The sequence below is a fragment of the Janthinobacterium tructae genome (genome assembly GCF_006517255.1).
GTDB lineage: Bacteria > Pseudomonadota > Gammaproteobacteria > Burkholderiales > Burkholderiaceae_D > Janthinobacterium > Janthinobacterium tructae.
The window spans coordinates 2,682,298-3,143,670 of record NZ_CP041185.1; the positions used below are offsets into that span (position 1 = coordinate 2,682,298).

The 461,373-nt window shown below is 63.1% G+C and carries 389 protein-coding genes, 4 tRNA genes and 1 other RNA gene (2 of these 394 cut by a window edge); 192 read left to right on the top strand and 202 right to left on the bottom strand.

From position 1 onward, the window contains the following. The 9 genes from truA to FJQ89_RS11770 form a co-directional block, all read right to left on the bottom strand. Positions 1-327: the beginning of a tRNA pseudouridine(38-40) synthase TruA gene (gene truA, locus FJQ89_RS11730; RefSeq protein WP_116745200.1), read on the bottom strand. Its footprint begins 504 nt before the window's first position; only the first 327 of its 831 coding nucleotides appear in the window; its start codon is at positions 325-327; its stop codon lies off the left edge, out of view. 146 nt (positions 328-473) lie between these two features. Further along, entirely contained in the window at positions 474-2,948 is a 2,475-nt protein-coding gene (locus tag FJQ89_RS11735; protein ID WP_423245204.1) for a motility hub landmark protein FimV, read from the bottom strand. A 261-nt stretch (positions 2,949-3,209) separates the two neighbouring features. Continuing rightward, on the bottom strand, positions 3,210-4,337 hold the full coding sequence (asd, locus tag FJQ89_RS11740; protein WP_141170303.1) for an aspartate-semialdehyde dehydrogenase: 1,128 nt from the start codon (positions 4,335-4,337) through the stop codon (positions 3,210-3,212). A gap of 45 nt (positions 4,338-4,382) precedes the next feature. Beyond that, a complete protein-coding gene (gene leuB, locus FJQ89_RS11745) occupies positions 4,383-5,453 on the bottom strand; it encodes a 3-isopropylmalate dehydrogenase (protein ID WP_141170304.1) in 1,071 nt (356 codons plus the stop codon). 11 nt (positions 5,454-5,464) lie between these two features. Further along, positions 5,465-6,112, bottom strand: a complete 648-nt coding sequence (gene leuD, locus FJQ89_RS11750; protein WP_096237214.1) for a 3-isopropylmalate dehydratase small subunit — start codon at positions 6,110-6,112, stop codon at positions 5,465-5,467. A gap of 51 nt (positions 6,113-6,163) precedes the next feature. Beyond that, the gene (locus FJQ89_RS11755) at positions 6,164-6,286 is read right to left on the bottom strand and encodes an entericidin A/B family lipoprotein (protein WP_141170305.1); all 123 of its coding nucleotides are present in this window, start codon (positions 6,284-6,286) and stop codon (positions 6,164-6,166) included. Positions 6,287-6,354: 68 nt separating this feature from the next. Then, on the bottom strand, positions 6,355-7,758 hold the full coding sequence (leuC, locus tag FJQ89_RS11760; RefSeq protein WP_141170306.1) for a 3-isopropylmalate dehydratase large subunit: 1,404 nt from the start codon (positions 7,756-7,758) through the stop codon (positions 6,355-6,357). Between the two features lie 276 nt (positions 7,759-8,034). After that, complete coding sequence (locus tag FJQ89_RS11765) at positions 8,035-9,942, bottom strand: chemotaxis protein CheA (RefSeq protein ID WP_141170307.1); 1,908 nt, start codon at positions 9,940-9,942, stop codon at positions 8,035-8,037. Beyond that, positions 9,942-10,775, bottom strand: a complete 834-nt coding sequence (locus tag FJQ89_RS11770; RefSeq protein WP_141170308.1) for a protein phosphatase CheZ — start codon at positions 10,773-10,775, stop codon at positions 9,942-9,944. The genes FJQ89_RS11765 and FJQ89_RS11770 overlap by 1 nt, the downstream gene beginning before the upstream one ends. 466 nt (positions 10,776-11,241) lie before the next feature. Between FJQ89_RS11770 and FJQ89_RS11775 the strand changes: the two genes are divergently transcribed. The 6 genes from FJQ89_RS11775 (at position 11,242) to FJQ89_RS11800 (ending at position 15,777) form a co-directional block, all read left to right on the top strand. After that, positions 11,242-11,709, top strand: coding sequence for a universal stress protein (locus tag FJQ89_RS11775; RefSeq protein ID WP_071076092.1), 468 nt, complete (start codon positions 11,242-11,244; stop codon positions 11,707-11,709). Between the two features lie 165 nt (positions 11,710-11,874). Continuing rightward, positions 11,875-12,519 (top strand): response regulator, encoded by a 645-nt coding sequence (locus FJQ89_RS11780; protein WP_034750556.1) that lies wholly within the window; start codon positions 11,875-11,877, stop codon positions 12,517-12,519. Between the two features lie 325 nt (positions 12,520-12,844). Then, positions 12,845-13,651 carry a Crp/Fnr family transcriptional regulator gene (locus FJQ89_RS11785; RefSeq protein ID WP_034750901.1) on the top strand — a complete coding sequence of 269 codons (807 nt, stop codon included), beginning with the start codon at positions 12,845-12,847 and terminating at the stop codon, positions 13,649-13,651. A gap of 247 nt (positions 13,652-13,898) precedes the next feature. After that, positions 13,899-14,096, top strand: coding sequence for a hemin uptake protein HemP (hemP, locus tag FJQ89_RS11790; RefSeq protein ID WP_071076091.1), 198 nt, complete (start codon positions 13,899-13,901; stop codon positions 14,094-14,096). Positions 14,097-14,182: 86 nt separating this feature from the next. Then, positions 14,183-14,509 (top strand): hypothetical protein, encoded by a 327-nt coding sequence (locus FJQ89_RS11795; RefSeq protein ID WP_141170309.1) that lies wholly within the window; start codon positions 14,183-14,185, stop codon positions 14,507-14,509. 38 nt (positions 14,510-14,547) lie between these two features. Beyond that, positions 14,548-15,777, top strand: a complete 1,230-nt coding sequence (locus FJQ89_RS11800) for a DUF2325 domain-containing protein (protein WP_141170310.1) — start codon at positions 14,548-14,550, stop codon at positions 15,775-15,777. A 15-nt stretch (positions 15,778-15,792) separates the two neighbouring features. On the opposite strand, the gene FJQ89_RS11805 is transcribed toward FJQ89_RS11800, so the two are convergent. From FJQ89_RS11805 to FJQ89_RS11825, 5 genes are read right to left on the bottom strand one after another with little or no spacing between them, the layout of a single operon-like run. Then, positions 15,793-17,157 (bottom strand): sulfite reductase subunit alpha, encoded by a 1,365-nt coding sequence (locus FJQ89_RS11805; protein WP_141170311.1) that lies wholly within the window; start codon positions 17,155-17,157, stop codon positions 15,793-15,795. 13 nt (positions 17,158-17,170) lie between these two features. Then, complete coding sequence (locus tag FJQ89_RS11810) at positions 17,171-18,199, bottom strand: FAD:protein FMN transferase (RefSeq protein WP_141170312.1); 1,029 nt, start codon at positions 18,197-18,199, stop codon at positions 17,171-17,173. A gap of 26 nt (positions 18,200-18,225) precedes the next feature. Continuing rightward, positions 18,226-19,050 (bottom strand): DUF4198 domain-containing protein, encoded by an 825-nt coding sequence (locus FJQ89_RS11815; protein WP_141170313.1) that lies wholly within the window; start codon positions 19,048-19,050, stop codon positions 18,226-18,228. A 10-nt stretch (positions 19,051-19,060) separates the two neighbouring features. Continuing rightward, positions 19,061-19,576: a DUF2271 domain-containing protein gene (locus tag FJQ89_RS11820; RefSeq protein WP_034783417.1), complete on the bottom strand. Its 516-nt coding sequence runs from the start codon at positions 19,574-19,576 to the stop codon at positions 19,061-19,063. Positions 19,577-19,608: 32 nt separating this feature from the next. Beyond that, positions 19,609-20,262 (bottom strand): PepSY-associated TM helix domain-containing protein, encoded by a 654-nt coding sequence (locus FJQ89_RS11825; RefSeq protein WP_071076086.1) that lies wholly within the window; start codon positions 20,260-20,262, stop codon positions 19,609-19,611. A 263-nt stretch (positions 20,263-20,525) separates the two neighbouring features. Between FJQ89_RS11825 and FJQ89_RS11830 the strand changes: the two genes are divergently transcribed. Beyond that, positions 20,526-21,023, top strand: a complete 498-nt coding sequence (locus FJQ89_RS11830; protein WP_141170314.1) for a pyridoxamine 5'-phosphate oxidase family protein — start codon at positions 20,526-20,528, stop codon at positions 21,021-21,023. 109 nt (positions 21,024-21,132) lie between these two features. On the opposite strand, the gene FJQ89_RS11835 is transcribed toward FJQ89_RS11830, so the two are convergent. The 12 genes from FJQ89_RS11835 to FJQ89_RS11890 all read right to left on the bottom strand — a co-directional run bounded on the left by FJQ89_RS11835 (position 21,133) and on the right by FJQ89_RS11890 (position 35,793). Beyond that, positions 21,133-21,408 carry a hypothetical protein gene (locus FJQ89_RS11835; RefSeq protein ID WP_141170315.1) on the bottom strand — a complete coding sequence of 92 codons (276 nt, stop codon included), beginning with the start codon at positions 21,406-21,408 and terminating at the stop codon, positions 21,133-21,135. 170 nt (positions 21,409-21,578) lie between these two features. Beyond that, complete coding sequence (locus tag FJQ89_RS11840) at positions 21,579-21,968, bottom strand: KGG domain-containing protein (RefSeq protein WP_141170316.1); 390 nt, start codon at positions 21,966-21,968, stop codon at positions 21,579-21,581. 193 nt (positions 21,969-22,161) lie between these two features. Then, positions 22,162-22,851, bottom strand: coding sequence for a ligase-associated DNA damage response endonuclease PdeM (gene pdeM / locus FJQ89_RS11845; RefSeq protein WP_141170317.1), 690 nt, complete (start codon positions 22,849-22,851; stop codon positions 22,162-22,164). Beyond that, positions 22,848-25,313, bottom strand: a complete 2,466-nt coding sequence (locus tag FJQ89_RS11850; protein WP_141170318.1) for a ligase-associated DNA damage response DEXH box helicase — start codon at positions 25,311-25,313, stop codon at positions 22,848-22,850. Before FJQ89_RS11850 ends, pdeM begins: the two co-directional genes overlap by 4 nt. Further along, complete coding sequence (locus FJQ89_RS11855) at positions 25,310-26,950, bottom strand: ATP-dependent DNA ligase (protein ID WP_141170319.1); 1,641 nt, start codon at positions 26,948-26,950, stop codon at positions 25,310-25,312. The genes FJQ89_RS11850 and FJQ89_RS11855 overlap by 4 nt, the downstream gene beginning before the upstream one ends. Beyond that, positions 26,943-27,983, bottom strand: coding sequence for a ligase-associated DNA damage response exonuclease (locus FJQ89_RS11860; protein ID WP_141170320.1), 1,041 nt, complete (start codon positions 27,981-27,983; stop codon positions 26,943-26,945). Before FJQ89_RS11860 ends, FJQ89_RS11855 begins: the two co-directional genes overlap by 8 nt. 159 nt (positions 27,984-28,142) lie before the next feature. Then, positions 28,143-28,541, bottom strand: coding sequence for an MAPEG family protein (locus FJQ89_RS11865; protein ID WP_099762835.1), 399 nt, complete (start codon positions 28,539-28,541; stop codon positions 28,143-28,145). Positions 28,542-28,588: 47 nt separating this feature from the next. After that, positions 28,589-31,987, bottom strand: coding sequence for a hybrid sensor histidine kinase/response regulator (locus FJQ89_RS11870; RefSeq protein WP_141170321.1), 3,399 nt, complete (start codon positions 31,985-31,987; stop codon positions 28,589-28,591). Next, a complete protein-coding gene (locus FJQ89_RS11875; protein WP_141170322.1) occupies positions 31,984-33,108 on the bottom strand; it encodes a hybrid sensor histidine kinase/response regulator in 1,125 nt (374 codons plus the stop codon). The genes FJQ89_RS11870 and FJQ89_RS11875 overlap by 4 nt, the downstream gene beginning before the upstream one ends. Positions 33,109-33,214: 106 nt before the next feature. Next, positions 33,215-33,823 carry a chemotaxis protein CheB gene (locus FJQ89_RS11880; RefSeq protein ID WP_141170323.1) on the bottom strand — a complete coding sequence of 203 codons (609 nt, stop codon included), beginning with the start codon at positions 33,821-33,823 and terminating at the stop codon, positions 33,215-33,217. A gap of 1 nt (position 33,824) precedes the next feature. After that, on the bottom strand, positions 33,825-34,670 hold the full coding sequence (locus tag FJQ89_RS11885; RefSeq protein WP_180287881.1) for a CheR family methyltransferase: 846 nt from the start codon (positions 34,668-34,670) through the stop codon (positions 33,825-33,827). Between the two features lie 130 nt (positions 34,671-34,800). Next, the gene (locus tag FJQ89_RS11890) at positions 34,801-35,793 is read right to left on the bottom strand and encodes an aldo/keto reductase (RefSeq protein WP_141170324.1); all 993 of its coding nucleotides are present in this window, start codon (positions 35,791-35,793) and stop codon (positions 34,801-34,803) included. Positions 35,794-35,876: 83 nt separating this feature from the next. Between FJQ89_RS11890 and FJQ89_RS11895 the strand changes: the two genes are divergently transcribed. Both FJQ89_RS11895 and FJQ89_RS11900 read left to right on the top strand, forming a co-directional pair. Then, positions 35,877-36,767: a LysR family transcriptional regulator gene (locus FJQ89_RS11895; RefSeq protein WP_168208443.1), complete on the top strand. Its 891-nt coding sequence runs from the start codon at positions 35,877-35,879 to the stop codon at positions 36,765-36,767. Between the two features lie 67 nt (positions 36,768-36,834). Continuing rightward, on the top strand, positions 36,835-37,344 hold the full coding sequence (locus FJQ89_RS11900; protein WP_141172761.1) for a GAF domain-containing protein: 510 nt from the start codon (positions 36,835-36,837) through the stop codon (positions 37,342-37,344). A 4-nt stretch (positions 37,345-37,348) separates the two neighbouring features. Here the strand turns inward: FJQ89_RS11900 and FJQ89_RS11905 are convergent, their stop codons facing one another. Together FJQ89_RS11905 and FJQ89_RS11910 are read right to left on the bottom strand one after the other, a co-directional pair. After that, positions 37,349-37,945 carry an O-methyltransferase gene (locus tag FJQ89_RS11905; protein WP_141170325.1) on the bottom strand — a complete coding sequence of 199 codons (597 nt, stop codon included), beginning with the start codon at positions 37,943-37,945 and terminating at the stop codon, positions 37,349-37,351. A gap of 37 nt (positions 37,946-37,982) precedes the next feature. Beyond that, positions 37,983-38,873, bottom strand: coding sequence for a DMT family transporter (locus FJQ89_RS11910; RefSeq protein ID WP_141170326.1), 891 nt, complete (start codon positions 38,871-38,873; stop codon positions 37,983-37,985). 96 nt (positions 38,874-38,969) lie between these two features. Here FJQ89_RS11910 and FJQ89_RS11915 point away from each other — a divergent pair, with 96 nt between their 5' ends. Together FJQ89_RS11915 and FJQ89_RS11920 are read left to right on the top strand one after the other, a co-directional pair. Then, positions 38,970-39,749 carry an AraC family transcriptional regulator gene (locus FJQ89_RS11915; RefSeq protein ID WP_141170327.1) on the top strand — a complete coding sequence of 260 codons (780 nt, stop codon included), beginning with the start codon at positions 38,970-38,972 and terminating at the stop codon, positions 39,747-39,749. A 91-nt stretch (positions 39,750-39,840) separates the two neighbouring features. Further along, positions 39,841-42,303, top strand: a complete 2,463-nt coding sequence (locus FJQ89_RS11920; protein ID WP_168208444.1) for a tetratricopeptide repeat protein — start codon at positions 39,841-39,843, stop codon at positions 42,301-42,303. Here the strand turns inward: FJQ89_RS11920 and FJQ89_RS11925 are convergent. Genes FJQ89_RS11925 through FJQ89_RS11940 form a run of 4 tightly spaced genes read right to left on the bottom strand, consistent with a single transcriptional unit; the run spans position 42,300 to position 44,818 of the window. Further along, entirely contained in the window at positions 42,300-42,944 is a 645-nt protein-coding gene (locus tag FJQ89_RS11925; RefSeq protein ID WP_141170329.1) for an FABP family protein, read from the bottom strand. The genes FJQ89_RS11920 and FJQ89_RS11925 overlap by 4 nt on opposite strands. A 56-nt stretch (positions 42,945-43,000) precedes the next feature. Beyond that, complete coding sequence (locus FJQ89_RS11930; RefSeq protein WP_141170330.1) at positions 43,001-43,399, bottom strand: hypothetical protein; 399 nt, start codon at positions 43,397-43,399, stop codon at positions 43,001-43,003. 1 nt (position 43,400) lies between these two features. Next, positions 43,401-44,204 carry a type I methionyl aminopeptidase gene (gene map / locus FJQ89_RS11935; RefSeq protein ID WP_141170331.1) on the bottom strand — a complete coding sequence of 268 codons (804 nt, stop codon included), beginning with the start codon at positions 44,202-44,204 and terminating at the stop codon, positions 43,401-43,403. A gap of 14 nt (positions 44,205-44,218) precedes the next feature. Next, positions 44,219-44,818: a TetR/AcrR family transcriptional regulator gene (locus FJQ89_RS11940; RefSeq protein ID WP_141170332.1), complete on the bottom strand. Its 600-nt coding sequence runs from the start codon at positions 44,816-44,818 to the stop codon at positions 44,219-44,221. A gap of 123 nt (positions 44,819-44,941) precedes the next feature. On the opposite strand from FJQ89_RS11940, the gene FJQ89_RS11945 reads away from it, so the two are divergent. Together FJQ89_RS11945 and FJQ89_RS11950 are read left to right on the top strand one after the other, a co-directional pair. Continuing rightward, on the top strand, positions 44,942-46,456 hold the full coding sequence (locus FJQ89_RS11945; RefSeq protein ID WP_141170333.1) for an AMP nucleosidase: 1,515 nt from the start codon (positions 44,942-44,944) through the stop codon (positions 46,454-46,456). A 431-nt stretch (positions 46,457-46,887) separates the two neighbouring features. Next, positions 46,888-49,410, top strand: coding sequence for a TonB-dependent receptor (locus FJQ89_RS11950; RefSeq protein WP_141170334.1), 2,523 nt, complete (start codon positions 46,888-46,890; stop codon positions 49,408-49,410). Between the two features lie 134 nt (positions 49,411-49,544). Here FJQ89_RS11950 and FJQ89_RS11955 read toward each other — a convergent pair whose 3' ends face one another. After that, positions 49,545-50,015 (bottom strand): cyanophycin metabolism-associated DUF1854 family protein, encoded by a 471-nt coding sequence (locus tag FJQ89_RS11955; protein WP_141170335.1) that lies wholly within the window; start codon positions 50,013-50,015, stop codon positions 49,545-49,547. A gap of 2 nt (positions 50,016-50,017) precedes the next feature. Continuing rightward, on the bottom strand, positions 50,018-52,288 hold the full coding sequence (locus FJQ89_RS11960) for a cyanophycin metabolism-associated ABC transporter (RefSeq protein ID WP_141170336.1): 2,271 nt from the start codon (positions 52,286-52,288) through the stop codon (positions 50,018-50,020). A 467-nt stretch (positions 52,289-52,755) separates the two neighbouring features. Here FJQ89_RS11960 and FJQ89_RS11965 point away from each other — a divergent pair, with 467 nt between their 5' ends. From FJQ89_RS11965 to FJQ89_RS11980, 4 genes are all read left to right on the top strand, one after another. Further along, entirely contained in the window at positions 52,756-54,933 is a 2,178-nt protein-coding gene (locus FJQ89_RS11965) for a cyanophycin synthetase (protein WP_141170337.1), read from the top strand. A gap of 57 nt (positions 54,934-54,990) precedes the next feature. After that, the gene (gene cphA / locus FJQ89_RS11970) at positions 54,991-57,561 is read left to right on the top strand and encodes a cyanophycin synthetase (RefSeq protein ID WP_141170338.1); all 2,571 of its coding nucleotides are present in this window, start codon (positions 54,991-54,993) and stop codon (positions 57,559-57,561) included. A 206-nt stretch (positions 57,562-57,767) separates the two neighbouring features. After that, on the top strand, positions 57,768-60,911 hold the full coding sequence (locus FJQ89_RS11975) for an EAL domain-containing protein (RefSeq protein ID WP_243136526.1): 3,144 nt from the start codon (positions 57,768-57,770) through the stop codon (positions 60,909-60,911). Positions 60,912-61,125: 214 nt separating this feature from the next. After that, on the top strand, positions 61,126-63,813 hold the full coding sequence (locus FJQ89_RS11980) for a TonB-dependent receptor (protein ID WP_141170340.1): 2,688 nt from the start codon (positions 61,126-61,128) through the stop codon (positions 63,811-63,813). A 75-nt stretch (positions 63,814-63,888) separates the two neighbouring features. On the opposite strand, the gene FJQ89_RS11985 is transcribed toward FJQ89_RS11980, so the two are convergent. The 3 genes from FJQ89_RS11985 to FJQ89_RS11995 all read right to left on the bottom strand — a co-directional run bounded on the left by FJQ89_RS11985 (position 63,889) and on the right by FJQ89_RS11995 (position 76,212). After that, positions 63,889-64,710, bottom strand: a complete 822-nt coding sequence (locus FJQ89_RS11985; protein WP_141170341.1) for a sulfotransferase family protein — start codon at positions 64,708-64,710, stop codon at positions 63,889-63,891. A 132-nt stretch (positions 64,711-64,842) separates the two neighbouring features. Then, complete coding sequence (locus FJQ89_RS11990; protein WP_141170342.1) at positions 64,843-74,523, bottom strand: YDG domain-containing protein; 9,681 nt, start codon at positions 74,521-74,523, stop codon at positions 64,843-64,845. A 30-nt stretch (positions 74,524-74,553) separates the two neighbouring features. Further along, positions 74,554-76,212, bottom strand: coding sequence for a ShlB/FhaC/HecB family hemolysin secretion/activation protein (locus tag FJQ89_RS11995; RefSeq protein ID WP_243136527.1), 1,659 nt, complete (start codon positions 76,210-76,212; stop codon positions 74,554-74,556). A gap of 319 nt (positions 76,213-76,531) precedes the next feature. Between FJQ89_RS11995 and FJQ89_RS12000 the strand changes: the two genes are divergently transcribed. The 3 genes from FJQ89_RS12000 to FJQ89_RS12010 all read left to right on the top strand — a co-directional run bounded on the left by FJQ89_RS12000 (position 76,532) and on the right by FJQ89_RS12010 (position 79,161). Then, entirely contained in the window at positions 76,532-76,816 is a 285-nt protein-coding gene (locus FJQ89_RS12000; protein WP_141170344.1) for a hypothetical protein, read from the top strand. A 44-nt stretch (positions 76,817-76,860) separates the two neighbouring features. Next, the gene (locus FJQ89_RS12005) at positions 76,861-77,757 is read left to right on the top strand and encodes a MurR/RpiR family transcriptional regulator (RefSeq protein WP_141170345.1); all 897 of its coding nucleotides are present in this window, start codon (positions 76,861-76,863) and stop codon (positions 77,755-77,757) included. A gap of 81 nt (positions 77,758-77,838) precedes the next feature. Continuing rightward, entirely contained in the window at positions 77,839-79,161 is a 1,323-nt protein-coding gene (locus tag FJQ89_RS12010; protein WP_141170346.1) for an aspartate aminotransferase family protein, read from the top strand. Here the strand turns inward: FJQ89_RS12010 and FJQ89_RS12015 are convergent. From FJQ89_RS12015 to tssF, 6 genes are all read right to left on the bottom strand, one after another. Then, entirely contained in the window at positions 79,158-79,421 is a 264-nt protein-coding gene (locus FJQ89_RS12015) for a PAAR domain-containing protein (protein WP_099379104.1), read from the bottom strand. The two genes, FJQ89_RS12010 and FJQ89_RS12015, sit on opposite strands and share 4 nt — an antisense overlap. A gap of 28 nt (positions 79,422-79,449) precedes the next feature. Beyond that, entirely contained in the window at positions 79,450-80,265 is an 816-nt protein-coding gene (locus FJQ89_RS12020; RefSeq protein ID WP_243136528.1) for a hypothetical protein, read from the bottom strand. 597 nt (positions 80,266-80,862) lie between these two features. Then, complete coding sequence (locus FJQ89_RS12025) at positions 80,863-83,112, bottom strand: T6SS effector phospholipase Tle3 domain-containing protein (protein ID WP_141170347.1); 2,250 nt, start codon at positions 83,110-83,112, stop codon at positions 80,863-80,865. A 23-nt stretch (positions 83,113-83,135) separates the two neighbouring features. Next, complete coding sequence (locus FJQ89_RS12030; RefSeq protein ID WP_141170348.1) at positions 83,136-85,880, bottom strand: type VI secretion system Vgr family protein; 2,745 nt, start codon at positions 85,878-85,880, stop codon at positions 83,136-83,138. 47 nt (positions 85,881-85,927) lie between these two features. After that, the gene (tssG, locus tag FJQ89_RS12035; protein ID WP_168208445.1) at positions 85,928-86,956 is read right to left on the bottom strand and encodes a type VI secretion system baseplate subunit TssG; all 1,029 of its coding nucleotides are present in this window, start codon (positions 86,954-86,956) and stop codon (positions 85,928-85,930) included. Beyond that, on the bottom strand, positions 86,917-88,758 hold the full coding sequence (gene tssF / locus FJQ89_RS12040) for a type VI secretion system baseplate subunit TssF (RefSeq protein WP_141170350.1): 1,842 nt from the start codon (positions 88,756-88,758) through the stop codon (positions 86,917-86,919). The genes tssG and tssF overlap by 40 nt, the downstream gene beginning before the upstream one ends. A gap of 367 nt (positions 88,759-89,125) precedes the next feature. On the opposite strand from tssF, the gene FJQ89_RS12045 reads away from it, so the two are divergent. The 4 genes from FJQ89_RS12045 (at position 89,126) to FJQ89_RS12060 (ending at position 95,824) form a co-directional block, all read left to right on the top strand. Then, on the top strand, positions 89,126-91,291 hold the full coding sequence (locus FJQ89_RS12045) for a serine/threonine-protein kinase (protein ID WP_168208446.1): 2,166 nt from the start codon (positions 89,126-89,128) through the stop codon (positions 91,289-91,291). After that, on the top strand, positions 91,288-91,845 hold the full coding sequence (locus FJQ89_RS12050) for a hypothetical protein (protein ID WP_141170352.1): 558 nt from the start codon (positions 91,288-91,290) through the stop codon (positions 91,843-91,845). The genes FJQ89_RS12045 and FJQ89_RS12050 overlap by 4 nt, the downstream gene beginning before the upstream one ends. A 242-nt stretch (positions 91,846-92,087) precedes the next feature. Next, positions 92,088-94,778 (top strand): DNA mismatch repair protein MutS, encoded by a 2,691-nt coding sequence (gene mutS / locus FJQ89_RS12055; protein ID WP_141170353.1) that lies wholly within the window; start codon positions 92,088-92,090, stop codon positions 94,776-94,778. A gap of 14 nt (positions 94,779-94,792) precedes the next feature. Beyond that, the gene (locus FJQ89_RS12060; RefSeq protein ID WP_243136529.1) at positions 94,793-95,824 is read left to right on the top strand and encodes a hypothetical protein; all 1,032 of its coding nucleotides are present in this window, start codon (positions 94,793-94,795) and stop codon (positions 95,822-95,824) included. A 185-nt stretch (positions 95,825-96,009) separates the two neighbouring features. Here FJQ89_RS12060 and FJQ89_RS12065 read toward each other — a convergent pair whose 3' ends face one another. Beyond that, on the bottom strand, positions 96,010-96,555 hold the full coding sequence (locus FJQ89_RS12065; protein ID WP_141170355.1) for an FKBP-type peptidyl-prolyl cis-trans isomerase: 546 nt from the start codon (positions 96,553-96,555) through the stop codon (positions 96,010-96,012). A gap of 93 nt (positions 96,556-96,648) precedes the next feature. Between FJQ89_RS12065 and FJQ89_RS12070 the strand changes: the two genes are divergently transcribed. After that, positions 96,649-97,770 (top strand): cupin domain-containing protein, encoded by a 1,122-nt coding sequence (locus tag FJQ89_RS12070; protein ID WP_099762772.1) that lies wholly within the window; start codon positions 96,649-96,651, stop codon positions 97,768-97,770. A gap of 353 nt (positions 97,771-98,123) precedes the next feature. Beyond that, a complete protein-coding gene (locus FJQ89_RS12075; RefSeq protein ID WP_081344460.1) occupies positions 98,124-98,381 on the top strand; it encodes a hypothetical protein in 258 nt (85 codons plus the stop codon). Between the two features lie 290 nt (positions 98,382-98,671). On the opposite strand, the gene bamC is transcribed toward FJQ89_RS12075, so the two are convergent. The 8 genes from bamC to FJQ89_RS12115 all read right to left on the bottom strand — a co-directional run bounded on the left by bamC (position 98,672) and on the right by FJQ89_RS12115 (position 105,855). Then, positions 98,672-99,865 (bottom strand): outer membrane protein assembly factor BamC, encoded by a 1,194-nt coding sequence (bamC, locus tag FJQ89_RS12080; RefSeq protein WP_141170356.1) that lies wholly within the window; start codon positions 99,863-99,865, stop codon positions 98,672-98,674. Positions 99,866-99,945: 80 nt separating this feature from the next. After that, a complete protein-coding gene (gene dapA, locus FJQ89_RS12085; protein WP_141170357.1) occupies positions 99,946-100,824 on the bottom strand; it encodes a 4-hydroxy-tetrahydrodipicolinate synthase in 879 nt (292 codons plus the stop codon). Positions 100,825-100,908: 84 nt separating this feature from the next. Next, complete coding sequence (locus FJQ89_RS12090) at positions 100,909-101,481, bottom strand: class I SAM-dependent methyltransferase (protein WP_141170358.1); 573 nt, start codon at positions 101,479-101,481, stop codon at positions 100,909-100,911. Positions 101,482-101,524: 43 nt separating this feature from the next. Then, the gene (locus FJQ89_RS12095; protein WP_141170359.1) at positions 101,525-102,202 is read right to left on the bottom strand and encodes a site-2 protease family protein; all 678 of its coding nucleotides are present in this window, start codon (positions 102,200-102,202) and stop codon (positions 101,525-101,527) included. Between the two features lie 93 nt (positions 102,203-102,295). Continuing rightward, on the bottom strand, positions 102,296-102,919 hold the full coding sequence (locus FJQ89_RS12100; protein ID WP_141170360.1) for an L-threonylcarbamoyladenylate synthase: 624 nt from the start codon (positions 102,917-102,919) through the stop codon (positions 102,296-102,298). 36 nt (positions 102,920-102,955) lie between these two features. Beyond that, entirely contained in the window at positions 102,956-103,840 is an 885-nt protein-coding gene (htpX, locus tag FJQ89_RS12105) for a protease HtpX (protein ID WP_070303511.1), read from the bottom strand. 200 nt (positions 103,841-104,040) lie between these two features. Then, the gene (locus FJQ89_RS12110; protein ID WP_141170361.1) at positions 104,041-104,874 is read right to left on the bottom strand and encodes a 3',5'-nucleoside bisphosphate phosphatase; all 834 of its coding nucleotides are present in this window, start codon (positions 104,872-104,874) and stop codon (positions 104,041-104,043) included. 102 nt (positions 104,875-104,976) lie between these two features. After that, a complete protein-coding gene (locus tag FJQ89_RS12115; protein WP_141170362.1) occupies positions 104,977-105,855 on the bottom strand; it encodes an alpha/beta fold hydrolase in 879 nt (292 codons plus the stop codon). Between the two features lie 219 nt (positions 105,856-106,074). Here FJQ89_RS12115 and FJQ89_RS12120 point away from each other — a divergent pair, with 219 nt between their 5' ends. From FJQ89_RS12120 to FJQ89_RS12140, 5 genes are all read left to right on the top strand, one after another. Continuing rightward, positions 106,075-106,599, top strand: a complete 525-nt coding sequence (locus FJQ89_RS12120) for a gamma carbonic anhydrase family protein (protein WP_141172763.1) — start codon at positions 106,075-106,077, stop codon at positions 106,597-106,599. A 4-nt stretch (positions 106,600-106,603) separates the two neighbouring features. Then, positions 106,604-107,584 carry an Hsp33 family molecular chaperone HslO gene (hslO, locus tag FJQ89_RS12125; protein WP_141170363.1) on the top strand — a complete coding sequence of 327 codons (981 nt, stop codon included), beginning with the start codon at positions 106,604-106,606 and terminating at the stop codon, positions 107,582-107,584. Between the two features lie 163 nt (positions 107,585-107,747). Further along, positions 107,748-110,150 (top strand): TonB-dependent receptor, encoded by a 2,403-nt coding sequence (locus FJQ89_RS12130; RefSeq protein ID WP_243136530.1) that lies wholly within the window; start codon positions 107,748-107,750, stop codon positions 110,148-110,150. Positions 110,151-110,161: 11 nt separating this feature from the next. After that, the gene (locus tag FJQ89_RS12135) at positions 110,162-111,280 is read left to right on the top strand and encodes a glycerophosphodiester phosphodiesterase (RefSeq protein WP_423245214.1); all 1,119 of its coding nucleotides are present in this window, start codon (positions 110,162-110,164) and stop codon (positions 111,278-111,280) included. A 152-nt stretch (positions 111,281-111,432) separates the two neighbouring features. After that, positions 111,433-111,714: a hypothetical protein gene (locus tag FJQ89_RS12140; RefSeq protein WP_141170365.1), complete on the top strand. Its 282-nt coding sequence runs from the start codon at positions 111,433-111,435 to the stop codon at positions 111,712-111,714. Between the two features lie 286 nt (positions 111,715-112,000). Here FJQ89_RS12140 and ftsB read toward each other — a convergent pair whose 3' ends face one another. The 3 genes from ftsB to FJQ89_RS12155 all read right to left on the bottom strand — a co-directional run bounded on the left by ftsB (position 112,001) and on the right by FJQ89_RS12155 (position 115,464). Further along, on the bottom strand, positions 112,001-112,324 hold the full coding sequence (ftsB, locus tag FJQ89_RS12145; RefSeq protein WP_141170366.1) for a cell division protein FtsB: 324 nt from the start codon (positions 112,322-112,324) through the stop codon (positions 112,001-112,003). A gap of 61 nt (positions 112,325-112,385) precedes the next feature. Next, positions 112,386-113,669, bottom strand: a complete 1,284-nt coding sequence (gene eno / locus FJQ89_RS12150; RefSeq protein ID WP_034750709.1) for a phosphopyruvate hydratase — start codon at positions 113,667-113,669, stop codon at positions 112,386-112,388. A 142-nt stretch (positions 113,670-113,811) separates the two neighbouring features. After that, positions 113,812-115,464, bottom strand: coding sequence for a CTP synthase (locus tag FJQ89_RS12155; protein WP_071075940.1), 1,653 nt, complete (start codon positions 115,462-115,464; stop codon positions 113,812-113,814). Between the two features lie 246 nt (positions 115,465-115,710). On the opposite strand from FJQ89_RS12155, the gene FJQ89_RS12160 reads away from it, so the two are divergent. Next, positions 115,711-116,118, top strand: coding sequence for a PRC-barrel domain-containing protein (locus FJQ89_RS12160; RefSeq protein ID WP_071075939.1), 408 nt, complete (start codon positions 115,711-115,713; stop codon positions 116,116-116,118). Between the two features lie 54 nt (positions 116,119-116,172). Here the strand turns inward: FJQ89_RS12160 and FJQ89_RS12165 are convergent, their stop codons facing one another. The 5 genes from FJQ89_RS12165 to FJQ89_RS12185 all read right to left on the bottom strand — a co-directional run bounded on the left by FJQ89_RS12165 (position 116,173) and on the right by FJQ89_RS12185 (position 121,479). Then, a complete protein-coding gene (locus tag FJQ89_RS12165; protein ID WP_141170367.1) occupies positions 116,173-118,431 on the bottom strand; it encodes a TonB-dependent receptor domain-containing protein in 2,259 nt (752 codons plus the stop codon). 32 nt (positions 118,432-118,463) lie between these two features. After that, on the bottom strand, positions 118,464-119,243 hold the full coding sequence (locus tag FJQ89_RS12170; protein WP_141170368.1) for a TonB family protein: 780 nt from the start codon (positions 119,241-119,243) through the stop codon (positions 118,464-118,466). Next, complete coding sequence (gene exbD, locus FJQ89_RS12175; RefSeq protein WP_141170369.1) at positions 119,240-119,668, bottom strand: TonB system transport protein ExbD; 429 nt, start codon at positions 119,666-119,668, stop codon at positions 119,240-119,242. The genes FJQ89_RS12170 and exbD overlap by 4 nt, the downstream gene beginning before the upstream one ends. A gap of 3 nt (positions 119,669-119,671) precedes the next feature. After that, on the bottom strand, positions 119,672-120,418 hold the full coding sequence (gene exbB / locus FJQ89_RS12180) for a tonB-system energizer ExbB (protein ID WP_141170370.1): 747 nt from the start codon (positions 120,416-120,418) through the stop codon (positions 119,672-119,674). Positions 120,419-120,558: 140 nt separating this feature from the next. Next, positions 120,559-121,479, bottom strand: a complete 921-nt coding sequence (locus FJQ89_RS12185; protein WP_141170371.1) for a ChaN family lipoprotein — start codon at positions 121,477-121,479, stop codon at positions 120,559-120,561. 189 nt (positions 121,480-121,668) lie between these two features. On the opposite strand from FJQ89_RS12185, the gene FJQ89_RS12190 reads away from it, so the two are divergent. Beyond that, complete coding sequence (locus FJQ89_RS12190) at positions 121,669-123,078, top strand: FAD-binding oxidoreductase (protein ID WP_141170372.1); 1,410 nt, start codon at positions 121,669-121,671, stop codon at positions 123,076-123,078. Here FJQ89_RS12190 and FJQ89_RS12195 read toward each other — a convergent pair whose 3' ends face one another. From FJQ89_RS12195 to FJQ89_RS12205, 3 genes are all read right to left on the bottom strand, one after another. Further along, positions 123,079-123,561: a GNAT family N-acetyltransferase gene (locus FJQ89_RS12195; RefSeq protein WP_243136531.1), complete on the bottom strand. Its 483-nt coding sequence runs from the start codon at positions 123,559-123,561 to the stop codon at positions 123,079-123,081. Between the two features lie 58 nt (positions 123,562-123,619). After that, positions 123,620-124,786, bottom strand: a complete 1,167-nt coding sequence (locus tag FJQ89_RS12200; RefSeq protein WP_141170373.1) for a hypothetical protein — start codon at positions 124,784-124,786, stop codon at positions 123,620-123,622. A 112-nt stretch (positions 124,787-124,898) separates the two neighbouring features. After that, positions 124,899-128,045 (bottom strand): error-prone DNA polymerase, encoded by a 3,147-nt coding sequence (locus FJQ89_RS12205; RefSeq protein ID WP_141170374.1) that lies wholly within the window; start codon positions 128,043-128,045, stop codon positions 124,899-124,901. A gap of 97 nt (positions 128,046-128,142) precedes the next feature. Between FJQ89_RS12205 and FJQ89_RS12210 the strand changes: the two genes are divergently transcribed. Continuing rightward, positions 128,143-128,928 carry a PhzF family phenazine biosynthesis protein gene (locus tag FJQ89_RS12210; protein WP_141170375.1) on the top strand — a complete coding sequence of 262 codons (786 nt, stop codon included), beginning with the start codon at positions 128,143-128,145 and terminating at the stop codon, positions 128,926-128,928. A 165-nt stretch (positions 128,929-129,093) separates the two neighbouring features. Beyond that, the gene (locus FJQ89_RS12215) at positions 129,094-131,496 is read left to right on the top strand and encodes a TonB-dependent receptor plug domain-containing protein (protein ID WP_141170376.1); all 2,403 of its coding nucleotides are present in this window, start codon (positions 129,094-129,096) and stop codon (positions 131,494-131,496) included. Between the two features lie 111 nt (positions 131,497-131,607). On the opposite strand, the gene FJQ89_RS12220 is transcribed toward FJQ89_RS12215, so the two are convergent. Beyond that, the gene (locus tag FJQ89_RS12220; RefSeq protein WP_205704599.1) at positions 131,608-132,093 is read right to left on the bottom strand and encodes a hypothetical protein; all 486 of its coding nucleotides are present in this window, start codon (positions 132,091-132,093) and stop codon (positions 131,608-131,610) included. A gap of 186 nt (positions 132,094-132,279) precedes the next feature. Between FJQ89_RS12220 and FJQ89_RS12225 the strand changes: the two genes are divergently transcribed. Further along, a complete protein-coding gene (locus FJQ89_RS12225) occupies positions 132,280-134,478 on the top strand; it encodes an OsmC domain/YcaO domain-containing protein (RefSeq protein WP_141170378.1) in 2,199 nt (732 codons plus the stop codon). Between the two features lie 39 nt (positions 134,479-134,517). On the opposite strand, the gene coaD is transcribed toward FJQ89_RS12225, so the two are convergent. The 5 genes from coaD to FJQ89_RS12250 form a co-directional block, all read right to left on the bottom strand. Then, positions 134,518-135,666, bottom strand: a complete 1,149-nt coding sequence (coaD, locus tag FJQ89_RS12230) for a pantetheine-phosphate adenylyltransferase (protein ID WP_141170379.1) — start codon at positions 135,664-135,666, stop codon at positions 134,518-134,520. A gap of 86 nt (positions 135,667-135,752) precedes the next feature. Next, positions 135,753-137,093: an ATP-binding protein gene (locus FJQ89_RS12235; RefSeq protein ID WP_141172766.1), complete on the bottom strand. Its 1,341-nt coding sequence runs from the start codon at positions 137,091-137,093 to the stop codon at positions 135,753-135,755. Between the two features lie 2 nt (positions 137,094-137,095). After that, a complete protein-coding gene (locus FJQ89_RS12240; RefSeq protein ID WP_010400558.1) occupies positions 137,096-137,755 on the bottom strand; it encodes a response regulator in 660 nt (219 codons plus the stop codon). A 31-nt stretch (positions 137,756-137,786) separates the two neighbouring features. Next, complete coding sequence (locus FJQ89_RS12245; RefSeq protein ID WP_141170380.1) at positions 137,787-139,295, bottom strand: Do family serine endopeptidase; 1,509 nt, start codon at positions 139,293-139,295, stop codon at positions 137,787-137,789. A 267-nt stretch (positions 139,296-139,562) separates the two neighbouring features. Continuing rightward, complete coding sequence (locus FJQ89_RS12250) at positions 139,563-140,033, bottom strand: Hsp20 family protein (RefSeq protein WP_141170381.1); 471 nt, start codon at positions 140,031-140,033, stop codon at positions 139,563-139,565. A gap of 229 nt (positions 140,034-140,262) precedes the next feature. Between FJQ89_RS12250 and FJQ89_RS12255 the strand changes: the two genes are divergently transcribed. Then, positions 140,263-141,231, top strand: coding sequence for an IS1595 family transposase (locus FJQ89_RS12255; protein WP_141170382.1), 969 nt, complete (start codon positions 140,263-140,265; stop codon positions 141,229-141,231). 31 nt (positions 141,232-141,262) lie between these two features. On the opposite strand, the gene FJQ89_RS12260 is transcribed toward FJQ89_RS12255, so the two are convergent. Continuing rightward, positions 141,263-141,484 carry a helix-turn-helix domain-containing protein gene (locus FJQ89_RS12260; RefSeq protein ID WP_165829521.1) on the bottom strand — a complete coding sequence of 74 codons (222 nt, stop codon included), beginning with the start codon at positions 141,482-141,484 and terminating at the stop codon, positions 141,263-141,265. A 289-nt stretch (positions 141,485-141,773) separates the two neighbouring features. On the opposite strand from FJQ89_RS12260, the gene FJQ89_RS12265 reads away from it, so the two are divergent. From FJQ89_RS12265 to FJQ89_RS12280, 5 genes are read left to right on the top strand one after another with little or no spacing between them, the layout of a single operon-like run. Beyond that, a complete protein-coding gene (locus tag FJQ89_RS12265) occupies positions 141,774-142,391 on the top strand; it encodes an RNA polymerase sigma factor (RefSeq protein WP_141170384.1) in 618 nt (205 codons plus the stop codon). After that, positions 142,384-142,998, top strand: a complete 615-nt coding sequence (locus FJQ89_RS12270) for a hypothetical protein (RefSeq protein ID WP_141170385.1) — start codon at positions 142,384-142,386, stop codon at positions 142,996-142,998. The genes FJQ89_RS12265 and FJQ89_RS12270 overlap by 8 nt, the downstream gene beginning before the upstream one ends. Positions 142,999-143,027: 29 nt before the next feature. Next, complete coding sequence (locus FJQ89_RS28055; protein ID WP_168208447.1) at positions 143,028-144,683, top strand: caspase family protein; 1,656 nt, start codon at positions 143,028-143,030, stop codon at positions 144,681-144,683. Next, positions 144,680-147,883 carry a CHAT domain-containing tetratricopeptide repeat protein gene (locus tag FJQ89_RS28610; RefSeq protein WP_168208448.1) on the top strand — a complete coding sequence of 1,068 codons (3,204 nt, stop codon included), beginning with the start codon at positions 144,680-144,682 and terminating at the stop codon, positions 147,881-147,883. The genes FJQ89_RS28055 and FJQ89_RS28610 overlap by 4 nt, the downstream gene beginning before the upstream one ends. Positions 147,884-147,925: 42 nt before the next feature. Further along, a complete protein-coding gene (locus tag FJQ89_RS12280) occupies positions 147,926-148,276 on the top strand; it encodes a hypothetical protein (protein ID WP_100876674.1) in 351 nt (116 codons plus the stop codon). Between the two features lie 65 nt (positions 148,277-148,341). On the opposite strand, the gene FJQ89_RS12285 is transcribed toward FJQ89_RS12280, so the two are convergent. The 4 genes from FJQ89_RS12285 to imuA form a co-directional block, all read right to left on the bottom strand. Then, a complete protein-coding gene (locus FJQ89_RS12285; RefSeq protein ID WP_099762723.1) occupies positions 148,342-149,100 on the bottom strand; it encodes an alpha/beta hydrolase family protein in 759 nt (252 codons plus the stop codon). A 69-nt stretch (positions 149,101-149,169) separates the two neighbouring features. After that, positions 149,170-149,874, bottom strand: coding sequence for a glutathione S-transferase N-terminal domain-containing protein (locus FJQ89_RS12290; RefSeq protein ID WP_141170387.1), 705 nt, complete (start codon positions 149,872-149,874; stop codon positions 149,170-149,172). 91 nt (positions 149,875-149,965) lie between these two features. Beyond that, positions 149,966-151,453, bottom strand: a complete 1,488-nt coding sequence (locus tag FJQ89_RS12295; protein ID WP_141170388.1) for a Y-family DNA polymerase — start codon at positions 151,451-151,453, stop codon at positions 149,966-149,968. Next, positions 151,383-152,093 carry a translesion DNA synthesis-associated protein ImuA gene (gene imuA / locus FJQ89_RS12300; protein ID WP_141170389.1) on the bottom strand — a complete coding sequence of 237 codons (711 nt, stop codon included), beginning with the start codon at positions 152,091-152,093 and terminating at the stop codon, positions 151,383-151,385. The genes FJQ89_RS12295 and imuA overlap by 71 nt, the downstream gene beginning before the upstream one ends. A gap of 217 nt (positions 152,094-152,310) precedes the next feature. Between imuA and FJQ89_RS12305 the strand changes: the two genes are divergently transcribed. Next, positions 152,311-153,576, top strand: coding sequence for a putative Na+/H+ antiporter (locus FJQ89_RS12305; protein ID WP_141170390.1), 1,266 nt, complete (start codon positions 152,311-152,313; stop codon positions 153,574-153,576). 195 nt (positions 153,577-153,771) lie between these two features. Here FJQ89_RS12305 and FJQ89_RS12310 read toward each other — a convergent pair whose 3' ends face one another. From FJQ89_RS12310 to FJQ89_RS12320, 3 genes are all read right to left on the bottom strand, one after another. After that, entirely contained in the window at positions 153,772-155,805 is a 2,034-nt protein-coding gene (locus FJQ89_RS12310) for a GNAT family N-acetyltransferase (RefSeq protein WP_141170391.1), read from the bottom strand. 83 nt (positions 155,806-155,888) lie between these two features. Continuing rightward, positions 155,889-157,103 (bottom strand): MFS transporter, encoded by a 1,215-nt coding sequence (locus FJQ89_RS12315; RefSeq protein WP_141170392.1) that lies wholly within the window; start codon positions 157,101-157,103, stop codon positions 155,889-155,891. 283 nt (positions 157,104-157,386) lie between these two features. Beyond that, the gene (locus FJQ89_RS12320) at positions 157,387-158,646 is read right to left on the bottom strand and encodes an extracellular catalytic domain type 1 short-chain-length polyhydroxyalkanoate depolymerase (protein ID WP_243136532.1); all 1,260 of its coding nucleotides are present in this window, start codon (positions 158,644-158,646) and stop codon (positions 157,387-157,389) included. 185 nt (positions 158,647-158,831) lie between these two features. Between FJQ89_RS12320 and FJQ89_RS12325 the strand changes: the two genes are divergently transcribed. Next, on the top strand, positions 158,832-159,401 hold the full coding sequence (locus FJQ89_RS12325; RefSeq protein ID WP_141170393.1) for a PRC-barrel domain-containing protein: 570 nt from the start codon (positions 158,832-158,834) through the stop codon (positions 159,399-159,401). A 224-nt stretch (positions 159,402-159,625) separates the two neighbouring features. Here the strand turns inward: FJQ89_RS12325 and hrpA are convergent, their stop codons facing one another. Continuing rightward, positions 159,626-163,822, bottom strand: coding sequence for an ATP-dependent RNA helicase HrpA (hrpA, locus tag FJQ89_RS12330; protein ID WP_243136533.1), 4,197 nt, complete (start codon positions 163,820-163,822; stop codon positions 159,626-159,628). Positions 163,823-163,879: 57 nt separating this feature from the next. Between hrpA and argA the strand changes: the two genes are divergently transcribed. Continuing rightward, the gene (gene argA, locus FJQ89_RS12335; RefSeq protein WP_046685875.1) at positions 163,880-165,190 is read left to right on the top strand and encodes an amino-acid N-acetyltransferase; all 1,311 of its coding nucleotides are present in this window, start codon (positions 163,880-163,882) and stop codon (positions 165,188-165,190) included. 47 nt (positions 165,191-165,237) lie between these two features. Here argA and kdsA read toward each other — a convergent pair whose 3' ends face one another. Further along, positions 165,238-166,083, bottom strand: a complete 846-nt coding sequence (gene kdsA / locus FJQ89_RS12340; protein ID WP_071075913.1) for a 3-deoxy-8-phosphooctulonate synthase — start codon at positions 166,081-166,083, stop codon at positions 165,238-165,240. A 219-nt stretch (positions 166,084-166,302) separates the two neighbouring features. On the opposite strand from kdsA, the gene FJQ89_RS12345 reads away from it, so the two are divergent. Beyond that, on the top strand, positions 166,303-166,575 hold the full coding sequence (locus tag FJQ89_RS12345; protein WP_034750797.1) for an oxidative damage protection protein: 273 nt from the start codon (positions 166,303-166,305) through the stop codon (positions 166,573-166,575). Positions 166,576-166,748: 173 nt separating this feature from the next. After that, positions 166,749-167,273: a DUF6622 family protein gene (locus FJQ89_RS12350; protein ID WP_141170394.1), complete on the top strand. Its 525-nt coding sequence runs from the start codon at positions 166,749-166,751 to the stop codon at positions 167,271-167,273. A 36-nt stretch (positions 167,274-167,309) separates the two neighbouring features. Here FJQ89_RS12350 and rpiA read toward each other — a convergent pair whose 3' ends face one another. Next, positions 167,310-167,987 (bottom strand): ribose-5-phosphate isomerase RpiA, encoded by a 678-nt coding sequence (gene rpiA / locus FJQ89_RS12355; RefSeq protein WP_141170395.1) that lies wholly within the window; start codon positions 167,985-167,987, stop codon positions 167,310-167,312. A gap of 206 nt (positions 167,988-168,193) precedes the next feature. On the opposite strand from rpiA, the gene FJQ89_RS12360 reads away from it, so the two are divergent. Genes FJQ89_RS12360 through FJQ89_RS12370 form a run of 3 tightly spaced genes read left to right on the top strand, consistent with a single transcriptional unit; the run spans position 168,194 to position 170,168 of the window. Continuing rightward, a complete protein-coding gene (locus FJQ89_RS12360; RefSeq protein WP_071075910.1) occupies positions 168,194-168,562 on the top strand; it encodes a response regulator in 369 nt (122 codons plus the stop codon). 2 nt (positions 168,563-168,564) lie between these two features. Further along, complete coding sequence (locus FJQ89_RS12365) at positions 168,565-169,191, top strand: chemotaxis protein CheC (RefSeq protein ID WP_099762691.1); 627 nt, start codon at positions 168,565-168,567, stop codon at positions 169,189-169,191. A 5-nt stretch (positions 169,192-169,196) separates the two neighbouring features. Further along, complete coding sequence (locus tag FJQ89_RS12370; RefSeq protein WP_141170396.1) at positions 169,197-170,168, top strand: sensor domain-containing diguanylate cyclase; 972 nt, start codon at positions 169,197-169,199, stop codon at positions 170,166-170,168. A gap of 495 nt (positions 170,169-170,663) precedes the next feature. On the opposite strand, the gene FJQ89_RS12375 is transcribed toward FJQ89_RS12370, so the two are convergent. The 3 genes from FJQ89_RS12375 to edd form a co-directional block, all read right to left on the bottom strand. Then, positions 170,664-171,176 (bottom strand): type IV secretion protein Rhs, encoded by a 513-nt coding sequence (locus tag FJQ89_RS12375; protein ID WP_141170397.1) that lies wholly within the window; start codon positions 171,174-171,176, stop codon positions 170,664-170,666. 63 nt (positions 171,177-171,239) lie between these two features. After that, positions 171,240-171,869 (bottom strand): bifunctional 4-hydroxy-2-oxoglutarate aldolase/2-dehydro-3-deoxy-phosphogluconate aldolase, encoded by a 630-nt coding sequence (gene eda / locus FJQ89_RS12380; RefSeq protein ID WP_141170398.1) that lies wholly within the window; start codon positions 171,867-171,869, stop codon positions 171,240-171,242. Between the two features lie 3 nt (positions 171,870-171,872). Then, positions 171,873-173,786, bottom strand: a complete 1,914-nt coding sequence (gene edd, locus FJQ89_RS12385; protein WP_141170399.1) for a phosphogluconate dehydratase — start codon at positions 173,784-173,786, stop codon at positions 171,873-171,875. A 336-nt stretch (positions 173,787-174,122) separates the two neighbouring features. Between edd and pgi the strand changes: the two genes are divergently transcribed. After that, positions 174,123-175,787 (top strand): glucose-6-phosphate isomerase, encoded by a 1,665-nt coding sequence (pgi, locus tag FJQ89_RS12390; RefSeq protein WP_141170400.1) that lies wholly within the window; start codon positions 174,123-174,125, stop codon positions 175,785-175,787. Between the two features lie 14 nt (positions 175,788-175,801). After that, positions 175,802-176,698 (top strand): SMP-30/gluconolactonase/LRE family protein, encoded by an 897-nt coding sequence (locus tag FJQ89_RS12395; RefSeq protein WP_141170401.1) that lies wholly within the window; start codon positions 175,802-175,804, stop codon positions 176,696-176,698. A gap of 128 nt (positions 176,699-176,826) precedes the next feature. Here the strand turns inward: FJQ89_RS12395 and FJQ89_RS12400 are convergent, their stop codons facing one another. Beyond that, the gene (locus FJQ89_RS12400) at positions 176,827-177,780 is read right to left on the bottom strand and encodes a chemotaxis protein (RefSeq protein WP_141170402.1); all 954 of its coding nucleotides are present in this window, start codon (positions 177,778-177,780) and stop codon (positions 176,827-176,829) included. A gap of 550 nt (positions 177,781-178,330) precedes the next feature. Between FJQ89_RS12400 and zwf the strand changes: the two genes are divergently transcribed. The 5 genes from zwf (at position 178,331) to FJQ89_RS12425 (ending at position 185,138) form a co-directional block, all read left to right on the top strand. Further along, entirely contained in the window at positions 178,331-179,803 is a 1,473-nt protein-coding gene (gene zwf / locus FJQ89_RS12405; RefSeq protein WP_100874099.1) for a glucose-6-phosphate dehydrogenase, read from the top strand. Positions 179,804-179,890: 87 nt separating this feature from the next. Continuing rightward, positions 179,891-180,745 (top strand): SIS domain-containing protein, encoded by an 855-nt coding sequence (locus FJQ89_RS12410; RefSeq protein ID WP_034750862.1) that lies wholly within the window; start codon positions 179,891-179,893, stop codon positions 180,743-180,745. Between the two features lie 154 nt (positions 180,746-180,899). Beyond that, a complete protein-coding gene (gene tal / locus FJQ89_RS12415; RefSeq protein WP_141170403.1) occupies positions 180,900-181,835 on the top strand; it encodes a transaldolase in 936 nt (311 codons plus the stop codon). 233 nt (positions 181,836-182,068) lie between these two features. Beyond that, on the top strand, positions 182,069-183,808 hold the full coding sequence (locus FJQ89_RS12420) for a methyl-accepting chemotaxis protein (RefSeq protein WP_141170404.1): 1,740 nt from the start codon (positions 182,069-182,071) through the stop codon (positions 183,806-183,808). Positions 183,809-183,962: 154 nt separating this feature from the next. After that, a complete protein-coding gene (locus FJQ89_RS12425) occupies positions 183,963-185,138 on the top strand; it encodes a tetratricopeptide repeat protein (protein WP_243136534.1) in 1,176 nt (391 codons plus the stop codon). On the opposite strand, the gene hemW is transcribed toward FJQ89_RS12425, so the two are convergent. The 3 genes from hemW to rph form a co-directional block, all read right to left on the bottom strand. Next, a complete protein-coding gene (gene hemW, locus FJQ89_RS12430; RefSeq protein ID WP_141170405.1) occupies positions 185,135-186,409 on the bottom strand; it encodes a radical SAM family heme chaperone HemW in 1,275 nt (424 codons plus the stop codon). The two genes, FJQ89_RS12425 and hemW, sit on opposite strands and share 4 nt — an antisense overlap. Further along, the gene (gene rdgB / locus FJQ89_RS12435) at positions 186,406-186,990 is read right to left on the bottom strand and encodes an RdgB/HAM1 family non-canonical purine NTP pyrophosphatase (RefSeq protein WP_141170406.1); all 585 of its coding nucleotides are present in this window, start codon (positions 186,988-186,990) and stop codon (positions 186,406-186,408) included. Before rdgB ends, hemW begins: the two co-directional genes overlap by 4 nt. A gap of 138 nt (positions 186,991-187,128) precedes the next feature. Then, complete coding sequence (gene rph, locus FJQ89_RS12440; RefSeq protein WP_141170407.1) at positions 187,129-187,857, bottom strand: ribonuclease PH; 729 nt, start codon at positions 187,855-187,857, stop codon at positions 187,129-187,131. A 277-nt stretch (positions 187,858-188,134) separates the two neighbouring features. Here rph and FJQ89_RS12445 point away from each other — a divergent pair, with 277 nt between their 5' ends. The 4 genes from FJQ89_RS12445 (at position 188,135) to FJQ89_RS12460 (ending at position 192,427) form a co-directional block, all read left to right on the top strand. After that, positions 188,135-189,025, top strand: a complete 891-nt coding sequence (locus FJQ89_RS12445; protein WP_034787070.1) for a YicC/YloC family endoribonuclease — start codon at positions 188,135-188,137, stop codon at positions 189,023-189,025. A gap of 135 nt (positions 189,026-189,160) precedes the next feature. Further along, entirely contained in the window at positions 189,161-189,799 is a 639-nt protein-coding gene (gene gmk / locus FJQ89_RS12450; RefSeq protein ID WP_099762610.1) for a guanylate kinase, read from the top strand. A 59-nt stretch (positions 189,800-189,858) separates the two neighbouring features. After that, positions 189,859-190,062, top strand: a complete 204-nt coding sequence (gene rpoZ / locus FJQ89_RS12455; protein WP_010400723.1) for a DNA-directed RNA polymerase subunit omega — start codon at positions 189,859-189,861, stop codon at positions 190,060-190,062. A gap of 82 nt (positions 190,063-190,144) precedes the next feature. Beyond that, a complete protein-coding gene (locus FJQ89_RS12460) occupies positions 190,145-192,427 on the top strand; it encodes a RelA/SpoT family protein (protein WP_141170408.1) in 2,283 nt (760 codons plus the stop codon). A gap of 56 nt (positions 192,428-192,483) precedes the next feature. Here the strand turns inward: FJQ89_RS12460 and greB are convergent, their stop codons facing one another. Further along, complete coding sequence (gene greB / locus FJQ89_RS12465; protein ID WP_141170409.1) at positions 192,484-193,050, bottom strand: transcription elongation factor GreB; 567 nt, start codon at positions 193,048-193,050, stop codon at positions 192,484-192,486. 115 nt (positions 193,051-193,165) lie between these two features. On the opposite strand from greB, the gene FJQ89_RS12470 reads away from it, so the two are divergent. From FJQ89_RS12470 to FJQ89_RS12525, 12 genes are all read left to right on the top strand, one after another. Beyond that, positions 193,166-193,753, top strand: coding sequence for a hypothetical protein (locus FJQ89_RS12470; RefSeq protein WP_141170410.1), 588 nt, complete (start codon positions 193,166-193,168; stop codon positions 193,751-193,753). A gap of 17 nt (positions 193,754-193,770) precedes the next feature. After that, a complete protein-coding gene (locus tag FJQ89_RS12475) occupies positions 193,771-195,261 on the top strand; it encodes a sensor histidine kinase (protein WP_243136535.1) in 1,491 nt (496 codons plus the stop codon). Positions 195,262-195,313: 52 nt separating this feature from the next. After that, positions 195,314-195,961: a response regulator gene (locus tag FJQ89_RS12480; protein ID WP_034753998.1), complete on the top strand. Its 648-nt coding sequence runs from the start codon at positions 195,314-195,316 to the stop codon at positions 195,959-195,961. 201 nt (positions 195,962-196,162) lie between these two features. Continuing rightward, the gene (locus FJQ89_RS12485) at positions 196,163-197,734 is read left to right on the top strand and encodes a GGDEF domain-containing protein (protein ID WP_141172771.1); all 1,572 of its coding nucleotides are present in this window, start codon (positions 196,163-196,165) and stop codon (positions 197,732-197,734) included. Positions 197,735-198,102: 368 nt separating this feature from the next. After that, positions 198,103-199,551 carry a flagellin gene (locus tag FJQ89_RS12490; protein WP_141170411.1) on the top strand — a complete coding sequence of 483 codons (1,449 nt, stop codon included), beginning with the start codon at positions 198,103-198,105 and terminating at the stop codon, positions 199,549-199,551. Between the two features lie 93 nt (positions 199,552-199,644). Next, entirely contained in the window at positions 199,645-200,022 is a 378-nt protein-coding gene (locus FJQ89_RS12495) for a flagellar protein FlaG (protein WP_141170412.1), read from the top strand. Positions 200,023-200,142: 120 nt separating this feature from the next. Next, positions 200,143-202,143, top strand: coding sequence for a flagellar filament capping protein FliD (fliD, locus tag FJQ89_RS12500; protein ID WP_141170413.1), 2,001 nt, complete (start codon positions 200,143-200,145; stop codon positions 202,141-202,143). A 30-nt stretch (positions 202,144-202,173) separates the two neighbouring features. Then, on the top strand, positions 202,174-202,629 hold the full coding sequence (fliS, locus tag FJQ89_RS12505) for a flagellar export chaperone FliS (RefSeq protein ID WP_100874121.1): 456 nt from the start codon (positions 202,174-202,176) through the stop codon (positions 202,627-202,629). A 3-nt stretch (positions 202,630-202,632) separates the two neighbouring features. Further along, complete coding sequence (locus FJQ89_RS12510) at positions 202,633-202,959, top strand: flagellar protein FliT (protein ID WP_141170414.1); 327 nt, start codon at positions 202,633-202,635, stop codon at positions 202,957-202,959. A gap of 17 nt (positions 202,960-202,976) precedes the next feature. Beyond that, positions 202,977-204,164, top strand: a complete 1,188-nt coding sequence (fliK, locus tag FJQ89_RS12515; RefSeq protein ID WP_141170415.1) for a flagellar hook-length control protein FliK — start codon at positions 202,977-202,979, stop codon at positions 204,162-204,164. Further along, a complete protein-coding gene (locus tag FJQ89_RS12520; RefSeq protein WP_099764446.1) occupies positions 204,157-204,483 on the top strand; it encodes an EscU/YscU/HrcU family type III secretion system export apparatus switch protein in 327 nt (108 codons plus the stop codon). Before fliK ends, FJQ89_RS12520 begins: the two co-directional genes overlap by 8 nt. A gap of 25 nt (positions 204,484-204,508) precedes the next feature. Beyond that, complete coding sequence (locus FJQ89_RS12525) at positions 204,509-205,255, top strand: flagellar brake protein (RefSeq protein WP_141170416.1); 747 nt, start codon at positions 204,509-204,511, stop codon at positions 205,253-205,255. Between the two features lie 139 nt (positions 205,256-205,394). On the opposite strand, the gene fliE is transcribed toward FJQ89_RS12525, so the two are convergent. Then, entirely contained in the window at positions 205,395-205,697 is a 303-nt protein-coding gene (fliE, locus tag FJQ89_RS12530; RefSeq protein WP_243136536.1) for a flagellar hook-basal body complex protein FliE, read from the bottom strand. Between fliE and FJQ89_RS28450 the strand changes: the two genes are divergently transcribed. The 14 genes from FJQ89_RS28450 (at position 205,594) to fliR (ending at position 217,344) form a co-directional block, all read left to right on the top strand. Continuing rightward, positions 205,594-205,950, top strand: a complete 357-nt coding sequence (locus tag FJQ89_RS28450) for a hypothetical protein (RefSeq protein WP_243136610.1) — start codon at positions 205,594-205,596, stop codon at positions 205,948-205,950. The two genes, fliE and FJQ89_RS28450, sit on opposite strands and share 104 nt — an antisense overlap. Positions 205,951-206,034: 84 nt before the next feature. Then, positions 206,035-207,750 (top strand): flagellar basal-body MS-ring/collar protein FliF, encoded by a 1,716-nt coding sequence (fliF, locus tag FJQ89_RS12535; protein WP_141170417.1) that lies wholly within the window; start codon positions 206,035-206,037, stop codon positions 207,748-207,750. After that, a complete protein-coding gene (fliG, locus tag FJQ89_RS12540; RefSeq protein WP_141170418.1) occupies positions 207,743-208,741 on the top strand; it encodes a flagellar motor switch protein FliG in 999 nt (332 codons plus the stop codon). Before fliF ends, fliG begins: the two co-directional genes overlap by 8 nt. Before the next feature lie 43 nt (positions 208,742-208,784). After that, on the top strand, positions 208,785-209,498 hold the full coding sequence (locus FJQ89_RS12545; RefSeq protein WP_141172772.1) for a flagellar assembly protein FliH: 714 nt from the start codon (positions 208,785-208,787) through the stop codon (positions 209,496-209,498). Positions 209,499-209,587: 89 nt separating this feature from the next. Continuing rightward, the gene (gene fliI, locus FJQ89_RS12550; RefSeq protein WP_243136568.1) at positions 209,588-210,904 is read left to right on the top strand and encodes a flagellar protein export ATPase FliI; all 1,317 of its coding nucleotides are present in this window, start codon (positions 209,588-209,590) and stop codon (positions 210,902-210,904) included. A 32-nt stretch (positions 210,905-210,936) separates the two neighbouring features. After that, positions 210,937-211,377: a flagellar export protein FliJ gene (fliJ, locus tag FJQ89_RS12555; protein ID WP_071075863.1), complete on the top strand. Its 441-nt coding sequence runs from the start codon at positions 210,937-210,939 to the stop codon at positions 211,375-211,377. Positions 211,378-211,396: 19 nt separating this feature from the next. Then, on the top strand, positions 211,397-212,665 hold the full coding sequence (locus FJQ89_RS12560) for a flagellar hook-length control protein FliK (protein ID WP_243136537.1): 1,269 nt from the start codon (positions 211,397-211,399) through the stop codon (positions 212,663-212,665). A gap of 186 nt (positions 212,666-212,851) precedes the next feature. Beyond that, positions 212,852-213,364 carry a flagellar basal body-associated protein FliL gene (gene fliL, locus FJQ89_RS12565; RefSeq protein WP_071075861.1) on the top strand — a complete coding sequence of 171 codons (513 nt, stop codon included), beginning with the start codon at positions 212,852-212,854 and terminating at the stop codon, positions 213,362-213,364. Positions 213,365-213,370: 6 nt separating this feature from the next. Continuing rightward, on the top strand, positions 213,371-214,357 hold the full coding sequence (gene fliM / locus FJQ89_RS12570) for a flagellar motor switch protein FliM (RefSeq protein WP_071075860.1): 987 nt from the start codon (positions 213,371-213,373) through the stop codon (positions 214,355-214,357). Positions 214,358-214,408: 51 nt separating this feature from the next. Then, a complete protein-coding gene (gene fliN, locus FJQ89_RS12575) occupies positions 214,409-214,843 on the top strand; it encodes a flagellar motor switch protein FliN (RefSeq protein WP_034754038.1) in 435 nt (144 codons plus the stop codon). Beyond that, positions 214,840-215,427 carry a flagellar biosynthetic protein FliO gene (gene fliO / locus FJQ89_RS12580; RefSeq protein WP_141170419.1) on the top strand — a complete coding sequence of 196 codons (588 nt, stop codon included), beginning with the start codon at positions 214,840-214,842 and terminating at the stop codon, positions 215,425-215,427. Before fliN ends, fliO begins: the two co-directional genes overlap by 4 nt. A gap of 7 nt (positions 215,428-215,434) precedes the next feature. Then, positions 215,435-216,193 (top strand): flagellar type III secretion system pore protein FliP, encoded by a 759-nt coding sequence (fliP, locus tag FJQ89_RS12585; protein ID WP_141170420.1) that lies wholly within the window; start codon positions 215,435-215,437, stop codon positions 216,191-216,193. 10 nt (positions 216,194-216,203) lie between these two features. Continuing rightward, positions 216,204-216,473, top strand: coding sequence for a flagellar biosynthesis protein FliQ (gene fliQ / locus FJQ89_RS12590; RefSeq protein WP_071075857.1), 270 nt, complete (start codon positions 216,204-216,206; stop codon positions 216,471-216,473). A gap of 16 nt (positions 216,474-216,489) precedes the next feature. Further along, complete coding sequence (gene fliR / locus FJQ89_RS12595) at positions 216,490-217,344, top strand: flagellar biosynthetic protein FliR (protein WP_141170421.1); 855 nt, start codon at positions 216,490-216,492, stop codon at positions 217,342-217,344. A 9-nt stretch (positions 217,345-217,353) separates the two neighbouring features. Here fliR and FJQ89_RS12600 read toward each other — a convergent pair whose 3' ends face one another. The 13 genes from FJQ89_RS12600 to flgB all read right to left on the bottom strand — a co-directional run bounded on the left by FJQ89_RS12600 (position 217,354) and on the right by flgB (position 230,224). Continuing rightward, positions 217,354-218,613, bottom strand: coding sequence for an MFS transporter (locus tag FJQ89_RS12600; RefSeq protein ID WP_141170422.1), 1,260 nt, complete (start codon positions 218,611-218,613; stop codon positions 217,354-217,356). Between the two features lie 48 nt (positions 218,614-218,661). Continuing rightward, a complete protein-coding gene (locus tag FJQ89_RS12605; RefSeq protein WP_141170423.1) occupies positions 218,662-219,120 on the bottom strand; it encodes a MarR family winged helix-turn-helix transcriptional regulator in 459 nt (152 codons plus the stop codon). A 168-nt stretch (positions 219,121-219,288) separates the two neighbouring features. After that, positions 219,289-220,530, bottom strand: coding sequence for a flagellar hook-associated protein FlgL (gene flgL, locus FJQ89_RS12610; protein ID WP_168208449.1), 1,242 nt, complete (start codon positions 220,528-220,530; stop codon positions 219,289-219,291). Positions 220,531-220,581: 51 nt separating this feature from the next. Continuing rightward, a complete protein-coding gene (gene flgK, locus FJQ89_RS12615; RefSeq protein ID WP_141170424.1) occupies positions 220,582-222,549 on the bottom strand; it encodes a flagellar hook-associated protein FlgK in 1,968 nt (655 codons plus the stop codon). Between the two features lie 87 nt (positions 222,550-222,636). Beyond that, complete coding sequence (gene flgJ, locus FJQ89_RS12620; RefSeq protein ID WP_141170425.1) at positions 222,637-223,563, bottom strand: flagellar assembly peptidoglycan hydrolase FlgJ; 927 nt, start codon at positions 223,561-223,563, stop codon at positions 222,637-222,639. Between the two features lie 10 nt (positions 223,564-223,573). Further along, entirely contained in the window at positions 223,574-224,689 is a 1,116-nt protein-coding gene (locus FJQ89_RS12625; RefSeq protein ID WP_071075850.1) for a flagellar basal body P-ring protein FlgI, read from the bottom strand. Positions 224,690-224,691: 2 nt separating this feature from the next. Then, the gene (locus tag FJQ89_RS12630) at positions 224,692-225,342 is read right to left on the bottom strand and encodes a flagellar basal body L-ring protein FlgH (RefSeq protein WP_141170426.1); all 651 of its coding nucleotides are present in this window, start codon (positions 225,340-225,342) and stop codon (positions 224,692-224,694) included. Positions 225,343-225,392: 50 nt separating this feature from the next. Beyond that, entirely contained in the window at positions 225,393-226,175 is a 783-nt protein-coding gene (gene flgG / locus FJQ89_RS12635) for a flagellar basal-body rod protein FlgG (protein WP_010400781.1), read from the bottom strand. 72 nt (positions 226,176-226,247) lie between these two features. Continuing rightward, positions 226,248-226,991: a flagellar basal body rod protein FlgF gene (locus FJQ89_RS12640; RefSeq protein WP_141170427.1), complete on the bottom strand. Its 744-nt coding sequence runs from the start codon at positions 226,989-226,991 to the stop codon at positions 226,248-226,250. Between the two features lie 60 nt (positions 226,992-227,051). Beyond that, the gene (locus FJQ89_RS12645) at positions 227,052-228,599 is read right to left on the bottom strand and encodes a flagellar hook protein FlgE (RefSeq protein WP_141170428.1); all 1,548 of its coding nucleotides are present in this window, start codon (positions 228,597-228,599) and stop codon (positions 227,052-227,054) included. Between the two features lie 54 nt (positions 228,600-228,653). Further along, entirely contained in the window at positions 228,654-229,352 is a 699-nt protein-coding gene (locus FJQ89_RS12650) for a flagellar hook assembly protein FlgD (RefSeq protein ID WP_071075846.1), read from the bottom strand. Positions 229,353-229,367: 15 nt separating this feature from the next. Beyond that, complete coding sequence (flgC, locus tag FJQ89_RS12655) at positions 229,368-229,769, bottom strand: flagellar basal body rod protein FlgC (protein ID WP_141170429.1); 402 nt, start codon at positions 229,767-229,769, stop codon at positions 229,368-229,370. A 2-nt stretch (positions 229,770-229,771) separates the two neighbouring features. Further along, a complete protein-coding gene (gene flgB, locus FJQ89_RS12660; protein WP_071075844.1) occupies positions 229,772-230,224 on the bottom strand; it encodes a flagellar basal body rod protein FlgB in 453 nt (150 codons plus the stop codon). A 191-nt stretch (positions 230,225-230,415) separates the two neighbouring features. On the opposite strand from flgB, the gene flgA reads away from it, so the two are divergent. The 3 genes from flgA to FJQ89_RS12675 all read left to right on the top strand — a co-directional run bounded on the left by flgA (position 230,416) and on the right by FJQ89_RS12675 (position 232,005). Beyond that, the gene (flgA, locus tag FJQ89_RS12665) at positions 230,416-231,111 is read left to right on the top strand and encodes a flagellar basal body P-ring formation chaperone FlgA (protein ID WP_141170430.1); all 696 of its coding nucleotides are present in this window, start codon (positions 230,416-230,418) and stop codon (positions 231,109-231,111) included. Between the two features lie 109 nt (positions 231,112-231,220). Continuing rightward, the gene (flgM, locus tag FJQ89_RS12670) at positions 231,221-231,529 is read left to right on the top strand and encodes a flagellar biosynthesis anti-sigma factor FlgM (protein WP_034754089.1); all 309 of its coding nucleotides are present in this window, start codon (positions 231,221-231,223) and stop codon (positions 231,527-231,529) included. 8 nt (positions 231,530-231,537) lie between these two features. Beyond that, the gene (locus FJQ89_RS12675) at positions 231,538-232,005 is read left to right on the top strand and encodes a flagella synthesis protein FlgN (RefSeq protein WP_141170431.1); all 468 of its coding nucleotides are present in this window, start codon (positions 231,538-231,540) and stop codon (positions 232,003-232,005) included. Between the two features lie 18 nt (positions 232,006-232,023). On the opposite strand, the gene FJQ89_RS12680 is transcribed toward FJQ89_RS12675, so the two are convergent. From FJQ89_RS12680 to FJQ89_RS12735, 12 genes are all read right to left on the bottom strand, one after another. Next, positions 232,024-232,599, bottom strand: coding sequence for a CPBP family glutamic-type intramembrane protease (locus FJQ89_RS12680; protein ID WP_168208450.1), 576 nt, complete (start codon positions 232,597-232,599; stop codon positions 232,024-232,026). Between the two features lie 97 nt (positions 232,600-232,696). After that, positions 232,697-233,554 carry a hypothetical protein gene (locus FJQ89_RS12685; protein ID WP_141170433.1) on the bottom strand — a complete coding sequence of 286 codons (858 nt, stop codon included), beginning with the start codon at positions 233,552-233,554 and terminating at the stop codon, positions 232,697-232,699. 73 nt (positions 233,555-233,627) lie between these two features. Further along, entirely contained in the window at positions 233,628-233,990 is a 363-nt protein-coding gene (locus FJQ89_RS12690) for a translation initiation factor Sui1 (protein ID WP_141170434.1), read from the bottom strand. Positions 233,991-234,040: 50 nt separating this feature from the next. Further along, positions 234,041-234,829, bottom strand: coding sequence for a flagellar motor protein MotD (motD, locus tag FJQ89_RS12695; protein WP_141172775.1), 789 nt, complete (start codon positions 234,827-234,829; stop codon positions 234,041-234,043). A gap of 5 nt (positions 234,830-234,834) precedes the next feature. Next, positions 234,835-235,581 (bottom strand): flagellar motor protein, encoded by a 747-nt coding sequence (locus FJQ89_RS12700; protein ID WP_071075840.1) that lies wholly within the window; start codon positions 235,579-235,581, stop codon positions 234,835-234,837. Then, on the bottom strand, positions 235,563-236,294 hold the full coding sequence (locus tag FJQ89_RS12705) for an RNA polymerase sigma factor FliA (RefSeq protein WP_071075839.1): 732 nt from the start codon (positions 236,292-236,294) through the stop codon (positions 235,563-235,565). Before FJQ89_RS12705 ends, FJQ89_RS12700 begins: the two co-directional genes overlap by 19 nt. 44 nt (positions 236,295-236,338) lie before the next feature. Beyond that, positions 236,339-237,202 (bottom strand): MinD/ParA family ATP-binding protein, encoded by an 864-nt coding sequence (locus tag FJQ89_RS12710; RefSeq protein ID WP_116746093.1) that lies wholly within the window; start codon positions 237,200-237,202, stop codon positions 236,339-236,341. Then, entirely contained in the window at positions 237,195-238,523 is a 1,329-nt protein-coding gene (gene flhF / locus FJQ89_RS12715) for a flagellar biosynthesis GTPase FlhF (protein ID WP_099762516.1), read from the bottom strand. Before flhF ends, FJQ89_RS12710 begins: the two co-directional genes overlap by 8 nt. 324 nt (positions 238,524-238,847) lie before the next feature. Beyond that, complete coding sequence (gene flhA / locus FJQ89_RS12720) at positions 238,848-240,944, bottom strand: flagellar biosynthesis protein FlhA (RefSeq protein ID WP_141170435.1); 2,097 nt, start codon at positions 240,942-240,944, stop codon at positions 238,848-238,850. Continuing rightward, a complete protein-coding gene (gene flhB, locus FJQ89_RS12725) occupies positions 240,941-242,134 on the bottom strand; it encodes a flagellar biosynthesis protein FlhB (protein ID WP_099762511.1) in 1,194 nt (397 codons plus the stop codon). Before flhB ends, flhA begins: the two co-directional genes overlap by 4 nt. A gap of 139 nt (positions 242,135-242,273) precedes the next feature. Then, a complete protein-coding gene (locus FJQ89_RS12730; RefSeq protein WP_141170436.1) occupies positions 242,274-243,272 on the bottom strand; it encodes a fumarylacetoacetate hydrolase family protein in 999 nt (332 codons plus the stop codon). An 87-nt stretch (positions 243,273-243,359) separates the two neighbouring features. Then, positions 243,360-244,070, bottom strand: coding sequence for a pseudouridine synthase (locus FJQ89_RS12735; protein ID WP_131687732.1), 711 nt, complete (start codon positions 244,068-244,070; stop codon positions 243,360-243,362). 257 nt (positions 244,071-244,327) lie between these two features. On the opposite strand from FJQ89_RS12735, the gene FJQ89_RS12740 reads away from it, so the two are divergent. Continuing rightward, positions 244,328-244,693 (top strand): hypothetical protein, encoded by a 366-nt coding sequence (locus FJQ89_RS12740; protein ID WP_141170437.1) that lies wholly within the window; start codon positions 244,328-244,330, stop codon positions 244,691-244,693. 377 nt (positions 244,694-245,070) lie between these two features. Here the strand turns inward: FJQ89_RS12740 and FJQ89_RS12745 are convergent, their stop codons facing one another. The 4 genes from FJQ89_RS12745 to FJQ89_RS12760 all read right to left on the bottom strand — a co-directional run bounded on the left by FJQ89_RS12745 (position 245,071) and on the right by FJQ89_RS12760 (position 248,232). After that, complete coding sequence (locus FJQ89_RS12745; RefSeq protein ID WP_141170438.1) at positions 245,071-246,072, bottom strand: S49 family peptidase; 1,002 nt, start codon at positions 246,070-246,072, stop codon at positions 245,071-245,073. 41 nt (positions 246,073-246,113) lie between these two features. Further along, on the bottom strand, positions 246,114-246,491 hold the full coding sequence (locus FJQ89_RS12750) for a Rieske (2Fe-2S) protein (protein ID WP_205704601.1): 378 nt from the start codon (positions 246,489-246,491) through the stop codon (positions 246,114-246,116). Further along, entirely contained in the window at positions 246,488-247,147 is a 660-nt protein-coding gene (locus FJQ89_RS12755) for an HAD-IIIA family hydrolase (protein WP_141170439.1), read from the bottom strand. Before FJQ89_RS12755 ends, FJQ89_RS12750 begins: the two co-directional genes overlap by 4 nt. A gap of 89 nt (positions 247,148-247,236) precedes the next feature. Further along, a complete protein-coding gene (locus FJQ89_RS12760) occupies positions 247,237-248,232 on the bottom strand; it encodes an RluA family pseudouridine synthase (RefSeq protein WP_070220186.1) in 996 nt (331 codons plus the stop codon). 697 nt (positions 248,233-248,929) lie between these two features. Between FJQ89_RS12760 and FJQ89_RS12765 the strand changes: the two genes are divergently transcribed. The 7 genes from FJQ89_RS12765 to FJQ89_RS12795 all read left to right on the top strand — a co-directional run bounded on the left by FJQ89_RS12765 (position 248,930) and on the right by FJQ89_RS12795 (position 259,415). After that, positions 248,930-252,082, top strand: a complete 3,153-nt coding sequence (locus FJQ89_RS12765) for an Rne/Rng family ribonuclease (RefSeq protein ID WP_141170440.1) — start codon at positions 248,930-248,932, stop codon at positions 252,080-252,082. An 89-nt stretch (positions 252,083-252,171) separates the two neighbouring features. Further along, positions 252,172-253,512, top strand: coding sequence for a chromate efflux transporter (gene chrA / locus FJQ89_RS12770; protein ID WP_141170441.1), 1,341 nt, complete (start codon positions 252,172-252,174; stop codon positions 253,510-253,512). Positions 253,513-253,541: 29 nt separating this feature from the next. After that, on the top strand, positions 253,542-254,663 hold the full coding sequence (moaA, locus tag FJQ89_RS12775; protein ID WP_141170442.1) for a GTP 3',8-cyclase MoaA: 1,122 nt from the start codon (positions 253,542-253,544) through the stop codon (positions 254,661-254,663). Between the two features lie 61 nt (positions 254,664-254,724). Further along, positions 254,725-256,572 (top strand): molybdopterin molybdotransferase MoeA, encoded by a 1,848-nt coding sequence (moeA, locus tag FJQ89_RS12780; RefSeq protein ID WP_141170443.1) that lies wholly within the window; start codon positions 254,725-254,727, stop codon positions 256,570-256,572. Next, positions 256,572-257,366: a hypothetical protein gene (locus FJQ89_RS12785; protein ID WP_141170444.1), complete on the top strand. Its 795-nt coding sequence runs from the start codon at positions 256,572-256,574 to the stop codon at positions 257,364-257,366. Before moeA ends, FJQ89_RS12785 begins: the two co-directional genes overlap by 1 nt. A gap of 291 nt (positions 257,367-257,657) precedes the next feature. Next, a complete protein-coding gene (locus FJQ89_RS12790; protein WP_141170445.1) occupies positions 257,658-258,578 on the top strand; it encodes an MHFG family PEP-CTERM protein in 921 nt (306 codons plus the stop codon). 57 nt (positions 258,579-258,635) lie between these two features. Beyond that, a complete protein-coding gene (locus tag FJQ89_RS12795) occupies positions 258,636-259,415 on the top strand; it encodes a hypothetical protein (RefSeq protein WP_141170446.1) in 780 nt (259 codons plus the stop codon). 200 nt (positions 259,416-259,615) lie between these two features. On the opposite strand, the gene FJQ89_RS12800 is transcribed toward FJQ89_RS12795, so the two are convergent. Beyond that, entirely contained in the window at positions 259,616-260,983 is a 1,368-nt protein-coding gene (locus FJQ89_RS12800) for a DNA recombination protein RmuC (RefSeq protein WP_141170447.1), read from the bottom strand. 5 nt (positions 260,984-260,988) lie between these two features. Continuing rightward, positions 260,989-261,384, bottom strand: coding sequence for a group II truncated hemoglobin (locus FJQ89_RS12805; RefSeq protein ID WP_034754244.1), 396 nt, complete (start codon positions 261,382-261,384; stop codon positions 260,989-260,991). 133 nt (positions 261,385-261,517) lie between these two features. Here FJQ89_RS12805 and FJQ89_RS12810 point away from each other — a divergent pair, with 133 nt between their 5' ends. The 3 genes from FJQ89_RS12810 to FJQ89_RS12820 are packed head-to-tail and all read left to right on the top strand — an operon-like array spanning position 261,518 to position 263,668. Beyond that, a complete protein-coding gene (locus FJQ89_RS12810) occupies positions 261,518-262,783 on the top strand; it encodes an MFS transporter (protein ID WP_141170448.1) in 1,266 nt (421 codons plus the stop codon). A 12-nt stretch (positions 262,784-262,795) separates the two neighbouring features. Then, positions 262,796-263,143 carry a GIY-YIG nuclease family protein gene (locus tag FJQ89_RS12815; protein WP_141170449.1) on the top strand — a complete coding sequence of 116 codons (348 nt, stop codon included), beginning with the start codon at positions 262,796-262,798 and terminating at the stop codon, positions 263,141-263,143. Positions 263,144-263,200: 57 nt separating this feature from the next. After that, entirely contained in the window at positions 263,201-263,668 is a 468-nt protein-coding gene (locus tag FJQ89_RS12820) for a MarR family winged helix-turn-helix transcriptional regulator (RefSeq protein ID WP_141170450.1), read from the top strand. A 10-nt stretch (positions 263,669-263,678) separates the two neighbouring features. Here FJQ89_RS12820 and cqsA read toward each other — a convergent pair whose 3' ends face one another. Further along, a complete protein-coding gene (gene cqsA, locus FJQ89_RS12825) occupies positions 263,679-264,923 on the bottom strand; it encodes an alpha-hydroxyketone-type quorum-sensing autoinducer synthase (protein WP_141170451.1) in 1,245 nt (414 codons plus the stop codon). Between the two features lie 167 nt (positions 264,924-265,090). Between cqsA and FJQ89_RS12830 the strand changes: the two genes are divergently transcribed. Next, positions 265,091-266,407, top strand: coding sequence for a sensor histidine kinase (locus FJQ89_RS12830; protein ID WP_141172777.1), 1,317 nt, complete (start codon positions 265,091-265,093; stop codon positions 266,405-266,407). 3 nt (positions 266,408-266,410) lie between these two features. Next, on the top strand, positions 266,411-267,418 hold the full coding sequence (locus tag FJQ89_RS12835; protein WP_141170452.1) for a response regulator: 1,008 nt from the start codon (positions 266,411-266,413) through the stop codon (positions 267,416-267,418). 8 nt (positions 267,419-267,426) lie between these two features. Here the strand turns inward: FJQ89_RS12835 and FJQ89_RS12840 are convergent, their stop codons facing one another. Both FJQ89_RS12840 and FJQ89_RS12845 read right to left on the bottom strand, forming a co-directional pair. After that, positions 267,427-269,958 carry an ABC transporter permease gene (locus tag FJQ89_RS12840; protein WP_141170453.1) on the bottom strand — a complete coding sequence of 844 codons (2,532 nt, stop codon included), beginning with the start codon at positions 269,956-269,958 and terminating at the stop codon, positions 267,427-267,429. Between the two features lie 23 nt (positions 269,959-269,981). After that, the gene (locus tag FJQ89_RS12845; RefSeq protein ID WP_141170454.1) at positions 269,982-271,013 is read right to left on the bottom strand and encodes an adenosine deaminase; all 1,032 of its coding nucleotides are present in this window, start codon (positions 271,011-271,013) and stop codon (positions 269,982-269,984) included. A 577-nt stretch (positions 271,014-271,590) separates the two neighbouring features. On the opposite strand from FJQ89_RS12845, the gene FJQ89_RS12850 reads away from it, so the two are divergent. From FJQ89_RS12850 to FJQ89_RS12915, 14 genes are all read left to right on the top strand, one after another. After that, positions 271,591-273,513: a PrkA family serine protein kinase gene (locus FJQ89_RS12850; RefSeq protein WP_071075815.1), complete on the top strand. Its 1,923-nt coding sequence runs from the start codon at positions 271,591-271,593 to the stop codon at positions 273,511-273,513. A gap of 72 nt (positions 273,514-273,585) precedes the next feature. After that, entirely contained in the window at positions 273,586-274,854 is a 1,269-nt protein-coding gene (locus FJQ89_RS12855; RefSeq protein ID WP_141170455.1) for a YeaH/YhbH family protein, read from the top strand. Then, positions 274,854-276,455, top strand: a complete 1,602-nt coding sequence (locus tag FJQ89_RS12860) for a SpoVR family protein (RefSeq protein WP_141172778.1) — start codon at positions 274,854-274,856, stop codon at positions 276,453-276,455. Before FJQ89_RS12855 ends, FJQ89_RS12860 begins: the two co-directional genes overlap by 1 nt. A 538-nt stretch (positions 276,456-276,993) precedes the next feature. After that, on the top strand, positions 276,994-277,650 hold the full coding sequence (locus FJQ89_RS12865; protein WP_034785244.1) for an energy transducer TonB: 657 nt from the start codon (positions 276,994-276,996) through the stop codon (positions 277,648-277,650). An 86-nt stretch (positions 277,651-277,736) separates the two neighbouring features. Then, a complete protein-coding gene (locus FJQ89_RS12870) occupies positions 277,737-278,651 on the top strand; it encodes a MotA/TolQ/ExbB proton channel family protein (protein ID WP_141170456.1) in 915 nt (304 codons plus the stop codon). 5 nt (positions 278,652-278,656) lie between these two features. Continuing rightward, the gene (locus tag FJQ89_RS12875) at positions 278,657-279,085 is read left to right on the top strand and encodes an ExbD/TolR family protein (protein WP_071075811.1); all 429 of its coding nucleotides are present in this window, start codon (positions 278,657-278,659) and stop codon (positions 279,083-279,085) included. Positions 279,086-279,190: 105 nt separating this feature from the next. After that, on the top strand, positions 279,191-279,622 hold the full coding sequence (locus FJQ89_RS12880; protein WP_170840419.1) for an ExbD/TolR family protein: 432 nt from the start codon (positions 279,191-279,193) through the stop codon (positions 279,620-279,622). Between the two features lie 78 nt (positions 279,623-279,700). Continuing rightward, complete coding sequence (locus FJQ89_RS12885) at positions 279,701-280,912, top strand: tetratricopeptide repeat protein (protein ID WP_141170457.1); 1,212 nt, start codon at positions 279,701-279,703, stop codon at positions 280,910-280,912. A gap of 283 nt (positions 280,913-281,195) precedes the next feature. Then, positions 281,196-282,167, top strand: coding sequence for a bifunctional riboflavin kinase/FAD synthetase (locus FJQ89_RS12890; RefSeq protein WP_141170458.1), 972 nt, complete (start codon positions 281,196-281,198; stop codon positions 282,165-282,167). Positions 282,168-282,248: 81 nt separating this feature from the next. Beyond that, entirely contained in the window at positions 282,249-285,149 is a 2,901-nt protein-coding gene (gene ileS, locus FJQ89_RS12895) for an isoleucine--tRNA ligase (protein ID WP_141170459.1), read from the top strand. 84 nt (positions 285,150-285,233) lie between these two features. Continuing rightward, on the top strand, positions 285,234-285,743 hold the full coding sequence (lspA, locus tag FJQ89_RS12900; RefSeq protein WP_099762453.1) for a signal peptidase II: 510 nt from the start codon (positions 285,234-285,236) through the stop codon (positions 285,741-285,743). A 17-nt stretch (positions 285,744-285,760) separates the two neighbouring features. Further along, positions 285,761-286,981 carry a bifunctional phosphopantothenoylcysteine decarboxylase/phosphopantothenate--cysteine ligase CoaBC gene (gene coaBC, locus FJQ89_RS12905; RefSeq protein ID WP_141170460.1) on the top strand — a complete coding sequence of 407 codons (1,221 nt, stop codon included), beginning with the start codon at positions 285,761-285,763 and terminating at the stop codon, positions 286,979-286,981. A 19-nt stretch (positions 286,982-287,000) separates the two neighbouring features. Continuing rightward, entirely contained in the window at positions 287,001-287,450 is a 450-nt protein-coding gene (dut, locus tag FJQ89_RS12910) for a dUTP diphosphatase (protein WP_099762451.1), read from the top strand. A gap of 10 nt (positions 287,451-287,460) precedes the next feature. After that, on the top strand, positions 287,461-288,564 hold the full coding sequence (locus FJQ89_RS12915; RefSeq protein WP_141170461.1) for a M48 family metallopeptidase: 1,104 nt from the start codon (positions 287,461-287,463) through the stop codon (positions 288,562-288,564). 158 nt (positions 288,565-288,722) lie between these two features. On the opposite strand, the gene FJQ89_RS28060 is transcribed toward FJQ89_RS12915, so the two are convergent. Next, complete coding sequence (locus FJQ89_RS28060; protein WP_162835767.1) at positions 288,723-288,863, bottom strand: hypothetical protein; 141 nt, start codon at positions 288,861-288,863, stop codon at positions 288,723-288,725. A 98-nt stretch (positions 288,864-288,961) separates the two neighbouring features. Here FJQ89_RS28060 and FJQ89_RS12920 point away from each other — a divergent pair, with 98 nt between their 5' ends. The 5 genes from FJQ89_RS12920 to FJQ89_RS12940 all read left to right on the top strand — a co-directional run bounded on the left by FJQ89_RS12920 (position 288,962) and on the right by FJQ89_RS12940 (position 292,734). Then, positions 288,962-289,969, top strand: a complete 1,008-nt coding sequence (locus FJQ89_RS12920; RefSeq protein WP_141170462.1) for an XdhC family protein — start codon at positions 288,962-288,964, stop codon at positions 289,967-289,969. Positions 289,970-290,037: 68 nt separating this feature from the next. Next, complete coding sequence (locus tag FJQ89_RS12925) at positions 290,038-290,955, top strand: DNA-3-methyladenine glycosylase 2 (protein ID WP_141170463.1); 918 nt, start codon at positions 290,038-290,040, stop codon at positions 290,953-290,955. Positions 290,956-291,012: 57 nt separating this feature from the next. Then, positions 291,013-291,393: a COG4315 family predicted lipoprotein gene (locus FJQ89_RS12930; RefSeq protein WP_141170464.1), complete on the top strand. Its 381-nt coding sequence runs from the start codon at positions 291,013-291,015 to the stop codon at positions 291,391-291,393. Positions 291,394-291,412: 19 nt separating this feature from the next. Further along, the gene (locus tag FJQ89_RS12935) at positions 291,413-291,940 is read left to right on the top strand and encodes an RNA polymerase sigma factor (protein WP_141170465.1); all 528 of its coding nucleotides are present in this window, start codon (positions 291,413-291,415) and stop codon (positions 291,938-291,940) included. Then, entirely contained in the window at positions 291,937-292,734 is a 798-nt protein-coding gene (locus FJQ89_RS12940) for an anti-sigma factor family protein (RefSeq protein WP_141170466.1), read from the top strand. The genes FJQ89_RS12935 and FJQ89_RS12940 overlap by 4 nt, the downstream gene beginning before the upstream one ends. Here FJQ89_RS12940 and FJQ89_RS12945 read toward each other — a convergent pair. Beyond that, a complete protein-coding gene (locus FJQ89_RS12945) occupies positions 292,731-293,948 on the bottom strand; it encodes an MFS transporter (protein WP_141170467.1) in 1,218 nt (405 codons plus the stop codon). The genes FJQ89_RS12940 and FJQ89_RS12945 overlap by 4 nt on opposite strands. A 110-nt stretch (positions 293,949-294,058) precedes the next feature. On the opposite strand from FJQ89_RS12945, the gene FJQ89_RS12950 reads away from it, so the two are divergent. Then, positions 294,059-294,856 (top strand): helix-turn-helix transcriptional regulator, encoded by a 798-nt coding sequence (locus tag FJQ89_RS12950; protein ID WP_141170468.1) that lies wholly within the window; start codon positions 294,059-294,061, stop codon positions 294,854-294,856. Positions 294,857-294,903: 47 nt separating this feature from the next. Here the strand turns inward: FJQ89_RS12950 and FJQ89_RS12955 are convergent. Together FJQ89_RS12955 and FJQ89_RS12960 are read right to left on the bottom strand one after the other, a co-directional pair. Then, a tRNA-Met gene (locus tag FJQ89_RS12955) sits at positions 294,904-294,980 on the bottom strand. Positions 294,981-295,122: 142 nt separating this feature from the next. Next, positions 295,123-295,199 (bottom strand) — tRNA-Met (locus FJQ89_RS12960). 185 nt (positions 295,200-295,384) lie between these two features. On the opposite strand from FJQ89_RS12960, the gene FJQ89_RS12965 reads away from it, so the two are divergent. From FJQ89_RS12965 to FJQ89_RS12975, 3 genes are read left to right on the top strand one after another with little or no spacing between them, the layout of a single operon-like run. Continuing rightward, a complete protein-coding gene (locus FJQ89_RS12965) occupies positions 295,385-295,963 on the top strand; it encodes an NUDIX hydrolase (RefSeq protein ID WP_071075798.1) in 579 nt (192 codons plus the stop codon). A gap of 30 nt (positions 295,964-295,993) precedes the next feature. Beyond that, entirely contained in the window at positions 295,994-296,710 is a 717-nt protein-coding gene (aat, locus tag FJQ89_RS12970; protein ID WP_141170469.1) for a leucyl/phenylalanyl-tRNA--protein transferase, read from the top strand. A 60-nt stretch (positions 296,711-296,770) separates the two neighbouring features. Next, positions 296,771-297,493: an arginyltransferase gene (locus tag FJQ89_RS12975; protein WP_141170470.1), complete on the top strand. Its 723-nt coding sequence runs from the start codon at positions 296,771-296,773 to the stop codon at positions 297,491-297,493. A 102-nt stretch (positions 297,494-297,595) separates the two neighbouring features. Here FJQ89_RS12975 and FJQ89_RS12980 read toward each other — a convergent pair whose 3' ends face one another. Next, positions 297,596-300,907: a S41 family peptidase gene (locus FJQ89_RS12980; protein ID WP_141170471.1), complete on the bottom strand. Its 3,312-nt coding sequence runs from the start codon at positions 300,905-300,907 to the stop codon at positions 297,596-297,598. Positions 300,908-301,112: 205 nt separating this feature from the next. Here FJQ89_RS12980 and FJQ89_RS12985 point away from each other — a divergent pair, with 205 nt between their 5' ends. The 5 genes from FJQ89_RS12985 (at position 301,113) to FJQ89_RS13005 (ending at position 307,039) form a co-directional block, all read left to right on the top strand. Next, entirely contained in the window at positions 301,113-302,162 is a 1,050-nt protein-coding gene (locus FJQ89_RS12985) for a quinone-dependent dihydroorotate dehydrogenase (RefSeq protein WP_141170472.1), read from the top strand. Further along, positions 302,162-303,208 carry an aldo/keto reductase gene (locus FJQ89_RS12990; RefSeq protein WP_141172779.1) on the top strand — a complete coding sequence of 349 codons (1,047 nt, stop codon included), beginning with the start codon at positions 302,162-302,164 and terminating at the stop codon, positions 303,206-303,208. Before FJQ89_RS12985 ends, FJQ89_RS12990 begins: the two co-directional genes overlap by 1 nt. A gap of 294 nt (positions 303,209-303,502) precedes the next feature. Beyond that, on the top strand, positions 303,503-305,923 hold the full coding sequence (locus FJQ89_RS12995; RefSeq protein WP_141170473.1) for a TonB-dependent receptor plug domain-containing protein: 2,421 nt from the start codon (positions 303,503-303,505) through the stop codon (positions 305,921-305,923). 154 nt (positions 305,924-306,077) lie between these two features. Beyond that, positions 306,078-306,689 carry an immunity protein Imm33 domain-containing protein gene (locus FJQ89_RS13000; protein WP_141170474.1) on the top strand — a complete coding sequence of 204 codons (612 nt, stop codon included), beginning with the start codon at positions 306,078-306,080 and terminating at the stop codon, positions 306,687-306,689. Continuing rightward, positions 306,686-307,039: an MmcQ/YjbR family DNA-binding protein gene (locus FJQ89_RS13005; protein WP_141170475.1), complete on the top strand. Its 354-nt coding sequence runs from the start codon at positions 306,686-306,688 to the stop codon at positions 307,037-307,039. The genes FJQ89_RS13000 and FJQ89_RS13005 overlap by 4 nt, the downstream gene beginning before the upstream one ends. Here FJQ89_RS13005 and FJQ89_RS13010 read toward each other — a convergent pair. The 8 genes from FJQ89_RS13010 to FJQ89_RS13045 all read right to left on the bottom strand — a co-directional run bounded on the left by FJQ89_RS13010 (position 307,036) and on the right by FJQ89_RS13045 (position 313,836). Next, entirely contained in the window at positions 307,036-307,968 is a 933-nt protein-coding gene (locus tag FJQ89_RS13010; protein ID WP_099762432.1) for a CysB family HTH-type transcriptional regulator, read from the bottom strand. The genes FJQ89_RS13005 and FJQ89_RS13010 overlap by 4 nt on opposite strands. 13 nt (positions 307,969-307,981) lie before the next feature. Next, positions 307,982-309,052 carry a sulfate/molybdate ABC transporter ATP-binding protein gene (locus FJQ89_RS13015; protein ID WP_096237561.1) on the bottom strand — a complete coding sequence of 357 codons (1,071 nt, stop codon included), beginning with the start codon at positions 309,050-309,052 and terminating at the stop codon, positions 307,982-307,984. Between the two features lies 1 nt (position 309,053). Continuing rightward, positions 309,054-309,980: a sulfate ABC transporter permease subunit CysW gene (cysW, locus tag FJQ89_RS13020; RefSeq protein ID WP_243136539.1), complete on the bottom strand. Its 927-nt coding sequence runs from the start codon at positions 309,978-309,980 to the stop codon at positions 309,054-309,056. Further along, positions 309,977-310,786, bottom strand: a complete 810-nt coding sequence (gene cysT / locus FJQ89_RS13025) for a sulfate ABC transporter permease subunit CysT (RefSeq protein WP_243136569.1) — start codon at positions 310,784-310,786, stop codon at positions 309,977-309,979. The genes cysW and cysT overlap by 4 nt, the downstream gene beginning before the upstream one ends. 230 nt (positions 310,787-311,016) lie before the next feature. After that, a complete protein-coding gene (locus tag FJQ89_RS13030; protein WP_099762429.1) occupies positions 311,017-311,655 on the bottom strand; it encodes a peroxiredoxin in 639 nt (212 codons plus the stop codon). Positions 311,656-311,697: 42 nt separating this feature from the next. Beyond that, positions 311,698-312,264, bottom strand: a complete 567-nt coding sequence (locus FJQ89_RS13035; RefSeq protein ID WP_141172780.1) for an RBBP9/YdeN family alpha/beta hydrolase — start codon at positions 312,262-312,264, stop codon at positions 311,698-311,700. Positions 312,265-312,317: 53 nt separating this feature from the next. After that, positions 312,318-313,322: a sulfate ABC transporter substrate-binding protein gene (locus FJQ89_RS13040; protein WP_071075787.1), complete on the bottom strand. Its 1,005-nt coding sequence runs from the start codon at positions 313,320-313,322 to the stop codon at positions 312,318-312,320. A gap of 130 nt (positions 313,323-313,452) precedes the next feature. Next, entirely contained in the window at positions 313,453-313,836 is a 384-nt protein-coding gene (locus FJQ89_RS13045) for a diacylglycerol kinase (RefSeq protein ID WP_096237565.1), read from the bottom strand. A 153-nt stretch (positions 313,837-313,989) separates the two neighbouring features. Between FJQ89_RS13045 and FJQ89_RS13050 the strand changes: the two genes are divergently transcribed. Then, entirely contained in the window at positions 313,990-314,769 is a 780-nt protein-coding gene (locus FJQ89_RS13050; protein WP_096237566.1) for an IclR family transcriptional regulator, read from the top strand. Positions 314,770-314,801: 32 nt separating this feature from the next. Here FJQ89_RS13050 and pbpG read toward each other — a convergent pair whose 3' ends face one another. The 3 genes from pbpG to FJQ89_RS13065 form a co-directional block, all read right to left on the bottom strand. After that, positions 314,802-315,875, bottom strand: a complete 1,074-nt coding sequence (pbpG, locus tag FJQ89_RS13055) for a D-alanyl-D-alanine endopeptidase (protein ID WP_141170477.1) — start codon at positions 315,873-315,875, stop codon at positions 314,802-314,804. Between the two features lie 177 nt (positions 315,876-316,052). Continuing rightward, positions 316,053-316,772 (bottom strand): nitroreductase, encoded by a 720-nt coding sequence (locus FJQ89_RS13060; RefSeq protein WP_141170478.1) that lies wholly within the window; start codon positions 316,770-316,772, stop codon positions 316,053-316,055. Between the two features lie 24 nt (positions 316,773-316,796). Then, on the bottom strand, positions 316,797-317,723 hold the full coding sequence (locus FJQ89_RS13065) for a DMT family transporter (RefSeq protein ID WP_141170479.1): 927 nt from the start codon (positions 317,721-317,723) through the stop codon (positions 316,797-316,799). A 349-nt stretch (positions 317,724-318,072) separates the two neighbouring features. On the opposite strand from FJQ89_RS13065, the gene FJQ89_RS13070 reads away from it, so the two are divergent. Then, positions 318,073-318,639, top strand: a complete 567-nt coding sequence (locus tag FJQ89_RS13070) for a phasin family protein (protein WP_141170480.1) — start codon at positions 318,073-318,075, stop codon at positions 318,637-318,639. Positions 318,640-318,772: 133 nt separating this feature from the next. Here FJQ89_RS13070 and FJQ89_RS13075 read toward each other — a convergent pair whose 3' ends face one another. From FJQ89_RS13075 to FJQ89_RS13100, 6 genes are all read right to left on the bottom strand, one after another. After that, positions 318,773-319,510, bottom strand: coding sequence for an ABC transporter ATP-binding protein (locus FJQ89_RS13075; protein ID WP_423245205.1), 738 nt, complete (start codon positions 319,508-319,510; stop codon positions 318,773-318,775). Beyond that, positions 319,507-320,280 (bottom strand): ABC transporter ATP-binding protein, encoded by a 774-nt coding sequence (locus tag FJQ89_RS13080; protein WP_141170481.1) that lies wholly within the window; start codon positions 320,278-320,280, stop codon positions 319,507-319,509. The genes FJQ89_RS13075 and FJQ89_RS13080 overlap by 4 nt, the downstream gene beginning before the upstream one ends. Before the next feature lie 12 nt (positions 320,281-320,292). After that, complete coding sequence (locus tag FJQ89_RS13085; RefSeq protein ID WP_141170482.1) at positions 320,293-321,510, bottom strand: ABC transporter permease subunit; 1,218 nt, start codon at positions 321,508-321,510, stop codon at positions 320,293-320,295. A 22-nt stretch (positions 321,511-321,532) separates the two neighbouring features. Then, positions 321,533-322,462: a branched-chain amino acid ABC transporter permease gene (locus FJQ89_RS13090; RefSeq protein ID WP_131689621.1), complete on the bottom strand. Its 930-nt coding sequence runs from the start codon at positions 322,460-322,462 to the stop codon at positions 321,533-321,535. Positions 322,463-322,757: 295 nt separating this feature from the next. After that, positions 322,758-323,705 (bottom strand): 4-hydroxy-3-methylbut-2-enyl diphosphate reductase, encoded by a 948-nt coding sequence (gene ispH / locus FJQ89_RS13095; RefSeq protein WP_096237572.1) that lies wholly within the window; start codon positions 323,703-323,705, stop codon positions 322,758-322,760. 10 nt (positions 323,706-323,715) lie between these two features. Continuing rightward, positions 323,716-324,171, bottom strand: a complete 456-nt coding sequence (locus tag FJQ89_RS13100; protein ID WP_070224501.1) for an FKBP-type peptidyl-prolyl cis-trans isomerase — start codon at positions 324,169-324,171, stop codon at positions 323,716-323,718. 121 nt (positions 324,172-324,292) lie between these two features. On the opposite strand from FJQ89_RS13100, the gene radC reads away from it, so the two are divergent. From radC to rpmG, 3 genes are all read left to right on the top strand, one after another. After that, the gene (gene radC / locus FJQ89_RS13105) at positions 324,293-324,967 is read left to right on the top strand and encodes a RadC family protein (RefSeq protein WP_141170483.1); all 675 of its coding nucleotides are present in this window, start codon (positions 324,293-324,295) and stop codon (positions 324,965-324,967) included. Positions 324,968-325,215: 248 nt separating this feature from the next. After that, on the top strand, positions 325,216-325,452 hold the full coding sequence (gene rpmB / locus FJQ89_RS13110) for a 50S ribosomal protein L28 (RefSeq protein ID WP_010400928.1): 237 nt from the start codon (positions 325,216-325,218) through the stop codon (positions 325,450-325,452). A gap of 22 nt (positions 325,453-325,474) precedes the next feature. Continuing rightward, entirely contained in the window at positions 325,475-325,642 is a 168-nt protein-coding gene (rpmG, locus tag FJQ89_RS13115; protein ID WP_010400929.1) for a 50S ribosomal protein L33, read from the top strand. Positions 325,643-325,782: 140 nt separating this feature from the next. On the opposite strand, the gene FJQ89_RS13120 is transcribed toward rpmG, so the two are convergent. From FJQ89_RS13120 to FJQ89_RS13140, 5 genes are all read right to left on the bottom strand, one after another. Next, entirely contained in the window at positions 325,783-326,991 is a 1,209-nt protein-coding gene (locus tag FJQ89_RS13120; RefSeq protein ID WP_141170484.1) for a DesA family fatty acid desaturase, read from the bottom strand. Between the two features lie 133 nt (positions 326,992-327,124). Continuing rightward, positions 327,125-328,483, bottom strand: a complete 1,359-nt coding sequence (locus tag FJQ89_RS13125; RefSeq protein ID WP_141170485.1) for a mechanosensitive ion channel family protein — start codon at positions 328,481-328,483, stop codon at positions 327,125-327,127. A 123-nt stretch (positions 328,484-328,606) separates the two neighbouring features. Beyond that, a complete protein-coding gene (locus FJQ89_RS13130; protein WP_141170486.1) occupies positions 328,607-329,926 on the bottom strand; it encodes an RsmB/NOP family class I SAM-dependent RNA methyltransferase in 1,320 nt (439 codons plus the stop codon). Positions 329,927-329,947: 21 nt separating this feature from the next. After that, positions 329,948-330,556, bottom strand: coding sequence for a phosphoribosylglycinamide formyltransferase (gene purN / locus FJQ89_RS13135; protein WP_071075772.1), 609 nt, complete (start codon positions 330,554-330,556; stop codon positions 329,948-329,950). 156 nt (positions 330,557-330,712) lie between these two features. Beyond that, the gene (locus tag FJQ89_RS13140) at positions 330,713-331,111 is read right to left on the bottom strand and encodes a barstar family protein (protein ID WP_071075771.1); all 399 of its coding nucleotides are present in this window, start codon (positions 331,109-331,111) and stop codon (positions 330,713-330,715) included. A gap of 400 nt (positions 331,112-331,511) precedes the next feature. Here FJQ89_RS13140 and FJQ89_RS13145 point away from each other — a divergent pair, with 400 nt between their 5' ends. The 5 genes from FJQ89_RS13145 (at position 331,512) to FJQ89_RS13165 (ending at position 335,374) form a co-directional block, all read left to right on the top strand. Further along, positions 331,512-332,024, top strand: coding sequence for a glycine zipper 2TM domain-containing protein (locus tag FJQ89_RS13145; protein WP_071075770.1), 513 nt, complete (start codon positions 331,512-331,514; stop codon positions 332,022-332,024). 97 nt (positions 332,025-332,121) lie between these two features. Continuing rightward, complete coding sequence (locus tag FJQ89_RS13150) at positions 332,122-332,910, top strand: class I SAM-dependent methyltransferase (RefSeq protein ID WP_141170487.1); 789 nt, start codon at positions 332,122-332,124, stop codon at positions 332,908-332,910. A 47-nt stretch (positions 332,911-332,957) separates the two neighbouring features. Beyond that, positions 332,958-334,724, top strand: coding sequence for a GspE/PulE family protein (locus tag FJQ89_RS13155; RefSeq protein ID WP_243136540.1), 1,767 nt, complete (start codon positions 332,958-332,960; stop codon positions 334,722-334,724). A gap of 68 nt (positions 334,725-334,792) precedes the next feature. Then, positions 334,793-334,868: transfer RNA gene (locus FJQ89_RS13160), tRNA-Lys, on the top strand. A 104-nt stretch (positions 334,869-334,972) separates the two neighbouring features. After that, positions 334,973-335,374, top strand: a complete 402-nt coding sequence (locus FJQ89_RS13165) for a hypothetical protein (RefSeq protein WP_141170488.1) — start codon at positions 334,973-334,975, stop codon at positions 335,372-335,374. A 1-nt stretch (position 335,375) separates the two neighbouring features. Here the strand turns inward: FJQ89_RS13165 and FJQ89_RS13170 are convergent, their stop codons facing one another. Next, positions 335,376-335,879: a hypothetical protein gene (locus tag FJQ89_RS13170; protein ID WP_141170489.1), complete on the bottom strand. Its 504-nt coding sequence runs from the start codon at positions 335,877-335,879 to the stop codon at positions 335,376-335,378. 3 nt (positions 335,880-335,882) lie between these two features. Next, on the bottom strand, positions 335,883-336,929 hold the full coding sequence (locus tag FJQ89_RS13175) for a lysozyme inhibitor LprI family protein (protein ID WP_141170490.1): 1,047 nt from the start codon (positions 336,927-336,929) through the stop codon (positions 335,883-335,885). 175 nt (positions 336,930-337,104) lie between these two features. On the opposite strand from FJQ89_RS13175, the gene FJQ89_RS13180 reads away from it, so the two are divergent. Continuing rightward, positions 337,105-339,273, top strand: a complete 2,169-nt coding sequence (locus FJQ89_RS13180) for a dipeptidyl-peptidase 5 (protein WP_141170491.1) — start codon at positions 337,105-337,107, stop codon at positions 339,271-339,273. Positions 339,274-339,332: 59 nt separating this feature from the next. Here the strand turns inward: FJQ89_RS13180 and FJQ89_RS13185 are convergent, their stop codons facing one another. From FJQ89_RS13185 to FJQ89_RS13205, 5 genes are all read right to left on the bottom strand, one after another. Continuing rightward, positions 339,333-340,625, bottom strand: coding sequence for an MFS transporter (locus tag FJQ89_RS13185; RefSeq protein ID WP_141170492.1), 1,293 nt, complete (start codon positions 340,623-340,625; stop codon positions 339,333-339,335). A gap of 235 nt (positions 340,626-340,860) precedes the next feature. Beyond that, positions 340,861-341,592, bottom strand: a complete 732-nt coding sequence (locus tag FJQ89_RS13190; protein WP_141170493.1) for a BON domain-containing protein — start codon at positions 341,590-341,592, stop codon at positions 340,861-340,863. Positions 341,593-341,696: 104 nt separating this feature from the next. Further along, the gene (locus FJQ89_RS13195) at positions 341,697-342,392 is read right to left on the bottom strand and encodes a hypothetical protein (RefSeq protein ID WP_141170494.1); all 696 of its coding nucleotides are present in this window, start codon (positions 342,390-342,392) and stop codon (positions 341,697-341,699) included. Positions 342,393-342,543: 151 nt separating this feature from the next. After that, complete coding sequence (locus FJQ89_RS13200; RefSeq protein ID WP_141170495.1) at positions 342,544-344,283, bottom strand: dipeptidyl-peptidase 3 family protein; 1,740 nt, start codon at positions 344,281-344,283, stop codon at positions 342,544-342,546. A gap of 109 nt (positions 344,284-344,392) precedes the next feature. Further along, on the bottom strand, positions 344,393-344,992 hold the full coding sequence (locus FJQ89_RS13205; RefSeq protein ID WP_141170496.1) for a short chain dehydrogenase: 600 nt from the start codon (positions 344,990-344,992) through the stop codon (positions 344,393-344,395). A 111-nt stretch (positions 344,993-345,103) separates the two neighbouring features. Here FJQ89_RS13205 and FJQ89_RS13210 point away from each other — a divergent pair, with 111 nt between their 5' ends. Next, positions 345,104-346,021, top strand: a complete 918-nt coding sequence (locus FJQ89_RS13210) for a LysR family transcriptional regulator (RefSeq protein WP_141170497.1) — start codon at positions 345,104-345,106, stop codon at positions 346,019-346,021. Between the two features lie 10 nt (positions 346,022-346,031). Here the strand turns inward: FJQ89_RS13210 and FJQ89_RS13215 are convergent, their stop codons facing one another. From FJQ89_RS13215 to FJQ89_RS13225, 3 genes are read right to left on the bottom strand one after another with little or no spacing between them, the layout of a single operon-like run. Further along, positions 346,032-347,495, bottom strand: a complete 1,464-nt coding sequence (locus tag FJQ89_RS13215) for an efflux transporter outer membrane subunit (RefSeq protein WP_243136541.1) — start codon at positions 347,493-347,495, stop codon at positions 346,032-346,034. Positions 347,496-347,535: 40 nt separating this feature from the next. Further along, a complete protein-coding gene (locus tag FJQ89_RS13220) occupies positions 347,536-349,134 on the bottom strand; it encodes a DHA2 family efflux MFS transporter permease subunit (protein WP_141170498.1) in 1,599 nt (532 codons plus the stop codon). A 6-nt stretch (positions 349,135-349,140) separates the two neighbouring features. Next, positions 349,141-350,349, bottom strand: coding sequence for an HlyD family secretion protein (locus FJQ89_RS13225; RefSeq protein WP_141170499.1), 1,209 nt, complete (start codon positions 350,347-350,349; stop codon positions 349,141-349,143). A 144-nt stretch (positions 350,350-350,493) separates the two neighbouring features. Between FJQ89_RS13225 and FJQ89_RS13230 the strand changes: the two genes are divergently transcribed. Beyond that, on the top strand, positions 350,494-351,210 hold the full coding sequence (locus FJQ89_RS13230) for a TetR/AcrR family transcriptional regulator (RefSeq protein WP_099762403.1): 717 nt from the start codon (positions 350,494-350,496) through the stop codon (positions 351,208-351,210). Between the two features lie 23 nt (positions 351,211-351,233). On the opposite strand, the gene FJQ89_RS13235 is transcribed toward FJQ89_RS13230, so the two are convergent. The 4 genes from FJQ89_RS13235 to aceE form a co-directional block, all read right to left on the bottom strand. After that, the gene (locus FJQ89_RS13235; protein WP_141170500.1) at positions 351,234-352,403 is read right to left on the bottom strand and encodes a hypothetical protein; all 1,170 of its coding nucleotides are present in this window, start codon (positions 352,401-352,403) and stop codon (positions 351,234-351,236) included. 637 nt (positions 352,404-353,040) lie between these two features. After that, positions 353,041-354,825 (bottom strand): dihydrolipoyl dehydrogenase, encoded by a 1,785-nt coding sequence (gene lpdA, locus FJQ89_RS13240; RefSeq protein WP_141170501.1) that lies wholly within the window; start codon positions 354,823-354,825, stop codon positions 353,041-353,043. A 10-nt stretch (positions 354,826-354,835) separates the two neighbouring features. Further along, positions 354,836-356,509: a dihydrolipoyllysine-residue acetyltransferase gene (gene aceF / locus FJQ89_RS13245; RefSeq protein WP_141170502.1), complete on the bottom strand. Its 1,674-nt coding sequence runs from the start codon at positions 356,507-356,509 to the stop codon at positions 354,836-354,838. 94 nt (positions 356,510-356,603) lie between these two features. Then, positions 356,604-359,300 carry a pyruvate dehydrogenase (acetyl-transferring), homodimeric type gene (gene aceE / locus FJQ89_RS13250; protein WP_141170503.1) on the bottom strand — a complete coding sequence of 899 codons (2,697 nt, stop codon included), beginning with the start codon at positions 359,298-359,300 and terminating at the stop codon, positions 356,604-356,606. A gap of 648 nt (positions 359,301-359,948) precedes the next feature. Between aceE and folD the strand changes: the two genes are divergently transcribed. The 5 genes from folD (at position 359,949) to FJQ89_RS13275 (ending at position 365,245) form a co-directional block, all read left to right on the top strand. Further along, positions 359,949-360,794 carry a bifunctional methylenetetrahydrofolate dehydrogenase/methenyltetrahydrofolate cyclohydrolase FolD gene (folD, locus tag FJQ89_RS13255; protein ID WP_141170504.1) on the top strand — a complete coding sequence of 282 codons (846 nt, stop codon included), beginning with the start codon at positions 359,949-359,951 and terminating at the stop codon, positions 360,792-360,794. 120 nt (positions 360,795-360,914) lie between these two features. Then, complete coding sequence (locus FJQ89_RS13260) at positions 360,915-362,999, top strand: M3 family metallopeptidase (RefSeq protein WP_423245206.1); 2,085 nt, start codon at positions 360,915-360,917, stop codon at positions 362,997-362,999. Positions 363,000-363,006: 7 nt separating this feature from the next. After that, on the top strand, positions 363,007-363,432 hold the full coding sequence (locus tag FJQ89_RS13265) for a DNA polymerase III subunit chi (protein ID WP_141170505.1): 426 nt from the start codon (positions 363,007-363,009) through the stop codon (positions 363,430-363,432). Then, positions 363,429-363,806 carry a hypothetical protein gene (locus tag FJQ89_RS13270; RefSeq protein WP_141170506.1) on the top strand — a complete coding sequence of 126 codons (378 nt, stop codon included), beginning with the start codon at positions 363,429-363,431 and terminating at the stop codon, positions 363,804-363,806. Before FJQ89_RS13265 ends, FJQ89_RS13270 begins: the two co-directional genes overlap by 4 nt. Before the next feature lie 296 nt (positions 363,807-364,102). Then, a complete protein-coding gene (locus FJQ89_RS13275; RefSeq protein ID WP_071075745.1) occupies positions 364,103-365,245 on the top strand; it encodes a branched-chain amino acid ABC transporter substrate-binding protein in 1,143 nt (380 codons plus the stop codon). Here the strand turns inward: FJQ89_RS13275 and FJQ89_RS13280 are convergent. Then, positions 365,238-366,140, bottom strand: a complete 903-nt coding sequence (locus tag FJQ89_RS13280) for a LysR family transcriptional regulator (RefSeq protein ID WP_141170507.1) — start codon at positions 366,138-366,140, stop codon at positions 365,238-365,240. The genes FJQ89_RS13275 and FJQ89_RS13280 overlap by 8 nt on opposite strands. Positions 366,141-366,231: 91 nt before the next feature. Here FJQ89_RS13280 and FJQ89_RS13285 point away from each other — a divergent pair, with 91 nt between their 5' ends. Further along, positions 366,232-367,230 (top strand): NAD-dependent epimerase/dehydratase family protein, encoded by a 999-nt coding sequence (locus tag FJQ89_RS13285; protein WP_141170508.1) that lies wholly within the window; start codon positions 366,232-366,234, stop codon positions 367,228-367,230. A gap of 21 nt (positions 367,231-367,251) precedes the next feature. Here FJQ89_RS13285 and FJQ89_RS13290 read toward each other — a convergent pair whose 3' ends face one another. After that, entirely contained in the window at positions 367,252-367,563 is a 312-nt protein-coding gene (locus FJQ89_RS13290; RefSeq protein WP_071075742.1) for a c-type cytochrome, read from the bottom strand. Between the two features lie 223 nt (positions 367,564-367,786). Next, entirely contained in the window at positions 367,787-369,658 is a 1,872-nt protein-coding gene (gene ilvD / locus FJQ89_RS13295) for a dihydroxy-acid dehydratase (RefSeq protein WP_141170509.1), read from the bottom strand. A gap of 173 nt (positions 369,659-369,831) precedes the next feature. Here ilvD and FJQ89_RS13300 point away from each other — a divergent pair, with 173 nt between their 5' ends. Both FJQ89_RS13300 and lgt read left to right on the top strand, forming a co-directional pair. After that, positions 369,832-370,743: a LysR family transcriptional regulator gene (locus tag FJQ89_RS13300; RefSeq protein WP_141170510.1), complete on the top strand. Its 912-nt coding sequence runs from the start codon at positions 369,832-369,834 to the stop codon at positions 370,741-370,743. A 79-nt stretch (positions 370,744-370,822) separates the two neighbouring features. Further along, positions 370,823-371,653, top strand: coding sequence for a prolipoprotein diacylglyceryl transferase (lgt, locus tag FJQ89_RS13305; protein ID WP_141170511.1), 831 nt, complete (start codon positions 370,823-370,825; stop codon positions 371,651-371,653). A 9-nt stretch (positions 371,654-371,662) separates the two neighbouring features. Here the strand turns inward: lgt and FJQ89_RS13310 are convergent, their stop codons facing one another. The 5 genes from FJQ89_RS13310 to FJQ89_RS13330 form a co-directional block, all read right to left on the bottom strand. Further along, on the bottom strand, positions 371,663-372,127 hold the full coding sequence (locus tag FJQ89_RS13310) for an EVE domain-containing protein (RefSeq protein ID WP_141170512.1): 465 nt from the start codon (positions 372,125-372,127) through the stop codon (positions 371,663-371,665). A 78-nt stretch (positions 372,128-372,205) separates the two neighbouring features. Further along, a non-coding RNA gene (gene ssrS / locus FJQ89_RS13315) (6S RNA) lies at positions 372,206-372,383 on the bottom strand. Positions 372,384-372,584: 201 nt separating this feature from the next. Further along, the gene (locus FJQ89_RS13320) at positions 372,585-372,896 is read right to left on the bottom strand and encodes a cell division protein ZapA (protein ID WP_034747344.1); all 312 of its coding nucleotides are present in this window, start codon (positions 372,894-372,896) and stop codon (positions 372,585-372,587) included. Further along, entirely contained in the window at positions 372,896-373,186 is a 291-nt protein-coding gene (locus tag FJQ89_RS13325; protein ID WP_306594795.1) for a DUF904 domain-containing protein, read from the bottom strand. The genes FJQ89_RS13320 and FJQ89_RS13325 overlap by 1 nt, the downstream gene beginning before the upstream one ends. Before the next feature lie 129 nt (positions 373,187-373,315). Then, positions 373,316-374,062 carry a hypothetical protein gene (locus FJQ89_RS13330; protein WP_141170513.1) on the bottom strand — a complete coding sequence of 249 codons (747 nt, stop codon included), beginning with the start codon at positions 374,060-374,062 and terminating at the stop codon, positions 373,316-373,318. 534 nt (positions 374,063-374,596) lie between these two features. Between FJQ89_RS13330 and groES the strand changes: the two genes are divergently transcribed. The 5 genes from groES (at position 374,597) to FJQ89_RS13355 (ending at position 379,605) form a co-directional block, all read left to right on the top strand. Then, positions 374,597-374,887 carry a co-chaperone GroES gene (gene groES / locus FJQ89_RS13335; protein WP_010400979.1) on the top strand — a complete coding sequence of 97 codons (291 nt, stop codon included), beginning with the start codon at positions 374,597-374,599 and terminating at the stop codon, positions 374,885-374,887. Positions 374,888-374,937: 50 nt separating this feature from the next. Then, complete coding sequence (gene groL / locus FJQ89_RS13340) at positions 374,938-376,587, top strand: chaperonin GroEL (protein ID WP_010400981.1); 1,650 nt, start codon at positions 374,938-374,940, stop codon at positions 376,585-376,587. A 195-nt stretch (positions 376,588-376,782) separates the two neighbouring features. Continuing rightward, positions 376,783-377,292, top strand: coding sequence for a hypothetical protein (locus FJQ89_RS13345; RefSeq protein WP_243136542.1), 510 nt, complete (start codon positions 376,783-376,785; stop codon positions 377,290-377,292). Between the two features lie 92 nt (positions 377,293-377,384). Beyond that, entirely contained in the window at positions 377,385-377,948 is a 564-nt protein-coding gene (locus tag FJQ89_RS13350) for a GNAT family N-acetyltransferase (RefSeq protein ID WP_168208452.1), read from the top strand. A 118-nt stretch (positions 377,949-378,066) separates the two neighbouring features. Beyond that, positions 378,067-379,605 (top strand): POT-type proton-dependent oligopeptide transporter, encoded by a 1,539-nt coding sequence (locus FJQ89_RS13355; RefSeq protein ID WP_168208570.1) that lies wholly within the window; start codon positions 378,067-378,069, stop codon positions 379,603-379,605. Between the two features lie 48 nt (positions 379,606-379,653). Here the strand turns inward: FJQ89_RS13355 and FJQ89_RS13360 are convergent, their stop codons facing one another. Next, entirely contained in the window at positions 379,654-381,285 is a 1,632-nt protein-coding gene (locus FJQ89_RS13360; RefSeq protein WP_141170516.1) for an alpha-D-glucose phosphate-specific phosphoglucomutase, read from the bottom strand. Between the two features lie 168 nt (positions 381,286-381,453). Here FJQ89_RS13360 and FJQ89_RS13365 point away from each other — a divergent pair, with 168 nt between their 5' ends. The 11 genes from FJQ89_RS13365 (at position 381,454) to FJQ89_RS13415 (ending at position 395,253) form a co-directional block, all read left to right on the top strand. Continuing rightward, positions 381,454-381,939 (top strand): sigma-70 family RNA polymerase sigma factor, encoded by a 486-nt coding sequence (locus tag FJQ89_RS13365; RefSeq protein WP_141170517.1) that lies wholly within the window; start codon positions 381,454-381,456, stop codon positions 381,937-381,939. Positions 381,940-381,947: 8 nt separating this feature from the next. Further along, a complete protein-coding gene (locus FJQ89_RS13370; protein WP_168208453.1) occupies positions 381,948-383,036 on the top strand; it encodes a FecR family protein in 1,089 nt (362 codons plus the stop codon). A gap of 91 nt (positions 383,037-383,127) precedes the next feature. Further along, positions 383,128-385,524 carry a TonB-dependent siderophore receptor gene (locus FJQ89_RS13375; RefSeq protein ID WP_141170519.1) on the top strand — a complete coding sequence of 799 codons (2,397 nt, stop codon included), beginning with the start codon at positions 383,128-383,130 and terminating at the stop codon, positions 385,522-385,524. A gap of 265 nt (positions 385,525-385,789) precedes the next feature. Further along, a complete protein-coding gene (locus FJQ89_RS13380) occupies positions 385,790-388,051 on the top strand; it encodes a TonB-dependent siderophore receptor (RefSeq protein ID WP_141170520.1) in 2,262 nt (753 codons plus the stop codon). 74 nt (positions 388,052-388,125) lie between these two features. Continuing rightward, complete coding sequence (locus tag FJQ89_RS13385; protein WP_243136543.1) at positions 388,126-388,872, top strand: DUF4198 domain-containing protein; 747 nt, start codon at positions 388,126-388,128, stop codon at positions 388,870-388,872. A 2-nt stretch (positions 388,873-388,874) separates the two neighbouring features. After that, positions 388,875-389,222 (top strand): DUF3649 domain-containing protein, encoded by a 348-nt coding sequence (locus FJQ89_RS13390; RefSeq protein ID WP_141170521.1) that lies wholly within the window; start codon positions 388,875-388,877, stop codon positions 389,220-389,222. Further along, on the top strand, positions 389,219-390,841 hold the full coding sequence (locus FJQ89_RS13395) for a PepSY-associated TM helix domain-containing protein (RefSeq protein WP_141170522.1): 1,623 nt from the start codon (positions 389,219-389,221) through the stop codon (positions 390,839-390,841). Before FJQ89_RS13390 ends, FJQ89_RS13395 begins: the two co-directional genes overlap by 4 nt. After that, on the top strand, positions 390,841-391,194 hold the full coding sequence (locus tag FJQ89_RS13400) for a DUF3325 domain-containing protein (RefSeq protein WP_141172787.1): 354 nt from the start codon (positions 390,841-390,843) through the stop codon (positions 391,192-391,194). Before FJQ89_RS13395 ends, FJQ89_RS13400 begins: the two co-directional genes overlap by 1 nt. An 11-nt stretch (positions 391,195-391,205) precedes the next feature. After that, positions 391,206-391,748 carry a sigma-70 family RNA polymerase sigma factor gene (locus tag FJQ89_RS13405; protein WP_141170523.1) on the top strand — a complete coding sequence of 181 codons (543 nt, stop codon included), beginning with the start codon at positions 391,206-391,208 and terminating at the stop codon, positions 391,746-391,748. Further along, the gene (locus tag FJQ89_RS13410; protein WP_243136544.1) at positions 391,715-392,698 is read left to right on the top strand and encodes a FecR domain-containing protein; all 984 of its coding nucleotides are present in this window, start codon (positions 391,715-391,717) and stop codon (positions 392,696-392,698) included. Before FJQ89_RS13405 ends, FJQ89_RS13410 begins: the two co-directional genes overlap by 34 nt. Positions 392,699-392,802: 104 nt before the next feature. After that, positions 392,803-395,253 (top strand): TonB-dependent siderophore receptor, encoded by a 2,451-nt coding sequence (locus tag FJQ89_RS13415; RefSeq protein ID WP_141170524.1) that lies wholly within the window; start codon positions 392,803-392,805, stop codon positions 395,251-395,253. Here FJQ89_RS13415 and FJQ89_RS13420 read toward each other — a convergent pair. The 12 genes from FJQ89_RS13420 to FJQ89_RS13475 form a co-directional block, all read right to left on the bottom strand. Further along, on the bottom strand, positions 395,244-397,058 hold the full coding sequence (locus FJQ89_RS13420; RefSeq protein WP_141170525.1) for a putative bifunctional diguanylate cyclase/phosphodiesterase: 1,815 nt from the start codon (positions 397,056-397,058) through the stop codon (positions 395,244-395,246). The genes FJQ89_RS13415 and FJQ89_RS13420 overlap by 10 nt on opposite strands. Before the next feature lie 168 nt (positions 397,059-397,226). After that, entirely contained in the window at positions 397,227-398,840 is a 1,614-nt protein-coding gene (locus FJQ89_RS13425; protein ID WP_205704602.1) for a methyl-accepting chemotaxis protein, read from the bottom strand. Positions 398,841-399,066: 226 nt separating this feature from the next. Beyond that, entirely contained in the window at positions 399,067-400,542 is a 1,476-nt protein-coding gene (xylB, locus tag FJQ89_RS13430; protein WP_141170526.1) for a xylulokinase, read from the bottom strand. Positions 400,543-400,578: 36 nt separating this feature from the next. Next, positions 400,579-401,457, bottom strand: coding sequence for an AraC family transcriptional regulator (locus FJQ89_RS13435; protein WP_141170527.1), 879 nt, complete (start codon positions 401,455-401,457; stop codon positions 400,579-400,581). A 34-nt stretch (positions 401,458-401,491) separates the two neighbouring features. Continuing rightward, positions 401,492-402,616, bottom strand: a complete 1,125-nt coding sequence (locus FJQ89_RS13440; protein WP_141170528.1) for an ABC transporter ATP-binding protein — start codon at positions 402,614-402,616, stop codon at positions 401,492-401,494. 154 nt (positions 402,617-402,770) lie between these two features. Further along, the gene (locus FJQ89_RS13445; RefSeq protein WP_141170529.1) at positions 402,771-403,805 is read right to left on the bottom strand and encodes an NAD(P)-dependent alcohol dehydrogenase; all 1,035 of its coding nucleotides are present in this window, start codon (positions 403,803-403,805) and stop codon (positions 402,771-402,773) included. Between the two features lie 11 nt (positions 403,806-403,816). Beyond that, entirely contained in the window at positions 403,817-404,644 is an 828-nt protein-coding gene (locus FJQ89_RS13450; protein WP_141170530.1) for a carbohydrate ABC transporter permease, read from the bottom strand. Continuing rightward, positions 404,632-405,528 (bottom strand): carbohydrate ABC transporter permease, encoded by an 897-nt coding sequence (locus tag FJQ89_RS13455; RefSeq protein ID WP_205704603.1) that lies wholly within the window; start codon positions 405,526-405,528, stop codon positions 404,632-404,634. The genes FJQ89_RS13450 and FJQ89_RS13455 overlap by 13 nt, the downstream gene beginning before the upstream one ends. A gap of 114 nt (positions 405,529-405,642) precedes the next feature. Then, on the bottom strand, positions 405,643-406,914 hold the full coding sequence (locus tag FJQ89_RS13460) for an ABC transporter substrate-binding protein (RefSeq protein ID WP_141170531.1): 1,272 nt from the start codon (positions 406,912-406,914) through the stop codon (positions 405,643-405,645). A gap of 147 nt (positions 406,915-407,061) precedes the next feature. Beyond that, positions 407,062-407,604, bottom strand: a complete 543-nt coding sequence (locus FJQ89_RS13465; RefSeq protein WP_243136545.1) for a GNAT family N-acetyltransferase — start codon at positions 407,602-407,604, stop codon at positions 407,062-407,064. Next, positions 407,601-408,119 carry a GNAT family N-acetyltransferase gene (locus tag FJQ89_RS13470; RefSeq protein WP_071075718.1) on the bottom strand — a complete coding sequence of 173 codons (519 nt, stop codon included), beginning with the start codon at positions 408,117-408,119 and terminating at the stop codon, positions 407,601-407,603. Before FJQ89_RS13470 ends, FJQ89_RS13465 begins: the two co-directional genes overlap by 4 nt. A 36-nt stretch (positions 408,120-408,155) precedes the next feature. Beyond that, the gene (locus FJQ89_RS13475; RefSeq protein ID WP_141170532.1) at positions 408,156-409,430 is read right to left on the bottom strand and encodes an amidohydrolase family protein; all 1,275 of its coding nucleotides are present in this window, start codon (positions 409,428-409,430) and stop codon (positions 408,156-408,158) included. Between the two features lie 379 nt (positions 409,431-409,809). Between FJQ89_RS13475 and FJQ89_RS13480 the strand changes: the two genes are divergently transcribed. The 5 genes from FJQ89_RS13480 (at position 409,810) to FJQ89_RS13500 (ending at position 418,485) form a co-directional block, all read left to right on the top strand. After that, on the top strand, positions 409,810-410,709 hold the full coding sequence (locus FJQ89_RS13480; protein WP_141170533.1) for a phasin family protein: 900 nt from the start codon (positions 409,810-409,812) through the stop codon (positions 410,707-410,709). A gap of 165 nt (positions 410,710-410,874) precedes the next feature. Next, positions 410,875-412,626, top strand: coding sequence for an ABC transporter ATP-binding protein (locus FJQ89_RS13485; protein WP_141170534.1), 1,752 nt, complete (start codon positions 410,875-410,877; stop codon positions 412,624-412,626). Further along, positions 412,616-414,424 (top strand): ABC transporter ATP-binding protein, encoded by a 1,809-nt coding sequence (locus tag FJQ89_RS13490; RefSeq protein WP_141170535.1) that lies wholly within the window; start codon positions 412,616-412,618, stop codon positions 414,422-414,424. Before FJQ89_RS13485 ends, FJQ89_RS13490 begins: the two co-directional genes overlap by 11 nt. Positions 414,425-414,549: 125 nt before the next feature. Continuing rightward, positions 414,550-416,250 (top strand): methyl-accepting chemotaxis protein, encoded by a 1,701-nt coding sequence (locus FJQ89_RS13495; protein ID WP_141170536.1) that lies wholly within the window; start codon positions 414,550-414,552, stop codon positions 416,248-416,250. Positions 416,251-416,361: 111 nt separating this feature from the next. Then, positions 416,362-418,485 carry a sensor domain-containing diguanylate cyclase gene (locus FJQ89_RS13500; RefSeq protein WP_341474485.1) on the top strand — a complete coding sequence of 708 codons (2,124 nt, stop codon included), beginning with the start codon at positions 416,362-416,364 and terminating at the stop codon, positions 418,483-418,485. A gap of 24 nt (positions 418,486-418,509) precedes the next feature. Here FJQ89_RS13500 and FJQ89_RS13505 read toward each other — a convergent pair whose 3' ends face one another. Then, positions 418,510-418,839, bottom strand: a complete 330-nt coding sequence (locus FJQ89_RS13505) for a hypothetical protein (RefSeq protein ID WP_099762364.1) — start codon at positions 418,837-418,839, stop codon at positions 418,510-418,512. Positions 418,840-419,023: 184 nt separating this feature from the next. Further along, positions 419,024-419,971: a hypothetical protein gene (locus tag FJQ89_RS13510; protein WP_141170537.1), complete on the bottom strand. Its 948-nt coding sequence runs from the start codon at positions 419,969-419,971 to the stop codon at positions 419,024-419,026. Between the two features lie 168 nt (positions 419,972-420,139). Here FJQ89_RS13510 and FJQ89_RS13515 point away from each other — a divergent pair, with 168 nt between their 5' ends. Both FJQ89_RS13515 and FJQ89_RS13520 read left to right on the top strand, forming a co-directional pair. After that, on the top strand, positions 420,140-421,027 hold the full coding sequence (locus FJQ89_RS13515) for a hypothetical protein (protein ID WP_141170538.1): 888 nt from the start codon (positions 420,140-420,142) through the stop codon (positions 421,025-421,027). After that, complete coding sequence (locus FJQ89_RS13520) at positions 421,024-422,538, top strand: hypothetical protein (RefSeq protein WP_141170539.1); 1,515 nt, start codon at positions 421,024-421,026, stop codon at positions 422,536-422,538. The genes FJQ89_RS13515 and FJQ89_RS13520 overlap by 4 nt, the downstream gene beginning before the upstream one ends. Positions 422,539-422,664: 126 nt before the next feature. Here the strand turns inward: FJQ89_RS13520 and FJQ89_RS13525 are convergent, their stop codons facing one another. Continuing rightward, entirely contained in the window at positions 422,665-423,084 is a 420-nt protein-coding gene (locus tag FJQ89_RS13525) for a hypothetical protein (RefSeq protein ID WP_141170540.1), read from the bottom strand. Between the two features lie 306 nt (positions 423,085-423,390). On the opposite strand from FJQ89_RS13525, the gene FJQ89_RS13530 reads away from it, so the two are divergent. Then, on the top strand, positions 423,391-424,461 hold the full coding sequence (locus tag FJQ89_RS13530; RefSeq protein ID WP_141170541.1) for a M29 family metallopeptidase: 1,071 nt from the start codon (positions 423,391-423,393) through the stop codon (positions 424,459-424,461). On the opposite strand, the gene FJQ89_RS13535 is transcribed toward FJQ89_RS13530, so the two are convergent. After that, positions 424,454-425,413, bottom strand: coding sequence for a LysR family transcriptional regulator (locus FJQ89_RS13535; RefSeq protein ID WP_243136546.1), 960 nt, complete (start codon positions 425,411-425,413; stop codon positions 424,454-424,456). The two genes, FJQ89_RS13530 and FJQ89_RS13535, sit on opposite strands and share 8 nt — an antisense overlap. A 109-nt stretch (positions 425,414-425,522) precedes the next feature. Here FJQ89_RS13535 and FJQ89_RS13540 point away from each other — a divergent pair, with 109 nt between their 5' ends. From FJQ89_RS13540 to FJQ89_RS13605, 14 genes are all read left to right on the top strand, one after another. Beyond that, positions 425,523-426,362, top strand: coding sequence for a phytanoyl-CoA dioxygenase family protein (locus FJQ89_RS13540; RefSeq protein WP_141170542.1), 840 nt, complete (start codon positions 425,523-425,525; stop codon positions 426,360-426,362). Further along, positions 426,362-427,204 carry a sugar phosphate isomerase/epimerase family protein gene (locus FJQ89_RS13545; RefSeq protein ID WP_141170543.1) on the top strand — a complete coding sequence of 281 codons (843 nt, stop codon included), beginning with the start codon at positions 426,362-426,364 and terminating at the stop codon, positions 427,202-427,204. The genes FJQ89_RS13540 and FJQ89_RS13545 overlap by 1 nt, the downstream gene beginning before the upstream one ends. After that, positions 427,201-427,572: an SH3 domain-containing protein gene (locus FJQ89_RS13550; protein ID WP_243136547.1), complete on the top strand. Its 372-nt coding sequence runs from the start codon at positions 427,201-427,203 to the stop codon at positions 427,570-427,572. Before FJQ89_RS13545 ends, FJQ89_RS13550 begins: the two co-directional genes overlap by 4 nt. A 149-nt stretch (positions 427,573-427,721) precedes the next feature. After that, on the top strand, positions 427,722-428,183 hold the full coding sequence (locus tag FJQ89_RS13555; protein WP_141170544.1) for a MarR family winged helix-turn-helix transcriptional regulator: 462 nt from the start codon (positions 427,722-427,724) through the stop codon (positions 428,181-428,183). Between the two features lie 165 nt (positions 428,184-428,348). Further along, the gene (locus FJQ89_RS13560; RefSeq protein ID WP_141170545.1) at positions 428,349-430,718 is read left to right on the top strand and encodes a M1 family metallopeptidase; all 2,370 of its coding nucleotides are present in this window, start codon (positions 428,349-428,351) and stop codon (positions 430,716-430,718) included. Further along, positions 430,715-431,203, top strand: coding sequence for a DUF6702 family protein (locus FJQ89_RS13565; protein WP_141170546.1), 489 nt, complete (start codon positions 430,715-430,717; stop codon positions 431,201-431,203). Before FJQ89_RS13560 ends, FJQ89_RS13565 begins: the two co-directional genes overlap by 4 nt. Positions 431,204-431,225: 22 nt before the next feature. Continuing rightward, positions 431,226-433,262 carry a TonB-dependent receptor gene (locus FJQ89_RS13570; protein ID WP_141170547.1) on the top strand — a complete coding sequence of 679 codons (2,037 nt, stop codon included), beginning with the start codon at positions 431,226-431,228 and terminating at the stop codon, positions 433,260-433,262. A gap of 105 nt (positions 433,263-433,367) precedes the next feature. After that, a complete protein-coding gene (locus FJQ89_RS13575) occupies positions 433,368-434,102 on the top strand; it encodes a 2OG-Fe dioxygenase family protein (protein ID WP_141170548.1) in 735 nt (244 codons plus the stop codon). A gap of 142 nt (positions 434,103-434,244) precedes the next feature. Continuing rightward, positions 434,245-435,606 (top strand): hybrid sensor histidine kinase/response regulator, encoded by a 1,362-nt coding sequence (locus FJQ89_RS13580; protein WP_141170549.1) that lies wholly within the window; start codon positions 434,245-434,247, stop codon positions 435,604-435,606. Positions 435,607-435,867: 261 nt separating this feature from the next. Further along, positions 435,868-436,575, top strand: a complete 708-nt coding sequence (locus tag FJQ89_RS13585) for a CerR family C-terminal domain-containing protein (RefSeq protein WP_141170550.1) — start codon at positions 435,868-435,870, stop codon at positions 436,573-436,575. A 17-nt stretch (positions 436,576-436,592) separates the two neighbouring features. Further along, entirely contained in the window at positions 436,593-438,008 is a 1,416-nt protein-coding gene (locus tag FJQ89_RS13590) for an efflux transporter outer membrane subunit (protein ID WP_243136548.1), read from the top strand. Positions 438,009-438,021: 13 nt separating this feature from the next. Further along, the gene (locus FJQ89_RS13595) at positions 438,022-439,185 is read left to right on the top strand and encodes an efflux RND transporter periplasmic adaptor subunit (RefSeq protein WP_141170551.1); all 1,164 of its coding nucleotides are present in this window, start codon (positions 438,022-438,024) and stop codon (positions 439,183-439,185) included. A 9-nt stretch (positions 439,186-439,194) separates the two neighbouring features. After that, a complete protein-coding gene (locus FJQ89_RS13600) occupies positions 439,195-442,311 on the top strand; it encodes an efflux RND transporter permease subunit (protein ID WP_141170552.1) in 3,117 nt (1,038 codons plus the stop codon). Positions 442,312-442,441: 130 nt separating this feature from the next. Next, on the top strand, positions 442,442-443,413 hold the full coding sequence (locus tag FJQ89_RS13605) for a hypothetical protein (RefSeq protein ID WP_141170553.1): 972 nt from the start codon (positions 442,442-442,444) through the stop codon (positions 443,411-443,413). A gap of 134 nt (positions 443,414-443,547) precedes the next feature. On the opposite strand, the gene FJQ89_RS13610 is transcribed toward FJQ89_RS13605, so the two are convergent. The 6 genes from FJQ89_RS13610 to FJQ89_RS13635 all read right to left on the bottom strand — a co-directional run bounded on the left by FJQ89_RS13610 (position 443,548) and on the right by FJQ89_RS13635 (position 451,836). Further along, positions 443,548-444,291 carry a tetratricopeptide repeat protein gene (locus FJQ89_RS13610; protein ID WP_141170554.1) on the bottom strand — a complete coding sequence of 248 codons (744 nt, stop codon included), beginning with the start codon at positions 444,289-444,291 and terminating at the stop codon, positions 443,548-443,550. 91 nt (positions 444,292-444,382) lie between these two features. After that, complete coding sequence (locus tag FJQ89_RS13615) at positions 444,383-445,780, bottom strand: efflux transporter outer membrane subunit (RefSeq protein ID WP_141170555.1); 1,398 nt, start codon at positions 445,778-445,780, stop codon at positions 444,383-444,385. Then, complete coding sequence (locus FJQ89_RS13620; RefSeq protein WP_141170556.1) at positions 445,777-446,946, bottom strand: HlyD family secretion protein; 1,170 nt, start codon at positions 446,944-446,946, stop codon at positions 445,777-445,779. Before FJQ89_RS13620 ends, FJQ89_RS13615 begins: the two co-directional genes overlap by 4 nt. Continuing rightward, positions 446,933-448,627, bottom strand: a complete 1,695-nt coding sequence (locus FJQ89_RS13625; protein ID WP_205704604.1) for an MFS transporter — start codon at positions 448,625-448,627, stop codon at positions 446,933-446,935. Before FJQ89_RS13625 ends, FJQ89_RS13620 begins: the two co-directional genes overlap by 14 nt. A gap of 207 nt (positions 448,628-448,834) precedes the next feature. Further along, positions 448,835-451,246 carry a catalase gene (locus FJQ89_RS13630; RefSeq protein WP_141170557.1) on the bottom strand — a complete coding sequence of 804 codons (2,412 nt, stop codon included), beginning with the start codon at positions 451,244-451,246 and terminating at the stop codon, positions 448,835-448,837. A gap of 236 nt (positions 451,247-451,482) precedes the next feature. After that, on the bottom strand, positions 451,483-451,836 hold the full coding sequence (locus FJQ89_RS13635) for an ElaB/YgaM/YqjD family protein (RefSeq protein ID WP_141170558.1): 354 nt from the start codon (positions 451,834-451,836) through the stop codon (positions 451,483-451,485). Between the two features lie 331 nt (positions 451,837-452,167). Between FJQ89_RS13635 and FJQ89_RS13640 the strand changes: the two genes are divergently transcribed. After that, the gene (locus FJQ89_RS13640; RefSeq protein WP_141170559.1) at positions 452,168-453,568 is read left to right on the top strand and encodes an aminotransferase-like domain-containing protein; all 1,401 of its coding nucleotides are present in this window, start codon (positions 452,168-452,170) and stop codon (positions 453,566-453,568) included. Positions 453,569-453,666: 98 nt separating this feature from the next. Here FJQ89_RS13640 and FJQ89_RS13645 read toward each other — a convergent pair. From FJQ89_RS13645 to pepN, 3 genes are all read right to left on the bottom strand, one after another. Next, positions 453,667-453,742: transfer RNA gene (locus tag FJQ89_RS13645), tRNA-Thr, on the bottom strand. A 106-nt stretch (positions 453,743-453,848) separates the two neighbouring features. Then, positions 453,849-454,850, bottom strand: a complete 1,002-nt coding sequence (locus FJQ89_RS13650; protein ID WP_141170560.1) for a class 1 fructose-bisphosphatase — start codon at positions 454,848-454,850, stop codon at positions 453,849-453,851. A gap of 143 nt (positions 454,851-454,993) precedes the next feature. Then, positions 454,994-457,648: an aminopeptidase N gene (gene pepN / locus FJQ89_RS13655; protein WP_141170561.1), complete on the bottom strand. Its 2,655-nt coding sequence runs from the start codon at positions 457,646-457,648 to the stop codon at positions 454,994-454,996. A 197-nt stretch (positions 457,649-457,845) separates the two neighbouring features. Here pepN and FJQ89_RS13660 point away from each other — a divergent pair, with 197 nt between their 5' ends. Then, positions 457,846-458,475, top strand: a complete 630-nt coding sequence (locus FJQ89_RS13660; protein ID WP_096237660.1) for a DUF4136 domain-containing protein — start codon at positions 457,846-457,848, stop codon at positions 458,473-458,475. A 175-nt stretch (positions 458,476-458,650) separates the two neighbouring features. Here FJQ89_RS13660 and FJQ89_RS13665 read toward each other — a convergent pair whose 3' ends face one another. From FJQ89_RS13665 to FJQ89_RS13680, 4 genes are all read right to left on the bottom strand, one after another. Continuing rightward, on the bottom strand, positions 458,651-459,640 hold the full coding sequence (locus tag FJQ89_RS13665) for a quinone oxidoreductase family protein (protein ID WP_141170562.1): 990 nt from the start codon (positions 459,638-459,640) through the stop codon (positions 458,651-458,653). Positions 459,641-459,663: 23 nt separating this feature from the next. Further along, positions 459,664-460,053, bottom strand: a complete 390-nt coding sequence (locus tag FJQ89_RS13670; protein ID WP_141170563.1) for a methylglyoxal synthase — start codon at positions 460,051-460,053, stop codon at positions 459,664-459,666. 29 nt (positions 460,054-460,082) lie between these two features. Beyond that, a complete protein-coding gene (locus FJQ89_RS13675) occupies positions 460,083-461,003 on the bottom strand; it encodes a DMT family transporter (protein WP_141170564.1) in 921 nt (306 codons plus the stop codon). A gap of 118 nt (positions 461,004-461,121) precedes the next feature. Next, positions 461,122-461,373 carry the end of an alkaline phosphatase D family protein gene (locus tag FJQ89_RS13680; RefSeq protein WP_243136549.1) on the bottom strand. 2,232 nt of this gene lie beyond the right edge of the window, so only the last 252 of its 2,484 coding nucleotides appear in the window; its start codon lies off the right edge, out of view — the gene reads right to left on this strand; the stop codon is at positions 461,122-461,124.

The following is a 461,373-nucleotide window of genomic DNA, read 5'->3' on the forward strand; positions in this document are numbered from 1 at the left end:
GGTGGGGTCACCTTCGAGCTCCTTGGCCCAGCGCACGGCGATCGATTTCGGCAGGAAGGCGTTGACGCCGCGCACCCACGAGTGCACGTCGCGGTTCAGTTCCGTATCGAAATGCACCACTTGCTCAAGCGCATGCACGCCCGTGTCCGTGCGGCCGGCGCAGGTGGTGGCCAGGCGCACGCGGGCAAACTGCTCCAGCGCGTTTTCCAGCTGGTCCTGCACCGTCTGCCCATCTTCCTGTTTCTGGTATCCATGCCAGGCCGTGCCGTCGTACTGCAGGCCGAGGACGATACGCTTGAATGGGGTTGCTGTCGTAATATTTTGCATCCAAGCATTATACCGACGCAAAGGCGGCCCCGCCTTCCGGCCACGCAAGCGCCTGAGACGGCGTTCAGGGCAAGGCGCGCGGTCGAAGACAGTACGAATAGTACGGCGAGACCGTGCAACGCAGCCATGGACGTCGTATCAGGTGCTTAGCCCAGCAAAGCTCTCATCGTATTCGCCTTCGCAACCTGCTCTTCGCTGCCGCCTTTGATGACCTCGTCGATCAGCTCACGCGCGCCTTCCTTGTCGCCGATTTCCTGGTAAGCGATCGCCAGGTCCAGCTTGGTATCCATTTCCATGTGGATGGCCGACAAGGGGTCATCCACGCCCACGCTGGCCGTCTTGCCATCGTTGAGGTCCAGGTCGATGCCGGACAGGTCGAATTCTTGTGCCGGCGGTATGGCTTCCGGCAAGGTCGCTGGCGTTTGCGCATCGTCAAACAGGCTGTCGATGGACGACTCGGCCGTCGCGACGGGCGCGGCAGCGGGCGCCACCGGCTCGTCGAGGTCGAAATGGGCCAGGTCCACGTCTTTCAACGGGTCAGGCAAAGGCGTCAAACCGGCGCCCAGGCCATTCACGGGGCCGGCTGGCGGCTCCAGGTCGAGGCCGAAATCCATGCTGGCATCATACTGCGCCTCCTGCGGAGTGGACTGCGGCTTGCTGTCCGGCCCCGGCATGACGATCGGGTCGCTGGTGGAAACGGGCTCGAAATCGAGGCTGTCGAGGTCAAAATCGAGGGGGGCGCGTGCATCGCGGGCGCTCACCGAGGAAACCGGCTCTGCCGGCGCCAGGTCAGCCGATGGGGCAGGCAGATCGTCGGGCAAGTCCATGCTCTGGCCATGCAAGTCGTCGCCGGCGCCCTTGCTCAGGCTGACGACGGCATCGTCTTCCGTGTCGCCATACAGGGGATTGGTGGGATCGAGCGCCAGGCCCAGCGCGGCCGCCTGCGGCCACTCTTCGCCCTGGCCACGCGTCAGGCTGTAGAGCTCGCTGGCCTGGTCTTCAAACGCGCGCACATCGCTGCGGGCCGAATAGATTTCCAGCAACTTCAAGCGGGCCGCATGGCGCTCGGGGTGGATGCGCAAGGCTTCCTTGAGGATATCTTCCGCCTGGCCATCGCGGCCGTAGGCAATATACACGTCCGCTTCGGCGACGGGGTCTGTTTCATTCGCATCGAGCATGCTGGCGCCCGCTGCGGCAGCCACGCCGGCTGCTGCGGCGGCGCCCGTACCGAACAGGTGGTTGCTCGCTTCGGACTGCTGCTCTTCCGGCGCCAGGCCCGATGGCGGCGTCACCGGCGCTTCCGGTTCAAGCACGGGCGCCACGCTCTCTGGCGCAGGCGGCGCGTCCTTGCGGCGGCGCGCGATCACCAGCGCAGCCACGGCGGCCAGCAATGCGGCCAGGCCGATGCCGATGGCCCCCAGGTGATCATTGATCTTGTCGGTGATGGTCGGCTCCAGCGGCGATGGTTTTCTCACCAGCGGCACCGGTTTCGCCTTGGGTACGGGAGGCAGGGCTTCGGCCGGCGCGCTGGCGACGGCGCTGGCCGCTGCACTGGCCGATGCGCTGGCAGCGGCCTCGGCCGGCTTGGCGGGCGCGGGAGCGCTCTTGTCGGCCATGGCCTTGCTCTTGACCGCCATCAACTTTTCCAGGTCGCTGACGTTCTTTTCCAGCTCCTTGACACGGGCGGCCGCTTCATCGACCTGCTTCGCCTTGGCAATCTTGTCTTCCTCGCTGGCGACGGCGCTCTTGCCGGCCGACTTGGCCGCCGGCTCCGCCTTCGACAGTGTCAGCTTGTCTTGCGATTCGCTCACGGCCGTCGGCTTTTCCTGGACCTTGGTCGCGCCGATCTTGCCAGCCGTGCTTTGCGTCGCCTGCGCCGCCTTGGCCGGCTTGCTTTGCGATACCTGACCCGCCAGCTTGTTGCGGTAGGCTTCGAAATCGATGGCGTGCGCCGTCACGACGCCCTTCGCTTCGGCCGCGTCGGTGGCGCGCACGGCATCCGCCCCCGGTACGGCCAGGATGCGCCCCGCCTGCATGCGGTTCATGTTCTCGCCCCTGAAGGCATCGGGATTGGCGCGGTACAGGGCGACGAGCATCATGTCGAGCGACACGCCCGATGGTTTCAGCTCGCTGGCGATGCGGCTCAGGGTGTCGCCCGCCCTGACCTTGTATTCGCCCGCCGCCTTTTTCGCGGCCGGTGCCGTATCAGCTGCGGTCGGCTTGCCCTTGCCTGGCTGCACGGGCGCCGTCACTTGCGCGCCGCGCGTCTGGCGCGTTTCGGGCGTATCGAGCACGAACGCATATTCGCGTACTTGCCGGCCATGCTTGCCGCTCAACTCCAGCAGCAAATCGACCAGCGGCTCGGTCAACGGCTGGGCCGAACTGATACGCACGAAAGGCTTGCCATTGCGCGTCTCGATGGCGAAGGTCAACGCATTCAAGGCGGGATTCAAATCCACCACGGCCTGGCGGTAGGCGTCGGGCGGGGCCAGCTTTGCCAGCAGCGACGACGCTTCGTCTGGTTTGACCGCCGTCAATTCGATTTCGGCGCGCAATGGCTGGCCGACGGCGGACAGCACGGTAATCTTGCCCAGCTCGGCTGCGGATACCGCCGGTGACAACAACACCGCACAGGCGACAGCGCTGCTGAGTGTTTTAATGGCAAGGGAGGCGACCCGGGGACGAGTATGTACAGGCATAGTTGGCGGCATCTTAGTTGACATGGGAAAACTGTTACTTTTCCAGAGGTATCAACATATCATCATGCCCAGAGCTATGCAAGCTCCGCATGGTTGAGCCTTGACGGGCTCAGGGCGAAAAAAAAGCCGGGAAAACAGCCCCGGCTTGATCTGCATCAGCGATTGATTGCTGAATTATTGCTGTTACGCGTCGAGCAAAATACGCAGCATGCGGCGCAGCGGCTCGGCCGCGCCCCACAGCAATTGGTCGCCCACGGTGAAGGCGGACAGGTATTCGCCGCCCATGCTCATCTTGCGCACGCGGCCGACGGGAATCGTCAGGCTGCCCGTGACGGCTGCCGGCGACAGGTCGCGCACGGACGCTTCGCGCGTGTTCGGGACCAGCTTGACCCATTGATTGTTGCTGGCGATGATGTCGTTGATTTCATCGAGCGGCACGTCTTTTTTGAGCTTGATGGTCAGCGCTTGCGAATGGCAGCGCATGGCGCCGATGCGCACGCACAGGCCGTCGACAGGAATTTCTTTGGTGCCAAAGTCGATGCCGCGGCCGAGGATCTTGTTCGTTTCCGCGCCCGCCTTCCACTCTTCCTTCGACTGGCCGTTGCCCAGGTCCTTGTCGATCCACGGAATCAGGTTGCCGGCCAGCGGCGCGCCGAATTGCTTGATTTCATCCGGGGAATAGCCGTGCTGGGTGGCCAGCACCTGGCGGTCGATTTCCAGGATGGCGGAAGCGGGGTTGTCCAGCAGCGCCTTGACGGAGCTGTTGATGGTGCCAAATTGCGTCAGCAGTTCGCGCATATGCTGCGCGCCGCCGCCCGATGCCGCCTGGTACGTCATCGACGTCATCCAGTCGATCAGGTCGTGCTGGAACAGGCCGCCCAGGCCCATCATCATGCAGGAAACGGTGCAATTGCCGCCGATGTAATTCTTGACGCCCTTGCCCAGCGCATCCTTGATGACGTGCAGGTTGACGGGATCGAGCACGATGACGGCGTCTTTTTCCATGCGCAAGGTCGAGGCCGCATCGATCCAGTAGCCATTCCAGCCGCTGGCGCGCAGCTGCGGGAAGACGGCGCTGGTGTAGTCGCCGCCCTGGCAGGAAATGATGATGTCGCACTTGGACAGTTCGGCGATGTTGTTGGCATCCTTGAGGATGGTTTCATTCTTCGCCATGGCCGGCGCGGCGCCGCCCGTGTTCGAAGTGGTGAAAAACACCGGTTCGATGTGGGCGAAATCGCCCTCTTCCTGCATGCGCTGCATCAGGACCGAACCGACCATACCGCGCCAACCTACCAAGCCAACTAATTTCATTACCATTCCTCAAGATGAGACGGCGACTGCCGTCATTAGACTATTTTATCCCAGTGCTTTTACAACTGCATCACCCATCGCCTCGGTACCGACTAATGTCGTGCCCGCTTCATGGATATCGGCCGTGCGCAAGCCCTGCGCCAGCACTTGCTTGACGGCAGCCTCGATACGGTTTGCCTGCTCTTCACGATTCAGCGAATAGCGCAGCATCATGGCGGCCGACAAAATCGTCGCCAGCGGATTGGCGATGCCCTTGCCCGCGATATCGGGCGCCGAACCGTGCGACGGCTCGTACAAGCCCTTGTTGTTGGCATCCAGCGAAGCGGACGGCAGCATGCCGATCGAGCCCGTCAGCATGGCGGCCGCGTCCGACAAGATGTCGCCGAACATGTTACCGGTCACCATGACGTCGAATTTCTTCGGCGCCCGCACCAGCTGCATGGCCGCGTTATCGACATACATATGATCGAGCGCCACGTCCGGATATTCCTTGTGCACATCGATGACGATGTCTTTCCAGAACTGGAAGGTTTCCAGCACGTTCGCCTTGTCCACGCTGGTCAGGCGCTTGTCGCGCTTTTGCGCCGCCTGGAAAGCCACGTGGGCGATGCGGCGGATTTCGCCTTCCGCATAGCGCATGGTGTCAAAACCTTCGCGCTGGCCCTTGAACGGACCGTCCGGGCACTCGCGCACGCCGCGCGGCTGGCCGAAATAGATGTCGCCAGTCAATTCGCGGATGATCAGGATATCGAGGCCGGAGACCACTTCCGGCTTCAGGGTCGAGGCGCCCGCCAGTTCCGGATACAAAATGGCCGGACGCAGGTTGGCGAACAGGCCCAGGTTCTTGCGCAAGCCCAGAATCGCCTGCTCGGGACGGAACTGGCGCTCCAGGCTGTCGTACTGGTAGTCGCCGACGGCGCCGAACAGCACGGCATCAGCCGCTTTCGCCAGCGCCAGGGTGGCTTCCGGCAGCGGGTGACCATGGGCCGCATAGCCGGCGCCGCCCACGGGTGCCGTTTCCAGCTCGAACGATTCGCCCAGCACGTTCAACACCTTGACGGCTTGCGCGACGATTTCAGGACCGATGCCGTCGCCGGGTAAGATTGCAATTTTCATATTTTTATCGATCAAATGACGTTGGCGAGCCACGGTTGGCTATTCAAATGGCGCTCTTCGAAGGCGCGGATATCGTCGGCATGGCGCAGGGTCAGGCCGATATCGTCGAGGCCATTCATCAGGCAATACTTGCGGAAGGCGTCGATCTCGAATGGATACGAGACGGAACCATTGCTGGTGCGCACGCATTGCTGCTCCAGGTCCACCACCAGCTTGTAGCCGGGGAAGGCCTTGACTTCATTGAACAGGTGCTCGACCTGGCTTTCCGACAGCACGATGGGCAGCAAGCCGTTCTTGTAGCAATTATTGAAGAAGATGTCGGCGAACGAGGGCGCGATGATGGCGCGGAAGCCATATTGATCGAGCGCCCACGGCGCGTGTTCGCGCGAGGAGCCGCAGCCGAAGTTCTTGCGCGTGAGCAAGATCGAGGCGCCCTGGTAGCGCGCCTCGTTGAGCACGAACTCGGGGTTCAGCGGGCGGCGGCTGTTGTCCTGGCCCGGTTCGCCATGGTCGAGATAACGCCATTCGTCGAACAGGTTGGGGCCGAAACCGCTGCGGTGGATCGATTTCAGGAATTGCTTCGGGATAATCGCGTCGGTGTCGACGTTGGCGCGGTCCAGCGGGGCGACCAGGCCTTCGTAAATCGTAAATTTATCCATGCTGTTTCTACTCGGTAGGACGGGCGGCGCTATGCGCCGGCACGTCACGGTTTATTTTCCGCCGGCGCCAGTGACGACCTGGCCGACTTTCTGCACATCGCGGCCGATGCCGGAGACGGTGTTGCAGCCGGACAGGACGACGGTGACGATGAGGAGGGCGAAGAGTTTTTTCATGATGATTTCTTGATAGTAAGTAAGGGACCAGAAACGCTAGTGTACGCCAGCGGCGCCGGTCCCTGCCCTCATCGCAAGCCCCGCACGTCGACAAAGTGGCCGGCGATGCCCGCCGCCGCCGCCATCGCGGGTGACACCAGGTGGGTACGGCCTCCCTGCCCTTGCCGGCCCTCGAAGTTGCGGTTCGAGGTCGAGGCGCAGCGTTCGCCCGGCTCCAGACGGTCCGCATTCATGGCCAGGCACATGGAGCAGCCCGGCTCGCGCCACTCGAAACCGGCATCCTTGAAGATGCGGTCCAGTCCCTCGCGCTCGGCCTGGTCCTTGACGAGACCGGAACCGGGTACCACCAGCGCCAGGGTGACGTTCGAGGCGCGGTACTTGCCGCGCACCACGGCGGCCGCCGCGCGCAAGTCCTCGATGCGCGAATTGGTGCAGGAACCGATGAAAACCTTGTCGATGCGGATGTCTTCGATGGCGGTATTCGGTTTCAGGGCCATGTAGACCAGCGCCTTTTCCATCGCATCGCGCTTGACGCTGTCTTTTTCCTGGTCTGGATCGGGCACGCGGCCATCGATACCGACCACCATCTCGGGCGATGTGCCCCAGGTCACCTGCGGCACGATGTCTTGCGCGTTGAGGGTGACGACCAGGTCGAAGCGGGCGCCCGGGTCCGAATGCAGGGTGCGCCAGTAGGCCACGGCGCGTTCCCAGTGCGGACCGGCCGGCGAAAACGGACGGCCCTTGACATAATTGATGGTGGTGTCGTCCACGCCGATGATGCCGGCGCGCGCGCCCGCCTCGATGGCCATGTTGCACACCGTCATGCGTCCTTCCATCGACAGGGAGCGGATGGCCGAGCCGCCGAACTCGATACAGTAACCGGTGCCGCCAGCCGTACCGATCTTGCCGATGATGGCCAGCACGATATCCTTGGCCGTCACGCCGGCCGGCAAGGCGCCGTCAACTTGCACCAGCATGGACTTGGATTTCTTTTGCAGCAAGGTTTGCGTGGCCAGCACGTGTTCCACTTCGGACGTGCCGATGCCGTGCGCCAGCGCGCCAAAGGCGCCGTGCGTGGAGGTGTGCGAGTCGCCGCAGACGACCGTCATGCCGGGCAGGGTCGCACCCTGCTCAGGGCCGATCACATGCACGATACCCTGGCGCTTGTCGTTCATGTTGAAGTAGGTCAAGCCGTAATGCTTGGCGTTCTTGTCCAGCGTTTCCACCTGCAGGCGCGAGACCGGATCGGCAATGCCGTCGATGCGGCTGGTGGTGGGCACGTTATGGTCGGCCACGGCCAGGTTGGCGGAAATGCGCCACGGCTGGCGGCCCGCCACGCTGAGACCATCGAAGGCTTGCGGGCTGGTGACTTCGTGCAGCAGGTGCCGGTCGATATACAAAATTGTCGTGCCATCATCTTCGGCCCGAACAACGTGGGATTCCCAGAGTTTGTCGTAAAGCGTCTTCATCATGATTTATGCAGCGTTGCCACAGCCTGTTTAAGTGATCTGTCGTACTGATCGAAGGGATCGGCAATGATTATGCCATATATTGTGCAATGCAGAAGCAAAAGCCGCCCCAGCGTGGAATGGGCGATACAAAATTCGGCCTGCCTTGCGGATATGGTTAAAAAATTGCTGATACGAAAATCCGCCAAAATGCCGGCGGGGCGAATAAAAATCGAAAAAAATCGAAAAAAAAGCCCGCTGCAGAGGTCTGCAGCGGGCTTGGTGTGCTTGCCGGTGTTTCTAGGCAGCCATGCGCACACTTCCCCTGCAACCATCCATCAGGAACGATAGGCCTACGACCAGCACCAGCTCGCCCTCGGCCGAGCGGGCGGTACCGGTAATGCCTTCCACGGTGATGGCCGTCATCGGCTTGATCACCAGGTCGGCCGTACCGTCGACGGCTGCCACGGCGAGAATGTACGGCTGTGGCGCAGCGACAACAATGCCCACGCGTTCGCTGCACGATTCGTATCCCAGGGCGCCGGCCAGCGAGCGCACGGGCAATGGACGGCCCTGGTCTTTCAGCACGGGCGCGCCGCCCACTTCCATGAAGGTTTCCGGCAATTCGACGACGCGCTGCACCACTGCCATCGGCAACGCCAGCGCGGCGCCCGAGGTGGACACCAGCATGGTCGGCACGATGGACAGCTCGATCGGCAGGCGGATGGCGAACTTGGTGCCCTTGCCCAGCGTCGACTCGATGTGGATGGCGCCGCGGTTTTTCTCCACGGCCGTCTTCACCACGTCCATGCCCACGCCGCGTCCGGAGACGCTGGATGCGACTTCCTTGGTCGAGAAGCCCGGCAAGAACACCAGCTGGAAGCATTCGTCGTTGCTCAATTGCGCGTTTTCGCTGATCAAGCCCTTTTGCTGGGCCTTGCTGCGCAGGAAGGCCGGGTCCATGCCCTTGCCATCATCCTGCAGCACGATCATGACACTGTTGGCTTCCTGCCAGGCCTTCAGCGAAATATACGATTTGGCGGGCTTGCCAGCGGCCAGGCGCGCTTCCGGCGATTCGACGCCATGGTCGAGCGAATTGCGCAGCATGTGCACCAGCGGATCGTACAGGCTGTCGACCACCACGCGGTCGACTTCGGTCTCCGCGCCCTCGATGGTCAGCTCGACATCCTTGCCCAGGTCTTTTGCCAGCTCGCGCACCAGGCGCGGGAATTTCTGGAACAATCGGCCCACGGGCTGCATGCGCGTGGCCAGCGTGGCCCGCTGCAGTTCCGTCGAGTAGCGCGACGCGCGTTCCAGGGTTTCCGCCAGGGTCGCCATCAGGGTGGCGGCCTGGCCTTCGAATTTAAATTGCAGCAAGCGCTCAAGCAGCACGGCAGCCTGGTTAGCGGCCTGTACCGATTCTCCGGCCACTTCCAGCAGCGCGTCGAGCTTGACGGCGTCAACGCGGATACTGTCTTCCTTGACGGGCGCGGCATGACGCACTTCCGGACGCTCGTCGCGGCGTTCCGCGCCATCCCAGGCCTTGGCGGCCGGCTTGGCAGCGGCAGCAGCGGCAGCGGCAGGCGCGGCGGCCACGGCTGCAGGTGCAGGTGCAAGTGCAGCGGCGACGGCGGAGGCCGCTGCGGCAGCGATCTGGCTGCCCGCCGGCACGACGGCGTTATACATGCCTTCCCAATCCAGGCCATCGGCGCTGGCGGTAGCTGCGGACACGGCGGCAGCGGCTGGGGCCGCCACGACCACCTCGGCAACCACTACGGCGACTTCCGCCACCACGGCGGCGGCCGGCGCGTGTGCGTCCATACCCTTGCCTTCGATGGCGTTCGTCAGGATGTGTTCCAGCTCTTCCGGCATGGCCGGCAAGCTTTCCGGCGCGGCACCGTTGGCCAGTTCCGTCAGCTGGTCGGCGACGAAACCGGACGCTTGCAGCGCCGCCTCGATGGCGATCGGGGTCACCGGCGCGGCGCCCGTGCGCAGGGCGTCGAACAGGTTTTCCGTCAGATGGCAGGCCGCCACCAGTGCGGGCAGGCCCATGAAGCCAGCGCCACCCTTGATGGTATGGAAGGAACGAAACACGGCATTCAGTGTTTCCTTGTTGTCAGGATCACGCTCGAGGCGCAATAAGTGCTCTTCAACATTAACCGCAAGATCCATCGCCTCAACGACGAAATCCTTGAGCATATCGTCCATTAGAATCCCAAATCCGCAAGAAGGTCGTCTACATTATCCTGGTCCAGTGCCACCGACGGCACGGATGGGCCCTGCATCAGCGGCACCGGCTTTTGCGCCAGTTTTTCGCGCACTTCGGCCGGCGCGTTGTCGCGCAGAAGCTGGGCAAGCTCGTGCTCCACCGTCTTGGTGATGTTGACCACTTTTTTGATCAGCTGACCCGTGATGTCCTGGAAGTCCTGCGCCATCATGATTTCCAGCAAGCGCGCTTTTTCCGCTTCCGTTGCCTCGGCAACGGCTTGCGCGAACTGGCGCGAATCGCCGGCCAGGGCCTTGAACTCTTCCAGGCTCAGCTTGCCATCGAACAGCGCCGTCCAGCGGCTGTCCATGTCCTTGGCTTTCTTCGACAGCACATCTTGCGCCGGCATGCCTTCGTCGAGCGTATTCAGAACCTTGTTGGCGGCCTGTTCCGTCAGAGTGGCGACATATTCCAGGCGGTCCTGTGCGTCGACGATCTGCGATGACGCTTCCGTCAACGCCTTGTCGTAGCCCAGTTCGCGCAGGGAATCGTGCAGCAGGCGCACGATGCCGCCCAGGCGTTCGAACATCGGCTTGTCGGACTGGTCAACAGGATCGGCCGCTTCGCCAGGCACGCCTGCCGTTGTCGCAGGTGGCGCTTCCGCGGAGGCTGGCGGCACAGCGGCGCTGGCCGACACCGAATCGAACAGCGCGTCAAAATCGTCGTCCGCGATCACGGCTGCGGGCGCTGCGGCAGGCGCGGGCTTGGGAGCGGCCGCACTTTGCGCAGATACTTCATCGAATAATGCATCGAAATCATCAGCGGCGTTGGTCATATCCCTGCTTCTCCATAATTTGTCAAAATTCCGCCTGAACTGTGCGTTTTACAGACTGATACCCACAATTTCTCGATTAAGATGATTTGAGGCAATACCGCTGCGATGGTGCGAGTGTAGCAGGGCGCCGCCCTGTTGGTAAATCTCAAAACGCGCTTCCCGGTGTAAAGCTGGCCCACAAGAGCTTTTCCGTGGGGAAATAAGTGTTCCTGCTGTTGTATTTTGAAATACTACCATTGGCATGCGTGCAAGAGCACGCGGCGCACAAGAAATCCTGCTCGCGGGCGGCTGCGCAACAGTGTCCATGCCTATCGTTGCGGCTAAAACACGATCTTTCTGCCAACGTTGTCTATACTGAAGGTGCAATAGTATTGATAATTATCAAGTCTTTACATGAATACCATGCTGCCGCCGCGCCTACAATAAGGGGCGTTGCACGCGCCGAGTCACCGCCAAAGGACCTGCCATGTATAAGAAAATTCTGATCGCCACGGACGGCTCCACCGTCTCCAACCTGACGGCCTGTGCCGGCGTTGCCTTTGCCGAACAGATGCAAGCTGACATCCTTGCCGTGTACGTGGCGCCCGAGTACCAGTACCCGGTGTACATCGAAATCATTCCACCCAGCTATCCCAGCGAAGAGGAGTACCGCATCGCCATGCGCAAGGCGGGAGCCGACCACTGGCAGCCCATCCTCGACGCGGCCGCCAAGCGGGGCCTGGAAGCGACGGGCCTGACGGCCTTTTCCGACAGTCCGGCCCTGAAAATCGTGGAAGTGGCGCAATTGCAGCACTGCGACCTGATCTTCATGGGCTCGCATGGCCGCAGCGGCTGGGGGCAATTGCTGCTCGGCAGCGTGACCAACAAGGTGCTGTCGCACTCGAAATTGCCGGTGCTCGTGCATAGGCTGATCAAGGAACCCCCATCAAAATAAGGGGTCACATGGCCACGCAGGCCGCCGCATCCCGGTGCGCGGGTAAAAGGCAACACTGCGGCCTTTTCAGTTAAAATGACAATGTTTCTCGTTTCTTAACATTAACACCTGGCCGGCCGCCACGAAACGGCCAGGACACATTACACGCTTCCGGATTGCGCGCCTATGATACGTATTGTGATTGCCGACGACCACACCATCATGCGGGAAGGATTGAAACGCATCCTTGACGGCGCGCCGGACATCGACATCGTGGGCGAAGCCATCGACGGCTTTGAGGTACTCAACCACGTCCGTCAAGGCGGCTTCGACCTGTTGCTGCTCGACCTGTCGATGCCGGGCCGCAGCGGCGTCGACCTGATCCGGCAAATCCGCAGCGAAGCGCCCAAGCTGGCCATCCTGATCCTCACCATGCACGAGGAAGAGCAATATGCGGTGCGCGCCATCCGCGCCGGCGCGCAAGGCTATCTGACCAAGGAAAGCGCGGGCACCCAGCTGGTGGGCGCCATCCACAAGGTGGCATCGGGCCGTCCCTACATCAGCGCCGAGGTGGCAGAGCAGCTCGTGCTCAACATCATGATGCCGAATGAAAGCCTGCTGCACAAACAGCTGTCGGACCGCGAGTTCGAAGTCTTTTCCCTGCTGGTGGCAGGCAAGTCGATCACGGAAATCGCCAACAATCTTCACCTGAGCGTGAAAACCGTGAGTACGCACAAGACACGCATCATGCAAAAGATGGGCATGAGTTCGCTATCGGAAATGGTGCAATATGCGGTGGCACACCGCCTGCTATCCCCCTTCAAGACCTGAGCTATCCACGCGCGCGCGTAGGAACAATCCTACATCAACTGCCACAGCTCCTACTGCCATATTCAGCCACTGCTGATATTAATTGCATACGGTTGTTGGCATACTGAAACCAGTCATCAAGTTGCTGGGAAGTTATTTCATCACACACCAAGTCTTCAGCGCATTGAGATTTACCCGCCTGGACGCGCGCCGCCCCATCCTTGCCCGCCGCCCTGTGCACCTTGTCATTCAACTCTGAACTACCTGTCACCAGGAGATGAACATGCTGTCCACGCAAACGCCTGAAACCCGCGCTGCCGCCACGTCGCTGCCCCCCTCCTCGCCGATGGAAGCGGGGCGCCAGCGCCAGGGGCGGCTTTGGTCGAACCTGAAGGAGGTATGCGACCTGCTGCATATCTCCAGCGCCTGCACCATCGCCGCCGATGAACTGCTGTTCCAGCATGTGCAATTCAAGACGGGCCAGCGCGTGCACACCATCGGCCAGCCCTTCGACACCCTGTACATCGTCAATTCGGGCTTCCTGAAAACCGTGCTCATCGATGAATTCGGCAATGAGCAGGTACTCAGTTTTCCCATGAAGGGCGACATGCTGGGCGTCGACGGCATCCACTCGCGCCATTACTCCTCGGAAGCGGTGGCGCTGTCCGACTGCGACCTGATCCTGCTGCCGTTCAAGAAGCTGACGGCGCTGGGCCGCGTGCACCTGGAACTGGAAAATGTCATGTACGGCGTGATGAGCCGCGAACTGGTGCGCGAGCAAGCCATGATCGGCATGCTCGGTGCCCTCAGCGCCGAAGCCCGCGTGGCGCGCTTCCTCGTCTCGCTGGCCGACCGCTTCGCGCAGATGGGCTACTCGAGCAAGCTGTTCAACCTGCGCATGACGCGCCATGAAATCGGCAGCTACCTGGGCCTGACCCTGGAAACGGTCAGCCGCACCCTGTCCGCCTTCAATGAAATCGGCCTGATCTCGGTCGACCAGCGCACCATCGGCATCAAGGACCCGGACGCCCTGAAAACCCTGCGCCGCCTGCCGCCCTCGCGCTCGCGCGCCAAGCAGCTGGCCGCCGCCAAGCTCAAGGCCGACACCACGGCGGCCGCCACCGCCTCGGCGCAATTGCTGGCCACGATTTAACGCCAGCCGATTCCTTCAAGCTTGGCACAGGCTTGACCCGGCCAAGGCACACCGCCTTGCCGGGTCTTTTTTGCTGTCCGGCCCTTCTCCCGCCCGCTGGCGCCACCGCGCGCCACGCACACGGCACGCCCCTCCCCGGCAGTCAAAAAAAAGCCTGCATCGGGCACAAATAAGCCTTGCTTTTCGGGCCACATTCAACAATAATGCAAATACGAATCATTCTCAACTGAGACAAAGAAAGCCCAACATGCACAGCTCAAAACCAGCCTTGATCCAGGATGCCGCTACTGCCCACGTCCGTCCTCCCGTCAGCATGGCCCAGCCGGCGCGCCGCATCACCAGCGAAGCGCTGCTGCAGCAGGGCCGCGAAGTGGAAATTGAGCACAGCGGCAAGATCTATCGCCTGCGCGTTACCCAATTGAACAAGCTGATCCTGACTGCCTGAAGCAGCACGGCAGCCAGTCACCACACTCGCCAGCCAGTCGCGCCCCGTGCGCGCAGCCAGCCAAACCACCCGCACAGGAGTGTTTGATGGCGAACGACCGACCTTCCCCGATGTTTCCTTCCCCGCAAGGCCAGCAGCCTGAATTGCTGCTGTCGGCCGTGCTGCACCTGATGTCGCACTACCATGCGGGCAGTCCCTGCGAGAAACTGGCCGGTGTCATCGAACGCCATCTGCAAGTGCTGTCCAGTTCGCCCGGACTGGGTCCCGTATTGCAAGCGACCTGCCAGCAACTGTCGCAGCAATGGGCCACCCTGGTGGCGCTGCACCGGCCCGCGCCGCCGAAGACCACCTTGTTCGAGCGCCTGGCACGCCTGCTGAGCGCCAGGCGCCCTGCCTCGCCCCTGCCGCAATAATTTCTCTTCAACACCCCACCGCCTAACAGGATATCGCCATGTGTGACAAAGACCAGTCCCTGCCCGTGATCAGCAATTGTTCCAGCGGCGAGGCCGAAACGGCCGCGCTCGCTTCGCGCCGCCGCCGGCTGTGGGAACTGTCGCACACCTGCCATTGTCCGCTGGTCGGCGTGGGTTTGCCATTGGGCTACCTGCGCAAGCTGGTGGGCAAGATGACGGGTGGGCGCGTGCTGGCCGACGACTACGAAGTGCATGTGGGCGCCGTGACGGAATGCGGGGTGCGCAACCGCCTGTCCGAAGCCCTGCAAAAGGAACTCGAACGCCGCTACGCTCCCGTCATCCTGCGCTTTCGCGGCGCCAAGACCACGGAGCAGGTAGCGCAACTGTGGCGCACGGCCGTCGCCAACGGCGACGTGTCGGGCGCCTTCTGGGCCGGCCTGACGCACCCGCGCTGCGACGCCGAGCTGGAAGAGCAAATGTGCCGCGATTTGCACATGATTCAGCACCAGGCCGGCGCCTGCGTGCGCGCCGACATGGGGAAATTTACCGCCTTGCAGGAAGAAAATGCGCGCCTGACACACGAACTGGCCAAGCTGCAACAGCGCAGCCAGGCCATGCTGATGGAAAAAACGGGCGAACTGGAACGCCAGGAAGCCGTGCTGCTGCGCACGCGGGCCGAATCGATTGGCAAGGATAGCGTGATCGATGGCTTGCGCTTTGAGCTGACGCAATTGCAGGCCGCCATCCCGGCGCTGGAATCGCGCACGCGCCTGCTCGAACGCCTGGCGCAAATGGATGAGCGGGAGAAAGAATTACGCCAGCAAATCGCGGAATTGAAGCAGGCCCAGCCACGCCCGGCCGCCGCCGTGCCGCCACCGGCGACTAAGCTGGAAGTGCCGACGGGCGGCAAGCTGAAAATGCCGATCCGCCTGGTCGATCAAAGCGTCTTGTGCGTGGGTGGCCGCAGCGGCAATGTCGCTACCTACCGCGCCCTGATCGAGCGGGTCGGCGCGCAGTTCGCCCACCACGACGGCGGCCTGGAAGACAATGCCAACCTGCTCGATTCGAGCCTGGCGGCGGCCGACCTGGTGATTTGCCAGACGGGCTGCATCAGCCACAGCGCCTACTGGCGCGTCAAGGATTATTGCAAGCGCACGGGCAAGCGCTGCGTCTTCATCGACAACCCCAGCATTTCCAGCCTGGCGCGCGGCTTGCAGGAAGTGAGCGGCGAGATGGAAGCGACGCCGCTGGCCGCGCTCCAGCCGTAAGCAGCCCCTTCTGTATTAATACACGTCGCGCCGGTAGCGCCCCTCGGCAGCCAGCGCATCGAGCGCGGACCGGCCCAGCATCTCCTGCAGGGCCTGGTCGACGCCGCCGGCCATGCCGGCCAGGCTGCCGCAAATGTAGATGGCCGCGCCTTGCTGCAGCCACAATGTGATTTCATCGGCATTGCCGCGCAGGCGGTCTTGCACGTAGGTGCGCTCGGCCTGGTCGCGCGAGAACGCCAGGTCCAGGCGCGGCAAGTCACCGCTGGCGTGCCAGCCTTCAATTTCTTCGCGATAATGGAAATCGTGGGCCGCGTTGCGCTCGCCAAAGATCAGCCAGTTGCGCCGCTGACCCGCCAGCACGCGGCTTTTCAAATGTCCGCGCAAGCCGGCGATGCCGCTGCCGTTGCCGATCAAAATCAAGGGCCGCTGGGCATTATCTTCCAGGCGAAAGCGTTTGTGCTGGCGCAGGCGCAATTGCAGCACCTCGCCCACTTGCGCTTGCGCCGTGAGCCAGCCCGAGGCAAGGCCCAGGCTGCCATCGGGATGCGCATGCTGGCGCACCAGCAAATGCACGCGGCCATCGCGCGGAATCGAAGCGATCGAATATTCGCGCGGTTGCGATGGGTCGGCCGGCGCGGCCACTTGCACCAGGTCGCCCGACTGCCAATCCGGCAAGCTGCCTGACACAGGCGCCAGTTCCACATGATAGATGGCGCCGCCCGCGCTGCCCGGATTGAGCAACTGCCGCTGCATCAATTTCCAGTCGCCGAAGGCGGGGGCGCTCCAGTCGGGCGCGTCGCTGGTGCCGGCCAGGTGGCTCAGGTGCTGGAACCATTGTTCGATGGCGGCGCTGGCGCTGCGGTCGACCTCGATGCGTTGAAACAGGCGCGAGGCACCCTGCGTGGCAAGCCAGGCATCGAGCGCGCGGCCGAAGCCGCAAAACTGGCCATAGCTGCGGTCGCCCAGGGCCAGCACGCCATAATGCAATTGCGGCAGCGCCAGTTCGCCCGTCATCAGGCGGCCCATGAAGGCGGCCGCATTGTCGGGCGCATCGCCTTCGCCATATGTGCTGACCAGGAACAAGGCCCGTTCCGCTTGTTGCAGATCCATGGCCGTGAGTTCGGCCAGCGCGCACAGGCGCACGGGGATGCCGGCCAGCTGCAAACTGTGCGCCGTTTGCGTGGCCAGCTCCTCGGCATTGCCCGTCTGGCTCGCATACGCCACCAGCCAGGCGGGATGGTTGGCCAGCGCAGCCCTGGCGGCAGCGGACGCGCGGCGCTTGGCGCGCGCGCGCAGCCAGGGCGCCAGGCAAACGCCCGCGTAGCTGAGGGACAAGGTGGCCAGCAAGGCCAGCCGCGTCGTATCGTGCGTAAAAATCATGGGGAATAAATGTTCATTCGTCGAGCATGGCCAGCATGTGGCTGCTCAGCGTTTCGTGGTAGCCATCGCCGTCGCGCTGCAGGAAGCGCGCGGCCAGGCCCTGCTCTTCGGCCAGCGCCATGCCGGCGTCTGGTCCCAGCACCGTCAGGGCCGTCGACCAGGCGTCGGCCGCCATGCATTGCTGATGCACGACAGTGACGGAAGCGAGTTGATTGGCGATCGGCATGCCGCTGCGCGGATCGATCGTATGGGAAAAACGCACCGTGCCGTCCTGGAAGAAACGCCGGTAGTCGCCCGAGGTCGCCACGGAGAGGCCGTGCAGCGCCAGCAACAGTTCCGGCGGATGCTTGGCGGCATCGGCGCCATCGACCTGTTCCAGCATGACCCACCACGGCTGGCCATCGGGCTTGCTGCCGGCGCCGCGCAGCTCGCCACCCACTTCGACCAGGTAATGGTCGATGCCCTGGCTGTCCAGGTAACGGGCCAGGCGGTCCACGCCATAGCCCTTGGCCACGGCCGACAAATCGAGTTGCAAGCCACCGGGCTGGCGCGCGCGGCGGGCCGGCAAGTCCAGCTGCAGGCGGCGGCGCTGGCGCTGCGACAGCAGCAGCGCCAGCGTATCGTCTTTCGGCGGCAGGAAGCCCGGTTCATCGTAGCGCTCGCGGGGGCCGAAGCCCCACAGGTTGACGAGGGCGCCCGCGCACGGGTCGTACGCGCCCCCGGACGCTTGCGACACGTGCATGGCAAAGCCGAGCACCTCGCAAAACGCGGCGGGCAGGCTGTGCCAGCTGCCCGGCTCGGCCCGGTTGAAACGGCCCAGGTCGGACGCGTCGCTCCAGTGGCTCATTTGCGCCACGACCAGGTCCAGCTGTTGCTGCAAGCCCTGCTGCAGGTCGGCGCTACCGGCGCGTCCCGGCATGGTGGACTCGACCAGGCGCACCGACCAGCTGGTGCCCATGGTCAAGCCGCGCAAGTCCCGGATCGCGGCGCCGGGCGGCGCGACCTGATCGGAAATATGCTGCGGCAGCAGGACCCGGCGCATCGGCGAGCTCGTGAAGAGGCCGCCGCTTACTGCGGCAGCACTTCCACGGTGGCCGCGTAGGTCATGCGGCGCTCGGGCATGGCTGGCGGCTGGCCGGCCACGGCCGGTGTGGCCGCCGGCCAGGTGCTGCTCAGGTAATACATGCCTGCCGCTGGCACCGTAAACGTGATCTCGCCCTTGGCATCGGTGCTCTGGCGGATTTCACCGAGCACACCACGGTAGCGCACGCCGCCTGGCACCAGGCTGAAGGCCTGGTTCGCCGCCGGCTTGCCGTCGACCAGGAAACGCCAGGTGGCTTTTTCGCCCGCGCGCAAGTCGTTCGGGTGCGTCACCGGCACGAATTCCAGGCCCACGCCCGTCGGCTTGAACACTTCCGTGCTGGTTTCGCCATTGCTGAAGAAAGTTTCCAGGCGGCTGGCCGTGCGCGTGATTTTCACGTCTTGCGCATCGGCCGGCATGTCTTTCTTGAAGGTTTCCTCGTTGCCGCGGAAACGCTTCTGCTCGCCATTTTGCTTGTAGCTGGCCATCACGTTTTGCGACACGATGGCCGCCTTGTACGTGCCCGGCTTTTCCATTTTCACGTCGAAGACGCTGCGCAAGCGGCCCGTGACGGTGTTCGCCGGCGCCACTTTCGCGCCATCCGGGCCGGTCACTTGCAGCGCGTCCAGGCGCAGCGGCTGGTGGTCGATCTCGAACAAGCCATCGGAGACGGCGGCGTCCACCGTCACCCAGGCGTCCTTGCTTTCCACCATCGTGCTCGATGGCACCATCCAGCCGCGGTGGGCGTGGGCGTTCATGGCCAGGCCGGCCAGGGCCAGGGCGATCAGCGGTTTATTGAATTGCTTGAACATGATATGCGCCTTATGGTTTGAGTTGGACGACGACATTGCCGAGTTCTTCCTTGCCTTTGGCAGGAACGGACTGGGCCGACTTCAGCGGCCACTGGAACGGCACGCGCACCAGTTCGCGTCCACCCGCTTCGCGCGCCGCTTCCACCACCACCTGGTATTCACCGGCCGGCAGCTTGTCGAGCAAGGCCTTGGCACCGGGGAACGTCAGCGTATGTTCGCCCGGCGCACGCGTGGCGCCGCTGACGCCGTCGACGGGCATGGCCAGGTCGCGGCCGCTCTTGCGCCACCATTGACGCATGTCCTTCAGCCATTTCTCGCCTGCCTTGTCCTTCTTTTTCACGTCATACAGCACCGTCAGGTTGCCGACGACCTTTTGATCGGCCGTTTCCAGCCACGCCGCCACGTAGGGACGGTGATATTCCGCCACGTTCAGTTGCGGAATCTCAATCTTGAGGGCCAGGTCGGCCGCCATCGCCGACGTACCGATCAGGGGAAGGCCAAGCGCCAGGGAGTAGCGTAATTTCATGGTGTGCCTGTAAAAAGGAAAAATAAAAACGATCAGTGAATAAACAGCAAGGCGATCGCGCAAGGTATCAAGATACCGAGGCCAACCATCGGCCAGGTAAATGGCCGGTTGGCCGCGTGGAACTTCAAAATCAATAGCCCCGTCAGGCAAAACACGATGCAGGCGCCGGCAAAAATGTCGATGAACCAGCTCCAGGCCACGCCCGTGTTGCGGCCCTTGTGCACATCGTTGAGCCAGGATACCCAGCCCCGGTCCGTCAATTCATATTCGGCGGCCCCGTCTTCCAGGCCGATGCGCACCCAGGCGTCACCACCCGCCTTCGGCAACGGCAGATACACTTCGTCGACGCTCCATTCGGCGGGACGGCCGCCCGCATTGAGCGACCATTGCTGCTTGAGCCAGGTTTCGGCGGCGGCCGGCATGGGTGCATTGGCGCCATCGTGCTGGGCGGCATACGCGGCCAGTTGCGTGACCAAAGGGGCCGGCAATGTCGCCTGCTGGCGCGTGATCGCCGGCTTGGCTTCGATCTGGCCAGCGTGGTTCAGAGTGATGCCGGTGATAGCGAACAGAAACATGCCCAGCAGGCAAAGCGCTGAGCTGATCCAGTGCCATTGATGCAAGTTCTTCAGCCAGACGGCGCGGCTGGCGTTATTCTTGGCCTTGTCTGCGGCGCCCGCATTACCCATAGCTCGCTCCCGGCAATGAGCGGGCCAGGTGGCGCGACAAGTCAGTGTGCTTCATTCCCATCCTTCAATCAAAGTGCATGCTGATATTTTCAAACAAATGATAATGATTATCATTTATTAAGTCAATACATGGGGCACCTCGCCGGGTCAGCGTTTTGTAACAGCTTTGAAACAAAGCTGGCCTGCTACGTAAGCTGCCGTACAGAGCAGCATGCAGCACCCGCCTATGCTGTTGTTCAGGACAACCAACAAGGGAGCACCCCATGCAATCGTATTCCAGCGAACAACTGGCCAGCATCGCGGCCAGGATCAAGGACGTCAAATTCGGCATGCTGACCACCAGCGACGACATGCGCACCCTCACCAGCCGGCCACTGACGCAGCAGCAGGTCGATAATGAGGGACAAATCTGGTTCTTTGTCTCGGACGAGGCCGCCTACACGCGCGACTTGCTGAACAATCCGCAAGTCAATGTCAGCTTCGTCGACACGGGCGACAGCCTGTATGTGTCCGTCTGCGGCCATGCGCAGTTGCTGAAGGACCGCGCCAAGGCGGAGGAATTGTGGAATCCGCTGATGAAAGCCTGGTTCCCGGGCGGACTCGACGATCCGAAACTGTCGCTGATCAAGGTGACGATCCAGTCGGCCGAGTATTGGGATAGCAGCGCCAGCAAAATGATGCAATTCTATGCAATGGCCAAGGCGGCCATCACGGGCGAGCCGCCGAAGGATCTGGGCGAACACGGCCGGGTCGAGCTGTAACAGAGCCTTCCTGATTGACGCGCGCGCAGGCAGGCATGGCCAGCCGGCGTGCGCGAACACGCCTGACGGCTGACCCTGCAGGGATGATCAGACAGCCAAGAAGGGCAGCTCAGACCCCTGTACTGCCCGTGGTATCGGGTGCATCGTCAGCGCTCTGCCGGCTCTGGCCTGCGGAACCGGACTGATGATGGGGCAAGCGGTCGGCGCGCCGTACTTCGCCGATGGAAAACAGATCGTCGCCGATATCGAGACCCTGCTCGCTATCGACCAGCACAAAGTTCTCGGCCGACTCGGCCGTACTTTGCTTGTTGCCCGGCGTGGACGGCATGGACGGCGTGCCGCCCTGGCTATTGCCGGGCTGCGGCGTAGTGGAGTTACCCATCATATTCCCCCTGATCGTGAGTGCGAGTCGATTGCAGCTTGACTGCGGCTTGGCCATCGCCGGCGCCGCTACTTCATCATAGTGCATGCCTGCTGCATTGCATCAAAATTTTGCGACTGGCCGGCGGCAATGCACGATTCCCGCCGGCCAGACTGCCTTGCTACGGCTTGCGCTTACTTGTTGCGCGAACCGGACGAGCCCGACCCTGAACCTGAACCTGAGCCGCCGCTTTGCTTGTTACCACTGTCGCGGTTGCCCTCCTGGTTCATGCTGGCATTCTCACGCGAGCCGCTGGAGCTGGAGCTGGCGGCACTTTGCCGGCTGCCATCGTTCTTGTGGCTTTGGCTGCCTGCGCGGCGCGCTTCTTCCGACGTGAATTCATGCGCCGTGCCCTTTTCATGCGCTGCACGTCCGCCTTCGCTGGCGATTTCGCGCTGCTGGGCAGGGTCCATGGAAGCGAAGCCACGCTTGCTGGTATCGCTTTGCTTGTTGCCGCCGCTGCCGCTACTACCACTGCTGCTGGCTTTACTACCTTGCTGTTTATTGTCGCTCGATGTGGCCATGATGATCTCCTTGATCAATGGAATCAGAAACAGTGCAAACCATGCAATTCTTCCCTCTCGCACGGCAAGGGAACCCTCATCTTAGTGCGCACAGGGGGCGCAAGAAATAGGAGGATGGCAAGAGTGCATGTAGGATGAGTCCCGCCCACGGTGGCACATTTACTTTCAGTTTTCCACCAAAAGTACCAAACACTCAGCAGTTAGGGGGTATGGCAAAAATCGCCGCGTCGGCCGTCACATACACGCGTTCGCCAGCGGCAGGCCGTAGCGCATGGCCGCCCGTAAAGGCGCCAAACGCGGGCAGAATGGCATGCAATGGCCCCAGCAGGAAACACGGCAGGCGCAGGCCGCCACCGCGTGATCCCCGCCCTGTTGCGCGCAGATGAAACACGGGATGCACATGACCGGCCAGCACATAGCCGGGCGCCACGGTGTCCGGGTGATGGCAGAACGACAGATTGCCGACGCTGTGCGGTTCATCGACCATGCGGATGCCCAGCGCGGCGGCCGGATCGCCCGCGTGCAGGTCATGGTTGCCGCGCACCACCGTCAGGCGCACGTTGGAATGACGCGCGCGCCAGGCCAGCATCGCCGCCACGGTGGCGGGCGCATGCGCGGCGCGCGCGTGCAGGAAGTCGCCGAGAAAGACGATTTCCTCGCAAACATGGCTGGCCAGCAAGGCGTCGAGCGCCAGCAGGTTTTGCCTGGTGGTGCCGCGCGGCACGGGCACGCCCAGCGCGCGGAAGGCGGCCGCCTTGCCGAAATGGATGTCGGCGATGATCAGCATCCGGCGCGCCGGCCAGTACACGGCCTTGTGCGCCAATAGCCAAACGCTCTCGCCAGCCAGTTCCACCACGCAGTGCGCTGGGCGCAGGCCGCTCATGCGGCCGCCTTTTCCAGCACGTTCACCAGGCGCGCCACCCGGTCCGACAGTTTTTCCGTCGTCAGCTGTTCGCGGAAACGCTCGACCATCAGGCCGAAGGCAAATGGCGAGGCGCGCTCCAACGCTTGCAGGGAAATCTGCCGCCCATGCAGCTCGCGCAAGGTGGCGCGCAAACGCGTCAGTTCCAGTTCCTGCTCCAGCACTTCGCGCTGCGCCTGCGTGAGCAGCAAATTGGCCGCGTCGTGCTTGCGGAACACTTCAAAGAACAGCGAGGACGAGGCCTGCAGCTGGCGCGCGCTTTTCGGCTGGCCCGGATAGCCCTGGAATACGAGGCCGGCGATGCGGGCGATTTCACGGAAGCGCCGCTGCGACAATTCCGTCGCGTTCAGGCTGGCCAGCACGTCTTCCAGCAAGTTGTCCGTGCTGAGCAGGGCAATATCGGCGCCGCTGGCGGCCGTCAACAGCGACGCAAAATCAATGTCGTCCGCACCCAGCAATTCAAAGCCGTAATCGTTGACGGCGATCGACAAGGTGGCCGGCTGCACACGCGCGATGCGGTACGCCAGCAGCGACGCCAGTCCCAGGTGCACGGAGCGACCGGCGAATGGATACACGAACAGGTGATGGCCTTCGCGGCTGGACAAGGTTTCCACCAGCAGACTGGCGCGCGTGGGCAGGCTGGACCATGCCTGCTGGATGGCCAGCAGCGGCGCCAGCGCGCGCATTTCCGGTCCGCTGGCCTTCCCTTCTTGCGCCAGCTGCAACTGGTCCAGCACGGCATGCGCCAGTTCCGACGACAGCGGCATCTTGCCGCCCTGCCAGCGCGGCACGGCGCCGCGGCTGCCCGTGGCGCGCCGCACGTAGGCCGTCATGTCGTGCACGCGCACGAATTCCAGGATGCGCCCGCCAAACAAGAAATGGTCGCCCTGCTTCAGGCGCGCGATGAACGCCTCCTCGATGCTGCCGATGCGCCCGCCGCCGAGGAACTTGACCTGGATCGCCGCCTCCGAGACGATGGTGCCGATGCTCATGCGGTGGCGCCGCGCCAGCGCCACGTCCGGCACCCGGTACGTGCCCTGTTCATCGGGCAGCACGCGCCGGTATTCCGGATACACGGTCAGGCTTTGCCCGCCGCGCGCGACGAAGTCGAGCGCCCATTGCCACTCGTCCAGGCTCAGGTGACGATACGACCAGGCCGCGCGCACTTCCGCGTACAGCGCCAGCGATGCAAAACCGCCGCCCAGGGCGATCGTCACCAGGTGCTGCACCAGCACGTCGAGCGGCTTGTCCGGCACGGGGCGCGCTTCCAGGTGGCCCTGCGCCAGGGCCGCGCGGGCAGCGGCCGCTTCCAGCAATTCCAGGCTGTTGGTGGGCACCAGGGTGACGCGCGAAATGCGTCCCGGCGCGTGGCCGCTGCGCCCGGCCCGCTGCACCAGGCGCGCGATGCCTTTCGCGCTGCCCACCTGCAGCACGCGCTCGACGGGCAGGAAGTCGACGCCCAGGTCCAGGCTGGAGGTGCACACGACGGCTTTCAACTCACCCGTTTTCAGGTGCTGCTCGACCCACTCGCGCACTTCGCGGTCCAGCGAACCGTGGTGCAGCGCGATCAGGCCCGCCCAGTCGGGCCGCGCATCGAGCAGGTGCTGGTACCACAGCTCGGCCTGCGAACGCGTATTCGTAAACACCAGGGTGGTGGCGCTACCCTCGATCTCGGCGATCAGGGGCTGCAGCATCTGGATGCCCAAGTGACCTCCCCAGGGAAAGCGCGTCGGGTTCACAGGAATCAGGCTGTCGACGAGGATGCGCTTTTTAATTTTACCTTCCACCAGCACGCCATCGCTTTGTTCTCCCAACAAGACGTCCTGCGCCTGCCGCAGATTGCCGAGGGTGGCCGACAGGCCCCACGTCATCAAGGTTCCATTCCAGCGGCGCAAGCGGGCCAGCGCCAGCTGCACTTGCACGCCGCGCTTGCTGCCCATCAATTCGTGCCACTCGTCGACGATCACCGTTTCCAGCAGGCTGAAGCGTTCCTGCGCGTCCGCCTGGCTCAGCATCAGGGACAGGCTTTCCGGCGTCGTGACGAACACTTCGGGCCAGGCTTTCGCCTGCCGTGCCCGCTGCGCGGCGCTGGTATCGCCCGTGCGCGCCTCGATGCGCCAGCCGGGGGCGAGCTCCGCGCCAGACGCCTGCAAGGCGCGCACGGTGTCGGCCGCCAGCGCCCGCATGGGCGTGATCCACAGCACGCGCAAGCCCTGCTTTCTGCCCTTGCGCGCCAGACGCTCGGCACGCAGCAAGGCGCCGAACCACACGGCATACGTCTTGCCGGATCCCGTGCTCGCATGCAGCAGGCCGGAGCGGCCCTGTGCAGCGGTGCGCCAGACGGCGCGCTGGAAGGGAAAGATCGTCCAGCCGCGCGCGGCAAACCACGCGTCGATGCGCTGCGCCAGCATGCTTTTGCTCATGTGGCCTGGGCCAGCATGGCCTTCAGGGTGGCCAGGGTGTCCGCGTCGGCGATGGCCTTGTCTTCTCGCCGGCGCAAGATGCGGGGAAAGCGCACGGCGATGCCCGCCTTGTGGCGGCCGGATGCGGCGATGCCTTCGAAGCCGATCTCGAACACCATGGTGGGCTGGACGCTGCGCACAGGACCGAATTTTTCGATCGTCGTCTTGCGGATGGCCGCGTCCACTTGCGCGATCTCCGCATCCGTCAAGCCCGAATACGCCTTGGCGAATGGCACCAGCTTGCGTTCCTCGCCACCGCCACCACCCTCCTCATCCCATACGGCAAACGTGTAATCCATGTACAGCGACGCGCGCCGGCCGTGGCCCGCCTGGGCGTAGATCAGCACGGCGTCGATGGCATACGGGGCTATCTTCCATTTCCACCATGTGCCCACGTCTTTCGTGCGGCCCACGCCATACGCGGCCGAGACGGCCTTGAGCATCATGCCTTCCACGCCGCGCGCGCGCGATTCCTCACGGATGGCCGCCAGAGCGTCCCAGCTGGCAGCCATGATGCGCGGCGACAGGCGCAGCGCGGGCGCATCTACCTGTGTCACGACGCTTTCCAGCAGCGCGCGGCGCTCCAGCTGGGGCAGTTGACGGATATCCACGCCATCGAGTTCCAGCACATCGTAGGCTACCAGCACGGCGGGCAACTCGGCCAGCAGCTTGGGCGACACCGTCTTGCGGCCCATGCGTTGTTGCAAATCGGCAAATGCTGCCGGGACGTCGCCCGGCTGCCAGACGAGGATTTCGCCATCGAGCACGGTGCCCTCGGGCAAGGCCAGTTGCGCCAGTTCGGGAAAGCGCTCCGTGATCAATTCCTCGCCGCGCGACCACAGCCAGTTCACGCCCTCGCGGCGCAGCAGCTGGGCACGCATGCCATCATATTTCCATTCGACCAGCCAGTCGCCGACGTCGGCCAGTGTCGCCGGCTCCGCCTGCAAGGGGTGCGCGAGGAAGAAGGGGTAAGGCTGGCCGCCGCGCAGCGCATGTTCGCCATCCGACTGCGCGGCGATCAGTTTGAGAAAGCCCGCGCCCGTGGGGCTGACCTTGCCATCAGTCCAGCCCATCATGCGCTGGGCGATCAGCTTGCTGTCGACGGCGGCGATGGAGGCCAGCGCGCGCGTCACCAGCAGTTTGGACACGCCCACGCGAAAGCCGCCACCGATCAGCTTGATGAGTAAAAAACGTTCGCGCGTTTCCAGCTCGTCCCAGTAGGCCAGCAAGTCGGCGCGAATCGTGTCTGGCGCTGCGCCGCGCAACGGTGCGATACGCTGCTCTATCCACTCGGCCAGACCGATGTCGCTGCGCCTGACGGGCGCGGGCAGGATCAGGGCGATGGTTTCGGCCAGGTCGCCGACGGCGTGATACGCCTCGTCGAACAGCCAGGCATCAAGGCCCGCCCTTTCGGTGGCATACTCGCGCAGCAGTTTGGTGGGCACGGCCTGGCGCGGCTTGCCGCCGGCCAGGAAATACACGGCCCAGGCCGCGTTCTCGGGCAAGGCGCCGCTGAAATAGGCTTGCAGCGCCGCCAGCTTGCGGCTGGTGGAGGTGGTCTCGTCGAGCTCCGCGTACAACCGGGCAAAGTCACGCATGGGCGACGTCCCCCGCTGCCGTGGTCGCACCAGGCGCACCGTCATCAGCCTCGTCATCGCCATATTCCGTCTCGAAGCCGCCCGCCTGCCAGCCGTTCTGCTGCAGCCAGCGCACCATCACGGGAATCGAGCCGTGCGTGACGATGATGCGCTCGGCCTGCGTGGCCCGGATGGCTTGCATCAGGCCGGGCCAGTCGGCATGGTCGGACAGCACGAAACCACGGTCCACGCCGCGCCGCCGGCGCGCGCCGCGCAGCAGCATCCAGCCGCTGGCAAATGCATCGCTGTAGTCGCCGAAGCGCTTCATCCACGGCGAACCGGCCGCCGATGGCGGCGCGATCACCATCGCCGTCTTCAGCGCCGCCTTGTCCATGACGTCACTCACCATGACGGTGGCGGGCAAGGCCACGCCGGATTCGCGGTAGACCTGCGTCAAGGCCTGCGCCGCGCCATGGCAGATGATGGGGCCGATGCCGGCGTCCAGCCCCGCCAGGATGCGCTGCGCCTTGCCGAAGGCATAGCAGAACAGCACGCTGGTGCGCCCTTCGGCCGCATTCCTGCGCCACCACTGGTTGATGTCGTCATACACGTCCTGCGGCGCCTGCCAGCGGTAGATGGGCAGGCCGAAGGTCGATTCCGTGATGAAAGTGTCGCAGCGCACGGGCTCGAACGGCGCGCACGTGGGGTCGGGCTGCAGCTTGTAGTCGCCCGACGCCACCCACACTGCGCCGCCGTATTCCATGCGCACCTGGGCCGAACCGAGCACGTGGCCGGCCGGATGCAGCGACACTTGCACGCCATGGTGTGCGAGGCTGTCGCCATACGCGAGCGCCTGGATGGACACGGCGCCCAGGCGCGCGCGCAGCACCTGCTCGCCGGGCGCGGCGCACAGGTAATGCCGGTGCCCGACCCGCGCATGGTCGGCATGCGCATGCGTGATGATGGCGCGCTCGACCGGGCGCCACGGATCGATGTAGAACTGACCCGGCACACAGTACAAGCCTTCCTTGCGCACCACCACCATGTCCGCCATGCCCGACTCCTTACGAAAAACCGCGTTGGAATGGGCTAATTCTAGCGCGCTTGCGCTCAATCACTGTTCGACAGCGCACTATGGGTTCAAGCCGGTGCGACAAACTCGGCCATGAAGGTGCGCGTGGTGTTTTCCGGGAAGGCAGTGGTGACCTGGAATTCAGGAAGCGAACAGGATGGCCCAGAACAGCATCAGCAAGCCGGCAATCGACACGCACCACACGAGCGTACGCACGACGGGCACGCCAAACGCGTACAGGGGTAAATACAGCACGCGGGCGGCCAGGTACAGAGCCGCGCCGTACAGGGTCAGCGCGCTTTCCTGCGCCGTCACGTGGGCGATCAGCACGGCGGCGGCGAACAGGGGCAGGGTTTCAAACAAGTTCGCCTGGGCGCGCTGCAAGCGGCCCGTGATCTTGCCCACGGGCGGCCCGTCGCCATCGCGCGCGCTGACGTTATACGCCGTGCCCGTTTCGCGCGTGCGAAACAGCGCAGGCAGCAGGATTTGCACCAGCGCCAGCACCAAAGTGCAGCCCAGCATGGTCAGTTCAGGAGTCATCTTTACCTCTGCGGATGGGATAGGCAAGCCGTGCCGGCGCGTGCCCGTCAGGGTTGGTCGAGTGCTGCTTGTAATTCCGTCAAATCATACGGCTTGCGCAAGACACTGGCGGAAAAGCCCAGTTCATCCATCGATTCCTTGCCATAGCCCGTGGAAAAGATGATGCGCATGCCCGGTTTCTCGCGCAGCACCATGCGTGCCAGCGCGATGCCGGACATGCCGGGCAGGCTGACATCGGTAAACAGGATATCGAAGTCTTGCTCGTTGAGCAATTTCCACGCCGCCTCGCCATCGGACACGCCGCTGACCGTGTGGCCCAGCATACCCACCAGTTCACACACCATCAGCTGGGAATCGAGATTGTCTTCCACCACGAGTATCTTCATCGATGTCGGCATGTCCCCCTGCGGTTCGGGCGCATGGCCAGTCAGGTCCAGCCCCGGCGTGCCGCTTCCCAGCGCGCTGGCCGCCGTGCTGCCGCTTGCCGGAGAGCCGGCCACCGGCGCGCCGGACCGTTCAAACTGACGCGCACGCATTTGCTGCTGGCGGTTGGCCAGCACATGGCGCAGCTTGCGTGCCAGCTCTTCGCGCCGGTACGGCTTGCTGAGCAATTCCACGCCGGCGTCGAGCCTGCCCTCATGCACGATCACATCCTGCGCGTAGCCCGAGGTAAACAACACGGCGATGTCGGGCTGCAATTCGCGCGCCTGGCGCGCCATCTCCGTGCTGCTGACGGGACCTGGCATGATCACGTCCGTAAACAGCAAGTCGATCTGCGCGCCACTGTGCAGCACGGCCAGCGCGCTTTCGCCATCTTCAGCTCTCAGCACCGTATAGCCGAGCGCACCGAGCATGTCGACCACGGTGGTGCGCACGCCCACGTCGTCTTCCACCACCAGTACGGTTTCGCTGCCGCCCGTGACGACACCGCTCAACTCCAGTTCCTCGTCCGCTTCGGCCATCAGGGAACGGGGCAAATAGATTTTGACTCCCGTGCCCACGCCAGGTTCACTGTAGATGCGGATATGGCCGCGGCTTTGCGTGACGAAACCATACGCCATCGACAGGCCCAGGCCCGTGCCCGCGCCTTCCGGCTTGGTGGTGAAAAACGGCTCGAACGCGCGCTGCAGCACGGGGCCGCTCATGCCGCGGCCCGTGTCCGTCACCGACAGCATCACATACTGCCCCGCTGGCACATCCACCAGCTTGTGCACATACTGTTCGTCGAGCACGACATTGCCCAGCTCGATGGTCAGCTTGCCCGCGCCATCCATGGCGTCGCGCGCATTGATGGCCAGGTTCAGGATGACGTTCTCGATCTGGCTGCGGTCGACCAGGGTATTCCACAGCCCGCCGCCGCCCACCAGCACGATGTCGATCGCTTCGCCCATGGCGCGCCGCAGCAGCGCATCCATATTGCGCACCACGCGGGCCAGGTCGGCCACCACGGGTTTCAACGGTTGACGCCGCGCAAACGCCAGCAGGTGCGACGACAGCTTGGCGCCCCGCTCGACGGCAGCAATCGCCGTGTCCAGGCGCTGGCGCATGAGCCCATCCGAGCCCGTCAGGTGGTGCAGCAAATGCAAATTGCCGGAGATGATTTGCAGCACATTGTTGAAGTCGTGTGCGATGCCGCCCGTCAGCTGGCCCACGGCTTCCATCTTTTGCGCCTGGCGCAAGGCGTCTTCCGCCTTGGTGCGCTCACCCACTTCCTGTTCGACACGGTGTTCCAGCGTTTCGTTCAATTCATGCAGCGCTTTTTCCACGCGGCGCCGGTCCGTGATATCGGTCTTGACGGCGATCAGGGAACGCGTATGACCCTGCTCGTCCAGCAGACGGCTGACATTGCTCGACACCCACACCTGCGAGCCGTCGGGCTTCAAATAGCGTTTTTCCAGCGAGAAAGACTCACCCGTTTCCACCAGGCGCTGGAACAGTACGCTGTTGCCGGGCACATCCGCCGGATGCATGATGTCGTTCATGTTCAGGCTCAGCAGCTCTTCGGCCGAGCGGCCCAGCATGCGGCACAGGGCCCCGTTGACCCTCTGGAAACGGCCATCGAGGCCCAGCTCGGACAAGCCCACGGAGGCCTGGCCGAAAATGGCTGACATGCGCTCCTGGCTAGCGTTGAGTTCATCCTCGATCTGGCGCCGCTCCGTCACGTCGAACGAGACGCCCACGTAGCGGCGCTGGCCCGGCATGCGGCCGGCCACCACCTCGCCCTGGCGCGCGATCCAGCGCAGCGCGCCGTCGGCAGGGCGGCGGATGCGGTATTCCACGTATTCGAGGGGGTTGGGCGTCAGGTCCAGCTTGCTCGGTCCGACCTTTTGCTGGTCGCGCGCATCGACCAGACTCACCAGCAGGCGTTCCGTCACCTCCACCTCGTCGGCAAGACCCCACAGGCGGCGGAAGGTAGGCGACACCAGCATCGCGCCCTTCTCGGGGAACCATTCGAAGGTGCCGATGCCGCCCGCCTGCTGGGCCAGGCGCAAGCGCTCCTCGCCTTCCATGCGCTCGGTGACATCGATGCCTTCGACCAGGATGCCCGTGACCACCCCCTCGTCATCCTTGATGGGCTGGTACACGAAATCGATCTGGCGCTGGCCCGTCTGCCCATCCGCCGTCTGCAAATCCACTTTGACCTGGCGCCCCTCGTAAGGTTCGCCCGTGCGGTAGACCTGGTCGAGCAGTTCGATGAAGCCTTGTTCCTTGACTTCAGGCAAGGCCGATTCGACAGTCTTGCCCAGTAAATCGCGGTGGCCCACCAGGCGCAGATAATGTTCATTCGCCAGCTCGAACACATGCTGCGGCCCACGCAGCAGGGCCATGAAGCTGGGCGCCTGCTGGAACAGGGCGCGCAGCAGCGCGCGCTCCTCGCCCAGGCGGCGGTTGGCCGCGCGCACGGCCTCGCTTTCCGCCTGCAAGGTGGTGTTGAGTTGGCCCAGCTCGGCCGTGGCCAGCTTCAGCTGGCGCCCCTCTTCCATGCGCGCCGTCAATTCCAGCGCCGTGCACAGCACGCCGTCCACCTGACCGTCGGCGCCATGCACGGGCGTGTAAAACAGGTCGAAACAGACATCCGCGCGTTGTCCGCCGCGCAACAGCGGCAGGCTGCATTCACGGTGCACCTGCGTCTCGCCGCGCAATCCCGCTGCGAGGATGCGCGCGTTCCAGTCCCAGATTTCGGGCCAGACGGCAGGCACCGTGCCGCCCAGCGCCGCCGGATGGCGCGCCCCGGCGATCGGGATGTAATCGTCGTTATAGATCATGACGTGCTGCGGGCCCCACATCAGCACCATCGCCATCGGCGAATTGAGCACGATGTCGACACTGGTGCGCAAATGGGCGGGCCAGCCCTCCAGCGCGCCCAGGCTGGTGGCGCACCAGTCATGCTGGCGCACCAGTTCGCCCATGCTGCCGCCGCCGCGCGGCCAGGCTGGCGCGCTCATGTGGCCAGTCCCGCTTGCACGCGCACCTGGCACTGGCGCGGGATGCGCACCGTCGCCAGCGTGCCCTGCGTGGCCGTCGAACTGATCTCTACCGTGCCGCCGTGGGCCTTGACGAACATGTTCACCGTGTACAGGCCCAGCCCCAGGCCCTGCCCCGTACGGCGCTTCTCGCCCGCTTGCTGGAACGGCTCGAACAGGGTCGGCAGCAAGGCGGCGGGAATCACGCCACGGTTAGCGATGCGCAACTCAATGCAGTCGGCGGCGCGTCCGTCGAGGGCCAGTTGCACCGGCGTGCCCGCCTCGCCATGCGTGATGGCATTGCACAAGAGATTCGAGATGACTTGCGACAGCAAACCCGCATCGCATTGCCCGTGCAGCTCGCCGACACTGCTGACTTCGACCAGCGGGGCCTGGCCGGCCGTCTCGCATTCCTCGACGATGGCGCGCGCCAGCGCCAGGTAGTCGTGCGTGCTGGTGCGCAACTCCATCGTGCCGGAACGGATGCGCGCCAGGTCCAGCAGCTGGTCGACCATGCGCGCCATGCGCTTGGCACTGCTTTCGATGCGCTGCGCCGTGACGATCACCTTCGGGTGGTCGCTCATCATCGGCAACAGCATGGCGCCGTTCATCACCACCGACAGCGGCGTGCGCAAGTCGTGGCCCAGCACGGCCGTGAACAGTTCGTTGAGGTGCAGCGCATGCTTGAGCTCGTCGAGCTGGGCCGACAATTCACGCTTTTGCTGGAACAGCTGCACCAGCACCGCCACCTTGCTTTGCAAGGCTTTCACGTCGATAGGCTTGTACAGGAAATCGACGGCGCCCGCCTCGTAGCCACGGAAACTGTAGCTTGGTTCGCGCGATGCGGCCGTGAGGAAAATCAGGGGAATGCCGCGCGTGCGTTCGCTGCCGCGTATCAGCTCGGCCAATTCAAAACCGTCCATCTGCGGCATTTGCACGTCGATCAGGGCCAGGGCCACTTCATGCGTCAACAGCAGTTCCAGCGCTTGCGCGCCCGAACTTGCTTTCAGGATCACAATACCGGGCCGCGCCAGCACGGCTTCGGCGGCGACCAGGTTTTGCGCGATGTCGTCAACGACGAGGATATGGATAGGTGCGGTCACGGAATCATCTTCAGGCATCGCAACGGCAAGATGCCATCGTGTTTCGATATGAACATCAACATTGTTTCAATTTTCACATATATTACACGCACTGCCCCACTCCCATTCACTTGTATTCGCCAGCACCGAGCAAGGCCAGGCTGGCAGCCATCTGCGGCAAATCGAGCACCCGGTCTGCGCCAGCCAGCTTGAGCGCGGCGGCCGGCATGATGCCACAACTGGCCCGCGTTGGCTCCTGCACCCAGGCAGCGCCGCCCAGTTGCCGCACGCGTGCCAGTCCCGCCGCGCCATCGGCCGAGGCGCCCGTCAGGATGATGGCCAGCATGGCGCGCCGGTAGGCGTAGGCTGCCGTTTCCAGCAGGACATCGATGGACGGGCGCGAAAAATACACGGGTTCTTCCTGCGACAGGGAAAAACAGCCATCGGGTTCGATTTGCAGGTGGTAATCGGGCGGGGCAAAATACACGGTGCCGCCTTGCAGCGGCTCCTTGTCCTGCGCTTCGCGCAAGGGCAGCGCGCAGCGCGCCGCATACAGCTGCGGCAACTGGCTGGAGCGGCCCGGCGCCAGGTGCAACACCACCACCACGGTGGCGCGGCAGGTGGCGGGCAAGGCGCGCAGCACGATGCCCAGCGCTTCCACGCCGCCGGCCGAGGCGCCGATGGCGATCAGGCGCAGGCCGGCGGGCGGTGGCGCCACGTCGCAGGTCGGCAACATCTCAGGCCCGCTGGAAGATGCGTTCAGCCGGGCTCAGCTCGTTGAAGCTGGCGGAGTGGCGGCTGAAATGCAGGCTTTCCTTCATGCCCAGGCCCAGGAAGCCCCGGTTCACCAGCGCTTCGTGGAACAGGCCCAGGCTGCGGTCTTGCAAGTCTTTATTGAAGTAAATCATGACGTTACGGCAGGAAACCATGTGTACCTCCGAAAACACGCTGTCCGTCGCCAGGCTATGGTCGGCGAAGACGAACTGGCGCCGCAGGCGCCGGTCAAAGATGGCACCCTTGTAGGCGGCCGTGTAATAGTCGGACAGCGAGCGCTTGCCGCCGGCCAGTTGGTAGTTTTCGCTGAACTGGGCGATGCGCTCGACCGAATAGATGCCCGCTTCGGCGGCGGCCAGTGCCTCGACATTGATGTCGGTCGCATAAATCATGCTGCGCTCCAGCAAGCCTTCCTCTTCCAGCAAGATGGCCAGCGACCACACCTCTTCGCCGCTGCTGCAACCGGCAACCCAGATCTTGATGGAGGGATATGTGTGCAGGACTGGCACGACTTTTTCGCGCAAGGCGCGGAAATACGCGGGATCGCGGAACATCTCGCTCACTTGCACCGTAAAGAACTGCAGCATCTGCGCGAACATGGCCGGTTCGTGCAAGATACGGTCCTGCAATTGCGACAGGCTGGCGCAGCCGAAGCGCTCCATGGCCTGGCGCATGCGCCGGCGCAACGACGCCACGGAATAATCGCGGAAATCGTGCTGATAGCGCAGCAGTATTCCCTCAAGTAATAACTTCAGTTCGATATCGAAAATATCATCATCTAGCAATTTGACATCCACCCTTCTATCCATGCTGCATCCCCCCGGCCCCGCACCACTTCGCGGGTGCATGGGGCCAGCCGGAATGCTAGCAGATCACCGGCGATTATCGCGCAGCTAAAGCGCCAGTTAGGTACGCTGGCGTACGCTCGGCCCACTTTTTTCAGGCATCCACGCCCTTCATGCCCTCGTCCGTATAACGCGCCCCCGCCGCCATGCCCAGAGGAAAGGTGGCGTTCATCGCCGCCAGTTCCGCCCCGTCCAGCTGCACGGCCAGCGCGCCGAGGTTGTCGTGCAAATACGCGATGCGCTTGGTGCCGGGAATGGGGATGATGTCGTCGCCTTGCGCCAGCAGCCAGGCCAGCGCCAGCTGGGCCGGCGTGCAGCCTTTTGCGCGCGCCAGTTGCTGGACTTGCGCGACGATGGCCTGGTTGCGCGCCAGGTTGTCGGCCGCGAAACGGGGATTGAACTGGCGAAAGTCGCCTGGGTCGAGACTGGCCGCATCGGCGATGGCGCCCGTCAGGAAACCGCGCCCCAGCGGACTGTAGGCAAAGAAACTGGCGCCCACGTCGCGGCAGGCTGCCAGCACGCCCTGCTCCGGCTCGCGCGTCCACAGCGAGTATTCGCTCTGCACAGCCGCCACGGGGCAGATTGCCGCCGCGCGCCGCAAGGTGGCGGCGCTCACTTCGCACAGGCCCACGGCGCGAATTTTTCCTTCTTGCAGCAGTTGCGCCAGCGCCCCCATCGATTCTTCCAGTGGCGTATCGAGGTTCAGCCTGTGCAGGTAAAACAGGTCAATGGCCTCCACGCCCAGGCGCGTCAGCGACGCTACGCATGCCTGGCGGATATAGGCAGGGGAATTGTCGACGCGGCGCGCATAGCTGCCCGCCTCGCGCGCCAGGCCGCACTTGGTGGCGACCAGGGCTTGTCCGCGCCGGCCCTTTAAAAATCGCCCCAGCAATTGCTCGTTGTGGCCGAAGCCGTAGGCGTCGGCCGTGTCGAACAGGGTCACGCCCGCCGCCAGGGCCGCTTCCAGCGTGGCCAGCGATTGCGCCTCGTCCGTGGCACCATAAAATTCCGACATGCCCATGCAGCCCAGGCCCAGTGCCGAGCTGCTCAAGCTGCTATGGCCGATACGTCGTTGTTGCAGGTGCATGTTGATCTCCCTCATGTCAATGCGTCCAGTCTAGGCCGCGCCGGCTGGCGGGGGAATGTGCGATTTCGTGATACCTTTCTGGTATGAGAACCCTCGATACGCATGCCCTGACCCTGTTTTGCGCCGTCGCGCGCTGCCTGAACTTCCGCCAGGCGGCAGAGCAGTTGCACATGACCCAGCCGCCCCTGTCGCGCGCCATCCGGCTGCTGGAAGAGCGGCTGGGCACGCGCTTGTTCGAGCGCGACACGCAGGGCGTGGCCCTGACGCAGGCGGGCCGCACCTTGCTGCCGCAGGCGCTGCACATTCTCGATCTGCTGGAGTTGGCGCAAAGGTCGCTGCAGCAAGACAGCGCGCCCGCGCGCCTGCGCCTGGGCCTGACCAGTTCGGTGGAAGCCGGCCTGTTCCGCCCCCTGCTGGCGGCATTGGACAAGCAATTGGGCACCATGCGCCTGGAACTGACGGCGGCACCGTCGCCGCGCCTGGTCGCTGCCATGCGCAAGGGCCAGCTCGATGCGGCCCTGCTTGCGCTACCCAGCGCCACGTTCGAGCTGGCCGTGCAGCCGCTGGCGCGCCAGCCCATGATGCTGGCCCTGCCCGCAGGGCACCGGCTGGCGAAAAAGCGCAAGCTCAGTCTGAGCGACATCGCGGCAGAACGGATTTACTGGTTTGAACGGGCGCGCCAGCCCGCCTTTTTCGACCATTGCCAGCAGGTTTTTCGCCGCCACGGCTTCGCGCCAACTTTCCTGCGCGAAGCGATGGACCACCATGTGCTGCTCAGCGATGTGGCGGCCGGCAAGGGCATGGCGCTGCTGGCCGATTCGTTCCGCGCGCTGCGCCTCGCTGGCGTGATCTACCGGCCATTGCTGGAGGGCGAGGAGCTGGCGGCCGGCATCGGCCTGGCCTGGCACGAAGAGCACGGCCATGCGGCCCTGCCCCTGCTGCGCCAGCTGGCGCAAGAACATCTGGCAAAGTGAAGGCCGCGCGCGGAGGCGCCAGACGCGCTACCATAACGCCTTCCCCATTTTGCGCGCCACCACGACCATGACGTTTACCCTCAGCGACGCCGCCTACGGCACCGATACCCCCGAAGCCAAGCAAGCCATGTATGCGGACCTGCGCTCGCAGCTGCAAGGCTTGCTGTCGGGCGAGAGCGACTTCATCGCCAATACAGCCAACTTCAGCTCGCTGGTCTTCAACACCATGCCCGGCTTGAACTGGGCCGGTTTTTATTTCCTGAAAGGCGAGGAACTGGTGCTGGGACCGTTCCAGGGCAAGCCGGCCTGCATCCGCATCAAGAAGGGACGCGGCGTGTGCGGCACCACCGTGGTCGAAGGCAAGTCCATCGTCGTGCAGGATGTACACGCGTTTCCCGGTCACATCGCCTGCGACGTCAATTCCCGCTCGGAACTGGTGGTACCCGTCTTTGCGCAGGGCCACATCATCGGCGTGTTCGACCTCGACAGTCCCCTGGTCGGCCGCTTCGATGATATCGACGCGCAAGGCGTCGAATCGCTGGTGCGCGTGCTCGAAGCGGCGATTGTCGCCGAGTAAATAGCTAGTTGCCGGACTTGACGGCGATGAATTCGCCCTTGCCGACCGTCGCCAGGCACGTCGTATAGCGGCTGTCGGCGCGGATGGCTTCGATAAAACCGGCCATGTCCGCGTAGTGCGAACTGGCATTGTCGACCACCAGCACGCCGCCGGCCGCCAGCGCGCGGTCCAGCTGCGGCCACCATAGGGCGTATTGCTGACGCGCGGAATCGAGGAAGATAAAATCGTAGGCGCCGTCCGCCGCATCGCGCAGCACGTCGCCCGCGTCCGCCAGCAACTGCCCGATCACGCCTTGCAATTGCGCGCGCGCAAAGTTGGCATGCGCCATGTCGAACTTGTCCTGCGCCTTTTCCACCGTCACCACGCTGCCGCCCAGCGAGCGCGCCGCGCGCGCCAGCCACAGGGTGGAATAGCCGTTCGAGGTGCCGATTTCCAGCACCCGGCGCGCGCCGCGCGCGTGCACCAGCACGGCCAGCAATTCGCCCGTGTCGCGCGTGATATTGAGCATGCGGCTGGCGCGCTCGGCATGTTCAGCATCATTGGCCAGACCGAACGCTTCCAGTTCGTCCAGCAGGGTATCGATGGTATCGGCGCTTGCCATGATGGCTCCTTTGCAAAATACCAGCATAGCAAAAATACTACACTTGTGCGCGCCTCAATGGGCGTTTCAGGGTTTGCACCATCAGCACGCCCAGCAGCGTCACGCCGCCACCGATCACATCGTAGCTATGTAATGTTTCACCCAGGAACAGCATGGCGATGATCACCGTGAATACGGGCAATAGATTCATTAATGTCGTCGCGCGGCTGGGCCCCAGCTTGGCCAGGCCGTGCATCCACAAAAACGGCGCGATGATCGAGGCGGGAATGCCGGCAAACAGCACCAGCGGCAAGCCGGCGCTGGTGACGGGCGGCGCGGACTGGCTCAGGTAATACACGAACAGCACGGGCACGGCGCACCAGACCTGGATCAGCAAGGAATGCCAGTTATTCAGGGGGATCTTCCAGCGCTTGAGCAGCACGCCGTAACCCGCATACGACAGGCAAGCGAGCAGCATCAGGGCGTCGCCCACGGCCGCGCCATGGGCGAGCAGCGCGGCCGGGTCGCCATGGCTGAGCAGATAGCCGAGTCCCAGCAAGGACACGATGCCGCCGAACACGCCACCCACGGTGGGCGCCTCTTTCAACACCAGTACGGACAGGCCCACGGCCAGCAGCGGCATCATCGACGCCAGAATGCCCATGTTGGTGGCCGTCGTCGTCTGCGCGGCGATGTAGGCCAGGCACTGGTACATGACCATGCCCAGCATGCCCAGCACAAACAGCTTCCCCAGATACGGTTTCACCACGGACCGCTGTTTCCACACGGGGCGGGCAAACACGAGCGCCAGCAGCACGCCGGCCAGCAGCCAGCGGTAGAACGAGATGGCGGCCGGATCGATCACGCCGACAGCCATCTTGCTGACGATGGTATTGATGGCCCAGATCAGCACGGCAATCACGGGAAACAGATAATGCTTGGCTTTCATGCAAGTAACTCCACTATTCAATGACGGCCATTTTCGCATGGTCCGATTCCATGGATATAATGAAAACCGGACAAACGATGCGAAGAACAGGACAAGATGGCCAGCAACCAGCATTTCCCCGCCGTTTCCGACACCCTGCCCTACCCCGTGTACTTTCGCCTCGACGATTATCACGCGCACCAGCAATTCGATTACCAGAGCCATCCCTGGGGCCAGCTCACGTATTGCTCCACGGGCGTGATGGAAATCATGGTGGCGGGCCAGCGCTACCTGTCGCCACCCCAGTACGCCGTGTGGATACCGCCCGAAACCTTGCACGACGGTTATATCCGCCAGGATGTCGTGTTTCACTCGGCCTACATCGACGCCAGCCTGTGCGACCGGCTGCCGGCGCAGCCATGCGCGCTGGTATTGAGTCCCTTGCTCAAAGCCATACTCGGCGACTTCGCCGGTCGGGGCGTCACCACGCCCGCCACCGAGGCCGACCAGCGCCTGGCGCAAGTGCTGGTCGACCAGTTGCAGCTGGCGCCGTGCAGCCGCAACTACCTGCCCGGCAGCGACGAGCCCGTCATCGCGGCGCTGCTGGCGGCCCTGCAGGCGGAGCCGGGGAGTAACCGCTCACTTTCCGAGTGGGCCGCGCAATTGCATGTGACCGAACGCACGCTGGCGCGCCGCTGCCAGCGCGAACTGGGCATGCCGTTCGGCGAATGGCGCCAGCGCCAGCGCTTCCTGGCGGCCCTGCCCCTGCTGGAACAAGGCGACACCGTGCAGGCGATCGCGCTGGAACTGGGCTACAGCACGGCCTCGGCCTTCATCGCCATGTTTCGCCGCCAGAGCGGCGGCACGCCGGACCAGTTCCGCCGCGGCCTGCGCTGAAAAAGCCAAACCTGGCCTCCGCTTTGTCATGGTTTGTCATATTGGGATGCTAAAATCCAAACATCTTTCCAGAGAGCAAAAGGACGCGCGCATGAATTCCAGCACTGAAACGGCCCATGACACCCCAGGCAGCGAGGATGCGCCGCAGGTGACAGAGATGACCGTGACGGCGCCAGCGCCCATCCGCCTCGACAAGGAAGACATCCCCACCGTGCTGGGCAAGCTGCGCACGCTGGTGCAGGACAAGACGCGCTTCGAGCCGCAGGACATCACGCCGCTGGGCGAGGAAGATGCCTTGCAGGATTTTTCGCTGCAGGCGAACTACGCGCTCGAAGCGCGCTTCGAGCAGCGCGTCATCAATGGCTACTTCACGCCATCGGGCAACGACTGCCGCTGTGGCTCCCACGAGGTGGGAGCGCTCGCTCACGCGCAGGAGAAGGAGCGGCTGCGCCGCGCGGCGGGCAAGCTCGACAATGCCTTGCGCCAGGCGGGCCAGGCCTACAATGGGATCGAGGCGGGCGTCTACCTGCCGCACGCCGTCAAGTACTGGCACCTGGACACCTGCAACAACTGTCATGGAAAAGGCCGCATCAGCTGCCACACCTGCCACGGCTTGACCACGGAAACCTGCTGGAGCTGCCATGGCGGGCGCACCGTCAGCTGTGACGCGTATGGCTGCTACGGCAGCGGCAAGGTGTCGTGCTCGTATTGCAGCGGCAGCGGCTCGGTCGCCGAGCAAGTCACCGATTACGTCACGGTGCAGGTGCCCACGACCACCTACAGCAACGGCAGCTCGCACACCAGCTACCACAGTGAAACGCGCACGCAATACCGCACCGAGCATCGCAATTGCTACCATTGCAGCTACGGCAAGGTCACGTGCAACAGCTGCCACGGTTCCGGCAACATCAATTGCGGCACTTGCCGCGCCAGCGGCAGTGTCACCTGCCGTACCTGCAGCGGCGTGGGGGACTTGCGCTGCAACCCCTGCGACGGCTCCGGCAAGGTGGGCAAGGCGGCCTGGGTCGACGTGCACGTCGCGCCCGGCTACAGCGTCAGCCTGCCCAAGCAGGCGCCCGACGACGCACGCCGCATCCGCGACAAGGAGAGCGTGCACTCACTGGCGGCTATTGCCAGCAGCCTGGCCCTGGCAAAAGTGAGCATTTACAATGAAGACCAGCCGCAGGAAGTCGACGCCCTGTACGCAGGCAAGCTGCGCATCGTGCGCCTCGATGCATCGTGCAACGCCGAAAAGCACCACCTGGTGGCGTACGGCACCGACTTGCGCTGGCTGACCCTGGACGACATCGTGGAAAAGCTGCTGCGCGGCGACCTCAAGGCGCTCAGCGACGCGCTGGCCGGCAGCGCCGACGACGGCCTGTTCTCGGCCCACGTGCAGGGCTTGTTGACGCCGCTGCGCGACGTGGCAGCCTCGGAGCTGAATGCGGACGTGATCGAGTCTGTCCTCAGCGGTGACGCAGACCACGCGCACGTCGATGTCGTCTCGGCCGAGTATGCGCAGAATGTGCGCACCTGCGTGCTCGGTGCCTTGCGCCAGGTCTACACGCGGCTGGCCAAGCAATTCTGGTGGAAAAGCGCACTGGCCGCGCTGGCCGCCGCCATCGCCACCTGGTTCTTTGCCGGGCGCGGTGCCGCCGCCGTCGCCGGCCTGCTCGTCACGGGCGCCGCCTACTGGCTGTTCAACCGCAAGGTCAAGGCCGTGCTGAGCGAGGCGCTGGGCGGCGAGCAGCAGGCCGAACGCGCCATGCGCATCGCCGGCAAGGGCCGCCGCAACCAGCTGGCGCAAGTGCTGGTCCTCGCGCCGGCCAGCCTGGCCGTGCTGGCCGCCAGCTATGGCTTGCCCATGCGCGTGCGCCCGGTTTCTGCGCCGCCGCAAACGGCCATGGCCTCGGCGCCCGTCGCCTCCCATGCGCCGGCCGTCGTACCGCAGGACGCGAGCAGCGCCAGGGCCGTCAAGCTGTACGAAAATGGCGACAAGGTACAGGCACTGGCCATGCTGGAAAGCCTGGTCGGCAAGGGCGACGCCGGCGCATATGGGCTATATGGCTGGATGCTGCTGATGGGCGAAGGCAAGAGCGGCCCCGCCACCGCGCCAACGGCGCAGCAGCGCGAAGCGCGCCAGGTCGCCGCCAAGCCCCTGGTCGGCAAGGGCTTGCTGAAAAACGACAGCTATGCACTGACGGCGAAGGGCGTGATGCTGGCCGAAGGCTGGCAAGAACCGCGCAACATGGCGCGCGGGCTCGACTTGCTGAAACAGGCCGCCAACAAGGGCAATACGCAAGCCATGCACTTGCTGGGCCTGTACCACGTGCGCGGCTACCAGATCCCGGTCAACCACGCGGAAGCGCGCAAATGGTTCACCCTGGCCGCCGACAAGGGCAGCGCGGGCGATATCTACAACCTGGGCCTGATGGACTGGGAAGGCGCTGGTTTGAAACGCCCGGACCGCGCCAGCGCCATGCAGCGCTGGAAGATCGCCGCCGCCATGGGAGAAGAGCGCGCGATTAAGGCTGTAGCGCAAGGCAAACCTTAAGCTGCTGCCAGCGCCTGCAAGGCCATCGGGTTGGGCGTCGGCTCGCCGATTTTAGTCAGCAGGTTGCGGTCCGTGTGGTGGAAGGGTTCGTCCTTGCCGCGGATCAGCATGACCGTGTCTTCATCGTAGCCCCAGGTGCCGTCGGCGTGGATGTCGACCTTGATGCGGTATTCGACGGTGGTGAACGCGTGTTCGAGGAAAGGGTTCGAGCAGATGCCGTAGGCCGTCGAATCGCGCCTGGCCACCAGTTCGAAACTGCTGGCGTCCGCCGTCGTCGTGCCCGACGCCATGGCGATCTGGCCGCGCGGGATGGCCAGGGTCTGGATCACGGTGCCCGTGGCCGGCTCCCACAGCCAGTAGCCGACCTGTTCATGGTAGGTTTTTACCTGATCCGGCTTGGTGATGTGGATGTAATAGCGCAAGCCGTAGAACAGTTGCGGGCCATTGGTGACGGGATCGATCGGCTGCAGTTCGATGCGCTCGACAAACGCCTGCTTGCGCGGGCCGTCCGCTTTCGGCTTGACGTCCAGGCCGCGCGTGCCCGTCCAGATGCCGGCCATGCCGGTCAATGGGCCCAGGTTGTTCAGGGTATGCACGTCGGCGGACGGCTCGGTGTAGATATCTTCGGAAAAATCGCTCATGCGGAAGTCTTCAAAATGGGGCAACAGTGCTTGCCGCCATTGTAAGACGCAGGCCGCTATCCGGGAAAGAGCGCGATGTGGCGTTCGATGAACAGCAAGGCGGCTGTCGCCAGCGCGGGGCGCTGCGCCTCGAACACCGTCGCGTCGCGCGCCTGCAGCAAGTTGGCGGCCACCTCGGGCAGCAGCAAGTCATCGGCGATCAGCACCGCCACCGCCCCAATGTTCGCGTACAGCGCGCTGTCAAAGCCTTCCCAGTCCACATAGGCCAGCCACTCGGCCAGCATCACCACGCCAGCGACGGGCGGCGCCAGGGCCGCGATGCGATCCAGGCGCAGCACGCTGTCGCTGCGGATGCCTTCCTGCTGCAAGACCGCCAGCGCCACCTGCTGCAGCGCGTCCTCGGCGTCGTGCCGGTGCTGGTTCAGCAGGCGCTGCGTCAGGCTGGCGCTGTGCATCTCAGACCAGCGGATCGGGCAAACCGGTCAGGGTGAAGATTTCAAAACCCGTTTCCGTCACGGCCAGCGAGTGCTCGAACTGTGCCGACAGCGAACGGTCTTTCGTCACCGTCGTCCATTTGTCGGGCAAGACCTTGACCTGGTAGCTGCCCACGTTGAGCATCGGTTCGATCGTGAAAATCATGCCCGGTTCGAGCACGATGCCGGTGCCGGCGCGGCCATAGTGCAGCACTTGCGGCGTATCGTGGAAGACCTGGCCCACGCCATGTCCGCAGAAGTCGCGCACGGAAGAAAAGCCCTGCGCCTTGGCCACCGCTTCGATGGCGGCGCCCACGTCGCCCAGGGTGGCGCCAGGGCGCACCGTATGGATGCCGGCCATCATGGCGTCATACGCCGTGTTGACGAGGCGGTTGGCCAGGATGGACACGGCGCCCACCTTGAAGGTGCGGCTGGTGTCGCCGAACCAGCCCTGGAACTTCGGCGTCACGTCGATGTTCAGGATGTCGCCCACTTTCAGGAATTTCGTTTCCGACGGGATGCCGTGCGTGACCACGTGATTGACGGAGATGCAACTGGCGTGCTTGTAGCCGTGGTAGTCGATGGTGCCGGGGATGGCGCCGGCGGCGCGCATGAATTCTTCGCACAGGGCGTCGAGCTTGGCCGTCGACACGCCAGGCTTGACGAAGGGCGTGATGTAATCGAGCGTGTCGGCGGCGATGCGGCCGGCCGCGCGCATGCCGATGAAACCTTCTTCGTCGTGCAGGGGGATTTTCTTGCCGTGTTCAAGCTGGGTGGAATAGCGCATGGATGTCTTCTTGGTTAATGTGATGTGGTGTTTAAGGCCCAGCCGCGCACGGCGTCGTGCGAGGCGCGCAGCATGGCGTCGACACTGGCCGGTATCGGCCGCTCCTGGGTCAGGTAGGGCTTGACGACGGCCACGGGGGCGTCGATCAGCACGAATTTGAGCAGCATGTGATCCAGGTCCAGCTCCGTGGTGGCGGGCATGGCTTCGGCGCAGCGCACAAAGCAGGCGTCGAGCGCCGCCTGCTCCTCTTCCACGGCGGCCAGCAATTGCTCGCTGAGGCCACTGCTGAAATCGGGGCTGTCCGCGCATTGCAGCAGGAAGCGCGCATACACGGGCTTGCGCCGGCACCAGTCCAGCAAGCCGTGCACGCCGGCCCAGGTGTCGCCGCCGAGCCAGCGGCTGGCCACTTCCTCGCGGAAGTCGCTCTTCACGCGCAGCCAGGCGCGCGCCAGGATGGCGTTGCGCGAGTCGAAGCGGTGATACACGGAACCGATGGGCGCACCGGCCTTGACGGCGATGGCGGCCATCGACACGGCGCCCACGCCGCACTGGGCGGCGACGGCAATCGCGCTGTCGATGAAGTTGTTTTCGTTGAATTTTGCGAGTCTGACCATTCAAATAGAATACAGATTCTATTTGAATTCGTCAAGCGGCCCAGGCAGACAAGAAACGCGTCCAACGCGAGATGCCCCGCTGCCTTACAATGGTATGCACGAACCGCTACAAGGAGAATCCGCTTGCTTACGCCCCCCTTCATCGCCTCCTCCCGCTTCGACGATCCACGCCTGGCGTTGGAACAAGTGCAAGCCATTTACCGCAGCAGCATCGAACACCTGCGCGATGCGCTGCAGCGCTTTGTCGCCGGCGAAGACATGCACGAGCGCGTACGCGCCTGCTACCCCTTCGTGCGCATCCAGACCGACACCGTGGCGCGCGCCGACTCGCCGCTGGCCTACGGCTTTGTCGCCGGTCCCGGCGTATTTGAAACCACCCTGACGCGCCCCGACCTGTTCGGCGACTATTACCTCGACCAGTTCACCCTGCTGCTGAAAAACCATAACAGCGGCCAGAATGTACACCTGGAAGTGGGCGTCAGCGCCCAGCCCATACCCGTGCATTTTTCGTTCGCCGAGCATGACCATATCGAAGGCAATATGGATGCGGGCCGCCGCCTGGCCATGCGCGACCTGTTCGACCTGCCCGACCTGTCGGCCATGGACGACGGCATCGCCAACGGCACGCACGAACCGGCGCATGGCGAAGCGCAGCCGCTGGCCTTGTTCACGGGGCCGCGCGTCGATTACTCGCTGCAGCGCCTGCGCCACTACAGCGGCACCTCGCCGCAGCACTTCCAGAACTTCGTCCTGTTTACCAATTACCAGTTCTACATCGACGAATTCATCCGCCTGGGCCACGCCATGATGGACCGCGCGCCCGACCCGCAAGCACCATCGGACGACGACGGCTACATCGCCTTTGTCGAACCGGGAAACGTGGTCACGCGCCGGGTCGGCCAGACAGTCGAAAGCGAAGATGCGCTGGGCGCCGCGCCGCCGCGCCTGCCGCAGATGCCCGCCTACCACCTGCTGCGCGCCGATGGCAGCGGCATCACCATGGTCAATATCGGCGTCGGTCCCGCCAACGCGAAAACCATCACCGACCATATCGCCGTGCTGCGCCCGCACGCCTGGCTGATGCTCGGCCATTGCGCCGGCTTGCGCACCACGCAAAGCCTGGGCGACTACGTGCTGGCGCATGCATACGTGCGCGAAGACCATGTGCTCGACGAAGACTTGCCGCTGTGGGTACCGATCCCGCCGCTGGCGGAAATCCAGCAGGCGCTGCAAACGGCGGTGGCGGAAATCACCCAGCTGACAGGGCATGATTTAAAACACATCATGCGCACCGGGACGGTGGCCAGCACGGACAACCGCAACTGGGAACTGCTGCCGCAGCGCACACCGGAGCGCCGTTTCAGCCAGAGCCGCGCCATCGCGCTGGACATGGAAAGCGCGACGATCGCCGCCAACGGCTTCCGCTTCCGCGTCCCGTACGGCACCCTGCTGTGCGTGAGCGACAAGCCGCTGCACGGTGAAATCAAGCTGCCCGGCATGGCCAACCACTTCTACCGCGAGCGGGTCGACCAGCACCTGCGCATCGGCATCCGCGCCGTGGAACTGCTGCGCCGCCAGGGCGTGGACCGGCTGCACAGCCGCAAATTGCGCAGCTTTGCGGAAGTGGCGTTTCAGTAAGCGCCGCATTTCCCACGCAAGCCGCCCTCGCCGGGCGGCTTTTTTTTGCCCGGCGCCCAAGCCCGGCAATGTCGCGACCTTGCCGTATATGGCGCAATATCGTCACAAAAAAACAACATATGTCTAGACAGGCAACAGGCAAATGCCGAATTTTCAACGATCATTTTACCCAATGACAAATTTAATTTATTTAACAATTGAAATTTAATATTTTCCTGCTCTCCACAAATAAAATTCATGTCTTTTCATTCTGGCGCGTGCCATGCGCATGCACAAATACCCGGCAGCTCTTGACAGTCAAGATCAAAAAATGGTCTGATGAATTGCAAATTTAAAATACTAAATTTGTAAACATAGTCATTTTGAAAATAATTTCAAATAGCTAAATAAAACCCTAAGGAAACTGAAGTTTCCTAGTTGGAGGATAGACAATGATTGAAAAGACATTAAACAAATCCTTGCGCATGATGTTCGCCGGTACCTTGGCCATGAGCGCAGGTTTCATGCACCAGGCAGCCCAGGCGCAGGAAGCCAAAGCTGACGAAAAATTGCAGCGCGTGGTCGTCACTGGTTCCGCGATCAAGCGCGTGGATGCCGAAACCGCCGCACCGGTGGAAATTTACAGCAAGAAAGATATCGAGCGCACGGGCGCCACCAGCGTCGCCGAACTGGTGCGCAACCTGGCCTCCATCGACATCAATGACCAGGGTGAACTGAGCGCCAGCTCGCCTTCAGGCTCTGGCACCACCAATATCAAGATGCGCGGCTTGAGCGAACGCAACGTGCTGATCCTCTTGAACGGTCGCCGCCTGCCGACCAATGCGCTGGCTGACGGTTCGGGCGCGGGCGCCGCGGTCGACGTCAACGCCATCCCGCTGAGCGCGCTGGAGCGCATTGAAATTCTGAAAGACGGCGGTTCGGCCATTTATGGCGCCGATGCGGTTGCCGGCGTGATGAACTTCATCACCAAAAAGAATTACCAAGGTCTGGAAGCGAAAACCAGCTACGGCCAAAGCTCGCGCTCGGACGCCAAGGAAAAGACCGCCAACCTCGTGTACGGCTACGGCGACTATGACACCCAGGGCTTCAACGTACTGGCAACGGTCGACGTGTTCAAGCGCGACCCGATCTACCGCAAGGACCGCGACCTGACCAGTTCAGCCGACTTCCGCCGCTTTGGCGGCCCGGATGGTCGCAGCGGCTACCATCCTAGCGGCAATATTGCCGGCGGCGGCACTCTGGTGCCGTGCCCACCGGACGATTTGAGTGACGGCACCTGCCGTTTCGACGTCAACAAGACCCTGCTGACATCGACCAACGGCGCCGACCGCGTCAGCGGCATGCTGATTGGCAGCCTGAAAATCAGCGACAGCATCCGCGCGTTCGCGGAATTTACCTATTCCGAAAGCAAGGACGACTTCTCCTCCCAGCCTGCACCAGGCAATTTCAAGGTCGGCAACCAGACCGTTGCTGGCCGCTTCATGCAAATGGGCCCGCGCCAGACCAACCGCAAGGGCACGATGACCCAGTTCTCGACGGGTTTGGAAGGCACGACGCGCGGCATCGACTGGGATGTGGCCATCGGCAAGGGCGTGAGCAAGGCCACCAACCGCGATTCGAACTACGCGCACTACGACCTGTTCAACGAAGCGATCGCCAATGGCAAGATCAACCCGACCCGCACCGACAACCCGCAGGCGGAAGTCGACAAGATTCGCCTCACGCCTTCGCGCGCCGGCAAGTCGGAACTGACCTTCTTTAACGCCAAGGCATCGGCGCCGATCATGGACTTGGCAGGCGGCGCGATGGCTTACGCCGTTGGCGTGTCGTACAACAAGGAAACGCTGAGCGACCAGCCCGACCAGAACCAGATCGATGGCCTGGTCTTCGGCAGTATCCAGCAGGCGGCCGTGAAGGCGGACCGCAATTCCAAGGGCATCTTCGGCGAACTGTCGATTCCTTTCATGAAAAACGTCGAAGCACAAGTCGCCCTGCGCTATGACGACATCTCGAATGTCGGCAGCAAGACCAGCCCGAAGCTGGCCTTGCGCTACCAACCGCTGAACAACCTGATGTTCCGCGGTTCGTATGCGGGCAGTTTCCTGGCGCCTTCGCTGAAACAGATGTACGGCGGCGTCGATGCAGGCGCCTACACGACCAGCGATACGGATATCTGCAAAGCCTTCCCATCGATTGCCGGCAACTGCAAGAACTTCGCCTATTACCAGGTCTCCGGTTCCAACAAGGACTTGCAACCTGAAACGGGCAAGACCTACAACCTCGGTGTGGTATTCTCTCCAGTAAACTCGCTGACAGCCAGCATCGACTTCTTCAAGATCAACAAAAAGAACGAGATCGGCACCCTGACGGAACTCAAGGCGATCGAACTGGGCAACGTGGAAATCAAGAATGGCGACGCGCGCATCCTGCTGAACAACCAGAACCTGGCCACGACCGAAGTGCGCGGTTTCGATACGGACCTGCGCTACACCTCGCCGCAAACGATGTTCGGCAAATTCACACTCCGCAATGCGTCCACTATCTACACCCGCATGGACACCCAGGACACGGTGACGGATCCAGAACAAAGCACGATGAAGACGTTCATGAATCCGAAGTACCGCAACACGTTCACGGCGAGCCTGGAAAAGGACAATATGTCCGGTTCCCTGGTTATCCGCACGACGGGCGATATGATCGACTCGGACTTGCGCCGCGACGAAATCAAACCGGGTACCCGCACGATTCCTTCACACACGGAAGTGGATCTGACGGGCCAGTACGTGGCGATGCAAAACCTGACCTTCACGGCCGGCATCAAGAACCTGTTCGACAAAATGCCGCCGTTTAGCATCATGGGCGCAGGCAACCAGTACGGCACCCTGGGCTTTGCCCAGCTGTACAACGTGCGCGGCCGTTACTTCTACGTCGGTGCAGGCTACAAGTTCATGTAATGTAGCGCAATCCCCGGTGGCCTGAAATGGCCGCCGGTACTGCCCCCGAAAGCCGCATCTTCATGCGGCTTTTTTCATGCCTGGCAGACGAAAAAAAACCGCTGCAGGCAGCGGTTTTCAAGACAGGCAATCGCTTACAGGAAGCGGTCGAGTATCTTCCGCGTCGTCTTGTCGATATTGAACATGTCGCGTATCAAAAAGTGAATGCCGTGGTTATCGGCGATCAGCAGCGACGTGGCGCCGATGCGGCGGATGTCTTCTTCGCCCTTCAGCACGAACTGCGTCTCGCCCCGATCCGTATCGACGTACCAGGTGCAGGGCGTGGCAAAGCTGCTGACGCTTTTCACGCGCGCGATCTCGGGCATGAATTCGCGCCCTTCCAGTTCTTCCTGCAGCAGGCTGCGCGCCGGCTCGGGCAAGGTGTCAAGGCGCTCGATCCACGCCACTTCCTTGCCATTGCCCAGCACCAGCGAAATGCCTTCGTCGGGCGACTGGATGGGGAAGGCGCGCACGGGCGCCACGCCTTCAAAGACCTGGCCGTCTTCGGCCGTCATCACCAGCTTGCCGAAGGTGTCGCGGCTTAATGTAAAAGTTGTACTGGCCATGCTTATTCCTTGTCATCCAGGGCGAGTTCGTTGTTGCGCGCCTGTGCTTCGTAGAGGCGGAAATAGGCGCCCTCTTTCGCCATCAGTTCATCGTGACTGCCCACTTCGACGACCTGGCCGCGATCCAGCACCACCAGGCGATCGGCCCGGTGCAGGGTCGACAGCCTGTGCGCGATGGCGATCGTCGTGCGGCCTTGCACCAGGTTGTCCAGCGCCTTCTGAATTTCTTTTTCCGTTTCCGAATCGACCGACGATGTCGCTTCATCCATGATCAGGATGCGCGGATCGATCAGCAGGGCGCGGGCGATCGAGATGCGCTGGCGTTCGCCGCCGGACAAGCCCTGGCCCCGCTCGCCCACCATCGAATCGTAGCCTTGCGGCAGGCGCAGGATGAATTCGTGCGCATGCGCGGCGCGCGCGGCGGCGATGATCTCCTGGCGCGACGCGTGCGGCTTGCCGTAAGCGATATTTTCCGCGATGGTGCCGAAGAACAGGAACGGCTCCTGCAGCACCAGGCCGATGTTGCGGCGGTAGTCGGACACGGCGAACGAGCGGATATCGACGCCATCGAGCAAAATCGCCCCTTCCGACACGTCATAGAAGCGGCAAATCAGGTTGACCAGCGTACTCTTGCCCGAACCGCTGTGGCCTACCAGGCCGATCATCTCGCCGGCCTTGATATTCAGCGTGATGCCGCGGTTGACGGCCCGGTTGCCATAGCGGAAACCGACTTCGCGCAAATCGATCCTGCCTTCGATCTTCTCCAGTTTCACGGGGTGCGCCGGTTCCGGCACGCTCGACACGTGGTCGAGGATGTCGAAGATGCGCTTGGCGGCGGACGCCGATTTCTGCGTCACGGAAACGATGCGGCTCATGGAATCGAGGCGGCCGTAGAAGCGCGTGCTGTAGGCGATGAAGGCGGTCAGTACGCCGACGGTGATTTCGCCGCGCGACAGTTGCCAGATGCCAAAGCACCAGATGACCAGCAAACCCATCTCCGTCAGGAACGAGACGGTGGGCGAGAACAGCGACCAGACCTTGTTCAACTTGTCGTTGACGGCCAGGTTGTGCGCGTTGGCGTCGCGGAAGCGGGCCGCTTCGCGCTTTTCCTGCGCAAACGCCTTCACCACGCGGATGCCGGGTATCGTATCGGCCAGCACGTTGGTCACTTCGCTCCACACGCGGTCGATCTTTTCAAAACCCGTGCGCAGACGGTCGCGCACCAGGTGGATCATCCAGGCGATGAACGGCAATGGCGCCAGGGTCATGATGGCCAGCCAGGGGTTCATCGACCACAGAATGACGCCCGTCATGATGATCATCAGCACGTCGGAGGCGAAATCGAGCAAATGCAGCGAGAGGAAGACGCAGATGCGGTCACTGCCGCTGCCGATGCGCGACATCAGGTCGCCCGTGCGCTTGCCGCCGAAAAATTCCAGCGACAGCTTCATCAGATGCTCATACGTGGCCGAGCGCAGGTCGGCGCCCATGCGTTCGGACACCAGGGCCAGCACATAGGTCTTGCCCCAGCCCAGCAGCCAGGCCAGCAGGGCCGAACCGAGCAAGCCGCTCATGTAGTACACCACCAGCCACGGATCGATGTGCTTGCCGTTCTGATACGGGATCAGCACATTGTCCATCAGCGGCGCCGTCAGGTAGGGCGGAATCATGTGCGCGGCAGTGGAGAGCAGCATCAGCATGAAACCCAGCGCCAGCTGGCCACGGTAAGGGTGGGCGAAGCGCCACAGGCGGAACAGGGTCCAGGTGGACGGCGGCGTGTACAGCACCTTGGCGCAGATCGGGCATTCTTCCTGCTCCGGCTCCAGCGGCGCCTTGCAACTCGGACACACTTCCTGCTCCGCTTGCAGCACGGGCTGGCCCGTCAGGTGGCTGTCGAGGCGCTCGACGAACTGTTCCAGCACGCGGATCGCATGCAGGTTCTGTCCCAGGGTGAAGCGCCACGAGGCCAGGCGGCCGTGGTCATCGAACAGTTCCAGGTGGCCGACACCGGCGTGGTCGTGGTGCGTCAGGCGCAATCCAGGGCGGAAAGACCAGCTTTTCCAGTCGCTATCGCCCGGTGAACGGGCCAGCAAACGCTTCTCGGTGACAACAATTATGCCTTTTGTGAAACGTAATCGCGCATCGAGGTCAACCTCAACGCTACTTAAAACGTTCTCCCCTGGAGAAAGCTTGCTCTCCACCTCCGCCAGCCAGTGTTCAGGCAGCGAGGTGAGGGGAATAGTTGTTGCAGGAACATTCAGTTCAGTTGTCATCGTAAAGCATACTCCGGCTCGAGGCCAAGCCCTTCAGGGCGGGATTTGGGGGATGGGGCAGACGCCCGATCAATGTTTGTGTACTGCGCGATGGCGAGGTAGATGCACCAGTGGCAATTTCCTGTATTGTATCGAATGGATGCCTGCCAGTAAGGAATGATGGCAAAACGGCGCAAAAAAATGAGCGGCCATCGACCGGCGACAAGTATACAACAGCGCGCTGTTGCGCAAATGCTCCAGCTTGGCCCGGAGTCGGTATCTTTATAACAAGTAAGGCAACATTTAGTAACAATTAGAATCACAACAGCAGCAGAATACGAGAAGCAAACGCGACAAGAGGCCGCTAAAAGTGGCACACTGCGCATACCCGGGATAAAGAACCAAGCACGAGCCTGAAAAGACTCTGTAGAGCCACCATAAAGTATCTGGCGCCCAGACGCCTGGCTTGTTATCAAGAAACCACTTACATGATCAAGAAGAAGAACATCGAATTTGCCCGCGTCACCCACTTGCGCGGCCCCAACATCTGGACGTATCGCCCGGTGATTGAAGCCTGGGTCGACATCGGCGAACTGGAAGACTATCCATCCAATACCCTGCCCGGCCTGTACGAGCGTCTGGTGGCATGGCTGCCGGGCATGATCGAGCACCGCTGCGGCGTGGGCGAACGGGGCGGCTTTTTCGAGCGCCTGCGCGAAGGCACCTGGTCGGCGCACATCCTCGAACACGTGGTGCTGGAATTGCAAAACCTAGCAGGCATGCGCACGGGCTTCGGCCAGACGCGCTCGACCAGCCAGCGCGGCGTCTACAAGATGGCTTTCCGCACGCGTGAAGAGCACGTGGGCCGCGCCGCCCTGGCCGCCGCGCGCGAACTGCTGATGGCCGCCATCAACGATGAAGCCTACGACCTGGAAGCGGCCCTGGCGCCCCTGCGCGACATGGTCGATGCGCGCTGCCTGGGCCCGAGCACGGCCAGCATCGTCGATGCGGCCACCGAGCGCGGCATCCCTTCGCTGCGCCTGAATGACGGCAACCTGGTGCAGCTGGGCCACGGCGCCGCGCAGCGCCGCATCTGGACGGCCGAAACGGACCGCACCAGCGCGATTGCCGAAGGCATCGCCAGCGACAAGGACCTGACCAAATTCCTGCTCAAATCGTGCGGCGTGCGCGTCCCTGAAGGCAGCCTGGTGCGCAGCGCCGAAGCGGCCTGGGAAGAAGCGCAAGACATCGGCGTGCCTGTCGTCGTCAAGCCGTATGACGGTAACCATGGGCGCGGCGTGTCGCTGAACCTGATGACGGAAAGCGACGTCAAGGCTGCCTATGAGCTGGCTGCGCGCAAGGGCGACAGCTCGGCCGTGCTGGTGGAAAGCTTCATCACGGGCGACGAACACCGTCTGCTCGTCGTCGGCAACAAGCTGATCGCGGCGGCCAAGGGCGAATCGCTGTGGGTCGACGGCGATGGCGTCTCCACCGTGCTGGAACTGGTCAACACGCAAATCAATATCGATCCGCGCCGCGGCGAAGGCGAAGATTTTCCATTGGGCACCGTCAAGCCGCACGAATCGGGCGAAATCGTGCTGGAACTGCAGCGCCAGGGCATGACCGCCCTGTCCGTGCCGCAGGCGGGCCAGAAAGTGCTGATCCAGCCGAACGGCAACGTGGCCATCGACGTCACGGACGACGTGCATCCATCCGTTATGCATGCGGCCCTGCTGGCCGCGCGCGTCGTGGGCCTCGATATCGCCGGCATCGACCTGGTCACCACCGACATCACGCGTCCGCTGGAAGAGCAGCGCGGCGCCATCATCGAAGTCAATGCCAGCCCCGGCCTGCTGGCGCACATCAAGCCGGGCGTGGGCCAGAGCCGCCCTGTCGGCGCGGCCATCGTCGACCACCTGTTCGCCGCCGAGGAAACGGGCCGCATTCCGCTGATCGGCGTGACGGGCACGCGCGGCGCCAGCCTGATCGTGCGCATGCTGTGCAAACTGCTCAACCTGTCGGGCCTGCACACGGGCGCCGTCTGCAGCGAAGGCATGTACCTGGACCAGCGCCGCGTAGTCAGCAACGATTGCGTGAACTGGGACGCGGGCCAGCGCCTGCTGCTCAACCGCACCGTGCAGACGGCCCTGTTCGAGAGCAATCCGCGCATGATCCTGGCCGAAGGCCTGGCCTATGACAAGTGCCAGGTCGGCATCGTCACCGACATGGGCAGTGTAGAGAGCGTCAAGGATTTCGACGTGCTCGACGATGCGGGCCTGTACAAGGCCGTGCGCAGCCAGGTCGACGTGGTGGTGCCGACGGGCGTGGCCGTGCTGAACGCGGCCAACGCCCACGTGCTGGAACTGGCCGAGCTGTGCGACGGCACGGTGACCCTGTATGCACAGGATGGCAGCTTGCCGGCCATCGCGGCGCAGCTGGCCGCCGGCCAGCGCGCCGTGTTCGTGCGCGGCAACCACATCGTGCTGGCCGAAGGCGGCATCGAAACGGTCTTGCTGTGCCTGGATCTGCTGAAACCGGCCACGGCCGGCAATGTCGACAGCGTGCTGGCCGTCGCGGCGGCCGCCTGGGCCATGAACCTGCCTGTCGACCTGATCTGCGCGGGTTTACGCACCTTCGACGCGGCCCCCGGCTGCATCGGGAATTAAGACTCAAGCCCGGCTACGGCCGGGCCCACAAGAACACAACAGGATTACGGTTTAATTATGGAAGTATCTCGCGTACGGGCCTTGCGGGGCCCTAACCTCTGGAGCCACGACACCGCCGTGGAAGCCATTGTTTCCTGCACCACGCAGGAACTCGACATCGCCCAGCTGCCCGGCTTCGAAGCCCGCCTGCGCGCGCGCTTTCCGCAACTGAGCCCGCTGCAACCGCTGGGCAATTACAACGCCGCGCCGATGGCGCAGGTGCTGGAACTGGCGGCGCTGGGCCTGCAGGCGCAAGCCGGCTGCCCCGTCACCTTCAGCCGCACCACGCCGACCCTGGAAACGGGCATCTTCCAGGTCGTCGTCGAATACTCGGAAGAAGCCGTCGGCCGCCTGGCCCTGGAACTGGCGCAGCAGCTGTGCCGCGCCGCGCTCGACGACGCGCCGTTCGACCTGGCCGGCGCCCTGCACCAGTTGCAGGAACTCGATGAAGACGTGCGCCTGGGCCCCTCCACCGGCGCCATCGTCAACGCCGCCGTGGCGCGCAACATCCCGTTCCGCCGCCTGACCGAAGGCAGCCTGGTGACGTTCGGCTGGGGCAGCAAGCAACGCAAGATCCAGGCCGCCGAAATGGACGGCACCAGCGCGATTGCCGAAGCCATCGCGCAAGACAAGGAACTGACCAAGAAGCTGCTCGATTCGGCCGGCGTGCCGGTGCCGCACGGCCGTGTCGCCATCGATGCGGACGACGCCTGGGCCGCCGCCTGCGAGATCGGCCTGCCCGTCGTCGTGAAACCGAAGGATGGCAACCAGGGCAAGGGCGTCACCGTCAATGTCACCACGCGCGAACAGCTGACGGCCGGCTTCCTCGCGGCGCAGGAATTCCGCGACGACATCCTCGTCGAGCGCTACCTGCCGGGCCACGATTTCCGTTTGCTCGTCATCGGCAACAAGATGGTGGCAGCGGCCCGCCGCGACCCGCCGCAAGTGGTGGGCGACGGCCAGCACACGGTGCGCGAACTGGTCGACCAGGTCAACCTGGACCCGCGCCGCGGCAGCGGCCACGCCACCTCGCTGACAAAAATCCGCTTCGACGACATCGCCCTGGCCAGCCTGGCAAAGCAGGGCTATGTGGCCGAATCCGTGCCGCCCGTGGGCCAGCGCGTGATTTTGCGCAATAACGCCAACCTGTCGACGGGCGGCTCGGCCACCGACGTCACCGTCGACGTGCACCCGGAAGTGGCGGCGCGCGCCGTCGCCGCCGCGCACATGGTGGGCCTGGACATCTGCGGCGTGGACGTGGTCTCCGAAAGCATACTGAAACCGCTGGAAGAACAGAACGCCGGCATCGTCGAAGTGAACGCCGCACCGGGCCTGCGCATGCACCTGGCGCCGTCGTTCGGCAAGCCGCGCCCCGTGGGCGAAGCCATCATCGCCGCCATGTTCGCCGAGGGCGACGATGGCCGCATCCCCGTCGTCGCCGTGACGGGCACCAACGGCAAGACCACCACCGTGCGCCTGATCGCCCACCTGCTCACCACCTCCGGCCTGCGCACCGGCATGACCAACACCGATGGCGTGTACATCGAAGGGCGCCAGATCGACAGCGGCGACTGCAGCGGTCCGCGCAGCGCGCGCAACGTGCTGCTGCACCCTGACGTGGACGCGGCCGTGTTCGAGACGGCGCGCGGCGGCATGCTGCGCGAAGGCCTGGCCTTCGACCGCTGCCAGGTCGCCGTGGTGACCAACATCGGCGCCGGGGATCACCTGGGCCTGAACTACATCACCACCGTGGAAGACCTCGCGGTACTCAAAAGAGTGATCGTGCAGAACGTGGCCGACAGCGGCGTGGCCGTGCTGAACGCCACCGACCCTGCCGTGGCGCGCATGGCCAAGAATTGCAGCGGCACGGTGACCTTCTTCGCCGCAGACAAGACGCATCCCGTGATGGCCACGCACCGCGCGCAGGGCAACCGCGTGGTGTACGTGGAAGATGGCAATCTGGTCGCCGCACAGGGTAAGGAACGCCACGAAATCGCCCTGTCGCAAGTGCCGATCACGCGCAATGGCGCCATCGGCTTCCAGGTCGACAACGTCATGGCATCGCTGGCCGCCGCCTGGGCCGTGGGCCTGGACTGGAAAACCATTGCGCTGGGCCTGAAAACCTTTGCCAATGAAGCCGACAATGCGCCCGGTCGCTTCAATGTATTCGACTACAAGGGTGCCACCCTGATCGCCGACTACGGCCACAATCCGGACGCCATCCTGGCGCTGGTGCAGGCCGTCGAAAGCATGCCGGCCAAGCGCCGTTCGGTGGTCATCAGCGGTGCCGGCGACCGCCGCGACGAAGACATCCGCCAGCAGACGGAAATCCTCGGCGCCGCCTTCGACGACGTACTTCTGTACCAGGACCAGTGCCAGCGCGGCCGCGCCGATGGCGAAGTCGTGGCGCTGCTGCGCCAGGGCTTGAACGGCGCCAAGCGCACCAGCCATATCGATGAAATCAACGGCGAATTCGTCGCCATCGACAAGGCCCTGGCGCGCCTGAACGAAGGCGATCTGTGCCTGATCCTGATCGACCAGGTGGAAGAAGCGCTGGCGCACATCGCCAGGCGCGTCGCCGAAGCGTAAACGCAGCCTGACGGCATACGAGGGCGGCCTGCGGGCCGCCCTTTTTCATTGCCACCGCTTTTCCGCACCAGCATGGGGCACGCACGGCCCAAAATGCCCCGCATCGACCTTATCAGCCTGTAAATTCAGGCATGAAAATTGCTCATAAGAAAACATAAATGAGCTGACGAGAAGGTGGGGCACGCATGGTGGGCAGAATCTCGCGCATGATCGGAAAATTGACGGTGGGGCGCAAACTGGCGCTGATCTATCTGCTCGACCTGTCCGCCGTCATCTTCATTTCCGGCATCCTCATCAACGAAAAATACATCGCCATCGATTTCTCGCGCAAGGAGATGGCGGGCAATGCCTACATCGCCGCCATCCGCGATGCGCTGCTGCCGCTGACGCGCAGCACGGCGCAAGTGGACGCGCAAGCCGCCGCCATCGAGCAAGCCGAGCGCCAGTTCGGCGCAGGCATGCGCAGCGCGCAATTGAGCGGGGAATTCGCCACCCTGTTGCGCCAGGCCGGCGGCACGCCAGCGGCACATGACGGCATGGCGCCCTCGCCCGCCTTTGTGGCCGGACGCGAACTGCTTACACGCGTGGGCAACCAGTCGAACCTGATCCTCGACCCGGACCTGGACAGCTACTACACCATGTCGCTGGTGATCCTGCGCTTTCCCGAACTGCTGGAAGTGATCAACAGCACGCGCGACCTGGCCCTGCAGCTGGCGACAGCCGAAGGCGCGCAGCGCCAGCGCCTGCAGACCCAGTTCCTGATCCTGGAAGGGCGCATGGACGCCACCATGGGCGGCATCGGCAGCGACTACACGGAGGCGTTCGCGGCCAGCACGCCACTGCTGCGCCGGCACCTGGACGGCTCGCGCGCGACCCTGCAGCAAGCCGTGGCGCAGTTTCGCGCCAGCACACAGGCGCTGGCCGGCACGCCAGCCCATGCCGATGGCAACGCCGCGCTGCTGCGGCACGATGCGGCGGCCGTCGCGGCCCTGCAGCGTGCCTGGCGCGCGGCGGAAAACGAATTGCACCGCCTGATCCAGTTGCGCGTGGACGGCTTTTTCACGCGCATGTGGCTGCACCTGGGCACGGCCGTGCTGCTGCTGGTGATGATATTGGGCCTGGTGTTTTTCGTCGCGCGGCAGATCGCCCTGCCCATCCGCCGCCTGGCGCGCGTGGCGCAGGAAGTGCGCGAAACGGGCGACCATAGCCTGCGCGCCGTCTGGGACAGCGAGGATGAAACGGGGCGCCTGGTCAGCGCCTTCAATACCATGCTGCAGCAGCTCGACTTCCAGCGCATGGCGCAGCAGGACCTGGTGGCGCGCGCCAGCGCGGCCGACGCGCAGCGCCAGCTGGTCGACGCCATTCCCATCCCGCTGATGGTTACCTCGATCCCGCATCACCAGGTACTGCACGCGAACCAGGCCGCGCACGCCTGGCAGGGCAGCCTGGAGCTGGATCCCTGGGTGGGCGGCATGAGTCCGCAAGCCCGTTCGCGCTTCTTCCAGCGCTTGAGCGACCTGGGCGCAGTCGATGAATTCGAGGTGTGCTGGAGCGGCGGCGGCACGCCCACCTGGGCCTTGATTTCCGCGCGCCTGATCGACTACCAGGGCCAGCGCGCGGTGCTGTCGACCTTCACGCCGATCAACAAGATGAAGCTGATGGAGTCGCGCCTGGAACTGTGGGCCAAGGTCTTCGAGGCATCGGCGGAAAGCCTGATCGTGATGGATGCCGACATGCGCATCATCACCGTCAACCAGGCCTTCCGCCGCCATTCGCTGTACGACATGGTGGAGCTGATCGGCAAGCGACCGGCCTTCCTGCTCGCGCCGGACAACAGTCCCGAGCAGCTCGACAGCCTGCGCCAGACCCTGGCGCGGCGCGGCTACTGGCAGGGAGAAATCTCGGTGCAGCGCAAGTCGATGGAAAGCTATCCCGCCTGGCTGGTGATGAACGCCGTGCGCGACCTCGATGGCGTCACCACGCATTTCATCGCCAGCTCGCTCGACATCAGCGAACGCAAGGCCAGCGAGCGGCAGATCGAGCACATGGCCCACCACGATGCGCTCACGGGCCTGGCGAACCGCCACGTGTCGAAACTGCGCCTGGCGGCCGCCATCGCGCAGGCGCGCCGCAGCGGCGAAAAAGTCGGCGTGCTGTTCGTCGACCTGGACCGCTTCAAGCACGTCAACGACGCGCTGGGCCACCATGTGGGCGACGCGCTGCTGCAATCGGTCTCAAAGCGCCTGCTGCAGCTGGTGCGCGAAGGCGACACCGTCTGCCGCCTGGGCGGCGATGAATTCGTCGTCATCCTCAACGGCATCGGCGACGCAGAAGCCATCGGCGCGCTGCTCGACACGCGATTGATACCGGCCATGCGCCAGCCGCACCAGGTGGAAGGCAGCGCGCTGTATGTCTCGTGCAGCGTGGGCGTGGCCATCTATCCGGATCACGGCGACGACATGGATACCCTGATGCGCCACGCCGATGCGGCCATGTACCAGGCCAAGAGCGGCGGGCGCGATAATGCGCGCATGTTCACGCCGCAGATGCAGGAGCAGCAGTTGCAGCAGCTGCACCTGGAAAGCGACCTGCGCCACGCCATCGAGCGGCAGGAACTGGTGCTGTACTACCAGCCGCGCGTCGATGCGCAAAGCAGCCGCCTGAATGGCGTGGAAAGCCTGATCCGCTGGCAGCACCCGCAGCACGGCCTGATCGCGCCCGACAGCTTCATTCCCGCTGCCGAGGAATCGGGCCTGATCGTCTCCATCGGCGCATGGGTCATCCGCGAAGCGTGCCGCCAGCAGCTGGCCTGGCGCGAGGCGGGCGCGGGCGACATCGCCGTGTCGATCAACCTGTCGGCCATCCAGTTGAAAAGCGGTACCCTGGTGGCCACCTTGCGCGAGGTGCTGCGCGAGTTTCCCGTCACGCCGGGACAAATCGAATTCGAACTGACCGAATCGATCCTGATGGACAATGTGGACGACACCATCGCCACCCTGCACGCCATCAAGGCGCTGGGGTTTGCGCTGTCGATCGACGATTTCGGCACCGGCTATTCGAGCCTGAACTACCTGTGCCGCTTCCCGCTCGACAAGCTGAAAATAGACATGAGCTTCGTGCAGGACATCCACGGTTCGCCGCAAAACCTGGCCGTGACGAAAACCATCATCGGCCTGGGCCATACCCTGGGCTTGACGGTCACCGCCGAAGGCGTGGAAAGCGCGGCCGATGCCGACGTGCTGCGCCACGCCGGCTGCGATGAGTTGCAAGGGTATTACTTTGCCCGCCCCATGCCGCAGGCGCACTTCATGGCCTGGCTGGCGCACAGCGACGCGCGCTGCGCCGCCTGACTCCTCCGGTGCAGCACGCGCCGGATTCGACAACGCGCAGTGCGCCGCCAGGGTGCATGAATGCTGCAGGGATACCGGAATCGGTATTGACATCGCAAAAGAAGTCATTTGTGGGGCAAAGTCATCCCCCCTACCATGCTTGCTGAGCAAGTTCCAGCTCTGGCGGTGACTGCCACGGCATTCTCAACATAACTAAAATACAGGTGGAGACAAGATGAAGCAATGGATGGCAACGGGCACCGGCACGCCCAAGCAAAACACACGGTTGACCTTGAAGGCCACGGTAGCCGCCTTGGCCGGCGCGGGCCTGCTGAGCGGCGCCTCCGTCTGGGCGCAGCAGGCGCCCGCCGTGGAGACAGCGGCGGCAGAAGTGGCAGAAGTGGCAGAAGCAGTGCCGGCGGCGGCACAGGAAGCAGCGGCCGACAATGCCGGCATCGCCGTGGTGGCCGTCACGGGCGTGCGCCGCGCCGCACAAAGCGCGCAGACGATCAAGAAGAACAACGACCAGGTGGTCGACTCCATCGTTGCCGATGAAATCGGAAAATTCCCCGACAAGAACGTGGCCGAAATCCTCGGCCGCGTGACGGGCGTGCAGGTGCGCCGCGAAGGCGGTGAAGCCGGTACCGTCGTCATCCGCGGCTTGCCCGGCGTGGTGACCCTGCTCAACGGCCGCGAAATGTTCACGTCCGTGGGCCGCAGCCTGTACCTGGCCGACATCCCGACGGCCATGCTGCAGCGCGTGGACGTGTATAAATCGCAGGGCGCCGACATGGTCGAAGGCGGCACGGCCGGCGTGGTCGACGTGCGCACCAACCGCCCGTTCGACTTCAAGGGTTTTACGGCGTCTGGCAATGTGCGCGCCGAGCACCGCGACAAGTCCGGCTCGACGGACCCGAACGTCAGCGGCATGGTCTCGAACCGCTGGAAAACCCCGTACGGCGAATTCGGCGCCCTGCTCGGCCTGTCCTACCAGCGCAGCAAATACTATGACGAGACGATCTGGAACGCCGAACCGGTGAAGCGCCCGGAAGCGGGCAATATCACCGGGCCCGATTCCGTCGGCATGATTCCGACCGTGGGCGATCGCAAGCGCTATGCGGCCAATGCCGCCTTCCAGTGGCGCCCGAACTCGCAGGTGGAAGTGTATGCGGAAGGCATGTCGACCCTGATCAAGCACGCGTTCGACAGCCAGTTCTTCGTCGGTTCGCTGCCCTGGGGCCAGAACCCGGACATCACCCTGATCCCCGGCACCACCCAGGCGGCCACGGTGGGCAAGATCGACGGCCCATGGTCGCCATTCACGCTCGGTTCGACCCAGGCGCGGCGCGACCGCTCGATCGGTTCGCAAGGCGCCATCGGCGCGCGCTGGGACATCACGCCGCAGCTGCGCGCCACCACGGAACTGGCGCGCACGGTGAGCAACTTCGAGCGCGAATTTCCCATCCTCGACTTCCTCGCGCATCCGACCAGCATCATCGGCAGCACGAACGTGAACGGCGGCGCGCAAATCAGCTACCCCGGCTACAACATGCTGGACCCGAAGAACTATACGCTGCTCGGCTTCTACGATAACCACAGCCACGACGAAGGCAGCTCGACCGACTGGCGCGCCGACGTCACTTACGACATGGACAGCACGGGCTTCTTCCGCGAATTTTCGGGCGGCGTGCGCATGGCCAAGCGCAAGGCCGAATCGATCCGCGAAAAAAATGGCCAGGGCGGCCTGACGTCGACCATGTACGCGGACGCGATTCCCGGCCTGGCCTGCACCTCGCACCAGAACACGGGCAACTTCGGCCTGCAAAGCTGGCTCACGCCATGCCGCGACTTCATGCTCAACAACACGGACACCTTGCGCCAGCTGTTTACGGGCAGCAGCGAACGCAGCCCGGACGATCCGATGAGCCACTACATGGACGTGGAAAAAACCAATGCCATCTACGGCAAGGCGCGCATCGGCTTTGACCTGGCGCAAGTGCCGGTCGATGGCACCCTGGGCGTGCGCGTGGTGCAGACCAAGCAGGACTTGCAAGGCAATTCCTCGCAAAACGGCATCATCACGCCCGTGCGCGTGAAAACGTCGGACACGGACGTGCTGCCCAGCCTGACCCTGAAAGCCATGCTGCGCCAGGACCTGATCGCCCGCCTGACGGCCGGCAAAGCCGTACAGCGCCCGAACTTCGCCGACTTCAATCCCGGCGTGACCCTGGGCCAGAGCCTGGAAATGGTGCGCCCGACGGGCAGTGGCGGCAATCCTGACCTGAAACCCGTGGAAGGCAAGAACCTCGACGCGGCGCTGGAATGGTATTTCGCGCAGACGGGCTCCGTCACGGCCACCGTGTTCCGCCACAACTTCAAGAATTACATCCTGTCCGGCTCGGCCAAGGAAACGTATGGCGGCATCGAGTATGACATCACGCGCCCGCGCAACACCTCGAAGGGCCATCTGCAAGGCATGGAAATGGCGTACCAGCAGTTCTACGACAAGCTGCCCGGCTGGATGAGTGGCCTGGGCCTGCAGGCCAACGCCACCTACATGACGGGCGAGCTGGAAGAATTGAATGGCAGCGCACATCCGTTCACGGGCATGTCGAAATGGTCGGCCAACATCGTCGGCCTGTACGAACAGGGACCATGGTCGGCGCGCCTGGCCTACAGCTGGCGCGACAAATATGTGGACGACTACAACTACCGTGGCAAGGGCATCCACCTGACCGTGGCGCCGACGAAAACCCTGGACGCGTCGGTGTCGTACAAGCTCAACCCGAACACCACGGTGACGCTGGACGCGAACAACCTGCTCGACTCGACCTACCGCGACTACCACGACACGCCGGACTACGTGCGCGATGTGCGCCGCTATGACAAGGTCGTCGGTTTGTCCGTCCGCTGGAGTTACTAACTCATATCCCCCTCTTTCTTCCTTGCGAGGGTTTTCAGCGCCAGCCGGCAACGGTTGGCGTTTTTTTTGCCGGCTTCAAGTCTTGGCAGGGTAGTACATGTCGTAAAACCAGCCGCAAGCATTTTCGATATACTGCTGGATACGCGGCGGAATCGCATGCTGTTGCGGCGCGCGGATGCAGGAAAACTGCCGGTGCGTATATTTCATGCGGTAGTGACTGTCGCTTTCGCGCAAACCCACGCGCAGCTTGCCCGGATCGATCTGGAACGGTGCCAATCCCAGCCAGGCATACAGATGCGCCATACATTCGGCCGGGCGTGCCATCATGTCTTCAAACCGCAGCACGTACAACCTTTGCTGCACTGCCAGTGGCAAGTCGGGGATGCCTTGCAAATCGCTCAACGGAGCGCCGATGGTACGATCCTTGCCAAACAGCATGTCGGCCCGGCCCAGCCGGTCGTAATCGGCCAGGTGGTCGATAAAATCGAGCAGGATGGTACGCTGGTGTTGGGCTTCGACCGAACCATACACCTGCCCCAGCTCGCGCACGCAGACGATCAGCTTTGCTTCCGGCGCCAGTTGCAGCAGCATCTCCATCGCCTTCAGCCATCCGCGATTCTTGTCCACTACGGCCTGCTTGCCGCAGTCCTGGTACCAGCCGCGCAGGAAGCCGCGCATCGCCGTCGTCAAATGCCCATAGCTGGCGTCGAAGCTGGTATCGAGCTGGGACAGAAAAAAAGGATCGTCGCTGATCGTATGCCGCATGCCGAGCAAGGCATTGCACAATGGCGAACTATTGCCTTCACTGTGCAGATCGGGATGCTGGGCTAGTAACTGGCACAGCAACGTCGAGCCAGCACGCGGCAAGCCGGATACGCCGATAAAATGTGGAGTCATTGCATACCTGTGAGATTGTGAAGGCCATTTCGCGATTATAGGAGAGCACGGCGCCAGCAGGCTGCAAAAAAAATGCCGCTTCGCGTACGTCACGAAGCGGCACGTCCACTGGCAAGCCCGGTTAATGCACGCTTACTGGCTTTCGATGCTGGTGTTGCCAGCCGCCACAGGCAGTCGCAGGCCCGTATCGACCACACTCAGGCGCAAGCCCGGCAAGACATTGCTGTTCACCGATGCCGTCGTCAGCACCACTGGCGTGCTGCCCTGCCCCGGCTGGCCGCGCTCCGCCACCACCTGCACAGCGTCTTCCTTGCTGGTCACGGTTTCGCCTTTCGCCACGACATCGGCCTGCACCATATTGCCCTGCGATGGCGCCACATTGACCGCCGCGATCACGCTGGCCACCGCGCTTTGCAGCGCTTCGGTCGGCTTGACGGTCAATACGCCCGGCGTGTACGTCAACGCATAGTTGGTCGACGTCTGGCCGGCCGCCGACACCAGATAACTGCCCGATGGCGTAGCGATGGTGGCCGGCGTGCTGAACGCCAGATTGCCGCTGACCTCGTTCGCCAGCGTGTCGTTGCCCAGCAAGCCCGTATAGCTGGCCGTGAAGGCCGGATTGACATTGCCCTGGTCTTTCTCGGCATTGCCCACCTTCACCCCCAGGGCCGCCTGCGTGATGCTGGCCGTGGTGGTTGCCGTGGCGTTGACCGTGTAATTGCCGGCGTCTGTACCGCTGAGCGCAATGCCGTTCACCGTCACCGTTTTGTTGGCGCCGGCGTTCTTGTCGGCAAAGCTGGCGCCGCTATTACTGATGTTCAGCACATCGCCGGCGATACGGTTGTCCGCCAGGGTCACGCTGGCGTTGGTGCTGGTGTCATACACGCGCGACGCGGCGCCCGTGGCGCGCACCAGCAGGCTGGCCGGCGTGATACTGGCCGTCAAGCCGGTCGGATTGCTGACCGTGTAGTTGCTGGCCAGGCCGGTGATGGTGTCGACCAGGCTCGTGCCCGTCACCGTCACGGCCTTGCCATTGGCCGCGTTCTTGTCGCTGAACACGGCAGTTTGACCCGCAATGCCCAGCGTTTCGCCACCCACCAGGCCGCTCAAGGTACCGCCGGACAGGCTGGCTTGCGCATTGCCATCGTAGACTTTATTGCCGGCCAACTGGCCCGCCACCGTCAAGGCTTTCGGTGTGATGCTGGCCGTCAAGCCGCTCGGGTTGCTGACCGTGTAGTTGCTGGCCAAGCCGGTACTGGTATCAACCAGGCTCGTGCCCGCCACCGTCACGGCTTTGCCATTGGCCGCGTTCTTGTCGCTGAACACGGCAGTTTGACCCGCAATGCCCAATGCCTCACCCGCCACCAGGCCGCTCAGGGCGCCGCCGGACAGGCTGGCTTGTGCATTGCCATCATAGACCTTGTTGCCAGCCAGCTGGCCCGTCACCGTCAGGGCCTTGGCCGTGATGCTGGCCGTGAGGCCAGTCGGATTGCTGACCGTATAGTTGCTGGCCAGGCCAGTACTGGTATCAACCAGGGTCGTGCCCGTCACCGTCACGGCTTTGCCATTGGCCGCGTTCTTGTCGCTGAACACGGCAGTTTGACCCGCAATGCCCAGCGTTTCGCCACCCACCAGGCCGCTCAAGGCGCCGCCGGACAGGCTGGCTTCTGCATTGCCGTCGTAGACTTTATTGCCGGCCAACTGGCCCGCCACCGTCAAGGCTTTCGGCGTGATGCTGGCCGTCAAACCGGTCGGGTTGCTGACCGAGTAATTGCTGGCCAAGCCGGTGGCGGTATCAACCAGACTCGTGCCCGTCACCGTCACGGCTTTGCCATTGGCCGCGTTCTTGTCGCTGAACACGGCAGTTTGACCAGCAATGCCCAGGCTTTCGCCGGCCACCAGGCCGCTCAGGGCGCCACCGGACAGGCTGGCTTGTGCATTGCCGTCGTAGACTTTGTTAACCGCCAGTTGGTCCGCTACCGTCAAAGCTTTCGGTGTGATGCTGGCCGTCAAGCCGCTCGGGTTGCTGACCGTGTAGTTGCTGGCCAGGCCGCTGGCCGTGTCGACCAGGGCTGTGCCCGTGACCGTCACGGTTTTGGCCGTGCCCGCGTTCTTGTCGGCAAACGCCGCGCTCTGGCCGCCGATCACCAGGGTTTCACCGCCAACCAGGCCGTTCAACACCCCACCGGACAGCCTGGCGACTGTATTGCCGTCGTAGACTTTATTGCCGGCCAGTTGGCCCGTCACCGTCAAGGCCTTGGCCGTGATGCTGGCCGTCAAGCCGATCGGGTTGCTGACGGTATAGTTGCTGGCCTGGCCGGTGCCATCCGCCAGGCTGGCGCCGCTGACGGTGACCGTTTTGTTGCTGCCCGCGTTCTTGTCGCCGAACACGCCCGTGGTGCCTGACAATACCAGGGTTTCATCACCTACCAGGCCCTGCAAGGCGCCGCCGGTCAGGCTGGCCGCCAGCGTACCGTCGTAGACCTTGTTGCCCGCGACAATGCCACCGATGGTCAGTTCCTTCGGCGTGATATTGGCCTGCAAACCGGTCGGATTGCTGACGGTGTAGTTGCTGGCCAGGCCGGTGCCATCAAGCAGGCTCGCGCCACTGGCAGTCACGGCAATGTTGCTGGCCGCATTTTGCGTGGCGAACGTGCCCGTCAAGCCGGACAGCGACAAGGTTTCACCGCCGACCAAGCCATTCAAGGCGCCGCCCGTCAAGCTCGCCGCAAGCGTGCCGTCATATGCCTTGTTGCCTGCCGCCGCGCCCGTCACCGTCAGCGCTTTCGGCGTGATGGCACCGGTGCCGCTGGCCGTATCGCTGGCCAGGGTGTAATTGCCCGCATCCGTACCGCCGAGCACGATGCCTTCGACATGCACGGTTTTGCCGGTGCCGGCGTTCTTGTCGCTGAACGCGGCCTTGGTGGCGGTGAAAGACAGGCTGTCGCCGCCGAACATGCCGTTGTAGGTAGCGCCGGCGTTCAAGATGGCAGCGTCCGTGCCGTCATACGTCTTGCCGGCGGCCGTGATGCCGCTGACGCTGGCAATTTGCGCCAACGTGATGGTACCCGTGCCCGTGCCGGTGATGGCCGTCAGGTTGTAGTTGCCCGCATCGGTCCCGCCCAGAGTCAGGCCGCTGGCATTGACAACCTTGCCGCTGCCGGCGTTCTTGTCGATGAAGTTGGCCGAGGTCGCGCTGACGTTCAAGCTGTCGCCATTGAACATGCCGGCAAACGTGGCGCCGGCGTTGCTGACGGTGGCCGTATCCGTGGCGTCATACATCTTGCCGGCGGCCGTGATGCCAGTCACGCCGGTGATCTGCGCCTGGCTGATGCTGCCCGTGCCCGTGCCGGTGGTGGCCGTGAGGTTGTAGTTGCCCGCATCGGTCCCGCCCAGGGTCAGGCCACTGGCATTGACAACCTTGCCGCTGCCGGCGTTCTTGTCGATGAAGTTGGCCGAGGTGGCGCTGACGTTCAAGCTGTCGCCATTGAACATGCCGGCAAAGGTGGCGCCGGCGTTGCTGACGGTGGCCGTGGTGGTCGCGTCGTACACCCTGGTGCCAGTCGCAAAGCCGCTCACGCCCGTAATGCTTGCCTTGGCGATATCGCCCATGCCGCTGGCCGTATTGCTGGCCAGGGTGTAGTTGCCCGCATCCGCGCCACCGAGTGCGATGCCTTCGACATTGACGGTTTTGCCGGTGCCGGCGTTCTTGTCGCTGAACGCGGCCTTGGTGGCGGTAAACGTCAGGCTGTCGCCGCCGAACATGCCGTTGTAGGTAGCGCCGGCGTTCAAGATGGCGGCGTCCGTGCCGTCATACGTCTTGCCGGCGGCCGTGATGCCGCTCACGCTGGCAATTTGCGCCTGCATGATGGTACCCGTGCCCGTGCCGGTGATGGCCGTCAGATTGTAGTTGCCCGCATCGGTCCCGCCCAGGGTCAGGCCGCTGGCATTGACAACCTTGCCGCTGCCGGCGTTCTTGTCGATGAAGTTGGCCGAGGTCGCGCTGACGTTCAAGCTGTCGCCATTGACCATGCCGGCAAACGTGGCGCCAGCATTGCTGACGGTGGCCGTGGTGGTCGCGTCGTACACCCTGGTGCCAGCCGCAAAGCCGCTCACGCCCGTGATGGTCGCCTTGGCGATATCGCCCATGCCGCTGGCCGTATTGCTGGCCAGGGTGTAGTTGCCCGCATCCGCGCCACCGAGTGCGATGCCTTCGACATTGACGGTTTTACCGGTGCCGGCGTTCTTGTCGCTGAACGCGGCCTTGGTGGCGGTAAACGTCAGGCTGTCGCCGCCGAACATGCCGTTGTAGGTGGCGCCGGCGTTCAAGATGGCAGCGTCCGTGCCGTCATACGTCTTGCCGGCGGCCGTGATGCCGGTCACGCTGGCAATTTGCGCCTGGCTGATGCTGCCCGTGCCCGTGCCGGTGGTGGCCGTGAGGTTGTAGTTGCCCGCATCGGTCCCGCCCAGGGTCAGGCCGCTGGCATTGACAACCTTGCCGCTGCCGGCGTTCTTGTCGATGAAGTTGGCCGAGGTCGCGCTGACGTTCAAGCTGTCGCCATTGACCATGCCGGCAAACGTGGCGCCAGCATTGCTGACGGTGGCCGTGGTGGTCGCGTCGTACACCCTGGTGCCAGCCGCAAAGCCGCTCACACCCGTGATGCTTGCCTTGGCGATATCGCCCATGCCGCTGGCCGTATTGCTGGCAAGGGTGTAGTTGCCCGCATCCGCGCCACCGAGTGCGATGCCTTCGACATTGACGGTTTTGCCGGTGCCGGCGTTCTTGTCGCTGAACGCGGCCTTGGTGGCGGTAAACGTCAGGCTGTCGCCGCCGAACATGCCGTTGTAGGTAGCGCCGGCGTTCAAGATGGCGGCGTCCGTGCCGTCATACGTCTTGCCGGCGGCCGTGATGCCGCTCACGCTGGCAATTTGCGCCTGCATGATGGTACCCGTGCCCGTGCCGGTGATGGCCGTCAGATTGTAGTTGCCCGCATCGGTCCCGCCCAGGGTCAGGCCGCTGGCATTGACAACCTTGCCGCTGCCGGCGTTCTTGTCGATGAAGTTGGCCGAGGTCGCGCTGACGTTCAAGCTGTCGCCATTGACCATGCCGGCAAACGTGGCGCCGGCATTGCTGACGGTGGCCGTATCCGTGGCGTCATATACCTTGCTGCCAGCGACGATGTTACTGACCCCACCGATATTGGCTTTGCTGATATTGGCCGTCACGGAGGTATCGGCCAGCGTGTAGTTGGACGCCAGGCCGCCGCCGCTGCCATTGTTCAGGGCGGTGTGGACGGTGACTACCTTGTTATTGCCGGCGTTCTTGTCGGCAAACGCGGCGGTAGGGCCTGCCGCCAGCGTTTCGCCGCTAATCAGGCCGGTGATGCTGCCCTTGTTGATGGCGGCCGTCTCGCTGCCATCGTACTCTTTATTGTCCACCGCCAGGTTAGTCCAGGTCAGCGTCTTGGGCGTGATGGTGCCGGTAACGTTGGTCGGCGCATCGAGCGTGTAATTGCTGGCCAGGCCGCTGCCATTGGACAGCGTGCCCAACGTTAACGTCACCGCTTGGGTGCCGGCGTTCTTGCCGCCGAATACGCCGCTCGTAACGCCCAGGTTCAGCGTTTCGCCGTCGATCAGGCCAGTCAAGGTGCCGCCGGTCAGGGTGGCGGCGGTGCCGCCGTCATATTGCCGGGTGGCGGCGGCCAGGTCCGACAAGGTCAGCGCTTTCGGCGTGATGTTTCCGGTGACACCAGTCAGCGGCCCCAGCGCATAATTGGCGCTGGCGCTGCCGCTCAAGCCACCTCTGGCGCTGACGGCGAGGTTATTGCCGGCATTCTGGCTGGCGTAATCGCCAACCAGGGAGGCGGCGTTGAAAATGACGTTACCCTGGTCGGCGACGAGCACGCCGCTGATGCTGCCACCAGCAAGCACGGCGCTGGTGGTGCCGTCATAGACTTTGCTGCCGGCGCTGACGCCGGTCAGGCTGAGCTGGCGCGGCGTGATGACCAGGCCGCCGTCGATATACGTGACCGCATAGCCAAGTTGCGTGGTTGAATACTGGCCGCTGGCGCTCACCGCATAGGTGCCGGCATTGACCGCGCCACCGGACGAACCGGCATACGTCGTAGTACCAAACAGCAAGCTGCTGTCCACCACATTCGAATACGTGACGCTGTTGGTGCCGGCGCTGGCCGCAAGGCCGTCATACACTTTGGTATCCTTCGATACCGTGATCACCAGCGGCTTCATGAACGAGCGCAACAGCGGCGCGCTCTGGCCGTCGTAGACCGCCCACATATTGCTCAGCTCCCACGCCGGATTGAGCGAGCCGTTGGCCCCCGTCGCGCTGTTGTAGTTGGCCAGGGTTTTCAATTCGCCCGACGTCATGCCTGTGCCGCCCGCACTGGTCGACTGGCCGCTGGTCGTCGTATCCCAGTAACTGCCGGTGACGCTGCCTTTGCCGGTGGCGACCAGGCCGCCGCCGACGGAACCTGTGCTGACCGCGCCGTTCGCATAACTGCTGGCGATGGTGCCGGTATTGGTGCCGACCAGGCCGCCCATGGCGTTGTTGCCACCGACCGAGCCGCTGGCATAGCTGTCCTTGATGGTGCCGATATTATTGCCGACCAGGCCGCCACCGCCGCTGTCGCCGACCACGGCGCTGGTGGCGAAACTGCCGCTGACCGTGCCTTGATTGGTGCCCGCCAGCGCGCCGACATTGACCGAACCGGTGACCGTGCCAGCCGACAGGCCCACGTTGGCCACCGTGCCGGCGGCGCCGATGACACCAAACAAACCGACGTTGGTGACGCCGGACTTGGCGATGGTCAAGCCGGAAACGATGCGTCCGGCGCCATTCAGGCTGCCGATGAACGGCAGCGCGCTGGTGCCGACCGGAATGAAGCCGCCCGTGCCCCAGATATCGCCGCCCGCCGTGGCGGCCGCGCTGAAGCTGTTGCCGATACGGTAAGTGCCGGCCACGTTCAGCGCCATCAATTGCAACTGGTGCACCGAATTGATGATGCCGGAATATTCGGCGCTGAGCATCGGCCGCGTGCCGCCGCTGCCGTTGACCGTACCGTCGGCGCCGATCGCGACCCAGTTGTTGCCGGCCGCGCCAGTCGACGAGGTGAAACTGAAAGAGGTGAAACTTGCCGGTATCAGCATCGCCGCGGCGCTCAAGCCGTTGGTGCCTGTCAGCAGGGTGCCGGCGCCTTGCGCGTAGCCGACGCCGGGCAGCACCGCATTGGCGGTGGTATTGTAGTAGCCATTGGTCAAGGTGCCAGCGCTGTTGTCGCCGACCACGCCGCCGCTGCGATTGTAGGAGGTGTCGCCGACGGTGACGGTGCCGGTGGAATAGACATTGTTGATCGTGGCGGTGTTCGAACCTGTGACGCCACCCGTGGTCCGGTAGCCGCTGACGTTGCCGGTGGCATAACTGTTGCTAATGCTGCCGCTGGTCAATCTGTTGGTCCCCACCAGGCCGCCGACGATGCTGCCCGTACTATTATTGATACCGACATTGCCGGTGGCATAGCTATTGCTGATGGCGCCGGTGTTATTGCCCACCAGACCGCCCACCGAGCCGCTGCCAAGCACCGCGCCGGTGGCGAAACTGGCGGTGATGGTGCTCTTGATGCCGGTATCGCCGACCAGGCCACCGACTGAAGCGTTGCCACTGATCGCGCCGGTGGCAAAACTGTTGGCGATGCGGCCCAGATTGTTGCGCACCAGCCCGCCCATGCCGCCCAGCCCCGTGCCCGTCGTGGCGGCGCCAGTTGTCCGGTTGATGCCGCTGATTGTCATGCTGCTCGAACTGTTCTGGACGACGGCGTCAAGTTGATTCCGGTAGACCAGCCCGCCGCCGCCATAACCGGAGCCAGCGATGACTTTATACGTGCCGCTGCTGCTACTGTTATTGATGGTGCCATAGTTCCGCCCGACCATGCCGCCTCCCATGATGCCGTAGCCGGTGGTCATCGTGCCTGACACGTTGACATTGTCGATCAGGCCCCTGTTGCGTCCCGCCAGCATGCCGGCGCCAAAACCACCGTAAGAGACATCTTGCATGTTGAACGAGGCGCCAAGCAGGTTGACGTTGCGCACCACGCCAGCCGTGCCGACTTCGCCAAACAAGCCGCCCAGCTGAGCGGTGCGGACCATGGTCAGGCCGCTGATTTCATGCCCCAGGCCATCGAAGTTGCCGCTGAAAGCGCTCGTCGCGTTGCCCACCGGCGTGAAGCCCTGGTTGCTGTTCCAGCCGGCGCTCGAACTTGCATCGATATTGCCGCCCAGCGCGTAATTGCGCGTCAGATTGCCGCGCATGCCTTGCAAGTCCAGGCCGCTGGTGCTGGCCATGTCGCCCAGGCTGTTGATGACCGTATAAGCGATCGCCGTGCCATCGCTGCCCAATTTGGTGCTGAAACTGTTGCCGCTCGGCAGGTCGATGGCGGCCTTGACATTGTAGACGCTGTTATTGCCAGCAGCCACCGCTTGCTGGCCGTATTCCAGCGCCAGGCTGGCCGTGCCCGAGCCGCGCATGGCGGCGTTGACATTGATGCTGTTTTGCGCCGTCAGCGTCAGCTTGTTGACCGACCAGCTGACGACATCGTTGACATTGATGTCGCCGGCCGTGCCGCCGCTGCCCTTGGTACTCCATATCTGCACATCGGCCGCTTTCAGGCTGTTGGTCAAGGTCGTGCCGCTGATGTTGCCGCCGCTGGCCGCGATGGTGAAATCGACGGGATCGATCAGCCAGGTGCCGGACAAGCCATTGGCCGCCTTGGCTGTCACGTTGATGCCGTCGGCGATATTCACGTGCGCTGCCGAGGTATCGATAAAGCCGCCTTTGCCGCTGACGGGCGCGCTGGCGTCCAGCGTGCCGCCCGCGTTCACCGTGCCGGTTTGCATGTCGCCCAGCAGTTTGATCGTGCCGCCGCGCGTATCGATCGTCTGCGCCTCGATCACGCCCGTGTTGTTGACGACGGTTTTCAGCAAGTCACCGGCCGCCTGCGCCGTCAAGACCACGCTGCCGCCGTCGGCGCGGATCAGGCCGCCATTGTTGACCAAGGCGCCCACGGCGCCCGCATTGACGGCGACATTGAGCAAGCCGTCGCCCGCCACGTCCAGCGTGATGACGCGGCCCGCCGCCAGGGCCACCGAGCCCAGGCGTGCCTGGATCGTGCCCTCGTTCGACACGTTCGCGCCCAGCAAGGCCACATAGCCGCCCGGCGCGCTGATCGAACCCTGGTTCAGCACCTTGCCCGTGCCATTGCCGGAAAATTGGTACTTGCCGGCCATGAAGTCGGCGTTGTTGATATCCAAGGTGGACGCCACCAGGCCGGCCGTATTGACCGAGGCTCCTTGGCCGAACAGCACGCCGTTCGGGTTGACGATAAACACCTTGCCGTTGGCCGACAAGTTGCCGAGGATGGTTGTGCCATCGCTGCCCAGTACGCGGTTCAGGGCTACCGCATTGCTGTTCGGCTGCTGGAATTGCACCGACTCGCCCTTGCCGACATTGAAACTGGCCCAGTTGATGACGGCGTTCTGGCTACCCTGATTGATCACCGTGGCACCGGGCGCGCCGTTGATCGTTGCCTGGCCCGCCACCACCGTGCCACCTGTCGGCCCCGCCAGCGCCAGACTGCCGTAGCCGAGCATCAGCGCCGCCGCCATGCTGGTCAAGGCGAAATGCGCGCCGCCGCCGCTGCATCCTGGCATCGAACGCTTGCCGGCGGATTTGACGTTTTCGGAAACAGCGGCGTAAGCGCCCGTGGCCTGGTTCCAGATGGAGCGGTAGATGCGGTTCATGGCGGTGTCCTGATTTTTTAGCTTGTATTATTAGAAGTACTTGACGGCTTGCAGCCAGAAGCGGCCGGCGGAGTCCGGTGCCGAGGTCGCCTTGGCATTGCCCAGCTTGTGTGCGTAATACGCTTTCAGGACGAGCGCGTTGGCGCCCGTCCACGTCACGCCCATGCCGGCGCCGGAGAGGGTGCGGCGGTTCTCGCCGGCGCTCCAGGCGTCGCGATTGAGCTTGACGCTGCCCGTGTCGGCAAAAGCCAGCACCTGCAGCTGGCCGGGCAAGGCAGTAAAGGCCGTGAGGTTCTGGCGCAGTTCCAGATTCAGCACGTAACCCTGGTCGCCATACGCCTCGCCGCCCGGATAGGCGCGCACGCCGCCCATGCCGCCGATGCCCATCTTTTCCGACACGTCGAGATTTTTCGATGCCGCCTGGCCGCTGAGGCTGCCGAACAAGCTCGTCTCGCCGCCCAGGCTTTGCAGGCGCGCCGCGTTGAAGGCGAGCTTGTGGAAGCTGCCATGGGTGTCTACCGTCAGCCTGTCGATCAGGCGTGCCTGCGGCGTTTCGATGTCGATCTTGCCCGTGGTGTAGGTCAGCGAATAATTGCTGAAGCCACCGCCACCCCAGCCATCCTTGGCGTCGCCGTTCAGGTTCAGCATCCACACCCTGGCCGTCTTGTCATTGACGCTGCCCGTCGATTCCGTGCGGTCCTGGAACGTCTTGTCGTCGTAGCTGACCTGCGCATACAGGTTGTTGCTGCGCGAGCGGATCAGCGGATAACTGCCATACGCGCTGGCGATCTTCGCCGTGCCCTTGGCCTCGAGCACGGCAAATTCCTTGCCCAGCTTGTAATCCATATACGTGTAGGCGCCACCCAGGCGCAGCAAACCGGCCTGCCCCTGATACGCCAGGCGGCCGTAGTTCAAGCCGTCGGCCGAGGTAAACGCGCGCACGCTGGCCACGTCGCCGATGCCGGCCAGTTCATTGATGTTCAAGGTGGCGCCGATGCGGTTGCGGCCCGTGTAGCGGTTGCCCTGGTTATCGACATCGATGCTGCCGTTGAAGCGCGATCCCGGCTGCACCTCGACGATCAGGTCGGACGCGCCCAAGGACGCGCCCGGCGCCAGGGTCGAGCTGACCTGCACGCCCGGCAAGTCCGACAGCAGCAGCAAGCGCCGCTCCAGCGGCGGCGTGGAAATCACTTGCCCGTCGAGGCCGGCCAATATCGTGCCGGCCAGGCCGTCGGACAGATTGCTCTGGTTGCGCAGCTGCACTTGCCCATACTGGCCCGGCAGCACGTTGATTTGCACCACGCCATCCTCGATATCTTGCGCGGGCAGATACGCTTGCGCGAGGAAATAGCCACGCTTCTGGTAATAGCTGGCGATATTGGACGCCATGGCGCGCAGCTCGCCCAGGGTCAGCTCGCTGCCCGGCACGAAACCCGTGCTGGCGATCAGTTCGCTTTCAGGAAACACGGGCGGCGCCGTCACATGCAGGCGCTGCACGGTGATGCGCGTGGTATCGCCCACCGTGGTGGCCGGCACATTGCCCTGTTGCACGCGGATAGCCGGCGGCGCCTTCGGCAACTGGGGCGCGACGGGAATCTGCTGCAGCTGGCTGCCTGCGCTGGGGGGATCGACGGCGTACGCGTTCTGGATCAACAGCAGCAGAGTCAGGGGCAGGAGTTTGGTGCGCAAAAGAATCCTCTCGATTACGATAGGCGGGGCAATGAAATTGCCATATAGACATATATATTTATATATATTCAATAATTTTAGCATTGCATATATAAAACCTGACTATCTTTATTTGCCTCAAGCCAAGAATTGTAGGAATGAATTACTTTTAATTAGCCGGCAACAGAGCGTGCCAGAGGGGCATAGGGGTGGCGCCCAATTCACCGTCCTTCTTTTGCCTTGTGGAATTTATCCGACACATGAATTGATTTCGCACAAAGTGCTGGCGCCGCAGCGCTTTTATTCTGATAGCTTGACCAGCGAACCCGGCGGGGACGACATGCGCGATGCACGGTACGTCGATACACAATTGTTTCAACCCGACATCCCGATGCGGCTCGACATGCGCACGGCGGCGCTGGTCGAACATGCGCTGGCCTTGCAGGAAATGGCCGGCACGGGCGCCGCCGCGCTGTTCCTGCATTGCCACGACGTGCCGCTGCCCACCGCCTTGCGCGTGCTGACGACGGGTCCGCGCCGCACACCGGCCGGGCCGCACCTGTTTGCCCGCCTGCGTCCGCGCACGGCCGCCCTGGCGCAAGGCTTGCCGCTACCGGCGCGCTGACGAATCCTGTACCATCACCGCAACCTATTAACTGAGGCACGGCGATGCAGGCAGCGACACCCCACGACTCCTATGTGGCACTGATGGACCTGATCAAGGCGCGCCATGCGGAACTGAGCCCGCAATTCCAGGCCGGCGCGCGCTACCTGGCCGACCATCCGGACGACGTGGCCGTGTCGTCGATGCGCAGCATCGCCGCGCGCGCCCAGGTGCAGTCGGCCGCCCTGGTGCGCCTGGCGCAGCAGCTGGGCTTTGCCGGCTGGCCGGAACTCAAAGCCATCTTCGTCGAACGCCTGCGCGCGGGGCCAAGCGGCTACGCGGCAAAGGCCGGCGCGCTGGCCGGCAAAGAGGGAAAAGAGCGCGCCCTGGTCACCGAAGTGTTCACGGTGCAGCAGCGCAACCTGGCCGCCACGGAGAGCGCCAACCACGCCGCCCTGAATGCGGCCGCCAGCCTGCTGCAGGCGGCGCCCCGCGTGCACGTGGCGGGCTTTCGAGCCGCCCACCCCATCGCCTACACCCTGCACTACCTGTACCGGCTGCTGCGCCCCAGCGTGCAGCTGCTGAGCGGCCAGGGCGGCACGCTGGAAATGGATTTGCGCGCCCTGCAGGCGGGCGAAGCCGTCGTCGTCGTCAGCTTCGCGCCGTATTCGAGCGAAGCGCTGCTGGTGGCGCAGGCGGCGCGCCAGGCCGGCTGCCTGGTGGTCGCCATCAGCGACAGCGCCATGTCGCCACTGGCCATGCAGGCCGACGCCAGCATCGTCATCGCCGTCGACAGCCCCTCCTTCTTCCCCTCCATCGTGGCCGGCGTCGCGGCCGTGGAAAGCCTGGTGGAATTGCTGGTGGCGCGCGCGGGACCGGACGCCGTGCACGCCATCGGCGCGGCGGAAAAACAATTGCGGGCGCTGGGCGCCTACGCAAAAACATCAAATGATGTAAATTAAATAGAAATACATCAATCGTTGCATTGCGGCGCAGCGCATCTTATACTCGGCCATCTCCCTTGCCGACAAGAAAGCGATGCCATGAGCCATGTCTTCCACCGCAGCCTGACCGCCACTTACCCTGTCGCCATGGGCGGCGACGGCCCTTACCTGATCGATGCGGATGGCAAGCGTTACCTGGACGCCTGCGGCGGCGCGGCCGTCTCTTGCCTCGGCCATTCGGATGCGGCCGTGATCGCCGCCGTGCAGCAGCAGATTGCCAGCATGGCGTATGCGCACAGCTCCTTCTTTACCAACGAGCCGATGGAGCAGCTGGCCGATTTTCTCGTCGCCCGTGCGCCTGCCGGCATCGACAGCGTGTATTTCGTCTCCGGTGGCTCGGAAGCGGTGGAAAGCGCGCTGAAGCTGGCGCGCCAGTATTTCGTCGAGCGTGGCCAGCCGCAGCGCCGCCACGTCATCGCGCGCCGCCAGAGCTACCACGGCAATACCCTGGGCGCGCTGGCCACGGGCGGCAACGCCTGGCGCCGCCAGCAGTTCGAGCCGCTGCTGATTGGCGTGACCCATGTATCTCCCTGCTACGCCTGGCGCGACCAGCAGGCGCATGAAACGGATGCTGACTACGTGGCACGCCTGGGCCAGGAACTGGAAGACCATATCGCCGCACTGGGCGCGGACAAGGTCATGGCCTTCATCGCCGAACCCGTCGTCGGCGCCACGGCCGGCGCCCTGCCCGCCGTCGCCGGCTATTTTGCGCGCATGCGCGCCATCTGCCAGCGCCACGGCATCCTGTTGATCCTCGACGAAGTCATGTGCGGCATGGGGCGCACGGGCAGCCTGTTCGCCTGCGAGCAGGAAGCCGTCACGGCCGACCTGATCTGCATCGCCAAGGGTCTGGGTGCCGGCTACCAGCCCATCGGCGCCGTGATGGTGTCCCAGGACATCCGCGAGACCATCCGCGCCGGCACGGGCTTCTTCCAGCATGGCCACACGTATATCGGCCACGCCACGGCCTGCGCCGCCGCCCTGGCCGTGCAGCGGCAGATCGAGGAGCGAGATTTATTGGCCAATGTGCGCGCCATGGGCGGCTTGCTGAAAGAACGGCTGCAGGCGCGTTTCGGCGAGCACCCGCACGTGGGCGACATCCGCGGACGCGGCCTGTTCCTGGGCCTGGAACTGGTGCAGGATCGCGCCAGCAAGCAACCGTTCGACCCGGCCCGACGCCTGCATGCGCGCATCAAGGCGCACGCCATGCAGGGCGGGCTGATGTGCTACCCCATGGGCGGCACCATCGACGGACTGCACGGCGACCACATCCTGCTGGCGCCGCCCTACATCATAGCCGCCAGCCACGTCGATGAGCTCGTCGACAAGCTGGGCACGGCCATCGACGCCAGCCTTGCCTAACCGCGCCCGCTGTTGCCCACGGTAGACATCAGGCTGGCGCCGCAACTGGTCTTGTGACCATCAAAGGCCACGGGCACGCCGTCGATCAGCACCTGCGGATCGCCCTCGGCGATCACGCAGCGCACGTGGCCCTTGATTGGGCAAACGCAAGGGTCGCCCTTGCGCGCCACGGCCACGCCCAGCACCGTACTGTTCGGCGCCGCCCCCACCACCTTGCCGCCATGGCTGGTGGGGTCGTTCAAGCGGATCACGCCACGCATGCCCTTCTCCTTGAATAGGTAAAACGCCTCATTGCGAAAAGCCCTGGTAATACTCGCGCGCATCGTGGCGCAAGCCCCACCAGGGCAGATACGCATGGTTGCCGCTGCGCGCGCGGAACCATGGCTTGCCGGGCTGGATCGGCCGCACGACGGCGGGCGGCGCCACCACCAGCGCCACGGGGGCCGACAGGTCGCTGGTGCCGGCCACCAGCACGGGTTTCCCGAAATGGTGCGCGTAGGCGATGCCCAGCGCCACGTTCGTCAGGGCCGTGCCCGCGCCCGTCTCGCCCAGCACGGCCGTCAGATTGAAGCTTTGCTTGAGGAAATCGAATTCCGGCAATTGCACGGTGAGCGTCTGCGCCAGCGCACCGAGCCGTGCGGACGAATCCTGGTGCGTATTGCCGGCGTCGTGGATGAGATAGCCGATCCCGGTCTCCGCTTGATTGGCCTTAGCCGCAGCCTCTTCGATGGCCGCCATCCACGCCTGCACCAGGCGCGGTGGTTCGCCCTTTTTGACGTCAAAATCCGCCACAGCCTTGCTGCTTGGATAGCCTAGCCACGCCAGCGGCGCCCGCTCCGTCTTGTAGTCGGGACCGGCCAGCACCAGCAACACCAGGTTTTCGTTGATCTGCCGGTCCAGAGGCCGGCTGGGCGCATCCCAGTTCATGGCCCATACGGTTTCCTTGGGGTGGCTTTGCAGGTAGTCGAGCGCGGCGGCCAAGGAGGTAAAACCAGCGTTGGGGCCGCCCGTGGTGATGCGGACGTCGGGTGGGGTCGCGCGAGTCCAGAGAGTGGGGAAGTTGGGATTGCCGATGTCAAAGGTATCACCAATGTACTCGCGCACAAAATCCGTCGCATCCGCAAGATCCAGCTTTCCTTCAGGAATCGCATACTCAACATGGATGCCGGCCAACTCACGCCAACGCGACCTGTCCTTTGCTGAGTGGACATTGTAGAAATACTCAGGATCTGAAAAATACGGGCTACGGAATAAATTCATAACTTCACGAATGTACTTACGATGATAACCACGAAACGTTTCCTGACCTTCATTTCCAGCGACGACAGGTGAAACAGCCTGTAAACTAGAATACTTGATAGGGTTTTCCTTGACCATATCGTCGGCAGGATTTGGTTGCACCAGTCCCATAGTCCACAGCAATTGCCACTCCGTGGGGTAATCCCGCCGTTGCAAAGGGTTCAGCCATTGCACGGCGACCACTTGTGCCATGTACGGTCGCTTGACCGTGTCAGGTGAGGCGGTAACGGCATTTTCCGGCGTAGTAGGCGATGAACGAAGACGCGCGCAGGCCGTCAGAAAAATTAGCGCCAAAAACACAAGCAATGCATACAAAAAAAATGATTTCAACATGCGAGACTCTCCATGGTGGAAACAACTTGTGAGTAACATTCTTAATAAGGGGAATCAATCGACATGGAATTACCCATGCGCCATTTCACCCGACGTCGGCCTCGCGTCCAGTGGCGGATTTTCACGCTGATCGATGATTAATGTCGGCATGCCAGCCTCGCATCCGGACTGTTTTACCCAAGCAGAAATAGTTTTCCGATGGAGCTCTCCTTTATTAAAATATTCCAGGAATTCGATGGCAGAATTATCGTCACCCACCCACTTCAACAACCTCCAATCCGCCGCCACCCTCAACTTGCGCAGCTGATCCGGCTTGATGCGGCACACGCCTATCGCCACGTCATACGCGAGCGCCCGCTCTGCGTGCATGGGGTTGGTCAGGATGGTGGAATGGTCGGTGGCGTAGGCGCCGGCCTGGCTGGACATCATTTCCGCTATCCGCGTGCTGCGCCATGCTTGGTATTCGGCGTCGGGCGTGGCGTTGGGCATTTCCTGCTGCACTTTTTGACCTGCGGGACTTTTCCCTTCCCGTATGGCTTGCGCGCGTATCACCGCGCGCTGCTCGAATCGCAGGCGCGCCTCGTCATCGGCCGTGCCCCTGGCGCTGTCCATGCGTTTGGCTTCGCTTTTCGCCGCCTGCCCCTGCAGGCCGCCGGGCGGAATTTCATGATTGGCAAGGTAATCGTCGCCGGACGCGCGCTGCTTGCCGGCCTGGCGCGATTCGCCGGGCGGCTCGTAGCCTTCGTCGAATTCCTCGCTTGTCTGGCCAAAGCGCAAGGACTGCGGCTTGAAGGGCGGCAGCAGGTCGGGCGCGTTCAGTTCGATTTTCCAGTCTTTGTGGGGCGAGGCATTGCAAGGGCTTTGAGCCAGGCCCGTTGCCACGATAAACAAGGGCGCAAACCCGACCGTCAGGATGGTGGAAAAGGAGCCCTCGCTGGCCTCGACGCCCTGCTTGATGGAATACGACGCATATTTCTGCGCCGGAAACCAGAAGTCCTTGCCGCCCGGCGCAGGCTTGCGCCAGTGATCGCTCCAGTAGTGATAGCTGCCTTGCTTGCCCACCTCAAACCCCTGGGCAAACACGCGCTGTACGCACACGCCTGCGGCCTCGGTGGCCGCCAGCTCGCCGCCGTCCTTGCTGTCCTTGGCCAGCGAACCCGACAGGCCGCGCCAGCCGATGCCCTCGATGGCCACGGACGACACCACCACGTCGTGCGGATTGCAATAGATGGTCACCCTGCCATACGATGATTTCTTGCCGCCCCGGGCGGCGCCGGCAATCCCGTATTGTTCACGATCTTTGGCGGCGGAAAAACCGTGCTGCGCGTTGGCCATGCAGCGGTCGATTTCCTCGTCTGTCTGCGCCTCGCCCAGGCTGGCGCGCTGGCCGATGATGGCAAAGAAGTTTTTCAAGGTGGCGATGCGCGCCTGCACCGTCACCCTGCCCGTGCTGCCGTCCGCCGCACGCAGATTGCCGGCCACCCAGTTCTCGGCGCTATTGCTTTTCGCCAGGCTGTACGGCGAATTGCAAATCACATAGTTGTCGGCCACGCAGGGGAAATTGTCCTTCACCTTGGGCAGCTTTGCGCCCAGAAAGGCGGCCGCCATCGCCACCATCGTGCCCTGGCTGTGGCACACGATGGTAACGGGCACGTCGGCCTGCTGCTGACGGATGGCTTCAACCAGCCTGGCCAGACGATAGGCGGCCAGCACGAAATACGCTCGCGGCGGGCAGCTGTACACTTGCCGTTCCGGGAAGGGATTCATGTGCTGGATGGTGTTCCACAAGAATAAACCCTCGCTCAGCCCGTCCTTCCACAAGTCGGCCAGCGCACTGCAACCATTGGCAAACGGGCCACCGCCCCAGTAGTCTTCTTCGTTCAGGTAGATGCCCTTGCCGTATTGCTGCAGTTCCTCGCCGCAAGCCTTGTAGCCCCAGCGAAAACGGATCACGGGAGAAAAAGTGCCGGCATCGCGGATCAAGGTATCGGCCGACATTTCCGGGTTGAGAAAGCCTTCGGCCGTGACCTCGGCGCCATAATTGACCGCCTTCAGTTCGCCGCCTTCCACGCCGTGATGCATGATGTGCTCGCAGTTGCGCTTGAGGCGCTCGTTCAGGCCCTTGCACAGTCCCTCTTCGGCTGCCGCGTACCACTCGCCATCGGAATTGACGCCGTGCACGAAGATCACGATGCCGGGCAGCGGCAGTTGCTGCAGCGTGTCCCGGTCGCTGCTCTGGAAATTGGCGTTGCAGGAGAACTGACCGAGGATATCGATTGTGGGGTCGTCGCACAGCGGTGGATGGGGATCGAATTGCATGGTATGGCCTCCGATGTCGGGTCTCAGGAACGGCGGCGGAAGAAAAATCCCTTCAGCCGCTGCAGGTGATCGGTTTCCACCTTCGGCCCGCGCCCGTCGGCGCCGCTGACGCCCGTCAGCGGACTGTCGCCTTCGCGCTCGATGTGCACTTCCACGCCGTCGACGGGCAAGCCATCGGTGGGACGCAGCAAGCGCGGCACGCGGCCCAGCTCGCCCTCGCCGAAGGTGGGCCGCTCGCCTTTCATGCTGGCCGGGCCGTTCCAGTGGTGACCGTCGGTCTTGACCGTCAGCGCGCCGGGTCCGCCCAGCTCGACCTCACCACCGGACAGTTTCAGGTAGGCGCCGCCCGCCGTCATGAAGGTGATTTCATCCTGCGCCACGCCGACCAGGCGCGTGCCGGCTGTCAGGCGGATCTCCTTGGCGGCGTCCGCCTGCAGAAGATCGTGCTGGCTTTGCAGCAAGAACTTGCCAAAATGGGCCACCTGCACGATGCCGTCCTGGTGCGCGAACAGGGAAATGCCCTTGCCCGCGTTGACGTTGCAGCGCTGGGCCGCGCTCAGTTGCAAATGCTGTTGGGCCACCAGGTCGATATTCGCGCCCGCGTTGCCGCTGATGGTTTGGGGGGTACTCAGCGCCACGCCCTCGGGCGCCGTGATGCTGACGGCGGCCTGGTCGGCGGCAATCGCGGCCCCCAGCGCCTTGCTGCCGGCCGCGTCCAGCGCCAGCGCCTGGTGCTGGGCGGCAAAATCGCCCAGGGAGCTAAACAATTCCAGGCATTCCTGCATCACGGCGGCATGCTCGCTGCCGTCGAGCTGCTTGCCGCTGGCGCCCAGCTGTTTCCAGGCCGAAATCAGCAGCGAGCGGGCCGTGCGCACGCTGCCGCTGGCGTCGCTGCGCAATTCAAAGCCGTCGCCGCGCTGCCGCCCTGCGCCGTCGCTGCGCGGTTCGGTCAGATAGCCGAGGTTCAATTGCGTGGCCGCCTGGTCGCTGGCCAGCTGCGCGCTGATCTGCGACGGCGTGTCGTCAAAGCACAGCTGGTTGCCGCGCCCACCGCGCACTTCGCGGCTGCGCATGCCGGACAGATAACGGTTGCCCGGCAAGGCGCCGCGGCTGCTCAGGCCCGGCGGCACGCCCACGGCGTTGTACAGCTGGCCCACGATGATGGGCCGGTCCGGGTCGCCGCCAAGAAAGTCGATCAGCACTTCGGCGCCGATGCGCGGCAAGCTTACCGTGCCGCATTGGTTGCCGCTGCCCGGGCCATTGCCGGTCCAGCTCGATGCCACGCGCACCCAGGCCGAATCGCGCTCCGTATCGGACGCGCCGGAACCGTTGGCATGCGCGTGATCTTGCGCGCGCGTCGCAACAAAACGCACATTGACGCGCCCCAGCGCATCGCAATGCACTTCCTCGCCGGCAGGCCCTACGACCAGCGCGCTTTGCAGGCGCACCACCGGCAAGTCGCTGCGCGGATCAAAAGCGGGCACGATGTCGACGCCGCGCCGCACGCAGGTAAAACGATTGCGATAGCGCAAGATCGACGCTGGCTCGGCAGCGGCAACCTGCGCCAGACCCGCGTCCGCCTGCCAGCCGCTGTGCGCGAACAAACGCTCTATGCGCGCATCCAGACCTTTAGGCAAGTTGTTACTGGCCAACACGCTCACGGCCGTGAGCACGAACTGGCGCTCGGCCGCCGGGTGCGTGTCGATCTCCGCATGTCCTTGCAGACTGAACCATTGACCCACACAGAAATCGCGCACGCAGCTTTCGCCCTGAAAACACTTGGTCTCCAGGTCGTGGCGCGCCATCGCCAACTGCCCCAGCAGGCGATGGTCGTCGTTGCCGGCGCCGGCAAGCGGCATTTCCACGATGTAGTCGTCCAGGCTGGCCGCCAGGCGATTGCCGTTACCGCCCTGGTCCGCCTTGCCGCCCGCTTGGGTGCGCATGAATTGCGGGCTGTGCGGGTGGCCGTCATCCCAGCTGTAGCGCTCCGACTTTCCGGGCTGCAAGCGACGCACGGCATTCCAGGCCGTGACCGTGTCGCGCTCTTCGGTGGCGTCATCGCGGTGATAGCGTACCGTGCCGGCCGCGTTTTGCGCCAGGCGGCTGGCGTCGTCGAATAGCAGCAGAGTATGCACGGGCACGTGGGCGGCGTGCGCGCTGGCGGGCGCTCCCGCCTGGAAACACCAGGCGATGCCGCGGCGCCTGAGCAGGCGGCGGATAAAGGCGGCATCGGATTCATTGTGCTGCATCGTGAATTCGCGCACGGGCAGGCTGCGCGCCGCCAGCGCCGCATCGATGGCGAGATCCAGGCTGGCGGCGAGCACGCTATTGCCCTGCCGCCACTCCTCAAACAGAAGCTGCACGATCTGCAATTCGTGCTTGTTGCGAAACACGCGCGTGTTGACGCGTTTTTCCATCAAGGCCAGACCGTCGCGCAGCACCAGCTGATAGGTCGCCAGGCCGCCATCGCTTTGCCCCGCGCTCGCTTCGGCGACGATGCCGCAGACCCTGCGCAGCTGCCCGCGGTCGGTGACGATCTGCAATTCGGCTGGCACGGCGATGAACTGTTTCAGCGGCAGTTGCGCCTCGGTGGCCACGCACAGGATGCGGTACTCGATCCCGCCGCAGATCGCCTCGCTGCCGCTGATGCGCTGCGGCAGCAAGACATCCTCATTGATGCCTTCCGGGTAAGCGAGGCGCAGCCGCAGAGCACGCTTGTCGGTAGTCAAGGCCTTGTCCACGGCCAGCCATTGCGCGAAGTCTTCCATGGTTTTCTTCCTTCCAGCAGTCAGCGGGGTCCATCAATAAGGCGGTCTCAGGCGGAACCATCGAATCGAATGTCGTAATGCATGTCGTCACGCTCACGGGCCGGCAGCTTGTCGGCCAAAAAGGCATCCTCCGCCAGGCAGGCGCCCATGCCCAGGACGCAGGTGCGCACATCTTCCCGGCGCAGCACCAGGCGTATTTCAAAGCTCATGCCAGGCAAGCCAAACAGGCCCAGCATCTGACGCAGGGCCAGCGCACCGGGGCGTCCGGGCAAGAAATCCTCATAGACACGGCGCGCCAGCGGCCCCAGCACCAGGCGCACGCGCAAGTCGGCGCGCCGGCAGCGCTCGCCCAGCATGGTGCCTTGTCCAAGCCGCACGTTGGCGCTAGCCAGCAAGGTGCGCTCCTGCGGCGCGCGCCGGAACCAGGCGCCCACAAAACGCTGTATGCGCACGGGCACGCCGAAATACCCGGCCAGCAGCGCCTGCATCACGTCGGCCGCCACGGGCCGGTGCCGCAGCAAGGCCGCATAATGGGCCAGCACATGCGCTGGCAAGCCATGTTCCTGCCTGGCCACCTCGGCAGGCAGGGCGCCCGCCAGCGCCAGTTGCATGGGCAGGAAATCGCCGCCGTCGGCGTCCATCTGGCATTCGATGCGGTAGCGGGCCCAGGCCTGGTAAAACAAGGCCAGCGCGCGTTGCGAGAGCGTGTCGAGCCAGGCACGGGGACCGCCATCGCCCGTCTGCCGCTCGTGGCGGGCGAGCGTTTCCGTGTAATGCAGCGGCAAGCTGCCATGCACGCCTAAAAAACCCAGCATGGCCGCCTGCACATGCACCTGCGTTTCGCCGTCCGCCTGCGGTTCCAGCCACAGCTGTTCGATTTCGCCCGGCGCAAACGACAGCGATGCGCTGCCATGCAGGCGCAGATAATCCTCAAACACCTGCTCCTGCGAAATGCCCTGCTGCATCAGCCAGGCAGACAGCAGGCGCACCGCCTGAAAGAAGCCGGTGCCGGACGGATCGGCCAGCAGGCGCGCGACTACACCAGTGTCTGGTTTCCATTGCGTGGCAGGCAGCACAGCAACTCCTTTCCAGTCTTCTGCGACAAGACGATCAGGCGGGTAAATGAGGCCAGGTGGACATACAGCCCGAGAAAGCGTTCGATCACCTGGGCAAAGGCATGCAAGCCGCTGCCGACAAAGGCTTCTTCATCGACGGACAGCAAGACGTCGATGCCAAAGACCAGGCTGCCGCCCGCCTCGTCCTGCAGCCAGGTACTCGCGGCGCGCTGGCGCAGTCCCGTCAAGCCCGCGATCTGGCGCGCGGCGCTGGCCGAACCGGGCAAGTTATACAACTCGAGTATTTGCTTAAAGAGCGGCAAGCCCTGTTCATTCAGCGACTGATGGTTCAGGGACAATTGCGCGATCAGCCGCCAATGCGACGCCGCGCCCGCAGGGAAGCGGCACGGCGCGCCGGGTTTGCGCAGCAGGCGCACCGGCAAGGCGCTGGCCACGCCGTCATGGTGCAGGTCGCCCGCGGCATTGCCCAACACCAGGCGGCCTGGCAAATCGCGGTTGCTGCAGGTCAGCATGATGGACACCGTTTGCGTCGCGTCGTGCAGCGGCTGCATGGCGCCGTCGACAAAGGCGATGCGCATGTCGTAGCCGGGATTGCTCAACGCCATGTCTTCGTCGCGCCGCGTCACCCAGTAGCGTCCCTGGCGCCCGCCCGCTTCGCCATGGCGCATCGAATAGAACGGGTGAAACGCATCGAGTGCGCCACCGCTCTGCGTTTCACTGAGCACCTGCACGCTATCGACGCTGTAAATATCGTAGCAATGCGCCTGCCGCACCGATGGCAGCAGCACATGCTCGGCGCTCGCGTGCGTCAAGCGAATGGGATTGGCCGCCTGGCGAAACAGGTTGACGACGGGTGTGCATCCCGTCACCAGATGCCTGGCGGACAGGGGCCGCAAGATGCGCGCGATATCCGCATCGGCCTGCACGTCGGCCAGCAGCAGGTGCACGGTGCAGCGCCGGCAGGCCGGCGGCAACAGCGGGCGCAGCGCGGCCAGGTCCAGGTCGACGAAATTGAATTTATCCGGAAAGGCAAACCATTCGCCCAGCAGGCGGTAAGCGGGATGCGAGGCGGCCATGGCCGGCATCAAGGCATCCTCGCCGGCAAAGCCGACCGGATGCAAGGGCACTGCGTCCAGCGCATGCCATACGCCATCGACTTCCACACAGGTACAACGCGCACGCAGGAACAGGCTGTCGCGCAAGGTGGCGCAAAAGGAAGGCTCGCCGTCGAGGAACAGGCGCAGCGTCGGCAGCGCGAGCCCGTCCAGAGTGGACGTGGCGCCCGTCGCTTCGAGCGTGATGCTGATCGCCGCCCCAAGATCCGGTGGCAGGCGCACTGCGGGCGGCGCCGCCACGATGGACTGGAAACGCACCTCGGACAGGCGCAGCGGCGCCACGGCGACATCGTAGGCGGTGGTGAACTTGCAGGCAACGCTCTGATGCTCCGCTGCATGCATGAGCGTGCCGCGCGGGATCACTGCCAGCTCGCTCACCGCCGCAAGGTCGTTATCGATGCGCGCAATGGCACAGGCAGGAAACGGGCGCAAATAATGGGGGAAATTAACTTCCAGCAAAGTTTCGCTGAAGGTGCCGAAGCCATCGGCCAGCCGCTTCGCCGTGCGCGCATTGAACATGGCAAACGCCTGCAGCATGCGCGCCATGTGCGGATCGTCGGTGGTGCCCAAGTCACTGCCCACGATGCCCAGCGCACCGGCGATGGCCGGATAGCGCCGGGCAAACGCCTGATTGTGCGCATGCAAGGTACCCAGTTCGCGCTCGTAATACTGCAACAACTCATCCATACCTGCTCCCATCGCCTGATCGGCACATGCCGGTACAGCCTCGTCTGCATTATTGAGGAAGCGGGGAATAGGAAAATTGAGTTTGAACAAGATTGCATGCATCAGCAAGGAATGCCATCCCGACGCTGGCACAGCAACTTTTGTTCACTCCTTGCCAATATTAATTGACTTATTCAAAACAATCGTTTTAAATCAGGAAGTTACTCAAAATCAATCATTTTGGGCACTCAAGCATCGCATTGACCCTTTCGATGCTTGACGTCCACGCTGATGCACTCTGAAGCCAAGGTATATGGAACTGCTCGACTCCCTGCGTCAGACCCCGTCGCAAGACGACACGATCAGCGGGCACTATGAAGTGCGCCGCTTGCTGGGCGAAGGCGGTTTCGGCCATGTATTCGAAGCCTGGGATGCCAAGCTGTGCCGCAGCGTGGCGCTCAAGCGGCTGAAACCGCAAGCCGACGTGCTGCATCCGGCAAAACTCATCAATGAAGCGCGCCTGGCTGCCTCGCTCAAGCATGCGGCCTTCGTGCGCATCTTTGCCATCGAGGGCCAGGGCACGGGCCAGTCCATCGTCATGGAACTGGTCGAAGGCCAGACGCTGGGGCAATTCATGCACAGTGGCAAGGCCGACTTGCAAGCCGCGCTCGACATCGCCTACCAGATCGCCGACGCCATGGACGAGGCGCATGCCATGGACCTCGTCCACGGCGACTTGAAACCGTCGAACCTGATGCTGGAGGCGAATGGCAAGGTGCGCATCCTCGACTTCGGCCTGGCGCGCCACATCGACCCGCAAGCGACGCAGACGACCACCCTGTGCGACTTGCAGGGCACGATCGCCTACATGGCGCCCGAGCGCCTGATGGGCCGCCTGCCCGACACGCGCGGCGACGTGTATGCCTTGGGCGCCATGCTGTACGAAATGCTGGCCGGTCAGCGCCACTTCGCCCACCTGAACGGCCTGGCCCTGGCCGCCGCCCACATGCAGGCGACGGAACCGTGGCCCGACCTGCCTGAAACCGTGCCGCCCGCCATCAACGCCCTCGTGCGCGCGATGACGGCGCACAACCCTGCCGAACGGCCACGCACCATGCGCGCTGTGCGCGAGGCAATAGGGGCGCAGCGCGGAGAAGCTGTCACCTTAGCCACGGCCCTTGCTGACGAGACGCCCGCGAAGGAAGAACCGCCCGCCAGCGTCTCCATCCGCCTGCCCCTGCCCCGCAAGCGCACCCTGCAGTGGGGCGCGGGCGTGGCGCTGCTGGCGGTACTGACAGGATGGCAACTGCCCAATATCATTCCTGCCGTCAAGTCGTTCGTCACGGGCGAGAAAGCACCCGCGCCGTATTCGGAAATGGTCAGCATGGCGGCGGGGATGGAAGCATTGCGCTCGTTTGACCAAGAAAGCGCACAGAAACAGGCAGTTGAATATTTCAGTACCGTACTTAAACACAATCCTGAACACGCTGCGGCAAATGCCGGCCTGTCACTGGCTTTCACATTGCACTATTTTGGCAGTGGGCGTGATGAAACTTGGCTGAAACGCGCAGACATTGCCGCAAAACAAGCATTGGCAGCCGACGATCAACTGGCTCTTGCCCATGTGGCACAGGCCTGGGTTCTGGAGTACCAGGGCAAACGTCCGCAAGCGATGCAGGAAGTCACGGCAGCCTTGAACCTTGAACCAAGCAATCTGCTGGGCATGTATGGTAAGGCGCGCCTACTCATCCATGCACAAAAATTTGACCTGGCTCAGGAAGTGCTTGACAAGGCTATCACACTATATCCCCGTAATCGCCCTTTGATTTCTATCCTGGGCAAACTGCACTACAACCTAGGCAATTACACGGAAGCTGAAAAGCACTTTCGGAAAGCCATACAGATAGATCCGCATGTGGCCAATGCCTACGCCCAACTCAGCGGCACACTGGACCGTCTGAATCGCAGTGACGAAGCCCTGCAGGTGCTACAGCAAGGATTACAAGTGCATCCTGACTGGGAACTGTATACCAACCTCGGCAATGCCCTGTTTAACCGGGGCGACTATCTGGGAGCAGTGCAGGCATTTAAGAAAGCCGTTTCAGACAATAAAGGCGGTCCCGGTAACTACCTGTTATGGGCGAACCTGGCGGATGCCCAACGGTGGGTACCCGGACAGGTTGAATCGTCACGCGACTCTTACCGGCGCGCAATTACGCTGATTCAAGTGATGCTACGCCACTCGCCAGACGACCCAAAAATCAATTCTCGGCTGGCGCTGTATTCAGCCTATGCGGGCTCGCAAGACGATGCGCTCAAGCACGTAACACAAGCTGTCCAGCTTGCTCCCACATTGCCAGACATCCAGTTCAGGGCCGCACTAACCTATGAACTGATAGGCAAGCGCAATGAAGCGATGGCGGCGTTGCAACAGGCCCTGGAACGCGGCTACCCCCTCAACCTGATCGAATCCGCTCCCGATCTGTTGACACTACGGCGAGATGTTCGCTATCAGAAATTACTTATTAATATGGAAAGAAATCAGAAAACATGACGTATGAAAAACCTTGGATGAAGTTATCGGTCCATTTTGATGCAGACCAAATCACTAACCAGCTCGACTATGCGTTTACTTCCTGCGACGGCAGCGCTGACCCGCGCCACGGCCCCTACATGGGCGGTGTGCATTTTCAGCAAGGCCAGCACGTCTACCTGGAAGTCAATTGCTGTGGCACAAAGGCGAGTGGTTTTACCTCTTTCCAAATCGTCGATTGCTGCCTCATCAGCGTACCCCAGCTGACCCAAATCGGCCCCGACGTACCCACCCGCTATTCGCTGCCATCTCCCTTTCTGCAAGCGACCGGCGCCACCTATCAGGTGCCCCTGGATTTCGAGTCCCATGTCCTGCCACCAGACCCTGCCCTGCCCGATCTGCGCCGCATCCGCCAGGATTGGAAACACAACCTTGACGTGGGTCAGAGCAAGGGGCGCTGGGAACTCTCGTTCGTACTGACTGTACGCATCATTCGAGGCGAGCAAGACTTGCCGGAATTGCGTGTCTTCAGTTTTGACCCGGAAGCATCAATAGGCGGCACTGTCGATACGTAATCCGTACAGCCACCGACAGACACTTTTCGCCCAACCACTAGTACTACCGGATATCCAAGCCGCGCCACCTCCGCGCGGCTTTTTCACATCCGCACGCAATACGCCGCCCCGCCTGCCGAAAGCGGTAAAATGACGGCCTTGGACTCAAGCATCGCCTGACAGCGCGGCCTTGAACGCACACAGCACCACCCACAGCCCGGCAGGCATGCCTTCCCTGCCGCCGGACCAACGACAAAGAACACATGACCACCGTCCCAAAAGAAATCAACGCCGCCGCGGCAAAGAAGAATTCCGCTGAAAAGCTCACGCCGATGATGCAGCAATATTTAGGCATCAAGGAAAACCACCCGACGATGTTGGTGTTTTATCGCATGGGCGATTTCTACGAGCTGTTTTTCGAGGACGCGGAAAAAGCCTCGCGCCTGCTGGGCATTACCCTGACGGCGCGCGGCGTGGCCAGCGGCAACCCGATTAAAATGTGCGGCGTGCCGTTTCATTCGCTCGATGGCTACCTGGCCAAGCTGGTCAAGCTGGGCGAGTCCGTGGCCATTTGCGAACAGATTGGCGACCCGGCCACCAGCAAGGGCCCTGTCGAGCGCAAGGTCATGCGCGTGGTCACGCCCGGCACCCTGACGGATGCGGACTTGCTGCCAGAGAAAGCCGAGCGTCCGCTGCTGGCCATGTGCAGCATCACGCAGCGCAAGACGGTCACCACGGGCCTGGCCTGGCTGTCGCTGGCCAGCGGTGCGCTGAAACTGATGGAGTTTTCCGGCGACAGCGGCACCGTGGCGGCGCGCTTGCAGCAGGAGCTGGAGCGCATCGTGCCGGCTGAGATCTTGAGCGGCGACAATGGCAACCTGTTCGATGACTATGCGGGCACGCACATCAACCGCGTGCCGGACTGGCATTTCGACGTGGTGGGCGGCCACAAGGCCCTGCTGGACCAATTGGGCGTGGCGACACTCACCGGCTTTGGCGCCGACGGCCTCGGCGCCGCGTTCGGCGCGGCCGGCGCGCTGCTGCGCTATGCGCAATCGACGCAGGGTCGCGGCTTGCAGCACGTGCGCTCTTTGACGACGGAAACGGAAAGCGAATTCATCGGCCTGGACGCGGCCACGCGGCGCAACCTGGAGTTGACGGAAACCATCCGCGGGCAGGAATCGCCTACGCTGTTCTCGCTGCTGGATCATTGCCGCACCGCCATGGGTTCGCGCATGCTGCGCCACTGGCTGCACCATGCGCGGCGCGACCAGAACGTGGCGCGCGCGCGCCATGAAGCGATCGCCGCGCTGGCGCAAAGCGAAGCGGCGGGGCCATTGGCCGCCACGCTGGCGCAAGTGCCCGACATCGAACGCATCACCACGCGCATCGCGCTGCTGTCGGCGCGTCCGCGCGACCTGGCCGCCCTGCGCGACGGCCTGCTGCAACTGCCGGCCCTGCGCGGCGACGTGGTCCGTTGTTATGGTCCCGGCCAGGGTGGAGAAAGCGGTTTGCTGGCCGCCATCCACGCGGCACTGGCGACACCGACCGCCTGCCTGGACTTGCTGGTGCGCGCCGTGGCGCAGGAACCGGCCGCCATGGTGCGCGACGGCGGCGTGTTTGCCACCGGATTTGATGCCGAACTGGACGAACTGCGCGCGTTGTCGGAAAACGCGGGCCAGTTCCTGCTCGACCTGGAAACGCGCGAACGCGCGCGCACGGGCATCGCCAACCTGCGCGTCGAATACAACAAGGTGCACGGCTTCTATATTGAAGTCACGCACGGCCAGACGGACAAGGTGCCGGACGACTACCGCCGCCGCCAGACCCTGAAAAACGCCGAGCGCTACATCACGCCGGAACTCAAGGTGTTCGAAGACAAGGCCCTGTCGGCGCAAGACAAGGCCCTGGTGCGCGAGAAACTGCTGTACGACCTGCTGCTGGCCGAGCTGGCGCCGCATATCGGCACCTTGCAGACCATATCGCAGGGCCTGGCCCAGCTCGACACCCTGAACGCGCTCACCGAACATGCGCAGCAGCACAACTGGGCCGCGCCGCAACTGGTCGACGAGCCGTGCATCAACATCATCGAAGGCCGCCACCCGGTGGTGGAAAAGCAGATCGAACGCTTCATCGCCAACGATTGCCGCCTCGTCAACGAACGCCGGCTGCTGCTGATTACAGGCCCGAACATGGGCGGTAAATCGACCTTCATGCGCCAGGTGGCACTCATCACCCTGCTGGCCTACGTGGGCAGCTATGTGCCGGCCGCGTCCGCCACCATCGGCCCCATCGACCGCATCTTCACGCGCATCGGCGCCACCGACGACCTGGCGGGCGGACGCTCGACCTTCATGGTGGAAATGACGGAATCGGCGGCGATTTTGAACGGCGCCACCGAGCATTCGCTGGTGCTGATGGATGAAGTCGGTCGCGGCACCTCGACCTTCGATGGCCTGGCTTTGGCATGGGCCATCGCGCGCCATCTGATCGACAGCAGCCGCAGTTTCACCCTGTTTGCCACGCACTACTTTGAGCTGACGCAACTGCCGGACAGCCACCCGAGCGCCGCCAACGTGCATTTGTCCGCCGTCGAGCACAAGGACAGCATCGTCTTCCTGCACGCCGTGCAAGCCGGTCCCGCCTCGCAAAGCTACGGCTTGCAGGTGGCGCAGCTGGCCGGCGTGCCGCAGCCCGTGATCAAAGCCGCGCGCAAGCATCTGGCGCGCCTGGAAGCGCAGGCGCTCGATGCCACGCCGCAGCGCGACCTGTTCTCGCTGCCTTCGGCCGATCCGTATGCGCAAGAGGAAGAAGAGGAAGCGGCGCCGCTGGCCGCGCTGAACGCGGCGCAGCAAGCCTTGCTCGACGCCATCGCCGACCTCGATCCCGATGCGCTCACGCCGCGCGACGCGCTGGAGCAGTTGTACCAGTTGAAACGGCTGGCAGCCGCATGACCATACGGCGCAGCATGGCTAGCCTACGCCTGCGCCTGCTGGCTGCCGGCTTGCTGGCCGCCAGCCTGCCATGGCAAGTGGCGCTGGCCGCACCAAGCGACCAAGCCGGCTTCGAGTTTGCAGTGCTGGGCCACTCCTTCAACGCCGGACCGGACGACGGCCCTTTAAAGAAGGCCATCGCGGAAACGAGCGCCTTCAATGCGTCGTTCGTCGTGGCTACCGGCATCAAGGCCGCCAGTGAATCCTGCAGCGACAAGCTGTACAGCCAGCGCAAGGATGTGCTGGACGCCAGCGGGCCGCCGCTGATCGTCTCGCTGTCGGCCAGCGACTGGGCCAACTGCCGCAATTCGCGCGGCAGGGTCAACGCGATCGAGCGCCTGAACCGCTTGCGCGACGTGTATTTTGCCGACGACCAGAGCCTGGGCCAGCGCAAGCTGACCCTGTCGCGGCTGTCATCGACGGCGAAGTTCCGCAGCTATGCGGAAAACGCCCACTGGGAATACGGCGGCGTGCTGTTTGCCACCATCAACCTGCCCGCGAATAACAACCATTTCCTGCCAGAAGCGGGACGCAACAGCGAATTCGAAGACCGACTGGTGGCCAACCGCTCCTGGCTGCAGCGCCTGTTCGCCATGGCGCAGCGCAAGCAACTCGACGGCATCGTGCTGTTTTCCGATGGCGATGTGGGCGTACTGGACGAAGACGACAATTCGCTGCTGCCCAGCTTCAGTTCGAAACAGGACGGCTTTGCCGGACCACGCAAGCAGATCCGTACCCTGGCAAAGAAATTCAGCGGCAAGGTGTTATTGGTCGATACGCAGCGCGCTGGCGATGCGGATGGCAAGGAGGGCAAGAGTAAAAAGGCCGCGGCCAGGGCTGGCGGGCCGAAAATCAGCTGGAAGGGCAACCTGGGCCACGTCAGCATCGACAACGACTGGTCCGCCATCGCCGTACGGCCCGGCAAGACGCCATTCTTTGAGGTGCGTCAACGTGCCACCCGTCCATCGGCGCAAGCGCGGGCCAAGGCGTCGACTGTGCGCAGATAAACGTGCGCCGCAATAGATAAAGGCCGACGCAAAGCCAGCCTTTATCTATCCAACCCACCAGCGTCACGACGCCTGACAAAACCGTAGCGAGCAGCTGCGCGGCGTGGCCGAGAAGCGCAACCGTACTGAAGTACGGTGAGCATCGCCGGCCGCGCCCCGCTGCGCGCAGTAGGTTTGGTCAGGTGTTAGTGGATAGGATGCGTACGGAAGTGATCGCCTTCGTCACCTTCTTCTTCATCATCGCCATGGTCATGGCCATGTGCGCCATGCACGTGGCCATGGGCGATTTCTTCGTCGGTGGCTTCGCGTACGTCAGCGACGGTCAGCGAGAAGCGCAGCGCGATGCCGGCCAGTGGATGGTTGCCGTCCAGCACGACTTTGTCGTCGGCGATATCGGTCACCGTGAAGATCATCGCTTCTTCGTCCGGCGAATCGCTTTCCGGCATGCCTTCGAACTGCATGCCCACTTCCAGCGGCTCAGGCAGGCGATTGCGCGGCTCGACCTTCACCAGGGCTGGATCGTATTCACCGAAAGCATCATCCGGTTCGATCTGGATCGTGTTGGAATAGCCAACTTCCTTGCCGTCGAGCTCTTCTTCGATCTTCGGCAGGGTGTTTTCATAATCACCGTGCAGGTAGACCATCGGCTGACGGCCGTCTTCGATCAGATTGTCTTGCGCGTCTGACAGTTTGTAGTTGACAGTCACGACCGTATTTTTGGCAATCTTCATTATGCTTCCTTTCATTGTATAAGCTGGCAAATTATACCTTCACGCCGCCAACGGCAGGCGCATTCCTGCATTTCCGGTTGTTATAATGGGCGCATGAAAAAATTAACTCTCCTCGGCGATATCACGCCGGCGCAATTCCTGCGCGACTACTGGCATAAAAAGCCCTTGTTAATCCGTCAAGCCGTGCCTGGCTTCAAGGCCCTGTTCGATATCAAGGCCCTGGCCGAGCTGGCCACCCTCGACCACGTCGAATCGCGCCTGGTCAGCCATGTGGACGGCCACTGGAACATGCAGCAAGGTCCGTTGACCAGCCTGCCCTCGCTGAAACAGAAGGAATGGACCCTGCTGGTGCAGGGTGCCAACCTGCACAGCGCCAAGGCCGACGCCCTGCTGCGCCAGTTCCGTTTCCTGCCGGACGCGCGCCTGGACGACCTGATGGTCAGCTTCGCCACCGATGGCGGCGGCGTGGGCCCGCATTTCGATTCCTACGACGTGTTCCTGCTGCAAGGCCAGGGCAAGCGCCACTGGCGCATCGGCGCGCAGAAGGATCTGAGCCTGATCGACGGCTTGCCGCTGAAAATCCTCAGCAACTTCACACCCAACGAAGAATTCACGCTGGAACCGGGCGACATGCTGTACCTGCCGCCCCACTACGCGCACGACGGCGTGGCCATCGGCGATTGCCAGACGTATTCGATCGGCTTCCGCTCACCCACGTTCCAGGAACTGGGCGAAGCTTTCCTGCAATTCATGGCCGACTCGATCGACTTGCCGGGCATCTATAGCGATCCCGACTTGAAAGCCTCGGGCAAGCCGGCGGAAATCCCCCGTGAAATGCTCAGCACCATCACGGAAGAAATCAACAAGGTGCGCTTCACGGAAGAAGACGTGACCATTTTCCTGGGCGAACATCTGTCGGAACCGAAACACAATGTGTTTTTCACGCCGCTGTCCAAGCCGCTGACGGTGGGCCGCTTCGCGGACGCCGCACAGAAAAAAGGCGTCGTGTTGTCGCGCAAGACGCTGATGCTGTATCGTGGCAAGAATGTCTTCATCAATGGCGAATCGTTTGCCATTGGCAAGGCCGATAAAACGGCTCTGGAAACCCTGGCCAACGAACGCGCGCTCGATGGCGCCGCCGTGGCCCAGGCTTCCGATGACGTGATGGATGCCTTATATACCTGGTACCAGGATGGCTGGATCGAACTGGCTTGAATGATCGTGGCGTAGCAAAGTGGTATGACTACAGGTGAAAAGACGGCATCTGCGCTAGCGCAATGAAACATATTATTTTTATATCGTTTTGTCGTGCTTTCGCAAATCGCTTACACTTGCTTGCAATTTGCTTCGGCAAATATTGCGATATCACAAAATAGTTGCGAATTTGCCTCTTGCTCCTATTGCGACGCACCAAAAATCGCTATAATATTCGGTTAGGAAGTTTCCGTTGTCTGGCAGGCACCACCTGGTACGAAAAGCCTTCGAAGACGACCTAACGAGCGATAATTACCGGTAATTATTCATCGCAACAATATTGATTTATTTTTTGAAATAATTAAGGAAAACAAATGAAAAAATCCCTGCTGATCGCCTCCCTGATGGTTGTTGCTCTGGCTGCTTGCAGCAAAAAAGAAGAAGCTCCTGCACCAGCACCAGTAGTTGAAACCCCAGCAGCTGCTCCAGCAGTTGAAGCTGCTCCAGCTGCCGCTGCTGCTGACGCTGCTGCTTCGGCCGCTACCGACGCTGCTGCTGCTGCTTCGGCTGCCGCTTCGGCCGCTAGCGACGCTGCTTCGGCTGCTTCGGCTGCTGCATCGGCTGCTAAGTAATTTAGCACCCTGCACTAGAGAAAGCCGACCTTCGGGTCGGCTTTTTTGTTGGGTAAACGCCCAACCAAACCTACTGCGCGCCGCGCTTTGCGGCCTGCGATGCTCACCGGCTCGGCGCCCCCGTACTAAAGTACGGTTGCGCTTCTTAGCCACAAATCACTGGCGCTCGCTACGGTTTTGTTGGGCGTTGCTGCGTCCAGGTGCATGCACAATAAAAAAGGCTGGCCCCGTTTCCCGGGCCAGCCTTTTTAATGTGCGGCAGGATTTACGACCTGCCGGTATCAGCCTGCTTATTTCAACTGCTCGTTCAGCAAGCCCAGGATCTTCTCGGCCACTGGCGAGACGTCCGCCTGACCTTCGTTGCTGAGGATGCTGACCAGGCTGGTGGAGCCATTGCCGGCCTTGACCAGGACGCGGTAGCGCTGCGCTTCCTTGTCCTTGTCGGAGGACGAGCCCCAGCTGAACAGTTTCGAGAAGAAACCATCTTTCTTGACGACATCCGGATCGACGTAACGCACGAAATACGTGCCTTGCGTGCGGTCGCGGTCTTCCACCGTGAAGCCGACACGGTCCAGGGCCAGGCCGACACGGCGCCAGGCGCGGTCGAAACCTTCATCGACTTCGATGGCGCGCGCCGGCGTGGCGGCTTGGCCCACCAGCTTGGCGTGCTGCGGCTGCACGATGGCGGCGTCGACGGCCGTCTTCGCCTGCGCATCGTCGCTGGCCGCGCCCAGGCGCGTCATCAGCTTGGCCAGGAATTGCGCTTCCAGGCCTGGATCGTTGGGACGCGCGGTCCAGGTGGTGGTTTCCTTGTCGCGGCCCGTAACGACCTCTTCCACGCCACGGTGGCTGATGTAGATCTCGGTCGAACCGTCGGCCAGGCGTTCCACGCGGGTGCGGAACTTGTCTTTCTCGCCCGTCGAATACATCGAATCGAAGGCCTTGCCGATGGTGTTGCGGATAAAGTCCTGCGGCAGCTTGGCGCGGTTTTCGTTCCACTCGGTTTCCATGATGCCAGCCGTCGGCTGGTCGATGGCGACGGTAAAGCCCGAATCTTCCCAGAATTGCTTGAGCTGCGGCCACAGTACTTCAGGCGACTGCTTGACGACCAGCCAGCGCTGATTGCCCGCGCGCTCGACCTTCACGCCACCGGCCGTGACAGGCACGACACCCACCACGCCGTCGGCGCCCACGATGACGGGCGTACCGGCCGTGGCGTTGCGCTGCGCGTTGTAGCCGGAAGCCGTGGCCACGCCATTCTTCGCATCCGGCAGGGAGTAGCGGTTGTCCTGCTGCAATTGCGTCAGGTCAGGCGGCACGTCCAGGGTGCTGGCTTTCTTGACCGACTTGTAGTCGACCTTGTCGCCGCCGACTACCGAACTGATCATGCCACAGCCCGCGAGGCTGGCTGCGACGGCGCCGATGACGATGCCGCGGACGGCGATGGTGGCAGGCGCCGGTTTGGTTTTCTTGCAATTAGTCATGTCGTAACTGGATAAGAAGCTAAGTAGCAGCTGGAATCAGGGAAGGTCCGGACTGGTCAAGCCCGGGCTTGAAGTTCGGCTTAAGACAGGATGCCGGCGTCGCGCAAGGCATCGCGCACGGTGGCATGGCAATTTTCAGCCAGCGGCACCAGTGGCAAGCGTATGCCGGCTGGCATCATGCCCATTTCGGCCAGCGCCCATTTGACGGGCACCGGGTTGGGCTCGACAAACAATTTCTGGTGCAGGGGGAAAACTTTGTTATTGATGGCGATCGCCGTGGCGCGATCGCCCGCCATGGCTGCGACGCACAGTTCGTGCATGGCGCGCGGCGCCACATTGGCCGTCACGGAGATGTTGCCGTGGCCGCCGCAGAACATCAGCGCCATGGCCGTCGGATCATCGCCCGAGTACACGGCGAAGTCCGCTGGCACCAGGCGCAACAGGTCGATGCCACGGCCGATATTGCCGGTCGCATCTTTCACACCGACAATATTCGGGATGGCGGACAGGCGCACGATGGTTTCGTTGCTCATGTCGGCAACGGTGCGGCCAGGCACGTTGTACAGGATGACGGGGATGTCGACGGCTTCGGCGATGGCCTTGAAGTGCTGGTACATGCCTTCCTGGGTAGGACGGTTGTAGTACGGCACCACTTGCAAAACAGCATCGGCGCCCGCTTCTTTCGCATAGCGCGTCAGTTTGATGGCCTCGGCCGTGGAGTTGCCACCGGCGCCGGCGATGATAGGAATGCGTCCCTTGGCATGTTCGACGGTCAACTTGATCAGTTCGCAGTGTTCTTCCACGCTCACTGTTGCCGATTCGCCCGTGGTGCCAACGATGACGATGCTGTCCGTACCCTCGGCAATATGCCAGTCGATCAGCTTGCGCAGACCTGGAAAGTCCAGACTGCCGTCAGCGTGCATCGGGGTGACGATTGCTACAATGCTGCCCTTGATCATAGTAAGTTTATAGCGCCGATAAATAAAACAACGATTGTAGCGGATAGCCCGCGCCTGTGGTGCATTCTGACATAGTATGGCCGCTCAAAACGTCGGCAGCAAGGCTGCCAACCGTGGAAAATCCGGCCGGACGGCACAAATTCGTTGCACCAGAGCAGCTTTTGGCTGTTCCACGCGCCCATCCTCGTACGCTACCACACGCAAGCCGTGCTGCACCGCCCAGGTCAGCATTTCGCCTTCCTTCAGCAGGAATTTAGGATTCGACGGCTTGCCGAACTGTTCATTGCCTTCGGCAAAGGTTTCATACAGCAGCACGCCATCGGGCGCCAGGCTGGCCACCATTGCTTCGAGCAAAGGCCGGTGCAGATAATTGGTGACGACGATGCCGGCAAAGCGGCCAGCCGCGAACGGCCATACGGCACCCGGCGCCTCCAGATCCACCAGCGAGGTGGTGATGCCCGTGCCGGCCGCCTTTTCCAGCATTTCCGGATCGTGGTCGAGCGCGATCACGGGGTGGCCCAGGCTGACCAGGTGGCGCGCATGGCGCCCGGCGCCACAGGCCAGGTCCAGCACTTCACCGCCCGGGATCAGGGGCGCCCAGCGGCGCAGCCAGCCCGAAATCGCTTCAGTTTCTATTGTTGGTTCAGTTACTTGCATCGGTACTTTCATCAGTTAATTGCATGCATCAGCTTGCGCGGCATCAAGTCAAGATGGCCGTCAGGGGCGTGACCAGGGTGACAAAAATTCCTATGACAAATTCGATCGCCGCCAGCAGGGCGCGGTTCAAGATGCCCGTGTACATCAGCAGCACCAGGGCGCCGAAGACATACAGGCTGTAGCGCTCGATGCTGGCGTAAGGACGCGCCAGCTGCATCGGCAGCAAGCCCGTCATGATGCGCCCGCCATCGAGCGGCGGCACGGGAATCAGATTAAAGACAAACATGGCCGCATTCACGCTGACGCCGGCGCCGGCCATCTTGCGGAAAAACATGCCCATTTCCGTTGGCGGCAGGACGCTGAGGACGACAAAGGCGATCATCCAGCCAAAACCCATGACGAAATTGGCGCCAGGACCGGCAAACGCCACCCAGGCCATCTGCTTCTTCGGATTGCGCAGGCGGCTGAAATCGACGGGCACCGGCTTGGCATAGCCAAACGGTACCTGGATCGTGAAATACAGTATCAAGGGCAGCAGTATCGTGCCGAAAGGATCGATATGCCGGATGGGATTGAGGCTCAGCCTGCCCTCATTCGAGGCCGTGGGGTCGCCGAAATAGCGGGCGGCGTAGCCGTGCGCCGCCTCATGCAGGGAAATGGCAAACAGCACCGGCACCAGGTACACCGCAACGGTCTGGACTATCGTATTGAAATCGCTCATGACCGCGATTCTACCAGAGGCGTCCTGGACACTTTCTTACGTTGCCGTTAAAGACAGGTAAATTTCGGCGCCGGGATGGACGCGCGATGCCGCCTACAAGCCCAGCACGGCCGGGTCGCCGCGTCCCACGCGCACCACTTCCGGCTCCGCTCCCGTCAGGTCGATCACGGTGCTGGGGCCATGCGCGCAGACGCCGCCATCGATGATCAGGTCGACCAGCTTTTCCAGCCGTTCGCGGATCGTGTCGGCATCCGTCAGGCTGTCTTCGTCGCCAGGCAGGGTCAGGGTCGCACCCAGCAGGGGCTGGCCCAGTTCTTCCAGCAGGCTTTGCACGATGCGGTGCTGCGGCACGCGCAGGCCGATGGTCTTGCGCGAAGGATGGCTGAGGCGGCGCGGCACTTCCTTGGTCGCCTCCAGGATGAAGGTATAGGCGCCCGGCGTGCCCGCCTTGAGCAGGCGGAACTGGCGGTTGTCCACGCGGGCATACAAGCCCAGTTCGCTCAAGTCGCGGCACAGCAGGGTCAGATGATGCTTTTCATCCACGCCACGGATGCGACGCAGGCGCTCGACGGCGCCCTTGTCGTCGAGCTGGCACACCAGCGCGTAGCAGGAATCCGTGGGCAAGGCGACCACGCCGCCGGACTCGATGATCTGCGCCGCCTGTTTGATCAGGCGCAATTGCGGATTCTCGGGGTGAATCTGGAAAAATTGACTCATGGTCTACGTAGTCTTAGTTATTGGCATTAATTATCATTATTGCACGCCGCGCAGGGCGGCGATGCGTTGCTCGATCGGTGGATGGGTGGCGAACAGCGCGCCCCAGCCGCCATTGCCGCCGCTGATGCCCAGCGCCTGCATCGATTGCGGCAGTTCGCCCGGCGGCACACCACCCAGGCGGGCCAGCGCATGCATCATCGGCGTGGGGCTGCCGAGCAGCTTGGCGGAACCGGCATCGGCGCGAAATTCGCGCTGGCGCGAGAACCAGGCCACGATGATGGAAGCGAGCAAGCCGAAGATGACTTCGCACACCATCACGGTAACAAAGTAACCAATGCCGCGTCCGCCGCCTTCGCGGTTGTTATTTTTCAGCAGCACATTGTCGACAAAGAAACCCACCACTCTGGCCATGAAGACGACAAAGGTATTCACCACGCCCTGGATCAGGGTCAAGGTCACCATGTCGCCGTTGGCGACGTGGGCGATCTCGTGGCCCAGCACGGCTTCGACTTCATCGCGGTTCATGCTCTGCAGCAAGCCGGTCGAGACGGCCACCAGCGCCGAATTTTTGAAGGCGCCCGTGGCAAACGCATTCGCGTCGCCTTCGTACACGGCCACCTCCGGCATGCCGATGCCGGCCCGCTCGGACAAGGCGCGCACGGTATTGACCAGCCACAACTCGGTCGACGAGGTGGGGTTGTCGATGACGCGCGCGCCTGTGCTCCACTTGGCCATCGGTTTGCTGATCAACAGAGAAAAGATCGACCCTGTAAAACCCACCACCAGCGAAAACACCAGCAGGCTGCCCAGGTTCAGGGTGCTGCCGCGCGCCGGATTGCCCACGCCCAACAAGCTGAGGACGAGCGACAGCACCAGCATCACGGCCAGGTTGGTGGCAATAAAAAGGACGATACGTTTCATGGGCGATGGCTCCAGAATGAGAGTAATAGCTAAAAGATAAGCATGCAGTGGCGAATTTCAAGCCCGCGCACATCCTGCACTTAATGCCTAAGAAAATCGTCGCGAGCGGATGTGAATTGTGGCCGAGAAGCGGAGCTGTGCTTTAGCACAGTGAGCATCGCAGGCCGCAAGTCGCGCCGCGCAGTAGATTTTCGACGGCATTAAAACCAGTCGTGCCAGATCGGGGTTACGTTAGCAGGTAAAGGCGGCAGCTTGGCAAAATCCACGCGCGACTCGCCCGGCGCATGGAAATCCGTGCCGCGCGAAGCGAGGAAGCCATAGGCGTTGGCCAGCTGCGCGTATTCGGGATACTGGTCCGGACTGTGGCTGCCCGTGACGACTTCGATGGCCACGCCGCCGAGTTGCTTGAATTCATCGAACAGCACGCCTTGCGCCATGTCGCTGAAGCGGTAGCGGCCCGGATGGGCGATGACGGCCACGCCGCCTGCGCCGCGTATCCAGCCCACCGCCTCGGCCAGCGTGGCCCAGCGGTGCTCGACGTAGCCCGGCTTGCCTTCCGACAGGTATTTCTTGAACACGTCAGGGATGTTCGCGCATTTCCCCGTTTCCACGATGTAGCGGGCAAAGTGCGTGCGCGACATCAGATCCGGATTGCCGACAAATTTCAAGGCCCCTTCATAAGCGTCGGGGATGCCGGCCAGATCCAGCTGGCGGGCGATTTCGCGGCCGCGCGCGTCGCGCCCCGAACGTGTCTGGTGCAAGCCCTGTACCAGACCCGGATTGTTTTCATCGACTTGCAAGCCCACGATGTGCACGGTCTGGCCGGCCCAGGTGATGGAAATTTCCACGCCGGCCACGAAGCGCATGCCCAGGTCCAGCGCGGCCGCGCGCGCGGCGGCGACGCCGGACACTTCATCGTGGTCCGTCAGCGCCCATACATCGACGCCCGCCTTGCGCGCGTACGCAGCCACGGCAGCGGGCGCGAGCACGCCGTCGGAAATATTCGAATGACAATGCAGGTCGACTTTAAGCATGTGAAAACAATACCCTGCACGGGCTCAGCATGGAAGAAGTTTTCATTGTACGCTGCTTGCCCGATAAGGAAGTCGCGTTAGCGACACAGTTGTGCCAGCGCATTACTGCGCCAGGAAAGTTTCCACCAGACGCGCCAGCTCCGCCGGCTGGTCATGGTGCAGCATGTGGCCCGCGTCCGCCATCATCTCGCAGCGCACATCCTTGATGCAGGCCAAACGCCGGTCGATTTCGATGCGCGCCTCTTCCTTCTGCCCCATCCATTGCCACATATTCGTGTCATCGGCTTCCACCCACAGCACCGGTGCCGTGATGCGGCGCCAGCACGCCATCACTTCGTCCACCTGGTACAGGATGGGATTGACCCGCTTGTGCTGCGGGTCGCCCAGGATGTCCCACTCGCCCGCCTCGTTCTGCGCCGACCAGTGCTCGGCCAGGAAAGCGGCGCGCGCGTCCGGCAGGCGCGGATTGGTCTTTTGCAGGCGCTCGGCCACGGCCTGCCGGCTCGGATAGCTGCGCATCGCGGGCGGCTCGCGCAATTCGGCTAGCCACTTGGCGTAGCGGCCCGGCGCCTGCTCCGGCTTGCTCGCCATCATGCCGAAGCCTTCCAGGTTGATGAAACGGCTGATGCGCTCGGGCCGCACACCCGCATACAGGCCGGCCACGTTGGCGCCCATGCTGTGGCCGAGCAGCCTGACGGGGGCATCCGGCGAATAGTGCAGCAGCATGGCGTCCAGGTCGGCCAAGTAGTCGGGGAACCAGTACGTGTCCGATTGCGTGTAATCGCTCAGGCCAAAGCCGCGCCAGTCGGGCGCGATCACGTGCCAGTCACCTTGCAATTCGTCGACGACGAACTGGAACGAGGCGGCCACGTCCATCCAGCCGTGCACCATGAACAGGATGGGCGCGCCTTCGCGGCCCCAGTGGCGCACATGCGTGCGGGCGCCGCGGATGTTGATGAATTCGGAACGGGAAAGTTTCATGGGTTTCATCTGATTGCCTGCCTTGAAAGTGGCGCGGATGGCGCCACATGCTGTGTATGTAGATAAGGTGCGCATAAAAGTACGACCGTTCGATTATTATACCGGATTAGCGCCGGGCGCCAGGACTTGTCCTGCAACAGCGTAAAATAGCGTACGCAGCACAGTAAAACTTCAGCGTCCGGCCATGCCCGGCGCTTCCACCACCGCCACAGGCTAATGATGACACTCTACCAATTGGGCGCCGATGCGCCACAGATTGACGCTTCCGCTTTTGTTGCCGACACGGCCAACGTGATCGGCAAGGTGACCCTGGAAGCGAACACCTCCGTATGGTTCGGCGCGACGCTTCGCGGCGACAATGAACGCATCACCGTGGGCGCCAACAGCAATGTGCAGGAAGGCGCCGTACTGCACACGGACCCGGGCTACCCACTGGACATCGGCCAGAACGTCACCATCGGCCACCAGGCCATGTTGCATGGGTGCACGATTGGCGATGGCGCCCTGATCGGCATCCAGGCCGTGATCCTGAACGGCGCGAAGATCGGCAAAGGGTGTCTGGTCGGCGCGGGCGCCCTGGTCACGGAAGGCAAGGAATTTCCCGACAATATGCTGATCATCGGCTCGCCGGCAAAAGCCGTGCGGCCCCTGACGGAAGACGATATCACCAGGCTACAAGGCAACGCCGTGAACTATGTGCAACGCGGCCAGCTATTTAATACGCAACTCAAGAAGATTGGATAAAAGAATGACGACTGAAACCACAGGCGCAGTCAGCGCAGCCGTTAGCGGCCAGGATACCCTGCAAAAATTTATTTTCGACAACGCTGCCGTGCGCGGCCAGTTCATCGACGTTTCCCACACCTGGCAGGAAGTGGTATCGCGCCACGCCTATCCGACGGCCGTGAAAAAAGTGCTGGGCGAAATGGTGGCCGCCGCCGCCCTGCTGTCGGCCAACCTGAAATTCAACGGCTCCATCATCATGCAAATCCACGGTGACGGTCCCGTGCGCCTGATGGTCGTCGAGTGCGACTCCGACCTGCGCCTGCGCGCCACGGCCAAGCTGGACCCGGACGCCACCATCCCCGACGTCGCCACCGTGCCGCAGTTGCTCAACGCCACGGGCAAGGGCCGCTTCATCATCACCCTGGACCCGGCCGACAAGGTGCCGGGCCAGCAGCCGTACCAGGGCATCGTGCCGCTGGACGGCGACGACATGGCGACCGTGATCGAAAACTACATGTTGCGCTCGGAACAGCTCGATACGCGTCTGTGGCTGGCCACGGACGACAGCGTCTCGCGCGGCCTGCTGCTGCAAAAGCTGCCCCACCATGGCGGCAAGGCCGAAGCGACGCCTGTCTCGGAAGAAGTTGCGCTGGACACATGGCACCGCGCCGTGATGCTGGCGTCGACCCTGAAAGAGGAAGAAATCCTCGCCACCGATATCGAAACCCTGATGCAGCGCTTGTTCTGGGAAGAAACCATTCGCGTCTTCGAGCCGCTGCACCCTAGCTTCCATTGCAGCTGCACGCGCGAAAAAGTGGGCAATATGCTCAAGATGCTGGGCGAGGAAGAAGTCAACGGCACCCTGGACGAGGTGGGACAAGTGGGCGTGAACTGCGATTTCTGCGGCCAGCACTATACATTCGACAAGGTCGATTGCGCGCAGCTGTTCATCACGGATGCGCCGGCCGAAGTCTTGATTCCCCCTGCAGCGAGCATCAACTAAGCTCAAGCAAGCATTACAGTTTCGCCATCATCCTTCCGCGCCGCCCCTCAGGCGGCGCAATTGTTTCCCCTGTCATCGTTCCGTCATCAGTCCGTCATCAGCCCGTCACGCGCCGCCGTTACGCTGCGCAGCTTGTATTACCCACACTACTTTCCACAGGCTGATGATGACCACCCACTTGACGCTGGCCCTGCGCCGCCATTCCTTCCATGTTTTGCTGGGCGCTTGCGCCGCAGGCCTCTCCCTGCCGGCCCTGGCCCAAACGGCCGTCGCCGCCGCCGTGGCGTCCGCCGCTACCGAGATGGCAGCGCCCGTTGATGACAACGCAGCGATGGCCACCGTGGAGATTTCCTCGCGCAAGACGCGTTCCTCGGTCGCCCTGAGCAAGAATGAAATCCAGAAAATCCTGCCCGGCACGAATCCCCTGAAAGCCTTGCAAACCTTGCCTGGCGTCAGCTTCCAGACGGCCGATCCATGGGGCAACAACGAGCAGAACCTGTCGCTGTTCGTGCATGGCTTTTCCGGCCAGCAACTCGGCTATACCATGGATGGCGTGCCGCTCGGTGACCAGCAGTACGGCAACTACAACGGCCTGTCGCCGCAGCGCGCCGTGATCAGCGAAAACGTGCGCAGCGTCGTGCTGTCCTCGGGCGCGGGCGACCTGGCGACGGCCTCGACCAGCAACCTGGGCGGCACCATCGAAACCTATTCCAGCGACCCGCTGGCCACGCAGGGCGCCAGCGTGCAGCAAACGGTGGGCAGCCACCGCACCTCGCGCACGTTTGCCCGCTATGACACGGGCGCCTTCGGCGACGGCAGCAGCGCCTACTTTTCCATCCTGCACCACGAAGCGCGCGCCTGGGACTTCGATGCGCGCCAGGGCGGCGACCAGTTCAATGCCAAATACGTCAACCGCAGCGAGGCGGGCAAGCTGACCCTGTTCTTCAATTACTCGGACAAGATCGAGCCGAACGAAGACAGCACCGTGCACGTGAAGGGCGAGACGAGCGCGCCGTACACGCGCCCCTTCCTGTACCCGGACTTCAAGGCGGCCTTGAATTACCTGTCGCCGACGGGCGCCACGCCGGCTGCGGACGGCAACAATTACCGCAATTACTACAGCGATGCGCAGCGCACCGATTACCTGGCCTACGCCAAGTTCGACGCCAACTTGTCCGAAGGCATGACCTGGGCTAACCAGGTGTATTACCACAAGGATGACGGCGCGGGCGTGGTAGCCGGCCCCATCGGCGTGGCCGGCTTGCCGGGCCTGTTCAGCGTGTACTATCCGAAACAGAACCTGAAACAGGTGTTCGGCAACTCGGGCTACGCCGTGCGCACGACGGAATACGACATCAAGCGCGGTGGCTTCATTTCCACCCTGCGCAAGGAAATCGGCAATCACCAGCTGGAAGCGGGCCTGTGGCTGGAACAGAACCGCTCGTCCGCCTACCGCCGCTGGTATGCGCTGGACGTCAACAACCCGACCTCGCCGTATGACCGCCCCAGCAATCCTCTGATCACGCAGTACGGCAGCGAGATCGACAACAAGGTGGTGCAGCTGCACTTGCAGGATGAATGGCGCATCCGTCCCGATATCGCCCTGCAGGCGGGCTTCAAGTCCAGCCTGCAGTTTGCCGACGGCCAATTCCCCGTGCAACCGGCCCTGGGCGCCATTTCCGGCGGCTCGACGGCCTTGCCGGTCGGTACCATCAACACGAAAAAATGGTTCCTGCCGCAAGTGGGCGCGCGCTGGGACTTCACGCCGCAAGACCAGCTCTACTTCAATATCCAGAAAAACATGCGCCAGTTCGTCACCTATGGCGGTGGCGGCGCCTCGCCCTGGAGCTTGTCGAGCCAGGCCGCGTTCGACCTGTTCAAGCGCGACGCCAAGCCGGAAACGGCGCTCACCTATGAAGTGGGCGTGCGCGGCAGCCATCCATTGCGCTTGGGCGCCATCACGGCCATCGATGGGCAAGTCAATGTGTACCACGTCGATTTCAGCAACCGTTTGCTGCAGATCAGCCCCACGCCCGTGATTTCCTCCATCATCGGCGGCAACCCCGTGCTGGCCAACGTGGGCAGCGTGCGCACGGACGGCATCGATATCGCCGGCACCGTACACTTCGGCAACAATTTCTCGTTCTACAATGCCCTGTCGTACAACCGCTCGCAGTACGCGGACAATTACAACAATGGCGCCGCGCTGGTGCTGACGGCGGGCAAGAACGTGCCCGGCTCGCCGGAATGGCTGAACAAATTCGTGGCTTCGGCCACGTTTGGCGATATCGAAGTGCAGCTGACGGGAGACTATGTGGGCAAGCGCTACGCGACGTACACCAACGATTTGTCCGTGCCCAGCTATTTCCTGATGGGCCTGGGCGTGTCGGGCAAGCTGCCGGCCATGGCCAGCTGGCTGAAAAACCCGCGCTGGCGCGTGAACGTCAGCAACCTGGCCAACCGCGACGGTTCGCTGAACGTGGTGGTGGGCGCAGCCGACAAGACGTATAACACCTTCCCGATCGCCCCGCGCCAGGGCTTTTTGACCCTGACGGCGGACTTCTGATGCGCGAGCCTATCCTCCTGCAACGGCACTTTTCGCGCCGCAACTTCGTCCAGGCGGCCGTGGGCGGCCTGGCCCTGGCGGCTGCGCCCGGCTTTGCCGCCGGTCTGCTGGAAGCAAAACCGGCGCGTCCGCTGGTGTTCGCCCACCGGGGTGCCAGCGCCCTGCGCCCCGAGCATACGCTGGCGTCGTATGCCAAGGCCATCCTCGACGGCGCCGATTACGTCGAACCCGACCTGGTTGCCACGCGCGACGGCATCCTCGTGGCGCGCCATGAAAGCAATCTGATCGACACCACCGACGTGGCCCGTCGTCCTGAATTTTCCAGCCGGCGCGGCAAGAAGATGGTCGACGGCGAATGGCACGAGGGCTGGTTCGTCGACGACTTCACCCTGGCGGAATTGAAAACCCTGCGCGCCATCGAACGCCTGCCGAAAGTACGCACCGGCAACACCTTGTACGATGGCCAATTCCAGATCCCCACCTGGGAAGAAATCATCGATTTTGTTGCAGCGCAATCTGCCGCCAGCGGACGCATCATCGGCCTCGTGCCGGAGCTGAAAAGTTCCACCTACTTCCGCGATGCGGGCCTGGCGCTGGAAGACCGTTTCCTGTCGACCATGCTGGCGCACGAATACACGCGCCGCGCACCGATCGAAATCCAGTCCTTCGAAGTGGCCAATTTGAAGTACCTGCGCGAGAAGCTGGGACGGCGCGCCAACGTGCGCCTGATGCAGCTGGTGGTGGGCGGCGATATCCGCCCGATGGACGTGGCCAAGGCGGGCGGCAAGCTGACCTTCGGGCAGATGATCACGCCGGCCGGCTTGCGCGACATCGCCACCTATGCGGACGTGGTGGCGCCGCCCACGCGGGGCGTCATCGCGCTGGGCGCCGATCAGCGCCTGGCCAAGCCCACGACCATTGTCGACGATGCGCACCAGGCAGGCTTGCTGTTGCACACATGGACCTTCCGCCCGGAAAACCGTTTCCTGGCGGCCGACTTCCGCGATGGCAATGGAGAAAATGCGCGCAACGAAGCGGGATCCGTCGCGGAAATGCGGCGCTACATCGAAACGGGACTGGACGGCTTTTTCAGCGACGATCCGGGCCTGGGACGCATCGCCGCCGGATAAACATTCCGTAACAATTTTAATTTCAGGGCGTGGCCGGCAGCTACGCCCTTATTATGCGTTTCTTGAATTTCTGAAATTGGAATTTGAAATTAGACATATATCGCCAACTCCACTATTGTGCAATGCAACAACAGACCATTCATGGAGGGCATATGTCCACTTTTACCAACACCTACAGCAACGACAACGACAACTACTTCAGCAACCTGGGCCGCGCCACGCGCGCCTTCCTGGGCGCCCTGCTCGCTTCCAAGCCGTACAGCGAACTGGCGCAGAAGGAAGTCATCGCCACGAACACCAGCAGCGCCGAAGAACAGCGCTATGTGCGCCCTAGCAAGCGCGACATCGCGCTGCTGAACTCGGAAGCGGCCCGTTATGAAAACCTGATGCCGAACTTGGCTTCAGAGCTGCGCTTCCTGGCGTCGCGCGGATAAAAAACGTTCATCGCGGCGTTGCCTGCGCCTCGCCCTGGACGTTTTTTAAGCCAACTACATACTGACAAGGATTTTTATATGATATTTCTCGAAACCGCACTGATCGCTGTTGCCGTCGTGGTCACCAGCATCCATTTTTACCTGATCACGACCGGCAAGGCCCGTTTCTGATCAGCAAGCAGCAAGGCAATCGCGTGCAGCAGTGCAGAGTAGCAAGTACAGGGTAGCAATGTGACAGGTCAGCCTGGCAATCGGTCCAGGCTGACAAGCGGGAAGTCGTACTATCTTAATGTGGCGCAGCAGCGTCCACCGGTGTTTCCAGCAGTGGCGGGGTCTGGCCCTTGCGCACGATCTGCACGAAAATCTCATTCTGTTTGACCATGCCCAGCTCATAGCGGGCACGCTCCTCGACGGCGCCGGTACCATCTTTCAGGTCGCGCACTTCGGATTCGAGCTTGGCGTTTCTCGCCTTCAATTCCATATTCTTCTTGTTGGCCAGCGCCACTTGGGCTTCCATGTCGGCAACACGCAGCCAGCCGCCTTTACCCAGCCAGAGGGGAAATTGGATCAGCAGCAGCAGGGCTGCCAGGGCGAGCGTAATCAGGCGCATGGGGCATTCAGTTAACAAACCGGCCGGATATCTCCGGCCGGCCAGTGGGTTTTACATCAGCTTACTTCAGATTATAGAACGCATCGCGGCCAGGGTAGCTGGCGATGTCGCCCAGGTCTTCCTCGATACGCAGCAGCTGGTTGTACTTGGCCATGCGGTCCGAACGCGACATCGAGCCGGTCTTGATCTGCAGGGCGTTGGTAGCAACGGCGATATCGGCGATGGTCGAGTCTTCCGTTTCGCCCGAGCGGTGCGAAATGACGGCCGTGTAGCCGGCGCGCTTGGCCATTTCGATGGCGGCGAAGGTTTCCGTCAGGGTGCCGATCTGGTTGATCTTGATCAGGATCGAGTTGGCGATGCCTTTCGAAATGCCTTCTTTCAGGATCTTGGTGTTGGTGACATACAGATCGTCGCCGACCAGCTGCACTTTCTTGCCCAGTTCCGCCGTCAGGATCGCCCAGCCGTCCCAGTCGCCTTCGTGCATCGCGTCTTCGATCGAGATGATCGGGTACTTGTCGCACCAGGTCGCCAGCAGGTTGGTGAACTCGGTGGCCGTCAGGCTCAGGCCTTCGCCTTCCATTTCGTACTTGCCGTTCTTGTAGAACTCGGACGCGGCGCAATCGAGGCCGATGGCGATCTGCGTGCCTGGCTCGTAGCCCGCTTCTTCGATGGCCTGGATGATCAGCTTGATGGCTTCTTCATGGTTGGCCAGCGATGGCGCGAAACCGCCTTCGTCGCCCACGTTGGTGTTCAGGCCCTTCTTGTGCAGGATCTTTTTCAGCGTGTGGAACACTTCCGCGCCGTAGCGGACGGCTTCCTTGAACGACGGGGCGCCCACGGGAATGATCATGAATTCCTGGATGTCCAGGTTGTTGTCGGCGTGCGCGCCACCGTTGATGACGTTCATCATCGGCACTGGCATCTGCATGGCGCCCGAACCGCCGAAATAGCGGTACAGCGGCAAGCCCGCTTCTTCAGCGGCAGCCTTGGCCACGGCCATGGAAACGGCCAGGATGGCGTTGGCGCCCAGGCGCGATTTGTTTTCCGTGCCGTCCAGGTCGATCAGGGTACGGTCCAGGAAAGCCTGTTCATTGGCGTCCAGGCCCATGATGGCTTCGGAGATTTCGGTGTTGATGTTTTCGCAGGCTTGCAGCACGCCCTTGCCGAAGTAGCGCTTGGCGTCGCCATCGCGCAATTCCACGGCTTCGCGCGAACCGGTCGAGGCACCCGACGGTACGGCCGCACGGCCCATCACGCCCGATTCCAGCAACACATCGCATTCGACGGTCGGGTTACCGCGCGAGTCCAGGATTTCGCGACCGATAATATCAACAATAGCACTCATGTCATTCTCCAAAGTTAAGCGTAACAGGGGGCTGCACACTGCGTTCTGATGCGCAATTGCACAAAGGGGGCAAAGAAACTCCCGGCGGGAACCATCTGGCCGGGAGCTGTCTTACGGGTAATACTGTCGCAATCGACCCGCGTTATTCCGCGGCGGCGTTGGCTTCCTTGTGCGCCAGCGCTGCCTTGATGAACGAGGTAAACAACGGATGGCCGGTACGTGGCGTCGACTTGAACTCGGGATGGTATTGCACGCCCATATACCATGGGTGGGAATTTTCACCCGTGCGTGGCAATTCCATGATTTCGCACAAATCTTCGCTCGGCGTGCGGGCCGAGACGATCATGCCAGCCGCTTCGACACGGGCCAGGTAATGATTGTTGGCTTCGTAGCGATGACGGTGACGCTCGGTCACCACGCTGCCGTAGATCTCGGCAGCCAGGGTGCCCGGATTGACGGCGCAGGTCTGCGCGCCCAGGCGCATGGTACCGCCCAGGTCCGAGTTTTCATCGCGCAACTCGACTTTACCATCGTGGTTTTGCCACTCATTGATCAGTGCAACGACAGGTTGATCCGTATCAAGGTCGAACTCGGTCGAATTCGCGTTCGGCATGCCTGCCTTGTTGCGCGCGTATTCGATCAGGGCCACTTGCATGCCCAGGCAGATGCCCAGGTAAGGGATCTTGTGTTCACGGGCGAACTGGGCCGCCTTGATCTTGCCTTCCACACCGCGCTTGCCGAAGCCGCCCGGTACCAGGATGGCATCGTACTTGGCCAGGTTCTCGCAACCGGTCGTTTCGATTTCTTCCGAATCGATGTACTCGATGTTGACGCGGCTTTCCGTGTGGATGCCGGCGTGGCGCAGCGCTTCGATCAGCGACTTGTACGACTCGGTCAGCTCGACATACTTGCCGACCATGCCGACGGTCACTTCCGCCTTCGGGTGCTCCATCGTGTAGATCAGTTTGCTCCAGATCGACAGGTCGGCCGGTGCCGGATCGAGGTCCAGCGCTTCGCAGATGATCTTGTCGAGGCCCTGGTCGTGCAGCATTTGCGGCACTTTGTAGATGGTGTCGACGTCCCACACGGAAATGACGGCATGCTCTTCGATATTCGAGAACAGCGAGATCTTCGCGCGCTCGTCTTCCGGGATGGCGCGGTCGGCGCGGCACAGCAGCGCGTTCGGCATGATGCCGATTTCACGCAGTTTTTGTACCGAGTGCTGCGTCGGCTTGGTCTTCAGTTCACCGGCCGAGGCGATATAAGGCACCAGGGTCAGGTGGACGAAAGCCGTGTTCTTGCGGCCGGCGCGCAGGCTCAGCTGACGTGCCGCTTCCAGGAAGGGCAACGATTCGATATCGCCGACGGTGCCCCCGATTTCGCACAGGGCCACGTCGTAGCCTTCGGCGCCACGGCGGATGTAATCCTGGATTTCATTGGTGATATGCGGAATCACCTGCACGGTCTTGCCCAGATACTCGCCCCGGCGTTCCTTGCGGATCACCGATTCATAGATCTGGCCAGTGGTGAAGTTATTCACCTTTTTCATGCGGGTGGAAATGAAGCGCTCGTAGTGACCGAGGTCGAGGTCGGTTTCGGCCCCGTCGTCGGTGACGAATACTTCACCGTGCTGCATAGGGCTCATCGTGCCAGGATCGACGTTGATATACGGGTCGAGCTTGAGCATGGTGACTTTAAGGCCGCGCGATTCGAGGATCGCGGCGAGGGAGGCGGCGGCAATCCCTTTTCCAAGGGAAGACACAACGCCACCAGTGACGAAGACAAATTTGGTCATTGCAGATGGTGCCGAACGGCACGTGCGGGAAATTGAAATTATACACTAAAGCCCGGCTGCAGCGCTCTCCACGCGCGGAAATTTGCGCCAAATGTCGACGATCCTCCCCGCTCCTGCGGTCTACACACAACAAAATTACTCAATAGTAATAATTAAAATATTTTCAATTCCTTAATTTGTGTGGGCGAGCGAACAGACCCTGCCGCGCCCTGTCGGCAGACTGGGATTTTTCAACGGAGGTACATCATGAGCTACGAAGAACGCGACGCCTACGGCATGTATGTCAACCGCGGCCACAAAGGTCCCGGTCCTGAACTGATGGGTGCCGACACCCTGATCGGCGACCATGTGCACAACGCCAAGGATGAACATCTGGGCGAAATCAAGGAAATCATGATCGATATGCGCAGCGGCAAGATCGCCTACGCCGTCATGTCGCACGGCGGTGTCTTCACCATCGGCGAAAAACTGTTCGCCGTGCCCTGGGAAGCACTGCTGCTCGACACCGTCAACAAGCGCTTCACGCTCAACGTCGACAAGGAACGCATCGAAAACGCGCCCGGCTTCGACACGGATAACTGGCCGAACATGGCCGATACCACGTGGGCCCAGTCCATCCACAGCTATTATGGAACGACACCACGGGAATACTAAGCTTCCCGTAGCCACCACCGCAGCGCCTGACGCCGCGGTGGTGGCTTTTCTCTGTTAGAAACGATATTCCAATCCAGCAATATACGTCCTCCCACGCGCCGTGCTCAGCGGCGTGTTGTCCTGCGACTGCGACGGCATCGAGTTCAGCCGGTTCAGCGCTTCCGAAAAATCCTTGTTCATGGCGTTCTGCACCGACAGGCGCAGGAACAGGTTTTTCGACACCTGCCAGCTCGCATACAGGTCGATCACGGCCGGAATCTTCGGATTCTCGGCCTTGAGCACTTCGCCCGTCGCTTCATCGGCTTCATTGTCGGGCGACAAACGGCGGTTCGAGCCCGTGTGCTTGAGGATGGCGCCCACTTCCAGTTTGTTGTCCAGCAGGCGCGTGCCCACGTCGAGGTTGTAGTACACGCTGGGCAGCTCGCTGATGTCGGCCGCGCCGAACCAGGCGCTGGCGATCGAGGTCGGCTGGCGCGTCGTTTCGCGCGTGTACGACAGGCGCGCATACGCCGGCCCCAGCTGATATTGCGCTTCCAGTTCCCAGCCGCGCGAGTACACGGGCGTGGCCGAGTTGATGTAGATATACATATTGGTCATGTAGTCATCCACATTGCGCCAGTCATTGGCGAGTACTTCCGCGATATTGCACTTGCGGCCGCTGTCGCACACAAGGAAGGACTGGCTGGTGATATAGCCGTCGATCTTGCTCTTGAAATACAGGGCCTTGAAGTTCAGCACGTCATTCTTGCTCAGCAAACCATGCAGGCTGGAATTGAAGCCCAGCTGATAAGTGCTGGCCCGCTCGCCCTTCAGGAAGGGATTCATCGAGGCGCCGCCATCGTTGGAAAAGAATACTTCCTGCGGATTCGGCCCGCGCATGGTGCGCTCGGCGCTGGCAAACGGCTGGAACCACGGTGCGACCTGCGCCGACAGCATCAGCGAAGGATTCACGCCGTGTTCTTTCAGCGCGATGTGCGACGCGCCTTGCGGGAAGCACTGCACGCGCGGATCGCAGGCGGGCTTGTAACCCGTCAGCTCGAAGCTCGTATAGTTGAGGCCTGCATTGACTTGAACAATGCCACGGTTGTATTGCAGGCCGGCATACACGCTATCGATCTTTTGCCGTCCTTCCGGCCCGAAAGTATTGTTTTCAATCGATTGCTGGTTCGCCTCGGGGTTGTCGGGGTCGTCGACCAGGCTTTCCACGTGCTTGCTGTACTTGTTGCGCATCAGCTTGCCGCCGATGGTCACCAGCGCATCGCCGCCGGCCAGCCTGAAGCTGCTGGTGTTGTTGATATCGAAGGCGTCGGCGCGGTTGGCCGCATTCGTGTTGATGAAATTGGTCAGCGCCTCAGGCATGTATTTCTGCTTGCCACGGCTGCTGCTGGCCACCACATGGAGGTCGATTAACTCCGAAAACGGCGTGTAGTGATATTTGACGTAGTAGTCATCACTCTGAATATCGCGACGCGTAAAGGTGCTGCGGTAATCGCGCGCCGACAGTTCCAGCGCGTGGAAGTCGCTCAATTTGAGGTCCAGCTTGAGCAGTTGCGACTTGGGCTTCTGCTTGTAATAGCGGTTGTAGCCGAAACCGAATTCCTCGCTGTTGACGCCCTTGGCATTCTTGTAGTTGTTGCCGATCACACTCGCGCTGGTGGCCGCCATGAAGCCCACGCTGCCGCCATCGAAGGCCGGGTTTTTCATGGCCACGGCCAGCATGCCGCTGCGCCCCACACCATTATTTCCGGTCGACATCTTCGTGCGCGCCCCGGTTTTTTCACCGGCGAAGACGACATCATCGACGCCGATGGTGCGGAAATTGGCGCTGCCGGCCAGCGCATTGACGCCATCGCCACCGACGACATTACCACGCGACACATCCACGCCGATGATGAAGTTCGGGTCGATCAGGGCGCCAAACTGGCTGCTGGGCACGCCGCCGTGCGACACGGACGACGGCGCGCTGCCATAGTAATTCTGGCTCACGCCATCGACCATCATGTTGACGCGCCCCAGGCCCGACAGGCCGCGAATATTCACGCTGACGGCGCCCTGCGCCGGGTCGATCTGGGTAAACGTGCCCGGCATGCTGCGCACGATCTGGTCGACCGGCTGCAAGCGCGTGTCCGGTCCGCGCGCACTGACGGCGCCCGGTTTTTCCAGCGCCTGCTGTTCCACAGGGACCGCCTCGCCCGATACATTCAGCGGCGCAAATTCCACCTTGCCACTGTCTTGCGCTGGTTGCGCCCATGCCTGCTGCGCCAGCAAGGCCAGGCAAACGCCCACGGCCTGCGTCATTGTCTTGATATGCATACACCCTCGATTTGTTATGTGATTGAAAAAATTCAGCTGGCGCCGTGGCCGTTCCCGGCATCGAGCTTGAACGACACGGGCAAGGTCACCGTCACCGTGCCCTGGCGCAGCAAGGTGACTGGCGGCGCCGGCAACGGTTGCGCGCGCTGCAGCACTTGCAAGGCCTCGCGGTCGAGCAGCACCGTGCCCGACGAGGTGACCAGTTCGCTGGCCAGCAGCTTGCCGTCACGATCCACCTGGAAGCGCACCCAGGCGGCACCGGCCCGCTTGCGCTGGCGCGCATCACCGGGATAGCGCTTGAAATGGCCCAGATGGCCAAGCACGCGGCTTTGCCAGCTGGCCGGCACCGCGCTGGTCGATGGCGTGTCGCTGTCGAAGGGCGCCGCCTGCGGACCGCGTACGGCGGCCGGCGCCGGTGTGGCGCTGCTGCTGGCCTGCGCGGGCAATGACGCTTCCTTGGCGGCATCCTTGCCGGGATCTGGCGACGGAGCGGTTTCTGCCTTCGCCTCTTTTTCCGCAGCGACGATCTGCGGCGCGGCGGCGCGCGCCAGCACGGGCAGCGCCTCGTGCCGGGTCGTGCTCTTCGGTGGCCGGGCGGCGCTGGAGGCGGCCGACTGGCGCGCCCCTGCTGCCGCCGCCTGTTGTGTCTCCGGCGACATCGCTTGCGCGGCAAACACCAGCATCACGCTGGCGGCCGGATTAGCGGGCGCGACGCTGACGGGCTGCCGGGCCGCCCACAACAGCAGGGCCAGCGCTGTAGCCACCACCAGCGAAGTGGCGATGCCCCAGCTCAATATCGGACGCGGACTCACCCGCCCCCCTCCCGGCCCACCAGGCCCACTTTCAGGTAGCCGGCCTGGCGCAGGGCATCCATCACGCCCAGCACGTCTTCATACGCGGCTTGCTTGTCGGCCTGGAAAAACAGCGTGCGCTGGCGGTCGCCGCCCGTTTCGGCATCGAGCAGGCGGCCCAGTTGCCCGCGCGCCACGGGCGATTCCCCCAGATACAGGCTGTGATCGGCTTTCAGGGAAACGAACAGCGGCTTGTCGGGACGCGGCTCGGGCTTGGCCGTGGCCGCCGGCAAGTCGATTTTCAGGTCGACGGTGGCCAGCGGCGAGACCACCATGAAAATGATCAACAGCACCAGCATCACGTCGATGAAGGGCGTGACATTGATCTCGCAGAGCTCCGGCATGTCGGCCGTGTCGTCGTCCGGTGACGGAAACAGGGAAGCCATGCTTCAGGCCTGCTGGCGCGTGTCGAGGTCGCGGCTCAGCATCAGCAGCACTTGCGCGGAAGCGGCGCGCAGCTGCGCCTTGTACTGGTTGATGCCACGACTCAAGACGTTATAGATGACGACGGCGGGAATCGCCGCCACCAGGCCCAGGGCCGTCGCCAGCAAGGCTTCCGCGATGCCGGGCGCGACGGTGGCCAGGTTCGTGCTCTGGCTGACGGCGATGCCGATGAAACTGTTCATGATGCCCCACACGGTGCCGAACAGGCCGACAAACGGCGCCACGGCGCCGATGCTGGCGAGTAATCCTATGCCTTGCGTCATGGCGCGCACCTGGTGGGCGATGAACTGTTCCTGGCGAAAACCAGCCCGTTCTTTCAACGCCGCCGCCGGTGCATTCGCGTGCGACAAACTCAGTTCCTGTTGCACATCATCAAGCAACCGTTGCGCCATAAAAGACGCCCTGCACTTTACTGCCGCATCCGGCAAGGAGGTCGCCGTCTTCAGCATGGCGACGGCCAGCGCCGCTTCGCGCCGCGCTTGCAGCAAGCTGGCGCCTTTCACCAGCAAGACCACCCAGGTGGCCAGCGCAGCGACCAGCAAACCGATGAGCACGCTTTTCACCACCTGGTCGGCGGCGAAAAACATGCCCAGCGGCGACATATCGTGCGGCAGCGCGGACGCTTGCGCCGTGACATGAAACAGGGAAAGAACGATGCCGCAGGTGGCGGCTTTGATACAAGGGATACGCATGGAAGCTTCAGTAGTTAACAGGCATGGCTGCGCCAACGGCGCGCACGCGCATGCAAAAAATCGGACGGACTACCTGGCTGCTGCTAAGAAGCTTGCTGGGGGAGAGTGCCGGGCTGAACGCCCGGCGGCAGTACAAGGAATTACTTGGCGCTGGCGACGACGGGTGCCGCCACCGGCGTGAACCAGACGAAATCCGCCTGCGGCGCCAGCACCGTGGCGCCGCGCTGTGCCAGCACCAGCACCAGCGGCGCCGGGCCGCCCGTCAAGTCCTGCACGTGCAGCGGCACGCCCAGGTCCTTGTGCGCATGGTAGGCGCCGGCGATCAGCACGGCCGGCGCGGGCGCGGCCAACAGGCGCTCGGCCATGCGGCGGTCGCGCTGCTGCTGCACCGACAGCATGGCGGCCAGGCGCGGCGCGTCGATCTGGTTGTCGTGCATGACGCGGATGATGTCTTTCAGTTTGTCATGCACCTTGCCATCGTTGGCCAGGTTCGAATGCTTGCCCTGCACGGCCGGCTGGTCGATAAACAGTTGCTTGATTTCGCTGCGGTCCAGGTTGGCCGACCAGACTGGGTATGGCGCGCGCATCACGGTCATGACCAGGTCGCCATAGTGCGCCCACTTCCAGCTCGCTTGCCAGGCCAGCAGTTCGGCCACGTGTTCGGGACGCACGACGGGGTCCGTCTGCAGCCACGGCTTGACCTTGTCCACCTTGGCTTGCTGGTCCGGATTCAGCATTTCCAGCAGCACGCTGCCTTGCGGACGCTGGCCCTGCAATTGCTGCAGCAGCCATTGCTCGATCCGGTGATGGCTGAGCTGGTCATGCTGCTCGCCGATGATCACGCGCGGGGCGGCGCCCAGCTGGGCCAGCAATTGATCGGCGCTCAGGCGCTGGCCGCTGCGCAGGTCGACGATCTCGCCCAGCTGGCGCACGTCTTGTGCAGAAGCGGGCGCGGCGGTCGTGGTGGCGGCCGTGCCAGTGGCGGGTGCGACACTGCTGCAGGCGCTCAGCGCCAGCACGCAGGCGGGCAGGACGGCGGCGAGGGACCGGGGGAATTTCATGGGCATGGCCTTTCGGGTAAAACGCGCATTGCAAAATAACTACTGGCGGGCATTTTAATAGAAATGATTCTCATTTACAACCAGTGGACGGCAAACCCTGCGGATTTTTTTACAACTGGCAAAAAATCAATATGGTGCTTCGGTGAAATCCCCAGGCGCGGAGTAGAATAAAAAAAACGGAGGACTCGCGTGAATCAAACTGACCAGTTGGCGGTACTGAAAAAACCGCTGCCAGAATCTCTTGCTGCCGTACTTTCCCTGATCTTTGCCGACCGCTTTTCCATGACGCAAGCCATGCGCGCACACCATGGCCGCGACGAGTCGAGCTATCCCCCGATGTTACCGGACGCCGTCATCTTCGCCCATTCCACCGAGGAAGTAGCGGCCGCCGTCAAGCTGTGCAGCGCACACGACGTGCCCGTCATCGCCTATGGCAGCGGCACCTCGCTCGAAGGCCATGTGCTGGCCCTGCATGGTGGCGTGACGATTGATCTGTCGCAAATGAACCAGATGGTAGCAGTGCATGCTGAAGACTTGACGGCCACCGTGCAGGCGGGCGTGACGCGCAAGCAACTGAACGAGGAAATCCGTGACACGGGCCTGTTCTTCCCCATCGACCCGGGCGCCAATGCGTCGCTGGGCGGCATGGCGGCCACGCGCGCCTCGGGCACGAATGCCGTGCGCTACGGCACCATGCGCGAAAACGTGCTGGCCCTGACGGTGGTGACGGCCGATGGCCGCATCATCAAGACGGGGACCAGGGCGAAAAAATCCTCGGCCGGCTACGACCTGACGCGCTTGTTTGTCGGTAGCGAGGGCACCCTGGGCATCATCACGGAAGTGACGGTGAAACTGTATCCGCTGCCGGAAGCGATCTCGGCGGCCGTCTGTTCGTTTCCCGGCACGGGCGAGGCCGTCAGCGCCGTGATCCAGACCATCCAGATGGGCATTCCCGTGGCACGGGTCGAGTTTCTCGATGAAAACGGCGTCAAAGCCATCAACGCCTACGACAAGATGGCCTTGCCAGAAAAACCCTTGCTGCTGTTTGAATTCCACGGCACGCCGGCCAGCGTGGCCGAGCAGGCGCAGCTGGTGCAAGCCATCACGGCGGAACACGGCGCCAGCGATTTCGAATGGGCCAGCCGCCCCGAAGACCGCTCGCGCCTGTGGGCCGCGCGCCACAACGCGTATTTCGCCCTGCTGCAGATGCGCCCTGGCAGCCGCGCCATTTCCACCGACTGCTGCGTGCCCATTTCGCGCCTGGCCGAATGCATCCTGGCCACCAAGGCCGATTGCGAGGCGCAGGGCCTGGTCTACGCCATCATCGGCCACGTGGGCGACGGCAATTTCCACGTACAGATGCTGGTCGACCCCGACGATCCGGCCGACATCGCCCGCGCCGAAAAGGTCAACAGCGACATGGTCACGCGCGCCATCGGCATGGACGGCACCTGCACGGGAGAACATGGCGTGGGCATGCACAAGATGGCTTTCCTGGTGGAAGAACATGGTGTAGGCGCCATCGACACCATGCGCGCCGTGAAACACGCGCTCGATCCGAAGAACCTCATGAATCCGGGGAAGATCGTGCGCTGGTAATCAGGCCGTCAATTCCATGCGCATCGGCACAAACGCGATGCCGCCCGTCTCCACCTTCGGCCCCGTGGCGACAAAGCCCAGGCTTTCATACAGGGGCAAGGCGTAGGCCGAGGAGTTGACGGTAAATGCCGTCACACCGCCCCTGGCCAGCGACGCATCGCGGGCTGCCTGCCACAAACGGCGCGCCAGGCCGCGCCGGTGCAGGGCGCGCGGCACGAACATGTGGAACAGATGCGTGTTGTCGCGCATGGCCACCACGCCGGCCAGCTCGCCGTCGATATGCGCGAGCTGGTAGGCGTAATTGGGCAGCGACAGATAGTTTTCGATGGACGGCTGGCGGCAATGTTCGATGAACTTTTCCGCCCCCGCGCCATCGGGGTGCAGGGTCAGAAAGGGCATCAGGTCGTCGATCAGAGCGACGATGGCGGGCGCGTCGGCGACCAGGGCGGGACGCAGGGTGATGGTGGGCAAGGGTTGATTCATCCAGTAATTTTGCCATATCCCGCCATTGCCCGGCAATTCAGCGCTTCAATTCAGCAGATCAATTTACCCAAAACAATTTACGCAGCATGGCCATGCCTGTGGGCGCATGCTCCATGCCTCTCTGCACTGGTCCTGACAGGTAGCGCAGCAAAGGCGACACGGGGTGGCGTGCCGTGATGGGCTGACAGCCGGCCAGCCTGACCGGCCCGCTTTCCGGCACCAGCACTTCGTTGCGCTGACGGCGAAACAGGCTGGCAACATTCAAGCCTTGCTTGTCCGCGCAAATGCTGCTGAAGAGCGATTCGAACAGGCTGGCATTGGCAGGCGCGGCCAGCAGCTGTTTGCCTTCCAGCACCGGCAGAATATGCCCGAGCAGCGTTTTCCAGGCATCGAAGTCCGGTTCGCTCAAGGTTTCGGGGAAAACACTGCTGCGTTGGCCCGGATAGGCAATCCACTCTTCCTCGTCATCCGTTTCTGCCAGCACCAACTGGCGCAGTTTTTCGCTGCTGTTCACACCCGCCAGCAGCAAACCATGGGCGCGCCGCAATGCGGCTGGATCGCGCACGCGCAACGCCAGCGTGCCGGGCCCGTTGTCGAATGCCGCACTCAGCTCGGCGGAGGCTTCCAGAAAATAATGATAGCCGAGCAACCACTGCACATCGCTCTGGTCGACGCGAAAGCGCGCTTCCAGCTGGTAATGCCGCTGGTAATATTGCTGCGTTCGGCTGTCCGCACCTCTGTCTTCCCCGTCCGGCGTGCCGGCCACCGGCCGCTTGGGAATGGCAAACAGATACTGCTCTTCCGGCGTCAGCGTACCGTCGCCATTCAAGTCGCTGCCCCAGGTGGCGGGCACCAGCAGCAAGCCGTCGTCCTTGCTACGCAACACGATTTTCTCCAGCACGCGCCGCGTCGTGCGCACTTCATCGCGCAAGGCGGCAAAGGCGACGCGCAAGCCTTCCTGATCCAGCTGCTGCAGCGATAATTGTCCTTGCTGCTGCGGCGGATAACGGTCGGCCAGGCGCAGCAATCGTTTAGCGGTGGCAATGTCGCGGCAGAGTACCCAGGCTTGCTGCGCCTGTGGCGTCGCGGCCGGCTGCGCCTGCAAGTTGCCGGCGCAGCTGTGCGCCATGCCTGCCGCGCTGGTGAAATCTGGCGCGGCGGCAAGCGCCATATTGCAAGAAAGGCAGATCAGGACAAGGTGGCAGTAGCGGGAAATGGCGTGCATGCACGGCTCCTGGAAGTGGATGAATGGGTGACTCCGGCTTAATCACCCGCTTGCAGCGAGCCTTAACAAAATGCAAGCTTGTATCTATTCACACTCCACGAGCATCAAGGTTTCAACAAAAATCGCGGCTGCTGGTCCTCAACCGCCCCAGCAAATGCGACATGTCGACCAGGCGCTTGGCTACCAGGTTGCGCACGATGCCTTCCCTTTGCCACACGCCATACACGCCCAGCAGCGGCGCGCTCAGCACTTCGCGCCGCTGGCTTGCCACCAGGTCGGGCCAGACGATGACGTTGACCGTGCCTGTCTCGTCTTCCAGTGTCATGAAGATCACGCCCTTGGCCGTGCCCGGCCGCTGGCGCACGGTGACGATGCCGCAGGCGCGCGCCAGCTGGCCATGCGTGTAGCTGGCCAGCGTCGCGGCGGGCAGAAAGCGCTCCTCCAGCAACTGTGCCCGCAGCAGCGCCAGCGGGTGGCGCCCCAGAGTCAGGCCTTGCGAACGATAATCGCTGACGATGCCCTCGCCTTCCGTGGGCGCGGCCAGCACGGGCAAGTCTTCCTCTTGCGTGGTGGAACGCAACAAATCCCTGTCGGGCACGGCGCCGGCCGCCTGCCATAGCGCCGCGCGCCGGTGGCCGGCCAGCGCGTGCAGGGCGTTGCCGGCGGCCAGCACCTGCAAGTCATGGCGGTCCAGGCCGCCACGCCGGGCAAGGTCGGCCACGTCGGCGAAGGCGGCGATGGCGCGCGCATCCTCGATGCGCAGGGCGGCCTCCGCGCGCATGCCGAACAGGCTGTTCAAGCCCAGGCGCACGGCCGGTGCATCACCCTGCCCGTCCTGTTCCTCCAGCGCCGCCTCCCAGCCGCTGACGGCCACATCGACGGGCAACACTTGCACGCCATGTCGGCGACCATCCTGCACCAGTTGCGAGGGACTGTAAAAGCCCATGGGCTGGCTGTTGAGCAAGGCGCACAGAAAGGCGGCCGGTTCGTGGCATTTCAGCCAGGAACTGGCGTACGTCAGCAGGGCGAAACTGGCCGCGTGCGACTCGGGAAAACCGTATTCGCCAAAGCCTTCGATCTGGCTGAAGATGGCTTCGGCAAATACTTTCTCGTAGCCATTGTCGACCATGGCATCGACGATGCGGTCATGGTAATTGTTCATGCCGCCCTTGCGCTTCCAGGCCGCCATGGCGCGCCGCAACTGATCCGCTTCGCCGGGCGTGAAATCGGCGGCGATGATGGCCACCTGCATCACCTGTTCCTGGAAGATCGGGATGCCCAGGGTGCGCCCCAGCGCCTTTTCCAGGCCCTTCGGATACTCGACCGGTTCTTTCTGCTGGCGCCGCTGCAGATACGGATGCACCATGCCGCCCTGGATGGGGCCGGGGCGCACCAGCGCCACCTCGATGACGAGGTCATAGAATTGACGCGGACGCAGGCGCGGCAGCATACTCATCTGCGCGCGCGACTCGATCTGGAATACGCCGATGGTGTCCGCCTGGCACATCATGTCGTAGGTGGTGGGGTCTTCGGCCGGAATATCCTGCAAACGAAATTCCTCGCCGCGCCGCACACTCACCAGTTCCAGGGCGCGGCGCAAGGCCGACAGCATGCCCAGCGCCAGCACGTCGACCTTCATCAAGCCCAGCTCCTCCAGGTCGTTCTTGTCCCACTCGATGACGCTGCGCTCGGCCATGCTGGCGTTTTCAATCGGCACCAGGCGCGACAATTTTCCCTGAGCGATGACAAAGCCGCCCGGATGCTGCGACAGGTGGCGCGGAAAACCCAGCAACTGCTGCGCCAGGCCGGCCCACTGCTGCGACAATGCCGCTTCCGGGTCGAGTCCGCATTCGGCCAGGCGCTCCAGCAGATCGTGCTTGCCGTCGAACCAGCGATGCGCCTTGGCCACTTTTTCCACGATGGCCAGGTCGATCCCCAGCGCCCGGCCGCTGTCGCGCAAGGCGCTCTTGGGCCGGTAACTGATCACCACGGCCGCCAGCGCGGCCCGCTCGCGGCCGTATTTGCCGTAGATATATTGGATGACCTCTTCGCGCCGCTGGTGCTCGAAATCGACGTCGATGTCGGGCGGCTCGTTGCGCTCGCGCGACATGAAGCGCCCGACCAGACAATTGCCGCGCGCGGGGTCCACTTCCGTGATGTGCAGGCAATAGCAGACGGCCGAATTGGCGGCCGAGCCCCGCCCCTGGCAGAGGATGTTTTCCGAGCGCGCAAAGCGCACGATGTCGTACACGGTCAAAAAGTACGCTTCATACGACAGCTCGGCGATCAGCTCCAGCTCCTGCTCGATCTGCTGCTGCACGTTGGCGGGAATACCCAATGGAAAGCGCATGCGCGCGCCCGCATAGGTTTCCTCGCGTAAATACGTCGCCGGCGTGTGGCCGTGCGGCACCAGCTCGTCGGGATAGTCATAACGCAGGCTGTCGAGGGAAAATGTGCACAGCTTGGCGATGCGCACGGTTTCCGCCAGCGCTTGCTGCGGATACACATTGGCCAGGCGCAAGCGCGCGCGCAGATGCTGCTCCGCATTTTGCGCCAGCGCATAGCCGCACTCGCCCACGGGTTTACCCACGCGTATCGCGCACAGGGTGTCGAGCAAGGGCTTGCGTGAACGCACGTGCATGCACACATGGCCGACGGCCACCACGGGCAAGCCCAGCGCCTGCCCCGCGTCCTGCACGGCGCTGCGGTGCGCGTCGTCCTGTGCCCGCTGCAGCAAATTCAGGCCGATCCAGCTGCGCTCGCTGCCAAAGGTGGACGCCATCCACGCACCCTGCGCGCGCACGCTTTCCGGCGAGGCCGGATAGCTGGGCAGCAAGATCATCAGGCAGCCGGGCAGCCCCCGCAAATGGGCAAACTGCGCCGATGGCGCGCTGAAATCATCGGGCGTCAGCAGATAGCGCCCCTTGGCCGCCCGCGTGCGCGCCATGGTGATCAGTTCCGACAAGTTGCCGTAACCATCGATATCGCGTACCAGCGCCAGCAAAGACAAGGCCGTCCCGCCGTCGGCCCGCGTCAAATGAAAATGCGCGCCGATGATCAGGGGAAAGCCAGCCCGCTTGGCAACCGCATGGGCGCGCACGACGCCGGCCAGCGAGCACTCGTCGGTAATCGCCAAGGCCTTGTAACCGAGCTGTACAGAGCGCGCCACCAGCTCTTCCGCATGCGAAGCCCCATGCAGGAAGCTGAAATTGCTCAGGCAGTACAACTCAGCATACTCGGGTAAGACTGCGCCCCACATGATCCACCTCAATACTGTATATAAACACAGTCTATTATACTTATCTGGAATCGGGCTTATCGTTTATGCTGGTGTTTTACTTTTCGCATCGGCCGCCATGATCGTCCACTTATTACAATGTTTCGGCGCCGCACCTGGTGGCGGCAATGCGGCGCTGGTCGTGGAAAACGACCACGGCAGTGAAACGGCGCGCCAGCAATTCGCCCGCGAGCGGCAAATGAGCGCCTGCGTCTTCATCGACCGGCAAGCGGACGGCGCCATCGTGCTCGACTATTTTTATCCGCACACGCGCAGCCCCCTGTGCCTGCATGCCACCCTGGCGGCCGCGCATGTGCTGCTGACGGCGCCCGGCGACCCGGCAACCCTGACGGTGACGACGGCCATGCGCGGACAAGCCTTGCAACTGGTGCGCCGCGCAGCCGATCTATTCATCGGTCTGGCGCCGCAGCCGGCGCCGGCCGTCATGCTGGAAAAATATGTGCCGTCCGAACTCATGGGCCAGCACATGCACTTGCTGTCGCCGCCCGTCATCGCCTCGGTCGGCAGCCCGAAGCTGCTGCTGGAAGTGGCCGACCGTACCACCCTGCGCGCGTTGCGGCCGAACCTGGAACTGATCGCCGACTGGAGTACCTTGCATCAGGTCAATGGCTGCTATGCGTATTGCCGCACGGGCGAAAACGAGTTTGAAGGGCGCAACTTCAACCACCTCGACCCGGCGCTGGAAGACAGCGCCACGGGCGTGGCGGCGGGCGCGCTGGCAGCGCACCGACAACAGTCGCTACGCCTGCATCAGGGCCATGCGACGCAACAACCGTGTTTGATCGAGGTGCAATACAGCGCGCAGGCAATCTGGGTGGGCGGCATGGTGCAACGCAGCACCTGAATGGGGCATGCTGCACCAGTACAGGGCAAGCCGGGAAGCGAGCAAAAGATAATCAACCAGGAAACAACAGTTACAAGCAATTTGTAATAACAAAACAAAGTATCGCTGGTGAATGCTGAAATGATGGCACTAGAATCAAGTCACAATACCACTTGGAGATACTGCGTGCCGACCCTCACCACCTTGCGTAAAGCCGTCCTCATCAGCCTGTACGGCAGCGCCGCCCTGGCCGCCTTCAGTCCCGCCGCCATGGCCCAGTCCACGGAAGCGGGAGCCACGGACGGTCCCGTGCAAACGGTCAACGTGGTCGGCTCGCGCCGGGTCGCCAGTTCCGCCACCGACACCATGGTGCCGGTCGATATCATTCCGATGTCCAGGGTCGCCGAGCAAGGCGGTCAGTTTGACCTGGCGCAATCGCTGCAATACATCTCGCCCTCGTTCAACTCCACGCGCCAGACGGGCGCCGACGGGGCCGACCTGGTCGATTCAGCGGCCCTGCGCGGCCTCGGTTCCGACCAGACCCTGGTGCTGGTGAACGGCAAGCGGCGCCACACGACGGCCCTGGTGAATCTGTTCGGCGCGCGCAACCGCGGCAACACGGGCACGGACATGAATGCGATTCCTTTGCTGGCAATCAAGAACGTGCAAGTGCTGCGCGACGGCGCCGCCGCCCAGTACGGCTCGGACGCCATTGCCGGCGTGATCGACATCGAACTGAAGAAAAGCCTGGGCTGCGAAGCGGTGGCCGGCTACAGCCAGTATTCCGAAGGCGACGGCAAGAATTACATGACCTCCGCCTACTGTGGCATCGCGCTGGGCGACAAGGGCGTCATCGCCATCACGGGCGAATACCTGGACCGGGGCCGTTCGAACCGGGCCGACGCGGACAGCATGCGCATCATCGGCGACACCAAATCGCAAAACAAGACGCTGTACCTGAATGGCGACTACGCCACCAGCAGCACGGGCAAACTGTACTTCACGGCCGGCGCGCAGACGCGCGACGCGTCCAGCGCCGCATTCGGCCGGGGGGGCATCGGCAGCGACGACATTCCGTCGCGCAATTCGGCCGCCATGTATCCAAATGGTTTCGTACCGTTCATTAACGGCAAGATCGATGACCAGTACGCCACCGTCGGCCACCGCAGCCAGATCGGCGAATGGCATGCTGACTTTTCGCAAACCTATGGCTACAACAAGATGCGCTACGACATCAGCCATACCCTGAACGCCTCGATCGCCAATCTCGACCTGATGAACGGTGGCAAGGGCGTCAGCGCCAGCAGCTACGACGCGGGCGGCTTCTCGTTCCAGCAACTGACCAGCAACGCCGATTTCAGCCGCTATTACGACACGGTGATGAGTGGCATGAACGTGGCCTTCGGCGCCGAATACCGCAGCGAGGAATACAAGATCATGGCCGGCGAACCGGGCTCCTACAGCGACGCCGACGGCGTGGGCGTGGGCGGCAATGCGGGCAGCCAGGGCTTTCCCGGCTTCCAGCCAGGCGACGTGACCAAGGCCAAACGCCACAGCATCGCCGCATATGGCGACGTGGAACTGGACTGGACGGATCGCCTGAAAACCCAGGCGGCTTTGCGCTATGAAAAATTCAGCGACTTCGGCTCCACCGTGACGGGCAAGCTGGCTGCCAGCTATAAAGTGGCACCGAATGTGCTGCTGCGCGGCTCGGCCAGTACGGGATTCCGCGCACCGTCGTTGCAGCAAGTGTATTTCTCGTCCACCTTCACCGACTTCATCGGCGGCGTGCCCACGGACGTGGTACTGGCCCCGAATGGCGGCGCCGTCGCCAACGCGGCCGGCATCCCCAAGCTGAAGGAAGAAAAATCCACCAGCTTTACGTTCGGCACCACCTGGACGCCGACGCAAGCCATTTCCGTCACGGCCGACCTGTACAACATCAAGATCAAGGACCGCATCGTGCTGTCGGGCCGCTTCAATGCCGACAACTATCCCGACCTGGCGGCGCGCCTGGCCCTGTTGGGCGTGGGCGAGGCGCAATTCTTCGTCAACTCCATCGACACGCGCACGCGGGGACTGGACCTGACGGCCTCGCACAAGGGTGAACTGGCCGGCAACCGCCTGAACACCTTCCTGGCCTTGAACTTGAGCAAAACGGAAGTGACGAAAGTCAAGACGCCCGCCTCGCTGACGGGCTTCGAGGATGTCTTGCTGTCCGAGCGCGAACGCCTGTTCATCGAACAGGGCGGCCCGCGCGCGAAAGCCACCCTGGGCTTCGACTACATCACGGGCAAGCTGGAATCGGACTTGCGCATCATCTATTTCGGCCCGCAAACCCTGGGTACCTTCAGCGGCACGGCTGAAGGCGTACCGAACGCCCGCTACGCGGCCAAGACCTCGGCCGACCTGAGCTTCACCTACAGCATCAGCAAAAATACCAAGCTGACCTTTGGCGGCAACAACATCTTCAACGTCAAGCCCACCACGCAAAACGCGGACGAAACGGACAACGGCTTCAAGTACGACAGCGTGCAGTTCGGTCTGAACGGCGCTTCGTATTTCGGACGGCTGTGGGTGAAATTCTGATCACCGTGTCCACCTGAAAAAACAGCGGCTGCGCCAGCATGGGCAGCCGCTGTTTTTTTATGCCCGCATCGACACACGGCCAGTATCGGCTGCCGCATTCGTCACAAGTTTTCACAGTTCATACACGCCCATGCTCCAGTACCGGCTGCCTTGCCTGTTGCGGGCAAGCCAACCCAATGCCTGCAACTCCTTGCCGATCAGGCGATTCATGATGCCATGTCCGACCAGCAGCACAGGCCCGCTGGCGGCCAGCGCAACAAGCCGCTCGGCGGCAATCCTGGCGCGCCGCCGGCTTAGCGTCAGCGAATCGGCTCCGCACGCATAACCGAACAGCCAGAGCAGGCGAAAAATCGCTGCCCAGGCTGCCGGCGGCAGCCAAGGTGCTCTCCAGAGCGCAAAAGGCAGCCCGGCCTCGGTAAAAATCGCCTCTTGCATGAACGGCAAGTCACCCAGTGCCCTGGCCGACGAGCATGCCCTCGGTGCCGTGCTGGCCACGATAGTCGACGCCGATAGCGCTGCCCTGGCGCACTCTGCAGGTATGCCATTGTCTTTGATCAGCGATTGGTTGTAGAGATCAATCCACGCTCCCATTTGCATGGGCGCTATCCAGCCCCCTTTGGCGAGTCGGGGCTCGCCGTGACGCATCAGTGTTATTCGCATGTAGTCAGATAGCCTCGCACATTTATCAGTCTGTTCAGCACGACCGCAGTGAACAATCTTTGCCCTGCGGCGGAAAGCACGGATAATAGCGGCTAACTCATAAGCACAGTATTGGATTACCTCATGGAAATTAAAGTCAACTTTCTCGACAAGCTGCGTCTCGAAGCCAAGTTCGACGATTTTACCGTCATCGCCGACCAGCCCATCCGCTATAAAGGCGATGGCTCGGCGCCTGGCCCGTTCGATTACTTTTTGGCATCATCGGCACTCTGCGCAGCCTACTTCGTGAAGTTGTATTGCGATACGCGCAATATTTCCACTGAGAATATCCGCCTGTCGCAAAATAATATCGTCGATCCGGAAAACCGTTACCAGCAGATTTTCAAGATCCAGGTCGAGTTGCCGGCCGATATCTCGGCCAAGGACCGCCAGGGCATCCTGCGCTCGATCGACCGTTGCACGGTGAAAAAAGTGGTGCAAGCGGGGCCGGAGTTCGTCATTGAAGAAGTCGCGAACCTGGACGCCGATGCGCAATCCTTGCTGATGCTCAATCCGACCGGCGAAGCCAGCACCTATATCGTGGGCAAGGATTTGCCGCTGGAACAGACCATCGCGAATATGTCGGGCCTGCTGGCGGGCCTAGGCATCAAGATTGAAATCGCCTCGTGGCGCAACATCATTCCCAACGTGTGGTCTCTGCATATCCGCGATGCGCACTCGCCCATGTGCTTTACCAACGGCAAGGGCGCGACCAAGGAAAGCGCGCTGGCGTCGGCCCTGGGCGAGTACATCGAACGGCTCAGCAACAACCATTTCTACGCCGGATCGTTCTGGGGTGAAGACATCGCCAACGCGGATTTTGTGCATTACCCGAACGAGCGCTGGTTCAAGCCGGGACGCAAGGATGCGCTGCCGAAGGAAATCCTCGATGCGTACAGCCTGGAGATCTACAACCCCGATGGCGAGCTGCGCGCCTCGCACCTGGTCGACACCAACTCCGGCAATGCCGAGCGCGGCATCTGCTCGCTGCCGTATGTGCGCCAGTCCGATGGCGAGGTCGTGTATTTCCCATCGAACCTGATCGAAAACCTGTACGTCAGCAATGGCATGAGCGCCGGCAATACCTTGGTCGAAGCGCAGGTGCAATGTCTGTCGGAGATTTTTGAACGGGCCGTCAAACGCGAAATCCTCGAAGGCGAGATCGCCCTGCCCGACGTGCCGCAGGACGTGCTGGCGAAATACCCGGGCATCCTGGCCGGCATCCGGGGCCTGGAAGAACAAGGCTTTCCCGTACTGGTCAAAGATGCGTCGCTGGGCGGCGTGTACCCGGTGATGTGCGTCACCCTGATGAACCCGCGCACGGGCGGCGTGTTTGCCTCGTTCGGCGCGCACCCGAGCCTGGAAGTGGCGCTCGAGCGCAGCCTGACGGAATTGCTGCAGGGCCGCAGCTTCGAAGGCTTGAACGACTTGCCGCAGCCGACGTTTGCCAGCGAAGCCGTCACCGAGCCGAACAACTTCGTCGAACATTTCATCGATTCGAGCGGCATCGTCTCGTGGCGCTTCTTCAGCGCGAAAGCCGATTACGATTTTGTCGAGTGGGATTTTTCCGGCCACGGCGAAAACTCGAATGCCGAGGAAGCGGCGACCCTGTTCGGCATCCTCGCCGAGATGGGCAAGGAAGTCTATACGGCCGAGTACGACCAGCTGGGCGCCACCGCCTGCCGCATCCTCGTGCCCGGTTATTCGGAAGTGTATCCCGTTGAGGATTTAATCTGGGACAACACCAACAAGGCGCTGCTGTTCCGCGCCGACATCCTGAACCTGCATCAGCTGGACGATGCCAGCCTGGAAGACTTGCTCGAGCGCCTGGAAAACAGCGAGCTCGACGAGTACGGCGACATCGCTACCCTGATCGGCATCGAATTTGACGAAAACACGGTATGGGGCCAGCTGACGACGCTGGAATTGAAGCTGCTGATTCATCTGGTTCTGCAGCAGTTCGAGGAAGCGAAAGAGCTGGTGGAAACCTTCTTGCAGTACAACGACAACACGCTCGAACGCAAACTGTTCTATCAAGCCTTGAACGTGGTGCTGGAAGTGGAACTCGATGACGAGCTGGAGCTGGACGATTACGTGGTCAATTTCCGCCGCATGTTTGGCGACGAACGCATGGACGCGGTGCTGGGCTCGGTGGACGGCAGCGTGCGCTTCTTCGGCCTGACCCCGACCAGCATGCAACTGGAAGGCCTCGACAGGCACCAGCGCCTGATCGACAGCTTCAAGAAGCTGCACGCGGCGCGCGCCAAGGTTGCTGCCCGCTAGGGCGGCAAGCCCGGGCTGCTGGCAAGCGGCTGACGAGAGTCAGCCGCTTGCCAGCGCCGCGATCTCCTTCTGCATGTTTTCAATCGCCCGCGCGTTGTACTGGTCGGCGAAATACGCATCGCCAAACAGCTGGCCCGCCTGCGCCTTGCCGCATAAATGCTGGAGCGCCAGGCCCCGCTGCTGCTTGAAGCGCACGGGGTCCACATGCGCATATTCAAGGCCGATGGCTTGCGTGTAGGCGTGATACACCTCTTCATCCTGCCCCAGGATGGCCAGGTCGGCGCTGAGCATGGCGTCCTTCAGCGCATGGCTAATGCCAGGGCCCTGGAAATGGTCGGTGGCGCGTATCAATTGCGCCACATCGAGGTTGTCGCCCGCATCGAGGCCGCTGGCCAGCCACAGCTGGGCGCTCGCCTCTTCGCTGGAATACAGGGCGTCTTCGTCATGGCTGTAGATGGCGTCATGGAACCAGAATGCTTTCTTGACCAGCGCGCTGTCGCGTTTGGGTGCATAGGTATTGTCGGCCCACACGCGGATCTCCGACAGGCCGTGCACCAGGTGGTCGAGGTTGTGATAGTGGCGCTCCGCGCCGCCATACGCCTGCGGTCCCGTCAGGTGCGCGAACCAGTGGTCCGCCAGCGCGATGTCGGCTTGCGAAGCGGTGGCGTAATGCCACAGCGCTTCCCACTCCTTGCGCAGGCAGTCGAGTATCCACGCGTGGTAGGCGGGGCCGGGGACGAATTTCTTCATGGTCCAGTTCCAGCCCACGGGGCCTTCCAGCGCCTTGACGAAGCTGGAACTGACGGAGCCCAGGTCGCGCGGCGGCATGACGAAAATCGTCTTGGCGCCCTGCAGTACGTCCACATTGGTTTGCTGGATCAGGTTTTCATAGTCGAAATCGGCTGTCGTGCGGATGCCGCGGATCAGGTAGTCGCAGCCATGCTTTTTCGCCGCGCGCGCCGTGTAGTCGCCCTTGACGATGACCACCTGTACATTGTCCCAGCCGCACTCGCGCGCGCTCTGTTCGATGATGCGCTTGCGGTCTTCGGCCGGGAACTGCGGCTTCTTGGCGGGGTTTTGCGACAGGAACACGATCACTTCGTCGGCGAGCGAACGCGCTTCGCCGATCACCCACATGTGGCCGTTGGTGATGGGGTCGAGGGTTCCTGAAAATCCGATTCTCTGCATGTGCGCTCCGTGGTCTGGTTCTGCTTGTTTCGCAGACAATATAGGGCCACGGCGCGCACGTCAATGCAACATGCCAAAGATCATGATCAAAACGCTCTTTTCTCCGCTTGCGGGAATTCCACGCGCACGCACAGGCCGCCCAGGCGCTCGGACTTGTCCAGCACCAGACGCGCGCCATGGCGCTCGGCGATGGCCTTGATGATGGCCAGTCCCAGGCCGCTGCCGTTGGCGTCCGTGCCGGGCACGCGGTAGAAGCGGCTGAAGACGCGTTCGCGCTCCTCGGGCGGGATGCCGGGGCCGCTGTCTTCCACGGACAAGGTCACGCCGACGGGGCTGGCGCGCAGGTCGATATCGACCGTGCCACCCTGCGGCGTGTACTTGATGGCGTTATCGACCAGGTTGCGCAGCATGATGTTAAGGGCATCGGCCTGCCCCGCCACCTTGGCCGGGTCCATGTGGTGCAAGCCCAGGTCGATCTTGCGCGCCTGCGCAATGCCGGCCATGTCGCCCAGCGCCCGCTTGACGACGTCGTTCAAATCCACCGCCTGCAGCTGGTCGCCGCTGGCGGCGCTCGCTTCCTGGCGCGCCAGCACCAGCAACTGCTCGACCAGGCGCGTGGCCCGCTCGATGCCGGCACTCACGCGGCTGATTGCCAGGCTGCGTTTTTCTTCCGATTCGGCCCGCTCCAGGCTGAGTACCTGCAGTTTCAGGGCCGCCAGCGGCGTGCGCAATTCATGCGCGGCGTCGGCGACGAAATGCTGCTGCGCGTCGAACGCCGTTTTGACGCGCCCGAACAGCAAATTCAATTCATGCACCAGGGGGCGCACTTCGTCGGGCAAGCCCGCTTCCGAGACGGGAGATAAATCATCGGCCTGGCGCGCCGCCACCTGCTTGCGCACGCGCGAGACGGGCGCCAGCGAACCGCTGACGACCCACCACACCACCAGCATCAAGATAGGCGCCATCAGCGCGATGGGACCGACCGTGCGCAGCGCCAGGCTGCCGGCCATGCGCTTGCGTACGGCCATGTCCTGCGCGATCTGCACGGTCTGGGAACTGGTTTGCACGGAGAAGATGCGGTAGGTAGTGCCGTTGGCCTTCACATTCGAAAAGCCCAGCACGGCGCGCTGCGGCAGTTCCGCGCGCGTGATCGAGCGGAACACCTGCACGCCGTCCGGCGTCCACACCTGCACCACCATGTCGTTGTTGACGGGGTCGGCCGGCAAGGCTTGCGCATGGTTGGCCAGCGGCGCGCCGGAGCGCAGCGACAGGGCCATCTGCTGCATGTGATAGTCGAAGATCTGGTCGGCGTCGTACAGGGCGCTGCGGTAGGCGATCGAGGCCTGCGCCAGGGCCGCCATGATGATGGCCGCCAGCAAAAACCACAGCAGGCGGCCGCGCAGCGAGTGCGTCACCGTGACCTTCATCCTCATGCCTTCGGCACCATGTAGCCGAGGCCGCGCACGTTCTGGATCAAGTCGCTGCCGAGCTTCTTGCGCAAGCCGTGGATATACACTTCCACGGCATTGCTGTTGACTTCATCCTTCCAGCTGTACAGTTTTTCTTCCAGCTGCGCGCGCGACAGCACGATGCCGGGACGGGCGATCAACGCTTCCAGAACGGCCCATTCGCGCGCCGACAGGTTGACGGGATGGCCCTCGGCGATCACTTCGCGCGTCAGCGGATTGATACTCACGCCCTGGTGCTCGAAGATCGGTTCCGGCCGCCCCGAGGCGCGCCGCAGCAGGGCACGTATGCGCGCCAGCAATTCGTCGAGGTCATACGGCTTCAGGACGTAATCGTCGGCGCCCGCGTCCAGGCCCGCGATGCGCTGCTCGACGGCGTCGCGCGCCGTGGCCACCAGCACCGGGGTATCGAGCTTGCGCAAACGCATCGAGCGCAGCACATCGAGACCATCCTTGCGCGGCAAGCCCAGGTCCAGCAGCACCAGGTCATAGGTCTGCGTCTGCAGGGCCGTATCGGCCATGTCGCCATCCTTGACCCAGTCCACCGCGTAGTGCTCGGCGCGCAGCAAATCGAGCACCACCTCGCCGATCATCGTGTCGTCTTCTACCAGCAATAAGCGCATGGCTTGCCTTTCTGTTTCGTTATTCTTGTAATCAACCCAAACGCACGGGGATGAAGATCTTGTCGGGGCCGCGCTGTATCAGCAAGGCCACCGACTTGGCGGATTTCTCCACCACGTCGCGCACTTGCTCGACCGTGTTGACGGGACGGCCATTTACCGACAATAGCACGTCGCCCGGCTGCACTCCGGCATTCGCGGCAGCACCGCCGGCGTCTTCCACCAGCAGGCCGGCGCTGATGCCCGCCTCGCGTTTTTCATCCGATTGTAACGGACGCAGGGCCAGGCCCAGCTTTACCTTGCCGGCCGCGCCGTCGCTCTTCGCCACTTCGGCCACCTTGTCGGCCGCATTGCCCAGCGTTGCCGTCAGGCTGACGATCTTGCCGTCACGCCAGACATCAAGGCTGATCTTGTCGCCGGGCAAGGACGTTCCCACCAGCGCCGGCAAGTCGGCCGAGGCGATGATGCGCTGGCCATTCACCTTGCGCACCACGTCGCCCGACTTCAGGCCCGCCTTGTCGGCCGGGCTGCCCCGCTCCACGTTGGCCACCAGCGCGCCTTCCGGCGTGGCCAGCTTGAACGAGTCGGCAAAGCCCTGGTTGACTTCCTGCACCGTCACGCCCAGCTTGGCGTGGCTGGCCTTGCCCGTGGCGACGATCTGGTCCTTGATGCGGCCGGCCAGGTCGATCGGGATGGCGAACGACAGGCCCTGGAAGCCGCCGGTCTGGCTGTAGATCTGCGAATTGATGCCGACCACTTCGCCGCGTGTATTGAACAGAGGACCACCCGAGTTGCCGGGGTTCACCGCCACGTCCGTCTGGATGAACGGCACGTTGCTGTCGTCGGGCAGCGAGCGGCCCTTGGCGCTGACGACGCCGGCCGTCACCGTGCTGTCGAAACCGTACGGCGAACCGATGGCCAGCACCCACTCGCCCACTTTCAGGTCGCTCGAATGGCCGAGCGGCACGATGGGCAGGTTGTTGGCGTCGATCTTCAGCACGGCGATATCGGTCTTCGGATCCGTGCCCAGCACCTTGGCGCGGAATTCGCGGCGGTCGTTCAGCTTGACGGTCACTTCGCGCGCATCGCGCACCACGTGGGCATTCGTCATGATGATGCCGTCCGGGCTGACGATGAAGCCGGAGCCGAGGCCGTGCGTGGGCACGTCGCGGCCACCGCGCTGCCCGCCTTGCGGCCCCTGGAAGCGGCGGAAGAATTCGAAGAAGGGGTCGTTGCCGAAGTCGTCGTTGCCGGCCTGGGCCGAGGGGTCATAGGCCACCTTGGTGCTGCCCGTGACGCTGATGTTGACGACGGCCGGGCTGTTGCGCTCGGCGATCTGGCTAAAGTCGGGCAAGGCCACCAGCGGCGCGCTGGCGGCAGGCGCGACAGCGGCAGCCACGGGGGCGGCGGCGGCGGCAGTATTCGCGCCGGCATTATTCTGATGCATCACCATGGCGCCACCGGCGCCCAGCACACCGATCGCGGCCAGCGCGGCTACGGTGCGTTTGATTTTCAGCGAGGCGGTATTCGTTTGCTGTTCCATGAATTGCTCCTCATTCAATGAGATTTTGATGTATGCAATAGTGGGCCACGAGTCTTAGGCGGTGCTTAACTTTTTTCTATTTGGAAACAGGCGTTGGCGCCTTTAAGCATCGCTTAATCTGGCGCGCCGCATGGCGGGCGATGGAGGGGCATACAGGGCCTGGACGTGACACTGGCCGGATCAACCGACCAGTATTTTACTGCATGGGAGGGTACCCTCCTGGCTGCCCGGGCGCCCGAGGGGCGCGCCGGATCAGCTCAGCTCAGATCAAGCTGCCTGACGCTGTTCCAGCACGCTAACAGTGTCGCTGCCGGTGCCGGTGCCGGTGCCGATCTCGATCTTGCGCGGTTTCAGCGCTTCCGGCACTTCACGCACCAGGTCGATGGTCAGCATGCCGTTTTCAAACGTGGCGCCCGTGACCTTCACATGGTTGGCCAGCTGGAAACGCTGTTCGAAATCGCGGGCAGCGATACCGCGGTGCAAGAACGTGCGCTCGACGCCATCTTTCTGCTTGCGGCCCGTGACATGCAGTGAGTCGCGTTCAGTGATGATATCGATCTCTTCGCGCGAAAAGCCTGCCAATGCCATCACGATGCGGTATTTATCTTCCGATACCAGTTCGATGTTGTACGGCGGATAGCTCGGTTGCGCATCTGCGCGCTGTTCATTGAGCAACTGTGCCAGGCGGTCAAAGCCAATGGCGGAACGGTACAGGGGAGCAAGGTCAAAAGTACGCATGATAAATATCCTTTTCAAATGAAGCGATAAGAGGGGCGGACCTCACCGTGAGCATCCGCCTGCTGCCAATCTAAGGACGATCAAGCGGCCTTCAAGGCCTTGAAAAAGACGATTTTTGCCCCAGTGCCGAAAATAATTTGGCTCTGTCCTCGGCAAATAGGGGAAATGCCGGAATCTTCCCTTGGCTGTGCTGTCTGACTCTGCATATTCACTATGCAAGGAGCAGATCATGCAGCCAGTCGAATGGATCAGCTTTGTTGCGCAGTTTTCTCGGTTGAATCAACGCCAGCGGCAGGCAGGCATGGCCCTGCTACGAGGCAACGCGCCACACGACGCGACCGTTGCGCTGCTGGAAAGCGCGGCGCAAGCACGCTTGCACTGTCCCGCCTGCCGCTCGCATCACCTGCACCGGCATGGCCATGCGCACGGCTTGCAGCGCTACCGCTGTGTACCTTGCGGGCGCACCTTCAACGCTTTGACGGGCACGCCGTTGGCTCGCTTGCGCCACAAGGCGCTGTGGCTCGCGTATGCCGATTGCCTGCTTGATTCCAGGTCGGTGCGCCAGGCCGCTCAACAGCTGGGTGTGCACCGCAATACCACCTTTCGCTGGCGCCACCGTTTTTTAACGGTCGCCAAGACGGACCGGCCGCATGGCCTGCATGGCATCGCCGAGGCCGACGAGTTATATCTGCTGGAATCGGAAAAGGGATCCAGGCAGATGACGCGTCCAGCCCGCCGCCGGGGTAGTCGTGCCCGCCAACGCGGCATATCGAATGAACAGGTCTGCATCCTGGTGGCGCGCGACCGCACGGGACAAACCCTCGATTTTGTCACGGGCAGAGGCGCGCTGACGAAGGCGCAACTACACCACTGTTTGTTGCCTGTCATCGACCAGGATATCCTGCTGGTAAGCGACGGCCATGCCGCCTACCGGGCCTTCGCCAGGGAGGCGGATATCAGCCATCAGGCCGTCAACTTGCGCGCCGGTATCCGCGTGCGGGGCGCGGCCCATGTGCAGAACGTCAATGCGTATCATCGCCGCCTGCGGGACTGGCTGAGGCCGTTTCACGGCGTGGCGACGCGTTACCTGCCGAACTACCTGGGATGGCGCTGGATACTCGACGCCGGGCGCATCCGTTCACCAGAAGCGTTATTGAAAGCAACGCTGGGAGCATTCCCACACTTGATGGTGACATAGCCAATATTTTTGAGGCTTGCCGCGCGGCGGGCTAGTCATCTGTTCGCAAGGCGCAGGACAGCGCCGTCCGGTTGCTCACACCGAGCTTGCGGTAAATCATATGCAGCTGGTTGCGCACGGTGGCTGGCGACTTGTCGAGCGCGCGGGCGATGGATTTGTAGGGCGTGCCGCGCATGGCCATGGCCGCCACCAGCCGCTCGGCCGGCGTCAGGCGCTGCATGGCGACGTTGCCGGAGAGCATATTTTCATGCATGGGCTGGCTCCCCGCCCCTGCTGGCATCGCGCAAGGTCTTGCCGCGTTTTCTCATGATGGGACTGTCCTTTTCGGCTTGGCGGACCAGCTGCAATGCGGCCCTTCATGCTCTTGTTCGCAGCGCACCGCCATCCGGTTCAATCTTTTTGCAATGACATTGCGCCAGCCCCTGCGCCCACGCCTTTGCAGGCGTCGCCCTTACCAATACTGCACTATTTCCCCGATGCTATAATTACCACGACGCAATTGCCTGCCGCCCCCATTCAACCTGTCCCTCCTTCCCGTGACCATGAGCGCATTGCCTGTCAATCCCGCCGAACTGCTCGCTGCCATGGCATCAGGCGACCAGCGCGCGCTGGACGCCCTGTACCGCGCCTGGTCGCCGCGCGTGCGCGTGTTTGCGCGCCTGCAGCTATCGGGCTCGGGGCTCGATGTGCACGCGATCGCCGACGAAGTCACGGTGGACGTGTTCCACGATATCTGGCGCGCGCCCATGCGCTACGACGGCCGGGTGGCGTTCGGTACCTGGCTGCTGACCCTGGCCCGCAACAAGGCGGTCGACCAGATCCGCCGCCATGGCAAGCGCCTGGCACGCGAAGTGCCGCTCGACAGCGATAGCGAGGAGCAGGCGCAGCAGGAGCCGGCGGAATACGATCCGGGACCACAGGTGGCAAGGGAAAATCTGCAACGGCGCCATGCCGTGCTGAAATGCTTGCTGCGTCTGCGCAACCCGATGCAGCGCGAAAGCCTGACCCTGTGGGCCCTCGACGATCTGTCGGTGGCCGACATTGCCCATATTCAACAAGCACCGGAAGGCACAGTCAAGACGCGCTTGTTTCATGGCCGCATCAACTTACGCCAGTGCATACAGCGCTGGTTTGCCCAGGAAGGCGGCCGCCATGGCTGAGTCCATCGATCCTCAGGAACAGGCGCTGCACGAGATGCTGCCAGACTACCTGAATGGCCATGCCCCCGCAGACGTGGCCAGCCGCATCGCCGCCAGGCTGGAACACGATCCGCACTGGGCCGCCGATGCCGACTGGCTGGGCGAGATCCGCACCGCCATCGAGGCCGAAGCGGCCGGCATGGATCCCGCCGCAGGCTTGGCGGAACTGCATCGCCGCCTCGAACGCCCCGGCTTCTGGCGCCGCTGCTGCCGGCGCCTGGCGCTGCCTGCACTGGCGCCAGTGGCCATCACGGCACTGGCCAGCCTGTGCATAGGCCAGGCGTGGCTGCTGTGGCAGCAAGCCGCCCCGGCGGATCAACTGCGCTGGCGCAGCGTGCCGGGTGCAGTGGCGCCGCCGGCCAGCCTGCGCGTGCAATTCCTGCCTACCGCCAGCATGGCCCAGGTCGCTGCAGCGCTCGAGCAGGCACAGGCAGGCATCGTCGCCGGTCCCCTGCCTGACCACGGCTATCTGCTCGATGCGGCCGATCCGCCCGCAGCCCTGCAAAGCTTGCGGGCCAGCGGCGTGGTGGCTGCGGCATCGCTCGCCAGCGCGCCAGGGGCGCAATGAAAAACAAGCGGCGCTGGGGGCGCTCACTAATGCTGAGTTACCTGCTGAGCGGCGCGGCGCTGGCCGGCGAACGCCACGCGCTGCTGATCGGCGTGGGTGCCTTGCCCGCCATGCCGCGCAGCAGTTGGCTGGGCGGTCCCACGGCCGACGTGAACGCCATGCGCGCGGCGTTGCGGCAACAGGGTTTCGCCGATGAACATATCTACAGGCTGGCCGATGATGCGGGCGCCAGCCAGGCGCCCACGCGCGCGGCCATCCTGGCGCGCCTGGCAAAGCTGGAAAAGACGCTGGGCAAGGACGATGTCCTGCTGCTGTACTGGTCGGGCCACAGCGTGCTGCTGCCCGTCTATCCGGGCCAGGCAGCCGCGCCGCAGGGACGGCGCACGCGCTTGCTGACGCGCGACAGCCAGGTCAGCCACCAGGGGCGGCAGCTCGATGGCGGCGTCGGCAGCAGCGAACTGGGGCGCGCCATCGATGCGTTTGCCGCGCGGCAGACACAGGTCGTGGCCATATTCGATACCTGCCATGCGGCGGCCGGCACGCGCAGCGGCGACGGCCTGGCGTGGCGGGGGCTGGCGGCGAGCGACATCGGCTGGCGCCCGGCCCCTGACAAGGGCACGCCACCAGACGAAGCGCAGGCGCGGCCCCGTTATGTCGCCTTTTTCGCCGCCGAAGCCCAGCAACGCACGCCGGAAGCCGCCACGGCCGCCACGCCGGGTCTGGCAGCGGGCTTGTTTACCCGGGCCGTCATCGCCGCCTTGCAACGCCAGCCACAAACCTATGCCATGTGGGCCGGCGCCGCCACGCAGCAATACAGGAGCGCATTGCAGGCTTACCAGCTGCCCCGCTCCGCCTGGCCTTCGCCCGTGTACGCGGGTGCGCTCGACGCACCGCTGTGGCAGAGCGGCGGTAGCGGCCTTGCGCCGCTGTGGCCCGTGCAGCGCGATGCGCAGGGCTGGCATGTGCCGTATGGCCTGCTCGACGGCATACGCGAGGGCGACCTGTTCCGGCAGGCTGGCGCGCACTGGCGCGCCGCCACGGTCGGCTGGGGAGAAACGCGGCTGACGCTGCTACCGGACAGTGCGGGCGCCGCAGCGGGCTGGGCCAGCCGCACGCCCGCGCCGCTGCCTGCGGGATCGATACGTCCGGGCAAACAGGGAGAGCGTCTCGCCGCCCTGCTGGCGCTGCCCGCCACGCCGGGCCCGCCCCTGCTCGACGCGCGCATCGAACTGACCCTGCCGGGCAAGGCGCCGCGCCAGCTGGCATTCGCCGATGGCGACCTCGGCGTGCTGCCGGCCGGCACGCGCATCCGCCTCAGCGTGGAAAACCGCAGCGCCGCTTCCGTCGACCTGGGCCTGGCGCACTTGCCGCAGGACGGCCCCGCCGCGCGCATCTATCCGACCCTCGACGGCGACAGCAACCGCATGCCGCCCGCCATCGGCGCCGGCATCAGCCGCATCGAGCGCAGCTTCGTCGTCAGCGGCCCGCACTTCGGCGTGGAATGGCTGGCGCTGGTGGCGGCACCGGCGGCAAATGGCACCCTGCCGCGCCGCTTCGCCATCATCGAAGCGTTGCCGGCCCTGCTAGCCACGCGCGGCGCGGCCAACGTTGCGCTCCCCGTGGCGGCAGCGGGCAACCCAGACCAGGCCCAGGTGGCCCGGCTGTCCTGGCGCTCCGTCCAATGAAGCGCCTCGTCCTGGGCCTGCTGCTGGCCGTATCGGCCTTGCCGCAAACGGCATCGGCCGGCACCTGCCAGGCCGTTATCGCGCCATGGCTGGCGCAGGCGAACGATGCCAACGACAAGGAACTGCCGGCCGTCTCGCTGCCCCTGTTCCAGCGCAGCGTGGCCGCTTGCCGCGCGGCAGACGACCGGGCCGGCATCGCCACCGGTCTGCTGGGCGCGGGCCAGAGCCTGCACATGCTCAACCGCTACGCCGAGAGCGAACAGGCCTTGCTGGAAGGCTGGGCCATCCGCCAGGCGCTGGACGACGGCGATCCCGGGCGCGAAAGCATGTACTACCCGAGCGAACTGATGTACCTGTACCGCCAGTGGAGCCGCTTCGACCTGGCCTGGCAATGGGGCGACATCGCGCTGGCGGCGAAAGCCCGCCTGATCGGCAAGGACACGGTATCGTATGGCACCAGCCTGTCCAACCTGTCCGGCGTGGCGCTGCAGACCAAGGAATATGCGCGCGGCCTGCCGTATGCGCGGCAAGCCATGCAGACGTGGGCCCGCACCTCGGGCGAGGACAGCACCGACCATGCGTGGGGCATGCGCGACGTGGGCGTGCTGCTGCTGCGCATGGGCCGCATGGAAGAAGCCTACGGCTACCTGGAGCGCGCCTACCGGATACGCCTGGCGGCCTTCGGCGAAAACCGCACCGAGACGCAAACGAGCGTGACCGACATGGCCAACTGGTACACCCTGAGCGGCAACGACCGCCAGGCGCTGGCGTTCGCCCAGCGCGCGCTGGCCATGGCGGTGCAGCGTTCGGGGGCCGACTCGATGCAGGCCAGCGTGGCCCTGAACCGCCTGAGCGGCATCCACCTGCGCCTGGGCGAAAGCGGCAAGGCATGGCAGGAGGCGGAGGACGGCCTGCGCATCCGCCGCGCCCTGTTCGGCGACCGTCATGCCAACACCGTCAGCGCCTGGCAGGACGTGGCGTTGACGGCGCTGGCGGACAATCAGCTGGGCCGCGCGGAAGTGGCCGCCGCCGCCGCGCTCGAGCATTGCCGCGCCGTATATGGCGAGGCCGCCGCCACCTGCGCCGCGCACCAGCTCGCGCATGGCGGCGCGCGCATGGCATTGGGGCAGTACCAGCAGGCGCTGGAAGCGGCGCAGGCGGCGGCGCGGCTGGCCATGTCCGGCGGCCAGCCGCTGCCAGCCGACGAAGCCGATGCGCTGCTGCTGGCGGCGCAGGCACAGGCCGCGCTGGGACTCCAGGACGAGGCGGAAACAGCACTGGCCGGCCTGGAGGCGCGGCTGCTGCAAACGCCTCCCGCCACGGCCGGCATGCTCGACACGGTGCGCCAGGCGCGCCTGCTGGCACGCGCGGAGCACGCCGGCATCGGTGCGGCCGAACTGCAGGCGCTGGCGCGCGAGGCGGGCGCCATGGCACAGCAGCTGGCCGCCACGCGCGGCGCGGCCCATCCCGCCCATGCACAGGCCTTGCTGGACGCGGCCGGACTCAATGCGCGCGCAGGCGATGCCGCCACGGCGCGCTCGCAGTCGGCACGCGCACTGGCCATCGGCATGGCGACTGAACAGAGCATGCTCGAAGCGCGGGCGGCGGCGCAGCTGGGCGCGCTGGAACCGGACGCGGCCGGCATTTTCCTCGGCAAGCAGGCGGTCAATGCGCTGCAAGCCACGCGCGCCGGCACGGCCAGCCTGCCCGTGCCGCTGCGGCAGAGCTTTGTGCGGCAAAAACGCGCCGCCTACGGCCAGCTGGCGGACCGCCTGCTCGACCAGCGCCGCATCCACGAAGCGGAAACCGTGCTGGCCATGGTACGCGAGGACGAATTCCACAGCCTGGTGCGCAGCGCCCCCGATCCGCGCGCCACGCGCCTCGGCTACACGGGCGCCGAGGGCGAATGGCAGCGCCAGTTCGAAGCGCGCGCCGCCGCCCTGCGCGCAGGCGCCCAGGCGCTGGCCGCGGCGCGCGAACGCCAGGCGCAGGGCGTGGCGCAAGCCGACGACGCATGGCGGCGGGCAAACGACGCCATGGCGCGGCTGCTCGATGGCGCCACCGAGGCGCTGGCGGTGCTGCCGGCCGGCAGCGTGGCCACGCCCGCGCCGGCCGGCAAGGCTGGCATGGCGCGGGCCGAGCCGCTCAAGCGGGGCGTGCTGCACCTGACTTATCTGGTGACCGACACGCGCCTGCGCATCGTCGCGCAGCGCGGCGGACGGACCGGCAGCACCATCCACGACGTGGCCATCGACGAGCGCGCGCTGGCGCAGCGCATCGCCCGCCTGCGCCGCAGCGCGCAAGATCCGGGACTTGACGCGCGCGCCGATGCGCAGGCGCTGTATGCGCTGCTGCTGGCACCGGCCAGCCGGGAACTGGACGGCGCCACCTCGCTGTCGCTATCGCTGGGCGGCGTCTTGCGCTACCTGCCGTTCGCCATGCTGCATGACGGGCGCCGCTGGCTGGTCGAACGGCTGCCCGTCTCGCTGCATGGCGAACAGGCTGGCGCGCAAGAAGCGCCGCGCCGCGCGCCATCGCTTGCCCTGTTCGGCCAGACGCGCGCCAGCGGCGAACTGCCGGCCCTGCCCTTCGTGCAGCGCGAACTGCGCGCCGTGCAGGCGATCGGACACGCGGCGCGCATCCCCAGCCAGATCTACCTCGATGGCGACTTCACCGGCGCGGCGCTGCAGCGCGCACTGCCCGCCAACAGCAGCGTGCACATCGCCAGCCATTTCGTGCTGCGCTCGGGCGTGGGCGCGGACTCCTACCTGCTGCTGGGCGATGGCGGCAAACTCAGTCTGGCGGAACTGGCGCAGGACGGCTACCGCTTCGCCGGCCTGGACCTGCTCACCCTGTCGGCCTGCGAAACGGCCGTGCCGGCCGGCACCGATGCCACGGGACGCGAACTGGAAGGCCTGGCCTGGCTGGCCCGCCAGCGCGGCGCGCGCAATGTGCTGGCCAGCCTGTGGCGCGTGTCGGACCAGTCGACGGCCACCCTGATGGGCGATTTTTATGCGGCGCTGGCGCAAGGCAAGGGCAAGCCGCAAGCCTTGCGCCAGGCGCAGTTGCGGCAGATTCGCGCCGCCCGGCACGCCGTCACGGCGACGCGGGGCCTGACGCCGCTCGACGCCGCCGGCGGCGGCAGCGACGCGCGCGGCCATCCCTTCTACTGGGCCGGTTTCATACTGCTCGGCTCCTGAGCGCCACACGACGGAAGGCCGTTTTTGGTGTATGCTGGCGGCATGAACAATGACACCGACATCCAGCTCAGCGGCCCCTTCAAGGCCATCGACGGCTCCGGCCGTGCCCACGACATCAAGGCCATCCGCATCTTCGACGAAGGCTACGGCATCATCGACGTCTACGTCGATTTCGCCGCTCCGCTCGAAGCGGGTGCCTACAAGGACAAGACCCTGGTCGGCCACATCCTGGCCCGCTTGCGCAGCCTCGGCTACGTGGGCCCCGACTTCGGTCACGGCGACCTGGGCTTGCAAGACAAGAAACTGATCGTCCTGGAAGCGCCGGAAGAGTTTTCCGCCTTTGCAATCAGTAAAGGCTGGAAGGATCTTTCCGCAGAATTTGACGAGGACTGATCCGCTCTTCCCCATCTGCGCCGTACCCGCATCTTGCCGGTACGGCGTTTTTCATGGGCGGCGATTTATGCCAGGTAGCGCGCGCTCCAGGCGGCAATCACATTGGCGACATACGCCGCATCATCGCGCCCCGTCAACAAGTGATCGGCATCGTCGAGCGACACAAAGCTTTTCGGGTGCTTGGCGGCCGTAAAGATATCCATCGCGTTCGACAGGCTCACCGTCGTGTCGTTGGGCGCGTGCATCACCAGCAGGGCGCGGCGCAGGCCGGCGATGTGGGCCTTCAGGCTGTGGCTGCCCGCGTCGTCGACGAATTGCTGGCGGATGCGAAATGGCCGCCCTTCCAGCTGCACCAGCGCCTCGCCCTCGGCGGCAATCTGCTCCAGGTGCGCGCTGAACATGCGCGTCACGTAAGCGGGCGTGCTGGGAGCGGCCAGGGTCACCACGGCGGTTGCTTCCGGCACTTGCGCGGCAGCGGCCAGCACGGCGGCGCCACCCAGGCTGTGGCCGATCAGCAATTGCGGCGCAGCATGTTTTGCCCGCAAGAAATCGGCGGCGGCCAGCAGGTCGTCGACATTCGACGAAAAATTGGTGGCGGCAAACTCGCCCTCGCTGGCGCCCAGCCCCGTGAAGTCGAAGCGCAGCACGGCGATGCCGTGCTGCGTCAAGCCTTGCGCGATGCGCCGCGCGGCCAGCACGTCCTTGCCGCAGGTAAAACAGTGGGCGAACAGCGCGTAGGCGCGGATGGCGCCGTCGGGCGCGTCGAGGCGCGCCGCCAGCACATGGCCGTGCGCACCGGGAAAATCTTGCCGGGTGGATTTCATTGTCTCAGATCAAAGCTGCCGCGCAGCGCGGCCGATGGCGCATTGTAGCGCCGTCAGGCCACAGCTGTTTTAGCCACGCGATGGGATGTCGACACCCTTGATGACGGCAGGCCGGGCCAGGAAAGCGTCCAGCGCGCGCTGCACGTTGGGGAAATTGCCAAAGCCGACGAGCTCGCCGGCGCCATAGAAACCCACCAGGCAGCGCACCCACGGGAAGATGGCGATGTCGGCAATCGTGTACTGGCTACCCATGATCCAGTCGCGGCCCTGCAGGCGCTGCTCGAGCACGCCCAGCAGGCGCTTCGCTTCGCCAAGATAACGTTCCAGCGGACGCTTGTCTGCGTAGTCCTTGCCGGCGAATTTATGGAAGAATCCCACCTGGCCAAACATGGGGCCGATACCGCCCATCTGGAACATCAGCCACTGTATCGTTTCATAGCGCAGGCCCGCGTCCTGCGGCAGGAACTTGCCCGTCTTCTCGGCCAGGTACAGCAGGATGGCGCCCGATTCGAACAGCGCCAGCGGCTGGCCACCGGGACCGTCCGGGTCGAGGATGGCGGGAATCTTGTTGTTGGGATTGAGCGACAGGAAGGCGGGCGACAGCTGCTCGTTCTGCTCGAAACTGACCAGGTGCGGCTCGTACGCCAGGCCCAGCTCTTCCAGCAGGATCGAGACCTTGATGCCGTTCGGCGTGGGCAGCGAGTACAGCTGCAGGCGCTCGGGATGCAGTGCAGGCCATTTTTGGGTGATGGGGAAGTCGGAAAGTTGGGACATGGAAATCCTTATTCAAGTGGTTGACGCAGCGCAAGCAAGAAAGCAAGAAAGCAAGTATAGCCAAGCATGGCAGTTTCAGCAGGACAGCGCATCAGCCAAACAAGCCATGCAAAAACCAGCGCGGCGCGGCGTCTTCGCCGCTGCCGGCGATGCGTTCGCGGTAGACCCAGTAATGGGCGTGGTCGCGTCCTTCGGCAATAAAATAATCGCGCGCCTGCGACTGGCCCCACCAGCCCGCCTCGATGCGCTCGGCGACAGACACCATTTTCAAAGGCGAGCCATAAAAGGGCCGGTGCTCGCGCATCAACAGGGCGATGGGCTGGGCCAGCAGCCAGCCGGGACGGGGCATGCCGGGCAAGCCGGGCGGCAAGTCGGGCGCCGCGCTTCTTGAAACGGGCTTGGCCGGCAGCGGCAGCCACTGGTTGGCCGCTTCGGGCCGGTAATCGGCACGCGGCACTGCCTGCAAGACATTCTCGGCGCCCAGGCGCGCCACCAGCAACTCCATCAGGCGCTGGCGCTCCTGCGGCGTGCCGCCCGGCTCGGGAAACAGACTCTCACTGGGCGGCGCCATCGGCTGCACCTGCAGCGCTTCCAGGGTCAGGCCGATCACGGGTGCGTCCAGCACCAGCTGCGCCAGGCGCTCCTTGAGCAAACGCACCAGGTGCTCGTCGCGCCAGACGGCCTCGCCCAGCGCCAGGTCGATGACGGTGGGCGGGCGCGCCACCCTGCCCCGCTCGTGCGCCAGCAGCAACTGTATGCGCTCGACGGCAAATTGCCGCGCGCACAGCCAGCCCGTCATTTGCTGCAACAGGCGGCGCGCACCGAACAGCAGCGCGTCCGCGTGCTCGACGCGGTCGAACAATTCCAGGCTGGCGCGGAACGTGGGCGGCGCTTCGAGCCAGACGAACAGTTCCGTGCTGTGGCCATGCGCGTCGTCGAGCATCTCCAGCACGGCGGCGCCGCAGCGGCGCTGCAAGCCGGGCCGGGGCAAGTGGCGCAGCTGCCCCAGCGTGCGGCAGCCGATGCCCTCGAACCAGTCGAGCCAGGGGCGCGCAGGCGGCAGCAGGGCGCACGGCAGGCGGTCGAGGCGGCGCACCAGACTGGCCATGCTCAAGGTCCGGCCCCGGCGCGTACCGGCGCGCGCCAGCAGCCAGGCGCCGCGCGCCGTGGGGGCGCACGACAGCTGGGCCGTATAGCCCAGCGCGCGCAAGCTGGCCGCGATGTGCCGGCACAGGGCGCGCACGCCGCCGAACAGGCGCAGGCTGGCGCCCGCATCGACCAGCAGGGTCGCTTCTTCGCCCTGCGCCACCAGCGGCGAGTATTGCAGCAGCGCCAGCGCCACCGCTTGCAGGGCCTGCGCTTCCAGCTCGGGCGAGCGTTCATGCAGGCGCGCCTGCGGCGCCAGCATCAGCGCGCCGGCGCGGCGCATGCCCGGCCGGATGCCGGCCGCCCGCGCCAGCGGCGACAGGGCCATCACTTGCTCCTGCTCCAGCACCACGCCCAGCTGGTCAGCCGACCAGCGCGGGCAAAATACTTCGAGCGGAAGCCGGGGCAGGCACAGGCCGATCCAGAGTCGCATGGCGTAGCAATAATGAAGGAGGTTGCAGGGGCAGGAACAGGGGCGCGTCGCGCTGCGGTCCCCGGCGCTTGATGAAGCCGATCTCGATGCCGCCGGCGGCCGGCCGCACGGACAGGCGCAGCGGCGCGGGCGACGCATCCTGCGCGCCGTGCAAGGGGCGCAGCATGCAGAACAGGGTGTTGCCGCCTTGCGCGGCCAGGTGCAGCCGGCGCAGGCTGTCGGCGCGCACGTGCGACTGCCAGAACAGCAAGGCGCCGCAACTGCCGCTGCGCAAGATGTTTTCCGCTGCCCACAAGGCATCCTTGCTGCCGGCGCTTTTGAGCCACAGCAGTTGCGACGGCGCCAGACCCTGCGCGGCCAGGGCCAGCGCCTGCGGCGGATGGGGCGGCTGCAGCAGCACGATGGGCAAGCCCGGCAGCTGCGCCAGCGCGGGTGCCAGCAGCCGCAATTCTCCACTGCCCGGCTGCTGCACCAGCAGATCGATGAGGCTGCCGCTGGGCCAGCCGCCGCCGGGCAGTTGCGCGGACAGCGCGGCAAAGCCCGTGTCCAGGCAGCGCGTGGCGCCCTGCCCCAGCTGCGATGCGCGCCATAAAGACGGGTGCAAGGCTTCCGGCGAGGCCATCAATTGGGAATGTTGCATAAGTTGTTGTCTAACTGAAATCAAGATAAATACTGTATGCATATACAGTACTATCCACCCCTGCTTTTGGCAAGGCTTATCTGTCAGATAGCGTGCCCGGGACCGCTCCGCCATGTCCGAAAAACCCCGTTTTTGGCATCGATTGCTGTACCATAAGCACTCTCCTTACCGCCTGGCAAAGTACCAGTCGGCTCATTCCGTCCATAAGGAAACGCATTTGACCACCATCCAACTCATCAGCGCCATCGTCTTCGGCCTTGCGCTCATCCACACCTTCGCCGCCAAGTCGTTTGAAACCCTGGCGCAGCGCCATCCCCGCCACGGAGGGCTGCTGCACTTGCTGGGCGAAGTGGAAGTCGTGTTCGGCTTCTGGGCTTTCATCTTGATCATCATCATGGCCTTTGTCTCGGGCGGCGATGCGGCCATCGAGTATGCCGAATCGCGCCAGTACACGGAACCGCTGTTCGTCTTTGTCGTCATGGTGGTGGCCGCCTCGCGCCCCGTGCTCGACGCCGTGCAGCGCCTGCTCAAGGGCGTGGCGCGCGTGATGCCGCTGCGCACCGAACTGGCCCTCGTCTGGCTGGGACTGGCGCTCGTGCCCCTGACGGGCTCGATGATCACGGAACCGGCCGCCATGACCCTGGCCGCGCTGATGCTGGCGCCGCAAATCTTCCGTCCGGGCATCCCCGAATGGCTGAAATATGGCGCGCTGGGCGTGCTGTTCGTCAACGTTTCCATCGGCGGTACCCTCACTTCGTACGCGGCGCCGCCCGTGCTGATGGTGGCCACCACGTGGAACTGGGACAGCGCCTACATGGCCAGCCATTTCGGCTGGAAGGCCGCCATCGCCGTGCTGGTCAATGCCACGGGCGTGAGCATATTGCTGCGTAAATATCTGCACAGCAATACCTCCGATATCAAGCCGAAAGCCGGTGAAGTGGAAGCGCCGAAAGTGCCGCTGGCCGTCAGTCTCGTGCACATGATCGTGCTGGCCGGCGTGGTGGCCCTGGCGCACCATCCCGTGCTGTTCTTCGGCCTGTTCCTGTTCTTCCTCGGCTTCGTGCAGGCGTATGAGCGCTATCAAAGCCCGCTGATCCTGAAAGAGGGTTTATTGGTCGGCTTCTTCCTGGGCGGCCTGGTGGTGCTGGGCGGCATGCAGCAATGGTGGCTGCAACCCATCGTCTCCAGCCTGGAACCGCTGGCCCTGTTCTTCGGCGCCCTGGGCTTGACGGCAATCACCGACAATGCGGCCCTGACTTACCTCGGTTCGCTGATCGTCGGCATGACGGACGAAGCAAAATACATGCTGGTGGCTGGCGCCGTGGCCGGTGGCGGCCTGACCGTCATCGCCAATGCACCGAACCCGGCCGGCGTATCCCTGCTGCGCCGCGGCTTCAAGGATGAATCGATCGGCGCCGTCGGCCTGCTGGCCGGCGCCCTGCTGCCGACGGCCGTGGCGGCCCTGGCCTTCCTGGCGTTGTAGTCACCCCAGTGCGGCGGCCCCCCTGGCCGCCGCTTTAGAGCCTGTCCCAGTAGATGAATACATCCCCTGCTGGCGCCCCTCAGAAGCGGGGACTGCGTTGATCGTCGTCGCGTGGCTCGCCACGCGTCCTCCTCACGCCTTGTCCACACTCCTGATGAACTGCCAGCAGAAGACGCTCCCTACTGGGATAGGCTCTTAATCCCCTTCGTACACGAGGAAATGCAGCCGGTCATAAAACAGGCTGTAGGCATAGTCGAACGTGCCCACGCTGCGAAATCCCTTGTGCCGATACACGTGCAGCGCTTCGCTCTTTTCCCATACCGTCAAGCTGATGCGCGCGCAGCCCTTGCGGCTGGCCAGGTCGCGGATGGCATGGAACATTTGCCTGAATAAACCCTGACCCCGGTATTTCTCGTCGATGGCCAGGCTGCTGACGAAACAGTCGTCGGCGCGCGCATGTGCAAGCACGAAGGCGTCATACGCATCGTCGAGCGCCTTCATGTCGTCGCGGTAATATGAAACGGCGCCGCAGGCCTGAAACTCGTCCATCGTCGCGGCCGTGAAAAAGCCGATGAAGCGCCCATCCTCGTCATGCAAGCCATGGATGTGCGCCAGATACGGGTCGATGTTCTGCCGCCGCTGCAGTTCGACGAACTGCAGATTGAGTTTATTACCGAACGAACAGTATTCCAGGTAACTGGTGGCAAACAGCAATTTGGCCATGCGGTTCTTCGTCTCGTCACCCAGCAGTTCGCCCGCCACCAGCTTGAGCGGCGCATGCGACAACAAGTCCGCCTGCGCCTCGTCGCCCAACGGCGCGGTATCGCCGATGGCCGGCATGCGGCTGCCGTGGCGGCCCACGGTGGGGCGCCAGAAAGCGCCAGCGGCAATATGCTGCGAACGGTGGGCCAGCAGGTAGCGGCAAAAGACGGCATTCACGCGGTCCAGCTGCGGGTCGTCCGACAGCACCGAGTAATAGTGGAAGTGATCGATATCCGCCCGCAGCTGGGCCGCATACGCCATGCGCGGCACTTCCTCGATGTCGAACACGTCGACGATGTCGGGCAGGCGCAAAGGATCGTCGAGTTGCCAGTCGAGTTCATCGAGCCGTGCCACGCAGCGCGCATACGCGCACCGTTCCTCGTCGCTCAAGGGGATGTGCATGTCGGTAATGATATCGTCCAGCAAACGCATGCCGCGGATGCCGCCCGCCACCGCCTCCCGCACGCCGTCATACAGCACGCAATAGCGCTGGTAGAACTCGGCATGGCTGAGCAGAGTCACGCCCAGGTTTTTCTTCCATTCGGCATAGAACTGGCCGAACAGCTGCGCTTCAAATTGCGGGCAGGAACGGGGAATTTCCCCATCGATACCCGCATACGCGAGGTTCACATTGCGCTGGATCACACGCAGCGCGGCGTCGTTCTTCTTGGCAATCAACATGCCCGTTTCATCGAGAAACAGATTCATCCAGCTGACATGCCGGCGCTCTTCGCTGTCATCAGCGTTGCGCTGGAAGTAGTCGGGCACTTCCGGCGTCATCAGGAAAATCGTCGCCGGATTGTGCGGGATCGTATCGACATCCATGTACATGCCGCCGTATTCGCACATGATGAGGATGCGGAAATAATCGGACAGGGTGGCGAAGTAGCGCTGCGTATGCAGGGTATCGAGGATATCGAAGCGGGCAGGTGCGAAATCGAGCGCCAGCGCGCGCAGCGAGTTGATATGCAGCGTCGTGCCGCCGATGGCGTAGCGGCCTATCGTGTAGCGCCCGGCACCGCCCGTGGGGCTGAAACGCGCGTCATGGCGCAGCTGCTGCGCATCCCAGACCCACAGGATGGAGACATACGGCGCGCCGCCGTTGTGCCGCACCTCGTCGAGCGCCGCACCCCACTGCTGAATCGCTTCACAGGCGATGGCCGGCAGCGGCCCGCCCATCCAGATGCGGTGCAGGTAGCGCTCGTCGTCGCCCAGCGCGCGCGTGGGAATGCAGCTGAGTGAGGAGCAGCTTGCCGCATTAAAATACGTAAAATTGCCGGCGACAAAGCTGCGCAGGGCGGCGATGCCCGCCTGGTGCTCTGCGGCCAGCTGCGCCAAATCAATGCCGGCCGGCCGGACATCGGCCAGGGTGATGTAATCGAGTTTCAGCCGGTGGATGCGGAACTCGTATTCCAGGCTGAAAATCTTTGCTTGATCGTGTTTCGAGGCCAGGTCATCTATTTTCATGGGCGCACCATCTTTCGCAGGAGAGTGTCAATCAACGTCGCAGGAGGTAAAACAAGGGCGGGAACATGCGCAGCGTGGCGCCATCAGTGCCGGGCCAGCCGCACCTCGCTTTGCCGGCGCCCCGCCATGCCCCGCGTAAACAGCAGCAGGCAGGCGGCAATGACCACGATGACGGGGATATTGAGCAGCGCATACGTTTCCAGCGCATAGCCGAAGCGCTGGCACAGCACGTTGTACAGCTGCAGCCAGGCGGACAGATAAATGCAATACAGCAAGCTCATGGCGGCCGTCGTCAATGTCATCGATTCCTTGCTGGCCGTGATCGCGCTGCGGATCAGGGCGCCATTGAACAGGCCGAAGCCGATGGAATAGACAAACATGCAGGCCGCAAACACATCGACGTGGTGGCGCCCCAGGCCCGCGCCCAGCATGCCGGCCGCCGCGATCAGCCCGCCCAGGCGCAGCAGATGGACGAGCGGGAAATCCTGGCGCAGGCGCTGGATGGCGATGCTGCTGAGGACAAAGCCCGACAAAATCACGCATTGCAGCGCGATATACGTGGCGTAGGAGGCGCCCATCTCCTGCAGCACGAAGAGGGGCGAAAAGCCGATCCAGGCCGTCAGGGGCACGGTGGCCAGCCCGGCCGTGAACATGCCGAACATGAAGCGTCCGTTGCTGAAAATGGCGGCATAGCTGCGCACGATGGCGCGGCCATCCAGGCGCGGCTGTGTCGCCGTCGTGCGCGGCATGCTCTTGAACAGACCCAGCAGGGACAGCAGCGCCAGCAGGCCGGAGAGGAAAAACACGTAGCGCCAGTCGAGCCGGCTGATGATGGCGCTGCCGAGGATGGGGCCGGCCAGCGGCGCGAGGATGGTGGTGCTCGACAGAATGCTGCTGAGCTTGACGGCCGCCATGTCATCGAACAGTTCATGGATCATGGCATAGCCGATGAAAATGAAGCAGCAGCCCATGCCCTGGATGAAGCGCAGGGCGAGAAATTGCTCGATGGAATTGGCAAATGGCACGGCCAAGGTGGCCAGCAAGAACAAGGTATTGCCAGTCAGCACCAGCTTGCGCTTGCCGATCGTGTCGGCCAGGGGCCCAAGGAAAATCTGCAGAGAACTGCCGCCCAGCAGATACAGGCTCAGGGACAGGGGGACGAATTTTGCCTCCGCCTGGAACTCGTCGACGATGCCCAGCATGGCCGGCATGATCATGTCGTTCGACAGATAGATATTCAGTTCAAAGACGAGGAAAAACGCAAAAAACCACAGCAACTGCCTGGACTGGATGGACATGGTGCGTTCCGTAACGTGGGTGGCTGCCGTCAGTGCGTGCCGGTCGTCGGGGCATGGGACGGCGGACACGGATCACACTGAAAATGTGTACCAATTGTATACCAGTTAGGGGTTTTATCGCCTGTTTTTGTGATTTTTAAATACCGCAGCAATACCACTTGAAAAATGGAAGGCAGCACGGCATGCGCTGCCGTTGCCGAGGAGGGCACGGCCGGCGATGGGAAAAGGGAGAAGCGATGCGTACCAGTGCCTGCCGCGCCGTTGCGGCGCGCGGCAGGCTGGCTTAGCGGCGGCGGTGGCTGGCGAAGAAATCGAGCAGCATCTTGCTGGCGTCGGGCTTGGCCTTGTCATTGAACGGCAGGCTGGCGTCGCCGCCGCTCCACGCGTGTTCAAGGTGCTCGACCTGCGCCACGCGCAGCAGCACCTCCTGGCCCACCTGATAATCGTGCAGCGCATACGCATGGGCCGGATTGCGCCCGCCCGCAGCGCCGCCCGGCAGGCGCTGCGCCGTCACCAGCGTATCGGCTGGCAGGCGGTTCACGCGCACGCTCTGGCGCACCAGCTGCGTCTGGTTGATGGGCCGCACCACCTTGTCGGCCAGCCCTTGCAGCAGGATGGTCGGCAGGCGCGGAAACGCGGGCTGGCGCGCCAGCACTTCATCGATGGCCGCATCGGCGCGGGCGGCAGCGCCATGCTGCATCACGCCCAGCGCGCCGATCAGGTTATGCCCGGCGCCAAACACGGGCCCCGAATGCAGGCCCAGCGCGGCAAACAGATGGGGATGGTTCAGGGCCACGATATGCGCCATGCCGGCGCCGGCGGAAATGCCGCAGATATAGATGCGCGCGCGGTCGATCGCGTAGCGGGCCGCCACCTGTTCGATGGCGCCGACGATCAGGCGCACATCGCCGCCGCCCTCCTGCGTCAGCTTGTCGTACCACTTCCAGCAGCGGCGCGCATGCGAACGCAGCGATTGCTGCGGATACAGCACGGCATAGCCCTTGCGTTCGGCCAGGCGGTTCATGCGTGTGCCTTCGGCAAACTGCGTGGCGCTCTGTTCGCAGCCGTGCAGCATCACCAGCAGCGGCCGGCCCCGGCTGCGCATGGCGACGCTGGGCGCCTTTTCGGGCAGGTACAGAAAATACGCCAGGCGCCGGCCCGGCAACTGTCCCAGCTCCGGCAACGGCGCATAGTGGGCGGCCAGCCACTTGCCCGGCGGAGGCGCCGTTCGCTTGCGCACGCGCGGGGGCGACAGGGGCGTGGCAAACGGTGCCAGTGCGGGCACGGCGTCGCTGGCAGGCCTGGCGCGCGGCGTCGGCCTGGGCTTGGCCACGGTCTTGCTGCGGGGTTTGGGTTTGGGTTTGGGTTTAGGCGTGGGCTTGGCCGGCACGGGCCCGAACAGCACCTTGGCCAGTTTGGTCGCCGTGCGCTGCTGCGCCTTGCCGGCGCGCAATAGCCCGCGCAGCCACTTGGTGGCAGGCTTCACCATGGCAAGTGGCGCGCGTGTCGTGGTGGAGCGTACCGCCAGTTCATCCCTCTGCATCGTTGCATCGTCAGCATGTGCGGCCTCCTCCGTAGAACGCATAGAGTACCGCAATTGGCGGACAACACCGTACGTTTGCGCACGGATAAAAGTGCCGCAGGTACCATTGAGGCAGATCAAGCGTGACCTTGGGCGTATGCTTACGCTAGGTGTTCGATCAGCATTTCACCAGAGGAGAAAACATCATGAGCTATCTGGACCGCGACATCCTGGGCATGTACCGCAACCACGACGGCCCGGGGCCGGCCCTGATGGGGGCCGACACCCTGCTCGGCGACGATGTCTACAATCACAGCGACGAGGAACTGGGCGACATCAAGGAAATCATGCTCGACATGCGCACGGGCCAGATTGCCTATGCCGTACTGTCCTTCGGCGGCATACTGGGCATGGGCGACAAGCTGTTTGCCGTGCCCTGGGAACGCCTGACCCTGGACCCCGTCAACAAGCGCTTCCTGCTGAACGTGGAAAAAAACCAGCTGAAAGACGCACCCGGTTTCGACAAGAACAACTGGCCCGACATGGGCAGCGAGGCGTGGAACCAGCAGATGGAAGCGTTCTATGGCAGCGGCACGCGCTATGGCAGCGGTGTCATGGCAGCAGGACGCATGCCATCGGGCAGCGACCTGCGCGGCGGTGCCAGCTTGCAATCGGGCAGCGACGGCAGCATGTCCGGCACCTCCATGAGCGGCAGCCGCGCCGGCACGGGCAGCAGCCAGGGCGGCTCGCGCTCATCGCTCAGCGATGATGAGTAGATAGAACCTAGGTCGGGTAGGTCAGGTAGGTCGGGTAGGTCGGGTAGGTCGGGTAGGTCGGATTAGCGGCGCAGCCGCGTAATCCGACACCACCAGCGGCATGGTTAACACCGCCAAACCACCAAACCGCCAAACCGTTACCCCGGCCGACACCACTAACACCGCACCACCGTCGCGCCAACGATGGTGTCGGATTACGCGTGGCTTCGCCCCGCTCATCCGACCTACCGCTGCATCGATTCCCATACTTTTTGCAAGCGCTTGGCAGACACCGGCATCGGCGTGCGCAATTCCTGCGCAAACAGCGACACGCGCAGCTCTTCCAGCATCCAGCGGAACTCGACCAGTTTCGGGTCCGTGTTCTTGCCGGCCTGGCGGTCCTTGGCCTGACGCAAATACGGCGCGGCCGCCGATTGCCATTCGGCCATCAACTTGGTGTCGCGCGCGGGGTCGGCGCGCAGTTTTTCCAGGCGCACATTGATCGCCTTCAAATAGCGGGGGAAGTGCGCCAGCTGCGTATACTCGTTTTCCGTCAGGAAGCGTTTATGCACGAGTCCCTGCAACTGCGACTGGATATCGGCCGCTGCTGCTGCAGGAATATTCTGCAGGCGCTTGGGCAAGCCGTGGAATTCCGTCAGCACTTGCGACAGCAAGCGGGCGATTTCATTGACCAGCAAGACCAGGCGCGACTTGCCTTCCGCCTGGCGCTTGGCAAACGAGGCGGCATCCAGCGGCAGCGGATCTTGCAGGCAAGCGATGTCGAGCGCCTTGTTGATGATTTGCTCGCGCAACTCTTCCTGCGAACCGAGGGCCATGAACTGCATGCCCATCTGTTGCAGGCCAGGGATGCTTTTCTCGACGTACTTGATCTGCTCCTTCATTTGCAGTGCGAACAAGCGGCGCAAACCGATCTTGTGCGTGCGCGCGGCCACGGTCGGGTCGTCAAACACTTCCAGGTCGCAATGCGTGCCCTTGTCGACCAGCGCGGGGAAGCCGATCAGGGTCAGCTTGCCCTGCACGATTTCGAGCAACTCCGGCAATTCGCCAAAGGTCCAGGCCGTCAAGCCCATGTGCTGCGAGACGGTGGCATTGCTTGACGCCGGCGCGGCAGCGGCGGACGCGCCCTTGCCTGCTGCGACTGTAGCGCTCTGCGCCTGCAGCCGCGACGCCACTTGCGCGCCCGCCACCTTGGCACCGGGCGTGCCCGTGCCCGACACGCCCGACACTTCGGCCAGTTTCTGGAAACTCTGGCGTGCCTGGCCGCCGAATTCCGCCTGCAGGGTGGCCAGGTTGCGGCCCATGTCCAACTGGCGGCCATGCTCGTCGATCACCTTGAAATTCATGAAGTGATGGGCAGGCAGGGTTTCCGGCTTGAAGTCCGTCGTCAGCACATTGATGGTGATTTGCGTGCGGATGTCGAGGATGATGGCGTCTACAAGATCGCCGCGGCCAAACACGCCCGCTTCATGCACGCGCTCGCAGAATTTCGCCGCATAGTCAGGCAGCGGCACGCAGTGGCGACGCAGCTTTTGCGGCAAGGATTTCAATAGCAGATGCACCTTTTCCTTCAGCATGCCCGGCACCAGCCATTCGCAGCGCTCGCGCGGCAACTGGTTCAGCGCATACAGCGGCACGGATAAGGTCACGCCATCGCGCACGCTGCCCGGCTCGAAGTGGTACGTCAGGCCCATTTCCAGACCCGTCACGGACATGGTTTTCGGGAACAAGTCGGTGGTCACGCCGGCCGCCTCGTGGCGCATCAACTCTTCGCGGTTCAGATACAGCAGCTTCGGGTTCTCGCGCGTGGCTTCCTTGTGCCATTTTTCGAAACCGGCGCCATTGCACACATCAAACGGCAGCAGCTTGTCGTAGAAGGCGGCGATCAGTTCATCGTCGACCAGCACGTCCAGGCGGCGCGACTTGTGTTCAAGGTTTTCAATGTCCTTGACCAGCTTGTGGTTGTGCGCAAAGAACGGTGCGCGCGTGTCGAAGTCGCCGCCGACGAGGGCGTCGCGAATAAAAATTTCGCGCGCTTCCGGCAAATTGAAATTGCCGTAATTGATGCGCCGCTGGCTGTACACCACCAGCCCATACAAGGTCGCGCGTTCCGAGGCCGTCACTTGCGCCGAACGTTTTTCCCAGCGCGGCTCGCCCCACGATTTCTTCAGCAAATGTTCGCCGACTTTTTCCAGCCATTCGGGCTGGATCTGCGCCACGCAGCGCGCATACAATCGCGTGGTGTCGACCAATTCGGCCGCCATGATCCACTTGCCCGGCTTTTTCAGCAGCGAGGAACCGGGCCAGATATGGAACTTGATGCCGCGCGCGCCTAGGTAGCCCGCGCCCGGCTCGTCCTCGCCCTTGAAACCGATATTGCCCAGCAAGCCGGTCAGCAAGGCCATGTGCAGGTTGTCATAGGTGGCCGGTGCCTCATTCAATCGCCAGCCCTGCTCCTTGACGATGGTCAGCAGCTGCGAGTGCACGTCGCGCCATTCGCGCAAGCGCATCTGTGACAGGAAGTTCGTGCGGCAATTGTCCTGCAACTGGCGGTTGGTTTTCTTGTGCTCGATGGCGGACTCGAACCAGCGCCAGATTTTCAGGTAGCTCAAGAATTCCGACTTTTCATCGGCAAACTTCTTGTGCGCCTCGTCGGCCGCCTGCTGGTGCTCCATCGGGCGGTCGCGCGGGTCTTGCACGGACAGGGCCGCGGCGACGATCAGCACTTCCGTCAGACAGGCGTTATCGAGCGCGGCCAGGATCATGCGGCCCACGCGCGGGTCCAGCGGCAGCTTGGCCAGCTTGTTGCCCAGCGGCGTGAGCTGGTTCACCTCGTCAACGGCGCCGAGTTCCTGCAGCAACTGATAACCGTCGGCCACCGCGCGCGCCAGCGGCGGCTCGATGAAGGGGAAGGTCTCCACATCCGTCAGGTGCAAGGACTTCATGCGCAGGATGACGGCGGCCAGCGAGGAGCGCAGAATTTCCGGCTCCGTGAATTTGGGCCGCAGCAGATAATCCTGCTCCTCGTACAAACGGATACACACGCCATCGGCCACGCGGCCGCAGCGCCCGGCGCGCTGGTTGGCGGCCGACTGGGCGATCGGCTCGACCTGCAATTGTTCGACTTTATTGCGGTAGCTGTAGCGTTTCACGCGCGCCAGGCCCGCGTCGACCACGTAACGGATGCCGGGCACGGTCAGCGAGGTTTCCGCCACGTTGGTGGCCAGCACGATGCGGCGCGCATTGCTGGTTTTAAACACGCGCTCCTGCTCCTCGGCCGACAAACGGGCGAACAGCGGCAAGATTTCCACGTGCGGTGGATGGTGCTTGCGCAGCGCTTCGGCGCAGTCGCGAATTTCGCGCTCGCCGGGCAGGAACACCAGCACATCGCCCGAGCCGATGCGGCACAGCTCTTCCACGCCATCGACGACGGCATCCATCAAGTCGCGCTTTTCGCGCGCGGCGGCCGTGCGCTGGCCCGGTTTGTCAGGGTTGGCGGCACCCGGCATGGCCACTTGCTCGCGCTCCACGGGACGGTAGCGCACTTCCACCTGGTACAGACGGCCCGACACTTCGATCACGGGCGCGGGTTTTTCCGGCGTGCCGAAATGGCGCGAAAAGCGTTCCGCATCGATGGTGGCCGAGGTGATGATGATCTTCAAATCGGGCCGGCGCGGCAGCAGCTGTTTCAGGTAACCGAGCAGGAAATCGATGTTCAAGCTGCGTTCGTGCGCTTCATCGATGATGATGGTGTCGTAATTTTTCAACAACGGGTCGGTCTGCGTCTCGGCCAGCAGAATACCGTCCGTCATCAGCTTGACGGAGGCGCCACGGCTCAGGGTGTCGGTAAAGCGCACCTTGAAACCCACGGTTTCGCCCAGCGGCGTACCCAGCTCCTGCGCGATGCGCTTGGCCGTCGAGGAGGCGGCGATACGCCGCGGCTGCGTATGGCCGATCATGCCCTTCTGGCCACGTCCCAGTTCCAGGCAAATCTTCGGCAACTGCGTCGTCTTGCCGGAACCCGTCTCGCCCGAGACGATGATCACCTGGTTTTCCATCAGGGCCTTGGCGATCTCCGCGCGCCGGCCCGAGACGGGCAAGTCTTCCGGATAGGTAATCGGTGGCAGCGGGTTGCGGAAGGCCTTTTCCGCCTCGCAAGAGGCGCGGGCGGCGTCACGGCTCTCGCGCTCTGCGCGGCTGGCCTGCTCATTGCGCGGCGCCTGCCCCTCGCGCGGCGGACGCGGCGCGCGCTGCTGCTGTTGCTGTTTCTGTTGTTCCGTGCGCGGCGGCTGCGGCCTTTGCTGGCTCACGGGCGGGCGCTGGCGGCCCTGCGCAGGCGCGGCGGCAGGCGTGGCAACATCTCCGCTGGCGGGCACATTTGCAACGATGGAAGAAGGGGAAGACTTATTGCTGGCTGAAGACATTGTTTTTTTACAGGTATTTTAAGCGCGCACATCGCGCAGCGAATTATAATGCGCTTAATGGAAAACCCTACCCAATTCGTCCAATGGCTGCGCTCCGTCGCACCCTACATCCACGCCTTTCGCGGCAAGACCTTCGTGGTCGCCTTCCCCGGTGAACTCGTCAGCGCCGGGGCGCTGCAGGTGCTGGCCCATGATTTGTCCCTGCTGCATGCGCTGGACATCAATGTCACCGTCGTCTACGGCTCGCGGCCGCAGGTGGCGGAACAACTGGCCTTGCGCAACGTCGAAGGCCGCTTTCACAACGGCGTGCGCATCACGGACATCGCCGCGCTGGAATGCGCGAAGGAAGCTGCCGGCGAGCTGCGCCTCGATATCGAGGCCGCGTTCAGCCAGGGCTTGCCGAACACACCCATGTCGCATGCGGCCATCCGTATCATTTCCGGCAACTTCATCACGGCGCGCCCGCTGGGCGTGATCGATGGCGTGGACCTGGAACTGACGGGCATCACGCGCAAGGTCGACGCCGAAACCATCCATTCCATCCTCGGTTCGGACGGCCTGGTGCTGCTCTCGCCGCTGGGCTTCTCACCCACCGGCGAAGCGTTCAATCTGACCATGGAAGATGTCGCCTGCAGCGCCGCCATCGCCCTGCATGCGGACAAACTGATTTTCATCACGGAAACACCGATGATGGAAGACGCCACGGGCGTGGAAATCCGCGAACTGTCGTCGCACCAGGCCGAAGCCGTGCTGATGGCCGGCTTCTTGCCGGACGCCACGGCGTTTTATTTAAAGCATTGCGTCAAGGCTTGCCACAACGGCGTCGAGCGCTCCCACATCGTGCCGTTCTCGATGGACGGTTCGGCCCTGCTGGAATTATTTACCCATGATGGCGTGGGCACCATGATCAGCCATGAAAACCTGGAAAGCCTGCGCCAGGCCACCATCGAAGACGTGGGCGGCATCATCAAACTGATCGAACCGCTGGAAGCGGACGGCACTTTGGTGAAGCGGGGCCGCGAGCTGATCGAGCGCGAGATCGATTATTTCTCCGTCATCGAGCATGATGGCGTGATCTTCGGCTGCGCCGCCCTGTACCCGTTCCCCGCACAGAAGATGGCGGAAATGGCATGTTTGACGGTCAACCCGGAAGTGCAAGCCCAGGGCGACGGCGAGCGCATCCTGAAACACATGGAAAACCGCGCCCGTGCCGCCGGCCTGAACAAGCTGTTCGTGCTGACCACGCGCACCTCGCACTGGTTCAAGAAACGCGGCTTCGTACCGGCCACCGTCGACGATTTGCCGAAGGACCGCCAGCATATGTATAACTGGCAGCGCAAATCCCAAGTGCTCATCAAGACACTGTAAAACTGAAAAAGCCCGGCATGCCGGGCTTTTTCTTTACTTACACATCATTACTTGATATTCAACGGCGCAAACGATTTGACCAGGTCATCGAGCGCCTTCAATTGCGCCAGGAACGGTTCCAGCTGGTCCAGCGGCAAGGCGCTGGGGCCGTCGCAGCGGGCGTTGTCCGGGTCAGGATGGGCTTCCAGGAACAGGCCGGCGATGCCGACGGCCAGGCCGGCGCGGGCCAGGTCCGCCACTTGCTGGCGGCGGCCGCCCGAAGCGGCGCCACCGGGATCGCGTTGCTGCAGCGCGTGCGTGACGTCGAAGATGATCGGCAGGTCGTCGCAGGTCTTCTTCATGACGCCAAAGCCCAGCATGTCGACCACCAGGTTGTCGTAGCCGAGGCACGTGCCACGGTCGCACAGGATCAATTGGTCGTTGCCAGCTTCCTTGAATTTCTCGACGATATTGGCCATCTGGCCAGGGCTCAAAAATTGCGGCTTCTTGATGTTGATGACTTTACCCGTTTTCGCCAGGGCCACGACCAAGTCCGTCTGGCGCGCCAGGAAGGCGGGCAATTGCAGCACGTCGACCACTTCGGCCACCTGCTGCGCCTGCCATGGCTCATGCACATCAGTGATCACGGGCACGCCGAACGCCGCCTTCACATCCTGGAAGATGCGCATGCCTTCTTCCAGGCCCGGGCCGCGGTAGGAATGGATCGATGAACGGTTGGCCTTGTCGAAACTGGCCTTGAACACATAGGGAATGCCCAGCTTTTGCGTCACGCGCACATATTCTTCGCAGGCGCGCATGGCGAGATCGCGCGATTCGAGCACGTTGATGCCGCCAAACAGCACGAAGCTGCCTGTATTGCTGACGTCGATGCCATGGACTTTCACTGAGGTCATACGGATTCCATATTAGTTAATTGCTACTACTTGCTTGGACGAGGCGCAGCCAGCGGCTGGCGCGATAAGGCATCTTACTAGCTAGGGCGGCGCAGATCAAATTTGATCCAGCGCAAGGGCGTGGCAAACGGCGCGTGGCCGGGCCGCGACGGCCCCGCGAGGGCAGGCGCAAAGTGCCTTATAATCACGCTTTATCTCTACATTGATTCAGGAGCACAGATGGCCCGCACGATCCACTGCATCAAACTCAACAAGGAAGCCGAAGGACTGGATTTCCCACCATACCCGGGCGAACTGGGCAAGAAGATTTACGAATCGGTATCGAAAGAAGCGTGGGCCGCCTGGCTCAAGCACCAGACCATGCTGGTCAATGAAAACCGTTTGAACCTGGCCGACGCGCGCGCCCGCAAATACCTGGCCACGCAAATGGAAAAACATTTCTTCGGCGATGGCGCCGATGCCGCCATGGGTTACGTGCCCCCTACCGAGTAAGTTTCAAGCATTCCCGCCCGTGGCCGCCGCGTCACGGGCAGTTTCACCTGCGTTTCACGCCCTGCCCCGCCGTTTCACGGCACCGCCTCCCCGTTTCGTCGCACACCGCTCGCCGCCCACGCCGCCGGCTGGCACAGTACGTCCATCGACAACCTCACACCAAGGCGGACACCATGTTGCAGCACATCTTCAGCCACACTCCTTTGTACGTCTGGGCCATCCTGGGCTTTCTCGTGTACCGGGGCGTGCTGGCCAGCCGCGCGCGCGAAGTGACCTTGCGCAAGCTGTGCATCATTCCTCTGGTCATGCTGGCCCTGTCGCTGAGCGGCGTGTACGGCAGCTTCGGCCTGGCCGGCAGCGCGCCATTCGCCTGGGCCGCCGGCGCCCTGGCCGGTGCGGCGCTGGCCTGGACGCTGGCCGATGCGCGCAAGATCGTGGCCATTCCCCAGCGGGGCAGCGTGCAAAGCCCCGGCAGCTGGCTGCCGTTGATCCTGATGATGAGTATTTTTTGCATGAAATATACGGTTGCCGTGACCCTGGCCATCGCGCCGGCCTACGCCCATGCGACCGGCTTCAGCGTACCCGTCTGCCTCGCCTACGGTGGCTTCAGCGGCATCTTCCTCGGGGGCTTGCTGCGCACCGTGAGCGTGTACCGCCAGGCGCACATGACAAGCGGCCCGCAAGGGGCCGCCGTATAAGACAGGTGCCAACGCCGGCGAACGCCGGCTATCATCTTAGTAGGCCAGCGTACGCACGCCTTCGGGCATGCCCAGCAGGCAAACGTTGGCGCCGCGCATGGCGAACAGGCCGACGGCAATGACGCCGACGATCTGGTTGATCTGCTGTTCCAGCGCCACCGGATCGGCGATCTGCAAGCCCAGCACGTCGATGATTTCGCCACCGTTGTCGGTAATGAAGGCTTCCGTGCTGCCCGCTTTCAGGCGCAAGCGGGGCGTGCCGCCCAGCGCGGCCAGCTGGCGCGAGACGGCGGCGCGGGCCATCGGCACCACTTCCACCGGCAGCGGGAAGGCACCCAGCGTATCGACCAGCTTGGAGCCGTCGGCGATACAGACGAATTGTTTCGCTACGGAAGCAACAATCTTTTCACGCGTCAATGCCGCGCCGCCGCCCTTGATCATGGCGCCGCTGGCCGTGATTTCATCGGCGCCGTCGATGTAGACGGCGATCGACTCGACGTCGTTGAGGTCGAAGACGGCAATGCCATGGCCTGCCAGGCGCGCGGCCGTCGCTTCGGACGACGCGACCGTGCCTTTGATGCGGTGCTTGATCTTGGCCAGTTCATCGATGAAAAAATTGGCGGTAGAACCGGTGCCGACACCGATGATTTCACCGTCGACCACATAATCAATGGCGGCGCGGGCTACGGCTTGCTTCAATTCGTCTTGGGTCATGACATTCAGGCTAAAGTGGGGAATGGCGCTATTTTAACGGATTGCCAGCCCGGCTTGCCGGCCATGATGACCGACCATGCCATGAGATACAACAGCTAAGCGGGAAAAACTTACCCTGAGGAAATTCCCCATTCAATTACTCTCTATGGCCTTTAAAATATGCGAAAATGGAATGATCGACCGATATGACGTTTCAGGAATAGCATATGAATCACAGTAAACAGGTACTTGTTGTCGATGACAGCCGGGTTTCACGTTTGATGTCGCACCAGTTCATCCTCAGCAAACATGCCGACTGGCAAGTGATTGAGGCGGCGACGGGTGAAGAAGCCCTGGAAAAAGTCAAGACAGTCAACCCTGTCCTGATATTACTGGATGTCAACATGCCCGGCATGGGCGGCGTGGCGGCGGCGGAACAATTGCGCACGCTGTGTCCGCAAACACACATCATTCTCGTCACGGCGAATGTGCAAAACGCCATCCGCAACCGCGCCAGCGAGCTCGGCGTCGGCTTCATGGAAAAACCGATCACGGAAACCCGCATCCATCAGCTGATCGAATCACTGGGACTGTGAGCATGATCAATCTCTCCGAACTCGAAAACGACGCCCTGGTAGAGATATTCAACATCGGGGTGGGCCATGCGGCCGCCTCGATGAGCGAGATCGTCAATGAAGAAGTGACCATGTCGGTGCCGTCGATCACGTTCCTGAACCGTGCGGACGCGGCCGCCCTGCTGGGCAGCAAGAAGGATGGCGAACGCATCTGCGGCGTCAGCCAGCATTACGATGGCGCCTTCGCCACCGAAGCCATCCTGATGTTCCCGGAAGACAAGAGCCTGGAAATCGTGCGCCTGATGGTGGGCGATGCCATGCCGCTGCAGGAGCTGACGGAGATGGAACAGGAGGCGATGAGCGAAATCGGCAACATCATCCTCAACTCCTGCGTGGGTACCCTGGCCAACCTGTTCGACAGCGAACTGCATGGTTCGCTGCCCCTGTACCACGTGGGCACCAGCGCGGAAATCCTGTCCTCGTTCGGCGGCCGCGATGACGAAGCCGTCGTGCTGATGCTGCATATCGACTTCGTGCTGTCCAAGCACCAGATCCACGGCTATGTCGCCTTCGTGCTCGACCTGTCCGCCTTGCACGACCTGAAACAGCAGGTCAGCCACTATCTGGCCAAGGTCCTGGGACAGGCGTGACGATCATGCCGGATGCCTTACACCGACTCGCCCTGCTCGAAAGCATACTCGGCGCCGTCAACCTGGGCGCCATCGTGCTCGACGAGCAGCACCGCATCGTGCTGTGGAACCACTGGATGGCGCGCCACTCGGCGTGCCGGGCCGACGCCGTGCTGGGGCAGGACTTCTTCGCCGTCTATCCGGAACTGCGGCACAAGCGCATCGATTCCGCCATCACCCAGGCCCTGCGCGACAATTTCCAGTCGCTATTGTCGCAAACCCTGCACAAGGCGCCGTTTGCCCTGTACACGCATGGCGCAAGCGTTAGCGCGGCAGAAGGCGGCGAACGCTTGCAGCAGGCGATCGCCGTCACGCCGATCAACCTACCCGCTTCGCCGCGCCACTGCCTGATCCAGATCAATGATGTCACCATCGCCGTGGGCCGCGAAAAGCTGCTGCGCGAACAGACCATGGTCTTGCGCTCGCAAACGTTTTCCGACGGCTTGACGGGCATTGCCAACCGCCGCCACTTCGACGTGGCGATCGAGAAGGAAATGCGGCGCGCCATGCGCACGGGCAGCCCCCTGTCGCTGCTGATGATCGATATTGACCATTTCAAGGATTACAACGACCATTACGGGCACCAGCAAGGCGACGACTGCCTGATCCGCGTGGCAGCCGAACTGGCCGCCATGCTGCAGCGCCCCACCGACCTGCTGGCACGCTATGGCGGCGAGGAATTTGCCGCCATCTTGCCCGACACGGACGCCGCACAGGCGCTGCGCATGGCCGAGGCGATCCGCGAACGGGCGGCCGAACTGCGCATTGCGCATGCCAAGACGGACCATGAGGTCAAGCACATTACGGTCAGCATCGGCATCGCCACGCAGCACCCGCAGCAGCAACTGCCCATCTCCGCCCTGATCGGCGCCGCCGACCGGGCCCTGTACCTGGCCAAGGGCGCCGGGCGCAACCGTGTGATGGTACAGCCTCTGTAGGAAATACAACGCCCGAAAAAGGATTCCTGTAGACATCTTTACGGCGTGTGCGTAGACTCGTAATTGATTGCAGCAACAACAACAAGAATTTATCTTTGGTATCTATCCATGCGCATGGCCTGCCCATGCGGGACACGGCCAGGAGCGCTTGTGAATCTCGATCCTCCCTTCAAATCCGGCTTGCCGGGTGCTGGCATGGATAGGGCCATGGTCTGCTCTACTGGCTGGACGTGGCCTGGTATGCGCTGAGCGTGTTTTCCAACAGCAGCCAAACAATCTCTTTTTCCTGTTTTTCTTCTTTGCCATCCTGACTTCGTCGTTCCAGCGCGGCTTCGAAGAAGGCGCGCGCGTCCCCCTGGCTCCGGCCGAACTGTTCGCCGGCACCGCCATGTTGGGCGAAACGGACGCGGAACTGTCGCGCCTGCTGCTGCGCGCCACCTTCCTGCTGGCGCCGGACGTGCGCCTGGCCTCGAACACGACACCGTGACAGCGGTATCAGCGCGGCAGCAGGCTGTGGTCGGCAGGGTTGAGCAGGAAGCCTTGCAGGATCTCCTGCAGTTGCGGCAGTTGCGCCACATAGGCGGGAATGCCCAGCTGGCGCGCGCCGAAGTAGTGGGCGATGAGGTCGCCCTGCTGTTCCATGTTGAAGTCGGACAGGACGCCGCCGGCCTGCGCATCGTAGCGGTAGGCGCGCTGCCCGATGTAGCCGCCGCACAGCGCCAGCAGCACGCCATGCAGCAGCACGCTGTAGCCGAGCTGGTACTGCCACACATGCACCATCTCGTGGATGAAGAACAGCTTGCCGCCGTGGCCTTCGCGGGAAAAATCGTCGCGGTACTGGGCCGGCATGAAGTGCAGGCTGCCGCGCGGCGTCATCGCCGTGTTCTGGTCCTGCAAGCCGAATGGTAGAAAGGAGCCGCGCACGACGCGCACGCGCGCATAGTCGATGGCGCCCTGGAAGACGCTGCGGGCCATGGCGGTTTCGCCGATGGTGAGGGGGCGGCGCAAGACTCGCATAGGAAGAAGAGACGAAAGCGCGGCAGGCAGGCAAGCCTGCCGCGCCGGTACCGCTTACGCCAGGCGAAGACCGCTGGCTGCTTTCGCGATTTCCGTGATGCGGTCCCAGTTGCCGGCCGCGATCGCATCTTTCGGCGTCAGCCACGAGCCACCCACGCAGGCGACGTTCTTGCATGCCAAAAATTGCGACGCCGTCTCTTGCGAGATGCCGCCCGTCGGGCAGAAGGTGATGTCCGGCAGCGGGCCGTAGAGGGCGTTGAGCATGCCGATGCCGCCGGCCGGCACGGCCGGGAACAGTTTCAGCTGCTGGAAGCCGTTTTCACGCGCCGCCATCACTTCGCCTGGCGTCATCACGCCTGGCAGCAGCGGCAGGCCGCTGCTTTTCGCCGCCGCCACCAGGGCCGACGTCAGGCCTGGCGAGACGCCGAAGACGGCGCCCGCATCGCGCGCCTGGGCGAATTCCTCGGGGCGGGTCAGGGTGCCGACGCCGACGATGGCGCCCGGCACGGCCGACATGGCGCGGATCGCTTCGAGGCCGTGCTTGGTGCGCAGGGTCACTTCCAGCACGCGGATGCCGCCCGCCACCAGCGCGCGCGCCAGCGGTACGGCGTGTTCAGGATCGTCGATCGCAATCACGGGGATCACGCTCGAAGTGCGCATAATTTCCAGTAGTGTCATGGTCATCTCTTATTTCCTAGCCAAAAAGTCTTCATCGGAACCCGGTACGGTATCACCGACATTGTCGGCGTCGTGCAAGGCGACGGTGGTGGGAATCGGCGACGGCAGGCCGAAGGTGGTAGCACCCTCTTCCGCCGCGCTGACGGTGGAACGGAACATGGAAAACAGCTCGCGGCCCATGCCGACGTGGTTCGGCGACAGGTCGGTCGTGACCAGCGAACGGGCGTGCCAGACATCGGCCGGCACCAGCGCCTCGAGCACGCCGGTAAACGCGTCGAGGCGGATGATGTCGCCGTCGCGCACCAGGCCCAGCGGGCCGCCGGCGAGGATTTCAGGCGAGACGTGGATGGCCGCCGGCACCTTGCCCGACGCGCCCGACATGCGGCCATCGGTGACCAGCGCCACGTGGCGACCCGCATCCTGCAGGTTGGCCAGCGCGGGCGTCAGCGCATGCAGTTCCGGCATGCCGTTGGCGCGCGGGCCCTGGAAGCGCAGCACGGCGACGAAGTCGCGGTCCAGGGTGCCAGCCTTGTAGGCATTCATGAACTCTTCCTGCGAATTGAACACCAGGGCAGGCGCTTCGACCGTGCGGTGCTGCGGCTTGACGGCCGAAACCTTCATCACGGCGCGACCCAGGTTGCCTGCGACGAGGACCATGCCGCCGTCCGGCGCGAACGGGTTCGACGCCGGGCGCAGCACGTTTTCGTCGGCGCTGGCGGCCGGTGCGTCTTTCCAGAAGACCTTGCCGTCTTCGCCGAGGAACGGTTCCATGCAGTGCGCGCGCAAGCCGTGGCCCAGGATGGTGTTGACGTCCTCGTGCAGCAGGCCCGCATCGAGCAGTTCGCGGATCAGGTAACCGGTGCCGCCGGCCGCGTGGAAATGGTTCACGTCGGCGTCGCCGTTCGGGTAGATGCGCGTGAGCATCGGTACGATGGCCGACAGTTCATTGAAATCGTTCCAGTCGATGACGATGCCGGCCGCCTTGGCGATGGCCACCAGGTGCAAGGTGTGGTTGGTCGAACCGCCCGTGGCCAGCAAGCCCACGACGGCGTTGACGATACATTTCTCGTCGACGATATGGCCGACTGGCAAGTAATTGGTGCTTTGCGCCGTGATGCCGGCAGCGCGCTGGGCGGCAGCTTTGGTCAGCGCATCGCGCAGCGGCGTATTCGGCGTGATGAAGGCGGCGCCCGGCAAGTGCAAGCCCATCACTTCCATCAGCATCTGGTTGCTGTTTGCGGTACCGTAGAAGGTACAGGTACCGGCGCCATGATAGGCTTTCGATTCACCTTCGAGCAAGTCTTCGCGCGTGGCCTTGCCTTGTGCATACAGCTGGCGCACCTTGGCTTTTTCCTGGTTCGACAGACCCGACGTCATCGGACCGGCCGGCACGAAGACGGCGGGCAAGTGGCCGAAGTGCAGCGCGCCGATCAACAGGCCCGGCACGATCTTGTCGCACACGCCCAGGTACAGGGCCGCATCGAACATATTGTGCGACAGCGCCACGGCCGTCGACATGGCGATGGTGTCGCGCGAGAACAGCGACAGTTCCATGCCTGGCTGGCCTTGCGTCACGCCATCGCACATGGCAGGCACGCCACCGGCGAACTGGGCTACAGCGCCCACTTCGCGCACGGCTTGCTTGATGATCTGCGGGAAGCCTTCGAACGGCTGGTGCGCCGACAGCATGTCGTTGTATGAAGAAACGATGGCCACGGACGGCTTCTTGTATTCTTTCAGCGACAGCTTGTCGTTGACGGGAAAGGCGGCAAAGCCGTGCGCCAGATTGGTGCACGACAGGGCGCCGCGCTGCACGCCCTGGATGCGGGCCGCATCCAGATGCGCCAGGTAGGCGCCGCGCGATGGCCGGCTGCGCGCGATGATGCGCGCTGTTACGGATTCGACTACTGGATGCAGCGCCATATGGATTTCCTTAAAAATGAGTATTTCGTGAAATTTTACTACAAAATAGTGAAGTAGAAGCACTCTTGCATGGGCCAACAACAGAAATATGCCACAAATTGCGGCGCATCAAAGCCAAGCCAGGCAATATCGCGTATCCGCAGCGGCCAACAGATCCCTTGTATGTGCCTGCTGCAATCGCTAAAAAAAGCACAACAAAATCGGCTTCACTTCACAAACTGTAGTGAAATTACGTTTTTGTGATGTATTATTCTCATACCAACGCCGGATCCGCTGTTCGCCACGCCGAACACACCGCGCTCCCTTCAACCGAGACAAGCACCCAAGCCGACCGCCATGCGCCAGCCAGCACCTACTCCTGCCATCACCGCCACCGCCAGTTTCCAGTCCCTGCAAGCGCACAGCGCCAGCCTGCGCGAAGTGCATCTGCGCCAGCTGTTCGCTCTTGACCCCGCACGTTTCTCGACGATGACGGTCGATGCTGCCGGCCTGCTGCTCGATTACTCGAAGAACCGTGTCGACGCCACCGCCATGACGCTGCTGATGGACCTGGCGCGCGAACGCGGCGTGGAAGCGCAGCGCGAAGCCATGTTCACTGGCGAGAAAATCAATCTTACCGAACATCGGGCTGTTCTGCATACCGCCTTGCGCGCGCCACGCGGCACGAAGCTGGTGGTCGATGGCCAGGATATCGATGCCGACGTGCAAGATGTGCTGCAACGCGTGAAGGCGTTTACGGACAAGGTACGCAATGGCAGCTGGCTCGGCTACACGGGCAAGCCAATCTGCGACATCGTCAACATCGGCATCGGCGGCTCGGACCTGGGTCCGAAAATGGCTTGCCTGGCGCTGCGCTCGTATGCCAATCCGGGCCTGGAAATGCATTTTGTGTCCAACGTCGACGGGCACGACATGGAAGCGACCCTGTCCAAGGTCGATCCGGAAACGACCCTGTTCATCGTGGCCTCGAAAACCTTCGTCACCGCTGAAACCATGCTTAACGCCAACACGGCGCGTGCCTGGTTCCTGCTCGAAGGCGAAGAAAAGGACCTGGCGCAGCACTTCGTGGCCGTCTCGACCAACACGCAAGCCATCGTCGACTTCGGCATTTCGCCGGACAATATGTTCCCGTTCTGGGACTGGGTCGGTGGCCGCTATTCCGTCTGGTCGTCGATCGGCCTGGCCGTGGCGCTGTCCGTGGGTTTTGAATACTTCAGCGATTTCCTCGCCGGCGCGCATGCGATGGACCAGCACTTCCGCCAGGCCCCGCTGGAACAGAACATGCCCGTGGTGCTGGCCATGGTGGGCTTCTGGAACCGCCAGTTCCTCGATTGCGGCTCCGTTTCCATCGCGCCCTACCACCAGGATCTGAGCCGCTTCGCCGCCTATTTGCAACAGCTGGACATGGAAAGCAATGGCAAGCGCGTCACCAAGGATGGCGTGCCCGTCGACGTGCCCACCGGCCCCGTCATCTGGGGTGATTGCGGCACGAATGCGCAGCACGCGTATTTCCAGCTGCTGCACCAGGGAAGCGATATTACCCCCATCGACTTCATCGCCGCCCTGCGCGCCACGCACGATTTGCCGGGCCACCACGACGCCCTGCTGGCCAACTGCTTCGCCCAGTCGGAAGCCTTCATGACGGGCAAGACGGGCGAAGAAGTGCGCGCCGACCTGCAGGCGCAAGGCTTGCCGGAAAGCGAAATCGAGGCACTGGTGCCGCACAAGACCTTCCCCGGCAACCGTCCCAGCAACACCATTTTGATGGACCAGCTGACCCCGACCACCCTCGGCGCCCTGATCGCGCTGTACGAACACAAGACCTTTGTGCAGGGCGTCTTGTGGAACGTCAACAGTTTTGATCAGTGGGGCGTGGAACTGGGCAAGGTGCTGGCGAAGAAAATCCAGGCCGAACTGACGGGCGAAGCCCGTCCCGACCACCACGACAGCTCGACCAATGGCTTGATTGCCCTGGCGAAAGCCGCCAAAGCGGCGTATTAATTTAATTGAGGTTTATGAATATTTACGAAATCAAAGTAGTCAGCGACAAGCCCATGCAAGTGGGCGAATGCCCGCTATGGCATGGCAAGGAAGCGGCCCTGTACTGGGTCGACATCGATGGCCGCGCCGTGCACCGTTTGCACCCGGCCAGCGGCAAGCATGAACAGTGGAGCATGCCGACGGAACCATCGGCGCTGGCCATCAACGCCGGCGGCGGCCTGATCGTGGCCTTGCGCAGCGGCTTTGCCCACCTCGACACGAAGACGGGCAGCCTGGCGGAAATCGCCGCGGCACCGTTCGATATGGCCACCACGCGCTTCAACGATGGCAAGGTCGACCCTGCCGGCCGCTTCTGGGTCGGCACGATTTTCGAGCCGCGCAGCGCCGATGCGGCGGAAATGTTCGTGCTGGAAAAGGGACAAGTACGCAAGGTCTGGTCCGGTGGCATGACGGTATCGAATGGCCTGGGCTTTTCCCCGGACGGGCGCACCATGTACCACGCCGATACCACCACGCACCGCATCGACCGCTTTGATTTCGACGCGGCCACGGGAACCATTTCCGAGCCACAGCCATTCCAGCGCTTTTCCACGGACAAGAAAGCCTTTGATTACGGCGGACGCCCGGACGGCGCGGCCGTCGACAGCGAAGGCAATTACTGGTCGGCCATGTTTGAAGGCGGCAAGATTTTACGCTTCGCCCCCGATGGCCATCTGCTCGGTGAAATTACCGTGCCCGTACGCTGCCCCACCATGCTGACGTTTGGCGGCCCCGACCTGCGCACCTTGTACATCACCAGCGCCAGCCACAACCGTTCCGCCGCCGAACTCGCCGACCACCCGTTGAGCGGCCACGTGCTGTCCGTGCGCGTGGACGTGGCGGGCCAGCCGGAAACGCCGTACCAGGCGTAACACGGCCAGGCATGAAAAAGCGCCAGCACCCGCGAGGGTCCGGCGCTTTTTTAACGCTCACGTAGGTCGGATTAGCGGGGCAAGGCCCCGCGTAATCCGACAACAGTGTTGGCCATGGTGGCGTCGGATTACCGCGCCAGCACTTTGCGGATGGTGTCAGCCAGTTCCGCTGCCACGAATTTCGCCACATAACCATCGGCCCCCACGCCCTTGACATGGTCTTCGTTGGTCGAGCCCGTCAGCGACGAGTGGATCACCACGGGGATGTTGGCGAAGCGGCCATCGTTCTTGATGTTACGCGTGAGTGTAAAACCATCCATTTCCGGCATTTCCAGGTCGGTCAGCACCAGCGCGACCTTGTCTTTCGCCGTCTTGCCTTCGGTCGCCGCCTGGGCCGAGATCGCCTGCAGGCGTTCCCACGCTTCCTTGCCCGTCTTGGTCATGATGAAGGGCACGCCCATCGCTTCGAGGCCCTTCTCGATCAGCGAGCGGGCCAGCGAGGAATCGTCGGCCGCGAGGATCACGGCGCCGGCAGGCAAGCGCACTTGCGGGCCGATACTGTTCTTGTCCACGTCCGGGTCGCCCGACGGCAGCACGTCGCGCAGGATTTGCTCCACGTCGAGCACTTGCGCCAGGCGCGTCTTGTCCGTGTCGCCATCGAGGCGCGCGATGCTGGTGACGAGGCCGCCACCGACGCTCGATTCGGCCGACAGCACCTGATTCCATTCCAGGCGCACGATTTCATCGACCTCTTCCACGGCAAACGCCTGTGTCGAGCGGGCAAATTCGGTCACCATCAGGATCTTCAAGCCGCTGCTCTTGCAACCGACCGCCATCGGCAAGTCGATCACGGGGACGATCTGGCCGCGGATATTGACCACGCCCAGCATGTGCGGGTGCGACCCGGCCACCGCCGTAATGGCCGGCATCTCCATGATTTCGCGTACCTTGAACACATTGATGCCGAACAGTTCGCGGCTGGTCGAGTGATCGCTGGTGCCCAGCTTGAACAGGAACAGTTCGAATTTGTTGTTGCCTGTCAGGCTGGTGCGTTCATCGACATCTTGCTGCATTGAATTCATTGTGTCCCCTTAAGCCGTCTTGTAAAGTTAAGTCTGCCTACCCGTGATGCTGCGAACAGTGCGGACTGCACGTCGCACAGACGTCGGATGGCGGGTTCGGGGCATGGCCGGCGCTAACGGTGCAGTGTAGTACAACCAATAGTTGCTATCGATTTCAGCTTGAATTATACGTTTTTTTACTTTCCTTAAAGCTACTTTACGCTGCTATCGGCGATCCTGACAGCATTTCTTGATTTGCTTGTTGCTACAGCGCAAATGATGACGGAGAGAACTGAAAATTTCCCTGGCAACCATGGTTGCTTTGAAAAGCCCTGCGCCAAGCGTGACGGCGTACCTGCGCCAGCGAACGGCATATAATGGTCTCGCCAGCACTGCCTGCCAGCATACCGGGCAAAACTGCGACGCCGATGAATGGAATGTAGTAAAATTTCTTGCAATTGCCGGTTCTACGTAGTAAATTTACACCACGGAATATAGTAACGACAGACTGGCACTTCCGGTCGGCCTCCTCCCCGCTCCGGCTCTTTTACTTTTGCGACGACACTCACTTATGGCACTTACCGATTTTGACCTGGTCCTGTTTGGCGGCAGCGGCGATTTAGCAATGCGCAAGTTACTGCCTGCAATGTATGCGCGCGACGTCGCGAACGATTTGCCGCCGACGGCGCGCATCATCTGTGTGGGCCGCCAGGACAGCGGCCAGGATGCCTTCCTGAAGATGGTAGAGACCAACTCGCGTCCCCACATCAAGGCCAGCACCCTGAATGCCGCCACCTGGAGCAAATTCTGCGCGCGCATCGTGTATGTGTCGCTCAACGCCAGCGATGCGGCCACGTACGCGCCGCTGGTCGAAGCGCTGCGCGGCGATGCCGAGCTGACGCGCGTGTACTACCTGGCCACGCCGCCGCACTTGTTTGCCTTGATCTGCGACAACCTGGAAGACAATGGCCTGGTCACGCCGAATTCGCGCGTGGTGCTGGAGAAGCCACTGGGCCGCGACCTGGCCAGCGCCAAACAGATCAATGCCGAAGTGGGCAAGGTCTTCCAGGAATCGCAGATCTACCGCATCGACCATTACCTGGGCAAGGAAACCGTGCAGAACTTGCTGGCCCTGCGCTTCGGTAATATCCTGTTCGAACCGCTGTGGCGCCGCGAATGGATTTCCGACGTGCAGATCACCATCGCGGAAAAGCTGGGCGTGGGCAACCGCATGGGTTACTACGACACCTCGGGCGCGCTGCGCGACATGCTGCAGAACCACTTGCTGCAACTGCTGTGCATCGTCGCCATGGAACCGCCGACCTCGATCGCGCCGGACGCCGTGCGCGATGAAAAGCTGCAAGTGTTGCGCTCGCTGAAAAAATTCACGCCCACCACCCTGGCGCAAAACATCGTGCGCGGCCAGTATCGCGCCGGCCACGTCGATGGCGCCACCGTGCCGAGCTACCGCGACGAGCCGGACGCCCCTGAACATTCGCGCACCGAAACCTTCGTTGCGCTGAAGGCGGAAATCGACACCTGGCGCTGGGCCGGCGTGCCGTTCTACCTGCGCACGGGCAAGCGCATGGCCGACAGCCTGGCCGAAATCGTCGTGCGCTTCAAGCAGATTCCGCACTCGATCTTCAACCAGCCCACGTCCAGCTTCCAGCCGAATTGCCTGGTGATCCGTTTGCAGCCGGATGAAGGCTTGCGCATGAACCTGATGGCGAAAACCCCGGGCGACGGCATGCGTTTGAAACCGGCGGAACTGGAACTCGATTTCCGCGAATCGTTCAAGACGCCGCGCATGGACGCCTACGAGCGCCTGCTGCTTGACGTCTTGCGCGGCCAGCTGACCCTGTTCATGCGCGGCGACGAACTGGAAGCGGCCTGGGAATGGGTCGAGCCGATTCTCGACAACTGGGAACAGAACGACAGCGCGCCGATTCCGTATACGGCCGGCACCTGGGGCCCGGCCGCGGCCAGCGCCCTGATCGGCCGCGATGGCTTGCAGTGGCGTGAAGAAGCCTTACCTGAGGATTAACAGGCAAGACAAGGGCCTGCCCGCAGATGGGCAGGCCCTTTACCTATTATCCCCACACTCCTGAACACCTACCAGAAGACTACCCTGATGCTGCTTGATTCCATCCGCACCCAGCTCGATTCACTCTCCAAGTCGGAGAAGAAGGTCGCGCTGGCCGTGCTTGACCAGCCGAACCAGACGGTCAGCCAGAACATCACGGCGCTGGCGAAAAGCGCGCAGGTGTCGGAACCGACCGTGGTGCGCTTTTGCCGCACGCTGGGCTATGACGGCTGGCATGAATTCAAGCTGAAACTGGCGCAGGGCCTGGCCCTGGCCATGCCGGGCGCGAACGAGCAGCCGGCGCAGGACGACCTGGCGGCCGACCTGGTGAATAAAATCTGCAGCCGCTCGATCAACACCCTGCTCGACCTGCGCAACAACCTGAACCCGGAAGCGATCCAGCGCGCGCTCGACATCCTGTCGCGCGCCAGCAAGATTGAATTCTACGGCCAGGGCACCTCCGGTATCGTGGCGGCCGACGCGCAGCACAAGTTCTTCCGCTCGGGCGTGCCGACGGTGGCCTACAGCGATCCGAACATCCACAGCATCGCCGCGGCCCTGCTGCGCGGCGGCGACTGCCTGGTGGCCATCTCGCAGCGCGGCAACAGTCCCGCCCTGGTGCGCTCCGTGAAACTGGCGCGCCGCGGCGGCGCCGACGTCGTCGTGCTGGCCCCATCGGGCACGCCGCTGGCCGACCTGGCGACGGTGCTGATCCCGATCGACCTGGTCTTCAACACCGACCCCTACACCCCGATTTCAGCCCGCCTGGCCTACCTGGTGGTGATCGACGTGCTGGCCGTGGGCCTGGCCCTGCAGCGCGGGCCTGAATTCCGCAAGAAGATGCAGAATGCACAGAAGGCCTTGCAGGAATTCGACATGCAGTTCGATTCCTTTATTGGCTAGGTCGCAGAAATCCGGGGTCTGACCCGCCGGGTCTGACCCCGGCTCTCAGTTTTGGCTTACCGCCACCGCATTTCTTCCGCACCAAAAGGACTGAGCCGCGCCCCGGATTATGTACAATAGTCCGGCAAGCCCATTCACTCTTTCCCGTGCAGCCATGAACCAACTCGAACAACTGAAGCAATTTACTACCGTGGTGGCCGACACCGGCGACTTCCAATCGATTCAGGCCTACACGCCGCGCGACGCGACGACGAACCCGTCGCTGATCCTGAAGGCCGTGCAGAAGGATGAATACAAGCCGCTGCTGGAAAAGGCCGTGCGCGACCATCCGCACGCCTCCAACGCCGAAATCATCGACCGCCTGCTGATCGCGTTTGGCGAGGAAATCCTGCAAATCATCCCCGGCCGCGTCTCCACCGAAGTCGATGCGCGCCTGTCATTCGACACGGATGGCACGGTGGCCAAGGGCCGCGACCTGATCGCCCTGTATTCGAACGCCGGTATTCCACGCGAGCGCGTGCTGATCAAGATCGCCTCCACCTGGGAAGGCATCCGCGCCGCCGCCATCCTGGAAAAGGAAGGCATCCGCTGCAACATGACTCTGCTGTTCTCGCTGGCGCAGGCCATCGCCTGCGCCGAAGCGGGCGCGCAACTGATTTCGCCCTTCGTCGGCCGCATCTACGACTGGTACAAGAAATCGACGGGCATCGATTACATGGGCGCGGAAGATCCGGGCGTGCAGTCGGTCCGGCGCATCTACAACTACTACCGCAAGTTCGGCTACAAGACCGAGGTGATGGGCGCGAGCTTCCGCAACACCTCGCAAATCCTCGAACTGGCCGGCTGCGACCTGCTCACCATCAGCCCCGACCTGCTGCAAAAGCTGGCCGACAGCGATGCCCCCGTAGAGCGCAAGCTGAGCGCCGAAGCGGCGCCATCGACCAACATCGTGCACATGTCGCTCAACGAAGAAGCCTTCCGTTTCATGATGAATGAAGACGCGATGGCGACGGAGAAGCTGGCCGAAGGCATCCGCGCGTTCTGCGTCGATTCCGGCAAGCTGAAACAGATGATCGCGGCGCTGCGTTAATCGCCTATGCCCACCGCAAAAAGCGGCGTGCGTGCACTGCACTGCGCCGCTTTTTTGTCGTCTCGCTCTCGCCCGCCCGCGTGAAAGCGAGCGCCAGGCGGGCGATCTGTAGCATGGGCATGGCTGCAACAGTGAGCAAAACAGACCATTTTTTTCGTTTACCTCTTGGTCACTTATCAGTGCATACTATGTCGCACAGGCAACTTCAATCCCTCTGCGACAGGAGTCTAACCATGCATGCCCTCTCCCACCTTCGTATCGGCACCCGCCTGGCGGCAGGCTTCGCGCTGGTACTGCTGCTGTCCGTGATTTCCACTTCGTACGCGCTGTACAGTGCCCGCGTGAATGCCGAAGCGACCCGGGAAATGATGGAAAAACCGCTGGCCAAGGAACGTCTGGTATCAGACTGGTATGTGCTGATTTACTCGGCCATCGCGCGCACCTCGATGATCGCCCGGAGCACGGATGAAACCCTGTCGGGCGTGTTTGCCGAGACCATCGCCGACAGCACCAAACAAGGCAGCGAGCTGCTGAAGAAAATCGAAACCCTGCTCGTCAGTGAGGAAGAAAAGGCCATCTTCAAGGCCTCCATCGTGGAACGCGTCAAATACCAGGATGCCAAGACCGAGGTGATGGACGCGCGCAAGGGCGGCAACGCGGCCCTGGCGGAAAGTACATACCGCGACAGCTTCGCCCCCGCCGCCACCAGGTACCAGAACAATGTCAAGGCCCTGCTGGCGCAGCAGCGCCAGGCCATCGACGCCACGGCGCACGCGATCGAGGCTGCCAATGCGCGCAGCTTCACCCTGTTGTTGCTGCTGTGCGCGCTGGTGGTGCTCCTGGGCAGCGTCTGTGCCTGGCTGATCACGCGTTCGATCACCGCGCCCCTGCAGGCGGCCGTGAAGGTGGCCGAGACGGTCGCCGCGGGCGACTTGCGCACGCATTTCGGCACGGCGGCCAGCGATGAAATCGGCGACCTGATGCGCGCGCTGCACGGCATGAACGAGGCACTGCGCAAGGTGGTGTCGGAAGTGCAGACGGGTACCAACGCCATCGCCACGGCATCGGGCGAAATCGCCGCCGGCAACCAGGATCTGTCGGCGCGCACGGAGCAGCAGGCCAGTTCGCTGGAAGAGACGGCGTCGTCGATGGAAGAATTGACCAGCACCGTGAAGCAGAATGCGGACAATGCGCGTCAGGCCAACCAGATGGCGGTCGCCGCGTCCAGCGTGGCCGAACGGGGCGGCGACATCGTCAGCCAGGTGGTCGACACCATGGGCGCCATCGACACGGCGTCGACGAAAATCGTCGACATCATCGGCGTCATCGACGGCATCGCCTTCCAGACGAATATCCTGGCCTTGAACGCGGCCGTCGAGGCGGCGCGCGCCGGCGAACAGGGGCGCGGCTTTGCCGTCGTAGCCACGGAAGTGCGCAGTCTGGCGCAGCGCTCGGCGGCAGCGGCGCGCGAAATCAAGGCCCTGATCGGCGACTCGGTGGAACAGGTCAACAACGGCACGCGGCTGGTACAACAGGCCGGCAGCACCATGAGCGAAGTGGTCGACAGCGTGCGCCACGTCACCGACATCATGGCCGAGATCACCGCCGCCAGCGCCGAGCAAAGCATGGGGATCGACCAGGTCAACCAGGCCATCGCGCAAATGGACCAGGTAACGCAGCAAAATGCGGCCCTGGTGGAAGAAGCGGCGGCAGCGGCCGAAAGCATGCAGGACCAGGCGGCGCGCCTGGCGCAAGTGGCGGCCGGCTTCCAGCTCGAACATGTGACGCCGGCAGTGGCGCCGGTACGCGCCACGCGGCCGGCCAGAACCGCCAGCGCCGCCACGCCGCGGCTGGCAACGCGGCGCCCGTCCCAGGCGACGGCCAGCAAGCCGGCCGCACCCAAGGCTGCCGGTGCTGCGGCACGCAAAACGCCATCGCACGTCGCCGGCGAGCAGGACTGGGAAGAGTTTTAAGCCTGCGGTGTCAAGCCCTGCTTCAAGCGCCGTGCCGGCGGCGGCAAGGCGCTTGAAACTATTTGACAGCGGCGCCAGGGGCGCCGATACTGGTTTCAGGTGGGACTGGCGCGCCACCGCAACATGAGACAGCCGGCGCCTTCAGGGAGAGACCATGCGCCCCTATCATGTTTGCACCTCTTGCTTCATGCGCCTGCTTGCCATCCTCCTCTGCGCCGCGCTGGCCGCCTGTGCCGCCGCACCGCCCGCCAGCTTGCCGCCCGTCTTCAACGATAGCGATTTTGCGCCGGCCAGCGCCATCGATGCCGGCCAGGTCTTCGCCCTCAGCGACGCCATGCGCCAGTATGTGCAGACGCAAGTGCGGCAAACGACGCGCAACGGCAATCCCCGCATGGCGCTGTACGAGGCGCTGTACGACAAATCCAGGCTGAAACTCGAATACGATGCGGCCATGACCCGCAATGCACGCGAAACGTTTGAGGCGCGCAGCGGCAACTGCCTGTCGCTGGTGATCATGACGGCGGCGCTGGCGCATGAATTGGGCTTGCAGGTGCGCTACCAGGAGGTACTGGGCGAAGAAAGCTGGAGCCGCAGCGGCGACATGTATTTTGTCGCCGGCCACGTCAACCTGGTGCTGGGCCAGCGCCTGGGCGACAACCCGAATGACTACGACGCCAAGGGCTTGATGGTGATCGACTTCCTGCCGTCCGGCGACGTGGCGGGCTACCGCACGCGCGAAATCAGCGAAGCGACGGTGCTGGCCATGTACATGAACAACCGCGCCGCCGAAACCATGAGCAAGGGCCAGCTGGACCAGGCATACTGGTGGGCCAGGGCGGCCCTCCTGCAGGACCCCTCGTTCAGCGGCGCCTACAACACCCTGGGCGTGATCCAGTTCCGCCATGGCGACCTGGCGCAGGCGCGGCGCACGCTGGCCCATGCGCTGATGCGCACGCCGGACAACACGGTGCTGCTGTCGAACCTGGCGCAGGCGCTGGAAGCGTCCGGCCTGCCCGATGAAGCACTGCCGCTGCGCCGGCGCCTGCTGGCACTGCAGCCGCAGCCCCCGTTCCACTACTTCAACCTGGGCAAGGCGGCCATGCAGCAAAACGATTACGTACAGGCGATCCGCCTGTTTTCACGCGAAATCGTACGCGATCCGTACTACCATGAATTCCACTTCTGGCTGGCGCAGGCGTATGCGCGCCTGGGCCAGCTCGCGCAGGCGGACCGGCAGCTGGAACTGGCGATGGACAACAGCACCACGCGCAGCGAGCACGGGCTGTATGCGGCCAAGCTGCAGCGCCTGCGCACCCTCAGCACGCATTAATCTTCCAGGAACATCTGCTGCAGGTCATTCAGGAAGCACAATCCCCGTTCCGTCGGGCGGATGACCTGGTGGTCGCGGTACAGCAAGCCTTTCGCTTCGGCCGCATTCAGCGGCTGCTCGATGGCGTTGATGGCCAGGCCCGTGCGCTCGGCGAACAGGTTCGGCGAAAAGCCCTGCGTCAGGCGCAGGGTATTGAGCATGAATTCAAAACCCATCTCCTCGCGCGCCAGCTCGCGCTCTTCCTGCACCGGCTTGCCGGCCAGTACGGCGTCCATGTAGGCGCGCGGCTGCTTGTAGCGGGCCTGACGCAAGACGCGGTGCGGGAACGAGATTTTCGAGTGCGCGCCCGCGCCGATGCCCAGGTAGTCGCCGAACTCCCAGTAATTGCGGTTGTGGCGCGCCTGGCGGCCCGGCTGCGCATAGGCCGACACTTCGTAGCGGCCGTAACCGGCCTGCGCCGCGCGCTCAGCCACCATGTCGGCGATGTCGGCGCTGGCGTCGTCGTCCGGCAGCGCGGGCGGATACTTGGCGAACAGGGTGTTCGGTTCCAGCGTCAGGTGATACAGCGACAAATGCGGCGGCGCGAACGACAGCGCCGTTTCCAGGTCCTGCTGCGCCTCGGCCAGGGTTTGCGTGGGCAGCGCGTACATCAGGTCGAGATTGAAATTGTCGAAATTGGCGTGCGCGATGTCCACCGCGCGGCGCGCTTCGTTGTCGTCATGGATGCGCCCCAGCGCCTGCAAATGGCGGCCATTGAAGCTCTGGATGCCGATCGACAGGCGGTTGATGCCGCTGGCCCGGTAAGACTTGAATTTTTCCGCCTCGAAGGTGCCCGGATTGGCTTCCATGGTGATTTCACAATCGGGCTCCAGTGGCAGCAGCGTGCGCACGTCCGACATCAGCCGGTCCAGCCCCGCCGCCGACATCAGGCTGGGCGTGCCGCCGCCGATGAAAATGGTGTGGATCTTGCGGCCCCAGATCAGCGGCAGCGCCATTTCCAGGTCCAGCCGCAGGGCCGCCAGGTACTCCGCTTCCGGCAAGTCACCGCGCACCTCGTGCGAATTGAAATCGCAATACGGGCATTTTTTCACGCACCACGGGAAATGGATGTACAGCGACAGCGGCGGCAGGGCCGTCAAGTTCAGCGCGCCCGGCTGCAGGTACTTCAGGGCCGCCCCGGCCGCGCCGGAAATGCCTTCCTGCGGTGCGGGAGCGGTATTCTGCCTGAGTGCCGACTTGGCAACGGCGCCCACCAGTTTGATCGGGATCATCGCAGCTTTTCCACCAGCGCGCGCAGGGCCTGGCCACGGTGCGACAGCGCGTTCTTTTCATCGGCCGTCAGTTCGGCTGCGCACTTGCCCAGCGCGGGAATGAAGAAATGCGGATCGTAGCCGAAACCGCCGTTGCCGCGCGGTGTGGCGATCATCTCGCCATTCCAGCGGCCGTCGGCGATCACCGGTTGCGGGTCGTCCGCATGGCGCACGTACACCAGCACGCAGTAGTAATACGCGGACTTGTCGGCATGCGCTTCCAGGTCGGCGATCAGTTTGGCGCTGTTGGCGGCATCCGATTTCGGCTCGCCCGCATAGCGGGCCGAATACACGCCCGGTGCGCCACCGAGCGCATTGACGCAGACGCCGGAATCGTCGGCCAGCGCCGGCAAGCCCGTCAGGCGCGACGCATGGCGCGCCTTTTGCAGCGCGTTTTCAACGAAGGTGTGGAATGGTTCGTCGCTTTCCGGCACGGCATACTCGCCCTGGGCGTGGACGGAAAAACCGATGCTCGATAGCAGCTCGTTGAATTCCTTGAGCTTGCCGGCGTTGTTGGAGGCGAGGATGAGGCGTTGGGTCATGTCAGTAGTCCGGTTGAAGTGCCGACATTGTAAACCTTTTGCGCCCCCCTCACCGCGCCCCGCCGCCGCGCTCAACAGCCGCAGGTGTGGGCTTTTTGCCCGGCGCGGCGGGCAATGACATGTAAATCTATGTAAAGATTACATGCCGAGCGCCTGCTTTTGCAGGGCGATCAGGTCGGCGATGCCGCCCTGCGCCAGGTCCAGCAAGCGGTTCATGCCGGCGCGGTCGAAGGCGGCGCCTTCGGCCGTGCCCTGCACTTCGATGAAGTGGCCCGCTTCCGTCATCACCACGTTCATGTCCGTGTCGCAGCCCGAGTCTTCCACATAGTCGAGGTCCAGCACCGGCATGCCCTGGTAGACGCCCACCGAGATGGCGGCGACAAAGCTTTTCACGGGGATGGCGGTGATCGCGCCGCGCGCCTGCAGCTGGGAAAACGCGTCATACGCGGCCACCATGGCACCCGTGATCGAGGCCGTGCGCGTGCCGCCATCGGCCTGGATGACGTCGCAATCGAGATGCAAGGTGCGTTCGCCGAACGCCTGCAGATCGAAGGCGGCGCGCAGCGAGCGGCCGATCAGGCGCTGGATTTCCTGCGTACGGCCGGACTGCTTGCCGCGCGCCGCTTCGCGGTCCATGCGCGTGTGCGTCGAGCGCGGCAGCATGCCGTACTCGGCCGTCAACCAGCCCTGGCCCTTGCCCTTCAGGAAACCCGGTACCTTGTCTTCGATGCTGGCGGTGCAGATGACCTTGGTATCGCCGCACTCGATCAGCACCGAGCCTTCGGCATGCTTGGTGTACTGGCGGGTGATGCGGATGGCGCGCAGCGCGTCGACGGCGCGGCCGCTCGGGCGGGATTCAAATGTCATGGGGTGTCCTGTGTGATTGGGGTTGCGGCCGCGATTTTACCACCGCGGCGCCATGCCACGGCGCGGGGCGGCCCGCGCACAAGATCCCTACAATCCTGCCCCGCCAAACACAATTTTCTTTACAATGCCGTAAAACGCACACTATTCAGCAATTTTCAGGCCATCGCGCACTTCAGTCCTGTTTTGCGGCGCGGGCGGTATTGCCTGCGCTGGCTGATTAAGTGTATAAGTGACTGTATACAAGATCAAATCGGGGAATCCTTTGAGCATTTCAAGCATGACAGGCTACGCGGTTGCCACCAGCGAAGGTGCTGCAGGCACACTGACAATTGAAATCAAGAGCGTCAACTCGCGCTTTCTCGACCTGCAATTCCGCATCAACGACGATCTGCGGGCGCTGGAGCCTGACCTGCGCGCCGCCGTCATGTCCGCCATCACGCGCGGCAAAGTCGAGGTACGCCTGAGCTTTGGCCGCAAGGCCGCGACCGCCGGCACGCAGGCACTGAACCTGCCCCTGTTGGCCGAACTGGCGCGCCTGCAAAACGAAGTGGGCCAGCATTTTGTCTCCGCCCCCGTCATGACGGTGGCCGAACTGCTGCGCTGGCCGGGCATCATCGAAGAAGCACAAGTGGGGCAAGAGTCCTTGCAGGCGGACGTGGGCGCGCTGACCAAACGCACGGTGGCGGCTTTCGTCGACAGCCGCAAGCGCGAAGGCGCGGCGCTCGAAGCGGTGCTGGTGTCGCGCATCGAAGCGATGGAAGCCATCGTCAAGCGCATCACGCCCTTGATTCCGCAGGTGGTGGCGGCCTTCCAGCAAAAAGCCATCGAGCGCATGCAGGATGCGCTGGGCCTGGCCAGCCAGGGCTCGAATTCGGCCCTGTCGCGCCAGGACGCCATGGAGCGCATCCGCCAGGAAGTCATTTTGTACGGCATCCGCATCGATGTGTCGGAAGAACTGGCACGCCTGTCGGCCCACCTGGGCGAAACGCGCCACATCCTCACCAAGGGCGGGCAAGTGGGCAAGCGCCTCGACTTCATGATGCAGGAACTCAATCGCGAAGCCAACACGCTGGGCGCCAAGGCTTCCGTCAAGGAACTGGCCGACGCCTCGATGGACTTGAAGCTGCTGATCGAGCAGATGCGCGAACAGGTGCAGAACCTGGAGTAAGGGCCAGCCTTGCCAGGCCCCATCCATGCTGGCCTCGTTGGGACTGGCTCACAGCCTTGCCTCTTGGTAAAATAGCGGATTGGGCGCCGCTTGCGCGAGCATCGGCGCCAACAACACGATTATTGAAAGATCCGCATGAGCCACCCTACCGCCTTCTCCGGCAGCCTGTTCGTGGTCGCCGCGCCATCGGGCGCCGGCAAATCGACACTGGTCAATGCATTGCTGGCGCAAGAGCCCGGCATCAAATTGTCGATTTCGACCACCACGCGCGCGCCCCGTCCGGGCGAGCAGCACGGCCGCGAATACTACTTCACGACGGCGGAAGACTTTGTCGCGCGCGCCGACCAGGGCGAGTTCCTGGAATGGGCGGAAGTACATGGCAATTACTATGGCACCTCGCGCATCATGGTGGAACAGCAAATGCTGGCCGGCACCGACATCCTGCTGGAAATCGACTGGCAAGGCGCGCGCCAGGTGCGCAAGCAATTCCCCCGCGCGGCCGGTATTTTCATCCTGCCGCCATCGATCGATGCGCTCGAAGAGCGCCTGAACAAGCGCGGCCAGGACGAGCAGCACGTGATCACGCGCCGCCTGCTGGCGGCCGGCGGCGAAATCGCACACGCTCCCGAGTTCGAGTATGTTATTATCAATGAAGAGTTTACGGTCGCTTTGTCCGAACTGAGCGCGATCGTGAGAGCGGCCCGTTGCCGGTTTGCGCAACAAGCGGCCCGCAACGCATCGCTATTCGCCCAGCTGGGCCTGCACGCAGAGTAATTCGTCTGCACGCCAGGTCACACAGCGCCACGCACCACGCATAAAATTTAGGAGTTACTATGGCCCGTATCACAATCGAAGATTGCCTGAAGCAGATCCCTAACCGTTTCCAGCTGACCCTGGCTGCAACGTACCGCGCACGTCAGTTGTTGCAAGGCCACACCCCCAAGGTGGAAGCCAAGGACAAGCCTACCGTAGTCGCACTGCGTGAAATCGCTGCCGGCAAAGTCGGCATCGAAATGCTGAAAAAGGTCCCGATGTAATTGGGAAACCGCGTGCCGGAACAGTGCTGACCCCTGGTTCTACCGTATCGTTTATTCACACTGTAAAGCAACGCGACGTTTTATGAGTCTGACTCCAGCCGACACGACTTCTGCAGCACTGCCGCCCCTGGCCCCGCGCCAGGCGGCAAAATCACAGGGCGCTTCCGCGTCCGGTGCTGGCACGTCCGCCGGGACCGCCTCCGCGACACCGCCAGCGCCCGCCTTGGGCGTGGCCTCCGTCAGCCACCTGGCCGACAAGCTGGCCGAATACCTGTCCCCCGCCGACCTGAAAAAAGTCAAGGAAGCCTACCGCTTCTCCGACGAAATGCACCTGGGCCAGATGCGCCGCTCGGGCGAGCCCTATATCTCGCATCCGATCGCCGTCGCCGAAATCTGCGCCGACTGGAAACTCGACGCGCAAGCCATCATGGCCGCCCTGCTGCACGACGTCATGGAAGACCAGGACGTCAAGAAAGATGAATTGATCGAGCGCTTCGGCGCACCCGTGGCGCATCTGGTCGATGGCCTGTCGAAGCTGGAAAAGATCGAATTCCAGAGCCAGATCGAAGCGCAGGCGGAAAACTTCCGCAAGATGCTGCTGGCCATGGCGTCCGACGTGCGCGTGATCCTGATCAAGCTGGCCGACCGCCTGCACAATATGCGCACGCTGGACTTCATGACGGCGGCAAAAAAACGCCGCATCGCCAGCGAGACCATGGAAGTGTACGTGCCGATCGCGCACCGCCTCGGCCTGAACAATATTTACCACGAGCTGCAGGACTTGTCGTTCTCGCACCTGTACCCGATGCGCTACCGCACCCTGGCGAAAGCCGTCAAGGCGGCGCGCGGCAACCGGCGCGAAGTGGTCAACAAGATCATGGAAGCGGTGAAAAGCACCTTGTCCATGGCCGAACTCGAAGCCGACGTCACGGGCCGCGAAAAGACCCTGTACGACATCTATAAAAAGATGCGCAGCAAGCATTTATCGTTTTCGCAAGTGCTGGACGTGTACGGCTTCCGCGTGGTGGTGGGCAGCTTTGCCGACTGCTACGTGACCCTGGGCACCCTGCACAGCCTGTACAAGCCCATGCCGGGCAAGTTCAAGGATTACATCGCGATTCGCAAGCTGAACGGCTACCAGTCGCTGCACACGACCGTCATCGGCCCGTACGGCACACCCGTCGAATTCCAGATCCGCACGCAGGAAATGCACCGCACGGCCGAGTCTGGCGTGGCGGCGCACTGGCTCTACAAGAGCGGCGAATCGAACCCATCCGACTTGCAGCAGCGCACCCATGCGTGGCTGCAATCGCTGCTCGACATCCAGCAGCAGACGGGCGACTCGGCCGAATTCCTCGAACACGTCAAGGTCGACCTGTTCCCCGATTCCGTCTACGTGTTTACGCCGAAGTCGAAGATCATCGCCCTGCCGCGCGGCGCCACGGCCATCGACTTCGCCTATTCGATCCATACGGGCATCGGCGACCAGACCGTGGCCGTGAAGATCAACAACGAAACCTCGCCGCTGCGCACCGAGCTGCACAATGGCGACATCGTCGAGATCATTACCGATTCCTCGTCGCGCCCCAGCCCCACCTGGCTGTCGTTCGTACGCACCGGCAAGGCCCGTTCGGCCATCCGCCACCATTTGCGCACGATCAACCTGCCCGAATCGATCGCCCTGGGCCAGCAACTGCTGTCGCAGGCGCTGCACGCCCTGAACATCGACGCCGACCTGCCGGCGCCGCTGGTCGAACGCCTGCTCAACGAATCGAGCGCCAATTCCATGGACGAGCTGTATGCGGACATCGGCATCGGCAAGCGCATGGCCACCCTGGTGGCGCGCCACATTTTTGGCTTGATCGGCGGCGAAGCGGCCAGCATGCCGGTGGAACACAATAGCGGCAGCGAACTCGACCCCGTTACCATCTGCGGCACCGAAGGCGTCTCGGTGCAGCTGGCACCGTGCTGTTTGCCAATTCCCGGCGACCAGATCATCGGCCAGCTGCGGCGCGACCAGGGGCTGCTCGTGCACACGAGCGACTGCTCGCAGGCCAAGCGCCAGCGCGCCAAGGAACCGGACCGCTGGATCGCCGTGCGCTGGGGAACAGAACTGAACCGCCGCTTCGACTGCCGCATCAAGGTGCTGATCAACAGCGAACGGGGCATCCTGGCCCGCGTGGCCGCAGAAATCGGCGAATCCGACGCCAACATCATCTATGTGGGCATGGACGAAGACAAGGACAACGTGCTCGACCAGTTGCGCTTCACCGTGCAAGTCAAGGACCGCGTCCACCTGGCCGCCCTGCTGCGCAACGTGCGCAGGGTAGCGGGTGTCAACCGGATACTCCGGGAGCGCAATTAGAAAAACGGCTGGCCAGATTCTCTGCCCAGCCGTTTTTTCATGCGCCGAACATCAGCTCAAGTCTCTCCGGGCGCCGGATACGTCACTTCCAGCAACTCCAGCTCCTGTTCGCCCTGCGGCGTGTTGAGGGTGATGAGGTCCCCCTCGCGCGCCTTGGTGATGGTGCGGGCCATCGGCGAGACCCAGCTGATCTTGCCGTTCAGGGGGTCGAATTCATCGATGCCGACGATGGTGATGGTGTGCGTCTCGCCGTCGCTGGTGCGATACCTTACCGTGGCGCCGAAAAACACCTGGTCGTTGCCATGATGCACGCTGGGGTCGACGATGGCGGCCAGGTCCATGCGTTTGGTCAGGGAGCGGATGCGGCGGTCGATTTCGCGCAGCCGGCGCTTGCCATAGATATAGTCGCCATTTTCCGAACGGTCGCCATTCGACGCCGCCCAATGCACGATGCGCACCACTTCCGGACGGTCAACGTCGATCAGCTGCAGCAGCTCTTCCTTGATGCGCTGGTAACCGGCCGGCGTGATGTAGTTCTTGGCGCCGGCGGGAATGGCCAGCGCCAGCGCCGCCGCTTCTTCATCGTCGTCGTTGTCGGATTCTTTTACAAAGGCTTTATTCATCCATCTATTGTAGCCCCGCCAGGGAGCCACAGGCACACCGGATGCGGGGGCAGCCGGGCTTTTTTGACGTATCATCGTGGCAATCGCGGCAAACCAGCGCCGCATACGGAGACGGATGAAAAAATTCTATAGAGTCAGGCGCTGGCTGTTCGCGCCGCTGGTCTACCTGGCCGCCATCTGCCTGCTGATCGAGGAATGGCTGTGGGCGACGGGCGCGCGCATCATGCAGGTGGTGGCGCAATTTCCGCCCCTGCATGCGCTCGAAACGTGGATCAAGCGCCTGCCGCCGTACTGGGCGCTGGCCATCTTCGTGCTGCCGGCCGTGCTGCTGTTTCCCGTCAAACTGCTGGCCCTGCTGGCGATCGCGCGCGGCCATGCGTTTTCCGGCATCGGCGTGATCGTCATCGCCAAGCTGGGCGGCGCGGCCGCCGTCGCGCGCCTGTACAAGCTGACGCGCCCTACCCTGCTCAGTTTGCCCTGGTTTGCCCGTTGGCATGGCCTCTTCATGGAAACCAAGGACCGCTGGATCGCCCGCCTGCGCGCCACTCGCCCATGGCGCCGGGTCAGCCGCCTGTCGGCCGCGCTGGGCCGTGCCCGCCGCGCCTGGTGGCAGCGCTTGCGCAAGGGCACGCCAGGCCGTCATAATTCCCGCCCGGCCAGAGTGCTGCGCCGCTTCGCCGCTTTTTGGCGCGCCCGCCGCTGATGAAGAAAGGCCATCCCATGCACGATACTCCCCGGCTCTCCCCCGCCCTGCGCGCGGCGGCGCCGGAAATCTACCTGTACGACGCGGCAAGCTTGCAATTGCTGGACGCCAACGATGCCGCCTGCGACAACTTGCAATATGCACGCAAGCAATTGCTGGCGATGACGCCCTTCACCCTGGCGCCGCAGCTCGACGCGCAGCAACTGGCCGCCGTGCTGGCCGCCCTGGACGACAGCATCGGCGCGCAAGCCTTGCTGCATGTGCAGCAGCGCCGCCGCGATGGCAGCCTGTATTCGCTCAGCCTGCACCTGTCGCGCGCCAGCCGCCAGGGCCGCGCCTTGCTGCTGGCCGAGGGCGAAGACTTGCGCACGCCACAGGCGACGGCAGCCGCCCTGGCGCAGGTCCAGTCGCGCTTCAACGCCATCGTCTCGAATACGCCGGGCCTGGTGTACCAGTTCTGCCTGCACGCGGATGGGCGCGCCGCCTTCCCCTACCTGAGCGATGGCTGCCAGGCCTTGCTGGGCCTGGAGCCGGCACAGCTGCACGCGCGCCCGGAACTGTTCTACCAGCTGATCCTGGCCGACGACCGCGCCTCGTATCTGGAGTCGATGCAGGCCTCAAAAAACGCCTTGTGGAGCTGGAACTGGGAAGGCCGCATCTGGATCGATGCCTGGAAGGATGTCAAATGGATCAACTTGCGCTCCACGCCGCGCGCGCTGGCCGACGGCACGGTGCAGTGGGAAGGCATCATGACGAATATCACGGAAAGCCGGCTGGAACAGATCGAAGTGCGCCAATCGCGCGCCCGCCTGGCCGAGCTGACTGCGCATATCGACAAGGTCAAGGAACACGAACGCACGCGCCTGGCGCGCGAACTGCACGATGACCTGGGCGGCAATTTGACGGCGATCAAGATGGCGCTGGCCATGCTGGCGCGCCGCCTGCCGCCGGACGACCCGCTGCTGCAGGAAAAGGCCGACTATGTCGATGCCCTGGTCGACCGCAGCATCGACGCCGTGCACCGCATTTCGCTGGACTTGCGCCCCTCCATGCTGGACCTGGGCCTGGTTGCCGCGCTGGACTGGCAGGTAAAGGAATTCGCGCGCCAGGCCGGCATCGAATGCCAATTCATTTCCAACCGCCAGCATATCGAACTGGAACTGGACCAGGCGACCAGCCTGTTCCGCATCGCCCAGGAAGCGCTGACGAATATCGCCAAGCATGCGCAGGCCAGCAAGGTCAGCGTGCGCCTGGCCCGGCAGCGCCAGCATCTGAGCCTGTCGATCGCCGACAATGGGGTCGGCATGCGCCTGTCCGACCGCGCCAAGCCGCAGTCGTTCGGCATCCGCGGCATGGCCGAACGTGCCAGCGCGCTGGGCGGCACCCTGAGCCTCGTCAATGGGACCGATGGCGGCACTCTCCTGAGCATAAAAATCCGGCTGACCACGCCGCGAGAGGCGATAATAGCGGCTGCAGCCAGCGCACCAGCGCAAAGCGGATCGCCATAAGGCCACAGGGTCGCCGCAGGGCGCAGGGATTCAAATAGGAAACAACGCAGTCATGAAAGAAAAAGCCACCATCCGGGTATTCATCGCCGACGATCATGCGATCGTGCGCGAGGGCTTGAAGCAAATCCTCGCCGACACGAAGGACATCATCGTGGCCGGCGAGGCTGAAAATGGCCACGACGCCATCAAACTGTTCCGCGGCTCGAAATGCCAGGTGTTGCTGCTCGACATCTCCCTGCCCGACCGCAGCGGCATCGAGGTGCTCAAGCAGATCAAGAAGGAAAAGCCGGAACTGGCCGTGCTGATGCTCTCCATGCACCGCGAGGACCAGTACGCGATTCGCTCGCTCAAGGCGGGCGCGGCCGGTTACCTGACGAAACAGAGTGCGCCGCGCGAGCTGGTCACGGCCATCCGCCAGGTGGCGCAAGGCTTGAAATACATCAGTGCCTCGCTGGCGCAGGAACTGGCCAACACGGTGGGCGAAGACCACGAGACCGCCTTGCACGACACCCTGTCGGACCGCGAATACCAGACCCTGGTCATGATCGCCTCGGGCAAGGCGGTGGGCGCCATTGCCGAAGAACTCAAATTATCCGTGAAAACCGTCAGCGAATACCGCGCCCGCTTGCTGGTCAAGATGAAACTCAAGAACAGTGCTGAACTGACGCATTACGCCATCCGCAACCAGCTGGTGGATTGACGCCAAAGCGGCATGCGCGCTGGCATCGGGCGAATTGACAGGACTTCTCCTTGCTTCTCGCACAATAAGTTCTTTGCCAACTCGCCTATCATGGGGATAATGAGAAATATCTGAAAAGGCTGTGTCTACATGTCCAGTAAATTGCCATCTTCACCAGCAAGCGCTCCCGCTGGCGCCACGCATACCGCCGCCGCTGCGGCGATGAATCCGGCCGATATCGCCCGCGAAGCGTTTCGCCGCCTGGCCACGCGCCGCATCGCCCCCACGCCCAGCGCCTACCGCGATATCTACAATGAAATCGCCGGCATCAGCGAACCGGCCGATACGCCTGCCGCCCCGGCAGCCGTGCTGGCCGCCAGCGCTCCCACGGAGAGCGGCGCGGAAAACGTCCTGACGCAGTTTGCCGCCAAGATGAGCGAATCGGCGGGCGAACTGGGCGACTTTGGCCGCCGTTTCCAGCGGGCACTGAAGGCGCGCGACTGGGACAGCTATGCGCGCACCCTGGCGCAGCTGGCGGAAAAACAGGTCAAGAAAGGCGGCGGCATCGAATTGCCGCCCCTGCCGGACGGCGAACAGACGCGCACCCTGCGCGAATTGCTCAGCCGCACCCTGGGCTTTGCCGTCGCCACCTTGCTGACGGGCACGCCCGCGCTGGTGGAAGAAGCCGAATCGCTGGGCGCTGCCATCAAACTGGCGCACACGGAAGAGGCACTGAACGAAGCGGCGCTGCGCCTGAAGCAGCTGTGCTACCAGATCGAACTGAAAAGCGGCGATACGGCCGAGCAGCAGGAATTGCTGCTGCGCCTCTTCAAGTTGCTGCTGGACAACGTCAGCCAATTGCTCGACGACGACAGCTGGCTGCGCGGCCAGGTCGATGCCGTGCAAAACCTGATCGCCGGCCCGCTCGACCAGCGCGCGCTGGAAGACGCCACGCGCAGCCTGAAGGAAGTCATCTACAAGCAAAGCCAGCTCAAGCACAGCCTGTCCGACGTCAAGCTGACGGTCAAGAACATGATGATGACCTTCATCGACCGCCTGGGGCAAGTGGCGGCCAGCACGGGCGACTTCCATGAAAAGATCGGTGGCTATTCTGAAAAGATCAGCCAGGCGGAAAATATCAGCGAATTGAACAGTGTTCTCGACGAAGTCTTGCGCGAAACGCGCATGGTGCAGAACGAAGCCCTGCGCGCACGCGACAAGATGGTGCTGGCGCGCCAGGAAGTGCAGGATGCGGAACAGCGCATCCACACCCTGGAAGCGAAGCTCCAGCATATGAGCGAACTGGTGCGGGAAGACCAGCTGACAGGCAGCCTGAACCGCCGTGGCCTGGACGATGTGTTCGAGCGCGAGACCGCCCGCTCCGACCGCCGCGGCACGCCGCTGTGCATCGCCATGCTGGACCTGGACGATTTCAAGCGCCTGAACGACACCTATGGCCACCTGGCCGGCGATGCTGCCTTGAAACACCTGGTGAAGATCGTCAAGGAAACCCTGCGCTCGATGGACGTCATCGCCCGCTTCGGCGGCGAGGAATTCCTCATCCTGCTGCCGGAAACCACGGTAGAAGCGGCCGCATCGACGATGACGCGCTTGCAGCGCGAGCTGACCCGGCATTTCTTCCTGCACGACAACGAAAAGGTCTTGATCACCTTTTCCGCCGGCGTGGCCCTGCGCCTGCCCAACGAAGACCAGGCCGAGCTGGTCAAGCGCGCCGACCGTGCCATGTACCAGGCCAAGCAGACGGGCAAGAATCGGGTGGTGGTTGCCGACTGAACGGCAACTTGCAGGCTGTCGCACATCATGCCCACCTTACGGTGGGTTTTTTTTGGGCTGCGCCCGGCACGGGCGTACGGTGGCGCTGCCGCGGCCCACATGCGCCTCCTGTGGCAATCTGAAGATACTGAACATTATTTCTTATATTTAATTATTTACCACCCTAAAGTTTCACCAAAGCGTGCCGTTTATGCGTCCTCGCCCAGGGCAACTTGAGGGGCAAAACAAAAAATATACTCGCTGTATTTCCCTAAACTTTCCATGGCCCACTCCGTTAATGAATATAACTGCGGTGTGAGTGTCCCGGAAGGCAGGGGCAGACCAAGGTACAAGGCACATAGCCAAAACATATAGCAAGGAGCTTCAAAATGGCCTCAGTCATCAATACCAATACCGCGTCACTGAATGCGCAACGCAACCTGAGCACATCGCAGTCGGCCCTGTCCACCTCATTGCAACGCCTGTCTTCGGGTATGCGCATCAATAGCGCAAAAGACGATGCTGCTGGTCTGGCGATTTCCGAGCGCTTCACCTCGCAAATCCGCGGTCTCGATCAAGCCAAGCGCAACGCCAACGATGGCGTGTCGCTGCTGCAAACGGCCGAGGGTTCGCTGAAATCGACGGGCGACATTCTGCAACGTGTCCGCGAACTGTCAGTACAGTCGTCGAACGCCACCAACTCGGCCGGCGACCGCAAGGCGATCCAGGCCGAGGTAGGCCAGCTGCTGTCGGAAGCCGACCGCATCTCGCAAACGTCAGAATTCAACGGCATGAAACTGCTCGACGGCTCGTTCGGTTCGGCATCGTTCCAGGTCGGCGCCAACGCTGGCCAGACCATCCAGGCCACGACTGCCAACTTCCGTACCAATAACTACGGCAACAACCAGTCGTCCGCTGCGCCCCCAGCCACCTTGGCGGGCAGCACGGCTACCGCTTACGCCGGCGGCACCTTCGACATCCAGGGTCTGAAATCGGCAACGATCACCGCGACTACCGCCGACACCGCGCAAACGCTGGCAGCCACCATCAACGGCAAGACCTCCGATACGGGCGTGACGGCAACGGCCAAAACCGAAGAAGAAGTCAAGTTTGCGGCCAATGGCGTGTATTCGCTGGCAGTTACCTCCGACAGCGCCACCGCCTCGAACGTGACCTTCACGGTGGGCGCGAACAACGCGTCGGGCCTGGCATCGGCAGTAAGCGCCTTCAATGATGTATCGTCCACCACCGGCGTGACGGCCAAGATGAACGACGCCAAGGACGGCCTGGTGCTGACCAACGTAGCTGGCAACAACATCAAGCTGGACAACAAGAGCGCGACCTCGACCTTCACGGCTGCCTCGATCGGCGCCGACGGTGCCCGGACAGCGGCTGCCACCGTTGCCGCCACCAACGGCTCGGCCGTGTCGATGGGCTATATTTCGATGAACTCCGACAAGGGTTTCTCGTTGGGTACGGTTACCGCCGGCAATGGCGTGGCAGCTGGTCCGGCGACGCTCAATTCGGTGTCCAGCATCGACGTGTCGACTGTCTCGGGTTCGAACGATGCGCTGAAGATTCTCGATTCCGCCCTGGCCAGTGTCAACAGCCAGCGCGCAACCTTCGGTGCCTTGCAGTCGCGCTTTGAAACGGCGGTGAGCAACCTGGAATCGACCTCGGAAAACCTGTCGGCATCGCGTAGCCGCATTCAGGATACCGACTTCGCATCGGAAACGGCCAAGCTGACCCGCGGCCAGATCCTGCAACAGGCTGGTACGGCAATGTTGGCCCAGGCCAACTCGCTGCCTAACGGCGTGCTGTCGCTGCTGCGCGGTTAATCTCCGCCCCGTAGTACCGTAGCTTAGCCCTCCCCGGCCGATCCAGATATTGCATCTTGATCCGCCGGGGATTTTCCGTTAGAGGACACCATCATGGATATCCAGGCAACAAACGGCCTCACGGCCCCGCAGCCGCAGCGCACTGCAGTCACCCCAGGCAGCACCACGGCCGCCAAACCTGCGGCGCCAGCAGCCACGGACAGCAAGCCCACCGGCAAGGCAGCCAGCAAGGAAGACGCGCAGGCCGAGCTGAAAGAGGTCAAGCAGGCCGTCAGTGACATCAACAAGGCGATGCAGTTCATGTCGCGCCAGCTGGAGTTTTCAGTCGATACCGACAGCGAGCGCACCATCGTCAAGGTGATCGACCAGCAAACCCGCGAAGTCATCCGCCAGATGCCTACCAAGGAAGCGCTGGAAATAGGCAAGGCGTTGGAAAAAGCACAAGGTTTGCTGATCAAGCAAACGGCGTGAAACGGCCCTGTGCCACTTCCTTCGTGGCATAGGGCAAACAGCTGGCCGAATACCCCTCTAAAGTCTCGATGGATTATGCCGTTAACCAAGTATATTCATGCATTCTCATAGGAGGTTATTGTGGCTGTCTCATCCGTCAGTACTGGTGGCGTTCTCGACGTAAATGGCCTGGTCAGTCAGCTGATGGCAGTAGAGAGCCGCCCCTTTGTTGCCATGCAGAACAAAGAGAAGGCGATTACCTCGCAAATCTCCGCCTATGGCACCCTGAGCGGGGCCGTCGGCGCGTTCCAGACCACCGTCACCGCCCTGGCCGATTCCTCCAAATACAAGGTGGCCAACGCCACCACCTCAGATGACAAGGTCTTGACCGCCACCGCCGGCAAGGACACCGTCAAGGGCAACTACAGCGTCAATGTGACCCAGCTGGCGCAGGCGCAAACCATATCCGCCGCCGGCCAGGAAAGCACCTCGACGCTGATCGGCTCGGGCGCCAGCACCGTGCTGACATTCGACTTCGGCAGCGTCACCGGCGGCACCCTGACCGACGGCAAATATACCGGCGCCACCTTCGACCTCGACGCCACGCGCGTGGCGCGCACCGTCACCATCGACGGCAGCAACAACTCGCTGCAAGGTATTCGCGACGCCATCAACAAGGCCGGCATCGGCGTGACCGCCAGCATTATTTCCGACGGTAGCGACAAACCGAACCGCCTGGTGCTGACCTCCGACAAGAGCGGCGAAACGTCGAGCATGCGCGTGTCCGTCGCCGGCGACCAGGACCTGAGCAACTTGCTGTCCTATGCGCCCAACGGCACGCAGAACATGACCCAAAGCAATGCTGGTCAAAATGCCAAGCTGACCGTCAACGGCGTGGCCATTACCAGCCAGACCAATAGCGTTGACAATGCAGTACCTGGCGTGACGATGTCGGTACTCAAGATCGGCACCAGCAACGTCGGCGTCAGCATGGACACCTCCGGCATCAAGACGGCGCTGAGCAATTTTGTCAAGGCCTACAATGACCTCAATACCACCGTCACCGGCCTGACGGCCGTCACGCCCGATTTGAAACCGGGTGCGGCGCGCACGGGCGGCCCGCTGGTCGGCGATTCGACCACCAACAGCCTGCAGGCCAGCTTGCGCAAGCTGTTCGGCACCAGCGTGCCTGGGCTCGACAGCACCGTGACCAGCCTGAGCCAGCTGGGCGTCGCTTTTCAGAAGGACGGCACCCTCAAGCTCGATACCGGCAAGCTGCAAACGGCGATCGACAAGAATTCGGGAGACGTCATCAAGCTGCTGGCGACCTCGGGTTCGACCACCGACAGCCTGGTCAGCTTCGTCAGTTCAACCAGCAATTCGACGGTCGGCACCAAGGGCATCTCGATTTCCAAGCTGGCCACGCAAGGCACCCTGGTGGGCAGCACGGCGGCCAACCTGACCATCACCGCCGGTGTCAACGACAGCCTGTCGCTGAGCATCAATGGCGTCAGCACCAAGGCCACCCTGGTGCCGGGCAACTATACGGCCGACAGCCTGGTCAGCCATGTGCAGTCGCTGATCAACGGCGCCTCGGGCGTGACCGACACCACGGCCGGCGTCAAGGTAACGCAGCAAAATGGTGTGTTCAGCATCGTCTCGAACAAGTATGGCTCGTCATCGAAGCTGGAAATCACCGGCAATGGCGCCGACGACCTGTTCGGCACGCCGACCATGACCGCCGGCGTGGACGTGGCCGGCACCATCGACGGTGCAGTGGCCGTCGGCAGCGGCCAGACCCTGACCGGTTCGGCCGGTTCCGGCAGCGCCGGGATTGCCGTACTGATCAAAGGTGGCCAGCTGGGCGACCGCGGTACGGTGAATATTTCCAAGGGTATCAGCGCCTTGTTTGCTACTATCACGGATAATTACCTGGGAACGGCGGGCCTGATCCAGAACAAGAATGACGGCTTGAACAAGAGCATCGCCGATATCACCAAGCAACGCGATGCGCTCAATACGCGGCTGACCCTGACCGAGGCGCGCTTGCGCAGGCAATACAGCTCACTCGACGTCACGCTCAGTTCGATGAACAGCACCAGCAATTTTTTGACTCAGCAACTCGCTGCGCTGGCCAAGTAGAGCTAACGCATATCTACCAGAGGAATACGAATGTTTGGATCATCGAACAAAGGCGCGCAATCCTACGCCAAGGTTGGCCTGGAAACGGGCATAGGTGCCGCTTCCCCGCACAAGCTGATCGCCATGCTGTACGACGGCGCCCTAGTAGCCGTGCTGAGCGCGCAGATGCACATGAAAGCTGGCAACATCCCGGAAAAGGGCAAGTCCATTTCACGCGCCATGCAGCTGATCGACCAGGGACTGCGCGCCAGCCTGGACAAGAATGCGGGCGGCGAGATCGCCGAAAACCTCGATGCGCTGTATGAATACATGGGCGCGCGATTGCTGACGGCCAACCTGAAAAATGACCTGAACATCCTCGAAGAGATACAGCGCCTTCTGACCGACCTGCGCGACACCTGGAACGCCATAGGCACGCCTTCCGGCATGAATATTGCCGCTAGCGATGCATCTGCTACCCGCATCTCCAACTATGCGAGCGCCTGAGCCATGATGACCAATCAAGAAGTCCTGAGCACCTATGAAACCATGCAGACCCTGACGGGCCGGATGGTGACGGCCGCCAGCAACGCAGACTGGGACGCGTTCGAAGCGCTGGAGCAGCAAGTGAGCGCGCACGTGGAAGCGCTGAAAGCGAATGAAGCAAAAGTCGTGCTGGAAAGCGCCGGCCGCCAGCGCAAGGTCGCCCTGATCAAGCAGATACTGGAAGACGACCGCAAGATCCGCGACCTGACCATGCCGTGGATGGCGCATTTGTCCAAGCTGATCAACAGCACGGGCACCGAACGGCGCCTGGCCAACGCCTACGGCGTCTAAACGCAAGCGGGGGCGCCATGTTGCCGAAGATGGATGCGATCGGCATGCCGCCCCTGACCCCGGTCAAGGGCGCGCGCCCGGCCGACGCCGTCGCCGACCCGCGCCAGGCCGAGTTCCAGCGCTCGCTGCAGGGACTGATCGGCAAATCCATGCAGGGCCAGGTGCTGGCGCGCATGGGCGATGGCAGCTACCTGGTGCGCGTGGCCGGTACGCCGGCCCGCATGCAGCTGCCCGCAGGCGCCCAGCTGGGCACCGAGATTCCCCTGACCCTGATCGGCATCAATCCCCGCCCCTCGTTTCAAATCGGCACTCACCGCGACCAGCCCGCCAGCGCCCTGCTGACGTATGCGGATGCAGAATCCGAGCCCGAGGCTGCTGACCTGCGCGGTCCCCAGACCGGTGCCGCCCAGGCGGGCACGCGCGCCAGCAGCACGGCCGCCACCCTGCTCAGCCGCGCCCCCCTGACGCCGGCCAATTTGCTGCCCGCCCTGGCAGGCGATACACCGGCACCGGAACTGAGCACCACCGCGCGCGCCATCAGCAGCGTACTCAGCCAGGCTGAAAGCGTGCCCGGCGCCCCCCTGGCGCTGGTCGGCAAGACGCCGCTGATGGCAGCGCCGGGAGCCGATCCGGCCCAGGTGGCGCAAAAGCTGCGCGACACGGTCGGCAGCAGCGGCCTGTTCTATGAATCGCACGTGGCCGAATGGGCCGAAGGCAAGCGCCCGCTGGCCTCGCTGCTGCTGGAACCGCAAATGCAAAAGGCCGCGCCGGGCGAGACGCCCAGGACGGGCACCGACCTGGCCTCGGCGCAGCTGATCAATTTACAGCTGCATACGCACGAACAGGCGCGCGTGCAGTGGCAGGGAGAAGCCTGGCCCGGCCAGAAGATGCAGTGGGATATCACCCAGGATGCGCCGGAAGGACAACAGCACGCTGGCACGGAGGGCGACGAGGAAGCGACGGCCTGGCGCAGCAATGTGCGCTTCCAGTTCCCCCTGCTGGGCGACCTGGCCGCGCATGTGGTCTTGCAGGGCGGCCGGGTGGCCATCCAGCTGCAGGCCGGCAGCGAGACCAGCGCCGATACCTTGCGCCAGCATGCGGCGCGCCTGGAAGCGTCGCTGGACGCCGCTGGCTGGCCCCTGTCGTCACTGACGATCGCCGGCAAGCCGGAGGCGGCCGGGCCAGCCGAAGCAGATGATGCTTGACGACACCAAGCGCAAGGTGCCGCAGACGGCCGTCGCCCTGGCCTACCAGAGCGGCACGCCGGCGCCCAAGGTGGTGGCCAAGGGCAGCGGCCTGATCGCGGACCAGATCATCAGCACGGCGCGCGAACACGGCGTCTTCGTGCATGAATCGAAGGAATTGGTGGCGCTGCTGATGGATGTCGACCTGGACCGCCAGATTCCGCCCGGCCTGTATCGGGCGATTGCGGAACTGCTGGCCTGGTTATATCATATTGAATCTGCGAATGGCGGACCGATCCCGCCGCCGCCCGACACCAGCGTCCACCTCACCGATACATAGACAGGCATCAATGCAAGCACATATTATGGATTCCGGCCTCGAAAACTGGCATGACTTTGAAGTGGAATCGCGGCGGGAAATCGTCGCCTTGCTGCGCAGCATCAGCGAAAAGAACCAGCTGATCCGCATGCTGATCCACGGTGAATCCGATGTGTGCGTCACTTCCATCCTGGAAGTCGATGCCGACCACAATACCGTCATCCTCGACCGTTCCGTGAACAACGACCAGAACCGGCGCATGCTGGCCGCCAAGGGCATCTCGTTTGAAACGTCGCTCGACAAGATCCGCATCCTGTTTGCCAGTGCCATGGTGCAAGAGTGCAATTACGGCGGCACACCCGCCTTGAAAATTGCCATTCCAGAAACATTGATCCGCCTGCAGCGGCGCGAGTATTACCGCATGACCACGCCCGTGAGCAATCCCGTGCGCGTCTCGATTCCCCTGCCCCCCTCGCTGGGCGGCGCCGACGCCCCGTTTCCGCTGGCCGACATCAGCTGCGGCGGCATCGCCATCCTGGACAATAAACTGATACTGGGCGAGACCATCGGCAGGGACTATCCCGGTTGCCGCATCGACTTGCCTGACGTCGGCATCGTCAGCGCCACCTTGCAAATTCGCAATTCGCTGGACATGACCCTGCTGAACAACAAGCTGAACCGCCGCCTGGGCTGCCAGTTCGTCGACCTGCCGCGCAGCATGCTGGCGCACGTGCAGCGCTATATCACGCGGCTGGAGCGTGAGCGCAACGCACGCATGGCGGGGTTAAGTTAAGGAAGAATTGAATGCCACAAAACGTCACGCCAAAGCGTAGCGAGCGGCGATGATTTGTGGCCGAGACGCGCAACTGTACTGAAGTACAGCGAGCATCGCAGGCCGCAAAGGGCGCCGCGCAGTAGCTTTGGTGCGACGTTTACACCTGCATATTCATGATCTCGTGATACGCTGAAACCAGTTTATTTCTCACCTGCACCGTCGCCTGGAATTCGATGCTCGATTTTTGCATCGACACCATCACGTCCGACAGGCTGACCTTTTCGTCGCCCATGGTAAAGCGCTGGCCCATCGCCGACGACGCCTGTTGCGAACTGCTCACGGAATCGAGCGCGCTCTTGAAGGCGTCGGCAAAATTCACCTTCGCTGCCGGCATTTCGGTCTGGATCGCCGGTATTTTCGCCTCCGGCCGCGTGGCCGCCGACTTCAGTTGCGCGATCATCGCCTCGATCCTGCTGCTATCGATACCGCCTGTTTTCACTTTGCCTCCCGATTCTGGTCTGCTTCATATCTGTTCCATGCCTGTTGCACCCAGAGAACAAAACCCTGGCTTGCAAGGCAACGACGGGTACAATAACTTCCGTCACATGTTGCCAGGGTTCCACAATACCAGCGCCAACGCCAGCCGCTCGGCCGAGCAGGCGGCAAAAGCGCCTTCTGTTTGGACGATTGAAGCGCGTGACAGTGGCGGATAATTCTGCATATCGCCCCTCCTCCCGAGGAAGCGAACCCCACGCACCACCCAACACCCGTCAAACCACACGCCCTGGAAGGCAATCATGGCTGTAGCCGAAGAAATCGATGTGAACCGCATACCGCCGGAACCGGCCCCTGCCCGCTCGCCCGTGGAGTCCGTGCAAGCGTTCGCCAAGACGCCGATGGGCAAGAATTTCCTGCGCGGCCTGGGTGTGGCGGCACTGATTGCCATCGGCGTGGCCCTGTACATGTGGAACCAGCCACCCGAGTACAAGGTCCTGTTTTCCAATTATACGGACCGCGACGGCGGCGCCATCACCGCGTCGCTGGACCAGCTGGGCATCAAGCACAAGTTTTCCGAAGGCGGCGGCGCCATTCTCGTGCCCACCGAGCAAGTCCACGATGCGCGCCTGAAACTGGCCGCGCAAGGCTTGCCGAAAGGCGGCAACGTGGGCTTCGAGCTGATGGAAAACCAGAAGCTGGGCGTGTCGCAATTTCTGGAACAGGTCAATTTCCAGCGCGCGCTCGAAGGCGAACTGGCCAAATCGATCGAATCGGTGTCCGCCGTCGATACGGCGCGCGTCCACCTGGCCCTGCCGAAACCGTCCGTCTTCGTGCGCGAACAGCAAAAACCGACCGCTTCCGTGCTGCTGAACCTGCATCCGGGCCGCGGCCTCGACCAATTGCAGGTAAGCGCCATCGTGCACCTGGTGGCATCCAGCGTGCCGGAATTGCTTCCAGTCAATGTCACCGTGGTCGACCAGGCCGGCACCTTGCTGTCGAACCAGGAAAAGGACAAGGACCGCGCCAATGGCATCAAGAGCCTGGACCCGAACCAGTTAAAGTACGTGCAGCAGTTGCAGCAAAGCGTGATCAAGCAAGTCGAATCGATCTTGCTGCCCATCGTCGGCGAAGGCAATGTGCGCGCCGAAGCGACGGCCGACGTGGATTTCTCGCAAAGCGAGCAGGCGGCCGAAACCTACAAGCCGAACTCGCCGCCGGAAGCGTCCACCATCCGCAGCCAGCAAACGAGCGAATCGACGGGCGCCGGCAATGCCAACCCGTCCGGCGTGCCGGGCGCGCTGTCGAACCAGCCGCCAGGCGTGGCGACGGCGCCGTTGACGGCGGAAGCGCCAGGCGCACCGGCCGGCGCAGCGACGGCACCGAGCCAGAAGGAATCGACGACAAATTACGAAGTTGACAAGACCGTGCGCTACGAGCAGAAATCCATGGGCGGCTTGCGCCGCCTGTCGGTGGCCGTCGTCGTCAACTACCGCCGCAGCTTCGACAAGGATGGCAAGGTCACGGTCAAGCCGATTTCGCCTGCCGAAATGGTGCAGATCAATAACCTGGTCAAGGAAGCGATGGGCTACAACAAAGAGCGCGGCGACAGCTTCAGCGTGGCCAACTCGCCCTTCGACGGCATCGACCGCGCGCCGGAAGGCAAGCTCGAATGGTGGCGCGACCCGGCCAACTTGCCGCTGGCCAAGGAACTGGCGAAGTTCCTCATCACGGCTCTGATCCTGTTGTATATCTTCATCAAGATCGTGCGCCCGATGCTGCGCCCCGTGATGCGCAAGATCGACGATTTCGGCGCGCCACCGCCCGTCATCGAGCCGGAACTGGCCAAGGACGGCGCAGAAAACGAAGTCCTGCTCAGCGAAGCGGAACTGGAAGAACTGGAAGAAGATACGGCCCGCGGTTATCGCGAAAACCTGGCGATGGCGAGGAAACTGGCACAGGACGACCCACGCGTGGTGGCCAACGTAATCAAAGCATGGATAGGCAATAATGAGTGAGACAACGGGACTGCAAAAAGCATCGATCCTGATGCTGGCACTGGGCGAGAGCGAAGCGGCCGAGGTCATGAAATTCCTCGGCCCGCGCGAAGTGCTGAAACTGGGCGCCGCCATGGCCACCATGAAGGGCATCGCGCACGAGCAAGTGGTCGAGGTGCTCGACGACTTCCGCTCACAGACGGAACTCAATTCCACCGTCGGCCTCGATTCGGACGAATACATCCGCCAAGTCCTCACCAAGGCGCTGGGCGACGACAAGGCGTCCGTGCTGCTGTCGCGCATTCTGGGCGGCAAGGATGCGTCCGGCATCGAATCGCTGAAATGGATGGATTCGCAATCCGTGTCCGAGCTGATCCGCAACGAACACCCGCAGATCATCGCCACCATCCTGGTCCACCTGGAACGCGACCAGGCGTGCGAAATCCTCGGCCATTTCACGGACCGCCTGCGCAACGATGTGGTGCTGCGCATCGCCACCCTGGACGGCGTGCAGCCGGCCGCCTTGCGCGAACTCAACGATGTGCTGACGAAACTGCTGTCCGGTAACGAGAACATCAAGAAATCGTCGCTGGGCGGCGTGCGCGCGGCGGCCGAGATCCTCAACTTCATGAGCGGCGAGCAGGAGGGCTCCGTCATGGACAATATCAAGAACTACGACAACGACATGGCGCAAAAGATCATGGACGAAATGTTCGTGTTCGACAACGTGATCGACATCGACGACCGCGGCATCCAGCTGCTGCTGCGCGAAGTGCAGTCGGAAATGCTGATCATCGCCCTGAAAGGCGCCTCGCAAGAGCTGCGCGACAAGATCTTCAAGAACATGTCGCAGCGTGCCGGCGAGATGATGCGCGAAGACCTGGAATCAAAAGGCCCCGTGCGCCTGTCGGAAGTGGAGTCGCAGCAGAAACAGATCCTGCAAATCGTGCGCCGCCTGGCGGACGAAGGGCAGATAGTACTGGGTGGAAAAGGCGAGGATTCGTTTGTCTAATTTAATACCCAAAGAGCAACAAACCGCTTACCAGCGCTGGGAAATGACCTCGTTTGGCGACGAGCGTCCCAGCGTGGTGGCGGCGCGCAAGCTGCTCGACCCCGATCCTGAACCCGAATTCGACCCGGAAATGGATCCATACGGCGAACTGTCGGAAGAAGAGCAGGCCGCGCCGCTGGAATACCCGACGCAGGAAGAACTCGACGCCATCCGCGAAGAAACGCGCGCCACGGCCTTCGATGAGGGCCGCGCTGCCGGCTATGCGGAAGGCCACGCGGCCGGACATGCCGATGGCCATGCGCAGTCGTATGCCGAAGGCAAGGCGGCGTCCGGCGTGGAACTGGCGCATCTGCAAACCATCGCCGTCGACTTCGGCACGGCCGTGCACCAGGCCGATGAACTGATCGCCAATGACGTCATGGAACTGGCCTTGCAACTGGCCAAGGCCATGCTGAAGACGGCCTTGCCCGTGCGCCCCGAGCTGATGCTGCCGCTGGTGCGCGAAGCCATCGAATATTTGCCTGTGCTGCAACAACCGGCCTTGCTGATGCTCAATCCGGAGGATGCGCAAGTCGTGCGCGACGGCATCGGCGATGAGCTCGACAAGGGTGGCTGGAGGGTCATCGAAGACCCGTCCGTGGAACGCGGCGGCTGCAAGATCGACACGGCCAGCAACCAGATCGATGCGCAAAGCTCCACCCGCTGGCAGCGCCTGACGCATGCGCTGGGCAAGGACCTGGACTGGCTGGCGCCGTGAGCGAGCCCGTCAAAGGCCCCACTGCCCATGCGGCGCGCTGGCGCGCCTACCTGAGCGACTGTTCGGCCGTAGTCGGCTTTGTGGAACCGATGCAAATATCGGGCCGGGTCACGCGCGTGGCCGGCCTGGTGATGGAAGCGGTGGGCCTGCGCCTGGCCGTCGGCGCCGCCTGCACCGTGCCGCTGCCAAATGGCGGGCGGGTCGAGGCGGAAGTCGTGGGTTTCGAAGGCGAGCGCCTGTTTTTGATGCCGCAAAGCGACGTCGAAGGCATCGTGCCCGGCACGCGCGTGTTTTCCGTCGAACCGGCCATCCCCCGCCCCGGCAGCGTGGCGCATCCGCGTCGCCGCCCCAGCGACCGCGCGCGCCACCTGCCCGTGGGACCGCAACTGCTGGGCCGCGTGCTCGACGGCGCAGGAAGGCCGCTGGATCAATTGGGTCCCCTGCTCACCACCGATAGCGCCCCCATCAACGTGCGCCCCGCCAATCCGCTGGGCCGCGCGCCCATCGTGACCACGCTGGACGTGGGCGTGCGCTCGATCAATGCCATGCTGACCGTGGGCCGCGGCCAGCGCATGGGCCTGTTCGCCGGTTCCGGCGTGGGCAAGAGCGTGCTGCTGGGCATGATGGCCCGCTACACGGAAGCGGACGTGATCGTCGTCGGCCTGATCGGCGAACGCGGACGCGAAGTCAAGGAATTCATCGAGCAAATCCTCGGTGCGGAAGGCCTGGCCCGCTCCGTCGTCGTGGCGGCGCCGGCCGACACGCCGCCGCTGATGCGCCTGCAGGGCGCCGCGTATGCGACGGCGATTGCCGAGTATTTCCGCGACCAGGGGCAAAACGTGCTGTTGATCATGGATTCGCTGACCCGCTACGCCATGGCGCAGCGCGAAATCGCCCTGGCCATCGGCGAACCGCCTGCCACCAAGGGTTATCCGCCGTCCGTCTTCGCCAAGCTGCCCGTGCTGGTGGAGCGGGCCGGCAATGGCGAGGAAGGCGGCGGCTCGATCACCGCCTTCTACACCGTACTGACCGAGGGCGACGACCAGCAAGACCCGATCGCCGACTCGGCGCGCGCGATTCTCGATGGCCACATCGTGCTGAACCGGCGCCTGGCCGAGGCGGGCCATTACCCCGCCATTGACATCGAGCAATCGATTTCGCGCGCCGCCCACTCGATCACCACGCATGAACACCAGCAGCAGGCGCGCAAGCTGAAACAGCTGTATTCGCGCTATGAACGCAGCCGCGACCTGATCAGCGTGGGCGCCTACAGCGCCGGCACCGACCCCGTACTGGACCAGGCCATCGCCCTGCATGAAAAGATCGAGGCATTTTTGCAACAGCAAATCACCGAGCGGGTCAGCATGGACGAGAGCTTGGGGCAACTTACCGCTCTATTCGACTGATTAGGGCTTGCATGGCGGGAATATAATCAGGCATGGCTTCTCCTTCCCAACTTGCAACCCTGATTGACCTTGCCCAGCGCGAAACGGACGATTGCGCCAAGCGCCTGGGCGCGGCCCTGAAAGCGCTCGACGATTGCCGCCAGAAGCTCGACATGCTGTCCGGCTACCGCGACGATTATGCCCAGCGCTTCGAGGCGAGCATGAGCAACGGCATCACGCCCATGGCTTACCGCAATTTCCAGGCCTTCATGGTCAAGCTTGACAGCGCCATCCAGGGCCAGCAGCAAGTGGTCGAGCATGCGCAAGCGCGCAGCGAGAATGAAAAGATGCGCTGGCAACTGGCCGAACGCAAGCGCATGTCGTACACCACCCTGAATAACCGGGCGCAGGAACAGGCGCTGAAGCTGGAAAACAAGCGCGACCAGAAAGCAATGGATGAGCACGCGGCGCGACAAGCCTATTACAAACGCTAAGCAACACTGAGGCAGCATCATGCAAACCCAGCCTACACCGATTTCCCAGATTATCTCGCCGAACGCCACGCCGGGCGCCGCCAACCGCAGCCAGCCCCCCACCAGCAGCACGGCGGGCGACTTCCAGCGCACCCTGAACCGCCAGATCGAGCAACGCCAGGCCAGCCGCAATATGGAGCAAGCGCAAGGACAAGCGTCGGCGGCAGCCCGCCCCGCCAGCCATGCCGCCACGCAGGCGCCCACCCAGGCGCCGGCCAAGGACACGACGCCGATGCACGCGGACAGCGAACCGGCCGCCAACAAGGAACAGCCTTCCGCGCCGGCCAGCGAGGCGCCCGCCACCAGCGACAGCGCCACGGCCGAGGCCAGCGTGCCCGCCGCGACAGTCCCGCCGCCTGCCGATCCGGCCGCCGAGATGCTGGCCCTGGTGGGCAGCATCCAGCTGGCCATCCAGCCGTCAGCGGCCAAGGCCGCGCCGGAACTGCCCGCGCGCGCCAGCGTCAAGGCCGACGGCAAGAATCTGGCAACAGGGGCCTTGCTGGCAGCCGGCCAGGGCAGCGGCAAGGCCGCCGCCACGGTCATCGCGCAAGCCGACAGCGGCGACTTTGCCGACAGCCTGGGCCAGGCCCAGGGCAAGACAAGGGCCACGCCAGGCGCCAGCGTGCCGAGCGGCAAGGCCGAGCCGGGCAAGCTGGCCATCGATGCGCAGCTGGCGGCCACGGCCAAGGCTGGCAGCGCCGTGGGCGACGCGATCATCAAGGAAGCACCTGCCGACCTGAGCCGCCTGGCGGCCCAGTTGCAGCCAGGCGCGCTGCAGCAGGCCGCCGCCGCTGTGGCCGTGCCGGCAGACAAGCTGACGGGCCGGGTCGGCACGCCGGCCTGGGACCAGCAGCTGGGACAGAAAGTCGTGTGGATGGCGGCCGGTGGCGACCAGAGCGCCACCCTGACCCTGAATCCGCCCGACCTGGGGCCTGTGCAAGTGGTCCTGACGGTCACCAATGACCAGGCCGATGCCGCCTTCATGTCGGCCCAGCCCGAAGTACGCCAGGCGCTGGAAGCGGCCATGCCGCGCCTGCGCGAGATGATGAGCGAAGCGGGTATCGCCTTCGGCAGCGCCACCGTCTCGGCCGGCACGCCGGAACAGCAAAACAATGGCGAGCGTGCCACCTCGGGCGAACGCCGCGGCAACGGCCAGGGCGGCGGCGTCTCCGGTGGCGAGATCGCCATCGCGCCGGCGGCGGGCGGACGCAGCCGGCCCAGCCTGAGTGCAGTGGATACCTTTGCCTGAGGCCAATTCGTCGGCCGCAGGCCTCAGGTGCCCCCCAGAGAGTAACTTTTCGTCTAAAAACAGCGAGTTGAGGGCGCTTCCGCCCTCTTTTCACTGCATCCTTCTGCGCAGAATTTGCCGATAATGACATAATGGCGGCGTGATCCACTTCCATGCACTCGAGTACCATTGAAAGCAAATCCAAAAATGAAAGCAGATCCGAAAGCAGATGCAGGCCTGGCCCCCCCCGGCGCCTCGAAAAAGAAGCTTCTGATCATCGTGCTGGCCTCGGTGCTGGTGGCTGGCGGCATCGGTGGCGGTGCAGCCTGGTACTTCCTGCATGGCAAGGCCGATAAAGAAGAAGCGGCGCCCAGCAAGAAAAAACATGCCGCTTCCAAGGCTGGTCCGCCCGTCTTCGTGCCCATCGACTCCTTCACCGTCAACTTGCAGCCGGAAAATGGCGAGCAATACCTGCAAATCGCCTTCACCTTGCAGGCCAGCAGCGCGGAAGAAATGGACTTGATCAAGGTCAACATGCCGAAAGTGCGCAGCCGCTTGCTGCTGCTGCTGTCTGGCAAGAAGGCTTCCGAACTCAATACCGTGGAAGGCAAGCAGCAACTGGCGGCCGAAATCATCAATCAGGTGAACCAGCCGTTCGAGGACAAAGGGCCGGAGCAGGACGTGACGGACGTATTATTTACCGCATTCATCATTCAATAAGCAGCCATGGCCGATAATTTCCTCTCCCAGGAAGAAGTCGATGCCCTCCTGAAGGGCGTCAACGGAGACCAGGACGACGCGCAGGCGCCGGAAGATGTCACGGGAGTTCGTACCTACAACCTGGCAACGCAGGAGCGCATCGTGCGCGGCCGGATGCCAACGTTGGAAATTATCAACGAGCGTTTCGCCCGCCTGCTGCGCGTGGGCCTGTTCAACTTCCTGCGCCGCAGTGCCGAAGTATCGGTGGGTTCCGTGCGCGTCTCGAAATACAGCGAGTTCATCCGCAACCTGGTGGTGCCGACCAATCTGAACCTGGTCCACATGAAGCCGCTGCGCGGCACGGCCCTGATGGTCTTCGATCCGGGCCTGGTGTTCCTGCTGGTCGACAACCTGTTTGGCGGCGACGGACGTTTTCATACGCGTGTCGAAGGACGCGACTTTACGCAGACGGAGCAGCGCATCATCTTGCGCATCCTCGACATCGTCTTTGAAGCCTATACCAAGTCGTGGGAACCGGTCTTCCCCGTCGAGTTCGAATATATCCGCTCGGAAATGAACACACAGTTCGCCAACATCGCCACACCGAACGAGGTCGTCGTCGCCTCGACGTTTACGGTGGAACTGGGCTCCGTTTCCGGACAAATCCACTTCTGCATGCCGTATTCGATGATCGAACCGATCCGCGATTCGCTGACCTCGAGCCTGCAAGGCGAAGCGCTGGAAGTGGACAAGCGCTGGATCCGCCTGATGACGCAGCAGATCCAGATCGCCGAAGTCGAACTGGTGGCGTCGCTGGGCACGGCGCGCGTCTCGTTCGACGAGATTTTGAACATGAAGGTGGGCGACATCATTCCACTGAACATACCCGAACTGATCGCCGCCACCGTCGACGGCGTGCCCGTGATGGATTGCACATATGGCGTGTTGAACGGACAATATGCGCTGAAGGTTGAAAAGTTGTTGGCAAATTCCGATAACATGAATAATCACTAAATAACTACCCGGGCCGCGTTGCGGTCCGTATCTGTACAACAGGAGAAACACATGTCTGACAACCAAGACGACCAAAGCGCGGAAGACGATTGGGGCGCGGCCATTGCCGAGCAGGCCAAGGCGGAAGCCGAAGCGCTGCAAAACCAGGCCGCCAATACGGCCAGCGCGGCCAGCGCCGCCGTATTCAAGGACTTTTCCAAGCAGGCGTCGAAGTCGGAAACGCACAACGATATCGATTTCATCCTCGATATCCCCGTGCAGCTGACAGTCGAACTGGGCCGCACCAAGATCGCCATCAAGAACCTGCTGCAACTGGCACAGGGTTCCGTGGTCGAGCTCGACGGCCTGGCGGGCGAACCGATGGACGTGCTGGTGAACGGCTGCCTGATCGCCCAGGGCGAAGTGGTGGTGGTGAATGACAAGTTTGGTATCCGCCTGACCGACATCATCACGCCTTCCGAACGCATCCGAAAATTGAATAAATGAAGCCTGGCCTGTTGATTTCCACCGTGCTGCCGCTCATGGCGGCATGCAGCATTGCGCTGGCGGCGCCGGCTTCGGCGCCCGTACCAGCTTCGGTCCCGGCCGAAACGGCGGCGCCCAGCGCAGCTGCCGAAGTGGCATCTGAAAAACCCGCTGCCGCCGCTGCAGCGGTACCCGCACCTGCCGCCGCCCTGCCCGCCATGCCTGCGGGCGCGCCCATGACGATGGCGCCGACGAGCTCGGCCGGCAGCTTGCTGCAAACCATCTTCGCGCTGGTGTTCGTGCTGGCCCTGCTGATCGGCCTGGCCTGGTTCATGAAGCGCTATGGTCCCAAAGTCATGGGCGGCAACAACAAGATGCGCGTCGTCAGTTCGCTCAACCTGGGCGGACGCGAACGCATCGTCCTCGTCGAAGTGGCCGACCAGTGGATCGTCGTCGGCGCCTCGCCCGGCCGCATCAACGCGCTGGCGACCATGCCGCGCCAGGAAGGCGAGTTGCCGCAACTGGCAACGACGCAAAACGGCCCCGCGGCCGCCAATTTTTCCGAGTGGCTGAAACAGACCATCGAAAAACGCAATGGGAAATAAGCAGCAGATGGCATGGTCCCACGTAAAGACTCCCCTGACCTGGCTGCTGGCGGCGGCCGCCCTGGCCTTGCCGCTGTGGGCCATGGCACAGCCGGGTATCCCGGCCTTCAACAGCACGCCGGCGCCGGGCGGCGGACAGAATTACTCACTGCCGGTGCAGACGCTCATCCTGATGACGTCGCTCACCTTCCTGCCGGCGGCCCTCCTGATGATGACCTGCTTTACGCGCATCATCATCGTGCTTTCCCTGCTGCGCCAGGCCATCGGCACGCAATCGGCGCCGCCGAACCAAGTGCTGGTGGGGCTCGCCCTGTTCCTGACCCTGTTCGTCATGGGCCCCGTGTTCGACAAGATTTACACGGATGCCTATCTGCCTTATCAGGAAAACAAAATCAGCATGCAGCAGGCGATGGACAAGGGCGTCGATCCCCTGAAAACCTTCATGCTCAAGCAGACGCGCCAGGCCGACCTGGCGCTGTTTGCCAAGATGTCGCGCTCGCCTGCCCTGCAAGGCCCGGAAGACGTGCCGCTGCGCATCCTCGTGCCCGCCTTCGTCACCAGCGAACTGAAGACGGCATTCCAGATCGGCTTTGCCATTTTCATCCCGTTTTTGATCATCGACATGGTGGTCGCTAGCGTGCTGATGTCGATGGGTATGATGATGATGTCGCCGGCGACGATCTCGCTGCCGTTCAAGCTGATGCTGTTCGTGCTGGTCGATGGCTGGCAATTGCTGCTGGGCTCGCTGTCGCAGAGTTTTTACTAGGGGACGTACGATGACACCCGAAAGCGTCATGACCCTGGGCCGCCATGCGATGGAAGTCACCCTGATGGTGGCCGCGCCCATGCTGCTCGTCGCCCTCATCATCGGCTTGATCGTGAGTATTTTCCAGGCGGCCACGCAGATCAACGAATCGACCCTGTCTTTCATCCCCAAGCTGGTCGGCATCTTTGTCGCCCTCGTCGTGGCCGGTCCGTGGATGCTGTCCGTCATGCTCGACTACATGCGCCAGGTATTTACGGGCATTCCGAACCTGGTGGGTTAGTGCCGCCACCATTGCCATGCTGACCCTGTCGAGCATCGAACTGAACACGTGGATCGCAGCACTGCTGTGGCCGCTTAGCCGCATCCTCGGCCTGATCGCGGCCGCGCCCCTGTTCGGCAATGCGGCCGTGCCGGCCAGCGTCAAGGTGACCCTGGGCGCGCTGCTGGCCATGATCATCGCTCCCACCGTGCCGGCCTTGCCGGCCGTCAACCCGATGTCCTTGCCCGGCTTGCTGATCCTGACGCAAGAGATGCTGGTGGGCCTGGCCATGGGCTTTTCCATCCGCATCGTGTTTTCCGCCGTCGAAATGGCTGGCGAGCTCAGCAGTCTCACCATGGGCCTGGGCTTCGCCTCGTTCTTCGACCCGCAAACCAAGGGCAGGTCTTCCGCCATCAGCCAGTTCCTCGTCATGCTGGCCACCTTGATGTTTTTGACAGTCAACGGCCACCTGGTCTTGCTGGCGGCGCTGGCGGAAAGCTTTGTCAGCCTGCCCATTTCATCGAGTCCCATCAGCGGCGGCGGTTTCCAGCAATTGGCGGCCTGGGGCGGGGAAATCTTCCGTTCCGGCCTGCAGATTTCGCTGCCCATCATCGCCGCCCTGCTGCTGACCAACGTGGCGCTGGGCATTTTGACGCGGGCCGCTCCGCAGCTGAACATTTTCGGTATCGGTTTTCCCGTGACCCTGGGCGTGGGCTTGCTGGTGATCAGCATGGTCCTGCCCTACCTGGCCACGCCCTTCCAGAATATGTTCCTGCGTGGCATAGAAACGGCGCGTTTGCTGCCGCGCGGCTTCGCCACGCGCGACCGGCCACCGCCGCCCGCGCCGCCGAACCCCTTGCGCCCGGCGCCGCCGGCAACACCGGCACGCTAAGACTGGCGATCAATGCTGGTCGCTGCTCAGCGCCACGCGCCAGCGCCGCACATCGACATTCACACGCAACTGATGATGTTTGACCAGGTAGCGCACGCCGACCAGCGCCGCCGCCAGCCCCGACAGGGCGGCGATGCCCAGCGCCCAGCGCGGGCCGAAGGTATCGGCCACCCAGCCCACGACGGGTGCGCCCAGCGGCGTGCCGCCCGCCGAGATGGCCAGCAGGATGGCCATCACGCGGCCCCGCATGGCGGGCGCCGTCGACAATTGCACACTGCTGTTGACGCTGGTGGTAAACGTTTGCGCGGCGATGCCGATGACCACCAGCATCATGCCGAACAGCCAATAATTGGGCATTACGGCGGCCAGCGCGCAGGCCAGGCCGAACAGCGCCGCCGCCCCCAGCAGCAAGGCCAGCGTAGGCTGGCCACGGCCCGCCGCCAGCAGCGCGCCGGCTACGGAGCCGCAAGCCATGATGGAACTGAGCACGCCATACTGACCGGCGCCCGCATGGAAGGCCGTGACCGACATGGTCGAGAGGAAAATCGGGAAATTCAAGCCGAAGGTGCCGATCAGGAACAGCATCAGCATGATGGCCATCAGGTCGGGCCGCTGGCGCACGTAGCGGAAACCCTCGCCCAGGCTGGCGCGCGTGGCCTTGATACGCGGCACGCGGCGCAGCAACTGCACGCGCAGCAGCAACAGCGAACCGATCACGGCGGCAAACGAGACGGCGTTGATGATGAAGACCCAGCCGCTGCCGACGCTGCTGATCAGCAGTCCTGCTACCGCGGGGCCCAGCATGCGCGCCGCATTGAACGAGGTGGAATTGAGCGCCACGGCGTTCGTCAGGTCTTCCTCGCCGACGATTTCGGCAACAAACGTCTGGCGCACGGGCGAATCGAAGGCCGTCACGCAGCCCAGCAGGAAAGCAAACACATACACATGCCACAGTTGTACCAGGCCGCTGATGCACAAGATCCCGAGTCCCAGCGCCAGCAAGCCCATGGCCGCCTGCGTGCACAGCAGCAATTTCCTGCGGTCGAGCAAGTCGGCTGCCATGCTCGTCAGGGGCAGCAACAGCAGTTGCGGGCCGAATTGCAAGGCCATGACGATGCCGACGGCACTGGCATTGTGCTGCGTCAATTCGCTGAGCACCAGCCAATCCTGCGCCGTGCGCTGCATCCAGGTGCCGATATTCGACACCAGGGCGCCACCGGCCCAGATACGGTAATTGGGAATGCGTAGCGAACGGAAGGTGTTGTTCATCTGGGCGTGCGGGCTCCTTGCCGGGGTCGTGGTGGAAAATTCAGCGGATCACTGCGCCAAGCGTTTGAGCAATGCCACTGCATGGTTCAGTTCGGTAACTTCGTCCGGCGTGAGCCGGGTTTCAATGGTGCGCGCCAGCCAGTCTTCGCGCGCGGCGCGGCTGGCCGCGATCCAGGTGCGGCAACTGTCCGTCAGGGTCAATAGCGTCTGCCGGCCATCGGCCGGGTCGGGCGAGCCCGTCACCATGCGCGCTTGCGTCAACGCTTGCACGGTGGCGGCCATCGACTGGGGCCGCATGCCTTCGGCGCGCGCCAGGCTGCTGGCGGTGGCCGGGCCATCGCGCTCGAGGCGGCTCAGCACGGATGCCTGCGACATGCTGACATCGCCCAGATGCGCTTCTTCGCGCAGGCGGCGGCGCAGCTTGCCGACCAGGATGCGCAATTCGCCGGCCAGTTGCAGCACGTGCTCGTGATCGTGATCGTTGTGTTCTTCTTGTGGGGTGCTCATGGTGGCCGTGGGGTGGATCAACGGCCATCAGTATAACAGATAGGCAGGTAGACTGCACAGTTTGCCTGTATATATTATCAAGACGGCCATTTTGCGCACGTAAAAAAGCCGGGGCGGGAGGTATTCTCCCTGCCCCGGCTTGCCGGTCATCGAGCCGATATTGAGCTCTTAGCTGATGTAATTGAACAGCGACAAGCCCGAGATCGAGGTGAACGTTTTCTGCGCCGCCTGCAGGGTCACCTGCTGCTGGGTGAAGGTGGAAATGGCTTTCACCATGTCCAGGTCCTGCAGGTCCGACAGGGTGGTGGCGTACTGGAGGTCGAGGTCGTCGCCTGCGCTGTCGAGATAATCGAGCTCCTTCATGCGCGCGCCCACGTCGGTGCGCACCGACAGCACATTGTCGTAGGCCGTGTCGAGTATATTGTGGGCCGCGTTCAAGCCGTTCGCCAGGCGCGCCTGGCCCGCGTCGCCAGTGGTCGTCTGGCGCAGCACGCCGATCAGGTTTTTCACGGTGGTAAACAGCGATTCCTTGGCGCTCGGCTCCAGCGTAAAGCTGTCCAGGTCTGCCGGCTTGCCCGTGACATTCACTTGCTGGCCGTCGAAGGTGATGGTGTCGCCGCTCTTGTAGGGGATGGGCACGGCGGGATTCGGCACCGTCTGGCCCAAGGTGGCGTCGGTGATGGTATACGTGGTGACGGCAGCGGTGCCCGTGCCCGCGACCTTGAAGTCGATGGAATATTTATGTCCCGTCAATGCCGTCGGGTCCGTCACCGTGCCGCCAGAAATGATGCCGGAACCGCCGCGCGTGAAGTTGCCGGCGGCGGCGGCCGTGGTGAACTTGCCGTTGCCGGTCAGGTTGTTTTCAAAGACGGTGGCGCCGGAATCGCTGGTCGCCAGGTAGCGCGCCGAGCCGACCTGCAATTCGCGCTGGCCCTGGTCGCCCACATAGGTGGCGCCCGTCGGCGTCTGGCTGAATGGCTGGGTGGTGGATTTATAGCCGGAAAACAGGTAGCCGCCGGCGCCGTCAGCCGTGTTGGCGATGCCCAGCAAGTCGGTCAGCCGCCCTTCCAGTTCCTTCGCCAGGGTGTCGCGGTCGACGTCTTTCAGCGCAGGATTGCCGGCCTTGACGACCAGGTCTTTCACGTCCGCAATCAGCGAACCCGTGCTGGCCAGCGCCAGCTCTTCCTGTGACAGGAAATTCTTCGCATTCGAACGGTTCGTCACGAACTGCGTATTGATCGATTGCGACTGCGTCACTTCCAGCGCGCGCGCCGAGGCGATCGGATCGTCGGCAGGCGTCAGGTTGCGGCGGTTCGCCGACAGCTGCATCTGCGTACGGTTCAGGGCGCCCTGCAGATTGTTCAGCTGCGAACTGCCCTGGTCATAAATCATTCGTGTGCTGATGCGCATGATGCTGCCCTTCCAGAAAGCCGCCGCGCGCTATGTCGCGGCAAAAATTGATTAACGTCCCAGGCCGATGACCACGTCGAACAGGGTGCTGGCGATCTGCATGACCTTGCCGCACGCCTGGTAGGACTGCTGGTAACGCAGCAGGTTGGCCGCCTCTTCATCGAGGTTGACGCCGGAGACGGCCTGCTGCTGGGTGCTGACCTGCTGCAGCAAGGCCAGGCTGGCCAGGCCACTGACCTGCACTTCGCGTGTCTTGTTGCCCACGAAGCTGACGGTTTGCGCATACGAACCCTGGAACGTGGTATTGCCGCCATCGAGGATGTTCTTCGTCTGCAAGCCCGCCAGCAGCGCGGCATTGCGGTTGTCGCCCACGCCGCCCGTATTGGGCTTGATCGTGAAGGTATCGCCCTGCGCCGGCGCGCCCGTCATGCTGACATTGATGCCGCCAAAGCTGAAGTTGTCGCCTTCCGCATACGGGATGCTCGCCGTGCCGGCCGGATAGGTCGTGGTGGCGCCATTCACGCCCTTGACCGTCACCGCCTGGCCGGCGGGGAAACCCGTCAGCGAGGTAGTCGCCTTGTCGTAGGTCAAGGTCACGGGCCCCGTCAGGGCATTGCCCGGGGTCAGGTAGGCCTTGTCGACGGAGCCGGCGCTGAGCTTGCCCGTGCCCGTATTGGCCACCGGCGCCGAAGTGGCGATGGGGGCCCCAGCGGCAATCTTGTTGCGGTCGGTGATCAGCACGGCCAGGCCCGCCGCGCCATTCGCCGTCGGTTTGATGACGTAGTTGTCGCCTTGGGCGGCCGTGCCCGAGATCGAGAAATCGACGCCGTCGATGGTTTGCGGCGCCGTTTGCGGGTACGGATTGATGATGGTGTGTGCGCCGTCCGATTCGCGCGTCACCACATAGTTGCTGCCATCGTAATTCAGGCTGTAATCGCTGGCCGTCAGCTTGGTGGGGTCGCTGACCTTGGCCGACAGCACGGTGGTGCTGCTGGCGTTGTTGCCGCGGTCGGCGCCGATCACGGGGTCGGGTATCTTGAAAAAGTCGCCGCCCATGGCGCCATTCAAGTCCTGGCCCAGCTTGTGCTGGTCGTTGAAGGTGCTCGCCAGCGCGATGGCCACCTTGCCCAGCGAGTTCTGCACATTGTCCAGGGTGCCGCTGCGAAATTCCAGCAAGCCGCCCAGCGAGCCGCCGGTCAGGGAGCTGTCCGGCAGCACGCTGACGGTATTGCCCGTGACATAGCCCACCTCGATGCGGTTCGGGTCCGTCCGCGAAGGCGTGGCCGCCAGCGCGAAGCTGCGATCCGCCACCACCAGCGGCTGGCCCGCGCCGATGGAAATGGTGACGGTATTGTTGGCAGCCGGTTGCACCGTCGCCTTGACATATTTGTTCAATTCCGTGATCAGCTGGTCGCGCTGGTCCAGCAGATCGTTGGGCTGGTTGCTGGCATCGACCGACAATTGGGAAATCGACTTGTTCAGCTCGGCGAGCTGCTTGGCGTAGGTATTAATCACCGTCACATTCGACGTGATCTGCGAATTGACGCCGTCGCCGATCTCCGTCAGGCGCGCGCTCAAGCCCTGGAAACGGGAAGCGAGCGAGCCGGCGCTCGACAGCAACGCCTGGCGCGAGGCGACCGAAGACGGATTGGCGCTGAAGTCCTGCACGCCCTTGAAGAAGTCTTGCAGGGCGGGCGACAGGCCCGCCGTGGGGTCGGCCAGCAAGTTGTCGATCTGACTGATCTGCGTGTAATAGCTATCGAGCGCGCTGGTAGCGCTTTGCGCGGCATTGACCTGGGTGCCCATGAAGCTGTCGTACTGGCGCTTGATCTGCGACACTTCCGTGCCCGTGCCGACGAAGCCATAGCCGGCAAAGTTCGACTGCGAAGTCTGCTGCAGCACCGTCTGGCGATTGTAGCCGGCGACATTCGCATTGGTGATGTTATGCCCGGTCGTCGACAGGCCCACCTGCGCTGCAAGCAAACCGCTCTTACCGATGCTGAGTAGATTCGAAGTCATGGTGTCTTATTGGTTACCGTCACATGTATTTACGGCAGCCGCGGCGAAAACTTGAAGCGCGCGGCCTGCACAGGGGCACGGCAGGGGTTAACCGACCAGCGAATGCTTGATGATTTTTGTCAATTTGGCAGCGTAATTCGGGTCCGTCGCGTAGCCGGCCTTTTGCAAGCCCTGGGCAAACGTGCTGGCGTCGCCCGCGCTGGCCAGCACTTTCTCGTAGCGCTTGTTGTTGGTAATCAACTGCGCATAATCCTTGAAACTGTCCGCGTAGCTGTCATAGGCGCGGAATTTCTCCACCTTGCGCTGTGCCTTGCCATTCACATATTCCGTGGTGACGGCCTCCGTGACCTTGCCCTTCCAGTCGCTTGACGCCTTGATGCCGAACAGGTTGTGGCTGCTGCTGCCGTCGCGGCTGATGATTTCGCGCTTGCCCCAGCCCGTCTCCAGCGCCGCCTGGCCCAGCATGAACTTGGCCGGGATGCCGGTGGCGCGGCTGGCTTCTTCCGCATGCACGCCCAGTTTTTCCTGGAACGCGCGCACATGCGGCGCCTGCGTGGCATTGGCCTTCTCGCTCAGGGTCTTGCCGCTGCCGCTGGCACTGCTTGCACCGTCGGCAAGGGCGCCCTGCTGCTGGCGGAATGCGGCCAGCGCCGTCGCCATGCTCGACGAGCGGGGCGACGGCGCTTCGGCGCCATCGGTGGCCAGCGCCTGGTTCGAGGACGACAGCTGGCGGATCAGCACATCCGCCAGGCCCGTGCCCCGCTTGGCCAGGTTCTGGCTCGTCTGCTGGTCCAGCATCGAGGTATACATCTTGCTTTGCTGGCTATCCATGATGCCGTCCTGCGGCGAGGCGTCACGCATGCTTTTCATCATCATGTTGATGAACATGGCTTCAAATTGCGTGGCCGCCTCTTTCAGCGCGGCAGGATCCTTCGCCTTGGCGGACTGGCGCAAGCCATCCATGCCCTTGACGTCGTAGGCGGCGGTATTGCTGAGGTCGGTTTGGCTGATCATGGCGTGTCCATCAAATGATTTCAAGTTCGGCGCGCAGCGAACCGGCCGCCTTCATCGCCTGCAGGATGGCCAGCAAGTCTTGCGGCGAGGCGCCGATGGCGTTCAAGGCTTTCACCACGTCGGACAGCGAAGCGCCACCCTTGACCAGCATGACCTTGCCCGGTTCCTTTTTGATATCGATCTGTGCCGTCTGCGTGACCACCGTGCGCCCGCCCGACAAGGGCGCCGGCTGGCTCACCTGTGGCTCGACATTGATGGTGACGGACAGGTTGCCGTGCGAAATGGCGCAGGTTTCCAGCGTTACGGACTGGTTCATCACAACGGAACCGGTGCGCGCATTCATGATGACCTTGGCCGCCAGGCGGGCCGGATTGACTTCGATGCTTTCCAGCTGCCCCAGGAAGGTCACGCGCTGGTCGCTGCTGCCCGGCGACTGCACCTGAATCACGCGCCCGTCCAGCGCGGCGGCCGTGCCGGCGCCGTAGCGGCTGTTGATGGCGTCGACCACGCGGCTGGCGGTGGCGAAATCGGTGGCATTCAATTCCAGGCGTATGGTGTTGTTGGCGCCCAGCACCGAGGGCACTGTGCGCTCGACGGTAGCGCCGCCCGAGATGCGTCCCACGCTCAGGTGATTGATGACGATGGAGCTGCCGGCCGCCTGCGCGCCCACGCCGCCCACCAGTACATTGCCCTGCGCCATGCCGTACACCTGGCCGTCGGCGCCCTTCAATGGCGTCATCAGTAAGGTGCCGCCGCGCAAGCTTTTAGCATTGCCCATCGACGACACGGTCACGTCCAGCATCTGGCCCGGCTGGGCAAACGCCGGCAAGGACGTCGTCACCATCACGGCGGCCACGTTTTTCAGCTGCAAACTGGTGCCTTGCGGCAAGTTGATACCTTGCTGCTGCAGCATCGCCGCCACGCTCTGGATGGTGAACGGCGTTTGCGTGGTCTGGTCGCCGCTGCCGTCGAGGCCGACGACGAGGCCATAGCCCATCAGCTGATTCTGGCGCACGCCGGCGATGCTGGCCAGGTCCTTGATGCGCTCGGCTTGCGCCATCGGCGCCAGCAGGGCGCAAGCCAGGCCGGCAATGGCTAAACAGCGGGGAAAAGTCAACGTGGCCATGATCAGAACGGCAGCAGGCTGAGGAAGAAGCGCGAGGCCATCGAGGCCATTTCGGCGCGGTCGATCTGGCTGTTGGTGCGGTATTCGACGCGTGCGTCGGCCACCTGGGTCGAGGCCACGACGTTGCCCGTGCCGATGGTGTCCGGATTGACCATGCCCGAGAAGCGAATGAATTCCGTGCCCTTGTTCATGGCGATCTGTTTTTCGCCGGCAACGATAAGATTTCCGTTTGGCAATACTTCGATCACCGTCACGCCGATCGTGCCGGAAAAGGTGTTGCTGGCGGACTGGTTGTCGCCATCGGCAAACTTGGTCGCGCCATTCGCCGAGACGGTGCCGCCCAAACGGCCCTGGGCCAAACCAGGCGTACTGAAGCCCACGCTGCCCGACTTGTTGCCGGAGCTGGCGCCCGCCTTGACGGCGTTCGTGCGCTCGGTGATGGCGATCGTCATGGTGTCGCCCACATGGCGCGCGCGGCGGTCTTCGAAGGCGGGACGGTAGGTCGACGGCTGATAGATGGAACCGTTGTTGGCGACCACCGGTTCCGGCATCGGCGCGCGCGTGCTGGTCGGATATTGCACGATGGACGTAGGCGTGATGGCGCAGCCGGACAACAGGGCTGCGGACAACAGGGCGATGATGGGGTATTGCATGGCGAACCTCCGCTGCCATCCGGCGGCGGATGGCATGACGACTATGAAAATTAAAGTTGCGACAATTTCTGCAGCATTTGATCGGATGTGGTGATGGCCTTGCTGTTGATCTCGTAGGCCCGCTGCGTCTGGATCATGTTGACCATTTCCTCGGCCACGTTGACGTTCGAGCTCTCGATGTAGCCCTGCATCAGCACGCCGGCGCCATTCGTGCCCGGGGTGTTCGTCTGCGCCACGCCGGAGGCGCCCGTTTCCATGTACAGGTTTTCTCCCTTCGATTCCAGGCCGGCCGGATTGACGAAGGTGGTCAGCTGCAGGGAGCCGATCTGCGATGGCGCCACGGTATTGGGCAAGGTCACGGAGACGGTGCCGTCGCGCGCGACGGTCAGGCTCAGCGCATTGGTCGGCACGGTGATGGCAGGCTGGATGACGAAGCCTTCGGAGGTCACCAACTGGCCATTGGCATCGGTCTGGAACGAGCCGTCGCGCGTGTAGGCGGTGGCGCCATCGGGCAGCAGCACCTGGAAGAAACCGGTGCCGTTGACCATCACGTCGCGCGAATTGCCAGACGCCTGGGGGTTGCCCTGGGTATGGATGCGTTCGGTAGCCACGGTGCGCACGCCCGTGCCGATCTGCAAGCCCGACGGCAGCTGGGTTTGCTGCGACGATTGCGCACCCGGCTGGCGCACATTTTGATACAGCAAGTCTTCAAACACGGCGCGCGACTTCTTGAAGCCGGTGGTGCTGACGTTGGCCAGGTTATTGGCGATCACGTCCATCTGCGTCTGCTGCGCTTCCAGGCCGGTCTTGGCTATCCAAAGGGAACGAATCATGTTTTTTCTCCAATAACAGCGCTTGCCAGCCCTGTAGACTATTTCTATGTGACCATTATGCGACCGGCTCTATCAATTCAAAGCGAGGATCTGGGTGGCTTTCGCCGCGTTATTCTCGGCATTCTTCAACAAGCTCATTTGTGTTTCGAACTGGCGCGCCAGGGCGATCATGCTGACCATCGAGTCGACGGGGCTGACATTGCTGCCTTCCAGCGCGCCCGTCGTCAATTTGACGGCCTGGTCGGCTTGCGCCAGCGTGCCATCCTTCAGGCGGAACAGGCCGTCGTCGCCGCGCACCAGTTGCTGCTCGGGCGGGTTGACCAGCTTGATGCGTCCCAGCACCGTGGACGGGCCCGGCGGCACATCGGTGGAAATCGTGCCCACCGTGCCATCGCTGGCGATCGCCACCGTCACGCCGGGCGGAATGGCCAGCGGTCCCGTGTCGCCCTGCACCATCAGGCCCGATTGTGTCTGCAACATGCCGTTTTCATTGAGTTTGAAGGCGCCGTTGCGCGTATAGGCTTCGGAACCGTCGGCCGACTGCACCGCGATCCAGCCGCCATTTTCCACGGCCACGTCGAGCGCGCGGCCCGTGTGCTGCATGGGTCCTTGCGTAAAATCGGAACCGACCGTCGAATCGACGACAAAGGCGCGCGTCGGCATCATGCCGTCGGCCACCACGGGCACGGCGCGAAACGAGTCGAGCTGGGCACGGAAACCCGTGCTGGTGGCGTTCGCCAGGTTATTCGCCGTGGTCGCCTGCTTGTCCAGGATGTGCTTGGCGCCCGAGCCGGCGGTGTAGATGAGACGGTCCATGTGTTTTCTCCGTGCAAAACGAAAGCCGGGAGCAGTCCGAAAGAACTGCTCCCCTTACTCTTAACGCAGGTTGACGAGTGTTTGCAAGACCGAATCCTGCGTCTTGATGGTCTGCGCATTCGCCTGGTAGGCGCGCTGGGCCGTGATCATGTTGACCAGTTCGGCCGTCAGGTCCACGTTCGACACTTCCACGGCCGAGGCGCGCAAGTCGCCCAAGCCGGCCGAGCTCGGCTCACCCGTCATGGGGCTGCCCGAGGTCGAGCTTTCCGCCCAGGCATTGTTGCCCAGCGGCTCCAGGCCATTCGGATTGGCAAACTTGGTCAACACCACCTGGCCCAGGTCGCGTGTCTTGCCATTGTTGTACTGGCCCTGGATCACGCCATCGGTACCCACGACGAAACGGCTCAGCTGACCGGCCGCATAACCATCGGCCACGGTCCGCTTTTCGCTGGTGGACGAACTGAGCTGAGTGGAATTGGTGAAGTCGACCTTGATCGCCAGGTTCGCGTTCGCGCCCGTGGCGGGGAAGACGGGCAGGTTGACCGTCACCGGCAAGGTTTGCGGCGGCGTCAGGCCCAGCATGGCGGCCTTGTCCAGGCTGCCGACGCTGTTGAACACCAGCGCAGCCGACCTCACGGCGGGCACTTCCGTCACGGCGGCGATATTCTTGTCGATCTGATCTGGCGTCAGGCTGGAATTGATGCCGTTAGGCACGGCGCTGCCATAGGTGGCGCTGATGGCGGCCAGCTGGGCGGGGCTGGCGCCGGCCGCTGCGGCGGCAGTGCGCACGGCGGCGCCGGCCGCATTGCCATAGGCGACGGCGGCGGCCGTGATAGCCGCCGGTACCAGCGGCACGGCCGTGACGGCGGACTGGTAGGCCGCGCGCGCGGCCAGCGAGGCGGCATCGGTCTGCGCCGCGGCAGCCACTTTCGCGCTGGTAATTTCCTTGCCGTCAGTAGCCGAGTAGACATCCCAGCTATTGGTGCCCGTCTTGACATAGAAATTGGACATGGTGTGGGCATTGCCCAGCGAATCGAAAACCGGCACGGGGAATTGCTTGGTCCACGACTTTTGCTCGCCCACGCTGAACGGCACCACGGTCGGCATGGCCGAGTTGGAATCGAGGTTGACCTGGGTATCGACCTTGGTGGTCGCCTGCGGCGCCATGTCGGACGGGTCGATCTGCAGCGGTACGACGGCGCCGGCCAGGATCTTGCCGTTCACATCGGCCGGATAGCCGGTCAGCTGGGCTTTCTGGGCATTGATGATGAAGCCGCTCTTGTCGACCTGGAACTGGCCGTTGCGCGAATACTGGATGGCACCGTTCACGCTGGTGCGGAAGAAACCGCCGCCATTGATGGCGATGTCGAGCGGATTCGACGAGCTTTCCAGGTTACCCTGGTTGAACAGCTGCGCCACTTGCGACACGGCCACGCCGATGCCGGGCTGGTTGCCGCCCACGCCATACAGCGAGTTGGCATAGATGTCGGCAAACTGCGCCTGCGATTGTTTGAAACCCACGGTGGCCGAGTTGGCGATATTGTTGCCGATGACGTCCAGCGATTTGGCGGCGCCATTCAAGCCGCTCAGGCCTTGTTGGAAAGACATTGTGTTCTCCTGGTAGAAATTAGGGGTAGAGGGTCTACGCTACAAACGAGCGGCTTACAAAATCTGTTTCACATCGGCCATGGTGATGCTGCCCACGCCCGGCACGTTCAACTTCACGCCACCGGCGCCCGTCGACACGCTGGCGACCGAACCGAACATCAGCGCCGCTGCATCGGTCAGCTTGGCGCCGCCACGCGTCGCTTCCACCGAAAAGGTATACGCGCCGTCGGCCAGCACGATCGGCTTGCCATCCTTGTCGAGCTCGGCGGTGGAGCCGTTCCAGCCCAGCGGCAAGGTACCCGCGTCCTGCGGGCCCAGGTCGATGGAATGGACTTCCTTGCCCGCGCTGTTGTAGATGATGACCTTGACGCTGTCGGCCGGCGTCGCCAGGTCCACGCCCAGCAGGGCCGCGCTCTTGCTCAGGGTGACGTTCTTGCCTGCCGTCAGCACGCCGTGGCCGATGATATTGGCCGCCTGCATGGATTCGGCCTGCTGGTAGCTGGTTTTCAGCGTTTCCAGCGTGGTATTGAGCTTGTTGACGCCCGTCACCGTGGACAGCTGGGCCAACTGGCTCGTCAGCTGCGCATTGTCCAGCGGGTTCATCGGGTCCTGATTTTGCAGCTGGGTCACCAGCAGGGTCAGGAATTTGTTCGTTTCTTCCTCGACGCTGCCCTTCGCGGCCGTCGTCTTCTTCGGATTCATCGTCGCCATCAGGTCGGTGACGGTGGCGGTGCTGGTATCGATGGTTGCCATAATGATCAGTCAGCCTTATTGGCCGAGCGTAAGGGTTTTCAGGAGCAGCGACTTGGCCGCGTTCATGGTTTCCACATTGGTCTGGTACGAGCGCGAGGCCGACAGCATGTTGACCATCTCGTCGACCGTATTCACGTTGGGCATGGTGACGTAGCCCTTCTCGTCGGCCAGCGGGTTCTTCGGGTCGTAGACCAGCTTCATCGGCGACGGGTCCTCGATCACCTTCTGCACCTTGACGGCCGTGGCGCCGTTGGACATGGGCACGGCCTCGAACACCACCTGCTTGGCGCGGTAGGCTTCGCCGCTGGCGCTGGTGGCGCTGTCGGCATTGGCCAGGTTGCTGGCCACCGTGTTCAGGCGCTGCGCCTGCGCGCTCATGGCCGAACCGGAGACATTGAAGATATTGAACAGCGACATGATTATTGTCCTCCCTGGATGGCCGTCAGCATGCCCTTGATCTGCGAGTTGAGGAACGTCACGGCCGCCTCGTAGCGGATGGCGTTGTCGGCAAAGGCGTTGCGTTCAAGATCCATGTCCACCGTATTGCCGTCGACGGCGCCCTGGGCCGGCGCGCGGTACAGCAGCGGCGTGCCGTCGGCCAGGGTCTCGACCTTGCCGCCCGTGCTGCTCCCTGCGGCAGCGGCCACGCCCTTGCCCGGCAGATGCTGCGGCGCCGTGCCCTTCAGGGCCGGCGGCACGCCATCCTTGCGCGCCATCGCCCCCTTCAGCGCGCTGGCGAAATCGACATCGCGCGCCTTGTAGTTGGGCGTATCGGCATTCGCGATATTCGAGGCGAGCAATTCCTGGCGCGTCGAGCGCAGGCTCAGCGCCGTCTCGTTGAAGCGCATGTAATCGTCGAGTTTCCCTATCATGTCAGGCTCCGGAAAGATCTGCCACTGGCGCCCGAGATGGCGGAAGGATGGCGGTATAGTGATGACAGGAAACATAGTACGGTGCCCACCGGCAAGACCATCGCCGGATCAGACCGTACTTTTACCCCTTAATCGGCGCTTCGATCAGGGCTGCGCGCACTATCATGGCAGTATTCCAGAGGCCTATCACCATGAAAACACCGCTTGCACTCCTTCTCGCTCTTGCCGCCCTGCCACTGCTGGCGCAGGCGCAAAACGCCGGCCGGCAGACCCCGGAAGGGCTGCGCAACAGCGTGGAACAATTCCTGCAAGTACAAAGCAACGGCTTGCCAGGCAAGGTGACGGTCACCGTCGGCGCCGTCGATCCGCGCCTGAACCTGGCCGCCTGCCCCGCACCGCAAGCGTTCATGGCGCCAGGCGCGCGCGCCTGGGGCAAGACTACCGTGGGCGTGCGCTGCACGGCGCCCTCCAACTGGACCATCTATTTGCAAGCCAACGTGGCCGTCGTGGGCGATTACGTAGCCAGCGCCGTGCCGCTGGCACAAGGGCAAGCCATCGACGCCAGCCAGCTGGTGACGATGCAGGGCGACCTGGCGGCATTGCCCGCAGGCATCGCCACCGACATGGCCCAGGTAGTGGGCGCCAGCACGAATATTTCATTGCCACCAGGCACGCCGATGCGCCTCGACACCCTGCGCCGCAAGCCGGTGGTCATGCAAGGCCAGCTGGTGCGTGTCGTTTCCAGTGGCAACGGCTTCCAGGTGGCATCAGAAGGGCGCGCCATCGGCAGCGCCGGCGATGGCCAGACGGTGCAGGTACGCACGCAGAGCGGCCAGCAGATCAGCGGCGTGGCGCGCGCGGGTGGCATGGTGGAGGTCGCCTTTTAAGCGAATAGATAGCGATATTGTAGTCTGGCGCACTAAAGTTCCTGGATATGATGCCGATAAGATGTCATATCCCGGAGTTTTTTGACTTCGACCAGACGAGGATCACGCTGTGAAAATTACCGATAACACCATTAAAAGCAATCCCGGCCTGCCGGTGGCGCCCGCGAATACCTCCGGCGCCCGGAATGCCGAGAAAGCCCAGGCAACACCGACGACGTCGGACAATGTACGCCTGTCGCCACAAGGACAGGCATTAGCGGCCAGTGCAACTGCCGGCAGCGGCGCCGTGTTCGACACGAAAAAAGTCGAACGCATCAAGCTGGCGATCGCCGACGGCCAGTTCCAGGTCAACTCTGAAAAAGTGGCGGACGGTCTCCTCGACACAGTCAAGGACTTGCTGCACTCACGAAATAGATAGGTTCCCTCATGCAATCAGTGACTCCGTTTTCCAGCCTGCGCGACGAGCAACAGCTCATGACCACATTGCTGGCATTGATGAAAGAAGAACAGCGGCATCTGGTTGCGGCTGACATCGATGCAATCACGGAGCTCACGGTGCGCAAGACGGCACTCGTCGGACAATTGAGCCAGCTGGCGGCGCAACGCCACCAGGCGCTGGCGGCAGCCGGTTTCACGGCCGCCGAAGCGGGCATGGAAGACTGGCTGGTCGGCGCCAGCGAAGCCGAAGCGGCGTCCCTGTGGAAAGCCCTGCTCGACACCACGCGCGAAGCGAAAGAACAGAACCGGCTCAACAGCCTGCTGGTCAACAAGCACATGCTGCACACGCAAGGCGCCCTGAACGCCATGCGCCCCACGGCCCAGAGCGGCAATTTCTACGGCCCCAGCGGCCAACCGATGACCAATACGGCCAGCCGGCGCGTCGTCATCGGCTAAGTTTTTAATCGACGCTCACTACGCCAAAGCCGGAAACAGCAGCGACAAGCACAGCAATAAACCATTGCTGCACGCATGTGCCGTGGCGGCCGCCACATACGCGGGCGCCAGGCCCATGCTGCGCGCCGTCAGGTAGCTGGCTGCGAACGTGCATCCGCCAATAAAAGTGATGATAGCGTGTAAGATCCCGGCGCCGTTCACGACATGAAGCAGGGAAAAAAGTGCCGCGCTGGCCAGCAGGCTGACCGCAGCGCGCACCTTGTAACGACGTAATATCTCCAGCGGCAGCCACTGCCCGATGACCGTTTCGAACAACGGTGCCCATACAACGACAAAGCAGAACACCGTCGCAGTGCTGGCGCCCCTCAGCGCTGCGGCAGCAGATCCGCCCAATTGCTGCGGGGTGAACAGGGCCACGGCAGCCAGCGCCAATGGTACGAAGGTGAGAAAGTTAATGGCGCCCACGGCCACCCCCAACAACAAGGCGCCCCGCATGGGGCGCTTGGCCATGCTCGCCCGCAGCGCAGCCAGGTTGACAGCCAGTCGTGGCACCGGCAAGTTCGCCGCTTTCAACATCCGGATATTGCTCCTCATGGCGCATCCTGCCCACACGGGCAAGTCTACGGCCATCATAGCCCGGCGAAGCCATGTGAAACTACGTCAATTGTTGCAGCATACAGCTCAGCGCGCTTCAACCCTGCGCGGGACGCCCCGTGTGCTGGCGAAATTTCGCCGCGATGGCTTGCCCCTTCGCTGCGGCGGCGGCCTGCTGCGCCGGGGTCAGCTCATCCTGCAGCCAGTGCCAGTATTCATCCTGATACGGATTGGTGACGCCGGGCGCCAGGATGTCGTCGTAGACGAGGCGCAGGGCCAGCAGGTAGCCATACGCTTGCGGCGCATCTTTCTGCACCACCTCGCCATCGCGCAGGTAGGCCATCATCAGGGTAGCCACGCTGGAGAGTTCCGCCTCGTCCGCCTGCGCCGTCAGCTGGGCGATGGCTTGCCGCTTCCATGCCTGCACCAGCGGATCGTCGGGACGGTTGCGCAGCGCGCTGCGGTCGCCGAACGGTCCTTCCGACAGGAACAGGGTGGCGGCGCCCGGCACGCCCGCCTCGGCGGCAGTGGCCAGGTAGCCCAGTCGATCCTCGCGCTGGCGCTGCGTCAGCCCCGCGCACAGCTGCTGCTGGCCGCCTTTTTCCGCCGCCGTCATCTCGCGTCCCAGCTCGAATTCCAGCCCCGGCAAGCGGTTTTCGCGCTGGAAGACGATGCAGTCGTCGAGCAGCTTGTAGGCCGCATACGCATCTTCCGCCCTGCCGCTGGCGGCCAGGCGTTCGAGCCGCTGCGCCAGGGAAACGGCAACGGGCGCTTCAGCCGCAGGGAAGGAAGCATCGATATGCAAATACGATTCCAGGCTGCGCCCCGCTGGTGCACTGGCGGCAGCGATAGCCACAGATTCCGGCGCGCCGCCGTCGGGTGCGGGCCAGTACGCCAGCGCCAGCGCTGCCGCGATGGCAGCGGCGATGGCGATACTGGTGAATTTGACGTTCATGGTGAGGATGCGCGTGGATGGGAAATGCACGTTACCACAGGCGCACGGCAGCGGGCCGCACGCCTCCGCACGCTCAGCCGCCGGCTTTTTTCGCCTGGTGCCCCAGCTTGGCCAGCGCGGCCACGATGGTGTCCACATGGTCGCCCTGCACTTCGATCACGCCATCCTTGACGGTGCCGCCCGAGCCGCATTGCGTGCGCAACTGCTTGCCCAGCAGGGCCAGCGCGATGGCGTCCAGCGGCAAGCCCTTGACCACGCTGACGCACTTGCCGCCACGGCCCTTGGTCTGGCGCGACACGCGCACCACGCCATCGCCGGCCGGCGCCACCTTGGCTTGCGCCTTGCACGCGCATTGCGCCAGCGGCTGGCGGCAGGCGGGACACATGCGGCCCGTTTCGGTGGAATACACTAGACCGCCCAGGGAACTGCTTTTCATGATGGAGAGATAAAAAGGGAGAAGGCCGCGATTGTACCAAGCGCCAGGGTTCAGTTGGCGGGAGCCGGAGCAGGTGCGACGGGCGGCGTCGGCACTTCCGTCACCGTCTCGGGGATACCCGACAAAATCGTCACGGCGACCCTGCGGTTGCGCGCGCGCCCTTCCGGCGTTTCGTTCGGCGCCACGGGGATGTTGTCGGCGTGGCCCACGGCCGTCAGGCGCGAGGCTTGCACGCCGCTCGCGATGAACAGGCGCACCACGGCGCTGGCGCGCGCGGCCGACAATTCCCAGTTCGAGGCAAAGGTCGAATTGCTGATCGGCTGCACATCCGTATGCCCTTCCACCTGCACGTCGTGCGTGTCATCCTTGAGCAGCACGGCCACGGCGCGCAAGGCCTGGTCCGACTCCATCGTCAGCCCTGCGGCGCCCGGGTCGAACAGCACGCTGGCATTGATTTCCACGCTCACGCCGCGGCTCGTCTGCGTCACCCGCACCTTGCCTTCCTTGACCAGCGGCGCCAGGGTCGATGTCAGGTCCTGCGCCAGGCGCGTCATGTGTTCGCGCTCGCGGCGGATGGCTTCCGTGCGGCGTTTCAGGGCGGGGTTCGGCAAGGGAATGGCTTGCGGCGCTTCCATGATGATGGGCGGCGCGCCCTTTTCCAGGCTGAAGGCCTGGCCGATGGCATTCTGGAAGACGCGGTATTTACCTTCGTTGACTTGCGAAATCGCATACATGACGACGAAAAAGGCGAACAGCAAGGTGATGAAGTCGGCGTACGAGATCAGCCAGCGGTCCTGGTTGTCCGGTTCCTCGTCATACTTCCTGCGCGCGCGCCGCATCATGCTCAATGCTCGTGCAGCAGGCTGGCCACGCGCTCTTCGATGATGCGCGTGTGGTCGCCCGTGGCGATGTCGTACAGCACGGCGGCAGTGATTTCATACTGCAGCACGCGGCGCGAGACGATGGCCTTGAGCTTGTTCGCCACCGGCAGGAACAGCAGATTGGCCAGGCCGACGCCATAAATCGTCGAGACAAACGCCACGGCAATGCCGCTGCCCAGCTTACTCGGGTCGGTGAGGTTTTCCATGACGTGGATCAGGCCCAGCACGGCGCCCAGGATGCCGATGGTGGGCGAATAGCCGGCCGCCGATTCCCACACCTTGACAGCCTGGCGTTCGGCCATTTCGTAGGCGGAGATTTCCACGTCGAGCAGCTGGCGCAGCTTGTCGGGCGCGATGCCGTCGACGATCATGCGCAAGCCCTTGGCATTGAAGCGGTCGGCCGTGTTTTCCATCAGGCGTTCGAGCGCCAGCGGGCCGTCGCGGCGCGCCGTCAAGCTCCATTGCCCGATGTCGCGCGCCAGCGCGGCACGCGTGTCGGCTGGCGGCAGGAAGACCCAGCGCAGCATTTCCAGGCCGCGCACGAAGGTGCGCAGCCGCGTTTGCAGCAGCACGGCGCCGAAGGTACCAATGACCACGATGGCAAAGGCGGCCGGCTGCAGCAGGGAGGCCATCTTGCCGCCTTCCAGTGCCTGGCCGACCAAGAGGCCCGCCAGCGCCAGCGCCAGCCCGATTACGCTGGACCAGTCCACGCCAGCTCCCTCAAGGTTGCGCGCAGGCGCGCGACGGCCTGGGTATGCAGCTGCGAGACGCGCGATTCGGATACGCCCATCACCGCGCCGATCTCCTTCAGGTTCAGCTCTTCTTCGTAGTACAGGCCCATGAGCATTTTCTCGCGTGGCGGCAGCGCGTCGATGGCATCGATCACGGATTGCCGGAAATCAGTATCGAGCAGGGACCGCAAGGGGTCGCTGTCCTCGTCCACGCAATGGCGGTCGAGAAAGCTGTCATTGCCGTCCGGGTCATGAAAGTCTTCGTAGTACAGCAACTGGTGGCCGCCGCCGTCGCCCAGCATTTCCTGGTAATCGACGAGCGACATTTTCAGCAATTTTGCTACTTCCGACTCCGTCGGCGGGTGTCCCAGGCGCTGCTGCAAGATGCTCATCGCCTCTTCGATCTTGCGCATGTTCTGGCGCATGCTGCGCGGCAGCCAGTCGCTGGTGCGCAATTCGTCGAGCATGGCGCCGCGGATACGCAGCACGGCATACGTCTCGAACTGCGCGCCATGCGTCTCTTCATAGCGGCTGATGGCGTCGAGCAGGCCGATCATGCCGGCCTGGATCAGGTCATCGACCTCGACCGAAGGCGGCAATTTCGCCTTCATATGGTGCGCCAGACGCTTCACCAGCGGAATGTGCTCCGTCAGCAAATAGTCCTTGTTCGATTTCCCTTTGACCGTGTACATAGGCTGCTTATTGTTTTAACTGCTATCGTGTGCTGATGATGGATTCAGACGCTGAACTGGTGCGGGCTCCCCGTCTGGTACAAGGTGCCACCGAGCACCGGCGCCGCCGAACGGGCCAGCCGCTCGGCCAGTCCGCGAAACGCCACCGAGGCTCCCGCCAGCGGAAAGGCATCGACCACGCTGCGGCCCAGACGCGCCGCGCGGTGCAGATACTCATCGGCAGGCACCGATCCCATCGAGGTCAGTTTCACGGCCAGGTAGCGGCTCGCCGCCTGCGCCATATTATCGTATACCACTTTTGCCTCGGATTCGGAAGCGCCGGTGACCAGAATGCCGAACGGACGGCGTCCCAGCTCCTGGCTCAGGCGCTTGATCAGGCAGTACGCGGCCTTGATTGAGGTGGCGCTGGTCGACACTTGCACCACGATGTCGGACGAGGCCATCAGCGGCACGGGGAAGCAATCGCCCTCGTCGGCCATGATGCCGTCGACGAGCACGATGCCGCTCTGGCGCGCCAGCACCTCGAAGGTCTTGCCCAGGCGGCGCAGTTCTTCCGCACCCGCATAGTCCATGCTGTCCATCAGATGGTTGCGCGCGCCCAGGCTGGCCACGCCGAAGCCTTGCGGCACCTGGTGGATGACCTGGTTCAGGGCGCACTGCTGGCGCGCCACGTCGCGCAGGCTGGCGCCGTGCGCCAGTCCCAGGCGCGCGGCGACGCCATCGCTGCCGCCGCTGGCGTCGAGCAGCAGCACGTCATTGCCGCCGTAGACCAGCGAGGCACCCAGGTTGACCAGCATGGCGCCCTTGTCGTCCTGCGGCGTGGCCGATAAAAATGTCATCACGCGCGGCTGCGGGCCAGCCAGCATGCGGCGCAAGCCTTCGGCCTGGTCGAAATCGAAATTAGCCAAGACGCACCCCGCGCGCTTCATTGTTGCGGGCGGCCGCCTGCGCCATCAGGAGCGGCAGTTCGGCATCGGAAAACTGCGTCGCCGCCGCATCGCGCTTGAGCTTGAAGGCGCGGTCGATCAGGTAGCCGCGGTCGGCCAGGTACAGGTCTTCCGGCACGCGCTGGCCGTTCGACACATAAAACAGGTTGAGTTTCTGGCGAATCACCACGTCGAGCACATTGCCGATCGAGGCCGCTTCATCGAGCTTGGTCATGATGCAGCCGGCCAGGCCGCTGCCCTGGTAGGCGCGCACCACTTCGTTCAAGGTTTCCTGCGTCGCCGTGGAGTTCAGGCACAGCAAACGTTTCACGTCGGCGCCGGCGCCCGACAGCATGGCCACCTGCTCCGTGACCATCTGGTCGCGCTGGCTCACGCCCACCGTATCGATCAGTACCGTGTGCTTGTTCTTCAATTCTTTCAAGGCGATGCGCAAGTCCGCTTCATCCTTCACCGAATGCACCATCACGCCGAGGATCTTGCCGTAGATGCGCAGCTGTTCGTGCGCGCCGATACGATAGGCGTCCGTGGTGATCAGGGCCAGCTTTTCCGGGCCGTGGCGCATCACGCAGCGGGCCGCCAGCTTGGCCGTGCTGGTGGTCTTGCCGACACCGGTCGGGCCGACCAGCGCAAACACGCCGCCCTGCTCCAGCATGGCGTCTTCATTGGCGACGGTATTCAGGTTACGGCTGAGGACGGTCTTGATCCAGCGCATGCTTTGCGCACCATCGAGGCCGGCGGGCAGCTTGTCGATCAGATAGCGCGCCAGGCTGGCCGAGAAACCGGCGGCCAGCATTTCGCGCAGCACCACGGCTTTTTGCGGCTCGCGCTGCTGCGTCGAGCCCCACGAGATTTCCGCCAGCTGGGTTTCCATCATGCCGCGCATGGCGCGGATTTCATTCATCATGCCGCTCATCTCGGCGGCGGCGTTCTCTTTGACGTGCGCCAGCGCGCTGGCCATCATCTGCTGCATGCGGGCCATGTCCACTGGCTCGCCGGCTGCCTGGCGCGGTGCGGCAGGACGTGGCGCAGCCGGGCGCTGGGCCGGGGCGGCCGGACGCTGCGGCGTGGCGAACTGGGTCTGCAACTGGGGACGGGGCTGGGACATTTCGGACGCGGCCGGCGGCGACGCCAGCGAAGCGGCATCGTCATTGGCCAGCGCGAGGATTTCCACCACGCCATCGGCCTGGCGGTTCGACAGGATCACGGCATCGGGACCGAGCGCTTCGCGCACCTTGCGCAGCGCATCGCGCGACGAGGCGCCCGTAAATTTCTTCACATTCATGACCGGCCTCCCAAGGCGGGGGGGGCGCAATATTGGCTGAACTGTGTGACCATCGTCGACTCCTGTTGCTTGGGTGCTGTCTTCCACATGGACACAGATCACCCGGACAGTTTCCATTATTAGCGATGCTTGGAGGAAATGATCGAAGGAACAGGACGGGAAAGTACCCGTTATTCAATTTGCCAACAGGAAATTGATGAAAAAATAAGCAAAAGAGGTGGCAACCCGTCGCTTCGCGATCGGAGCGCGCCCCATTGGGACGCACTCCCCCATCGGGTTCGACCCCGGCCCTTCGCTTAGGGTTTGCGGTCTGAACAATGCCGACTATTGCGCGCCCACCAGGCTGGTGACGCGGATGGTCTTGGTTTCCGGCACTTCCGCATGCGACAGCACCTTCAGTTGCGGCAAGGCGCGGCGCAGGAAACGCGACAGCAGGGCGCGCAGCGGCGCCGGCACCAGCAGCACCGGCGTCAGGCCCAGCGCCTCCTGCTGCTGCGCGGCCAGGCCTGCCTGGTGCGCGATGGTATCGGCCAGGCCCGGCTCGATGCCGGCGCCGTCGCCGCCGTTGCCCATCGCTTGCATCAGCAGGCGCTCCAGGCGGCTGTCGAGGGTCATCACGGACAATTCGGCAGCACCGGGGAACAGTTGCTGCACGATGGCGCGGCCCAGGGATACACGCACCAGCGCCGTCAGCTCGTTCGGGTCTTGCGTATTGACTGTATGCTCAGCCAGGGTTTCGATGATAGTGCGCATGTCGCGGATGTGCACGCCTTCGGCCAGCAGGTTCTGCAGCACTTTTTGCAGGGTCGACAGCGACAGCATCTTCGGCACCAGGTCTTCCACCAGGCGCGGCGCATCCTTGCCCAGGTGATCGAGCAGCGACTGCACTTCCGCGCGGCCCAGCAGTTCGGAAGCGTGCGAGGTGATCAGGTGGTTCAAGTGCGTGGCCACTACGGTGCCCGCATCGACCACCGTGTAGCCCATCGATTGCGCCTGGTCGCGCAAGCTGGCGTCGATCCAGGTGGCAGGCAAGCCGAACGCGGGATCGCTGGTGGCCACGCCCGGCAAGGCGCCGCTGGCCATGCCGGGATTAATCGCCAGGAACTGCCCGTTGAACGCTTCGCCCACGCCCACTTCCACGCCCTTGAGGGTGATGCGGTAGGCGGAGGGTTTGAGCTCCAGGTTGTCGCGGATATGCACGGGCGGCGCCAGGAAACCCACTTCCTGGGCAAATTTCTTGCGGATGCCCTTAATGCGTTTGAGCAATTCGCCGCCCTGCGTCTTGTCGACCAGGGGGATCAAACGATAACCCACTTCCAGGCCCAGGGTATCGACGGGCATGATGTCTTGCCAGCTGGCTTCTTCCTGCTCGGGCGCCACGGTCGCTGGCGGCACGTCGGCCGGTTTCTCTGCCGCCTCTTTTTCCTGCGTGCGCTTCTTGCTGATCAAATAGGCGGAACCGGCCAGCAGCGAGGCCAGCAGGATGAAGACCATGTTCGGCATGCCCGGAATCAGGCCCATGCCGCCGATGATGCCGGCGGTGATATACAGTACTTGCGGTTTCGCAAACAATTGACCGACCAGCTGGGTGCCGATGTCCTGGTCGCTGGCCACGCGCGAGACGACGATACCGGCCGCCGTGGAAATGATCAGCGAAGGAATCTGCGCCACCAGGCCGTCACCGATGGCCAGCAGGGTGTAGTTCTTGAGTGCATCGGCAAAGCCCATGTCGTGCTGCAACAGGCCCACCAGCAAGCCGCCGACGATATTGATGACGGTGACCATGATGCCGGCGATGGCGTCGCCGCGCACGTATTTGCTGGCACCGTCCATGGCGCCATAGAATTCCGCTTCCTGCGCCACTTCCGTGCGGCGGCGGCGCGCTTCGTCCTCGCCGATCAGGCCGGCGTTCAGATCGGCATCGATGGCCATCTGTTTACCAGGCATGGCGTCCAGCGCGAAGCGGGCACCCACTTCGGCGATACGGCCCGCACCCTTGGTCACCACGGTAAAGTTGATGATGGTCAAGATGATAAACACCACGATACCGACCGTGTAGTTGCCTCCGATCAGGAAGTGGCCGAACGCCTCGATCACTTTACCGGCCGCGTCGGCGCCCGTATGGCCTTCCGTCAGCACCACGCGCGTGGACGCCACGTTCAGCGACAGGCGCAGCATGGTCGACACCAGCAAAATGGTCGGGAAGGCCATGAAGTCGAGCGGCTTGACCGTGTACAGCGCCGTCAGCAGCACGATGATGGACAGCGCGATATTGAAACTGAAGAAAATGTCGAGGATGAAGGCTGGCAGCGGCAGCACCATCATCGCCAGCAGCATGATGATGATGATAGGCGCGGCGATGCCCTTGCTGGCGTTGCTGCTCATTCCGCTGAGCCAGGCTGGCAATCTCAGGCCGTTCATGGTGTACTTCCTTTATTCTTGTCTGCCGCGTCTGCTGCGGCCTTGATCTGCGATGCGGGGTCGAGCGGATCGAGCTCGGGCGGCACGTCGAGTTTCTTCGGCTTGTCGGGACGCTGGCCATGGCCGCTGCCGTAGCTGCGCAGCTGGAACACGTAGGCCAGCACTTCGGCCACGGCGCCATACAGCGCCTCGGGGATCTCGTCGCCGATGTCCGTGTGCTGATACAGCGCACGCGCCAGGGCCGGCGCTTCGAGGATGGCGACCTTGTGTTCGCCGGCCAGTTCACGGATCTTCGCCGCCACCTCGTCGATGCCCTTGGCCACCACCTGCGGCGCGCCGCGCGAATTCTCGCCATACTTCAGGGCCACCGCGTAGTGGGTAGGATTGGTCACCACCACGTCGGCCGTCGGCACGTCGGCCATCATGCGGCGGCGCGACATTTCATGCTGCATCTGGCGTATCTTCGCCTTGATCTGCGGATTGCCGTCCGACTCCTTCGCCTCTTGCTTGACTTCCTGCAAGGACATTTTCATCTTGTTAGCGTAGTGCCACATCTGGTACGGGCCGTCGATGGCGGCGATCAGGCCCAGCGCGCCCACGATCAGCAAAAAGGCCGTGATCAGCAGGCTGATCAGATGGGCAGAACCGGCGCGCAAGGATTCGACCGACAGGCCCAGCACGGCGTCTTTCTGGTGCTGCATCACCATCCAGGCGACGACGCCGACGACGAGCGTCTTGGCGATGGCCTTGAGCAACTCCACCAGCGCATTCTTCGAAAACATATTGCCCAGGCCGCGAATCGGGTTGAGCTTGCCAAAATTGGGGGTGAACGCCTTGGAACTGAACAGCCAGCCGCCCACCAGCACGGGCGAGGCCAGGGCGACGAGCATGATGGCCGCGGCGTACGGCAGGCAAGTCAGCAAGACGGAGCCCACGTCGTAGCCGATGCGCAACATCATCGCGTCGGGATTGAGGATTTGCTCCCGGTCCAGGGTCAGGCCGGACACCATGACCGCCGTCAGCCGGCGCACGATGGCGTCGCCGGCAAACCACAGGCAGCAGCCGGACGCCATCAACACCGTAAACGTGGCCACTTCACGCGATCGCGGAACGTCGCCTTCCTCACGCGCCTGCTCGAGGCGCTTCGGTGACGCGGCTTCGGTCTTTTCTGCGTCGCTGTCTTCCGACATCAATCAACTCCGGTGAAGTCCTGCAGCCTGGTTAGGCGCAATACGGACTGGGCATGACACATTATCGGTTCAAGTGTGCGGACGCCATCGGCGGAACAGGGGCACAATTGCCCTGTATTTCCCTTTGCCTATAAGAAACTTAACGCGATTTGCGCACCTCGGCTTGCTTTAACGTCTGCTCGATGGCGCCAAACAAGGATTTACCATCATCACCCAACATTTCCAGCCGGACAACATCGCCAAACAGCAAATAGGGCGTACTGGCGACGCCATCGGCGATCATCTCCTGATTACGTCGCTCAAAAATGCTGGAAAATCCCTTTTTTATTTCCTTGTTGGCGACACCGCCCGCACTGACCACGCTGCCGGCGCGCGCGTTGCGCGTCCGGCACAGATGGGCGAGCAATTGCGGGTAATTGAAGGCCATGTCGGCGCCCGCGTGGGGCTGGCCCGTCAATTTGCCGTTCAGGCTGCAGCGCAAGGCGTAATGCACCTTGCCGCCGCGCCAGGCATCGCCCAGCTCATCGGGCGTGATGGCCACCGGCGAGCAGGCCATGGCCGGCTTCGCTTGCAGGAAACCGTAGCCGCTGGCCTGCTCGTCGGGCGCCAGGTTGCGCAGGGTGATGTCGTTGACCAGCATCAACAGCTTGATGTTCAGGTGCACCTGGTCCGGCGTCGAGCCCATGGCCACGTCGTCCGTGATGGCGGCGATGCCCGCCTCGTAATCGATGCCCCACTGCTCTTGCGCCAGAGTGATGTCGTCGTGGGCGCCGAGGAAATCGTCGCTGGCGCCCTGGTACAGGCGCGGTGCCTCGCGCAGATTGGCGGGCGCGTCAACGCCCGCCGCCTTGCAGGCGCGCTCGATCTGCTGCAGGTACGAGGCGCCAGCCACGCGCAGGCTGCTGCGCGGCAAGGGTGCCATGCAGTTGGCAGGCTCGAAGTCGAAGGCGCGGTGACCGCGGCCACTATTGATGGTCTGGTACAGCAAATCGAGCTGGGGCGCGATGAAGCTCCAGTCGTCGAGCGCCTTTTGCAAGGTCGAGGCGATGCCATCGGCCAGGTGGGCCGTTTTCAGGTCGCGCGAGACGACAGCCAGCTGGCCGTCGCGCGTGCCGTCTTTCAAAGTTGCTAATTTCATGTACGGGAAACTTCGTCAAATGCAGGCAGTGGAGGCTAAAGACGCCAAAAAGCCGGGATATCCCCGGCTTTGACGGTCAGGAAGAATTTACGCCAGCAGCGCGATCTGCTCGGGCGTGAGGTAGCACCACTCGCCTTCGGCAATGCCCAGCGATTCCAGCGTCAGGCTGCCGATGGCGGAACGGTGCAGCGCGCTGCAATGGTTGCCGGCGGCGGCCAGCATGCGCTTGACCTGGTGGTATTTGCCTTGTTCGAGCACGATTTCCAGCTGGAATTCTCCGCGCTGGACGCAGACGAGGGCGGCCAGCGGGGCCGGTTCATCATGTAATTGCACGCCGGCCAATAGCTGCGCCACCAGTTCATCGGTCACGGGCGCTTGCGTGGTAGCCTGGTAAATTTTTGGAACGTGGCGCTTCGGCGACGATTGTGCATGGATAAAGGGGCCATCGTCGGACATCAGCAGCATGCCGGTCGTATCGTGGTCGAGCCGGCCGACGGGCTGGACTTCGCGCCAGGTGAATTGTTCCGGCAGCAGGGTCAGCACGCCAGGGTGATGACTGGGCTTGCGCGAGCATTCGAAGTTGGCGGGCTTGTTCAGCGCCAGGTACAGGTGCGCGCGGTATACCCACTCTTCTTCAAACACGTGCAGCACCAGGCCTTCGGTCTCGACGGTGGTACGGTAATTGGTCTGGGTGACGCCATCGATGACGACATCGCCATCCTCGATGAGGGAACGACAATATTTACGGGTGCCAAAACCCTGCGATTGCAGGATGCGGTCTAGGGATAATTTACTCATGGGCGTGACTTTACCAGAAGCGGCTGGCAGCGTGAAGCGGCGCCGCGCGCCGCCTGCGCCTGGCGGTGGAGCGCGCGACAGCCTTGCGCAGGCACAGATAAGGCGAAGCACAAGGTGAGATTTCGATATAAATGGCCCAATCCTTTGAGATATATCAAGCGCTCGGAATATCGCATTGATAGACTGAAACTTCGTTAGGAATCCGCCTAATGGACTTTAGGAATTGTGGCAGTCGCCACCCCTCATAAGGACATCGTATGAAGCATACCAATACCATCGCCTTACAAGGCAGCATCGCCGACATGCGCCAGCGCATCGCTGCGGAACAGGCGGCCATGCACAAGGTCAGACTCGGCGTGGCGCGCTGGCGCAACACCCCAGCGCAGCAGGATGCGGACGCGCCACCATCGCCAGCGAGCCAGACGCACTGGCATGCCGATATGCAATGCCAGTTCATGTGCTGGCTGGAACTGGGCGGTTTTGCGCACGCGGATGCGGCAGCCGACAACGTGAGCGCACCCGCCATGGCCGATACGCCGCCCGACTTCAGCGCCAGCTCCGGCAGCAACACAGCAGCGGTGCCGGCCTCCCTGCCCGCGCACTGTAACGGCTGCGCCGCCTGAGCGCGCCGCCATCGAAGCGCCATGCCCTGCCCCCGCATGCCTGTCTTGCCAGCCAGACCAGATCACGCATTGCACGATGCCAGCCCACCCGGCACGGACGACGCACAAAAGGAAACGGCGGCATTGCGCCGCCGTTCCCAAGCCCCATCGGGACTTCAGTGAGGAATGTAAATTCACTCAAAACCACATCTGCGATGCGGCGAGTAGTTCCAAGACCTGCCAATCAAGTTAGTACTGACAACATAGTTGATATATCGCCCCTCCTTGAAAAGAACTACGCTGTCACTATAGCCCAAGCAGCCCCTTTTTCAAGCCAAATTACCATCTTATTGAAAATCATTCTCGACTGGCTTGCCTGCCAGCCAACAGTGATGCCTTCAACGCAACGCCGGTTGTGACTGCTGCACGGCCGCCTTCATGGCGCCTGCGCCCATGGCGGCGCCAAATTTCTTCAGCACCCGCTCCGGCAAGCCTTCATGCTGCGTGTAGTCGACGATGTCTTCCGCCTTGACGACATCGCGCGCCACGCTGTCGACCGTGCCGAAGTCGTCGGCCAGGCCCATTTCCACGGCTTTCGCACCCGTCCAGTACAGGCCCGAGAAGGTATCGGGTGTTTCCTTCAGGCGCTTGCCCCGTCCCGTGCGCACCACGTCGATGAATTGCTGGTGGATTTCATTGAGCATGCCTTGCGCATATGCCTTGTGCTTTTCCGTCAGGGGGCTGAACGGGTCCATGAAGCCCTTGTTCTCGCCCGCCGTCAGCAGCCGGCGCTCGACGCCCACCTTTTCCATCACGCCCGTAAAGCCGAAGCCATCCATCAGCACGCCGATGGAGCCGACCACGCTGGCCTTGTTGACGTAGATGCGGTCGGCAGCGGCGGCGATGTAATAGCCGCCCGAAGCGCACATTTCATCGACCACCACATACAAGGGCTTGTCCGGATAGCCCTTGCGCAGGCGCTGCATCTCGTCGACGATCATGCCGGCCTGCACGGGACTGCCGCCCGGACTATTAATGTGCAGCACCACGGCCACGGAACCGGCATCGGAAAACGCCTTGTCCAGCGCGGGGATGACGACGGCGGCCGAGCCGCTGCCTTCGGACTCGATGGCGCCGCTGATGTCGATCAGGGCCGTGTGGCGGCCCAGGGTCTCGCTGTCGTCGGCCGTGTTGTAGTCATAAAACACCCACAGGGCGAACAGCACGATCAGCAGGCCGAAGATCTTGAAAAAGATGCTCCAGCGGCGGTGCGCGCGCTGCTCCTGCAAAGTGGCAAATACCAGCTTTTCCAGCACGGCGCGCTCCCAGTTCCCCGCAGGGGCGCCGTGACCGGCGGCTGGCGCGCTGCTGTCCAGCTTGTCATTCGTGTTATCGCTCATGGTTCACTTTGTTTAAATTACAATAATGCCCGTGCCCGGCTTCAGGCCGGCAGCGGCTGGACATACTCATCGGGTTGCCAGTACAGCTGGCCATCGCGCTCGCTCACGGGAATCGGGCGCAAGCGGCCGCCCTTGCAGGGACCGCCCGCGCAGTAGCCGCTCTCCGGCACATAGATGGCGCCATGCGTCGAACACATCAGGTACAAGCCGCTGGACTCGAAAAACTCGCCCTCGGCCCAGTCCAGTTCGATCGGTACATGGGCGCAACGGTTCAGGTAGCCATACGCCTTGCCGCCGTGGCGCACGACAAAGCCGGTGGTCGCTTCACCACCGGCCGAGACGGGAAAGCGCACGCCCTTGCCGCCATCGGCCAGCGCGTCGGCGGCACAAATCAACACTTCCACAACATCGCTCATCATGCGTGCTCGCTCAGCCATTGGTGCAGATCGGCCACCGTGGCGGCCGAATACAGGGGCTTACAAGCCTGCAACTGCTCCACCGGATGCGCCCCATACTCTACGGCAATACCGGCCGCGCCTGCATTGCTTGCCATCAACAAATCATGACTGGTGTCGCCGATCATCACGGTGCGACGCATATCCTGCCCCAATTCGCGCGTCAGCTCCTGCAGCATGGCCGGATGGGGCTTGGAAAACGTTTCATCGGCGCAGCGCGTCGCATCGAACAGCGACAGCAGCTTGACGGCATTCAGCGAACGGTTCAGGCCGACACGGCTCTTGCCCGTGGCGACGGCCAGAAAGTACGCTTGCTGCGAGAGTTCCTGCAGCATTTCTTGCACGCCGGGAAACAGGGTCAGCTCATGGTCGCGCGACAGATAGTGATAGCGGTAGCGTTCGGCCATGCGCGCATGGTATTTCGGCTCCACATCGGGCATCACCAGCTGCATCGCTTCCTGCAAGCCCAGGCCGATCACATGCGAGGCCAGCAACTCGGTGGGAATTGGCAAGCCCAGGTCTTTGGCCGACGCCTGGATGCACTTGACGATGGTCGAGGTACTGTCTATCAGGGTACCGTCCCAATCGAAGACGATCAGATCAAATTGCTTTCTTGCCATGTTTCCCGACGGCAAAGCCGCCGGCTCCTTGAGAATGAATGATGGCGACTGACTACCTTGTGAGTAGTGTCCCCGCACGCGATGGAGAACTATCGTGCGGCAACGGCCAATGGTTTGCCCAAGCTTACCAAGAAACGCTCGCATTCGGCAGCCAGCGGCGCATTCAGCGTCATCGTCTTGCCCGTCTCCGGATGCGTAAACGTAATCTGGTGCGCGTGCAGGAACATGCGCTTCAGGGCGCCGCGCGTGCTGTCGGCTTTCAACAAGGCACGGTTGAGGGCAAAGTCGCCATATTTATCGTCGCCCGCGATGGGGAAACCGGACGAGGACAGATGCACGCGGATCTGGTGCGTGCGTCCCGTCTTCAATTCCGCTTCCAGCAAGGCGAAGTTGTGATATTTATGCAACAGTGAAAACACCGTGTGCGACGCCAGGCCATCGGCCTGCACGGCCACCCGGCGCTCGCCTTCGGCCGTCGTATATTTATGCAGCGGCAGCTTGATATGCTGGCGCGCATTCTTCCAGTCACCGGCCACCAGCACCAGGTAGCGCTTGTCCGTGAGGCCGTCGCGCATCTGCTCGTGCAAATTCGTCAGCGCCGTGCGCTTCTTTGCCAGCAACAGCAAGCCGGACGTGTCGCGGTCCAGGCGGTGCACCAGTTCCAGGAACTTGGCGTCGGGGCGCGAGGCGCGCAATTGCTCGATCACGCCGAACGAGACGCCCGAGCCGCCATGCACGGCCACGCCGGCCGGCTTGTCGATGACGAGCAGCTGCGCATCTTCGAAGATGATCTTGAATTCGGCGGCCGGCGCGCCCGTGGGCGCCTTTTCGGCCACGCGCACGGGTGGAATGCGCACCACGTCGCCGGCGGCGAGACGGTACAGCTGATCGATACGGCCTTTATTAACCCGCACTTCTCCCGATCGCAAGATCCGGTAGATGTGGCTTTTAGGCACTCCCTTGCACACTCTTAATAAGTAGTTGTCGATGCGCTGGCCTGCTTCTTCTTCGGCGATCGTTACGAATTGGGCTTGCGGCTGAACCGGGGGTGTTGAAGGGGGAACAACATCATTTTGACTCTTCATTTACTATGTCTTCCCAGAAATCTCTCTAAGTCCTTCATTTTGAATATATAATTGTTTTTGCTGCGGCCCTGGCTGCTGCGAGTGTAAGAATAAAAGCACATTTTACACAGGGGCGTCTCCACCGGCCTCGCCAAATTGCAAATTCGGTGGAAAAAAATGTATATGCACCATCCCTGCGCGAATCAAGGTTGCACCGTAGTTGTAATCGGATAACGCGTGGAGATGCTGAAGTGAGTGTGGGATTATAAGGATAAGTACCCGTTAGCGCGACTTATCGAGTCGGGCTCGCGGGTTGATGAAGTTGATAACGCTTGCCGTTTTCGCCAAACCCCGTATGTGGCCAAATACTGAGGGTTGTCGATGATAGGCTGAGGCCAAGCCTCGCCATCGCGATCCCTGTAATGAGCCGGCTAACGATTTTGGCTCTGAATTTGCTGACCACTTGCATTCTCTGCCCCCGATGCAGTTCATTCTCATCCGGGCTGTTTCAGATGAGTTGCAAGTGTCCTGTGCACTCGGCATGACGATTGACCTCACCGCGCCTGTTGCGGCCGTAACGTATACCTCGTACGCGTTGTTGCTCCGCACGCTAAGGCATTTCCCCCGCCAACACTCCCGTTCTCGCATATATCCCTGTACTTTCGCCGCTTCCCCGGAAGCGGCTTTGAGATGGCCTACGGGTCGCGGAGTTATAAAAATGAAACGCATGTTGTTTAATGCCACGCAGCAAGAAGAACTGCGCGTAGCGATTGTCGACGGACAGAAACTGATCGACATCGATATCGAGACAGCCGGGCGCGAACAGCGCAAATCCAACATCTACAAGGGCGTCATCACGCGCATCGAGCCATCGCTCGAAGCGTGCTTCGTCAGCTATGGCGAAGACCGCCACGGCTTCCTGCCTTTCAAGGAAGTTGCCCGCACATATTTCCGCGAAGGCGTCGATGTGCGTAACGCTTCCGTCAAGGAAGCGCTGCGCGAAGGCCAGGAAATCATGGTCCAGGTCGAGAAGGAAGAGCGCGGCAACAAGGGCGCCGCCCTGACCTCGTTCGTGTCGCTGGCCGGCCGTTACCTGGTCTTGATGCCGAACAACCCGCGTGGCGGTGGCGTATCGCGCCGCGTGGAAGGGGAAGAGCGCCAGGAATTGCGCGAAACCATGGATAAGCTGGACTTGCCAGCTGGCATGTCCGTCATTGCCCGCACCGCCGGCATCGGCCGCAACGTCGATGAACTGCAGTGGGACTTGAATTACCTGATGCAACTGTGGCGCGCCATCGAAGGCGCCGGCAAGTCGGCCAACGGCGCTTTCTTGATCTACCAGGAATCGTCGCTCGTCATCCGCGCCATCCGCGACTACTTCCAGCCCGACATCGGCGAGATCCTGATCGACACCGACGAGATCTACGACCAGGCGCACCAGTTCATGAGCCACGTGATGCCCGACATGGTGCACCGCGTAAAACGCTACAGCGACGACGTGCCGCTGTTCTCGCGCTTCCAGATCGAACATCAGATTGAAACGGCGTACAGCCGCACCGTGCCGCTGCCATCGGGCGGCGCCATCGTCATCGACCACACCGAAGCGCTGGTCTCGGTCGACGTCAACTCGGCCCGCGCCACGCGCGGCTCGGACATCGAGACGACCGCCTTCAACACCAACTGCGAAGCGGCCGAAGAAGTGGCCCGCCAGCTGCGTCTGCGCGACCTGGGCGGCTTGATCGTCATCGACTTCATCGACATGGAAGTGGCAAAAAACCAGCGCGAAGTGGAACAGCGTTTGAAAGATGCGCTGCACCATGACCGTGCCCGTGTACAAATGGGCAAGATTTCCCGCTTCGGCCTGATGGAACTGTCGCGCCAGCGCCTGCGCCCTTCGCTGTCCGAAGGCTCGCACGTGACGTGCCCGCGCTGCTCCGGCACCGGCCATATCCGCGACACGGAATCGTCCGCCCTGCAGGTGCTGCGCATCATCCAGGAAGAAGCGATGAAGGAAAACTCGGCCACCATCCACGTGCAAGTGCCCGTCGATGTGGGCGCCTTCCTGCTGAACGAAAAGCGCGGCGAAGTACTCAAAATCGAGAACCGCCACCGCATCGCCGTGATCCTGATCCCGAACAAGCATCTGGAAACGCCGCATTACAAGCTGGAACGCATCAAGCATGATGATCCGCGTCTGGAAGACAGCCAGGCCAGCTATAACCTGGCCGAAAGCGCTGAAACCGACATGGCTTACAGCAAGCGCCAGAAGGAAGAAGCCAAGCCGCGCCAGGAAGCCGTCGTCAAGACGATCACCCCTGACCAGCCGGCACCGCTGGTCGAGCGCAAGCCTGTCGAAGCGAAACCAGTCCCTGTGGCCGCGCCTGCCGCACCACAGGGCCTGATCGCCAAGATCATCAGCTTCTTCACCGGCGCCCCGGCACCGGTGGCGCCAGCGCCCGCCCCAGTCGCACCAGCCAAACCGGCCGGCGCCGACCGCGGCGACCGCAACAGCCGTGGCCCGCGTGGCCGTGGCCGCAACGGCAAGCCTGGCCGCGAAGAACGCGAACCGGGCCAGGGCCGCCCAGCCCTGGACGATGCAGCGAAAGAAGCCGAAGCACTGGAAAAGGCGGCCCGTCCGCCACGCCCACCGCGTCCGCCACGCGAACCGCGCGAAGCGGGCGAGGCAACGGCAGCACCACGCGAACGCGGCGAGCGTCCTGAACGCGCGGAACGCCCTGAGCGCGCAGAGCGCCCGGAACGCGCCGAACGTCCGCCACGCCAGCCACGCGAAGGCCGCGAACCACGCGCCGACAAGGCTATTGTTGCTGAAGTGAAAGCTGACGAGCTGGCATTGGTTGGCGCCAGCGCCAGCGCGGTAAATGTCGTCGTGGCGTCAAGCGGTCCGGACGCTGATACCGCACCAACGAGCTTGCTGAAAGCACCGGCGAATGCCGGTCCTGACGGCGAAGAGACGGAAAACGACGTGGAAGGCGAAGAACCGCGCCGCCGGCGTCGTCGTGGTGGCCGCAACCGCAACCGCCGCGACCGCGAAACGGGCGAGCTGATCGAATCGGCAAATGGCGAGAACGAAGGCCAGGACGCACCAGCAATCAGCTTTACGGTCGCTCCGGCACCGGAAGCTGCCGCTGATGCAGCACCGGTCGCCGTCGTGGCTGCCGCCGCTGTCGTCGCCGTCGCTGCGCCAGTGGAAGCTGCCGTCGTGGAAGTGGTCGAAGTGGTCAAAGTGCTGGAAATCGCCAAGGTCGAAGAAGCCGCTCCCGCCGCAGAAGCCGCACCAGCGGCTGAAGTGATCGTGCCGCAAGCCCCTGTTGAGGCCGTCGTTGCTGCAGCGCAAGCTGAACCAGCCGCTGCCGAGCCAGCACCAGTTGCCGAGTACAGCTTTGCCGAGAAAGCGGAAGCTGCACCTGCACCTGCACCTGCACCTGCACCTGCACCTGCACCGGCACCTGCTGAAATCATCGTCGAAGCCGTGCCAGTGGTGGAAGCTGCGCCGCTGGTGGAAGCCGTCGCCGTGATCGAGGAAGCGCCAGCGCCAGTAGCTGAAGCAGCACCTGCCGTGGTGGAAGCCGCTCCGGTGGTTGCCGAAGTTGCTCCTGCTCCGGCTCCGGCGCCAGCACCGGTCGTCGCTCCAGCGCCGGCGCCTGCCGCGCCAATCGCCGCGCCGCTGGACTTGAGCGCCGTGCTCGGTTCCGCCGGCCTGACCCTGGCTGCCACCGATCCGGAAAAACTGCGCCTGGCGCAGGAAGCGGCCGCCAAGGCAGTCGCCCCGGTACGCAAGCCGCGCGAACGCAAGCCATTGCCGCCGCAATCGGATGAGCCGTTGATCCAGGTCAACACGCAACGTCCGTAAGCGCGCCGGGTTCGCCCAGCCGCCAATGATGAAAGGGGGAGCTCAGGCTTCCCCTTTTTTTATGTCCACTTTTTTGCCAGCCATCCGCCATGCACGAGAACACCAACCTGCCCCCTCCCACCCCTGTCAGCCTGCGCAGCGCCTTCTGGTACTGGCTCAAGCTGGGCTGCGTCAGCTTTGGCGGCCCGGCCGGGCAAATCGCCATGATGCATGCGGAACTGGTGGAAAAGCGGCGCTGGATTTCCGAACAACGCTTCCTGCACGCCCTGAACTACTGCATGCTGCTGCCAGGACCCGAAGCGACCCAGCTGGCCATCTACATCGGCTGGCTAATGCACCGCACGCGCGGCGCCCTGGTGGCGGGCCTGCTGTTCCTGCTGCCCTCGCTGGGGGTGCTGATCGTCCTGTCCTGGCTCTACATGGCGTATGGCCACGTGGCCGCCATCGCCGGCATCCTGTACGGCATCAAGCCGGCCGTCGTCGCCATCGTGCTGGCGGCCGCCTGGCGCCTGGGCCGGCGCACCTTGCGCAGTCCCGGCCTGATCGCCCTCGCGGCGGGCGCATTTGTCGCCATCGCCGTGCTACAGCTGCCATTTCCGCTGATCGTGCTCACCGCCGCCTTGCTGGGCATGGCGGGCGGCCGCTGGCTGCCCGCCCATTTTCAGGCCGGCGGCACGGGGCATGGCGGCGCAGCCCGCTACGGCGCCGCCCTGATCGATGACGACACGCCCACGCCGGAGCACGCGCAGCTCAAATGGCCGCGCCTGCTGGGCACGGCCGCCGTGGGCCTGGCGCTGGCCTTCTTCGCCTGGCTGGGCCTGGCGCTGGCGGCCGGTGCGGACCAGCCGCTGGCGCAGATGGGCGTGTTTTTCAGCAAGGCGGCCCTGCTGACGTTCGGCGGTGCGTATGCCGTGCTGCCCTACCTGGTGCAGGGCGCCGCCGACCACTACCACTGGATCACGAGCGCGCAGATGATGGATGGCCTGGCGCTGGGCGAAACGACGCCCGGCCCTTTGATCATGATCGTCGCCTTCATCGGTTTTGTCGGCGGCTGGAGCCATGCCGTGGCAGGCGAGCACCTGTGGCTGGCGGGCGTCTGCGGCGCGCTTGTCGCCAGCTGGTTTACTTTCCTGCCCTCGTTCATCTTCATCCTCGCCGGTGCGCCGCTGGTGGAAGCGTCGCGCGGCAATTTGCGCCTGAGCGCGCCCCTGACGGCCATTTCGGCGGCCGTGGTGGGCGTCATCGCCAGCCTGGCCATGTTCTTTGGCCGCCATGTCTTCTGGCAAGAAAACCCGCTGCCCCACTGGGACTGGCTGGCGATGTTCATCGCGCTGGCAGCCGGCGTGGCGCTGCTCAGGTTTCAAGTGGGCACCATCAAATTGCTGCTCGCCTGTGCCATCTTCGGCCTCGTGCTATCGTATCTGCCTTGACCGATTTAACGTAAGTGGTATCACCTTTCATGGCTGACAAGATTATCTACCTCGCCGAGGCCCGCAATGGGGCACCGGCGATCCCCGCGCGGCTGGAAAGTCCCAGCGGCAACGTGGCCGACAGCCTGGGCCGGCCCCTGCACGACCTGCGCATCTCGATTACCGACCGCTGCAATTTCCGTTGCGTGTATTGCATGCCGAAAGACGTGTTCGACAAGAACCACGTGTACCTGCCGCACACGGATTTGCTGTCGTTCGAGGAAATCACGCGCGTGGCGCGCCTTTTCGTTGAACACGGCGTGGAAAAGATCCGCCTGACGGGCGGCGAACCGCTGCTGCGCAAGAATATCGAAAAGCTCATCGCCATGCTGGCCGCACTGCGCACGCCCTCGGGCCAGCCGCTGGACCTGACCCTGACGACCAACGGTTCCTTGCTCGCCAGAAAGGCCCAAGCCTTGAAGGATGCAGGCCTGAACCGCGTCACCGTCTCGCTCGATTCGCTCGACGACGCCACCTTCAAGCGCATGAACGATGTCGACTTCGCCGTAGCCGACGTACTGCACGGCATAGCTGCGGCGCACCAGGCAGGACTCGGCCCCATCAAGATCAATATGGTCGTCAAGGCCGGCATGAACGAGCAGGAAATCGTGCCCATGGCGCGCCACTTCAAGGGCACGCCCTACATCTTGCGCTTCATCGAATACATGGACGTGGGCGCCTCGAACGGCTGGAACTTGCAGGAAGTCATCCCGTCCGCTGAAGTGGTGCGCCGCATCGGTGCACACATGCCCTTGTTGCCCATCAACCCCAACTACACGGGCGAGACGGCGGCGCGCTGGCGCTACGCCGATGGCAGCGGCGAGATCGGCCTCATTTCCAGCGTCACGCAAGCGTTCTGCGCCGATTGCAGCCGCGCCCGGCTCTCGACCGAGGGCAAGCTGTACACATGCCTGTTCGCCAGCAGCGGCCACGACTTGCGCAGCCTGCTGCGCGGCGGCCGCAGCGACGCGGAAATTTCCTCGGCCGTGGCGCAGCTGTGGCGCGGCCGCGCCGACCGCTATTCGCAATTGCGCACCAGCCAGACGGATTTGACGGGCACCACGCTTGAGCACGGTAAAAAGAAAGTGGAAATGTCGTACATCGGCGGCTGAATCGGGCGCGGCACACGCCCGCCGCTGCTACCATGGCGCATGCACCCACTTCCTACCTGACATGATCAACACACACGACATTACCGGCCTGATCCTGGCCGGCGGCCTCGGCACGCGCATGGGCCAGCGCGACAAGGGCATGCTGCCCCTGCATGGCCAGCCCCTGGCGCGCCACGTGCTGCAGCGCCTGGCGCCGCAAGTGGGCCAGCTGGCCATCAGTGTCCACGCCGATGCCGGAGATTACGCGCGCTTCGGCCTGCCCGTCTGGCCGGACGTACTGTCGGGTCAGCTGGGCCCGCTGGCTGGCTTGCACAGCGGCATGCAGCACGCCAGCACACCCTACCTGCTGACGGTGCCGTGCGATTCGCCCCTGCTGCCGCCCGACTTGGCGGCGCGCCTGGCCACCGGCCTGGTCGAGAACAATGCCGACCTGGCCATCGCCGTCACCGAAGAGATCGACCCGGCGACGGGATCGGCGGTGCACCGCCCGCATCCCGTTTTCTGCCTCGTCAAAACTTCCGCCCTGCCCCAGCTCGAAGCGTATCTGCGCAGCGGAGAGCGCCGCATGCGCACCTGGCACGGCCCCCTGAAGCTGGCCGAGGTAGTATTCGAGGATGGCGCCGCGTTCGGCAACATGAATACCCCGGACGAGCTGGCCGCCCTGCAGGCGCAGGGCCTGTCCGTGCCGATGGCGCAAGCCATCCTGGCCGACAGCGTCGCGCCCGTCGCCGACGTGGAACAACTGCCGTTGCCGCAAGCGTTCGAGCGCATCCTGGCGGCCGACATCATCTCGCCCATCAGCGTGCCCGCGCACGACAATTCCGCCATGGATGGCTATGCGCTGCATGGGGCTGACCTCGGTGGCGACACTGTTGTGACCCTGGCCGTGGTCGACACCATCCTGGCCGGCCGCCCCGGCACCGTCAAAGTTGGCCGCGGGCAATGCGCGCGCATCATGACGGGCGCCGTCATGCCGGACGGCTGCGACAGCGTGGTGCCGCAGGAACTGCTGCAGCAGGCCAGCGCAAGCAGCATCACGCTGGCGCCCGATTGCATCCGCCCCGGCGACAACCGCCGTTTCAAGGGGGAAGACTTGATGCAGGGCAAACCGGCCCTGCTGCAGGGCAAACGCCTGGGTCCGGCCGAACTGGGGCTGCTCGCCTCGCTGGGCATCGCCACGGTGCCCGTGCGCCGGCGCCTGCGCGTGGCCTTCTTTTCCACGGGCGACGAATTGCGCTCGCTCGGCGAGCCACTAGCCGCCGGCTGCATCTACGACAGCAACCGCTACACCCTGCTGGGCATGCTGACGCGCCTCGGTTGCGAAGTGCTCGACATGGGCATCGTCAAGGATGATCCGCAAGCGCTGGAAGCGGCCCTGCGCGGTGCCTGCACCAAGGCCGACGTCATCATCACCTCGGGTGGCGTGTCCAGCGGCGCGGCCGATTTTACGCGCGAGATCCTGGCACGCCTCGGTGAGGTGGCCTTCTGGCAGATCAACATGCGCCCGGGCCGCCCCATGGCCTTTGGCCGGATTGCCAGCGAGGGCGACACGGCCTTGCTGCTGGGCTTGCCCGGCAACCCCGTGGCCGTGATGGCGGCGTTTTATTTCCTCGCCCGCCCCACCCTGCTGCGCCTGATGGGCGCCGATGCGGACACGGCCACCCTGCCGCTGCTGCAAGTGGCGGCACAAGCACCGATCCGCAAGAAACGGGGCCGCACCGAATACCAGCGCGGCATCGTCGAGCGGGGCGCGGACGGCCGCCAGCACGTGCGCGTGACGGGGGCGCAGGGCTCCGGCATCCTGCGCTCGATGACGCAAGCCAATTGCATGATCGTGCTGCGTGAAGCGCAAGGCAACGTGGCCACGGGCGACCTGGTCGATATCGTGCTGTTCCATGGATTGACCTGATGAAACATCTGCTTCTGGCGCTGGCCCTGCTGCAGGGCATGGCGGCGTACGCTGGCGAAGTCCACAGCAATGGCTACACGGTGCGCTTCGACGAGCGCATCGAAACGGCGCCGGGCGACTTGCATGGCGCCACCGTGGGCCGCATCAGCATCGTGCGCGCCGCCGATCAAGGTCTCGCGTGGCAGGAAAATACGCCCTTGCAGCCGGGCTGCGGCGCCATTGCGGCCATCACCGTCCTCAACGACCGCTATGTGGCCCTGTGCGGCCACCTGGGCGGGCGCCATTACACGCACAAGATCATCTTCATGCAAGGCAACTCGCCCGCCATGGTGAGCGTGGACCAGTTCGATTCACCGAGTGCCGTGCGCGTGGGGCGCGACGGATCGCTGGCCATCGACGTCCTGCGGCGCGACCGCTTCCCTGGCGAACTGACGGGTCCGCATTACTTTCCCACCGTGTACCGCTTGCACCACGATGACGCCACCTTCGGTTTCATCCCCAGCGTTGATGGCGATGCCGCCGAGCGCTACTGGCAGCACTATCGCGCCACGCGCCAGGCGGCACCAGCGGCGGACGTGCTGCCGGAACTGCTGGCGTCCCTGCTGGCGGCCCAGGCCGGCAAGCAGTCCATCTGCACCGAGCTGGCCACGCTCGCCGCAGATTTGCAGCAGGGGCAACAGTACGAACAGTACGATATGCAAGGCGCGCGCACCTTGATGCGCAAGTGGCTGTACAAGCTGCCCGCCATCGGCTATCCCGCCTTCGATACGCAAGCCTGCCCGGGCCGCATCTAGATCGTTTCACCGCCGCCTGCTGGCGACGCATCCTTCAACACCCCACTGCCCTCTCAACCGGCCCGCCCTGCGCGGGCCGCTCTCATTGCCCCTTCGCAATCAATTGACCTGCGCGGCAAGTGTTCGCCTATCGAGATTGAAATATTAATCATTTCTACAACCAACATATAAATAAACACAACACTAATTGTAATTATTTTATTTATTTGTTGATACTACAGTTTCTTCGGTGATAACATTCGAACTCGCATAAGAATTCAATTTTGATATTGTTTCACGAGGAAACTAACAATGAAACACCATTCATGGATCGCGGGCGCCGGCATGCTGGGAGTGGCTTGCCTGCTTGGCATGTTGTCCCTGGCGCCGCTGCCCGCCTATGCCAAAGGGGCGCCACGGGCGGACGTGCTGGAGCATTGCAGCTGGAACCGCCCGGGCGCTGACCCGTTCATGGGAGATGTCGTTGCCGCAGTGGACAGGTACCCGGACATCGCGCCGCAGGTGCGCGAAGAATTGAAGGCGCGCATGCGCGCGCGCCAGTACGATGAAATCGTCGTCATCAGCCGCGACGCCATCCGCGGCAAGGGCAATTACAATGCGCGCATCAGCGACATGCATTTCGGGCCAGGCCGCGTCTGCCGCAATGTCACGCGCTCAGGCTGGAGCGAGCAGATGCAGGAAAGGGGACTCGTGTACTGCGTGCAGGGCGTTTGCATCCTCGTGCCCACCGTGTGCCGCAATGTCAGCCGCATCACGCGGGTGCCAGCGTCAGCAACGCCAGCCGCCGGAGCCGCTCCCGGTGGCGCCGCACCCGTTGCCGCCGCGCCCGCCGCCCCGGAAGCAGCAGGCGTGCCCGTGATCGATAATCCCGACGCCTTGCGCGGCGGTTCCTTCACGGGCGCCGGCGCACCGCCGGCCGTAGCGACCATTCCCTTCCTGCCCTTCGATTATGTGCGTACCGTCGGCGGTATCACGACGCCAGCCGGCATGGGCGGCGGAGGTGGTGGTGGCGGCGGTGGTGGAAGCCTGCCGCCGGACCAGGGCAGCAGCATCATCGTGCCGCCCACCGTGATCCTGCCGACCCTGCCACCCACTGGCCCGACAGTCTTGCCGGCCGTGCCCGAGCCGCAAACCTGGGTTATGCTGCTGGCAGGACTGGTGCTGCTGGCCTGCAGCGCCAGAAAAACCCGTACCGGCAAGCATGGCACCTGAGGCGTAGCCAGTTGGATGCGGACTTGTTACTATGATGCATTCCAGAGAAGGACCGCCATGCCCAACAGCGATAGCCGTTTGACAAGCCTCAGTGCACTGCGCGAAGAAGGTCGGCATGCGGATGCGCTCGTGCTTTTGCAACAGCTCTTTGCTGAAGCGGAACAAGCCATTGCGCCGTCCCGCACGAGCTATTTCATGATCATGCTGGAATGGAAATTCTTGACCGACCTCCATACGCCCGCGCAACTTGCTCTGAAGATCGAGCGCAACGAGCAGATACGGCTGCTGCTGGCAGGTGAACCTTATGCAGGACGCGATGGCAGCGATCCTCAGGCAGGCGACCTCTTTCGACGGGCGTCGCGTTTTTCTCTTATCGTCGAGATGAACGAGACGCTGGGTGATGCCCGTTCCACCGCCGACCTGTTCGCCCAGCTGGATGCCAGCGCCCCCGAACTGGCGCGCCAGTACGCTTGGCAAGCCCTGCCAGCCGTCGTCGAAATGGACAATTTCACGCTGGCGGAGCGTTATCGGACGGCGCCGCTCGCGCATCTCGGCATGGTCAATGCCCTGGCGGCCAGCCTGCCCCTGTTTCCAGCGCCTGGCACGGCACCGCGCCTGGCGGCGGAGTTGATGAATCTGCTGAGAGACGTGCGGATCACCGCTGCCGTCCTGCGCGGCCAGGAACAGGCCGCCGAGGCCGACACGCTGTACGCCGCCTTGCTGTCCGGCCTGGAGAATGATGCCATGCGCACACTGGCGCAGCGCGAACTCGATGCGCCGGGCAGCATCACGGCAGAAATCGTCAACCGCCAGATGGCGCAGGAAAAGCAGGCCTAAGTAACCCCCAATAAATTATTGTGATTTCTGACTTCCATAACCGGCGCTCTGCAAGGTGGCCGACGAGGCTTGCCCGCTGCTAGCAGTGCTCGCACTGCGTCGCAGCGGGCGCCTTGCAGAGCATCCGGTTCTGTTCGTCATAAATTCACAATAATTTCCTGAGGATTACTTAGCAGGCGGCTGCGGCGAACAAGACAGCGCTATTCACCGTCCGCCTTGTCCAACAGCAAGGCGGACGCCTCGCCCGGCAAGGCTTCCACGGATTTCAATTTGCGCGCCATCTGCCGGCTGCGCACTTCCGCGCTTTCGATATTCTTCGCCGCCTTTTCCAGGGTCAGCCGGGTTTGCGACAGCACGTCGCCGAACTTGCCGAATTCCGTCTTGACGGCGCCCAGCACCTGCCACACTTCCGACGAGCGTTTTTCCAGCGCCAGCGTGCGGAAACCCATCTGCAAGCTGTTGAGCAAGGCCGTCAGGGTGGACGGTCCGGCAATGCTGACCCGGTGCAGGCGCTGCAATTCGTCGGCCAGTCCCGGCCGGCGCAGCACTTCCGCATACAAGCCTTCCGTGGGCAGGAACAGGATGGCAAAGTCGGTGGTCAGCGGCGGCGCCAGGTATTTCTCGGCGATGGTTTTCGCCTCGCCCCGCACGGCCCGTTCCAGCTCGCGGCCGGCGACGGCCACGCCGTCCGCATCGGCCCGCTCGGCCGCGTCGACCAGGCGCTCGTACTGTTCCTTGGGGAATTTCGCATCGATGGGCATCCACACGGGCGGACCGCCGTCGACCATGCCCGGCAACTTCAGGGCGAATTCCACGCGCGCGCCGCTGCCCGGCAGCGTTTCCACGTTCTTCGCGTACTGGTCGACAGTGAGTACCTGCTCCAGCAGCATTTCCAGCTGCACTTCACCCCAGGTACCGCGCGTCTTCACATTAGTAAGCACCCGCTTCAGATCGCCCACGCCCAGCGCCAGCTGCTGCATTTCACCGAGGCCCTGGTGGACTTTTTCCAGCCGCTCCGACACTTGCTGGAACGAGGCACTCAAACGCGTTTCCAGCGTGGCATGCAGTTTTTCATCGACCGTCTTGCGCATCTCTTCCAGGCGCGCGCCATTGTCGGCCTGCAAGTCGCGGATCTTGTTTTCCAAGGTGGCGCGCACTTCCAGCATGCGCTGCGCATTCGATTCCGTCAGCTGGGCCAACGTCTGATTCGTGCTCTCGGCAAAACGCGCCAGGCTTTGCGCCTGCTCCTCGCGCCCGACTTTCCCCTGCGCCTGCATCTGCGTGCGCAGGCTGTCGAGCTGCTGCAGGGTCGCCGCCTGGAATTGCGCCAGGCCGGCCGCCAGGTCTTGCCGCGTCGCTTGCGCCGACGCCTGCAGCTGCAGCCGCACTTCGCGCTCGACCCGGTCGATGCGTTCCAGGCTTTGCTGCTGGTGCTGCTGCACCAGCGCCAGGGTGGTGGCGCCATCGCCGGCCGCGCCACGCGGGCGCAGCAACAGCAAGAGCAAGAGCAACAGGACGATGGCGACGGCGGCGGCGCCCAGCAGGCTGTAAAACTCGATTGGACTCATGGGTGTCAGTCAGGTTTGTTGCGCATCCAGTCGGCCGTCTGATAGAACGATTCCATCAGCCGCACGCGCAGGGACTCTTCGATGCCCGTGTCTTCCATGGCCCAGGCCATGGCGCGCAGCCACTGGTCGCGCTCGCTGGTGCCGATGGCGTAAGGCAAGTGACGGGCGCGCAGGCGCGGGTGGCCGAATTTCTCGATATACAAGTCCGGCCCGCCCATCCAGCCCGTCAGGAAGAAATATAGCTTGTCGCGCGAACCGTCCGTCGAGGGCGGATGCATGACGCGGATGCCGGCGAACTCGGGCTCAAGTTCCATCAGATCATAAAAACGGTCGACCATTTCACGCAGCACAGGGGCGCCGCCGATGGTCTCGTACAGGGTGGGGGCAGTGGTATCAGTCATGGCCGCCATGATAGCGCAAGCGCTGGCGGCCCACGCAACGTCCGCTGGCCATGCCACAATAAATGGCAATATACTTGACTGCTCAAGCTTATATCAACTACTATGCAATTTTTAAACCACGAACAAGACGACCATGCCAAGCGCTATCGACACTCCTTTGCTGCGCAATAGCAACTTCCGCTGGCTGCTGGGCGGCGGCCTCATTTCCATGCTGGGCGACCAGTTCAGCATGCTGGCCCTGCCGTGGCTGGTGCTGAGCCTGACGGGCGATAGCCTCAGCCTGGGCATCGCCGTGGCCCTGATGGGCGCACCGCGCGCCGTACTCATCTTGCTGGGCGGCACCGTCGCCGACCGTTACTCGCCCCGGCGCGTGCTGCTGCTGAGCAAATATGCGAACGCTGCCATCCTGTTGGCGCTGGCGGGGCTGCTGATGCTGGACCAGGCCAGCCTGGTGCTCGCGTATGCGGCCGCGCTGGCGCTGGGCATCGCGGCCGCCTTCGGCATTCCGGCCGGCACGGCCATCCTGCCGCAAGCCGTGCCGACGCAATTGTTGCAAAAAGCCAATGGCTTGCAGATGGGTGCGCGCCAGTTGTCGCTGCTGGCCGGCCCCCTGCTGGCGGCGCTGGTGCTGGGCGCCCACGAGGGCGCGCAGAAAACCCCCATGGCGGCGCTGGCCGCCGCTTTTGCCATCGATGCGCTGACATTTGTGTTTTCTGCCTGGACCTTGCGGCAAGTCAAGCTGCGGCCACTGGCCGTGGTGGCGGCGCAGGGCATGTGGCGCGACATGGCGGCGGGCCTGGCCATGGTGTGGCGCGACCTTCCCTTGCGCAGCTGCTATGCGTACTGGGCGGTGGTGGCCTTCTTCGTCATGGGTCCGCTGCAAGTGGCCTTGCCCGTGCTGGCCAGCGAACGCCTGCACGGTGCCGGGGCGCTGGGACTGCTGATGGGCGCGCACGGCGCCGGCACCCTGGCCGGCATGCTGGCGTCCAGCCTGGGTGGCGCCTGGCTGCGCCAGCGTTTCGGCGCCACCCTGCTGGCCGTTGACGCCATTGTCGCCATCCTGTTGATGGCGCTGGGGCAAATCGCAACCGCCTGGCAAGGCGCGGCCTTGCTGGCCGTCACCGGCCTGCTGGGCGGCTATGTGCAGGTGGCCATCTTTACGTGGATACAGCGGCGCGTGGCGCCCGCCATGCGGGGCCGGGCAATGGCTGTGTTCATGGGCATCTTCCTGGGCCTGGCGCCCCTGTCGGCGGCGGCCACGGGCGCACTGCTGCGCCACCTGAGCGTGGGCGAACTGTTCTGCGCCGGCGGCGCCCTGCTGCTGGCCGCCGCCATCGCCGCCGCCCTGCTCACTGACATTGCGCGCATCGCGGCAAGCGATTACATCACCCAACCTTGAGGAAATCGCAGCATGGATAAAACACAGCAAGCTGCCCTGAAAGCGGCTTACCGGCAACAAGCGCCAGCATTGGGCATCATCGCGCTGAAGCATCTGCCCAGTGGATGCACCCTGCTCGAACGCAGTCGCAACGCCCCTGGTGCGCTGAACCGCCACCGCTTCGAACTCGCGCTGGGCACGCACCGCAACGCCCGCTTGCAGGCGGATTGGCGGCGCGATGGGGCGGCAGCCTTCCGCTTCGACATCATCGACAGCGTCAAGGTATCGGGCGACCCCGCCTTCGATGCGCAGGCCGAACTCGACGCCCTGCTGGCGCTGCACCGCGCACAGTGGCTGGAACAGGGGCAGCCACTGTATTGAGCAATATTGATTTACACTTGCGTACTCAAGCACTGCGCAGCCAACACAAAGAAAACCATGACCGATCACACTTCCCCGCCGCCAGACGGCGCCAGCGCGCTGGACTTCTGCCTGCGCCTGGCGCGTGCCCAGGCGCTCATCGTGCGCCGCTTCGACAGCATCCTGGGCAATCTGCACGGCCTGAGCTTTGGCGATTATCAATTGCTGTACCACTTGCAGCGCGCACCCGGTGCGCGCCTGCGCCGCATCGACCTGGCCGAGCGCCTGGCGCTGACGGCGTCCGGCATCACGCGCTCGCTGATGCCGCTGGAAAAAATCGGCCTGGTGGCGCGCCAGGCCGATGCGCGCGATGCCCGCGTCGGCTATGCCGTCATCACCGAGGCGGGGCAAACCCTGCTGATCCACGCCGATGCGACGGCGCAGGCGCTGGGCCAGGAATTGCTGGGCAGCGCCAGCCCGGAACAGCTGGCACCGCTGTCCCTGCTGCTGGCCGGCATCGCCGGCAAGCAGCCCGGCAACGGCTGACGCCCGCTCCCTACACCAGCGCCAGCTTGCGCAAACGCCGCGTCGACGGCCAGCGCGCCATGCCCGTCTCATCGCGGATGGCGGCGCAGGCGGCCAGCACTCTGGCGCACTCGTCCTCGCGCAAGCCCGCATTCAGGGTCAGGCGCACCAGCGAGCGGTTCTTTGGCGTGGCCGGCGCGCAGAAGACGGCGCCGTAGATGCCGTGCCGCTCCAGCGCCTTGCGCAGGATCAAGGTATCGGGTTCGCTGCCCGCCTCCAGCGCGATGATTTGCTCGGTGCCGTCGCTGACGTTGTAGCCAAGCTCAGCCAGCCCCTGGCGCAACTGCACGCTGTGGCGGCGCAAGGCGGCGCGGCGGGCATCGGCGGCGCGGATGAAATCGAGCGCCGCATCGAACCAGGCCAGCTCGTGTTCGAGCAGGCAAGAGCTGAAGATGGCGGGCCGCGAGGCGGACAGGAAATAGCCCTTGAAGCGGGCCGAACAGGTGATCAGCCCCGCGCGCCCGGCAAACGCCTTGGCCAGCGACGCGGTACGGAAATGCACGCGCCCGGCCAGGCCCAGCTCCGCCACCAGGCCCGCGCCCTGCGGGCCGTGCGTGCCCAGCGAATGCGACTCGTCGACGATCAGCATGCTGCCGCTGCGTTCGGCAATTTCCACCATGTCCAGCAGCGGCGCCACGCTGCCGTTGGTGCTGTACAGCGCATCGACGATGATGATGCCGGGACCATGCTTGTCGAGCTGGCGCTGCAGGTGGGCGCCATCGTTGTGCAGGAAGGCCACGGGCACGGCTTGCGCCGATTGCACGCCTTCCCACAACGACGCGTGCGCCTGCATGTCGAGGTAGACGGGGATGCCGGGTCCGGCCAGGCTTTGCAGCAAGCCCACGTTGGCGGCCCAGCCCGACTGCGCCAGCACGCAGGCTTCGCTGCCGAGATAGTCCGCGAATTTTTGTTCGAGCCGGTGCTGGCGGCTGCCTTCCTGCAGGAACACAGACGACATCAGCATGGCACCGCCGCCCTGCAAGACGCGCGCCTGGGCCGCCAGCAGCGCCGCCTCGCCGGCGATGTTCAGGTAATCATTGCCTGCCAGCATGACCGCACCGGCCGGCACAGCTTGCCATTCATGCAGGTGTTCGCCGCCGAGCAGCTTCTCGATGCGCTCGACGTAATGTTCATCCATGCGTGCGCGAACGAAGGCAGGCATCCGTTGCTCGGCATGGATGGCGCGGGACGACAGAGGGGAAAGGGCGTGTGACATAGGGACTCCTGATTGGTTGCGGGGGGAACTACCGCGTCCAACATGCGCGAGCCATCCGGCAAGCGTTTGATACAGCTCAACAGTTGTGCCGATATCCTGCTGATACAGAGGGAACCCGCCGATCATGTTGCATTGACACGCCTCAACGAACACGTCCCCTGATCATGATGCACGTGCAGTCCCCTTCCGGAAAACGGTGGCAAGGCAAGCTGCTCCAGCCTTTCCTGCATTTCCACGACGCCATCGAACACACACCCGTGCGACGCGCGCAGGTGCGGACGCTGGCGCTCATCGGTGCACTGGGCATGCCCCTGTACTACGCGCTGTGGCATTACTTCTTTCCGCAAGAATACGAATCGCCGCTGCTGCGCACCATCTCCGCCCTGCTGTTCCTGCCCGCGCTGTGGCCTGACCGCTTCAGCAATACCTGGTTCAGCGTCTACCTGTTCCTGGGGCTGACCTTCGAACTGCCGTTTTTCTTCACGTACATGTTCCTGATGAACCACGCCTCGACGCTGTGGATGCATTCACTGCTGGTGGCGCTGGTCGTGCTGTTTCACTTCGATACGCGCATCGCCGTGCTGGCCTACCTGAGCGGCACCCTGCTGGCCTGCCTGGCGTTTGCCGTGTTTGCTGATCCCGCCTTTTTGCTCAGCGGCGACGTCTTGCAGCAATTGCCCGTGCACTGGTTCACGATTGCCGTGCTGTCCGTCGTCAAGGTGGGCCGCAACGTGGGCGCGCAGGAGAAACTGGCCGGGCTGGCGGCCGGCCTGGGCAGCGTGGCGCACGAATTGCGCACGCCCCTCGTCAGCGTCGAGGCAAACGTGCGCGGGCTGCAGCGCGGGCTGCAGCAAAACCTGCAAGACCAGCCGCCGGACGCGGCCAACCTGGAAGCGCTGGCGCGCATCCAGTTCGAAGTGCGCCATATGCACCACATGATCGATCTGTTCCTGCTCAGCGCCAGCGCCGTCAACCACAAGCTCGAAGCGAACGAAGCGGTGGCCATGCACGACAGCGTGACGGCCGTGCTGCGCCGCTACCCGTTTACCAGCACGGCCCAGCGCGAGATCGTCAAGGTCGAGGTGCGCGCCGATTTCACGTTTCCGGGCCAGTCGGAACTGTGCGTGGTGATCTTGCTGAACCTGCTGCGCAATGCCTTGAAAAGCATCCACCGCGCCGGCAAGGGCCGCGTGCGCATCATCATCGATGGCGCCCATCCCGTGCCGCGCCTGCTGTTCATCGACACGGGCTGCGGCATCGCGGCCAATCGCCTGCCGCTGATCTTCGACCGCTTCTATTCGTATCCCTCGCATAACGGCAGCGGCATCGGCCTGGCCCTGTGCCGGCAAATCATGCAAGCCTGGCAGGCGCGCATCCGCTGCGTCGCGCGCGAAGGCGCCTACGCCATCTTCGTGCTGGAATTTCCCCAGCCCCTGCCCGTGCCCACGCACAACCGTTTTCCATCCATCCACCGCGCGAGGTGACGCATGCAACTGCCCGTCTACACCCATCCGACCCTGACCGTATTGATCGACGACAGCGATTCCTTCCTGAAAAGCCTGGCATTCCAGCTCGATCCCGGCCTGGCGCGCAAGACTTTCCACGACACCAGCAGCGCGCTGCACTGGCTGCGCCAGAGTACGCAGCCGGGCGAGACACCGCTGCACGTCAATTTCGACACGCAAAACCTGCCGCCCGACCAGTGCAACGTGGCGCTCGACCTCGAACGCATCTGGCGCATCAGCGGCCAGGCGCAGCGCTTTGCCGTGCCTTCCGTGCTGGTGATCGATTATTCGATGCCGCAGATGAATGGCCTGGAATTTTGCCAGGCCGTGCGCGACTTGCCGTGCAAGAAGATTTTATTTACTGGGGCGGCCGATGAAAAAGTGGCCGTGACGGCCTTCAACCGGGGCTTGATCGACCGCTACATCAAGAAGAGCGACGACGATGCGCTCGATATCCTGGAACTGGAAATCGTTGCCCTGCAGCGCGAATTCTTCCTGCAGCAATCGGACACCGTGCGCGATCTGCTGATGCTGCACGACTATGCTTTCCTGCAAGACGAAGCCATGGCCGCCGTCGTGCAGGAGCTGTGCCAGCGCCACGGCTTCGTCGAGTTCTACATCTTTCCCAATCCCTGCGGCATCCTGTTCTTCACGCGCGACGGCCGCGCCAGGCTGATGATCATCGAGACCGAGCGCAGCCTGCACACGCAATATGAAATGGCGCGCGACAGCGACGCACCGGAATCCCTGCTGCTGGCCCTGCTGGAAATGCGCGTGATCCCGTACTTTTCCGACGCCGACAGCGACGGCATGTACGCGGCGCAGATAGGCGAGAACTGGTTTCGCTACTGCGCCGCGCCCACCATCTGCCTGGGCGACGTGACGTATTTCTGGGCCCTGTTCGACGTGCCGGCGCACCAGTTGGGGCAGCCGGTCATGTCCTACGCACAATTTCTGCGCGCGGGCGCGGGCGACGGCGTCAGCGCGTAGTTGGCGACTTAGCCTTCGCGCAAGGTTTGCAGGGGCGGATGCTTGAGCACGTTACGCAAACCCAGCCAGCCGCCAGCGATCGCGCACAGGGCGCCGGCCAGCAGGCCAAAGGCCCACACGCCCGGTGCGAAGCTCCAGGCGAACTTGAACTGGTACGTGGCCAGGGCCCAGCCCATGGCCGCCGCGCCCGTGGCCGCCAGCAAGCCGGCCAGCGCGCCGACGAGGGAAAATTCGATCAGCTGTGCCTGCGCCAGCTGGCGCCGCGTGGCGCCCAGCGCGCGCAGCAGGCCCGCTTCGCGCGTGCGCTCGTCCTGCGAACCCATCAGCGCCGCATACAGTACCAGCAAGCCCGAGGCCAGCGTAAACGCGAAGAGGAATTCGACGGCCGTGACCACCTGGTCCAGCACGCCCTGGATCTGTTTCAGCACGCCGCCCACGTCGACTACCGTCAGGTTCGGATAGTCGCGCAGCAAGGCATTGCCCAGGTCCGCCTGCGCGGGCGGCAGGTGAAACGCCGTGATCCACGTCTGCGGCGTGTCCGCCATGGCGGGCGGGTTGATGATGACAAAGAAATTGACGCGCATCGAACCCCATTCCAGCTTGCGCAAACTCGTGATCGCCGCCTCCACGGGCTGGCCGGCGATGTCGAAGCGCAGCTTGTCGCCCAGTTTCAGTTTCAATGTCTTGGCGATACCCTCTTCCACCGACGCCTCAGCCGGTGCACCGGGCGCATTGGCGAACCATTTTCCCGCGACGAGCTTGTTTTCTTCCTGCATCGTGGCCATCGTCGACAGGTTGAATTCGCGGTCGGCCAGGCCCTTGGCGCGGTCATCCTCGTAGGTGGTTTCCGTGATGGCATTGCCATTCACGGCCACCAGGCGCCCGCGTATCATCGGATACAAAGGCGCATTGGCCACGCCGGCCTGCGCCAGGCGCGCGGCGATCGGCTCTTTCTGCTCCGGCAGGATATTGATCATGAAGCGGTTCGGCGCGTCCGGCGGCGTGGCGTTGCGCCAGGCCACCATCAAGTCGCCGCGCACCACCGTCAGCAGCAGCAAGGCCATCAGGCCCAGCGCCAGCGACACTACCTGGATCACGGTGGCGCCCGGACGGCGCTGCAAGGACGTGACGGCAAAGCGCCAGCCCTGATGATTGAAGGCGCCGCGCAGGGTTTTCAGCGATTTGATGCCGAGCCAGCCGGCCAGGCCGAACAGGGCGAAGCCGCCGAGGAAACCGGCCGCCGTCAGCAGCGCCAGTTTCACGTCGCCCGCCTGCCACAGCAGCAGTACGACGAAGGCGGCGATGCCCAGGCCGTAGGTGGCCAGGGCCAGCGCCTGCGGCGGCTCCTGCTCGCGGCGAATCACGCGGTTATGGGGAACATTGCGCAACTGCAAAATCGGCGGCAAGGCAAAGCCCAGCAACAGCAGCATGCCGGTGGCCACGCCCTGCAGCGCGGGCAGCAGGGAGACAGGCGGCAGGTCGCTCTGCACCAGTTTGCCCAGCAGCTCCAGCAGCACCAGGTGGCCGCCGAAGCCCACCATCACGCCGATCAGGCTGCCCACCAGGCCCACCAGTAAAAATTCGATCACGTACATGGCCGTGACCTGGTTTTGCGTCAAGCCCAGGCAGCGCAGCATGGCGCAGGCATCCAGGTGGCGCAGCATGAAGCGGCGCGCCGCCATCGCCACGGCGACGGCCGCCAGCATGGCCGACAGCAAGCCGACGAGGGAAAGAAAACGGTCGGCGCGGTCCAGGGTCGATTGCATCTGCGGACTGCCCGATTCGAGCGACTCGATGCGCACGCCTTTGATGGCCTGCGTCTTGATCTGGCTTTCCAGCCAGGCTTGATATTGCACAAGCTCGGCCGCCTTGGCGGGCGGTGCCGACAGCAGCAAGCGGTACGACACACGCGAGCCGTTCTGCACCAGCGCCGTGGCGGCCAGGTCGCTCAAGGGCAGCATCACGCGGGGGGCGAAGTTCAGGAACGAGGCGCCGCGATCCGGCTCGCTGGCGATCAGTTGCGTGACGGTAAATGCCTTGTCGCCCAGTTTCAATGTGTCGCCCAGTCTGGCGTTCAGGCTGGACAAAATCGCCGCATCGACCCACAGGGTGCCCGCTGCCGGCACCTGGTCCGTTGGCCTTCCCACGGCATCCTGCGCTTCGCTGGGGTTGGTGGTGATTTTCAGCTTGCCGCGCTGCGGGTAGCCCGGTGAGACGGCCTTGATGGACGCCAGCTGCGACAGCGACTGCTCGCCCTCTCCCGCCTGCGCCATGCTGGGAAACGTCACCGTATCGGCCAGGATAAAACCGCGCTTCTGCGCTTCGGCGCGCCATGCCGCATTGACGGGCTGGTCGGCGCTGATGACCAGGTCGGCCCCCAGCAACTGATGCGCGTCGCGGTTCAGGCCCGCGCGCAAACGGTCGACGAAGAAGCCCACGGCCGACAGGGCCGCCACGGCCACGATCAGCGCGACGAGCAGGAAACGCAGTTGCCCGGCGCGCCAGTCGCGGCCGGTCATTTTCAGGGAGAGGCGGAACATGGGCGGCGGGTCTTTATTAAGGGTTACTGCGCGATGCCATGGGCGGCCGCGTGCTGGGCGAAATACGCATCGACGGTAGCGAGGAAGGCGTCTTTTTGCGCCTGCGGCAGGAAGGCGGCAATAAAACCGTTGCGCGCCAGGCGCTGCGCGTGGGACAGGCCCAGTGGCAGCGCGTCGAAGATGGCGTCGAAATTGTCGTTCATGTAGCCGCCGAAATACGCGGGGTCGTCGGAATTGACCGTCACGAGCAGGCCGGCATCGAGCAATTGCACCAGGTTATGGTCATGCATCTGGTCGAATACGCGCAGCTTGGTGTTCGACAAGGGGCAGACAGTCAGCGCGATCTGTTCGCGCGCCAGGCGGGCCGTCAGTTCCGCGTCTTCCAGGCAGCGCACGCCATGGTCGATGCGTTCGACTTTTAAGTCGTCGAGCGCCGTGCGGATGTAGGCTGGCGGACCTTCCTCGCCCGCGTGGGCCACCAGGTGCAGACCCAGCTCGCGGCAACGGGCAAACACGCGCAAAAATTTCTCGGGCGGGTTGCCCACTTCCGAGGAATCGAGGCCGATGCCGATGAATTTGTCGCGGTGCGGCAGCGCGTCTTCCAGGGTCTCGAACGCTTCTTCCTCGCTCAGGTGACGCAGGAAACACAGAATCAGGGCCGCGCTGACGGGGCTGTCCTGGCAGGCGCGATGGATGCCGTTGATCACATCGGCGATGGCCACGCCGCGCGCCGTGTGCGTTTGCGGGTCGAAGAAGATTTCCGTGTGCAGCACGTTATCGGCTTCGGCGCGGCGCAGGTAAGCTTGCGTCATGTCATAGAAATCCTGCTCTTTCAAAAGCACGCTTGCGCCAGCGTAATAAATGTCGAGAAAAGACTGTAAATCCGTAAAAGCATAGGCGCTGCGCAAGTGTTCTACCGATTCATAGCCCAGCGGCACGCCATTGCGCTCGGCCAGTGCGAAAATCAGTTCTGGCTCCAGCGAGCCTTCGATATGGATATGCAGTTCGGCCTTCGGCATGCCGCGGACGATCGCGCGCAATTGGGGGTTCATCATGGGGGTTCCTCATAGGGTGACAATAACAATGCTGGCTCGCGCACGCGCACGCGCGGCGCGCAGGGCCATCAGACATGCAGGCATCTTAGCGCAAGATGGCCGGCCGCACCGGCGAGCGGCCGCCGGGGCGCCGGCGACAGCAGCGCCATGGCCGGCACCGGCACGCGCTGGCGAATTGTCGTATGATGGTTAAAAAGGTACAAAAAGGTTCATCGCAATCGATGAAAAATTTGATGATTTATCCAATTAAATCAACAATTTACAAACAAGTATTAAGGATATGCTGACATATCTTTTGACTTCCTTATCCTTTAGAGCAATAATAAATTTCATAGGGTAATAGCAGGTGCAACAAGCGCTATCAACAGTGAAAAAAAGCCGGCTGGCCACGTCAGCGTACGGCATCAAGCGCCAGTTTTTTGGTCCGGGCAATCCGGACTCGCAAAGACAGCCGGGCTTGAAACAACAATAAAAATCGGTACGGGGTACAGGAAAAGTTCAGACGGCAAGCCCAGGCGAGTGCCAGGCGGGCGGCCATGGTGACTGGCAGTTCAGGTTTACATTAAAGGACATTGACATGACCATTTTTGATAACTATGCAGCACGCTACGAGCGCACCCGCGAAGAGGAAATGTCGCTCACCGAATACCTGGCCCTGTGCAAGAAGGACAAGCTGACGTATGCCAGCGCGCCCGAACGCATGCTGGCCGCCATCGGCGAGCCGCAGCTGGTCGACACGCGCAACGACACGCGCCTGTCGCGCATCTTCGCCAACAAGGTCATCAAGATCTATCCCGCCTTCCGCGAGTTCTACGGCACCGAGGAAGTCATCGAGCAAGTCGTCTCGTATTTCCGCCACGCCGCGCAAGGGCTGGAAGAACGCAAGCAGATCCTGTATCTGCTGGGGCCTGTCGGTGGCGGCAAGTCGTCGATTGCGGAAAAACTCAAGTCGCTGATGGAACACGTGCCCTTCTATTGTCTGAAAGGCTCGCCCGTCAACGAATCGCCGCTGGGCCTGTTCAACGAGCAAGAAGACGGCACCATCCTGGAAGAGGATTACGGCATCCCGCGCCGCTACCTGCGCAACATCCCCAGCCCGTGGGCCGTGAAGCGCCTGCATGAATACAATGGCGACATCAACCAGTTCCGCGTCGTCAAGCGCTATCCGTCCGTGCTGAAACAGATCGCCATCTCGAAAACGGAACCGGGCGATGAAAACAACCAGGATATTTCCTCGCTGGTGGGCAAGGTCGACATCCGCAAGCTGGAAGACTATGCGCAGGACGACCCGGATGCCTACAGCTATTCGGGCGGCCTGTGCCTGGCCAACCAGGGCTTGATGGAATTCGTGGAAATGTTCAAGGCACCGATCAAGGTGCTGCATCCGCTGCTGACGGCCACGCAGGAAGGCAATTACAAGGGCACGGAAGGTTTTGGCGCGATTCCGTTCGACGGCATCATCCTGGCCCACTCGAACGAGTCGGAATGGAAGACGTTTAAAAACAACCGCAACAACGAGGCTTTCCTTGACCGTATCTATATCGTCAAGGTGCCGTACTGCCTGCGCGTGACCGACGAAATCAAGATCTACGACAAGCTGGTGGCCAATTCCTCGCTGGTCAAGGCCCCGTGCGCGCCCGGCACCCTGCGCATGATGGCGCAGTTCGCCATCCTGTCACGCCTGAAAGACCCGGAAAACTCCAGCATTTTCTCGAAGATGCTCGTCTACGATGGCGAAAACCTCAAGGATACGGACCCGAAAGCCAAATCCATGCACGAATACGTCGATTACGCGGGCGTGGACGAGGGCATGAACGGTCTGTCGACGCGCTTTGCCTTCAAGATCCTGTCGAAGGTGTTCAACTTTGACAATTCCGAAGTGGCCGCCAATCCCGTGCATCTACTATATGTACTGGAACAGCAGGTCGAGCGCGAGCAGTTCGCGCCGGAACTCGAACAGCGCTACTTCTCCTATATTAAAGAGCACCTGGCGCAGCGCTATGTGGAATTCATCGGCAAGGAGATCCAGACGGCGTACCTGGAAAGCTATTCGGAATACGGCCAGAACATTTTCGACCGCTACGTGACGTTTGCCGATTTCTGGATACAGGACCAGGAATACCGCGATCCGGACACGGGCGAAAGTTTTGATCGCGAATCGCTGAACAATGAACTGGAAAAGATCGAGAAACCGGCGGGCATTTCCAATCCCAAGGATTTCCGCAATGAAATCGTGAACTTCGGGCTGCGCGCGCGGGCCTCGAACGGCGGCAAGAATCCCGCCTGGACCAGCTACGAAAAGTTCCGCACCGTGATCGAAAAGAAAATGTTCTCGAATACGGAGGAATTGCTGCCCGTGATTTCCTTCAATGCCAAGGCCAGCGCCGACGATGCCAACAAGCACGCCGACTTCGTGGCACGCATGGTGGAAAAAGGCTATACGGCCAAGCAGGTACGCCTGTTATGCGAATGGTACTTGCGCGTACGCAAGTCATCCTAGCGCGGACAGCGGAGGCGCGCTCCCGCCCGGCGACTGGCGGGGCGCGCAAGACGAGAGGCAAGGAGGCACCCTTTGACATACCTCATCGACAGGCGCTTGCAAAGCAAGAATAAATCCGCCGTCAACCGCGAGCGTTTCCTGCGGCGTTACAAGGGCCAGATCAAGGATGCCGTGGGGCGCGCCATCAAGGGGCGCTCGATCACGGACGTCGAGAATGGCGAAAAGGTCAGCATCCCCGTCAAGGACGTGGGCGAACCGTCGTTCGGCCACGCGCATGGCGGCGTATGGGAAGTGGTTAATCCCGGCAACAAGGAATACCTGAAAGGCGACCAGATCGCCCGGCCGAAAGGCGGCGGTGGCGGCGGGCGAGGCAAGGCGGGCAATAGCGACGAGACGACGGAAGACGACTTCATCTTCGAATTGTCGCGCGAAGAATTCATGAATTATTTCTTCGAGGACCTGGAATTGCCGCACATGGTGAAAACCCAGCTGACGGCCACCACGGAATTCAAGAACCAGCGCGCAGGCTACAATATGTCGGGCACGCCATCGAACATCCATGTGCTGCGTTCCCTGCGCGGCGCACTGGGCCGGCGCATCGCCGTCGGCGGCGGCGCCCGCAAGCAGCTGGCGCAGGCCGAGGAAGACCTGGCCGAACTGCTGCACGAAGGCGCACCCGACAGCGACCCGCTGGTGGTGGAGCTGCGCCGCCTGATCCACCACCTGCACACGCGCCTGCTGGCCATCCCCTTCATCGATCCGTTCGACTTGCGCTACAGCAACCGCATCAAGGTGCCCAAGCCGATGACGCAAGCCGTCATGTTCTGCATCATGGACGTCTCCGGTTCCATGGACGAATCGCGCAAGGACACGGCCAAGCGCTTCTTCATCCTCTTGTATCTGTTCCTCAAGCGCGCCTACGACAAGATCGAGGTCGTCTTCATCCGCCACCATACGGCGGCGGCGGAAGTGGACGAGCATGAATTCTTCAATTCGCGCGAGTCGGGCGGCACCGTGGTGTCGTCCGCCCTGCACTTGCTTAATAGCATCATCGACGAACGCTATGGCGCCGGGCAATGGAACAGCTATGTGGCGCAGGCGTCCGATGGCGATAACTGGGACAACGATTCCGTGCTGTGCCGCCAGTTGCTGATCAACACCATCCTGCCCAAAGTGCAGTACTACACCTATGTCGAGATCACCGACGGACCGCAGCAAAACCTGTGGGAGCAATACGCGGGCGTGCTCGACCATCACGCCCATTTCGCCATGCAAAAGATCGTCACGCCGGCCGATATCTACCCGGTCTTCCGCGAACTGTTCAAGAAACAGGTGAAATGATGAGTGCAGCCTTTGACCGCGCCAGCAACACCCCGGGCGAACCGTTCGTGCGCCTGCGCCACCCGAACGCCCTGCCCGAGCAGTCGGAATGGACGTTCGAACTGATCGAGCAAATCCACGAGGAAATCCGCAGAGTGGCGAAGCAGTTCGGCCTGGACACCTATCCGAACCAGCTGGAAATCATCACGGCCGAGCAGATGATGGATGCCTACACCTCGGTCGGCATGCCTGTCTCGTACAACCACTGGTCGTTCGGCAAACATTTTCTTTCCACCGAGAAAAGCTACAAGCGGGGCCAGATGGGCCTGGCCTACGAGATCGTCATCAACTCGAACCCGTGCATCGCCTATTTAATGGAGGAAAACAGCCTGACCATGCAGTCGCTGGTGATCGCGCATGCGGCCTATGGCCACAATTCTTTCTTCAAAGGCAACTATCTGTTCCGCGCCTGGACGGATGCGGACGCCATCATCGACTATATGGTGTTTGCCAAGAATTACATCGCCGAATGCGAGCAGCGCCATGGCGTCGATGCGGTGGAATTGCTGCTCGACTCGTGCCACGCCATCCAGAACTATGGCGTGGACCGCTACAAGCGCCCGGCGAAACTGTCGATGGAGAAGGAATATGCGCGCCAGAAAGAGCGCGAAGCCTATGTGCAGTCGCAGATCAACCAGCTATGGCGTACCCTGCCCCGGCGCGAGGAGGACGAAGACGAGGATGAGCAGCGCAAGGCCGCCCCCCGCTTTCCGCCCGAAGCCGAGGAAAACCTGCTGTACTTTATAGAGAAGTACGCGCCGCTGCTCGAACCGTGGCAGCGCGAGATGGTGCGCATCGTGCGCAAGATTTCCCAGTATTTCTATCCGCAGCGGCAAACCCAGGTCATGAACGAGGGCTGGGCCACCTTCTGGCACTACACGATATTGAACCAGCTGTATGACGAAGGCGTGGTGGGCGACGGCTTCATGATGGAATTTCTGAAAAGCCATACCAACGTGGTCTACCAGCCGCCCATCGACAGCCCGTATTACAGCGGCATCAACCCATATGCGCTGGGTTTTGCCATGATGAGCGACATCCGCCGCATCTGCGAGCATCCTACGGACGAAGACCGCGCCTGGTTCCCCGACATTGCCGGCAGCGACTGGCGCAAGAGCCTGGACTTTGCCATGCGCAATTTCAAGGATGAAAGCTTCATCGCCCAGTATCTGTCGCCGCGACTGATCCGCGAATTCCATTTCTTTGCCGTACTCGACGACGACAAGAATGAAAAACTGGCCATTTCGGCCATCCACGACGATGCCGGCTACCGCTACGTGCGCCAGCAGCTGGCAGAGCAGTACAACCTGGGCAACCGCGAGCCGAATATCCAGGTCTGGTCCGTCAATACGCGCGACGACCGCGCATTAACCCTGCGCCACACGCAATTCCAGCGCCGCCCGCTGAACCAGCAGGCAGCCGAAGTGCTCAAGCACGTGGCTCGGCTGTGGGGCTTCGATGTGCACCTCGATACGGTCGATCCGCAAGGCGTCGTCCTGGGCACCCTGAATTGCCGGCGCGAGAAGCGCAACCGGCGCGACGATGCGCCGGCACGGCCATAAGTGATCTTCTTGATATCAATTTTAGCAAGAATATAAGCGCATCCTATGCCACCATAGGAATTCCGTATGGCCTGGCGACGTCGAAACGGCCGCCGGAAGCGTCTTTTTTGACCTGGGTGAAGTTCCTTTCGCACCCGATTGGTGCGCACCCTTGGCTAAGTGGTCTGGTTCAGAGGCAAAATATTACCCATGGGAAATATTTTTCTCCAAATTTAGCGGTTTCCATATTGATTATCACGAAATATAATTCCGCCATATGGGCACATCGGAGAACTTAGCAGTGGTCACCCAAAACGGCTGTAAAAAACCGATAAGACCGCCTTTTTTTATGTCCGAAAGCGTGCAAAGATGACATAAGCAAGTACGTTTTCAGGGCGCAAAAGCGCCAAAAATTTAACCGGTTTTAGGCGTTAAAAATCTGTGTAAAATAAAGAATTCGTATGTATAATTCGGCGACGTCCCGGATACGGCTGGAGCTTTGTGTCGTCATTTTGGGGTTCAGTTGCAAGACAAGAGATGGTATTTGGAGAAAGCAGGCATGAATTTTTCGAACGAGAAAAGTCCCAAGAACTACACAGGCATAACCGTCGTTGTCCTGCTGCACGTTCTCGCGGCTTACGGGATCGCGACGGGCTTGGGCAAGCGGTTGGTCACCAAAATGATGGAACCGGTTGAAACCAAGATTATCGAGGAAGTCAAACCGCCTCCACCGAAGGATCTTCCACCGCCACCACCGCCGCCAGAAATGAAAGCGCCACCGCCGCCATTCATTCCGCCAGTCGAGGTGAACGTGCAGCAGCCGCCACCACAGCAGAACGTGATTGCAAATACGACTGCCGTGAAGCCAGCCACGAATGTATTGGCACCGCCAGCGCCGCCTGCACAGCCTGCGCCAACTCCTGGACCAGCCAAATCGGTGCGTACACCGGCCGTGGTTGACTTCAGTGTCTGCGAAAAACCGGCTTATCCAAAGTCGTCGCAGCGCAACGAGGAAACCGGTGTGGTGACACTGTCGTTCCTGATCGGTGTGGACGGCAAGGTCGCTGATTCGAAGATCGTGAAGTCCAGCGGCTTCAGAGACCTGGACAAAGCTGCGGTGCAAGGTATCAGCCGCTGTACATTTAAGCCGGCAACAGTTGACGGCAAGCCGGAACAAGGCTGGCAGCAAATGCAATACGTTTGGTCGCTGGATTAACACCCGAGACAGTTATCCCCTGTCTCACACCATGATTTCGTTGTCATTACGTTCAGCGATCTGTTATTTTTAATTTTGGAGGAAGCATGTTTAAGAATACCCGTTTGTCCGCATTTTTTGCCGCGGTTCTGTTGTCCGTCACCGCTACTACCGCTCTGGTAGCAGCTCCGGCATTCGCTGACGCGCCAGCATCGGCTGCCGCCTCGGCTCCTGCGGCAGACGCTGCACCTGCACCAGCACCAGTTGCCGCAGATGCCGCCGCTCCAGCAGCAGACGCAGCAGCTCCAGCCAAAACCGAAGAAGTGCACAACCCGTTCGGCCTGTCCGCAGTCTGGGACGGCGGCTTCGTGCCACGCGCTACCCTGATCATCCTGTCCATCATGTCGATCGGCAGCTGGTACATCATCATCACCAAGCTGCTGGATCAAATGAAGATCTTCAAGCAAGCCAAAGAAGCCGCTTCCAAATTCTGGAAAGCTCCTTCGATCGCTGCTGGTTCGGCAACCTTGAGCGAAGGCTCGCCATTCCGCTTTATCGCTGAATCGGGCACCAAGGCAACCGCGCACCATGACGGCGCCCTGCTGGAACAAATCGATCTGTCGACCTGGGTGACGATGTCGATCCAGCGCGCTTCGGACAAAGTCCAATCGCGTCTGCAAGATGGCCTGTCGTTCCTGGCAACCGTTGGTTCGACCGCACCGTTTATCGGTCTGTTCGGTACCGTCTGGGGTATTTACGGCGCGCTGACCGCTATCGGCATGACCGGTAACGCATCGATCGATAAAGTGGCTGGCCCAGTTGGTGAAGCACTGATCATGACCGCATTCGGTCTGCTGGTCGCCGTTCCTGCCGTTCTGGGTTACAACTGGCTGGTGCGTCGTAACAAATCCGCAATGGAAGACATCCGCTCGTTCAGCGCCGACGTTCACTCGGTACTGATCTCCGGCGCCATGTCGACCAGCGAAGCTGGCCGTGCTGCCGGCGCTAAAAAGATCGGATAAGAATCATGTCGATGTCCGTCGGCTCCGACAGCGGAGATGAAGATCAAGTAATGTCAGAAATCAACACGACGCCGCTCGTCGACATCATGTTGGTTTTGCTGATCATTTTCTTGATTACGAGTCCAGTTGTCCTCAAGCTGCAGAAAATCGATCTGCCGATTGAGGCCAATCAAGCCCTGCAAACCAAGCCAGAGAACGTTAATATCGTTGTTAACAAGGATGGCGAGATTTACCTGGGCCAGACCAGACTGAAAGACACGAACGAACTGTTCGATTATCTTAAAGTTGAAGCAGTGAAAGTACCGCAGCCGGAAGTACACGTTCGTGGCGACCAAGAAACACGCTACGAATCGATCGGCCGGGTTATTTACACGACCCAACGTGCCGGGATCCAGAAGGTCGGCTTCATCACCGAACCACCTGACAAGGGCTGATAGCGGCTGGCAGCGGCGTCCCTGCAACAGGGGGATGCCACTGCCGGAAGCTGACCGGGCGGCAGTTTCGCCCGGTGCTTCGTTGGACTTCTTAAAGGAAACACTATGAGTATGAATGTCGGTTCGGGAAGCGCAGCAGGCGCGGATCCGGAACCAATGATGGAACTGAACATGACGCCCCTCATCGACGTGATGCTGGTGCTGATTATCATGTTGATCATCACGATTCCTAAGCAAAACCACTCGGTGAACCTGAACATGCCGGTCGGCACCCCGCCGCCACCGACAACCGAACCAGTGGTCGTCACGATCGATGTCGATTTTGATGGCACTATCTTGTGGGACAATCAGGTCGTACCTGATCGTAATACGCTGGAAGCCAAGCTGAGCAACGTTGCTGCGCAAGCAGACCAGCCAGAAGTGCATCTGCGTCCTAACAAGCTGGTGGAATACAAAGTCGTCGCCGGTGTGATGGCGTCGGCGCAGCGTCTGGGCGTGACCAAAATCGGTCTGGTCGGCAACGAGCAATTCCAGTAAGCTGTAGCAATCAGGTTATCTTTACATCCGAATAGGCAGGACTTCCTGCCTATTCGCTTTTTACTGAAAGACTTTCTTATGTCCAAGTTTCGTCTCGCTCATCTCGGCCTCGTCATGGCCGCTATCGGTTTTACCGCAGCAACTCCCGTAATCGGCCTGGGCTCGCTGGCATACGCCGCGGACACCGTGCGTGCCGAAGTGGGCAAGCCACTGCAAGAAGCGCAAAAACTCGCTAGCAGCGGCAAAAACAAGGAAGCGCTGGCCAAGCTGCGCGAAGCTGACAGCGTCGGCGGCAAAACCGCCTTTGAAAGCTACCAGATCGAGCGCGTACGCGCCTCGGCCGCTGCTGCCGCCGGCGATAACGGCACCGCCATCAAGGCTTTCGAAGCCGTCATCAATTCCGGCCGCCTGAGCGCCGCCGAAGCCCCCAAATTCACGCAAGCGCTGGCAGGCATGTACTACCGCGCCAAGGACTGGCCGAACACCATCACCTGGATCAAACGCTCGCTGAAAGACCGCGAAGATCCACAGATGCGCGAACTGCTGATCCAGACCTACTACGTCAGCGGCAACTACGCCGAAGCGGCCAAGGAACTGCAATCGCGCGGCGGCAACTCGGAAGCGAGCCTGCAAATGCTGGCCAACATCCAGTTGAAGCAAAACGACAAGGCCGGCTATGTGGCCACCCTGGAAAAACTGGCATCGAGCTATCCGAAGACCAGCTACTGGGCCGACCTGCTGAACCGCGTTTCGGGCAAACCTGGCTTCTCGCAACGCCTGAGCCTGGACGTCCAGCGCCTGCGCCTGGCCAACGGCCTGTTCACCAAGCCGTCCGAATACATGGAAATCAGCCAGCTGGCCCTGCAAGCAGGCAATCCAGGTGAAGCATTGAGCATCATCGAGCAGGGCTACAAAAAAGGCGTGCTGGGCACCGGCGCCGACGCACCGCGTCACCAGCGCCTGAAAGACCTGGCCCTGAAAACCCAGGCCGACCTGAAAGCCAGCGCCGCCAAGTCGGAAGCCGAATACGTCAAGAACAAGGACGCCGACAGCTTGAGCAAGCTGGGCTTCGCCCTGGTCTACGATGGCCAGGCCGACAAAGGCCTGGGCTTGATGAACGACGCCGTGAAACTGGGCACCGCCAAGTATCCGGAAGAAGCCAAGCTGCATCTGGGCATCGCCTACATGCACGCCGGCAAGAAGGCCAATGCCACGACGGCGTTCAAGGCCGTCAAGGGCACGGATGGCGCGGCGGACCTGGCCCGTTACTGGACCCTCATGAACAAGTAATTGACATCGAACCCAAGCTACTGCGCGTCGCGCTTTGCGGCCTGTGATGCTCACCGTACTCACGTACGGTTGCGCTTCTTGGCCACAAATCACTGCCGCTCGCTACGCTTGGGTTCGACGTTGAGAGTGTATTGAATCAATACTAAAGCGTTGCCAGCACACCCGCCGGCAACGCTTTTTGTTATTTCAGCAGTGAAATTCGCCCTGCGCCAGCCCTGCCGGGTGTGCATCCCTGAAACAGTCCGTATAATCCCCCTTTTGGCACAGTTTTCATCAGATTCCTATGAAGGTATTCCGCGGACTTCCCAATGCCCAGGCACGAGCGCCTTGCGCTCTGACCATCGGCAATTTTGACGGTGTCCACATCGGCCATCAGGCCTTGCTGGCGCGCGTGCGCGGCGCTGCGACCGAACTCGGCATTGAAGCGGCCGTGATGACGTTCGAACCGCATCCGCGCGAATTCTTCGCGCAGCGCGCGGGCGACCTGTCCAAAGCCCCGCAGCGCATCGCCAACCTGCGCGACAAGCTGCAATCGCTGGACGATGCCGGCATCGACAGAGTCGTCGTCGAGCACTTCAGCGCGCAATTCGCCGCCTTGACGCCGCAGGAATTCACGCAAAAAGTCCTCGTCGACGGCTTGCACGTGAAATGGCTGATGGTCGGCGACGATTTCTGCTATGGCGCCCGGCGCGCCGGCGACGTCGCCATGCTGCAGGAAGCGGGCCGCGAATACGGTTTCCATGTAGAGACATTACCTACCGTCATGAATGGCAGCACGCGCATCTCGTCGTCCGCCGTGCGCCTGGCACTGGCCGCCGGCGATTTCCCGCTGGCCACGCAGTTGCTGGGCCACCCGTACGCCATTTCCGGTCATGTGATCCACGGCCAGAAGCTGGGCCGCACCCTGGGTTTTCCCACCCTGAACCTGCGCGTGGCGCACCGCCCCGCCCTGTCCGGCATCTTCATCGTGCAAGTGCACGGCCTGGCCTCAACGCCGCTGCCCGCCGTGGCCAGCCTGGGCGTGCGCCCTACCGTCGACGACAGCGGCCGCGTCTTGCTGGAAGTACATCTGTTTAATTTCAATCAATCCTGTTACGGCAAGCTGGTACGCGTGGAGTTTTTGCAAAAGCTGCGCGACGAAGAAAAGTATGACGACTTGCCAACCCTGACGGCCGCCATCGAGCGCGACTCGAACCAGGCGCGCGCCTATTTTGAGCAACGCAGCGGTGCCATTACCGCTACCGACCGAATTTGACGCCGGCCAACTCCGCCGCCTGGCGGCACCTGCCGCCGCAAACCCGCTACAAAAATAGACTCCATACCATTAAAGAAGATTATGTCCGATCAAAACAAGCCAGCCACGCCCAAGCAGAACAAGAAGCCTGAAAGCAAATACCCGGTCAACATGACGGAAACCCCGTTCCCGATGCGCGGCGACATGGCCAAGCGCGAACCGCAATGGGTACAGCAATGGCAAGACAAGAAAATTTACGAGCGCGTGCGCAAGGCAGCAGCCGGCCGTCCGAAATTCATCCTGCATGACGGTCCGCCGTACGCGAATGGCGACATCCACCTGGGCCACGCCGTCAACAAGATCCTCAAGGACATGGTCGTCAAATCGCGCTCGCTGGCCGGCTTCGACGCGCCGTATGTACCGGGCTGGGATTGCCACGGCATGCCGATCGAGATCCAGATCGAAAAACTGCACGGCAAGAACCTGCCGACGGCCGAAGTGCTGGAAAAGGCCCGCGCCTACGCCAACGTGCAGGTCGAGCGCCAGAAGAAGGATTTCATCCGCCTGGGCGTGCTGGGCGAGTGGGACAACCCGTACCTGACCATGGCGCACGGCAATGAAGCCGACGAATTGCGCGCGCTGGGCAAGCTGCTGGAAAAAGGCTATGTCTACCGTGGCCTGAAACCGGTCAACTGGTGTTTTGATTGCCAGTCGGCGCTGGCCGAGGCGGAAGTGGAATACGCGGAAAAACGCGACCCGGCCATCGACGTCGGCTTCAAGTTCGCCGAGCCGGCCAAGCTGGCGGCCGCCTTCGGCTTGCCTGCCCTGCCGACCGATAACGGTTTCATCGTCATCTGGACCACCACGCCGTGGACCATCCCGTCGAACCAGGCGCTGAACGTGCACCCGGAAGTCAAGTACGCGCTGGTGAAAACCGAACGCGATGGCCAGCCATTGCTGCTGATCCTGGCGCAAGACCTGGTCGTGGCCAGCCTGGCGCGCTTCAAGCTCGAAGGCACGACGATCGCCACCTGCGACGGCGCGGCCCTGGCCGGCATCAGCTTCCGCCATCCGCTGCATGCGGCCGACGCCTTCTACGACCGCCTGTCACCGTTGTACCTGGCCGAATACGTGACCACGGAAAGCGGCACGGGCGTGGTGCACTCGGCGCCAGCCTACGGCCTGGACGACTTCATCTCGTGCAAGGCGCACGGCATGAAGGACGACGACATCATCAAGCCCGTGATGGGCGACGGCAAGTTCGCCTCGACCCTGCCCCTGTTCGGCGGCATGACCATCTGGGAAGCGTCGAAACCGATCTGCAATGCCCTGAAAGAAGCGGGCGCCTTGTTCGAAGTCAAGATGTTCGACCACAGCTATATGCACTGCTGGCGTCATAAGACGCCGATCATCTACCGCGCCACCTCGCAGTGGTTTGCCGGCATGGACGTGACACCGAAAGACGGCGGCGCGACCCTGCGCGAGACGGCCTTGAAAGGCATCGCCGACACCGAGTTCTTCCCGGACTGGGGCCAGGCGCGCCTGCACGGCATGATCGCCAACCGTCCCGACTGGACCTTGTCGCGCCAGCGCCAGTGGGGCGTGCCGATGGCCTTCATCGTGCACAAGGAAACGGGCGACCTGCATCCGCGCACGCCGGAACTGCTGGAGCAAGTGGCCAAGCTGATCGAAAAAGACGGCATCGAGGCATGGCAGTCGCTGGACTTGAAAGACCTGATCGGCGACGAAGCGTCCATCTACGCCAAGAACAAGGACACGCTGGACGTATGGTTCGATTCCGGCGCCACGCACCAGACGGTATTGGGCGGCCCGCAAGGCCATGGCTCGCACTCGACGCAGCTGCAATTCCCGGCCGACTTGTACCTGGAAGGCTCGGACCAGCATCGCGGCTGGTTCCACTCGTCGCTGCTGGTGTCGTCGATGCTGAACGGCCATCCGCCGTATAAAGCCCTGCTGACGCACGGCTTCACGGTCGACGGCGAAGGCAAGAAGATGTCCAAGTCACTGGGCAACACGCTGGCGCCGCAAAAGATCTCGGACACCCTGGGCGCCGACATCCTGCGCCTGTGGATCGCCTCGACCGACTACACGGGCGAGCTGTCGATCTCCGACGAGATCCTGAAACGCGTGACGGAATCGTACCGCCGCATCCGCAACACCCTGCGCTTCCTGCTGGCCAATACCTCGGACTTCAATCCGGCCACGGATGCCGTGCCGGTGGCGGAGATGCTCGAAATCGACCGCTATGCGCTGGCCAACATGGCATCGCTGCAGCAGCAGATCGAAAACAACTACGCGCGCTACGAGTTCCACCCGGTGGTGTCGAAGCTGCAGACGTACTGCTCGGAAGACCTGGGTGGCTTCTACCTGGACATTCTGAAGGACCGTTTGTACACCTCCGGCCTGAGCTCGCACGCGCGCCGTTCGGCGCAAACGGCCCTGTGGCATATCACGCAAAGCCTGCTGCGCCTGATGGCTCCGGCCCTGTCGTTCACGGCCGAAGAAGCATGGGCCGTCTTCGCCGGAACGGAAGCATATGCCGCCAGCGATGAAACCATCTTCACGCAAACCTGGTGGCAGCTGCCGGAAGTGTCGGACGCGGCCGACCTGCTGCAGAAATACACGGCCTTGCGCGCCGTGCGCACGGACGTCACAAAACAGCTGGAAGACTTGCGTACCTCGGGCGCCATCGGCTCCTCGCTGCAGGCGGAATTGACGATCAAGGCCGCGCCGATGAAGTACAAGCTGTTGACCACCCTGGGCGACGACTTGAAATTCGTCTTCATCACCTCGCAGGCCACCGTGGCCGAAGTGGCCGACGAAGCGGCAGAGGAAGTGGTCGTGGCCGCGTCGACGGCGCCGAAGTGCGAGCGCTGCTGGCACTACCGCAGCGACGTGGGCACGGATGCCGCGCATGCCACCCTGTGCGGCCGCTGCGTCAGCAACCTGTTTGGTGCGGGCGAGAAACGCCGCTTCGCCTAAAAACGGTGCGGGACAGGTTCCCGCACCGCTTCCCACCGCCGCTGCCCGCAAGAGTAGCGGCGGCTTTATCTTCCCTGGAAAAATATGGCCACTAAAAACCGTTTTTCATCGAAATCGTCCTCCTCAGCGTCGCTGGTACCCTGGCTGGGCATTGCCGCCATCGTCATCCTGTTCGACCAGATCACCAAGATCACGATCCTGAAGACCTTCCGCTATGCGCAGGAGATGGTCATCACCTCGTATTTCAACCTGGTGCTCGCGTATAACAAGGGCGCCGCGTTCAGCTTCCTGTCCGACCAGGGCGGCTGGCAGCGCTATTTCTTCACCGCCATCGCCCTCGTGGCGGCCGTCTACATCATCTATCTGCTGAAAAAGCACGCCGGCCAGCGCATGTTCTGCTGGGCCCTGGCGCTGATCCTGGGCGGCGCGCTGGGCAACGCCATCGACCGCCTGATGTACGGCCACGTGGTCGACTTCCTCGACTTCCACTGGAAAAGCTGGGGCCACTTCCCCGCCTTCAACATCGCCGACAGCGCCATCTGCATCGGCGCGGCCCTGTTCATCATCGATGAGCTGCGCCGGGTAAACAAATAAACACGCAGGAGAACGGCATGGAATTGTCCAGCAAAAAAATCGTCCTGGGACTCTCAGGCGGCGTCGCCTGCTACAAGGCGGCGGAGCTGTGCCGCGCCCTGACCAAGTCTGGCGCCTCTGTGCAGGTGGTGATGACGGATGCGGCCAGCCACTTCATCACGGCCGTGACGATGCAGGCCCTGTCCGGCCACCCCGTGCACACCAGCCAGTGGGATGCGCGCATCGATAACAACATGGCGCATATCGATTTGACGCGCCATGCGGACGCCATCCTGATCGCGCCGTGTTCGGCCGATTTTCTGCGCAAACTCGCGCACGGCGTGTGCGACGACCTGCTCTCGACCCTGTGCCTGGCCCGTCCGGCCCACCTGCCCCTGCTGGTGGCGCCGGCCATGAACGTGGAAATGTGGCAGAACCCCGCCACGCAGCGCAATGTGCAGCAGCTGCGCGACGACGGCATCAAGCTGTTCGGCCCTGCGGCGGGCGAACAGGCGTGCGGCGAAACGGGACTGGGCCGCATGCTGGAACCGGAACAGCTGTTGACGGAGCTGATCGCCGCCTTTCAGCCGAAAGTCCTGGCGGGCAGGCGCGTGCTGGTCACGGCCGGTCCAACTTTTGAAGCCATCGACCCCGTGCGCGGCATCACCAATCTGTCTTCGGGCAAGATGGGCTATGCGGTGGCGCGCGCGGCGCGCGAAGCGGGCGCCGAAGTGCTGCTCATTTCCGGCCCGACGGCCCTGGACGCGCCCTTCGGCGTGCGCCGCATCGACGTGCAAAGCGCGCAGCAGATGCACGATGCGGTACTGGCCCACGTCGATGGCCAGCATGTCTTCGTCGCCGTGGCAGCCGTGGCCGACTGGCGCGTCGCCAACGCCAGCGACCAGAAGATGAAAAAGCAGGCCGACGGCTCCGTGCCCGAACTGCAGTTCGTGCAAAATCCCGACATCCTCGCCACTGTGGCGGCACGCACCAACCTGGCTGGCTATCCCTACTGCGTCGGCTTTGCCGCCGAATCGGAAAACCTGGTGGAATTCGGCTCGACCAAGCGCGAGAAAAAAGGCATTCCTCTGCTGGTCGGCAATATCGGCCAGAACACGTTTGGCCAGGACGACAACACCATCATCCTGTTCGATGAAGAAGGCCATACCGTGCTGCCGCGCGCCTCGAAACTGAACCTGGCGCGCCAGCTGATTTCGGAAATCTCGAAGCGGCTGGCCAAAAATTCGCTGCTCAAATAACCCTTTACGTTTTAAATTAATGAAAAATATCGACATCAAGATCCTCGACGCCCGCATGCAGGAACTGCTGCCGGCCTACGCCACCCCGGGCAGCGCCGGCCTGGACCTGCGCGCCTGCATAGACGAAGCCATCACCATCGAAGCGGGCCAGACGGTGCTCATTCCCACCGGCCTGGCCATCCACATCGGCGACCCGTCGTATGCGGCCATGATTTTGCCGCGCAGCGGCATGGGCCATAAAAACGGCATCGTCCTGGGGAATCTGGTAGGCTTGATCGATTCCGATTACCAGGGCCAGCTGATGGTATCGACCTGGAACCGGGGCCAGAGCGCTTTCACGCTCAATCCCATGGAACGCCTGGCGCAGCTGATTATCGTGCCGGTACTGCAAGTGGGCTTTAACGTCGTCGAGGAATTCGGCGACAGCGAACGCGGTGTTGGCGGTTTCGGCAGCACCGGAAAACATTAAGGAATTTCTTATGCCAGGTTTCCGCCATCTGATCTCAGCCCCGACTTCGCTGCGCCGATTGGCTACTCCCCTCCTGCTGGCCAGTGCGGCCATCCTCGCCGGCTGCACCACGCCGGCAACGAATGTCAGCGGTCCGTTCAATATCGTGCCGGCGCCCGATGCGCCCGCGCCGACGGCGCAACAGAAGGCGGCGCAGGAAGAACTGGTGAAGATGGTGGCGCTGCAGGACCGCCTGTCGAAAGTCTCGGCGCCCCTGCTGATCAACAATGCGGACCTGTGCAAGACGTATGCACGCAACCTGCTGGGCTTCACGGCGCAGAACAAGTATTCCTACCCTGGCATCTATGCCGATGCGGCGCAGGCAGCCCTCGGCTATGGCGAACAGATGCAGGTCTCGGGCGTGCTGCCTGGCAGCGGCGCCGCGCGCGCAGGATTGCGCAAGGGCGACGGCTTGCTGGCCGCGGAAGGCAAGCCGCTGCCGGCCGGTCCCAAGGCGGAAGGCCCGTTCGCCGCCATCGTCGGCCCGCTGGCCTCGAAGAGCGCCAGCCTGAACATGACCATCGCCCGCGACGGCCAGCCGCAGGACCTGAAAATTCCCGTCACGCGCGCCTGCGCCTTCCGCGTCGCCCTGGGCAATGCGGACAATGTCAACGCGTATTCGGACGGCGCGCGCATCATGCTCACGCGCGGCATGGTGAATGCGGCGCAAAACGACGAAGGCATCGCCTTCGTGATCGCCCGTGAAATGGCGCACAACATCCTCGACCATGCGCGCAGCCAGCGCACGGCCGGTACGGCCGGCAGCATCATCGACAGCCTGGGCGCCGTGCAGCCCGACGTATCGATGCTGACGGGCGCCGCCGGCATCAAGGCCATGCCGCAGGAGCTCGACGTACAAGCCGATACCCTGGCCATCTACCTGCTGGCGCGTGCCGGCTACAACGTCGACAACGCCGCCCGCTTCTGGCAGCGCCTGGCCACGCAAGTGCCGGCGACAGTCGCCAACGGCTACACGGCCCTGCATCCGGGTACCAACTCACGCATGGCGGCCATCAACCGCGCCGTCACCGACGTGCGCGCCAAGCAGGCGGCAAAGAAGCCGCTCAAGCCTTAGAACGCCTACCATAACCTACTGCGCGTCGCGCTTTGCGGTCTGCGATGCTCACTGCCTCGGCGGCCCCGTGCCAAGCACAGTTGCGCTTCTCGGCCACAAATCGCTGCCGCTCGCTACGGTTCTGTTAGACGTTCTTCAACCTGATGCAGCAGATTTGGTCAGGCGCCCGGGAAGTTGGGGAAGTAGGTGCCCATGATCCATGTGAGGGCGCCGCAGAACACCACGGCCAGAAACAGGACGATGAGCAGCTTGCCGAACTTGGGAATACCCTCTTCTTGCGTCTTGACTTCATTTGACATGAAAATTCTCCGCAGGGTGGTGGAGCAGGTAGTATATCCACAATCTTGAATACTTTTCCAGACTTTGCCGCAAACATGCGGCATCACTCCCGCCTCCCATGGACAGCATCGACCTTGAAGTTCTGAAAACCAGCGCCGCCTGGCTCGCTGCCGGCCACCGCTGCGAACTCGTCACCGTCATCAAGACCTGGGGTTCCAGCCCCCGCCCCGTGGGCGCCACGCTGGCCATCTGCGACGATGGCACGGTGGTCGGTTCCGTTTCCGGTGGCTGTATCGAGGATGACCTGATCGACACCGTCCGCACACACGGCATCGTGCGCACGCAGCCCGAAATCGTCAGCTACGGCATCAGCGCCGACGAGGCGCACCGCTTCGGCCTGCCCTGCGGCGGCACCATCGAACTGGCCATCGAGCCGCTGCATGCGGACAGCCGCGTGGCCGAACTGCTGGCGCGCCTGGAAGCGCATGAACTGGTCGAACGCCAGCTCGACTTGCACAGCGGCGCCGTCACCCTGCGCACCGCCATGCCGGGCGCCGTGCTGGCCCTGGAAAACGCCGTGCTCACCACGCAGCACGGCCCGCGCTGGCGCTTGCTGATCATCGGCGCCAGCCAGCTGTCGCGCTTCGTGGCGCAAATCGCCACGGCCATGGATTACCACGTCATCGTCTGCGACCCGCGCGAAGAATACCGGGGCGGCTGGAACGTGCCGGGCGTGCCCCTGCTGCACGCCATGCCCGACGACCTTGTGCTGGAATTGAAACTCGACAGCCGCAGCGCCGTCGTCGCCCTCACGCACGATCCCAAGCTCGATGACCTGGCCCTGATGGAGGCGTTGAAATCCCCGGCTTTTTATGTCGGCGCCATCGGCTCGCGCGCCAACAATGCCAAGCGCCGCGAGCGGCTGCTGCAGTTCGACGTCAGCGCCGAACAGCTGGCGCGCCTGCACGGCCCCATCGGCCTGTACATCGGCAGCAAGACGCCGGCCGAAATCGCCATTTCCATCCTGGCCGAACTGACGGCCGTCAAAAATGGCGTGCCCGATGCGCTGCAGATCCAGCACGCGGCCGCCTTGACGCCGCCCAATCCGGACCTCTGCGTGCGCTGAAGCCTGAAAGCAAGAAACAAGATGCGCCAGCGGCGCGCCCCTGCTACCTTCCCTAATTTTTGGCCACCATGACCCTGCTGCACTGGACCCTGCCCCTGCCCGCCGGCTACCGCCGCGACGACGTCATCGCCTTCCACAGCCGCGATGGCGAAGCCGTGGCGGAGCAAGTCACGCCGACGGGGCTGCGCAAGGGCATCCTGCTGCGTGGCAGTGCCGTGGTGCTGGATGTAGCGTTCACGGACGCCGCGGCCGTCTGCCGCGCCGAGATCGACGGCAGCGCCAATGGCGATCTGCAAACGCCGCTGCACGGCGCCTTGCTCAACATCCTCGGCCTGCGCATCGACCCGCAGCCATTCGCGCAACTGGCCGCCGGCGACCCGCTGCTGGCGCCTTTGATCCGCCTCAACCCGGGCTTGCGCATCGTGCAATCGGCCAGCCCGTTCGAGGCGCTGACCTGGGCCATCATCGGCCAGCAGATCAACCTGTCGTTCGCCATTTCCCTGCGCCGCACGTTTATTCTGCAGGCGGGACGCCGGCACGGCAGCGGCTTGTGGTGCTACCCGGAGGCACGCGACGTGGCGCGCCTGTCCGTCGAGGATTTGACCAGCCGCAAATTCTCGCGCGCCAAGGCGGACACCGTGCTGCGCCTGGCAAGCCTGGTCGACGCGGGAGCATTGTCGCTGGAACTGCCCCCCTCCGGCGACGTGGCGGCCATTTCGCAGGCGCTGCTGGCCGTGAAGGGCATCGGCCCGTGGACCGTCAACTACGCGCTGCTGCGCGGCTATGGCTATGCCGACTGCTCGCTGCACGGCGACGTGGCCATCCGCGCCGCCCTGCAAAAGCTGCTCGGAGAAGAGAGCAAACCGGACATGGCGCGCACCGAGCAGTGGCTGCGCCAGTACGCGCCGCACCGCACCATGGCCGCCGCCCACCTGTGGGCCAGCCTGCATGCGCCGGGAAAAAATATTTTGCCTGCCCGGGAATAAACGGCAGGCGGCAGGCGTCTATCCCTTGCAAGCCCCAAAAACCTCAAGGAGACCATCATGCGCTTTACTACTTTCGCCGCCACTGCCCTCACCGCCCTGTTGTCCGCCTGGTCCGCCCCGCTGGCTTTCGCCGCCGACGTCATGCCCGCCAACGGCATGCTGGTCAACGCTACAGGCATGACCGTGTACGTGTTCGACAAGGATGTCGCCGACAGCGGCAAGAGCGCCTGCAGCGGCGGCTGCCTGGTGGCCTGGCCCGCCGTCATCGCCACTGACGCGGCGCCCGCCGCCCCGTATGGCAGCATCCAGCGCGAAGACAACGGTGCCATGCAGCTGACCTACAAGGGCAAGCCCCTGTACCTGTACAAGGAAGACAAGAAGCCGGGCGATGTCGCCGGCGACAACTTCAAGAACGTGTGGCACGTCGTCAAGCCGTAAGCACCCTCCCGCCGCCACGATGACCACGCCAGAGGACAGCCGCCAGCTGCAAGCCTGCCTGCCAGGCCTGCGCCGCTATGCGCGTGCGCTGGCAGGCGGACTGCAGGCGGACGACCTGGTGCAGGATACCGTGGAGCGTGCCTGGCGCAAGCTCGATCAGTGGCAGCGCGGCGGCGAGATGCGGCCCTGGCTGTTCTCCATCATGCATAACCTGCACCTGGACCAGCTGCGCCGCCCCGGCCTGGCGCTGCAGGAACTGGACGACGACAGCGTGCTGCCCGCCCCTGAGCGGGCGCCAGGGCAAGCCATCGCCATCGGCGAAATGGATGCGGCGCTGGCCCGCCTGCCGCTGGCGCAGCGCGAAGTGATCCTGCTGGTCGCGCTCGAACAAATGCCGTATGAGCAGGTGGCGGCCACCCTGGACATCCCCGTCGGCACCGTCATGTCGCGCCTGTCGCGCGGACGCGACAAACTGCGCACCCTGCTCGATGGCCGCCCTGCCGGCAGCCAGGGCAGCGGCCCACCCACCCTGAAAGTCGTGAAATGACAACGCAAGCCATCAGCGAAGCGCAATTGCACGCCCTGGCCGACGGCGTCCTGCCGGAAGAGCAGCGCGCGGCCGTCGACGCCTACCTGCGCGCGCATCCCGGGGACGCCGCCAGGGTCGATGCCTGGCGTGAACAGAACCGGCAATTGCACGCGCTGTTCGATTCCGTGCTGGACGAAGCCGTGCCGCCGCACCTTGTGCAGGCAGCATCGCCACCGGCGGCGAACGACGCCTGGCAGCGCCACGCCATGCAGGCGGCGGCAGCCATCGTGCTGGTCATCGCCGGCGGTGCGGGCGGCTGGCTGCTGCGCGGCGATGGCGGCGACACCGGCGACATGCGGACCGCCAGCGCCAGCCCCCTGGCCCTGGCGCGCAGCGCCGCCATCGCCCATGCCGTCTACACGCCCGAGGTGCGCCACCCCGTGGAAGTGGGGGTGGAACAGGAGGCGCACCTGGTGCAATGGCTGTCGAAACGCCTGGGCAGCACCTTGCAGCCGCCCGTGCTGTCGCCGCTCGGCTATCACTTGATCGGCGGACGCCTGCTGCCCGGCGATGGCGACGGCCCCGTGGCGCAATTCATGTACGAAGAAGGCGGCGGCAAGCGCCTGACCCTGTACGTGGCCAGGGAGCGGGCCGGCAAGCAGGAAACGGCCTTTCGCTATACGCAGGAAAAGGACCTGGGCGTGTTTTACTGGATCGATGACCAGATGGGCTACGCCCTCTCGGCCAGGCTGCCGAAAGCCGAGTTGGGCAAGATCGCCGACGCCGTGTATGCGCAACTGGAAAGTCACTAAACAGACGCTTCCATTTTCCGGCATTCTGCAAGCCGTTTCACGCCGCAGCATTGCAGCAGCAACGCTGCGATGGCGACCAGGGCGGCACCGGACGCCAGCAACCACATGGGCCAGTCCAGCAGGAGCAGCACCCCGCCCGTGGCGGCGCCGATGGCGCTGCCCAGGTACAGCGCCGATTCATTGAGGGCGACGGCCAGGTTGCCGTCGCCCTGCTGCGCGCGCACGGCCAGCAACTGCTGGTTCTGCGGCACTTGCAGGGCCCAGCCAGCAGCGCCCCACAACGCAATGGGCGCCAGCATCAGCCAGGCCGACCAGCCGCCCGCCAACGGCAGCGCGCACAGGGCCAGCGCCAGCATCAGCAAGATGAGCCAGGTCAGTTTCGGCGCCGCCACCTTGTCCGCCCATGGCCCCACCAGCACGCTGCCCGCGATGCCGCCCACGCCCCACGCCCACAGGAACGGCGTGGCGGAGATCGCTGCGCCGTGCGCGGACCACGCCAGCAGCGGCGCAATAAACGTGTACATGCCCAGGCTGGCGATGGCCGCCAGCAGGGACACCAGCAGAATGAGCAGCACAGGCCGATCGGCCAGCAAGGCCAGCCTGCGGCGCAGCGACGTGGCCGGTGCGGCCGATGCAGTCGGCAGGGCGGGCAGCTTCCACAGCAAGCCCGCCAATGCCAGCGCGCCAAGCACGGCGACCAGCCACAGGGCCGCCGTCCAGCCCAGCTGCTGCGCCAGCAACAGGCTCACTGGCACGCCCAGCACCGTGCCGCCCGCCATGCCGCCCATGATCACGCCGATGGCCTTGCCCCGCTGCTGCGGCGCCGACACACCCGCCGCCGCCGCGATACCCAGCGCCAGGTAGACACCGGCCCCGATGCCGGCCATGGCCCGCCACGCCAGCAAACTGGCAAATCCGGGCGCCAGCGCGCTGGCCCCGTTCGCCAGCACGAACACGGCCAAGGCGAGCAAGAGGCCGGTGCGTTGCGCGCGCGCCGGCAGCAAGGCCACGACCAGCGGCGAGCCGAGGCCATAGGCCAGGGTAAATGCCGTCACCAGTTGCGCGGCCATCGCCAGCGAGATGGAAAAGGCACTGGCGATCAGCGGCATCAAACCCGCCGTCACATACGAGGCCATGCCCAGCGCGAACGCGCCCACGGCGATCAGGTAGACGGTGAGGGGAAGAACGGCACGGGAGGGAGAAGAGTCAGACATGGGCCAGCTTTCGGGAAGAAAGCTGGCATTCTGGAATACAATATAAACAATTACAATTTAACTGTTTATGCTATTACTGATAGCAACAGGCACAACGGAAAGACCGTACCATGCGCACTTTGGCCCGCACCCGCCACGAACTGGCCGCCTACCTGCAGGCGCGGCGCGCACGGCTGTCGCCCGAAGACGTGGGCTTGCCCGGCGGTGGAAGGCGGCGTACGCCGGGCTTGCGCCGCGAAGAAGTGGCGGCGCTGGCCGGTGTGGGGCTGACCTGGTACACCTGGCTGGAGCAGGGGCGCGAGATCGGCGTCTCCAGCGCCTTTCTCGACAAGCTGGCCGAAGTGCTGAAACTGGACGCGGGCGAGCGCCGCCACCTGTTCCTGCTGGCGCATGCGCGTCCGCCGGCCGAAGAGGGCAAGACGTATTGCGTGGTGCCGCCGCTGGTGCGCCGATTGATGCACGAGCTGGCGCATCCGGCCTATGTGCTCAATCTGCGCTGGGACGTGCTGGCATTCAATGCGGGTGCGGATGCCCTGTTTGGCTTCGGCGCGCATGCCGCCGCGCGCCGCAATCTGCTGTGGCTGCTGTTTACCGACCCGCTGCTGCGCTCACGCTTTGTCGGCTGGGAAGAGCAGGCGCCGCTGATGCTGTCGAGCTTTCGCCGCGACTATGCGCGCGCCACGCAGGAAGCGGACATTCACGCACTGGTGGAAGAACTGGAAAAAGTCTCGCCCGAGTTCAAGCGATGGTGGCGCCGCCACGACGTGCATGCGCCCTGCGCCGGCGTGCGTCGCCTGGCAATCGACGGCGAGCAGGTCGCGTATGAGCACACCTCGCTGACCATCGATGCGGAGCGCCATTTGCGGCTGGTCGTGTATGCGCGCCGAGTGGAAGAAGAAACCCCGTAGAACGAAAAAACCGCTGGCCCTCTTGCGAGGAACCAGCGGCTTCGAAATGGTTGCGGGGACAGGATTTGAACCTGTGACCTTCGGGTTATGAGCCCGACGAGCTGCCAGACTGCTCCACCCCGCACTCGAATTATATACCAGATTGTTGCGCGGCGTAAAGGGCAAGAATTGACAATCTCATTCCTGCCCCGCCTGCCGAAGTTTGCCGTTGGCCGGCAATGAAAAAAGCCGCTGATCTTTTGCAAGAGTCAGCGGCTTTCCGGTATTGGTTGCGGGGACAGGATTTGAACCTGTGACCTTCGGGTTATGAGCCCGACGAGCTGCCAGACTGCTCCACCCCGCACAAGAATTATAAGGGCAAACGGGTGGCTTAGGCAATAGCTATCTCAACTTAGACTGCAATAGAGCCATTTAATTAAGTAGGTCGACCAATTGCCGCTTGGCATGGTGTCCGCCCGTCACGCCACGCCGCACGCAATCGGTGTACAGTAAGCGTTACACTTGACACCCATTTTCCTAAGCCAGCCCATGAAATTCTGCTCCGAATGCGCCCATCCTGTCAGCCTGTCCATTCCGGAAGGCGACAACCGTCCGCGCTATGTCTGCGCCAACTGCGACGCCATCCATTACCAGAACCCGAAAATGGTGGTCGGTTCGATTCCCGTCTGGGAAGAGGATGGCCAGCTCCAGGTCTTGCTGTGCAAGCGCGCCATCGAGCCGCGCCTGGGCTACTGGACCCTGCCAGCCGGTTTCATGGAAAACGATGAAACCACGTCCGACGCGGCCGAGCGCGAAACGGTGGAGGAAGCAGGCGCCAATATCGAGCTGGGGCCCCTGTTTTCGCTGCTCAACGTGCAGCGCGTGCACCAGGTGCACCTGTTCTACCTGGCGCGTTTGCGCGACCTCGATTTCGCACCGGGCATCGAAAGCCTGGACGTGCAGCTGTTTACGGAAGCGCAGATTCCCTGGGATGACCTGGCCTTCCCCACCATCCGCGCCACCCTGGAACTGTTCTTTGCCGACCGCGTGAAAATCCGCGAAGGCGGCAGCTATGGCGTCCATACAGGCGACATCACGCGCCCGATGGCGCGCCCGGATGCCGAGTAAACCCATCCACCCCATTACCATTGCGATGGCATGATTCCCTGGCTAGATATCCACACACCCTTTCCCGACGTCTCGCGCGCCCTCACCGATGAAGCGCCCGGACTGCTGGCGGCCGGCGCCGACCTGTCGCCCACGCGCCTGCTCGACGCCTACCGGCACGGCATCTTTCCCTGGTTTTCCGAAGGCCAGCCCATACTCTGGTGGAGCACCGATCCGCGCATGGTGCTGATGACGGAGAACTTCAAAGTCTCCGACAGCCTGGCCAAGGCCATCCGCAAGGTCGAGCGCAGCGCCGCCACGGACGGGCGCTGGCAGCTGCGCTTCGACGGCGATTTCGACGCCGTCATGCGCGCCTGCGCGGCGCCGCGCAAGGATGGCCCGGGCACCTGGATATCGGACGACATCATCGCCGGCTACACGGGCTTGCACAAGCTGGGCTACGCGCACTCGTCGGAACTGTGGCTGGACGGCGAACTGGTGGGCGGTGCGTATGGCGTGTCGATCGGGCGCATGTTCTATGGCGAATCGATGTTCGCGCGCGTGACGGATGGTTCGAAGATCGCGCTGGCGCAGCTGGTGCGCTTTTTGCAGGCGCGCGGCGTGACCATGATTGACTGCCAGCAAGAAACAAAACACCTGGCCTCGCTGGGCGCGGCGCCCATTTCGCGCGCGCGCTTCCTGGCCCATGTGCGCGTCGCCATTGAAGCTGCGCAAATCACCGATTGGCATGCTGCGCCAGCGGCGTAAAAAAGCTATGATAGCCTCACACAGACATCCATTGCTGCGGCCAGACCAGACAGGATCAGCATGACGCACCTGAACGAACTACCGTTTGCCACCCTGCAGTTCTACACGACGGCGCCCTACCCGTGCAGCTACCTGGACGACCGCCAGGCCCGCTCGCAGGTGGCCACGCCTTCGCACCTGATCAACAGCGACGTGTATTCGGAACTGGTGCGCAACGGCTTTCGCCGCAGCGGTATCTTCACCTACCGGCCGTACTGCGACGGCTGCCAGGCCTGCATCCCCGTGCGCGTGGTGGCGCAATCGTTCACGCCCAACCGCAACCAGCGCCGCGCCTGGAGCCGGCACGCCGACCTGCAGGCGGGCGTGGCCAGCCTGTCGTTCCTCGACGAGCATTACGAGCTGTATCTGCGCTACCAGAGCACGCGCCACGCGGGCGGCGGCATGGATCAGGACAGCCGCGACCAGTACGCGCAATTTTTGCTGCAAAGCCGGGTCAACACGCGCCTGGTGGAGTTTCGCGATGCCGACGGCATCCTGCGCATGGTCAGCATCATCGACGTGCTGGCCGATGGCCTGTCGTCCGTCTACACGTTTTTCGATCCCGATGTGCCGGGCGCCTCGTTCGGCACCTACAACGTGCTGTGGCAAATCGCCCAGGCGCGCGAACTGGGCTTGCCCTACATCTACCTGGGCTACTGGATAGAACAAAGCCCGAAGATGGCGTATAAAACCAATTTCAAGCCGCTGGAAGCGCGGATCAAGGGGCAGTGGGTCATCCTGTAAAACGTGGGATTATTTGGTAGGTCGGATTAGCGCAAAGCGCGCAATCCGACACTGCGATGCCAACAATGGTGTCGGATTACGGCGCTTCGCGCCGAATCCGACCTACTTGCTCTTGTCCGGAAACGCCGGACGCGGCGGCCGCACGGGCGGGTTCTTCGCCAGCTCGGCCTGGATCACTTCAATCGCCTTTTCCAGCTGCGGATCGCGGCCGGCGATGACGTCGGCCGGCGTTTGCTCGACTTCGATATCGGGCGGCACGCCTTCGTTTTCCACGCCCCAGCCGTTTTCGCGCGTCCAGAACGCCAGGTTCGGCGCCGTGATGAAGCCACCATCCATCAGCACGGGGAAGCCGAGGATGCCCACCAGGCCGCCCCACGTCGCCTTGCCGATCAGCGGGCCCATATTATTTTTGCGGAACATCCACGGCAGCAGGTCGCCGCCCGAACCGGCCGTCTCGTCGATCAGCATGGCACGCGGCCCCTGGATGGAGGCGGACGGCGTCTTCATGTCGGCGCCATAGCGCATGGTCCACCAGGCGATTTCCTTCTTCTGCAGGATCTCGATGTAGTAATCGGCCACGCTGCCGCCGCCATTGAAGCGCTCGTCGACGATGATGGCCTGCTTGTCCGCCTGCGGGAAGAAATAGCGTTTGAAGTAGGTGTGGCCCAGCCCCGCCGTATTGGGCACGTACACGTACGCCACCTTGCCGCCCGTGGCCGCATTGACCTTGCGCATATTGCCCTCGATCCAGTCGCGGTTGCGCAAGGCATCCTCGGTCGGCACGGGCACCACGGTGATGGTGCGCGCGCCCTTGCCGTCGGCCGATGGCCCCACGGTCAGGTCGATGGCCTTGCCGGCCGTGTTCTCGAAGGCGCTGTAGATATTCGTCGGCGGCAGCAAAGGACGGCTGTCGACGGCCAGTAGGTATTCGCCCGCCTTGACGTTCAGGCCCGGCTCCGTCAGCGGCGCGCGCAGGGCCGGATTCCAGTTCAAGCCGCCATACACCTTCTTGAAGCGGTAATGGCCGTCGCGCACTTCGTAATCGGCGCCCAGCAAGCCACCCGGCACTTTCTTCGCCTCGACAAAATCGTCGCCGCCGCCGCCGCGATGGTGGCCCACGGCCAGTTCGCTGCACATCCATTGAATCAGGCGGTTCAGATCCGCGCGGCTGGACAGCTCGGGCAGGAACACGGCGTACTTGTCGCGCATGGCCTTCCAGTCCACGCCATGCATGCCCGGATCATAGAAATAGTCGCGGTTGATGCGCCACACCTCATTGAAGATCTGCGTCCACTCGGCGCGCGGATCGGCTTTCACTTCGATGGCGTCGACCTTGATCTTGCCCTCCCCCGGCGCCAGCAACTTGCCCGTGGCGGAGCCCATGGCCCAGTTGTCCTTCTGCCGGTACAGCAGCTTCTTGCCATCGGCCGACACCTCGAAGTCGTCCGCTTCGGCCACCACGGTTTCCGCCTTGCGCTCCTTCAAGTCAAAGCGCTGCACGGCCTTCTTGCCATCGCTTTCGCGCAGCAAAAAGATCTGCCCCGCAGCGCCAGCCGTCAGGCTGGAGAATTGCGCGGCCGGCAGCGGCAGGTCGACGATGCGCGTGGCGATGCCGTCGAAATCGATGCTGATCGGCGCCACGGGCGCCACCACCACTTTCGGATCATCGCGGCCCGTCTTCGGATCGACCTTCGCTTCGCTCTTCGGCTCGGCTTCCGCCTTCGCCGTGTCTTTCTTGCTCTCCGCGCTGGCGGCCTTTTCCTCGTCGCTTTCCTTGATCAGGGGCGACGGCAAGTCGCGCCGCAGCACGGCCATCCACACGGTGCGCGTCACCAGGTTGTCTTCGTTCTGCTGCGAGAACCAGTTGTTGCTGGGGCCTGCGTTGGTCGACGCGAAGAAGTACAGGTATTTGCCGCTCTTGTCGAACACGGGCTGGGCCACGTCGGACAGGCCATCCGTGACGGGCATGGACTTGTTCTGCTCCACGGAATAGATATACGCGCTGCGCGTGTAGGTGGGCGAATTGAGCGTGTAGGCCAGCCAGCGCGAATCGGGTGCCCACGAGGCGCGCATGCTCTTGTCCACGCCATACATCGGCTCCGTGGCTATTTTTTGCACCTTGCCCGTGCCGACGTCGATCACATACATGCTCCAGCCATTGTCGGCAAACGCGATCTTCTTGCTGTCGGGCGACCAGACGGCGTTGTCATAGAAGCCGCTGCCATTCAGCTTGTACTTGCGTACGGCACCCTTGCCGTCCTGCGCGCGCACATGCAGTTCATATTCTCCCGACTCGTCCGAAAAATACGCGACCGAGCGGCCATCGGGCGACCAGATGGGCGTGCGCTCGTGCGCGCCGGCCGTCTGCGTCAGGTTGCGCACGTCGCCCTTGTCGGCGGGGATGGTGACGATCTCGCCCCGGTATTCAAAGGCGATGCGCGCGCCCGACGGCGAAACCGACGCGTCGCGGATGTATTTCGCGTTCTTCACCCAGCGCGGGCGCGTCTGCCCCAGGTCGCTGGCCACGCCGATGGCAAGTTTGTGCGCCTGGCCGCTGGCGATGTCAAACGCGTGCAGGTAGCCCGCCTGCTCATAGACGATGGTGCCATTCGCCGCCGACGCGTTCAGCACGGGGAAATCCGTGTGCTGCGTCAGCTGGCGCACGGCCTTGGTCTTGACGTCATACGCGAACAGGTTGAATTCGCCGTTGCGGTCCGAGCGGAAGTACACGGTGTCGCCCAGCCACATGGGATCGACGTCGTTCGAGCGCGTGGTCGGCTGGGGGATTTTTTCGATGGATTTGTCGGCCGAGGAGAATAACCACAGCCAGGAATTGGTGCCGCCCCGGTAGCGCTTCCACTGCTTGAAGGCCGGCATCAGAGGGTTGTAGGCGATGCGCTTGCCGTCCGGCGAATACGCGGCGCGCGAGGCGTTGGGGATTTCCAGCTGGGTTTCCACGCCGCCCGCCAGCGGTACCGTGAACAGCTTCTGAAAGCGGTTGTTGAAGGCGGCACGGGGCGAGGTGAACATCACGGCCTGGCCATCGGGCGTGAACGACTGCGCCAGGTCAGCGCCCGGGTGGAAGGTCAGGCGGCGCGGCACGCCGCCCGCCGCCGCGATCACATACACGTCGACATTGCCGTCGATGTTGGCGCTATACGCGATCTGGCTGCCGTCGGGCGAGAAGACGGGATTGGACTTGTCGCCGAGGTCGGACGTGAGGCGCCGCGCGCCGCCGCCGTCCAGGTTCGACAGCCACAGGTCGCCCGCATAGATGAAGGCGATATGGCGGCTGGAGACGGCCGGTTCGCTCAGCATGCGGGTGTCTTGCGTATTGGGCAGGGCCAGGGCCGGGTGGCTCAGCAGCAGTGCGCTGGCGGCCGCGATGGCCGTCAAGATGCGTGTCTTTTTCAATCGATGTCTCGCTTATGAAGTCAACAGAACAGAGAAAAAACAGGAAAGTCCATGGCCGGATGCGAATTAACAAGGAATCAATGTTGCATTTGGCCAAAGAGAACTATACACCCGACAGCCGCGTGGAACACGGTAAAATACGGCACTTATTTCGCGCGCCGCCAGCCCTTCCCGGCGGTCTGCGCACCACCCTAAAAGCGCCCCCATGTCTGAAAAATTCCTGTACTCCCTCGCCCGCCCGCTGCTGTTTTCGATGGATGCCGAAGCGGCCCACCATCTCACCCTGCCCGCCCTGAAACGCGCCAGCGCGCTGGGCCTGACCAAGCTGGCCGGCAAACCGGCGCTTGATCCGCGCACGGTGATGGGCATCACCTTCCCGAACCCGGTGGGCCTGGCCGCCGGCCTGGACAAGGATGGCGCCTACATCGACGCGCTGGCCGACCTGGGTTTTGGCTCCATCGAAGTGGGCACCGTCACGCCGCGCGCGCAGGCGGGCAATCCGAAACCGCGCATGTTCCGCCTGCCGCAGGCGCAGGGCATCATCAACCGCATGGGCTTTAACAATGGCGGCGTGGACGCCTTTGTGGCCAACGTGCAGGCGTCGAAGTTTTACCAGAACCGCGCCGGCGTGCTGGGCCTGAACATCGGCAAGAACGCCGACACGCCCATCGAGCGGGCGGCCGACGACTACCTGCTGTGCCTGGAAAAAGTCTACCCCTACGCCAGCTATGTGACGGTGAACATCTCCTCGCCGAACACCAAGAATTTGCGCCAGCTGCAGGGCGCGTCCGAACTCGACGCCCTGCTGTCGCAGCTCAAGGATGCCCAGGCGCGCCTGGCGGACAAGCACAAGCGCTACGTGCCGCTGGCCCTGAAAATCGCGCCGGACATGGATGCTGAACAGGTGAAAAGCATCGCCGAGTCGCTCACGCGCCACCGCATCGATGGCGTCATCGCCACCAACACAACCCTGTCGCGCAGCGCCGTCGAAGGCATGCCGCACGGCGCGGAAGCGGGCGGCCTGTCGGGCGCACCCGTGTTCGAGCTGTCGAACAATGTCATCCGTTTGCTGAAGGTGGAACTGGGCGACGCCTTGCCCATCATCGGTGTGGGCGGCATCATGCAGGGCAAGGATGCCGTGGCCAAGTTCGAGGCGGGCGCGCAGCTGGTGCAGCTGTACAGCGGCCTGATTTACGCCGGTCCGGCCTTGATCAAGGATTGCGCGCGCGCGCTGCACGGCAAACAGGCGAAATGATCAACAAGATCAAGCTGGGCGCCAGCAGCCTGGAAGTGAGCCGGATCTGCCTGGGCACGATGACCTTCGGCGAACAGAATTCGGAAGCTGAAGCGCACAGCCAGCTCGATTACGCGCTGGAACGGGGCATCAACTTCATCGACACGGCGGAGATGTATCCGGTGATGGCCAGCGCGCAGACGCAGGGCAGCACCGAGCGCTACATCGGCAGCTGGCTGAAGAAAAGCGGCCGGCGCGGCGACATCGTGCTGGCCAGCAAGATAGCCGGACCAAACTCGCGCATGCACTGGATACGCAAGGGCAAGACGGACCACGACGCGGTCAACATCCGCGCCGCCGTCGAGGACAGCCTGCGCCGGCTGCAGACGGAGCACATCGACCTGTATCAGCTGCACTGGCCCAGCCGCAACCTGCCCATCTTCGGCGCCAGCGTCTACAACCCGCGCAAGGAACACGCCTCGGTGGCGATCGAGGATACCCTGGCCGTGCTGGGCAAGCTGGTCGACGAAGGCAAGATCGGCCACATCGGCGTGTCGAACGAATCGTCGTGGGGCGTGTGCGAATTCATCAAGCAGGCCGAGCTGAAAGGCTTGCCGCGCATCGCGTCCATCCAGAACCTGTACAACCTGACGGCGCGCCACTTTGAAACCAGCCTGCTCGACGAAACCTGCCACAGGGAAAACGTCAGCTTGCTGGCCTACAGCCCGCTGGCCTTCGGCCAGCTGACGGCGAAATACCTCGACGATCCGCAGGCCAAGGGCCGCCTGACGCGCTTCCCTGCCGGCTGGAGTCCCCGCTACGTGCGCCCTGCCACCATCGCGGCAGCCAGCCAGTATGCGGCGCTGGCCCGCGCGCACGGCTTGACGCCGGCGCAACTGGCGCTGGCCTGGTGCTACTCGCGCTGGTTCGTGGCCTCGACCATCATCGGCGCCACCAGCGTGGCGCAACTGCAGCAAAATATCGATGCGTATCAAGTCAGCTTGTCGCCGGAACTGCTGGCGGCCGTCGACGCCATCCACGCCAGCGCGCCCAATCCGGGCCAGTAGGCGCCACCGTCTGGCGGAGCATGCCGCCGCCAGACACCCCACGCTCCTCGCGGATAGTCGTATTTATACAACAGCCAGCATTTTACTGCGGTGCAGCATTGCAGCCTGCCATGCCCGGTCGTATGCTGGAGACAAGGCCATATGCGCTACTCGCGCCATTTTGACCAGTATCAGATATTTATTGCATATCGATAGACAGAACAATTCGTAAGCACGCCGTTCGCCCGCTGCTAAGCTGATTTCGTCATCGGACCGCCATGGTCCGCGCAACCACTAACCGAAGAGATATTGTCGATGAGTTCAAGCACCGCCCGCTCCCAGCTTCCCGCCCTTCCCGTGAAAACCGTTATCGCCGCCAGCCTGATCGCCTGCTTCAGCCTGCCAATGCATGTGCAAGCGCAGCAAGAGCTGCCGGCCGAAGGGGAATTGCAATCGGTGGTGGTCACCGGTACCTTCGCCAAGAACCGCCGCACCATCGATTCCGAATCGCCGATCGACATCCTCACCTCGCGCGACCTGCAAAGCACGGGTTCGGGCGAACTGGCTACCGTACTGGCGCGCCTGCTGCCATCGCTGAACTTTGCCCGCGCCACGGGCGCCGACGCCAGCGACGCCGTGCGTCCGGCGCAGCTGCGCGGCCTGTCGCCCGACCAGACCCTGGTGCTGGTGAACGGCAAGCGCCGTTATACGTCCGCCGTGGTCAACGTCAACGGTTCGCTGGGCCGCGGCTCGGCGCCCGTCGACCTGAACGCCATTCCCCTGGCCGCCATCGACCATGTGGAAGTACTGCGCGATGGTGCGGCGGCCCAGTACGGCTCCGACGCGATTGCCGGCGTGATCAACATCATCCTGAAAAAAGGCGCGGCCGGCGGCGACATCGAAGTGGGCTATGGCCAGACGCAGGAACGCGACGGCAAGCAAAAATCCATCAAGGGTTCGGCCGGCTTCGCCCTGGGCGACGACGGCTGGGTGCGTGTCTCGGCCGAAGTGGCCGAACGCGACCCGACCAACCGCGCCGGCGCCGATTTCCGCAATCCGCTGGAACCGCGCTACGGCAAGGTCAACCAGCGCTATGGCGACCCGGAAAGCAAGCCGGCCACCGTCTTCATCAACAGCGAATACCATATCAATGACAATGTGGACTGGTATGCCTTCGGCAACTATGGCAAGCGTGACACGTCGGCCGCCGCCACCTGGCGCACGGCCCTGATCCAGAACTCCAGCACCAAGGTATACTCGCAGCGCACGCCGATCTTCCCGGAAGGCTTTTTGCCATTGCAAAACAGCACCCTGACCGACCAGTCCATCGTCACCGGCTTGCGCGGCGAGGCGGCCGGCTGGCGCTGGGATGCCAGCATCAATTACGGCAGCAACAAGTTCGAACTGGACCTGGACAACACGGTCAACCAGTCGCTGGGCGCAGCCAGCCCCACGCACTTCTATGCCGGCTCGCTGAAAAATGAGCAGACGGTATTGAACCTCGATGCGGCGCGCGAATTTCCCGTGTCTTACTTTACGGGACCACTGACGGTAGCCGTCGGTGCCGAAGCGCGGCATGAAAAGTACAGCATCGGCGCCGGCGACGCGGCGTCGTACACGGGCGGCGGCTCGCAGGGCTTTGCCGGCTTCCGTCCTGCCAACGCAGGCAGCCACTCGCGCCACAATGAGTCGATCTATGTGAACCTGGAAGCGGAAGCGACGAAAAACCTGTCCGGTGGCGTGGCCCTGCGCCATGAGCGCTACAGCGATTTCGGCAGCACCACCTCGGCCAAGGGTTCGGCCCGCTATGCATTCACTGACACCCTGTCCCTGCGCGGCACCGTGTCGAGCGGCTTCCGCGCGCCGTCGCTGGCGCAGCAGTACTACACCATCACCACCACCAACTTCCAGGTCATCAATGGCAACAATACGGCCATCGAGACGGGCACCTTCGCCGTCAACACGCCGCAGGCACGCTCCCTCGGTGCGCAAGACCTGAAACCGGAAAAGGCCCGCAACTACAGCCTGGGCCTGCAATTCCAGCCGACCCGCAACTTCACCACGACCGTGGACGCTTACCGCATCGACATCGACAACCGCATCCTGTTCTCGGCCAACCTGGCGCTGAATGACAAGCTGAAGGGCGAGCTGGCGACGCAAGGCTCGACCGTGGGCGCGGCGCGCTACTTCACCAACGCCGTCGATACGCGCACCGAAGGCGTGGACATCGTCAGCACCTACCGCATCGACCTGCAGGAAAAGGACCGCCTGGACCTCACCGTGGCGTACAACCATAACAAGAGCACGGTACAGAAAATCGCCGACAATCCGGCCATCCTGACGGCCAACAACCTGAAACTGATCGACCGCCAGAGTATCGACCGCATCACGGTGGCGTCGCCGAAGGACAAGTTCAGCCTGGCCGCCGACTATGGCTTCGGCATCTGGAACGTGCACGGACTGGTGACGCGCTACGGCAGCTTCACCGTGCCGCAGAACGATGTCAAGCTGGACCAGACGTATGATCCGCAATGGGTGCTGGACGTGTCCGGTTCTGTGAAACTGGGCAAGAACTGGCGCCTGGTGGCCGGCATCGACAACGTCACCAACCGCTACCCGGCGCAAGTGACCAGCAACGGCAACCTGAACGTCAACGGCACGCAGCCCTACAGCATCTTCGCGCCGAACGGTTTCAACGGCCGCTATTACTACGCCAAGGCGGGCTATAGCTGGTAATAACTGGCAATAGCTGGCAATAGCAACGCAGCACGGGAGGCATCTGCCTCCCGTTTTCATTCCGGCCTATCAAATAAAGCCCTGGCGTACGGGTGGCCATCCTGGCAGGCAATCGGCTACCATGGACATTCCCCCACTCTGATGACGGAATACCATGCCCAGCTGGCATCTGACCGACGCTGCCGAACTGGCGGCGCGCCACCCTTACACCTTCTACAAATCGCCGCCCGAGGCCATCGCCCAGGTGCGCCCCGGCGAAGTGGTCAAGCTGATCTTCGCCTTCCACAGCGACGATCCGCAAGCGCCGGGCGCCGAGCGCATGTGGGTGCTGGTGGATACGGTCGCGCCAAATGGGCGCTTCACCGGCAAGCTCGACAATATGCCCGGCTACATCCAGGATTTAAAAGCCAAGGACCCCGTCGCCTTCGAAGCGCGCCACATCATCAACACGCAGCACGACGATGACGATAACCTCGTCAACCGCTATGCGGGCCTGTGCTTTGTGACAAAAAGAATACTGGAAGACGGCGCGCCCGTCGGCTATCTGTACCGCGAGGAGCCGGACAACGCTGACGACAGCGGCTGGCGCTTCACGGCCAACGACGAAAGCGACGACTACATCAACGACAGCGCCAACGTGGCCCTCGTCTCGCTCGGTGCCGTGCTCAGCGTGGACGACCGCTTCATCCGCCTGCTCGATGCTCCGGCAGGGTCGGCGTATGCCTTCGACCACAACACGCAACAATTCATGGCGGTGGACGAATGACAAGCGATGAACTGAAGCAATTTTGCGCGGCCCTGCCCGGCGCGCAAGCCGTGCTGTACGGTGCGCCGTCGAACATCCTCGTGTACGAAGTGAGCGGCAAGAAATTTGCGTATTTCAAGACCAGCACGCCGGAACAATGGCGCTTCAGCCTGCGTGTCAGCGCGGAGCGCTTTATCGAGCTGACGGACATGCCGGGCGTGAAACCGGCCCGTTACATGGGCCGCTTTCACTGGGTCACCATCGTCGACGTGGCGCGTTTCCCCAGCGATTACCTGGCCGAACTGGTGCAGGATAGCTACGCGCGCGCCGTGGCCAGCCTGACGCGCGCGCAGCGGGCGACCATCGGCTAGAGGGCTTCCTCGCCTGCCATGGCGCGGTCGATGTCTGCGCGCGTCAGGTCCGGCGCCAGTTGCAGGATGAACTCGTAGGCGTAGGCGCGCAGGTAGGCGCCGCGGCGCACGGCCAGGCGCGTCGTGTTGCTGGCGAACAGATGCGACGCTTCCACCGCCCTTAACCCCTTGTCACGGCCATGGTCGAAGGCCATCGAGGCAACGATGCCCACGCCCAGGCCCAGCGCCACGTATTGCTTGATGACGTCGGAATCCATGGCGGTGAGGATGATATCGGTGGCCACGCCCGCCTTGGCGAACGCATCGTCGATATGGCCGCGTCCCGTGAAACCCTTGTCGTAGGTAATCAACGGATATTTGGCCAGGTCTTCCAGGCGGATCGGCGAGTGTTCAAGCAGCGGGTGGCCGTCCGGCACGACGATCAGATGGCTCCAGCGGTAGCACGGAAACGACACCAGGTCGGGGAACTGGCTCAGGCCTTCCGTGGCGATGCCGATATCGGTCTTGCCCGACAACACCCATTCCGCGATGTGCTCGGGCGCGCTTTGTTGTAGCGCAATGCGCACGTCGGGATAGGCGGCGCGAAAGCCCTGCACCACTTTCGGCAGCGCATAGCGCGCCTGCGTGTGCGTGGCCGCCACCGACAGGGTGCCGCTGGTCTGGCCGCTGTATTCGAGGCTGGCCTGCTGCAGGTTTTCCGCCTCGATCAAGAGGCGATCGACGATTTTCAAAATGCCCTTGCCCGGCTCCGTCAAGCCCGTCAAGCGCTTGCCGTTGCGCTCGAAGATGACCACGCCCAGCTCGTCCTCGAGTTCGCGGATTTGCCGGCTCACGCCCGGCTGCGACGTGAACAGGGCGTTGGCCACTTCCGTCAGGTTATAGCCGCGGCGGGCCGCTTCGCGGATCGAGCGCAGTTGTTGAAAGTTCATATATTTTCAGCCTTTAGGTTCTTGTTGGTTCAACGAACACGTGGAGGCGTTTCGGGCGGACAACTAACGTCTCACCTTCCTTCAGCTGCAGATGCGTAAAACGCTCATTCGACATCACCGCTTCGATCAGTTCGCTGTTATCGATGCGCTGCAAGTCCAGCTGGGCCAGCGGGCCGATCGCATGCGCGCGGCTCAGTTTCACCACGATGCCTTCGGCACCCTGCGTGTAGCGGTCGATTTCCAGGTCATGTGGACGCACATAGGCCGTGCCCTTGCTGTCGCTCACGCCCGCATAATCGGGCACCTCGAAGCTGGCGTCACCGGTCGCCATCACGCCGTCATGCACGCGGCCATGGAACAGGTTGACGTTGCCGAGGAAGCCGTACACAAACGGCGACGCCGGATGGTTGTACACCTGCTCCGGCGAACCCAGTTGCTCCACGGTGCCCTTGTTCATCAGCACCACCTGGTCGGCCACTTCCAGCGCTTCTTCCTGGTCATGCGTGACAAAAATGCTGGTGACGTGCAAGTCGTCATGCAGGCGGCGCAGCCAGCGGCGCAATTCCTTGCGCACCTTGGCATCCAAAGCGCCGAACGGCTCGTCGAGCAGCAGCACGCGCGGTTCGACGGCCAGTGCGCGTGCCAGGGCGATGCGCTGGCGTTGTCCGCCCGACAGCTGCGGCGGATAGCGGTCGGCCAGCCAGTCCAGCTGCACCAGTTCCAGCAAATCTTTGACTTTGCGGCGGATCTGGTCTTCCGACGGGCGCTCGCTGCGCGACTTCACGCGTAAACCAAAGGCCACGTTTTCAAATACCGTCATGTGCTTGAACAGCGCATAGTGCTGAAAGACGAAACCCACTTGCCGCTCGCGCACATGGCGGTTCGACGCATCTTCCGCATCGAGCAGCACCTGCCCGCTGTCGGGGTGTTCCAGACCGGCGATGATGCGCAGCAAGGTCGTCTTGCCGCAACCGGACGGGCCCAGCAGGGCAGTCAGTTCACCGGCGGGAAAGTCCAGCGAGATATTGTCGAGGGCGACGAAATCGCCGAAACGCTTGTGGATGTTTTTAACTGCGATGGTCATATCAGTGCTCCGTGGAACGTAAGGCGGAATCGTCGGCGTCGCTCTCGTTCAAACGCCACTCAATAAAAGCTTTCAAGGCCAGGGTCACCAGGGCCAGCAGGGCCAGCAGCGAGGCGACGGCAAACGCGGCGGCAAAGTTGTACTCGTTGTACAAAATCTCCACCTGCAGCGGCATGGTGTTCGTTTCGCCGCGAATATGACCGGAGACCACGGACACGGCGCCGAACTCGCCCATGGCGCGGGCGTTACACAGGATCACGCCGTACAGCAAGCCCCACTTGATATTTGGCAAAGTCACGCGGCGGAACGTGTTCCAGCCCGACGCGCCCAGCACGAGTGCGGCCTCTTCCTCTTCGCTGCCCTGCGACTGCATCAGCGGTATCAGTTCGCGCGCCACGAAGGGGAAGGTAATAAAGATGGTGGCCAGCACGATGCCGGGCACGGCAAACAGGATCTTGATATCGTGTTCCTGCAGCCACGGACCGAACCAGCCCTGGGCGCCGAACATCAGCACATAGATCAGGCCGGAAATCACGGGCGAGACGGAAAACGGCAAGTCGATCAGGGTCAGCAGGATGCTCTTGCCGCGGAACTCGAACTTGGCGATGCACCAGGAAGCGGCCACGCCGAACACCAGGTTCAGCGGCACGGCGATGGCCGCCGTGATCAGGGTCAGCTTGATGGCGGAAATCGCGTCCGGATCGATGATGGCGGCGATATACGCTTCCCAGCCCTTCTTGAACGCTTCGGCAAACACGGCCACCAGGGGCACGATCAGGAACGCCGTCAGGAACAGCAAGGCGATGCTGATCAATACCGTGCGCACCCACAGCGGTTCCAGCACGACGGGGCCGACATTCGGTTCGAAACGGCGCGCTTTTGGCAGCGCATCTTCCACATTCGCCACGGCGGTGATATTCGTACTCATGATTTCTTCGCCTTTCCGCGCGTCCATGCTTGCAGCAGGTTAATCGTCAACAACAGCAGGAAGGACACCACCAGCATCACCACGGCAATGGCCGTGGCACCCGCGTAATCGTATTGCTCCAGCTTGGTAATAATGAACAGCGGCGTGATTTCCGACACCATCGGCATGTTGCCGGCGATAAAGATCACGGAACCGTACTCGCCCGTGGCGCGGGCAAATGCCAGCGCAAAGCCCGTCAGCAGGGACGGCAGAATCGTGGGAAAGATGACGCGGGTAAACGTTTGCAGGGAATTGGCACCCAGGCTGGCGGCCGCTTCTTCGAGTTCCTTTTCCGCGTCTTCCAGCACCGGTTGCACGGTGCGCACGACAAACGGCAAGCCGATGAAGGTCAGCGCCACCACCACGCCCAGCGGCGTGAACGCCACCTTGATGCCCAGCACGCCTTCGATGAACTGGCCGAACCAGCCGTTCGACGAGTACAGGGCCGTCAGGGTGATGCCGGCGACGGCCGTCGGCAAGGCGAACGGCAAGTCGACCAGCGCGTCGATGATGCGCTTGCCGGGAAACTTGTAACGCACCAGCACCCAGGCCAGGATGCCGCCAAACACCACGTTCAGCAGGGCGGCGATCAGCGAGGCGCCAAACGTCAGCCGGTACGACGCCATCACGCGGTCGGACGTAACGGCACTGAAGAAGGCATCCCACGTCATGGTGAAGGTTTTCAGGAACACCGACGAGAGCGGAATGAGAACGATCAAGGCCAGGTAAAAGAGCGTGAAGCCCAGTGACAGCTTGAAACCAGGCATGACCCGAAACGGCGCGCCGCGCGCCTTGATCGGTGCTGCTGTTGCTGCAGACATAGAAACCCCTTCTTATTACATTTTTGAGTTATAGGGTGCAATAATCACATGCAATCGTTATAAAAAGAACTAACCATTTCTCATTTGCTTAGATGGATTTTGCATACTTGCCAGCAGAATCGGCGGGCGAAAAAAAACGCACCGGCGAGGTGCGTTTTTTGTTGGAATTAAAACTTTTACTTGTTGGGCTGCGGCGTCAAACGCAGATACGGCTTGGCGGCCGTAAAGCCCTTCGGATATTTCTGCTTGATCACGTCCGGGTCTTGCACGGTCAATGGGATGATGACGTCGTCGCCGTCTTGCCAGTTGCCTGGCGTGGCGACCGTGTAGCCGTCCGTCAGTTGCAGGGCATCGATGACGCGCAGGATTTCATTGAAGTTGCGGCCCGTACTGAGCGGATACGTGAGGATCAGCCGCACCTTTTTGTTCGGGTCGACGATGAAAACGGAGCGCACGGTGGCCGTGACGGATTGCTCCGGGTGAATCATGTCGTACAGCACCGACACTTTCTTGTCGACGTCGGCGATGATGGGGAAGCCCACCACCGTGTTTTGCGTCTCTTCGATATCCTTGATCCAGCTCTTGTGCGACTCGGCCGCGTCCACCGACAGGGCGATGGCCTTCACGTTACGCTTGTCGAATTCCGGCTTGAGCTTGGCCGTCAGGCCCAGCTCCGTCGTGCACACGGGGGTAAAGTCGGCCGGGTGGGAAAACAGCACCACCCAGGAATTGCCAGCCCACTCGTGGAACTTGAGCGGGCCGATCGAGCTGTCTTGTTCAAAATCAGGGGCGACATCGCCCAGGCGTAAAGTCATCGTGCTCTCCTTGAGAAGTTGTGTAGCGGGATGTTCGTCGTATCAGGCTGCCTGACGGTGGCGTTTGTCGCCTTGCGCCAGATCAAACAGCGTTTGCAGTTGCGCCTGGCCGTAGACCCAGTCACCAAGGCGCGACTCGGCGTTGATATGGCCCAGTGCACCGCCATCAATATACTTGCAATTCCAGCGCCGTGCCCACTGCGCCGCGTGCTCGGCCGTCATCCACGGGTCCGTCTGGCTGGCGATCAATATGCCGGGGCAAGGCAGGCGCTTTTGCGGCAGGGCCTTCGCCACGCCAAACTTGTCCGGGTCGGCCGGCCCCACCAGCAGCACGCCGGCCACGCCCCGCGGGTCGCGGGCCAGGCTGTGCGCCGTCGCCAGGCAGCCGAAGCTGTGGGCGACGATCAGGGTGGGGCGCGCATCTTGCTGCCGCACCTGGTCCAGGCGCGCCGACCAGGTGGCCAGGTCGGGTTCGTTCCAGTCGTCCTGTTCGACCCGTTCGAATTGCGGATACAGGCGCTGCCAGCGGCTCTGCCAGTGCTCGGGACCGCTGTTATGCAAGCCCGGCACGATCAGTACCCGGTAATCGGAAAAGCTGCGCAGCGCCATGATGTGTCCTTGCGTGATCGATTCCGGCAAGCGTTGCCGCCTGCCGGTGAAGATTACTTCGGCTGGTAGATCTGGTCGAAGATGCCGCCGTCGGCAAAGTGCGCCTTCTGGGCCGCCGTCCAGCCACCGGCCACTTGCTCGATGGTGAACAGCTTGACCTTGGCGAACTGCGACGCGTATTTCTTCGCCGCCTTGTCCGTTGCAGGACGGTAGTAATTCTTGGCGATGATGTCTTGCGCTTCGTCCGTGTACAGGTAGTTCAGGTAAGCCTCGGCCACCTTGCGCGTACCGTGCTTGTCGGCAAATTTGTCCACAACGGCGACGGGCGGCTCGGCCAGGATGCTGACGGACGGGGTGATGATGTCGAACTTGGTCGGGCCCAGTTCCTTGACGGCCAGGTAAGCCTCGTTTTCCCAGGCGATCAGCACGTCGCCGATGCCCCGTTCGACAAAGGTGGTGGTGGCGCCGCGTGCGCCGGAATCAAGCACGGGCACGTTTTTATACAGTTTGCCGAGGAAATCCTTGGCCTTGGCTTCATTGCCGCCCGGCTGACGCAGCGCGTAGCCCCACGCTGCCAAATGATTCCAGCGGGCGCCGCCCGAGGTTTTCGGATTCGGCGTGATGACGGACACGCCCGGCTTGATCAGGTCGTTCCAATCCTTGATGCCTTTCGGGTTGCCCTTGCGTACCAGAAACACGATGGTCGAGGTGTACGGCGCGCTGTTGTGCGCCAGGCGCTTTTGCCAGTCGGCGGCCAGCAGCTTGTGCTCGGCCAGCGCATCGATGTCATAGGCCAGGGCCAACGTGACCACGTCCGCTTCCAGACCGTCGATGACGGCGCGCGCCTGCTTGCCGGAACCGCCATGCGATTGCTTGATCTTGACGTTGTCGCCCGTCTTGCCTTTCCACTCCTTGGCAAATGCCGTGTTCACATCCTGGTACAGCTCGCGCGTCGGGTCATACGACACGTTGAGCAGGGTGATATCGGCGGCCTGCGCCGTTTGCAGTATGGCAAACGCGCTGAGGGCGGCGGCAATGATGATTTTTTTCGACAGCATCTAAGATCCCCGTGTGGTTGAACTTTCAGAGCCACCAGATTACGGCGCAACGGCCGCAAAGAGAACGAAGCGTTTCGCCGTTTGATATGTGATTTTCGCATATGGATGGCGCGCAACGGGGATAAAGCAGTTAATAGAAACGGTTGAACAGCACCACGGACCACGTGGCGAAGGCCAGGATGCAGGTCAGCAGCACGGCGGCGCTGCCGAAGTCCTTGGCGTTTTTCGACAGAGGATGAAGCTCGAGCGAGATGCGGTCGACCACGGCTTCCAGCGCGGAATTGATCAGTTCGACGATCAAGACCAGCAGCAGCACGCCGATCAGCACCAGTTTTTCAAAGGCGGAGATGCGCAGCAGCAAGGCGATCAGCGTGCCGACGACGAACAAGCCCAGTTCCTGGCGGAACGCATGTTCATGGCGCCAGGCCGCCTTCAAGCCGTCGAGCGAGTAGAAAAAGGCGGAGAAAATCCGTTTCAAGCCGCTCTTGCTCTTGAATTCATTGACAGGTTGCATAGTTTTCCATGGTTCAAAGTACGTCCGGCCGTCAATTATGACGGCCAACATGAGAATTGTGACAATTTATTCGCTGAATATCTCGGAACATTTCACTATTTTTTCACATCATGGTATAAAGAAGAATGAATACTGCATTGCACCAAATCCATCATGAAAATTGAACCGGTCGCTGCCCCGAAGACGACGATCCAGGTCATCGAACGCATGGTCGCCCTGCTCGATGCCCTGGCCAAATATTCCGACCCGGTCAGCCTGAAGGAATTGTCGAAAGTTTCCGGCCTGCACCCCTCGACGGCGCACCGCATCCTCAACGACATGGTGCTGACGCGCTTTGTCGACCGCATCGAACCGGGCACGTATCGCCTGGGCATGCGCCTGCTGGAACTGGGCAATGTCGTGAAAAGCCGCCTCAGCGTGCGCGAAGCGGCGCTGGACTTCATGCGCCAGCTGCACAAGAAAACCCAGCAAACGATCAACCTGTCCGTGCGCCAGGGCGACGAGATCGTCTACATCGACCGCGCCTTTTCCGAGCGCTCGGGCATGCAGGTGGTGCGCGCCATCGGTGGCCGCGGGCCGCTGCACCTGACCTCGACCGGCAAGCTGTTCCTGTCAGTCGACGAGCCGAAAGCCATCCGCGCGTACGCCACGCGCACGGGCTTGGCCGGACACAACAAGAATTCCATCACGGATCTGCAAAAACTCGAGCGCGAGCTGAGCCTGGTGCGCGAACGCGGCTATGCGCGCGACAATGAAGAACTGGAACTGGGCGTGCGCTGCATGGCCGCCGGCATCCGCGACGACTCGGGCAAGCTGATCGCCGGCCTGTCGATCTCGGCGCCAGCCGACCGCCTGCAGGATGAGTGGCTGGGGGACCTGGTGGAAACGGCGAACCAGATTTCCGTTACCTTGGGATTCATTCCTCAAGACTAATAATGCAGGGCAGCAACGCTGCCCTGTTTCTTTTACCCACCAGGCAGGCTCATGTTGGCGGGTTTGAGTGCCTCCAGCCACTTGCGCATGCGTCCGGCATCGGCCGTACGCGACTGTTTACCCTTGGAATCGAGGAAGACCATGATCACGGCCCGTCCTTCGATGACGGCCTGCATCATCAGACAGCGTCCCGCCTCGTTGATGAAGCCCGTCTTTTGCAAGCCGATTTCCCAGCCCGGGTTGGCCACCAGATGATTCGTATTGCCGAACTGCATGGGCTGGCCGCTGGCTTCGACGATGGCTTTCGGGTCCGTCGAGTATTGGCGCAGCAATGGATGGCGGAAGGCGGCCATGGCCAGCTTGCCCAGGTCGCGCGCGCTGGCCACGTTCATCTTCGACAAGCCGCTGGAATCGACGTAATGCGTGTCGAGCATGCCCAGTTGGCGCGCCTTGCTGTTCATGGCGTCGACAAAGGCGGGCAAGCCGCCCGGATAATTGCGGCCCAGCGCCGAGGCGGCGCGGTTTTCCGAGCTCATCAATGCAATGTGCAGCATATTCGCGCGCGTCAATTGCGAGCCCACCTTCAGGCGTGAGCTGCTGAACTTGGCGCGGTCGACGTCCTCGTCCATGATTGTCAGCACTTCATCCATGTCCTGGCGCGCTTCGACCACCACCAGGCCCGTCATCATCTTGGTGATGGAGGCGATGGGCAGGGCCACATTGGAATTCTTTTCAAACAGCACTTCCGAGTTGGCCTGGTCCAGCACCAGCGCCACGCTCGATTTGAGGTCGAGCGGATCGCGCGTCAGGTTCAAACCCGCCAGGTCGCCCATGGTGGGCATCGGAGCGGCCATGGGCACGGCCACGCTGCTGACTTTTTGATAGATGACCTTGCGTTTGCCGCGCACCATGACGACCCGCCGCACGGTCTTTTCGCGCGGCGCGGCCGTCGTGCCCTTGCGCAGCACGACTTTGACTTTCTTGGTGTTGTGTTTCTTGGAGGCTGAGGATTTGCCGTTCGCTTCCTTGGCGTGCACGGCCGCAGCCGGCGCCAGCGCAAACAGCAGGGAAGCCAGGACACCCAGCGCAAGTTTAAACTTAGCCATTCGATAATTCCCCGTGAAGCTGTTGCCTTATTGCAGTGTAGCGAAATGCAGAGTAATCGCAAGCCTATTTAACAGTTGGGACAGTATTTATTGCAGCAACGAAATACAAATCGTTGACGGTCAGCAAACAAACTCATCCTTAATCAACTGATTGCCTGTGCACATCGCTGGAAATCGCTATTTGCTCATGAATTTAACAAAGCCGGCCAGCGGCTCGCGTTCCGTGTTCAAGCGGTTCTCGATCTTGTCCGGGTCGGCATAGCCGAGGGCCATGCCGCACACCACCATTTCGCTGGCCGGCACGCCCAGTTCCTCGCGAATGATGTCATGGTAATGGATGAAGGCCGCTTGCGGGCAGGTATCGAGTCCCCGCGCGCGCGCCGCCAGCATGATGTTTTGCAAGAACATACCGTAGTCGAGCCAGGAACCCTGTTCCAGCACGCGTTCGATGGTAAAGATCAGGCCCACGGGCGCATCGAAAAACTGGAAATTGCGTCCATGCTGGGCCGCCATGCCGGCCGTGTCGCCGCGCTCCAGGCCCAGCAACTGATACAGGTCCAGGCCGATCTTGCGGCGGCGCTCGATGAACGGCGCCGTCCACTGGCGCGGGTAATAGGTATAGGACGCCGTGCGCGCGGGCGCGTCCGGCGCCTTCGGTGCGGCATAGGCGTCGAGGATGCGGCGCGACAGGCGCAGGCGCGCTTCGCCCGACAGCACATACACTTTCCACGGCTGCATGTTGGCGCCAGAAGGCGCGCGCGCCGCCACTTCCAGGATGCGCGCAATATCGTCCTGCGCCACCGGCGTGGGCAAAAAGGCGCGGATCGAACGGCGCGACACAATGACGGCGTCCACGGCTTGCTGCGCCGACGGTGTTTCCAATGCTTGCTTGTTCACTGCCCTGCTCTCCCGCTTGTTGCTTTATTTCTTGACGACGAATACCACGCCGACCACGGCCACCAGCATGCCGGCGATACCCAGCATATTAAATGCTTCGCCAAACATCAGCCAGGCCATCACGGCCGTCGTGGGCGGCGTCAGGTACAGCAAGCCCGTTACTTTCGTCGCGTCGCTGCGGCGGATCAGGGCGAACAGCAGGAAAATGGCGCCGATGGACAGCACGAGTACCGACCACAGCAAGGCGCCTATAAAATTCGCCGTCCATTGCACGTTGCTGAAATGCAGGTCCAGCCCCTCGTAATACAGGGCGAATGGCAACACGACCACGATGGAGGCGGCAAACTGCACCACCGTGCCGGTGCGCAAGTCGAATTGCGGGCAGTGGCGTTTTTGATACATGGTGCCGGCCGTCATCGACAGCAGGGCAAACACGCACAGCAGCACGCTTTCCACGGTCAGGCCCACGAGATTGATCTTGGCGTACACGACGAGGGCCACGCCCAGCAAGCCGAAGAACAAGCCCAGCCACTGACGCGGACGCACGGATTCGCCGATCAGGGGCGCGGCGCAAGCCGTCAGCACAGGCTGCATGCCGACGATCAGGGCGGACAGGCCGGCTGGCATGCCCAGCTTGATGGCGCACCAGACGCCAGCCAGATAGCCGGCCTGCATCAGGATGCCGGCCACGGCGATCTGGCGGAACTGTCCCACGGGCCACGGCGCGCGCAACAGCAGCACCAGCGGCAGCAGGATCACCAGCACGCCCAGGAAGCGCAGCAGCAAAAAGGTCAGCGGCGGCGCGTACGGCAGGCCGAACTTGGCCACGATAAAACCTGTGCTCCATAACAACACAAAGAAGCCGGGCAAGGCCATCGGCGCCAGGGTCGTCAAGAAAGGAACTTTGGGGGCTTTACCGCTGGCGCCAGCCGCGGCGGGAAGATTGGACATGATATCAACTCGGGAAACGGGGTCGGCACCGGGGCGATTCGCCAGTGCGGGAGGCAAAGTCTAGCATGCTGCGCCGCACCCGTCCTGAAAGGCGGGGAAATAACAGTTTAGGGTTAAACCATTGACACACAGAAATTAAACATTTCTCTTTAGAAACAATGGTTTTTGATGTAAATCTATTCAATTGTTGCATCGCACAAGAATCGCTTGACTTCGTTTTTTTTCGCCGTAGAATAGGGTTTGTTGCGTTGCACAATTCTTGTTCAGCTTGAAAATTTAGATTCACCTGCTTTCCCAAACGGTACACGCAGCATCAAATTAACCAGATTTCGATTTTTTGGAGATTTATATGTTTTCAATTCCTGAGCAATTTTCGTCCGCTACCAAAACCAACCTGGAAGCCCAATTCGCCCTGTTCTCGTCGCTGACGAGCAAAGCCTTCGAAGGCATCGAAAAGATCGTCGAACTGAACCTGACCGCTGCCAAGGCAACGCTGGAAGAATCGACCGCCGCCGCCAAGCAATTGCTGTCGGCAAAAGATCCACAAGAATTCTTCTCGCTGAGCGCTGCTCAAGCCCAGCCTAGCGCCGAAAAAGCCATCGCTTACGGTCGTCACCTGGCTGCCATCACGTCGGGCACCCAAGCTGAATTCAGCAAAGCAGCTGAATCGCAAATCGCTGAAACCAACCGCAAAGTGCTGTCGCTGGTGGAAGAAGTCACCAAAAACGCGCCAGCCGGTTCGGAAAACGCCGTTGCCATCCTGAAAAGCGCCATCGGCAACGCCAATGCAGGCTACGAGCAATTCTCGAAAACCAGCAAGCAAGCCGTCGAAGCCATCGAAGCGAACCTGACATCGGCCGTGAACCAGTTCACGCAAGCGGCCGAAAAAGTCGTGCCACGCACGGCTGCCAAGTAATTACTGCGCGACCGCTACGGCGGTCCGCTGTTATCGGCTCCTCCAGGCATCCATCCCGTACTTCTCCGACGGATGCCATTATGCCCCAGCCCAGCTGGGGCATTTTTTATGCCTGAGCACTTCCTGAACGCGCTTACTCCCCCAGATACGCCGCCTTCACGCGCGGGTCATCGAGCATGGCGGCCGCGTTGCCGCCCATGGTGACCAGGCCGGAATCCATCACATAGCCGCGGTGCGCCGCTTGCAGGGCCAGGCGGGCATTCTGTTCAACCAGCAAGATCGTGATGCCTTCGGACGACACCTTGCGGATCACCTCAAAGATTTTCTCGACCATGATGGGCGACAGGCCCATCGATGGCTCATCGAGCAGCAACAGCTTCGGATGACTCATCAGCGCGCGCGCCATGGCCAGCATCTGCTGCTCGCCGCCCGACAGGGTGCCGGCCATCTGCGCCGCCCGCTCTTTCAAGCGCGGAAACACGTCGAACCATTTCTCGATATCGGCCTCGACACCCGCCTTGTCCGTGCGCGTGTAGGCGCCCATCATGAGGTTTTCGCGGATCGACATGCGGGTAAACACGCCCCGCCCTTCCGGCACCATGGCCAGTTTCCTTTCCACCAGGTGAAACGACTTCGTGCCCTTGAGCGATTCGCCCAGGTAACTGATCGTGCCCTCGACCTTGCAGGCCGGCAGGGTGCCCGTGATGGCTTTCAATGTCGTCGTCTTGCCCGCGCCGTTCGCGCCGATCAAGGCGATCAGCTCGCCTTCGTTGACCTCCAGGTCGATACCCTTGACGGCCTTGATGCCGCCGTAGGCCACGTGCAGGCCCGCCACTTTCAATACAGTCTGGTTCAAGCCATTGTTACTCATGCGTGCGATCCCCCCAGGTAAGCCTCGATGACGGCCGGGTTTTGTTGTATTTCGGCCGGCAAGCCTTCGGCGATGCGCTTGCCATATTCGAGCACCGTGATGCGGTCGCACAGTCCCATCATCAGTTTCACGTCGTGCTCGATCAACAGCACGGTCTTGCCTTCGGCCTTGATTTTCACCAGCAACTCGCGCAGGGCCAGCTTTTCCGTGGCGTTCATGCCCGCCGCCGGCTCGTCGAGGGCCAGCAGCGTGGGGTCAGTGGCCAGCGCGCGGGCGATTTCCAGGCGCCGCTGGTCGCCATACGACAAGAAGCGCGCCGTGCGGCTGGCGAACTGGGCGATGCCGACGAAATCGAGCAGCTCCATGGCCCGCTGGCGGATGGACGCCTCTTCCTCGCGCGCCGCCTTGTGGCGGAAGATGGCGCCGAACACGCCCTGGTGCGAGCGCACATGGCGCCCCACCATGACGTTTTCCAGCGCCGTCATGTCGCCAAACAGGCGGATATTCTGGAAAGTGCGCGCGATGCCCGCCTTGGCCACCTTGTGCGGTGCCGACGGTGAATACGGCTTGCCGGCCAGCTCGAAGGTGCCCGTGTCGGGCTGGTACAGACCCGTAATGACGTTAAAGAATGTGGTCTTGCCGGCACCGTTCGGCCCGATCAAGCCGTAAATCTGCCCTTGCCGGATGGTGATGCCCACGTCGGTCAGCGCCTGCAAGCCGCCGAAACGCTTGTTCACGCCGGCGATATGGAGAATGATCTGTTCGCTCATGCTATCCCTCCCTTATGCGGACACGACGCCGGTGGATTTATTCGGCTGGTCCACATCGTGGTCGGGCCGGTCTTCGTGCTTCGGCGATGGCCACAGGCCGGCGGGACGGTTGAGCATGATCAACACCATGGCCAGGCCGTACAGCAGCTGGCGCAGCACTTCCGCCTCGATTACCACGCGGCCGAACAGCGCCTGCTGGGCCGGTTCCACCACGTGGCGCAGCACTTCCGGTATCGAGGCGAGGATCACGCCGCCGAGGATCACGCCGGGGATATGGCCGATGCCGCCCAGCACCACCATGGCCAGCACGGCGATCGATTCCGTCAGCGAAAACGATTCCGGCGAGACAAAACCCTGGAACGAGGCAAACATGGCGCCGGCCACGCCGCCGAACGAGGCGCCCATGGAAAAGGCCAGCAATTTGACGTTGCGCGTGTTGATGCCCATGGCTTTCGCGGCGATCTCGTCTTCGCGGATGGCCACCCAGGCGCGGCCCAGGCGCGAATGCTGCAGGCGCTTGGTGACGAACACGACGGCGATGCACAGGAAGAGGAACAAAAAGTAATAGGCATTCACCGACGGCATGGAAAAGCCGCCCACCACGACGGTGCTGTTGGTGCCCGCCTCTCCCGCCAGGTTGACGCCGAAGATGCGGATCGGGTCGATCAAATTGATGCCTTGCGGCCCATTCGTGAAATTGATCGGGTCGTTCAAATTGTTCATGAAGATACGGATGATCTCGCCAAAGCCCAGGGTCACGATGGCCAGATAGTCGCCGCGCAGCTTCAAGGTCGGCGCACCCAGCAAGGCGCCGCACAGGCCCGCCACGGCAGCGGCCAGGGGCACGATGAGCCAGATCGACAAATGGATGCCGTTTTCGCGGATTTCCGGCCCCATCAGCTGCACCAGGGTCTCGCCCAGCACCGGATATTGATTCACCACCGATTCAAGCAGGATGGCGAATTGCGGCGAGGCCAGCAAGGCCGTCAGGTAGGCACCCACGGCATAGAAGGCGATATAGCCGAGGTCGAGCAGGCCGGCGAAGCCGACGACGATGTTCAAGCCCAGGGCCAGCATGATGTACAGCAAGGCCATGTCGATGATGCGCACCCACGAGTTGCCGAACTGCGCGGCAAAGAACGGGAACACCATCAGCAGCGCGGCCAGGCCCAGCATGCCGGCGTAGGCTTTGGTCGGATTTTTCTTAGCGTCAAAATCGAGTAGTGCCATGATTTAATCTCCCAGTTTCACATCAGGCACGGTCGGCCACGCGTTCGCCCATGATGCCGGACGGGCGCAAGGTCAGCACGATGATCAGCACGACGAAGGCAAAGATATCCTGGTAGTGGCTGCCCAGGAAGCCGCCCGTGATGTCGCCGATATAGCCGGCGCCCAGGCTCTCGATAATACCCAGCAAAATACCGCCCAGCATGGCACCATAGATATTGCCGATGCCGCCCAGCACGGCCGCACAGAAGGCCTTCAAGCCGGGGATGGCGCCCATGGAAAATTGAATGGAGGCATAGTTGGCGCCCCACATCACGCCGGCCACGGCCGCCAGCGCGGCGCCGATGGCAAAGGTGGCCACGATGACCTTGTCGGAATCGACGCCCATGAGGCCCGCCACGCGGGGGTTTTCCGCCGTGGCGCGCATGGCGCGGCCCATTTTCGTTTTTTCCACCAGCAATACCAAGCCGCCCATCGACAGCGCGGCCAGGGCCAGCAGCAGCACTTGCGTTTGCGAAATCACGGCGCCGCCTATATTGATGGGGTCGGTCGACAGCAATTGGGGGAAGGGCAAGGGATTGCGCGTCCAGATCATCATGGCGAAGGTTTGCAGCAGGATGGAGACGCCGATGGCGGTAATCAGGGGAGCGAGGCGGGGGGCGTTGCGCAGGCGGCGGTAGGCGACCCGCTCGATGATGATGTTGACCAGAATACAGATGGGGATGGCGCCGAGGATGGCGGTGGCCAGTTTCAGGTAGCCGGGCCAATCCGGTACATAAATGCCCAGCAGCTTGAGTATGCTCAAGCCCACCATGGCGCCGATCATGAGTACGTCGCCGTGGGCGAAGTTGATCAGGTTCAGCACGCCGTACACCATTGTATAACCGAGGGCGACTAAGGCATACATGCTGCCCAACACCAAGCCGTTAATGATCTGCTGGATGAATGTATCCATGATTGCCCTATCAAATATGCATTTTTCGGGAACAACTTCGGCCAGAATATGTCGCTGATACAAAAACGGCACCGGAGGAAGAATTCCTGCAGTGCCATCCCTGGACCGTTCTCACCAGCATGGTGCACGCACTTAAAACGGGCGTGACCTTGCTTAGTCATAACGACAACATATTCAAGCTTGAAGCAATCATAACGATCTTTTGCAAAAACTAAGCTTGGAATAAATCGATCATTTCCGAATTAAATTCGGTTTTGAGGTAACTATTTCATCGATACTTAATCGTCCTGCAGACTCAGGCCACGTCGCGCTTGAGGCCATCGAGGCCTTTCGGCATCGGGAACGTGACGGCTTCCTGCACGCCGTCGAGGGGGCGCACGCTCTTCACGCCACACTCTTTCAAGCGGTCGATGACGGCTTGCACCAGCACCTCGGGCGCCGAGGCGCCAGCGGTCACACCCACGCGCAGCTTGCCTTCCAGCCAGGCGGGATCGATCTGCGAAGCATTGTCGACCATGTAGGCTGGCGTGCCCATCTTCTCGGCCACTTCGCGCAGCCGGTTCGAATTCGAGCTGTTCGGGCTGCCCACGACGATCACCACTTCCACTTGCGGCGCCATGAATTTCACGGCTTCCTGGCGGTTCGTGGTGGCGTAGCAGATATCGCCTTTTTTCGGCTCGGCGATGTTCGGATATTTCAGCTTCAAGGCCTCGATAATGTCGCGAGTGTCGTCAACTGACAACGTTGTTTGCGAAACATAGGCCAGGCTCTCCGGATTGGCGACCTGCAATGCTGCCACATCATCGAGCGTTTCCACCAGATGCATGCCCATGTCGGCCTGCCCCATCGTGCCTTCCACCTCGGGATGGCCGTCGTGGCCGATCATGATGATCTCGCGGCCTTCGCGACGCATCTTGCCCACTTCCATGTGCACCTTGGTGACCAACGGGCAAGTCGCGTCAAAAATGCTCAGGCCGCGCGATTCCGCCTCGGCGCGCACGGCTTTCGACACCCCATGCGCGGAAAACACGAGCGTATTGCCAGCAGGCACGTCATCGAGGTCGTCGATGAAGATGGCGCCCTTGTTGCGCAAGTCGGCCACCACATAGGCGTTGTGGACGATTTCATGGCGCACATAGATCGGCGCACCAAATTGCTGCAAGGCACGTTCGACGATTTCGATCGCCCGGTCGACGCCAGCGCAGAAACCGCGGGGCTGGGCCAGTAACAGTTCTTTATCCATCGCTATTCCTTCACAGCACCGAAATGAGCTTGACTTCAAAGCGCAGCGGCTGGCCGGCCAGCGGATGATTGAAGTCGAACAGGGCCGAATCCTCGCGCATTTCGCGCAACACGCCGGCAAAGCGGCCGCCGCCCGGCGCAGCGAAGTCGACCAGGTCGCCGATCTTGTAGTCGGCACCCGGCACCGAGTTCTCGTCCAAGGTCGCGCGCGAGACGGACTGCACCAGTTCGGGATTGCGCTCGCCAAAGCCTTCGCCGGCGGCCAGCTCGAACGTCTGGTGCGTGCCTTCAGGCAAGCCCAGCAGGCGCTGCTCGAGGAATGGCGCCAGCTGGCCCTGTCCCAGCATCAAGGTAGCAGGATTTCCGCTAAAGGTAGTGACAATATCAGTACCGTCAACAGTAGCAAGACGATAATGCAGGGTGAGGTAAGCCGCTTCGGTGACGACTGCTGGTTGCTCGTTGGACATAGTGAGTTTTCAAGTAGCTGATGCAAAACGATATTGTAAGCCACACTGGCCGCGCCTGCCCCATGGCTTCGTCAAAGAAGACCATGCCGGGGCACGCGCCGGTGACAAACAGGAGAACAGCATGGGCATCAAGGACTGGCCGGCCCGCGAACGGCCGCGCGAACGCCTGATCGAGGATGGCGCACACTCGCTGTCGGATGCGGAATTGCTGGCCGTCTTCCTGCGCACTGGCGTGCGCGGCAAGAGTGCCGTGGAGCTGGCACGTGACACGGTCGAGCACTTCGGCTCCCTGCGGGGCCTGTTTGGTGCCAGCCTCGTGAGTTTTTCCGCCGTGCATGGCATGGGCAGCGCCAAGTTTGCCCAGCTGCAAGCAGTCATGGAACTGGCGCGGCGCGCCATCATCGAGGATTTGCAGACGGGCCAGGCCCTCAATTCGCCGCACGCGGTCAAAGACTATTTACGCCTGACCCTGGGCAACCTGGCGCACGAAGCGTTTCACGTGTTGTTTTTGGACGTCAAGAACCGCCTGATCACGACCCGCGAAATGTTTCGCGGCACCCTCACCCACACCAGCGTGTATCCGCGCGAAGTGGTGAAACAAGCGCTGCTGCACAACGCGGCCAGCGTAATGCTTGCGCATAACCACCCGTCAGGCACGCCGGAGCCCAGCGAATCGGATTTATTGCTCACGCGCGCGCTGGTGCAAGCCCTGTCGCTGGTGGACGTGCGCATCCTCGACCATTTCGTCGTGGCCGGTCGGCAAGTGCATTCGTTTGCGGAACACGGCCAGATCTAGGCCGACGCCCGCCCTGGTCACAGTTAACCATGTGTAAACAAGGACATACGTGACAGCAGCGGGACGCTTATCTAACAGCAAACAGTCCTGTTTACCAGTGTCTTCCCCTATGAACAAGGGTAAAAGTCAAATTGTTAAATTTTCTCAATACAACATGACACAATTGTTTTTCGCAAGTCATTGATAAATCTGCTTATTTTGGATATACTCTCGTTTTTCCAATTTGGAATATCTTTAAGGAGTGCGCCATGGCACGTGTTTGCCAAGTCACTGGGAAGAAGCCGATGGTCGGCAACAATGTTTCCCATGCAAACAACAAAACCAAACGTCGTTTTTTGCCTAACTTGCAGAATCGTCGTATTTTTGTTGAATCTGAAAACCGCTGGGTCTCCCTGCGTTTGTCCAACGCCGGTCTGCGCGTCATCGATAAAGTCGGCATCGACGCCGTATTGGTCGATATGCGCGCTCGTGGCGAAAAAGTCTAATTAGCAGAATAAGGGAGCTATCATGGCAAAATCAGGCCGCGACAAAATCAAGTTAGAATCGACCGCCGGTACGGGTCACTTCTACACGACTACCAAAAACAAGCGTACGACGCCTGCGAAAATGGAGATCATGAAATTTGATCCTAAAGCACGCAAGCACGTAACGTACAAAGAAACCAAAATCAAGTAATTGATCTTGTGTTCTGTAAAAAGAGCCGCTCCGATGAGCGGTTTTTTTTCGCCCTGATTTTCAGCCAGCTCCCCTCCTCCTTTTGCCAAGGCGAAAAAAAGGCCCTGGAATCCAGGGCCTTGATATGGCGTAACGGCTAATCAGGCATAGCTACGCAGGCGCAACGAGAAATCTTGCAGCGACTGGATACCCGACGCTTCGGCGCGCGTGCACCAGTCTTGCAGCTTCTGCAGCAATTGCTCGCGCGTAAAGTGCGAACGCTCCCAGATGGCGCCCAGTTCCACGCGCATGTGGTGCATGGTTTCCAGCGCCTTGCTGTGCTGGAACAGTTCCGACAGCTGCTCATGATGCGCATCGGCCAGCTTGCCCGGCTCGCGCTGCATCAGCTTGCGCGACGACTTGAGGAAACGCTTTTCCAGTTCGGCCTTGTGCTTCAGGTGTTCCAGCTCTTCCTTCCAGGCATGCTTGATGGATTTGGCGTACTTGGCCATCACATCGTAGCGGTTGGCGATGACCGACTGCAAGGTCTCGAAGTCCGCTTCCAGCTTGCCGTGCGAGAACTTCGGTTCCGGCGCCAGCTTTTTCACCTTCGCCAGGCCCAGCATTTCCAGCGCGCGGATATACGCCCAGCCGATATCGATTTCATACCATTTCGACGACAGCTTGGCCGATGTCGCATACGTATGGTGATTGTTGTGCAACTCTTCGCCGCCGATCAGGATGCCGAAGGGAATGATGTTGGTGGCCGCGTCGGCGCAATCATAGTTGCGGTAGCCCCAGTAGTGGCCGATGCCGTTGATGATGCCGGCCGCCGTGATGGGGATCCACATCATTTGCACGGCCCACACGGAAATGCCGATCACGCCGAACAACACGAAATTGATGACGAACAGCGACACCACACCCAGCCAGCTATATTTGGTGTACAGATTGCGCTCGATCCAGTCCGTCGGCGTGCCGTGGCCGTACTTGGCCATGGTTTCCATGTTCTTCGATTCAGCGCGGTACAGCTCGGCGCCTTCCCAGAACACTTTCTTGATGCCGCGCGTCACGGGGCTGTGCGGATCTTCTTCCGTATCGCACTTGGCATGGTGCTTGCGGTGGATGGCCGCCCACTCTTTGGTCACCTGACCCGTCGTCAGCCACAGCCAGAAACGGAAGAAATGGCTGGGGATGGCGTGCAATTCCAGCGCCCGGTGGGCCTGGTGGCGATGCAGATAAATCGTGACGCTGGCGATCGTGATATGCGTGACCACCATGGTGTACAGGAAAACTTGCCATGCGGACAAATCGGTAATGCCAGTGGCCATGAACTGCAAAACGTCGTGTAAAACGGAACTCAATGTCATTACTGCTACTCCAAGTGGACAAGGCATGCGCACGGTCGTTCCAGTGACTCTGGAGGTCCGGCAGAGTTAATTTTAGGCGTGATTGTACGCCCTAATGGGTGCTATCAGGCAAAATCGGAGGCAGGCAGCGAGGTTAGGGCTGGGTGCCGGATGGCGCGGACTCACCCTCTGCCGCGCCCGCGAGCGGGGCAGGAGGCGTACCAACAATACGCAATTCACGTTGCGGAAACGGTACAGTGACCTTATGTTCCTGCAAGGTGCGCCAGATGGCGCGGTTCACATTCGACTTCACGCCGCCGGTGCCGTTTTCCGGGTCCGCGATCCAGAAGCCGATCTGCACATCGAGGCCGTCGGCGCCGAAACGCACGAGGGTGGCCGATGGCGGATTGCTTTGCGACACACGCGGCACCTTGGCCGTCGCCGCTTCCAGCAAGGGGAAGATGGCATCGATATCCGTTTCATAGCCCACCGACACGGCCGTCGACAGCCACACCATGCGGTTGCTCAGCGACATATTCTGCACGCCGCCGGAAATCAGCATCTCATTCGGCACGATGGATTCAACCCCATCGCCACCCAGTAATACAGTATAGCGCGTATTGATCTGCGTCACCTTGCCTGTAAATTGACCGACCGTGATCATGTCGCCGATGGTCAGGCTGCGGTCGAGCAGGATGATGAAGCCGGAGACAAAGTTCGCGGCGATCTTTTGCAAGCCGAAGCCCAGCGCCACGCCGAAAGCGCCGCCAAACACGGACAGCACCGTCAGGTCGATGCCCACCAGCGACAGGCTGACCAGCACGGAAACGAGAATCAGCACGGCGCGACCCATGCGCGACAGCACCACGCGCAAGGAGGTGTGCAAGCCCTGCATTTTCATCAGGCGCTCGTCGAGCGAGGTACCGGCCCACATGGCCAGCACCAGCAGCACGGCCACGGAAATAGCGGCTTGCAAGATGGCAGCCACGGACACCTTGTTGCGGCCCAGCGGCACGACGATGCCTTCCAGGAATGCATGTAAATCCGGCCACAGGCCCGTGATATACAGGGCCATGCCGGCCCACACCACCACCGTGAATATCTTTTCCAGCAACAACATGGTGGGGCTGATGTCGCCATGGCGGGCAAAAATGCGGCGCAACACATAAAAACCGAAGCGCACCAGCGCCATCGAGGTACACAGGGGAATGGCGATACTGAGCAGGTTCACCGACTGGAACTTGGCCAGGAAATGCTGCGCAATGCCCAGCAGCATGGCCGCCAGCACGGGCGTCAGGATGCGGATGAAACTGTCCGTGCGCTGCAAGGTTTCCGGCGTCGCCGGGACAGCGGCCGCTTCCGCCCGCTGGTGCAGGAATGCGCGCAACTGCCGCACCAGCAACCAGCTCAGGGCCAGGCAAGCGACGATGACCAATGCCTGCCACAGGATGGCCGGTTGACGGAAATCGTCGACAAAGTCAGTGATCAGGTTGAGCAGCGGGGTTTCGTTCATGGCGGATGGTCTGGAAGATGGTGCAGGGAAATAACCGGGCGGGGCGCCCACAGCCTGCGCCAGACTGGCTGGCGCAAGTGCATGGCCACCGCTGCGATGCTGCAGCGGCGGCCCGTGACCAACTTACTCGGCTGGTTCAGCGTCAGCATCGTCGGCCGGTTTTTCATCGGCGTAGACTTTTTTCGGCATGACCTTGCGCTCGAACACGGCGGCGAAGAAGCCGTCGGTATGGTGCAGGTGCGGCAACAATTTCAGGTAGTCGCCCATTTCCAGCTCGATCTTCTGTTCGGCCAGCACCTTGCTCATCGGCACCAGGGTGAAGTCCGGATGGGCCGCCAGGAATTGCTCGGCGATAAAATCGTTTTCTTCGTTCAAGAAGCTGCAGGTAGCGTACACCAGGCGGCCGCCGCCCTTGACCAGACGCGCCGCGCCGGCCAGGATGGCTGCCTGCTTGGCTTGCAGCTCGACGATGGAGTTCGGCTGCTGGCGCCATTTCACGTCCGGATTGCGGCGCAGGGTACCCAGGCCGCTGCAAGGGGCGTCGACCAGCACGCGGTCGATCTTGCCGGCCAGGCGCTTGATCTTGGCATCGCGCTCATGCGCGATCTGTACCGGATGCACGTTCGACAGGCCGCTGCGGGCCATGCGTGGCTTCAGCTTGGCCAGACGCTTTTCCGACACATCGAACGCATACAAACGGCCCGTGTTGCGCATCAGCGCGCCCAATGCGAGCGTTTTGCCGCCCGCGCCGGCACAGAAATCGACCACCATCTCGCCGCGCTTGGCGCCGACGATCTGCGACAGGATCTGGCTGCCTTCATCTTGCACTTCGATGGCGCCGCTCTGGAACAACGGCATGTTTTGCAGCGATGGCTTCTTGATCACGCGCAGCCCCAGCGGCGCGTAAGGCGTCGGGGTGCTGAGGATAGGTGCTTCGGCCAGGGCCAGCATCACGTCTTCACGCGTGGCCTTGAGCGAATTGACGCGCAAGTCCAGCGGCGCAGGTGCGTTCAGCGCATCGGCCAGCTTCATGGTTTCCGCTTCGCCGAACTGGGCGATCAGCTTGTCGAACAGCCAGGTCGGCATGTTGGCGCGCATGTTCGACGGCATCAGGCTGCGGTCGATCTGCGTGATGCGTTCCAGCCATTCCACTTCTTCTTCCGTCAGGCCGCCCAGGGAGTCGGCACCGACGGCTTCGGCCAGGCCGAGGATGGTCAAACGGCGCATGGTCGGGCCACTGCCCGCTTCGGCGAAATCGGTAAAGAACGACTTGTTGCGCAGCACGGCATAAATGCCTTCGGCGATGGCGCCGCGTTCGCGCGAACCGAGGCGCGGATGGTCGCGGAAATAGCGCGACAGGGTGGTGTCGGCCGGGGCCGTGAAACGTAAAATTTCGCGCAATACTTCTTCAGCATTGGCAAGTATCGCTGGTGGCAATCTCATTGTTATTCTTCCTGTAATATTTTATTGAGGGTCCACGCGGACCTGGCCATGCTCGACTGACAGTTTATCGTCAATGAACAGGCGGATGGCGCGCGGGTAAAGCAGATGTTCCTGTACCAGCACGCGCGCCGATAAGCTGTCTTCTGTGTCGCCCGGCAAGACGGGGACCTTCGCGCTCGCCACGGCCGGGCCATGATCGAGCTCGGCAGTCACGAAATGCACGGTCGCGCCGTGTTCCGTCACACCCGCCTCAAGCGCCTGGCGGTGCGTCGCCATGCCCGGGAACAGCGGCAGCAGCGACGGGTGGATATTGAGCATGCGCCCCGCGTAATGCTCGACGAAGGGCGGTGTCAGGATGCGCATGAAACCGGCCAGCACGACCAGGTCGGGGGCGAAGCCGTCGATCACGGCTTGCAGCGCCGCATCAAACTGCTCGCGGCTGGCATAATCCTTGTTGGCAACGACTGCCGTCGCTATCCCATGTTCCGCGGCAAAAACCAGTCCCTGGGCGTCGGCCCGGTTACTGATGACGGCGGCAATCCGGGCAGGCCATTGCTCGGCTTGCGCCGCGCGTACGACCGCCTCCATGTTGCTGCCGCGTCCGGAAATGAGGATAACGATATTTTTCATAGCGCGCATTGTACCCGCTATGGCGATGCGAATCTAGAAAGGCCGGCATTATTGTTGCGGCGCAACATAAGCGCCGGCGCGCCGCAGTCGCCCGGCGATGCTGATCCCCATCTGCACGGGAGGCCGGCTTCAGGGCATCGCGGCAAGAGTAAGTATTTACTCGAACGAATAGAAGACGCGGAACGGCACTTTCTTCTCGGCCCAGTAGTCGGCCGCATCGCGGAACACGTCGAGCAGGATCTCGCGCGCTTCCTTGTCGAATTTTTGCGTATTTGGCAATTGCTCGAGCACCACCAGGAAGCCCGTTTGCGTGCCGGCCTTGTGCATGGTATCCGTCAGGCACAGGCGCAGGGCATCGAAATTCTTGGCCAGGTTTTTAGGAAACAGGAATGCTTCTGCAATGATGCCGATGACTTGTTGTTTGGTCTGTCCAGCGTTGCAATGCGCATATAAAAAGTGCTGCCCGAGACGGATCGCCTCGTCTTGTAACTCGGTCACGCGAAAGGCACGGATGGACTGGACAAGGTTGGGCGGCACGGTTAGTAACAAACTCATTTTTCCCTCAAATCGACCTGTTATGTATGGATTTTTTCTAGCTGCTCTTCTTATTGCATCCCCGCACGCGGGTCAATGCGCACGCGGTGATTCGATCTGTATCAACTTTTATGCGATTCAGTGCGATTTTATATAAGCCATACGCGTATTAGGGTAACGTGTTGTCCTGTATGAATCAACCCGAATATGATGTCAAACGCAAGATTTGTTACAAACCGCTGGTTTCAAGTCATCCAACATCATGTATCGATTGAAAGTGCATGTTACAGACTGTGGGGCAAGGGGCTTGGGCTGTTACATTTTGTTGCCATGCGAACGACAACCGGCCAGCGAGTCGGATTACTATAGACTCAAGTTGTAAAAAATACCCTGAAAGATTCTCTACATAATGAGGTTAGAAATGAACTTGCAAGCCAAATTGATGATGTCAGCCCTTTGTATCGGCACATTGCCACTCGCTCAGGCTGCCGACTTTGAAGATTTCGGCAAGGTCGTGCGCGTCGTGCCGCAAGTGGAACAGATCAATCGTCCACGCCAGGAATGCCGCACGGAATACGTGCAAGTGCAAGCGCCGCCGCAACAGCGCAGCGCTGGCGGCTCCATCGTCGGCGGTATCGCCGGCGCCCTGCTCGGCAGCCAGGTCGGTGGCGGCAATGGCCGCACGGCCGCCGCTGCTGCCGGCGCGATTGCCGGCGCCGTCGTCGGCGACCGTGTCGACAACCAGAACAATTACCAGGGCGGCATGCAGGAACAAGCCGTCAAGCAATGCCGCCAGGTCGACCACTGGGAATCGCGCAACAACGGCTACCAGGTCACCTACGACTACCGCGGCCGCAACTACACGAGCATCATGTCCTATGATCCGGGTGAGCGCATCCGTCTGCGCGTGTCGATCGAACCCGCTCAACAATAAGCGCAGCAAGCGGCCCGTACCATGCCAGCCCCAGCGGCTGGCATTTTTTATGGCGCCCCGGCACGGGCTATAATGCGGCACACTTTCAGGCCGCCTTATGCTTATCAAACGAAAATCCATCGAACAAGTCGAATCCTCGCGCCCCGCGCGCAAGCCCCGCTATGCCCCAGTCACCCTGTCGGAAATGGATGGCGTGCGCTATCTGCATTTCGGCACGGAATGGGTGCAGGGCGCCATGCGCATCCGCAAACCGGACTGGCCGGAACTCGAATACGCGCAGCAGATGATGGCGTGGATGCTGTGGATCGAGCAGCCGCAGCGCCTCGCCCAGCTGGGCCTGGGCACGGGAGCGCTGACCAAGTTCTGCTACCGCCAGTTCCCGCAGGCGCAAGTCGAAGCCATCGAACTGAACCCGTCCGTCATCACCATCTGCGCCTCGATGTTCAAGCTGCCGCCCAACGATGAGCGCCTGCACGTGCGCGAGATGGATGCGCTCGACTACGTCAACGACGACGCCAACCATGGCACCCTGGACGCCCTGCAGGTGGACCTGTATGACGCCACGGCACGCGGTCCCGTGCTCGACAGCGCCGATTTCTATTCCGCCTGCTGCGCCTGCCTGGCGCCGCACGGCATCATGACGGTCAACCTGTTCGGCGACCACCCCAGCTACGCGAAGAACATCAAGGCGATGAAGTTTGCGTTTGCACAGGTGATCTGCCTGCCGGAAGTCCATGATGGGAATGTGGTGGCGATCGCGTTCAAAACGAAAGTGGCGCTCGATGCCGAAGCGCAAGTGGCTCTGCTGGAACGCGCCAAGCAGATCGTCGCCGAGACCAAGCTGCCCGCCAAGACCTGGGTCAAGGGCATCGTCAGCACTCTGTAAGCGCCGGTAGACCCACGCAAGGCCGGCAGCCCTGAAAGGCGCCGGCCATGTCCGCTTCCCCTCCTCCCTCTCCCATCTCACCCAACACGCCGCTGCAACTGCCGCAACTGCTGGCCTGGCTGCAGGAAGACGGCTTGCTCGATGCGGCGCAAGCGGCGGCCATCGACGCCCAGGCCGCTCTGCTGCCGGCGCCCCCCTTGCATCCGCTATGCAGCATCGCCCATGGCGCACTCACGCTCGACACCCTGTGCGCCTGGCTGGCGCAACGCTCGGGCTTGCCGTATATGCGCATCGATCCCTTGCACATCGATTTCAGCCAGGTGGCCGACGTCATGACGGCCGGCTATGCGGCCCGCTTCAACATCCTGCCCGTGGACAGCACGCTTGAGCGCATCGTCATCGCCACGGCCCAGCCCTACGCGCTCGCTTGGCAGGCGCAACTGGGAACGCTGGCGCCACGCACGCTGAGCCTCGTCATCGCCAATCCGCTGCACATCGCCGACGCCATCGCGCAATTTTTCAGCCTGGCCACTTCCGTCAAGGTGGCAAAACTGGCGTCCACGCAGGACATGGCGCTGCGCCAGAATGTCGAGCAACTGGTGGAGCTGGGGCGCAACAAGACCAGCCTCGATGCCAACGATCAGCACGTGGTGCGCATCGTCGACTGGCTGTGGCAATACGCGTTTGCCCAGCGCGCCTCCGACATCCATCTGGAACCGAAGCGCGATGCGGGCCTCGTGCGCCTGCGCATCGATGGCCGCCTGCACCAGGCGTATCAATTGCCGCCCGTGGTGCTGCTGGCCATGACGGCACGCATCAAGTTGCTCGGGCGCATGGACGTGGTGGAAAAGCGCCGTCCCCAGGATGGCCGCATCAAGACGCGCAATGCGCAAGGCCAGGAAGTCGAGCTGCGCCTGTCGACCTTGCCCACGGCCTTTGGCGAAAAGCTCGTCATGCGCATCTTCGACCCGGAAGTGGCCGTCAAAAGCCTGTTTGAGCTGGGCTTTCCGCCCGCAGACGCCGAACGCTGGCGCCAGCTGACTGCGCGTACGCACGGCATCGTGCTGGTGACCGGTCCCACCGGCTCGGGCAAGACCAGCACCCTGTACAGCACCCTGAAGGCGCTGGCCAGCAGCGAAGTCAATGTGTGCACGGTGGAAGACCCCATCGAAATGGTCGAACCGGCCTTCAACCAGATGCAGGTGCAAACCCAGGCCGGCATCGAACTGTCGTTTGCCGATGGCGTGCGGGCGCTGATGCGGCAAGATCCCGACATCATCATGGTCGGTGAAATCCGCGACCTGGCCACGGCCGAGATGGCCATGCAGGCGGCGCTGACGGGCCATTTGGTGCTGTCGACCCTGCACACCAATGACGCGCCCTCGGCCGTCATGCGCCTGCTGGAACTGGGCTTGCCCGCTTATTTGCTGGAAGCGTGCCTGGCCGGCGTGCTGGCGCAGCGCCTGCTGCGCTGCCTGTGTCCGGACTGCAAGCAGCCGGGCGCCGCCCCTGACAGCGCCGCATGGCAGCGCCTGACGGGCGGCCAGCTGGAACGGCCGCAGGCCACGTACCGCCCCGTCGGCTGCACCCTGTGCCGGCACAGCGGCTACCTGGGGCGTGCCGGCATTTATGAACTGCTGAGCGTGACGGAAACCTTCGGCCAGCTGGTCAAGGCGGGCGCCGACCTGCACGCCTTGCGCCGCCAAAGCATCCTCGACGGCATGACGCCGCTGCGCATCGCGGGCGCGCACAAAATCATCGATGGCACGACCAGCATCGACGAAGTGCAAAAGCTCACGGCAGCACTGCCTTAGCTGGCCTGCACTTTCTCGCAGGAATGCTTTGCATTCTTTTTCAACTGATATATAATGCGGCCTCTTTCGGGTCGTTAGCTCAGCTGGTAGAGCAGCGGACTTTTAATCCGTTGGTCGCAGGTTCGAATCCCGCACGGCCTACCACGAATGCGCAGTACTAAAAAGCCCATCCTCACGGATGGGCTTTTTTCGTTTACAGCCCTCGCGGTTATACTGCTTCTTCCTCTTGCCAGACCTGAAAGAAATGCATGAAACTTGCCGCCCTGCTTGTCCCCGCCCTGCTGCTGTGTGCACAAGCTCAGGCGCAAGCGCCCATCGTGCTTGACGGCCAGTACAGCGCGCGCACGGATGAAATGAGCCTGGAAATCATCGGCAACCGCGTCTGCTTCGCGCCCGACAAGGCGCAGTGGGGCCGCTTGCCCCGCCCTGCCGCCACGCACGATGCGTGGTTTTGTTTCAGTAACGACGCCGAGGCGCGCCGCCTGTTGCGCGTGCCCGCGCGCCAGGCCGACAATTGCGGCTGGCAAGCGCGTGCGCGCATCGTCATCGATACCTATCAACCGTACGTCGAGCAAGGCGACGGCAACGACATGGCGCGCCTGGCGTCGGTGGTCAAAGTGGCGCAGCCGAACGCCATCGCCTGCGAATGAATCAACCGAGTTCGTATTCTTGCAGATAACGGGCGAACAATTCCTCATCGGCCAGCGGGCACGCAAACCCCGCGCCCCAGTCGGCCAGCAGCAACTGCTCTTTCAAGGGCAGCATCAGCAATTGCGGCATGGCGTCGCTGCACCACAAATCCACCACGATGCCGTCGTCACCCAAGCCGGCAAACAGGGTTTCCGTCTTCTCGCCGCCAAAGGCCAGCACGTTCTTGCATTCCACGCGGTAACTGCTGTAGCCCGTGTAGACGGCATCGTAGGGCGGCATGGCATCGGCCAGCGCCAGCCGCAGTTGGTCGGCCGTCAGGCCCAGCGCGCGCATCTGCGACGGCGGCGCCTCGGGCACGTACATCTGCGTCCAGCCGGCGCCGCTGCGGTGCGCGTCGGCAAACACCTGCTGCTCGCCCATCTGCGTCAAACAGTGCTGCAAGTTATCCAGCGGCAGCAGTTCGATCATGCAAAAATCATCTTCGTGGTAATACGCTTCGCGCATGCTTCAATTCTCCAGCAAATCTTGTAATTGGGTATTGCGCCGCGCCGTCAACCGGCCAGCCCAGGTGTCGCTGGTGACGGCCGGATAGCGTACGGCGCCAAAATTCATCCAGGCATCGCGGTACGCCAGCCACAGACGCTGGGTGGCGCGGATGCCCTCCTTGCCCACGGCGCCCGCATAGCTTTCCGCCGGCTTTTTCATCAACTTGCCGTAGATGAGGTTGAGCTCCTTGTCGAGCGCCGCCACCTGCTCTTTGGACATGCTGGCCGGCAGCTTGCCCGCTTCGTACTCGCGCACATCGTGCGCCAGCAAATCGAGCTCGGCCGTGCGGGCGGCGATGCTCAGGGCGGCGCGCGCCGTGCCGCTCAAGTCCGTTTCATTCGCTGCGCGCGCATCGGCAAACTTGCTTGCCGCCGCCTGGAGCTTTTGCAGCGACGCTTGCGCCACGGCAGGCATGCTTGCGCTGACTTTGCCTGTCGCCTGCGTATGCACGCGTTGTTTCTGCCGCGCATCGATGGCGCTGCACACGCCCATCATGTAGCCGCTGGTGATGTCGTCGCACCAGTCCATCATGCCGCGTCCGCTGGCATTGATCTGCTGCAAGTGTTCGATGCGGCCCTGCATCTCGGCCGGCGCCGCATCGATGCTGCACGCATACTTGAGCGCCAGCAGCGGATCTTTCTGCACGCCCTGTCCATTCTGGTACAGCATCATCAGCACGGCGCTGTTTTGCGTGGCCATCGCGCAATGGCGCGCGGGACGCCAGTCGGCAGGCTTGGGCGAAGACATACTCTTGGTATCGTAATACAGGTCCGTTGCCTGGCACTGCTGCAACGATGCCACGGCGGACGGCGCCGGCAGGTCGGCGGGCGGCGGCGCCGCATCCTTGACCTTCAGGCAAGTCGCATACCAGGCCGTGCTTTCCGCGTGGCCCACGCCCATGGCGCTCGTGTTCGGGTAGGGCGCGGGCGCAGCGGCAAAAACCGGGGCCGCCAGCAGGCAGCTCGCGCCCAGCAATGCCGTTTTCAATAAGGGGAGACAAATTTTCATGTTCAGGCAGCGCCAGCGTGAGTAAAGCGGCAAGTTTAACTGATCAGCCAGGCTGCACCCGCCCGTTACACGCCTGTCCCGCCTGGTAAGTAACGGTACTCAGCCTTGGCAGTGCAGGAAACCATGGGCAATAATGTTGCCCGCTGTACTCTTTTTCACTTCCCGGACCACGCCCATGACCTTACCCCGTCTTCGCCGTTCCCTCGGCTCCCTGCTGATCGCAGCAGCCTGCGCCTCGCTGGCAACGACCGTCCACGCCGCCGATACCACGCCGGCATCGCCAGTTGCCGCCACGCAAGCCAATGCCAAACATGCCATCACGCATGAAGACGTGTGGCTGATGAAACGCATGGGCGCGCCCGTCGCCAGCCCCGACGGGCGCTGGGCCGTGTTTTCCGTCGTCGACAGCGCCTACGACAGCAAGGAACAATGGTCGGACCTGTGGATCAAGTCGCTGCTTGACGACAGCCCCGCGCGCCGCCTGACCTATTCCAAGGGCGGCGAAAGCGCCGTGGCCTGGTCGCCGGACAGCCGCCAGCTGGTGTTCGTCGCCAAGCGCGATGGCGACGAGGCAGGCCAGATTTACCGCCTCGACGTGGCCGCTGGCGGCGAAGCGCAACGCCTGACCTCGCTCACCCTGGGCGCGCGCATGCCGAAATGGAGTCCGGATGGCAAGCAATTGCTGTTCATCAGCGACATCTATCCAGGTAACAAGACAGAAAGCGACGTCAAGCAAAGCGCGAAAGAGCGCAAGGAACGCAAGGTCAGCGCCCGGTCCTATGAAACGACGGCACCGCGCTATTTCGACAAATGGCTGACCGACAAGCAGGTGCGCCTGTTCATCGTCGACGCGCAGCCTGAAGCCAAGGGGGAGAACACCGCGCGCGACATCCTGTCGGGCACGCAACTGGCCGCCCTGCCGGGCTTTGGCGGCGGCCAGGGCGACGAGGGACAGTCGCTGGACGCCGTCTGGACGCCCGATGGCAAGGCCGTCGTCTTCAATGCGGCCACCAACCGCGACGCGGCCCAGCGCGAAGCCGTGTATTCGCAACTGTATTCGCTGCCCGTGGCGGGCGGCGAAGCGCAGCGTTTGACGCAGGACAAACATAGCTACGCTTCGCTGAAGTTTTCCGCTGATGGCAAGACCCTGTTCGCCCTCAGCGATGCGCAAACACCCGGTAAAGTGTATGACGTGAAACGCCTGGCCAGCTTTGCCTGGCCGATGAGCAACCCTGCGCCAACGATATTGACGGCCAAGCTGGACCGTTCGATTTCGCGTTTCGTGCTGCCAGAAGGCGGCAAGCGCGTCATCTTCAGCTATGAACATGCGGGCCTGGAAAAGCTGTACTCGATCGACACCAGGGGTGGCGACGTGCGCGAGGAGCCATCCTTGCCAACGGGTACCATCAACTCGCTGAGCAGCGGCGGCAAGGCTTTGGTGGGCGTGTGGGAGTCCGCCATCAACCCGCCGGAAATCTATGCCTTCAACGGCAAGCAGCCGAAACGGCTGACAGCCTTCAACACGGAGAAAGCCAGCAAGATCGACTGGCAAGCGCCCGAGCACTTCTGGTTCACCACGGCCGACGGCCGCCAGATCCACAATATGCTCGTCAAGCCGGCCAATTTTGATCCGAACAAGAAATACCCGCTGTTTACCGTCATCCACGGCGGCGCGGCAAGCATGTGGCGCGACCAGTTCGTGCTGCGCTGGAACTATCACCTGCTGGCCAAGCCAGGCTATGTTGTCTTGCTGACCGACTACAAGGGTTCCACCGGCTATGGCGAGGAATTCTCGCGCTCTATCCAGTTCGACCCATTGAAAGGCCCGGGCGATGAAGTCAACCAGGGCGTCGATGAAGCTATCAAGAAATATCCATTTATCGACAGCACGAAACTGGCGGCCGGCGGCGCCAGCTATGGCGGCCACCTGGCCAACTGGCTGCAGGCGACCACCACGCGCTACAAGGCCATCGTCTCGCATGCGGGCGAAATGGACCTGATCATGCAGTGGGGCACCAGCGACGGCGGTTTCGGCCGCGAAACGAATGCGGGCGGCCCCGTCTGGTCGAACCTGCCCGTGTGGCGCGATCAAAGCCCGGTCATGCAAGCAGGCAACCACGAAAAAGGCACGGGTTTCACGACCCCCATCCTGATCACCGTGGGCGAGCTCGATTACCGCGTGCCGGCCAACAATGCCTTGATGAACTTTGCCGTGCAACAACGCCTGAACGTGCCGGCGAAATTGCTGGTCTTCCCGGACGAAAACCACTGGATCTTGAAGGGCGAGAACAGCCGTTTCTTCTATAGCGAAGTCGAGGGCTGGCTGGCGAAGTATCTGAAGTAAATACTGAAACGTTCTTGATGAACAAAAGCCAGGTTCCGCTCACGCGGGCCTGGCTTTTTTCATGCAGGCTGGACAGCAGCCACGGTTGCTTTCTGACGGGCGATCGCCAGCACCATCAGCGCGGCGACGAGGCAGGCGGCGCCGGCGGCGAACAGGGCCGGGTTGTAGGTCAGCATCAGGGTACGGATGCGGCCGGCGCCATACGCGGCCACGGCGGCGCCCAGCTGGTGGCCGGCGAAGATCCAGCCAAACACCATGCCCGCCCGCTCCCGGCCAAACGTGGCCCCCACCAGTTTCACGGTGGGCGGCACGGTGGCGATCCAGTCCAGGCCGTAGAACATGGCGAACAGCGACAGGCCGTACAGGGTGAATTCCGAATACGGCAGCCAGAACAGGGACAGCCCACGCAAGCCGTAATACCAGAACAGCAGTTTGCGGTTGTCATAGCGGTCCGACAGCCAGCCGGACAAGATCGTGCCAAACAGGTCGAAGGCGCCCATCATGGCCAGCACGGAGGCGGCCGGCACGGCGGACAGGCCCGAGTCGCCGCACAGGGAAATGAAGTGCGTCTGGATCAGGCCGTTGGTGCTGAGGCCGCAGATGAAGAAGGTGCCGAAGAGTATCCAGAAGGTGCGGTGCGCCGCCACGCTGCGCAGGATCACGAACGGCGTGGCAAACGTCATTTTTGCTGCCGGCGGTGGCGCCAGCGGCGTGGCCGGATCGGCGCCGTAGGGCCGCAAGGCCACGTCCTGCGGGCGGTTGCGCATGCACAGGAAGGCCAGCACGGCGACGATGGCGCAGCTGGCAAACACGGGCAGGACAGCCGTGCGCCAGCCGAAGTGCTCGATCAGCCAGGCGCCCACGGGCAGGAACAGCAGCTGGCCCGTGGCCGAGCTGGCCGTCAGCACGCCTACCACCAGGCCCCGGTGCGTCTCGAACCAGCGGTTCGCCACCACGGCACTCAAGACCAGCGCCGTCATGCCCGAACCCAGCCCCAGCAGGATGCCCCACAGGGCCACCAGGTGCCAGAACTGCGTCATGCGCGTGGCCAGCAGCATGCCGGCAGCGATCAGGCCCAGCGCCACGCAAATGACATTGCGCAAGCCGAAGCGCTCCATCAGGATGGCGGCAAACGGCCCCATCAGGCCAAACAGCACGAAGCGCACGGCCAGGGCCGAGGAAATCTGCTCGGCATCCCAGCCGAACTCGCGGCTCAAGGGCTGCATCAGCGCCCCTGGCAAGCCCAGCGCGGCCGACGAGGTCAAGGCGGTGAGGAAAGTGATGGCGACGATGACCCAGGCAAAGTGGATGCCGCGCCGCGCCATCCATTGCGAAACAGGATAGGAAAGCATGCAGTCCTCATGAGAAAGAGTGAAGAGAAAGAGTGGATGCCGGTCAGTATCAGCCGATGGGATTTTTACCATGTTATATTATGATCGTAATTTATACAATCGAAAAAAAAACTGAAGCCGCACTGCTGCGTGCAGCTCCAGTCCTGGCTTCAAGCTTGTGAAATGGGGTCAGACCCGGCGGGGACATGTGCCCCAATGGGGCACATGTCGATCCCGCAGGAACTGACCCCAAACATTACTTCACCTTCAAGCCATTCTTCACATCCGTCACGCCTTCGACGCCACGGGCCAGGTCAGCGGCTTTTTTCACTTGCGCCTGGGAAGGCACGAAGCCGCTGAGCATGACGACGCCGTTCACCGTTTCCACGTGCACGTCCAGCGCTTTCAAGTCATTGTCCTTGACCAGGTCTGCCTTGATCTTGGTGGTGATGACCGAGTCTTCCACTGCCACCTTGGTGCTGCCGGCCGCATTGCGCGTCATGCAGGCGGCCTTGGCCGTCGCATCCATGGCGTCGCAATTTTCCTTCGTGGTGGCAGGGGGATTCTGCGCCACGTTGGTGCCGGCCCTGGCGCCCGTGTTGGCGTCGGCCAGCGCGGCCGTTTTCGCCGCCTTGGCATCGTTCATGCACGTGGTTTTATCGGCGCCAGAGCGGTCGCCGCACTTGGCCTTGGCCATGTCATACTCGGCATTGGCGACATCCTTGCGGGCCTTGCCCAGTTCGCGCGGCGTGTTGCGGTATTGCGCCACGGCGTCCGATTCGGCCTTGGCGCGCGCCACCTTGGCTTCTTCCACGCAGACTTTTTTCGCGTTGCCGCTGTGGGCATCGCAGGCAGCCTTGGCCTGTTTGTAGTCGGCCGTTGCCTTGTCCGTCAAGCTCTTGTACGAGGCATCCTGCGCATACGCGGGCGTGGCGGCAAGCAGGGCGCTGGCACTGGCGGCCAGCATGAGTGCGATCATTTTGTTCATGGTGGTTCCTCTCTGGTTAGTTGATGCCCAGATTAGACCCCTGCCGCACGCAAAGCTCCGTGCGACAGCACACGCTGACAGGCCATCCGCATAAAAATCAGCGTTTATTTGTCGCCGCTCAAGCCCTTTCGCCACAATACTTGCGCCTGTTCAAATGGTGAAGCGGCCCCATCAAATGCACCAGCACCATCGGCCAGCGCCAGCCATGCCTGCGTGGCGTGGGAACCGCCTGCACCGCCGCCTGCGCCGCTGCCCACCGCACGCACGCCGCGCATCCAGGCCAGCACATCAGGGTATTGCCCGGGGTGGCGTGCATGCATCCAGGCCAGGGCTACCAGATCCGCATAGGCCTCTTCGCGACGCGTCTCGCGCACCTCCTGCGCCAGCGGTGTCAACCCGCCCCGCTGCGTGCCGGGCGGCTCGACAAAGCCACGTGGCAAGGCGTGCCAGTCGCCCTGTGCATAGCGCTGGCAATGGCCGATTTCATGCGCCGTCATCGCTTCCATCATCAGGCCCTGGCGCGCAGCCGGCACGCCCTGCAAGACACTGTCCGCCTGCGCATTGCCGCGCAAGGACAGCACCAGCTTGCAGCGCCCCCCTTCGTAGCCCAGCGCCAGCGGCACGGCACCGGGCGCATCCTGGGGCTGCACGATGATATCGATGGGCAAACCTTGCTCGCGCGCAAACGCGATGACGGGCTGGCCCGCCTGCAGCCAGCGGCTTTCCAGATCGGTGAGCTGGGCGTGCGCCATGGCAGGCACAGCAAGGAACAAACTCAACAGAGAGAACAGTTTCAACATGGGATCGACAGGAGGAAAGAGGCTTTACCACTGCAGAGTAAGCGGTGCAGATATTTCCACAAGGAAAAACTGGCAACTTTTCGCAAATAAAGACGAAAAAAAACCGGTGCAGTGCACCGGCTTTTCACGCTGACAATAGTCAGGGTCGGGTTTATTTCTTCGCAGTCATTGCTTTGTCCAGCGCGCGGGCCGTGACGAATTCCGGACGGATATCGTTGGGCACAGCCTTCATCTTGTCGAGCGCCACCTGCACTTCGGGGCGAATCACCACGTATTTGGTCATCATCGCTTGCGCGCGCGCATAGTCACCCGTTGCCTCGATGGTCAGAAATTCACGGTCCAGGTCGATCACGGCTTGCTTGATCTTGGCAAAATCGACGCCGAACTTGCCGTCGCCCAGCGAGACAAAACCGCCCTTGTCGAGGATGTAATTGATCTGGATGGCCATGCCGCGCGCGTGCGAATCGGTCAGGCCGAAATGCAGTGTGCGGAAACCGGAGGCGAGGAAAGTGTTGTACAGCTTGCGCTCAGCCGCCTCGCCCTGGCCCAGGGTATCGTTGAGTTGCCCCTTGTCCATCATGTAGCGCAGCGCGAACAGGCCCGTGATGTCGGCCTTGGCTTCCTCGATGGTCGAGTATGCCTCCTTCAAGTCCTGGCGCGGCGTCGATGGCTTGCCGTCGACGACGGTGGCGTGCGGGCCCAGGCCGTGCATGATTTCATGCGCGAGGATGTGCGTGAAGAAGGAATTGAAATCCACGTCCTGCTGCGCTTCGGGCGTCAGCACCAATGTCGAGATCGGTGTCAGGGTGGCCTTGAACTTGGCTTCCTGCACGTTTTTCAGCATCACGCGCTTCGAGCCGCGCGCGCTGATGATGCGCTCGTCGTTCGGCAAGTTGTAGGCGGCCGTCTGCACGGCCATGTTGCCATCGCCGGCGCCATATACCTGGTTGACCACCACCATCGGCGCCAGCGCGCCCACTTTCGGGTTGCGGTACCGGGCGTCGAGCGGCAGGTTGTCTTCCAGCTCCTGCATGTGCTTGGCGAAGAAGTTCAGCTTTTGCGTCTCGGCCTGGTCGCGGATGTTCACGTAGGCTTCGAACGCGGCCTTGTAGCCGAACAGCTCGTCGTTATACGTTTCATACGGGCCGATGGTGATGTCGACGGGCGAATCGAGGTCCATCCAGGCGAAGTCGGACGGCAAGTAATCGTTGTCGAGGAAAGCCTTGGCGCGCAGGGTCAGGAATTTCTTCAGCGATGCGTTGTCCGTGGCGGCTGCCGCCTCGTCGAGCAGCTTGGCCAGCTGTTTCAGTTCCACCTTGTATTCGTCCGAATACTTGACGGTCTGGTATTTGCCATCCTTGCCCGCGCGAATCGTCGTGAAGAACCATTGCGCCTGCTGCTTGTCATCCGCCGACAAGCCATTCATCCACGTTTCCAGGCTGGCCTTGGTGGCGCCCTGCGGATAGAAATTGCCCGCTTCCGGCTTGTGTGCGGGAATGGCGATGCCCGCATAGCTGGCCGGCATGAACGAGGCGTGCGCGTCGAGCACCGACCATGGGCCCTTGTTGATCCAGAAATAGTTCAGGCGGGCCTGGCCCAGCTTTGATTTGTCCTTCTTCAAGGCCGCCCACAGGGCTTCATTGCCGGACCAGCGCTGGCGCAGTTGCAGCACGTCGACCAGCTTGGCCGCCTCGACCAGCTTGGCGATGGCCTGGCGGTCGCCGGCAGACAGGTGCGTGACGTCAGCCGTCAGCGCAACGGGCGCGTAGCGGGCGCTCATGCTGGTCAGTTGTTGCGCCGTGGCCGGGATTGCTGGTGCGGCGGCTGGCGTTGCGGCGCAGGCGCTGCCGACGGCAGCGGCCATCAGCAGGGGAATCAGGAGTTTTTTCATGGGGGTCTCGGTAAGATTTTTCTCAGAAGCGGCTGGCGCGGATGGCGCGCTACCGCTTTCTTGCTCAGCCTGCGATTGTCCCACCTGCCCCCATGGCATGGCAAGCCGCTTACCAGACCTTGTACACCTGCCCCGTCTGCGCCCCTTCCACGCTGCGGCTGTAAGCCAGGGCCACGCGGCTGGCGGCGGCCGGCTCGAAGCCGTAGAAGAACGGGCCATACGCGTCCAGCGATTCGGCCAGGACCGTAGGGCTGACGACATTGATGCGCATGCCGCGCGCCAGTTCGATGGCGGCGCCCCGCACGAAGCCTTCCACGGCCGCATTCGTCATGCTGGCGGCCGCGCCGAAGCGGATAGGCTGCTCGGCCACGATGCCGCTGGTGAGCGTGATCGAGCCGCCGTCGTTCAGGTATTCCTGCGCCACCAGCGCCACGTTGACCTGGCCCATCAGCTTGCTGTCCAGACCCAGCTGGAATTGCTCGGGGGTGAACTCGGCCAGGGGGCCGAAATGCAGCTTGCCCGCCGTCACGACGACGGCATCGACCTTGCCGATGCGCTTGAACAGGGCGCGCACTTGCGCGATGTCGCTCATGTCGGCCTGATGCGTGCCGCTGCGGCTGCCCACTTCGATGATTTCATGGCGTTGCGCCAGTTGCGCCGCGACGGCCGTGCCGATGGTACCGCTAGCGCCGATGATGACGATTTTCATGCTGTTTCCTTGTGTGGGTTGAACGATGCAGCCAGTATGCGCCGCTTCCAAAAAGGAATAAATACGCTAGAATTTACAAGATTACTAATCCACAGTTTTCAATCGAGGCATATGGATAAATTGCGCAGCATGGAGATTTTTGTCGCCGTCGTCGATGCGGGCAGTTTCACGGCGGCCGCCGAGGCGTTTCAGATTTCGCCCGTGATGGTGGGCAAGCACATCAAGCAGCTGGAAGAGCGGCTGGGTGCGCGCTTGCTGGCGCGCACGACGCGCCGGCAAAGTCTGACGGAAATCGGCCTGCAGTATGTGGAGCAGTGCCGCCAGATCCTGGCGCAGATCGCGGCGGCCGAAACGGGTGCGGAAGCCATGCGCTCCACGCCGCGCGGCAAGCTGAAAATCACGGCCCCCGTGTCCTTCGGCAGCGAGTGCATCGCGCCGCTGATGGCCGACTACCTCGATGCATATCCGGAAGTGAGCCTGGAATTGAGTCTGAACGACAGGACGGTGGACCTGGTGGAAGAAGGGTTCGATGCGGCCATCCGCATCGGCAAGCTGGAAGATTCCGCCATGGTGGCGCGCGTGCTGCGGCCGTATGCGATGGTGATCTGCGCCGCGCCCGCCTATCTGGCAAGACATGGCACGCCGCGCACGCCGGCCGACCTGGCGCGCCACGAATGCCTGGACTTCATGCAGTGGACGCGCCACGTGCGCTGGCGCCTGGCCAGGAGCGGCGACGACGACGGCAGCCCCGTGCGCGAAAGCCGCTTCCGCTCGAACAATGGCCAGGCGCTGCGCGTGGCGGCCCTGCACGGCTTCGGCATCGTCATGCAGGCGGAAATCCTGATGGCCGGCGATATCGCCGCTGGCAGGCTGGTGCCGCTGCTGGCAGGCTACGTGCCGGCACCGCGCCCAATGCACCTCGTGTATGCGCGCGACCGCCAGCCCACGCCCAAGCTGACGACCTTCATCGATTTTCTGCTGGAACGCTACGGGCCAGCGGCGACACCGCCGCCGGCCACGCTCACGTAACTTGGGGAGCTTAGTTGGCTTTTGCCAGCTTCGCCAGCTCGCCGTCCGGCTGCCAGCCGGCGCCGAGTGAGCGGGCCACGGCGACCGTCGCCAGCAGGCGCTGGGTCTTGATCTGCACGGCGGCGCGGTCCGCTGTCAGCGAACTGCGCTGCGCATCGGTGACGTCCAGATAGGTCGAGATGCCGCGCTCATAGCGCGTGCGCGCCACCAGGTAGGCGCGCGCGGCGGCTGCCTGCGACAGGGCCTGGGCGTCGCCCTGCAACTGGCGCTGCTCCACGTCGGACAGCGCATCTTCCACTTCGCGCAAGGCCGTCAGCAGCTTCGTTTCGTGATTCGCCACGGCTTCCGCATAGCGCGCCTTGGACAAGTCCAGATTCGCCTGGTTGCGGCCACCGTCAAAGATTGGCAGGGACAGGGCCAGCGGACCAAAGCTGAACTGGCGCGAACCGCCCTGCGCCAGGTCGCGCAGTTTTTCGGACGCGTAGCCGAAATTGCCCGTCAATTGCAGCGACGGATAAAACGCGCCTTCGGCCACGCCCACTTGCGCATTCGCCGCGCGCAGGCCCGCCACGCTGGAAACGAGGTCAGGACGGTGCGCCAGCAGGCTGGCCGGCAGGCCGACGGGAATGGCGGGCGGCAGCGGCAGGCTCGATGGCTCGGCGGCCACCGGCAATTGCAGCGCCGACGGCGGCTTGCCCGTCAGGGTGGCCAGGCTGTTTTCCAGCTGGTTGCGCTGGCGCTTGACTTCATGCAGGTCGGCCTGGGCGTTCGACAGTTCGACTTTCGCGCGCGCCAGGTCCAGCTCATTCGTCAGACCCGCATTGAAGCGCGCCTCGACCAGGTCGGCCGATTCGCGGCGCGTGCCCAGGGCGCCATTCAGAATGGCCATTTCCGCATCGAGTCCGCGCAGCTGCCAGTAATTGCTGGCCACTTGCGTCGACAGCATCAGCAGCACGCCGTCGCGGTCGGCCTGCGCCGCCAGCGCCTGCGAGTCAGCCGCTTCGACCATGCGTTTTACACGCCCCAGCAGGTCGACTTCATACGACAGCGAACCGCCCACGGAAAAGTTATTCCCGCTGATGGAGCGGTTGCCCAGGGCCAGGCCCTGCGAGGTGTTGGCCGAGGTGCGCGAGTTCGAAATACCCGTGCTGACGTTGACGCTCGGGCCCTGATTGGCGCGCGCCGTGCCGCTTTGCGCCAGCGCCTGCAGCAATCGCTCGCCGGCCGCCTTCACGCCGGGATTGTCCTGCAGCGCGCTGTGCTCGAGGCGGTCCAGGGTGGCGTCGCCGTAGATGCGCCACCACTCTTTGGGCAGCTGCGCGGCATCCGCTGCGGCCGCGCCGTGGCGGAAAACGCCGTTGTCGATGCCGGCCACATTCGCCGGGGCCGTGAAATCCTGGCCCACGGTGCCGCAGGCGGACAGCGCCACGACAAGGGAAGCGGCCAGCGCGATTTTCGTCAATACTGTTTGCATTATGTGTACCTTCTTGTTCTTTACGGGCTTGCGTTGGCGGTCAGTGACCGCCGCCACCGCCACCGGGAGCTTTGAGTTTGTCGGCCAGCCACAGGGGCACGATGCAGGCCAGCAGGATGGCGCCGATCAGGAAGAAGCCATCGTTGTAGGCCATCACATACGCTTCGCGGCGCACGATGCCGTCGATCGCCTGCAAGGCCTGGTTGCCGGCCGTGACGGCGTCATAGCCCTTGGCCATGAACGACGACGTCAGCTGGTCGATGCGCAGCTGCGTGGCGCTCGAATACGCATTGATCGCTTCGCCCAGGCGCTGCGAATGAAAGTGCTCGCGGGTGCTCAGGGCCGTGGCCAGCAGGGCGATGCCGATGGAGCCGCCCAGGTTGCGCGTCATGTTGAACAGGCTCGATGCGGACGGCATGTCCTTCGGCGCAATGCCCTTCATGGCGAAATTCGACAGGGTCAGCATGACGAAGGGCTGGCCCAGCGCGCGCACCACCTGCGACCACAGCAGCTGGTCGTAGCCGGTGGACGCGTCCATATAGGCATTCATCATGCACGAGCCGCCGAACAGCAAGAGGCCGAACGAACACAGGATGCGGTTGTCGACCACGGACGACAGCTTGGCGACGAAGGGCATGATGAACAGCTGCGGCAAGCCCACCCACATGATGACTTCACCGATCTGCATCGGCGAATAGCCGGCGATCTGGCCCAGGAACAGGGGCAGCAGGAAGGCCGAGCCATACAGGCCCATGCCCGTCACGGCCGACAGCACGGTGGCGACCAGAAAATTGCGCTGGCCGTACAGGGCCAGGTTGACGAACGGCTCGGCGCGCGTGGCGCTGGTGACGACCCAGCCCAGGATGCCCGTCAGGGCCAGCGCGGCAAAGGCGATGATGAAACCCGAGTCGAACCAGTCCTTCGAATTGCCCTCTTCCAGGAAGATGGTCAGGCAGCCCAGGCCCAGGGCCATGAAGAAGATGCCCAGCCAGTCGGCCTTCCAGAACATCGCCAGCTTCATCGGCTCCTTGTCCAGGCCATAGATCATGCCCGCGATCAGCAGCACGCCAGGCACCCAGTTGATGTAGAAGATCGACGGCCAGCCATACAGCTCGGAGAGATACCCGCCCAGGGTCGGGCCCATGGCCGGCGCCAAGGTGGCGGTCAAGCCGAAGATGGCCATGCCGACGGCACGCTTCGACGGCGGCAGCTTGAGCATCACCAGCGTGAACGCCATGGGGATCAGGGCACCGCCCGTAAAACCCTGCAGCATGCGGAAGACGATCATGCTTTCCAGGTTCCAGGCCGCCCCGCACAGGGTGGAGAACAGCAGGAAGAAGGCGGTGGTGCCGATCATGTAGGTGCGCAAGCCGAACACGCGCGCCAGCAGCGCGGTGAGCGGGATGACGATAATTTCCGCCACCAGGTAGGCCGTGGAAATCCACGAACCCTCTTCCTGGGTGGCCGACAGCGAGCCAAGGATATCCTTGAGCGAGGAGTTGGTGATCTGGATGTCGAGCACCGCCATGAAGGCGCCCAGCATGCCGGCGGCGACCGCCAGCCAGGTGCGCCCGGAGACTTTCTCGTCGATCACGGGAAACGCTGGCGGCTTCGCCAGCGTGGTGGAAGGGCTGCTCATGGAAGCTTAGCGGGCGGTGGTTTGGGCGGCAGGAGCGGCAGGAGCGGCGGCGTGGCGCGCGTCCTTCTCCTGATCCGCATTGGGCTGGTTCACTTCCACTTCGGCGATCACCGACATGCCCGGCACCAGGCGGCCATTCATGGCCTTGATGTCTTGCGGCTGGAAGACGATTTTCACGGGCACGCGCTGGACGATCTTGGTGAAGTTGCCGGTGGCGTTATCGGCCGGCAGCAGCGCGAATTGCGCGCCCGAGGCTGGCGCGAAGCTGTCGACCGTGCCCACCAGTTTCTTGCCCGGCATGGCGTCGATGGTCACGTGCACGCTCTGGCCGCGATGCAGGTCGGCCAACTGGGTTTCCTTGAAGTTGGCGGTGACCCAGACGTTATCCTGCACGATGGCCGTCAGTTGCTGGCCAGGCTGCACGCGCATGCCCGTTTCCACGTTGCGCTTGCCGATGCGGCCGGCTACAGGAGCCAGGATGCGGTTGTATTGCAGCTGCTGTTCCGCGTCTTTCAATTGCACGCGCAGCACGGCCACTTGTGCCTTGGCCACGTCGCGCGCAGCTTGCGCCGCACCGATCTGCGACTTGGCGGCCGAGGCGCTGTCGCGGCGGGCGGCCAGGTCGGCCACGGCGCTCGAACGGGCCGCGTTGGCGCCGTCCAGTTCCGCTTTCGAGACGGCTTTCATCTGGCTCGTGTACAACTGGCCATAGCGCTCGGCATCCTGTTTCGCGCGCAGCAATTGCGCATCGGCTTGCGCCACTTGCGCCTGGGCGGCGCTCGCTTGCGCCTGCACTTGCGCGATCTGCGCGTCCGCTTGCAGCACTTGCTGCTCGGCGCTGGCGATCTGCGCGGCGATCTGCTCGGTTTTCACGCGCTGGTCGAATGGATCGAGTTCAGCGATCACGTCGCCCTCTTTCACCATTTGATTGTCGTCGATGAAGACCTTGGTAACGACGCCGGAAATGCGCGCCGAGACAGGGTGCACGTGGCCGGACACATAGGCGTTTTCCGTTTCCACGAAATAGTGGCTGCGGTACCACATGCGCGCGCCGGCGCCCAGCGCGACGAGGACAATCAGGCCGGCAATGATTTTGACGCGGTTGTTAGGCGGTGCGGAGCTGGCGGAAGCGGCGGGCGTGGAAGGTGCGGCAGGGGCCGCGGGTGGGACGGCGCTCAGCACCTTGTGCTCTGCTTGGCCTGGCTGGTTGGACATACTCGCTCCGAAAATGAAATGATATAGGTTCATTATTGGGCAAAGAAAAACCAAAGTCAAGAAATGAAACGATTGCATTTCATTTTAATTTGCACTACAGTGTGAGCCATCACTTACCTTCCAACTTATAAAGAGACCCAGACCATGTCCGATCCCGGCCTCAGCGATACCTTGCCCACCACTACAGAATCCGACGCCGCCCAGGAGCTTTCCTGCTGCGGCAAGCCGGCCGGCCGTCCGCGCGCGGCCGACATGGAGGCGCGCATGGAAAACCTGCTGCACACGGCCGGCTGCCTGTTTCTGGAAAAAGGGTATGGGAAGGTGAGCCTGGAAATGATCGCCCGCGAAGCCCATGTGGCCGTGCGCACGATTTATGTGAAGTTTGGCGGCAAGGCTGGCTTGTTCAATGCGGTGGTGGAATTGCGCCGTGCCGCCTATTTTTCGACCATGCCGGCGCTGGAAACGGATATGCGGCCCCTGCCCACCATCCTGGGCGAATTCGGCCTGCTGTTCGTGCAGCTCGTTACCATGCCGGCGGCGATCCGCCTGAATCGCATGGTGGTGGCCGAAGCGGCCACGCACCCGGAACTGGCGGAAACGTTTTACAAGGTGGGACCGGGACAGACGCGCGAGATGCTGACCAGGTTTTTCAGCCGCCCCGACATCGCGCCGCTGTTTCGCGCGGAGTTGACGCCATCCATCCTGACGCTGCACCTGCTCAATTGCCTGCTGGGAGATCAGATGTCGCGCCTGCTGTTTCCACCGCAAGCCCAACCGGACGTGGCGCAATTGCGCGCCAAAGTGGCGCTCAGCCTGGACCTGTTCTTGCGCGGCACCTTGCGCCAGCCGCTGGCGAACTGACGCGGGAAGGCTGGCCGCGAAGGTCAGCCAGGGCGGCCGCCCTCTTCCTGCATCGCCGCTACGGCATGCTCCTCGTTCAAGCCCAGCGCACGCAGGAAAGGCTGAGCTGCCGAGGCGGCATGCAAGCCAAGTGAAGACTCACTTCCATCATGCCGTTCCGGGCCATAACGCATCAGATCGAACGAGGTTTCAAAGCGCTGCGCGAGGAAATAGGTGCGGAAATAATCGAAGGAAAACGCCACCTGGCCATCGCTCCGCAGCAGCAAGCCCTGCGCATACAGCGGCGCCAGCCATTCCCCGGCTGCCATGCTCCACCCCTTCACACCACAATAGTCGCTGGCAAAACGCTGCAGCTCCGCTTCGCCGAGGAACTCGGTCTGGGCTTCGAACATCACGAACGCCAGCTCAATCAGGAATTCGCGTGCATCGGCAGCCACGCCGGCGCCCACGCGCTGCTGCCCGCCCGCATGGCCCAGCAAGCCATCGAGATAAGCGCGTTCGCCTGCCAGCTGCGGCAGCAAGGTGGCAAACACATGCTCGGCATCCATCTGCCCCGTTTCCTGGCCATTCGGCGTGTACAGCACCGACAGGGCGAAGTTCTTGCTCACATCGTCGAACTCGCGCAGCGACACTGTCCACTGCGTGCCTGGCGCGTCGCCATCTGCCCCGCCCGTGCCGAACTCGAGCACGGAAAACGCCGCCATCTGGCCATGCGCACCGTACAGGCTGCCGGGATTGCTCTTGAACAGAATGCCCAGCGACTTCATCAGTGAACTGGCATCGCCCGTATGCTGGTGGCCGTGGAACACGGCGTGGATATTCTTGTAGTGCGCGCGCTGCTCGGCACTGGCGTGTTCATCGGCGGAGAAAAAACTGAAACCCGCATTGCCCAGCGCCGCCGCGGCGACGCCCTGCGCGCGGCTGCCCGGCACCAGGTAGTAACGCGCACCGGGCAAGCTGGCCGCCTGCAGCAGGGGGCGCAGGAAGTTTTCGTAGACATACACGGGTGTCGTGCCGGCACAGGCGTCGGGCGCCACCAGCTGGCCCGTGAAGAAAATCGCATCGATCTGCTTGCCCGCCGCCAGGATAGCGGCCACATCCTGGCACAAGGCATGCAGCATCACGGCTTGCTCTTGCTCATCAGCCCGACGCAAACGGACATCGGCGATATGAAGGGCGGTAAACTTTTTCATTGTTGCAAAACTTTCTTAGATCCTATCCCAGTAGGGAACGTCTTCTGCTGGCAGTTCATCAGGAGCGCGGACAAGGCAGGGGATGTATTCATCTACTGGGACAGGCTCTCAGTACAGCGGAACTTGAGCGCCCCACACGCTGGCAACATTCCTGGAAAAATTACACGCTGCTATTGAAGCAAACATGGTGACAGACCCTCATTCTGCCACTTTTTCCATGCAGCAATACTCTCCAATTTTCACGCGGGGCGAATCCGCCGCGCTTAATCTGAGATTTACGCTGCCAGGATCAATGGATATAAAAAAAACCCGGGAAAACGCCCGGTTTTTTGTACTGAAAGTTAATTCTTTATCAGCGCTTGCGCGGTGGCGGCAAGTCCGTGCACACGCCCTCGTACACTTCGGCACGCTTTTGCCAACCTACCGATCGATTCACCCAGCGTCGGGTGCGGGTGGATGGTCTTGCCGATGTCGGTGCCGTCGCAGCCCATTTCGATGGCCAGCGCGATTTCGCCGCTTCATCGTTCACCTGTCGCCCGCATGCGTGCCGCCGATGAGGGATTTAATCGTCGTTGGACAATAAAAAACCCCGCAATCGCTTGCGGGGTTTTTAGTATTACGACACAGCGCTACAACATCAGCGCTTGCGCGGTGGCGGCAAGTCCGTGCACACGCCTTCGTACACTTCAGCAGCCATCCCGATCGATTCACCCAGCGTCGGGTGCGGGTGGATGGTCTTGCCGATGTCGGTGCCGTCGCAGCCCATTTCGATGGCCAGCGCGATTTCACCGATCATGTCGCCCGCATGCGTGCCGACGATGGTGCCGCCGATGATGCGGTGCGTTTCCGCATCGAACAGCAGCTTGGTGAAACCTTCGGCGCGGCCGTTGGCCACGGCGCGGCCCGAGGCGGCCCACGGGAAGTGGCCCTTCTCGACCTTGATGCCCTTGGCTTTCGCTTCGTCTTCCGTGATGCCGGCCCATGCCACTTCCGGGTCGGTGTAGGCGACCGACGGAATCACCTTGACGTCGAAGTGCGACTTCTGGCCGGCGGCAGCTTCCGCTGCCACGTGGGCTTCATGCACGGCCTTGTGCGCCAGCATCGGCTGGCCCACCAGATCGCCGATGGCGAAGATGTTCGGCACGTTGGTGCGCATCTGGCTGTCGACGTTGATGAAGCCACGGTCCGTCACCTGCACGCCGGCCTTGTCGGCAGCGAGCTTCTTGCCGTTCGGGCTGCGGCCCACGGCGACGAGCACCAGGTCGTAGATTTGCGGCGCCGGCGCCGTGGCGCCCGCTTCGGCCGCTTCAAACGTGACCTTGATGCCTTCCGGCAGAGCCTCGACGGCCACCGTCTTGGTCTTGGTCATGATGTTGTCGAAGCGCTTCTCGTTGAACTTCTGCCACACCTTGACCGCATCGCGGTCGGCGCCCTGCATCAGACCATCCATCATTTCGACCACGTCGATGCGCGCGCCAAACGTGGAGTACACAGTCGCCATTTCCAGGCCGATGATGCCGCCACCGATGACCAGCATGCGTTTCGGGATCTGACGCAATTCCAGCGCGCCCGTCGAATCGACGATGCGCGGGTCTTCCGGCACGAAGGGCAGCTTCACCACGGACGAACCGGCGGCGATGATGGCTTGCTTGAACTGCACGACTTTTTTGGAGCCGTCAGCTGCCGTCACTTCGATGTGATTGGCGCTGAGGAACTGGCCCACGCCCGTCACCACTTGCGTCTTGCGCGCCTTGGCCATGCCGGCCAGACCGCCCGTCATGTTCGAGATCACGCCTTCCTTGTACTTGCGTACCTGGTCGATATCGATCGACGGCTTGGCAAACGTCACGCCCGTGTTCGACATGTGCGCCGTCTCATCGATGACGGAGGCGACGTGCAGCAGCGCCTTCGACGGGATGCAGCCCACGTTCAGGCACACGCCGCCCAGGGTGGCGTAGCGCTCGACGATGACGGTGCTCAGGCCCAGATCGGCCGCGCGGAACGCCGCCGAATAACCGCCAGGACCGCCGCCCAGCACCATCATGTCGACGTCGATGTCGACCTGGCCGCTGTAACTGCCGGCCGGGATGGCGGCGACAGGGGCAGGGGCTGCAGCAGCTGCCGGAGCGGCTGCGGCAGGCGCGGGAGCGGCTACTGGGGCAGCTGCGGGAGCGGCCGCGCCTTCAGTCGCTTCCAGCACCAGCAGCGCGCTGCCTTCGGCGATCTTGTCGCCGACCTTGACTTTCAACTCCTTGACGACGCCCGCGTGGGTCGACGGAATCTCCATGCTGGCCTTGTCCGATTCGACCGTGATCAGCGACTGGTCCACCTTGATGGTGTCGCCCACCTTGACCATCAGTTCGATGACTTCGACTTCCTTGAAGTCGCCGATATTCGGTACTTTTACCTCTACTGTGCTCATCAATCGCTCCTTACAGCAGAATTTTGCGCATGTCGGCCAGGACTTCGCCGAGGTACACGGAGAATCGCGCGCCCATCGCGCCATCGACCACGCGGTGGTCGTAGGACAGCGAGGTGCCCATCATCAAACGTGGCTGGAAGGCCTTGCCATCCCATACCGGCTTGATCGAGGCTTTCGACAGACCCAGAATCGCCACTTCCGGCGCATTCACGATAGGCGTGAAGTGCGTGCCACCGATGCCGCCCAGGGACGAAATCGTGAAGCTGGCGCCCTGCATGTCGGCCGGTTTCAGCTTGCCTTCGCGGGCCTGCAAGGACAGTTCCGTCATTTCGCGGGCGATCTGCGAGACCGACTTCTGGTCCGCGCCCTTGATCACGGGTACCACCAGGCCATTCGGTGTGTCGGCCGCGAAGCCGATGTTGTAGTACTGCTTGAGGATCAGGTTTTCGCCCTTGGCATCGAGCGAGGCGTTAAACGCGGGGAATTTCTTCAGCGCGGCGACCGACGCCTTGATGACGAAGGCCAGCATCGTCAGCTTGGCCGCATCCTTGTTCTTCGCATTGGCCGCGTTGGTGTCGACGCGGAACGCTTCGAGGTCCGTCACATCCGCTTCGTCGAACTGCGTGACGTGCGGGATCATGACCCAGTTGCGGTGCAAATTCGGACCCGAGATTTTCTTGATGCGCGACAGCGGCAGCAGTTCGGTCGTGCCAAATTTGCTGAAGTCCAGCGACGGCCATGGCAGCAAGTCCAGGCCCACGCCGGAACCGGCCTTGGCGACCGGTGCACTGGCAGCACCTGGCGCGGCGACAGCGCCCGACATCACGCCCTTGACGAAGTTCTGCACGTCTTCCTGGGTGATGCGGCCCTTCGGACCGGAACCGCCCACGCTGGCCAGCTCCACGCCCAGTTCGCGCGCGAACTTGCGGATCGATGGCGACGCGTGCGCCAACTTGCCGTTCACGGCAGGCGCGGCGGCAGGCGCCGGGGCAGCGGCGACCGGCGCCGAAGCGACGGCGGCGGCTGGCGCGGCGGCAGCTTGCGCGGCCAGTGCAGGAGCGGCGGCTGGTGCAGCAGCGGCAGGAGCAGCAGCGGCGCCGGTCGTTTCCACCACCAGTACCAGACTACCCTTGGCGACCTTGTCGCCGACCTTGACCTTCAATTCCTTGACGATACCGGCGTGGCTCGATGGGATTTCCATGCTGGCCTTGTCCGATTCGACCGTCAGCAGCGACTGGTCCACCTTGATCGCGTCGCCGACCTTGACCATCAGTTCGATGACTTCGACTTCCTTGAAGTCGCCGATATCGGGCACGGTCACTTCGACCAGACCGCCGGCGGCTGGCGCAGGGGCGGCGGCAGGTGTGGCGGCAGCGGCGGCTTCAGCAACTGGCGCGGCTGCCGGTGCAGGCGCAGCGGCGGCAGGTGCCGGAGCGGACGCGTCATCCGCCACTTCCAGCAGCAGCACCAGCGAACCTTCGGCGATCTTGTCGCCCACGTTGACTTTCAATTCCTTGACGACACCGGCATGGCTCGATGGAATTTCCATGCTGGCCTTGTCCGATTCGACCGTGATCAGGGACTGGTCAACCTTGACCGTGTCGCCTGGCTTGACCATCAGTTCAATGATCTCGACTTCCTTGAAATCGCCGATATCCGGGACTTTGACTTCCACAATGCTCATAGCTTGCTCCGTTATTTTATTTGTCAGATGGACCCGCACACACGCCAGGGCGGCGCTTTCGCACCGCCCTGGCATCATCGGGTCCGCACAACGATTACTGGGTCACCGGATTCGGTTTGTTCGCGTCGATGCCGTACTTGGCGATCGCCTGCTCCACCACCGACACGTCGATCTTGCCTTCGTCAGCCAGCGATTTGAGCGCGGCCACGGTGACATAATAACGGTTCACTTCGAAGAACTCGCGCAGCTTGGCGCGGCTGTCCGAGCGGCCAAAGCCATCGGTGCCCAACACTTTGTAGGTGCGGCCCTTCGGCATGAAGGCGCGGATCTGTTCTGCAAACGCGCGCATGTAGTCGGTCGTGGCGACGATCGGGCCGTCCGTGTCCTGCATCAGCGACGTCACGTAAGGCACGCGCTGCTGTTTCGACGGGTTGACCATGTTCCAGCGTTCCGCATCCTGGCCATCGCGGGCCACCAGGGTCAGCGACGGCGCCGACCACACATCGGCAGCCACGCCCCAGTCGTTTTGCAACAGTTCTGCAGCGAAGATCGATTCGCGCAGGATGGTGCCGCAGCCGATCAGTTGTACGCGCAGCTTGGCGTCAGCCTGGCCTTCCTGCAGCTTGTACATGCCTTTCAGGATGCCTTCTTCCTGGCCTGGCTTGATGCCTGGCTGGGCGTAGTTCTCGTTCATGATCGTGATGTAGTAGAACACATCTTCCTGGTTGGCGATCATGCGGCGCAGGCCGTCCTGGATGATGACGGCGACTTCATGGCTGAAGGTCGGATCGTACGGCATGCAGGTCGGGATGGTCGCGGCGAAGATATGGCTGTGGCCATCTTCGTGCTGCAAGCCTTCGCCGTTCAGTGTCGTGCGGCCGGCCGTGCCGCCCATCAGGAAGCCGCGGGCGCGCATGTCGGCCGAAGCCCACACCTGGTCGCCGATGCGCTGGAAGCCGAACATCGAGTAGAAGGTGTAGAACGGGATCATGATGCGGTCGTTGGTCGAATACGACGTCGCCGCAGCGATCCACGAGCTCATGCCGCCCGCTTCGTTGATACCCTCTTGCAGGATCTGGCCAGCCTTGTCTTCGCGGTAGTACATGACCTGGTCTTTGTCGACTGGCTCGTACAACTGGCCTTTCGGGTTGTAGATGCCGATCTGGCGGAACAGGCCTTCCATGCCGAAGGTACGCGATTCATCGACCAGGATAGGCACCACGCGCTGGCCCAGGTTCGGGTCTTTCAGCAGGGTCGAGATGACGCGCACGAAGGCTTGCGTGGTCGAGATTTCACGGCCTTCAGGCGTGGCTTCGAGCACGTTCTTGAACGCGTCCAGGCCAGGCACTGGCAGGGTTTCTTCCGACTTCTGGCGGCGCTGCGGCAGGTAGCCGCCGAGGGCCTTGCGGCGCTCGTGCAGGTAGACCATTTCCGGCGCGTCGTCGGCTGGCTTGAAGAACGGAATGTCGGCCAGCTTGTCGTCAGGGATAGGCAGCGAGAAGCGGTCGCGCATTTCGCGGATGGCTTCATCGTCGAGTTTTTTCGTCTGGTGCGCCGTGTTGCGCGCTTCGCCGGACTTGCCCATGCCGTAGCCCTTGATGGTTTTCACCAGCAGGACGGTCGGCTGACCCTTGTGTTCCTGGGCGATCTTGAATGCCGCGTAGATCTTGTGCGGATCGTGGCCGCCACGGGTCAGGCGCCAGATGTCGTCGTCCGTCATGTTGGCAACCATTTCCAGCAGCTTCGGATGCTTGCCGAAGAAGTGCTTGCGCACGTAGGCGCCGTCTTTCGCTTTGTAGTTCTGGTATTCGCCGTCGACGGTTTCCATCATCACGCGCTGCAGGATGCCTTCCTTGTCTTGCGCCAGCAGGGCATCCCAGCCCGGACCCCAGATGACCTTGACGACGTTCCAGCCGGCGCCACGGAATTCGCCTTCGAGTTCCTGGATGATCTTGGTGTTGCCGCGCACAGGGCCGTCCAGGCGCTGCAGGTTGCAGTTGACCACGATGACCAGGTTGTCGAGCATGTCGCGTGCGGCCAGGCCGATCGCGCCCAAGGACTCTGGCTCGTCCATCTCGCCATCGCCGCAGAAGGCCCAGATCTTGCGGTTGTCGGTCTTGGCGATGCCGCGTGCGTGCAGGTATTTCAGGAAGCGCGCCTGGTAGATCGCCATGTGCGGGCCCAGGCCCATCGACACGGTCGGGAACTGCCAGAAGTCAGGCATCAGCTTTGGATGCGGATACGAGGACAGGCCCTTGCCGTCGACTTCCTTGCGGAAGTTCAGCATTTGCTCTTCGGAGAGCCGGCCTTCAAGGAAGGCGCGCGCGTAGACGCCGGGCGAGGAGTGACCCTGGATGTACAGCAGGTCGCCGCCGTGGTCGGCCGTTGGTGCGTGCCAGAAGTGGTTGAAACCGATGCCCAGCATGTTCGCCAGCGAAGCGAACGAGGACAAGTGGCCACCCAGGTCGCCGTCGGCGCGGTTGGCCTTGACCACCATGGCCATGGCGTTCCAGCGCATCCACGAGCGCAGGCGCTCTTCGTATTCCAGGTTGCCTGGGCAGTGTGCTTCTTGCTTGGTGGGGATGGTATTGACGTAGGCGGTGGTGCTGGAGAACGGGATCTGGGCGCCACGGCGGCGGGCCAGGTCAACCATGCGCTCCATCAGGTAATGCGCGCGTTCCGGACCTTCATTTTCCAGAACGGCTTCGAGCGCGTCCAGCCACTCCTTGGTTTCCTGCATATCCGGGTCGGTGCCGATCTGTGTCGTTACCTGGTTCAGTTGAGCTGACATCTGTTGAGTCTCCTTTGTGAACGCCCCACCCCGATTTTCCGGATCGCTGTCGGACGGTATTTCGCTGATTATTTACTATTAAGTCGGTTTAGTGTGGGGATTCTAACAGCGTATTTAGTATTTTTCAAATTACGATATAGCATTTCATATTGTGAAATACCCCTATGGAATTTATGCTGCACTGCCGCAAATTCTGCCCGGAAATTAGGATGATCAAAGTGCCAAAAACGGCGCCAAAAGAACCGCAGCCCCTTGCGCTCCCTAGGCCACCAGCACACCAGCAAAACGCATTAACGCCCCAGTCGTCCGCACAGGCATACCGGGCCAAGCGGGCCTGAAAAATGTCGAGGGCAAGGCGCGGCGACGCAGACAGTACGCCAGTACGGCAAGGAGCTGCAACGCCGCCATCGGCATTTTCTCAAGCCCGCGTCTCTGGCCCGCTTTTATACCGGGCCAGGCGGGCCTGAAAAATGTCGAGGGCAAGGCGCGGCGACACAGACAGTACGCCAGTACGGCAAGGAGCTGCAACGCCGCCATCGGCATTTTCTCAGGCCCGCGTCTCTGGCCCGCTGTTGTTACGCCAAAACCGCCCCTTTGCGTCGCCCGGCTTTATAATCTGTCTTTTCCCTCCCACACAGCCTCCCTACCATGCCAGCACAACTGATCGACGGAATCGCCCTCTCCCAAAAACTGCGCAGCGAGATCGCCACGCGCGCCGCCGCCCTCACGGCCAAGGGCACCCAGCCCGGCCTGGCCGTGATACTCGTCGGCGAAGACCCGGCCAGCCAGGTGTATGTCCGCAACAAGGTCAAGGCGTGCGGCGACGTAGGTTTCCACTCGGTGCTGGAAAAATATGAAGCGGACCTGTCCGAAGCGGACTTGCTGGCACGCATCGCCAGCCTGAACGCGGACCCCGCCATCCACGGCATCCTCGTGCAAATGCCCTTGCCCAAGCACATCAACCCGCACAAGGTCATCGAAGCGATCTCCACGACGAAAGACGTGGATGGCTATTCCGTGCTGAGCGCCGGCGAACTGATGACGGGCTTGCCCGGCTTCCGCCCGTGCACGCCGTATGGCTGCATGAAGTTGATCGAAAGCACGGGCGTCGACCTGCGCGGCAAGCACGCCGTCGTCATCGGCCGCAGCAACACCGTCGGCAAGCCGATGGCCCTGCTGCTCTTGCAAGCGAACGCTACCGTCACCATCTGCCATAGTGCGACCCCGGATCTGGGCCTGTACACGCGCCAGGCGGATGTGGTCGTGGCCGCCGTCGGCCGCCGCAACACCCTGACGGCCGACATGGTCAAGCCGGGCGCCATCGTCATTGACGTGGGCATGAACCGCGACGATGACGGCAAGCTGTGTGGCGATGTGGATTTTGCCGGCGTGAAAGAAGTCGCCTCCCACATCACGCCCGTGCCAGGTGGTGTTGGCCCGATGACGATCACCATGTTATTAATGAACACGGTCGAAGCCGCCGAGCGCATTTAAGAGGAGCACCTGAGAAAACGTCCATGGCTGCGTTGCAGTGCCTCGCCGTACTATTCGTACTGCCTTCGGCACCGCGCCTTGCCCTGAACGTTTTTCAGGCGCTTCATATATGAAGACAGAATGGACGAACCGACGATGAATACCAATCCCCTGCTTGATTTTTCCGGACTGCCACGCTTCGACGCGATCACGCACGAGCATGTCACGCCTGCCATCGATACCCTCCTGGAACAGGCACGCGCCACGGTGGCGCAGCTGGAAGCGCCCATGGAAGAAGTAAGCTGGGAAAACTTCGTCGTCCCCCAGGACCAGATCGCCGAAACCCTGGGCCGCGCCTGGAGCATCGTCAATCACTTGAATAGCGTGATCGATACGCCGGAATTGCGCGCCGCCTACAATGCGAACCTGCCCAAGGTCACGGAGTTCTTGACCGAGCTGGGCCAGAACGAAATCCTCTTCGGCAAATACAAGCAATTGCAGGCCCGCGCCGATTTCGCCGACCTGTCGCCGGCGCGCCGGCGCATCGTCGAGAATGCCGTACGCGACTTCCGCCTGGGCGGCGCCGAGTTGCCAGAAGACAAGAAAGAGCGCTTTGGCGCCATCCAGGAAGAACATGCGGCCGTCGGTACGCGTTTTTCCGAAAACGTGCTCGACGCCACGAATGACTACAAGTTGCTGGTCGAGAACGAAAGCGACCTGGCCGGCTTGCCCGACGACGTGAAAGCAGCCGCCCGCGCCGCCGCCGAAAAAGCGGGCAAGCAAGGGTACGAATTCTCGCTGCACTTCCCGTCGTATTACCCGATCCTGCAATTTGCCGACAATCGCGCGCTGCGCGAAACCATCTACCGCGCCAACGCTACCAAGGCATCGGACCAGGGCGAGGTCTTCAGCAAGAAAGAGGACTGGGACAACACGCAAAACATCGTCACCTTGTTGCGCCTGCGCAACGAAGAGGCACAGCTGCTCGGCTACGCCAATTTCGCCGAAGTGTCGCTGGTCTCCAAAATGGCCACCTCGCCCGCGCAAGTCATCACTTTCCTGGAAGACCTGGCCCAACGCGCGCGCCCGTTCGCCGAGAAGGACCTGGCTGAGCTGAAGCAGTTCGCCCAGGAAGAACTGGGCATCGCCGAACTGCAGGCGTGGGACGTGCCTTACGCCTCCGAAAAGCTGCAGGAACGCCGCTACGCGTTCTCGGCCCAGGAAGTCAAACAGTATTTCCCTGAACACAAGGTGATCGACGGCCTGTTCCGCCAGATCCAGAACCTGTTCACGGTCGAGATCAAACTCGATACGGCGCCCGTCTGGCACCCTGACGTACGTTTTTACCGCATCGAGCGCGACGGCCAGCTGGTCGGCCAGTTCTACCTGGACCTGTATGCGCGCGCGGGCAAGAGCGGCGGCGCCTGGATGGACGATGCCCGCGGCCGCCGTGCCGATGCCAGCCAGGTGCAAACCCCGATCGCCTATCTGACCTGCAATTTCACGGAACCGGCCGTGGTCGACGGCCAGGTGCAGCCGGCATTGTTTACGCACGATGAAGTGATCACCCTGTTCCACGAATTCGGCCACGGCCTGCACCATATGCTCACCGTCGTCGACGAGCTGGGCGTGTCGGGCATTGCCGGCGTCGAATGGGATGCCGTGGAACTGCCATCGCAATTCATGGAAAACTTCTGCTGGGAATGGGAAGTGCTCGAACACATGACCGCGCATGCCGTCACGGGCGAGCCGCTGCCGCGCGCACTGTACGACAAGATGCTGGCGGCCAAGAATTTCCAGTCCGGCTTGCAAACCCTGCGCCAGGTGGAATTTTCCTTGCTCGACATGCATTTGCACTATGACTACGATGCCAGCACGGGCCAGAGCGTGCAGCAGCTGATCGACGGCGTGCGCGCCAAGTTCGCGCTGATCATCCCGCCCCCGTTCAACCGCTTCCAAAATTCCTTTGGGCATATCTTTTCCGGCGGCTACGCGGCCGGCTACTACAGCTACAAATGGGCCGAGGTGCTGTCCGCCGACGCCTATGCGGCGTTTGAAGAAGCCCGCGCGCTGGGACCGGCCGCCACCACGGCAGCGGGCAAGCGTTACCTGCAAGAAATCCTGTCCGTCGGCGGCTCGCGCCCGGCGCTGGAATCGTTCACGGCCTTCCGTGGCCGCGAACCGTCGATCGACGCCCTGCTGCGCCACAGCGGCATGGCAGCCTGAGTTCGCCATGAGCCGCGTCGATTTTCACAGCAACGTGCCCGACAAGCTGGCCTACGCCTGCCGTCTGGCGCGCAAGGCGTATATGGCTGGCAACAAGGTCGTCGTGCTGGCGGCCGACAGTGCCCAGCTCGACGCCTTGAACAGCGCCATGTGGACCATTTCCGCCACGGATTTCCTGCCGCACGTGCTGGCTGGCGACCCGCTGGCCACGCAAACGCCCATCATATTGACCGATGACGAAGCGGCCGAGCTGCCGCACCACGACATCCTCGTCAACCTGTCGCAGTTGCCGCCCGCCAATTACGCGCAGTTCCAGCGCGTCTTTGAAATCGTCTCCATGGATGCGCAAGATGCGCAGGCGGGCCGCCAGCGCTTCCTGCACTACCGCCAGCAAGACGTGCAGCTGACGCACTTCGTGGCGGGGAAAGCATGAGCCAGCTGCCATTCGACCAGGGCATTCCCCTGCTGACGGAGGTGCTGCTGGGGCCGGAGATGGCTGAGGTGGCGCCCGCCATCCCAGCCGAGCCTGTTGTCGAGGCAACGCCGGCGTTGCCGCCAGCGGTGGCACAACCCGACTGGGACGCCATCGAACAGCGGCTGACGCAGCGCATCCTGCACCAGGTGCAGGGCAAGATCGACCATCTGCTGGAAGAGCGCATCGCCCACGTCCTGCAGACGGCCCTGCAAAACGCCCTGATCGGCATGCGCGGCGCCCTGCGCGCAGACTTGCAGCAGTCGCTGGAACAGATCGTGGCGCATGCGGTGAGCCATGAGCTGGGACATTTGCATCCGCCTGCACAGTCCTGAGCATCGCCAGCAATGTCGGGTTACGCGCTACGCGCTAACCCGACCTACCCGACCTACCCGACGTTCCCGACGTTCCCGACCTACCCTATTCTTTCCTCCAACGCCATTCTTTGGTGCGCTCGCGCCTGCGAAACCGGTGCATCGCGCCTCACTTTGGTGATTGTTGCGACAAAATGCAAAAAGCCCCAAATGCGGCTTTGCGCCGCCTGTTTTTTGTTGTACCGTTCTTCACACGTACCGCCATTCGAAGCGGTTTCACGAGACGCCGCCGTATCTTTATCCATTGGAGAATGTTTATGCTGCTCAAGACCAAAGTCCTTCCTCTCGCCCTCGCCCTCGCTTTTGCCGGCCATGCGGGCGCGCAGGAAATCATCAAGATAGGCCACGTCGCCCCGGTCTCTGGCGCCAGCTCCCACCTGGGCAAGGATAACGAGAACGCGGCCAAGATGGCCATCGAAGACTTGAACGCCAAAGGCTTCAAGATCGACGGCAAAGTCGTCAAATTCGTGCTGGTGCCCGAAGATGACGCAGCCGATCCCAAGCAGGGCACGGCCGTGGCGCAAAAGCTGGTCGACGCCAAGGTCAACGGCGTCGTCGGCCACCTGAACTCGGGCACGACGATTCCCGCCTCGCGCATTTACTTCAATGCCGGCATTCCGCAGATTTCGCCGGCCGCCACCAACCCGACGTACACGCAGCAGAAATTCAACACGGCCTTCCGCGTGGTGGCCAATGACAACAAGCTGGGGGGAACGTTGGGCGCGTATGCCGTGGGCAAGCTGCAGGCGAAGAAAATCGCCGTCATCGATGACCGCACGGCCTACGGCCAGGGCGTGGCAGAACAGTTCGTCAAGGGCGCCAAGAAGGCGGCGCCAGGCGTGCAAATCGTCGGCAAGGAATTTACGAATGCCAACGCGACCGACTTCAATGCCATCCTGACCAGCATCAAATCCAAGAATCCCGACCTGATCTTCTTCGGTGGCATGGATTCCGTGGGCGGCCCCATGCTGCGCCAGATGAAGGCGCTGGGCATCAAGGCCAAGTTCATGGGTGGCGATGGCTTGTGCACGGAACCGCTGGGCAAGCTGGCCGGCGACGCCGTGGGCGAAGACATGGTCACCTGCGCGGAAGCGGGCGGCGTGACGGGCGCGCAGCAAAAAGGCATGGACGATTTCCGCGCCCGCTACAAGCAGAAATACAATATGGAAGTGCAGCTGTACGCGCCCTACGTCTACGATGCCGTGATGACCATGGCCACCGCCATGGCCGACGCCAAATCGTCGAAACCGTCCGTCTACCTGCCATTCCTGGCCAAGGTGCACTACCAGGGCGTGACGGGCCCGATCTCGTTCGATGCCAACGGCGACATCAAGGATGGCGCGCTGACTTTGTTCACCTATCGCGATGGCAAGAAAACCAAGATGGAAGTCATCAAGTAAGCGCTTGGCTGGCAACGTAATCGCGTAAACCTTCGGCCAGCGCGTCGAAGGTGGCGCGGCAGCGCAGGCTGCCGCGCAAGTCTGCATGCATGGTGACCCAGGTTTCCATCGGTAGCGCAAACGCTTGCGGCAACACGCGCCGCAGGGCCGGATCGCGCGCCGCCAGCCCCGCCTGGCACACGCCGATGCCGGCGCCCGCCCGTATCAATGCCAGTTGCGCCAGGTCGCTGTCGCTGCGCCAGGCAAAGTTATCCCGCGAGAAACCCTCAAAGGCGGCGCCCGCGTTGCGCACGAAGGGACTCGCTTCGTCGTAGCCGATGATGGCGTGTTGCGCCAGATCCGGCAATCCGGCCGGCGTGCCATGGCGCGCCAGGTAATCCGCGTGCGCATGCAAACCCAGTTCGATATCGCCCACTTTGCGCGCCACCAGCTGTTCCTGGCGCGGACGCAGCATGCGCACGGCGATGTCCGCCTCGCGGCGCAGCAAATCCTGCACCTTGTTGCTCAATACCAGTTCAATGACCAGTTCCGGATGGCGTTCGCGCAGGCGGGCCAATATAGTCGGCAGCACTTCCACGCCCACCACTTCGCTGGCGGCGATGCGCACGGTGCCGGCCACGTCCTGCCCCTGGCTGCTGGCGGCGCGCGCCATCAGGGCCGCCGTGTGCTCCATGGTTTCCGCATGGGGCCGCAGCGCCAGCGCCACTTCCGTGGGCAGCAAGCCCTGCTGCGAACGCGTAAACAGGGTCGCACCCAGCTCCTTTTCCAGAGCGGCGATGTGCCGACCGACGGTGGGCTGGGTGATGCCCAGCGCGCGGGCCGCGCCGGACAGCGAACCGTGCTTCAGCACGGCCAGCAGCGAACGATAGTATTCCCAGGCAATGGTGGTAGTCATACATAAATGTATAGCCTCTGATCGATGTTCGTCAATTCTCAATTAGCCCTGCGCGGCAGATACTGGCGCCATCAACCACACGGAGGACAATATGGACAAAACAGTATTGGTACTGGGCGCCACGGGCGGCATCGGCGGCGAGATGCTGCGCCAGCTCCTGTCGGCGGGCTGGCGGGTACGCGCCTTGACGCGGGGAGCAGCACAACCGCCACGGGGAGACAACATCGAATGGCTGCGCGGCGATGCGCTGTCGCGCGCGGACGTGCTGGCGGCCGCCAAAGGCTGCGCCGTCATCGTGCACGCCGTCAACCCGCCCGGCTACCGCCACTGGGGCCGGCTGGTGCCGCCCATGCTCGACAACACCATCGCGGCGGCGATTGCCGAAGGCGCCACCATCGTGCTGCCCGGCACCGTGTACAACTTTGGCCCCGATGCCTTCCCCTTGCTGGCAGAAGACGCGCCGCAGCACCCGCAGACGCGCAAAGGCGCCATCCGCGTGCAACTGGAAGCGCGGCTGGAACGGGCCAGCACGCAGGGCGCCAAGGTCATCATCGTGCGCGCGGGCGACTTCTTCGGCCCCCGCGCCGGCAATAACTGGTTTTCGCAGGGCCTCGTCAAGCCTGGCCAGAGCGTGCGCAGCGTGCTGTATCCGGGTGCGCCCGGTGTGGGCCATCAATGGTCCTACCTGCCCGATGTGGCGCGCACGATGCTGCAATTGCTGGCCATGCGCGCCACCCTGCCCGCGTTTGCGCGCTTTCACATGGCCGGCCACTGGGACCACGACGGCCGGCAAATGACGGGCGCAATTGTCCGCGTGGTGAAACAGGCCATGGGAACCACGCCCGCCATCCGGCGCTTTCCATGGTGGCTGGTGGCATTGGCGTCGCCGTTTGTGGCGACTCTGCGCGAAATGCGCGAGATGCGCTATCTGTGGCAAACGCCCTTGCGCATGGAGAATGCGCGCTTGCTGGCCGTGCTGGGCCAGGAACCGCATACGCCGCTCGACGAGGCGGTGCGGGCAAGCCTGGAAGGCATGGGCAATTTAGATGCAGCAGGCAAAAAAAATGCGCCGGGATTGCCGGCGCGCTAATTGCAGGTACTGCGGCACAGATTATTTCTGTGCCAGTACCCATTTAACCAGGGTATGGGCTTCCGCATCGCTCACTTGCGGATTGGCTGGCATCGGGATCGCGCCCCAGGTGCCGGAACCGCCCTTCATGACTTTCGCCACGAGCTTGGCTTCCGCGTCTTTTTGACCGGCATATTTGGCCGCCACGTCTTTATACGCAGGACCTACCAGTTTCGTGCTCACCGCATGGCAAGCCATGCAGTTTTTTGCTTTCGCCAGGTCCGGATTGGCCAACGCTGCTTGCGATGCCAGAGCCGATACGGTCAATACACTCACCAACATAAAACGTTTCATTGTCTTTTCTCCAAAGTTACTTCCTGCGGCATTTTACTGTGTTTCCGCAGATGCACCACGAGCCCAGATCAAGCGTTTCAATGTAGTAACGCAATGTAGTAGCGATTAGGCACTCATATTCTGCCCCATCTGCGCACGCATGACCATGTTGTTTGTAAGGCGATGTAACGACAGGCGGCCCCGCACGGTCAAATGGGGCCGGCCGTCGCACTTATACAACAAATCAGCGTTTCTGCTTTTTCAGCTGCGACAGGTCACGCACGGCGCCGCGGTCGGCCGACGTCGTCAGCGCCGCATACGCCTGCAGCGCCTGCGAGACGTAGCGCTCGCGGTTGACGGGCAGCCAGGCATCGTCGCCCTTCGCTTCCATGGCGGCGCGGCGCGCGGCCAACTCGGCATCCGTCACGCGCAGGTTGATGCTGCGCTCGGGGATGTCGATGTCGATGAAGTCGCCCTCTTCCACCAGGCCGATGGCGCCGCCTTCGGCCGCTTCAGGCGAAGCATGGCCGATCACCAGGCCCGAGGAGCCGCCCGAGAAGCGCCCGTCCGTGAACAGCGCGCACGCCTTGCCCAGACCCTTCGATTTGATGTACGAGGTCGGATACAGCATTTCCTGCATGCCGGGACCGCCTTTCGGGCCTTCGTAGCGGATGATGACGACGTCGCCCTCATGCACGGTATCGGCCAGAATCGCTTCAACAGCGGTATCCTGGCTTTCGAACACGCGCGCCTTGCCCGAGAATTTCAAAATGCTTTCATCGACGCCCGCCGTCTTGACGATGCAGCCCTTTTCGGCCAGGTTGCCGTACAGGACCGCCAGGCCGCCATCCTGCGAATACGCATGCGCCTTGTCGCGGATGCAGCCGGTGGCGCGGTCCGTGTCGACGGCGGCAAAACGCTCCGACTGCGAGAACGCCGTCTGCGTCGGCACGCCGCCCGGGGCGGCGCGGAACAACTCATGCACGGCCGGATTGTCCGTGCACATGATGTCGTTTTGCGCGATGGCGTCGGCCAGGGTAGGCGCGTGGATGGTCGGCAAAGTGGTGTTGAGCAGGCCGGCGCGCGCCAGTTCGCCCAGGATGCCCACGATACCGCCCGCGCGGTGCACGTCTTCGATATGGTATTTGTCCGTCATCGGCGCCACCTTGCACAGGCACGGTACCTTGCGCGAGATGCGGTCGATGTCGGCCATCGTGAATTCCACCTCCGCCTCGTGGGCGGCGGCCAGCAAGTGCAGCACGGTATTCGTCGAACCGCCCATGGAGACGTCGAGCGCCATGGCGTTCTCGAACGCCGCCTTGGTGGCGATCGAGCGTGGCAGCACCGAGTAATCGTCCTGCTCGTAATGGCGCTTGGCCAGTTCGACGATCAGGCGTCCCGCGCGCAGGAACAGTTGCTGGCGGTCGGAGTGCGTGGCCAGAATCGTGCCGTTGCCAGGCAGGGCCAGGCCCAGCGCTTCGGTCAGACAGTTCATCGAGTTGGCCGTAAACATGCCGGAGCAGGAACCGCAGGTCGGACAGGCCGAACGTTCGATTTCCGCCACGTCGGCGTCGGAGACACTGCTGTCGCCCGCCTTGATCATGGCGTCGACCAGATCGAGCTTGATGATCTTCTGCGTGCCGTTGACCACCTTGACGACCTTGCCCGCTTCCATCGGCCCGCCGGAAATAAACACGACGGGGATGTTGATGCGCATGGCGGCCATCAGCATGCCCGGCGTGATCTTGTCGCAGTTCGAGATGCACACCATGGCGTCGGCGCAGTGGGCGTTGACCATGTATTCGACGGAGTCGGCGATCAGGTCGCGCGAGGGCAGCGAATACAGCATGCCGCCGTGGCCCATGGCGATGCCGTCATCGACGGCGATGGTATTGAATTCCTTGGCCACGCCGCCGGCCGCCTCGATTTCGCGCGCCACCATCTGCCCCAGGTCTTTCAGGTGCACGTGACCGGGCACGAACTGGGTAAACGAGTTGACGACGGCGATGATCGGCTTGTCGAAGTCGCCATCCTTCATGCCGGTGGCGCGCCACAGGGCGCGGGCGCCAGCCATGTTGCGGCCGTGGGTGGTGGTGCGGGAGCGGTATTGCGGCATGATGGGGTCCTTCCAAGGATGATTGATGCCTGACTGCGCGGATTTTCAACAAAACCCTGCATACAGTGGGGGTACGTCAGATTGCCTTGTGCGCGCCCCACTGTCAAATATATGATGCACATGTCTGTGAGTCGATTTGCATATCACAGCAATCAATCTGCATGGAAACACATATGAATCTCGAACTGCGCCAGCTGCGCTACTTTGTCACCGTTGCCGAGGAATTGCACTTCGGCCGCGCCGCCGCGCGCCTGCACATGACGCAGCCGCCGCTGTCGCAAACCATCATGGCGCTGGAAGAGCTGCTGGGCGCGCCCCTGTTCGTGCGCACCCGGCGCGAGGTGCGGCTGACGCCGGCAGGCAGCGCCCTGCTGCCCGAGGCGCGCCGGCTGCTGGCGCAGGCGCTCGATTTGCCCGCGCTGGTACGGCGGGCCGCGCAGGGCGAGGCGGGGCGTCTGAGCCTGGCTTTCGTTTCCTCGGCCGACTACAGCGTGCTGCCACCGCTGCTGCGCGCCTATCAGACAGCCTATCCGCAGGTGCAGATCGCGCTGCAGGAAGCCACCTCCGACTTGCAGCTCGATGAATTGCTGGCCGGTCGCACGGATGCGGGCCTGTTGATCCCGCCGCTGCCCGAGAAGGCAAAAGGGGAGCTCGATTACCTGCCCGTGCTGACCGAGCCGCTGGTGCTGGCCGCGCCGTCCGGCCTCGACATATTGAAGTCGCCCGGCCCCGTGCGCCTGCGCGACCTGCCGCCCCTGCCTTTGATCATTTTCCCGCGCGCGATTTCGCCCGCCCTGCACGACGCGATCCTCGGCGTGTTCCGCGCGGCCGGCATCACGCCGCAGATCGGCCAGGAAGCGATCCAGATGCAAACTATCGTCAGCCTCGTCTCGGCTGGCATGGGCATCGCGCTTGTGCCACAATCGGTATCGAATCTGATGCGCCCGGGCGTAGAATACAGGCCGCTGCAGGACGCCACGCCGCTGGTGGAAACGGGCCTGGCCTGGCGCCGCGACAATCCGTCCGCCGTGCTGCAGGGTTTCCTGGCGCTGCTGCGCAAGCAGATCAGCGCGACTGCCGATTAAATTAAGTGGCCGCTAAGGCAAAAAACCGCAAGCGCCCCCATACTACGCAACCTTCGCTTTAAACAAAGAAAGAAACCCCATGCTGATACACCCGATGCCCGATCCGATCGCCATACAAATCGGCCCGCTCGCCGTGCACTGGTACGGCCTGATGTACGTGCTGGCCTTCGCCCTGTTCATTATCCTGGGCCGCGTGCGCATCAAGCAGCCGCACATCGCCGTGCTGGGCTGGAAGAAGGAAGACCTCGATGACATGCTGTTCTACGGCATGCTGGGCGTGGTGATCGGCGGGCGCCTGGGCGAAGTGCTGTTCTACCGCCCCGAATACTTCATGCACAATCCGCTCGAGATCTTCATGGTGTGGCACGGCGGCATGTCCTTCCATGGCGGCTTCCTCGGCGTCATCCTGGCCATGTATCTGTGGAGCCGCAAGGCGGGCCGCAACCTGTTCGACGTGCTCGACTTCATCGCCCCGCTGGTGCCGCTCGGTTATGCGGCCGGCCGCCTGGGTAACTTCATCAATGCAGAACTGCCGGGCCGTATTGCGCCGGACAGCTTGCCGTGGGCCATGCAGTGGCCGGGCATTCCGTACCCCGTGCATCCGTCGCCGATCTACCAGATGCTGGTCGACGGCATTTTGGTGTTCATCATCCTGTGGCTGTATGCGCGCAAGCAGCGCCCGCGCATGGCAGTGGGCGCCATGTTCACCCTGCTGTACGGGTGCGCGCGCTTCTTCACGGAATACTTCCGCACGCCGGACTGGGAAGTCGTGTGGCTGGGTGTGCCCATCACCTCGGGCCAGATGCTGTCGCTGCCGATGATCGTCGGCGCCATCGCGCTGCTGGTGTGGGCATACAAGAGCCAGGTAATGGGCACGCCGCCCACCAAGGCCCGCGTGGCGGACGCCTGATCGGCCGCCCTAGGCCTTCAACCTGCTGGTAATCACTTTCCATTGCGCCGGCGTCACGGGCGTGATGGACAGGCGGCTGCCCTTCTTCAACAGCAGCATGTCTTCCAGCTCCGGCATCTGGCGCATCTCGGACAGGGGCAGCAACTCCGTCTTCTTCACGCCCCGCACATCGACGCTGATCCAGCGCGGCTGTTCATGGGTCGCCTTCGGATCGAAATACTTGCCACCCTCTTCAAACTGGCTGTGATCGGGATACGCGCCGCTGGCCACTTCGGCCACGCCCGCCACACCCGGTTGCGGGCAGCTGGAATGATAAAACAGCACGCCATCGCCCGGCCGCATGCCATCGCGCATGAAGTTGCGCGCCTGGTAGTTGCGCACGCCGAACCACGGCATGGTGTGCTGCGGCGCCGCCATCAGGTCGTCGATGCTCACTTCATCGGGTTCGGATTTCATCAGCCAATATTGTTTCATCTAAACTCCGTATCAAAGCGACAGACGTAAAAAAACGGTTGCGCATGATGCGGCAACCGTTTTCAGTGGTAATGCAAATTAGGCCCCGCCTGTGCCGCTATGCCGGCATCCCGAACCAAACGGTTCAAGGTGGTCACGTTAGTTCAATTTCGGGTTCGTCGAACGAGCGACGCTCACTCCCATCAAACAAAATTCGCAACCGATGCGCATAAATGGTTCAAGGAATATATGGCAATCGCGAACACCGCAGGGTAGACCCAAGTTTACTCCTTTGCTCGCGCATCGCAAAGACAAATCGTAGCGTATCCGCTTAAATTCCAATTAATAACACTGAACAAAACCGTAGCGAGCGGCGATGAATTGTGGCCGAGAAGCGCAGCTGTGCTTGCACGGGGCCGCCGAGGCAGCGAGCATCGCAGGCCGCAAGGCGCGACGCGCAGCAGGTTTGGTTCGGTGTTTAAAAAAGGTTTTCCTGGGGCGTCAGTGCGCTATCCAACACGGTGTGCATGGCCGAGATCTTTTGCTTCACTTCGAGTATCGTCAACTCCGACAGCGGACCTTGCGGCGACTTCACGGAGAGGAATTCGGCGGCCACGCCCAGGGCGGCCAGCACGGCGATGCGGTCATTGCCCTTGACCTTGCCTGCGTCGCGGATGGCTTTCATTTTACTATCGAGATAGATCGCCGCTTCGCGCAGCGCGCGCTCTTCACCGTCGCGACACACCATGCTGTAGGACTGGCCCATGATATTGACATCGACACGCGGCATTACGCTTCCTTCTCGTTCTCGGCAATATAGGCGCCCGCTTCCGAAGCGGCTTGCTCCAGGCCAGCTTGCACCAGTTCGGGAATTTTTTCCAGCAACGCTTCCACCCGCTCCTGCGCCTCGCGCATGCGCTGCACATACAGGGCGTTCTCGGCGGCCAGCGCGGCATTGTCCTTGCGCAGTTGCGCGTTTTCACGGCGCAGCGCATGGGTCATTTCGGCCAGCAGGCCTATTTTGTCGGATAATTCGTTGAATTCGGAAATCATCCCGCCACTATAGGGCGGACGCTCCATGGGCGTCAATCGAATCACGCCGCTGTCACACATATTTACATCAATGCAGGGCAGTTGGCGGACAATACAGGCTTTTTCCAGCGCTTTTCGCCAAGTGCGCGCATCTGCCGGCGCCGCGATGGCAACGTTTTACTCGTCGACGTAACCGGCTTCGATATCGAGTGCGCCATAGCGATTTTCACACGAGCGGCGCACCAGCGTCTGTTGTCCACCCTTGCCGTCAAGCACCATCGTCAAGTCGCGGCAAGTGCGGCGGTAGCTGCCAGGTTTGGCATCCGTGCCCGAGGGCGTCAGGCGCACTGCCAGCGGCACCGCATTGCCCAGGCCCTTGTTGCTCCACTGGCGCGTCTTGCCATCCTCTTCATCTTTCAAGGTACGCACGGCGGCCGTCAGCAGCGATGCCTGCTCTTTCGCGTTCAACTTGGCGATGGTGACGTCGGACAGGAAAGGCGGATACACGACGGGCGCCGGGTCCTTGCCCTGCACATCCCACTTGCCGCTGTTTTGCGAACAGGTGCGACGACTCAGATCTTGCGACTTGCCGCCCGCCGTGACGACGAATTTCAGGTCGCGGCAGACGTGCGCCTTCAGGCTGTGTTCCGTCATGCCGGAGTTGCTGAAGTTATACGTGACTTTCACCAGCACGCCGCTGTCGCCGCCGTTGTCCCACACATGCGCTTCCTGGTCGTCGTCATCCTTGTTGAGGTCGTTGAACAGGTCGTTCAGCAGCATCTCCTTTTCCAGCGGCGTGAGGGCCGCCACGGTGATCTCGTCGGCGATGGTGGGCGTGTGCGCGGCGGCATTGCCCAGGCAGGCGAGGCCGATGACGGTAGCGCCCAGCAGGCGCAGCGCGGGACGGGAAACAGGAAATGGCATGGTGTTCTTTCTGGTGCAAGTGGCGATATGTAGCGATATTGATATGCAATTACAATCATCTTATCAAATTCCATAGTCAATCTCTGTTTCCTGCGCGTACAGGAACGCCTCTCATCCGGGCGGCATGCTAGAGTCCGCGCTGTTGCTGACGCCCGGGAGCGTGGCTTGTGCTGGCGCAAACCCTGTGCAGATGCAGGCTCTGCTCAGCATCTATCTATATGTTCCTCTTGAATAAGCCCTTGAAGTTGACCCATACCGTCCCTATAATTAGCACTCGTTAGTAGAGAGTGCTAACAAACTCTTTCGTAGCTATCCTCAGGACTGATGGTGCTTGCCGGACCACTGCAGGGAACGCTACGCGGCGGGCGACGCCGCGATGCACCACTGCCGCAGACAGGCAAGGACAGGATGACCTGGGGTTTGCTTGACCGTTGCGGGCTGCTTTCAACGGCGGTCACTGAAAGCACGTCTGGCGCTGTGCCGGACATGTATTCATTTAGCAACACTTATCCATTGAACTTTAAGGAGTTTTGTATGAATCTGCGCCCATTGAACGATCGCGTCATCGTCAAACGCCTCGACCAGGAAACCAAAACTGCGTCCGGCCTCATCATTCCTGATGCAGCTGCTGAAAAACCGGATCAAGGCGAAGTCCTTGCCGTAGGCAATGGCAAGATTCTCGACGACGGCAAAGTCCGTCCTCTGGATGTCAAAGTGGGCGACCGCGTCCTGTTCGGCAAGTACGCCGGCCAAACCGTCAAAGTTGACGGCGATGAGCTGCTGGTCATGCGCGAAGAAGACATCATGGCGATCGTCGTCAAGTAATTGTTTCCACGTTGTAGACAGATACATCCCGAAACTCAGGAGAATTGAACATGGCAGCTAAAGAAGTAGTATTCGGCGACGCAGCGCGCGCCAAGATGGTCGAAGGCGTCAATATCCTCGCCAACGCAGTCAAAGTAACGCTGGGCCCGAAAGGCCGCAACGTCGTACTGGAGCGCTCGTTCGGCGCCCCTACCGTCACCAAGGATGGAGTGTCGGTAGCGAAAGAAGTTGAACTCAAAGACAAGCTCATGAACATGGGCGCGCAAATGGTCAAGGAAGTTGCTTCCCGCACCAGCGACAACGCCGGCGACGGCACCACCACCGCGACCGTGCTGGCACAAGCCATCGTGCGCGAAGGCATGAAGTTCGTTGCCGCCGGCATGAACCCGATGGACCTGAAGCGCGGTATCGACAAAGCAGTTGCTGCGACCGTCGAAGAACTGGCGAAAATCGCCCGTCCTTGCACCACGACCAAAGAAATCGCCCAAGTTGGCGCGATCTCGGCGAACTCGGACTACTCGATCGGCGAGCGTATCGCTGAAGCGATGGAAAAAGTCGGCAAAGAAGGCGTCATCACCGTGGAAGACGGCAAGTCGCTGAACGACGAGCTGGACATCGTTGAAGGTATGCAGTTCGACCGCGGCTACCTGTCGCCATACTTCATCAACAACCCAGAGAAACAAGTTGCCGTACTGGACAGCCCATTCGTCCTGCTGTGCGACAAAAAAATCTCGAACATCCGTGACCTGCTGCCGGTACTGGAACAAGTCGCCAAAGCTGGCCGTCCACTGCTGATCATCGCAGAAGACATCGAAGGCGAAGCGCTGGCAACCCTGGTTGTGAACAACATCCGCGGCATCCTGAAAACGTGCGCAGTGAAAGCACCTGGCTTCGGCGACCGCCGCAAAGCCATGCTGGAAGACATCGCTGTCCTGACGGGCGGCCAGGTGATCGCTGAAGAAGTCGGTCTGACCCTGGAAAAAGTGACCTTGGCCGAACTGGGCCAGGCGAAACGCATCGAAGTGGGCAAGGAAAACACCATCGTCATCGATGGCGCCGGCGAAGCTGCCTCGATCGAAGCACGCGTAAAACAAGTGCGTGTACAGATCGAAGAAGCGACCTCGGATTACGACCGTGAAAAACTGCAAGAGCGCGTAGCCAAACTGGCTGGCGGCGTTGCCGTGATCAAGGTTGGCGCAGCCACCGAAGTCGAAATGAAAGAGAAAAAAGCCCGCGTTGAAGATGCACTGCACGCTACCCGCGCTGCCGTGGAAGAAGGCATCGTGCCAGGCGGCGGCGTAGCCCTGCTGCGCGCACGCGCCAACATCACGGTCAAGGGCGACAATCCTGATCAAGATGCCGGTATCAAGATCGTCCTGCGCGCAATGGAAGAGCCACTGCGCATGATCGTGCAAAACGCTGGCGAAGAAGCTTCGGTCGTCGTGGCAGCCGTACTGGCTGGCACGGGCAACTACGGCTACAACGCTGCCAACGGCACGTATGGCGACATGGTTGAAATGGGCGTCCTGGACCCAGCCAAAGTGACCCGTTCGGCGCTGCAAAACGCCGCTTCGATCGCTTCGCTGATGCTGACAACCGACTGCATGGTCTGCGAAATCGCTGACGACAAAGCAGGCGGCGGCATGGGCGGCGGCATGGGTGGTATGGGCGGCATGGGCGGCATGGACGGCATGATGTAATCCAGGCGGCCGCGCGCGCAGGCGACGGCGCGCGCAGCTGCCACGCCGGCACAGGACAGGCAGACCAAAAGCTGTTTGCGCCTGCCCGGCAGCCCCGAAAGCCACCTTCTACGGAAGGTGGCTTTTTTTCGCCTATCCATTTGGCAAGCCCGTTGGCAAGCCCGGCGATTGCCCGCCTGCGCGTTTTGCTTTAGCATGGCCGCCATCGTCCTTCTTTCCCATGCCACCATCATGCCGCCACGCGCCTCTTCTTCCAAAACCACCATCATTGCCGGCATCCTGGCCGGCTTGCTGGCCGCCGGACTCGGCGCATTCTACCTGCACCAGCAGTCCGCGCCGCACGGCGGCAATGCCCCGACCGCGAACAGCCAGGCGGCGCAGGAGCAGAACGCGCGCGCCGTCGATGCGCTGATGGCTTTGCCGGAAATCAAGGCGTGGTCGGCACATATCGAAAAGGCATCGGGCGGCCGCGCCCATGGCGCCGTGATGGAAACGTCGCCCGAGACGCGCCTCGTCGATGGCGTCGCCAGCTACCAGCTGAGCTTTTTTGAAAGCACGCCGGACGCGGCCCACCGCTGGGAAAGCTTTGTCGTCACGCCCGACGGCAAGCGCATCCTCATCGACGACATCGTCACAGGTGACCTGATCAGCCTGGAGCAATGGCGCAAGGACAGCGCACCGATGCAGCGCATCGCCACGCAATAACGCCCCAGGCCGGCTGCGGGCGCGATGGCCAGGGATGCTTGCCGTGCAGCGCAAGCTTTACTTTCTGGCATCGAAGCCCGATACTCGCCCACATGCCCGCCATCACTATCCGTCCCCTCGCGCCAGACGACGTTGCCGCCTACCGCGCGCTGCGCCTGGCCGGCATCGCCGAACTGCCCGCCGCCTTCTGCACCACGCACGCAGCGGAAAGCGGCTTGCCGCTGGCACAGATCGCCCAGCGCTTGCGCGCCACCTCGCACCAAATAATATTTGGCGCTTTCAACGAAGAACAATTGATCGCCATTGCCGGCCTGCGCCGCGAACCGATCGCCGTCGTGCATGACAAGGCCAGTCTGTGGGGCGTGTATGTGGCGCCGCAGGCGCGGGGACGCGGCGCGGGACGGCAACTGGTGCAGGCCGCCATTGCGCACGCCTGCGCCATTCCCGAGCTGGGCCGCGTGTGCCTGGCCGTGGCGCAGGACAACCACGCAGCGTTGAGCCTGTACCTGGGCTGCGGTTTTACCCTGGCGGACGGTCCCGCAGCGGAGGGCATGCTGCCACTGCAGCTGTTGCTGCCCCGCCCCGCTCGCGCAAGCGCAAGTGCCGAAAGTAATGTCTTTATGAAAATCAATACCTTACAAATCCCTGCGAAATAGCGGACAGGCCGTTTTTTCTGTTGCAAGCAAACGCGGCAGGCCTTAGCATCGCGGCTTACAAAAAAAACTTGGGGGAGAGCCAATGTCATCGGCCGAGACACAAACCGCCACGGGCAAAATGCCGCGGCAAATACCGTACATCATCGCCAACGAAGGCTGCGAACGCTTCAGCTTTTACGGCATGCGCAACATCCTGACGCCGTTCCTCATCAGCACCTTGCTGCTGATGATCCCGATCGACCAGCGCACGGGCGAAGCCAAGCACGTGTTCCACACCTTCGTCATCGGCGTGTATTTCTTCCCGCTGCTGGGCGGCTGGCTGGCCGACCGCTTCTTCGGCAAGTACAACACCATTTTCTGGCTCAGTCTCGTGTATTGCGCCGGCCATGCCTGCCTGGCCCTGTTTGAAAACAGCGTCAACGGCTTCTATTTCGGCCTGTTCCTGATCGCCTTCGGCTCCGGCGGCATCAAGCCGCTGGTGGCCTCGTTTGTCGGCGACCAGTTCGACCAGACCAACAAGCACAAGGCCAAGCTGGTATTCGACCTGTTCTACTGGATCATCAACTTCGGCTCTTTCTTCGCCTCGCTGCTGATGCCGATGTTCCTGCGCGACTTCGGTCCCTCGATCGCCTTCGGCATCCCGGGCCTGATGATGCTGGCCGCCACTGTCGTCTTCTGGATGGGCGCCAAGAAATACGTGCACGTGCCGCCTGCGCCGCCGAATCCCGACTCGTTTACCCGCGTCGCCCGCACCGCCCTGCTGGCGCGCGTTGATGGCGGTTCGCGTCCCGGCCTGTATGTGGCCTACGTCGGCGTGATCGGCGCCCTGTATGCGTTCTACAGCATTCCCGAATGGGGCTTCGTGATTGCGGCGTGTACCGCGCTGGTATTGCTGCTGGCCTTCGGCAGCATCGGCACGGCCATGCAGCTGGAACGCGCACGCGGCATCCATCCCGATGAAGCCGTCGAAGGCGTGCGCGCCGTGCTGCGCATCCTCGTCATCTTCGCCCTCGTCACGCCGTTCTTCTCGCTGTTCGACCAGAAGGCATCGACGTGGATCGTGCAGGCCAACACCATGGAAAAACCAAGCTGGTTCCTGCCGGCACAGATGCAGGCGCTGAACCCGATGCTGGTGATGCTGCTGATCCCGTTCAATAACCTGGTGCTGTACCCGATGCTGAACCGCTTCGGCCTGGAAGCGACGGCCCTGCGCCGCATGACGGCCGGTATCGGCTTTTCCTCGCTGGCGTGGATCGTCATTGGCCTCTTGCAGCTGGCCCTCGACAGCGGCAACGCCGTCTCCATCATGTGGCAAATCCTGCCGTACGCCTTGCTGACGTTCGGCGAAGTGCTGGTCTCGGCGACAGGGCTGGAGTTTGCCTACAGCCAGGCGCCCGTCTCGATGAAGGGCGCCATCATGAGCTTCTGGAATCTGTCGACCACGGTGGGCAACCTGTGGGTGCTGATCGTCAACCGCAGCGTCATGAACGAAGGCGTGATCGGCAAGATCGCCGAGAGCGGCATCAGCGTGACGGCCTTCCAGATGTTCTTCTTCGCCGCCTTTGCCGCGGTGGCCATGCTGGCCTTCGGCCTGTATGCAAGGCGCTACAAGATGGTCGACAACTACCGCCAGGCGGTCATTCCGGCAAAAGCATGATGCCGGTTTGATCCGACGTAAAAAAGGGCGCCCGAGGGCGCCCTTTTTTTACGTCGTCACGCTCGGCGCATCACGTCCCGTGCGCTCGCGGATCTGCGCCAGCTGCTCGGCCACGGCGATCAGCCCCGCCAGCGCCTCCTGGGTCGGAATGCCATGTTGCGCCGGATCGGCTTCGTAGCGCTCCAGGTACAGGCGCAAGGTGGCGCCCTCGGTGCCCGTGCCGGACAGGCGCAGCACGATGCGCGCGCCATCCGTCATGATGATGCGGATGCCCTGCTGCGTCGCCACGGAGCCGTCGACCGGGTCGGTGTAGCTGAAATCGTCGGCCAGCGCCACCGTGTAGCCACCCAGCACCTGACCCGGCAAGGCGGCCAGCTGGCCGCGCACGGCGTCCATCAGCTGCTGCGCACCGGCGCTGTCGATGTCTTCATAATCGTGGCGCGAGTAGTAATTGCGGCCATACGTGGCCCAGTGCGCGCGCACGATGTCTTCCACCGACTGCCCTTTCGCCGCCAGCAGGTTGAGCCAGAACAGCACGGCCCACAGGCCATCCTTTTCGCGCACGTGGTTCGATCCCGTGCCGTAGCTTTCCTCGCCGCACACGGTAGCCATGCCGGCGTCGAGCAGGGTGCCGAAGAATTTCCAGCCTGTCGGCGTCTCGTGGCACGGGATGCCCAGCGCGCTGGCGACCCGGTCGGCCGCGCCCGACGTGGGCATGGAGCGGGCGATGCCCTTCAAGCCCTCACGGTAGCCGGGTGCCACGGTGGCATTCGCGGCCAAAATCGCCAGGCTGTCCGAGGGCGTCACGTCGAAGCGCCGGCCGACGATCATGTTGCGGTCGCCGTCGCCGTCCGAGGCGGCGCCGAAGTCGGGCGCATCGTCGCTGGCCATGCGCGCAATCAGCTCCTGCGCGTTGACAGGATTCGGGTCCGGATGGCCGCCGCCGAAGTCTTCCAGCGGCACGCCATTGATGACGCTGCCCTTCGGCGCGCCCAGCATGCCTTCCAGGATGGCCGTCGCATACGGGCCGGAAACGGCGTGCATGCCGTCAAAGCAAATGCGCAGGCCGCCCGCGAACAAGGCGCGGATGGCGTCGAAGTCGAACAGCTGCTGCATCAGTTCCGCGTAGTCGAGAACCGGATCGATCACTTCGACCGTCATCTGCTCGATGCGCGCGAATCCCGGCGCATCGAGGTCGATGTCGGCCGCATCGCTGATGCGGTACTCGGTGATGGTTTGCGTGCGCGCAAACATGGCCTCGGTAACCTTTTCCGGTGCCGGGCCGCCATTGGCGATGTTGTACTTGATGCCGAAATCGCCATCGGGGCCGCCCGGATTATGGCTGGCCGACAGGATGAGGCCGCCGCTGGCGCCATGCTTGCGGATGACGCAGCTGACGGCCGGCGTCGACAAAATGCCGCCCTGCCCCAGCAGCACGCGCGCGTAGCCGTGCGCAGCCGCCATGCGCAGCACCGTCTGGATGGCCGCGCGGTTGTAGTAACGCCCGTCGCCGCCCAGCACCAGCGTCTGGCCATGGCAGTCGCCGAGCGTGTCGAACACGCTTTGCACGAAGTTTTCCAGGTATTGCGGTGCGCTGAAGACCGCCACCTTCTTGCGCAGGCCCGAGGTGCCGGGCCGCTGGCCAGCCATCGGCGCCGTATTGATAATTTGAATAGCCATCTTGCCTCCTTATTAACTTCCCATGTTAACCGATGCCGGCTGCGGGGCAAAGCGTTGTACGCCTGCCACGGTGCGGCAAGCCGCTTAGCGCGACATCCCGGCATGCAATATAATGAGAATCATTCTCATATGCGGCATTCCTGGCTGCGGACTCATACATAGGACGCCGTGGTTGCACGCTATTACCAAGAACTGTTGAACTTTTGCTGGCGCAGCTTGCGCAACCGCGAAGCCGCTGCCGACCTGGTGCAGGAAAGCTATGCGCGCGTGCTGGGCAAAGCGGCCGTGCGCGAACCGCGCGCGCTGCTGTATCACACGGCGCGCAACCTGCTGATCGACCAGCACCGGCGCGCCGCCTTGCGCCAGCACGAGGAAATCGATGCCCTGCCGGAAACCGCGCATCCGGCCGCGCCGCGCCATTTGCAGCCGGAGCAGGCGCTGGAAAGCAGCCAGGACTGGCTAGCCTGCGTGGCCGCCATCGACGCCTTGCCGCCGCGCTGTCGCGACGCCTTCGTACTGCACATCTTCGAGGAATTGCCGCACGCACAAATCGCCGCGCGCATGGGCATTTCCGTGAGCATGGTGGAAAAACATATCGCGCGCGGCATGCTCAGTTGCCAGGCACAGTTGCATTCTTTACGGGAAGCCACATAATGGCGCCCATGACCGCCCACCCGCCCCGCCATGCTTTCGGCCCCTCCGCCCAGGAGCAGGCGGACTTGCGCGAGCATGCCGCTTTTGCCGCCACGCAAGACCCGGTAGCGCTGGCGGCCGCCACTTGGTTCAGCCGGCGCGGCCAGCTTGATGCGCAGGCCGAGTTTGCCGCCTGGCTGGCGGCCGATGCGCTGCACGCGCAAGCATACGCGCAGCTAAAGGATACGCACCGCGCCGCGCGCAAGATTCCCGCGCAGGTGGCCGCCCGCTGGGCAGTGCCACCGGCGGCGGCGCCATCCCCCCGCCGCCCGCTTCTGCGCTCGCTGCGCGTGCTGCCGTATGCGGCCGCCGCCATGCTGCTGCTCAGCGTGGGCGCGGGCGGCTACCAGTGGTGGCAACAGCAACCCACGTTCAGCCAGGCGTATGCCACCATGCGCGGCCAGCGCCTGGCCGTTGCCCTGCCCGACGGCAGCAAGGTGCAGCTCGATACGGCCACGCAGCTGCACGTCACCCTGTACCGCCAACGCCGCGAAGTGCGTCTGGCACACGGCGAAGCGCTGTTCCAGGTGCAAGCGAAGCAAGGCCAGCCTTTCAACGTCCTCAGCGGTCCTTTGACGGTGACGGTGGTGGGTACGCAGTTTTCCGTGCGCAACACCGTGGCCCACGACGGCCAGTTGCGCGTGGCCGTGCAACATGGCCATGTGCGCGTGGCGGGCGCAGGACAAGATCTGGTCGACCTGCGGGCCGGCCAGGGCGTCAGCAGCGATGCCGGCGGCCGCCTGTCTGAAGTCGCCAGCCTGGCCCCAGGCAGCGTGGCGTCGTGGCGCAACGGCCGTGTCACCTTCGACAATGTGCCGCTGGGCGCGGCGCTGGCCGAGTTCGAACGCTATGGCGACACGGGCCTGGCCGTGCGCGATCCCGCCGTGGCCAGGCTGCGCATCGGCGGCAGCTTCAGCCTGACCCAGCTCGACCGCTTCGCCGCGGCCTTGCCGCAGCTGCTGCCCGTCCACGTCGTACGCGATGGTGCCGTCAGCGAGATCCGCATGGCGGCAACAATGCCGGCGCAAGCCCCTGCGATGCGACCGCCTGAAAAATAAATGCAAATAGTTCGCATTCGCAGGTGGGGATTTGGCGCACTGCCGCGTCTACCAAGTTAATCGACAACAAATTAACCTGGAGAAATGCAACATGTGGTCCCCCCGCCTCAATCTGACACCCGCTCCCCTCGCCCTGGCCGCCATGCTGGCCCTGGGCAGCATCCCCCTGGCACAGGCGCAAACTGCGCCCACCGTCAAGCTGGCCATCGCCGCCCAGCCGCTGGGGCAAGCCCTGAATGAACTGGCACGGCAAGCCAATCTGCAACTGCTGTTCGCGCCCGAACTGGTGGCCGGCAAAACGGCGCCGGCCGTCAGCGGCACGCTGAGCGTGGCCGACAGCCTGGAGCGCTTGCTGGCCGGCAGCGGCTTGACCGCCAGCATCGACGGCAACAGCGTCATCATCCGCCCGGCGCCCGCCGCCACGGGCAAGGTGGCGACCCTGGCGGAAATCACCGTCAGCGCGCGCCAGGAGGCGACGACGGATACCGAGCTGACCAAGTCGTATGCGGCGCAGGCGGTGAGTATCGGCAAGGGCCGGCAAAGCCTGCGCGAGATTCCCCAGTCCGTCTCCGTGCTGACGCGCCAGCAATTGAACGACCAGAATTTGCTGAGCCTGGACGATGCCATGCGCGGCGTGACGGGCATCACCGTCGAAGCGAGCAGCACGGGCGGCAACCACGGCAATTTTTACTCGCGCGGCTATGCGCTCGATGCGGTGCAGGTCGATGGCGTGATGACGCCGGCCAGCACGGGCAATGACCTGTCGGCCGGCTTCGGCCTGGCCATTTATGACCGCGTGGAAGTGCTGCGCGGCCCGGCCGGCCTGTTCCAGGGCGCGGGCGACCCGGGCGGCACCATCAACCTGGTGCGCAAGCGGGCGCGCGACACCTACACCGCCAGCGGCGTGCTCAGCGCAGGTTCCTGGGACCGCTACTATGCGGAAGCGGACGTCACGGGACCCCTGAGCGCGGACGGCAAGGTGCGCGGCCGCCTGGTGGCAGCCTATGAACACCGGCGCTCCTTCGTCGACCACGTGTATGCGGAAAAACCGCTGCTGTACGGTACCGTTGCCGTCGACGTGGCGCCGGGCACCGTGCTGACGGGCGGCGTCACCAGGCAGGAATACAAGGGCCGTCCCGCCTTCGGCTTGCCCGCGTATGAAGACGGGCGCCTGCTCGATGTGCCCCGTTCGACCTACCTGGACCCCGCCTGGAACCACATCACGGAAAAGGTCACGGAATACTTTGCCGAGCTTGACCATAAACTGGATAACGGCGGCCAGTTCAAGGTGACGGCCCTGTACCGCGAGCAGGATGAGCCATCGCGCAACTTCGGCTGGTCCGACTGCTCGGCAGACCCCGTCACGGGCGACAGCTGCCTGATCAGCTGGAACTACCGCAGCCACTGGAAGACGCAGGGACTCGATGCCTGGCTGGCCACACCGTTCCAGGCGTTTGGCCGCAGCCATGACCTGATCGTGGGCGCCGACTATCGCCAGGTGCACAAGAATTTCCAGTATGGCGGCGGTGACAATGCGCCGATCAACATCTTCCATCCGGATAACAATATCGCCCGGCCCAGCTACACCTTTTCCAACGGCAATGACAACCGCACCAAGCAATTCGGTCTGTACGCGCGCACCCGCCTGCAAGCCACCGAGCGTCTGGCCGTCAACCTGGGCGGGCGCCTGACGCACTGGGACAACCATACCGTCAACCGCAATGCCTATTTCAACCAGTTCACCGATGTCAGCAACACCATCAATGCGAAATTCACGCCGTACGCGGGCCTGGTCTATGAACTCGACAAGCAGGTGTCGGCCTACGCCAGCTACACGCGCATCTTCTCGCCCCAGAGCACCACGGACGCTGCCGGCCAGACCCTGAAACCGCGCACGGGCCAGCAATTCGAACTGGGCCTGAAGGCGGAGCTGTTCGACAAGAACGTCAATGCGCATGCGGCCCTGTTCCGCATGGAAGATGAAAACCGCGTCATGCCCGATCCGGCCAATCCGCTGTTTTCCATCGGCGCCGGCAAGATGCGCAGCCAGGGCATGGAAGCCGAACTGAGCGGCAGCCCCCTGCCGGGCTGGAACATCACGAGCGGCTATTCCTACACCAGCACGCGCACCCTCGAAGGCAGCGACGACCAGAAGGCCCAGCTGTACACCTTCATCGCGCCGCGCCACAATGTCAGCCTGTGGACCAATTACCGGCTGGCCGGCGCGCTCGATAAAATCAGCGTGGGCGGCGGCTTGCGCAGCGTCAGCAGCATGTACCGCCTGAACGGCCCCGTGAAATTCGCGCAGGGGCCCGTCACCACGGTGGGCTTGCAGGCGGGCTACCGCCTCAGTCCCAAGCTGGAGCTGTCGCTGACGGTGAACAACCTGTTCGACAAGAAATACTACACGCGCGTGTGGGCCGCCTACGGTTCCAACTTCTACGGCGAGCCACGCAATGCCATGCTGACCCTGCGCGGCCAGCTGTAACGCTTGTCCCCGGGACGGCCGCCGCCAGCAATGGGGCGGCCGTGCTCGTTTACAACATCGCACTCTTGCATGTCTCGCAACCCCACACTATAATAAGAATAGTTCTCATTCACATTTACGACTCCCACCGGAGCCTGCACACAGTCGCCTGACTGATGCGCGGCTGGATGACAGACTGCGCCAGCCAGGCACCACCGCCAAGCAAGCCTCCCATACCAACAACGCCAGCCGCTCGACGGTGGGCACACGAGAAGAAGGATGTTTCATGGCGCGAGCACGTTCGCTGGCCGGTATCGCTACCGGCCCGTTTTCCCCACAGGTTCCCCACGTTGCCCTGCGTCCGCTGGCCATCGCCGTACATTCCGCATTGCTGACGGCAGCACTGGGCGCCGGCGCGGCCCTGGCTGCCGAGGCGCCGGCCAAGCCCGATGAAGCCACCTTGAGCGAGATCAAGGTAGTGGGCCAGCAAGACAAGGCATCGACCGAGCATACGGGTTCCTACACGACAAAGCAGATGGCCACGGCCACGCGCATGGGCCTGTCGATTCGCGAAACGCCGCAATCGATCTCGGTCGTGACGCGCCAGCGCATGGACGACATGGGCTTGAACAGCCTGGCCGAGGTGCTGGTGCAGTCGACAGGCGTGACGGTGCAGGAAAACGACAGCGAACGCACGAACTTTTCGGCGCGCGGCTTTTCCATCGGCAATTACCAGATCGATGGCGTGGCCGTCAATTCGGGCGCCAATGCGCTGTTCGACACGGCCATCTACGACCGCATCGAAATCGTGCGCGGCGCCACGGGCCTGGTCAGCGGCAATGGCGATCCGTCGGCTACCATCAACATGCTGCACAAACGCCCCGGCAAGGAGTTCGCCGCCTCGGCTGGCCTGACCGTGGGTTCCTGGAGCAAGGTCCGTCTGGAAGGCGACATCAGCTCGCCATTGAATGCGGACGGCAGCATCCGCGGGCGCGTCGTCGTCGCGGGCCAGAACCGCCATTCCTATATGGACCTGTACAAGGAGCGCAAGCTGGTGGGCGCAGTCATCGTCGAGGCGGACCTGACGCCGGCCACCCTGCTGACGGCCGGCATCGACTACCAGAAAAACACACCGAAAGGCACAAGCTGGGGTACCACGCCCCTGTTCTTCTCGGACGGCACGCCGGCCAACATGCCGCGCTCGTTCAACATGGCCGCCAAGTGGAGCAGTTGGGAGCGCGAATTCGAAAACAAGTACGTCTACCTCGAACACCGCTTCGCCAACGACTGGAAGATCAAGGCTGCCTACGGGCGCCTCGACAGCTCTTCGAACGGCAAGCTGTTCTACGGCGGCAGCGGCTATCCGAAACGCGATGGCAGCGGCCTGGAAGTCTGGAGCGGCGCCTTCCCCTACGATGAAAAGCAGGACAACTTCGACCTGGCGGCCAACGGCACCTTCCCCCTGTTCGGCCGCCAGCACGATCTGGTCATGGGCGTGAATGGCTGGAAGCGCACGGGCACGACGAATGAAACCTTGCTGCCCGATCCGCTGCCGTTCGCCACCACCATCCCCGACTTCCGCAACTGGACGGGCGACGTGCCCGAACCCAGCCTGACGCGCACGGGTGCGCGCGACGTCGCCACCACCAAACAGTCGGGTGCCTTCATCGCCACGCGCATCAATGTCACGGACAGCTTCAAGGTGCTGGCCGGCGCACGCGTCTCCAGGTGGGAAACGTATAACGACCGCTACGACACCCAGGGCAATTTTGTGAAGCGCAGCTCCGCCTACAAAACGGACGATGTCGTCACGCCCTACGCGGGCCTGGTGCTCGACGTCAGCAAGAGTACCTCGCTGTACGCCAGCTACACGGACCTGTTCAAGCCGCAAAACCTGAAGGACAAGAACAACGCTTTCCTCGACCCGATCACGGGCAGCAATGTGGAAGCGGGCGTGAAGAGCGAATTCTTCAACGGCGCAGTGAATGCCTCGTTCGCCGTGTATGAAGCCAAGCAGGACAACTTGGGCGAAGAAGACAAATCGGTGCCGTTGACTTTCGTGCTGCCGGACGGCAGCCGTCCCTATATCTCGACGGGCAAGGGCACGAAAAGCAAGGGCTACGAGGCGGAAGTGTCGGGTAGCCCCTTGAGCGGCTGGCAGCTGTTCGCCGGCTACACGCACAGCAAATCCAGGACGGGCAAGGGCGTGGTGACCAACACCATCCAGCCGACCAACATGCTGCGCGTCTCGACCACCTACCGCCTGCCGGGCGAGCTGCAAAACCTCACCATCGGCGGCGGCTTGAACTGGCAAAACGAAATCTGGACGATGGCCACCCTGCCGAACAAAAGCAAGATCCGGGTCAGCCAGGGCAGTTACGTGCTGGCCAACCTGATGGCGCGCTACCAGATCAGCCCGAAACTGTCGGCCAGCCTGAATGTCAACAACCTGTTCGACAAGACGTATTTCCGCCGCGTGGGTTTCTATAACGGCGGCTATTACGGCGAACCGCGCAACGTGGCGCTGAACTTGCGCTACCAGTACTGATGCATCGCAGGCCGCTGTCCCCCCCAGGAGCGCGGCCGATTTTCCATTTCACATAACAAGATAAGGGATACACCATGCACATCACTTCCATCGCGCGCCTCGGCGTCCTCGCCACCGCCCTGCTGGGCGCAGCCCTCGCTTCCGGCGCGGCCAGCGCGCACCAGATCTGGCTGCAGCAGGACGGCAAGGCAGCCAGCGTGTATTTCGGCGAGTTCGGCGACAACCTGCGCGAAGCGTCGCCCGGCCTGCTGGACAAGTTCAGCATCAGGAACGTGACGTGGATCTCGGCCAAGGGCACGCAGCCGCTGCAGGCAAGCAAGACGGCTGGCGCGTTCGTCCTGAATGGCACGGTGGGCGCCGGCGAAAGTATCATCGTCGAGGAAGACAACTACCCGTCGTGGGAAGAAAAGAAGGATGGCAAGAGCACGCGCACCGTGTGGATTCCCGCCGCGCGCCTGATCGCCGACAGCAAGACGCAAACGCCCGCGCTGACCCTGGACCTGGTGCCGACCGGCCAACCGGGCCAGTTCCAGGTCAGCTACCAGGGCAAGCCGCTGGCGCAAGCCAAGGTCAGCGCCGTGGTGCAATCGGGCTGGGGCAAGGAAGCGTGGAGCGATGCGCAAGGCCTGGTCAGCTTCCCGCTGCCATGGAAGGGCACCTATGTACTGGAAGTGCAGCACACGGACAAGACGGCCGGCCAGCGCGGCACACAAGCCTATGACAAGGCCATGTTCGTGACCACCCTGAGCCTGCTGCAGCCGCACGGCGTGACGCCGCTGCCGGCCGGCCCGGCCCAGCCACCGAGCAAGGATCACGACTGACAATGCAAGCGCCAGCCCATACTGAAACCCCTGAAAAAATCGCGCGCCTGCGGCTTTCCGCCGGCGCCGTGTACCGTCTCGGCGTGGCTTCGCGCAGCATGGCGGCCATCGTTGGAGGCTACGTGCTGGCCGCGCTGGTCACCATGCTGTTGTCGGTGAGCCTGCCCATGGCCCGTTCCGAAGCCGTCATGACAGCCACCCTGCTGTCGTTTGCCATCTACACCTGCGCCGTGATGTGGGTCTTCGCCACGCGCAGCGCCCTGCGCGCCTGGCTGGGCCTGTTGATTCCCGCCGCCGTCATCGCCGCCATCCTGCAATGGATGGACGCACTATCCTGGAGTCTCGCATGAAAGAAGGTTTCCGCCAGTCGATGGCATGGCTGCACACCTGGTCCGGCCTGCTCGTCTGCTGGATTTTGCTGCTGGTGTTTTGCGCCGGCACGGCCAGCTACTACCGCAATGAAATCACCCTGTGGATGCAGCCCGAATTGCACGGCGCCGCCGCCAGCCAGGTAAGCACCGAGGAAGCGGCCAAGGTCGCGCAAAAAGCGATGCAGGAGCGCGCCACGGGCGCCACACGCTGGTTCATCAGCCTGCCCGGCGAGCGCAATCCCGCCACGCAGCTGGGCTGGAGCAAGCCATCGCAACCCGGCGAAAAGAAACGCGGACGGCGCGGCAATTTTCATAGCGAAAAAGCCGACCCGGCCACGGGCGAGGTGCTGTCGAAGCCACGCGAGACGCGGGGCGGCGAATTCCTCTATCGCCTGCATTTCGACCTGCACTACATGTCGGCCATCTGGGGCCGCTGGATCGTGGGTTTCTGCGCCATGTTCATGTTCGTCTCCATCATCAGCGGCATCGTCACGCACAAGCGCATCTTCAAGGACCTGTTTACCTTCCGGCCGAAAAAGGGCCAGCGCTCGTGGCTCGACGCGCATAACGTGACGGCCGTGCTGGCCCTGCCCTACCACATCATGATCACCTACACGGGCCTGGTCACCCTGATGTTCCTGTACATGCCGTCCGGCGCCACGGCCGCCTACAAGGGCGACCAGGACGCCTTCTTCGCAGAAGCCTTTCCGGGCCGCTCGGGCGACAGCAAGCCGGCCGGCGTGGCCGCGCCGCTGACGCTGCTGGCACCGCTCGTGCGCCAGGCGGAACAGCACTGGGGCGGCAAGGTCGAGCGCATCTCCGTCAACCACCCGGGCGACGCCAACGCCACCATTTCGCTGACGCGCGCCGGCGGACGCGACATGTCGTCGAAGCAGCCGTCGATGGAATTCGATGGCGTCACCGGCAAGCTGCTGTCGGCCGATGGCGACGCGCAGCCCGGCGCCGCCGCCACGCACGGCGTGATGGTCGGACTGCACGTCGCGCATTTCGGCGGGCCGCTGCTGCGCGCGCTGTTCTTCCTCTCCGGCCTGGCCGGCTGCGCCATGGTCGCCACGGGCGCCCTGCTGTGGGCAGTCAAGACGCGCCAGAAGCAAGCCAAGGCGCTGGCCGCCGGCAAGCGCGCCAGCTTCGGCCTGCGCCTGGTCGAAGCGCTCAACATCGGCGCCATCGCCGGCATCCCGATCGCCTTCGGCGCCTACTTCTGGGCCAACCGCCTGCTGCCGGTGGCGATGGAAGAGCGCTCGAAGGAAGAAATCGCCTGCTTCTTCGGCGCCTGGGCCCTGGCCGCCATCATCGCCCAGCTGCGCCCCTCGCGCGCCATGTGGCGCATGCAGCTGGCCGTGGGCGCCTTCCTGCTGGCATCGCTGCCCGTGCTGAACGTCTTCACCACCAATTCGCACCTGGGCGTGACCCTGTTCCTGGGCCGCGGCCCCATGGCGGTGGCCGCCTTCGACCTGGTGGTGCTGGTGCTGGGCCTGAGCCTCGCGTATGCGGCGTTCAAGTTAAAACCGCTGCCCGTGAAGGCGGCCAAAACCACACCCGCCGCCAAGCCGGCAACAACGATGGAGGCCGCGTGATGGAGCTGCTGGCCAATTTCCTCGTCTTTGCCCTGTGCTATGCGGGCCTGTCCTCGCTGTGCCTGGCCATGGACCGCCACTACGCCGACCTGCACGGACGCGGCGCAGAACCACCCGCGCCGCTGCGCCGCCGCCTGCAGTGGTCCGGCTGGCTGGCGCTGGCGGCCGCCCTGGCCTGGGCCATGCACATCGCCGGCGGCGGCTATGGCCTGGTCCACTGGGTCGGCAGCCTTACGGGCTGCGGCTTGCTGCTGATCTGGCTGCTGCCCTACGCGCCGCACCAGGCCATGCGCCTGGCGCGCATCATCGGCGGCGCGGCCGTGCTGGCCGCCGTCGCGCTGGCAGTGCTGTAACCATCGTGGCCATGCCGGACAGTCCGTTTGCGCCCTCGCTCCTGCCGCCCACGCAACTGGAAAGCCATTACCGCGCACACCACGGCTGGCTGGTGCACTGGCTGCAGCGGCGCCTGGGCAATGCTTTTGATGCGGCCGACCTGATGCAGGACACTTTCCTCCGCCTGCTGGCCGGTGCCCCCGCACAGCCGCAAACGCCAGCCCTGCGCGCGCCGAAGGCTTACCTGGCCACCGTCGCCAAGCATTTGCTGATCAATCATTTACGGCGCCAGTCGCTGGAACGCGCCTGGGCCGATGCGCTGGCCGCGCAGCCAGAGCAGTACCAGTCCTCCGTCGAGCAGCGCGCGCAAATCCTGCAGGCGCTGCAAGCGCTCGATGCCATGCTCGATGGCTTGAAACCGAAGGTGCGCGCCGTCTTCATCCTGGCGCAGATCGAAGGCTATACGTACGCGGAAATCGCCGCGCAGCTGGGCATCGGCGAACGCTCCGTGAAACGCTACATGGCCGAGGCGCTGACCGAATGCGTGCTGCAGGCGCCGGACTGGGCGGCATGAGCAGCGCCGCTCCCCTGTCTCCCCCGCTGTCGCGCAAGGTGGCGCGTCAGGCCGTCGAATGGTATTTATTGGAGCAATCTGGCCAGGCCACGCGTGAGGACCTGGCGGCGTCGGCGCAATGGCGCGCGCGCGACCCGGAACATGCGCGCGCCTGGAACAAGGTGCAACTGGTCGGCCAAACGGCCAGCCTGCTGCCGCCGGAGCTGGCGGCGCCCGTGCTGCGCCGGCCGCAGCGCCGCGTGGCCGTGCAGGTACTGCTGGCGCTGATGGCGGCGCCCGCCGCCTGGCTGCTGGTACGCCACGAGATGCTGGCCGACTACCGCAGCGGCGTGGGCGAACGGCGCGAGGTGTCCTTGCCCGATGGCGGCACCCTGGTGCTCAACACGGACAGCGCCGTCGACCTGGCGTATGGCGCCGACGAACGCCGGCTGACGCTGCGCCGCGGCGAAGTACTGATACAGACGCGCCCCGACCACGCGGGCAGCCGCCCCTTCATCGTCGCCACCTGCCATGGCCGCATCCGCGCGCTGGGCACGCGCTTCAGCGTACGCGTCGACGACGACAGCTGCCGCGTGACAGTGCTCGAACACGCGGTGGAAATCACGCCGCGCGCGCCCTCGGCCACCGTGCGCACGCTCATGGCGGGACAACAAAGCCGCTTCGACGCCAGCCACGCCGGCCTGCCCGCGCCGGCGCAGCCGCAAGCCGATGCATGGGCGCGCGGCATGCTGGCGGCGCAGGACATGCGCCTCGATGCGTTCGCCTTTGAGCTGTCACGCTACCGCCCCGGCCTGCTGCGCGTGGAACCGCAGGTGGCGGGCTTGCGTCTGTCGGGCGCCTTCCAGCTCGACGACACGGACGCCGTGCTGGAAAGCCTGGCGCGCATGCTGCCCGTCGATGTGCTGTACCGTACCCCGTACTGGGTCACCCTCGCGGCGCGCAAAAAATAGTTTATAAAAGTTGGCCCTTTTTTTCAGCATGGCCTGTCCTGTGGGTATTGCAACGACATTTTGCAACGATATCTTCAACGACACTCCACCGGAAAGGCCAGACCATGCACCCACCCCGTTTGACTCCCCTCGCGCGCGCCATCGGCAGCGCCGTGATCCTGCTGTCGCTGGCGCAGGCGCCGGCCATGGCGGCAGCTTCCGCCACCGCCCCAGCCAGCACGCAAATCAGTTTCAGCGTGCCGCCGGGCGAGCTGTCCGCCGCCATCGCCAGCTTTGCCATCGAGGCAAAAGTGAGCGTGGGTGCGGCGGCCGAACTGCTGCAAGGCGTGCGCACGCCAGGCCTGAGCGGCAGCTACACGGTGCCGCAGGCACTGGCCCGCCTGCTGGCCGGCACGGGCCTCGATGCGCTGCCCAGCGGAGAGCGCAGCTACGTGCTGCGTAAATCGGGCGCAGCATCGACCGCCGCGCCGATTGCCGCCACCCTGGATGAAGTCGCCGTCAACTCGAGCGCCCTGCGCGACGGCACCACGGAAGGCAAGCGCGGCTACGCGGGGCTGACCAGCGCCACGCGTTTGAACCTGTCGCTGCGCGAAACGCCGCAGGCGGTCAGCGTCATCACGCGCCAGCAGATCGACGACCAGGGTTTGCGTACCTTGCAGGATGTGCTGCTGCAGGCGCCCGGCATCACGGTCGACCATTCATCGAGCACGCGCGAATACGACCAGGTGTTTTCACGGGGATTTGAAGTGACGTCGTACATGTTCGACGGCATCCCGACCAGCAAGAACCTGGAAGCGCGCACCTACGACATGGCCATCTACGACAGGGTCGAAATCATCCGCGGCGCGACGGGCCTGATCAGCGGCACGGGCAGCCCGTCGGCGGCCGTCAACCTGGTGCGCAAGCGCCCGGGCCGCGGCTTTGCTGCCACGGCCGGCGCGCAACTGGGATCATGGGACCGCTACCGCATCGAAGGCGATGTCTCGACGCCCTTGACGGCGGACGGCAAGGTGCGCGCGCGCATCGTCGCCGCGCACGAAGACCAGCGCTCGTTCATCGACCGCTACCAGCAAAAAAAAGACGTGCTGTACGCCATCGTCGAAACGGATCTGACGCCATCGACGGTGCTCAGCGCCGGCATCAACTCCCAGAAGGAAAAGCTCAAAGGTGCAGGGCGCGACTTCCCCATGTTTTATGCCGACGGCTCGCAGACGCGCTTCCCCCGCTCGATGAACGGCACGGCCGCGTGGAGCACGTACGAGCGCGAACAGAGCATGCTGTTCGCCACGCTCGACCACTATTTCGAGAACGACTGGATCGCCAAGCTGGCCGTCAGCCGCAGCAGCAACCAGTACGACGCCTTGCAGGGCTTTTCCGGCAATGGCTACCCTGACCGCGTGACGGGCGGCGGCATGCGGCTGTGGCTGGCCAACTGGCACAGCAAGCCGCAACAGACCTCGCTCGACGCGTACGTCAGCGGCCCGTTCCAGGCCTTTGGCCGCCAGCATGAACTGGTGCTGGGCGTGAGCGCCTCGGAACTCAAGACGAACAGCCCCATCTATCCGGGCTGGCGCCTCGATGGCTATGACTACACGGTGCCCGATATCCACGCCTGGAATGGCGATATGCCGGTGCCCGACTACAGCGGCACGCGCCTGGGCAGTTCGTACGACAAGGAACGGGAGAGCGGCCTGTATTCGACCCTGCGCCTGCGCCCGACGGATGCGCTGTCGGTGATTATTGGCGCGCGCCTGTCGTACTGGAAGCGCGACATCCGCAGCGACTATGTCAATGACACGGACCTGTACGACGCGATGCGTGAAAACGGCAAGATCACGCCATATGCGGGCCTCGTCTACGACCTGGGCCGGCACTGGTCGGCCTACGCCAGCTACACCAGCATCTTCACGCCGCAAAGCCAGCGCGACGTCAACAGCCGCTTCCTGGCGCCGCTCGAAGGCAAGAACTATGAAGTGGGCGCCAAGGGCGAATTCTTCGGCGGCAAGCTCACCACCAGCGCCGCCCTCTTCCATCTGAAGCAGGAAAACCTGGCGGAAGCCGATCCGGGCAATGTCTGGATCATCGGCACGGGCGGCGGTTCCTACGCCTACCACACGGTCAAGGGCGCCACCACGCGCGGCGTCGAAGCGGAAGTCTCGGGCCAGCTGCGCCCCAACTGGCAACTGACGGCCAGCTATGCCTACAGCCGCATCCGCAATGCCGCCGGCGAACGCATCCAGACCAACCAGCCGCAAGCCATGGCCAAGCTGTGGAGCACCTGGCGCCTGGCGCAAGGCGTACCGGGCCTGGTGCTGGGCGGCGGCGTGAACTGGCAGAGCAATATCTACATGGATGACCGCGGGCCGAACGGCGAACGCTTCACGCAGAAGGCGTATGCGGTGGCGGGACTGATGGCGCAGTATCAGCTCAGTGCGCAGTTGCTGGCGACCCTGAACGTCAACAATGTCTTCGACAAACGCTACTACTCGACGGGCATGGGCGGCTACTACGGCGATCCGCGCAACGCCATGCTGTCGCTGCGCTATCAGTTTTGAATGACTGCACTACTTTTGAGCAGTACCTCGATGCCCTCGGGCGCCATGGCGCGCCCCAGGCAGTAGCCAAATGCCTCGTCGCAGCCCATCTCGGCGAGCAGTTCCAGCTGCGCGCCGCTTTCCACGCCGCCGGCAATGGTGCGCAGTCCGAGCGTGCGCGCCATCGCCACGATGGCGCGCACCATGGCGCCGTCGCCACCGGGCTTGCCCAGGTCGTCGACGAAGCACTTTTCGATCTTCACGGCATCCGTGGGAAAGCGTTTCAGGTAAGTGAGCGACGCGTCGCCCGTGCCGAAATCGCTGATGGCAATCGCCATGCCCAGCTGACGGAACTGGCGCAGTATCAGTTCGCAGTTCTGGTTGCTGTCGATCAGGATGCCGGCGGCGATTTCCAGCTCGATGCAGTGCCCCGGCACGCCGGCCGCCTCCAGCGCGGCGGCGAAATTGCGCGCGATATCGCGCTGGTAGAACTGGCGCGCCGACAGGCTGACGGACACCGTCAGCATCTGCCCCTGCGCGATCCAGCTGCGTGCCTGTTCCACCGCCGTGGCCAGCACCCAGGCCCCCACCGGCAGGATCAAGGCGCTTTCTTCCAGCACCGGCAAAAAATCGAGCGGCATCATCAGTCCCAGTTCCGGGTGCTTCCAGCGCAGCAGCGCCTTCACGCCCGTGATCGTACGCGTCTTCAGGTCCATGCGCGGCTGGTAGAACAGGGCGAATTCGTTGCGTTCGAGCGCATGGCGCAGGGCCGTCTCGAGGATGGTGCGCGAATACGACTGCGTCTGCATGCGCGGCGCGTAGCGCAGGCAGGTACCTGGCGCGTGGCGCTTGGCCGCATACATGGCCAGGTCGGCCTTTTCGATCAGTGCATTGACGTCGTCGTCATCGTCCGGGTACAGGGCCACGCCCACGCTGGCCGCCACCGACAGGCTGTATTCGCCGATGACGAAGGGCGCGGCGATGGCGGCGACGATCTTTTCGGCCACCCGCTCGGCATCGTGCGCCGTGCGCAGTTCCGTCAGCAGGATGATGAATTCATCGCCGCCCTGGCGCGCCACCGTGTCGACCTTGCGCACGCACTGCTGCACCCGGCGCGCGAACTCCGTCAGCACCTGGTCGCCCACGTCGTGTCCCAGGCTGTCGTTGATGGACTTGAAGCGGTCGATATCGACGAACAGCACGGCCAGCAAAGCCTGGTGACGGCGCGCGTAGGCGATGCCGTGCTCGAAGCGGATCTGGAAATGCAGCCGGTTCGGCAGCCCCGTCAAGCCGTCGTGATGGGCGATGAATTCCATCTGCTGCTCTGCGCGCCGGCGCGCCGACACATCGTGCAGCAGCAGCACCGCGCCCCCCTGCGCCAGCGGCGCGCAGCTGTACTGCACGTCGATGCGCTTGCCATCGAGATGGCGCAGCAGCACGGCGCCGCGCGCCACTTCCAGCACTTCCTGCCGTGCCACGCAATCGCGCACCTGGCGCGCCGCATCGACGGGCGCGCCGTCATGGAACAGCGGCAGCAGTTCGGTCACAGGCTGGCCCTGGCCATCGTCGCCCAGCCGGCCGCCCATGGCGCTGGCGCGGGGATTGAGGTACTGCACCACGCCATCGTGGTCGGTGCCGATGACGGCTGCCGGCAGCGCGTGCAGCAGCGCCAGCGCATTTGCCATGCGCTGCGCCTGCGCCGCCTGCAGCACCAAGCCCGTCGCATGGCGCATGCGCCACATGCGCGCCGCCTGCCACTGGCAGGCCAGCAGCACAGCGAGCACCACGGCCAGGGTCAGGCACAGCGCCAGCAGCAGCGCCGTCATGCATCACCCGGCAGGCGGAAAGTGAAGAACATGGTTTTCCTTTGCAACGCGCGCCATGCGGCCGGGCGCAGATCCATGCGGAAAGGAAATAGTATAAGAATTTCGGCGCGATATTTGCCTGATCGGACGCCGCTTGACTGGCATCAAGCGGCGCGGGGCGGGCCGGCGTCAGGTCAGCGACAGTCTCCGGGCCGGCGCGGCCACGCCGGGAACGGCATGCAGTTTGAAGATACTGACGGCGTCGGCCAGGCTGGCCGCCTGCTGCTGCAGCGCGTCCGCGGCGGCGGCGGCCTGCTCCACCAGGGCCGCATTCTGCTGCGTCACGCCATCCATCTGGCTGATGGCGATGCTGATCTGCTCGATGCCATCGCGCTGCTCCACGCTGGCTACGGCGATCTCGCCGATGATGGCGTTCACGCGCTGCACGCTGCTGACCACATCGTCCATCGTGCGCCCCGCCTGGCCAGCCAGCACGCTGCCCTCTTCCACCGTGCGCACGGATTCGCCGATCAGCTGCTTGATTTCCATGGCCGCCGAGGCCGACCTGTGCGCCAGGCTGCGCACTTCGGTGGCCACGACGGCAAAGCCGCGTCCCTGCTCGCCCGCGCGTGCCGCCTCCACGGCCGCATTCAGGGCCAGGATATTCGTCTGGAAGGCGATGCCGTCGATGACGGCGATGATGTCGACGATGCGCTTCGACGAGGCATTGATATGGCTCATGGTCTGCACCACCTGCGCCACTGCCTCCCCGCCGCGCTGCGCCACGTCGGACGCGCCGCCGGCCAGCTGGCGCGCCTGGTCCGCGTTGTCGTTATTCTGCCGTACGGTGGAGGTCAGCTCGATCATCGCGGCGGCCGTTTCTTCCAGCGAGCTGGCCTGCTCCTCCGTGCGCGAAGACAGGTCCATATTACCGTTGGCAATTTCGACCGACGCCGTGGCGATGGCGTCCGTACCGGCGCGTACCCGTCCCACGATGTCGGCCAGGTTGCCGCTCATCGCCTTCAAGGCACGCAGCAGGTCGCCGATTTCATCGCGGCTGCTGTTGGCCACCACGGCGCGCAAGTCGCCGGCCGCCACTTGCTGGGCGATGCCGACGGCCGCGCCCAGCGGCACCGTGATACTGCGGATCAGCCACCACACGGTGATTGACCCGACGACCAGGGTCACCAGCACGGTGGCCAGCATGGCGATGCTGGCGCTGCGGTGCGCGGTGGCGTCCTGCTCCTTCATCTGCGCCATCAGGCTGTGCGACTGCTTGCCGATCGTGGCGACGATGGCGTCGATCTGGCGCGTCGGTTCGCGGTCCATGCCCTTGACCAGCGCATCGACCGTGTGGGCGCTATCGGCACGCGCGCCGTCATACTGCTGCAGCGCCGCCAGGTAGCTCACGCCCAGCGCGTCGTGCGCCTGCAGCGCTTGCGCCACGGGCGCCGTATCGAGTTTCAACGCGGCCATCATGGCCTGCAAGCCGGCCAACTCTTTGCGCGTCTGCGCGCCGCTGGCGACAAACGCTTCGCGGTAGCGCCGGAAGGCGGCCGCATCGCCGCCGCGCAGCAGGATGTTTTTCCATTCCTGCACCTGGATCTTGAATTCCACCTGCGCGCTGCGCGCCGCGTCGACCGCTTCCGTCAGGGCCACGGAGCGCTGCATGGCCTCCGCGCTGCGTGCGCTGGCCGCATCGAGCGCACTCCAGCCGCGCAGGCCAACGAACACCAGCGCAAGGAAGAAGAAGGCGCCCAACAGACCCAGGCGGATGGAGATTTTCAGATTTGCGAGTTGCATGTGTTTCTCCCGGCAGCAAGAACAGGATGGCAACAAAAGCGCCACCAAAACTATCCAATTCCCACCAAATGAGGAAATCATGCCGCGCACCCCGTGAAAAACCAAGCAGCGCTTTCGCTAGAGAAACACTTTCAACACAGAAACAACAAATTACACCGGAAGGTTGACTGTCTGGCCATATTGCCGGGCTCACAGCATGGTCGGGCCGGCAATCTTGCCGGTCGCATCAGCGCGCCGCCGCGGCCGCGCCCGCGAACTCTTCACGCAGCAGCGGGTACAAACGCCGGTAGCGCGCCAGCCGCTCGTCCAGCATGGCGCAGGCTTGCGGCGCGATCGTTTCCTGCACGGGCGGGCGCGTGCACACCTGCGCGGGCGACAAGCCCGTCGCCGCCATCTGCGCCAGGCGCGCCGCACCGAGGGTGCCGCCAGCCACGCCATGGTCGTGCCGCAGCACGTTCAGGCCCGAAGCATTCGCGCACAGCTGGGCCCAGAAGCGGCTGCGCGAACCGCCACCGACGAACGACGCTTCTTCCAGCTGCGTGCCGGCGCTGCGCAGGGCCGCATTGCCGTCGGCCATGGCAAAGGCCACGCCTTCCATCACGCTGTAGGCCAGTTCGGCGCGCCCATGTTCCGTCGACAAGCCAAAAAACACGCCGCGCGCCGTGGCGTCGTTGTGCGGCGTGCGCTCGCCGCTCAGGTAGGGCAAGAAGATCGGCGCCGTGCGCGCTTCCACGCCTTCGGCCAGCGTCACCAACTCTGCGATGTCGGACGACTGCGTCAGCCGCGCCACCCAGCTGAGGCTGGACGCGGCGCTGAGGATCACGCTCATCTGGTGCCAGCGCCCGGGCAGGCAATGGCAGAAGGCGTGTACGCCCTGGCCCGGATTGGGCGCGAAGCCATCGCTGCCGGCGAACAGCACGCCGGAGGTGCCCAGCGACAGCAGGCCGGCACCCGCTTCCACCCCCCCCAGGCCCACGGCGGCGGCAGCATTGTCGCCCGCGCCGCCGGCCAGCAACACCGCATGCGCGATGCCCCATTCCTGGCACAGCGACGGGCGTATCTGCGCGGCGGCATGGCTGCCTTCGACCAGGCGCGGCATGTGTTCTCGCGAGAGGCTAGTGGCCGCCAGCATGCGCTCGGACCAGTCGCGTTTGGCCACGTCCAGCCACAGGGTGCCGGAGGCGTCGGACATGTCGGAGACGCAGTCGCCCGTCAGGCGCAGCGCCACGTAATCCTTGGGCAGCAAGACTTTACTGATGGCGCGAAACAGCGACGGCTCGTACTTTTGCAGCCACAGCAGCTTGGGCGCCGTGAAGCCGGGCATGGCCTGGTTGCCCGTGATGGCGCGCGACTCGGGCACCAGCGCTTCGAGTTCCACACACTCGGCAAAGGCGCGCGTATCGTTCCACAAAATGGCCGCGCGCAGCACGTGCTGCTGCTTGTCGAGCAGCGTGGCGCCATGCATCTGGCCCGACAGCGCGATGCCGCGCAAGCCGGAAAACGCCACCGGCTGGGCGCTGCGGATGGCCGCGATCACGTCCAGCGTGGCGTGCCACCAGTCCTCCGGGTTCTGCTCCGACCAGCCGGGATGGGGGCTCGACACGCGCAGGGTCACACCGCTGCTGGCGAGGATGGTTTGCGCGTCGTCGGTCAGGATGGCCTTGACTTCGGAAGTGCCGATATCGATACCGAGATAGGTCACGATGGTTCCATGTATAAAAGTGATTGAAGCCGGTCGTCAGGGGAAGGACTCGGGCATGTTCATGTGCAGGCAGGAGCGAAATTTCGACGGCGACATCTGCTTGTGGGCCAGGAACTGGCGGTTGAAATTGGACAGATTGTTAAAACCCGTGCGGTAGCAGATATCGGTGACCTTCATGTCGGTATTCATCAGCAGCTCGCAGGCCAACGCGATGCGCTCCTGGTTCACGTATTGGATAAAAGAGGTGCCCGTATGCTTGCGGAAGAAACGCGTGAACTTGAGCGTGTTCATCTCCGCCACGTCGGCCACGTCCTGCTCGCAAAAATCGAGCGTGATGTTCTGCTTGATATACGCCAGCACCAGGTTGATGGTCGACGACATGTAGCGCCCCGCCTGCGCCAGATAGGTGACGCTGGCCAGCGCACGGCGTTCGCGGCAGTCGCACAGCTCGCCGAACAGGCGCGCGAACAGTTCCACCCGGCGCGGCCCCTGTGCCGTCGTCAGCTCACACATCAGCGGTGCCAGGCGCAAGCCCAGCGCGTCGGGAAACTGCAAGCCCCTGCCCGCCTCGCCCAGCAGGGTTTTCAGGGGTGCCATTTCCGGGAACAGCAGCGCGCAGCGGTCGATGAAGTCGCCGGAAAACTGCAGCACCAGGTCGCGCGCGGGCAGGCTCACGCCTTCGGCCAGCTCGCTGACCCAGTTGTGCGGCAGGTTCGGTCCCGTCAGCACCAGGTTGCCCGGCGCGTAACTGCCGATATGGTCGCCAACAAAGAATTTGCCGGTCGAGGTGGTGATGATGTGCAGTTCGTACTCGGGATGGAAGTGCCATTTCGCCACCACATGCGGATAGCCGTGCGCCCACGCACGAAACGATTCGTGTATCGGTTTATGGATCAGTTCCAGGTCAGGCGTCACGGCAGTTCCTTACGCGGTCTCGTTGCCAGCTATTCTAACCACTTGCTTGAGCACTGAGCGCCAGGGCCAGCCCGCTGTCGGCGTCGAACAGATGCATGTGCTCCTCGTCGAAGGCCAGCGCCAAGTTCTGGCCCACCTGCGCCGTGCTGTTGGCCGCGTTCGCCGGCAGTAGCGCGGACAAGGTCAGGGCGCCGCACTGGAAGCTGATCAGCGCTTCGGCGCCCAGCAGCTCGACCAGGTCGATCGCGCACGCCAGGCCATGCGTGCCTGCCTGCTCCTGTGGCAGCGCCGCGCGCAAGTGATTCGGCCGCAGGCCGAAGACCACGCGCGCCCCTGCGGCCAGCGCGGCGAAGCGGTGGGAAATCAACGGCCAGCGGTAGCCGGCGCAGACGAGCACCGTTTGCCCGCCGTCTTTTTCGACGACGCCATCGATGAAGTTCATGGCAGGCGTGCCGATGAAGCCGGCCGCGAACAGGGTGCGCGGATGGTTGTACAACTGGGCCGGCGTGCCGATCTGCTCGATATGCCCGCCCTTCATCAGCACCACGCGGTCGGCCAAGGTCATCGCCTCGAGCTGGTCGTGCGTCACGTACAGGGTGGTGGTGCGCAGGCGGCGGTGCAAGCGCTTGATGTCGGCACGCAGCTGCGCGCGCAGCTTGGCGTCCAGGTTCGACAGCGGTTCGTCGAACAGGAATACCTGCGGCGTCTTGATCATGGCGCGCGCGATGGCCGTGCGCTGCTGCTGGCCTCCCGACATGGCGCGCGGCTTGCGATCGAGCAGGCTGTCCAGGCTAAGGATGGCCGCCACCTCGCGCACGCGGCGCTCGATCTCGTCGGCCGGCACCTTCAGGCGGCGCAGGCCGAAGGCGATATTGTCGTACACCGTCATGTGCGGATACAGCGCGTAATTCTGGAACACCATCGCCACATTGCGTTCGCGCGGCGGCAAGTCGTTGACGATGGCCCCGCCGATCAGCAACTCGCCGCCGCTGATGTCTTCCAGTCCCGCGATCATGCGCAGCAGGGTCGATTTGCCACAGCCCGATGGCCCCAGCAGGACGATGAATTCACCGTCGTCTATCTCCAGGTCGAACGGCTGCAGCACCGCCGTCTTGTGGTCGTAAGTCTTGTGCAGCTGCCTACAGGCGATGTTTGCCATGATTACTCTCCATCTTATTAGTACACCTATCAAAACCTGCTGCGCGTCGGTATAGGCGGCCTGCGATGCTCACCGTACCTTCGTACGGTTGCGCTTCTTAGCCACCTCTCCCTTCCGCTCGCTACGGTTTTTTTAGGTGTTGTTAATGACTGGTTCAGGCCAGTTCAATTTGTATCTTGACGTCGCGCGGGTAGCCCTTGGCTGCCTCCTCGAACGCCCGCACGCCGTCGGTGAAGTCGAAGGTACGCGAAATGAAGGGTTTCACGTCGATCTTTCCCGAGGCCAGCAGCGCGATGGCGCGCGGGAAGATGTTCGCGTAGCGGAACACTGACTCGATGCGCGCTTCCTTGGCCTGGATGGCGACGATATCGAAGGGCACCTTATCGGGCGGCATGCCGACCAGTACCAGGCAGCCGTTGGGGCACAGCAGGTCGACGATATCGTCGTAGGCGCGCATGCTGCCGCTGGCCTCGAAGACGATGTCGGCACCCCAGCCAGCCGTCAGTTCGCGCACCGTGTCCGCCAGGCTGGCCTGGCGCACGTCGACCGTGGTCACGGCAGGATTATCGGCAAACAGGGCCAGCTTTTCCGGTACCAGGTCGGCCAGGATCACGCGCGAGCAGCCGCCCGCCAGCGCCGCCAGGGCAGTCATCGCGCCGATGGTGCCGGCGCCGATCACCACCGCCATGTCGCCAGGCTTGATGGCCGCCTTCTTGGCCGCCTGCAGGCCGATGGCCAGCGGTTCGACGATGGCGCCTTCGCCGAAGCTGACGTTGTCGGGCAGCTTGAAGGTGAACGCGGCCGGGTGCACCACATACGGCGTGAGGCAGCCATGGATGGGCGGCGTGGCCCAAAAGCGCACGGCCGGGTCCAGGTTGTACAGACCGCGCATGGTGGCCGGCGAATCGAACTGCGGCACGCCCGGTTCCATGCAGACGCGGTCGCCCACTGTCAGGTGCGTCACCTCGTCTCCTACTTCGGCCACCACGCCGGAGGCCTCGTGGCCGAGCACCATCGGTGCTTCGACGGCGAAGGGGCCGATCTTGCCATGTTTGAAGTAGTGCACGTCGCTGCCGCAAATGCCCACGGTATGTATCTTGATTTTCACGTCGCGCGGGCCGACGACGAGCGGTACGTCGATGTCGCGCAAGGTGATAATTTCCGCCTGTTCCAGTACGAGTGCTTGCATGATGAGTCCTTTTATTTATGTTTGAGCATGGAGTTGAGCAGCCGTCCCAGGATGCCGACGAACAGCAGCGGCGGCAGCGCCAGCAGCACGGTGGAGGCGTTCACCACGCCCCACGGCACTTCCTGGCCCATCGACGTGAAGGCCGACGCCACCACGGGCAGGGTCATGCTTTTCGACGAGGTGAGCGCCAGCGCGATCATCAGTTCATTCCAGACCAGCACAAAGCTGAAGACGATGCCGCCCATCAGGGTCTTCGAGGCCACCGGCAGGGCCACGTGCCAGAACACCTGGTAAGGGCCGTAGCCGTCCAGCGCGGCAGCTTCCTCGATCTCCTTCGGAATGCGGGCAAACGCGGGAATCGACAGCCAGATGATGGTCGACAGGGTCACCAGCAGATACGTCACCACCATCGACAGGCGCGAGTCGTACAGGCCCAGGTCGATCCAGATCGAGATCAAGGGAATGGCGACGGCGACGGGCGGCAAAAAGCGCAAGGAGAGCAGGAAGAACTGGATATCCTTCTTGGCCGGGATCGGATAGCGGGCGATCGCATACGCGGCCGGCACGCCCAGCACGGCGCCCAGCAACACGGCCACGCCGACAATGGCCACGCTGTTGCCCAGCCCCGTCAGCACTTCGGGGCTGGCCAGCACCTGCCTGTAATTGGCCAGGGTCGGGCTGAAGAAAAAGCGCGGCACGGGCGTGACGATGTCCATCAACTCCTTGAAGGAATTGAGCACGGCCCACAGGATGGGAAACAGCGCCACCAGCACGATGGCAGTGGTAATGGCGGTGGTGGCGGCATGGTCCATGCCGCGCCGAACAGTCAGTTTTCCCATTTCGCGACCCGCTTCCAGAGTAAAGTGAAGATGACAGTCGTGGCCAGCATCATCAGCACGGCCATGCTGGACGCATACGACACCTTGCCCATCAGGCCGATGCCTTGCGCATATGCATACATGTCCAGGGTTTCAGTGGAGATGCCGGGGCCGCCCTTGGTCATCACGTAAATCAGGTCGAACGAGCGCAGCGACTCGACCATCTTGATGAACACCAGGCTCATGATGGGTACCTTCAGCATCGGCAGCGCGATGTAGGCATACACCTGGATCGTGCTGGCGTAATCGAGGCGTGCCGCTTCCAGCGGTTCGCCAGGCAGGGTTTCCAGCAGCTTCAGGATGACGGCGCCAAAGAACAGGCCCCACTGCCAGATATCGACCAGCGCCACCGCATACAGCGCCGTGGCCGGATCGGACAGCAGCGCCGTGCCGCCCAGGCCCACGCATTCGAGCAGCCAGTTCAAAATGCCCATCAGCGGCGAATACATGAACTTCCAGATGAAGGCGGCCGACACGCGCGGCAGCAGCACCGGCACGATCAGCAGCAGCGCGATGACGTCCCGCGTGCGGCCCTTGATTCTCTCGAACAGGAACACGGCCAGCAGCACGCCGACAATCAGCGAACCGGCCACGGTGACCACTTCCCAGATGGCCGACACCTGCACGGCATTGACGAAGCGGCGGTCGCCGAACAGGCGGATGAAATTGGCAAAACCGACGTAATCGCTGTCGCTGTAGCGCAGCACGCGGTTTTGCAGGGCCAGGTTGATGGCGGCGATGCTGGGCACCAGGCCCAGTACCAGCAGGACCAGCAGCGGCAGCGTCAGAAAGACGGCCGGCAGCCAGGTGTGACGTTTTTTACGGATGGAATGCGGCATGGTCATGGCTTTCAAACGAGAACGGACAAGCGCTGGCGTTACCCCAAAAGCAAGAGCTGGGGTCAGACCCGTCGGGTCTGATCCCTGGTTTTAGCCGGTGGAGTCGTTGGCGATATGGGCTTATTTACGCTTGCTGGCCCGTTGCATCACTTCCGTCGCGTACTCGTTGGCCTCGTCGAGCGCGCTCTGCACGTCGCCGCGCGTGCCCGTAAACACCTCTTCCAGCACGACGCCCAGGTTGTCGCCGATGTCCGGCCACTCGGGACTAGGCCAGATGGTGACGCGCGAGACGGGCGTGGTGTCCGTCAGGCCCGCCTGGATCTGCGGCTTGACGTGCTTGCGGAAATAGTCGCTGGCGATGGTGCTGCTGCGGTTGTAGTCGCTGAAGACATTGTCCTTCAGGCGCGCCTGTTCCTGCTCCTTGCCCGTGGCCCAGGCGATGAACTTGCCGGCCGCCTGGCGCGTGCACTCATCCTTCGCACCCGTGGCGGAGATGGCCAGGCCGTGGCCGTAGGCGGCCGATGCCAGCGGCGCGGGCGGGCGCACATACCCCACCTTGTCGACCACCGAGGATTTTTTCGGGTCTTCCATCCAGTCGGCAAATGGCGTCGACTCGATCATGAAGGCTACCTTGCCGGACCTGAACGCTTCGAGCGCATTGCTCCAGTCGTAGGTGGCGCCGCCCGGCGGCGAATACTTGAACAGGTCGCGGTACAGGGTGGTGGCTTTCACTGCCTGCGGCGAATTGAAGGTCGGCACGCCATCCTTTTCCCACTTGCCGCCGGCGGCCAGCATGAACGGCGACCAGCGCCAGACGTTCATGCCAGAACCGCGCTGACCGCGCGCCGCCCAGCCGTAAACATTGGGGGGATTATTCAGTTTTTTCACGGCGGCGACCAGTTCGTCGAGCGTCTTGGGCACGGCGATGCCGGCCTTTTCCAGCAGGTCGCGGCGGTAGAACAGGAAGTCGCTGCCGCCGATCAGGGGCGCGAAATACGCCACGCCCTTGTAGGAAGCGACGGCGCGGCGGCCCGGCAGGAAGTCGTCGTAGTCGGCGTCCCTGGGCAGGTATTTGAGCAGGGGGACGACCCAGCCTGCCGTCGCAAATTCGGCCACGTTGGCTTCATCGATGTAATAGATCTGATAGGAGCCGGCCTTGGTCGAGGCGTCGAGGCGGGCCTTGGAGCGGCGGTCGTTTTCGCCGAAATAGCTGATTTGTACCTTGGTGCCGTTTTTCTTTTCATACTCGGCGAGGGTCTTTTCCATCACCGTCAGGCCCAGGCTTTTTTGCGCCAGCACCTTGATCACGGGCACCGAGCAGCTTTGCGCCGAGGCGTCGGCAAAACCGGCGGACATGAGGGCACCCCATGCAACAGCAGTCATGATTTTCATAACACGTCTCCATTTTTATAGTCCGGCGGTTTTCCACCGGTATGCCAACTATAAAAACAAAGACCGCGCGCCACCACTACAAAAGGCGCGGGTTTCTAAATACTTTTTTTCACTTATGTTTCACTTCGCTGATACGGATTTGCCGCCTTAATCCAGGCGAAAATCCTTGCGGTAGACATTCGTATCCTTGCCCGATGGCGGCATGCGCGTAAACCGCTCGAAGCGCAGCCCCAGCTTGTTGAGCAAATTGATCGATACCTGGTTCTGCGGCGAGGTGATGCCGTACAGGGTGGGGATGCGCAGCGTGTGCCGGGCATGCCGCACCACGGCGGCGGCGGCCTCGTAGGCATAACCCTGGCCCCAGTAGGCGGGCAGCATGGCGTAGCCGATGTCGGGACCGGGCAGGCTGTCACGGCGTATCATGCCGCACATGCCGATGGCCACGCCGTCGCTGCGGCGCTCGATAATGTAAAAGCAATAGCCATGCTCGCGGAACTGCGCGATCGGACCGGCTTCCAGCGCCGCGCGCGCCGCATCCACGGTATGGATGTTGCGGTCGCCGATATTGGCGATCCACGACGGCTCATTGATCAGTGCCAGGTAGAACGGCGCGTCTTCGGGCGTGAAGGTGCGCAGGCGCAGGCGGGGCGTCTCGATGACGATCACCGATTCTGTCACGGCGCCGCTCATGCCGGCCACTGCATCGGATCGGTCAGCAGCTGGTACATCACGTAGGCGTCGACATAGCCCAGGTGCGCGTGGCGGAAGGCCAGCGGCAGGGTAGCGACGATGCCAAAGCCCAGCTTTTTCCACAGGGTGACGGCGCCCAGGTTGGTGCTGACGACGAAGTTGAACTGCATCGCCAGGTAGCCCGCGCGGCGCGCTTCCTCCATGCAGTGCACGCCCATCATGCGACCCACGCCCACGCCCTGCGCGGCCGGGTCGACCATGAATGAGGCATTGGCCACGTGCGACCCATGCCCCGGCTGGTTCGCCACCAGCTTGTACATCCCCAGCAAGCGCTCGCTGCCCATCACGGCCACATAGCTTTGCACGCCGGGGCCGAACCAGTAGGCGTGGCACGCTTCACGCGTGGTATCGGCCGGGAAGGTGTAGGTGTCGCCAGCGGCCACCAGGGTCTGGAAAATCGGCCACATGGCGTCGAAGTCGGCTTCCTGGGCCGGGCGGATATCAATTTCTTTCAAGGCAGTGCTCCCGATAACAAGTGATGGCTGATTGTATCAGCGCCCCAGGCGGAAATTGACCGTTTCGGGCCGGCCCGGCAAATGCAGACGCGATTGCGCGCGCGGCGCCTCGCTGACGATTTTCCCGCGCCGCAGTACCAGGCGCCGCGCCGCGCGCAGCCGCAGCGCTTCGACCGTGGAGCCGCAATCGAGGATCAGCAAGTCCGCATGGCAGCCGGGCGCGATGCCATAGCCGTCCAGGCCCAGGATGCGCGCCGGCGTCTCGGTCACGGCCAAAAAGCAGTCGTGCATCGCTTGCTGGCCCGTCATCTGCGCCACGTGCAGTCCCATGTGCGCCACTTCCAGCATGTCGCCCGAGCCGAGGCTATACCACGGATCCATCACGCAGTCGTGGCCAAAGGCGACGGGTATGCCGGCGGCCAGCATCTCGGGCACGCGCGTCATGCCGCGCCGCTTCGGATACGTGTCGTGGCGCGCCTGCAGGGTGATGTTGATGAGGGGATTGGCAATCGCCGCCACGCCCGCCTCGCGGATCAGCGGCAGCAGCTTGCTCACATAATAATTGTCCATCGAATGCATGGACGTCAGGTGCGAGCCCGTCACCCTGCCCTGCATGCCAAGGCGCTGGCTATGGAAGGCCAGGGTTTCGATGTGGCGCGACAGCGGGTCATCCGATTCGTCGCAGTGCATGTCGACCATCAGGCCCCGCTCGCAGGCGAATTCGCACAGCAGGCGCACCGATTCGGCACCGTCGGCCATAGTGCGCTCGAAATGCGGGATGCCACCCACCACGTCGACGCCCATGGCAATCGCGCGCTTTAAATTGTCAAAGGCGCCGGGACTGCGCAAGATGCCATCCTGCGGGAACGCCACCAGTTGCAGGTCGAGATACGGCGCCACTTGCCGCTTGACGTCGAGCAGCGCTTCCACGGCCAGCAGGCGCGGGTCGCAGATATCGACGTGCGAGCGGATGGCCAGCAATCCGCGCGCCACGGCCCAGTCGCAATACTGCAAGGCGCGTTGCACCAGCGCGTCCTGCGTCAGCTGCGGTTTCAGCTCGCCCCACAGGGCGATGCCTTCGAGCAGGGTGCCGGAGGCATTCACGCGCGGCAAGCCGTAGCTGAGCGTGGCGTCCATGTGGAAGTGGGCGTCGACGAACGGCGGCGTGACAAGGTCGCCGGCGGCGTCGATCTCCTGCGCGCCCGTCACGGGCAAGGCGGGGCCGACGGCAGCGATGCGGCCGCCCTCGATGGCAATATCGATGGCGCGGCGCCCGTCGGGCAGGCTGGCATTGCGGATGACTAGGTCCATGCGGACACTCCTTCGGTTGACTACGGTATCTGTTGCTTCCAGTGCATTGCCATCTTCTCGCTCAAGGATGTTGCAGTGCACGAATATACTCGCTGGCAAAAACCTGGCCATAGATTCGCTGACAACACCTTGCGCACGCGCAAACTTCCCCAAAATGCTGCCGGGCGCATGAATAGGGCAAGCACGTGCCGCGCGGGCTGAATAAAATAACTTTCAACTAACTCGAATCACCGCTAGAATATTCATATTGCGTTGCATCATAAAAAGTCCATGATTAGCTGTTCAGCACGCTACCCACTTTACAAAACGCGGCCAACTCTGGTTTTCGGGATTTTGCAGAGCGTTTTGCCAGCATTTTAATCCGTACAAAGGAGTAAATATGTTTCCGCTTCCAGAACAATTTTCCAGCGCCGCCAAGTCGCAACTGGAAAGCCAGCTGCAAATCTTCAGCACCCTGACCAGCAAAGTCTTCGAAAGCGCCGAGAAAATCATCGCCCTGAACTTGAACGCAGGCAAGGCCGCCATCTCGCATACGGCAGAAACGGCGCAGCACCTGCTGGCAACGCAAGACCCGCGCGACCTCTTCAGCTACAGCACCAGCCAGGCCCAACCGAATATCGAAAGCGTGCTGGCGTACAGCCGCCAGCTGTTCGGCATCGCCTCGAGCACCCAGGCTGAATTGCTGGCTTCGGCCAAGGCCCGCCTCGATGCCGCCGCACCTGCTGCCGTCCCCGCCCCGGCAGCGGCCAAGCCGGCACTGGCCGCTGTACCTGCGACTGCGGCGCCTGCGCCCAAGCCGGCCGCCGCACCGGCACCGGTACCAGTGGCAGCAGCACCTGCGCCCGCCGCCAAGCCGGTCGAAGTGGCCAAGCCTGCCGCCAAGGCAGCCCCCGCCCCTGTTGCAGTGCCAGCAGCCAAGCCAGCGGCAGCACCGGCCAAGGTTGCCGAGAAGGTCGCCGACAAGCCCGCCGTGAAAGTGGTCGAAGCCAAGCCAGTGGTCAAGCCGGAAGCGGCCAAGCCCGCACCCGCACCTGTACCCGCCGCCGCCGCGCCAGCGAAAGCCGCCGCACCAGCGCCAGCCAAGCCTGCCGCGAAACCATTTCCTTCCAGCAAACCCGTCGCCAAACCGGCCAGCGCCGCCGACAAGACCGTGGCCAAGGTTACAGTGAAACACGCGCCAGCACCCGCCGCCAAGCCGGTAGCCAAGGCAGCCCCCAAGGGCGCGCCATCGAAACAGCTCGACATGCTGGGCAGCGGCAAAGGCAGCGGCCGAAAATAAGCCGCGCGCACGCCACTGACGCAGCAAAACAACGGGCTACGGCCCGTTTTTTGCGTGCCCGCCCACAGCGCGCTTTTCCACCTTGTTGTATCCTACGCGTACTTTCCGTCCGCGTGCCCGTCCTTCCGCCCCGCGACACCCCATTACTCAAAACAAAAGGTAACCATGAGTTTATCGAGGCTCATCGCCGGCTTCGTGCGTCAGCATTGGCCGGCGTATGCCGCCGCCGCCGTCATGCTGACCGGCGTGGCGACACTGACCGTCTGGATCCCGCGCCGTGTGGGCGCCATCATCGACGCGCTGGCCGCGCACCGCATGACGGCCGCCGAACTGTGGCTGGAGCTGCTGACCCTGCTCGCCGTCGGCGTCGTCATCTACTTCCTGCGCGTGGGCTGGCGCATCACCCTGTTCAAGGCCGCCTACCAGCTGGGCGTGATGCTGCGCACGCGCTTCTACACGCGCATGTCGCAGCAGGGCGCATCGTTTTACCAGAACCAGCGCACGGGCGACCTGATGGCGCTGGCGACCAACGACATCGACGCCATCGAAATGGCCGCCGGCGAAGCCATGCTGGCCGGCTTCGACGGCACATTGACCCTGCTGATGGTGCTGGGCATCATGCTGCTGGGCGTGGACTGGCGCCTGGCCTGCATCGCCTTGCTGCCCTTCCCCCTGATGGGACTGGCCTTCTGGCGCATTTCCAGCCATATCCACACGGCGTCGACCGATTCGCTGCAACGCTTCTCCGCGCTGAACGACCATGTGCAGGAATCGCTGTCGGGCGTGCGCACCCTGCGCGCGCTGGGCCTGGAAGAGCGCAGCAGCCAGCAATTCTCCACCCTGGCCGGCCATGCAGCCAACGCCAGCCTGACGGCGCAGCGCTGGGAAGCGGCGTATGAACCGGCCGTCGGCCTGACCCTGACGGCCGCCACCGCGCTGACTCTGGGCCTGGGCGGCTACCTCGTGTGGCAAGACCAGCTGACCATCGGCGCGCTGACCAGCTTTTCCATGTACCTGGGACAGCTGATCTGGCCCATGTTCGCCGCCGGCTGGGTGCTCTCATTGATCGAACGGGGCCGCGCCGCCTGGCAGCGGCTGCAACCGATGCTCGATGCGCCGCTGGCCATCGACGACCACGGAACGATGGATACGCTGACGCCCGGCCCATTGCAACTGACGGACATCGGCTTCGCCTACGCTGGCCAGACGGCGCCCGCGCTGTCCGGTATTTCGCTGCTGTTGCAGCCGGGCCAGACTCTGGGCCTGGTCGGCCCCACCGGCAGCGGCAAGTCGACCCTGCTGCGCGTGCTGCTGCGCCAGGTCACGCCGCAATCGGGCACGGCCACCTGGAGCGGCCAGCCGCTCGATGCATATACCCTGCATGCGCTGCGCGCGGCCATCAGCTGGGTGCCGCAGGAATCGTTCCTGTTCTCCGCCAGCATCGCCGACAATATCGCCCTGGCCCGCCCCGGCGCCACGCGCGAGGACGTGGAGCGGGCGGCGCAGCTGGCCGACATCCACGACGATATCCTGCAATTCCCCGAAGGCTATGCCACCCACGTGGGCGAAAAGGGCATCACCCTGTCCGGCGGCCAGCGCCAGCGCGTGGCGATCGCCCGCGCCCTCCTGGCCGACAACGGCTTGCTGCTGCTCGACGATGCTTTATCCGCCGTCGACACGGGCACGGAAACGCGCATCCTGCAGCACCTGGAAGAACTGCGCCGCAAGCGCCCCGAGCGCAGCGCCATCATCGCCAGCCACCGCCTGAGCGCCGTCGTCAACGCCGACCTGATTTTGGTGCTGCGCGATGGCCACGTGACGGAAACGGGCAGCCACGACGCGCTGATGCAGCGCGACGGCTGGTACGCCAGCCAGTGGCGCTATCAACAACTGGAGGCCAGCCTCGATGCCATCTAAGAACAAGCAAGCCAGCACCGCCACGCCAACCGTGCGCCGCCAGGCCGCGCAAGCCATCGGCCTGCTGCGCCGCGCCGCAGCACCCGATCTGCGCCATTTATACTGGGCCACCTTCTGGCTGATCCTCGCCGCCGCGCTGGAAGTGACGGGGCCGATTCTGGGCAAGGCCCTGATCGACCAGCATCTGCTGCCGCGCCACCTGGACTGGACGCGCATGTCGCTGCTGCTCGGCGGCTGCCTGCTCACGGGCTGGGTCGCATCGGGCCTGCGCTATTTGCAGCTGGTGCGCCTGTCCGGCCTGGCCATGCGCTCGGTGCAGCGCCTGCGCGAAACCGTGTATCAACACGTGCTGCGCCTGCCCATGGCCTTTTTCGACCGCGCCATCACGGGGCAGCTGGTCAGCCGCGTCACCAACGACACGGAAGCGGTGAAATCGCTGTACGTGCAGGTGCTGTTCGTCATCCTCGACAGTTCCATCGTGCTGATCGGCACCATGGCCGCCATGGCCTTCCTCGACTGGCGCTTGATGCTGATCGTGCTGGCCCTGCTGCCGGCAGTGCTGGTGATCGTCTTTTTGTACCAGCGCTGGAGCGCGCCGGCCGTCACGCGCGCGCGCGCCCTGCGCAGCGAGATCAACGGGCAGATCGCCGAATCGATCGGCGGCATGAGCGTGCTGCAGGCGAATAACGCGGAAAAACGCTTCGGCGTGCGCTTCACGGGCATCAACCAGGACCACTACACGGCGCGCATGCAGGAATTGCGCGCCAACGCCTGGCTGCTGCGCCCCGCGCTCGATATGCTCAATATCGTGCTGCTGGCCGTCGTCATCTTCAGCTTCGGCCAGCGCGAGATGGGCGCCCTGGAAGTGGGCGTGCTGTATGCATTCATCAGCTATATCGCGCGCGTGATCGAGCCGCTGATCCAGATCACCATGCAATTTAGCCAGCTGCAGCAGTCGGTGGTGGCGACGGCGCGCGTCTCGGCCCTGCTGGACGAAGCGCAGGCGCTGGAACACGCGCAGGGAAGACAGACACCGGCTCTGCGGCAGGCGACAGCGGACAGCAACACGCCCGCCGTGGACATCGCGCGCCTGACCTTCGCCTACGTGGAAAACCAGCCCGTGCTGCACGACCTGTCGCTGAGCATTCCGCAGGGCGCGTTTTTTGGCATCGTCGGCCACACGGGCAGCGGCAAATCGACTTTGCTCTCGCTGCTGCTGCGCTTTTACCCCGTCACGCAGGGCAGCATCACCATCAATGGCGTCGCCCTCGACAGCATCGACAATGAACACTTCCGCGCCGACGTGGGCCTGGTGCCGCAAGACCCCTTCCTGCTGGCCGCCTCGGCGCGCGAAAACATCGACATGGGCCGCGGCTACACGCAGGCGCAAATCGAGACGGCGGCGCGCGCCGCGCATGCGCACGACTTCATCGCCGCACTGGAACACGGCTACGATACGCCGCTGGGCGAAGGCGGCTCGCGCCTGTCGTCGGGGCAGAAGCAGCTGATCGCGATTGCCCGCGCGCTGGCCGGCCAGCCGCGCATTTTGCTGCTGGACGAAGCGACCTCGCGTATCGATAGCCAGACCGAGCAGATCGTGCAGCTGGCCTTGAACGAGTTGCGCGGCAAGGTGACCATCATCGCCATCGCGCACCGCCTGTCGACCATCCGCGAGGCCGACCGTATCATCGTGCTCAATCACGGCCGCATCACGGAAGCGGGACCGCACGAGGAATTGATGCAGATCGAGGGCGGTTTGTACCAGCGCCTGTACCTGCTGCAGCAACTTGCAGTTTGATAGGCACGGGCGCCGTTGCGCGGCGCCACTTTTTTTCTGTACGGCATTAAAAATGCCGACCGGACGGGAGTATATTCATCTGGCGGGCAGCGCCGACGGCCCCAACCACACTTCCGGGGGACGCCATGCGCAGCAAACTGTCGATCAGGAATATCTTTGCCGCCATCTTCCTGCTTAGCCTGGCGCTCTCCATCATCAGCCTGCTGGCCCTGTTCCGCGTCGCCACCAAACAGGCCGAAGCGAACCAGGTCACTGAAACGCGCTTCCAATCCTATCTGCTGGCCGATGAATTGCGGCAAAGCTCGGACGACCTGACCCGGCTGGCCCGCACCTACGTCGTCACGGGCGACGCCAGTTACGAGCAGCAATACATGGATATCCTCGACATCCGCAACGGCAAGAAGCCGCGCCCCGCCCACTACGAGCGCATCTACTGGGACTTCGTGGCGGCGGGCATGCCGGTGCCGGCGTCGACGGGGCCCAGCGTGCCACTGGCCGAGCTGATGCGCAAAGCCGGCTTCAGCGAGCAGGAATTCGCCAAACTGCAAGAGGCCCAGACCAATTCCGACGGCCTGGTGAAGACCGAGGTGATCGCCATGAACGCCGTCAAGGGCTTGTTCGACGACGGCAGCGGCAACTTTACCAAGAAGGGTCCGCCCGACCTGGAAATGGCCCGCACCATCATGCATGATGCCCAATACCACCGCAACAAGGGCAAGATCATGCAGCCGGTGAATGAATTTCTCACGCTGCTGGACCAGCGTACGAGCGCGGCCGTGCAGACGGCGACGGGCGGCACCATGGCGGCCTATTCCGTCACCGTCGGCGTGCTGCTGGTGTCGGTCATGGTTTCCCTGCTGTGCCTGTTCCTCGTGTACCGCCACATCAAACGCAGCCTGGACCAGGCGATCGCCACGGCGCAATTGATCGCCGGCGGCGACCTGAGCATCGATGCCGTCATCGAACGGGCCGACGAAATCGGCGTGCTGCTACACGCGATGAACACCATCAACGCCAACCTGACGGGGCTGATCGGCGACATCCGCAACAGCACCGGCGAAATGTCGGTCGCCACGCACGAAATCGCGCTGGGCAATGCCGACCTGTCGGCGCGTACTGAAGCGCAAGCCAGTTCCCTCGAAGAAACGGCCAGTTCGATGGAAACGCTGACGGCGACGGTGCGGCAAAACGCCAGCAATGCCGGCGAGGCAAACCAGCTGGCCGCCACCGCCTCGGCCGTCGCCGTGCAGGGCGGCGCCGTCGTTGCCCAGGTGGTCCACACGATGGGCGCCATCAAGGAAAGTTCGAGCCAGATCGCCGACATCATCGGCGTCATCGACGGCATCGCCTTCCAGACCAACATCCTGGCCTTGAACGCCGCCGTCGAGGCGGCGCGGGCGGGCGAACAGGGACGCGGCTTCGCCGTCGTCGCCGGCGAGGTGCGCAGCCTGGCCCACCGCAGTGCTGCCGCCGCCCAGGAAATCAAGACCCTTATCGGCGCCTCCGTGGAGCGGGTCGACGCCGGCAGCAAGCTCGTCGACGAGGCGGGGCGCACCATGGCGCTGGTGGTGGAATCGATCCAGAAGGTGGCCGCCATCATGAGCGAGATCACCAGCGCCAGCCACGAGCAAAGCGCGGGGATCAGCGAGGTCAACCAGGCGGTCACGCAGATGGACAACATCACGCAACAGAACGCCGCCCTGGTCGAGCAGGCGGCGGCCGCCGCCGAAAGCCTGCAGGAACAGGCGCAAGCCCTGATCGAAGCCGTCGCCATCTTCCGCCTGAAAGGCAGCCCGCCGGCCACGGCCGCCCTGGCCCTGCGCTGACGTGCTGCCAAAGTGTGCACTATCGCAAAAATATGCACACAGTACGATATTTCTTGATTGCAACATCATATAATCGTTGCAAACAGGCGTGGTCATTGTGAGGGCGGGACGTTGGCAGGCAGACACAGACGGGCATCGTGGCGAAGGGCGCATTGGCTGCTGGTACTGGCCTGCCTGCTGCCGCCTGCCGTCCAGGCCCAGGTCGGCAACCTTGAGCAGTATCTTGCCGCCGTGCGCGACGATGGCCGTTTCGTGCCCGCACGCGCCCTGCAGCGCCTGCAAGAGGTGGAAACGCAGGCGCGCAGCGCGCCCCTGCCCGTGCGCGCGGAATTCCTTACCCAACTGAGCAACGCCCGCATGCGTCTGGGGCAGAACGATATCGCCATGCAGCTGGCCGAGGAGCTGATCGCCTACGCCCGCATGAACAAGAGCGACGTGGCGCTGGCGAAAGGCATGCTCAACAAGGCCTACATCACGTTTGCCAGGAACGAAGGCCGCGCTTCGCATCTGCTGGCCTTCGAAGCGGAAAAGATCGCCAACCGCACGGACGACTTGCCCGTGCGCGTGCAGGCCACCATCAGCGCGGGCCAGTCGTGGGCCGAGGAAGGCAATTTCCCGTTTGCGCTGGCCAAGCTGCAGGCGGCCGTCGACCTGGCGCGCCAGAGCCATTCCCCCTCCAGCCTGGCCGCCGCCCTGAATGCCCTCACCCTGCTGTACACGCAGATGCGCGAGTACGACAAGGGCTTCGAGGTGCTCGACGAGCTGCTGGCAGTATCGAGCACCCTGGCATCGCCGGGCCGCATGGCGCAGGCGAAGAATACGGAATACGGGCTGGCGCTCGACGCGCAGCAGCCGCAACGGGGGCAGCGCGCCCTGCTGGCGGCTCTGGCGCTGGAACGCCAGCTGGGCGCCCGCGGCATGGTGGCCGTGACCCTCGTCAATCTGTCGGACAGCTATCTGAAAGAAGGCGACTATGCACGCGCCCTGCGCTTTGCGAACGAAGCCATCACGGCGGCGCGCCTGGTCAACGATGAACAGGTGGAGGCGACGGCGCGCCTGAACATCGGCCAGGCGCTGATCGGCCAGGGACGCTTGCAGGAAGGCAAGCAAAGCGTGGCCACGGGCCTGGCCTACTACGAGCGCACGGCCAACCAGCCGGACATGCAGGCCGTGCTGCTGGAGTACGGCATGGCGCTGGAAAAGGCGGGCGACATGCGCGGCGCCGTCACGGCCTACCACCGCGAGCGGGACATTTCCAACCAGCTGTTCGAAAAGCAGCGGCAAAAGGCCGTGTATGAATTACAAGAAAAATATGAAGCGGAAAAGAAGCAGCGCCAGATCGAGCTGCTCAGCCGCGAAAATCAGCTGAAAAGCACGGAAATCGACAACCGCCGCCTGCAGCAGCGCGTATGGTGGCTGCTGGCGCTGGTGCTGGCCATGGCGTCCGTCATCGTCGGCTTGCTGTACCGCAAGGTGCGCCACGCGAACGTGCAGCTGAAGGTGAAGAACCAGGAACTCAAGCGCCAGAGCTCGCGCGACCCGCTGACGGCCCTGTACAACCGCCGCCACTTCCAGGAATTCATGCGCAGCCATGCGGGCAAGCCGCTGCCGGCCGGCGGCGACGCCGATGTCGTGGGGGCGCTGTTCCTGCTCGATGTCGACCATTTCAAGCACATCAACGACCGTTACGGCCATGCGGCGGGTGACCTGGTGCTGACGACGATCGCCGAAACCTTGCACGATGTATTGCGCGAAACGGACATGATCGTGCGCTGGGGCGGCGAGGAATTCCTCGCCTTCCTGCCCGCCGTCGCGCGGGACGGACTCGACGACATCGCGCGGCGCATCCTCAACGGCATGGCGGCGCAAGTCATCCACTACCAGGGACAAACCATCCAGGTGCATGTGTCCGTGGGCTTTGCGCCCTATCCGCTGGCGCCGCTGGGACGACCGCTCACGTGGGAACGCAGCGTCAACCTGATCGACATGGCGCTATACCTGGCCAAGGCGCACGGGCGCAACCGGGCGTATGGCTTGCGCGGTTTTCAGCAGGTGGAAAGAACGACGCTGGAAGCGGTGGAGCAAGACCTGGAACGCGCGTGGCGCGACGGCTTTGTCGATTTGAGCGTGGTGCTGGGGGGAACGGACGGAATGGATAGTAGCAATACAGGGACAGCGGCGCATGGCAAGCAGGAAGGCGCCAGTGATGGCGTCGCGGCAGCTGCCATCACCTGACGGCAGCTGCCGGCCCTGGCACGATTACTTGTGCGCTGCGTCCTGCATCTTTTCGCCGGCTTTTTCCACTTTCTTGCCGACGGCATCGGCCGCTTCGCTCATTTTCTTGTCGGCGTCAGCGGCGACCTGGTCCATCTTGGCGCCCGTCTCGGAAGCGGCCTGGCTCACGGCGGCATCGGCTTTGCTTGCGGCGGCCTTGATATCGGCTTCAGCCTTGGCAGCGGCCGCATCGATCTTCTGGCCAGCTTGTTCTGCAGGACCGGCAGCGACATCATCCTTCTTCTGGCAGGCAGCCAGTGCCACAACCATCATCCCGGCGGCGCACACGGTCATCCAATTTTTGCTTACTTTCATGATATTCCCTTTCATTATTATCAAAAGACACAGATCAGTTCGCAATATACACCTGCCTAAAATTTTCTAGCGTGCGCTAACGCACATAAGAACAGGCTTTTGTGGCGTAGTTGTAAGCAATGGTATCTTGATATTTTTCACGACGCATTTCCCGACAAGCAGGCATGCCAGACATTGCTTTGCGCTACTGTGCCGGGACCGGGGCCGGGACCGGGACCGCATCCAGCAGCGAACGTTCGAGCAATTGCGACAACGCCGTGCGCAGCGCCTGCGTGCGCGCCGCCAGTTCCGGCCGTTGATAGCGCTCGGCGGCAATCAGGCTGTTTTCCAGGCAGACGCGGTCGCTTTTCGCCAGGCAAGCGTCGGCCAGGTCGAGCTGGGCGCTGGCTTGCGCCACTTTTACTTTGGCATCGAGTTCCAGCGTATCGGGATCGTCGCCCCAGCGTTTCACGTGCATGGCGAGGCGCGTGGCGGCCACGTCCGGCTTGCCCGCATCGAGCGCCTGCCTGACGCTGCCCTGCAGCGCCGTCCACGCCTGCGCCCGCTGCTGTTGCCTGTCGCACGCGACGGCAGACTTGGTGATGCTCGCCTGCAAGCGTTTGATCTGCGCGGCGGGCGCCCTGGCGCTTTTCAGCACGGCCAGCGCACTGCGCGCTCCGTCCAGGTCGCACTGCGCCGCCAGCGCAGTGGCAGCTTCGACCTGTTCGGCCACGCTGGCCGGCTTGTCGGCCGGCTTGTTATAAAACCAGATACCGGTCAACACCACGGCCGCCGCGATCCAGGTGCGCAAGCGCACGGGTGGGCGTGGCGGCGGCACCGAACCCTTGATGGCAGGCTTGGCGGGCGGCGCCTTGGACGGCGCGGGTGCGGGTGCGGGTGCGGGTGCGGCAGCCGGTGGCGGGACAGGCTGGGGAGCAGGAGCGGGCTGCGGCGCAGCTTGCGGTGCAGGAACGGGTGGAACCACGGGCACCGGCGGCGGCATGCGCGGCAGCGGGGGCGGCGCCGGCAGTTTCTCCAGAACAGGCGCTTGCGCCACCTGGCGCGCGCCGCAAAACGGGCAATGCGCCACGCGCAGCAGCAAGGTCCGGCCGCAAGCGGCGTTGATGCAAACTTCATTCACTTTTTCAGACACGTTCCAACCTTTTCCTGGATTTGCTCAGCTGCATTCTGCCGCAATATTACCTTACGCGAGTACCGCAACGGCACACCCGCAGCGTGTTCCACGGCCTTGATACCAATCAAAAAGCATCCCCCGCCGCGTCCTAAGCTACAGGTACCTGCCAAGGACAAGGAGAACGCCATGCCAGCCCACCTGATCATCGAAGACGGCCAGCCCTGGTGGTGGGACAGCGCCGATATCTGGGTCGTGCCGGGCAATGATCCGAATGGACCGCCCGGTGCGCCCATTGCCGGCACCAGCAATTATCTGTGGGGCCGCGTGCACAACACGGGCAACAGCGCCTCGAACGGCGTGCGCGTGGACTTTTACTGGGCCGACCCGTCCGGCCAGATCGCCGTCGGCGCCGCCACGCAGATCGGTTCCGCGTTTGCCGACTTGCCGCCCGGCGCCACCCAGGAAGTGCTGTGCCTCGTGCCCTGGGTGCCCGTCATCGTCAATGGCGGCCACGAATGCCTGCTGGCCGTGGCCCATGGCGCGGGCGACATCAACCCGCTGCCCGACCCGCTACCCGACGGTTTTCCCTTCCAGCCCCCCTTGCACGAGCAGATCGCCCAGCGCAATGTCACGGTGGTGCTGGCGGCGCGGCGCGCGCAACTGCTGGCCATCACGGTGGCGGCCCTGCCCCGTGCAGCGAAAAAAGTGGAATTGCACATCGAACAGGGCGGCGAACTGCCGGCCCGCCTGCTGGCCACCCTGGGCCTGGAAAAATGGCAGCCGGCCAGGGAAGCGCGCCTGACAGCGGGCCTGGCACGCACGCCCCACTGCAACGGCGATGTGCCCGGCGAGCAAAAATTGGCGCTGGAAGTGCCGCGCGGCCAGGCGCAGGCCGCGTACCTGAGCCTGCGTGCCGAAGCCTTGCCCCCACACCAATATGCGCTGCTGCGCGTGCTGGAAAGTCAGGACGGCAAGGTACTGGGCGGCGTCACGTATCTCGTCACCACTCCGGAGAAAGAACAAGCGCAAGAAGAGGCGCAAGAACAGCACAGCCCCGAGGAGCAAGCATCATGAGCGACACCCCCATGCAGGTGCTGACGCGGCCGTTCGCGATCGAGCCCGTCACCAATATCATGCTGCCCGATGGCATTTTCGACAATGCCATCTACGGCTTGCGCATCGCCGCCCACATCATCAACATGTCCAGCAGCGCGCTGACGAATGTCACGGTGTACCTGGAAAGCGTGGGCGACCCCGGCATCGTGCCCGTGGCGCGCACCTTTTTCTTTGCCAGCATTCCAGCCGGCGCGGCCATGCTGGTGATGTGGGACGCCGACTTCCAGCATGCGGCGCCCGGCAAGAGACTCGTCAGCTTTGTCGCCAAGGCGGACGGCTACACGCCGCGCCGCTCGATCCAGCAAATCTTCGTCTCGCAGACGCGCTTTGACAGCGCCACCAATACCTATACCTGCACGGTCGAGGAAGGCACGCTGGAACTGTCCAAGCCGCAGGGCCACCTGCCCGGCAAGCGCTGGGGCAGCACGGGCAATGATGGCAAAGGTGGGGGAAATGCGTGCCGCTGCCCGCCCGGCCTGGGCCCCATCGTGCCGACCGGCATGACCCTCGTCTGGACGCCGAATCCCGCCTACGCGGGCACGCATGGCGAGCTGCCGTTTTCCGACCCTTGGTGGAAGATACTCGCCATCATCATCGCCATCATCGCCGCGCTGGTGGCCATTATTGCCGCCGCGCTCGGCTCCGGCAAGGCCAGTTTCAGCGTGGGCGGCAGCTTCGAGGAAACCGATCCCAGCGTCGATTGCTGTTCGCTCGAAGGGGCCGGCTCGGGCCAGCCCGAATTCACGGTCGCGGGCGTGGCCTCGGCCATCGCCTCGGGCGCCATTGCCGTCGCCTGCTCCGATATCGCCGACCCGTTCTGGCGTGGCCAGGAAGCAACACCACCGGCCGCCGGCGAACTGACCCTGGCTGAAAGAGTGGTGGCGAAATGGGTGCTGCCGGAAGCGCCGAACGCGGGCCTGCCCTACACGGCCGACATCAGCTGGGAGTATCAACGTTTCACCACGGGCGCCACCTACCAGCATGCGGTGACCGAAACGCAAGTCAACATCCACGTGGCGGGGCCCGTGGAAACGGATACGCCCGCCGTCGTGCAAGCGTACGAACCGCTGTGGATACGCGCCAGCTTCCAGCGCGACAATGGCAATGTGTTCCGCGGCACGGAACTGTATGCCTTCGTGCTGTTCCAGGCGCCGCAGGGCCTGTATTTCGTCGCATCGCTGACCGACGATGGCCTGGGCTTCGACCCGGGCGCCAACGACGGCGTGTATGCAGGCAGCCTGGACTTGAAACGCGCTTACCGCACCTTGCTGCAATATGATCAAAAGGTCTACGGTACGTGGAGAGTCTTCGTCTTCGCGCAAGACGTCAACCTGACCAAGCCCGGCACGCCGCCGGAAATCGCCGCCCAGCACATCGGCGGCATGTTCGTCGCCAGCGCCATCGAAATCACCTTCGACGACACCCTGCCCTGCCCGCTCAAGGCGCAGGCGAATATCGTCGTGGTGTAATGATAAGCGAGGTCAGGCGTAGGTCGCGTAGGTCGCGTAGGTCGGATTAGCGGGGCAAAGCCACGCGTAATCCGACAACATTGCTGGCTCCATTGTTGGCTCCATTGTTGGCTCCCGTATGCACACCTACACCTTGACGCTTTCAGACTTCGCGATCACCGTGCGCGGAATGATATCCGTTGCCGGGCAAGTCTCCATCGCGTCCGAATACGCGAGCCAGCGCTGCAAGCTTTCCATGCGGCGGATGGTGATGCCCTTGCCATTGATATAGCCGATCTGCTCGAAATTGACGGGGCTGGTGGTCAGCTTCGAGACGGTGGGCGCATTCTCGACCAGGCGGTCGTAGGCCTTGCGCGCCTTGTGCTCCCACTTGGCCAGCACGGGGTCGTCAAAGCGGTTGCTTTCAAAATACACAGTGATCGTGCGGTCGTGATTGGCAAAGCCGACGATCGCCGCCCCCTTGCGTATGGTCAGCAAGACATCTTCCTTGACGCCCGTGACGGGAACGAATACGGCAGCGCGCCCATCCGTATCTGGCCGCTCCATGGGAATATCTTGTCCGATTATGCTCATCACATCACACTCTTAGTCATCGCCTGTTGGCTTGTTGTCCCTGCATCACTGAAAGCGTGTCACCGTACGCATGCGCGGCTTTGCCACTGCGCCGCTGCGCGTCCAGGCTCGCTGCCATACCTTTTCATACCATTTATCAAATAATACATTGCCATAAAGCACTACACAAGATAATCAGGGGCGCGGCAGCCACAGGTCCTCCGCCGGATGGGGAATGGTGTGCCCTGCCGCAATCACCTTATAATGCTGCGATTCCTTCACGCCAGACACCTCCGCACCATGACGCTTCCCGAGAATGACACCAGCCGGCTCGACGCCATCAGCGCCGCCGCCACCGAAGTGGCCGCGCAAAACGTGGCCGACCTGCTGGCCATGGCCATCTGCCACCGCCCGGACGAACCGGCCCTGATCGTCTGCGACAAGCGCAGCTGGCTCAACGTGGTACTGACGGAAGCGTATCGCCAGGCCTTGCCGGCGGCGAGCTTCATCGATTTCGACGAGGTCACGCCGGACGCCGTACTGGCCGCGTTTGCCGAACTGCCCGCCGGCAGCCTCGTCGTGCTGATCCAGTCGACCAGCTTCCGCCTGGAAGCGTTCCGCATCCGCATCGAGCTGTTCAAGCGGGGCCTGAAAGTGATCGAACACGTGCACCTGTCGCGCATGCCCGGCGTGCAGGGACTGCACTACATCGCTTCGCTGGCCTACGACCCCGCCTATTATCGCGGCGTGGGCCATGCACTGAAAGCGCGCATCGACCGTGCGCGCCACGGCATGGTCGACAGCGGCGGCGAGCAGCTGGTGTTCGCCTCGCCGTTCGAATCGGCCAAACTCAATATCGGCGATTATGCGGGCATGAACAATATCGGCGGCCAGTTCCCCCTGGGCGAAGTATTTACGGAAGCGCAGGACCTGGAAGCGGTGAACGGGCGCGTGCGCATTTTCGTCTTTGGCGACACGCAGTTCATGGTCAACCGCCCCGACACGCCGATCACCCTGATCATCGACAAGGGCCGCGTGACGGGCACGGAAAACGCCACGCCAGAATTTACCGCCATGCTGGAGATCATCCGCGCGCATGAGGGCGACGTGTGGGTGCGCGAACTGGGCTTCGGCATGAACCGCGCCTTTTCGCGCGAGCAGCTGGTCAACGATATCGGCACCTATGAACGCATGTGCGGCATCCATTTGTCGCTGGGCGCCAAGCACGGCGTCTACACCAAGCCGCAGTTCAAGCGCAAGGATGCGCGCTACCACGTCGATATCTTCGCCGTCACCGAGGCCGTTTACCTCGACGACGAGCGCGTGTACGCGGATGGCGCATGGACGCTGGAAGCCGCCACCTTCAACTAAAAAATCCTGCCGCTGCCAGCTCGCGGTCCCACGGCGGTACGGGCTGGTATTCGGCCACCAGGAAATCGATCAGCGCGCGCACCTTCGGCGACGGCTGCCGGCTGGCCGGATACAGGGCGCTCAAGTGATTCAGCGGTAGCTCCCAGCCGGGCAGCACGGGCAGCAGGCTGCCATCGAGCAGATTGCGCCAGGCGAGGAAGGTGGTGCTGTAGACGATGCCCAGTCCCCGCAGCGCCGCCTGGTGCAGCACCAGGCCATTGTTCGCCGTGAAGCCCGCCTGCACGCGCACGCCCACTTCCTCTCGCTGTTCTCCCCCTCCCCGCTGGAAATGCCAGTGCGTGCCATCGGTCAGGTGGCTGAAATGCAGGCACTGATGCTGCAATAAATCTTGTGGCACCTGCGGCACGCCCCATTGCGCCAGATAGGCGGGACTGGCGCACAGCACGGCGCGGCAGGGCGCCAGCGGGCGCATGGCCAGCGCGCTGCTGTCCGGGATGCCGCCCACGCGTATCGTCAGGTCGAAGCCGTGGCGTATCGGGTCGAGCAGGGCATCGTCGACAAACAACTCGGCCCGCACCTGCGGGTGCAGCAGGCTGAAACGGGCGACGGCATCGGCCAGCCACGCGCTGCCGAAACTCGACGGCGCCTGGATGCGCAGCGGCCCGGCCAGCTCCGCCCCCGCTCCCGTCTGCGCCACGTGCGCCACCATGCGCGCCGCTTCCTGCGCCTGGCTGACGGTCGCCATGCACGGCGCCAGGTAGGCGCGACCTGCGTCCGTCAGGCTCACTTCGCGCGTGGAACGGTGCAGCAGGCGCGCATGCAGGCGCTCTTCCAGCTGCATAATGGTCTTGCTGACCATGGCGCGCGTCAGGCCCAGGCGCTGCCCGGCCAAGGTGAAGCTGCGCTGGCGCGCCACTTCGACAAAGATTTCCATCGCTTTTAGTTGATCCATGTCAAAGATTGTCTGCGTTTTGGCGACAATCTGTCAACCAGAGGGCGATTGTTTGCGCACTGTCCCCATCCTACAATGGCGCCTTCTACCAATCTCCGGAGCCGCCGCCATGCTGACGATCGAACAACAAGAACAATACCAACGCGACGGCTACCTCATCCTGCCCGATTTCAAGGGTGCGGACGAAATCGCCGCCTTGCGCGCGCGCGCCGAGCAGATTGTCAACGAATTCGACCCCAGCGTCAGCCAGTCCATCTTCACCACGCGCGACCAGGCGAAGAACACCAACGATTATTTTCTCGCCTCCGACAACACCATCCGCTGCTTCTTCGAGGAAGAGGCGTTCGGCCCAGACGGCCAGCTGAAGCAGGCGAAATCGCTGTCGATCAACAAGATCGGCCACGCCATGCATGACCTGGACCCCGTCTTCCGCGCCTTTTCGGCCGACCCGAAACTGGCCGAGGTGGCGCGCGACCTGGGCCTGGCGGACGCGCAGGTCTGGCAATCGATGTACATCTTCAAGCAGCCCGGCATCGGCGGCGAAGTGCGCTGGCACCAGGACGCCACCTACTTCGAAACCACGCCGATCAGCGTGACCACCTTCTGGTTCGCGCTGGAAGACGCGACCCTGGACAACGGCTGCCTGTGGGCCGAACCGGGCGGCCATCGCGGCCCCCTGCGCGAACGCTTCATCCGCAACGGCGACACCGTGCGCGTGGAAAAACTCGACGCCATGCCCTGGCCCGACGACAGCACGGCCGTGCCACTGGAAGTGAAGGCCGGCGCCCTGGTCTGCTTCCACGGCTTGCTGCCCCATTACAGCGCGCCAAACCGCTCGCCCGTTTCGCGCCACGCCTACACCTTGCACGCCACCGATGGCCAGACAGAATACGCGGCGCACAACTGGATACAGCGCGACGCGGCGTTCCCCGTGCGGGGCTTCGTCTGATGCGCATCGACGTCTTCGCCGCCCACTGGGGCAATAACGAGCTGGCGCCCGAGGTCTTCATCGACAAGGTTCTGGCGGCCGGCTTTGACGGCATCGAAATGTCGCTGCCGCTGGACGTGGCCCTGCGTGAGGAGTGGACGCAGCTTATCTCCAAGGCGGGCCTGCAACTGATCGCCGCGCAGTGGGAAACCGTGTTCCACAGCGACTTCGATCTGCACCGCGCCGCCCTGGCGGAACTGCTGGAAAACGCCTGCCTGGCGCGCCCCGTGCTGGTCAACACGCACACGGGCAAGGATTACTACAGCCAGGCGCAGAACGCGCAGCTGATCGACCTGGCCGCCGCCATTTCGGAAAAGCACGGCGTGCCCATCGTGCATGAGCTCCACCGCAGCCGCTTTTCCGGCCACCCGATGCTGCTGCTGCCGTATCTGCAGCAGTATCCGCACCTGCCCTTGACGGCTGACCTGTCGCACTGGTGCTGCGCCTGCGAATCGCTGCTGGAAGACCAGCCACAGACCCTGGCGCAGGTGCTGCCGCTGGTGCGCCATGTGCATGCGCGCGTGGGCCATGCGCAAGGGCCGCAGGTGGCAGACTTCCGCGCGCCGGAAGCGAAACAGGCGCTCGACGCCCACCTGGCGTGGTGGGATGCCATCGTCGCCCTGCGCTGCGCGGCCGGCGCCGAGCGCATGACGTTCACGCCGGAATTCGGCCCCGCACCCTACCTGCAAACGCTGCCCTGGACGCAGCAGCCCGTGGCGAACGCCTGGGAACAGAACGTCGCCATGCTCAATCTGCTGCGCGCGCGGTACGCGCGCCTGGAGAGTGCGCCGGACTCACGATGACGGAAAAAACCATGCGATTCATTGCAATTGGCCAACATCGAAGTGAGTATCCCCATCCCATCACCTTCGCAAGGGGAACTCCGCTTGTCATAGGCGATAGGTATGAAGGCGCTGAAGGTTGGGATAATTGGTATTTCTGCACGATACCGACTCATTCCGGAGGCTGGGTTCCAGAACAACTCATAGAACGCGGTATGCATCCTGGCCATGGTGTGGCGAAAGATGACTATACGGCCAAAGAGCTTGATGTCGATGAAGGAGACGAGTTTCAAGCGATAAAATTCTTGAATGGTTGGCTATGGTGCCAACGACTTTCCAATCATGACATTGGCTGGGTACCGATGAGCATTCTTCAAAGCATCGAATAAGATAGCCCGCCTGCTTCGAGGTTTGGGGTGTAAGGCATTTCGAGATGACGAATCCACACAAGGAAAAATTTCGGCGTTTCTGACCTGGCCCCCACAATCCGGTGCCGCCCCCATTTGCTATTAAGTAGCGCGCTATATATACTGTGCCCATGGATACCACCACCGCCCCCAATCCGCTGCACCAGGTGCCGCGCCTGGACAGCCAGCTGTGCTTTGCGCTGTACTCGACTTCACTCGCCATGAACAAGCTGTACCGCAAGCTGCTGCGTAAACTAGGTCTCACGTATTCGCAATACCTGGTGATGATGGTGCTGTGGGAGCGCGACGGCTTGACGGTCTCGGAAGTGGGCGAGCGCCTGTTCCTCGACTCGGCCACCCTGACGCCCTTGCTCAAACGCATGGAGCAGGCCGGCTTGCTGAACCGCGCGCGGGCCGCCAGCGACGAGCGCCAGGTCATCATTTCCCTCACGCAGCAAGGCGACCAGTTGCGCCATGAAGCGGCCCTGCTGCCCGAAGCCATCCTGACGGCCAGCCACTGCAGCATGGAGCAGGTTGTGGACATGAAACAACATCTGAACCAGTTACGCGACAGCCTGATGAAAAGTGAATAAAAGCGCCGCTTTTCCGAGCAAAATCAGGCAAAGCATCGCCCTGACAGCGCCAGGCAAAAGCTGGTGCGAAATCTGCCTTTATTTATTACAAATCGATACAAGGAAGACCCCACCCTGCGTATAGAATAGTTGCCACTATTTCTTTACAACAACATCAGGGTGACCATGCGCATACCTTTCGGCTCCGTAGCCTCGTTGGCTTTGTGTTTTACCGTGTCGGCTTTCGCTGCCGAACCATTCGACGACAAGTTCCGCCAGCTTGAAGAAGTGCTGCCCACCCCGAATACCTACCGCACCGCCTCCGGCGCGCCAGGCCACGCCTATTGGCAGCAGCGCGCCGACTACACCATCCGCGCCACCCTGGACGAAGCCAAACGCGAAATCGCCGGCAGCGGCAGCATCACCTACCACAACCAGTCGCCCGACACCCTCGGCTACCTCTGGCTGCAGCTAGACCAGAATATCTACAAGCCCGATTCCGACGCGCGCCGCATGACCACGGCGCCCTCGCGCCAGGCGTGGGCCAAAACGGCGGGCGACGAAACGATGAAGTTCGAGGGCTTGCGCGGCATGCTCGCGCGCGGCGACTTCCAGGGCGGCTTCCATATCCGCGCGTTAAAAGGCGCGGACGGCCAGCCTTTGAAGTATGTTGTGAACCGCACCATGATGCGCATCGACCTGCCGCAGCCCCTGAAGCCAGGCCAGGACTTCGTCTTCCAGATCGACTGGGACTACCGCATCAATGAACAGAAGGTGCTGGGCGGACGCGCCGGCTATGAAGTCTTCGACGACAAGAACGCCCTGTTTGAAGTGGCGCAGTGGTTCCCGCGCATGGCGGCCTATTACGATGCGGCTGGCTGGCAGCACAAGCAGTTCCTCGGCTCCGGCGAATTCACGCTGGAATTTGGCGACTACGACGTGCAGCTGACGGTGCCTGCCGACCATATCGTCGCCGCCACGGGCGAACTGCAAAATCCGCAGGACGTGCTGTCTTCCACGCAGCGCGAGCGCCTGGAAAAGGCCCGCGGCAGCGACAAGCCCGTCGTCATCGTCACGCAAAAAGAGGCGGAGGCGGCCGAAAAAACGCTGAGCCGCGCGCAAAAGACCTGGCACTTCAAGGCGGCCAACGTGCGCGACTTCGCCTGGGCATCGAGCCGCAAGTTCATCTGGGATGCGCAGGGCTACAAGAAGGGCGGCAGCGATGTGATGGCCATGTCCTACTATCCGAAAGAGGGCAATCCGCTGTGGGAAAAATACAGCACGCAAGCCATCGTGCACACGATTGAACAGTACAACAAGTACAGCATAGCCTACCCGTACCCGACGGCCATTTCCGTCAACGGCCCTGTGGGCGGCATGGAGTATCCGATGATCTCCTTCAACGGCCCCCGTCCGGTGAAAGACAAAAAGACGGGCGAACTGACGTATTCGAAGCGCACCAAGTATGGCCTGATCGGCGTGATCATCCACGAGGTGGGCCACAACTACTATCCGATGATCATCAACTCGGACGAGCGCCAATGGACGTGGATGGACGAGGGCCTCAACACCTTCGTGCAGTACCTGGCGCAGCAGGCGTGGGAAGAGAACTACCCAGCCTCGCGCGGCGAGCCACGCGAAATCGTCGACTACATGCGTAGCCGCGACCAGGTGCCCATCATGACCAATTCAGAATCGTTGCTGCAGTTCGGTAACAACGCCTACGCCAAGCCGGCGGCGGGCCTGAACATCCTGCGCGAAACCATCCTCGGACGCGAACTGTTCGACTACGCGTTCAAGGAATATGCGCAGCGCTGGAAATTCAAGCGCCCTACGCCCGCCGATTTTTTCCGCACCATGGAAGACGCTTCCGGCACGGACCTGGACTGGTTCTGGCGCGGCTGGTTTTATACCACCGATCCGGTCGACATCAGCATTGACGGCATCAGCGAATACGGCGTGAGTTCCAAAAATCCGGAAACGGAAAAAGCCTGGAAAAAGGCGCAGAAGGACGCCCAGCCGGAATCGGTCACGAGCCGCGCCAACAAGGGCATGCCGCGCCGCGTCGACGCGCATCCGGAACTGAAGGACTTCTACAACCAGCACGACGACTTCACGGTGACCAACAAGGACCGCAACGCCTATGCCGAGGCGCTGGCCGCGCTGGAACCGTGGGAAAAAGACTTGCTGAAACAAGGCAAGCACCTGTACCTGGTCGACCTGTCAAACCTGGGCGGCATGGTCATGCCGCTGATCCTCGAAATCGAACTGAAAAGCGGCAAGAAATACGTCGAGCGCGTGCCGGCCGAAGTGTGGCGCTACTCGCCGAAGAGAATCACCAAGGTCGTCATCACCGATGAACCGATGGTGGGCCTGGTGCAGGACCCGTACTGGGAAACGGCCGACATCGACACCAGCAACAATAGCTGGCCGAGAAAGATCACGCCATCGCGCCTGGAACTGTTCAAGAGCGAGAAGTCGCCCAAGGATAACCTGATGCGCGATTTTAAAACGCCGCTGAAAGGCAGCGGCGCGGACAAGGGCGACGAGGCGTGAAGCGCTGGCGCGCACTGGTTGCCGCCATGCTGGCCTGCGCCAGCATGGCGGCCGGCGCCCACAATTTCCACATGGGCATCGCCGACATCAGCTATAACGCGGCCAGCGGCAGCACCGAAGTGGTGCACACCTACACGGGCCATGACGTCGAGACGCTGCTGACAAATCTGTACCAGCGCCGCTTCGACCTGGGCCAGGAAGACAGCGAAGCGGCCCTGCGCCGCTATGTGGAAAAACAGTTTTATCTCGTGGCGCCGGACGGCAAGCGATTGCGCCTGAACTGGGTCGGCATGAAGGTCAATGCCGACAACGTGGTGATTTTCCAGGAGATCGAGCACACGCGCCTGGCACCCGCCACGCGCATCCACAACCAGTTGCTGATCGATTTCCTGCCCAGCCAGCGCAACACCCTCAATGTGCAGGACAGCGGCAGCATCCAAACGCTGATTTTCGACCGCCAGAATACGGAACTGCCGATCCGCTAATCCCCGGTTCCCCCAGACACCCATGACACCACGCCCTCTTCCCCTGCTCCTCGCCGCCCTGTTTGCAGCAACCGCCGCCCACGCCGACGACATCTTCCAGCGCGTGCTGATCGACGGATCGCGCCTGAACCAGCTGGGCGTGGCCGATTCGGCCAACGCGGGCAGCGTCACGCAACAGCAGCTCGACGCGCGCACCAGCTACCGGCCCGGCGAATTGCTCGAAGCCGTGCCGGGGCTGATCGTCAGCCAGCATAGCGGCGAGGGCAAGGCCAACCAGTTCTACCTGCGCGGCTTCAACCTCGACCACGGCACGGACTTGCGCACCACCGTCGACGAGATGCCCGTCAACCAGCGCAGCCATGGCCATGGCCAGGGCTGGACGGACCTGAACTTCCTGATCCCCGAACTGGCCATGCGCCTCGATTACAAAAAGGGCCCGTATGCGGCGGCGCAAGGCGATTTTTCCTCGGCGGGAGCAGCCTCTATCATCTATGCAAACCGCCTGACGCAGGGCATCGCCAGCGCGGGGATCGGGCAAAACGGCTTTCGCCGCACCCTGCTGGCCGATTCGTTTGACGCGGGCGACGGCAGCCTGCTGTACGCGCTCGAAGCGCAGCATAACGATGGCCCGTTCACGCAGCCGGACCGCTACCGCAAGCTCAATGGCGTGCTGCGCTACAGTCAAGGCTATGCCAACAACGGTTTCAACGTCACGGCCATGGCGTACGACGCCAGCTGGCATGCCACCGACCAGATTCCGCTGCGCGCCGTGCAGGAGGGTAGCTTGGGCCGCTTCGACGCCATCGATGCCAGCGACGGCGGCAAGGCGCAGCGCTACAGCCTGTCGGGCGCCTGGCGCCAGACCACGGACGACATATCGTCCAGGGTCAGCGCGTATATGATCGCCAACCGCCTGGCCCTGTTCTCGAATTTCACGTATGCGATGGAAGATCCGGTCAACGGCGACCAGTTCGCCCAGCCCGACCGGCGCGTGACGACCGGCCTCGATGCCAGCCACACCTGGCACCGCCATACGGACAGGGGCAGCAGCGACACCACCATCGGCGTGCAGCTACAGAACGACAATATCCACAATGGCCTGTACCACACGCGCCAGCGCCAGATCCTGTCGACCACGCGGCAAGACCATATCGTCGAAACCAGCATCGGCGTGTATGGCGAAAACAGCACGCGCTGGTCGCGGTCGCTGCGCACGGTGGCCGGCCTGCGCGCCGATGCCTACCGCTTCGATGTGCGCAGCGACCGCGCAGCCAATTCGGGCCAGGCCAGCGACCATTTGTTCAGCCCCAGCCTGAGCGTGATCGCCGGTCCGTGGCGCGAGACGGAAGCGTATCTCAACATCGGCAATGGTTTTCACAGCAACGACGCGCGCGGCACGACAATCACGCTCGACCCGAAGACGGGCGAGGCGGCCGACAAGGTCACGCCCCTGGTGCGCTCGCGCGCCCTGGAAGTCGGCTTGCGCAGCGCCGCCATCGCCGGCCTGCAAACCTCGCTGTCGCTGTACCGCCTGGACTTCGATTCCGAGCTGCTGTTCATCGGCGACGCCGGCGCCACCGAGGCGGGCCGCCCCAGCCGCCGCTATGGCATCGAGTTTTCCAGCTACTACAAGGCGGCCAGCTGGCTGTCGCTGGACCTGGACCTGGCGTATGCGCGGGCGCGCTCGCGCGGCAGCGACCCGGCCGGCGACTTCATTCCCGGCGCCATCGAAGGCGTGGCCCAGCTGGCCATGACGCTGACGCCGCGCGGGCCATGGTCAGGCTCTTTGCGCCTGCGCTACTTCGGCCCGCGCCCCCTGACGGAAGACAACAGCGTGCGCTCGTCGGCCAGCGTGGGCTTGAACGGGCGCCTCGCCTACCAGATCGACAAGACCTTGCGCGTGGAGCTCGAAGGCTACAACCTGGCCAACCGGCGCGACTCGGCTATCGATTACCACTATGCCTCGCGCCTGCCCGGCGAGGCGCAGCCGGTCGACGATATCCACTTCCATCCAGTGGAATCACGCTCGCTGCGCCTGACCCTGGTAAAGAATTTTTAACGCAACAAGCATAATTCCTGGCGGACGTAACACAAGAGTCGCCGCGAAGTCGTAGAATGCCAGGCTGGATAAACTGAGACAGGCCGCGTTCCGGCCCGCACCGCCATGAGCACTTCCGCACCGATCTTTACCGACCCGTCCCACGTCAAGGACGCCTTGCGCGATGACGGCTATGCCGTCCTGCGCCCGCAGGACGTGGCCGCGCTGGCCGGCTGCCCGCTGGCCGCGCTGCGCGCGCTCGAACCGAGCTGGAATACCCTGGCGCTGGACAATTACCTGAAGGATGGCGGCCGCTATCGCCGCCGGCGCCACTCGTGCTTCGTGCAGGATGGCGCGCGCCTGACGCAGACGGCGCACCGCCCGCACTGGCAACCGGTGGAATACAACGCCCTGCATGGCGGCATGCACCGCCTGTTCGAGCCGGTCGAGCCGGCCATCGTCGCGCAGCCAGCCTGGCAACAGCTGATCCGCGCGCTGGGTGAGGTCTGCTCGCAGGTGAAGGGCAGCCAGCCGTGGTTCATCGAGGCGCACCAGTTCCGCATCGATACGACCGATGGCATCGGCCGCCCCACGCCGGAAGGCGCGCACCGCGACGGCGTCGATTTCGTCGCCGTGCTGCTGATCGGACGCGAACAGGTCAAGGGCGGCGAGACGCGCATCTTCGAAGCCCATGGTCCCAACGGCAAGCGTTTTACCCTGACCGAGCCATGGTCGCTGCTGCTGCTCGACGATGCCGCGGTGATCCACGAATCGACGCCGATCCAGCCCATCGGCGAGCATGGCCACCGCGATACGCTGGTGCTGACGTATCGCGCCGGCCAGTTCCAGGGTGAAAACTGACAGGCGGCCACAGCATTCCCTGTGGCCAAAATAGTTACCTGGAAGTTACTTTTGCAGACCTAAATCCGATATAGTCATACGATGTCGATATTGCGCGCTCACCGCGCCCAGCATCACCACACTGAAATTCTAGGAGAGGTCTGTGGACTCCAACAACCAAATCAAGCCTGACGAAATCGAGATCCTGATCGTCGAGGACAGCCCGACCCAGGCGGAGCGATTGCGCCGCCTGATCCAGTCGCTGCACTACAACGCGCGCGTGGCGGCGAATGGCCAGCTGGCCCTGGCCGCCATCCGCGAGCGCAAGCCGCATCTGGTGCTGTCCGATATCGTCATGCCTGAAATGAATGGCTACGACCTGTGCCGCGCCATCAAGTCCGATCCGACCCTGCGCGACATTCCCGTGATCCTCGTCACCTCGCTCAACGACCCGAAGGACATCATCCGCGGCATCGAATGCGGCGCCGACAATTTCATCCGCAAGCCATATGCGGAAGACTACCTGCTCAACCGCATCAGCCACATGCTGATGAACCAGAAGCTGCGCAAGAACCAGAACGTGGAAATCGGCATCGCCCTGTACCTGGGCGACCAGAAGCACTTCATCAATGCGGAGCGCCAGCAAATCCTCGATTTGCTCATTTCCACGTATGAACAGGCAGTGCAGGTCAACGGCGAACTGCAGGCGCGTGAACGCCAGGTGATTGAATTGAACATGCGCCTGGCGCACCATGCGGCCGAACTGGAAACCATCAACCGCGAAATCGCCCTGAAAAACCTGGAGCTGGCCGAGGCGAGCCGCATGAAGTCCGCCTTCATCGCCAATATGTCGCATGAACTGCGCACGCCGCTGAACGCCATCATCGGGTTTACCGGTGCACTGCTGATGAAACTGCCCGGCCCCCTGACGTCCGACCAGGACAAGCAGCTCAATACCATCCGCGCCAGCGCGCGCCATCTGCTCTCCTTGATCAACGACATCCTCGACGTGGCCAAGATCGAAGCGGGCAAGCTGACCCTGTCGATCGAGCCCGTGCACTGCCAGGAGCTGATGACCGAAGTGGCCGACACCTTGCGCCCCCTGGCCCAGCAAAAGGGCCTGGTGCTGGAAATGGCACTGGGAGAAGCGGGCCAGCCGCCCGCCATCATCGACACGGACCGCCGCGCGCTGACGCAAATCCTCATCAACCTGCTCAACAACGCCATCAAATTCACGGAACAGGGCACGGTGCGCATCAGCCTGTCCCAACGCGAAGAAGACGGCGGACTGGTGACGGAAATGAGCATTGCCGACAGTGGCGCCGGCATCAAGGAAGAAGACCAGGCCAAGCTGTTCCAGGCCTTTTCGCAGCTCGATTCCACCTCCACGCGCCACGTGGAAGGCGCGGGACTGGGCCTGTACCTGTGCCAGAACCTGGCCAACGCCATCGGCGGGGCCCTGTTCTTCAATAGCGACTACGGCTCCGGCAGCACGTTTACGCTGGCCCTGCGCAGCAAGCCCTGATTCGGGTGCGTCGCAGCATAAATCTGGATTTTTTGCCATCTGAAGTAGATTGATACCGTAGTTCTACGGTATTGCACCGCACCATTTTCAGCGCTATAGTGGAACTGTCTCCTCCAATTCGTTCCCTGAACATTGGATTCAGCCCGCGCTAGTACGCGGGCTTTTTTTTGCCTGCGATTTCCACGCCTCTTCATCTTTCCTTAACTAAATCAAACGATTTAGTTATATCAATCGTTTGAGATATGTGATTAAATCTCCGGCATGATTGAAAAAAACGCCATCCCCACTCCCCACGCCGACGACGGACGCAAGCCCCGTTCCGATGGCGAGCAATCGCGCGAGCGGCTGCTGCATAGCGCCATCCGCCTGTTTGCCGAGCAGGGCTACGCCAAGACGTCCACGCGCGAACTGGCGCAGGCGGCCGGCACCAACGCGGCCGCCATCAGCTACTATTTTGGCGACAAGGCGGGCCTGTACCGCGCCGCCTTCGCGCAGCAATCGTCGGACCCGCAAGATAATATCGCCCTGTACGAGCAGCCCCATTTCACCCTGCGCCAAAGCCTGGAAGGCTTTTATGCGCAATTGCTCGCCCCCATGCAGCAGGGCGAGATCGCGCGCGACTGCATGCGCCTGTGGTGCCGCGAAATGCTCGAACCGACGGGCCTGTGGGCACGCGAGATCGACCAGAACATCCGTCCCGAACACGAGGCGCTCACGCGCGTGCTGGCGCGCCACCTGGGCGCACCCGACAACAGCGACGACATGCACCGCCTGGCGTTTTCCATCGCCTCGCTGGCACTGCAGCACATGGTGGGCGCCGAAGTGCTGCAAACCTTGCGTCCGCAATTGCTGGAATCGCCGCACGCCATCGACACCTGGCTGGCGCGCATGACCGACTACGCGCTGGCCATGGCCGACGTGGAGCGCCGGCGCCTGGCCATTCCTCCCTCTCCCCCTACCGCTCAATGACAAGCAGAAGGACCAGCATGACGACTATTCGATGCACCGTTCAACGCGCCCTGGCTGCCAGTATCGTGCTGGCGCTGGGCGGCTGCGCCCTGCAGGGGCCGCCCGCGGCCGTGGCCGCCAGCGCACCCGCGCAATGGCAGGCGCCGCTGCCGCATAACGGCAAGCTGACGGACCTGGCCAGCTGGTGGCAGGGCCAGGGCGATAGCCTGCTGGTGGAACTGATTACCGATGCGCAGCAGGTCAGCCCGACCATCGCCGCCGCCGGCACGCGCATCGTGCAGGCGCGCGCGGACAGCATCGCCAGCGGCGCCGCGCTGGCGCCCAGGCTCGATGCGACGGGCAGCGTGGTGCGCACCAGCCAGCAATCGGCGCAGCCGGGCGGCACCACCTCGCAGGCCGCCTTGCAGGCGTCATGGGAAATCGATGTATTTGGCGCCAACCGTGCCACGCGCGATGCGGCGCAGGAGCGCTACGACAGCGCCCGCGCCGGCTGGCATGAGGCCCGCGTCTCGGTCGCCGCCGAAGTGGCGAACCAGTACTACGCCTTGCGCACCTGCCAGCAACTGCAGGCCGTGGCCGAACAGGATGTCCTCTCGCGCCGCGACTCGGCACGCCTGACGGAACTGAGCGCCGGCGCCGGCTTCCAGCCGCCCGCCAACGCCGCCCTGGCCCGCGCCAGCGCCGCCGAAGGCGCCAGCCGCGCCATCGAACAGCGCGCCGCCTGCGATGTGAATGTCAAGGCGCTGGTGGCCCTGTCGGCCGTGCCGGAAGAGACGCTGCGCCAGAAGCTGGCGGCCAGCCCCTTTGTTGCGCCCTCGCCCGTGGCGATTGCGCAACTGCCGGCGCAAACCCTGGGCCAGCGTCCCGACATCTACAGCGCCGAACGCGAAGTGGCGGCCGCCAGCTTCGAAGTGCGCGGCGCCCAGGCGCAGCGCTACCCGCGTCTGAGCCTGGCCGGCTCCATCGGCAAGGGCAATATCCGCGCTGGCGGCACCAGCATCACGGCCAGCACCTGGAGCATCGGTCCGCTGGCCGTCAGCCTTCCCATCTTCGACGGCGGCACCCGCCGCGCCCAGGTCGATGCGGCTACGGCGCGCTACGACGAAGCGGTGGTGAAGTACCGCGCCGGCGTGCGCCAGGCCGTGCGCGAAGTGGAAGAAGCCTTGGTCAACCTGGCCAGCACGGACGAGCGCAGCGGCCACGCGAAAACGGCCCTGGAAGGCTATCGCGTGTCGTTCGTCGCCACCGAAGACCGTTACAAGAATGGCCTGGCCAGCCTGATCGAACTGGAAGACGCGCGCCGCACGCGCCTGGCCGCCGAAAACACCGTGGTCAACCTGGCGCGCGAACGCAGCGCCGCCTGGGTAGCGCTGTACCGCGCCGCCGGCGGCGGCTGGAACAGCAGCAACGCCATCGCCAACAATGCCCCCTGACGGATACGACAACATGAAAAAAATGACCTTGAAACCGATGGCTCTCGCCCTTGCCGCCCTTTGCGTGATGCTGGGCGCCGGTGTGGCCCTGTACTCCCCATCCTCCACGGCGGCCGACGATGCCAAGGACAAGAACGCGGCGCAAAAGCCTGCGCTGACCGTCACCACGGCCAAGCCGCAAACGGCCAGCCTGCCCATCAAGCTGAAGGCCAACGGCAACGTGGCCGCCTGGCAGGAAGCCGTCATCGGCAGCGAATCGAACGGCTTGCGCCTCACCGACGTACGCGTGAATGTCGGTGACGTGGTGCGCGCCGGCCAGGTGCTGGCCGTGTTCTCGAACGACACCGTCAACGCCGACGTGGCGCAGGCGAAAGCGGCGGTGCTGGAAGCGGAAGCGAATGCGGCCGAGGCGGCAGCCAACGCCCAGCGCGCCCGCTCGCTGCAAAGCACGGGCGCCATCAGCGCGCAGCAGATCAGCCAGTACCTGACGGCCGAACAGACGGCCAACGCGCGCATTGCCTCAAGCAAGGCGCAGCTGGCGTCGCAGCAACTGCGCCTGAAATACACGCAGGTGGTGGCCCCCGACAGCGGCATCATCTCCTCGCGCTCGGCTACTGTGGGGTCGGTGGTGGGCGCCGGCACGGAACTGTTCCGCATGATCCGCCAGGGCCGCCTCGAATGGCGCGCCGAAGTGACGGCTACCGAGCTGCTGAACCTGAAACCGGGCACCCTGGCGCAAGTCAAGGCGGCCAATGGCAGCGTTTTGACGGGCAAGGTGCGCATGATCGCCCCTACCGTCGATCCGCAGACCCGCTCGGCCCTCGTGTACGTGGACCTGCCGGCCAGCAGCGGCAACAATGCGCCGTTCAAGGCCGGCATGTACGCCAGCGGCGAATTTGAACTGGGTACCTCGGGCGCGCTGACGGTGCCGCAGCAGGCCATTGCCGTGCGCGATGGCTTCAGCTATGTCTTCCGCCTCAATGCCGACCAGCGGGTCAGCCAGATCAAGGTGCAGGCCGGACGGCGCCTGAGCGACCGCATCGAGATTGTAAGCGGCATCACGGCCGACACGACGATTGTCGTCAGCGGCGCCGGCTTCCTCAATGACGGAGATTTGGTCCGTAATGTGAAAACCCCGGTTCAGACGCCGGTGGCTGCACCGGCAGCGAAAAAGTAAGGAGAGGCCATGAACTTTTCCTCCCTCTCGATCAAGAATCCGATCCCGGCCATCATGCTGTTCGCGCTGCTGACCCTGGCCGGCCTGCTGGCCTACAAGGCCAATCCGGTGCAGGATTTCCCTGATATCGAACTGCCTATCGTCACCGTCAGCGCGGTGCTGCCCGGCGCTGCGCCGGCCCAGCTGGAAACGGAAGTGGCACGCAAGATCGAAGACTCCGTCGCCACCTTGCAAGGCGTGAAAAACATCTACACCAAGGTGCTCGATGGCGTCGTCACGGTGACCGTCGAATTCATCCTGGAAAAGCAGATCGCCGAAGCCGTCAACGATGTGCGCGACGCCGTCGCCCGCGTGAAAGCGGACATGCCGGCCGAGCTGCGCGACCCCACCGTCACCAAGGCGTCCACCGCCGGACGCGTGGTGCTGACCTTTATCGCCACGGCGAAACCCGGTGTCGATAATCCGCTCGACTCTCCCGACTTGTCCTGGTTTGTCGACAACACGGTGGCCAAGCGCCTCTTGACAGTGCCCGGCGTGGGCGCCGTCAACCGCGTGGGCGGCGTCTACCGCGAGATCCAGGTGGAACTCGACGAGGCGCGCATGGCCGCATTGAAAGTGTCGGCCCTCGACGTCTCGCGCCAGCTGCGTCTGGTGCAGCGCGAAGCGCCTGGTGGCCGGGGCGACATCAGCGGCGCCGAGCAGTCGGTGCGCACCATCGCCACCGTCAAAACGGCCGATGAACTGTCGCGCGTGGAAGTGCCGCTGCCGGATGGACGCCATGTGCGCCTGGACCAGGTGGCCACCGTGCGCGACACCATTGCCGAACCGCGCGCGCTGGCCGAGCAAGATGGCAAGACGGTCGTCGCTTTCGAGGTATTCCGCACCAAGGGCGCCAGCGAAGTGGCCGTCGCCAAGGGCGCACGCGACGCCATCGCCGACCTGCAGAAGGAAAACCCCAACGTGGTACTGCAGCAGTCGATCGACAATGCCTTCCCCGTCGAGGAAAACTTCGAAGGCTCGATGGAGCTGCTGTACGAAGGCGCGCTGCTGGCAGTGCTGGTAGTGTGGTGGTTCCTGCGCGACTGGCGCGCCACCCTGGTGGCTGCGGCCGCCCTGCCCCTGTCCGTGATGCCGGCTTTCCTCGGTATCTACTGGTTCGGCTACACGCTCAATACCGTCACCCTGCTGTCGCTGGCGCTGGTCGTCGGCGTGCTGGTCGACGACGCCATCGTGGAAATCGAGAACATCGAGCGCCATCTGCGCATGGGCAAGTCGCCCATGCAAGCGGCGATGGAAGCGGCCGACGAAATCGGCATGGCGGTGATCGCCACCACCTTCGCGCTGGTGGCCGTATTCCTGCCGACGGCCTTCATGAGCGGCATTCCCGGCCTGTTCTTCAAGCAGTTCGGCTGGACGGCCGTGCTGGCCGTGCTGGCTTCCCTGGTGGTGGCGCGCCTGCTCACGCCGATGATGGCCGCCTACATCCTGAAACCGCTGCCGCACAAGGAAGAAAAGGATGGCTGGCTGATGACGCGCTACCTGCACGTGATGCGCTGGTGCCTGAACCACCGCGGCGTCACGGCCATCGCTGCGGCCCTGTTCTTTGTCGGCGCCATCCTGCTGGTGCCGCTGCTGCCGACGGGCTTCGTGCCGGCCGCCGACCGCGCGCAGACGCAGATCAACCTGGAACTGCCCCCCGGTTCCACCTTGGCCGAAACGCAGGCCGTGGCAGCCATGGCGCGCGACGCGGCCATGCAGACGCCTGGCATCAAGGGCGTCTTCAGTTCGATTGGCGGCGGCTCCAGCGGCGACGCCTTCGCCCCCGGCGCAGCGGCCGAGGCGCGCCGCGCCGTGCTGACCCTGACCACCGTGCACCGCACCGAACGCAAGGAATCGATGGCGGGCCTGGAAACGCAGTTGCGCCACAAACTCGATACGATCCCTGGCGCCCGCTTCACGGTGGGGCCGCCCGACACGGGCGTCAAGATGCAGCTGGTGCTGCGTTCGGAAGACCCGGTGGCATTGATGGCGGCGGCGCAAAAGGTCGAGCGCGAGCTGCGCGGTCTGAAAGGCATCGGCAACGTCAATTCCAGCGCCTCGCTGGTGCGCCCGGAAATCATCGTGCGTCCCGATTTTGCCAAGGCGGCAGACCTGGGCGTGACGGCGGCAGCCATCGGCGAGACGGTGCGCGTGGCCACGGCCGGCGACTACGATACGGACCTGACGAAAATGAACCTGCCCGAACGGCAAGTGCCGATCCGCGTCAAGCTGCCCAACAGCGTGCGCGCCGACCTGGCCGCCATCGAGCGTCTGAGCGTACCCGGCAAGAATGGTCCCGTGCGCCTGGCGAACGTGGCCAGCGTGACGATGGAAAGCGGCCCGGCACAGATCGACCGTTTGAACCGCAGCCGCAACGTGACGCTCGACGTGGAACTCGGTTCGCGCACCCTCGGCGAATTGAATGAAGAAGCGCGCGCACTGCCGTCGATGAAGAATCTGCCGCCTTCCGTGAAGATCGCCGAACTGGGCGACGCGCAGGAAATGGCTTCGCTGTTCGCCAGCTTCGGCCTGGCCATGCTGATCGGCGTGCTGTGCATCTACTGCGTGCTGGTGCTGCTGTTCAAGGACTTCATGCAGCCGGTGACCATCCTGGCGGCGCTGCCCTTGTCGATCGGCGGCGCCTTCGTGGCGCTCCTGATCACGGGCAGCGCCCTGTCGATGCCGTCGATGATAGGCCTGATCATGCTGATGGGGATCGTCACCAAGAACTCCATCCTGCTGGTCGACTATGCGATCCTGGCGCGCCAGGCCGGCATGAACCGCTTCGATGCGCTGGTCGACGCCTGCCACAAGCGCAGCCGCCCCATCCTGATGACGACGATTGCCATGGGCGCCGGCATGATGCCGCTGGCGCTGGGCTGGGGCGCCGATCCGAGCTTCCGTTCGCCGATGGCGATCACCGTCATCGGCGGCCTGATCACCTCGACTTTACTGAGCCTGCTGGTGGTGCCGGCCGTGTTCACCTATATCGACGACCTCGAGCACCTGCTCAAGCGCGGCATGGCAAAACTGCGCCGCCAGAAGGCGCCGCTGCGGCGCGATGACAGGGCGGCGCTGGAAAAATAAGCGCGCCATTGTTTGCAAAATCGCCCCCTGCGGGCAAGGAAGCGAAGGACCGGCCGCCAGGCCGCGCTCCCTCGCTTCCATCTATCTGGCATACTGCGCCCATTCTCCATGAACGCAATCTGCCCTGCCTATGAATTACCGCACCCCGCTCGTCCTGCTAATGGTATCCGCACTGCTCGGCGCCTGTTCGGACAAGACCATCCCCGCCAGCACCGACGCGGCAGTTGACGTGGTAGCCGATGTCCCCGCCGCCGCTGACGATACCGCATCGGCCGAACACGTGCCGCCGCCGATTGCCACCGCGCCCAAGACGGAAGAGATGAACACGCCGCAGGCGCGCAAGCGCGAGGCGGGCATGATGCGCGCCGTCTTTGGCAAGGACTATCGCGGCGACAGCGACGATGCGCTGGCCGACCTGCCCGATCCGGACAACCATGTCGACAAACTCAGTTATGTCGTCAGTGCCGTCAGCCACAGGCTGCTGCCCGATGGCCGCGCCATCCTGGTGGCGAATGCGGAAACGGCCAACACGGAAGGCACGGCGGAATCGGCGCACGCCTCGCCGGGACTGTTGAACGTGTTTTTCCTGGCCCCCAAGGGCCAGCCGGAAGACGGCCAGTGGCAAGTCGTGAAACGGCTGGAAAACATCGCCGCCCTGGGTTCGTCGGGACAACTAGGTGAAGTCCACTGGATCATGCTGGGTGCGAACAAGCCGGGACTGGCGATCCGCCACGGCTATACAGGCCAGGGATACACCATCACGCAACTGGCCCTGTTTGAAATCGGCGACGCCAAGGTCACCTCACTCGATGGCGGCATGGACCTGTATTCGGACAATATGGGCGCCTGCGGGCCTGAAACGGACGAGTGCTGGATGGTCGACGGCAAGTGGCGCTTCGCCACGGCGCGCAATGGCGGCGCCTACGACGACTTGCTGATCGATTTCACGGGAGCGTCCGAAAAGATCAAGCCGGGCGTCACGCTCAAACCGGACCAGGACCCGCCGCGCATCGCCACCCCCCTGAATGGCCATGCGCGTTATGCATTCGATGGCAAGGGGTACAAACTGGTTGAAGGGAAGAATACGGTGCCTGGCGTGTAAACACCTGTTCAAACCTACTGCGCGTCGCGATTTGCGGTTTCCGATGCTCGCTGACTCGGCGTCCCCGTGCATTCGCACAGCTCCGCGTCTCGACCGCAACTCCCATCCGCTCGCTACGGTTTTACCAGGTGTTTCTACTGTTTGCGCGCCGCCTCCAGGCGCGCCAGCAGCGGCGCATACATAGCCCGCGTATGGCTGCTCCAGCGGGCCATGGCGCTGTCGATGTCGAGCAGCAGGCGATCCGACAACAGCTTGTCGCCCTGCTGCAGCGCCCAGATCGCACACTCGGCGCGGCAGTCGAAGCTGTTGTAGCGCGTCAGCGCGTCGTCGAATTCCGCCTTCGCTTCCACCTGGCGCCCGCTTTGCGCCAGCGCGCGCGCCGTCAGCAGCGACACCATCTCGGGACGGAAATGCATATCCGTGCGGCGGATGAATTCCAGGTGCGTCAAGGCCTCGGCGCCACGCGCGCATTCCAGGTAGGCGCGTGCCGCGCCCAGGCGAATTTCCAGGTCCGATGAAAACGCTCCCTGCAGGCAGGCTTCATACGTCGATGCCGCTTCCTGCGCATCGCCCGCTTCGAGCAGCGCGCTGGCCAGGCGCATCTGGTTTTGCGCCGTCGGCGTGTACTCGAAGGCGGCCTTCGCCTCACGCAATTCCCGATTCGGATCGAGCACCTGCACGGCCACCGAAGCGACCTTGCGCGCGCCTTGCGGCAGGCGCGAATTGGGCAGGTAGATGGCGAAGAAATACACCACGCTGCCCAGCAGCGGGAACATGAATAAAATGAGCAGCCAGTACAGCTGCTGCCCGTTGCGCACAACGTGAATCGCAAAAAATACTGCGATCAGGATGTGGATGCCTATGCCAAAAATCGTCATATTACAACCTCGTTCGTGACGGGAGCCGCTGGCACCATGCCGCCGCTTTCCCTGCTCAGAATATTACACTGGCCGCGCCGTGCACACGCGCCTATTGCGTCTTGGCCGACCAGCCGCCGCCCAAGGCCCGGTACAGATCCACCGAGGCGACGAGGATACGCGTCTTCAGCTGCAGCAAGCCCACGTCGGCGCTGTACAGTGTGCGCTGGGCATCGAGTTCTTCCAGGTAGGAGGCGTAGCCATTGCGGTAGCGGTTGTGCGCGATGCGCAAGGTGTCCGCCGCCGTAGCGCGGCGCGCGTCGTTTTCCACGGCTTGCTGCTTGAGCCGGTAGATGGCGCCCAGGCTGTTCTCCGTTTCGGCGAAGGCATTGCGCACCACGTTTTCATACGCGTACACCAGTTGGTCGCGCTGTGCGCCGGCCGCATCGGTCTGCGCCTGCACGCGCCCGCCATCGAACAGGGGGCCGGCCGCCAGCGCCGTCAGCCGCCACAGGGCCGTCGGTGCATGCAGGAAATCGGTGAGCGTTGTGGCTTGCCCGCCGCCCGCCGCCGTCAGCTTGAACGAGGGCAGCAGCTGGTCGCGCGTGGCGGCCAGGCTGGCGTTGGCGGCCGCCAGGTTGTGTTCCGCGCGCGCGATGTCGGGCCGCCGGCGCAACAGTTCGGACGGCAGGCCGGCAGGCACGCCCGGCGGCGCCAGCTCGGCAAGGGGCAAGCCGCGCGCGATGGCGCCAGGATTGCCGCCGACGAGGATCGCCAGCGCGTTTTCCTGCTCAAAAATCTGCCGCTGCAGCTGTGGCACCTGCTCGGCCGCCGCATGGTATTCCGATTGCGCCTGCAGCCATTCCAGCCGCGAACTGTAGCCCACCTCGAACTGCTTGCGCGCCAGCTCGCGCGACTGTTCGCGCAGCTGCAAGGTCGATTGCGTCAGCGCCAGCTGTGCGTCGAGTCCGCGCAGATTCAGGTAACTCGTCGCCACGCTGGCGGCGATCGACAGGGCCGCCGCATCGAGGCTGGCCTGTTCGGCGCGATAGCTTTCGCCGGCTGCGTCGCTCAGATTGCCCAGCCGGCCCCATACGTCGATTTCATAGCTGGCCTGCAGTTCGGCCTGGAAGACATTCGTCACATACGGCGTGCCGCTCGACGCCAGGGTGCGCGTGCGCGTGGGCGAACCGTCAAAGGCCAGGTTCGGCGCGCGGTTGGCATCGGCCTGCGCCAGGCGTGCGCGGTATTCCTGCACGCGGGCGCGCGCCACGCGCAAGTCGCCATTGCGCGCCAGCGCTGCACCCACCAGATCACTTAGCACGGGATCGCCGAAGGCCTGCCACCACAGCTGTTCCACCTGTGTGCCATGCGCGGACACTGCGCCGCCCTCGGCTGGCGCGCGCCAGCCGGACGGCAGTTGCAGGGCCGATGCGGGTTGCGGTGGCGCGTTCGCGGCGCAGCCGGCAAGCGCCAGCACGCCGGCCATCAGCCATACGCGGCGCTTCATGGCTTGGCTTTCTTTGGCGCAGGCGGGGGCGCGGGATTGTCCGCCGAGTCATTCAGCACGGCGGACGTGTCGACGCTGACCACCACCGACATGCCCGGCACGAGCCGGCGCGCATTCGCCTGCCCCGCATCGATGCGGATGCGCACGGGAATGCGCTGGGCAATTTTGAGGTAGTTGCCCGTCGCATTATCGGCCGGCAGCACGGAAAATTCGGAACCGGTGGCCGGCGAAATGCGCTCCACCTGGCCCGTCAGCACGGCGCCGTCGAGCGCGTCGACGTGGAAGGTGGCGCTCTGCCCTTCCTGCACGCCGTTCATCTGCGTTTCCTTGAAATTGGCGATCACCCACATCTGGCGCGGCACCAGCGCCATCAGCTGCGCGCCGGAGTTCACGTACGCGCCCTGGCGCACCGTCACCTGGCCCAATTGGCCGTCGGATGGCGCCACGATGCGCGTGTTATCGAGGTCGATCTTCGCCGCCTTGACGGCCGCCTGCGCATTCGCCACGGCCGCTTCCAGGGCCTGCTTGTTGACCAGCACCGATTGCACGCTTTGCTGGGCGATGTCAAGATTGGCGCGCGCCTGCGCCAGTGCGGCGGCCATCTGCGCCTGCGTGGCGCGCGACTGGTCGTGTTCGCGCTGCGACAGCGAACCGTCAGCCACCAGCTGCTCCACGCGATTCAAATCGGCGCTGGCCTTGCGCGCCTGCGCTTCCGCGTTGGCCAAAGCCGCCTCGCTGACGGAAATGCCCGCCTGTGCGCTGGCCTTCTGCTGCGTCCAGTTCGACAGCGCCGCCTGCTGCGCCGCCAGCTGCGCCTGCGCCTGCTCGTAGCGCTGCTGGTAGATACGGTCATCGATGCGCACCAGCAGCTGCCCTTCCTTCACATCCATGAAATCCTGCACCGTCACTTCCACCACATAGCCGGACAGCTGCGTGCCGATGATGGTCACCTGCCCGCGCACGGTGGCGTTTTCCGTCGTCACGATGGGGCTGGTGAACGGCGGCAAACGCCACGCGTACAGCACGATCAGCACGCCCACCAGGGCCACGGCGGCAAAGGCCAGCGCGGACAGCCACTGGTGGCGCCGGTCCGGCTGCGCCATGGAAGGGGCGGCGGGTGCGGGTGCGGTGGGAGGTGCTGGCGGTGTAGTGTTATTTTCTGTCATTGCTCGGTTCCGAATTGGTAATGGGGACGATGGCCATGGCCGTCTGCGCATCGCGCACGGGGCCGACCAGGCGACGCGCGCCGGTGGTGATGCGGCTCCAGGACTGGCTGACCAGCATCCAGATCAAGGTGGCGATGGCGACACCGGCGATCATCAGAAAGACGTCGTTGTAAGCGAGCACATTGGCTTCGCGCGTGGCGATGGCGCCCAGGCGCGCCACGCCCTGGGCGCTGCGCAGGGCCGGGTCCATCAGCACGCCGCCATAGCTTGCGGCGCCCGACTGCACGCGCGCGGCCACCTGCGGGTCGAGCATGGTCAGGTGCTCGACCAGGTAGCTGGAATGGTATTTTTCGCGCGCCGTCTGGATGGTGCCGACGATGGCCGAACCGAGCAAGCCCCCCAGGTTCTGCGTCATGGTAAACATCACGGAAAAACTCACCAGGTTGCGCGGTTCGGCAATCACGGCGCCCATGCCGGCCACCATGGTGGGGCCGAGGAAATACGTGCCGCCAAAGGCCAGCAGGAACTGGCTGACATACATGTTGACGGGGCGCGTCTGGCTGGTGGCGTGCGCGTCGATCAGGGCGCCGGCGGCGATCAGCAGCAGCGCGAACATCAGCGAGCGGTTCAGCGTCTTCGGATTGATCGTCAGCGCGCTGACCACCAACCCTGCCACGCTGCCCAGGAGCACCACGATGAACAGGTTCTGCATCTGGTCCGTGTTCAGGCCCAGCGCCTGCAGGAAGCCGACGGCCCCCGTCGACTCGGACAGCACGATGCGAAACAGCAGCACCGATAAAAACAGCTTGGCGATCTTGCCCGTGGTAAGCCAGCGCGTATTGAGCAGCGGGCGCGCGCGGTTATGCTCGATGGCCAGCGAGGCGGCGATCAGCACGATGGAGCACGCCAGGCACACGCCCACCCACTCCGATTCCATCCACCATGCCGTGCGCCCCTGCGCCAGCACGGCGCACAACAGGGCGACGCCGGGCGCGAACAGGATAAAGGTGAGGAAGTCGAGCGGCTCGAACGTCTGCACGCGGTCGCCGGGCGGCAGTTTCAGCGCCAGCACGCAACCCAGCGCCAGCAGGGCCAGTCCCAGTTCGAACAGGTACAGGCCATGCCATTCGCCGATCTGCAGCAGTTCGGAGGTGAAGATGCGCGCCAGCGGCAAGGCCAGCTGGGCAAAGCCCAGGCCCAGCACCACGCCTTTCAGGCGGTGGCGCGCGGGAAACGCCTGCAAGGTGTAGTACAGGCCCAGCACCCCCAGCGCGCCGCCCACCATGCCATGCGCGGCGCGCACGGCGATTGCCGACGGCAAGGTATTGGCATACAAGTGGGCGAACGTCACCAGCGCATACAGCACCAGGAACGCTTCCGTAAACAGGCGCAGGCCGAACTGCTGGCGGAACTTCACCAGCAGCAGATTCATGGAGACGATGGTCATCACATAGGCGGCCGGCAGCCATTGCATCTGGTAGGCATAGGCGGCCAGCGAACCTTGCAGGTTCAGCAAATTGGCCGTCACCAGGCCGTTGCCGAGCCCCCCCGTCAGCGCGACGATCAGGCCGACGATGAAATACGCGACACGCTTGGGCGTCGAATGTTCGGGCATCGATGGCGACCCGGGCAAGGTCGGGCGTTCGCCCGGCCCCCAGGTGCGAGGTGTGTACTTGTCCATGCGGTAATCGCGATCCGGTTTGCTGAAGCCGTTCTTTGCTGGCGTTATGGAAATAGTTGCAAATGAACAGTTCTAATCAGCAGCATATCACCGCAGGACGTTTTTATTGTTTACATTGTTGCATGGCGTTGCGCATGCGGCGCAAACAGGGTAGGCAACGGGACCGGCAGGGGCCGGCCGATCCCGCCCCTGCCCTGATGCAGCCACTTACACCCGTGGCGGGTCCGTTTCGCGCACGAATGCCCGGTGCGCCGCCAGCGCCTTTTTAAAGGCCGCCACCGCTTTCACCACGTCGCTGGAAGGCGCGACGATGACGGCGGGATCCGGCTTGCCATCGGGCAGGGCCGCCGGCACGCCTGCCTTGTCCAGCAAGCCCTTGCCCGAGCCGATGGCCAGCAGCGGCTTGCAGTGGCGGTATTGCAGGCGCAGGAAGTCGAGCGCGTTGGCGTCGTCGCCCAGTTGCTGCACGGCGCCCTGGCCGTCGGGCACGACGACGGCGTCGAACAGCACGGACGGTCCCGCTTCGAGCGAGATTTCCACATCGAGCGGCGCGCCGCCGCTGGTGTCGACCCGGCCCAGTTGGCTACCCACCAGGCGCGGCACGGCGCCATCGGACAGCAACGCGGCATAGATATTGCGCACCTGCGCGCCGTCGCTGCCCGGCCCCACCAGGATGGCCACGCGCAGGGTATGGATGCCCGTCTTGCCGGGCCGGAAAAAGAGCGACAGCGCTGGCGACGGCGCATACGCGGGCAGCGGCTGCAGGGAGGCGCGCGGCATGACGGGCGGCAGCGCCAGGCCCAAGGCATCGGCCAGGTCCTGCGCCAGGGTTTCGTCGACATTGCGCAGCATGGCGACGATGCGCTGGCGGATTACCACCGTCTGCACCTTGCTCAGTTCAAAGCGGAACGCGCGCACAATGTGATCTTGTTCAATAGGCGTCTGGCTGATCCAGAACAAACGCGCCTGGCCATAATGCTCGGCGAATTTTTCGGGCTTGCCGCGTACATTGTCGCCTTCGGCGGCGGCGGGAAAACTGTTGAAACCCTTCGCGCCCGCCTGGAACGGGCAGCCGCCCGCCAGCGAATTGGGTTCGTACGCCACCCGGCCACGGTTGATGGCCTGGCGGTGGATGCCGTCGCGCTGGTTGTTGTGCAGAGGTGCCAGCGGTGCATTGATGGGAATCTCATGAAAATTGGCGCCGCCCAGGCGCGTGATCTGCGTGTCGACGTACGAGTGGATGCGGCCCTGCAGCAGCGGGTCGTTGGAAAAATCGATGCCGGGCACGATGTGCGCCGTGCAAAAGGCCACCTGCTCCGTTTCGGCAAAAAAATTGTCCGGGTTGCGGTTCAAGACCATTTTCCCGACTGGGACCAGCGGCACCAGCTCTTCGGGGATCAGTTTGGTGGGATCGAGCACGTCGAAGGGGAACGCTTCGGCCTGCGCTTCCGTGAAGACCTGGAAGGCCAGTTCGTATTCGGGATACGCGCCGCACTCGATGGCTTCCCACAGGTCGCGCCGGTGGAAATCGGAATCGGCGCCGCTGATCTTGACGGCTTCGTCCCACACGAGCGAGTGCGTACCGGCCATCGGCGACCAATGGAATTTGCAGAACACGGACTGGCCCTTGGCATTCACGAGACGGAAGGTGTGCACGCCGAAGCCCTGCATCATCCGATAGCTGCGCGGAATGGCGCGGTCGGACATGGCCCACATCAGCATGTGCGTGATTTCCGGCGACAGCGAAGCGAAATCCCAGAAGGTGTCGTGCGCGCTGGCCGCCTGCGGCATGCCATTGTGCGGCTCGGGCTTGACGGCGTGGATCAGGTCGGGGAATTTCATCGCATCCTGGATGAAGAAGACGGGGATGTTATTGCCGACCAGGTCCCAGTTGCCCTCGTCCGTATAAAACTTCACGGCGAAGCCGCGCACATCGCGCGCCGTATCTGTCGAACCGCGTTCACCGGCCACCGTAGAAAAGCGTACGAAGACCGGCGTGCGCTTGCCCGCCTTGGCGAACAGCGCCGCGCGCGTCAGCTTGCTTTGCTCCTTGTAGCATTCGAAGTAGCCATGGGCGGCCGAGCCGCGCGCATGTACGACGCGCTCTGGGATGCGTTCATGGTCGAAATGCGTGAGCTTTTCACGCAAAATAAAATCTTCCATCAGGGTGGGACCGCGCAAGCCCGCCTTCAGCGAATTCTGGTTGTCGCCCACGGGCACGCCCTGGTTGGTCGTCAGCACGCAGCCGCTGTCGTCGCTGCGGGCGCCATCGAGGGAAGCGTTACGCGCGTTCTCGCCCAGCGCGGGCTGGCCAGCGCCCGTCTTCGCTGATGCTGTCGTTTCGCCCGCAGTGCTGGCCGTGGCCAGCGCTTCGCCGGTTGCCACATGCACGCCTTCGGCCGGCCTGCGCGCCGCCTCGCCGTACTGGCCGTCCTCCTTGGGATTGACTGCCATGGCGGCGGCCAGCTGCTGGCTGGCCGCCGTCTTTTGCAGCAGCGCGCGGGTCACGTCATTGTCCGCGCCCAGGCTGTGCGGCGCATTGCTGTCGGATGGGCCGGACATGCTGCTCAGGATGGAACCCGCACCGTCCGTGGACGGCGTTTTCTTGTTGCTAGCCATTACGTCTCCTGTGAGTAGTTTGCCCCGGGAGAACGCTACAAATCGCTCATTCAGCGCACGAACAGGGCAATCAAAACAATGATGGGAATAGGTATGCCGATCAAGCACAACAAAACGGAGCGCATCATCGCTCTCCTTTACTGCTTGCTACTGTGCGCGTGGGCGCCGGCCCGCCCCGCCATGACGGCGAAGGGAACAGCGCCCACGACAAACTACCTGGCCGCTCTGAGTAAAACTTATTTGCGCGAACCCAGCAGTTTCGACAGGCCATACCCGGCCGCCGCCGCAATCAGCAGCGACATGGCCGGGCGCTCGCGCACATAGCCGCGCCCCGTTTCGCCGGCGCGCTGGCAGGCGGCGCCCAATTGCTTGCCGCGCGCCATCAGGGTTTCGGAAGCTTTGTTGACGCTGTCGCTGACCTGGTCGATGCGGTCGCCCACCTGGTCCACGCCGTCATGGGCGCGCGTGGCGACCTTGTCGGCCAGGGGCTGGGCCTGGCTAGCCACCTTGTCGATGGTGCGGTGCAAGTCCTGGCGGGTATCCTGGGCGGTGCCGTTCATATCGGAGCTGGTTTTTTCAATCGCGTTCATGGTGGTTTCCTTTAACAGTGAATAATTTCAACCATGCTCGATGCCGTGACCGAATCATGATTCTCCTCGCTTCGGGGAAAAAGAAGCGGCTAAAAGCTGCCGGGCTGAGCCATATCAAACAGTGGATCAGCAGCAAGCTGTTGGCACTACCTTAACCGCGCCCGCCGCGCGCCACTGTGCGCTGCCACACCTTGAGGCACAGGCTTAAATTCCTGTTGGAAATAACAATCTCCGCCGGCCTGGCGGGGCGAGCGGGGAGCAGAATATGTATGGATTTTTAACGGGATTTTCCGCATAATTGCGAGAAGCAATATCCATACATATAGATAAAATGTCCAAATCAAAAGCCATACAAGAAGATAGCCTGGCCAGTGCGTGGATCACACCGTTCGTGCAGCACGGCGGCCCGCGCTACCTGCAGATCGCCGACATGCTCGAGCGCGCGCTGTCCGACGGCAGCCTGCGCCCGGGCGACCGCCTGCCGCCGCAGCGCCGCCTGGCAGCCCTGTTCCAGATCGACCTGACGACGGTGACGCGCGCCTACGACGAGGCCAAGCGCAGGAATTTGCTGGAAGGCCAAGGCGCGCGCGGCACCTACGTGGCCGCGCCGAAGGTGGAATTGACGCAGATGCTGGACCTGAGCATGAACATCCCGCCGCCGCCCGCAGGCGTGGATTTCGACGACCTGTTGAAACAGGGCGTGGCACAGGTGCTGATGCGCACGGACAGCGATCTGTTGATGAGTTATCACCTGGGCGGTGGCGGCAAGGCTGACCGCGCGGCGGGCGCCGTCTGGCTCGCGCCCATGTTCGACCACGTCGAGGCGGAACAGGTGGTAGCCTGCCCCGGCGCGCAGGCGGCGCTGGCAGCGCTGATATTGACCCTGAGCCGGCCCGGCGACAGCATATTGACGGAGCCAGCCGTGTATCCGGGCTTGCGCTCGGCAGCGGGACTGCTCAATCGCAAGACCATCGTCGTGGAAACGGACGCGGACGGCATGCTGCCCGATGCGCTGGAAAAAGCCGGCCGCAAGCACCGTGCGCGCCTGGTCTACCTCAATCCCACGCTGCAAAACCCCACCGCACACACCATGCCGGTCGCGCGGCGCCTGGCCATCACGCAGGTGGCCATACGCTGCGGCATGCATATCATCGAGGACGACCCGTACTGGCTGCTGGCTTCCGACGCGCCGCCGCCGCTGGCCCATTACGCGCCGGGCAACGTGTCGTATATCGCCACACTGTCGAAATGCCTGGCGCCGGGCTTGCGCATGGCCTACGCGCTGGTTCCCGACGCGCAGCTGCGCGAGCGCTTCGTGCAAGCCCTGCGCTCGTTTTCCCTGATGGCCACGCCGCTGACGACGGCGCTGGCGACGCAATGGATACACGACGGCTCCGCGCACGCACTGCTGGCGGGCGTGCGCAGCGAAGCCGATGCGCGCCAGGACGTCATACGCACGATTCTGACAGGCACCAGCCACCCGCGCAGCGACGGCATCCATGTCTGGTTTTCACTGCCCAGCTACTGGACCTCGCGCGAACTGGCCGACACCGCCCGCGCCCAGGGCGTGGCCGTCACGGCCTCGGACGCCTTCCACACCAGCAAACCACCGAACGCCATCCGCATCTCCCTGGGCAGCATCCGCGACCGCGCGCGCCTGGCCAGCGCCTTGAAAAAACTGTCGCTGCTGCTGGCGCACAAGCCGGTGCTGCACCAGGAGTTCGTCATTTAGGCGGTAGATGAGCGCTTCGGCGCAGGCTGGCGGGGAACAAAGCTTCAGACGAAAAAAAACCACCGTTTGTGCGGTGGTTTTTTTCTACTGCGAATACTTGGTGCCGTTGGCCGGAATCGAACTGGCGACCTTCACATTACGAATGTGCTGCTCTACCAACTGAGCTACAACGGCGAAGACCCACATTCTACAAACAATGCACAAAATTTGCTAGTGTCAACGCGAACTTTTTTGCATTTTTTTCGCGGCCCGGCTGCGGGCCGCTGAAAATCGCGGCTTTTTACTCCGCGTGGTAGGCCGTGACGCGGGCCACTTCGTCTTTCGAGCCGAGGAACACGGGCACGCGCTGGTGCAGCTTGTGCGGGGCGATGTCCATGATGTGCTGCTGGCCGTCGGTGGCCGCGCCGCCGGCCTGTTCGACAATGAAGGCCATCGGATTCGCTTCGTACATCAGGCGCAGCTTGCCCGGCATCGAGGTATCGCGCAGGTCGGCCGGGTACATGAAGATGCCGCCGCGGTTCAGGATGCGGTGCACGTCGGCTACCATCGAAGCGATCCAGCGCATATTGAAGTTGGTGCCGCGCGGGCCCGTGTCGCCGGCCAGCAGTTCGTCGACATAGCGTTTCACGGGCGGATGCCAGTGGCGCGCGTTCGACATGTTGATGGCGAACTCCTTCGTCGTTGGCGGAATCTGCATATTGCTTTGCGTGAGGACCCACGAACCCATTTCCCGGTCCAGGGTGAAGCAGTTCACGCCATTGCCGAAGGTCAGTACCAGCATGGTTTGCGGGCCGTACACGGCGTAGCCGGCGGCAACCTGCTTGGTACCCGCCTGCATGAAGTCCTGCTCGGTCGGCTGCCCCATGCCCTCCGGCGCCTTGAGGACCGAGAAAATGGTGCCGATCGAGACGTTGACATCGATGTTCGACGAGCCATCGAGTGGGTCGAACAGCAGCATGTATTCGCCCTTCGGATAGCGGTTCGGGATCGGGTGGATCGATTCCATTTCTTCCGACGCCATGGCCGCCAGATGGCCGCCCCATTCGTTCGCTTCGAGCAGGATCTCGTTGGAGATGATGTCGAGCTTTTTCTGCACTTCGCCCTGCACGTTTTCCGTGTCGGCCGTGCCCAGCACTTCACCGAGGGCGCCCTTGCCGACGGCGTGGCTAATGGTCTTGCAGGCACGCGCGACGACTTCGATCAGCAGGCGCAGTTCGGCCGGGATGCTGTTGTTCGAGCGCTGCTCTTCAACCAGGTATTGCGTAAGACTGATGCGTTTCATGAATTCCCTTTGTTGGTTATGTCGTTATTTTAAGTGTCGCGTGCGGTGATTGTCGGCTTACGCGCCGTTGGCGCCAAGCCGACCTACGAAATCATGACGCCGCGTAGGTCGGATTAGCCCGCAGGGCGTAATCCGACCTGCCATCAATTCGCCAGCGCCTTGCTGACGACCTCCATCACGTCATTCGACAAGCTGGCCTGGCCGGCGACTTGTTCCAGCGCGTCGCGCATGTGGCTTTGCAGTGCAGGCACGTAACGGCGCCAGCGGTCCATCGAGCGCGCCAGGCGGGCGGCCACCTGAGGGTTCAGGGCGTCGAGCGCGATGACTTGCTCGGCCCAGAAAGCGTAGCCGCTGCCATCCACCGCATGAAACTGCGATGGATTGCCGTTGGTGAAATTGAAGATCAGGCTGCGCGCGCGGTTCGGATTTTTCAAGGTGAAGGCCGGGTGCGCCATCAACTGGCGCACGGCTTGCACATCGGTCGTTGGCGCGGCCGCCTGCATGGCGAACCACTTGTCGACCACCAGCGCTTCGTTCTCGAAATCGGCATAGAAGCTGGTCAACGCCGCCTGCGCATGCGGCTGCGAGCCGGAATGAATCAGTGCCGCCAGCGCCGCGGCGCGGTCGGTCATGTTGCCGGCATTGTCGAACTGCAGCCGCGCCAGGTCCAGCTCCGCCGCCCCGGGCGCGATCAACAGATACGACAGGGCCAGGTTTTTCAGTGCCCGCTTGCCGGCCGACAGGGCGTCAGGGCTGTACTCGCCCGGCGTCTGGTTGGCGTGGTATTGCGCCAGCAATTCGGGCTTCAAGGCTGCCGCGATGGTCGTGCGCATGAACTGGCGCGCCGCGTGGATCGCCTGCGGATCGACTTGCGCCATGCGCTCGGCGATGATGGTTTCCGACGGCAGGATCAGGGCCAGCTCGCGGAAGGCAGGATCGAGCGTGTCGTCGGCCAGCAAGGCGCGCTGCGCGGCGATGAAGGTCTCGTCCAGCACCAGGGGCTCGCCGGCGGCGACGGCGCCCGTGAGTTTCAGCAGACGTTCCATGGCCAGGCGCTGGCCCGCTTCCCAGCGGTTGACGGGATCGCTGTCGTGACGGAACAGGTGCAGCAGCTGCGCATCGGTATAGTCGTACTCCAGCACCACGGGCGCGGAAAAGTCGCGCAGCAGCGATGGCACGGGGACTTCCCCAACCTGGGTGAAGCGGAAGGTCTGCGACGCCTCGGTCAATTCCAGCACGACGCTGGTGGCGCCATTCGATGCCACGCCGTCCACATGCAGCGGCAGGTCGCGGCCGTCCGCTGCCAGCAAGCCGACGGTGACGGGAATGTGGAATGGCAGTTTTTTCGGCTGGCCCGGCGTGGCGGGGCAGCTTTGCGCCAGCGTCAGTTCGAACGTCTGGCTGGCGGCGTCGTAGCGCGTGGAAGCCGTCACCACCGGCGTGCCGGCCTGGCTGTACCAGCGCTCGAACTGGCTGAAATCGCGGCCATTCGCGTCCGCCATGGCGGCTCGGAAGTCGTCGCACTGCACCGCCTGGCCATCGTGACGCGCGAAGTACAGGTCCATGCCCTTGCGGAAGCCGTCGCGGCCCACCAGGGTCTGATACATGCGCACCACTTCGGCGCCTTTTTCGTAGATGGTGACCGTGTAAAAATTATTGATCTCGACGAAGGAATCGGGACGCACGGGATGCGCCATCGGGCCCGCGTCTTCGGGGAACTGCGCCTGGCGCAAGGTGCGCACCTGATCGATGCGGGTGACGGCGCGGCCCGTGTCGGTGCCGATCATGTCGGCCGAGAATTCCTGGTCGCGAAATACCGTCAAGCCTTCCTTCAGCGACAGCTGGAACCAGTCGCGGCACGTCACGCGGTTGCCCGTCCAGTTATGGAAGTACTCGTGGCCCACCACCGCCTCGATGCCGGCGTAATCGACGTCGGTCGCCACGCGCGAATTGGCCAGCACGTACTTGGTATTGAAAATATTCAAACCCTTGTTTTCCATGGCGCCCATGTTGAAATCGCCCACGGCGACGATCATGAAGCGGTCCAGGTCCAGCTCCAGGCCGAAGCGCTCCTCGTCCCAGCGGATCGAGTTTTTCAGCGACTGCATGGCGTAGTCGGTTTTATCGAGGTTGCCCTCTTCCACCCACACCTGCAGCAGCACTTCGCGGCCGGACTTGAGCCTGTAATGCTCTTCCTGGCACACCAGGCGCGCCGCCACCAGGGCGAACAAATAGGACGGTTTCTTGAACGGGTCTTCCCACTTGGCGTAATGGCGGCCGTCACCGAGGTCGCCCTCTTCGATCAGGTTGCCGTTCGATAGCAACACCGGATACTTGTCCTTGTCGGCGCGCAGCATGACGGTGTACCTGGCCATCACGTCCGGGCGGTCCGGGAAGAAGGTGATGCGGCGAAAACCTTCCGCTTCGCACTGCGTGAAGAAGTTATGGTTCGACACATACAGGCCGGACAACGAGGTGTTGTCCTGTGGCGCCAGCACGGTCTCGATCTCGAGCAGCACGTCGTCCGGTGCCTTGGGAATGGTCAGCATGCCGGCCGTCAGCTTGTACTGCGACGGTTTCAGCAGCTTGCCATTCAGGCGTACTTGCACCAGCTCAATGTGTTCGCCGTGCAATTCGATGCTGCGACTGGTACTGGCGGGGTTGTGGCGCATGTGGATCCGGCTCGCCACCACTGTGCGGGCGGGATCAAGATCGAAACCAAGTTCGACGCTGTCGACCAGGAAGCTGGGCGGCGTGTAATCTTTGCGGTAAATCGTCTGAGGGCTGTCTGTGCGCATAGGGAATGGGTGGGAGCGGAGGCAAAAGCCTATTTTACCAACACCAGCCCCCCGATAGTCGCGATTCAGCTCAGGAATGTTGGATTCCCTTACACGCCGACATACCAGGTAACATTCTGTAATAATGCATGGAAACAAATAGAACTATTCTTATAATACTAAGCGATGAATTGCGTCTACTAACAGGAGATCATGCAATGAAACGATATCTCACCATCATGATGGCCGCATTGACCGTGTTGCTGACCGGATGCGCCACCACCATACGCAGCGATGTGACCGTCTTCCACGAGTGGCCTGCGCAATTGCAAGACAAATCGTATGCGTTTGAAGCGCCAGCGGCGGAAAACGACACGCTGGAATACCGCAGCTACCAGAACCTGGTGCGCGCGGAACTGGCCAAGCACGGCTTCGGCGAAGCTTCCGGCCCTGCGGCAGCCAATTTGCGTGTGGCGATGCAGTTTTCCACCGTCGACTATCCTGAGCGCGTGCTGCAAGCCACCGATCCATTCTGGTATGGCCCTGGCTACTGGCCCGGCCGCTACGGCTATCGCTACGGCGCATGGCCAGGCTATGGCCGCTTTGGCTACAACCCCTACTGGTATGGTCCGATGGATGTCGAAGAAAGCGTGCGCCATAAGTACGAGCGCGAATTGCGCGTGACGATCAATGACCGCAGCGGCAAGAAACTGTACGACGTGACCGTGCAATCGACCAGCAACAAGCGCGCCACGTCGCAAGTGATGCCGGCCATGGTAGCGAGCGCCTTTGCGGACTTCCCCGGTCAGAGCGGCGTGCCGCGCAAGGTCGAAGTCAAAATAGAGTAATGGCGTGACACTACAAAAAACCGGCTGGTGCAGCAATGCGCCAGCCGGTTTTTTTATGCCTACGAGTAATATGCCTCGGCGGCAAAGGTGAGCACGCCGATCAGCGCCACTGCCAACACCAGCACGATCAGCAGGCGGCCGAATTTCGGCGTGCCGTCGTTTCCGCTGCCGCCGCTCATGGCACGATGATGGTCGAGCCGGTGGTCTTGCGCCCTTCCAGGTCCGTGTGCGCCTGGGCGATATGGGCCAGATTGTAGCGCTGGTTGATCTCGATTTTGACTTCGCCGCTGCTGACGACGCCGAACAGCGAGGCAGCCATCTCTTCCAGGTTCGCGCGGTTCGACGCATAGCTGAACAGAGCGGGACGCGTGATGAAGAGCGAACCGCGCGACGCCAGCTCGGACAGGGTAAACGCCGGCACGGGGCCGGAAGCGTTGCCGAAGCTGACCATCATGCCCAGCGGCGCCAGACAGTCGAGCGAGCCCGTAAACGTATCCTTGCCGATGGAATCGTAGACGACAGAAACGCCCTTGCCGCCCGTGATCTCGCGCACGCGCTCGACGAAGTTTTCCGTGTTGTAGTTGATGACGTGGGCCGCGCCATGCGCCTTGGCCAGCGCCGCCTTTTCATCGGAGCCGGCCGTGCCGATCAGATTTACGCCCAGCACCTTGGCCCACTGGCAGGCGATCAAGCCCACGCCGCCCGCCGCCGCGTGAAACAGGATGGTATCGCCCGCCTTCAGCGCCACCGTGCGGTGGAACAGGTATTGCACCGTCAAGCCTTGCAGCATCATGGCGGCGGCCGTATCGAAAGCGATGCGCTCGGGCAGCGCCAGCAGCAGGGCGGCCGGCAAGTTGCGCTGCTGCGCATACGCGCCATTGATGCGCGCCGCATACGCCACCCGGTCGCCCACCTTGACTTCCGTGACGCCCTCGCCCACCGCCTCGACGATGCCAGCGCCCTCGACGCCGAGGCCATTGGGCAGCGGCTGCGGATACAGGCCCGAGCGGAAATACACGTCGATGAAATTGAGGCCGATGGCCTCGTGTTTCACGCGCGCTTCGCCGGGGCCGGGCGGCGGCAGTTCCACATCCACGTATTCCATCACTTCCGGGCCGCCCACGCGCTGTACGCGGATGGCCTTGGTGGTAATCGTTGCGCTCATGCTCATCTCCTTGTCTGGGTGAATCAGGCGGCAGCAACGGCCAGCGCCTGCAGCTGCGACAGCACCAGGTGCGCCGACGACAGATTCGTCGCGCACGCCACGTTGTGCACGTCGCAGGCGCGCACCAGGGCATTGATGTCCGGCTCGTGCGGCTGCGGCGTCATCGGGTCGCGCAGGAAGATCACGCAATCGATCAAGCCTTCCACCAACAGCGAGCCGATCTGCAAGTCGCCGCCGAACGGACCCGAATGCTTGCGCTCCACTTGCAAGCCCAGCTCGTTGATCAGGCGGCCGCCCGTGGTGCCCGTGGCCGACAGTTCGCAACCCTTCAAAAAGTCCAGGTATTCGCCCGCCAGGGTAATCATGTCATCTTTTTTCTTGTCGTGGGCAATCAGGGCGATGCGTGTTTTCATGTTGAGAGCATTTTCAGTGAGTGGGGGAATTATTTCTTTTTCGACAGCAAGTAAATACCGGCCAATACCAAGCTGGTGCCAGCCAGTTGCCAGTTGGTGATCGGTTCATCGAGAATCATGGCGCCCAGGAACAGGGTCGACACGGGGCCGATCATGCCCGCCTGCGAGGCGACGGGCGCGCCGATGCGTTCGACGGCGATCATCGTCATGAAGACGGGCATTACCGTGCAAAAGATACCATTGAGCAAAGACAGGCCATACACGGGCATGGGCTGGATCAGCAGCTCGACGGGGCGCAGGATGAAAAACTGGGCGATGCAGGCAAAGCTGGCCACGCACATCGCGTAGGAAACGAGCCGCATGGAGCCGATGCGTTTCACCAGTTCGCCGGAACCGAGCAGATACACGGCATACGAACAGGCCGAGCCCAGCACCAGGGTAGAGCCCAGCGCCACATTGCTGGCGCCGCCCTGCAAGTCATGCACGAACACCAGCACGATGCCGCAATACGAGGTGAGCAAGGCCAGCCACTGCAGGCGGCTGATGCTTTGCTTGAAGTACACGGTGGTAATCAGCAGCACGAAGGTGGGCGTGAGAAACAGGATCAGCCGCTCCAGGCCCACGGAAATATATTGCAGGCCCAGGAAGTCCAGATAGCTGGACAGGTAGTAGCCGACGAGGCCCAGCCCGACCAGGCGCCAGCGGTCGCTGGTCGACAGTGGCGGCTCCGTGCGCATCTTCCACCAGGCGATGACGGCGAACACGGGCAGAGAGAAAATCATCCTGAAGGCGATCAGGGTGACGGCGTCGATCTGGTAGCGGTACAGCAGCTTGGCGACGATGGCCTTGGTGGAAAACAGCACCGCCCCGCCCACGGCGATGGCCAAGCCACCGAGGTAGACGGAACGGGGAAGCGAAGATGGGGATGCTTGCGGGGAACTGGAGCTCATGCCCAGATTGTAAGGCAAAAACCAAAGGCGGCTGCAACGCCCATACCGTTGGCGCAGGCCGGGCGTAGGTCGGGTTAGCCCAAAGGGCGTAACCCGACAACACCACCATTACCCGCCTTTACGCCACCACCACCGCCGCCGCACCCGCCGTCACCGTGGCCGTCGTCACGCGCGCAATCACGTTACTTGGTGCCGCCGTGCCGATCAGTTTATTCACTTGCTTGAACTGCGCCACCAGCTTGCCAGGCGTCAAGGTGACCACCGTGTAGCCCTGCGCATCCGTATTCAGATGCTTGATCCACGGGTTGTTGCCCAGGCCGGACAATTGCTGCGCCAGGCCCAGCAAAGTCGTGCTGAAGTCGGTACTTGC

Coding starts and splice junctions, on each gene's coding strand:
- asd (WP_141170303.1), bottom strand. CDS start 4,337: ATGAAATTAGTTGGCTTGGTAGGTTGGCGCGGTATGGTCGGTTCGGTC.
- leuB (WP_141170304.1), bottom strand. CDS start 5,453: ATGAAAATTGCAATCTTACCCGGCGACGGCATCGGTCCTGAAATCGTC.
- leuD (WP_096237214.1), bottom strand. CDS start 6,112: ATGGATAAATTTACGATTTACGAAGGCCTGGTCGCCCCGCTGGACCGC.
- FJQ89_RS11755 (WP_141170305.1), bottom strand. CDS start 6,286: ATGAAAAAACTCTTCGCCCTCCTCATCGTCACCGTCGTCCTGTCCGGC.
- leuC (WP_141170306.1), bottom strand. CDS start 7,758: ATGATGAAGACGCTTTACGACAAACTCTGGGAATCCCACGTTGTTCGG.
- FJQ89_RS11765 (WP_141170307.1), bottom strand. CDS start 9,942: ATGGACGATATGCTCAAGGATTTCGTCGTTGAGGCGATGGATCTTGCG.
- FJQ89_RS11770 (WP_141170308.1), bottom strand. CDS start 10,775: ATGACCAACGCCGCTGATGATTTCGATGCATTATTCGATGAAGTATCT.
- FJQ89_RS11775 (WP_071076092.1), top strand. CDS start 11,242: ATGTATAAGAAAATTCTGATCGCCACGGACGGCTCCACCGTCTCCAAC.
- FJQ89_RS11780 (WP_034750556.1), top strand. CDS start 11,875: ATGATACGTATTGTGATTGCCGACGACCACACCATCATGCGGGAAGGA.
- FJQ89_RS11785 (WP_034750901.1), top strand. CDS start 12,845: ATGGAAGCGGGGCGCCAGCGCCAGGGGCGGCTTTGGTCGAACCTGAAG.
- hemP (WP_071076091.1), top strand. CDS start 13,899: ATGCACAGCTCAAAACCAGCCTTGATCCAGGATGCCGCTACTGCCCAC.
- FJQ89_RS11795 (WP_141170309.1), top strand. CDS start 14,183: ATGGCGAACGACCGACCTTCCCCGATGTTTCCTTCCCCGCAAGGCCAG.
- FJQ89_RS11800 (WP_141170310.1), top strand. CDS start 14,548: ATGTGTGACAAAGACCAGTCCCTGCCCGTGATCAGCAATTGTTCCAGC.
- FJQ89_RS11805 (WP_141170311.1), bottom strand. CDS start 17,157: ATGATTTTTACGCACGATACGACGCGGCTGGCCTTGCTGGCCACCTTG.
- FJQ89_RS11810 (WP_141170312.1), bottom strand. CDS start 18,199: ATGCGCCGGGTCCTGCTGCCGCAGCATATTTCCGATCAGGTCGCGCCG.
- FJQ89_RS11815 (WP_141170313.1), bottom strand. CDS start 19,050: ATGTTCAAGCAATTCAATAAACCGCTGATCGCCCTGGCCCTGGCCGGC.
- FJQ89_RS11820 (WP_034783417.1), bottom strand. CDS start 19,576: ATGAAATTACGCTACTCCCTGGCGCTTGGCCTTCCCCTGATCGGTACG.
- FJQ89_RS11825 (WP_071076086.1), bottom strand. CDS start 20,262: ATGGGTAATGCGGGCGCCGCAGACAAGGCCAAGAATAACGCCAGCCGC.
- FJQ89_RS11830 (WP_141170314.1), top strand. CDS start 20,526: ATGCAATCGTATTCCAGCGAACAACTGGCCAGCATCGCGGCCAGGATC.
- FJQ89_RS11835 (WP_141170315.1), bottom strand. CDS start 21,408: ATGATGGGTAACTCCACTACGCCGCAGCCCGGCAATAGCCAGGGCGGC.
- FJQ89_RS11840 (WP_141170316.1), bottom strand. CDS start 21,968: ATGGCCACATCGAGCGACAATAAACAGCAAGGTAGTAAAGCCAGCAGC.
- pdeM (WP_141170317.1), bottom strand. CDS start 22,851: ATGAGCGGCCTGCGCCCAGCGCACTGCGTGGTGGAACTGGCTGGCGAG.
- FJQ89_RS11850 (WP_141170318.1), bottom strand. CDS start 25,313: ATGAGCAAAAGCATGCTGGCGCAGCGCATCGACGCGTGGTTTGCCGCG.
- FJQ89_RS11855 (WP_141170319.1), bottom strand. CDS start 26,950: ATGCGTGACTTTGCCCGGTTGTACGCGGAGCTCGACGAGACCACCTCC.
- FJQ89_RS11860 (WP_141170320.1), bottom strand. CDS start 27,983: ATGGCGGACATGGTGGTGGTGCGCAAGGAAGGCTTGTACTGTGTGCCG.
- FJQ89_RS11865 (WP_099762835.1), bottom strand. CDS start 28,541: ATGACTCCTGAACTGACCATGCTGGGCTGCACTTTGGTGCTGGCGCTG.
- FJQ89_RS11870 (WP_141170321.1), bottom strand. CDS start 31,987: ATGAGCGCGCCAGCCTGGCCGCGCGGCGGCGGCAGCATGGGCGAACTG.
- FJQ89_RS11880 (WP_141170323.1), bottom strand. CDS start 33,823: ATGTTGCCGACCTGCGACGTGGCGCCACCGCCCGCCGGCCTGCGCCTG.
- FJQ89_RS11885 (WP_180287881.1), bottom strand. CDS start 34,670: ATGGATAGAAGGGTGGATGTCAAATTGCTAGATGATGATATTTTCGAT.
- FJQ89_RS11890 (WP_141170324.1), bottom strand. CDS start 35,793: ATGCACCTGCAACAACGACGTATCGGCCATAGCAGCTTGAGCAGCTCG.
- FJQ89_RS11895 (WP_168208443.1), top strand. CDS start 35,877: ATGAGAACCCTCGATACGCATGCCCTGACCCTGTTTTGCGCCGTCGCG.
- FJQ89_RS11900 (WP_141172761.1), top strand. CDS start 36,835: ATGACGTTTACCCTCAGCGACGCCGCCTACGGCACCGATACCCCCGAA.
- FJQ89_RS11905 (WP_141170325.1), bottom strand. CDS start 37,945: ATGGCAAGCGCCGATACCATCGATACCCTGCTGGACGAACTGGAAGCG.
- FJQ89_RS11910 (WP_141170326.1), bottom strand. CDS start 38,873: ATGAAAGCCAAGCATTATCTGTTTCCCGTGATTGCCGTGCTGATCTGG.
- FJQ89_RS11915 (WP_141170327.1), top strand. CDS start 38,970: ATGGCCAGCAACCAGCATTTCCCCGCCGTTTCCGACACCCTGCCCTAC.
- FJQ89_RS11920 (WP_168208444.1), top strand. CDS start 39,841: ATGAATTCCAGCACTGAAACGGCCCATGACACCCCAGGCAGCGAGGAT.
- FJQ89_RS11925 (WP_141170329.1), bottom strand. CDS start 42,944: ATGAGCGATTTTTCCGAAGATATCTACACCGAGCCGTCCGCCGACGTG.
- FJQ89_RS11930 (WP_141170330.1), bottom strand. CDS start 43,399: ATGCACAGCGCCAGCCTGACGCAGCGCCTGCTGAACCAGCACCGGCAC.
- map (WP_141170331.1), bottom strand. CDS start 44,204: ATGCGCTATTCCACCCAGCTTGAACACGGCAAGAAAATCCCCCTGCAC.
- FJQ89_RS11940 (WP_141170332.1), bottom strand. CDS start 44,818: ATGGTCAGACTCGCAAAATTCAACGAAAACAACTTCATCGACAGCGCG.
- FJQ89_RS11950 (WP_141170334.1), top strand. CDS start 46,888: ATGATTGAAAAGACATTAAACAAATCCTTGCGCATGATGTTCGCCGGT.
- FJQ89_RS11955 (WP_141170335.1), bottom strand. CDS start 50,015: ATGGCCAGTACAACTTTTACATTAAGCCGCGACACCTTCGGCAAGCTG.
- FJQ89_RS11960 (WP_141170336.1), bottom strand. CDS start 52,288: ATGACAACTGAACTGAATGTTCCTGCAACAACTATTCCCCTCACCTCG.
- FJQ89_RS11965 (WP_141170337.1), top strand. CDS start 52,756: ATGATCAAGAAGAAGAACATCGAATTTGCCCGCGTCACCCACTTGCGC.
- cphA (WP_141170338.1), top strand. CDS start 54,991: ATGGAAGTATCTCGCGTACGGGCCTTGCGGGGCCCTAACCTCTGGAGC.
- FJQ89_RS11975 (WP_243136526.1), top strand. CDS start 57,768: ATGATCGGAAAATTGACGGTGGGGCGCAAACTGGCGCTGATCTATCTG.
- FJQ89_RS11980 (WP_141170340.1), top strand. CDS start 61,126: ATGAAGCAATGGATGGCAACGGGCACCGGCACGCCCAAGCAAAACACA.
- FJQ89_RS11985 (WP_141170341.1), bottom strand. CDS start 64,710: ATGACTCCACATTTTATCGGCGTATCCGGCTTGCCGCGTGCTGGCTCG.
- FJQ89_RS11990 (WP_141170342.1), bottom strand. CDS start 74,523: ATGAACCGCATCTACCGCTCCATCTGGAACCAGGCCACGGGCGCTTAC.
- FJQ89_RS12000 (WP_141170344.1), top strand. CDS start 76,532: ATGCGCGATGCACGGTACGTCGATACACAATTGTTTCAACCCGACATC.
- FJQ89_RS12005 (WP_141170345.1), top strand. CDS start 76,861: ATGCAGGCAGCGACACCCCACGACTCCTATGTGGCACTGATGGACCTG.
- FJQ89_RS12010 (WP_141170346.1), top strand. CDS start 77,839: ATGAGCCATGTCTTCCACCGCAGCCTGACCGCCACTTACCCTGTCGCC.
- FJQ89_RS12015 (WP_099379104.1), bottom strand. CDS start 79,421: ATGCGTGGCGTGATCCGCTTGAACGACCCCACCAGCCATGGCGGCAAG.
- FJQ89_RS12025 (WP_141170347.1), bottom strand. CDS start 83,112: ATGCAATTCGATCCCCATCCACCGCTGTGCGACGACCCCACAATCGAT.
- FJQ89_RS12030 (WP_141170348.1), bottom strand. CDS start 85,880: ATGGAAGACTTCGCGCAATGGCTGGCCGTGGACAAGGCCTTGACTACC.
- tssF (WP_141170350.1), bottom strand. CDS start 88,758: ATGGATGAGTTGTTGCAGTATTACGAGCGCGAACTGGGTACCTTGCAT.
- FJQ89_RS12050 (WP_141170352.1), top strand. CDS start 91,288: ATGACGTATGAAAAACCTTGGATGAAGTTATCGGTCCATTTTGATGCA.
- mutS (WP_141170353.1), top strand. CDS start 92,088: ATGACCACCGTCCCAAAAGAAATCAACGCCGCCGCGGCAAAGAAGAAT.
- FJQ89_RS12060 (WP_243136529.1), top strand. CDS start 94,793: ATGGCTAGCCTACGCCTGCGCCTGCTGGCTGCCGGCTTGCTGGCCGCC.
- FJQ89_RS12065 (WP_141170355.1), bottom strand. CDS start 96,555: ATGAAGATTGCCAAAAATACGGTCGTGACTGTCAACTACAAACTGTCA.
- FJQ89_RS12070 (WP_099762772.1), top strand. CDS start 96,649: ATGAAAAAATTAACTCTCCTCGGCGATATCACGCCGGCGCAATTCCTG.
- FJQ89_RS12075 (WP_081344460.1), top strand. CDS start 98,124: ATGAAAAAATCCCTGCTGATCGCCTCCCTGATGGTTGTTGCTCTGGCT.
- bamC (WP_141170356.1), bottom strand. CDS start 99,865: ATGACTAATTGCAAGAAAACCAAACCGGCGCCTGCCACCATCGCCGTC.
- dapA (WP_141170357.1), bottom strand. CDS start 100,824: ATGATCAAGGGCAGCATTGTAGCAATCGTCACCCCGATGCACGCTGAC.
- FJQ89_RS12090 (WP_141170358.1), bottom strand. CDS start 101,481: ATGCAAGTAACTGAACCAACAATAGAAACTGAAGCGATTTCGGGCTGG.
- FJQ89_RS12095 (WP_141170359.1), bottom strand. CDS start 102,202: ATGAGCGATTTCAATACGATAGTCCAGACCGTTGCGGTGTACCTGGTG.
- FJQ89_RS12100 (WP_141170360.1), bottom strand. CDS start 102,919: ATGAGTCAATTTTTCCAGATTCACCCCGAGAATCCGCAATTGCGCCTG.
- htpX (WP_070303511.1), bottom strand. CDS start 103,840: ATGAAACGTATCGTCCTTTTTATTGCCACCAACCTGGCCGTGATGCTG.
- FJQ89_RS12110 (WP_141170361.1), bottom strand. CDS start 104,874: ATGCTTAAAGTCGACCTGCATTGTCATTCGAATATTTCCGACGGCGTG.
- FJQ89_RS12115 (WP_141170362.1), bottom strand. CDS start 105,855: ATGAAACTTTCCCGTTCCGAATTCATCAACATCCGCGGCGCCCGCACG.
- FJQ89_RS12120 (WP_141172763.1), top strand. CDS start 106,075: ATGACACTCTACCAATTGGGCGCCGATGCGCCACAGATTGACGCTTCC.
- hslO (WP_141170363.1), top strand. CDS start 106,604: ATGACGACTGAAACCACAGGCGCAGTCAGCGCAGCCGTTAGCGGCCAG.
- FJQ89_RS12130 (WP_243136530.1), top strand. CDS start 107,748: ATGATGACCACCCACTTGACGCTGGCCCTGCGCCGCCATTCCTTCCAT.
- FJQ89_RS12140 (WP_141170365.1), top strand. CDS start 111,433: ATGTCCACTTTTACCAACACCTACAGCAACGACAACGACAACTACTTC.
- ftsB (WP_141170366.1), bottom strand. CDS start 112,324: ATGCGCCTGATTACGCTCGCCCTGGCAGCCCTGCTGCTGCTGATCCAA.
- eno (WP_034750709.1), bottom strand. CDS start 113,669: ATGAGTGCTATTGTTGATATTATCGGTCGCGAAATCCTGGACTCGCGC.
- FJQ89_RS12155 (WP_071075940.1), bottom strand. CDS start 115,464: ATGACCAAATTTGTCTTCGTCACTGGTGGCGTTGTGTCTTCCCTTGGA.
- FJQ89_RS12160 (WP_071075939.1), top strand. CDS start 115,711: ATGAGCTACGAAGAACGCGACGCCTACGGCATGTATGTCAACCGCGGC.
- FJQ89_RS12165 (WP_141170367.1), bottom strand. CDS start 118,431: ATGCATATCAAGACAATGACGCAGGCCGTGGGCGTTTGCCTGGCCTTG.
- exbD (WP_141170369.1), bottom strand. CDS start 119,668: ATGGCTTCCCTGTTTCCGTCACCGGACGACGACACGGCCGACATGCCG.
- exbB (WP_141170370.1), bottom strand. CDS start 120,418: ATGCGTATCCCTTGTATCAAAGCCGCCACCTGCGGCATCGTTCTTTCC.
- FJQ89_RS12185 (WP_141170371.1), bottom strand. CDS start 121,479: ATGAAATTCCCCCGGTCCCTCGCCGCCGTCCTGCCCGCCTGCGTGCTG.
- FJQ89_RS12195 (WP_243136531.1), bottom strand. CDS start 123,561: ATGAATCAACCCTTGCCCACCATCACCCTGCGTCCCGCCCTGGTCGCC.
- FJQ89_RS12200 (WP_141170373.1), bottom strand. CDS start 124,786: ATGCACGCCATTTCCCGCTACTGCCACCTTGTCCTGATCTGCCTTTCT.
- FJQ89_RS12205 (WP_141170374.1), bottom strand. CDS start 128,045: ATGTGGGGCGCAGTCTTACCCGAGTATGCTGAGTTGTACTGCCTGAGC.
- FJQ89_RS12210 (WP_141170375.1), top strand. CDS start 128,143: ATGATCGTCCACTTATTACAATGTTTCGGCGCCGCACCTGGTGGCGGC.
- FJQ89_RS12220 (WP_205704599.1), bottom strand. CDS start 132,093: ATGCAAATGGGAGCGTGGATTGATCTCTACAACCAATCGCTGATCAAA.
- FJQ89_RS12225 (WP_141170378.1), top strand. CDS start 132,280: ATGGAAATTAAAGTCAACTTTCTCGACAAGCTGCGTCTCGAAGCCAAG.
- coaD (WP_141170379.1), bottom strand. CDS start 135,666: ATGCAGAGAATCGGATTTTCAGGAACCCTCGACCCCATCACCAACGGC.
- FJQ89_RS12235 (WP_141172766.1), bottom strand. CDS start 137,093: ATGAAGGTCACGGTGACGCACTCGCTGCGCGGCCGCCTGCTGTGGTTT.
- FJQ89_RS12240 (WP_010400558.1), bottom strand. CDS start 137,755: ATGCGCTTATTGCTGGTAGAAGACGACACGATGATCGGCGAGGTGGTG.
- FJQ89_RS12245 (WP_141170380.1), bottom strand. CDS start 139,295: ATGGAACAGCAAACGAATACCGCCTCGCTGAAAATCAAACGCACCGTA.
- FJQ89_RS12250 (WP_141170381.1), bottom strand. CDS start 140,033: ATGCGTACTTTTGACCTTGCTCCCCTGTACCGTTCCGCCATTGGCTTT.
- FJQ89_RS12255 (WP_141170382.1), top strand. CDS start 140,263: ATGCAGCCAGTCGAATGGATCAGCTTTGTTGCGCAGTTTTCTCGGTTG.
- FJQ89_RS12260 (WP_165829521.1), bottom strand. CDS start 141,484: ATGCATGAAAATATGCTCTCCGGCAACGTCGCCATGCAGCGCCTGACG.
- FJQ89_RS12265 (WP_141170384.1), top strand. CDS start 141,774: ATGAGCGCATTGCCTGTCAATCCCGCCGAACTGCTCGCTGCCATGGCA.
- FJQ89_RS12270 (WP_141170385.1), top strand. CDS start 142,384: ATGGCTGAGTCCATCGATCCTCAGGAACAGGCGCTGCACGAGATGCTG.
- FJQ89_RS28055 (WP_168208447.1), top strand. CDS start 143,028: ATGCTGAGTTACCTGCTGAGCGGCGCGGCGCTGGCCGGCGAACGCCAC.
- FJQ89_RS28610 (WP_168208448.1), top strand. CDS start 144,680: ATGAAGCGCCTCGTCCTGGGCCTGCTGCTGGCCGTATCGGCCTTGCCG.
- FJQ89_RS12280 (WP_100876674.1), top strand. CDS start 147,926: ATGAACAATGACACCGACATCCAGCTCAGCGGCCCCTTCAAGGCCATC.
- FJQ89_RS12285 (WP_099762723.1), bottom strand. CDS start 149,100: ATGAAATCCACCCGGCAAGATTTTCCCGGTGCGCACGGCCATGTGCTG.
- FJQ89_RS12290 (WP_141170387.1), bottom strand. CDS start 149,874: ATGTCCCAACTTTCCGACTTCCCCATCACCCAAAAATGGCCTGCACTG.
- FJQ89_RS12295 (WP_141170388.1), bottom strand. CDS start 151,453: ATGCGACTCTGGATCGGCCTGTGCCTGCCCCGGCTTCCGCTCGAAGTA.
- imuA (WP_141170389.1), bottom strand. CDS start 152,093: ATGCAACATTCCCAATTGATGGCCTCGCCGGAAGCCTTGCACCCGTCT.
- FJQ89_RS12310 (WP_141170391.1), bottom strand. CDS start 155,805: ATGAAAATAGATGACCTGGCCTCGAAACACGATCAAGCAAAGATTTTC.
- FJQ89_RS12315 (WP_141170392.1), bottom strand. CDS start 157,103: ATGTCCATCCAGTCCAGGCAGTTGCTGTGGTTTTTTGCGTTTTTCCTC.
- FJQ89_RS12320 (WP_243136532.1), bottom strand. CDS start 158,646: ATGCAGAGGGATGAACTGGCGGTACGCTCCACCACGACACGCGCGCCA.
- FJQ89_RS12325 (WP_141170393.1), top strand. CDS start 158,832: ATGAGCTATCTGGACCGCGACATCCTGGGCATGTACCGCAACCACGAC.
- hrpA (WP_243136533.1), bottom strand. CDS start 163,822: ATGTCTTCAGCCAGCAATAAGTCTTCCCCTTCTTCCATCGTTGCAAAT.
- argA (WP_046685875.1), top strand. CDS start 163,880: ATGGAAAACCCTACCCAATTCGTCCAATGGCTGCGCTCCGTCGCACCC.
- kdsA (WP_071075913.1), bottom strand. CDS start 166,083: ATGACCTCAGTGAAAGTCCATGGCATCGACGTCAGCAATACAGGCAGC.
- FJQ89_RS12345 (WP_034750797.1), top strand. CDS start 166,303: ATGGCCCGCACGATCCACTGCATCAAACTCAACAAGGAAGCCGAAGGA.
- FJQ89_RS12350 (WP_141170394.1), top strand. CDS start 166,749: ATGTTGCAGCACATCTTCAGCCACACTCCTTTGTACGTCTGGGCCATC.
- rpiA (WP_141170395.1), bottom strand. CDS start 167,987: ATGACCCAAGACGAATTGAAGCAAGCCGTAGCCCGCGCCGCCATTGAT.
- FJQ89_RS12360 (WP_071075910.1), top strand. CDS start 168,194: ATGAATCACAGTAAACAGGTACTTGTTGTCGATGACAGCCGGGTTTCA.
- FJQ89_RS12365 (WP_099762691.1), top strand. CDS start 168,565: ATGATCAATCTCTCCGAACTCGAAAACGACGCCCTGGTAGAGATATTC.
- FJQ89_RS12370 (WP_141170396.1), top strand. CDS start 169,197: ATGCCGGATGCCTTACACCGACTCGCCCTGCTCGAAAGCATACTCGGC.
- eda (WP_141170398.1), bottom strand. CDS start 171,869: ATGACCATGACACTACTGGAAATTATGCGCACTTCGAGCGTGATCCCC.
- edd (WP_141170399.1), bottom strand. CDS start 173,786: ATGGCGCTGCATCCAGTAGTCGAATCCGTAACAGCGCGCATCATCGCG.
- pgi (WP_141170400.1), top strand. CDS start 174,123: ATGCGCCAGCCAGCACCTACTCCTGCCATCACCGCCACCGCCAGTTTC.
- FJQ89_RS12395 (WP_141170401.1), top strand. CDS start 175,802: ATGAATATTTACGAAATCAAAGTAGTCAGCGACAAGCCCATGCAAGTG.
- FJQ89_RS12400 (WP_141170402.1), bottom strand. CDS start 177,780: ATGAATTCAATGCAGCAAGATGTCGATGAACGCACCAGCCTGACAGGC.
- zwf (WP_100874099.1), top strand. CDS start 178,331: ATGGCACTTACCGATTTTGACCTGGTCCTGTTTGGCGGCAGCGGCGAT.
- FJQ89_RS12410 (WP_034750862.1), top strand. CDS start 179,891: ATGCTGCTTGATTCCATCCGCACCCAGCTCGATTCACTCTCCAAGTCG.
- tal (WP_141170403.1), top strand. CDS start 180,900: ATGAACCAACTCGAACAACTGAAGCAATTTACTACCGTGGTGGCCGAC.
- FJQ89_RS12420 (WP_141170404.1), top strand. CDS start 182,069: ATGCATGCCCTCTCCCACCTTCGTATCGGCACCCGCCTGGCGGCAGGC.
- FJQ89_RS12425 (WP_243136534.1), top strand. CDS start 183,963: ATGCGCCCCTATCATGTTTGCACCTCTTGCTTCATGCGCCTGCTTGCC.
- hemW (WP_141170405.1), bottom strand. CDS start 186,409: ATGATCCCGATCAAACTGGTGGGCGCCGTTGCCAAGTCGGCACTCAGG.
- rdgB (WP_141170406.1), bottom strand. CDS start 186,990: ATGACCCAACGCCTCATCCTCGCCTCCAACAACGCCGGCAAGCTCAAG.
- rph (WP_141170407.1), bottom strand. CDS start 187,857: ATGACATTTGAATCCCGCCCGAGCGGCCGCGCCGTCGACGCGCTGCGC.
- FJQ89_RS12445 (WP_034787070.1), top strand. CDS start 188,135: ATGACAGGCTACGCGGTTGCCACCAGCGAAGGTGCTGCAGGCACACTG.
- gmk (WP_099762610.1), top strand. CDS start 189,161: ATGAGCCACCCTACCGCCTTCTCCGGCAGCCTGTTCGTGGTCGCCGCG.
- rpoZ (WP_010400723.1), top strand. CDS start 189,859: ATGGCCCGTATCACAATCGAAGATTGCCTGAAGCAGATCCCTAACCGT.
- FJQ89_RS12460 (WP_141170408.1), top strand. CDS start 190,145: ATGAGTCTGACTCCAGCCGACACGACTTCTGCAGCACTGCCGCCCCTG.
- greB (WP_141170409.1), bottom strand. CDS start 193,050: ATGAATAAAGCCTTTGTAAAAGAATCCGACAACGACGACGATGAAGAA.
- FJQ89_RS12470 (WP_141170410.1), top strand. CDS start 193,166: ATGAAAAAATTCTATAGAGTCAGGCGCTGGCTGTTCGCGCCGCTGGTC.
- FJQ89_RS12475 (WP_243136535.1), top strand. CDS start 193,771: ATGCACGATACTCCCCGGCTCTCCCCCGCCCTGCGCGCGGCGGCGCCG.
- FJQ89_RS12480 (WP_034753998.1), top strand. CDS start 195,314: ATGAAAGAAAAAGCCACCATCCGGGTATTCATCGCCGACGATCATGCG.
- FJQ89_RS12485 (WP_141172771.1), top strand. CDS start 196,163: ATGAATCCGGCCGATATCGCCCGCGAAGCGTTTCGCCGCCTGGCCACG.
- FJQ89_RS12490 (WP_141170411.1), top strand. CDS start 198,103: ATGGCCTCAGTCATCAATACCAATACCGCGTCACTGAATGCGCAACGC.
- FJQ89_RS12495 (WP_141170412.1), top strand. CDS start 199,645: ATGGATATCCAGGCAACAAACGGCCTCACGGCCCCGCAGCCGCAGCGC.
- fliS (WP_100874121.1), top strand. CDS start 202,174: ATGTTTGGATCATCGAACAAAGGCGCGCAATCCTACGCCAAGGTTGGC.
- FJQ89_RS12510 (WP_141170414.1), top strand. CDS start 202,633: ATGATGACCAATCAAGAAGTCCTGAGCACCTATGAAACCATGCAGACC.
- fliK (WP_141170415.1), top strand. CDS start 202,977: ATGTTGCCGAAGATGGATGCGATCGGCATGCCGCCCCTGACCCCGGTC.
- FJQ89_RS12520 (WP_099764446.1), top strand. CDS start 204,157: ATGCTTGACGACACCAAGCGCAAGGTGCCGCAGACGGCCGTCGCCCTG.
- FJQ89_RS12525 (WP_141170416.1), top strand. CDS start 204,509: ATGGATTCCGGCCTCGAAAACTGGCATGACTTTGAAGTGGAATCGCGG.
- fliE (WP_243136536.1), bottom strand. CDS start 205,697: ATGATCGCGCAACTGAAGTCGGCGGCCACGCGGCCGGAGGCGAAAATA.
- fliF (WP_141170417.1), top strand. CDS start 206,035: ATGGCTGTAGCCGAAGAAATCGATGTGAACCGCATACCGCCGGAACCG.
- fliG (WP_141170418.1), top strand. CDS start 207,743: ATGAGTGAGACAACGGGACTGCAAAAAGCATCGATCCTGATGCTGGCA.
- FJQ89_RS12545 (WP_141172772.1), top strand. CDS start 208,785: ATGACCTCGTTTGGCGACGAGCGTCCCAGCGTGGTGGCGGCGCGCAAG.
- fliI (WP_243136568.1), top strand. CDS start 209,588: ATGCAAATATCGGGCCGGGTCACGCGCGTGGCCGGCCTGGTGATGGAA.
- fliJ (WP_071075863.1), top strand. CDS start 210,937: ATGGCTTCTCCTTCCCAACTTGCAACCCTGATTGACCTTGCCCAGCGC.
- FJQ89_RS12560 (WP_243136537.1), top strand. CDS start 211,397: ATGCAAACCCAGCCTACACCGATTTCCCAGATTATCTCGCCGAACGCC.
- fliL (WP_071075861.1), top strand. CDS start 212,852: ATGAAAGCAGATCCGAAAGCAGATGCAGGCCTGGCCCCCCCCGGCGCC.
- fliM (WP_071075860.1), top strand. CDS start 213,371: ATGGCCGATAATTTCCTCTCCCAGGAAGAAGTCGATGCCCTCCTGAAG.
- fliN (WP_034754038.1), top strand. CDS start 214,409: ATGTCTGACAACCAAGACGACCAAAGCGCGGAAGACGATTGGGGCGCG.
- fliO (WP_141170419.1), top strand. CDS start 214,840: ATGAAGCCTGGCCTGTTGATTTCCACCGTGCTGCCGCTCATGGCGGCA.
- fliP (WP_141170420.1), top strand. CDS start 215,435: ATGGCATGGTCCCACGTAAAGACTCCCCTGACCTGGCTGCTGGCGGCG.
- fliQ (WP_071075857.1), top strand. CDS start 216,204: ATGACACCCGAAAGCGTCATGACCCTGGGCCGCCATGCGATGGAAGTC.
- fliR (WP_141170421.1), top strand. CDS start 216,490: ATGCTGACCCTGTCGAGCATCGAACTGAACACGTGGATCGCAGCACTG.
- FJQ89_RS12600 (WP_141170422.1), bottom strand. CDS start 218,613: ATGAACAACACCTTCCGTTCGCTACGCATTCCCAATTACCGTATCTGG.
- FJQ89_RS12605 (WP_141170423.1), bottom strand. CDS start 219,120: ATGAGCACCCCACAAGAAGAACACAACGATCACGATCACGAGCACGTG.
- flgL (WP_168208449.1), bottom strand. CDS start 220,530: ATGCGCATCAGCACACGAATGATTTATGACCAGGGCAGTTCGCAGCTG.
- flgK (WP_141170424.1), bottom strand. CDS start 222,549: ATGACTTCGAATCTACTCAGCATCGGTAAGAGCGGTTTGCTTGCAGCG.
- flgJ (WP_141170425.1), bottom strand. CDS start 223,563: ATGATCAGCCAAACCGACCTCAGCAATACCGCCGCCTACGACGTCAAG.
- FJQ89_RS12625 (WP_071075850.1), bottom strand. CDS start 224,689: ATGGCCACGTTGACTTTTCCCCGCTGTTTAGCCATTGCCGGCCTGGCT.
- FJQ89_RS12630 (WP_141170426.1), bottom strand. CDS start 225,342: ATGCAATACCCCATCATCGCCCTGTTGTCCGCAGCCCTGTTGTCCGGC.
- flgG (WP_010400781.1), bottom strand. CDS start 226,175: ATGATTCGTTCCCTTTGGATAGCCAAGACCGGCCTGGAAGCGCAGCAG.
- FJQ89_RS12640 (WP_141170427.1), bottom strand. CDS start 226,991: ATGGACCGTCTCATCTACACCGCCGGCTCGGGCGCCAAGCACATCCTG.
- FJQ89_RS12645 (WP_141170428.1), bottom strand. CDS start 228,599: ATGTCTTTCCAACAAGGCCTGAGCGGCTTGAATGGCGCCGCCAAATCG.
- FJQ89_RS12650 (WP_071075846.1), bottom strand. CDS start 229,352: ATGGCAACCATCGATACCAGCACCGCCACCGTCACCGACCTGATGGCG.
- flgC (WP_141170429.1), bottom strand. CDS start 229,769: ATGTCGCTGTTCAATATCTTCAATGTCTCCGGTTCGGCCATGAGCGCG.
- flgB (WP_071075844.1), bottom strand. CDS start 230,224: ATGATAGGGAAACTCGACGATTACATGCGCTTCAACGAGACGGCGCTG.
- flgA (WP_141170430.1), top strand. CDS start 230,416: ATGAAAACACCGCTTGCACTCCTTCTCGCTCTTGCCGCCCTGCCACTG.
- FJQ89_RS12675 (WP_141170431.1), top strand. CDS start 231,538: ATGCAATCAGTGACTCCGTTTTCCAGCCTGCGCGACGAGCAACAGCTC.
- FJQ89_RS12680 (WP_168208450.1), bottom strand. CDS start 232,599: ATGAGGAGCAATATCCGGATGTTGAAAGCGGCGAACTTGCCGGTGCCA.
- FJQ89_RS12685 (WP_141170433.1), bottom strand. CDS start 233,554: ATGAACGTCAAATTCACCAGTATCGCCATCGCCGCTGCCATCGCGGCA.
- FJQ89_RS12690 (WP_141170434.1), bottom strand. CDS start 233,990: ATGAAAAGCAGTTCCCTGGGCGGTCTAGTGTATTCCACCGAAACGGGC.
- motD (WP_141172775.1), bottom strand. CDS start 234,829: ATGCGGCGCGCGCGCAGGAAGTATGACGAGGAACCGGACAACCAGGAC.
- FJQ89_RS12705 (WP_071075839.1), bottom strand. CDS start 236,294: ATGTACACGGTCAAAGGGAAATCGAACAAGGACTATTTGCTGACGGAG.
- flhF (WP_099762516.1), bottom strand. CDS start 238,523: ATGAATGTGAAGAAATTTACGGGCGCCTCGTCGCGCGATGCGCTGCGC.
- flhA (WP_141170435.1), bottom strand. CDS start 240,944: ATGAACGGCCTGAGATTGCCAGCCTGGCTCAGCGGAATGAGCAGCAAC.
- flhB (WP_099762511.1), bottom strand. CDS start 242,134: ATGTCGGAAGACAGCGACGCAGAAAAGACCGAAGCCGCGTCACCGAAG.
- FJQ89_RS12730 (WP_141170436.1), bottom strand. CDS start 243,272: ATGAAATTAGCAACTTTGAAAGACGGCACGCGCGACGGCCAGCTGGCT.
- FJQ89_RS12735 (WP_131687732.1), bottom strand. CDS start 244,070: ATGAGTAAATTATCCCTAGACCGCATCCTGCAATCGCAGGGTTTTGGC.
- FJQ89_RS12740 (WP_141170437.1), top strand. CDS start 244,328: ATGAAGCATACCAATACCATCGCCTTACAAGGCAGCATCGCCGACATG.
- FJQ89_RS12745 (WP_141170438.1), bottom strand. CDS start 246,072: ATGAGCGATAACACGAATGACAAGCTGGACAGCAGCGCGCCAGCCGCC.
- FJQ89_RS12750 (WP_205704601.1), bottom strand. CDS start 246,491: ATGATGAGCGATGTTGTGGAAGTGTTGATTTGTGCCGCCGACGCGCTG.
- FJQ89_RS12755 (WP_141170439.1), bottom strand. CDS start 247,147: ATGGCAAGAAAGCAATTTGATCTGATCGTCTTCGATTGGGACGGTACC.
- FJQ89_RS12760 (WP_070220186.1), bottom strand. CDS start 248,232: ATGAAGAGTCAAAATGATGTTGTTCCCCCTTCAACACCCCCGGTTCAG.
- FJQ89_RS12765 (WP_141170440.1), top strand. CDS start 248,930: ATGAAACGCATGTTGTTTAATGCCACGCAGCAAGAAGAACTGCGCGTA.
- chrA (WP_141170441.1), top strand. CDS start 252,172: ATGCACGAGAACACCAACCTGCCCCCTCCCACCCCTGTCAGCCTGCGC.
- moaA (WP_141170442.1), top strand. CDS start 253,542: ATGGCTGACAAGATTATCTACCTCGCCGAGGCCCGCAATGGGGCACCG.
- moeA (WP_141170443.1), top strand. CDS start 254,725: ATGATCAACACACACGACATTACCGGCCTGATCCTGGCCGGCGGCCTC.
- FJQ89_RS12785 (WP_141170444.1), top strand. CDS start 256,572: ATGAAACATCTGCTTCTGGCGCTGGCCCTGCTGCAGGGCATGGCGGCG.
- FJQ89_RS12790 (WP_141170445.1), top strand. CDS start 257,658: ATGAAACACCATTCATGGATCGCGGGCGCCGGCATGCTGGGAGTGGCT.
- FJQ89_RS12795 (WP_141170446.1), top strand. CDS start 258,636: ATGCCCAACAGCGATAGCCGTTTGACAAGCCTCAGTGCACTGCGCGAA.
- FJQ89_RS12800 (WP_141170447.1), bottom strand. CDS start 260,983: ATGAGTCCAATCGAGTTTTACAGCCTGCTGGGCGCCGCCGCCGTCGCC.
- FJQ89_RS12805 (WP_034754244.1), bottom strand. CDS start 261,384: ATGACTGATACCACTGCCCCCACCCTGTACGAGACCATCGGCGGCGCC.
- FJQ89_RS12810 (WP_141170448.1), top strand. CDS start 261,518: ATGCCAAGCGCTATCGACACTCCTTTGCTGCGCAATAGCAACTTCCGC.
- FJQ89_RS12815 (WP_141170449.1), top strand. CDS start 262,796: ATGGATAAAACACAGCAAGCTGCCCTGAAAGCGGCTTACCGGCAACAA.
- FJQ89_RS12820 (WP_141170450.1), top strand. CDS start 263,201: ATGACCGATCACACTTCCCCGCCGCCAGACGGCGCCAGCGCGCTGGAC.
- cqsA (WP_141170451.1), bottom strand. CDS start 264,923: ATGTCACACGCCCTTTCCCCTCTGTCGTCCCGCGCCATCCATGCCGAG.
- FJQ89_RS12830 (WP_141172777.1), top strand. CDS start 265,091: ATGCACGTGCAGTCCCCTTCCGGAAAACGGTGGCAAGGCAAGCTGCTC.
- FJQ89_RS12835 (WP_141170452.1), top strand. CDS start 266,411: ATGCAACTGCCCGTCTACACCCATCCGACCCTGACCGTATTGATCGAC.
- FJQ89_RS12840 (WP_141170453.1), bottom strand. CDS start 269,958: ATGTTCCGCCTCTCCCTGAAAATGACCGGCCGCGACTGGCGCGCCGGG.
- FJQ89_RS12845 (WP_141170454.1), bottom strand. CDS start 271,013: ATGATGAACCCCCAATTGCGCGCGATCGTCCGCGGCATGCCGAAGGCC.
- FJQ89_RS12850 (WP_071075815.1), top strand. CDS start 271,591: ATGACCATTTTTGATAACTATGCAGCACGCTACGAGCGCACCCGCGAA.
- FJQ89_RS12860 (WP_141172778.1), top strand. CDS start 274,854: ATGAGTGCAGCCTTTGACCGCGCCAGCAACACCCCGGGCGAACCGTTC.
- FJQ89_RS12865 (WP_034785244.1), top strand. CDS start 276,994: ATGAATTTTTCGAACGAGAAAAGTCCCAAGAACTACACAGGCATAACC.
- FJQ89_RS12870 (WP_141170456.1), top strand. CDS start 277,737: ATGTTTAAGAATACCCGTTTGTCCGCATTTTTTGCCGCGGTTCTGTTG.
- FJQ89_RS12875 (WP_071075811.1), top strand. CDS start 278,657: ATGTCGATGTCCGTCGGCTCCGACAGCGGAGATGAAGATCAAGTAATG.
- FJQ89_RS12880 (WP_170840419.1), top strand. CDS start 279,191: ATGAGTATGAATGTCGGTTCGGGAAGCGCAGCAGGCGCGGATCCGGAA.
- FJQ89_RS12885 (WP_141170457.1), top strand. CDS start 279,701: ATGTCCAAGTTTCGTCTCGCTCATCTCGGCCTCGTCATGGCCGCTATC.
- FJQ89_RS12890 (WP_141170458.1), top strand. CDS start 281,196: ATGAAGGTATTCCGCGGACTTCCCAATGCCCAGGCACGAGCGCCTTGC.
- ileS (WP_141170459.1), top strand. CDS start 282,249: ATGTCCGATCAAAACAAGCCAGCCACGCCCAAGCAGAACAAGAAGCCT.
- lspA (WP_099762453.1), top strand. CDS start 285,234: ATGGCCACTAAAAACCGTTTTTCATCGAAATCGTCCTCCTCAGCGTCG.
- coaBC (WP_141170460.1), top strand. CDS start 285,761: ATGGAATTGTCCAGCAAAAAAATCGTCCTGGGACTCTCAGGCGGCGTC.
- dut (WP_099762451.1), top strand. CDS start 287,001: ATGAAAAATATCGACATCAAGATCCTCGACGCCCGCATGCAGGAACTG.
- FJQ89_RS12915 (WP_141170461.1), top strand. CDS start 287,461: ATGCCAGGTTTCCGCCATCTGATCTCAGCCCCGACTTCGCTGCGCCGA.
- FJQ89_RS28060 (WP_162835767.1), bottom strand. CDS start 288,863: ATGTCAAATGAAGTCAAGACGCAAGAAGAGGGTATTCCCAAGTTCGGC.
- FJQ89_RS12920 (WP_141170462.1), top strand. CDS start 288,962: ATGGACAGCATCGACCTTGAAGTTCTGAAAACCAGCGCCGCCTGGCTC.
- FJQ89_RS12925 (WP_141170463.1), top strand. CDS start 290,038: ATGACCCTGCTGCACTGGACCCTGCCCCTGCCCGCCGGCTACCGCCGC.
- FJQ89_RS12930 (WP_141170464.1), top strand. CDS start 291,013: ATGCGCTTTACTACTTTCGCCGCCACTGCCCTCACCGCCCTGTTGTCC.
- FJQ89_RS12935 (WP_141170465.1), top strand. CDS start 291,413: ATGACCACGCCAGAGGACAGCCGCCAGCTGCAAGCCTGCCTGCCAGGC.
- FJQ89_RS12940 (WP_141170466.1), top strand. CDS start 291,937: ATGACAACGCAAGCCATCAGCGAAGCGCAATTGCACGCCCTGGCCGAC.
- FJQ89_RS12945 (WP_141170467.1), bottom strand. CDS start 293,948: ATGTCTGACTCTTCTCCCTCCCGTGCCGTTCTTCCCCTCACCGTCTAC.
- FJQ89_RS12950 (WP_141170468.1), top strand. CDS start 294,059: ATGCGCACTTTGGCCCGCACCCGCCACGAACTGGCCGCCTACCTGCAG.
- FJQ89_RS12965 (WP_071075798.1), top strand. CDS start 295,385: ATGAAATTCTGCTCCGAATGCGCCCATCCTGTCAGCCTGTCCATTCCG.
- aat (WP_141170469.1), top strand. CDS start 295,994: ATGATTCCCTGGCTAGATATCCACACACCCTTTCCCGACGTCTCGCGC.
- FJQ89_RS12975 (WP_141170470.1), top strand. CDS start 296,771: ATGACGCACCTGAACGAACTACCGTTTGCCACCCTGCAGTTCTACACG.
- FJQ89_RS12985 (WP_141170472.1), top strand. CDS start 301,113: ATGTCTGAAAAATTCCTGTACTCCCTCGCCCGCCCGCTGCTGTTTTCG.
- FJQ89_RS12995 (WP_141170473.1), top strand. CDS start 303,503: ATGAGTTCAAGCACCGCCCGCTCCCAGCTTCCCGCCCTTCCCGTGAAA.
- FJQ89_RS13000 (WP_141170474.1), top strand. CDS start 306,078: ATGCCCAGCTGGCATCTGACCGACGCTGCCGAACTGGCGGCGCGCCAC.
- FJQ89_RS13005 (WP_141170475.1), top strand. CDS start 306,686: ATGACAAGCGATGAACTGAAGCAATTTTGCGCGGCCCTGCCCGGCGCG.
- FJQ89_RS13010 (WP_099762432.1), bottom strand. CDS start 307,968: ATGAACTTTCAACAACTGCGCTCGATCCGCGAAGCGGCCCGCCGCGGC.
- FJQ89_RS13015 (WP_096237561.1), bottom strand. CDS start 309,052: ATGACCATCGCAGTTAAAAACATCCACAAGCGTTTCGGCGATTTCGTC.
- cysW (WP_243136539.1), bottom strand. CDS start 309,980: ATGAGTACGAATATCACCGCCGTGGCGAATGTGGAAGATGCGCTGCCA.
- cysT (WP_243136569.1), bottom strand. CDS start 310,786: ATGCCTGGTTTCAAGCTGTCACTGGGCTTCACGCTCTTTTACCTGGCC.
- FJQ89_RS13030 (WP_099762429.1), bottom strand. CDS start 311,655: ATGACTTTACGCCTGGGCGATGTCGCCCCTGATTTTGAACAAGACAGC.
- FJQ89_RS13035 (WP_141172780.1), bottom strand. CDS start 312,264: ATGGCGCTGCGCAGCTTTTCCGATTACCGGGTACTGATCGTGCCGGGC.
- FJQ89_RS13040 (WP_071075787.1), bottom strand. CDS start 313,322: ATGCTGTCGAAAAAAATCATCATTGCCGCCGCCCTCAGCGCGTTTGCC.
- FJQ89_RS13045 (WP_096237565.1), bottom strand. CDS start 313,836: ATGCAACCTGTCAATGAATTCAAGAGCAAGAGCGGCTTGAAACGGATT.
- FJQ89_RS13050 (WP_096237566.1), top strand. CDS start 313,990: ATGAAAATTGAACCGGTCGCTGCCCCGAAGACGACGATCCAGGTCATC.
- pbpG (WP_141170477.1), bottom strand. CDS start 315,875: ATGGCTAAGTTTAAACTTGCGCTGGGTGTCCTGGCTTCCCTGCTGTTT.
- FJQ89_RS13065 (WP_141170479.1), bottom strand. CDS start 317,723: ATGTCCAATCTTCCCGCCGCGGCTGGCGCCAGCGGTAAAGCCCCCAAA.
- FJQ89_RS13070 (WP_141170480.1), top strand. CDS start 318,073: ATGTTTTCAATTCCTGAGCAATTTTCGTCCGCTACCAAAACCAACCTG.
- FJQ89_RS13075 (WP_423245205.1), bottom strand. CDS start 319,510: ATGAGTAACAATGGCTTGAACCAGACTGTATTGAAAGTGGCGGGCCTG.
- FJQ89_RS13080 (WP_141170481.1), bottom strand. CDS start 320,280: ATGAGCGAACAGATCATTCTCCATATCGCCGGCGTGAACAAGCGTTTC.
- FJQ89_RS13085 (WP_141170482.1), bottom strand. CDS start 321,510: ATGGCACTACTCGATTTTGACGCTAAGAAAAATCCGACCAAAGCCTAC.
- FJQ89_RS13090 (WP_131689621.1), bottom strand. CDS start 322,462: ATGGATACATTCATCCAGCAGATCATTAACGGCTTGGTGTTGGGCAGC.
- ispH (WP_096237572.1), bottom strand. CDS start 323,705: ATGGATAAAGAACTGTTACTGGCCCAGCCCCGCGGTTTCTGCGCTGGC.
- FJQ89_RS13100 (WP_070224501.1), bottom strand. CDS start 324,171: ATGTCCAACGAGCAACCAGCAGTCGTCACCGAAGCGGCTTACCTCACC.
- radC (WP_141170483.1), top strand. CDS start 324,293: ATGGGCATCAAGGACTGGCCGGCCCGCGAACGGCCGCGCGAACGCCTG.
- rpmB (WP_010400928.1), top strand. CDS start 325,216: ATGGCACGTGTTTGCCAAGTCACTGGGAAGAAGCCGATGGTCGGCAAC.
- rpmG (WP_010400929.1), top strand. CDS start 325,475: ATGGCAAAATCAGGCCGCGACAAAATCAAGTTAGAATCGACCGCCGGT.
- FJQ89_RS13120 (WP_141170484.1), bottom strand. CDS start 326,991: ATGACATTGAGTTCCGTTTTACACGACGTTTTGCAGTTCATGGCCACT.
- FJQ89_RS13125 (WP_141170485.1), bottom strand. CDS start 328,483: ATGAACGAAACCCCGCTGCTCAACCTGATCACTGACTTTGTCGACGAT.
- FJQ89_RS13130 (WP_141170486.1), bottom strand. CDS start 329,926: ATGAGATTGCCACCAGCGATACTTGCCAATGCTGAAGAAGTATTGCGC.
- purN (WP_071075772.1), bottom strand. CDS start 330,556: ATGAAAAATATCGTTATCCTCATTTCCGGACGCGGCAGCAACATGGAG.
- FJQ89_RS13140 (WP_071075771.1), bottom strand. CDS start 331,111: ATGAGTTTGTTACTAACCGTGCCGCCCAACCTTGTCCAGTCCATCCGT.
- FJQ89_RS13145 (WP_071075770.1), top strand. CDS start 331,512: ATGAACTTGCAAGCCAAATTGATGATGTCAGCCCTTTGTATCGGCACA.
- FJQ89_RS13150 (WP_141170487.1), top strand. CDS start 332,122: ATGCTTATCAAACGAAAATCCATCGAACAAGTCGAATCCTCGCGCCCC.
- FJQ89_RS13155 (WP_243136540.1), top strand. CDS start 332,958: ATGTCCGCTTCCCCTCCTCCCTCTCCCATCTCACCCAACACGCCGCTG.
- FJQ89_RS13165 (WP_141170488.1), top strand. CDS start 334,973: ATGAAACTTGCCGCCCTGCTTGTCCCCGCCCTGCTGCTGTGTGCACAA.
- FJQ89_RS13170 (WP_141170489.1), bottom strand. CDS start 335,879: ATGCGCGAAGCGTATTACCACGAAGATGATTTTTGCATGATCGAACTG.
- FJQ89_RS13175 (WP_141170490.1), bottom strand. CDS start 336,929: ATGAAAATTTGTCTCCCCTTATTGAAAACGGCATTGCTGGGCGCGAGC.
- FJQ89_RS13180 (WP_141170491.1), top strand. CDS start 337,105: ATGACCTTACCCCGTCTTCGCCGTTCCCTCGGCTCCCTGCTGATCGCA.
- FJQ89_RS13185 (WP_141170492.1), bottom strand. CDS start 340,625: ATGCTTTCCTATCCTGTTTCGCAATGGATGGCGCGGCGCGGCATCCAC.
- FJQ89_RS13190 (WP_141170493.1), bottom strand. CDS start 341,592: ATGAACAAAATGATCGCACTCATGCTGGCCGCCAGTGCCAGCGCCCTG.
- FJQ89_RS13195 (WP_141170494.1), bottom strand. CDS start 342,392: ATGTTGAAACTGTTCTCTCTGTTGAGTTTGTTCCTTGCTGTGCCTGCC.
- FJQ89_RS13200 (WP_141170495.1), bottom strand. CDS start 344,283: ATGAAAAAACTCCTGATTCCCCTGCTGATGGCCGCTGCCGTCGGCAGC.
- FJQ89_RS13205 (WP_141170496.1), bottom strand. CDS start 344,992: ATGAAAATCGTCATCATCGGCGCTAGCGGTACCATCGGCACGGCCGTC.
- FJQ89_RS13210 (WP_141170497.1), top strand. CDS start 345,104: ATGGATAAATTGCGCAGCATGGAGATTTTTGTCGCCGTCGTCGATGCG.
- FJQ89_RS13215 (WP_243136541.1), bottom strand. CDS start 347,495: ATGCAAACAGTATTGACGAAAATCGCGCTGGCCGCTTCCCTTGTCGTG.
- FJQ89_RS13220 (WP_141170498.1), bottom strand. CDS start 349,134: ATGAGCAGCCCTTCCACCACGCTGGCGAAGCCGCCAGCGTTTCCCGTG.
- FJQ89_RS13225 (WP_141170499.1), bottom strand. CDS start 350,349: ATGTCCAACCAGCCAGGCCAAGCAGAGCACAAGGTGCTGAGCGCCGTC.
- FJQ89_RS13230 (WP_099762403.1), top strand. CDS start 350,494: ATGTCCGATCCCGGCCTCAGCGATACCTTGCCCACCACTACAGAATCC.
- FJQ89_RS13235 (WP_141170500.1), bottom strand. CDS start 352,403: ATGAAAAAGTTTACCGCCCTTCATATCGCCGATGTCCGTTTGCGTCGG.
- lpdA (WP_141170501.1), bottom strand. CDS start 354,825: ATGAGCACAGTAGAGGTAAAAGTACCGAATATCGGCGACTTCAAGGAA.
- aceF (WP_141170502.1), bottom strand. CDS start 356,509: ATGAGCATTGTGGAAGTCAAAGTCCCGGATATCGGCGATTTCAAGGAA.
- aceE (WP_141170503.1), bottom strand. CDS start 359,300: ATGTCAGCTCAACTGAACCAGGTAACGACACAGATCGGCACCGACCCG.
- folD (WP_141170504.1), top strand. CDS start 359,949: ATGCCAGCACAACTGATCGACGGAATCGCCCTCTCCCAAAAACTGCGC.
- FJQ89_RS13260 (WP_423245206.1), top strand. CDS start 360,915: ATGGACGAACCGACGATGAATACCAATCCCCTGCTTGATTTTTCCGGA.
- FJQ89_RS13265 (WP_141170505.1), top strand. CDS start 363,007: ATGAGCCGCGTCGATTTTCACAGCAACGTGCCCGACAAGCTGGCCTAC.
- FJQ89_RS13270 (WP_141170506.1), top strand. CDS start 363,429: ATGAGCCAGCTGCCATTCGACCAGGGCATTCCCCTGCTGACGGAGGTG.
- FJQ89_RS13275 (WP_071075745.1), top strand. CDS start 364,103: ATGCTGCTCAAGACCAAAGTCCTTCCTCTCGCCCTCGCCCTCGCTTTT.
- FJQ89_RS13280 (WP_141170507.1), bottom strand. CDS start 366,140: ATGACTACCACCATTGCCTGGGAATACTATCGTTCGCTGCTGGCCGTG.
- FJQ89_RS13285 (WP_141170508.1), top strand. CDS start 366,232: ATGGACAAAACAGTATTGGTACTGGGCGCCACGGGCGGCATCGGCGGC.
- FJQ89_RS13290 (WP_071075742.1), bottom strand. CDS start 367,563: ATGAAACGTTTTATGTTGGTGAGTGTATTGACCGTATCGGCTCTGGCA.
- ilvD (WP_141170509.1), bottom strand. CDS start 369,658: ATGCCGCAATACCGCTCCCGCACCACCACCCACGGCCGCAACATGGCT.
- FJQ89_RS13300 (WP_141170510.1), top strand. CDS start 369,832: ATGAATCTCGAACTGCGCCAGCTGCGCTACTTTGTCACCGTTGCCGAG.
- lgt (WP_141170511.1), top strand. CDS start 370,823: ATGCTGATACACCCGATGCCCGATCCGATCGCCATACAAATCGGCCCG.
- FJQ89_RS13310 (WP_141170512.1), bottom strand. CDS start 372,127: ATGAAACAATATTGGCTGATGAAATCCGAACCCGATGAAGTGAGCATC.
- FJQ89_RS13320 (WP_034747344.1), bottom strand. CDS start 372,896: ATGCCGCGTGTCGATGTCAATATCATGGGCCAGTCCTACAGCATGGTG.
- FJQ89_RS13325 (WP_306594795.1), bottom strand. CDS start 373,186: ATGGAGCGTCCGCCCTATAGTGGCGGGATGATTTCCGAATTCAACGAA.
- FJQ89_RS13330 (WP_141170513.1), bottom strand. CDS start 374,062: ATGCCATTTCCTGTTTCCCGTCCCGCGCTGCGCCTGCTGGGCGCTACC.
- groES (WP_010400979.1), top strand. CDS start 374,597: ATGAATCTGCGCCCATTGAACGATCGCGTCATCGTCAAACGCCTCGAC.
- groL (WP_010400981.1), top strand. CDS start 374,938: ATGGCAGCTAAAGAAGTAGTATTCGGCGACGCAGCGCGCGCCAAGATG.
- FJQ89_RS13345 (WP_243136542.1), top strand. CDS start 376,783: ATGGCCGCCATCGTCCTTCTTTCCCATGCCACCATCATGCCGCCACGC.
- FJQ89_RS13350 (WP_168208452.1), top strand. CDS start 377,385: ATGCCCGCCATCACTATCCGTCCCCTCGCGCCAGACGACGTTGCCGCC.
- FJQ89_RS13355 (WP_168208570.1), top strand. CDS start 378,067: ATGCCGCGGCAAATACCGTACATCATCGCCAACGAAGGCTGCGAACGC.
- FJQ89_RS13360 (WP_141170516.1), bottom strand. CDS start 381,285: ATGGCTATTCAAATTATCAATACGGCGCCGATGGCTGGCCAGCGGCCC.
- FJQ89_RS13370 (WP_168208453.1), top strand. CDS start 381,948: ATGACCGCCCACCCGCCCCGCCATGCTTTCGGCCCCTCCGCCCAGGAG.
- FJQ89_RS13375 (WP_141170519.1), top strand. CDS start 383,128: ATGTGGTCCCCCCGCCTCAATCTGACACCCGCTCCCCTCGCCCTGGCC.
- FJQ89_RS13380 (WP_141170520.1), top strand. CDS start 385,790: ATGGCGCGAGCACGTTCGCTGGCCGGTATCGCTACCGGCCCGTTTTCC.
- FJQ89_RS13385 (WP_243136543.1), top strand. CDS start 388,126: ATGCACATCACTTCCATCGCGCGCCTCGGCGTCCTCGCCACCGCCCTG.
- FJQ89_RS13390 (WP_141170521.1), top strand. CDS start 388,875: ATGCAAGCGCCAGCCCATACTGAAACCCCTGAAAAAATCGCGCGCCTG.
- FJQ89_RS13395 (WP_141170522.1), top strand. CDS start 389,219: ATGAAAGAAGGTTTCCGCCAGTCGATGGCATGGCTGCACACCTGGTCC.
- FJQ89_RS13400 (WP_141172787.1), top strand. CDS start 390,841: ATGGAGCTGCTGGCCAATTTCCTCGTCTTTGCCCTGTGCTATGCGGGC.
- FJQ89_RS13405 (WP_141170523.1), top strand. CDS start 391,206: ATGCCGGACAGTCCGTTTGCGCCCTCGCTCCTGCCGCCCACGCAACTG.
- FJQ89_RS13410 (WP_243136544.1), top strand. CDS start 391,715: ATGCGTGCTGCAGGCGCCGGACTGGGCGGCATGAGCAGCGCCGCTCCC.
- FJQ89_RS13415 (WP_141170524.1), top strand. CDS start 392,803: ATGCACCCACCCCGTTTGACTCCCCTCGCGCGCGCCATCGGCAGCGCC.
- FJQ89_RS13420 (WP_141170525.1), bottom strand. CDS start 397,058: ATGACGGCGCTGCTGCTGGCGCTGTGCCTGACCCTGGCCGTGGTGCTC.
- FJQ89_RS13425 (WP_205704602.1), bottom strand. CDS start 398,840: ATGCAACTCGCAAATCTGAAAATCTCCATCCGCCTGGGTCTGTTGGGC.
- FJQ89_RS13440 (WP_141170528.1), bottom strand. CDS start 402,616: ATGGCAAACATCGCCTGTAGGCAGCTGCACAAGACTTACGACCACAAG.
- FJQ89_RS13445 (WP_141170529.1), bottom strand. CDS start 403,805: ATGCAAGCACTCGTACTGGAACAGGCGGAAATTATCACCTTGCGCGAC.
- FJQ89_RS13450 (WP_141170530.1), bottom strand. CDS start 404,644: ATGGGAAAACTGACTGTTCGGCGCGGCATGGACCATGCCGCCACCACC.
- FJQ89_RS13455 (WP_205704603.1), bottom strand. CDS start 405,528: ATGACCATGCCGCATTCCATCCGTAAAAAACGTCACACCTGGCTGCCG.
- FJQ89_RS13460 (WP_141170531.1), bottom strand. CDS start 406,914: ATGAAAATCATGACTGCTGTTGCATGGGGTGCCCTCATGTCCGCCGGT.
- FJQ89_RS13465 (WP_243136545.1), bottom strand. CDS start 407,604: ATGAGCGGCGCCGTGACAGAATCGGTGATCGTCATCGAGACGCCCCGC.
- FJQ89_RS13475 (WP_141170532.1), bottom strand. CDS start 409,430: ATGGACCTAGTCATCCGCAATGCCAGCCTGCCCGACGGGCGCCGCGCC.
- FJQ89_RS13480 (WP_141170533.1), top strand. CDS start 409,810: ATGTTTCCGCTTCCAGAACAATTTTCCAGCGCCGCCAAGTCGCAACTG.
- FJQ89_RS13485 (WP_141170534.1), top strand. CDS start 410,875: ATGAGTTTATCGAGGCTCATCGCCGGCTTCGTGCGTCAGCATTGGCCG.
- FJQ89_RS13490 (WP_141170535.1), top strand. CDS start 412,616: ATGCCATCTAAGAACAAGCAAGCCAGCACCGCCACGCCAACCGTGCGC.
- FJQ89_RS13495 (WP_141170536.1), top strand. CDS start 414,550: ATGCGCAGCAAACTGTCGATCAGGAATATCTTTGCCGCCATCTTCCTG.
- FJQ89_RS13505 (WP_099762364.1), bottom strand. CDS start 418,839: ATGAAAGTAAGCAAAAATTGGATGACCGTGTGCGCCGCCGGGATGATG.
- FJQ89_RS13515 (WP_141170538.1), top strand. CDS start 420,140: ATGCCAGCCCACCTGATCATCGAAGACGGCCAGCCCTGGTGGTGGGAC.
- FJQ89_RS13520 (WP_141170539.1), top strand. CDS start 421,024: ATGAGCGACACCCCCATGCAGGTGCTGACGCGGCCGTTCGCGATCGAG.
- FJQ89_RS13525 (WP_141170540.1), bottom strand. CDS start 423,084: ATGGAGCGGCCAGATACGGATGGGCGCGCTGCCGTATTCGTTCCCGTC.
- FJQ89_RS13530 (WP_141170541.1), top strand. CDS start 423,391: ATGACGCTTCCCGAGAATGACACCAGCCGGCTCGACGCCATCAGCGCC.
- FJQ89_RS13535 (WP_243136546.1), bottom strand. CDS start 425,413: ATGGATCAACTAAAAGCGATGGAAATCTTTGTCGAAGTGGCGCGCCAG.
- FJQ89_RS13540 (WP_141170542.1), top strand. CDS start 425,523: ATGCTGACGATCGAACAACAAGAACAATACCAACGCGACGGCTACCTC.
- FJQ89_RS13545 (WP_141170543.1), top strand. CDS start 426,362: ATGCGCATCGACGTCTTCGCCGCCCACTGGGGCAATAACGAGCTGGCG.
- FJQ89_RS13550 (WP_243136547.1), top strand. CDS start 427,201: ATGACGGAAAAAACCATGCGATTCATTGCAATTGGCCAACATCGAAGT.
- FJQ89_RS13555 (WP_141170544.1), top strand. CDS start 427,722: ATGGATACCACCACCGCCCCCAATCCGCTGCACCAGGTGCCGCGCCTG.
- FJQ89_RS13560 (WP_141170545.1), top strand. CDS start 428,349: ATGCGCATACCTTTCGGCTCCGTAGCCTCGTTGGCTTTGTGTTTTACC.
- FJQ89_RS13570 (WP_141170547.1), top strand. CDS start 431,226: ATGACACCACGCCCTCTTCCCCTGCTCCTCGCCGCCCTGTTTGCAGCA.
- FJQ89_RS13575 (WP_141170548.1), top strand. CDS start 433,368: ATGAGCACTTCCGCACCGATCTTTACCGACCCGTCCCACGTCAAGGAC.
- FJQ89_RS13585 (WP_141170550.1), top strand. CDS start 435,868: ATGATTGAAAAAAACGCCATCCCCACTCCCCACGCCGACGACGGACGC.
- FJQ89_RS13590 (WP_243136548.1), top strand. CDS start 436,593: ATGACGACTATTCGATGCACCGTTCAACGCGCCCTGGCTGCCAGTATC.
- FJQ89_RS13595 (WP_141170551.1), top strand. CDS start 438,022: ATGAAAAAAATGACCTTGAAACCGATGGCTCTCGCCCTTGCCGCCCTT.
- FJQ89_RS13600 (WP_141170552.1), top strand. CDS start 439,195: ATGAACTTTTCCTCCCTCTCGATCAAGAATCCGATCCCGGCCATCATG.
- FJQ89_RS13605 (WP_141170553.1), top strand. CDS start 442,442: ATGAATTACCGCACCCCGCTCGTCCTGCTAATGGTATCCGCACTGCTC.
- FJQ89_RS13610 (WP_141170554.1), bottom strand. CDS start 444,291: ATGACGATTTTTGGCATAGGCATCCACATCCTGATCGCAGTATTTTTT.
- FJQ89_RS13615 (WP_141170555.1), bottom strand. CDS start 445,780: ATGAAGCGCCGCGTATGGCTGATGGCCGGCGTGCTGGCGCTTGCCGGC.
- FJQ89_RS13620 (WP_141170556.1), bottom strand. CDS start 446,946: ATGACAGAAAATAACACTACACCGCCAGCACCTCCCACCGCACCCGCA.
- FJQ89_RS13625 (WP_205704604.1), bottom strand. CDS start 448,627: ATGGACAAGTACACACCTCGCACCTGGGGGCCGGGCGAACGCCCGACC.
- FJQ89_RS13630 (WP_141170557.1), bottom strand. CDS start 451,246: ATGGCTAGCAACAAGAAAACGCCGTCCACGGACGGTGCGGGTTCCATC.
- FJQ89_RS13635 (WP_141170558.1), bottom strand. CDS start 451,836: ATGAACGCGATTGAAAAAACCAGCTCCGATATGAACGGCACCGCCCAG.
- FJQ89_RS13640 (WP_141170559.1), top strand. CDS start 452,168: ATGTCCAAATCAAAAGCCATACAAGAAGATAGCCTGGCCAGTGCGTGG.
- FJQ89_RS13650 (WP_141170560.1), bottom strand. CDS start 454,850: ATGAAACGCATCAGTCTTACGCAATACCTGGTTGAAGAGCAGCGCTCG.
- pepN (WP_141170561.1), bottom strand. CDS start 457,648: ATGCGCACAGACAGCCCTCAGACGATTTACCGCAAAGATTACACGCCG.
- FJQ89_RS13660 (WP_096237660.1), top strand. CDS start 457,846: ATGAAACGATATCTCACCATCATGATGGCCGCATTGACCGTGTTGCTG.
- FJQ89_RS13665 (WP_141170562.1), bottom strand. CDS start 459,640: ATGAGCGCAACGATTACCACCAAGGCCATCCGCGTACAGCGCGTGGGC.
- FJQ89_RS13670 (WP_141170563.1), bottom strand. CDS start 460,053: ATGAAAACACGCATCGCCCTGATTGCCCACGACAAGAAAAAAGATGAC.
- FJQ89_RS13675 (WP_141170564.1), bottom strand. CDS start 461,003: ATGAGCTCCAGTTCCCCGCAAGCATCCCCATCTTCGCTTCCCCGTTCC.